The 461,373-nt window shown below is 35.9% G+C and carries 436 protein-coding genes, 1 tRNA gene, 2 pseudogenes, 3 riboswitches and 3 other annotated features (2 of these 445 running past the window's edge); of the genes and pseudogenes, 144 read left to right on the top strand and 295 right to left on the bottom strand.

Going from position 1 to position 461,373, the window contains the following annotated elements; translation table 11 throughout:
- Positions 1-524 carry the 5' portion of an ABC transporter ATP-binding protein gene (locus A3GU_RS0102890; RefSeq protein WP_018366044.1) on the bottom strand. It extends 166 nt beyond the left edge of the window, so the window shows 524 of its 690 coding nt (coding positions 1-524); it begins with the start codon at positions 522-524; its stop codon lies off the left edge, out of view.
- Between the two features lies 1 nt (position 525).
- Positions 526-894, bottom strand: a complete 369-nt coding sequence (locus A3GU_RS0102885) for a GntR family transcriptional regulator (RefSeq protein ID WP_018366043.1) — start codon at positions 892-894, stop codon at positions 526-528.
- A 180-nt stretch (positions 895-1,074) separates the two neighbouring features.
- Between A3GU_RS0102885 and A3GU_RS0102880 the strand changes: the two genes are divergently transcribed.
- The 7 genes from A3GU_RS0102880 (at position 1,075) to A3GU_RS0102850 (ending at position 11,191) form a co-directional block, all read left to right on the top strand.
- Positions 1,075-4,185 (top strand): DNA polymerase III subunit alpha, encoded by a 3,111-nt coding sequence (locus tag A3GU_RS0102880; RefSeq protein ID WP_018366042.1) that lies wholly within the window; start codon positions 1,075-1,077, stop codon positions 4,183-4,185.
- Between the two features lie 80 nt (positions 4,186-4,265).
- Complete coding sequence (gene pfkA / locus A3GU_RS0102875; RefSeq protein ID WP_018366041.1) at positions 4,266-5,279, top strand: 6-phosphofructokinase; 1,014 nt, start codon at positions 4,266-4,268, stop codon at positions 5,277-5,279.
- Positions 5,280-5,350: 71 nt separating this feature from the next.
- Positions 5,351-6,853 carry a pyruvate kinase gene (gene pyk, locus A3GU_RS0102870; protein ID WP_018366040.1) on the top strand — a complete coding sequence of 501 codons (1,503 nt, stop codon included), beginning with the start codon at positions 5,351-5,353 and terminating at the stop codon, positions 6,851-6,853.
- Between the two features lie 184 nt (positions 6,854-7,037).
- Positions 7,038-7,595, top strand: coding sequence for a signal peptidase I (gene lepB / locus A3GU_RS0102865; protein ID WP_018366039.1), 558 nt, complete (start codon positions 7,038-7,040; stop codon positions 7,593-7,595).
- A gap of 158 nt (positions 7,596-7,753) precedes the next feature.
- Positions 7,754-9,568 (top strand): glutamine--fructose-6-phosphate transaminase (isomerizing), encoded by a 1,815-nt coding sequence (glmS, locus tag A3GU_RS0102860; RefSeq protein ID WP_018366038.1) that lies wholly within the window; start codon positions 7,754-7,756, stop codon positions 9,566-9,568.
- An 89-nt stretch (positions 9,569-9,657) separates the two neighbouring features.
- Positions 9,658-9,993, top strand: a complete 336-nt coding sequence (locus A3GU_RS0102855) for a zinc ribbon domain-containing protein YjdM (RefSeq protein ID WP_026216421.1) — start codon at positions 9,658-9,660, stop codon at positions 9,991-9,993.
- 424 nt (positions 9,994-10,417) lie between these two features.
- Positions 10,418-11,191 carry a CAMP factor family pore-forming toxin gene (locus tag A3GU_RS0102850; RefSeq protein WP_018366036.1) on the top strand — a complete coding sequence of 258 codons (774 nt, stop codon included), beginning with the start codon at positions 10,418-10,420 and terminating at the stop codon, positions 11,189-11,191.
- A gap of 119 nt (positions 11,192-11,310) precedes the next feature.
- On the opposite strand, the gene A3GU_RS0102845 is transcribed toward A3GU_RS0102850, so the two are convergent.
- A complete protein-coding gene (locus A3GU_RS0102845; RefSeq protein WP_018366035.1) occupies positions 11,311-12,549 on the bottom strand; it encodes a cation diffusion facilitator family transporter in 1,239 nt (412 codons plus the stop codon).
- Between the two features lie 196 nt (positions 12,550-12,745).
- Here A3GU_RS0102845 and pcrA point away from each other — a divergent pair, with 196 nt between their 5' ends.
- The 8 genes from pcrA (at position 12,746) to A3GU_RS0102805 (ending at position 18,644) form a co-directional block, all read left to right on the top strand.
- Positions 12,746-15,037: a DNA helicase PcrA gene (gene pcrA, locus A3GU_RS0102840; RefSeq protein WP_018366034.1), complete on the top strand. Its 2,292-nt coding sequence runs from the start codon at positions 12,746-12,748 to the stop codon at positions 15,035-15,037.
- A 350-nt stretch (positions 15,038-15,387) separates the two neighbouring features.
- The gene (locus A3GU_RS0102835; protein ID WP_018366033.1) at positions 15,388-15,633 is read left to right on the top strand and encodes a GlsB/YeaQ/YmgE family stress response membrane protein; all 246 of its coding nucleotides are present in this window, start codon (positions 15,388-15,390) and stop codon (positions 15,631-15,633) included.
- A 55-nt stretch (positions 15,634-15,688) separates the two neighbouring features.
- A complete protein-coding gene (amaP, locus tag A3GU_RS0102830) occupies positions 15,689-16,270 on the top strand; it encodes an alkaline shock response membrane anchor protein AmaP (protein WP_018366032.1) in 582 nt (193 codons plus the stop codon).
- A 9-nt stretch (positions 16,271-16,279) separates the two neighbouring features.
- Complete coding sequence (locus A3GU_RS0102825) at positions 16,280-16,468, top strand: DUF2273 domain-containing protein (protein ID WP_018366031.1); 189 nt, start codon at positions 16,280-16,282, stop codon at positions 16,466-16,468.
- 105 nt (positions 16,469-16,573) lie between these two features.
- Positions 16,574-17,104, top strand: a complete 531-nt coding sequence (locus A3GU_RS0102820) for an Asp23/Gls24 family envelope stress response protein (RefSeq protein ID WP_018366030.1) — start codon at positions 16,574-16,576, stop codon at positions 17,102-17,104.
- Between the two features lie 44 nt (positions 17,105-17,148).
- Positions 17,149-17,346, top strand: coding sequence for a CsbD family protein (locus tag A3GU_RS0102815; protein WP_026216420.1), 198 nt, complete (start codon positions 17,149-17,151; stop codon positions 17,344-17,346).
- 10 nt (positions 17,347-17,356) lie between these two features.
- A complete protein-coding gene (locus A3GU_RS0102810) occupies positions 17,357-17,845 on the top strand; it encodes an Asp23/Gls24 family envelope stress response protein (RefSeq protein WP_018366028.1) in 489 nt (162 codons plus the stop codon).
- Between the two features lie 154 nt (positions 17,846-17,999).
- Positions 18,000-18,644 carry a TrkA C-terminal domain-containing protein gene (locus A3GU_RS0102805; RefSeq protein WP_018366027.1) on the top strand — a complete coding sequence of 215 codons (645 nt, stop codon included), beginning with the start codon at positions 18,000-18,002 and terminating at the stop codon, positions 18,642-18,644.
- Positions 18,645-18,740: 96 nt separating this feature from the next.
- Here A3GU_RS0102805 and A3GU_RS0102800 read toward each other — a convergent pair whose 3' ends face one another.
- Positions 18,741-19,283 (bottom strand): TetR/AcrR family transcriptional regulator, encoded by a 543-nt coding sequence (locus A3GU_RS0102800; protein WP_018366026.1) that lies wholly within the window; start codon positions 19,281-19,283, stop codon positions 18,741-18,743.
- 127 nt (positions 19,284-19,410) lie between these two features.
- Here A3GU_RS0102800 and A3GU_RS0102795 point away from each other — a divergent pair, with 127 nt between their 5' ends.
- The 19 genes from A3GU_RS0102795 to A3GU_RS0102705 all read left to right on the top strand — a co-directional run bounded on the left by A3GU_RS0102795 (position 19,411) and on the right by A3GU_RS0102705 (position 39,086).
- Positions 19,411-20,112, top strand: coding sequence for an ABC transporter ATP-binding protein (locus A3GU_RS0102795; protein ID WP_026216419.1), 702 nt, complete (start codon positions 19,411-19,413; stop codon positions 20,110-20,112).
- Between the two features lie 11 nt (positions 20,113-20,123).
- Positions 20,124-22,631 (top strand): ABC transporter permease, encoded by a 2,508-nt coding sequence (locus tag A3GU_RS0102790; protein ID WP_018366024.1) that lies wholly within the window; start codon positions 20,124-20,126, stop codon positions 22,629-22,631.
- 98 nt (positions 22,632-22,729) lie between these two features.
- Entirely contained in the window at positions 22,730-23,326 is a 597-nt protein-coding gene (locus A3GU_RS0102785) for a restriction endonuclease subunit S domain-containing protein (RefSeq protein ID WP_018366023.1), read from the top strand.
- A gap of 10 nt (positions 23,327-23,336) precedes the next feature.
- Positions 23,337-24,296 (top strand): aromatic acid exporter family protein, encoded by a 960-nt coding sequence (locus A3GU_RS0102780; RefSeq protein WP_018366022.1) that lies wholly within the window; start codon positions 23,337-23,339, stop codon positions 24,294-24,296.
- A gap of 99 nt (positions 24,297-24,395) precedes the next feature.
- Positions 24,396-25,736 (top strand): DUF2130 domain-containing protein, encoded by a 1,341-nt coding sequence (locus tag A3GU_RS0102775; RefSeq protein WP_018366021.1) that lies wholly within the window; start codon positions 24,396-24,398, stop codon positions 25,734-25,736.
- Between the two features lie 103 nt (positions 25,737-25,839).
- Positions 25,840-26,721, top strand: coding sequence for a tRNA pseudouridine(55) synthase TruB (truB, locus tag A3GU_RS0102770; RefSeq protein ID WP_018366020.1), 882 nt, complete (start codon positions 25,840-25,842; stop codon positions 26,719-26,721).
- Positions 26,722-26,741: 20 nt separating this feature from the next.
- On the top strand, positions 26,742-27,665 hold the full coding sequence (locus A3GU_RS0102765) for a bifunctional riboflavin kinase/FAD synthetase (RefSeq protein ID WP_018366019.1): 924 nt from the start codon (positions 26,742-26,744) through the stop codon (positions 27,663-27,665).
- Positions 27,666-27,757: 92 nt separating this feature from the next.
- Positions 27,758-28,162: a Spx/MgsR family RNA polymerase-binding regulatory protein gene (locus tag A3GU_RS0102760; protein ID WP_018366018.1), complete on the top strand. Its 405-nt coding sequence runs from the start codon at positions 27,758-27,760 to the stop codon at positions 28,160-28,162.
- 1 nt (position 28,163) lies between these two features.
- Positions 28,164-28,442, top strand: a complete 279-nt coding sequence (locus tag A3GU_RS0102755; protein WP_018366017.1) for a UPF0223 family protein — start codon at positions 28,164-28,166, stop codon at positions 28,440-28,442.
- Complete coding sequence (locus A3GU_RS0102750) at positions 28,432-29,202, top strand: inositol monophosphatase family protein (protein WP_018366016.1); 771 nt, start codon at positions 28,432-28,434, stop codon at positions 29,200-29,202. Before A3GU_RS0102755 ends, A3GU_RS0102750 begins: the two co-directional genes overlap by 11 nt.
- A 151-nt stretch (positions 29,203-29,353) precedes the next feature.
- A complete protein-coding gene (locus tag A3GU_RS0102745) occupies positions 29,354-30,220 on the top strand; it encodes a phosphate ABC transporter substrate-binding protein PstS family protein (protein ID WP_018366015.1) in 867 nt (288 codons plus the stop codon).
- A 10-nt stretch (positions 30,221-30,230) separates the two neighbouring features.
- Positions 30,231-31,166: a phosphate ABC transporter permease subunit PstC gene (gene pstC / locus A3GU_RS0102740; RefSeq protein ID WP_018366014.1), complete on the top strand. Its 936-nt coding sequence runs from the start codon at positions 30,231-30,233 to the stop codon at positions 31,164-31,166.
- A complete protein-coding gene (gene pstA, locus A3GU_RS0102735; protein ID WP_018366013.1) occupies positions 31,156-32,043 on the top strand; it encodes a phosphate ABC transporter permease PstA in 888 nt (295 codons plus the stop codon). Before pstC (A3GU_RS0102740) ends, pstA (A3GU_RS0102735) begins: the two co-directional genes overlap by 11 nt.
- Before the next feature lie 16 nt (positions 32,044-32,059).
- Positions 32,060-32,863 (top strand): phosphate ABC transporter ATP-binding protein PstB, encoded by an 804-nt coding sequence (gene pstB, locus A3GU_RS0102730; protein ID WP_018366012.1) that lies wholly within the window; start codon positions 32,060-32,062, stop codon positions 32,861-32,863.
- An 11-nt stretch (positions 32,864-32,874) separates the two neighbouring features.
- Positions 32,875-33,633 carry a phosphate ABC transporter ATP-binding protein PstB gene (gene pstB / locus A3GU_RS0102725; protein ID WP_018366011.1) on the top strand — a complete coding sequence of 253 codons (759 nt, stop codon included), beginning with the start codon at positions 32,875-32,877 and terminating at the stop codon, positions 33,631-33,633.
- A 25-nt stretch (positions 33,634-33,658) separates the two neighbouring features.
- A complete protein-coding gene (gene phoU, locus A3GU_RS0102720; protein WP_018366010.1) occupies positions 33,659-34,312 on the top strand; it encodes a phosphate signaling complex protein PhoU in 654 nt (217 codons plus the stop codon).
- A 68-nt stretch (positions 34,313-34,380) separates the two neighbouring features.
- The gene (locus tag A3GU_RS0102715) at positions 34,381-36,918 is read left to right on the top strand and encodes a M1 family metallopeptidase (RefSeq protein ID WP_018366009.1); all 2,538 of its coding nucleotides are present in this window, start codon (positions 34,381-34,383) and stop codon (positions 36,916-36,918) included.
- Positions 36,919-37,111: 193 nt separating this feature from the next.
- Complete coding sequence (locus tag A3GU_RS0102710) at positions 37,112-37,786, top strand: response regulator transcription factor (protein WP_018366008.1); 675 nt, start codon at positions 37,112-37,114, stop codon at positions 37,784-37,786.
- Positions 37,779-39,086 carry a sensor histidine kinase gene (locus A3GU_RS0102705; protein ID WP_018366007.1) on the top strand — a complete coding sequence of 436 codons (1,308 nt, stop codon included), beginning with the start codon at positions 37,779-37,781 and terminating at the stop codon, positions 39,084-39,086. The genes A3GU_RS0102710 and A3GU_RS0102705 overlap by 8 nt, the downstream gene beginning before the upstream one ends.
- 172 nt (positions 39,087-39,258) lie before the next feature.
- Here A3GU_RS0102705 and rpsT read toward each other — a convergent pair whose 3' ends face one another.
- Positions 39,259-39,492, bottom strand: coding sequence for a 30S ribosomal protein S20 (rpsT, locus tag A3GU_RS0102700; protein ID WP_018366006.1), 234 nt, complete (start codon positions 39,490-39,492; stop codon positions 39,259-39,261).
- Positions 39,493-39,560: 68 nt separating this feature from the next.
- On the bottom strand, positions 39,561-40,481 hold the full coding sequence (coaA, locus tag A3GU_RS0102695; protein ID WP_018366005.1) for a type I pantothenate kinase: 921 nt from the start codon (positions 40,479-40,481) through the stop codon (positions 39,561-39,563).
- A 263-nt stretch (positions 40,482-40,744) separates the two neighbouring features.
- On the opposite strand from coaA, the gene A3GU_RS0102690 reads away from it, so the two are divergent.
- From A3GU_RS0102690 to A3GU_RS0102660, 6 genes are all read left to right on the top strand, one after another.
- Positions 40,745-41,335: a class I SAM-dependent methyltransferase gene (locus A3GU_RS0102690; RefSeq protein ID WP_018366004.1), complete on the top strand. Its 591-nt coding sequence runs from the start codon at positions 40,745-40,747 to the stop codon at positions 41,333-41,335.
- A 287-nt stretch (positions 41,336-41,622) separates the two neighbouring features.
- Positions 41,623-42,012, top strand: coding sequence for a cytidine deaminase (locus A3GU_RS0102680; protein WP_018366002.1), 390 nt, complete (start codon positions 41,623-41,625; stop codon positions 42,010-42,012).
- 88 nt (positions 42,013-42,100) lie between these two features.
- Entirely contained in the window at positions 42,101-43,156 is a 1,056-nt protein-coding gene (locus tag A3GU_RS0102675; protein WP_018366001.1) for a BMP family lipoprotein, read from the top strand.
- A gap of 129 nt (positions 43,157-43,285) precedes the next feature.
- Positions 43,286-44,818 carry an ABC transporter ATP-binding protein gene (locus A3GU_RS0102670; RefSeq protein ID WP_018366000.1) on the top strand — a complete coding sequence of 511 codons (1,533 nt, stop codon included), beginning with the start codon at positions 43,286-43,288 and terminating at the stop codon, positions 44,816-44,818.
- Positions 44,811-45,875, top strand: coding sequence for an ABC transporter permease (locus A3GU_RS0102665; protein WP_018365999.1), 1,065 nt, complete (start codon positions 44,811-44,813; stop codon positions 45,873-45,875). Before A3GU_RS0102670 ends, A3GU_RS0102665 begins: the two co-directional genes overlap by 8 nt.
- 1 nt (position 45,876) lies before the next feature.
- Positions 45,877-46,833, top strand: coding sequence for an ABC transporter permease (locus A3GU_RS0102660; RefSeq protein ID WP_018365998.1), 957 nt, complete (start codon positions 45,877-45,879; stop codon positions 46,831-46,833).
- A 162-nt stretch (positions 46,834-46,995) separates the two neighbouring features.
- Here A3GU_RS0102660 and A3GU_RS0102655 read toward each other — a convergent pair whose 3' ends face one another.
- The 4 genes from A3GU_RS0102655 to A3GU_RS0102640 all read right to left on the bottom strand — a co-directional run bounded on the left by A3GU_RS0102655 (position 46,996) and on the right by A3GU_RS0102640 (position 50,705).
- Complete coding sequence (locus A3GU_RS0102655) at positions 46,996-48,717, bottom strand: phospho-sugar mutase (RefSeq protein WP_018365997.1); 1,722 nt, start codon at positions 48,715-48,717, stop codon at positions 46,996-46,998.
- 141 nt (positions 48,718-48,858) lie between these two features.
- Entirely contained in the window at positions 48,859-49,431 is a 573-nt protein-coding gene (locus A3GU_RS0102650; protein ID WP_018365996.1) for an ECF transporter S component, read from the bottom strand.
- A gap of 52 nt (positions 49,432-49,483) precedes the next feature.
- A complete protein-coding gene (gene coaC, locus A3GU_RS0102645) occupies positions 49,484-50,026 on the bottom strand; it encodes a phosphopantothenoylcysteine decarboxylase (protein WP_018365995.1) in 543 nt (180 codons plus the stop codon).
- Entirely contained in the window at positions 50,019-50,705 is a 687-nt protein-coding gene (locus A3GU_RS0102640) for a phosphopantothenate--cysteine ligase (protein WP_281167212.1), read from the bottom strand. The genes coaC and A3GU_RS0102640 overlap by 8 nt, the downstream gene beginning before the upstream one ends.
- Before the next feature lie 222 nt (positions 50,706-50,927).
- Between A3GU_RS0102640 and A3GU_RS0102635 the strand changes: the two genes are divergently transcribed.
- From A3GU_RS0102635 to A3GU_RS0102590, 10 genes are all read left to right on the top strand, one after another.
- Positions 50,928-51,764, top strand: coding sequence for a lipoate--protein ligase family protein (locus tag A3GU_RS0102635; RefSeq protein WP_018365993.1), 837 nt, complete (start codon positions 50,928-50,930; stop codon positions 51,762-51,764).
- Entirely contained in the window at positions 51,761-52,960 is a 1,200-nt protein-coding gene (locus tag A3GU_RS0102630; RefSeq protein WP_018365992.1) for an NADH-dependent flavin oxidoreductase, read from the top strand. The genes A3GU_RS0102635 and A3GU_RS0102630 overlap by 4 nt, the downstream gene beginning before the upstream one ends.
- Positions 52,957-53,955, top strand: coding sequence for an LLM class flavin-dependent oxidoreductase (locus A3GU_RS0102625; RefSeq protein ID WP_018365991.1), 999 nt, complete (start codon positions 52,957-52,959; stop codon positions 53,953-53,955). Before A3GU_RS0102630 ends, A3GU_RS0102625 begins: the two co-directional genes overlap by 4 nt.
- Before the next feature lie 41 nt (positions 53,956-53,996).
- Positions 53,997-54,329 (top strand): glycine cleavage system H family protein, encoded by a 333-nt coding sequence (locus A3GU_RS0102620; RefSeq protein ID WP_018365990.1) that lies wholly within the window; start codon positions 53,997-53,999, stop codon positions 54,327-54,329.
- A complete protein-coding gene (locus tag A3GU_RS0102615) occupies positions 54,322-55,128 on the top strand; it encodes a protein-ADP-ribose hydrolase (protein ID WP_018365989.1) in 807 nt (268 codons plus the stop codon). The genes A3GU_RS0102620 and A3GU_RS0102615 overlap by 8 nt, the downstream gene beginning before the upstream one ends.
- Positions 55,115-56,008 carry an SIR2 family NAD-dependent protein deacylase gene (locus A3GU_RS0102610; RefSeq protein ID WP_083906188.1) on the top strand — a complete coding sequence of 298 codons (894 nt, stop codon included), beginning with the start codon at positions 55,115-55,117 and terminating at the stop codon, positions 56,006-56,008. The genes A3GU_RS0102615 and A3GU_RS0102610 overlap by 14 nt, the downstream gene beginning before the upstream one ends.
- A 46-nt stretch (positions 56,009-56,054) precedes the next feature.
- On the top strand, positions 56,055-57,074 hold the full coding sequence (gene lplA / locus A3GU_RS0102605; RefSeq protein WP_018365987.1) for a lipoate--protein ligase: 1,020 nt from the start codon (positions 56,055-56,057) through the stop codon (positions 57,072-57,074).
- A 127-nt stretch (positions 57,075-57,201) separates the two neighbouring features.
- Complete coding sequence (locus tag A3GU_RS0102600) at positions 57,202-58,872, top strand: formate--tetrahydrofolate ligase (protein ID WP_018365986.1); 1,671 nt, start codon at positions 57,202-57,204, stop codon at positions 58,870-58,872.
- Between the two features lie 159 nt (positions 58,873-59,031).
- A complete protein-coding gene (gene cls, locus A3GU_RS0102595; protein ID WP_169333483.1) occupies positions 59,032-60,630 on the top strand; it encodes a cardiolipin synthase in 1,599 nt (532 codons plus the stop codon).
- 277 nt (positions 60,631-60,907) lie between these two features.
- Positions 60,908-61,240 carry an ATP cone domain-containing protein gene (locus A3GU_RS0102590; protein ID WP_371130784.1) on the top strand — a complete coding sequence of 111 codons (333 nt, stop codon included), beginning with the start codon at positions 60,908-60,910 and terminating at the stop codon, positions 61,238-61,240.
- Between the two features lie 48 nt (positions 61,241-61,288).
- Here A3GU_RS0102590 and A3GU_RS0102585 read toward each other — a convergent pair whose 3' ends face one another.
- Positions 61,289-62,539 (bottom strand): aminotransferase-like domain-containing protein, encoded by a 1,251-nt coding sequence (locus A3GU_RS0102585; RefSeq protein WP_018365983.1) that lies wholly within the window; start codon positions 62,537-62,539, stop codon positions 61,289-61,291.
- Between the two features lie 220 nt (positions 62,540-62,759).
- Between A3GU_RS0102585 and A3GU_RS0102580 the strand changes: the two genes are divergently transcribed.
- The 3 genes from A3GU_RS0102580 to A3GU_RS09910 all read left to right on the top strand — a co-directional run bounded on the left by A3GU_RS0102580 (position 62,760) and on the right by A3GU_RS09910 (position 65,148).
- Positions 62,760-64,304, top strand: a complete 1,545-nt coding sequence (locus tag A3GU_RS0102580; RefSeq protein WP_018365982.1) for an ABC-F family ATP-binding cassette domain-containing protein — start codon at positions 62,760-62,762, stop codon at positions 64,302-64,304.
- A gap of 322 nt (positions 64,305-64,626) precedes the next feature.
- Positions 64,627-64,782 (top strand): hypothetical protein, encoded by a 156-nt coding sequence (locus A3GU_RS10175; RefSeq protein ID WP_018365981.1) that lies wholly within the window; start codon positions 64,627-64,629, stop codon positions 64,780-64,782.
- 12 nt (positions 64,783-64,794) lie between these two features.
- Positions 64,795-65,148 carry a hypothetical protein gene (locus A3GU_RS09910; protein ID WP_018365980.1) on the top strand — a complete coding sequence of 118 codons (354 nt, stop codon included), beginning with the start codon at positions 64,795-64,797 and terminating at the stop codon, positions 65,146-65,148.
- 132 nt (positions 65,149-65,280) lie between these two features.
- Here the strand turns inward: A3GU_RS09910 and A3GU_RS0102565 are convergent, their stop codons facing one another.
- The 3 genes from A3GU_RS0102565 to A3GU_RS0102555 form a co-directional block, all read right to left on the bottom strand.
- Positions 65,281-66,186: a diacylglycerol/lipid kinase family protein gene (locus A3GU_RS0102565; protein WP_018365979.1), complete on the bottom strand. Its 906-nt coding sequence runs from the start codon at positions 66,184-66,186 to the stop codon at positions 65,281-65,283.
- A gap of 87 nt (positions 66,187-66,273) precedes the next feature.
- A complete protein-coding gene (trhA, locus tag A3GU_RS0102560; protein WP_018365978.1) occupies positions 66,274-66,924 on the bottom strand; it encodes a PAQR family membrane homeostasis protein TrhA in 651 nt (216 codons plus the stop codon).
- Positions 66,908-67,363: a DUF1836 domain-containing protein gene (locus tag A3GU_RS0102555; RefSeq protein ID WP_018365977.1), complete on the bottom strand. Its 456-nt coding sequence runs from the start codon at positions 67,361-67,363 to the stop codon at positions 66,908-66,910. The genes trhA and A3GU_RS0102555 overlap by 17 nt, the downstream gene beginning before the upstream one ends.
- A 249-nt stretch (positions 67,364-67,612) precedes the next feature.
- Here A3GU_RS0102555 and ylqF point away from each other — a divergent pair, with 249 nt between their 5' ends.
- The 9 genes from ylqF (at position 67,613) to topA (ending at position 77,171) form a co-directional block, all read left to right on the top strand.
- Complete coding sequence (gene ylqF / locus A3GU_RS0102550) at positions 67,613-68,467, top strand: ribosome biogenesis GTPase YlqF (protein WP_018365976.1); 855 nt, start codon at positions 67,613-67,615, stop codon at positions 68,465-68,467.
- Entirely contained in the window at positions 68,451-69,239 is a 789-nt protein-coding gene (locus tag A3GU_RS0102545) for a ribonuclease HII (RefSeq protein ID WP_018365975.1), read from the top strand. The genes ylqF and A3GU_RS0102545 overlap by 17 nt, the downstream gene beginning before the upstream one ends.
- Before the next feature lie 222 nt (positions 69,240-69,461).
- Positions 69,462-70,427, top strand: a complete 966-nt coding sequence (locus A3GU_RS0102540; protein WP_018365974.1) for an ABC transporter permease — start codon at positions 69,462-69,464, stop codon at positions 70,425-70,427.
- Positions 70,427-71,389, top strand: a complete 963-nt coding sequence (locus A3GU_RS0102535) for an iron chelate uptake ABC transporter family permease subunit (protein ID WP_018365973.1) — start codon at positions 70,427-70,429, stop codon at positions 71,387-71,389. The genes A3GU_RS0102540 and A3GU_RS0102535 overlap by 1 nt, the downstream gene beginning before the upstream one ends.
- On the top strand, positions 71,386-72,150 hold the full coding sequence (locus A3GU_RS0102530; protein WP_018365972.1) for an iron ABC transporter ATP-binding protein: 765 nt from the start codon (positions 71,386-71,388) through the stop codon (positions 72,148-72,150). Before A3GU_RS0102535 ends, A3GU_RS0102530 begins: the two co-directional genes overlap by 4 nt.
- Before the next feature lie 77 nt (positions 72,151-72,227).
- Complete coding sequence (locus tag A3GU_RS0102525; protein ID WP_018365971.1) at positions 72,228-73,241, top strand: siderophore ABC transporter substrate-binding protein; 1,014 nt, start codon at positions 72,228-72,230, stop codon at positions 73,239-73,241.
- A gap of 158 nt (positions 73,242-73,399) precedes the next feature.
- Entirely contained in the window at positions 73,400-73,948 is a 549-nt protein-coding gene (locus A3GU_RS0102520; RefSeq protein ID WP_018365970.1) for a sugar O-acetyltransferase, read from the top strand.
- 128 nt (positions 73,949-74,076) lie between these two features.
- Entirely contained in the window at positions 74,077-74,925 is an 849-nt protein-coding gene (gene dprA, locus A3GU_RS0102515) for a DNA-processing protein DprA (RefSeq protein ID WP_018365969.1), read from the top strand.
- Between the two features lie 98 nt (positions 74,926-75,023).
- Positions 75,024-77,171 (top strand): type I DNA topoisomerase, encoded by a 2,148-nt coding sequence (topA, locus tag A3GU_RS0102510; protein WP_018365968.1) that lies wholly within the window; start codon positions 75,024-75,026, stop codon positions 77,169-77,171.
- A gap of 113 nt (positions 77,172-77,284) precedes the next feature.
- On the opposite strand, the gene A3GU_RS0102505 is transcribed toward topA, so the two are convergent.
- Positions 77,285-78,169, bottom strand: a complete 885-nt coding sequence (locus A3GU_RS0102505) for a LysR family transcriptional regulator (RefSeq protein WP_018365967.1) — start codon at positions 78,167-78,169, stop codon at positions 77,285-77,287.
- 189 nt (positions 78,170-78,358) lie between these two features.
- Between A3GU_RS0102505 and A3GU_RS0102500 the strand changes: the two genes are divergently transcribed.
- The 5 genes from A3GU_RS0102500 (at position 78,359) to trmFO (ending at position 83,419) form a co-directional block, all read left to right on the top strand.
- Entirely contained in the window at positions 78,359-79,417 is a 1,059-nt protein-coding gene (locus A3GU_RS0102500) for a PTS sugar transporter subunit IIC (protein ID WP_018365966.1), read from the top strand.
- A gap of 17 nt (positions 79,418-79,434) precedes the next feature.
- Complete coding sequence (locus A3GU_RS0102495) at positions 79,435-80,427, top strand: D-lactate dehydrogenase (RefSeq protein WP_018365965.1); 993 nt, start codon at positions 79,435-79,437, stop codon at positions 80,425-80,427.
- A 140-nt stretch (positions 80,428-80,567) separates the two neighbouring features.
- Entirely contained in the window at positions 80,568-81,233 is a 666-nt protein-coding gene (locus A3GU_RS0102490) for a SatD family protein (RefSeq protein WP_018365964.1), read from the top strand.
- 1 nt (position 81,234) lies between these two features.
- On the top strand, positions 81,235-81,951 hold the full coding sequence (locus A3GU_RS0102485) for a DUF3307 domain-containing protein (RefSeq protein WP_018365963.1): 717 nt from the start codon (positions 81,235-81,237) through the stop codon (positions 81,949-81,951).
- Between the two features lie 133 nt (positions 81,952-82,084).
- Positions 82,085-83,419, top strand: coding sequence for a methylenetetrahydrofolate--tRNA-(uracil(54)-C(5))-methyltransferase (FADH(2)-oxidizing) TrmFO (gene trmFO / locus A3GU_RS0102480; RefSeq protein WP_026216417.1), 1,335 nt, complete (start codon positions 82,085-82,087; stop codon positions 83,417-83,419).
- Between the two features lie 116 nt (positions 83,420-83,535).
- Here trmFO and A3GU_RS0102475 read toward each other — a convergent pair whose 3' ends face one another.
- Complete coding sequence (locus A3GU_RS0102475) at positions 83,536-84,021, bottom strand: PASTA domain-containing protein (RefSeq protein ID WP_018365961.1); 486 nt, start codon at positions 84,019-84,021, stop codon at positions 83,536-83,538.
- A 170-nt stretch (positions 84,022-84,191) separates the two neighbouring features.
- Here A3GU_RS0102475 and A3GU_RS0102470 point away from each other — a divergent pair, with 170 nt between their 5' ends.
- Genes A3GU_RS0102470 through A3GU_RS0102455 form a run of 4 tightly spaced genes read left to right on the top strand, consistent with a single transcriptional unit; the run spans position 84,192 to position 88,554 of the window.
- Positions 84,192-84,944, top strand: coding sequence for an ABC transporter ATP-binding protein (locus A3GU_RS0102470; RefSeq protein ID WP_018365960.1), 753 nt, complete (start codon positions 84,192-84,194; stop codon positions 84,942-84,944).
- Between the two features lies 1 nt (position 84,945).
- Complete coding sequence (locus A3GU_RS0102465) at positions 84,946-86,901, top strand: FtsX-like permease family protein (protein ID WP_018365959.1); 1,956 nt, start codon at positions 84,946-84,948, stop codon at positions 86,899-86,901.
- Positions 86,902-86,944: 43 nt separating this feature from the next.
- Positions 86,945-87,610 carry a response regulator transcription factor gene (locus tag A3GU_RS0102460; RefSeq protein ID WP_018365958.1) on the top strand — a complete coding sequence of 222 codons (666 nt, stop codon included), beginning with the start codon at positions 86,945-86,947 and terminating at the stop codon, positions 87,608-87,610.
- Positions 87,607-88,554: a sensor histidine kinase gene (locus A3GU_RS0102455; protein WP_018365957.1), complete on the top strand. Its 948-nt coding sequence runs from the start codon at positions 87,607-87,609 to the stop codon at positions 88,552-88,554. Before A3GU_RS0102460 ends, A3GU_RS0102455 begins: the two co-directional genes overlap by 4 nt.
- Before the next feature lie 90 nt (positions 88,555-88,644).
- Here A3GU_RS0102455 and xerS read toward each other — a convergent pair whose 3' ends face one another.
- Positions 88,645-89,715, bottom strand: a complete 1,071-nt coding sequence (xerS, locus tag A3GU_RS0102450) for a tyrosine recombinase XerS (protein ID WP_018365956.1) — start codon at positions 89,713-89,715, stop codon at positions 88,645-88,647.
- A 153-nt stretch (positions 89,716-89,868) separates the two neighbouring features.
- Between xerS and A3GU_RS0102445 the strand changes: the two genes are divergently transcribed.
- On the top strand, positions 89,869-90,132 hold the full coding sequence (locus tag A3GU_RS0102445) for a peptidoglycan bridge formation glycyltransferase FemA/FemB family protein (protein WP_083906187.1): 264 nt from the start codon (positions 89,869-89,871) through the stop codon (positions 90,130-90,132).
- Positions 90,133-90,200: 68 nt separating this feature from the next.
- On the opposite strand, the gene A3GU_RS0102440 is transcribed toward A3GU_RS0102445, so the two are convergent.
- The 3 genes from A3GU_RS0102440 to A3GU_RS0102430 form a co-directional block, all read right to left on the bottom strand.
- Complete coding sequence (locus A3GU_RS0102440; protein WP_018365954.1) at positions 90,201-90,635, bottom strand: threonine/serine exporter family protein; 435 nt, start codon at positions 90,633-90,635, stop codon at positions 90,201-90,203.
- Positions 90,626-91,408 carry a threonine/serine exporter family protein gene (locus A3GU_RS0102435; RefSeq protein ID WP_018365953.1) on the bottom strand — a complete coding sequence of 261 codons (783 nt, stop codon included), beginning with the start codon at positions 91,406-91,408 and terminating at the stop codon, positions 90,626-90,628. The genes A3GU_RS0102440 and A3GU_RS0102435 overlap by 10 nt, the downstream gene beginning before the upstream one ends.
- Before the next feature lie 245 nt (positions 91,409-91,653).
- A complete protein-coding gene (locus A3GU_RS0102430) occupies positions 91,654-92,028 on the bottom strand; it encodes a pyridoxamine 5'-phosphate oxidase family protein (RefSeq protein WP_018365952.1) in 375 nt (124 codons plus the stop codon).
- A 159-nt stretch (positions 92,029-92,187) separates the two neighbouring features.
- On the opposite strand from A3GU_RS0102430, the gene A3GU_RS0102425 reads away from it, so the two are divergent.
- On the top strand, positions 92,188-92,874 hold the full coding sequence (locus A3GU_RS0102425) for a LexA family transcriptional regulator (protein WP_018365951.1): 687 nt from the start codon (positions 92,188-92,190) through the stop codon (positions 92,872-92,874).
- Between the two features lie 200 nt (positions 92,875-93,074).
- Here A3GU_RS0102425 and ffh read toward each other — a convergent pair whose 3' ends face one another.
- The 3 genes from ffh to A3GU_RS0102410 all read right to left on the bottom strand — a co-directional run bounded on the left by ffh (position 93,075) and on the right by A3GU_RS0102410 (position 95,796).
- Positions 93,075-94,646, bottom strand: coding sequence for a signal recognition particle protein (gene ffh / locus A3GU_RS0102420; protein ID WP_018365950.1), 1,572 nt, complete (start codon positions 94,644-94,646; stop codon positions 93,075-93,077).
- 12 nt (positions 94,647-94,658) lie between these two features.
- A complete protein-coding gene (locus A3GU_RS0102415) occupies positions 94,659-94,991 on the bottom strand; it encodes a putative DNA-binding protein (protein WP_026216416.1) in 333 nt (110 codons plus the stop codon).
- A 106-nt stretch (positions 94,992-95,097) separates the two neighbouring features.
- Positions 95,098-95,796, bottom strand: a complete 699-nt coding sequence (locus tag A3GU_RS0102410) for a GntR family transcriptional regulator (protein WP_018365948.1) — start codon at positions 95,794-95,796, stop codon at positions 95,098-95,100.
- A 223-nt stretch (positions 95,797-96,019) separates the two neighbouring features.
- Between A3GU_RS0102410 and guaA the strand changes: the two genes are divergently transcribed.
- The 3 genes from guaA (at position 96,020) to A3GU_RS0102395 (ending at position 100,267) form a co-directional block, all read left to right on the top strand.
- Positions 96,020-97,582 (top strand): glutamine-hydrolyzing GMP synthase, encoded by a 1,563-nt coding sequence (gene guaA, locus A3GU_RS0102405; RefSeq protein WP_018365947.1) that lies wholly within the window; start codon positions 96,020-96,022, stop codon positions 97,580-97,582.
- A 275-nt stretch (positions 97,583-97,857) separates the two neighbouring features.
- A complete protein-coding gene (locus tag A3GU_RS0102400; protein ID WP_018365946.1) occupies positions 97,858-99,336 on the top strand; it encodes a peptide MFS transporter in 1,479 nt (492 codons plus the stop codon).
- Positions 99,337-99,553: 217 nt separating this feature from the next.
- Positions 99,554-100,267 (top strand): DUF554 domain-containing protein, encoded by a 714-nt coding sequence (locus tag A3GU_RS0102395; protein WP_018365945.1) that lies wholly within the window; start codon positions 99,554-99,556, stop codon positions 100,265-100,267.
- Positions 100,268-100,393: 126 nt separating this feature from the next.
- Here the strand turns inward: A3GU_RS0102395 and gloA2 are convergent, their stop codons facing one another.
- From gloA2 to gyrA, 3 genes are read right to left on the bottom strand one after another with little or no spacing between them, the layout of a single operon-like run.
- Entirely contained in the window at positions 100,394-100,807 is a 414-nt protein-coding gene (gene gloA2, locus A3GU_RS0102390; protein WP_018365944.1) for an SMU1112c/YaeR family gloxylase I-like metalloprotein, read from the bottom strand.
- A gap of 51 nt (positions 100,808-100,858) precedes the next feature.
- Positions 100,859-101,614 carry a class A sortase gene (locus A3GU_RS0102385; RefSeq protein WP_018365943.1) on the bottom strand — a complete coding sequence of 252 codons (756 nt, stop codon included), beginning with the start codon at positions 101,612-101,614 and terminating at the stop codon, positions 100,859-100,861.
- Between the two features lie 4 nt (positions 101,615-101,618).
- On the bottom strand, positions 101,619-104,108 hold the full coding sequence (gyrA, locus tag A3GU_RS0102380) for a DNA gyrase subunit A (RefSeq protein ID WP_018365942.1): 2,490 nt from the start codon (positions 104,106-104,108) through the stop codon (positions 101,619-101,621).
- Between the two features lie 190 nt (positions 104,109-104,298).
- Between gyrA and A3GU_RS0102375 the strand changes: the two genes are divergently transcribed.
- Complete coding sequence (locus A3GU_RS0102375; protein WP_018365941.1) at positions 104,299-105,282, top strand: L-lactate dehydrogenase; 984 nt, start codon at positions 104,299-104,301, stop codon at positions 105,280-105,282.
- 137 nt (positions 105,283-105,419) lie between these two features.
- Here the strand turns inward: A3GU_RS0102375 and nox are convergent, their stop codons facing one another.
- From nox to A3GU_RS0102335, 8 genes are all read right to left on the bottom strand, one after another.
- Positions 105,420-106,787: a H2O-forming NADH oxidase gene (nox, locus tag A3GU_RS0102370; protein WP_018365940.1), complete on the bottom strand. Its 1,368-nt coding sequence runs from the start codon at positions 106,785-106,787 to the stop codon at positions 105,420-105,422.
- Between the two features lie 298 nt (positions 106,788-107,085).
- Positions 107,086-107,691 carry a lysozyme family protein gene (locus A3GU_RS0102365; protein WP_018365939.1) on the bottom strand — a complete coding sequence of 202 codons (606 nt, stop codon included), beginning with the start codon at positions 107,689-107,691 and terminating at the stop codon, positions 107,086-107,088.
- Positions 107,692-108,669, bottom strand: a complete 978-nt coding sequence (locus A3GU_RS0102360; RefSeq protein ID WP_018365938.1) for a nucleoid-associated protein — start codon at positions 108,667-108,669, stop codon at positions 107,692-107,694.
- A gap of 2 nt (positions 108,670-108,671) precedes the next feature.
- On the bottom strand, positions 108,672-109,931 hold the full coding sequence (glyA, locus tag A3GU_RS0102355; protein ID WP_018365937.1) for a serine hydroxymethyltransferase: 1,260 nt from the start codon (positions 109,929-109,931) through the stop codon (positions 108,672-108,674).
- A gap of 27 nt (positions 109,932-109,958) precedes the next feature.
- The gene (locus A3GU_RS0102350; protein ID WP_018365936.1) at positions 109,959-110,552 is read right to left on the bottom strand and encodes an L-threonylcarbamoyladenylate synthase; all 594 of its coding nucleotides are present in this window, start codon (positions 110,550-110,552) and stop codon (positions 109,959-109,961) included.
- Entirely contained in the window at positions 110,536-111,372 is an 837-nt protein-coding gene (prmC, locus tag A3GU_RS0102345) for a peptide chain release factor N(5)-glutamine methyltransferase (protein WP_018365935.1), read from the bottom strand. Before prmC ends, A3GU_RS0102350 begins: the two co-directional genes overlap by 17 nt.
- Positions 111,372-112,451, bottom strand: a complete 1,080-nt coding sequence (gene prfA, locus A3GU_RS0102340; RefSeq protein WP_018365934.1) for a peptide chain release factor 1 — start codon at positions 112,449-112,451, stop codon at positions 111,372-111,374. The genes prmC and prfA overlap by 1 nt, the downstream gene beginning before the upstream one ends.
- Before the next feature lie 47 nt (positions 112,452-112,498).
- Positions 112,499-113,077: a thymidine kinase gene (locus A3GU_RS0102335; RefSeq protein ID WP_018365933.1), complete on the bottom strand. Its 579-nt coding sequence runs from the start codon at positions 113,075-113,077 to the stop codon at positions 112,499-112,501.
- A 194-nt stretch (positions 113,078-113,271) separates the two neighbouring features.
- On the opposite strand from A3GU_RS0102335, the gene A3GU_RS0102330 reads away from it, so the two are divergent.
- Together A3GU_RS0102330 and A3GU_RS0102325 are read left to right on the top strand one after the other, a co-directional pair.
- Complete coding sequence (locus A3GU_RS0102330) at positions 113,272-113,454, top strand: 4-oxalocrotonate tautomerase (protein WP_018365932.1); 183 nt, start codon at positions 113,272-113,274, stop codon at positions 113,452-113,454.
- A 90-nt stretch (positions 113,455-113,544) separates the two neighbouring features.
- Positions 113,545-114,483, top strand: coding sequence for an FAD:protein FMN transferase (locus tag A3GU_RS0102325; RefSeq protein ID WP_018365931.1), 939 nt, complete (start codon positions 113,545-113,547; stop codon positions 114,481-114,483).
- 68 nt (positions 114,484-114,551) lie between these two features.
- On the opposite strand, the gene A3GU_RS0102320 is transcribed toward A3GU_RS0102325, so the two are convergent.
- The 6 genes from A3GU_RS0102320 to A3GU_RS0102295 all read right to left on the bottom strand — a co-directional run bounded on the left by A3GU_RS0102320 (position 114,552) and on the right by A3GU_RS0102295 (position 120,607).
- Positions 114,552-115,820, bottom strand: coding sequence for a nucleobase:cation symporter-2 family protein (locus A3GU_RS0102320; RefSeq protein WP_018365930.1), 1,269 nt, complete (start codon positions 115,818-115,820; stop codon positions 114,552-114,554).
- Positions 115,820-116,401 carry a xanthine phosphoribosyltransferase gene (locus A3GU_RS0102315; protein ID WP_018365929.1) on the bottom strand — a complete coding sequence of 194 codons (582 nt, stop codon included), beginning with the start codon at positions 116,399-116,401 and terminating at the stop codon, positions 115,820-115,822. The genes A3GU_RS0102320 and A3GU_RS0102315 overlap by 1 nt, the downstream gene beginning before the upstream one ends.
- An 85-nt stretch (positions 116,402-116,486) precedes the next feature.
- Positions 116,487-116,582, bottom strand: a riboswitch (purine riboswitch).
- A 49-nt stretch (positions 116,583-116,631) separates the two neighbouring features.
- On the bottom strand, positions 116,632-117,615 hold the full coding sequence (gene guaC, locus A3GU_RS0102310; RefSeq protein ID WP_018365928.1) for a GMP reductase: 984 nt from the start codon (positions 117,613-117,615) through the stop codon (positions 116,632-116,634).
- Positions 117,616-117,922: 307 nt separating this feature from the next.
- Entirely contained in the window at positions 117,923-119,449 is a 1,527-nt protein-coding gene (locus A3GU_RS0102305; RefSeq protein WP_018365927.1) for an ABC transporter permease/substrate-binding protein, read from the bottom strand.
- Positions 119,442-120,170 carry an ATP-binding cassette domain-containing protein gene (locus A3GU_RS0102300; RefSeq protein ID WP_018365926.1) on the bottom strand — a complete coding sequence of 243 codons (729 nt, stop codon included), beginning with the start codon at positions 120,168-120,170 and terminating at the stop codon, positions 119,442-119,444. Before A3GU_RS0102300 ends, A3GU_RS0102305 begins: the two co-directional genes overlap by 8 nt.
- Positions 120,167-120,607: a MarR family winged helix-turn-helix transcriptional regulator gene (locus tag A3GU_RS0102295; RefSeq protein WP_018365925.1), complete on the bottom strand. Its 441-nt coding sequence runs from the start codon at positions 120,605-120,607 to the stop codon at positions 120,167-120,169. The genes A3GU_RS0102300 and A3GU_RS0102295 overlap by 4 nt, the downstream gene beginning before the upstream one ends.
- Positions 120,608-120,883: 276 nt before the next feature.
- Here A3GU_RS0102295 and A3GU_RS0102285 point away from each other — a divergent pair, with 276 nt between their 5' ends.
- Complete coding sequence (locus tag A3GU_RS0102285) at positions 120,884-121,579, top strand: hypothetical protein (RefSeq protein ID WP_018365923.1); 696 nt, start codon at positions 120,884-120,886, stop codon at positions 121,577-121,579.
- A gap of 113 nt (positions 121,580-121,692) precedes the next feature.
- On the opposite strand, the gene A3GU_RS0102280 is transcribed toward A3GU_RS0102285, so the two are convergent.
- From A3GU_RS0102280 to yjbM, 5 genes are all read right to left on the bottom strand, one after another.
- On the bottom strand, positions 121,693-122,457 hold the full coding sequence (locus A3GU_RS0102280) for an SDR family NAD(P)-dependent oxidoreductase (protein ID WP_018365922.1): 765 nt from the start codon (positions 122,455-122,457) through the stop codon (positions 121,693-121,695).
- Positions 122,458-122,522: 65 nt separating this feature from the next.
- Positions 122,523-123,518, bottom strand: a complete 996-nt coding sequence (pta, locus tag A3GU_RS0102275) for a phosphate acetyltransferase (protein WP_018365921.1) — start codon at positions 123,516-123,518, stop codon at positions 122,523-122,525.
- A 6-nt stretch (positions 123,519-123,524) separates the two neighbouring features.
- Complete coding sequence (locus A3GU_RS0102270) at positions 123,525-124,430, bottom strand: RluA family pseudouridine synthase (RefSeq protein WP_018365920.1); 906 nt, start codon at positions 124,428-124,430, stop codon at positions 123,525-123,527.
- Complete coding sequence (locus A3GU_RS0102265; protein WP_018365919.1) at positions 124,427-125,263, bottom strand: NAD kinase; 837 nt, start codon at positions 125,261-125,263, stop codon at positions 124,427-124,429. The genes A3GU_RS0102270 and A3GU_RS0102265 overlap by 4 nt, the downstream gene beginning before the upstream one ends.
- On the bottom strand, positions 125,238-125,909 hold the full coding sequence (gene yjbM / locus A3GU_RS0102260; RefSeq protein ID WP_018365918.1) for a GTP diphosphokinase: 672 nt from the start codon (positions 125,907-125,909) through the stop codon (positions 125,238-125,240). Before yjbM ends, A3GU_RS0102265 begins: the two co-directional genes overlap by 26 nt.
- 93 nt (positions 125,910-126,002) lie before the next feature.
- On the opposite strand from yjbM, the gene A3GU_RS0102255 reads away from it, so the two are divergent.
- The 6 genes from A3GU_RS0102255 (at position 126,003) to A3GU_RS0102230 (ending at position 130,686) form a co-directional block, all read left to right on the top strand.
- Entirely contained in the window at positions 126,003-126,578 is a 576-nt protein-coding gene (locus A3GU_RS0102255; protein ID WP_018365917.1) for a CYTH domain-containing protein, read from the top strand.
- A 115-nt stretch (positions 126,579-126,693) separates the two neighbouring features.
- Positions 126,694-127,665: a ribose-phosphate diphosphokinase gene (locus tag A3GU_RS0102250; protein WP_018365916.1), complete on the top strand. Its 972-nt coding sequence runs from the start codon at positions 126,694-126,696 to the stop codon at positions 127,663-127,665.
- Entirely contained in the window at positions 127,655-128,797 is a 1,143-nt protein-coding gene (locus tag A3GU_RS0102245; RefSeq protein WP_018365915.1) for a cysteine desulfurase family protein, read from the top strand. The genes A3GU_RS0102250 and A3GU_RS0102245 overlap by 11 nt, the downstream gene beginning before the upstream one ends.
- Positions 128,787-129,137, top strand: a complete 351-nt coding sequence (locus A3GU_RS0102240; protein ID WP_018365914.1) for a DUF1831 domain-containing protein — start codon at positions 128,787-128,789, stop codon at positions 129,135-129,137. The genes A3GU_RS0102245 and A3GU_RS0102240 overlap by 11 nt, the downstream gene beginning before the upstream one ends.
- Before the next feature lie 184 nt (positions 129,138-129,321).
- Positions 129,322-129,960 carry a redox-sensing transcriptional repressor Rex gene (locus tag A3GU_RS0102235; protein WP_018365913.1) on the top strand — a complete coding sequence of 213 codons (639 nt, stop codon included), beginning with the start codon at positions 129,322-129,324 and terminating at the stop codon, positions 129,958-129,960.
- A gap of 30 nt (positions 129,961-129,990) precedes the next feature.
- The gene (locus tag A3GU_RS0102230; protein ID WP_018365912.1) at positions 129,991-130,686 is read left to right on the top strand and encodes a gamma-glutamyl-gamma-aminobutyrate hydrolase family protein; all 696 of its coding nucleotides are present in this window, start codon (positions 129,991-129,993) and stop codon (positions 130,684-130,686) included.
- 2 nt (positions 130,687-130,688) lie between these two features.
- Here the strand turns inward: A3GU_RS0102230 and radC are convergent, their stop codons facing one another.
- The 3 genes from radC to A3GU_RS0102215 form a co-directional block, all read right to left on the bottom strand.
- Complete coding sequence (gene radC / locus A3GU_RS0102225) at positions 130,689-131,369, bottom strand: RadC family protein (protein WP_018365911.1); 681 nt, start codon at positions 131,367-131,369, stop codon at positions 130,689-130,691.
- A gap of 42 nt (positions 131,370-131,411) precedes the next feature.
- Entirely contained in the window at positions 131,412-132,536 is a 1,125-nt protein-coding gene (locus A3GU_RS0102220) for an AI-2E family transporter (protein ID WP_018365910.1), read from the bottom strand.
- Positions 132,537-132,634: 98 nt separating this feature from the next.
- Positions 132,635-133,249 (bottom strand): SGNH/GDSL hydrolase family protein, encoded by a 615-nt coding sequence (locus A3GU_RS0102215; RefSeq protein ID WP_018365909.1) that lies wholly within the window; start codon positions 133,247-133,249, stop codon positions 132,635-132,637.
- Positions 133,250-133,418: 169 nt separating this feature from the next.
- Between A3GU_RS0102215 and A3GU_RS0102210 the strand changes: the two genes are divergently transcribed.
- Positions 133,419-134,339: an AraC family transcriptional regulator gene (locus tag A3GU_RS0102210; protein WP_018365908.1), complete on the top strand. Its 921-nt coding sequence runs from the start codon at positions 133,419-133,421 to the stop codon at positions 134,337-134,339.
- 101 nt (positions 134,340-134,440) lie between these two features.
- Here A3GU_RS0102210 and A3GU_RS0102205 read toward each other — a convergent pair whose 3' ends face one another.
- From A3GU_RS0102205 to A3GU_RS0102195, 3 genes are all read right to left on the bottom strand, one after another.
- The gene (locus tag A3GU_RS0102205; RefSeq protein ID WP_018365907.1) at positions 134,441-135,979 is read right to left on the bottom strand and encodes a ClC family H(+)/Cl(-) exchange transporter; all 1,539 of its coding nucleotides are present in this window, start codon (positions 135,977-135,979) and stop codon (positions 134,441-134,443) included.
- Between the two features lie 148 nt (positions 135,980-136,127).
- Positions 136,128-137,288 (bottom strand): NAD(P)-dependent malic enzyme, encoded by a 1,161-nt coding sequence (locus A3GU_RS0102200; RefSeq protein WP_018365906.1) that lies wholly within the window; start codon positions 137,286-137,288, stop codon positions 136,128-136,130.
- Between the two features lie 29 nt (positions 137,289-137,317).
- On the bottom strand, positions 137,318-138,652 hold the full coding sequence (locus A3GU_RS0102195; RefSeq protein ID WP_018365905.1) for a 2-hydroxycarboxylate transporter family protein: 1,335 nt from the start codon (positions 138,650-138,652) through the stop codon (positions 137,318-137,320).
- Positions 138,653-138,806: 154 nt separating this feature from the next.
- Here A3GU_RS0102195 and A3GU_RS0102190 point away from each other — a divergent pair, with 154 nt between their 5' ends.
- Both A3GU_RS0102190 and A3GU_RS0102185 read left to right on the top strand, forming a co-directional pair.
- Positions 138,807-140,330 (top strand): Spo0B domain-containing protein, encoded by a 1,524-nt coding sequence (locus A3GU_RS0102190; protein WP_018365904.1) that lies wholly within the window; start codon positions 138,807-138,809, stop codon positions 140,328-140,330.
- 1 nt (position 140,331) lies between these two features.
- Positions 140,332-141,003: a response regulator gene (locus A3GU_RS0102185; RefSeq protein WP_018365903.1), complete on the top strand. Its 672-nt coding sequence runs from the start codon at positions 140,332-140,334 to the stop codon at positions 141,001-141,003.
- Between the two features lie 57 nt (positions 141,004-141,060).
- On the opposite strand, the gene A3GU_RS0102180 is transcribed toward A3GU_RS0102185, so the two are convergent.
- The 6 genes from A3GU_RS0102180 to A3GU_RS0102155 form a co-directional block, all read right to left on the bottom strand.
- A complete protein-coding gene (locus A3GU_RS0102180; protein ID WP_018365902.1) occupies positions 141,061-142,134 on the bottom strand; it encodes an ABC transporter substrate-binding protein in 1,074 nt (357 codons plus the stop codon).
- Positions 142,127-142,903 (bottom strand): ABC transporter permease, encoded by a 777-nt coding sequence (locus A3GU_RS0102175; RefSeq protein WP_018365901.1) that lies wholly within the window; start codon positions 142,901-142,903, stop codon positions 142,127-142,129. The genes A3GU_RS0102180 and A3GU_RS0102175 overlap by 8 nt, the downstream gene beginning before the upstream one ends.
- Positions 142,900-143,694, bottom strand: a complete 795-nt coding sequence (locus tag A3GU_RS0102170; protein ID WP_018365900.1) for an ABC transporter permease — start codon at positions 143,692-143,694, stop codon at positions 142,900-142,902. The genes A3GU_RS0102175 and A3GU_RS0102170 overlap by 4 nt, the downstream gene beginning before the upstream one ends.
- Complete coding sequence (locus A3GU_RS0102165; RefSeq protein ID WP_018365899.1) at positions 143,678-144,832, bottom strand: ABC transporter ATP-binding protein; 1,155 nt, start codon at positions 144,830-144,832, stop codon at positions 143,678-143,680. The genes A3GU_RS0102170 and A3GU_RS0102165 overlap by 17 nt, the downstream gene beginning before the upstream one ends.
- A 28-nt stretch (positions 144,833-144,860) precedes the next feature.
- Positions 144,861-145,760 carry a UDP-N-acetylmuramate dehydrogenase gene (murB, locus tag A3GU_RS0102160; protein ID WP_018365898.1) on the bottom strand — a complete coding sequence of 300 codons (900 nt, stop codon included), beginning with the start codon at positions 145,758-145,760 and terminating at the stop codon, positions 144,861-144,863.
- Positions 145,761-145,997: 237 nt separating this feature from the next.
- A complete protein-coding gene (locus tag A3GU_RS0102155; protein WP_018365897.1) occupies positions 145,998-147,266 on the bottom strand; it encodes a bifunctional folylpolyglutamate synthase/dihydrofolate synthase in 1,269 nt (422 codons plus the stop codon).
- Between the two features lie 221 nt (positions 147,267-147,487).
- Here A3GU_RS0102155 and A3GU_RS0102150 point away from each other — a divergent pair, with 221 nt between their 5' ends.
- Entirely contained in the window at positions 147,488-148,405 is a 918-nt protein-coding gene (locus A3GU_RS0102150) for a polysaccharide deacetylase family protein (protein WP_018365896.1), read from the top strand.
- A gap of 542 nt (positions 148,406-148,947) precedes the next feature.
- Here A3GU_RS0102150 and aphA read toward each other — a convergent pair.
- The 3 genes from aphA to rplJ all read right to left on the bottom strand — a co-directional run bounded on the left by aphA (position 148,948) and on the right by rplJ (position 151,010).
- A complete protein-coding gene (gene aphA, locus A3GU_RS0102145) occupies positions 148,948-149,694 on the bottom strand; it encodes an acid phosphatase AphA (protein ID WP_018365895.1) in 747 nt (248 codons plus the stop codon).
- 384 nt (positions 149,695-150,078) lie between these two features.
- A complete protein-coding gene (rplL, locus tag A3GU_RS0102140; protein WP_018365894.1) occupies positions 150,079-150,444 on the bottom strand; it encodes a 50S ribosomal protein L7/L12 in 366 nt (121 codons plus the stop codon).
- Between the two features lie 65 nt (positions 150,445-150,509).
- Positions 150,510-151,010 (bottom strand): 50S ribosomal protein L10, encoded by a 501-nt coding sequence (gene rplJ / locus A3GU_RS0102135; RefSeq protein WP_018365893.1) that lies wholly within the window; start codon positions 151,008-151,010, stop codon positions 150,510-150,512.
- 27 nt (positions 151,011-151,037) lie between these two features.
- Positions 151,038-151,174, bottom strand: a sequence feature (ribosomal protein L10 leader region).
- Positions 151,175-151,444: 270 nt separating this feature from the next.
- Between rplJ and A3GU_RS0102130 the strand changes: the two genes are divergently transcribed.
- Positions 151,445-153,550: an AAA family ATPase gene (locus tag A3GU_RS0102130; RefSeq protein WP_018365892.1), complete on the top strand. Its 2,106-nt coding sequence runs from the start codon at positions 151,445-151,447 to the stop codon at positions 153,548-153,550.
- A gap of 61 nt (positions 153,551-153,611) precedes the next feature.
- Here the strand turns inward: A3GU_RS0102130 and A3GU_RS0102125 are convergent, their stop codons facing one another.
- The 6 genes from A3GU_RS0102125 to A3GU_RS0102105 all read right to left on the bottom strand — a co-directional run bounded on the left by A3GU_RS0102125 (position 153,612) and on the right by A3GU_RS0102105 (position 157,852).
- Positions 153,612-154,334: a hypothetical protein gene (locus A3GU_RS0102125; RefSeq protein WP_018365891.1), complete on the bottom strand. Its 723-nt coding sequence runs from the start codon at positions 154,332-154,334 to the stop codon at positions 153,612-153,614.
- A 34-nt stretch (positions 154,335-154,368) separates the two neighbouring features.
- Complete coding sequence (yihA, locus tag A3GU_RS0102120) at positions 154,369-154,968, bottom strand: ribosome biogenesis GTP-binding protein YihA/YsxC (protein WP_018365890.1); 600 nt, start codon at positions 154,966-154,968, stop codon at positions 154,369-154,371.
- A 10-nt stretch (positions 154,969-154,978) separates the two neighbouring features.
- On the bottom strand, positions 154,979-156,208 hold the full coding sequence (clpX, locus tag A3GU_RS0102115) for an ATP-dependent Clp protease ATP-binding subunit ClpX (protein ID WP_018365889.1): 1,230 nt from the start codon (positions 156,206-156,208) through the stop codon (positions 154,979-154,981).
- 34 nt (positions 156,209-156,242) lie between these two features.
- On the bottom strand, positions 156,243-156,413 hold the full coding sequence (locus A3GU_RS10170) for a hypothetical protein (protein WP_156812683.1): 171 nt from the start codon (positions 156,411-156,413) through the stop codon (positions 156,243-156,245).
- 20 nt (positions 156,414-156,433) lie between these two features.
- On the bottom strand, positions 156,434-156,931 hold the full coding sequence (locus A3GU_RS0102110) for a dihydrofolate reductase (RefSeq protein WP_018365888.1): 498 nt from the start codon (positions 156,929-156,931) through the stop codon (positions 156,434-156,436).
- A gap of 81 nt (positions 156,932-157,012) precedes the next feature.
- Positions 157,013-157,852, bottom strand: a complete 840-nt coding sequence (locus A3GU_RS0102105; RefSeq protein WP_018365887.1) for a thymidylate synthase — start codon at positions 157,850-157,852, stop codon at positions 157,013-157,015.
- Between the two features lie 194 nt (positions 157,853-158,046).
- Here A3GU_RS0102105 and A3GU_RS0102100 point away from each other — a divergent pair, with 194 nt between their 5' ends.
- Positions 158,047-159,222: a hydroxymethylglutaryl-CoA synthase gene (locus A3GU_RS0102100; RefSeq protein ID WP_018365886.1), complete on the top strand. Its 1,176-nt coding sequence runs from the start codon at positions 158,047-158,049 to the stop codon at positions 159,220-159,222.
- Positions 159,209-160,486, top strand: coding sequence for a hydroxymethylglutaryl-CoA reductase, degradative (locus A3GU_RS0102095; RefSeq protein WP_018365885.1), 1,278 nt, complete (start codon positions 159,209-159,211; stop codon positions 160,484-160,486). Before A3GU_RS0102100 ends, A3GU_RS0102095 begins: the two co-directional genes overlap by 14 nt.
- Positions 160,487-160,567: 81 nt before the next feature.
- Here A3GU_RS0102095 and fni read toward each other — a convergent pair whose 3' ends face one another.
- The 6 genes and pseudogenes from fni to A3GU_RS09480 all read right to left on the bottom strand — a co-directional run bounded on the left by fni (position 160,568) and on the right by A3GU_RS09480 (position 167,995).
- Positions 160,568-161,560, bottom strand: a complete 993-nt coding sequence (gene fni, locus A3GU_RS0102090; RefSeq protein WP_018365884.1) for a type 2 isopentenyl-diphosphate Delta-isomerase — start codon at positions 161,558-161,560, stop codon at positions 160,568-160,570.
- The gene (locus A3GU_RS0102085) at positions 161,553-162,560 is read right to left on the bottom strand and encodes a phosphomevalonate kinase (RefSeq protein WP_018365883.1); all 1,008 of its coding nucleotides are present in this window, start codon (positions 162,558-162,560) and stop codon (positions 161,553-161,555) included. The genes fni and A3GU_RS0102085 overlap by 8 nt, the downstream gene beginning before the upstream one ends.
- Positions 162,553-163,497, bottom strand: a complete 945-nt coding sequence (gene mvaD / locus A3GU_RS0102080) for a diphosphomevalonate decarboxylase (RefSeq protein ID WP_018365882.1) — start codon at positions 163,495-163,497, stop codon at positions 162,553-162,555. Before mvaD ends, A3GU_RS0102085 begins: the two co-directional genes overlap by 8 nt.
- Positions 163,479-164,357 carry a mevalonate kinase gene (gene mvk / locus A3GU_RS0102075; protein ID WP_018365881.1) on the bottom strand — a complete coding sequence of 293 codons (879 nt, stop codon included), beginning with the start codon at positions 164,355-164,357 and terminating at the stop codon, positions 163,479-163,481. The genes mvaD and mvk overlap by 19 nt, the downstream gene beginning before the upstream one ends.
- 168 nt (positions 164,358-164,525) lie before the next feature.
- Positions 164,526-166,271, bottom strand: a pseudogene (locus A3GU_RS09485) (ABC transporter ATP-binding protein).
- A 1-nt stretch (position 166,272) separates the two neighbouring features.
- Positions 166,273-167,995, bottom strand: a pseudogene (locus A3GU_RS09480) (ABC transporter ATP-binding protein).
- Positions 167,996-168,452: 457 nt separating this feature from the next.
- Here A3GU_RS09480 and A3GU_RS0102060 point away from each other — a divergent pair.
- On the top strand, positions 168,453-170,513 hold the full coding sequence (locus A3GU_RS0102060) for a surface-anchored 5'-nucleotidase (protein ID WP_018365878.1): 2,061 nt from the start codon (positions 168,453-168,455) through the stop codon (positions 170,511-170,513).
- 93 nt (positions 170,514-170,606) lie between these two features.
- Here the strand turns inward: A3GU_RS0102060 and A3GU_RS0102055 are convergent, their stop codons facing one another.
- The 38 genes from A3GU_RS0102055 to A3GU_RS0101865 form a co-directional block, all read right to left on the bottom strand.
- On the bottom strand, positions 170,607-171,017 hold the full coding sequence (locus tag A3GU_RS0102055) for a peptide deformylase (protein ID WP_018365877.1): 411 nt from the start codon (positions 171,015-171,017) through the stop codon (positions 170,607-170,609).
- An 84-nt stretch (positions 171,018-171,101) separates the two neighbouring features.
- Positions 171,102-172,451 carry an NADP-specific glutamate dehydrogenase gene (gdhA, locus tag A3GU_RS0102050; protein ID WP_026216415.1) on the bottom strand — a complete coding sequence of 450 codons (1,350 nt, stop codon included), beginning with the start codon at positions 172,449-172,451 and terminating at the stop codon, positions 171,102-171,104.
- A 135-nt stretch (positions 172,452-172,586) separates the two neighbouring features.
- The gene (locus A3GU_RS0102045; protein WP_018365875.1) at positions 172,587-174,356 is read right to left on the bottom strand and encodes an ABC transporter ATP-binding protein; all 1,770 of its coding nucleotides are present in this window, start codon (positions 174,354-174,356) and stop codon (positions 172,587-172,589) included.
- Positions 174,356-176,098: an ABC transporter ATP-binding protein gene (locus A3GU_RS0102040; RefSeq protein WP_018365874.1), complete on the bottom strand. Its 1,743-nt coding sequence runs from the start codon at positions 176,096-176,098 to the stop codon at positions 174,356-174,358. Before A3GU_RS0102040 ends, A3GU_RS0102045 begins: the two co-directional genes overlap by 1 nt.
- Before the next feature lie 143 nt (positions 176,099-176,241).
- Complete coding sequence (locus A3GU_RS0102035; protein WP_018365873.1) at positions 176,242-178,113, bottom strand: ABC-F family ATP-binding cassette domain-containing protein; 1,872 nt, start codon at positions 178,111-178,113, stop codon at positions 176,242-176,244.
- On the bottom strand, positions 178,106-179,317 hold the full coding sequence (locus A3GU_RS0102030; RefSeq protein ID WP_018365872.1) for a CCA tRNA nucleotidyltransferase: 1,212 nt from the start codon (positions 179,315-179,317) through the stop codon (positions 178,106-178,108). Before A3GU_RS0102030 ends, A3GU_RS0102035 begins: the two co-directional genes overlap by 8 nt.
- Positions 179,318-179,428: 111 nt before the next feature.
- Positions 179,429-180,280, bottom strand: a complete 852-nt coding sequence (locus tag A3GU_RS0102025) for a DegV family protein (RefSeq protein ID WP_018365871.1) — start codon at positions 180,278-180,280, stop codon at positions 179,429-179,431.
- Positions 180,280-180,660 carry a DUF1149 family protein gene (locus A3GU_RS0102020; RefSeq protein WP_018365870.1) on the bottom strand — a complete coding sequence of 127 codons (381 nt, stop codon included), beginning with the start codon at positions 180,658-180,660 and terminating at the stop codon, positions 180,280-180,282. Before A3GU_RS0102020 ends, A3GU_RS0102025 begins: the two co-directional genes overlap by 1 nt.
- A gap of 72 nt (positions 180,661-180,732) precedes the next feature.
- Positions 180,733-181,254: a hypothetical protein gene (locus A3GU_RS0102015; protein WP_018365869.1), complete on the bottom strand. Its 522-nt coding sequence runs from the start codon at positions 181,252-181,254 to the stop codon at positions 180,733-180,735.
- Positions 181,255-181,332: 78 nt separating this feature from the next.
- Positions 181,333-182,079, bottom strand: a complete 747-nt coding sequence (locus A3GU_RS0102010; protein ID WP_018365868.1) for a glycoside hydrolase family 73 protein — start codon at positions 182,077-182,079, stop codon at positions 181,333-181,335.
- 138 nt (positions 182,080-182,217) lie between these two features.
- On the bottom strand, positions 182,218-182,829 hold the full coding sequence (locus A3GU_RS0102005) for a glucosaminidase domain-containing protein (RefSeq protein WP_018365867.1): 612 nt from the start codon (positions 182,827-182,829) through the stop codon (positions 182,218-182,220).
- A 93-nt stretch (positions 182,830-182,922) separates the two neighbouring features.
- Positions 182,923-184,890 carry a PTS fructose transporter subunit IIABC gene (locus tag A3GU_RS0102000; RefSeq protein ID WP_018365866.1) on the bottom strand — a complete coding sequence of 656 codons (1,968 nt, stop codon included), beginning with the start codon at positions 184,888-184,890 and terminating at the stop codon, positions 182,923-182,925.
- Positions 184,887-185,798, bottom strand: a complete 912-nt coding sequence (gene pfkB / locus A3GU_RS0101995) for a 1-phosphofructokinase (RefSeq protein WP_018365865.1) — start codon at positions 185,796-185,798, stop codon at positions 184,887-184,889. The genes A3GU_RS0102000 and pfkB overlap by 4 nt, the downstream gene beginning before the upstream one ends.
- Positions 185,795-186,514 carry a DeoR/GlpR family DNA-binding transcription regulator gene (locus tag A3GU_RS0101990; RefSeq protein WP_281167214.1) on the bottom strand — a complete coding sequence of 240 codons (720 nt, stop codon included), beginning with the start codon at positions 186,512-186,514 and terminating at the stop codon, positions 185,795-185,797. The genes pfkB and A3GU_RS0101990 overlap by 4 nt, the downstream gene beginning before the upstream one ends.
- Before the next feature lie 173 nt (positions 186,515-186,687).
- Entirely contained in the window at positions 186,688-187,611 is a 924-nt protein-coding gene (locus tag A3GU_RS0101985; RefSeq protein ID WP_018365863.1) for a 2-dehydropantoate 2-reductase, read from the bottom strand.
- A gap of 13 nt (positions 187,612-187,624) precedes the next feature.
- Positions 187,625-188,683, bottom strand: coding sequence for a PTS sugar transporter subunit IIC (locus tag A3GU_RS0101980; RefSeq protein ID WP_018365862.1), 1,059 nt, complete (start codon positions 188,681-188,683; stop codon positions 187,625-187,627).
- A gap of 134 nt (positions 188,684-188,817) precedes the next feature.
- Entirely contained in the window at positions 188,818-189,816 is a 999-nt protein-coding gene (locus A3GU_RS0101975; protein WP_026216414.1) for an NAD(P)/FAD-dependent oxidoreductase, read from the bottom strand.
- Positions 189,809-190,549: a tRNA (guanosine(37)-N1)-methyltransferase TrmD gene (gene trmD / locus A3GU_RS0101970; RefSeq protein WP_026216413.1), complete on the bottom strand. Its 741-nt coding sequence runs from the start codon at positions 190,547-190,549 to the stop codon at positions 189,809-189,811. Before trmD ends, A3GU_RS0101975 begins: the two co-directional genes overlap by 8 nt.
- Complete coding sequence (gene rimM, locus A3GU_RS0101965) at positions 190,539-191,057, bottom strand: ribosome maturation factor RimM (RefSeq protein WP_018365859.1); 519 nt, start codon at positions 191,055-191,057, stop codon at positions 190,539-190,541. The genes trmD and rimM overlap by 11 nt, the downstream gene beginning before the upstream one ends.
- Before the next feature lie 228 nt (positions 191,058-191,285).
- The gene (locus tag A3GU_RS0101960; RefSeq protein WP_018365858.1) at positions 191,286-192,782 is read right to left on the bottom strand and encodes an LPXTG cell wall anchor domain-containing protein; all 1,497 of its coding nucleotides are present in this window, start codon (positions 192,780-192,782) and stop codon (positions 191,286-191,288) included.
- A 164-nt stretch (positions 192,783-192,946) separates the two neighbouring features.
- Entirely contained in the window at positions 192,947-193,186 is a 240-nt protein-coding gene (locus A3GU_RS0101955; RefSeq protein WP_018365857.1) for a KH domain-containing protein, read from the bottom strand.
- 9 nt (positions 193,187-193,195) lie between these two features.
- Positions 193,196-193,468, bottom strand: a complete 273-nt coding sequence (rpsP, locus tag A3GU_RS0101950; protein ID WP_018365856.1) for a 30S ribosomal protein S16 — start codon at positions 193,466-193,468, stop codon at positions 193,196-193,198.
- A 171-nt stretch (positions 193,469-193,639) separates the two neighbouring features.
- Positions 193,640-194,251: a TVP38/TMEM64 family protein gene (locus A3GU_RS0101945; protein WP_018365855.1), complete on the bottom strand. Its 612-nt coding sequence runs from the start codon at positions 194,249-194,251 to the stop codon at positions 193,640-193,642.
- Complete coding sequence (locus A3GU_RS0101940; RefSeq protein WP_018365854.1) at positions 194,244-195,467, bottom strand: ABC transporter permease; 1,224 nt, start codon at positions 195,465-195,467, stop codon at positions 194,244-194,246. The genes A3GU_RS0101945 and A3GU_RS0101940 overlap by 8 nt, the downstream gene beginning before the upstream one ends.
- A gap of 11 nt (positions 195,468-195,478) precedes the next feature.
- Positions 195,479-196,189 carry an ABC transporter ATP-binding protein gene (locus A3GU_RS0101935; RefSeq protein ID WP_018365853.1) on the bottom strand — a complete coding sequence of 237 codons (711 nt, stop codon included), beginning with the start codon at positions 196,187-196,189 and terminating at the stop codon, positions 195,479-195,481.
- Positions 196,189-197,418: an efflux RND transporter periplasmic adaptor subunit gene (locus tag A3GU_RS0101930; RefSeq protein WP_018365852.1), complete on the bottom strand. Its 1,230-nt coding sequence runs from the start codon at positions 197,416-197,418 to the stop codon at positions 196,189-196,191. Before A3GU_RS0101930 ends, A3GU_RS0101935 begins: the two co-directional genes overlap by 1 nt.
- Before the next feature lie 233 nt (positions 197,419-197,651).
- Positions 197,652-198,596 (bottom strand): aspartate carbamoyltransferase catalytic subunit, encoded by a 945-nt coding sequence (locus A3GU_RS0101925; protein WP_018365851.1) that lies wholly within the window; start codon positions 198,594-198,596, stop codon positions 197,652-197,654.
- A gap of 46 nt (positions 198,597-198,642) precedes the next feature.
- On the bottom strand, positions 198,643-199,902 hold the full coding sequence (locus tag A3GU_RS0101920) for a uracil-xanthine permease family protein (RefSeq protein ID WP_018365850.1): 1,260 nt from the start codon (positions 199,900-199,902) through the stop codon (positions 198,643-198,645).
- A 16-nt stretch (positions 199,903-199,918) separates the two neighbouring features.
- Positions 199,919-200,440 carry a bifunctional pyr operon transcriptional regulator/uracil phosphoribosyltransferase PyrR gene (gene pyrR / locus A3GU_RS0101915; protein ID WP_018365849.1) on the bottom strand — a complete coding sequence of 174 codons (522 nt, stop codon included), beginning with the start codon at positions 200,438-200,440 and terminating at the stop codon, positions 199,919-199,921.
- 248 nt (positions 200,441-200,688) lie between these two features.
- Positions 200,689-201,585, bottom strand: a complete 897-nt coding sequence (locus A3GU_RS0101910; RefSeq protein ID WP_018365848.1) for an RluA family pseudouridine synthase — start codon at positions 201,583-201,585, stop codon at positions 200,689-200,691.
- 1 nt (position 201,586) lies between these two features.
- A complete protein-coding gene (gene lspA, locus A3GU_RS0101905) occupies positions 201,587-202,033 on the bottom strand; it encodes a signal peptidase II (protein WP_018365847.1) in 447 nt (148 codons plus the stop codon).
- A gap of 19 nt (positions 202,034-202,052) precedes the next feature.
- Positions 202,053-202,946, bottom strand: a complete 894-nt coding sequence (locus A3GU_RS0101900; protein WP_018365846.1) for a LysR family transcriptional regulator — start codon at positions 202,944-202,946, stop codon at positions 202,053-202,055.
- A gap of 214 nt (positions 202,947-203,160) precedes the next feature.
- On the bottom strand, positions 203,161-203,454 hold the full coding sequence (gene rpmA / locus A3GU_RS0101895) for a 50S ribosomal protein L27 (protein ID WP_003082817.1): 294 nt from the start codon (positions 203,452-203,454) through the stop codon (positions 203,161-203,163).
- Between the two features lie 28 nt (positions 203,455-203,482).
- Complete coding sequence (locus tag A3GU_RS0101890; RefSeq protein WP_018365845.1) at positions 203,483-203,806, bottom strand: ribosomal-processing cysteine protease Prp; 324 nt, start codon at positions 203,804-203,806, stop codon at positions 203,483-203,485.
- A gap of 9 nt (positions 203,807-203,815) precedes the next feature.
- Positions 203,816-204,130 (bottom strand): 50S ribosomal protein L21, encoded by a 315-nt coding sequence (gene rplU, locus A3GU_RS0101885; RefSeq protein ID WP_018365844.1) that lies wholly within the window; start codon positions 204,128-204,130, stop codon positions 203,816-203,818.
- A gap of 33 nt (positions 204,131-204,163) precedes the next feature.
- Positions 204,164-204,238, bottom strand: a sequence feature (ribosomal protein L21 leader region).
- Positions 204,239-204,347: 109 nt separating this feature from the next.
- A complete protein-coding gene (locus tag A3GU_RS0101880; protein ID WP_051069441.1) occupies positions 204,348-205,493 on the bottom strand; it encodes a CapA family protein in 1,146 nt (381 codons plus the stop codon).
- Positions 205,494-205,627: 134 nt separating this feature from the next.
- A complete protein-coding gene (gene thiI, locus A3GU_RS0101870) occupies positions 205,628-206,842 on the bottom strand; it encodes a tRNA uracil 4-sulfurtransferase ThiI (protein WP_018365841.1) in 1,215 nt (404 codons plus the stop codon).
- A gap of 1 nt (position 206,843) precedes the next feature.
- Positions 206,844-207,986 (bottom strand): cysteine desulfurase family protein, encoded by a 1,143-nt coding sequence (locus tag A3GU_RS0101865; RefSeq protein WP_018365840.1) that lies wholly within the window; start codon positions 207,984-207,986, stop codon positions 206,844-206,846.
- A gap of 228 nt (positions 207,987-208,214) precedes the next feature.
- On the opposite strand from A3GU_RS0101865, the gene A3GU_RS0101860 reads away from it, so the two are divergent.
- Positions 208,215-208,640: a DUF6556 family protein gene (locus A3GU_RS0101860; protein WP_018365839.1), complete on the top strand. Its 426-nt coding sequence runs from the start codon at positions 208,215-208,217 to the stop codon at positions 208,638-208,640.
- Positions 208,641-208,767: 127 nt separating this feature from the next.
- Here A3GU_RS0101860 and gorA read toward each other — a convergent pair whose 3' ends face one another.
- From gorA to A3GU_RS0101835, 5 genes are all read right to left on the bottom strand, one after another.
- Complete coding sequence (gene gorA, locus A3GU_RS0101855) at positions 208,768-210,120, bottom strand: glutathione-disulfide reductase (RefSeq protein ID WP_026216412.1); 1,353 nt, start codon at positions 210,118-210,120, stop codon at positions 208,768-208,770.
- A gap of 112 nt (positions 210,121-210,232) precedes the next feature.
- Positions 210,233-210,571 (bottom strand): YlbF/YmcA family competence regulator, encoded by a 339-nt coding sequence (locus tag A3GU_RS0101850; protein WP_018365837.1) that lies wholly within the window; start codon positions 210,569-210,571, stop codon positions 210,233-210,235.
- Positions 210,572-210,643: 72 nt separating this feature from the next.
- Positions 210,644-211,810 (bottom strand): chorismate synthase, encoded by a 1,167-nt coding sequence (gene aroC / locus A3GU_RS0101845; protein ID WP_018365836.1) that lies wholly within the window; start codon positions 211,808-211,810, stop codon positions 210,644-210,646.
- Between the two features lie 108 nt (positions 211,811-211,918).
- The gene (gene aroD, locus A3GU_RS0101840) at positions 211,919-212,602 is read right to left on the bottom strand and encodes a type I 3-dehydroquinate dehydratase (RefSeq protein WP_018365835.1); all 684 of its coding nucleotides are present in this window, start codon (positions 212,600-212,602) and stop codon (positions 211,919-211,921) included.
- 2 nt (positions 212,603-212,604) lie between these two features.
- Positions 212,605-213,762 carry a class I SAM-dependent rRNA methyltransferase gene (locus tag A3GU_RS0101835; RefSeq protein WP_018365834.1) on the bottom strand — a complete coding sequence of 386 codons (1,158 nt, stop codon included), beginning with the start codon at positions 213,760-213,762 and terminating at the stop codon, positions 212,605-212,607.
- Positions 213,763-213,934: 172 nt separating this feature from the next.
- On the opposite strand from A3GU_RS0101835, the gene A3GU_RS0101830 reads away from it, so the two are divergent.
- Positions 213,935-216,076: an LTA synthase family protein gene (locus A3GU_RS0101830; protein WP_018365833.1), complete on the top strand. Its 2,142-nt coding sequence runs from the start codon at positions 213,935-213,937 to the stop codon at positions 216,074-216,076.
- Positions 216,077-216,218: 142 nt separating this feature from the next.
- On the opposite strand, the gene rplT is transcribed toward A3GU_RS0101830, so the two are convergent.
- From rplT to A3GU_RS0101805, 5 genes are all read right to left on the bottom strand, one after another.
- On the bottom strand, positions 216,219-216,578 hold the full coding sequence (gene rplT / locus A3GU_RS0101825) for a 50S ribosomal protein L20 (RefSeq protein WP_018365832.1): 360 nt from the start codon (positions 216,576-216,578) through the stop codon (positions 216,219-216,221).
- Between the two features lie 53 nt (positions 216,579-216,631).
- Complete coding sequence (gene rpmI, locus A3GU_RS0101820) at positions 216,632-216,832, bottom strand: 50S ribosomal protein L35 (protein ID WP_018365831.1); 201 nt, start codon at positions 216,830-216,832, stop codon at positions 216,632-216,634.
- A 40-nt stretch (positions 216,833-216,872) separates the two neighbouring features.
- Positions 216,873-217,403 carry a translation initiation factor IF-3 gene (gene infC, locus A3GU_RS0101815; RefSeq protein ID WP_018365830.1) on the bottom strand — a complete coding sequence of 177 codons (531 nt, stop codon included), beginning with the start codon at positions 217,401-217,403 and terminating at the stop codon, positions 216,873-216,875.
- A 14-nt stretch (positions 217,404-217,417) separates the two neighbouring features.
- Positions 217,418-217,540, bottom strand: a sequence feature (ribosomal protein L20 leader region).
- 28 nt (positions 217,541-217,568) lie between these two features.
- Positions 217,569-218,243 (bottom strand): (d)CMP kinase, encoded by a 675-nt coding sequence (cmk, locus tag A3GU_RS0101810; protein WP_018365829.1) that lies wholly within the window; start codon positions 218,241-218,243, stop codon positions 217,569-217,571.
- Positions 218,244-218,257: 14 nt separating this feature from the next.
- Entirely contained in the window at positions 218,258-218,746 is a 489-nt protein-coding gene (locus A3GU_RS0101805; protein WP_018365828.1) for an SAG1386/EF1546 family surface-associated protein, read from the bottom strand.
- Between the two features lie 46 nt (positions 218,747-218,792).
- On the opposite strand from A3GU_RS0101805, the gene A3GU_RS0101800 reads away from it, so the two are divergent.
- On the top strand, positions 218,793-218,990 hold the full coding sequence (locus A3GU_RS0101800) for a ferredoxin (protein WP_018365827.1): 198 nt from the start codon (positions 218,793-218,795) through the stop codon (positions 218,988-218,990).
- On the opposite strand, the gene A3GU_RS0101795 is transcribed toward A3GU_RS0101800, so the two are convergent.
- From A3GU_RS0101795 to dnaG, 17 genes are all read right to left on the bottom strand, one after another.
- The gene (locus tag A3GU_RS0101795; protein WP_018365826.1) at positions 218,977-219,465 is read right to left on the bottom strand and encodes an EbsA family protein; all 489 of its coding nucleotides are present in this window, start codon (positions 219,463-219,465) and stop codon (positions 218,977-218,979) included. The genes A3GU_RS0101800 and A3GU_RS0101795 overlap by 14 nt on opposite strands.
- A gap of 33 nt (positions 219,466-219,498) precedes the next feature.
- Complete coding sequence (gene pepT / locus A3GU_RS0101790) at positions 219,499-220,722, bottom strand: peptidase T (RefSeq protein ID WP_018365825.1); 1,224 nt, start codon at positions 220,720-220,722, stop codon at positions 219,499-219,501.
- Between the two features lie 85 nt (positions 220,723-220,807).
- The gene (locus tag A3GU_RS0101785) at positions 220,808-222,970 is read right to left on the bottom strand and encodes a GBS Bsp-like repeat-containing protein (protein WP_083906195.1); all 2,163 of its coding nucleotides are present in this window, start codon (positions 222,968-222,970) and stop codon (positions 220,808-220,810) included.
- 312 nt (positions 222,971-223,282) lie between these two features.
- Complete coding sequence (locus tag A3GU_RS0101780) at positions 223,283-223,723, bottom strand: GtrA family protein (protein WP_018365823.1); 441 nt, start codon at positions 223,721-223,723, stop codon at positions 223,283-223,285.
- A 12-nt stretch (positions 223,724-223,735) separates the two neighbouring features.
- Positions 223,736-225,763, bottom strand: coding sequence for a DUF7657 domain-containing protein (locus A3GU_RS0101775; protein WP_018365822.1), 2,028 nt, complete (start codon positions 225,761-225,763; stop codon positions 223,736-223,738).
- On the bottom strand, positions 225,760-226,701 hold the full coding sequence (locus A3GU_RS0101770; protein WP_018365821.1) for a glycosyltransferase family 2 protein: 942 nt from the start codon (positions 226,699-226,701) through the stop codon (positions 225,760-225,762). The genes A3GU_RS0101775 and A3GU_RS0101770 overlap by 4 nt, the downstream gene beginning before the upstream one ends.
- A 1-nt stretch (position 226,702) precedes the next feature.
- Positions 226,703-229,174, bottom strand: coding sequence for an LTA synthase family protein (locus tag A3GU_RS0101765; RefSeq protein ID WP_018365820.1), 2,472 nt, complete (start codon positions 229,172-229,174; stop codon positions 226,703-226,705).
- A complete protein-coding gene (locus A3GU_RS0101760; protein WP_018365819.1) occupies positions 229,171-230,922 on the bottom strand; it encodes a rhamnan synthesis F family protein in 1,752 nt (583 codons plus the stop codon). Before A3GU_RS0101760 ends, A3GU_RS0101765 begins: the two co-directional genes overlap by 4 nt.
- The gene (locus A3GU_RS0101755) at positions 230,919-232,691 is read right to left on the bottom strand and encodes a glycosyltransferase (RefSeq protein ID WP_018365818.1); all 1,773 of its coding nucleotides are present in this window, start codon (positions 232,689-232,691) and stop codon (positions 230,919-230,921) included. Before A3GU_RS0101755 ends, A3GU_RS0101760 begins: the two co-directional genes overlap by 4 nt.
- 6 nt (positions 232,692-232,697) lie before the next feature.
- Positions 232,698-233,918: an ABC transporter ATP-binding protein gene (locus tag A3GU_RS0101750; RefSeq protein ID WP_018365817.1), complete on the bottom strand. Its 1,221-nt coding sequence runs from the start codon at positions 233,916-233,918 to the stop codon at positions 232,698-232,700.
- Positions 233,918-234,721, bottom strand: a complete 804-nt coding sequence (locus tag A3GU_RS0101745) for an ABC transporter permease (RefSeq protein WP_018365816.1) — start codon at positions 234,719-234,721, stop codon at positions 233,918-233,920. Before A3GU_RS0101745 ends, A3GU_RS0101750 begins: the two co-directional genes overlap by 1 nt.
- A 4-nt stretch (positions 234,722-234,725) precedes the next feature.
- Entirely contained in the window at positions 234,726-235,658 is a 933-nt protein-coding gene (locus A3GU_RS0101740; RefSeq protein WP_018365815.1) for a glycosyltransferase family 2 protein, read from the bottom strand.
- Positions 235,648-236,802, bottom strand: a complete 1,155-nt coding sequence (gene cps2T, locus A3GU_RS0101735) for a beta 1-4 rhamnosyltransferase Cps2T (protein ID WP_018365814.1) — start codon at positions 236,800-236,802, stop codon at positions 235,648-235,650. Before cps2T ends, A3GU_RS0101740 begins: the two co-directional genes overlap by 11 nt.
- 118 nt (positions 236,803-236,920) lie before the next feature.
- Positions 236,921-237,775 carry a dTDP-4-dehydrorhamnose reductase gene (rfbD, locus tag A3GU_RS0101730; RefSeq protein ID WP_018365813.1) on the bottom strand — a complete coding sequence of 285 codons (855 nt, stop codon included), beginning with the start codon at positions 237,773-237,775 and terminating at the stop codon, positions 236,921-236,923.
- A gap of 107 nt (positions 237,776-237,882) precedes the next feature.
- A complete protein-coding gene (locus A3GU_RS0101725) occupies positions 237,883-238,221 on the bottom strand; it encodes a metal-sulfur cluster assembly factor (protein WP_018365812.1) in 339 nt (112 codons plus the stop codon).
- Positions 238,222-238,451: 230 nt separating this feature from the next.
- Positions 238,452-239,561, bottom strand: coding sequence for an RNA polymerase sigma factor RpoD (rpoD, locus tag A3GU_RS0101720; protein WP_018365811.1), 1,110 nt, complete (start codon positions 239,559-239,561; stop codon positions 238,452-238,454).
- Between the two features lie 8 nt (positions 239,562-239,569).
- Entirely contained in the window at positions 239,570-241,384 is a 1,815-nt protein-coding gene (dnaG, locus tag A3GU_RS0101715) for a DNA primase (protein WP_026216409.1), read from the bottom strand.
- Positions 241,385-241,509: 125 nt separating this feature from the next.
- Here dnaG and mscL point away from each other — a divergent pair, with 125 nt between their 5' ends.
- Positions 241,510-241,884 carry a large conductance mechanosensitive channel protein MscL gene (gene mscL / locus A3GU_RS0101710; RefSeq protein ID WP_018365809.1) on the top strand — a complete coding sequence of 125 codons (375 nt, stop codon included), beginning with the start codon at positions 241,510-241,512 and terminating at the stop codon, positions 241,882-241,884.
- Between the two features lie 153 nt (positions 241,885-242,037).
- On the opposite strand, the gene rpsU is transcribed toward mscL, so the two are convergent.
- The 36 genes from rpsU to A3GU_RS0101530 form a co-directional block, all read right to left on the bottom strand.
- Positions 242,038-242,214, bottom strand: a complete 177-nt coding sequence (gene rpsU, locus A3GU_RS0101705; RefSeq protein ID WP_000048058.1) for a 30S ribosomal protein S21 — start codon at positions 242,212-242,214, stop codon at positions 242,038-242,040.
- Between the two features lie 95 nt (positions 242,215-242,309).
- Positions 242,310-245,963: a helicase-exonuclease AddAB subunit AddA gene (gene addA, locus A3GU_RS0101700; protein ID WP_018365808.1), complete on the bottom strand. Its 3,654-nt coding sequence runs from the start codon at positions 245,961-245,963 to the stop codon at positions 242,310-242,312.
- Positions 245,964-245,967: 4 nt separating this feature from the next.
- Entirely contained in the window at positions 245,968-249,207 is a 3,240-nt protein-coding gene (rexB, locus tag A3GU_RS0101695; protein WP_018365807.1) for an ATP-dependent nuclease subunit B, read from the bottom strand.
- A 220-nt stretch (positions 249,208-249,427) separates the two neighbouring features.
- The gene (locus A3GU_RS0101690) at positions 249,428-250,102 is read right to left on the bottom strand and encodes an ABC transporter ATP-binding protein (protein ID WP_018365806.1); all 675 of its coding nucleotides are present in this window, start codon (positions 250,100-250,102) and stop codon (positions 249,428-249,430) included.
- An 8-nt stretch (positions 250,103-250,110) separates the two neighbouring features.
- The gene (locus tag A3GU_RS0101685; RefSeq protein ID WP_018365805.1) at positions 250,111-251,187 is read right to left on the bottom strand and encodes an ABC transporter permease; all 1,077 of its coding nucleotides are present in this window, start codon (positions 251,185-251,187) and stop codon (positions 250,111-250,113) included.
- A 39-nt stretch (positions 251,188-251,226) separates the two neighbouring features.
- Positions 251,227-251,592: an OsmC family protein gene (locus A3GU_RS0101680; protein ID WP_018365804.1), complete on the bottom strand. Its 366-nt coding sequence runs from the start codon at positions 251,590-251,592 to the stop codon at positions 251,227-251,229.
- Positions 251,593-251,660: 68 nt separating this feature from the next.
- Entirely contained in the window at positions 251,661-254,066 is a 2,406-nt protein-coding gene (pheT, locus tag A3GU_RS0101675) for a phenylalanine--tRNA ligase subunit beta (protein ID WP_018365803.1), read from the bottom strand.
- Positions 254,067-254,147: 81 nt separating this feature from the next.
- Positions 254,148-255,191 (bottom strand): phenylalanine--tRNA ligase subunit alpha, encoded by a 1,044-nt coding sequence (gene pheS / locus A3GU_RS0101670; RefSeq protein ID WP_018365802.1) that lies wholly within the window; start codon positions 255,189-255,191, stop codon positions 254,148-254,150.
- Positions 255,192-255,482: 291 nt separating this feature from the next.
- A complete protein-coding gene (locus A3GU_RS0101665) occupies positions 255,483-256,343 on the bottom strand; it encodes a DNA/RNA non-specific endonuclease (protein WP_018365801.1) in 861 nt (286 codons plus the stop codon).
- A 30-nt stretch (positions 256,344-256,373) separates the two neighbouring features.
- Complete coding sequence (locus A3GU_RS0101660) at positions 256,374-256,562, bottom strand: DNA-directed RNA polymerase subunit beta (RefSeq protein ID WP_018365800.1); 189 nt, start codon at positions 256,560-256,562, stop codon at positions 256,374-256,376.
- Positions 256,563-256,565: 3 nt separating this feature from the next.
- A complete protein-coding gene (murA, locus tag A3GU_RS0101655; RefSeq protein ID WP_018365799.1) occupies positions 256,566-257,837 on the bottom strand; it encodes a UDP-N-acetylglucosamine 1-carboxyvinyltransferase in 1,272 nt (423 codons plus the stop codon).
- A 66-nt stretch (positions 257,838-257,903) separates the two neighbouring features.
- Positions 257,904-258,137, bottom strand: coding sequence for a DUF1146 family protein (locus tag A3GU_RS0101650; protein ID WP_026216408.1), 234 nt, complete (start codon positions 258,135-258,137; stop codon positions 257,904-257,906).
- A 72-nt stretch (positions 258,138-258,209) separates the two neighbouring features.
- On the bottom strand, positions 258,210-258,626 hold the full coding sequence (locus A3GU_RS0101645; RefSeq protein WP_018365797.1) for a F0F1 ATP synthase subunit epsilon: 417 nt from the start codon (positions 258,624-258,626) through the stop codon (positions 258,210-258,212).
- A 12-nt stretch (positions 258,627-258,638) separates the two neighbouring features.
- On the bottom strand, positions 258,639-260,045 hold the full coding sequence (gene atpD / locus A3GU_RS0101640; protein ID WP_018365796.1) for a F0F1 ATP synthase subunit beta: 1,407 nt from the start codon (positions 260,043-260,045) through the stop codon (positions 258,639-258,641).
- 134 nt (positions 260,046-260,179) lie between these two features.
- Positions 260,180-261,055 (bottom strand): F0F1 ATP synthase subunit gamma, encoded by an 876-nt coding sequence (locus tag A3GU_RS0101635; protein ID WP_018365795.1) that lies wholly within the window; start codon positions 261,053-261,055, stop codon positions 260,180-260,182.
- An 18-nt stretch (positions 261,056-261,073) separates the two neighbouring features.
- Positions 261,074-262,579: a F0F1 ATP synthase subunit alpha gene (gene atpA, locus A3GU_RS0101630; protein WP_018365794.1), complete on the bottom strand. Its 1,506-nt coding sequence runs from the start codon at positions 262,577-262,579 to the stop codon at positions 261,074-261,076.
- 15 nt (positions 262,580-262,594) lie between these two features.
- Positions 262,595-263,131: a F0F1 ATP synthase subunit delta gene (locus A3GU_RS0101625; protein WP_018365793.1), complete on the bottom strand. Its 537-nt coding sequence runs from the start codon at positions 263,129-263,131 to the stop codon at positions 262,595-262,597.
- The gene (atpF, locus tag A3GU_RS0101620; RefSeq protein WP_018365792.1) at positions 263,131-263,628 is read right to left on the bottom strand and encodes a F0F1 ATP synthase subunit B; all 498 of its coding nucleotides are present in this window, start codon (positions 263,626-263,628) and stop codon (positions 263,131-263,133) included. The genes A3GU_RS0101625 and atpF overlap by 1 nt, the downstream gene beginning before the upstream one ends.
- An 18-nt stretch (positions 263,629-263,646) precedes the next feature.
- Positions 263,647-264,360: a F0F1 ATP synthase subunit A gene (gene atpB / locus A3GU_RS0101615; RefSeq protein WP_018365791.1), complete on the bottom strand. Its 714-nt coding sequence runs from the start codon at positions 264,358-264,360 to the stop codon at positions 263,647-263,649.
- 36 nt (positions 264,361-264,396) lie between these two features.
- Entirely contained in the window at positions 264,397-264,600 is a 204-nt protein-coding gene (locus A3GU_RS0101610) for a F0F1 ATP synthase subunit C (RefSeq protein ID WP_156812682.1), read from the bottom strand.
- A gap of 297 nt (positions 264,601-264,897) precedes the next feature.
- Positions 264,898-267,198, bottom strand: coding sequence for a type I pullulanase (pulA, locus tag A3GU_RS0101605; RefSeq protein ID WP_018365789.1), 2,301 nt, complete (start codon positions 267,196-267,198; stop codon positions 264,898-264,900).
- Positions 267,198-268,229, bottom strand: coding sequence for a diacylglycerol kinase family lipid kinase (locus tag A3GU_RS0101600; protein ID WP_018365788.1), 1,032 nt, complete (start codon positions 268,227-268,229; stop codon positions 267,198-267,200). Before A3GU_RS0101600 ends, pulA begins: the two co-directional genes overlap by 1 nt.
- A gap of 16 nt (positions 268,230-268,245) precedes the next feature.
- Positions 268,246-270,204 carry an NAD-dependent DNA ligase LigA gene (gene ligA, locus A3GU_RS0101595; protein ID WP_018365787.1) on the bottom strand — a complete coding sequence of 653 codons (1,959 nt, stop codon included), beginning with the start codon at positions 270,202-270,204 and terminating at the stop codon, positions 268,246-268,248.
- A gap of 120 nt (positions 270,205-270,324) precedes the next feature.
- Positions 270,325-270,831, bottom strand: coding sequence for a QueT transporter family protein (locus A3GU_RS0101590; protein ID WP_018365786.1), 507 nt, complete (start codon positions 270,829-270,831; stop codon positions 270,325-270,327).
- Positions 270,829-270,942, bottom strand: a riboswitch (PreQ1 riboswitch). (Overlaps the previous gene by 3 nt.)
- Positions 270,943-271,147: 205 nt before the next feature.
- Positions 271,148-271,771 carry a V-type ATP synthase subunit D gene (locus A3GU_RS0101585; RefSeq protein ID WP_018365785.1) on the bottom strand — a complete coding sequence of 208 codons (624 nt, stop codon included), beginning with the start codon at positions 271,769-271,771 and terminating at the stop codon, positions 271,148-271,150.
- 55 nt (positions 271,772-271,826) lie between these two features.
- Entirely contained in the window at positions 271,827-273,224 is a 1,398-nt protein-coding gene (locus A3GU_RS0101580; RefSeq protein WP_018365784.1) for a V-type ATP synthase subunit B, read from the bottom strand.
- A 1-nt stretch (position 273,225) separates the two neighbouring features.
- Positions 273,226-275,001: a V-type ATP synthase subunit A gene (locus A3GU_RS0101575; protein WP_018365783.1), complete on the bottom strand. Its 1,776-nt coding sequence runs from the start codon at positions 274,999-275,001 to the stop codon at positions 273,226-273,228.
- A gap of 68 nt (positions 275,002-275,069) precedes the next feature.
- Positions 275,070-275,399, bottom strand: a complete 330-nt coding sequence (locus A3GU_RS0101570; RefSeq protein WP_018365782.1) for a V-type ATP synthase subunit F — start codon at positions 275,397-275,399, stop codon at positions 275,070-275,072.
- Complete coding sequence (locus tag A3GU_RS0101565; protein WP_018365781.1) at positions 275,389-276,399, bottom strand: V-type ATPase subunit; 1,011 nt, start codon at positions 276,397-276,399, stop codon at positions 275,389-275,391. The genes A3GU_RS0101570 and A3GU_RS0101565 overlap by 11 nt, the downstream gene beginning before the upstream one ends.
- A 9-nt stretch (positions 276,400-276,408) precedes the next feature.
- Entirely contained in the window at positions 276,409-276,993 is a 585-nt protein-coding gene (locus tag A3GU_RS0101560) for a V-type ATP synthase subunit E (RefSeq protein WP_018365780.1), read from the bottom strand.
- Between the two features lie 83 nt (positions 276,994-277,076).
- Positions 277,077-277,556, bottom strand: a complete 480-nt coding sequence (locus A3GU_RS0101555) for a V-type ATP synthase subunit K (protein ID WP_018365779.1) — start codon at positions 277,554-277,556, stop codon at positions 277,077-277,079.
- Between the two features lies 1 nt (position 277,557).
- Positions 277,558-279,558, bottom strand: coding sequence for a V-type ATP synthase subunit I (locus A3GU_RS0101550; protein WP_018365778.1), 2,001 nt, complete (start codon positions 279,556-279,558; stop codon positions 277,558-277,560).
- Positions 279,548-279,865 carry a hypothetical protein gene (locus A3GU_RS0101545; RefSeq protein ID WP_156812681.1) on the bottom strand — a complete coding sequence of 106 codons (318 nt, stop codon included), beginning with the start codon at positions 279,863-279,865 and terminating at the stop codon, positions 279,548-279,550. Before A3GU_RS0101545 ends, A3GU_RS0101550 begins: the two co-directional genes overlap by 11 nt.
- Positions 279,866-280,150: 285 nt before the next feature.
- A complete protein-coding gene (locus A3GU_RS0101540; protein ID WP_018365776.1) occupies positions 280,151-281,479 on the bottom strand; it encodes a D-serine ammonia-lyase in 1,329 nt (442 codons plus the stop codon).
- 100 nt (positions 281,480-281,579) lie between these two features.
- Positions 281,580-282,602, bottom strand: a complete 1,023-nt coding sequence (locus A3GU_RS0101535) for a PTS sugar transporter subunit IIC (RefSeq protein ID WP_018365775.1) — start codon at positions 282,600-282,602, stop codon at positions 281,580-281,582.
- 40 nt (positions 282,603-282,642) lie between these two features.
- Positions 282,643-283,005: a RidA family protein gene (locus tag A3GU_RS0101530; RefSeq protein WP_018365774.1), complete on the bottom strand. Its 363-nt coding sequence runs from the start codon at positions 283,003-283,005 to the stop codon at positions 282,643-282,645.
- A gap of 191 nt (positions 283,006-283,196) precedes the next feature.
- On the opposite strand from A3GU_RS0101530, the gene A3GU_RS0101525 reads away from it, so the two are divergent.
- Positions 283,197-283,871, top strand: coding sequence for a helix-turn-helix transcriptional regulator (locus tag A3GU_RS0101525; protein ID WP_018365773.1), 675 nt, complete (start codon positions 283,197-283,199; stop codon positions 283,869-283,871).
- 135 nt (positions 283,872-284,006) lie between these two features.
- Here A3GU_RS0101525 and A3GU_RS0101520 read toward each other — a convergent pair whose 3' ends face one another.
- The 3 genes from A3GU_RS0101520 to A3GU_RS0101510 are packed head-to-tail and all read right to left on the bottom strand — an operon-like array spanning position 284,007 to position 286,505.
- On the bottom strand, positions 284,007-284,648 hold the full coding sequence (locus A3GU_RS0101520) for a 3-oxoacid CoA-transferase subunit B (protein ID WP_018365772.1): 642 nt from the start codon (positions 284,646-284,648) through the stop codon (positions 284,007-284,009).
- A 2-nt stretch (positions 284,649-284,650) separates the two neighbouring features.
- Positions 284,651-285,310 (bottom strand): CoA transferase subunit A, encoded by a 660-nt coding sequence (locus A3GU_RS0101515; RefSeq protein ID WP_018365771.1) that lies wholly within the window; start codon positions 285,308-285,310, stop codon positions 284,651-284,653.
- A 10-nt stretch (positions 285,311-285,320) separates the two neighbouring features.
- Entirely contained in the window at positions 285,321-286,505 is a 1,185-nt protein-coding gene (locus A3GU_RS0101510) for an acetyl-CoA C-acetyltransferase (protein ID WP_018365770.1), read from the bottom strand.
- Positions 286,506-286,633: 128 nt separating this feature from the next.
- On the opposite strand from A3GU_RS0101510, the gene A3GU_RS0101505 reads away from it, so the two are divergent.
- Positions 286,634-287,548, top strand: a complete 915-nt coding sequence (locus A3GU_RS0101505) for a LysR family transcriptional regulator (protein ID WP_018365769.1) — start codon at positions 286,634-286,636, stop codon at positions 287,546-287,548.
- Positions 287,549-287,610: 62 nt separating this feature from the next.
- Here A3GU_RS0101505 and A3GU_RS0101500 read toward each other — a convergent pair whose 3' ends face one another.
- The 6 genes from A3GU_RS0101500 to eno form a co-directional block, all read right to left on the bottom strand.
- Positions 287,611-289,017: a short-chain fatty acid transporter gene (locus tag A3GU_RS0101500; RefSeq protein WP_018365768.1), complete on the bottom strand. Its 1,407-nt coding sequence runs from the start codon at positions 289,015-289,017 to the stop codon at positions 287,611-287,613.
- A gap of 290 nt (positions 289,018-289,307) precedes the next feature.
- A complete protein-coding gene (locus tag A3GU_RS0101495) occupies positions 289,308-289,511 on the bottom strand; it encodes a cold-shock protein (protein WP_018365767.1) in 204 nt (67 codons plus the stop codon).
- Between the two features lie 172 nt (positions 289,512-289,683).
- Complete coding sequence (locus A3GU_RS0101490; protein ID WP_018365766.1) at positions 289,684-289,977, bottom strand: DUF4298 domain-containing protein; 294 nt, start codon at positions 289,975-289,977, stop codon at positions 289,684-289,686.
- Positions 289,978-290,129: 152 nt separating this feature from the next.
- Entirely contained in the window at positions 290,130-292,487 is a 2,358-nt protein-coding gene (locus tag A3GU_RS0101485) for a DUF8508 domain-containing protein (protein WP_018365765.1), read from the bottom strand.
- Positions 292,488-292,857: 370 nt separating this feature from the next.
- Entirely contained in the window at positions 292,858-294,213 is a 1,356-nt protein-coding gene (locus tag A3GU_RS0101480) for an LPXTG cell wall anchor domain-containing protein (RefSeq protein ID WP_018365764.1), read from the bottom strand.
- Positions 294,214-294,508: 295 nt separating this feature from the next.
- Positions 294,509-295,816, bottom strand: coding sequence for a surface-displayed alpha-enolase (eno, locus tag A3GU_RS0101475; RefSeq protein ID WP_018365763.1), 1,308 nt, complete (start codon positions 295,814-295,816; stop codon positions 294,509-294,511).
- Between the two features lie 220 nt (positions 295,817-296,036).
- Here eno and A3GU_RS0101470 point away from each other — a divergent pair, with 220 nt between their 5' ends.
- Positions 296,037-296,489, top strand: a complete 453-nt coding sequence (locus A3GU_RS0101470) for a YueI family protein (RefSeq protein ID WP_018365762.1) — start codon at positions 296,037-296,039, stop codon at positions 296,487-296,489.
- A 216-nt stretch (positions 296,490-296,705) separates the two neighbouring features.
- Here the strand turns inward: A3GU_RS0101470 and ezrA are convergent, their stop codons facing one another.
- From ezrA to rplS, 6 genes are all read right to left on the bottom strand, one after another.
- Positions 296,706-298,430, bottom strand: coding sequence for a septation ring formation regulator EzrA (gene ezrA, locus A3GU_RS0101460; protein WP_018365760.1), 1,725 nt, complete (start codon positions 298,428-298,430; stop codon positions 296,706-296,708).
- A 151-nt stretch (positions 298,431-298,581) separates the two neighbouring features.
- A complete protein-coding gene (gene gyrB / locus A3GU_RS0101455) occupies positions 298,582-300,534 on the bottom strand; it encodes a DNA topoisomerase (ATP-hydrolyzing) subunit B (RefSeq protein ID WP_018365759.1) in 1,953 nt (650 codons plus the stop codon).
- Positions 300,534-301,094 (bottom strand): HAD-IA family hydrolase, encoded by a 561-nt coding sequence (locus A3GU_RS0101450; protein WP_026216407.1) that lies wholly within the window; start codon positions 301,092-301,094, stop codon positions 300,534-300,536. The genes gyrB and A3GU_RS0101450 overlap by 1 nt, the downstream gene beginning before the upstream one ends.
- A gap of 102 nt (positions 301,095-301,196) precedes the next feature.
- Positions 301,197-302,414, bottom strand: a complete 1,218-nt coding sequence (locus A3GU_RS0101445) for an FtsW/RodA/SpoVE family cell cycle protein (protein WP_018365757.1) — start codon at positions 302,412-302,414, stop codon at positions 301,197-301,199.
- A gap of 113 nt (positions 302,415-302,527) precedes the next feature.
- Positions 302,528-302,599 (bottom strand) — tRNA-Arg (locus tag A3GU_RS0101440).
- Between the two features lie 249 nt (positions 302,600-302,848).
- On the bottom strand, positions 302,849-303,196 hold the full coding sequence (gene rplS, locus A3GU_RS0101435; RefSeq protein WP_018365756.1) for a 50S ribosomal protein L19: 348 nt from the start codon (positions 303,194-303,196) through the stop codon (positions 302,849-302,851).
- 314 nt (positions 303,197-303,510) lie between these two features.
- On the opposite strand from rplS, the gene guaD reads away from it, so the two are divergent.
- Positions 303,511-304,869, top strand: a complete 1,359-nt coding sequence (gene guaD, locus A3GU_RS0101430) for a guanine deaminase (RefSeq protein ID WP_018365755.1) — start codon at positions 303,511-303,513, stop codon at positions 304,867-304,869.
- Positions 304,870-304,932: 63 nt separating this feature from the next.
- On the opposite strand, the gene A3GU_RS0101425 is transcribed toward guaD, so the two are convergent.
- The 3 genes from A3GU_RS0101425 to A3GU_RS0101415 form a co-directional block, all read right to left on the bottom strand.
- Positions 304,933-306,162, bottom strand: coding sequence for a chloride channel protein (locus A3GU_RS0101425; RefSeq protein ID WP_018365754.1), 1,230 nt, complete (start codon positions 306,160-306,162; stop codon positions 304,933-304,935).
- Positions 306,155-306,439: a chorismate mutase gene (locus A3GU_RS0101420; RefSeq protein ID WP_018365753.1), complete on the bottom strand. Its 285-nt coding sequence runs from the start codon at positions 306,437-306,439 to the stop codon at positions 306,155-306,157. Before A3GU_RS0101420 ends, A3GU_RS0101425 begins: the two co-directional genes overlap by 8 nt.
- Before the next feature lie 117 nt (positions 306,440-306,556).
- A complete protein-coding gene (locus A3GU_RS0101415) occupies positions 306,557-307,006 on the bottom strand; it encodes a flavodoxin (protein WP_018365752.1) in 450 nt (149 codons plus the stop codon).
- 199 nt (positions 307,007-307,205) lie between these two features.
- Between A3GU_RS0101415 and yghU the strand changes: the two genes are divergently transcribed.
- From yghU to A3GU_RS0101400, 3 genes are all read left to right on the top strand, one after another.
- Positions 307,206-307,985: a glutathione-dependent disulfide-bond oxidoreductase gene (gene yghU / locus A3GU_RS0101410; RefSeq protein ID WP_018365751.1), complete on the top strand. Its 780-nt coding sequence runs from the start codon at positions 307,206-307,208 to the stop codon at positions 307,983-307,985.
- Positions 307,986-308,145: 160 nt separating this feature from the next.
- Positions 308,146-309,078, top strand: a complete 933-nt coding sequence (locus A3GU_RS0101405; protein ID WP_018365750.1) for a DHH family phosphoesterase — start codon at positions 308,146-308,148, stop codon at positions 309,076-309,078.
- A 113-nt stretch (positions 309,079-309,191) separates the two neighbouring features.
- Positions 309,192-309,452 carry a type B 50S ribosomal protein L31 gene (locus A3GU_RS0101400; RefSeq protein ID WP_018365749.1) on the top strand — a complete coding sequence of 87 codons (261 nt, stop codon included), beginning with the start codon at positions 309,192-309,194 and terminating at the stop codon, positions 309,450-309,452.
- Between the two features lie 173 nt (positions 309,453-309,625).
- Here the strand turns inward: A3GU_RS0101400 and A3GU_RS10595 are convergent, their stop codons facing one another.
- From A3GU_RS10595 to A3GU_RS0101325, 15 genes are all read right to left on the bottom strand, one after another.
- A complete protein-coding gene (locus tag A3GU_RS10595) occupies positions 309,626-310,720 on the bottom strand; it encodes an LPXTG cell wall anchor domain-containing protein (RefSeq protein ID WP_018365748.1) in 1,095 nt (364 codons plus the stop codon).
- A gap of 214 nt (positions 310,721-310,934) precedes the next feature.
- The gene (locus A3GU_RS0101390; protein ID WP_018365747.1) at positions 310,935-312,488 is read right to left on the bottom strand and encodes a zinc ABC transporter substrate-binding protein AdcA; all 1,554 of its coding nucleotides are present in this window, start codon (positions 312,486-312,488) and stop codon (positions 310,935-310,937) included.
- Between the two features lie 134 nt (positions 312,489-312,622).
- Positions 312,623-314,041 (bottom strand): C69 family dipeptidase, encoded by a 1,419-nt coding sequence (locus A3GU_RS0101385; RefSeq protein ID WP_018365746.1) that lies wholly within the window; start codon positions 314,039-314,041, stop codon positions 312,623-312,625.
- A gap of 94 nt (positions 314,042-314,135) precedes the next feature.
- Complete coding sequence (gene whiA / locus A3GU_RS0101380; protein WP_018365745.1) at positions 314,136-315,047, bottom strand: DNA-binding protein WhiA; 912 nt, start codon at positions 315,045-315,047, stop codon at positions 314,136-314,138.
- Complete coding sequence (locus A3GU_RS0101375; RefSeq protein ID WP_018365744.1) at positions 315,044-316,021, bottom strand: YvcK family protein; 978 nt, start codon at positions 316,019-316,021, stop codon at positions 315,044-315,046. The genes whiA and A3GU_RS0101375 overlap by 4 nt, the downstream gene beginning before the upstream one ends.
- Complete coding sequence (rapZ, locus tag A3GU_RS0101370) at positions 316,018-316,908, bottom strand: RNase adapter RapZ (protein ID WP_018365743.1); 891 nt, start codon at positions 316,906-316,908, stop codon at positions 316,018-316,020. The genes A3GU_RS0101375 and rapZ overlap by 4 nt, the downstream gene beginning before the upstream one ends.
- Positions 316,909-317,098: 190 nt before the next feature.
- On the bottom strand, positions 317,099-318,802 hold the full coding sequence (locus A3GU_RS0101365) for a cache domain-containing sensor histidine kinase (RefSeq protein ID WP_018365742.1): 1,704 nt from the start codon (positions 318,800-318,802) through the stop codon (positions 317,099-317,101).
- Entirely contained in the window at positions 318,795-319,535 is a 741-nt protein-coding gene (locus tag A3GU_RS0101360) for a response regulator transcription factor (RefSeq protein ID WP_018365741.1), read from the bottom strand. Before A3GU_RS0101360 ends, A3GU_RS0101365 begins: the two co-directional genes overlap by 8 nt.
- 57 nt (positions 319,536-319,592) lie before the next feature.
- The gene (gene msrB, locus A3GU_RS0101355) at positions 319,593-320,696 is read right to left on the bottom strand and encodes a peptide-methionine (R)-S-oxide reductase MsrB (RefSeq protein ID WP_018365740.1); all 1,104 of its coding nucleotides are present in this window, start codon (positions 320,694-320,696) and stop codon (positions 319,593-319,595) included.
- Positions 320,697-320,713: 17 nt separating this feature from the next.
- A complete protein-coding gene (locus tag A3GU_RS0101350; RefSeq protein WP_026216406.1) occupies positions 320,714-321,346 on the bottom strand; it encodes a TlpA family protein disulfide reductase in 633 nt (210 codons plus the stop codon).
- 19 nt (positions 321,347-321,365) lie between these two features.
- The gene (gene ccdA2, locus A3GU_RS0101345; RefSeq protein WP_018365738.1) at positions 321,366-322,091 is read right to left on the bottom strand and encodes a thiol-disulfide oxidoreductase-associated membrane protein CcdA2; all 726 of its coding nucleotides are present in this window, start codon (positions 322,089-322,091) and stop codon (positions 321,366-321,368) included.
- A gap of 182 nt (positions 322,092-322,273) precedes the next feature.
- Positions 322,274-323,032 carry a DUF1003 domain-containing protein gene (locus tag A3GU_RS0101340; RefSeq protein ID WP_018365737.1) on the bottom strand — a complete coding sequence of 253 codons (759 nt, stop codon included), beginning with the start codon at positions 323,030-323,032 and terminating at the stop codon, positions 322,274-322,276.
- Positions 323,033-323,377: 345 nt separating this feature from the next.
- On the bottom strand, positions 323,378-324,724 hold the full coding sequence (gene asnS, locus A3GU_RS0101335; protein ID WP_018365736.1) for an asparagine--tRNA ligase: 1,347 nt from the start codon (positions 324,722-324,724) through the stop codon (positions 323,378-323,380).
- Between the two features lie 3 nt (positions 324,725-324,727).
- Positions 324,728-325,933: a pyridoxal phosphate-dependent aminotransferase gene (locus A3GU_RS0101330; RefSeq protein ID WP_018365735.1), complete on the bottom strand. Its 1,206-nt coding sequence runs from the start codon at positions 325,931-325,933 to the stop codon at positions 324,728-324,730.
- A gap of 143 nt (positions 325,934-326,076) precedes the next feature.
- On the bottom strand, positions 326,077-328,545 hold the full coding sequence (locus A3GU_RS0101325) for a bifunctional DnaQ family exonuclease/ATP-dependent helicase (RefSeq protein WP_018365734.1): 2,469 nt from the start codon (positions 328,543-328,545) through the stop codon (positions 326,077-326,079).
- 154 nt (positions 328,546-328,699) lie between these two features.
- Here A3GU_RS0101325 and A3GU_RS0101320 point away from each other — a divergent pair, with 154 nt between their 5' ends.
- Positions 328,700-329,335: an MBL fold metallo-hydrolase gene (locus A3GU_RS0101320; RefSeq protein WP_018365733.1), complete on the top strand. Its 636-nt coding sequence runs from the start codon at positions 328,700-328,702 to the stop codon at positions 329,333-329,335.
- Positions 329,336-329,422: 87 nt separating this feature from the next.
- Here A3GU_RS0101320 and ftsX read toward each other — a convergent pair whose 3' ends face one another.
- The 6 genes from ftsX to A3GU_RS10590 all read right to left on the bottom strand — a co-directional run bounded on the left by ftsX (position 329,423) and on the right by A3GU_RS10590 (position 335,672).
- Positions 329,423-330,352 carry a permease-like cell division protein FtsX gene (gene ftsX, locus A3GU_RS0101315; RefSeq protein WP_018365732.1) on the bottom strand — a complete coding sequence of 310 codons (930 nt, stop codon included), beginning with the start codon at positions 330,350-330,352 and terminating at the stop codon, positions 329,423-329,425.
- Complete coding sequence (gene ftsE, locus A3GU_RS0101310; RefSeq protein ID WP_018365731.1) at positions 330,345-331,037, bottom strand: cell division ATP-binding protein FtsE; 693 nt, start codon at positions 331,035-331,037, stop codon at positions 330,345-330,347. The genes ftsX and ftsE overlap by 8 nt, the downstream gene beginning before the upstream one ends.
- 39 nt (positions 331,038-331,076) lie before the next feature.
- Positions 331,077-332,178, bottom strand: a protein-coding gene (gene prfB / locus A3GU_RS0101305; RefSeq protein ID WP_156812680.1) for a peptide chain release factor 2 whose coding sequence is annotated in 2 segments (ribosomal slippage) — positions 331,077-332,105 and positions 332,107-332,178 — 1,101 coding nt in all. Because the reading frame shifts where the segments join, the coding sequence is not laid out codon by codon here.
- A 47-nt stretch (positions 332,179-332,225) separates the two neighbouring features.
- Positions 332,226-333,344, bottom strand: a complete 1,119-nt coding sequence (gene queG / locus A3GU_RS0101300; RefSeq protein WP_018365729.1) for a tRNA epoxyqueuosine(34) reductase QueG — start codon at positions 333,342-333,344, stop codon at positions 332,226-332,228.
- Positions 333,345-333,541: 197 nt separating this feature from the next.
- Positions 333,542-335,455: a fructose-bisphosphatase class III gene (locus A3GU_RS0101295; RefSeq protein WP_018365728.1), complete on the bottom strand. Its 1,914-nt coding sequence runs from the start codon at positions 335,453-335,455 to the stop codon at positions 333,542-333,544.
- 94 nt (positions 335,456-335,549) lie between these two features.
- Complete coding sequence (locus A3GU_RS10590) at positions 335,550-335,672, bottom strand: hypothetical protein (RefSeq protein WP_018365727.1); 123 nt, start codon at positions 335,670-335,672, stop codon at positions 335,550-335,552.
- A gap of 35 nt (positions 335,673-335,707) precedes the next feature.
- Here A3GU_RS10590 and A3GU_RS0101285 point away from each other — a divergent pair, with 35 nt between their 5' ends.
- Positions 335,708-336,574, top strand: coding sequence for a metallophosphoesterase (locus tag A3GU_RS0101285; RefSeq protein ID WP_018365726.1), 867 nt, complete (start codon positions 335,708-335,710; stop codon positions 336,572-336,574).
- An 18-nt stretch (positions 336,575-336,592) separates the two neighbouring features.
- The gene (locus A3GU_RS0101280; RefSeq protein ID WP_018365725.1) at positions 336,593-336,964 is read left to right on the top strand and encodes a hypothetical protein; all 372 of its coding nucleotides are present in this window, start codon (positions 336,593-336,595) and stop codon (positions 336,962-336,964) included.
- 580 nt (positions 336,965-337,544) lie between these two features.
- Here the strand turns inward: A3GU_RS0101280 and A3GU_RS0101275 are convergent.
- Together A3GU_RS0101275 and A3GU_RS0101270 are read right to left on the bottom strand one after the other, a co-directional pair.
- Positions 337,545-340,226, bottom strand: a complete 2,682-nt coding sequence (locus A3GU_RS0101275) for a cation-translocating P-type ATPase (protein ID WP_026216405.1) — start codon at positions 340,224-340,226, stop codon at positions 337,545-337,547.
- 369 nt (positions 340,227-340,595) lie between these two features.
- Positions 340,596-340,982 (bottom strand): YwiB family protein, encoded by a 387-nt coding sequence (locus A3GU_RS0101270; protein ID WP_018365723.1) that lies wholly within the window; start codon positions 340,980-340,982, stop codon positions 340,596-340,598.
- An 87-nt stretch (positions 340,983-341,069) separates the two neighbouring features.
- Here A3GU_RS0101270 and A3GU_RS0101265 point away from each other — a divergent pair, with 87 nt between their 5' ends.
- The 4 genes from A3GU_RS0101265 to A3GU_RS0101250 all read left to right on the top strand — a co-directional run bounded on the left by A3GU_RS0101265 (position 341,070) and on the right by A3GU_RS0101250 (position 345,816).
- Positions 341,070-342,377 carry an HD domain-containing protein gene (locus tag A3GU_RS0101265; RefSeq protein WP_018365722.1) on the top strand — a complete coding sequence of 436 codons (1,308 nt, stop codon included), beginning with the start codon at positions 341,070-341,072 and terminating at the stop codon, positions 342,375-342,377.
- Positions 342,378-342,552: 175 nt separating this feature from the next.
- Positions 342,553-343,362: a sugar-phosphatase gene (gene yidA, locus A3GU_RS0101260; RefSeq protein WP_018365721.1), complete on the top strand. Its 810-nt coding sequence runs from the start codon at positions 342,553-342,555 to the stop codon at positions 343,360-343,362.
- The gene (locus A3GU_RS0101255) at positions 343,362-344,582 is read left to right on the top strand and encodes an aminoacyltransferase (RefSeq protein ID WP_018365720.1); all 1,221 of its coding nucleotides are present in this window, start codon (positions 343,362-343,364) and stop codon (positions 344,580-344,582) included. The genes yidA and A3GU_RS0101255 overlap by 1 nt, the downstream gene beginning before the upstream one ends.
- 1 nt (position 344,583) lies before the next feature.
- Entirely contained in the window at positions 344,584-345,816 is a 1,233-nt protein-coding gene (locus tag A3GU_RS0101250) for an aminoacyltransferase (protein WP_018365719.1), read from the top strand.
- A 162-nt stretch (positions 345,817-345,978) separates the two neighbouring features.
- Here A3GU_RS0101250 and tpiA read toward each other — a convergent pair whose 3' ends face one another.
- From tpiA to ppc, 6 genes are all read right to left on the bottom strand, one after another.
- A complete protein-coding gene (gene tpiA, locus A3GU_RS0101245; RefSeq protein ID WP_018365718.1) occupies positions 345,979-346,737 on the bottom strand; it encodes a triose-phosphate isomerase in 759 nt (252 codons plus the stop codon).
- 108 nt (positions 346,738-346,845) lie between these two features.
- Positions 346,846-347,328 (bottom strand): LPXTG cell wall anchor domain-containing protein, encoded by a 483-nt coding sequence (locus A3GU_RS0101240; RefSeq protein ID WP_018365717.1) that lies wholly within the window; start codon positions 347,326-347,328, stop codon positions 346,846-346,848.
- 12 nt (positions 347,329-347,340) lie between these two features.
- Positions 347,341-348,423 (bottom strand): trypsin-like serine peptidase, encoded by a 1,083-nt coding sequence (locus A3GU_RS0101235; RefSeq protein WP_018365716.1) that lies wholly within the window; start codon positions 348,421-348,423, stop codon positions 347,341-347,343.
- A gap of 239 nt (positions 348,424-348,662) precedes the next feature.
- Positions 348,663-349,859: an elongation factor Tu gene (gene tuf / locus A3GU_RS0101230; protein WP_018365715.1), complete on the bottom strand. Its 1,197-nt coding sequence runs from the start codon at positions 349,857-349,859 to the stop codon at positions 348,663-348,665.
- Positions 349,860-350,228: 369 nt separating this feature from the next.
- Positions 350,229-351,515, bottom strand: a complete 1,287-nt coding sequence (ftsW, locus tag A3GU_RS0101225; RefSeq protein WP_018365714.1) for a cell division peptidoglycan polymerase FtsW — start codon at positions 351,513-351,515, stop codon at positions 350,229-350,231.
- Positions 351,516-351,619: 104 nt separating this feature from the next.
- Entirely contained in the window at positions 351,620-354,343 is a 2,724-nt protein-coding gene (gene ppc, locus A3GU_RS0101220; protein WP_018365713.1) for a phosphoenolpyruvate carboxylase, read from the bottom strand.
- 183 nt (positions 354,344-354,526) lie between these two features.
- Here ppc and pepF point away from each other — a divergent pair, with 183 nt between their 5' ends.
- Positions 354,527-356,320, top strand: coding sequence for an oligoendopeptidase F (gene pepF / locus A3GU_RS0101215; protein WP_018365712.1), 1,794 nt, complete (start codon positions 354,527-354,529; stop codon positions 356,318-356,320).
- Between the two features lie 32 nt (positions 356,321-356,352).
- Here pepF and A3GU_RS0101210 read toward each other — a convergent pair whose 3' ends face one another.
- The gene (locus A3GU_RS0101210) at positions 356,353-356,730 is read right to left on the bottom strand and encodes a DUF4430 domain-containing protein (protein WP_018365711.1); all 378 of its coding nucleotides are present in this window, start codon (positions 356,728-356,730) and stop codon (positions 356,353-356,355) included.
- On the bottom strand, positions 356,714-357,217 hold the full coding sequence (locus A3GU_RS0101205; protein WP_018365710.1) for an ECF transporter S component: 504 nt from the start codon (positions 357,215-357,217) through the stop codon (positions 356,714-356,716). The genes A3GU_RS0101210 and A3GU_RS0101205 overlap by 17 nt, the downstream gene beginning before the upstream one ends.
- A gap of 327 nt (positions 357,218-357,544) precedes the next feature.
- Between A3GU_RS0101205 and A3GU_RS0101200 the strand changes: the two genes are divergently transcribed.
- The 5 genes from A3GU_RS0101200 to A3GU_RS0101180 all read left to right on the top strand — a co-directional run bounded on the left by A3GU_RS0101200 (position 357,545) and on the right by A3GU_RS0101180 (position 360,750).
- The gene (locus tag A3GU_RS0101200; RefSeq protein WP_018365709.1) at positions 357,545-358,393 is read left to right on the top strand and encodes a glycoside hydrolase family 25 protein; all 849 of its coding nucleotides are present in this window, start codon (positions 357,545-357,547) and stop codon (positions 358,391-358,393) included.
- A gap of 77 nt (positions 358,394-358,470) precedes the next feature.
- Positions 358,471-358,567, top strand: a riboswitch (TPP riboswitch).
- A gap of 44 nt (positions 358,568-358,611) precedes the next feature.
- Entirely contained in the window at positions 358,612-359,175 is a 564-nt protein-coding gene (thiT, locus tag A3GU_RS0101195) for an energy-coupled thiamine transporter ThiT (RefSeq protein WP_018365708.1), read from the top strand.
- An 81-nt stretch (positions 359,176-359,256) separates the two neighbouring features.
- Entirely contained in the window at positions 359,257-359,736 is a 480-nt protein-coding gene (locus tag A3GU_RS0101190; protein ID WP_018365707.1) for an aminoacyl-tRNA deacylase, read from the top strand.
- Positions 359,733-360,098, top strand: a complete 366-nt coding sequence (locus A3GU_RS0101185) for a YccF domain-containing protein (protein ID WP_018365706.1) — start codon at positions 359,733-359,735, stop codon at positions 360,096-360,098. Before A3GU_RS0101190 ends, A3GU_RS0101185 begins: the two co-directional genes overlap by 4 nt.
- Before the next feature lie 16 nt (positions 360,099-360,114).
- Positions 360,115-360,750: a histidine phosphatase family protein gene (locus A3GU_RS0101180; protein WP_018365705.1), complete on the top strand. Its 636-nt coding sequence runs from the start codon at positions 360,115-360,117 to the stop codon at positions 360,748-360,750.
- 43 nt (positions 360,751-360,793) lie between these two features.
- Here A3GU_RS0101180 and A3GU_RS0101175 read toward each other — a convergent pair whose 3' ends face one another.
- The gene (locus A3GU_RS0101175) at positions 360,794-361,696 is read right to left on the bottom strand and encodes an HAD family hydrolase (protein ID WP_018365704.1); all 903 of its coding nucleotides are present in this window, start codon (positions 361,694-361,696) and stop codon (positions 360,794-360,796) included.
- A 169-nt stretch (positions 361,697-361,865) separates the two neighbouring features.
- Between A3GU_RS0101175 and lysS the strand changes: the two genes are divergently transcribed.
- Positions 361,866-363,356, top strand: coding sequence for a lysine--tRNA ligase (gene lysS / locus A3GU_RS0101170; protein ID WP_018365703.1), 1,491 nt, complete (start codon positions 361,866-361,868; stop codon positions 363,354-363,356).
- A 180-nt stretch (positions 363,357-363,536) separates the two neighbouring features.
- Positions 363,537-366,578: an ATP-binding protein gene (locus A3GU_RS0101165; protein ID WP_018365702.1), complete on the top strand. Its 3,042-nt coding sequence runs from the start codon at positions 363,537-363,539 to the stop codon at positions 366,576-366,578.
- A gap of 90 nt (positions 366,579-366,668) precedes the next feature.
- Here the strand turns inward: A3GU_RS0101165 and hutG are convergent, their stop codons facing one another.
- From hutG to A3GU_RS0101120, 9 genes are all read right to left on the bottom strand, one after another.
- Positions 366,669-367,667: a formimidoylglutamase gene (hutG, locus tag A3GU_RS0101160; RefSeq protein ID WP_018365701.1), complete on the bottom strand. Its 999-nt coding sequence runs from the start codon at positions 367,665-367,667 to the stop codon at positions 366,669-366,671.
- Positions 367,668-367,681: 14 nt separating this feature from the next.
- Complete coding sequence (locus tag A3GU_RS0101155; protein WP_018365700.1) at positions 367,682-368,971, bottom strand: bifunctional folylpolyglutamate synthase/dihydrofolate synthase; 1,290 nt, start codon at positions 368,969-368,971, stop codon at positions 367,682-367,684.
- 192 nt (positions 368,972-369,163) lie between these two features.
- Complete coding sequence (gene hutH, locus A3GU_RS0101150) at positions 369,164-370,708, bottom strand: histidine ammonia-lyase (RefSeq protein ID WP_018365699.1); 1,545 nt, start codon at positions 370,706-370,708, stop codon at positions 369,164-369,166.
- Positions 370,709-370,756: 48 nt separating this feature from the next.
- Positions 370,757-372,082: an APC family permease gene (locus A3GU_RS0101145; RefSeq protein ID WP_018365698.1), complete on the bottom strand. Its 1,326-nt coding sequence runs from the start codon at positions 372,080-372,082 to the stop codon at positions 370,757-370,759.
- Between the two features lie 26 nt (positions 372,083-372,108).
- On the bottom strand, positions 372,109-372,723 hold the full coding sequence (locus tag A3GU_RS0101140) for a HutD family protein (protein WP_018365697.1): 615 nt from the start codon (positions 372,721-372,723) through the stop codon (positions 372,109-372,111).
- A gap of 14 nt (positions 372,724-372,737) precedes the next feature.
- Entirely contained in the window at positions 372,738-374,411 is a 1,674-nt protein-coding gene (locus tag A3GU_RS0101135) for a formate--tetrahydrofolate ligase (protein WP_018365696.1), read from the bottom strand.
- A gap of 11 nt (positions 374,412-374,422) precedes the next feature.
- Positions 374,423-375,049: a cyclodeaminase/cyclohydrolase family protein gene (locus A3GU_RS0101130; RefSeq protein ID WP_018365695.1), complete on the bottom strand. Its 627-nt coding sequence runs from the start codon at positions 375,047-375,049 to the stop codon at positions 374,423-374,425.
- 13 nt (positions 375,050-375,062) lie between these two features.
- Entirely contained in the window at positions 375,063-375,962 is a 900-nt protein-coding gene (gene ftcD, locus A3GU_RS0101125) for a glutamate formimidoyltransferase (protein WP_018365694.1), read from the bottom strand.
- A gap of 55 nt (positions 375,963-376,017) precedes the next feature.
- The gene (locus A3GU_RS0101120) at positions 376,018-378,051 is read right to left on the bottom strand and encodes a urocanate hydratase (protein ID WP_018365693.1); all 2,034 of its coding nucleotides are present in this window, start codon (positions 378,049-378,051) and stop codon (positions 376,018-376,020) included.
- A 203-nt stretch (positions 378,052-378,254) separates the two neighbouring features.
- On the opposite strand from A3GU_RS0101120, the gene hutI reads away from it, so the two are divergent.
- The gene (gene hutI / locus A3GU_RS0101115) at positions 378,255-379,523 is read left to right on the top strand and encodes an imidazolonepropionase (RefSeq protein WP_018365692.1); all 1,269 of its coding nucleotides are present in this window, start codon (positions 378,255-378,257) and stop codon (positions 379,521-379,523) included.
- 49 nt (positions 379,524-379,572) lie between these two features.
- Here hutI and A3GU_RS0101110 read toward each other — a convergent pair whose 3' ends face one another.
- Entirely contained in the window at positions 379,573-380,613 is a 1,041-nt protein-coding gene (locus A3GU_RS0101110; protein WP_040805245.1) for an ammonium transporter family protein, read from the bottom strand.
- 101 nt (positions 380,614-380,714) lie between these two features.
- On the opposite strand from A3GU_RS0101110, the gene A3GU_RS0101105 reads away from it, so the two are divergent.
- Together A3GU_RS0101105 and A3GU_RS10300 are read left to right on the top strand one after the other, a co-directional pair.
- Positions 380,715-381,842 carry an NAD(P)/FAD-dependent oxidoreductase gene (locus A3GU_RS0101105; RefSeq protein WP_018365690.1) on the top strand — a complete coding sequence of 376 codons (1,128 nt, stop codon included), beginning with the start codon at positions 380,715-380,717 and terminating at the stop codon, positions 381,840-381,842.
- A gap of 52 nt (positions 381,843-381,894) precedes the next feature.
- On the top strand, positions 381,895-382,035 hold the full coding sequence (locus A3GU_RS10300) for a hypothetical protein (RefSeq protein WP_018365689.1): 141 nt from the start codon (positions 381,895-381,897) through the stop codon (positions 382,033-382,035).
- Between the two features lie 95 nt (positions 382,036-382,130).
- Here A3GU_RS10300 and A3GU_RS0101095 read toward each other — a convergent pair whose 3' ends face one another.
- The gene (locus A3GU_RS0101095) at positions 382,131-382,346 is read right to left on the bottom strand and encodes a YdbC family protein (protein WP_018365688.1); all 216 of its coding nucleotides are present in this window, start codon (positions 382,344-382,346) and stop codon (positions 382,131-382,133) included.
- 140 nt (positions 382,347-382,486) lie between these two features.
- Here A3GU_RS0101095 and A3GU_RS0101090 point away from each other — a divergent pair, with 140 nt between their 5' ends.
- Entirely contained in the window at positions 382,487-382,792 is a 306-nt protein-coding gene (locus tag A3GU_RS0101090; RefSeq protein ID WP_018365687.1) for a hypothetical protein, read from the top strand.
- 264 nt (positions 382,793-383,056) lie between these two features.
- Positions 383,057-384,040 carry an LPXTG cell wall anchor domain-containing protein gene (locus A3GU_RS10660; protein WP_018365685.1) on the top strand — a complete coding sequence of 328 codons (984 nt, stop codon included), beginning with the start codon at positions 383,057-383,059 and terminating at the stop codon, positions 384,038-384,040.
- Between the two features lie 50 nt (positions 384,041-384,090).
- Here the strand turns inward: A3GU_RS10660 and A3GU_RS0101075 are convergent, their stop codons facing one another.
- Positions 384,091-385,377 carry a peptidase U32 family protein gene (locus A3GU_RS0101075; RefSeq protein ID WP_018365684.1) on the bottom strand — a complete coding sequence of 429 codons (1,287 nt, stop codon included), beginning with the start codon at positions 385,375-385,377 and terminating at the stop codon, positions 384,091-384,093.
- Positions 385,378-385,490: 113 nt separating this feature from the next.
- Positions 385,491-386,417, bottom strand: coding sequence for a peptidase U32 family protein (locus A3GU_RS0101070; RefSeq protein ID WP_018365683.1), 927 nt, complete (start codon positions 386,415-386,417; stop codon positions 385,491-385,493).
- 153 nt (positions 386,418-386,570) lie between these two features.
- Here A3GU_RS0101070 and A3GU_RS0101065 point away from each other — a divergent pair, with 153 nt between their 5' ends.
- Positions 386,571-386,855 (top strand): DUF3270 domain-containing protein, encoded by a 285-nt coding sequence (locus A3GU_RS0101065; RefSeq protein WP_018365682.1) that lies wholly within the window; start codon positions 386,571-386,573, stop codon positions 386,853-386,855.
- A gap of 60 nt (positions 386,856-386,915) precedes the next feature.
- Here A3GU_RS0101065 and A3GU_RS0101060 read toward each other — a convergent pair whose 3' ends face one another.
- The 15 genes from A3GU_RS0101060 to A3GU_RS0100990 all read right to left on the bottom strand — a co-directional run bounded on the left by A3GU_RS0101060 (position 386,916) and on the right by A3GU_RS0100990 (position 399,848).
- On the bottom strand, positions 386,916-387,110 hold the full coding sequence (locus tag A3GU_RS0101060) for a hypothetical protein (protein WP_026216404.1): 195 nt from the start codon (positions 387,108-387,110) through the stop codon (positions 386,916-386,918).
- 571 nt (positions 387,111-387,681) lie between these two features.
- Positions 387,682-388,224, bottom strand: a complete 543-nt coding sequence (locus A3GU_RS09470; RefSeq protein WP_018365680.1) for a YtxH domain-containing protein — start codon at positions 388,222-388,224, stop codon at positions 387,682-387,684.
- Complete coding sequence (locus A3GU_RS0101050) at positions 388,217-388,624, bottom strand: DUF948 domain-containing protein (protein WP_018365679.1); 408 nt, start codon at positions 388,622-388,624, stop codon at positions 388,217-388,219. The genes A3GU_RS09470 and A3GU_RS0101050 overlap by 8 nt, the downstream gene beginning before the upstream one ends.
- Positions 388,625-388,641: 17 nt before the next feature.
- Entirely contained in the window at positions 388,642-389,421 is a 780-nt protein-coding gene (gene lgt / locus A3GU_RS0101045) for a prolipoprotein diacylglyceryl transferase (protein WP_018365678.1), read from the bottom strand.
- Entirely contained in the window at positions 389,421-390,350 is a 930-nt protein-coding gene (gene hprK / locus A3GU_RS0101040) for an HPr(Ser) kinase/phosphatase (RefSeq protein WP_018365677.1), read from the bottom strand. Before hprK ends, lgt begins: the two co-directional genes overlap by 1 nt.
- A 216-nt stretch (positions 390,351-390,566) precedes the next feature.
- Positions 390,567-390,836: a PspC domain-containing protein gene (locus A3GU_RS0101035; RefSeq protein ID WP_018365676.1), complete on the bottom strand. Its 270-nt coding sequence runs from the start codon at positions 390,834-390,836 to the stop codon at positions 390,567-390,569.
- Positions 390,837-390,905: 69 nt separating this feature from the next.
- Positions 390,906-391,349, bottom strand: coding sequence for a SprT family protein (locus A3GU_RS0101030; protein ID WP_018365675.1), 444 nt, complete (start codon positions 391,347-391,349; stop codon positions 390,906-390,908).
- Positions 391,336-393,468 carry a Tex family protein gene (locus A3GU_RS0101025; protein ID WP_018365674.1) on the bottom strand — a complete coding sequence of 711 codons (2,133 nt, stop codon included), beginning with the start codon at positions 393,466-393,468 and terminating at the stop codon, positions 391,336-391,338. Before A3GU_RS0101025 ends, A3GU_RS0101030 begins: the two co-directional genes overlap by 14 nt.
- A gap of 94 nt (positions 393,469-393,562) precedes the next feature.
- Entirely contained in the window at positions 393,563-394,216 is a 654-nt protein-coding gene (phoU, locus tag A3GU_RS0101020) for a phosphate signaling complex protein PhoU (protein WP_018365673.1), read from the bottom strand.
- A 14-nt stretch (positions 394,217-394,230) separates the two neighbouring features.
- Complete coding sequence (gene pstB, locus A3GU_RS0101015) at positions 394,231-394,983, bottom strand: phosphate ABC transporter ATP-binding protein PstB (protein WP_018365672.1); 753 nt, start codon at positions 394,981-394,983, stop codon at positions 394,231-394,233.
- A 1-nt stretch (position 394,984) separates the two neighbouring features.
- Positions 394,985-395,800 carry a phosphate ABC transporter permease PstA gene (gene pstA / locus A3GU_RS0101010; RefSeq protein ID WP_018365671.1) on the bottom strand — a complete coding sequence of 272 codons (816 nt, stop codon included), beginning with the start codon at positions 395,798-395,800 and terminating at the stop codon, positions 394,985-394,987.
- Positions 395,793-396,656, bottom strand: a complete 864-nt coding sequence (pstC, locus tag A3GU_RS0101005) for a phosphate ABC transporter permease subunit PstC (protein WP_018365670.1) — start codon at positions 396,654-396,656, stop codon at positions 395,793-395,795. The genes pstA (A3GU_RS0101010) and pstC (A3GU_RS0101005) overlap by 8 nt, the downstream gene beginning before the upstream one ends.
- 89 nt (positions 396,657-396,745) lie before the next feature.
- The gene (locus A3GU_RS0101000; protein WP_018365669.1) at positions 396,746-397,624 is read right to left on the bottom strand and encodes a substrate-binding domain-containing protein; all 879 of its coding nucleotides are present in this window, start codon (positions 397,622-397,624) and stop codon (positions 396,746-396,748) included.
- A 198-nt stretch (positions 397,625-397,822) separates the two neighbouring features.
- Complete coding sequence (gene pnpS, locus A3GU_RS0100995; protein ID WP_018365668.1) at positions 397,823-399,139, bottom strand: two-component system histidine kinase PnpS; 1,317 nt, start codon at positions 399,137-399,139, stop codon at positions 397,823-397,825.
- Positions 399,123-399,848 carry a response regulator transcription factor gene (locus tag A3GU_RS0100990; RefSeq protein ID WP_018365667.1) on the bottom strand — a complete coding sequence of 242 codons (726 nt, stop codon included), beginning with the start codon at positions 399,846-399,848 and terminating at the stop codon, positions 399,123-399,125. The genes pnpS and A3GU_RS0100990 overlap by 17 nt, the downstream gene beginning before the upstream one ends.
- Before the next feature lie 257 nt (positions 399,849-400,105).
- Here A3GU_RS0100990 and A3GU_RS10295 point away from each other — a divergent pair, with 257 nt between their 5' ends.
- The 5 genes from A3GU_RS10295 (at position 400,106) to A3GU_RS10585 (ending at position 405,127) form a co-directional block, all read left to right on the top strand.
- A complete protein-coding gene (locus tag A3GU_RS10295; protein WP_018365666.1) occupies positions 400,106-400,270 on the top strand; it encodes an SPJ_0845 family protein in 165 nt (54 codons plus the stop codon).
- Positions 400,271-400,355: 85 nt separating this feature from the next.
- Positions 400,356-401,264 carry a permease gene (locus tag A3GU_RS0100975; protein WP_018365665.1) on the top strand — a complete coding sequence of 303 codons (909 nt, stop codon included), beginning with the start codon at positions 400,356-400,358 and terminating at the stop codon, positions 401,262-401,264.
- Positions 401,261-402,076, top strand: coding sequence for a TIGR03943 family putative permease subunit (locus A3GU_RS0100970; protein WP_018365664.1), 816 nt, complete (start codon positions 401,261-401,263; stop codon positions 402,074-402,076). The genes A3GU_RS0100975 and A3GU_RS0100970 overlap by 4 nt, the downstream gene beginning before the upstream one ends.
- Before the next feature lie 262 nt (positions 402,077-402,338).
- Positions 402,339-403,706: a collagen-like domain-containing protein gene (locus A3GU_RS09465; RefSeq protein WP_018365663.1), complete on the top strand. Its 1,368-nt coding sequence runs from the start codon at positions 402,339-402,341 to the stop codon at positions 403,704-403,706.
- A 56-nt stretch (positions 403,707-403,762) separates the two neighbouring features.
- Positions 403,763-405,127: an LPXTG cell wall anchor domain-containing protein gene (locus A3GU_RS10585; RefSeq protein WP_018365662.1), complete on the top strand. Its 1,365-nt coding sequence runs from the start codon at positions 403,763-403,765 to the stop codon at positions 405,125-405,127.
- Here the strand turns inward: A3GU_RS10585 and A3GU_RS0100955 are convergent.
- From A3GU_RS0100955 to yycF, 9 genes are all read right to left on the bottom strand, one after another.
- On the bottom strand, positions 405,095-405,673 hold the full coding sequence (locus A3GU_RS0100955; RefSeq protein WP_018365661.1) for a YkgJ family cysteine cluster protein: 579 nt from the start codon (positions 405,671-405,673) through the stop codon (positions 405,095-405,097). The two genes, A3GU_RS10585 and A3GU_RS0100955, sit on opposite strands and share 33 nt — an antisense overlap.
- 12 nt (positions 405,674-405,685) lie before the next feature.
- A complete protein-coding gene (gene ftsY, locus A3GU_RS0100950; protein WP_018365660.1) occupies positions 405,686-407,029 on the bottom strand; it encodes a signal recognition particle-docking protein FtsY in 1,344 nt (447 codons plus the stop codon).
- Positions 407,029-407,856, bottom strand: a complete 828-nt coding sequence (locus A3GU_RS0100945; RefSeq protein ID WP_018365659.1) for a Cof-type HAD-IIB family hydrolase — start codon at positions 407,854-407,856, stop codon at positions 407,029-407,031. Before A3GU_RS0100945 ends, ftsY begins: the two co-directional genes overlap by 1 nt.
- Entirely contained in the window at positions 407,849-408,655 is an 807-nt protein-coding gene (locus tag A3GU_RS0100940) for a Cof-type HAD-IIB family hydrolase (RefSeq protein WP_018365658.1), read from the bottom strand. Before A3GU_RS0100940 ends, A3GU_RS0100945 begins: the two co-directional genes overlap by 8 nt.
- Before the next feature lie 295 nt (positions 408,656-408,950).
- On the bottom strand, positions 408,951-412,496 hold the full coding sequence (gene smc, locus A3GU_RS0100935) for a chromosome segregation protein SMC (RefSeq protein WP_018365657.1): 3,546 nt from the start codon (positions 412,494-412,496) through the stop codon (positions 408,951-408,953).
- Positions 412,497-413,189: a ribonuclease III gene (gene rnc, locus A3GU_RS0100930; protein WP_018365656.1), complete on the bottom strand. Its 693-nt coding sequence runs from the start codon at positions 413,187-413,189 to the stop codon at positions 412,497-412,499.
- A 152-nt stretch (positions 413,190-413,341) separates the two neighbouring features.
- Positions 413,342-414,151 (bottom strand): MBL fold metallo-hydrolase, encoded by an 810-nt coding sequence (locus A3GU_RS0100925; RefSeq protein WP_018365655.1) that lies wholly within the window; start codon positions 414,149-414,151, stop codon positions 413,342-413,344.
- A 3-nt stretch (positions 414,152-414,154) separates the two neighbouring features.
- Complete coding sequence (vicK, locus tag A3GU_RS0100920) at positions 414,155-415,513, bottom strand: cell wall metabolism sensor histidine kinase VicK (RefSeq protein ID WP_018365654.1); 1,359 nt, start codon at positions 415,511-415,513, stop codon at positions 414,155-414,157.
- Positions 415,506-416,216, bottom strand: a complete 711-nt coding sequence (gene yycF, locus A3GU_RS0100915; RefSeq protein WP_018365653.1) for a response regulator YycF — start codon at positions 416,214-416,216, stop codon at positions 415,506-415,508. Before yycF ends, vicK begins: the two co-directional genes overlap by 8 nt.
- A gap of 263 nt (positions 416,217-416,479) precedes the next feature.
- On the opposite strand from yycF, the gene A3GU_RS0100910 reads away from it, so the two are divergent.
- From A3GU_RS0100910 to A3GU_RS0100895, 4 genes are read left to right on the top strand one after another with little or no spacing between them, the layout of a single operon-like run.
- The gene (locus tag A3GU_RS0100910) at positions 416,480-417,280 is read left to right on the top strand and encodes an amino acid ABC transporter ATP-binding protein (RefSeq protein ID WP_018365652.1); all 801 of its coding nucleotides are present in this window, start codon (positions 416,480-416,482) and stop codon (positions 417,278-417,280) included.
- Positions 417,277-418,092 (top strand): transporter substrate-binding domain-containing protein, encoded by an 816-nt coding sequence (locus tag A3GU_RS0100905; protein WP_018365651.1) that lies wholly within the window; start codon positions 417,277-417,279, stop codon positions 418,090-418,092. The genes A3GU_RS0100910 and A3GU_RS0100905 overlap by 4 nt, the downstream gene beginning before the upstream one ends.
- Positions 418,093-418,107: 15 nt before the next feature.
- Positions 418,108-418,818, top strand: a complete 711-nt coding sequence (locus A3GU_RS0100900; protein WP_018365650.1) for an amino acid ABC transporter permease — start codon at positions 418,108-418,110, stop codon at positions 418,816-418,818.
- A gap of 15 nt (positions 418,819-418,833) precedes the next feature.
- On the top strand, positions 418,834-419,481 hold the full coding sequence (locus A3GU_RS0100895; protein ID WP_018365649.1) for an amino acid ABC transporter permease: 648 nt from the start codon (positions 418,834-418,836) through the stop codon (positions 419,479-419,481).
- A 50-nt stretch (positions 419,482-419,531) separates the two neighbouring features.
- On the opposite strand, the gene A3GU_RS0100890 is transcribed toward A3GU_RS0100895, so the two are convergent.
- The 4 genes from A3GU_RS0100890 to dhaK form a co-directional block, all read right to left on the bottom strand.
- The gene (locus A3GU_RS0100890; protein ID WP_018365648.1) at positions 419,532-420,545 is read right to left on the bottom strand and encodes a DUF3114 domain-containing protein; all 1,014 of its coding nucleotides are present in this window, start codon (positions 420,543-420,545) and stop codon (positions 419,532-419,534) included.
- 136 nt (positions 420,546-420,681) lie between these two features.
- Positions 420,682-421,056, bottom strand: coding sequence for a dihydroxyacetone kinase phosphoryl donor subunit DhaM (gene dhaM, locus A3GU_RS0100885; protein WP_018365647.1), 375 nt, complete (start codon positions 421,054-421,056; stop codon positions 420,682-420,684).
- Positions 421,056-421,631 (bottom strand): dihydroxyacetone kinase subunit DhaL, encoded by a 576-nt coding sequence (gene dhaL / locus A3GU_RS0100880; RefSeq protein ID WP_018365646.1) that lies wholly within the window; start codon positions 421,629-421,631, stop codon positions 421,056-421,058. The genes dhaM and dhaL overlap by 1 nt, the downstream gene beginning before the upstream one ends.
- A 10-nt stretch (positions 421,632-421,641) precedes the next feature.
- Positions 421,642-422,631, bottom strand: coding sequence for a dihydroxyacetone kinase subunit DhaK (gene dhaK, locus A3GU_RS0100875; RefSeq protein WP_018365645.1), 990 nt, complete (start codon positions 422,629-422,631; stop codon positions 421,642-421,644).
- A gap of 154 nt (positions 422,632-422,785) precedes the next feature.
- On the opposite strand from dhaK, the gene dhaS reads away from it, so the two are divergent.
- The 3 genes from dhaS (at position 422,786) to A3GU_RS0100860 (ending at position 425,990) form a co-directional block, all read left to right on the top strand.
- Entirely contained in the window at positions 422,786-423,325 is a 540-nt protein-coding gene (gene dhaS / locus A3GU_RS0100870; RefSeq protein ID WP_018365644.1) for a dihydroxyacetone kinase transcriptional activator DhaS, read from the top strand.
- An 8-nt stretch (positions 423,326-423,333) separates the two neighbouring features.
- Positions 423,334-424,323 (top strand): DhaKLM operon coactivator DhaQ, encoded by a 990-nt coding sequence (dhaQ, locus tag A3GU_RS0100865; protein ID WP_018365643.1) that lies wholly within the window; start codon positions 423,334-423,336, stop codon positions 424,321-424,323.
- A 122-nt stretch (positions 424,324-424,445) separates the two neighbouring features.
- On the top strand, positions 424,446-425,990 hold the full coding sequence (locus A3GU_RS0100860; protein ID WP_018365642.1) for an Nramp family divalent metal transporter: 1,545 nt from the start codon (positions 424,446-424,448) through the stop codon (positions 425,988-425,990).
- Positions 425,991-426,047: 57 nt separating this feature from the next.
- Here the strand turns inward: A3GU_RS0100860 and thrS are convergent, their stop codons facing one another.
- From thrS to ccpA, 4 genes are all read right to left on the bottom strand, one after another.
- Positions 426,048-427,994: a threonine--tRNA ligase gene (gene thrS / locus A3GU_RS0100855; protein WP_018365641.1), complete on the bottom strand. Its 1,947-nt coding sequence runs from the start codon at positions 427,992-427,994 to the stop codon at positions 426,048-426,050.
- Positions 427,995-428,340: 346 nt separating this feature from the next.
- Positions 428,341-429,678, bottom strand: a complete 1,338-nt coding sequence (locus A3GU_RS0100850) for a glycosyltransferase (protein ID WP_018365640.1) — start codon at positions 429,676-429,678, stop codon at positions 428,341-428,343.
- Between the two features lies 1 nt (position 429,679).
- Positions 429,680-430,678, bottom strand: coding sequence for an LTA glycolipid anchor biosynthesis glycosyltransferase, IagA/BgsA family (locus tag A3GU_RS0100845; RefSeq protein WP_018365639.1), 999 nt, complete (start codon positions 430,676-430,678; stop codon positions 429,680-429,682).
- A 174-nt stretch (positions 430,679-430,852) separates the two neighbouring features.
- Positions 430,853-431,860, bottom strand: a complete 1,008-nt coding sequence (gene ccpA, locus A3GU_RS0100835) for a catabolite control protein A (RefSeq protein ID WP_018365637.1) — start codon at positions 431,858-431,860, stop codon at positions 430,853-430,855.
- Positions 431,861-432,031: 171 nt separating this feature from the next.
- On the opposite strand from ccpA, the gene A3GU_RS0100830 reads away from it, so the two are divergent.
- A complete protein-coding gene (locus A3GU_RS0100830) occupies positions 432,032-433,117 on the top strand; it encodes an aminopeptidase P family protein (protein WP_018365636.1) in 1,086 nt (361 codons plus the stop codon).
- A 176-nt stretch (positions 433,118-433,293) separates the two neighbouring features.
- Here the strand turns inward: A3GU_RS0100830 and A3GU_RS0100825 are convergent, their stop codons facing one another.
- Entirely contained in the window at positions 433,294-434,469 is a 1,176-nt protein-coding gene (locus A3GU_RS0100825) for a YSIRK-targeted surface antigen transcriptional regulator (RefSeq protein WP_018365635.1), read from the bottom strand.
- 449 nt (positions 434,470-434,918) lie between these two features.
- On the opposite strand from A3GU_RS0100825, the gene A3GU_RS10580 reads away from it, so the two are divergent.
- A complete protein-coding gene (locus A3GU_RS10580) occupies positions 434,919-436,301 on the top strand; it encodes a collagen-flanked surface repeat-containing protein (RefSeq protein ID WP_018365634.1) in 1,383 nt (460 codons plus the stop codon).
- A 454-nt stretch (positions 436,302-436,755) separates the two neighbouring features.
- On the opposite strand, the gene A3GU_RS0100815 is transcribed toward A3GU_RS10580, so the two are convergent.
- Complete coding sequence (locus A3GU_RS0100815) at positions 436,756-437,325, bottom strand: hypothetical protein (RefSeq protein WP_018365633.1); 570 nt, start codon at positions 437,323-437,325, stop codon at positions 436,756-436,758.
- Between the two features lie 211 nt (positions 437,326-437,536).
- On the opposite strand from A3GU_RS0100815, the gene A3GU_RS0100810 reads away from it, so the two are divergent.
- The 3 genes from A3GU_RS0100810 to A3GU_RS0100800 all read left to right on the top strand — a co-directional run bounded on the left by A3GU_RS0100810 (position 437,537) and on the right by A3GU_RS0100800 (position 439,676).
- A complete protein-coding gene (locus A3GU_RS0100810; RefSeq protein WP_018365632.1) occupies positions 437,537-438,199 on the top strand; it encodes an NAD(P)H-dependent oxidoreductase in 663 nt (220 codons plus the stop codon).
- 11 nt (positions 438,200-438,210) lie between these two features.
- Complete coding sequence (gene gloA, locus A3GU_RS0100805) at positions 438,211-438,609, top strand: lactoylglutathione lyase (RefSeq protein WP_018365631.1); 399 nt, start codon at positions 438,211-438,213, stop codon at positions 438,607-438,609.
- A gap of 140 nt (positions 438,610-438,749) precedes the next feature.
- A complete protein-coding gene (locus tag A3GU_RS0100800) occupies positions 438,750-439,676 on the top strand; it encodes a glycosyltransferase family 2 protein (RefSeq protein ID WP_018365630.1) in 927 nt (308 codons plus the stop codon).
- Between the two features lie 32 nt (positions 439,677-439,708).
- On the opposite strand, the gene smpB is transcribed toward A3GU_RS0100800, so the two are convergent.
- From smpB to A3GU_RS0100685, 21 genes are all read right to left on the bottom strand, one after another.
- Entirely contained in the window at positions 439,709-440,176 is a 468-nt protein-coding gene (smpB, locus tag A3GU_RS0100795) for an SsrA-binding protein SmpB (protein ID WP_018365629.1), read from the bottom strand.
- Positions 440,177-440,188: 12 nt separating this feature from the next.
- Positions 440,189-442,504 carry a ribonuclease R gene (rnr, locus tag A3GU_RS0100790; RefSeq protein WP_018365628.1) on the bottom strand — a complete coding sequence of 772 codons (2,316 nt, stop codon included), beginning with the start codon at positions 442,502-442,504 and terminating at the stop codon, positions 440,189-440,191.
- Positions 442,505-442,590: 86 nt separating this feature from the next.
- Positions 442,591-442,827 (bottom strand): preprotein translocase subunit SecG, encoded by a 237-nt coding sequence (gene secG, locus A3GU_RS0100785; RefSeq protein ID WP_018365627.1) that lies wholly within the window; start codon positions 442,825-442,827, stop codon positions 442,591-442,593.
- Between the two features lie 45 nt (positions 442,828-442,872).
- Positions 442,873-443,019, bottom strand: a complete 147-nt coding sequence (rpmG, locus tag A3GU_RS09970) for a 50S ribosomal protein L33 (RefSeq protein WP_083906184.1) — start codon at positions 443,017-443,019, stop codon at positions 442,873-442,875.
- A gap of 125 nt (positions 443,020-443,144) precedes the next feature.
- Positions 443,145-444,785: a hypothetical protein gene (locus A3GU_RS0100780; protein WP_018365626.1), complete on the bottom strand. Its 1,641-nt coding sequence runs from the start codon at positions 444,783-444,785 to the stop codon at positions 443,145-443,147.
- Complete coding sequence (locus A3GU_RS0100775) at positions 444,775-445,476, bottom strand: ABC transporter ATP-binding protein (protein WP_026216403.1); 702 nt, start codon at positions 445,474-445,476, stop codon at positions 444,775-444,777. The genes A3GU_RS0100780 and A3GU_RS0100775 overlap by 11 nt, the downstream gene beginning before the upstream one ends.
- A 31-nt stretch (positions 445,477-445,507) precedes the next feature.
- Positions 445,508-446,104: a dephospho-CoA kinase gene (gene coaE, locus A3GU_RS0100770; protein ID WP_018365624.1), complete on the bottom strand. Its 597-nt coding sequence runs from the start codon at positions 446,102-446,104 to the stop codon at positions 445,508-445,510.
- On the bottom strand, positions 446,101-446,922 hold the full coding sequence (gene mutM, locus A3GU_RS0100765; RefSeq protein WP_018365623.1) for a DNA-formamidopyrimidine glycosylase: 822 nt from the start codon (positions 446,920-446,922) through the stop codon (positions 446,101-446,103). Before mutM ends, coaE begins: the two co-directional genes overlap by 4 nt.
- 847 nt (positions 446,923-447,769) lie before the next feature.
- On the bottom strand, positions 447,770-448,123 hold the full coding sequence (locus A3GU_RS10655; RefSeq protein ID WP_169333481.1) for a CPBP family intramembrane glutamic endopeptidase: 354 nt from the start codon (positions 448,121-448,123) through the stop codon (positions 447,770-447,772).
- A gap of 618 nt (positions 448,124-448,741) precedes the next feature.
- Positions 448,742-448,885 carry a hypothetical protein gene (locus A3GU_RS10285; protein ID WP_018365620.1) on the bottom strand — a complete coding sequence of 48 codons (144 nt, stop codon included), beginning with the start codon at positions 448,883-448,885 and terminating at the stop codon, positions 448,742-448,744.
- Positions 448,886-449,086 carry a class IIb bacteriocin, lactobin A/cerein 7B family gene (locus tag A3GU_RS0100745; protein ID WP_018365619.1) on the bottom strand — a complete coding sequence of 67 codons (201 nt, stop codon included), beginning with the start codon at positions 449,084-449,086 and terminating at the stop codon, positions 448,886-448,888.
- Positions 449,079-449,363 carry a bacteriocin class II family protein gene (locus A3GU_RS10400; RefSeq protein WP_245537472.1) on the bottom strand — a complete coding sequence of 95 codons (285 nt, stop codon included), beginning with the start codon at positions 449,361-449,363 and terminating at the stop codon, positions 449,079-449,081. Before A3GU_RS10400 ends, A3GU_RS0100745 begins: the two co-directional genes overlap by 8 nt.
- 255 nt (positions 449,364-449,618) lie before the next feature.
- Entirely contained in the window at positions 449,619-450,251 is a 633-nt protein-coding gene (locus A3GU_RS0100735) for an ABC transporter ATP-binding protein (protein ID WP_018365618.1), read from the bottom strand.
- Positions 450,252-450,855: 604 nt separating this feature from the next.
- Positions 450,856-451,647: a hypothetical protein gene (locus A3GU_RS0100725; RefSeq protein WP_018365616.1), complete on the bottom strand. Its 792-nt coding sequence runs from the start codon at positions 451,645-451,647 to the stop codon at positions 450,856-450,858.
- A gap of 53 nt (positions 451,648-451,700) precedes the next feature.
- Positions 451,701-452,090 (bottom strand): hypothetical protein, encoded by a 390-nt coding sequence (locus A3GU_RS0100720; protein ID WP_018365615.1) that lies wholly within the window; start codon positions 452,088-452,090, stop codon positions 451,701-451,703.
- 192 nt (positions 452,091-452,282) lie between these two features.
- The gene (locus A3GU_RS0100715) at positions 452,283-452,759 is read right to left on the bottom strand and encodes an NUDIX hydrolase (RefSeq protein WP_018365614.1); all 477 of its coding nucleotides are present in this window, start codon (positions 452,757-452,759) and stop codon (positions 452,283-452,285) included.
- A 206-nt stretch (positions 452,760-452,965) separates the two neighbouring features.
- On the bottom strand, positions 452,966-453,865 hold the full coding sequence (era, locus tag A3GU_RS0100705) for a GTPase Era (protein ID WP_018365613.1): 900 nt from the start codon (positions 453,863-453,865) through the stop codon (positions 452,966-452,968).
- Positions 453,866-453,883: 18 nt separating this feature from the next.
- The gene (locus A3GU_RS0100700) at positions 453,884-454,291 is read right to left on the bottom strand and encodes a diacylglycerol kinase family protein (protein ID WP_018365612.1); all 408 of its coding nucleotides are present in this window, start codon (positions 454,289-454,291) and stop codon (positions 453,884-453,886) included.
- A complete protein-coding gene (gene ybeY, locus A3GU_RS0100695; RefSeq protein ID WP_018365611.1) occupies positions 454,272-454,769 on the bottom strand; it encodes an rRNA maturation RNase YbeY in 498 nt (165 codons plus the stop codon). The genes A3GU_RS0100700 and ybeY overlap by 20 nt, the downstream gene beginning before the upstream one ends.
- A gap of 96 nt (positions 454,770-454,865) precedes the next feature.
- The gene (locus A3GU_RS0100690) at positions 454,866-455,438 is read right to left on the bottom strand and encodes a uracil-DNA glycosylase family protein (RefSeq protein WP_018365610.1); all 573 of its coding nucleotides are present in this window, start codon (positions 455,436-455,438) and stop codon (positions 454,866-454,868) included.
- A 40-nt stretch (positions 455,439-455,478) separates the two neighbouring features.
- A complete protein-coding gene (locus tag A3GU_RS0100685) occupies positions 455,479-456,537 on the bottom strand; it encodes a PhoH family protein (RefSeq protein ID WP_018365609.1) in 1,059 nt (352 codons plus the stop codon).
- A gap of 184 nt (positions 456,538-456,721) precedes the next feature.
- On the opposite strand from A3GU_RS0100685, the gene A3GU_RS0100680 reads away from it, so the two are divergent.
- Entirely contained in the window at positions 456,722-457,573 is an 852-nt protein-coding gene (locus tag A3GU_RS0100680) for a helix-turn-helix domain-containing protein (protein ID WP_018365608.1), read from the top strand.
- On the opposite strand, the gene A3GU_RS09895 is transcribed toward A3GU_RS0100680, so the two are convergent.
- From A3GU_RS09895 to A3GU_RS0100660, 4 genes are all read right to left on the bottom strand, one after another.
- Positions 457,563-458,717: a M16 family metallopeptidase gene (locus A3GU_RS09895; RefSeq protein ID WP_018365607.1), complete on the bottom strand. Its 1,155-nt coding sequence runs from the start codon at positions 458,715-458,717 to the stop codon at positions 457,563-457,565. The two genes, A3GU_RS0100680 and A3GU_RS09895, sit on opposite strands and share 11 nt — an antisense overlap.
- Positions 458,710-459,153, bottom strand: a complete 444-nt coding sequence (locus A3GU_RS10575) for a ThiF family adenylyltransferase (RefSeq protein ID WP_018365606.1) — start codon at positions 459,151-459,153, stop codon at positions 458,710-458,712. Before A3GU_RS10575 ends, A3GU_RS09895 begins: the two co-directional genes overlap by 8 nt.
- Positions 459,154-459,179: 26 nt before the next feature.
- Positions 459,180-459,824 carry a ThiF family adenylyltransferase gene (locus A3GU_RS10395; RefSeq protein ID WP_018365605.1) on the bottom strand — a complete coding sequence of 215 codons (645 nt, stop codon included), beginning with the start codon at positions 459,822-459,824 and terminating at the stop codon, positions 459,180-459,182.
- Positions 459,825-459,973: 149 nt separating this feature from the next.
- Positions 459,974-461,373 carry the 3' portion of an ATP-binding cassette domain-containing protein gene (locus A3GU_RS0100660; RefSeq protein ID WP_018365604.1) on the bottom strand. 187 nt of this gene lie beyond the right edge of the window, so the window shows 1,400 of its 1,587 coding nt (coding positions 188-1,587); the start codon falls outside the window, past its right edge; the stop codon is at positions 459,974-459,976.

Genomic DNA, 461,373 nt, shown 5'->3' with positions numbered 1-461,373 from the left:
CAGTAATTATTAATAATTGTTTTAAGAATGTAATCTCTTGCTGCGGGATCTACTCCCCCAATAGGCTCATCCAGGATGTAAAGCTTAGCCTTTCGACTCATAACAAGAATTAATTGAACTTTTTCTTTATTTCCTTTAGAGAGATTTTTAAGGCGTTCATTAAGTTCTAAATGAAGATCTCTAAAGAGGCTGTGGGCCTTAGCTTTATCAAAGTCAGGATAAAAATCTGAAAAATAATCTACTAAATCAGAAATTTTCATCTCATCTCTTAGATAGGTAGTGTCTGGCAGATAAGAGATAATTTTTTTGGTTTCAATGGAAGGTCGAAAGCCATCAATGACAATATCCCCTTTATTTGGTTGTAAAAGCCCATTTATAAGTTTAATTAAGGTAGTTTTCCCGCTACCATTTGGTCCTAAAAGTCCAATGATTTTCCCAGAGGGAATGGTTAAGGTTAAATCATCGATAACTGTTTTTCGTTTATAGGATTTGGAGACATGGTGCAGTTGTAATAGTTGTGACATTCTAAACCCCTTTCTTTAAAAAAGCTTCTAGTACAGGTAAAATTTCGTCTTGTTCAAACCCCATTTTTAACATATTTTTAACGAAAGACTCTAATTCACTTTCTGCTAATTCACGTCTTTTTTGTGCTATTAGATTTTGATCATCTGTAACATATCTTCCAGCTGTTCTTTGAGAATAAACAATGCCTTCTCGTTCTAGTTCAGTAAAGGCTCTTTGCATTGTGTTAGGGTTTACACCTGCTGTTTCAGCGTATTCCCTAACTGTTGGTAATTGTTCTCCACTCTTTACTTCTTGGCTCACAATTTGCATCTTGATATGTTGTGCAATTTGAGTATATATGGGAGATTTTTCATCAAATTTCCAAGACATACAGTCTCCTTTCTTAGTAATATGATTAAATCAATTGTACTATAAAAATAATACAAAAAAAGTTTTAAAAAGTCAAGGCAAACAAGCTAAGCTATGTTAACTTATTTTGATAAATAAAAAGAAGGCACTCTTCTTAATTTCATAGTATAATAAATAAGAATATAGAAGAAGGAGTAGGTCATGTTTGCTCAACTAAATACAAAGTCAGTTTACTCATTTATGGATAGTTTAATAGACTTAGACCATTACTTTCAAGAAGCTAAAAGACTAGGATATGATACCATTGGTATTATGGATAAGGATAATCTTTATGCTGCCTACCATTTTATAAAAGGGTGTGAGAAACATGGTCTTCGTCCTGTTTTAGGCCTTGAAATAACTCTTAAAATAGCTGAGCAACTAGTGACTCTATACCTAATTGCTAAAAATAATCTTGGTTATCAAAATTTATTAAAAATATCAACTCACCAAATGTCTGGTAACCTTAATAAAGATAACTTATTGTCTTATTTAGATGGTATTGCTCTTGTCATCCCAGACAGCCAAGATTATCAAGCACTAGATCTAAAAGTGGATTTTTATATTGGCATTGATGAGAATTCTGATCCTGCTACTCGGGATTCAAAAAAAGCCCAAATTCCTTTAAGAACAGTTCGATATTTTAAGAAGGAAGAGACAGAAACTTTACAAACCCTATATGCCATAAGAGATAATTTGAGTTTAAAAGAGACCCCCTTGGTTGAGACTAACCAAGAATTGAAAGAGTGTCAGCAAGTTACTCAGTATTTTGAAGAGAACTTTCCTCAAGCACTTATTAACTTGGAGAATCTAGTTGCTTCTATCTCTTATAGCTTTAATACAAGCCTTAAATTACCTCGTTTTAACCGTGATATTCCTGCCAAAGAGCAACTCAGACAATTAACTGAAGCTGGCTTAAAATCAAGAAATCTCTGGCAAAAAGACTACCAAGAACGTTTGGAAAAAGAATTGTCAATTATATCTGATATGGGATTTGATGATTACTTTTTAATTGTTTGGGATCTTTTACGTTTTGGAAGAAGTAAGGGGTATTATATGGGCATGGGAAGAGGGTCTGCTGCAGGAAGTCTTGTGGCTTTTAGCCTTGAAATAACAGGTATTGATCCTCTTAAAAATAATTTACTCTTTGAACGTTTTTTAAATAAAGAACGCTATAGTATGCCTGATATTGATATTGATTTACCAGATATCTATCGTACAGAATTTTTACATTATGTTCGTAATCGTTATGGTAGCAACCACTCAGCTCAAATAGTAACTTTTTCCACATTTGGGCCAAAACAGGCCATTCGAGATGTTTTTAAGCGTTTTGGAGTAGCAGAGTATGAAATTAGTAACTTAAGTAAAAAAATTTCATTTAGAGATAATTTAGACTCTGTTTATGAAAAAAATATTAGCTTCAGACAGATAATCAATAGCAAACTTGAATATCAAAAAGCCTTTGAAATAGCAAAAAGAATTGAAGGTAATCCTAGGCAGACTTCTATCCATGCTGCAGGGATTGTTATGAGTGATGATGACTTAACAGATCATATTCCTCTTAAACAAGGAGAGGAAATGATGGTTACGCAGTATGATGCTAATGCTGTTGAGGAAAATGGCCTCTTAAAGATGGATTTTTTAGGCCTTAGAAACTTAACCTTTGTTCAAAAAATGAAGGAAAAGGTTTTAAAGGATTATCATCAAGATATTTCTATTGAAGCTATTAATTTAGAGGATCCAAAGACCTTAGAGCTTTTTGCTAGAGGAGATACAAAGGGAATTTTTCAATTCGAACAAGCCGGAGCAATCAGCTTATTAAAACGGATTAAACCAAAAATGTTTGAAGAGATTGTTGCTACTACAAGTTTAAATAGGCCTGGAGCAAGTGATTATACTAATAATTTTATAAATCGAAAAAATGGTTATGAAAAAATTGATCTTATTGACCCTGTGATTGCACCTATTTTAACACCAACCTATGGAATTATGCTTTATCAGGAACAGGTCATGCAGATCGCACAAGTTTTTGCAGGGTTTAGTTTGGGTAAGGCTGACTTATTACGAAGAGCCATGTCTAAAAAAAATTTTTCTGAAATGAAAAAATTAAAAAATGAATTTTTAGATGGTGCAAAAAAACAAGGACGCTCTCAAGAAACAGCTAATTTACTCTTTGAGCGTATGGAAAAGTTTGCTGGCTATGGTTTTAATAGAAGTCATGCTTTTGCTTACTCAGCCTTAGCCTTTCAATTAGCTTATTTTAAAGCGCACTATCCTTCTGTTTTTTTTGATGTGATCATGAATTACTCTAATAGTGATTATATTAGTGATGCCTTAGATTCAAACTTTACCGTTCTACCGTTAACAATTAATAATATTCCTTTCAATGATAAGGTAGAAGAAGGGCATATTCTACTTGGGATGAAAAATATCAAAAACCTTCCTCGTGATTTAGCCTATTGGATTATTGAAAACAGACCTTTTACAAGTATTGAAAATTTTCTAACTCTATTACCAGAAAAATACCATAAGAAAACCTTATTAGAACCACTTATTTTAATTGGTTTATTTGATGAATTTGAAAAAAATCGGAAAAAAGTCTTGGAGAACTGCCAAGGACTTTTACTATTTGTTAGTGAATTAGGCTCCCTTTTTGCAGATTCATCCTTTAGTTGGACAGACTGTGAAGATTTCTCAACTAGTGAGAGATATTATTTAGAACAAGACTACCTAGGAGTTGGTTTAAGTCAACATCCTTTGTTGGAAATAGCAGAGCAGACTAGGCGAGATTTTACGCCAATCTCAAAGTTGGTCAAAGACACAGAAGCTACTATTCTTGTTCAAATTGAAAAGCTACGTATTATTCGTACAAAATCAAATGGACAACAAATGGCCTTTTTAACAGTTTCTGATATGAGAAAAAAATTAGATGTTACCATTTTTCCAGAACAATTTACCCAATTTCAGCTCTTTTTAGAAGAAGGCAAGATTTGCTTTATTACTGGAAAAATTAAAGAAAGAGACAATAAATTACAGCTTGTTTTAAACCAGATTGAACCTGCCAATCAGAAAAAATATTGGCTCTTAGTAGCAGACCATCATTTTGATAAAGAGATAGCTGCTCTTTTAGAGAAATTTCCAGGCCAATATCCAGTAATTATCCACTATGAAAAGAGCAAAGAAACTATACAAATAAAGGATAAATTTGTAGATGTTACCCTTGAATTAGAGCAGGCTTTAAAAGATTTGACACTGAAAACGGTTTTTCGATGAAATTAGGAAAAATGTGAAGAATTTTGCAAAGTATTATGCTATAATTAGAACGTTAAATTAATTAAAGGAGTACCAATATAATGAAACGTATTGCTGTTTTAACTAGTGGTGGTGACGCCCCTGGTATGAATGCTGCTATCAGAGCAGTTGTTCGTAAGGCAATCTCAGAAGGAATGGAAGTATACGGAATCAACCGTGGTTATGCTGGCATGGTTGCAGGTGATATTTTCCCAATTGGTTCAAACGGAGTTGGGGATAAAATTTCACGTGGGGGAACCTTTCTCTATTCTGCAAGATTCCCTGAATTTGCACAAATAGAAGGACAATTAGCTGGGATTGAACAACTAAAAAAACATGGTATTGAAGGTGTAGTTGTTATTGGTGGAGATGGTTCATACCATGGTGCTATGCGCTTAACAGAGCATGGTTTTCCAGCAGTAGGTATCCCAGGAACTATTGACAATGATATAGCTGGTACAGATTATACGATTGGTTTTGATACAGCTGTAAATACTGCTGTTGATGCAATTGATAAGTTGCGTGATACTTCTTCAAGTCATGGTAGAACATTTGTTGTTGAAGTGATGGGACGTAACGCTGGAGATATTGCACTTTGGGCTGGTATTGCTAGTGGTGCAGATCAAATTATTGTTCCAGAAGAAACATTTGATATTAAAAAAGTAGTAGAAACTATTAATGATGACTTTGAACACAAGGGTAAAAATCACCATATTATCGTTTTGGCCGAAGGTGTTATGAGTGGTGACCAGTTCGCTAAAGAGCTTAAAGAAGCTGGTAACACTAGTGATTTACGTGTCACAAATCTTGGTCATATTCTTCGTGGAGGATCACCAACTGCACGTGACCGTGTTATTGCATCATGGATGGGTGCACATGCTGTTGAACTCTTAAAAGAAGGAAAAGGTGGTTTAGCAGTCGGTATTCATAATGAAGAGCTTGTTGAAAGCCCAATCCTTGGTACAGCCGATGAAGGAGCCCTATTCACTCTTGCAGAAGATGGTAAGATTATTGTCAATAATCCACATAAGGCTCGTCTTGATTTTGCGGAATTAAATCGTTCATTATCAAGATAAATCATTCTATATCGTTAGTTATTTTTAACAGTCGTTAGACGACAGACATAAAAAGGGAGTTTCATATTAAGATGAATAAACGTGTAAAAATAGTTGCAACACTTGGTCCTGCGGTAGAATTCCGTGGTGGTAAAAAATATGGAGAATCTGGCTATTGGGCTGGCCAACTTGATGTTGAAGAATCAGCAAAGAAAATTGCTGAGTTAATTGAAGCAGGAGCAAATGTTTTCCGTTTCAATTTCTCACATGGTGACCATAAAGAACAGGGTGACCGTATGGCAACTGTTCGTCGTGCAGAAGAGATTGCTCGTCAAAAAGTAGCTTTTCTTTTAGACACAAAAGGTCCAGAAATGCGTACAGAATTATTTGCTGATGATGCTAAAGAATACAGCTATATCACTGGTGAGCGTATTCGTGTAGCAACTCAACAAGGAATCATGTCAACACGTGAAGTTATTGCCTTAAGCGTTGCAGGTTCATTAGATATTTATGATGAAGTTGAAGTTGGTCATACTATTCTTATTGATGATGGTAAACTAGGCTTAAAAGTTATCGAAAAAGATATTGCAAATCGTCAATTTATCGTTGAAGTTGAAAACGATGGTATTATTGCTAAACAAAAAGGTGTTAACATTCCTAATACTAAAATTCCGTTCCCAGCTTTAGCTGAACGCGATAATGCTGATATTCGTTTTGGTTTGGAACAAGGTCTTAACTTCATTGCAATCTCATTTGTCCGTACTGCAAAAGATGTTGAAGAAGTTCGTGAAATCTGTAGAGAAACAGGTAATGAACATGTTCAATTATTTGCAAAAATTGAAAACCAACAAGGTATTGATAACCTTGATGAAATTATCGAAGCAGCAGATGGTATCATGATTGCTCGTGGTGATATGGGGATTGAAGTACCATTTGAAATGGTTCCTGTTTTCCAAAAAATGATTATCACTAAGGTTAATGCTGCTGGAAAAGCTGTTATTACTGCAACTAACATGCTTGAAACAATGACTGATAAGCCTCGCGCAACGCGTTCAGAAGTTTCTGATGTCTTTAACGCTGTTATTGATGGTACAGATGCCACTATGCTTTCTGGAGAATCAGCTAATGGTAAATACCCAGTTGAAGCTGTTCGTACAATGGCAACTATTGATAAAAATGCCCAAACATTATTAAATGAATATGGCCGTTTAGACTCATCTGCTTTCCCTCGTACTAATAAAACAGATGTTATTGCTTCAGCAGTAAAAGATGCAACACATTCAATGGATATTAAATTAGTTGTAACTATTACTGAAACTGGTAATACAGCTCGTGCAATTTCTAAATTCCGTCCGGATGCAGATATTCTAGCTGTAACATTTGATGAAAAAGTTCAAAGAGCATTGATGATTTATTGGGGTGTTATTCCAGTACTTGCTGAGAGACCTGCTTCAACAGATGATATGTTTGAAGTGGCAGAACGTGTAGCACTTGATTCTGGATTAGTTCAATCAGGTGACAACATTGTTATTGTTGCAGGTGTTCCAGTTGGTACAGGTGGAACGAATACTATGCGTGTTCGTACTGTAAAATAATTAAATAAGACTTTTAACCCGTTCATAATTACAGGTAACTTTGTCTGCTTTAACTGAGTAGAGCTTAGTTCTCCATATATTATGGACGGTTTTTTATAATTTCTAAATGTCCCATCATTCAGTTATCAAGTCTTTTGTTATTACGTATAAAATGGTATAATATCCTTAATGATTAGGAGTGAATATGGTCAAAAGAGATTTTATTAGAAACATTATTTTAGCTTTAATTGCAATTATTTTTATTATTCTATTAAGAATATTTGTATTTTCAACCTTTAGAGTAAATCAAGAAACAGCTAATTCTTATCTAAATTCAGGCGATTTAATTACCATTAAGAAAAATATAAAACCTCAATATAAAGATTTCGTTGTTTATAAGGTAGGTAAAAAAGACTATGTTAGCAGAGTTGTAGCTAAAGAAGGTGAAACAGCTACCTACATGGATGATATTTTTTATTTAAATAATAAAGTGGAAGATCAAACCTATATTGAGTCAATGAAATCAGCCTATTTAAATAGCTCACCATTAGGTTCCTTGTTTACTGATGATTTTAATATTCGAACAATCTCTAAAGATAAGTATGATACTATTCCCAAAGGGAAATTTCTCTTATTAAATGATAATCGTCGTAATCATAAAGATAGTCGTCAATTTGGCCTAATAGATCAATCACAAATAAAAGGAATCGTCACTTTCAGAGTTCTTCCTCTTAAACATTTTGGATTTATAGAAACTGAGTAGCCTGAGGGCTGCTCTTTTTAATGCAACTATACCAATATGATATTTGACAAGTTCAAATCAATAGTATATACTGTGAGCATAGCTTTTTAATAAATGAAATTAGACTATACCAATTTTGATAAAAGAAAGTAGTAATAAAACTTACTAGGGGAAAAGATATGTGTGGAATAGTAGGAGTAGTTGGCAACAGTAAGGCAACTGATATCCTAATGCAAGGATTAGAAAAACTAGAATATCGAGGTTACGACTCAGCAGGTATTTTTGTAGCAAATGATAAGAATTCAACGGTAGTAAAATCTGTAGGGAGAATTGCCAATTTGCGTGCAAAGATATGTGAAGAGCTTGCGGCTACTTCAGGTATTGGGCATACGCGTTGGGCAACACACGGTCAAGCAAGTGAGTTGAATGCCCATCCTCACCAATCTGCCACTGGACGCTTTATCTTGGTACATAATGGGGTTATTGAGAACTATCTTCAGATAAAAGAAGATTATCTGATTAAACATGATTTTAAAGGCCAAACTGATACAGAAATTGTTGTTCATCTTATAGGGAAGTTTGTAGAAGAAGATAATCTTTCTGTTCTTGATGCCTTTAAAAAAGCTTTAACAATTATTCAAGGTTCCTATGCTTTTGCTTTAATGGATAAAGAAGATGCTGAAACAATCTATGTTGCTAAAAACAAGTCACCACTTTTAATTGCTCTTGGGCAAGGTTATAATATGGTTTGTTCTGATGCTATGGCCATGATCCGTGAAACCAACCAGTTTATGGAAATCCATGACAAGGAACTTGTTATCTTAAAAAAAGATTCAGTACTAATAACCGACTATCAAGGAAATATTCTTGAGCGTGATGCTTATACTGCTGAGTTAGATTTATCAGATATTGGTAAAGGGACCTATCCTTTTTATATGCTAAAAGAAATTGATGAACAACCAAGTGTTATGCGTAAATTGATTTCAACCTATGCAGATGATAAAGGCCAACTTACAGTTGATCCAGATATTATTAAAACAGTTCAAGAAGCAGACCGCATTTATATCCTAGCTGCTGGTACTTCCTATAATGCTGGTTATGCATCTAAAGCAATGATTGAAGCATTAACAGATATTCCAGTAGAATTAGGGCTTGCTTCTGAATGGGGCTATAATATGCCACTTTTAAGCAAAAAACCTCTCTTTATTTTATTAAGTCAATCAGGAGAAACTGCAGATAGTCGTCAAGTTCTGGTTCGAGCTAAGCAAATGGGAGTTCCTACTTTAACTATTACAAATGTACCAGGTTCCACCCTATCTCGAGAAGCAACTCATACAATGATTATTCATGCTGGTCCTGAAATTGCAGTTGCTTCAACAAAGGCTTACACAGCTCAAATAGCAACCCTAGCCTTCTTGGCTAAAGCTGTTGGGCAAGCAAGTGGTAAACAAGCAGCTATTGATTTTGACTTGATACATGAATTATCCCTTGTGGCCCATTCAATTGAAGCAACTCTATCTGAAAAAGACTTAATTGCTTCAAAGGTTGAAAGCTTACTAGCAACCAGTCGAAATGCTTTTTATATTGGCCGTGGTAATAATTACTATGTTGCTATGGAAGCTGCTTTAAAATTAAAAGAAATTTCTTATATTCAATGTGAAGGTTTTGCTGCTGGTGAATTAAAACATGGCACCATTTCATTAATTGAAGACGGTACGCCAGTAATTGGACTAATTTCGTCAAATGAAATTATTGCCTCACATACACGTGGTAATATTCAAGAAGTAGTAGCGCGTGGTGCAAATATTCTTACAGTAGTTGAGGAAGGTCTTGAACGTGAAGAAGACGATATTGTCGTTAAAAAAGTACATCCTTATCTAGCAACTATTGCAATAGCGGTCCCTACTCAATTAATCGCCTATTATGCTTCCTTACAACGTGGTCTGGATGTTGATAAACCTCGTAATCTAGCAAAGGCAGTAACCGTAGAATAAAAAAAAACAGAGGAAACGCATTCATCTTGTCAAAAATACATTTTTAAAGTAACATAAAGAGAGTTATAAAAAGAATGAATGGAGAAAAGATGTCCTTACCAAATTGTTTAGAATGTCAATCAGAGTATGTTTATGAAGATGGCCATTTGTTAATATGCCCAATGTGTTCTTTTGAGTGGACTCCTGGTCAAGAAGTTGAAGATACAGAGGACTCATTTAAAGTAGTTGATAGCAATGGAACACTTCTACAAGATGGAGATACTGTTACTGTTATTAAAGATTTAAAAGTCAAAGGAGCCCCTAAGGATATTAAGCAAGGGACACGTGTTAAAAATATCCGACTTGTTCAAGGTGACCATAATATTGATTGTAAAATTGAAGGTTTTGGCGCTATGAAATTAAAATCTGAATTTGTTAAGAAATAAAGGGTACAACTTTTAGGAGTTGTATTTTTTGCACCCTCTATAACTATAATTTTAATAATTTAAATTTAATTTTTTTAAATACCATAATAATTTTAGTCTGATTTAATATCATTAATAGTTCTACTTAGGTATATGGTTAAAAAGACAGAAATTATCATTTTAGAAATTATCTACTCAATAGAAGAAGTTAATCATAGAAATAACAAGGATTAATTTTCTGAAAATTAGATTTCCTGAAATAGCTTTAATCTCATTAAAATTAAGTATAAATATACGAAAAATTGAATACTTTAATAATTTTTTAAACTAGAGAAAATAAGACAAAATAGCTGGGTTGACGGTGTTTTTAATAAGTTGTATGATTAGTTTGTAAGTACTTACACATTATAATTATTGCAATAATTGAATACAAAGGAGCAAAACTATGAAAATGAAACACTTTTTTTACCTTTCAACAGCTCTTGCTGGTGTAAGCTTATTTTCAACTACCTTAACACAAGTGCAGGCAGACCAAGTCTCCTCTCCTCAAACAAGTGTGACAAATAACCAAAACCTTATTCAAAATCAAAAGAGTCAAATGACTGATCAATTGAACCAACAAGCCAATCAACTTACAAACCTTAAAGAAGAGGTTAAAGGAAGTGACTTGGAAAATTCTATTAATTCAGCCCTCAATTCAATTGAATCTGTTAAAAGCAACTTGAATTCAACAACAAGTCTAGATGGCATAAATAGCATGGGAATTCGAGTTGAGGCTCTTACTGAAGTTATTCAAGCTATTAATTTTGCTACAAGTCAATTAACTAATAAGGTAAGTCAAGCCCATACTGATATGGGATTTGCTATTACGAAACTCGTCATTGCAATTGCAAATCCTTTTGCCTCTGTAGATGACATTAAAGCCAAAATTGCAGAACTTAAGGAAGTTGAAAAGAAAGTCTTAAGCTATCCAGATCTTGCGCCTACAGATAAAGCTACGATTTATGTGAGAGCAAAATTAGCTAAAGCTATCTGGCATACACGCGCTGTAAGAAATGAAAAAATCACTAATATCAAAAGTGAAGCAGTTACCAAGGCTTTAAATGAAGCTATTTCACATGCAGCTGGTGTTCGTTGGAATCCGTCTTCTACTGTGGGAGAGGTCAACCAAGAAATTATTAACTTAGAAAAAGCACTAGATACTGCTTTAAAATCTTAAGAAGATAAGCTAAATAAGAAAAAGATCTATTACTATGGATTAATCACGAGAAGATATAAGACTGTGACTAATTCATTAATAATAGGTCTTTTTTACTTTAAGATTAAATAGGAAAGATGCTAGTTTCTTCTTTTAATAATGTAATGATACTGTTGTGAAGTGAGGCTAGGCCTAGAAACTATTTGATGGAATAAGAGATACCAGCTTTGATTGCGTCGCCAGATACTAGTATGATAGTTATTTCCTAGTTCATAAGTTACTAATTTGGTATTATAGCTGATTGATTTCATAGTAAAATTTTTAAAGTTACTAGGGTAAAAGATTTTTTGGGTAATAAATTGTGTGCGGTTAGAGCAGCATCCCTTTTGATCAAGAATTTGGAAATCTTCAGCTAGAAAATTTTCATAACCAGGAATCTTAGATAGTATTAATTTTTCATTGGTATAAATAAGCTTACTGATAATTTCAAGCTTATCTTGATCGGCAAGTTTTGAAGGTTCCACATGAATATCAATATCATAAATGGAAAAATGTTCACTCAGAAGTTTTTCAACCTCTTCTGTAATAGCATGGCTTTCATAGACAGATAAATCAGGATTCATTTCAAGTACAATATCTAAATAGACATTACTTCCATAGGTCCTTCCTCTTTGAGATTTTACAGCAACAATTTTAGGTATTTGTAAAATGGCTTCTTCATATTTTTTGAGATTTCTATTATCAAAGCCATCAGATAGACTAAAAGCACTCTGCATAAAAATATCAAAGGCTGTTTTTAAGATGAAAAAGGTAATAATGATAGCTGCAATTCTATCTACAATTGTAAGGTTAAGAGAAGCTGCAATGATTGCTATAGAGGTTCCTAAAGAGGTTAAAGCATCAGAAAGATTATCTTTGGAGGCAGCAACTAAGGCACTCGATTTTACTTTCTTGGATAGCTTTTTATTGTATAAATAAACTAAAAGCATAACAGCTGCCGAGATAAGCCCTACGATTGCGCCTAAGGGATCAATAGGAGTATTCTGGCCAAAAAAAATATTTTTCAGTGTTTGAATAAGTACCTGAAAACCAACGATGAACATAATAAAGGAAGTCACAAGACTAGACAGATCTTCAAATTTCCAGTGACCAAAACGATGATTAGCATCTGCCGGTTGACTTGCTAAATGAAGTCCAATAAGTAAGGCAACATTTCCGACAATATCAGATAAATTATTAAAGCCATCTGCAATGAGAGAATTAGAATGTAGAAAATAACCACTGGTTAATTTGGCAACACTAATCAGTAGATATGCTCCAATACTTATAATAGGTCCACGCTTTGCAAGTCTTAGATTTTCTATCGGATCTCTAGTCATGGTTACTCCTTTATTTTAATTATATTATTATATCACATTCTCTGGTATTTAAAGACTATCTTAGTTAAGAGTGACCTGTATTGATAGGGTAACCTCAAAAGACCACTAAGAAGATTTTTATTTTTAGTTATAACATGATATAATTTTAAGGTTAATGATGACAAGTGATATTTAAGTAATAAGATTGGGAGAAAAAATGAATCCTTTATTATATGGAATGAATGATAAGCAAAGCGAAGCTGTCCAAACAACACAAGGCCCACTTCTCATTATGGCAGGTGCAGGTTCAGGGAAGACACGTGTTTTAACGCATCGAATTGCTTATTTAATTGATGAGAAAGCTGTTAATCCTTGGAATATTTTAGCAATCACCTTCACAAATAAAGCAGCTAGAGAGATGAAAGAACGAGCTTTAGCCTTGAATCCTGCAATCCAAGACACATTGATAGCAACCTATCATTCAATGTGTGTTCGTATTCTAAGACGCGAAGCAGATCATATTGGCTATAATCGCAACTTTACTATTGTGGATCCAGGTGAGCAACGCAGCTTGATGAAACGAATCTTAAAGACCTTGAATATAGATCCTAAAAAATGGAATGAACGGGCCATTTTAGGAACCATCTCCAATGCTAAAAATGATTTATTAGATGAAGTTGCCTATGAAGCTCAAGCTTCTGATATGTATAGCCAGATAGTAGCAAGATGTTATAAGGCTTATCAAGCAGAGCTTAGAAGAAGCGAAGCTTTGGATTTTGATGATTTAATCATGATGACTTTAAGGTTATTTGATCAACATAAGGATGTCTTAGCTTACTATCAGCAACGTTATCAATATATTCATGTTGATGAGTATCAAGATACTAACCATGCCCAATATCAGTTGGTTAAATTGCTAGCTTCTCGTTTCCAAAATATTTGTGTAGTGGGTGATGCTGATCAGTCTATCTATGGCTGGCGTGGAGCAGACATGCAAAATATTTTAGACTTTGAAAAAGATTATCCAAATGCAAAAGTCGTTCTTTTGGAAGAAAATTACCGCTCTACTCAAACTATTCTTCAAGCTGCTAATGATGTCATTAAAAATAACCGTAATAGAAGAGAAAAAAAACTTTGGACGCAAAATTCCCAAGGTGAGCAGATTGTCTACTACCGAGCTAATGATGAAAGAGATGAAGCTGTTTTTGTAGCCTCAACTATCTCAAATATGTGTTTAGAATTAAAGAAGAGCTTCAAAGATTTTGCTGTCCTTTATCGAACAAATGCCCAGTCTCGTACAATTGAAGAAGCATTTTTAAAATCTAATATTCCCTATACTATGGTTGGAGGAACTAAATTCTATAGTAGAAAAGAAATAAGAGATGTCATTTCTTACCTTAATATAGTAGCCAATCCTTCAGATAATATTTCTTTTGAGCGTATTGTAAATGAGCCCAAAAGAGGAGTTGGCCCTGGAACGCTGGAGAAGTTGCGCCTGTTTGCTTATGATAATAATATGGCTTTCCTTGAAGCATCCTCTAATCTTTTCTTATCTCCTTTAAAAGGAAAAGCTGCGCGGTCTATTATGGATTTAGCCAACTTGTTACAAGACTTAAGGAATAAACTTGATAACTTAACAATTACAGAACTAGCCCAAACCCTACTTGAAAGAAGTGGTTATCTTGAAGCTTTACAAATCCAAAACACCCTTGAAAGCCAAGCAAGAACTGAAAATATTGAGGAATTCTTAACAGTTACTAAAAACTTTGATGATAATAGTGCAAACCAAATTGAAGGCGAAAGCGGAATTGATCGCCTTGGACGCTTTTTAAATGACCTAGCCTTGATTGCTGACACTGATGATAGCGATACAGAGGTAGCTGAAGTGACTTTGATGACCTTGCATGCTGCCAAAGGTTTGGAATTTCCAGTAGTCTTTTTAATTGGTATGGAAGAAGGAGTCTTTCCCTTATCTCGAGCGGCTGAAGATCAAGATGAGCTTGAGGAAGAAAGACGACTAGCCTATGTAGGTATCACAAGGGCAGAAGAAATCCTCTTTTTGACAAACGCGACTACAAGAACCCTATTTGGGAAAACTAACTACAATAGACCAACGCGATTTTTAAGAGAAATCTCTGAAGAGTTATTAGCGCACCAAGGATTGGCAAGGCCGGCAAACTCTTCTTTTGGTGTTAGGTTTAGTAAGGAAAGTAAAAATCAATTTGCTAGTGGAATGAGTCTCTCACAAGCTATTCAATCACGTAAAAGCCAGGTACAGGCCCAGAATAAAGACAGAATTATTAGCTCCAATGACCTGCCTTTTAATCAACCACAGGCTCAAGAAGTAAATGATTGGCAAATAGGTGATATTGCTCATCATAAAAAATGGGGAGATGGTACGGTTTTAGAGGTTAGTGGAAGCGGCCAAACAACGGAATTAAAAATTAAGTTCCCAGAAGTCGGACTCAAAAAACTACTTGCCAGTGTAGCTCCAATTGAAAAAAAATAAGAAATAAACTAACTAATGCCCTAAAAATAGGGAATTTAGTTGGTTTTTTTCTTTTTATAAAAAAAGTTATAAAAAATGAGCCTAATTCTTGCAATTAATAATAGAAAGTGTATAATAACAATATAAATTAAATAAAGAGTGGTCACTTTAAGGAATACCTATAATATAGTGTTTTATCTCTATAAAATTACTTTTTATAAGGTCTTCTGATAAAAAAGACACTAGTTATTTTATTTAAGTAGTCACTTTGGACGCAAAGGGCTACAATTAAGGTTACAATGAAAAATGGTTTTCATTTTTCAACAATAATATTTTAGTACACATGTACTTTAGGAAAAAGGAGAATTATCATGGGAATTATTTGGACATTAATCGTTGGTGCTATTATTGGTGTTATTGCTGGAGCGCTTACTAAAAAAGGTGGCTCAATGGGATGGATTGCTAACATTGTAGCAGGTCTTGTTGGTTCATATGTAGGTCAAGCATTACTTGGTTCATGGGGCCCTTCCCTAGCAGGTATGGCTTTGATTCCTTCAATCATTGGTGCAGTAATAGTAGTTGCAGTTACTTCTTTTGTATTAGCTAAAATGAACTAATTAAAACAGTCAACTGTTTTAATAGTTGATACGTTTAATGAAGAAAGAGGTAGGTATGGCAAAAGCTTTAAAGATTATTTATAGTCTCTTAGGTCTTATCCTATTATCCATTTTTATCATGGTTATGGGTGTAACGCAACCTTATCTTGATATGCCATCTAGCTATCATTGGCTAGCTTGGGATTTAGATAATGTTTCTGGCTTCTTAAACCCAAGCTTATATTACTATTTCTTTTGGGTTGCAGCAGCCTTTGCAGTGATTACTTTAGTAGCAATTCTTGTGATTATCTTTTATCCAAGAACTTATACTGAGATTCAATTAAGTAAAAAGCAAGGTAGCCTTCTTTTAAAGAAATCTGCAATTGAAGGATATGTAGGTACAGCAGTTAAAGAAGCTGGCCTAATGACAAATCCAAATGTAACAGCTAAATTATATAAACGTAAGTTTACTATTGATGTAGCTGGTAAATTAGATTCACGTGTTGGTGTTACAGACCAAATTAACGGAATTAAAGAAGGTGTTACTACAGGTCTAAATAAATTCTTTGGACTTGATAAACCTGTTAATTTCAAAGTTCGTGTTAAAGATATTGCTGATTCTGATATGAGGTTTGCAAATAAAGACCGAGTAGAATAGGAGATTAGTATGGAGTTTTACGAAAAATATAAATACCCAATTGTTGGTGGATTAGTTGGCCTAGTACTTGCTGTGTTACTAATGTCATTTGGTTTTTTCAGAACCCTATTAGCACTAATATTTATTGTATTGGGTGTTTATGGTGGTTTATTCGTTAAAAGAACTGGTATTCTGGATCAATTTATCCATCGTAGATAAGAAAGTATTCTAACCTGGTATTCTGGATCAATTTATCCATCGTAGATAAGAAAGTATTCTAACATAGAAAAATACAAAAATCTGATTATTTAGAGGAGAAGAATTATGACTGAAACATTTATTAAAAATACACAATCATCTACTGCCCCTTCAATTCGTGGAGAATTGACTTATGAAGATAAAGTTATTGAAAAAATTGTTGGTTTAGCTATTGAACATGTAGACGGCTTACTAGCAGTTAGTGGTGGATTCTTATCTAACATTAAAGAAAAACTTGTTAATACTAACAGTGTACGTGATGGTGTTAACGTTGAAGTAGGTAAAAAACAAGTAGCAGTTGACTTAGATATTATTGCTGAATACCAAAAACATGTACCAACTATTTTTACTGAAATCAAAGAAATCATTGAAAAAGAAGTTAAAACAATGACTGATTTAGATGTGATTGAAGTTAATGTAAATGTTGTTGATATTAAAACAAAAGCTCAACATGAAGCTGATAAAGTAAGCTTACAAGATAAAGTTTCTGATGCAGCACATGCTACAAGCCAATTTACTAATAAACAAGTAGATAACGTTAAATCTTCAGTTAATAATGGTATGGATAACATGCAGTCTGAACCCCGTGTAAAATAAATCGCGGCTATTAAAACTTAAAGATATAGAAAAGAGGTTTTATGATGTCAGAAGAAAAAATGAAAGCTAAAGTAGACCAAGCTAGTGGTACACTCAAAGAATCTTTTGGTAAAGTTTCTGGAGATAAGTCTCTTGAAACAGAAGGTAAAGTTGAAAAAAGCTCAGGTAAATTAGATGAGATTGTAGCTGATGCTAAAGATGCTATTAATGGTCTTGTTAAAGGTCTAAAAGATAAAAAATAAAGGAGAAACTATGACAACTAACGATATTAAAAGTACACTTACTTATGATGACAAGGTCATTGAAAAAATTGTTGGACATGCACTCGAAAAAGTAGATGGACTTCTAGCAGTTAGCGGTGGATTTTTCTCAAATCTTAAAAATAGCGTCGTTAATTCGGATTCTATCGGTGAAGGTGTCAATGTTGAAGTTGGTAGCAAAGAAGTAGCAGTAGACCTAGATGTTATTGTTGAATATGGTAAAGATATTCCAAAAATCTCAGAGGGAATTAAAGCAATTGTTGCTCAAAATGTTGATTCTATGACTCACTTAAAAGTTATTGAAGTTAACATTAATGTAGTTGATATCCGAACTAAAGAAGAACAAAAAGCTGCTGAAGTAACTGTACAAGATAGAGTTTCAAAAGCCGCTAGCTCAACTTCAGACTATATCAGTTCTAAATCAGAAGAGCTAAAAGAAGCAACTTCTGATGCAAAAAAAACAAATCAAACTGTCAACTAGTTTTTCATTGTAGAAACTCTAATCGGTAAGTTATGGAGAGCTGGTTTAAAACCGGCTCTTAATTTTGCCCTCGTTCCTCTTAAAATACTGTTGAAAACTATTCAAAAATATGATTTAATAGGAATGTTTTAGATAGTCTATAAAGGAGAATACTATGAGCATAAGTAAGAAAAGTGAATTTACAAGCTCAAAATATCAGAAAATAGCTATTTCAGTTGCCCAGAGAATCGCAAATGGAGAATATGAAGTTGGTGAAAAGTTAAAATCTAGAACAACAATTGCTTCTACTTTTAATGTTTCACCAGAGACAGCACGAAAAGGATTGAACATACTAGCTGACCTTAATATTTTAACCTTAAAACATGGTAGTGGAGCCATCGTTTTATCTAAAGAAAAAGCCATGGAATTTATTAATCAATATGAATCAACACATTCTATTGCTGTTATTAAAGAGCGTATTCGTGAAAATTTGCATGACCAGCAAAGAGGAATGGACCAACTATCTGTTTTAGTTAATGAATTTTTGATGCAAAGCCAAAATATCAGTAAACATTTTCCTCTTGCTCCTTATGAAATTATTGTAAGTAAGGATTCAGAACATTTTGGAAAATCTATCGGTGTCTTAAATTTATGGCACCAAACAGGTGCAACTGTTGTAGCTATTGAGCATGAAGGTCAATTTACTATCTCTCCTGGACCTTATTCAGTGATAGAAAAAGGCGACCATATCTTTTTTGTCGGAGATGAATCAGTTTATTCACGTATGAAAAACTATTTTAATCTCTCTATGGGATTATGAAAACTAGAATTATCTAGTTTTTTTAGTTTATCCCAGCACTCTCAACTATATCCAATACCTAAAAATAAAAAGTCAGTCCTTAATTGAACTGACATTTTATTTTTCCACTGAAACTGTTTTTAATATAATATCACTCAATTGCTCTGGTGATTCTTTTCCTCCATTTGCAACCCAGTAACTGATAATACTTTCAATGCTTGAGAGATAGACTTCTAGGGCATATTCATAAGGAATTCCATATTGTTTACTGACAATAGTTTGATAATCTTTAATGCTTAAGAGCACGCGGAAGATAAAATCTTTTAGGGTCTGTTTGAAATTAACATAAGAAGATTTAGAAAGTGCCTGAACAAAGGAAAAATTGCCTTGAAAGAGGGTTAAAACAGCAATAAGAAGAGCCCTTGTATCAGTATAGATTGCTTGTTGATCAAGTATTTTAAAGATGTGTTCTAAACTTTCTTCTTTGATTTGATCAATCATTTGATACTTATCCTTATAATGAAGATAAAAGGTCCCTCTATTAATGCCAGCTCGCTTAGCCAAATCTGAAATGGTAATAGCTTCAAAGTCTTTTTCTGAAAGTAGAGATACTAAAGCTAGTGTAAGATAATACTTTGTTTCTGTATGTCTTTTATTCATAAGCTAAGCCTCCTTAAATGAACAAAGTTTTATTTTTTGTTCTTGTTGCCTGTATGGGCACATTATATAATATAAGTAGAATAAAATCAACATTCTGTTGATATAGTTGATATAAAGGAGAGTAGCTTTGGCATATATAGAAATGAGATCTTCTTCCAAGCATTATAAGATGGGTGACAGTGAAATTGTAGCCAATGATAAAGTATCTTTTGAAATAAATCAAGGGGAATTAGTGGTTATTTTAGGTGCATCTGGAGCTGGGAAATCAACTGTTTTAAATATTCTTGGAGGAATGGATACAAATGATCAAGGTAGTGTTATCGTTGATGGAAAAGATATTTCAAGTTATACTGCTAAAGAACTAACCCAATATCGTAGAAATGCAATCGGTTTTGTATTCCAATTTTATAATTTAGTTCCCAACTTAACAGCTAAAGAAAATGTTGAATTGGCCGTAGAACTTGTAGAAGATGCTTTAGAACCCCTTCAAATTTTAAAAGAAGTTGGCTTAGAAAATCGTATTGATCATTTTCCTGGACAGCTATCAGGAGGCGAGCAACAGAGAGTTTCTATTGCAAGAGCTATTGCTAAAAAACCCAAACTCTTGCTTTGTGATGAGCCTACAGGTGCCTTAGACTATCAAACAGGGAAACAAATTCTAAAGTTATTACAGGAAATGATTCGCAATCGACAGGCTACAGTGGTTATTGTTACTCACAATACAGCCCTAGCCCCTATAGCTGACAGGGTTATCTATATGCATGATGCCAAGGTAACAAAGGTTCTTACTAATGCTAAGCCACAAGCTATAGATGACATTGAATATTAAGGGAGCTAAAAATGAAAAAAACATTTTGGAAAGATATTCTCAGGTCTATCAAATCTTCAAGTGGTCGTTTTATTTCTTTGTTTTTATTGATGTTTATAGGCTCCTTTGCTCTTGTTGGATTAAAAGTGACCGGACCAGATCTTGAGAGATCAGCTAGCCATTATATTAACAAACATCGAGTGATGGAACTAAGCATTATTGCTTCAAGTGGTTTTTCAGATACAGCCCTGTCAGAATTAAAAACAGAGTTACCAGCTAGTCAGATGGAACTTGGCCATCTCCTAGATGCAGATATTGTTGGAAAAAAACAATCTATTCGGATATTATCACTTACAGATAAGATATCAAAACCTACCTTAATTAAAGGGAAGCTGCCTAATCAAGATAATGAGATAGCTATTGCAAGCTGGTTTCAAAAGAATTATCCAATAGGTTCTCTTATTCAGTTAAAAACTAAAAATCAGGGCTTATTGAAGTTCCAAGCATTTAAAGTAGTAGGTTACCTTAATTCATCAGAAATTTGGTCCAAGAAAAATCTAGGAAGTTCTCAAGCAGGTGATGGAAACTTAGATGTTTATGGTTTCTTAAATAAGTCTGCCTTTAATATACAAGGTAATATCGTAAGACTCACTTTTAGAGATTTAAAAGAGCTAAAACCTTTTTCTAAAACCTATTCTGATAAGCTTTCTGACAAAGAAAGACAGATAGAAAATATATTAGTTGATAATGGCCCAGCTAGGAAAGAAGAACTAAAAGCTGAGGCTCAAAACAAGATGTTAGGCTCAGAAGACCATCTACTTAGCCCTAAACAAAAAGAAGAACTTAAGCATCTTCCTAAGCCTACCTATACCGTCTATAATAAATCTAGCCTACCAGGAGGAGAGGGTTATGAAGCCTATCAGACATCCTCAAACTCTATTTCAAGAGTAGGCAATATCTTTCCTGTTTTGCTTTATTTAGTTGCTGCTTTAGTTACTTTTACAACTATGACACGTTTTGTCGATGAAGAGAGAATCAATTCTGGATTATTTTTAGCACTTGGTTATAGCAGAAAAGACATCTTTTTTAAATTTATTATGTATGGATTTATGGCAAGCTTTTTAGGAACGACTTTGGGAATTTTAGGCGGAACTTATTTCTTATCCTCTTTAATTGCTAAGATTGTCACCGATCCCCTTGTTATAGGCAATATCTCCTTTTATTTTTATTGGACCTATGCTTTATTAGCCTATGCCTTAGCGATGATTTCAGCTCTCTTACCTGCCTATTTAGTAGTCAGAAAAGAATTATTTCAAAAACCAGCCCAACTATTACTTCCTAAGCCACCTAGTAAGGGCTCAAGGATATTTTTAGAACATTTTTCCTTTTTCTGGAAAAAATTAAGTTTCACCTATAAGATAACCCTTAGAAATATTTTTAGATATAAACGACGGATGTTTATGACCATAATAGGAGTTGCAGGTTCAGTGGCACTTTTATTTTCCGGCTTGGGCATTCAGTCTTCCTTATCAAAAGTAGTTGATCATCAGTTTTCAGTGTTGACACCTTATCATATTTTATTGATTAGTAAAGATACTCCTAATAGGGATCAAAAGTTAAGTCAATTTTTTGCTTCAAAAGAAGTTAAGCAATTACAAAAAGTTCATTTTTCTAACCTTAATATAGTTAAAAAAGGTCAAAAGCATAACATTTTAGTTAATGTCATCGCGACAGATAAAGGTAATCTAGATGATTTCATTAATTTGAAAGATAGTAAAACCAGTAAAAAAGTAACTATTCCTAAAGATGGAATAGTCCTGTCTGAAAAATTTGCCAATCTTTATAAGGTAAAAGAAGGTCAAAAACTCACTATTCATGATGACCAAAATCATAGCTTAAAAGTTACTGTAAAAAAGATAGTTCAAATGAATGTTGGCCATTATATGCTTATGTCAGATACTTATTATTCTAAGTATTTTGCTTCGATAGATTATAGTCTTGCATATTTTATTAATTTGCAAAATGCTAATAGTAATCATATCAGTCAGGTGTCTCACAAGCTCTTAGCTTTATCTTCTGTAGAAGCTCTACATCAAAATTCTCAGACTATTCAGTCTGTAGAGTCAGTAATTGCATCCTTAAAGAATGTTATGGCACTTTTAATCATACTATCTATCTTACTAGGAATGGTGATTCTTTACAATTTAACAAGTATCAATATAGCAGAAAGGGTTAGAGAACTATCAACAGTAAAAGTTCTGGGTTTTTACAATACTGAGGTGACCCTGTATATTTACCGAGAAACAATTATTCTTTCTTTTATTGGAATAATTGTTGGCATCATAGGTGGGCGTTATCTTCATACTTATATTATGAAGATAATCAGCTCAGATAGGATAAACTTTGGCACCCAATTGGATAGCTATGTTTATCTCATTCCCCTAATCTCTATTACAGGGCTTCTTTTCCTATTAGGAATCCTAGTAGACTTTAGAATGAGAAAATTAAATATGTTAGAGGCTTTAAAGTCCCTTGATTAAAAGTTGGAATTGAGGTGTTTTTAACACTTTTAAAACTTGAAATTCCTTTTTAAAAGTGTTAGTATTTTGATACTATAAGATAATAGAAAGATACTAACATGGAAGAAAAGCTAGAAGACTATTTTAATAATAGTAAACCCAAAATTTTACTAGGAGAAGCTGTTGAATGTTTTAAAGGTAAAGCTGTTTCTGCAAAGCTAGCAGAAGGAGAATTTGGTCTCATTAATCTTTCAGATATGAGTCCAGATGGTATAGCCTATGACAAATTAAGAACTTTTCAGTTAGATAAAAGACAATTATTGAGATATTTTTTAGAAGAAGGAGATCTATTAATTGCTTCAAAAGGAACGGTGAAAAAAGTTTGTGTTTTTCATAAGCAAAATAGAGATATTGTTGCTTCGTCCAATATCACTGTTTTGCGTCCAACTGAAAAATTGCGGAGCTATTATATTAAATTTTTCCTAGACTCCCCAATTGGGCACACCTTACTGGATAGGGCCGATCATGGTAAGGATGTCATTAATTTATCTACCAAGGAGTTACTTGACATTCCAATACCCTTGATTCCACTTGTCAAACAAGATTACTTGATTAATCACTATTTGAGAGGTTTAAGTGACTATCACCGAAAAATAAAAAGAGCCCAGCAGGAGTGGCAACACATTCAAAAAGAAATTGAAAAAAGCTTAAATTAAGGAAAGTAAGATGAAACTCTTTGAAAGAACTGTAAAAATGGTTTTGGCCACTTGTTTAGCTATTATAGTGGCTGACCTACTTAACTTAAAATTTTCAACTTCTGCTGGGATTATTGCCCTTCTAAGCTTACTTGATACGAGACAATATAGTCTAAAAATAGCACGGGATCGCCTTATTTCTTTTATTTTATCCTTTATGCTTGCCTATAGCATCTTTTTAGTTTTTGGTTTTGGACTATTTGCTTTTACTCTCTATCTTGTCATCACTATTCCCTTACTCTATTATTTAAAGATAGAATCTGGCTTAGTTCCTATAACTGTCTTAGTAAGTCATCTCCTAACCTTAAAATCTCTCAATCCTTCTGTTTTATTAAATGAAGCCTTAATATTTGTTATTGGAACTGGATTTGCTTTACTTTTAAATACCTATATGACATCTAACAGTGGGCAAATAAAAACCTATCAAAAAGATATTGAAAAAAGATTAAAAGAAATTCTTTTTCAATTAGAGGCTTCTTTATTAGCCGAAAAAGACTCCGTAATAGAAGTTTTGGTTCAAGAGCTGGAATTTGAGTTAGAACAAGCCCTGAAAATGGTTTATCGAGAAAGTGATAATCAGGTCTTCCAACAAACCAATTACCAGGTTCATTACTTTGAAATGCGTCGTAATCAAGTTAGACTTCTCAAACAGATTGTTAAAATTAGCCAAAATATCAAGGAGAAGAATCGAGAAAGTGTACTATTAGCTCATTTTATCCATGAAACTGCTAGTCAGTTAAGTGAAAAAAATCCAGCTGTTACCTTGCTTGATGACATTGCAAGCTTACTTCAAACTTATCGTCAAAGAGAACTTCCAAAGACAAGATTAGAGTTTGAAAATCGCGCCCAGTTATTCCAACTTCTTCAAGACTTAGAAAATTTCATTAGAGAAAAAACCGAATTTTATCAAGAATACCATGATTTACCTTAACCCAAGTTAACTTCAAAAGATTAGCCAGTTCTTAAAAGAGAAGTCTAATCTTTTTTGGTATACTAGGTCATAGGAAATCAAGCATTAGAATGGAGAACCATGAAAGAAATAAAATGCCCAAACTGTAAAACTATTTTTACCATAGACGAATCTGACTATAGCCATTTATTGGCGCAGGTTCGTGGGGAAGAATTTGAAAAAGAAGTTGGTGAAAGGCTAGAAAATCAAGTTGCTATTCTAAAAGAAAAAGCCAAAAATGACCTTCAAGAACAATTAGGGCAAAAAGATAGTCATATTAATCAATTGAAGCATCTACTAGAACAAAAAGAGAAAGAATATCACTATTTAAACCAAGAAGAGCTTGCCAAAAAGAATCAAGAAATTACTTCTTTGGAGGCTGAATTACAAAACCTAGCTTCTCAAAATGCCCTAGAACTAAGTGATAAATTAAGCCAAAAAGATAGAGAAGTCATAGAGTTGAAAAATAAATTAGAAAAGATGGAATTGGAAAACCAGGCAAAGGTTCATTCTCTTTTGACAAATCTTGAAAAAGAGCGAGATGATTTGAAAAATCAGCTTGTGCTTAATGAAAAAGAACAAGCCTTATCCTTGGCTTCTTTACAAAGTGACTTTCAGTCACAGTTGAAAGCAGCTAACGAACAGGTGGAGTTTTATAAGAATTTCAAAGCGCAGCAGTCCACCAAAGCTATTGGAGAAAGTTTGGAACTATATGCTGAAACTGAGTTTAACAAGGTTAGAAGCTATGCTTTTCCTAATGCAGAATTTACCAAGGATAATACCCTTTCAAATCGAGGATCAAAAGGTGACTATATTTATAGGGAGTTGGATGAAAATGGCCTAGAAATTATTTCGATAATGTTTGAAATGAAAAATGAGGCTGATACAACTAAAACTAAGCATAAAAATAAAGATTTTTTTAAAGAACTAGATAAGGATCGTAGGGAGAAAAAATGTGAGTATGCTGTTTTGGTAAGTATGCTAGAAGCTGATAGTGATTATTATAATACAGGAATTGTAGATGTCAGTCATGAATATGAAAAAATGTATGTCGTCAGGCCACAGCTCTTTATTCAATTGATTGGTATTCTAAGAAATGCAGCTCTTAATAGCTTGAAATATAAACAAGACCTAGCCTTGGTCAGGGAACAAAATATTGACATTACTCATTTTGAAGAAGACCTAGATGCTTTTAAAACAGTTTTTGCCAAACACTATAATAATGCTAGCAGTCAGTTTGATGAAGCCATCAAACGTATTGATGAGTCCATTAAGCAGATGGAAAGAGTCAAAGAAGCTCTTCGCCTCAGTTCGAATCACCTTAACAAGGCTAATAATAAGTTAGAAGATGTTTCTGTTAAAAAATTAACCCGCAATAACCCAACCATGCGAGAAAAATTTGAAAATATAAATCATAAATGATTTCCAGCTTTAAAACTCCCTTAGGAGTTTTTTCTCTTGTCTTTTTACTTTCAAAACAGTTATAATTGAAAAGGTCAAAATTTAAGTGAAATGAAAGAATAATATGTATCAAGGAATTATTAATGTCAAAAAAGAAGCAGGAATGACATCTCATGACGTTGTTTTTAAGCTTCGTCGTATTTTAAATGAAAAAAAGATTGGTCATGGTGGAACTTTAGACCCAGATGTAGTGGGGGTTCTCCCTATTGCTGTTGGTAAGGCAACTAGGGTCATTGAATTTATGACAGAAGCAGGTAAGGTCTATGAAGGGCAAGTAACCTTGGGCTACTCTACAACTACTGAAGATGCTAGTGGAGAAGTAGTGAAAAAAACGCCTGTAGCAACTACATTAACAGAAAAAGAAATTGATGAGTGTATAGCTAGCTTTCTAGGAGATATTGAACAGATTCCTCCTATGTTCTCTGCTATTAAGGTTAATGGAAAAAAGTTGTATGAGTATGCTAGACTTGGCCAAGAAGTAGAAAGACCTATTAGGCAGGTAAGAATTGCTGAATTTGTTAGGACTAGTCCACTTGAATTCAAGGAAGGCCTATGTCGATTTGATTTCAAGGTAGCCTGTAGCAAGGGCACCTATGTTCGCACATTAGCTGTTGATTTAGGGGGAAAACTCGGCTTAGCAAGTCATATGTCTGCCTTGAAGAGAACTGCTTCAGCAGGATTGACTATTGACCAGGCCTTTACTTTAAGTCAAATTAAAGACATGGTGGAAGATGGTGACCATTCCTTCTTATTGCCATTAGCTTTAGGCGTGTCTGATTTGCCTCAAGTAGAGATTAATCAAGATGACAAACGAGAGATTTCTTTTGGTCGCAAAATTAGTCTAGCTTGTCAAGACCCTCTGGTAGCTGTTTTTAATCAAGCAGAGCTGGTGGCTATTTTAGAAAAACGAGAAGACGGATATAAGCCTAAGAAAGTGCTAATATAAGTAATTGGAGCAATAAAACAATGGAAATAAAACACATTAATTCCTATAAGGAGATTAAGGAAGAAGAGCCCACCATATTAGTTTTAGGCTATTTTGATGGTCTTCATAAAGGACATAAGGCCTTATTTGATAAAGCAAAAGAGCTTGCTACTAAAGAATCCTTGAATATTACAAGTCTTACTTTTAACGAAACACCTCAATTGGCTTTTTCTAAATTTAGACCCGATTTATTATTGCACATAAGTTATCCCCAAAAGCGTTATGAAAAATTTGCTGAATATGGGGTTGACTCACTCTATCTTATTGATTTCACCTCCAATTTTTCTATGGTATCTTCAGATGATTTTATCAAAAATTATATCGGGGCACTAAAAGCTAAGTATATTGTTGTTGGCTTTGACTACAAGTTTGGTCATAATAGGACGGACTCGGATTATTTGCAGCGCAATTTTGATGGTAAGGTTTATACTATTGAAGAAAAAAACTATGAAGGTAAAAAAATTTCCTCGACCTGGATTAGAAATCTGATAAAAGAAGGTGAGGTAGCCAAGGTTAATAAGCTTTTAGGTTATGAGTTTTCCACAAGAGGAATGGTGGTACATGGTGATGCGCGTGGTAGAACTCTTGGCTTTCCCACTGCTAATTTGGCCCCCATTGATAGAACCTATCTACCAGCTGATGGAGTGTATGTAGCTGATGTTATTGTTAATGGAAAAAGGTATCGTTCCATGACAAGTATTGGTAAAAATGTTACTTTTGGAGGAACAGAGTTGAGACTAGAAGCTAATATTTTTAATTTTGAAAGTCAGATTTATGGTGAATCAATTGAAATTATTTGGCTTGATAAGATTAGAGACATGACAAAATTTGAAGGAATTGAAGGTTTGATAGAACAGTTAAACAAGGATAAAGAAAAGGCTATCCATTGGAAAGCAGAAAGATAAATTATTATTTTATCAGGCTTTAGTTCGAAAAAAGATAGCCAATTCTATTAAATTTTTGTATAATAAGGTAAGAAAAATGACAGAGGAAAAGTATGGTTACCTTATTTTTATCACCAAGTTGTACTAGTTGCCGAAAGGCGAGAGCATGGCTTGTAAAACACGAAGTGAATTTTCAAGAGCATAATATTATCACTAGTCCCCTTAATCGCGACGAGTTGTTGTCTATCTTGGCATTTACAGAAAATGGAACTGAAGATATTATCTCAACACGATCTAAAGTTTTTCAAAAATTAAATATTGATGTTGAGGAACTTTCTATTTCTGATCTAATTGACTTGATAGCTAAAAATCCCAGTCTTTTACGTCGTCCTATTATTATGGACACTAAAAGAATGCAGATTGGCTTTAATGAAGATGAAATTAGAGCATTCTTACCTAGAGATTATCGAAAGCAAGAGCTACGTCAAGCCACTATTAAAGCAGAAATTGAGGGATGATATGTCAGGTAATTACCATTATCCTCTTGACATAAATTGGAGCACTGACGAAATAGGATCAGTGCTTCATTTTTTGAATCAAGTTGAATTAGCCTATGAAAACAAGGTAGAAGCATCTAAATTATTAGATGCTTATCAAACATTTAAAAAGATTGTTCCGAGTAAATCACAAGAAAAACAAATTGATCGGGAATTTCAAAAGAGCAGTGGTTATTCAACCTATCAAGCAGTTAAGAAAGCAAAAGAAGTTGAGAAAGGATGTTTTTCACTTGGAAAATAAATTTTCGTTTGCTAAATCTCTTATAAAAGAAGTAGCCCACTTTATCAAAGAAAAAATGAATGATAGTTTAGACATTGAAGTTAAAAGCAACTATGATGATCTGGTCACAAATGTTGATCAAGAAGCTCAGGATTTTCTTATTAAAAGGATAAAAGATCATTTTCCAACAGATAATATATTAGCTGAGGAAAACAATGTAAGACATCCTATTGACAAGGGAGCTGTATGGGTCCTAGACCCCATTGACGGAACTGTTAATTTTATTGTTCAAGGAAATAACTTTGCTATTATGATAGCCTATTATGAGGACGGTTGTGGCCAATTTGGTCTTATTTATGATGTCATGAATGATCTTCTTCTTTCCGGAGGAGGTTCTTTTGACGTTTATCTTAACCACAAAAAATTAGGGAATTATACTAAAAAAGAACTCAACCGCTGTCTCATAGCTTGCAATGCTGGTATGTTTGCTAACAATGAATATGGAATTGCCAACTTAGTTAGTCAAACTTTAGGGATTAGGGTATATGGCGGAGCAGGTATTTCCATGATGAAAGTCTTTTCTCAAGAAATTTTAGCTTACTTTTCTTATATCCAACCTTGGGATTATGCTGCTGCTTTCATTATAGGTAAAAAGCTTGGCTACACTATCTTAACTATGGATGGTAAAGAACCCGATTTCACTAGCAGACAAAAAGTGATGTTAGTTCCGAAAGAAGAATTAGCTACTCTTAAACAGATTCTAGATATCAAGGAAATGTAATTCTTTTTGAACTTTAATCTAATAGTTAATAATCAGATTTTTGTTAGGGAATTAAGGTGAAAGTTCTTTTAAAGGATTGCCAGATATGTTACTATAATGATTGAGCTGAATTTTTCAGCTTCCTTTATTTTTAATGAATAGGAAATTTACTATGAATATAAGAAAGAAAATGTTTTTAATCAGCCTATTAGTAGTGTCCACTCTATTTTTAACAGCGTGTTCTAGCTGGATACAAAAGGGAGAATCAATAACTGCTGTTGGCTCAACTGCCTTACAACCTTTAGTTGAAGCTACTGCTGATGAATTTGGTAAAGAACATCTTGGAAAAACCATCAATGTACAAGGCGGGGGTTCTGGTACTGGCTTATCACAAGTACAGTCAGGTTCCGTTCAAATTGGTAACAGTGATTTATTCTCTGAGGAAAAAGATGGTATTAATGCTAAAAGCTTAGAAGATCATCAAGTAGCCGTAGCTGGTTTAGCAGTCATTACCAATCCTAAAGTTAAAGTTTCTAACTTAACAACAGATCAGCTCCGCCGTATCTTTTCTGGAGAATATACAAATTGGAAAGAAGTTGGTGGACAAGACCTAGAAATTTCTGTTATCAATAGAGCTGCAAGTTCTGGTTCCCGTGCTACATTTGATAAAGTTATTATGGGGGATACTAATCCTAAGAAAAGTCAAGAGCAAGATTCAAATGGAATGGTGAAATCAATTGTTTCTCAAACACCAGGAGCCATTTCTTACCTAGCATTTTCTTATGTAGATAAGTCTGTAAAATCTTTGAAACTAAATGGTTTCAAACCCAAACCAGCTAATGTTACTACTAATGATTGGCCGATTTGGTCTTATGAACACATGTATACTAAGGGAAAAGCTGATGGCTTAACAAAAGAATTTTTAGATTATATGACTTCAGAAGAAGTGCAAAAGAAAATCGTTTCGCATATGGGTTATATTCCGATTACTGACATGAAGGTTGTTAAATCTCATGATGGAAAAGTAAGTAAAAAATAGTGAGGGAATTATGAATAATCAGGAATTAGCTAAAAAATTAGTTTCACCTTCGAAAAATTCACGTTTAGAAAAATTTGGTAAGACCTTAACTTTTCTTTGTTTGGGACTAATTGTATTTATTGTTGCAATGATTTTATTATTTGTTGCACAAAAAGGCCTATCTACCTTTTTCATAAATAAGATTAATATTTTCGATTTCTTATTTGGAAAAGACTGGCAACCAAGTGTCAAAGGTGAAAATGGACTTCCAATGCTAGGTGCTCTACCTATGATTACAGGTTCATTTCTTGTCACTATTTTATCAGCTCTGATAGCAACACCTTTTGCCATAGGAGCAGCTGTTTTTATGACGGAAATCTCTCCTAAATACGGTGCTAAATTATTACAACCAGCTGTTGAGTTATTGGTTGGGATACCTTCTGTTGTTTATGGATTTATTGGTCTACAAATCATCGTACCTTTTGTCCGTTCGATTTTTGGTGGAACTGGTTTTGGTATTTTGTCAGGTGTTTGTGTCTTGTTTGTCATGATCTTACCAACAGTTACTTTTATGACAACTGATAGCTTAAAAGCTGTACCAAGGCATTACCGTGAAGCCAGTTTAGCTATGGGAGCTACCCGTTGGCAGACCATTTGGAGAGTTGTCTTAAATGCTGCTCGTCCTGGTATTTTTACAGCTATTATTTTTGGTATGGCCAGAGCATTCGGTGAAGCCTTAGCAATCCAAATGGTTGTTGGTAATTCAGCTATAATGCCAACATCCTTAACCACACCAGCAGCGACATTAACATCTGTTCTAACTATGGGAATTGGAAATACCGTTATGGGAACTGTTCAAAATAATGTACTTTGGTCTCTTGCCTTGGTATTATTATTAATGAGCTTAGCTTTCAATTCACTTGTTAAATTAATTACGAAAGAGAGAAAGAGAAACTATGAACGCTAAAAAAATAGATAAATTAGCAACTGGTACCTTATATGCCATTGCTGGGATTATTGTAGCTATTTTGGCTTCTTTAATTCTTTTTATTCTCCTTCGTGGTTTACCTCATATTAGTTGGCATTTTCTAACTGCAAATTCTTCTTCTTATGAAGCTGGTGGAGGTATTGGGATTCAACTTTATAATTCCTTCTTCTTATTGGTAATTACCTTATTAATTTCTATCCCACTATCTACAGGTGCAGGGATTTATCTTGCTGAATATGCCAAAAAAGGACCTTTAACTAATTTTATCAGGACTTGTATTGAAATTCTATCTTCCTTGCCATCTGTAGTTGTTGGTTTGTTTGGTTATTTAATTTTTGTTGTTCAATTTCAATATGGCTTTTCTATTATTTCAGGTGCACTTGCCTTAACAGTCTTTAATTTGCCTCAGATGACCCGTAATGTAGAAGATAGTCTTTTACATGTTCATCACACACAAAGAGAAGCAGGGCTTGCTTTAGGTCTTTCTAGATGGGAAACTGTTTTTCATGTGGTGGTTCCGGAAGCTTTGCCAAGTATTGTAACAGGTATTGTCTTGGCTTCAGGTCGTATCTTTGGAGAAGCGGCAGCCTTGATTTATACTGCTGGACAGTCAGCACCTGCTTTAGACTGGTCAAATTGGAATCCTCTAAGTGTCACAAGCCCAATTTCCATCTTCCGTCAATCAGAAACCCTAGCTGTTCATATTTGGAAAGTAAACAGTGAAGGAACTATTCCAGATGGAACTTTAGTTTCAGCTGGTAGTGCAGCCGTATTATTAATCTTTATCTTAATCTTTAACTTATCAGCTCGCTTTATTGGTAAAAAACTTCATTCTAAGTTAACAGCGGCTAAATAATACAATAGGAGATATTATGACAGAATATAATTGGAATGAACGCCATATTAAAACCTTTCCTAAAGAATCAATTGCCTTATCTACAAATGATTTGCATGTCTATTATGGTAACAAAGAAGCCATAAAAGGGATTGATATGCAGTTTGAAAAAAATAAAATAACAGCCTTGATTGGTCCGTCAGGCTGTGGTAAATCGACGTATTTGCGGAGCCTAAACCGTATGAATGATACTATTGATATCGCCAAAGTTACAGGTGAAATCATTTATCAAGGTATTGATATTAATCGTAAAGATATGAATGTTTATGAGATTCGTAAGCATATCGGAATGGTTTTTCAAAGGCCAAATCCTTTTGCTAAGTCTATTTACCGTAATATAACATTTGCCCATGAAAGAGCAGGAATTAAGGACAAGGCTGTACTTGATGAGATAGTTGAAACATCCTTGAAACAAGCTGCACTCTGGGAACAGGTAAAAGATGATTTACACAAATCAGCCTTTACCCTATCAGGTGGTCAACAACAAAGACTCTGTATTGCAAGGGCTATTTCAGTAAAACCAGATATTTTATTGATGGATGAACCTGCTTCAGCTTTAGACCCAATAGCTACAATGCAATTGGAAGAAACCATGTTTGAATTAAAGAAGAATTATACTATTATTATTGTAACGCACAACATGCAACAAGCTGCCCGTGCTAGTGATTATACAGCCTTCTTTTATTTAGGAGATTTAATCGAATATGATAAGACACGCAATATCTTCCAAAATGCTAAATGTCAATCTACCAATGACTATGTGTCAGGTCACTTTGGCTAGAAAGGGAAAATATGACAGAACCTATTTTACAAATTAAAGATCTTTCTGTTTACTATAATAAAAAGAAAACCCTAAAAAATGTTTCTATAGATTTATATCCCAATGAAATTACGGCTTTTATTGGCCCGTCAGGTTCTGGTAAGTCTACCTTATTACGTGCTATCAACCGGATGAGTGACTTAAATCCTGAAGTAACCGTAACCGGTTCAATTGTCTATAATGGTCACAATATCTATAGCCCACGCACTGATACCGTTGATTTAAGAAAAGAAATTGGTATGGTTTTCCAACAACCTAATCCTTTTCCAATGTCAATTTATGAAAATGTTGTTTATGGCCTTCGTTTAAAAGGAATTAAAGATAAGCACATCTTGGATCAAGCTGTTGAAAGTTCCTTAAAAGGTGCTTCTATCTGGGACGAAGTTAAAGATCGTCTTCATGATTCTGCTCTTGGTCTATCTGGAGGACAGCAACAGAGAGTTTGTGTTGCCAGAGTATTAGCTACAAGTCCTAAAATCATTTTATTAGATGAGCCTACCTCAGCCTTAGATCCTATTTCTGCCGGTAAGATTGAAGAAACACTATTTGGCTTGAAAAAAGATTACACCATGGTTGTGGTTACAAGATCTATGCAACAAGCATCAAGGTTGTCAGATAGGACAGGATTTTTCCTTGCAGGAGACTTGTTAGAATATGGCAATACCAAAACCATGTTTATGAATCCAAAATGTAAAGAAACAGAAGATTATATTTCAGGAAAATTTGGATAAAAGAAAACACTAAAGAGGAAAAAATATGTTAAGAACAAGATTCGAAGAAGAATTAGATAAATTGCATAATCAATTCTATTCAATGGGAACAGAAGTATTAGCGCAACTTAATAAAACTGTTCGTGCTTTTGTTAGCCATGATCGTGATCTAGCAAAAGAAGTCATTGAAGAAGATATTGTTGTCAATGAATTTGAAACAAAGCTAGAGAAAAAATCATTAGAAATTATTGCACTTCAACAACCCGTATCTAATGATTTACGTACTGTAATTACAGTTTTAAAAGCTTCAAGTGATATTGAAAGAATTGGTGACCATGCTGCCTCAATTGCTAAAGCAACTATTCGCATGAAAGGTGAAGAAAGAATTCCAATTGTAGAAGATCAAATTAACCTTATGGGTAAGGCTGTTAAATCAATGGTTGAAGATGCCTTAAATGCTTACATTAATGGAGATGATGCCAAGGCATATGAAATTGCTGCCCATGATGAAATTATTGATAACTATTTCAGAGACATTCAAGCCTTAGCTGTTGAAGCTATCAGGAAAAGTCCAGATGCTGTTTTTGCAGGAAAAGAATACTTCCAAGTGTTAATGTACTTGGAAAGAATTGGTGATTATGCTCGTAATATTTGCGAATGGATTGTCTACCTAAAAACCGGCAAAATTATTGAACTATAAAAAAATATGTTATAATAGTGGTTAAGAAAGTTTTTCTAATCACTATTTTTTATACATTAAGGAGATTTATGAAAACAGTAGAACATCTCATTGAGAAATTTGTTCCAGAAAATTATAATATCTTTTTAGATATTAATCGTAAAGATAAGACATTCACAGGTAATGTTGCAATAAATGGTGAAGCACTTGATCACTTAGTCTCATTTCATCAAAAAGACCTACTTATTCATTCTATTTTATTAGATAATGAAGACGTTATTTTCCACATAGATAATGAAAATGAAGCTATCAACGTTGAACTTCCTGTAACTGGTTTAATGACTCTTGTGATTGAGTTCTCCGGAAAAATTACTGATAATATGACTGGTATTTATCCTTCATATTACACATTAGATGGTATTAATAAGGAAGTGATTTCAACACAGTTTGAGAGTCATTTTGCTCGCGAAGCTTTCCCATGTATTGATGAGCCACAAGCAAAGGCAACCTTTGATTTAAGCATTAAATTTGATCAGGAAGAAGGCGAAATTGTTCTTTCAAATATGCCAGAAATAAATGTAGACTTACGTAAAGAAACTGGCTTATGGATCTTTGATACAACACCTCGGATGTCTTCTTACCTTTTAGCTTTTGCTTTAGGAGAATTACACGGAATTACTGAAAAAACCAAAAATGGTACTGAAGTTGGTGTTTTTGCGACTAAGGCACATCCAAGTTCTTCATTAGAATTTTCACTAGATGTTGCTGTTAGAGTCATTGAATTTTATGAAGATTATTTTGGTGTTAACTATCCTATTCCCCATTCTTATAATGTTGCCCTACCAGATTTTTCATCTGGAGCTATGGAAAACTGGGGTCTCATTACCTACCGCGAAATTTACTTATTAGTAGATGAAAATTCAACTGTAACTAGCAGACAACAGGTAGCTTTAGTTGTTGCCCATGAGATTGCCCACCAATGGTTTGGTAATCTGGTAACCATGAAGTGGTGGGATGATTTATGGTTAAATGAAAGCTTTGCTAATATGATGGAATACGTATCAGTAGATGCTATTGAGCCATCATGGAAAATTTTTGAAGAGTTCCAAACAAGTGGACTTCCTTTAGCCCTTCAAAGAGATGCTACTGATGGTGTCCAATCTGTTCATGTGGCCGTAAACCATCCTGATGAAATTAACACCCTCTTTGATCCAGCAATTGTATATGCCAAAGGTAGCCGTTTAATGCACATGTTGAGACGCTGGATAGGTGATAAGGATTTTGCTAAAGGCTTAGCCATTTACTTTGAAAAGCATCAGTACAGTAATACAATTGGTCGTGACTTATGGAATGCTCTAGCAGAAGCATCTCAAAAGGATGTTGCCGGATTTATGGATGCTTGGCTTGAACAACCTGGTTATCCTGTTTTAAACGTAGAAGTTAAAGATAATAATCTAATCATCAGTCAAGAACAATTCTTCATAGGTGAGCATAGTGATAAAGATAGAATTTGGCCAATCCCATTAAATAGTACTTGGTCTGGTCTTCCTGATACCTTGACTGAAAGAAATATCACCATTCCAAACTTTAGTCAGCTTATGTCGGAAAATCAAGCTCCATTACGTTTTAATACTGAAAATACAGCTCATTACATTACTAATTATCAAGGTCAACTTTTTGAAAATTTGGTAGATAAGATTAATCATTTAGATCAGACAAGTATCCTACAATTGATACAAGAAAGACGCCTATTAGCAGAAGCAGGAATAATTTCTTACGCTGAACTTATTGACTTAATAGCCAAGTTAAGAGCTAAGAAGTCTTACATGGTAGCGTCAGCTATTAACCAAGTGCTTGCAGGACTATCACGTTTTGTAGATGAAAATACTGAAGAAGAAAAAGCTTACAACTCTCTAGTCTCTGCTATCTTCCAAGATGACTTTGAAAAATTAGGATTTGAAAAAGCAGAAGGCGAAGTTGATGAAGATGAAATGGTTCGTCAAATTGCTCTTAGCCAATTAATCAACTCTGGTAACAAACAAGCCGTTGAAAAAGCTAAGTCTATCTTTGAACAGTATGCAAATAAAATTTCTGATATTCCAGCTGGAATTCGCCGATTTGTCTTGATTAATCAGATAAAATACTTTGAAAATGAACAAGTGGTTGATAGCTTATTTGACACATACATCAATACAAGCAACAATAATTTACGTGTCGATATAGCTCTAGCCTTGTCTAGAACTCATAGCCAGAATACCTTAAGAAGAATTTTAATCAGTCTAGAAGATAAGACAATTATTAAGCCCCAAGATTTAGCTAGTTGGTATAATTTCTTACTATCACAAGCCTATACTCAAGAAAGCGTATGGACTTGGGCACGTGAGGATTGGGAATGGGTTAAGTCTACTCTAGGTGGAGATATGAGTTTTGATCGCTTTGTTATCTATCCAGCTAATCACTTTAAAGCACAAGAACGCTTAGATGACTATAAAGCTTTCTTTGAACCTAAACTAGATGATATGGCAATTAGCCGTAACATTAAAATGGGTATTAATGAAATCACAGCTCGTGTCAAACTGATTGAAAAAGATAAAGAAGACGTTAAAAGTGCTCTACAAGCCTATTAAAAAAGAGAAACAGTGTGATTGCTTCTTATGACTTATCAAAAAGTTAAGTAGAAGCGGTTCATATCTGTTTCTTTTTTAGGGATATTTTAGTAATTCTTAAGCTTTTTATGATATGATTCTCTATAGAGATTAGACGAGTTTTAAGAAAGAGAATAAGGATGTCTAAATTATTCTAGAAGAGGAATAGAATTCTATGATAAAAATTTTACTGGTAGAAGATGATTTAAGTTTATCCAATTCAATTTTTGATTTTTTGGATGATTTTGCAGATGTTATCCAAGTTTTTGATGGCGATGAAGGATTATATGAGGCCGAAAGTGGTGTCTATGATTTAATTCTTTTGGATTTGATGTTACCTGAAAAAAATGGTTTCCAGGTTCTAAAAGAACTAAGGGAAAAAGATATTAAAACCCCTGTTTTAATTATGACAGCAAAAGAAGCCTTAGATGATAAAGGACATGGCTTTGAATTGGGAGCTGATGACTATCTAACTAAACCCTTCTACTTAGAAGAATTAAAAATGCGCATACAGGCTCTCTTAAAGCGAACTGGAAAGTTTAATGTAAACCACCTTGTCTACGGTAATATCAGTGTAGATATGGATAGAAATATGGTCCTAGTAGAAGATAAAGAAATAGAACTTTTAGGTAAAGAGTATGAGTTATTGGTCTATCTTCTGCAAAATCAGAATGTTATCTTACCCAAATCACAAATTTTTGATCGTATCTGGGGATTTGATAGCGACACAACCATTTCTGTGGTTGAAGTTTATGTTTCAAAAATTAGAAAAAAATTGAAAGGAACTGATTTTGTAACCAACCTTCAAACCCTAAGAAGTGTGGGTTACATTCTCAAAGCAAATGACTAAAGTAAAAAGCTTTTTAAATTCAGATGTTTTTAACCATTTTTTTCATTTTTTTGCTGTCTTTACAAGTATCTTTATTATAATGACTTTTATTATTTTGCAGATAATGAAGTTTGGTATTTATTATTCTGTTGATAGTAGTTTAATAGCTGTTGCAAGTGATTCATCAGTTTATGCTAATAAAACAATGGAGCGGATATCTTCTTTCTATTTTGATAGCCAAAATAATTTTTTTAAAAATAGTAGTAACAGTAAATTTAAAGATGTTCAAACACCAGTAGCTAATACAGACATTATCTTATTTAGTGCAAATGGAACTGTCTTAAATACCTTTGATGCCCTATCTAATTTTCAAAATTTTAAACTTAATAAAAAAGAACTTAATCAGATTGTCACTCGTAAGTTAATTAATTACTATGGATATGAAGAGAAGTTCCATACCATTACAGTTAAAGTGCATTCTAACAGTTATCCCGCAGTTGCCTATCTGATGGCTGTTGTCAATGTGGAACAGTCTGAGAAAACTAATGAACGTATTGAAAAAATTATTATTATCATTATGACCATATTTTGGCTTATTTCTATTATTGCCAGCATTTATCTAGCCAATTGGAGTAGAAAGCCAATTCTTGAAAGTTATGAAAAACAAAAGATGTTTGTTGAAAATGCCAGCCATGAATTAAGAACTCCCTTATCTGTCTTGCAAAATAGGCTTGAGACTCTCTTTAGAAAGCCTGACGAAAGTATTTTAGATAATAGCAAAGCTATTGCTTCAAGTTTAGAAGAAGTTAGAAATATGAGGATTCTTACTACTAATTTACTTAACCTAGCCAGACGTGATGATGGGATTAACCCTGAAATAGTTACTATTGACGCTAGTTTTTTTGATGATATCTTTGAAAACTATCAAATTATTTCAAAAGAGTATGGCAAAGAATTACAAACTGAAAACCAGGTGACAAGAAATGTCAATATGGACAAGTCCCTGCTTAAGCAAGTAATGACCATACTTTTCGATAATGCTATAAAATATACTGGAGTTGATGGAAAGGTCTTTATTAGAGTTAAAACTAGTGAGAAAAACCTTATTATTACAGTGGCTGATAATGGTCCAGGTATTAAAGATAGTGATAAAAAGAAAGTCTTTGATAGATTCTACCGAGTTGATAAGGCTAGAACAAGAAGTAGAGGTGGCTTTGGATTAGGACTAGCTCTTGCTCAGCAAATAGTACTTGCTCTTAAAGGTAGTATTGTCGTTAAAGATAATAAGCTACAAGGTACCATATTTGAAGTTAGGTTATAAGCCTATCAAGAACGATACATATTAATCAAGCATTATAAAAAAAGGATTTTACGCTATCATTATAGAATAAAATCCTTTTTTATTTGTGATTATTTCCTTAAATCAACATAGCTTAATAAAGAGTCTGGCGGTAAAAGAAAAAACTCCAGCAGGAGTTTTCATTGGATATTTATTAGCCAAGTTTTGCAGCAAGACGTGCTTTATCGCGACTTGCTTTATTAGTGTGAATCAAACCTTTTGATGCAGCTCTGTCAATGCTTGAAGAAGCAAGACGGTAAAGCTCTTCAGTAGGGTTTGCTTCAAAGTTTTTGATAGCAGTACGCATAGCTGATTTTTGTGCTGAATTTTTTTCGTTTGCTTTAACGTTAAGTTCAGCACGCTTGATAGCTGATTTAATATTTGCCAATGTTTTCACCTCCGTATTAATCTAACTACACTATTATATAGAAATAATAAGGGTTTGGCAAGTCTTTATCATTTTTTAACAAAAATTTCATCGATTTTATGGTTTTGTGATTTATGAAGAATAACTTCAGCACGGTTTCTGGTAGGTTCGATAAAGCGTTCAAGGTTTTCTAAATTAATTGTCTTCCAAACTTCTCTTGCAAAAGTAATAGCATCTTGCCTTGGCATTTCGGCATATTTTGCATAATAGTTTGTTTGGTCATTTTTAGTTAAATCCAAAAGACTTTGGAAACGTTCTATATACCAGGACTCAATATGTTTTCTATCAGCATCAATATAGATTGAAAAATCATAATAATCACTCATATACAATCTGTTATTTTGTTGGTTCTGAAAAACATTAATCCCCTCAACAATTAGGAAATCTGGGCTTTCAATCTTTTGCATACGATTGGGGACAATATCATAAATTTTATGGGAATAAACAGGTATGGATGTGCTGATTCCATTTTTCATAGCGTCTAAGAAATCTATCAAGAGCTCCATATTGTAAGACTCAGGGAATCCCTTTTTTTGAAGAATGTTTTTCTCAGTTAAATAAGCATTCGGATATAAAAAACCATCTGTAGTAACCATTTCGACCTTGCTGGATTTAAAGGTTCTAGAAAGAAGTAATTGTAAAAGCCTACTGGTCGTTGATTTACCTACAGCAACTGACCCAGCTATCCCGATGATAAAGGGCCTTTTGTGAGCATTTTTTTTAAGGAAGAGACTTTTAGAAAAAGATAAATTTTCCTGATTAATTTTATAGATTTGAATAAGATTAAGTAGGGGCAGATAGACTTCTGTGACATCAACGATATCGATATTATCGTTTAGACTTGTAATAGTTTCTAATTCTTCTTTTGTTAAAAGGGGTCTTGTCTTTTGGTGTAATAATTTCCAAGACTCTCGTGACATTTTTAAAAAGTTAATTAATTCGTTAGACATATTATCTCCTCCGGGCTCACAATGTTTTTATTATAGCATTTCATAAAAAAAATAGAAAAATTTTTTTATAAAAATAGAAAAAATGGAACTTAATATGTAAGTGCTATCATATATCAAACTATCTGATAGTTTTCCAAAATTTCTAAACTTTATTGTTCGCTTATAACGAACCTTATCCTATAAACGTTTATAAATCAAGCGTCTTGTAAACCATTTCAAAGTATGATAGAATGAAAAAGCATCGAAAATAGATAGGAAAAGCAATGACGAAAATGTATTATGATGAAAATCCGGACAGTGTTCACGATATTCATGAATTAAAAGTAACTTTACTGAATACCAACTTTACTTTTTACACAGATTCAGGAGTTTTTTCAAAAAAAAATATAGATTTTGGTAGTCAAGTTTTACTCAGAAACTTGCATTTTAAAAAAGATGAAACTTTATTAGATCTTGGCTGTGGCTATGGTCCTCTCGGGATAAGTTTAGCAAAGGGCCAAGGTGTCAAAGCCACCCTAGTCGATATTAATAATCGAGCTCTTGATCTAGCTCGTAAAAATGCTGAAAAAAATAAAGTAGACCTGACAATTTTTCAATCTAATGTTTATGAACAAGTTAGTGGGAATTTTGATCACATTATTAGTAATCCCCCCATCCGAGCTGGCAAAAAAGTTGTTCATGAAATTATTGAAAAAAGTATTGATTTTTTAAATAAAGATGGTGATTTAACTATCGTTATTCAAAAAAAACAAGGAGCTCCAAGTGCTAAGAAAAAGATGGCCTTAGTTTTTGGAAATGTTACTGTAATTGCTAAAGAAAAGGGTTATTGTATTTTAAGAAGTATTAAAGAGTAAAAGACTCCTTTACCAGTGACCTATTAAGCTATCCAAGGTCTCTAATCGCTAATAATAAATTAAAAAATCTAGATACAGAACTTGAAAAAAATGATAGAATAAAGGAAGAACAAAGAGGCTTCCTAAGCTTATTGAACTGCATCTCAGAGAAAGAATATTTTTGCAGACCTCTCTCTTTGAAGAAAACAGAGATAAAAGTCTTTACTATTTCCTAGCACCTGGTCACATTAAACGAAAAAGTTCTACTTATCTACATAAAGCTAAAATTTTGTATGAGGAAATGAAAAATGATAGATGTTGATTTAATAACTTTAGCTAAAGAAGCTAGCAAGCATGCTTATGTTCCTTATTCCCATTTTCCTATTGGAGCTGCCTTAAAAACTAAAGAGGGGCAGATTTTTACGGGCTGTAATGTTGAAAATGCTAGTTTTGGTCTGTCAAATTGTGGTGAGAGAACTGCGATATTTAAAGCTGTTTCTGAAGGATTTCAAGACTTATCAGAAATTGCTATATATGGTCAAACTAAGGAACCCGTCTCTCCTTGTGGAGCTTGTAGACAAGTTATGTCTGAGTTTTTTCCAGTTAGTGCAAAGGTACATCTAATTGCTAAAGATGGTAGTAGTCGGACAACTACAGTAGGTGAATTATTGCCTTATTCTTTTACAGATTTACTATAAATCTGTCTCAAATGTGTTATTCAGCCATAAGGCTTAATATTATTTTCAGCAAGTCATTGCTAGAAACTTTTTAGGAGGGTTCATTTTCATGAACAAGAAAATTATCGGTCTTGGTTTAACTTCAGTTGCTTTATTAAGCTTAGCTGCATGTGGAAACCGTGGTGCTTCAAAAGCTGGTAGCAAAGATGCTAAAACAGATTTGAAGGCTGCTATTGTAACAGATACTGGTGGTGTTGATGATAAATCATTTAACCAATCAGCTTGGGAAGGCTTACAAGCTTGGGGTAAAGAAATGGGTCTCAAAAAAGGTTCAGGATTCGATTACTTCCAATCTACTAGTGAATCTGAATATGCAACAAATCTTGACACAGCTGTTTCAAGTGGCTACAAAGTTATTTATGGCATTGGTTTTGCCCTCAAAGATGCTATTAACAAAGCTGCTGGTGATAACTCAGATGTTAAATATGTTATTGTCGATGAAGTTATTAAAGGCAAAGAAAATGTTGCAAGTGTAACCTTTGCAGACAATGAAGCTGCTTATTTAGCAGGTATTGCAGCTGCTAAAACAACAAAAACTAAAATTGTAGGATTTGTTGGTGGTATGGAAGGCACTGTTATCACACGTTTTGAAAAAGGCTTTGAAGCTGGTGTTAAATCAGTAGATAGCAGTATTCAAGTTAAAGTTGACTATGCTGGTTCATTTGGTGATGCTGCTAAAGGTAAAACAATAGCTGCTGCTCAATATGCTGGTGGTGCTGATATTATTTATCAAGCTGCTGGTGGAACAGGTGCAGGTGTCTTTAACGAAGCTAAAGCTGTTAATGAAAAAAGAAATGAAGCTGATAAAGTTTGGGTTATTGGGGTAGACCGTGACCAAAAAGATGAAGGTAAATACACATCTAAAGATAATAAAGCGGCTAACTTTGTACTTGCTTCATCAATCAAAAAAGTTGGTAAATCAGTCCAGTTAACTAATAAGCATATTGCAGACGGTAAGTTCCCAGGTGGAAAATTAACTGTCTATGGCTTAAAAGATGGTGGTGTTGATATTGTAACAACACAACTTTCAGATTCTGCTATTTCATCAATAAAAGAAGCAAAAGAAAAAATTATTTCTGGTGATATCAAAGTTCCAGAAAAATAATAGGTGTGACAGAGAGCGACCTTAGTCGGTCGCTTTTTTAACCTAAGATAACTTTTATCTCAGTAAAGTTTGTATCCTACGACAAGCTTTACTAAAGTAAAAGTGATAATTGAAAGGAAGAAAAATTTTATGACTCAACATGTCATTGAAATGAAAGAGATTACAAAAAAATTTGGTGATTTTGTCGCAAATGATCATATTAATTTGTCAGTCAGAAAAGGAGAGATTCATGCTCTCCTAGGTGAAAATGGCGCAGGTAAATCAACATTAATGAATATGCTAGCTGGTTTATTAGAACCAACCGAAGGAGACATTTTCATTAATGGCCAATCTGTTCTTATTGACTCGCCTTCTAAGTCTTCAAAGCTTGGCATTGGCATGGTCCACCAACATTTTATGTTAGTAGAAGCCTTTACTGTTGCTGAAAATATTATCTTAGGAAATGAAACTGTCAAAAAAGGAAAACTAGATTTAAAAGAAGCTAGTCGGGAAATAAAGGAACTATCAACTCGATATGGTCTTTCAGTTGATCCTACTGCTAAAGTAGCAGATATTTCAGTTGGAGCTCAGCAAAGGGTTGAAATTTTAAAAACTCTTTATCGCGGAGCAGATATCCTCATTTTTGATGAACCTACAGCAGTTTTAACCCCTTCTGAAATAAAAGAACTTATGATTATTATGAAAAACCTAGTTAAAGAAGGAAAATCTATTGTTTTAATTACTCATAAATTAGATGAAATCAGAGCAGTAGCAGACCGTGTTACGGTTATCAGACGTGGAAAAAGTATTGAGACAGTTAATGTTGCCGGTGTAAGTTCTAAGGAACTAGCAAAAATGATGGTGGGACGTTCTGTTTCGTTTACTACTAATAAACAAGCTGCTCTTCCAAAAGAAGTTGTTTTATCTATTCACGATTTACACGTTGATGAAAACCGTGGTGTTCCTGCAGTTAAAGGGTTGTCCTTAGATGTTAGAGTAGGTGAAATTGTCGGTATTGCTGGGATTGATGGGAATGGTCAAAGTGAGTTAATCCAGGCTATTACAGGACTCAGAAAAATTAAATCAGGTCAAATAAAAATAAAAGGACAAGATATTACCCATTTTTCATCTCGTAAAATTACAGAATTATCAGTCGGACATGTACCAGAAGATCGCCATAGAGATGGTTTAATTTTAGATTTTTCTTTGGCTGAAAATATTGCCCTGCAAACCTATTATAAAGAACCACTTAGTAAAAATGGTATATTAAACTACAGTAAAATCAATGACTATGCTCGAAAATTGATGGCAGAATTTGATGTCCGTGGTGCTAGTGAATTAGTCCCAGTTAAGGGCTTTTCAGGGGGGAATCAACAAAAGGCTATTATTGCACGTGAGATTGACCGTAACCCAGATTTGCTTATTGTTAGCCAACCAACACGTGGTTTAGATGTTGGTGCAATTGAGTATATTCACAGACGTTTGATTGAAGAACGAGATAAAAACAAAGCCGTTCTGGTAGTAAGTTTTGAACTTGATGAAATTTTAAATTTATCAGATAGAATCGCTGTTATCCATGATGGAAAAATACAAGGTATTGTAAAACCAGAAGATACTAACAAACAAGAATTAGGTATCCTTATGGCTGGTGGTTCAATTGATAAGGAGGAAGAAGATGTCTAAACGGACTCAAAAAATTGCAGTTCCAGTTATCTCTGTCTTGTTGGGATTTGTTCTGGGTGCTCTTATAATGTTTATCTTTGGCTATGATCCTATCTGGGGTTATGAGGGACTTTTTCAAACTGCCTTTGGTGGTCTTAAAAATATCGGAGAAATCTTCCGTGCAATGGGTCCACTTATCCTTATTGCCTTAGGTTTTACTGTTGCTAGTCGTGCCGGATTCTTTAATATAGGTCTATCAGGACAAGCTTTAGCAGGATGGATTTCTTCAACTTGGTTTGCTTTAACCCATCCAGATATGTCTAGACCCTTACTTATTTTATTAACCATCTTAATTGGTATGTTGGCTGGTGGAATTGTAGGTGCCATCCCTGGTATTCTAAGAGCTTATCTTGGTACCAGTGAAGTCATTGTCACCATTATGATGAACTATATTATTCTATATATAGGAAATACTATTATCCAAAAAGGCTTTGCTAAGAACCTTAAACAAAGTATCGACTCCTCTATTCAAGTTAGTGATAATGCGAGCTACCAGACGCATTGGCTCTCAGCCTTAACCAATAATTCACGTATTAATATAGGAATCTTCTTTGCTATTATTGCTATTGTGGTGATTTGGTTCCTACTTAATAAAACAACTCTAGGTTTTGAGATTCGTTCAGTAGGTTTAAATCCTCATGCAAGTGAATATGCAGGTATGTCAGCTAAGAGAACTATTATTCTTTCAATGATTATATCTGGTGCCTTAGCAGGTTTAGGAGGAGTAGTAGAAGGTCTTGGAACATTTGAAAATGTCTTTGTCCAGTCTAGTTCTTTGGCTATCGGTTTTGATGGTATGGCAGTTAGTCTTTTAGCTGCTAATTCCCCAATAGGTATTTTCTTCTCAGCCTTCTTATTTGGAGTCTTAAATATTGGTGCTCCAGGAATGAATATTGCTGGGATTCCACCAGAATTGGTTAAAGTAGTTACCGCATCAATCATCTTCTTTGTGGGTGCTCATTATTTAATTGAACGTTATATGATCCGTTCTAAAAAAACTGTGAAAGGCGGAAAATAAGATGAATATTGTTACAATCCTTTCATTATTGATGTCCTCAATGTTGATTTATGCGACTCCTCTTATTTTTACAAGTATTGGTGGAACTTTCTCCGAAAGAGCTGGTGTTGTTAACGTTGGTTTAGAAGGAATAATGGTTATAGGAGCATTTTCAGGTATTGTTTTTAATTTGGAATTTGTTGACCTATTTGGAGCTGCAACGCCATGGCTTGCCGTCTTGGTCGGAGGAGTTATTAGGCTTATTTTCTCTTTAATTCATGCAGTTGCAACTATTAATTTTAGAGCAGACCATATTGTTAGTGGTACTGTGTTAAACCTGATGGCACCCTCCTTAGCCGTTTTCTTAGTAAAAGTCATTTACGGAAAAGGTCAAACGGATAATATTCAAGCCTCTTTTGGTAAATTTGACTTCCCAATCCTATCTGATATTCCTGTTATCGGAACTATCTTATTTAAGAACACAACTCTAATTGGTTACGTAGCTGTTGCCTTTTCTTTCCTAGCTTGGTTTGTACTTTACAAAACACGTTTTGGCTTAAGATTACGCTCTGTTGGAGAACATCCTCAAGCTGCTGATACCTTAGGTATCAACGTTTACCTAATGAAGTATTATGGTGTTATGATTTCTGGATTTTTAGGTGGAATGGGAGGAGCAATCTATGCTCAGTCTATCTCCGTTAATTTTGCTGTAACAACCATCCTAGGTCCTGGATTTATTTCTCTTGCTGCTATGATATTTGGTAAGTGGAATCCAGTGGGAGCCATGCTTTCTAGTTTGTTCTTTGGATTATCTCAAAGCTTAGCAGTTATTGGAAGCCAGCTACCTTTATTAGCAAACATTCCAACTGTTTATCTCCAAATAGCACCTTACCTTCTTACAATTATTATCCTTGCAGCCTTCTTTGGACAAGCAGTTGCTCCTAAAGCTGATGGGGTTAATTACATTAAATCGAAATAAAAGCAGACTTGTAACGTTTAAAGTGATTGAAGAAAAAGTTCTAACTAAGCTCTTTTCTTCAATCTTTTTTCTTTTTAACATCTGTTTAAAGAAATAGTTTACTGATAACTGAAAAATCGATAAGTAAAAAGCTGACTACTAAATCGTAATCAGCTTTTAATGTTAAGTGTGACTTACAAAAGTATTGATTTCATTTTCAATATGTTTTAATTTTTCATTAGCTTGGTCTAAGCTATCTCCGACAGTTGCAATATAAAATTTTATTTTAGGTTCAGTACCAGATGGTCTAACTGCAAACCAAGAACTATCTTCTAAAGTATATTTCAAAACATTACTTGGAGGTGTTGATAGCTTTTTAATTCCTGTCTTACTAGTAGATCTTTGTTCAAGAAAGTCTTCTGTAAGCTTAATGTCAGTTTTGTTAAATTTTTGAAGCTGACTCTCTCGGAATTTAGACATAATTTTCTTAATTTCTGCTGCACCATCTACACCAGACAAGGTCAGAGAAATTGTTTTTTCAGCAAAATAGCCATATTCTTTATAAATTTCCTCTATGGCATCAGCTAAGGTTAGACCACGTGAACGATAATAAGCTGCAATTTCAGCTACAATAAGTACTGCCTGGATAGCATCCTTATCTCGTACAAAAGGCTTGATTAAGTAACCAAAGCTTTCTTCAAAACCAAACATATAGCTGTAATTATTTGTGTCTGCAAATTCCTGAATTTTTTCGGCAATAAACTTAAAACCTGTTAGGACATTGAACATTTTTGCCCCATAGCTTTCAGCAATTTTAGTGACTAATTCTGTTGAAACAATAGATTTAGCCAAAGCAGCATTATCTGGCAATGTTCCTGCTTGTTTATGGGCTTCTAAGATATATTTTGCAATGAGGGCACCAATTTGGTTCCCAGAAAGATTCCAGTAGCTACCGTCTGCTTGTCTAATTTCAACTCCCAAACGATCAGCATCTGGATCAGTAGCAATCAAGACATCAGCACCTACTTGACTTCCTAATTCTTCAGCTAGGGCAAAGGCGTCTTGACTTTCAGGATTAGGAGACTTAACAGTGGAAAAATCAGGATCAGCAATTGCTTGGGCTTCAACGACTTCTACAGCTGCAAAACCTGCTTGAGCCAAAGCTCGTCTGGTTAGCATCTCACCAGTACCATGAAGAGGAGTATAGACAATCTTCATATCACGGCCAAATTCTGTGATAAGCTTTTGATTAATATTCACCTTTTTAACTTCTTTTAAATAAGCAAGGTCAACCTCTTCACCGATAACTTCTATAAGCCCAGATTTTTTAGACTTTTCTAAATCAGCTAATTGAATGCTAAAGGGATCTTCAATTGAACGAATAAGGTTTGTTAACGCATCAGCATCCTGAGGAGGCATCTGTCCTCCATCTTCCCCATAAACCTTGTAACCATTAAAGGGAGCAGGATTATGGCTAGCTGTTACCATAATTCCTGCAATGGCATTGAGGTGTCTTACTGCAAAAGATAATTCTGGAGTTGGACGTAAACTTTCAAAGACATAAGATTTAATACCATGTTCAGCCAAGACTTGAGCAGATTCAAAGGCAAACTCTGGAGAGAAGTGCCTAGAGTCATAGGCTATAGCAACCCCTCTTTTTTTGGCTTGATCGCCTTTTGAATCGATTAATTTAGCCAGTCCTTCAGTTGCTTGCCGAACAACATAACTATTAATACGGTTGGTACCTGCACCAATATAACCTCGCATGCCAGCAGTCCCGAATTCTAAATTCGTATAAAAAGCATCTTCCTTCGTTTTTTCATCCATAGTTTGGAGTTCTTCACGAAGATAATCAGGAAGATTAGTAACTTGTAACCATCTCTGATAATTTTTATTATAAGTCATTGAATATCTCCTTAATATTTTTAAACGCTTTCATTATAACACTTTAAAAAGAAAAAAGCACGATTTTTTTGCAGGAGTTTGCAAGCCTTTTCATGAATAGTTCCAAAAAAAGAAGCCTAATAAATTCAGGCTCCTCTAATATTATTTAGTATTCAATTTAGAAAGAGTAGGTACTAAAGCTGTAACAATAACAGCTGAGATGAGCATTTCAACCAGGGCATTAGTAGAGATAATTCCTGTTAGAAAAACCTTAACATTTCTCCCAAAAACAGAAGAAAAGAAGATAAAAATTCCCCCTAAAACAAATACAGTATTTGTAAGAGAGCCCAGTATCCCAGAAATCATGAGTCCAAACTTATTGGATAAGAGTTTGTAAGAATAATAGGGTAAGATACCAATTAAAATTCTAGGAACCATTGCTATAATAAAAGAATAAATGTTCCCATTTGTTACAAATGGTGAAAAGAGATAACTGGTTGGCAATAAAATAATAGTATTTGTAACGACACTAATAATCCCCATTACACCTCCTAAGATGGCACCCAATCTTGGCCCATATAATATAGAGGCCACAATAACTGGAATGTGGATTAGGGTTGGTTTAATAGGAACAGGCCATAAATTAAAAACTAGGGAACTAATGAAGTGAATAAGTAGCATAATGGCAATAAATATGGATAGTCTTGCAACATCAGATGATTTATGACGGTTCATAGAAAGTCGTGCTCCTTGAAGTTTCTATTATATAATAGAAATGTAATAATTTTTAGTTTAAATGTTCAATGATAGCTTCCACTATCGTTTCTACATTTGCTAAAGCTCCTTTACCTTGGTCACCACATGCTAATAGAGATGACTTGGGAGGAATCTCCTTGTAGCCTGCTTGTGATAAGCGAGCTAAATTTTCCTGAGTAATAGGATTGAGATACATTTTAGTATTCATTGCAGGGGCAATTAATTTTGGTGTTGTTTCAGGCAAAGCTAAGGCAACACTAGTTACGATATTCTCAGCAAAGCCATAGGAAAGATGAGCAATAGTATTAGCAGAAGCGGGTGCCACTATAAATAAATCACTGGTTTTAGCTAGTTCAATATGGTTGACTTTAGATACAATATCTTCTTTCATAAGGTCTAAATGAACTGTATTTTTCGATAACACTTGTAAGGTTAAAGGGGTGATAAAGGCCTGAGCAGCTTGTGTCATTAAAATGGTGACGGAATAACCTAATTTACTTAATTGACTGGTCAAATCCGCAGCCTTATAGGCTGAGATACTACCAGTTACAGCTAGGGTAATGCGTTTAGTCATTTTCTGTTACCTTCTCATATATCGTTTTTGCTATTTCCTCCTTGGTTTTAAGAGGAATACTGTCCTTAGCACTTACCAAGAGTGCTTGATGGTTTGATTCATTAATCTGACTTAAATCATTAGCCAAAATATAGTCAGCCTTATTTTGATGAAGGCTTGCACGAGCTACTTTAATTAATTCTTCCTTGGAGACATTCACGAGAAGTTTAAAGCCAATTAGTTTTATCTGAGGATTCCATTCCTTAATGTAAGAAATAACCTTAGATGTTTTCTTCAAAAAAAGAACCTGATAGTCAGACTGAGACGAAATCTTTTGTTCTCCATTGTGGCTGGTTAAAAACTTGTCAAGGTTTTCTGCCTGAGCAACCTCCTCCAAGTCTGTCATATAAACAGGCGTGTAGTCGGAGACAGCCATACTATGGATAAGAAACTCATGATGAGGGACTTGCTCTTGCAAGATACCCATCAAGTCCTTAACTGTTATGATTTCAATAATGGTCAGTCGGTCTGTCGCCGCTGGTTTAACAGCTGATTTAGTCGTTACTAAGGTCACTTCATGCTGGTGTTTCAAAAATTCTTCGGCCATTAGTTTGCCAAGTTGACCAGTTGAATGATTGGTTATGCCTCTGACGGCATCAATTGGTTCGGTTGTGCCACCTGATGTAATTAATAATTTCATAGCCATATTTTAACAGAAAAACAAGTAATAGTAAATGAAAGTTCCTTTTACAAAAAAAGCACTTGGTTACTATCTTTAGACAGTCTGTCTTGTAATTTGTCGTTTACTCTTGAAAACTCATAAAAATAAGATAAAAACAATGAAAGAGATTTAGTATAGTGGCGAAAATATGGTTTTTACGTTAAAATAGGGGAAGCGATTGCAGCTAAGAAAGGAACTATTGTGTTAGATATTCGGGATTTACAGGACTTGCCTATCTTAGTGTATGACGAGGGATTGATAGAGGCAGATGACGCCTTGTCTCCTTTTGCATGGACAGAAGTATTTTTAAAAGCCATTAATCAGAAACCTAATCAAATCATTTGGCATATATGGCCGATGGCCAATACAGTCATTTTAGGTATGTTGGATCGGCAACTACCTTACCTTAATTTGGCGAAGCAAGTGCTCAGAAGAAGAGGTTATTACCCTGTTGTTCGTAATATTGGTGGTTTGGCTGTTGTGGCAGACGAGGGGATTTTAAATTTTTCCTTAATTATTCCAGATCAGCTTTCAGAACCTATCAGTATTACCAATGCCTACTTAATGATGGTTGACCTGATTAGAGCCGCCTTTTCTGACTACTATCATCCTATTGAATACATGGAAATTGAAAAGTCCTATTGCCCTGGTAATTTTGATCTCAGTATTGCAGGCCGCAAGTTTGCAGGTATCGCCCAACGCCGCATCAAAAAAGGGATTGTGGTCTCTATCTACTTGAGTGTTTGTGGTGATCAAGCGGCGCGTGGTCAACTCATCAAGGCTTTTTATGAAGCTGGAAAGCATGGAGAAGTGACCAAGGTTAATTACCCTCAAATTGATCCGGAATGTATGGCAACTCTTTCAGAACTCCTTGAGACGCCTTTTACAGTGGCAGAAGTCCTTGCACGTCTCCACTTGACTTTGAGACAACTGGGCTTTTCCCTAACTGAAAAACGTCCAGATCAAGCCTTAGTGGCTAATTTTGATGCTGTCCATGAGCGGATGCAGCTAGAAGTCGCTAGAAAGGAAAGCGAATGAACGAAAGATTTAGTCCTTTATTCAAGCCTCTGATTTTGCCCAATGGGAGTCAATTAGACAACCGTTTTGTCTTGTCTCCTATGGTGACCAATTCGTCCACAAAAGACGGTTATGTCACTCAAGAAGATGTATCCTATGCCTTGAGACGAGCAGAATCAGCTCCTCTACAAATTACAGGAGCGGCCTATGTGGATCCTTATGGACAATTATTTGAATATGGTTTTAGTGTCGCAAAAGATACTGATATTCCTGGCTTGAAAAAGTTATCTCAAGCGATGAAGGCAAAGGGAGCTAAAGCTGTCTTACAACTGACCCACGCTGGCCGATTTGCTAGTCATGCTTTGACTAAATATGGCTTTGTCTATGGTCCCAGTTACATGCAGTTAAGATCTCCACAAGCTCACGAAGTCAAGCCCTTAACAGGACAGCAAATAGAGAAATTAATTGCAGCTTACGCTCAGGCCACCCGGCGGGCAATTCAAGCGGGCTTTGATGGTGTCGAAGTGTCTTCGGCACAGCGCTTATTGATTCAAACATTTTTCTCTACCTTCTCTAATCAGCGAACAGATGATTATGGTGGCCAATCGCTTGCTAGTCGGGCAAAATTAACTTTGGCAGTCCTGCAAGCTGTTCAACAGGTGATTAAGCAGGAAGCTCCTGATGGTTTTATTTTTGGCTTTCGTGCCACCCCTGAAGAAACAAGGGGACATAGCATTGGCTACACTATTGAAGATTTCTTACAGCTGATGGATTGGGCACTAGAAGTTGCTGAACTCGATTATTTAGCGATAGCAAGTTGGGGACACCATGTGTTTCGAAACACCGTTCGTTCACCTGGTCCTTACTATGGGCAATTGGTTAATCAGATTGTTTGGGAGCATTTGAACAATCAGTTACCAGTTATGGCAACAGGAGGTATTAACACTCCTGAGAAAGCAATCGAAGCCTTAGCCCATTCTGACTTTGTTGGAGCTTCAACTCCCTTAGTGGTTGATCCAGAATTTGCTCATAAAATCAAAGAAGGGTGTGAAGAGACTATTCGTTTAAGGATTCGTCCTGAGGATTTAGCAAGTTTGGCCATTCCTCAAGCGTCGTTCAAAGACATTGTTCCTTTGATGGATTATGGTGAATCCTTGCCTGAAGAATCCCGCGCGCTCTTTCGCAGTCTTTCTCAATATTACAAGGAGGAAGAATGAAAGTTAGTGTTCTTGATTATGGGGTGATTGATAAAGAAAAAACGCCCCAAGAAGCTTTATTAGAAACGCGCTGTTTAGCACAAGTAGCTGATAAACTTGGTTTCCATCGATTTTGGGTGGCAGAGCATCATAATATTCATGCCTTTGCAATCAGCAGTCCAGAGTTATTAATAATGCATTTGGCGGATCATACCAAACGGATTCGGATAGGCTCAGGAGGTATTATGCCTTTACATTATAGTAGCTTTAAAATTGCGAAGTGGATGATGACGCTAGAAGCATTACATCCTCATCGTATTGATTTAGGTATTGGGAATTCTCTAGGAACACCATTGGTTCAGAGAGCCTTATCTAGTATTCACGCTAAGGGAGACTACAATCGAGTGATAGAAGAATTATCTACTTATCTGTCACCTGATAGTCCCAACCCCCTTCCTATTGCTGTCAATCCGAAAGGAAAGGCCTACCCGCAGCTTTGGCCATTGAGCAATAGTACAGAGACAGCTCAATTAGCTGGGCAATTAGGACTAGGCTATACCTTTGGTATTTTTCCTTATATGCCTAAAGATCCACTTACAGAAGCTCAAAGAGTGGCTGCTCATTACCGGCAGGCTTTCCAGCCATCTAGTCATTTTAAGAAGCCTCAGCTTATATTAGCAACTTTTGTTGTCCTTGCTGATACCGATGAGGAAGCAGAAGCATTAGCTAAACCTTTGGATATTTGGATGCTTGGCCAACAAGATTTTAATGAGTTTAAGACCTACCCTGATGTTGAAGAGACTAGACACTACCCCTTAACGGAGAAACAAAAAGAAACTATTGCAGCAAATCGTAGTCGCATGGTTATTGGCTCAGCTCAGACGGTCAAAAAGCAATTGGATAGACTGATACAAGCTTGCCAAGCTGACGAATTATTAGCTATCCCCTTAGTTCCTGGATTTTCCAATAGACAACGAGCCTTAGAACTTCTAGCAGACTTGTACGTGGTCCTGTAACTTTATCAAAAACAATTCCCCAAACTGAAAGGAAAGAAAAAATGAAAAAAATTGCAAATTACTTATTAATTGAGAAAACTGATGACCGTTATACTATTAGCATGACACCAGAATTACAAGACGATATTGGTACCATTGGTTATGCTGAATTTACTGATAAGGACCACCTTACCGTTGATGACATTATCTTAAATTTAGAGGCTTCTAAGACCGTCATGTCTGTTTTATCACCATTAGCTGGAACAGTTGTTGAGCGAAATGAGGCAGTAACACTAACGCCAACCCTTTTGAATTCAGAAAAAGCTGAGGACAATTGGATTGTTGTGCTAACAGACGTTGACCAAGCAAGTTTTGATGCCTTAGAAGATGCCTAATTCATTTGACTTATTAGGGAAAATGATTGGTCAGTTGCAAGCAGAGCAGAGCAACAATTCTCTGGTCTGCCCCTTACCTAATTCTTTAACAGAACGACAGGTCTTGTGGCGGTCCCTCATTAATCAGCGCCCTGCTTTGCCTTTGTCACAAGATTACTTGCAACTAGAAGATGCTTACCTAGATGATTGGTGCTCTTCCTTTGTTCCTGTATCAGTCAAGGACTGCCAAAAAACTAACTATACCAATCTTTTTCTTTACCACGGTGATATTAGGCATTTGGGGGTAGATGCCATTGTTAATGCAGCTAATAGTGACTTATTAGGATGCTTTATTCCTAATCATGGCTGTATTGATAATGCTATTCACACCTTTGCTGGAAGCCGTTTACGTTTAGTATGTCAGGCAATCATAACTGAACAAGGTCGTAAGGAAGCCATTGGTCAAGCAAAGCTTACCAGTGCTTATCATCTACCAGCCTCTTATATTATTCATACCGTAGGGCCAAGGATTGCTAAAGGACAACCTATTTCTTCGATTCGATCTGATTTGTTAGCTCGTTGTTACCGATCCTGTCTTAATTTAGCGGTTAAAGAAGGCCTTACTAGCCTAGCATTTTGCTCTATTTCAACAGGAGAATTTGGCTTTCCTAAAAAAGAAGCAGCTCAGATTGCTATTAAAACAGTATTGGATTGGCAGGCAAGACATTCGGAACAATTAGCTATCATTTTTAATACCTTTACATCAGAAGACAAGGTCTTATATGACACCTATTTACAAAAGGAGAATGACTGTGAGTAATTGGATAACGATAACCCATCCTCAGAAAAACCTCACCCAGGCAGAACAACTTGCCCAGTTAATCAAAGAAGCAGATGCACTTGTAGTTGGTATTGGCGCTGGCATGTCAGCAGCTGATGGCTTTACTTATATCGGACCACGTTTTGAGACTGCCTTTCCAGATTTTATTGCTAAGTACCACTTCTTGGATATGTTGCAAGCTAGTCTCTTTGATTTTGAAGATTGGCAAGAATATTGGGCTTTTCAAAGTCGCTTTGTCGCTTTGAATTATCTTGATCAACCCGTAGGTCAATCTTATCTTGATTTAAAAGAGATTTTGGAAACCAAAGACTATCATATTATTACCACTAATGCTGATAATGCTTTTTGGGTGGCCAACTATGATCCTCATAACATTTTTCACATTCAAGGAGAATATGGCTTATGGCAATGTAGTCAGCACTGCCATCAGCAAACTTATAAGGATGATAATATTATCCGTCAAATGATTGCAGAGCAAAAAAACATGAAAGTCCCAAATCGCCTTATTCCTCATTGCCCTAAATGTGGAGCACCTTTTGAAATCAATAAGCGTAATGAAGAAAAAGGAATGGTTGAAGATGCTGACTTTCATGCGCAAAAAGCACGTTATGAGACTTTTTTATCAGAACATCAAGAAGGTAAGGTGCTTTATCTAGAAATTGGTGTGGGACATACGACGCCCCAGTTTATCAAACACCCCTTTTGGAAACGCGTCTCGGAAAATCCTAATGCTTTATTCGTTACCTTGAATCACAAACATTATCGCATGCCTCTGCCAATAAGACAGCAAAGTTTGGAATTGACACAACACATTGCACAATTGATTGGTAGCACAAAAACCATTTATCAAAAGTCGTAATCAGTGCCAATAGGTAGTTAAGTAAGAGATAGAAAAGGAGATTGACATGTACCTTATTGAACCAATTCGTAAGGGAAAACGTATTACTGATGGAGCTGTTGCTCTAGCCATGCAAGTCTATGTTCAAGAAAATCTATTTTTAGATGACGATATTTTATTTCCATACTATTGTGATCCCAAAGTTGAGATTGGAAAATTTCAAAATGCAGTCGTGGAAACCAATCAAGATTATTTAAAAGAACATCATATCCCTGTTGTTCGACGAGATACTGGTGGTGGAGCTGTTTATGTCGATTCTGGAGCTGTTAACATTTGTTACCTTATCAATGATAATGGGATTTTTGGAGATTTTAAAAGAACCTACCAGCCTGCTATTGAAGCCCTTCATCACTTGGGGGCAACAGGTGTTGAAATGTCTGGGCGAAATGATTTGATTATTGATGGGAAAAAGGTATCTGGCGCTGCAATGACTATTGCTGGTGGGCGTGTTTATGGTGGATATTCTCTTCTTTTAGATGTGGATTTTGAAGCCATGGAAAAGGTCCTCAATCCTAATCGCAAAAAAATTGAATCAAAAGGAATCAAGTCAGTTCGTAGCCGCGTTGGTAATATTAGAGAACATTTAGCACCGCAATACCAAAGCATCACGATTGAAGAGTTCAAAGATTTAATAGTTTGTCAATTACTGAAGATTGAGACAATTAGCCAAGCTAAGCGCTATGACTTAACGGAAGAAGATTGGCAACAGATTGATGCTTTAACAGAGCGTAAATATAAAAATTGGGAATGGAATTATGGCAATGCGCCACAATACTGTTACCACAGGGATGGCCGTTTTGTCGGTGGAACTGTTGACCTTCATTTAGATATTGAAAAAGGCTACATTGCAGCTTGTCGCATTTACGGAGACTTTTTTGGAAAGGCAGACATTGCAGAGCTTGAAGATCACCTGATCGGAACAAGAATGGAAAAAGAAGACGTCTTAGCTACCCTCAATTCAATTGATTTAACCCCTTACTTAGGAGCTATTACAGCAGAAGAATTAGTAGATTTGATATTTTCTTGATTAAAAAGACATCTTTATTAGTTTAAATAGAATAAAAAACGAACAATATCTGTTATAATTCAAATAAATATACGCCTGGAATAAATTGTGATATAATGACGTCATTACGTAAAATTGAGGAGTTATCATGAAATCAGATATCGAAATCGCCCAAAGTGTCGTCCTAAAACCAATCATTGACATTGTTAAAAAAGTCGGAATAGACGACGATGATATTGAGCTTTATGGCAAGTACAAGGCAAAACTTTCTTTTGACAAAATCAATTCTTTAGAATCAGAAAAAACTGGTAAGCTCATTTTAGTAACTGCTATTAATCCAACTCCTGCGGGAGAAGGCAAATCAACTATGAGTATTGGTTTAGCAGATGCTTTAAATAAGATTGGCAAAAAAACAATGATTGCTCTTCGTGAACCCTCTTTAGGTCCAGTCATGGGTATAAAAGGTGGTGCAGCTGGGGGCGGTTTTGCTCAAGTTTTACCTATGGAAGATATTAATCTGCATTTTACAGGCGACATGCATGCTATTACTACAGCTAATAATGCTTTGTCTGCACTTATTGATAATCATCTCCAACAAGGAAATAAATTAGGTATTGACCAAAGACGTATCATTTGGAAACGGGTAGTCGATTTAAATGATCGAGCTTTACGTCAAGTTATCGTTGGTCTAGGAGGACCTTTAAATGGTATTCCTAGAGAAGATGGTTTTGATATTACAGTGGCCTCTGAAATTATGGCAATTCTATGCTTAGCTAGAAACTTAAACGACTTAAAAGAACGATTAGCTAGCATAGTAATCGCTTATGATCATGATAAAAAACCAATTTATGTCAGAGACCTCAAGGTAGAAGGCGCCTTAACATTAATCTTAAAAGATGCCATTAAGCCTAATCTAGTTCAAACCATTTATGGAACACCTGCCTTGGTACATGGAGGCCCTTTTGCAAATATTGCTCATGGTTGTAATTCTGTCATTGCCACATCTACGGCCCTGCGTTTAGCAGACTATACCGTTACTGAAGCTGGTTTCGGGGCAGATTTAGGGGCAGAAAAATTTTTAGATATTAAAGTACCAAATCTACCTAAAGATCCAGACGCTGTAGTTATAGTTGCAACCCTTCGTGCCCTAAAAATGCATGGAGGCCTTGCTAAAGAAAGTCTCAATACTGAAAATATCTCAGCTCTTAAAGAAGGATTTGCAAATTTAAAACGTCATGTTGAAAATATTCGCAAATATGGCTTACCAGTTATTGTTGCTATTAATGAATTTGTCACTGATACCAAGGCAGAAATAGATACTCTAAAGGAATTATGTAAAGCAATTAATGTTCCTGTAGAGCTAGCTAGCGTTTGGGCAAATGGAGCAGAAGGTGGAGTTGAGCTTGCTCAAACACTTGTAGAAGTTATTGAAAATAGCCAAAGTAACTTTAAACCAATTTATGACAAGGATGACTCAATCGAGACTAAAATCACACTGATTGTTAAGGAAATCTATGGTGGTAAATCAGTCCAATTTTCTGCCAAAGCCAAAAATCAACTTAAACAGTTCAAGGCATATGAATGGGACAAGTTACCGGTTTGTATGGCAAAAACACAGTATAGCTTTTCAGATAATCCTAAATTATTAGGAGCTCCGACAGACTTTGATATTACTATTCGTGAATTTGTTCCAAAAACAGGTGCTGGTTTTATCGTTGCCTTAACAGGAGATGTTATGACAATGCCAGGCCTACCTAAAATTCCAGCAGCCCTAAATATGGATGTCAGTGAAGATGGTGTTGCCCTAGGATTATTCTAGAACAAGTTTCCAATTCTTTTAGAGGTCAACTTACAAGTTGGTCTCTTTTTAATGCTTGTTATTCTCCTGAATTATCATACCTGCTTAGCTATTCTATAAAAAGCCAATCTTTGGTGCTAAACTTGAGCCCTTCTTGGTCTTAATATGATATAATATGTGATATTAAAAGCATCGGAGGGGCAGACAATAAATAAAAAAATAAAGGTAAAACATTTACTTCATAAAAGTAAGCGTGGTTTTTTAAGAGGAATTTTTAGTAGAGCCACTTTAATTGCTCTCTTGATTTTCTTACAGGTCTTTTTTATTGTACAATCCTATGCTTGGATGGAGCAGTACCGTTACTGGCTAACAATTGTAGAGACAATTTTTGCAGTTATCATAGTTCTCTACTTGGTTAATAGTGAGATGGATGCTATTTCGAGGGTGACCTGGCTAATTTTGATTATGATTGCTCCTTTATTAGGCTCCTTACTCTTGGTCTATACTAAATTAGACTGGGGTTCGCAGGGGTTAAAGAAACGCATTAATCAACTTGTTGAAGAAAGCAGGCCTTATTTAAAAAATGATAATGATATTGTAAATGTTTTAAAAAATAACACTAATACAACCTATCACTTAGTACAGTATTTACAAAGAAGCAGGGCTCGTTTTCCGGTTTATGATAATACAAAATCCACCTACTTCTCAACTGGTGAGGATTTCTTTGAAAGTTTGAAAAAAGAACTTTTCAAGGCCAAAAAATATATTTTTTTAGAATTTTTTATCATTGCTGAAGGCTTAATGTGGGGAGAAATTTTAACAATCTTAGAAGCTAAGGTTAAAGAAGGGGTAGAAGTCAGAGTTCTCTATGATGGCATGAATGAATTGTCCACCTTGTCTTCGGATTATGCCCAGAGATTGGAAAATATTGGTATCAAAGCAAAATCATTTTTACCAATATCTCCTTTTATTTCCACCTATTATAATTACCGGGATCACCGGAAAATTATCGTTATTGATGGAGAAGTGGCTTATACTGGTGGTATTAATTTAGCTGATGAATATATTAATGAAAAAGAACGTTTTGGTCACTGGAAAGATGCTGGTATCATGATTTCTGGCCACGCTGTCGATAGCTTCTTACTCTTATTTTTACAAATGTGGTCTATCACAGAAGATGAATTAATTATTGATCCCTACCTATCACCCCACACAGAAACCACACATTCAGATGGCTATGTAATCCCTTATGGTGATTCTCCCTTGGATACTGATAAGGTGGGGGAGAATGTCTATATTGATATCCTTAACCATGCTAAAGAATATGTTTATATCATGTCTCCTTATCTCATTTTAGATAGTGAGATGGAGCATGCTATTCGTTTTGCTGCAGAACGTGGAGTTGATATTCGTATCATTATGCCAGCAATTCCTGATAAGGCAATTGCCTTTGCATTAGCCAAAACCTACTACAAAGGTTTAATGTCCTCAGGGGTTAAAATTTATGAATATACCCCTGGCTTTGTCCACTCTAAAGTTTTTGTCAGTGATAATATAAAAGCTGTCGTAGGTTCAATTAATTTGGATTATAGAAGTCTATATCATCATTTTGAATGTGCCATTTACTTATACCGGGTTGAGGTTATTTCTGATATTATAAAGGATTTTGAACAAACCTTAAAAGAATCTAAGCTTATTACTATTCACGAGGTTAACACAAGGCCTTGGCATCAAAAATTAATAGGATTAGTAGTAAAAACTATTGCTCCCCTATTGTAATTACACTTTTTTTCTGTTATGATTAGCTTATGCGATGAGTCGATTGTGGTATTTTACCACATCACGCTGGGGAGGTCATTAAGGCAGGAGCCGACTTTGATAAATTGTGTGAACCCTTTTATCACATTCATTGAATGCCCCCAACCTTTACCAATTTGGTAAAGGTTTTTTTCTGTTTTAAATACGGGACTTCTGAGGCAATGACTTGACAAAAGATAAAAAGATTTGCATAATGTAAATAAGATGAAAACAAATGAAATGAGGCTAGGAAATGCAAATAATTAAGCGTGATGGACAGGTTGCTGACTTTGATCCAGAAAAGATATATCAAGCTATCCTTAAAGCTGCTCAAACAGTCTATATTATTGATGAAACTTGGCGTCAGAATCTTGCTCAAGTCACTAAAAAAGTTATCATCGACCTAGAAGAAGCTCGTGTTGAAAAACCAACCATCAATATAATTCAATCCTTGGTTGAAAACCGTTTAATGGATGCTGGTTACATTAATATAGCAGAGCATTATATTTCATATAGACTTCAACGTGATTTAGAAAGAAATGGTTACGGTGATAGTATTATCGTGCATTTGAGATTTGAACAGACAAAATAACAAAAAGGCTCGACTATTTTTAAGTAGTTGAGTCTTTTATCTTTTTCACTATTCTTTAAAAATATTATCTATCTGACTAGCCGTAGCATCATTAATGAGAAAACGAATATAATAAGCTTCTTTTGTTTTTATAATATCAAGAGATTTCTCTTTAGCTAGTTTTAATTGCTGAATACTAGGAAAACAAGAAATAATAATATGCTGGGCTGTTACATGATAATCTAATTCTGGATAGTATTTGTCTAAATAGCTTAATAGGGATTTTGTTTTTTTCTGGAGAAAGGTTTTAATATACTTTAAATTCTTATCAAACATCCCATTATCCAAATACAGAGACAGGGCTTTTTGCATTAAAAGATTAGTGTCAAGATCTATAAGTGACTTATAAGCTAAAAATGTTTTAAGTAAGCTTGTAGGTAAAACTAGACTAGCTAGACGCAGAGCTGGAAAAATACTCATAGAAAATGACTTAAGATAGATAACTCTTTCATTTGTATCATAATAATGAAGGGCAGGTTCACTTGTTTTTGCAAAATCACCCAGGTAATCATCCTCAATAATATAAACTTGATAACGATGAGCAAGTTCAACTATAGCTTCTTTTTCTTTGCGTGAATAGGATAAACCCAAGGGATTAGAATATCTAGAAATCGTGTAAAAATACTTAATATTTCCTGTTTTAAACAAGTCTTCTAGAGCTTTCAAATCAATACTGTCACTAGTTCTTTCGATAAATTGAAGGGGCAAATTGAGGGCTCTCACTAGACTTTCCATACGTTGGTAGGTTGGCCTTTCTAAGAGAATAACTTCCTTATTCGACAAAAAAGGCATTTGACATAGGATATAGAGAGCTTGCTGACTACCGGAAGTAACTACAATGTGATTAAGATTTGTATAAATAGCACTTCCAGACAAATAGTTTTTAAGTGAAAAAAGTAATTCCTTTAAGCCTTCTTCCTGATGATAATAGTTAAAAAGATAGGTTTCTTTTCCAGTTAATGCCTCGTTAAGACAAAGGCGAAAATCATTGTAAGCAAGGTTGTTGTACTCCTTTAAACTAAAGTAAGGTGCTAGTTCTGTTAATTGATAATTATCTAAAACATAATAACCACTTTGAGGGACAGCATATAATTTTTGCTTATATTTTAAGTCTAATAAAGCCCTTTGAACAGTGTCCTTACTACAAGCGTAGCTACTGCTTAGCTGGCGTATAGAAGGAATACGATCTCCTTTTTTAAGTTTTCCCTCTTTAATCTGCCTTTGAATGTCATCACTGATTTCTTTGTATTTACTTACCATAAAATGTCCCCATACCATTTAAATTTGTACTTATTGTAGCTTAATCTGGATAAACTTACAAGGCTTATTAAGACGCCGATCTAAAAAACAATCCTATCAATTAAGTAAGGGTTAAGTAGCTTTCAAAGATCTAAATTGACAAATAAGTTTATTTTTGCCATAATGAGCATATCTTAAGGTCGCCTAGGCGGCTTTTTTAGTGATTATTAAGGATGTAAAAATGAGTATATTAGAAGTTAAAAATTTAAGTCACGGATTTGGTGACAGAGCTATATTTGAAAATGTATCATTTAGGCTATTAAAAGGGGAACACATTGGCCTAATTGGGGCAAATGGTGAAGGAAAATCAACCTTTATGAGTATTGTTACAGGCCATTTACAACCTGACGAAGGAAAAGTAGAATGGTCTAAGTATGTGACCGCCGGCTATCTCGATCAGCATACAGTTCTAAATCCTGGACAAACTGTAAGAGATGTCTTACGTACAGCTTTTGATGAATTATTTAAAACAGAAAGTCGTATTAATGATATTTATATGTCCATGGCTGATGAGAATGCTGATGTAGATGCCTTAATGGAAGAAGTTGGTGAACTCCAAGATAGACTTGAATCTAGAGATTTTTATACCCTAGATGCTAAGATTGACGAGGTAGCTAGAGCCTTAGGTGTCATGGATTTTGGTATGGATTCAGATGTTACCGAATTATCAGGTGGACAACGAACAAAAATTTTACTAGCAAAATTATTATTAGAAAAACCAGATATCTTATTACTAGATGAGCCAACTAACTATTTAGATGCTGAACATATTGATTGGTTAAAACGGTATTTACAAAATTACGAAAATGCTTTTGTCCTTATTTCTCACGATATTCCTTTTTTAAATGACGTTATCAATATTGTCTACCATGTTGAGAACCAGGACTTGGTGAGATACTCAGGAGACTATTATCAATTTAAAGAAGTCCATGAAATGAAAAAATCCCAGCTAGAAGCAGCTTATCAAAGACAGCAAAAAGAGATTGCAGAGCTCCAGGATTTTGTTAATCGAAACAAAGCGCGTGTAGCCACCCGAAATATGGCTATGTCTCGTCAGAAAAAATTAGACAAAATGGATATCATTGAACTACAATCCGAAAAGCCAAAACCAAGTTTTGAGTTTAAAGAAGGCCGAACTCCTAGTCGTTTCATTTTTCAAACAAAAGAACTTATTATTGGTTATGATAAAGCCTTAACTAAAGAGCCTTTAAGCTTAAAGTTTGAGAGAAACCAAAAAATTGCTATTACAGGAGCTAATGGAATAGGAAAATCAACTCTTTTAAAAAGCCTCTTAGGTATAATTGAACCTTTAAGCGGACAAGTAGAGCGTGGAGATTTTATTGAACTAGGATACTTTGAACAAGAGGTTGCAGGAGGTAACCGCCAAACACCATTAGAAGCTGTTTGGGATGCTTTTCCTGCTTTAAATCAAGCTGAAGTTCGTGCTGCCCTTGCAAGATGTGGACTTACATCTAAACACATTGAAAGCCAAATCCAAGTACTTTCAGGTGGAGAACAGGCAAAAGTACGTTTTTGTCTATTAATGAATCGTGAAAACAATGTTTTGGTCTTAGACGAACCAACAAACCATCTAGACATAGATGCAAAAGAAGAACTCAAAAGAGCTCTAAAAGCTTTTAAGGGATCTATTTTAATGGTTTGTCACGAACCAGAGTTTTACCAAGATTGGGTAAGTGACGTCTGGGATTTTAATCAATTATTGTAAAACTAGCTATAGTGATCGTTTGATTTGTCTCTTGTGACAACAGATGTATCCTATCCTAGTTTTTTAATTTATAAAATGCAAAATACTTGACTAGAGAACAAGTAAATTATATAATGACAACATAAATAATTAAATAAATAGTCACTTCTAAATAAACTTATTTTAATAGGTTTTGTACACTAATTATTTAATAAAAAATATTTTATAAATTTAATTAACCATTATTTAGTGATATTAAAGTAGTCACTTTTAAATGGACCTATTTAAGAGAATAAAATATAGCATTATTACTATAAAATAAATGTGAAAAGAGGCTAAGAGTATGATATTTGGAAAAAATAAATCACAGAAAATGAAAACGACTCACAATGGGAAAAATAAAGTTAATAAGGCTGATTTATTCCAGCTAGTTTTACTTGTTCTTCCAGCAATAAAGTTAGCTAAAAAAATTATCAACGACCGTAAGCTAAAAAAATAGGAGGTTCAATCTATGAACTCTAAGAAAAAAGGATTACTAATTGGATTAGCAGTAGGATCTCTAGCTGCAACAATTGCTTATTTATCTCTAGCAGATAATGACAAAAAAGAAATCATTGATGACAGTAGTCAAAAATTAGACGATTTAATAGGATCTCTCAAATCAATGAGTGATAGTTTAGTTAACCTCGCCTCAGATAAATTAGAAGACTCAAAAGACAGTTTAACTCATTACTCTGAACGTGCAGGACAGTCTGTCGGTGAGACATTTGATAAGGTTAAAAATAAAGTAGAAGACTACTCAACTTCAGCAAACAAAACTATTAATGAGAAGTTAAACCAATTACATGATGGTAGCGACTCTTAAAAACGACTTAATTCGATAAGACAGCATTAACTATATTTTAGATAATACAAAAAAGAGGCTCTTGTAGTCTCTTTTTTGTATTTATTTTATAAGGATAATGTCTAATAACCCTAGCGAGATGATCTGTCATGCTTAGGGAACAATGACCGTTACGGCTTTTTGCAAGACCTCTAGGGATAGGGGAATAGCAGAGCTTTTATCACCATCAATTCGTGTTCTAGGTCGTGAGGATTTTTTATGAGTCAATGGCAATAATTCCAATGAATGACAATGAAAGTGAGAAATTTCTTCAGCTTTTGAAAAATCCCCTCTTCTGAATTCATTAATATGGAAGAGAAATTTAAAAAAAGATAATTTTTTCATCGTATAAACCTGAAGAAGGCCATCATCAACCAAAGCATCTGGTGAAAAGGAAGGAAAACCAGCAATAGTATTCGTCATGGTAATCAATAAAAATTTAGTACGGGATTCCATCTTAAATTCTTGGTTTTGAATAATAATAGAATAAGACCTATTTTGTTTTAAAATACGATAACTATCCTTTAAAAAAGCAAAAGGTCCAAATTTTCGTTTTTCTTCAGGAGTTACATCAGCGGCAATATCTGCAAGAAGGCCTAGAGTTAAACTACTGATCATATACTGATGGTCTTTAACTTTACAAATATCAATCTTTTTATCATGGCCATTAACAATATTATCGAGAGCAGAGTCAAATTCAAGAGGAATATGAAGTGCTTTGGCAAAATTATTAACAGTACCAGAAGGAATAAGCCCTATTTTTGAATGCTTACCACCTTCGTAGACCCCTCCAATAATTTTACTGATTGTACCATCACCACCCAAGGGGATGATTAAATCGATATTTTCACTGGAAACTTTCCGTGCTTGAGAAAAAGCATGGTCTGCACTTTCTGGTATAATTATGGAAATATCTTCTGGTAAAAATCCTCTTCTAACAAGAGCTTCTTTAACTTCTTCAGCTAAATTATCCTTTTTTTTACCAGACTTAGGATTGAAAAAAATTGCGACAGATTTCATAATCCTATCCTTTCTTTAAACGCTTGAAATCATTATACCACTAATTATTAAATTTTCTTTTAAAAGACCCATTTTATGCAATGAAATTTATAACATGTAAAAAACAATAGCAATAAACTGGAGGGCAGAAGCTAGAAGAATAAAGAGATGCCAAATCATATGATAATAAGGTTTCTTTTTAGAATAAAAACCAGCGCCAATTGTATAGGATAAACCACCTAGTAACATTAAAATAGCAAAAGCAGTAGACATTTTAGGAAGAATGATCGGAATAACAAAGACAACTAACCATCCCATGAAGAGATAAAGACTTAAACTAAATTTTTCATTGACATTCTTAACAAATATTTTGTATAGAATACCAAAAATAGTTGTGGTCCATTGTAAAATGATAATGGTATAGCCAATCCAACCTCCAACTAAAGATAGAGCTACTGGTGTGTAACTACCAGCAATTGCAATATAAATCATACTGTGGTCAATGATGCGGAGAATATACTTTTGGGGTGTTCCATAAGACATTGAATGGTAAATCGTAGAAGAAAGAAACATTAAGAAAAGACTAATAATAAAGATCGAGACACCTAAACTATCTTTAGCACCATACTGTTGATAGGTGAAAATAGCAGAAATAGGTAATAAAAAGAGCATGATCAATGCACCGATACCATGTGTCACTGCGTTAGCAACTTCCTCACCAAAAGCTAAAGGTAGGCTATATTTAAAAGTTTGATTCATTATTTTCCTCCATATATTGATTGATGAGATCAAAGGTTTTTTGATAATATTTAACTGTTTTACAAGCATTAATGATAATTTCAGGTGTATCAGCTTTTTGACCGTCATTCCAATAACTAACAAAAATATTGTACAAAGTCTCGGAGCTTAATTGCTTTTGTAAGTTATTTAAGACCTTACTAATTTCTTGTATAGGAAAGGTATTTTTTAAAACAGCAATAGCAATGAGACGGGCAATTTGATGCTTACTATATCTTTTTTTGATAGGTTTTTCCATATAAGCATGTTTAACATAATTATTGACCATTGAAGCTGTCAGATTTTTTTGATCAGTATTTTCTGTCAATAAAGTATTTTGGTTGACATATAGTAAAACCTGATCTAAGTACAAATCTATATCAGGTAATTGCTCCCATCTTGGAAGTTGATTATTAATCATATCATAAGTCCTCAATCTAGTCTTAATAACTAGATTATATATTTAAATAAACCAAATAGCAAATAAAAAAGTGATAAGATTCTTTATAAAAGATATATGTTATAATAGTAGTGATTTATGTTTTACCAACAGTTATTTTTAAAAACGTTAAAAATTTCAAATTAAAAATAATAAGAAATAAACAATTCTGAATATTTAGTAATAAACTAGATAAACTTAACTCTCTGATATGAAAGGAATTACAAACTCATGGCAATTATTCAATGGTTTCCTGGACATATGTCCAAGGCCAGAAGACAGGTTCAAGAAAACTTAAAACATGTAGATTTCGTAACTATCTTAGTGGATGCGAGACTTCCTTTATCGAGTCAAAATCCCATGTTAACCAAAATTGTAGGTGATAAGCCTAAATTGATGATTTTAAATAAGGCTGATTTAGCAGATCAAAGTCGTACAAAAGAATGGTGTCATTTTTATGAAAGTCAAGGCATTAAAACCCTTGCTATCAACTCTAAAGAACAAGCAACTGTAAAAAAGGTCACAGATACTGCTAAGCAACTAATGGCTGAAAAAATACAGAAGCTCCGCGACAGAGGAATTCAAAAAGAAACCTTACGTACTATGATTATTGGTATTCCAAATGCAGGCAAATCTACCCTGATGAATCGCTTAGCTGGTAAAAAAATAGCAGTAGTAGGTAATAAACCTGGTGTAACAAAGGGCCAACAATGGTTAAAATCTAATAAAGATTTAGAAATTTTAGATACTCCAGGTATCTTGTGGCCAAAATTTGAAGATGACTTGGTTGGTCTGAAGTTAGCCCTCACTGGCGCTATTAAAGATCAACTTTTGCCACTTGATGAAGTAACCATATTTGGTCTCAATTTCTTTATAGAAAATTACCCACAACGTTTAAAAGAACGGTATAAAGGGATTGAGCTAGAAAATGAAGTCCCTGAAATCATTATGGATATGACTAAAAAATTAGGTTTCAAGGAAGATTACGACCGTTTCTATAATCTTTTTATTAAAGAAGTCCGTGATGGTAAATTAGGAGTCTACACCTTAGACCATGTGGGTGATGACGATGGTTTTAACAATTAAAGAAATCAAGGCCCAACTAGCTGCTGTCACAGAGCTCACTGATCCTCTTTTTACCGATTTAGAGACTGACAGTCGCCTTGGTGTCCAACAAGCTTTAAACGCTAAAAGAAAGGCCTTAGAAGCCTTTATAAAAGAAGAAGAGCGCCTGGACATGATGTTGACTTATGAAAGGGAACTTTATTTAAAAGGTTACAAAGCAATTGCAGGGATTGATGAAGTAGGAAGAGGTCCACTAGCAGGTCCTGTAGTAGCAGGAGCTGTTATTTTACCTGTTAATTGTAAGATTACTGGCTTAAATGATTCCAAAAAAATATCCAAAGCAAATCATAAAAAGCTTTATAAAGCTATTCAAGATAAAGCACTAGCCATCGGAATTGGTATCGTTGATAATCACATTATTGATCAAGTTAACATCTACCAGGCTACTAAATTAGCAATGCTAGAAGCACTAGCTAATCTAGAAGGAAAAGTAGCACAGGCAGACTATCTTTTGATTGATGCCATGTCTTTGGAGAGTAATCTTCCTCAGCAAGCTATTATAAAAGGAGATGCTAATTCCCTTTCAATTGCGGCTGCTTCAGTTATTGCCAAGGTTACTAGAGATAATATCATGTGTGATTATGACAAGATATTCCCAGGCTACGATTTTCATAAAAACGCTGGCTATGGAACAAAAGCACATTTAGCAGGACTTAGTAAGCTAGGGGTTACCCCAATCCATCGTAAGAGTTTTGAACCTATAAAAAGCTTATTACAAAAAGACAATCCTTAAATGAAGTCCGACCTAAAGGTCAATCTATAAAAGTTTCCTTCTTATTTAATTGAAATAAATTTTTAGAATCATAAGAGTAAAAAAGCTAGTTACCATAACTTAAAAGGAGAATCTATTATATAGCAGATTCTCCTTATCTTATTGCTTATTATATTAGTCGTATGTTAAAATAAAAACGTTGTCAGCATCGACAACAAGCTTTTAAATTATTAAGGAGATAGCATGAAAAGATTTTTTTCAACTCCAGTGCTGGGAGTTATCTTAGTTTTACTGTCTCTTTTTTCTATATTAATAGGTGTTAAAACACTAGCTTTGCAAGATGGTTTAACACTTAGTGAATCACAAATACATATTTTGTTAACTAGTAGAATACCTAGAACAATTAGTATTATCATTGCAGGAGCTGCCTTGTCAGTTTGTGGGTTGATTATGCAACTCCTAACCAGGAATCAGTTTGTCTCACCGACCACAATTGGAACAATGGATTGGGCTAAATTAGGTATTGTTATTTGTCTTATCTTTTTTAATCAAGCTAGCTTGATACTGCAATTGATTCTAGCCTCCCTTTTTGCTATCTGCGGTTCCTTATTCTTTGTCCTTATCTTAAAATGGATTAAATTTAAAGACGACATCTACATTCCCTTAATGGGCTTAATGTTGGGACAATTTGTAAGCGGTTTTGCTACCTTATTAGGGACAAAGTACCAAATTTTACAATCCCTAAACAGTTGGCTGCAAGGAAATTTTGCTATTGTCACATCGCATCGTTATGAATTACTTTACTTTGCTCTGCCATGTTTATTAATAACCTATTTATTTGCTCATCAATTTACAATTGTTAGCCTAGGAGAATCAATGGCTAAAAACCTTGGACTTTCCTATGATTTCTGGCTCTTATTAGGTTTTATCATTGTATCTATTATGACATCTTTAGTTATTACGGTAGTAGGAATGTTACCCTTTTTAGGACTTGTCGTACCTAATCTTGTTCGTTTGGTAAAAGGTGATTTATTAAGGAATAATCTAGTATTAACTTCCTTAGCAGGAGCCAATCTTGTTATGGTCTGTGATATTGTAGGTAGACTGCTCATTTTTCCTTATGAAATTCCCATTGGGCTTATTATGGGAGTTTTAGGAAGCATCACATTTCTTGCTATTTTACTTAAAAGAAGTGGGAGAATGGTCTAATGAAGAGAAAATTCATAATTCTAATTCTAATCTTAATGACCATATTATTAGCTTATCTCTTTTATGGTATTCCTTTTGATAATGCTAACCTTGAGCTTCTTATATATATTTTATCAAGTCGCTACCAACGCTTGCTTGCTCTTTTGTTAACAGCTTTCTGTGGGGCTCTAGCAACCTTGATTTTTCAAACGATTACTAGCAATAGGATACTAACTCCTAGCCTTATTGGTCTTGATAACCTTTATATTCTAATACAGACCTTATTAGTATTCTTTATAGGTTCTTCAAGAATGTTACAATTTAATTCTAGTTTACACTATTTCCTCTCTTTAGGGATAATGTTTTGTTTTGCAATTTTTCTTTTCAAAATTCTATTTCAAAAAAGAGGATATTCTATCTATTTTATTTTACTCATTGGTTTTATAATGAATAGTCTCTTTCAATCCTTGACTTCATTTTTTCAGTTATTGATTGACCCAAATGAATTCTTCATTCTTCAAGCACGTCTATTTACAAGTTTTAATGCCATTAATCCTAACTTACTCATATGGTCCTTCATTATTGTAGGACTTATGATAGCTATCATGAGACATGATTTAGCTTATTTGGATATTTTATTACTTGAAAAAGACCGTACCATTAGTTTAGGAGTTGATTACAATAGATATATACTGAGATTATTTATACTGGTTTCGATTCTTGTAGCTGTTTCGACAGCCTTGGTTGGCCCTATTACCTTTTTTGGTCTCTTAGTGGTTTCTCTCACTTATAAGTTATTTCCGACTTATAAACATCATATATTGTTACCAGCTAGTTCTCTAATCGCAATGATTACCTTAATTGGGGGTCAATTACTGACTCAAAATATATTACACTTTGAAGTACCGTTTAATGTATTACTTAATGTTTTAGGGGGAACTTACTTTATATATATTGTTATCAAAAAAGGAAATAATTTATGATTGAATTAAAAGAACTAAAAAAATCCTATCAAAGCAACTGTGTTATTGACAATTTATCTACCACAATAGCTAAGGGGAAATTGACAGCCATAATTGGTCCAAATGGATCCGGGAAAAGTACCCTATTAAGCCTTTTAAGTGGCCTTATGTCCCCTGATTCTGGAGAAGTTTGTCTGGAAGAACAGTCATTACTAGATTATCCTAAAGAAAGTTTAGCTAAAAAATTAGCATTTCTTAAACAAAGTAATCAACTTTCTTTAAAGATGACTGTCAAAGAACTAGTATCTTTTGGTCGCTTTCCCTATTCTAGAGGACGATTAGATAAGACAGATAAATACGTTATAGAGCAAAGCTTAGCAGATATGGAACTCTTATCTTTATCTGATCGCTATATTGATCAACTTAGTGGAGGTCAGCTTCAAAGGGCCTTTATTGCAATGATTCTGGCACAAGATACAGACTATATTCTTTTGGATGAACCACTTAACAACTTAGACTTAAAGCATTCTGTCCAGTTAATGATTTTATTAAGGCGCCTTGTAAAAGAACGCCAAAAAACAATTATTTTTGTGATTCACGATATTAATTTTGCTTCTCACTATTCTGACCAGATTTTAGCGATGAAAGCAGGAAAACTTATTGCACATGGAAATACAGAGAATCTTTTAACAGAAAGATTATTAAAAGAATTATTTGACTTTCCCATTGCAATAGAAACAGTTAATCAGCGTAAATTCTGTGTTTATTATGATTTAGATTAGGATAATATCCAGCACTGATCTTATTTTAATCAAAAGACGATAAACCCTAGGCCCCATTTAAAAATAAAGGTGGAAATATGAAAAAATTAATGATTTTACTAATAAGTCTTGTTACTTGTTGTGCTTTAGGAGTAACTTCTCCAGTATTTGCTAAAGAAGATACTGTTACAATTGAAAATAACTTTATGGCTCGTACAGGCAAAGAAAGTAATAGCGAGAAAAAAACTATTTCTGAAACCATTAAAATCCAAAAAAATCCTAAAAAAGTTATTGTCTTTGATCCAGGTGCTTTAGATAGTTTAACTGCTCTTGGTCTAGAAGATAACATTGTTGCTGTACCTAAAGCACAAAATGGACTTAAGATGTTTGATAAGAAAACGCAAAAAATCTATGAAAAATCTTCTTATCGTGATGCAGGTAGCCTGTTTGAACCTAATTTTGAAGTAGTTGCAGAACTGCAACCAGATTTAATTATGATTGGTGGTAGAACGGCTACTGTTCAAAACATTGAACAATTAAAAAAAGCAGCCCCAAAAGCAGCTATACTTTATACTTCACTAGATGTGAAAAAACCATTTGTAAAGGCCGTTTCTGAGCGTTTAAATAACTATGGTGACATTTTCAATAAAGAAAAATCAGTTAAAAAGTATAATAAAAAACTTGCTAAAGCTATGTCTTCACTGAAAAAAACAGTTGCTAATAAGAAAAATCCTTCAGCCTTATTTGTAATGGTTAACGGTGGAGAACTCTTAGCTCAAGCACCTTCTGGCCGATTTGGATGGTTATTTACCGATACTGGATTTACTTCTGTTAATAAGGAATTAGAAGCCAATACCCACGGAACTCCTATCTCATTTGAATACTTATCAGAAAAAAATCCTAAATATCTATTTGTTTTAGACCGTGGTGCAACTGTCGGTAAAAAAGCATCTGCAAAATCTGTGCTTGAAAACGACGTTGTAAAAGAAACAGAAGCTGTTAAGAATAACCATGTCTTACAAGTAAATGGAAAAGATTGGTATATCAACGCAGGTGGAATTAATGCCAGCCTTAGAATGATCAAAGAAATCCAAACATTCATGGATAAATAATCCTAATAAAATACCCAATTAAGGTTTAAACAGAAGAGATTCTTTAAAAAATCTCTTCTGTTTACTCTAAATTTGGGTATTTTTCTTATGTCTTTTATGCTATAATAGCTTGAAAAGATTATTATATTTTATAAGTTATTCTATATTAGGGAGAAAAAATGGTTACTGAATATGAGAAAATGCTGGCTGGAGAACTTTATAATGCAAGCGACAGTCACTTAAGAGACTTACGAGGGCTAGCTCGCCAAAATATCTCACGTTTTAATGCTGAACTAGATAGTGCAAAAAGAAGTTCTCTCTTACAAAACTGGTTGGGAACAACAGGTCACACTATCTTTATGGAAGTTCCATTTGCTTGTGATTATGGTACAAATATTCATCTTGGAGAAAATTTCTATGCCAATTTTAACACAACAATGCTTGACGTCTGTGAAATTAGAATTGGTGATAATGCTATGATAGGACCAAATTGTCAATTTTTAACCCCTCTACATCCCTTAGAGGCTACAGACCGTATTGCTGGCTTAGAATACGGTGCTCCAATAACTATTGGTCACAATGTTTGGCTGGGTGGAGGAGTAACTATTCTAGCAGGCGTGACACTGGGTCATAATGTAGTAGTAGGTGCTGGAAGTGTTGTTACCAAATCTTTTGGAGATAACCTAGTTCTTGCGGGCAATCCAGCTAAAATAATAAAACAATTATAAATTAAAAAAGATTCTGTAAAAAATGAACTGCTATAAAGGTTTGACTTTTAAATCAAACTTTTAAAATACAGTCCAAACAAGCAGAAATCTTTTTTTATTTTCGGATATATACTATAGCGAGGTATAAAATGAATAATTTTGAACTATATAAGTTGAAAAAAGCTGGCTTGAAAAATCATCATCTAATTAATATTATCAATTATTTAAAAGATACAAAGAAATCTCATCTGTCTTTAAGGGATATAGCTGTAGTTTCTAACTGCAAAGATCCTATTAAATTTATAGAAAAATATAAAGTACTGGATACAAAGTTATTACGCAAGGAATTTAATCTCTTTCCCTCACTTTCTTTGCTGGATAAAAACTATCCTCCATTGCTAAGTGAAATTTATAATCCCCCTGTTCTTCTTTTTTATCAAGGGAATTTAGACTTATTAAACTATCCTAAACTAGCTGTTGTAGGAGCTCGGAAAGCCTCGGAAATCGGTATAAAGTCCGTACAAGATATCATTGAACAACTCAACAAAGTCTATGTTATTGTAAGTGGCCTTGCCAGAGGAATAGATACAGCTGCACATTTAAGTGCTCTAAAAAATGGTGGAAATACAATAGCAGTAATTGGTTCAGGTTTCAATCATTTCTATCCTAAGGAAAATAAAAAGCTACAGCAGTACATAGCTACAAATCATCTATTACTAAGTGAATATGGTCCCGATGAAGCTCCTTTATCATGTCATTTCCCAGAAAGAAATCGGATTATAGTGGGGCTAGCACCTGGTGTCTTGGTGGCAGATGCTAAAATACGATCAGGTAGCCTTATTAGTTGTAAGATTGCTTTAGAAGAAGGTCGTGAGGTATTTGCTATTCCAGGTAATATCGTAGAACCTCATTCCCATGGGTGTAATCAGCTCATAAAAGAGGGTGCAAAGTGTGTTACCTCAGGCTTAGATATTATTTCGGAACTTGATTTTTATTAAACTTTCTTCCTATGTTAAAATTTTTTTATTGACAGTTATAAAAAAATGGGATATGCTTCTATAAGCATTAATCATTATCATATAGGAAGTGTGTTAAATTGGTAACTAAAACCACAACGAAGGCTAAAACAGGTCAGAAAAAAACTACGACTAACAAAAAAACAAAGAGTAAAAAATCAAGTCCCTCAAAAAATTTAGTCATCGTAGAATCTCCTGCTAAGGCTAAAACAATTGAAAAATATTTGGGAAGTAACTATAAAGTTGTTGCCTCTATTGGTCATATCAGAGATTTAAAAAAATCATCTATGTCAATTGATTTTGACAACAACTATGAACCGCAATATATTAATATTCGAGGCAAGGGACCCCTCATTAATTCTTTAAAAAAAGAAGCTAAAAATGCTAAAAAAGTATTCTTAGCAAGTGACCCGGACCGAGAAGGAGAAGCTATCTCTTGGCATTTATCTCATATACTTGATCTTAATCCTCATGCTAAAAATCGAGTGGTATTTAATGAAATAACAAAAGATGCTGTCAAAAATGCATTTATCGATCCCAGAGAAATTGATATGGATCTTGTGAATGCTCAACAAGCTCGACGTGTTTTGGACCGTATTGTAGGATATTCTATTTCCCCAATCCTTTGGAAAAAAGTTAAAAAAGGCTTATCAGCAGGACGTGTTCAATCTGTAGCTTTAAAACTTATTATTGATCGTGAAAACGAGATTAAGGCTTTTGTACCAGAAGAATACTGGACTATTAATAGTCTTTTCCAAAAGAAAAATAAAAAGTTTCAAGCAAGTTTCCATAGCCTAGATGGTGAGAAATTAAAGTTAAAAACCAAGGAAGATGTTCAAAAAGTATTATCTCATATTAAAGATGAGAATTTTGATGTTACTAAAGTAGATAAAAAAGAACGTCGTCGAAATGCTCCCTTACCTTATACTACCTCTTCATTACAACAAGATGCAGCTAATAAAATTAACTTTAGAACTCGTAAAACAATGATGGTTGCTCAACAACTCTATGAGGGAATAAATTTAGGTAGCAATGGAACTCAAGGTTTAATTACTTATATGCGTACGGATTCTACACGTATTAGTAATGTTGCCAAAGCTGACGCTGCCCAATTCATTAGTCAGAAATATGGTAGCAAGTATTCAAAACATGGTAACAAAGTAAAGAATTCAAGTGGAGCACAAGATGCCCATGAGGCTATTAGGCCTTCAAATGTTAATCACACACCTGAATTAATGGCAAGTTATCTTAACAAAGATCAGCTCAAGCTCTACACGCTTATCTGGAATCGTTTTGTGGCCAGTCAAATGACTCCCGCAGTTTTTGATACTGTAAAAGTCTATCTAGAACATAATAAAGTAACTTTTGTCGCAAATGGGAGTCAAATAAAGTTTGATGGTTATTTAACAGTCTATAATGATAATGACAAAGACAAGACTCTACCTGAAATGGAAGAAGGAGAAACTGTTAAGAGAGTTTCAAGCTCTCCCGAACAACATTTTACTCAGCCACCAGCTCGCTTTTCTGAAGCAACCTTAATTAAAACCCTAGAAGAAAATGGTGTTGGAAGACCTTCAACCTACGCCCCAACTCTAGAAGTTATTCAAAAACGTTATTATGTTAAATTATCTGCTAAACGCTTTGAGCCAACTGAACTTGGAGAAATTGTCAATAAATTAATTGTGGAATTTTTCCCTAATATCGTTGATGTCACCTTTACAGCTGATATGGAGTCTCAGCTAGACCAGGTAGAAATTGGGAAACTTGAATGGCAAACCATTATTGATCACTTTTATAAGCCCTTTGTCAAAGAGTTAGACAAGGCAGAAGTTGAAATAGAAAAAATCCAAATCAAGGATGAACCTGCTGGCTTTGATTGTGAACTTTGTGGGAGCCCCATGGTAATCAAACTTGGTCGTTTTGGGAAATTCTATGCTTGTAGTAATTTTCCTGAGTGTCATAATACCAAGGCTATCACTAAAGAAATCGGTGTAACTTGTCCAAAATGTAAAAGGGGGCAAGTCATTGAACGTAAAACCAAGCGAAACCGAGTATTCTATGGGTGTGATCGTTACCCTGAATGTGACTTTACTTCCTGGGATATTCCCATCGCAAGAAATTGTCCTAAGTCAGGTGATTATCTCGTTGAGAAAAAAGTTCGTGGTAAAGGCAAGCAAGTTGTTTGTAGCAATGAGAATTGTGATTATAAGGAAGAAGCTATTAAATAATTCTTATTAAGAAAAACACCATTAGGTTAATTTTGAAGTTTAAACCATACTTAGATTAATTGTCTAAGAAAGATTCCTTCAAAGTAGAAACCTAGGGTGTTTTTTATAATGTATTAGTTGGTTTTGATAATGCTTAAAAATTCTTCGACTATCGAGCTAAATGAATAACCATCACGATAAGCAAGTCCTATTGGATAGAAGCCATTTTTATCATTAAAGGGTATCCAGACTAAGTCTTTTACCTGGCTCAACTTTTCAAAATCACTGGGTAAGATAGTAACTGCGTCTAAGCTTTTCAGACTATGAAGCAATACTTCCCAGTCGTTATGCTTAAAAACTATTTTTGGTTCAAAACCAAGGCTACGACTGCGACGTGGCAACATTTCCCCTAGCATATAAGATTCATCTAAGGAAGCAATATGAGTGTCTTTTAATTGCTTAAGTTTTATGCTATTGTAGCTCGCTAAAAAATGATTTTTGGGCATCACAATACTCACTTTATAGCCTTTAGTTGAGGTTTGTAAGGGTTCAATCGTAATATCCTTTCTAATACTAGGAAAAGACAATAAGCCTATATCAATTTCTCCCTTAGCTAAATAATCCTGTAACTTTCTTGATCCATCCTGAATCAAAGAAACCTCTACCTTAGAATGTGTAGCCATAAAGGTTGAAATCTCTTTCATAAATTGAATAGCAAAAAGCGAAGTTAAGCCAACTCGGATAACTTCTTTTTTGGGTTGATTTAATTGTTGAATCTCTCTAAGAATACTATCAAAATCCTTTATTAAATGTTTACCACGTTGATAAAGAATGTCACCTGCCTCCGTTAATTGAAGTTGACGACCGTTTTGCATAAAAAGACTGGTGTTTAATTCAGCTTCTAATTTTTTGATTGATTGTGATAAGGTTGGTTGTGTAACAAAAAGACTCTTAGCAGCATGAGAATAATTTTTAGTTTCAGCAATAGCTATAAAATAATTTAATTGTCTAATATCCATAAGATTTCCTTTTCTTTCTTAGTATAGCATATTCAAAAGGATATTAAGAATTTTCTCAGCTTAAAAAGTAGCAATAAGTATTAAATATATTTATACTACTATAATATTTATCAATTTTAGCTTTACCATTATCTATGATATAGTTTAAATAGTTAGTGAATTCACAAACAATATTTGAGGAGATTGATTATGTCAAAAGTTAGTCAAAAACAAAGCGCTAAACCATTTACAATGAATATTTTAAATGGTTTAGCTCTAGGTACAGTAGTTGTTTTAATTCCTGGAGCAATATTAGGGGAATTAATGAAGGCCTTGCTTCCCTTATGGAGTGGTTTTGGTCCCTTAATTTCAGCAACAGCAGTAGCTACTAGTATGATGGGCTTAGTTATTGGTATGTTGATTGGTGGTAATTTTAAGTTTAATCCCATACAATCAGCTTCTTTAGGATTAGCAGTTGTCTTTGCTGGTGGTGCAGCTAATATAGCTAATGGTGTGATTACTATGAAGGGGACTGGTGATATTATTAATATGGGGATTACAGCTGCTCTAGGGGTGCTTTTAATCCAGTTTTTATCAGACAAAACAAAATCCTTCACTTTAATCATTATTCCTACACTTACTCTATTATTAGTAGGTGGAATTGGGCATTTTATGCTTCCTTATGTTAAAATGATTACGACAATAATTGGTCAGGGAATTGCAAGCTTGCTGGGGCTACAACCTATTTTAATGTCTATTTTAATTGCTATGATTTTCTGCTTCTTAATTGTTTCACCGATTACAACGGTTGGTATCGCTCTAGCAATTAGTCTGTCAGGTATTGGGTCTGGAGCTGCTAATTTAGGTATTTGCGCTGCAAGTTTCGGGCTTTGTATAGCAGGTTGGTCAGTTAATTCAAAAGGCACAGCACTGGCACATGTTTTAGGATCACCAAAGATTTCAATGGCTAATGTTCTTTCCAAACCTAAAATAATCTTACCTATGTTGTCTTCTTCTGTAGTTCTTGGAATTCTAGCCGCTTTATTTAATATTCAGGGAACCCCAGCCAGTGCTGGATTTGGGATTAGCGGACTTATCGGTCCTATTAATGCCTTAAATCTCGCTGCGGGGGGCTGGTCTTTAACAAATGTTTTAATGGTGTTAGTTATTTTTATAGGTGCTCCAATTATCTTAAGTTTATTCTTTAATTATGTCTTTATTAAAATGCTAAAGGTAATTGATCCTGAAGATTACAAACTAGATCTGTAAGAAAGAAGGTAGTATAAATGAAATTAAAATTATATAATGTCAGAGGAGAAGAAGTGGTTCTAGCTAAAGTTTGGGCAAAAAAGCATGATATTGAAATCTCCTTAAATGAAGGACCTCTTACAGTTGATTCTGTTAAAGAGGCACAAGGTTTTGATGGACTTGTTAATGCTCAATTAGGACCTTTAGATGACGCTATATATCCCATGTTAAAAGAGATGGGCATTAAACAAATTGCCCAACGTAGTGCAGGTGTCGATATGTATAATCTAGATCTGGCTAAAGAAAATGGTATTATCATCACTAATGTTCCCAGTTACTCACCCGAGTCTATTGCTGAGTTTACGGTTACTATTGCTTTAAATTTAATACGTCATGTCGAACTTATTAGATCACAGGTGAAAAAACATGATTTTTCCTGGAGTCTTCCTCTTAGGGGGCGTGTCTTGGGTGATATGAAAGTTGCTGTAATAGGGACTGGTAGAATCGGATTAGCAGCAGCCAAAATATTTAAGGGCTTTGGGTGTCAAGTTATGGCTTATGATATTTATCAAAATCCTAAAGCTAAGGAAATACTTGATTATAAAAACTCTGTCGAAGAGGCCATTATGGATGCTGATTTGGTCACACTGCACATGCCAGCAACAGAAGATAATCATCATCTCTTTGATATGGATATGTTCAAAAAATTTAAGAAGGATGCTATTTTATTGAATATGGCACGTGGGTCCCTTCTTAAGACAAAAGACCTATTAGTTGCTTTAGATGAAGGATTATTAGCAGGAGCTGGTATTGACACCTACGAGTTTGAATCTTACTATGTGCCTAAGAACTTTGAAAATCAAGAGATTAAAGATAAGGATTTTCTTGCCCTAATTAACCATCCTAAAGTTATCTATACTCCACATACTGCTTATTATACAGATGAAGCTGTTAAAAATTTGGTTGAAAGCGCCTTAAATGCCACCCTTGACATTATTGAAACTGGAACAACAGCAACTAGAGTTAACTAATTAATAAAGTCTTTTAAAATAGTTTCTATTTTAAAAGACTTTTATATAATTTTCCATTATAAAGGACTTATTGTTATCTTTCCATTATAATAGACTTTTTTATTTATTTGGATTATAATGATAGTTATAAAGGAGAGTCTATGATTTATATAGCTATTATTGGAGATTTTATTGATTCAAAAGGCTTAAGTGAACGCTATCATGTTCAAGAAAGATTTAAAACGTGTCTTGATCACATTAATGAAAAATTTAAAAACTTCATCATCTCAAAATTTTCAATTACCTTAGGAGATGAATTTCAAGGGCTGCTTAAGCAAGATGCTCCCATATTCCAAATAATTGATTATCTTAACTACTTAATGCATCCATACCAGATACGTTATGGGCTTGGTTTGGGAAAAATATTAACAGATATTAATCCTGAGATTAGTATTGGTGCAGATGGACCTGCTTATTGGTTAGCTAGAGAAGCTATCACTTATATCCACCAAAAAAATGACTATGGACAGACACATCTTGCAATACGGACAGAAAATCCTTCCTCTAACCCCTTGCTTAATAGCCTCTTAGCAGCAGGTGAAGCTATAAAAAGTAATTGGAGGACAAGCCAAGTAGAGGTCTTTTATGCTTTGTTAGAATTAGATAATTACAATGAACAATTTAATCAACAAATACTAGGAGATAAGCTACATTTAAGTGCTAGTGCCCTTTCAAAAAGATTAAAAAGTAGTAGTTTAAAAGTCTATCTAAGAAGTCGAAATAGTGCTAAGCAATTATTAGAAACTTTAAATAGTGAAGGAGAATAATATGTTAATTGGCCTATCATCATTTTTAAGAGGAAATCCAATCTTATGCCTTCTTTTAATCTGTCACTTTCTTTCTGATTTTCATTTACAAAGTCAAAAAATAGCAGATTTAAAAAACAGTAACTTAAGCTACCTATTAAAGCATCTCTTACTTGTTGCCCTGCCCCTAGCAGTCCTTTGCCTACTTAATTTTAGAAATAGTGATATTTATATCATTATTCTAGGCAGTCATGCTCTGATTGATTATTTAAAACCAAGAATTACTAAGCTTTTAAAAGTAAAAGTTTCCTTTATTTTTTTATTAGATCAATTCCTTCATATTCTTATTATTCTTATTGCTAGCCAATTTCTTAGACATTCTAATCAGTTGAACTGGCTTAATCCTGCTTACCTAAATGGCCTACTTTTTTTATTACTAATTACAAAACCCACTAACATTGCCTTTAAAATCTTTTTTGAAAAATACCAACCTCAAAATCAAGAAAAAATAGATACCATAGGTGGTGCTGGTGCTATGATTGGTATTTTAGAAAGAATCGTTATTGGTATCTGTATGATCATGGGGCAATTTGCTTCAATTGGTTTAGTCTTTACTGCTAAATCAATTGCTCGCTATAATAAAATTTCAGAAAGTCCTACCTTTGCTGAATACTATCTTATTGGGTCCTTATTTAGCATTTTAAGTGTTTTTATTGCTTCTTGGATATGTTTTTATTGAGATTTTTACATAATTATATTTACGCAAAAAAACGCCTGGACTTTTTCTTTCAGGTATTTTTTGTTATAATGTAGCAAGTAAAATTTTAGAAAGATTTGTGGGAAAACTCTTTTCCCAAAGAGGTATTAGTCAATTGTCTCAATCTTATATTAATGTTATCGGTGCAGGTTTAGCAGGATCTGAAGCAGCTTATCAAATTGCTAAACGTGGTATTCCAGTTAAACTTTACGAAATGCGTGGGGTTAAAGCAACTCCTCAGCATAAAACAGAAGATTTCGCTGAACTTGTCTGCTCAAATTCTTTTCGAGGAGATAGCCTGACAAATGCAGTAGGCTTATTAAAAGAAGAAATGCGGCGTCTTGATTCTATCATCATGCGAGTAGGAGAAGCTCACCGAGTACCTGCAGGTGGCGCAATGGCAGTTGACCGTGTCGGTTACTCTAAGGCAGTAACAGCAGAACTTGAAAATAACCCTCTGATAGAAGTAATCAGAGGCGAAATTACAGATATCCCTAATGATGCCATTACAGTCATTGCAACAGGGCCTCTGACTTCGGATGCTTTAGCAGAAAAAATTCATGCCTTAAATAGAGGAGATGGTTTTTATTTCTATGATGCAGCTGCACCAATTATTGATAAAGCTAGCCTTAATATGGAAAAAATTTACCTAAAATCACGCTATGATAAAGGAGAGGCTGCTTATCTTAACTGTCCAATGACTAAAGAAGAATTTATAGCCTTTCATGATGCCTTAAGTACAGCAGAAGAAGCTCCTCTTAATTCTTTTGAAAAAGAAAAGTATTTTGAAGGCTGTATGCCAATTGAAGTAATGGCAAAGCGTGGTATAAAAACCATGCTCTATGGCCCAATGAAACCAGTTGGTTTAGAATATCCTGATGACTATAAAGGACCACGTGATGGTGATTACAAAACACCTTATGCAGTAGTTCAATTACGTCAAGACAATGCTGCAGGTAGTTTATACAATATGGTCGGCTTCCAAACCCATCTTAAATGGGGAGAGCAAAAACGTGTCTTTCGAATGATTCCCGGACTTGAAAATGCAGAATTTGTCCGTTATGGGGTCATGCATCGTAATTCATACATGGATTCACCTAATCTTTTAAAAGAGACTTTCCAATCACGCGCCAATGAAAATCTTTTCTTTGCAGGCCAAATGACTGGGGTTGAAGGTTATGTTGAATCTGCTGCATCTGGCTTAGTAGCTGGAATTAATGCTGTTAAGAAATTCAAGGGAGAAGCAGAAGTTGTCTTTCCTGAAACAACAGCTATTGGAAGCTTACCGCATTATGTCACACATACTGAAAGTAAACACTTTCAGCCTATGAATGTTAATTTTGGCATTATCAAAGAGCTAGAAGGACCACGAATTCGTGATAAAAAAGAACGCTACCAAGCTATAGCAAGTCGCTCATTACAAGATTTAGAAAAGTATTTAAAGGATTAGACACTAAAAACTGAGAGGAGAGTTAGTAGGCCTACTCAGTTTTCTTATGCTCTTTAAAAGAATAGGAACACTGTCAAAAGAAAAAGACCCCTAACTAAGAGAGAACTATTCAATCATTATTTTTTACCAAAGGGAATCTTAATATGTTTTACTGTGTCTAGTGTATCTGAAATCTTTTGATTACGTTCAACAATTTTTAAATTATCCTCTTCCAAAAGAGATTGACTCTTTTCCAAAACATCTAAGTTAACATAATATAATTTAATCAAAGACCCAATCTTATGTTTTCCAGCTCTTGGTGACATCGATACAACCTCATTTAAACCTGCCTCAAGCCACTTTTTATTTGGTTTAGCTGGAATTGTGGCTACAACAAAGCCTTGTTTCTCTAAATGAGCTTCTGCATCATCCACAGGTAAATTAATCACGTCATCAATAGTCTTTAAGCCTTCTAATCTTTTCTGACGTTGATCCATATATTTTTCAATAATAGGTCGTGTGTTTTCCATCCCTTTACCGATAAGTTCAGTCGTATCTGGTATAATAGTAAATAACTTTCCTAAAGTTCCAAAGGATCTTCTTAATTTTATCTTTTTGGCCATTCTTCTTCCTCATATCTACAATTTCTAACCTTATTATATCAAAAGCAGAGCAAATCCTTAGAGATAAAACTTACAAATTTGTAAGTTAACTAAAAAGGATTGTAAGCTAAATAACAGGATAATTCTTTATACTAAAAGAGTAGTTATCATTACAAAAAGGAGATTTATATATGTTACTAGAAATTCAACACCTACAAAAAAACTTTCGGACTCGCTTTTCCAAAGAAGAAACAAAAGCTCTACAAGATGTTGATTTTAAGGTAGATAAGGGAGAATTTATTGCTATTATGGGAGAGTCTGGTTCAGGTAAAACAACTCTATTAAATATATTAGCAACCTTAGAAAAACCTACCAGTGGTTCTGTTTATTTGAATGGACAAGATATTACTAAAATCAAAGAAAGTAAGTTAGCTAATTTTAGATTAAAAAATCTAGGCTTTGTTTTCCAAGAATTCAACCTCTTAGATACCCTCTCTATTCGAGATAATATCTTTTTACCCTTAGTTTTAGACCGGAAATCCTATAAAGAAATGGCTAGTAGACTAGAAAAATTGGCTTCTAAACTTAGAATAGAAAGCCTATTAGATAAAAGACCATTTGAAATATCCGGTGGTCAAAAGCAAAGAGTAGCTATTGCTAGAAGTCTGATAACTAATCCTTATTTATTACTAGCTGATGAACCTACAGCAGCTCTAGATTATCGTAACTCAGAAGACCTCCTCAATTTATTTGAAGATATTAATTTAGATGGTCAAACAATTCTAATGGTTACCCATTCAGCAAATGCTGCCAGTCATGCTAAAAGAGTTCTTTTCATAAAAGATGGTAAGATATTTCATCAAATTTACCGAGGTAATAAAAGTAATAGTGATTTTAGTAAGGATATATCATTAACTATGACTGGCCTTTTAGGAGGTGAATGATATGTTTTATATAAAACTAGCATTTAATAATCTCAGAAAATCAAAAGAAGTAGTAGCTCCATTTTTATTAGCAAGCAATGTTTTATTTCTGCTCAATTGTATTGTTGTTATTCTTATTTTCAGTCCTATCTCTAAAACCATGTCTAGTGGAAATATTCTTCTAGGACTTGCCATAGTTGTCTTAACGCTCTTTTCAGTAATTATGGAAGCTTACAGCTATAATTTTTTACTTAAACAAAGAAGTAAGGAATTTGGTTTATATAATATTTTAGGTATGAATAAGAAACAAGTTGGACTAGTGTCTACAATCGAGCTAAGCTTCTTATTTATTGTAACAATTCTTTTAGGTAGTCTATTTTCAATCATCTTTTCACACTTTTTTTATCTAGTTTTTGCTAACTTAACTCATTATAATGATTTGAAGCTTACCTTCAATCCCCTAGCGTTTTTAATTAATGCCCTAATATTTGCCCTTATTTTTGTCTTACTTGGTATTTTGGGGATTTACAAGATTAGAAAAACATCGCCACTATTGTTATTTCAAGATCAAGAACAAGGAGAAAAAGAACCTCGTGGAAATATCTTGCTTGCTCTTTTAGCCCTAATGTCATTAGGAATGGGATATTATCTCTCTATCTCGTCAACTAAAATAGCTGCAATGGCTATCATTTCTCGTTTCTTTATTGCGGTTATCCTAGTAATTATCGGAACTTATCTCTTTTACATTTCCTTTATGAGCTGGTACCTTAAGAAAAAACGTCAAAATAAAACCTATTTTTATAAACCTGAGCACTTTATTTCAACTTCTCAAATGATTTTTAGAATGAAACAAAATGCAGTAGGACTAGCAAATATTACCTTACTAGCTGTGATGGCCTTTGTATCAATTGCAACGACAACCGCACTCTATACCAATACAAATGAAACTACGGAAAAATTATTTCCTAAAAATACTTCTTTTGAATTTGTTAATGACAATGTAAACCAAGCTAAAAAAGAATTTTCACAATACGTCCTCCAACCTTTACATAAAGATAAATCTGAATTTATTGATTCTACTTCCACAATGACCGGTTTGCCCCTAAGCAATAAAACAAGTATTGAAATTAGTAAAGAGGACATAGAAAATCCTAAACTCTCAGCCCTTTCCTATACTTATTTGATTACCGAAGGAGAATATCTTAGTCTGGGTAATCCTAAATTAGATTTACAGACAGATCAGATAGCACTCTATCAACAAAAAACACACAAAAAAAGCCAAAGTCTTAAGTTAATTAATAAAACTTATTCTATTCGTAAACAATTAAAAACGATTAATTTTCCTCAAATTACCAATACCTTCTCCCCTTCAATGATTATTTTTAAAGACGAAAATGCTGTAAAAGAGTTTTTAGAAATTATTAATAAACACTCTAAATTCCCAACAAAACTTAGCTACTCTGTTTATGGAAACCTCACTAAAAATGAATTAAATCAAATTCTAGATAAGAGTGGAAACCTTAGTAAGGATGGTCACTTTATAGCTCAAGTTCAAGAAAAAGATAGGTTCCAAAAAGAAATTTATGGCTTATATGGTGGCTTTATGTTTACTGGTTTTCTTCTTGGACTAAGCTTCATCTTAGGAGCAGCTCTAATCATCTATTACAAACAATATTCAGAAGGAAAACAAGATAAAAAATCTTATCGTATCCTTCAAGAAGTGGGAATGGATCAAAAGCAAGTCAAAAAAACAATCAATTCTCAAATTATATTAGTATTTTTTATGCCTATTACAATGGCTGTTCTCCATTTTAGTGTTGCCATGGTCATGTTAAAGCAAATGTTACTAATGTTTGGTGTTACTAATACAAACTTGATTTATCTGATAAGTGCGATTACTATCTTAGTTATCATCTTAATTTATTTTGTTATTTATAAGTTAACCAGTAAAACCTACTATAATATTATTGAAAGATGAAAGAAGTAGCGATTTTTCGCTGCTTTTTTGTTAGAATAAAGCTATGGATAACAAAAAGAAAATTTTTATTGTAGAAGACGATAAAACAATTTTAGGATTACTAACGAATCATCTTTCAAAAACCTATCATGTTACTAGTGTTCGTAATTATCGTGATATAAAAGAAGAAGTTAAAGAAATAGAGCCTGATCTTATCTTAATGGATATTACGCTGCCATTTTTCAATGGTTTTTACTGGACAACAGAAATTAGAAAAACAATGACCATCCCTATCCTTTTTATTTCAAGCTCAGATGATGAAATGGATACCATAATGGCCCTTAATATGGGAGGAGATGACTTTATCACTAAACCCTTCTCCTTAACAGTACTTGATGCAAAGATTGCTGCTTTTTTAAGACGATCTCAGCAATTTTCTAATAACAGCCTTTCCTTTGAAGGCTTTAAGTTGCAATTTGATGGCAGTTTTACCAAGGGTTTAGAAAAAATTTCGTTATCACCAACAGAACACAAAATAATGTCTCTCTTGCTATCTCATCAGCAAGAAGTCGTTACAAAAGAGGAAATCCTCATTAAGCTCTGGGAAGATGACCACTATATTGATCAAAACACTCTAAATGTCAACATGACACGTTTACGAAAAAAATTAGCTGGCATTGACTTTAATAATATTCATACAGTGAGAGGAGTGGGCTATATTATAAAATGATCCTAAAATTTTTAAAAGAATATAAAGTGTGGTATCTCCAATTTTTCTTACTCTTTGCACTCTTTATTATTATGTTTAGTCTTTATCGGCTCCCCCTTACTTACTTTTTCAATACTGGTCTTATTTGTTTAACCCTGCTAATTCTTTTTAGCTTATGGCAATATAAGAGGTTTAAAGAGAAAATAACTATTTTACAAGAATTTATTTATGTAAATGAGCTTTCCTCATTACATTCGCCAAGTGAAGAAGCTTATAGAGATACCATTATCAAATTAATTAATTCCTATTCAGAAAGTCACTTAAAAGAAAGTAAAAGACAACAAGACTTTGATGCCTTAATCAAATTATGGGTACACCAAATGAAGCTCCCCCTTTCAGCCCTTTCTTTGATGGGGCAGACTAAGGAGATTGATTTTAATGAATATAAAATTCAAATTTTCAGAATGGAAAACTACCTTAGTCAATTATTGAATTATTTGAAATTTAGTCAAGATAAGGATGACTTTAGATTTGAAATAATTGAGCTTAATGACCTAATAAAACAGATCATTAGACAAATGTCCTTCATTTGTATTTCCAAAGATATAAGGATTAATTTGCTAGGCCAGTGGCAGTTAACTAGTGATAAAAAATGGCTAACCTTTGCCTTATCACAAATTATTGAAAATGCTATTAAGTATTCTAGGAGAGGTGGCCAGATAAATATTATTCTTAAAAATAAAAGTATTACCATATCAGATAATGGTATCGGAATACTAGAAGAGGATTTACCTAGACTTTTTGATGAAGGCTTTACCGGCTATAATGGTCATGAACACCAGAAAGCCTCTGGTTTAGGCCTTTATATGACTAAGAATGTTCTAGAAAAACTTAATTTATCAATTAAAATCACAAGTCAGATTGACCTTGGAACAAGTGTGAGCATTACACCAATTGATAGATAAAATAATCTGTAAAGAAAATACAAATACAGCCTATAATTACAGGCTGTATTTTTTAGTCACTTATGATTTACATAATTAAATTATAGTAAATCATAATTTATCTAGAGCATTTTTTTGCTCATCATTAACGATATGAGTATAAAGATCTGTAACTTGTGTGGAAGCATGACCTAATTGATGACTGACTAAAACCTGTGACTTGGTCGCATCATATAGTCTAGTAGCAAGGGTATGCCTTAATTTATGAGGAGTTACCCGAATTTTAAAGTCTTGAGAGTATTTAGCAACCATTTTTTCGATGCTAGAAGCATCAATTCGATTAGGAACTCCTCTATATTCTGTAAGAAAGAAGGCTGTATCTTGTTTTTCTGCCTTATAACGATTTTTACGGATGGCTAAGTAGGCTTCAAGATAGGGTTTTGCAAAACCTGCCACGTTAACAGAGTCACGTTTGCCACCTTTACGAGTGACTTCAATGACCATCATTTTGAGGTTAATATCTTTTAAATCCATGTTTACTGCTTCAGATAAACGTACACCAGAGGCGAGAAGTAGTGCAATGATAGCTAGATCACGCTCTTTGTTTTTATGAAAAGAAGATTTAGCACGATTTGATAGTTTAGCTTCATATTCATTATCAATATATTCCAGGAACTCCATAGTTTCATCACCTAAGAATAATTTTTGCTTAATATTTTCGGCTCGAGCAGCTAGAGTTTCTTTTTTTTTCTTAGTAGAAACTTTTTTCATAACATTTCTGTAAAAATACGGCTCACCAAGTTCATTTTCAACTTCCTCGGTAAGGTATTTATATAGGCTAGATAGGGCTGACAAGGTTCGATTAATAGTCGTTTGTGAAACACCTTCTTTGGTGGAATAAGTATTAAGAGATGGTCTTTCCCGTAAATAAAGAACAAAAGCTTCCATGTCTTTTTTAGTTAAGTTCTCTAAGCTAGCTAAATCAATATCAGCAATCTTTGAAGCTTTTGAAATGCCAGAATCTATCAACCAGTCAAAAAAACGTGTATATTCCTTTAGATATTCATACAAAGTTGTAAAACTATAAGGAACTGATAATTTTGATTGGTAATACTCTAAAACATACCAGGGCATAATATTTTTATAGTTTTCAATTTTTTCTAACAGTAAGTCACGTCTCATTTTTAGTATTCCTCAAAATCTATTGTTTAGCTATTTTAAAAGTTTTTATCTTAAATAGAAGTATATCACATCCTTATATATATTTCAAGAAAATTACAGTTTTTCGGAAAGATATAAGGTGATATATAAGATATCTAAAAAACCTTATAAAATATCCTAGGAGGTAATCTTAAGGAATATTTTCTTTTTGGTGGAGCAACCCTTATTAATTATGAAATGATTAAGTATGCAAAAAATCACAATATTTCTTATTTTAATTTTGGAGGAACTTTAGAAATTAGTCAAAGTAAAGTAGGGTTAGGAAATTTTAACTATAAAAAACAATTTGGTGGTGAGTTGGTAAATTATTTAGGAAGTTTTACTAAGCCCTTAAATATAAAATATAATAGGAAGGTTAGCTTATTTTTTTTAAAATAAAAATCACTAAAACTATGTCTAATAGCATAACCCATAACCCTAGTGATTTACTAACTTCATATATTTGTCTAAGCCTGTTTTTTAACATAAATATATATTTCTATAAAAGAATCCACAATAAAAACAGATAAGGCAATGGCTCCTGAAATTAACATTGATTCTATAAAATTTTGACCAGCTAATTGAGCATTACCTTGAATATAAAAGTAGGCTATTTTATAAACTCCTGCTCCTGGAACTAACGGAAAGTAGCTTGGAATATAAAACACTGTTACTGGTGACTTTAAAAGTCTTGCAGCAATCTGAGATAATAAGGCAATAACTAGCCCCCCGCAGAGTGTTGCTACTGCTATATCAGTATAGGGTAAACTTAAAAGATATACTGTATATCCCAAAGCACCTATAAAACCTGTTTTGAAAACTAAGGGACGAGGGATTTCTAAAATAATTCCTGAGGTGACGGTTGCCACATAAGCACCTAAAATTTGTAAAATCATACCCATTCAATAATTCCTTTCGCAACAAACAATCCTAAAGCCACCCCTACACCTAGACTAACAGCAATAATCAAAGCTTCTACTATCTTAGTTAGCCCTGCACCATAATCTCCTTTAAATGAATCTCTAAACCCATTTGTAAAAGCAGTACCAGGAAAAAGTGGCATCAATACTGAAATAACAACAATATCAAAAGAAGGGTTAGCTTTACCAAGGAAATGGATAATGATAGGTATCACCAAAGCCACAATAAAAGTAGCAACTGTACCAAAAATAAAATCATTTAATTGAAATAGAGCCTTTAGACGGTAAGAAAGCAAAAGTAAAACTGCGGCTACTAAAGATAAAATAATTTCATTAATATCTCCACCTAGTAAAATAGCAAAAGACAAGACTAATAATAAGGTTGATAAAGCGATTACTCTTTTAGAATAATTACACTTATCTATATTTAATAATTGCTGATGAGCTTCTTCAAGGCTAATTAGGCCATTCGTTAGATCACGAGAAATTTGGTTAACGATATGAATTTTCCTAAGATTAGTGGTCCTTTGTGAAATACGTTTTATTAGGGTAATTGGCTCATCAAGTTCTGGACCATCTAGTGTAATAAAAAGTCCAGTTGTGTTAGCAAACACTTCAGTTATAGGTTGTTTACTCACTTGTAGTATTCTGGATACAGTGTTTTCTACGCGATAACTTTCTGCATTTGATTCTAGCATAGTTATTCCAGCTAAGGTTGCAACCTTTACAAGATACTTATTATAATGTTCAGCCATTCTTACCTCTACCTAACTATATCAAAATAGTAATATTTACTGCTTCTTTGTCTCTTTTTAAAGTTGGAAGAATTATTAGTGTCAAATACTTTAGATAGTATTCTTACAGTCATAATTCTAGTTGCTTATGAAGATGCTTAACGCACCCTCATAAGCCCTTTTTAATCTCATCTAAAAATATACACTACTAAACTAGTAATGTATATTTTTAGATGATTAAAATTTATTGAGAGAGGGAAGTATTTTTATAAGAGCTGTTTAGCTTCCTCTACGTTTACCTGCAAGACGCTTCTGATAAAAGGATACTTAGCTTTCATTTCATCATAGTAACTACCTTCTACAAGAAATTCACCTCGTCCTTGAATTCTAAATCCTGTTCCTTGGTATCCATTGTAGCCTTCTACTTCTCGCGCAGCCAGGGTTAAGATTAGTTGATCATTTAATGCTAAGTCTTCTTCAATGCTTCTCATACCAGCCGCAGGGATTAATATAGTGTCATTATCCTTTATAACAAGGTAAGAATTCCAGGTACAAGTTACATGTGGTTGATTCTTACTCCAACTAGTAATTGATACTGGGCCTTCGTGCTTCAATACTTCATAGAAAGTTTCTGTAAACATAGCTTATCCCTTTCAAATACATTCTGTAATGTACTACTATCATAATATTTTATATTTTAATTGTCAAAATTTACTTATTTTAGATAAAGCTTCTTGAACTATTTAAAGAAAACTGATATACTTATTGTAAAGTTATAACTTTACAAAGGAGATTTATATATGTTTTCTGGTAATCAATTAAAAACTGCCCGTCAAGCTAAAAAAATGAGTCAAGAAAAGTTAGGTCAACTTATAGGGGTTAATAAAATGACTATTTCTCACTGGGAAAATGGGAAAAACATTCCCAACCAGAAACATTTTCTGAGTTTGCTTAAGATTTTTGGAGCTAATGAAGACTATTTCAATACTTATAGCAGTATTTTAATCCCCTATAAAGAACTCAATGATATTAATAAAAAGAAAGTTATTATGTACTCAAAAGATTTACTCACTAAACAAAAAATTATTGCCAAACTCCCTCCCAAAAAACTTTATTCCTATAGGGTTTATGAAAGCCTTTCAGCTGGTACTGGTTATTCTTACTTTGGTGACGGAAATTATGACACTGTTTTTTATGATGAACAATTAGATTATGACTTTGCATCATGGGTTTTTGGGGATTCTATGGAACCTACTTATCTTAATGGAGAGGTTGTATTAATTAAACAAGAAGGCTTTGATTATGATGGAGCTATTTATGCTGTTGAATGGGATGGCCAAACCTATATTAAAAAGGTCTACAAAGAAAAGACTGGTTTACGATTGGTCTCTTTAAATAAAAAATACTCTGATAAGTTTGCACCTTTTGATGAAAATCCACGTATTATTGGGAAAATAATTGCTAATTTTATTCCCTTAGAAGCTTAGTTCTATTAGTTTATAAATGGAATCTAGGATAATAATATTTTTATTTTTTGAGTTTCGTTATATAAATTTCTTGGCTTTGATATTTTAACTATAAAAAAAAACGAACAAGGCAGAATTCTAAATATTAGAAAACCACTTTTGTTCGTTTTTTATAGTTGAAATCTGACTTTTGTCCAATCTCTTTAAAAATAAATATCTACTTATTTACGTTTTTTCTTAGCCTTTTTGATTTTGTTAGCTTGACGTTTCATAGCTTGCTTCATAGCAAATTGTCCTACTTTGCCCTTTAAGCCTCCACCAAACATTTGGCTCATATCCATATCTCCACCAAGTGCTGACATCTCAGGTAATCCTCCTTGGGCCATCATGCCTTCTAAGCTAGACATATCTGGCATTCCATTTCCCATATTAGGCATGTTTTTAGGGAGGTTATTGGGATTAATGCCCATTTGCTTCATGGCCTTGTTCATGTCTCCAGACATAACTCCTTGCATCATTGTCTTAGCCTGATTGAAGTCCTTAATAAATTTATTAACTTCTACAAAAGTGTTCCCAGAACCTGCAGCAATACGACGACGACGGCTTGGATTTAACAAGTCAGGATTTTCGCGTTCAGCTTTTGTCATTGAAGATACAATAGCACGTTTACGAGCAATCTGTTTTTCATCAATTTTTATATTAGCGAGGGCTGGATTACCTGCCATTCCTGGAATCATTTTTAATAGGTCTTCCATCGGGCCCATATTTTGAACCTGATCTAATTGATCAATAAAATCGTTAAAGTCAAATGTGTTTTCACGCATTTTTTCAGCTAACTCAAGTGATTTTTTTTCATCATATTCTTGACTAGCTTTTTCAATAAGGGTAAGTAAGTCCCCCATACCTAAAATACGGCTAGACATCCGATCTGGATGGAAAGTTTCAATATCTGTAATTTTTTCACCGGTACCTGTAAATTTAATAGGTTTACCTGTAATCTCACGTACAGAAAGTGCCGCTCCACCTCTGGTATCTCCATCAATTTTAGTAAGAACTACACCAGTGATATTTAATTGTTTATTAAATTCCGAAGCCACATTAGCAGCTTCTTGACCAATCATGCTATCAACGACTAATAAAATCTCATTAGGATTTGCCAGTTCTTTAACATCACGAAGCTCTGTCATTAACTTTTCGTCAATTTGCAAGCGACCTGCCGTATCAATCAATACGTAGTCATTTCGGTTGCTACGTGCCAATTCGAGACCTTGACTAACAATTTCAATAGCTGAATGGTCTACTCCCATATCAAAAACGGGAACATTAATTTGTTGACCTAATATTTTTAACTGATCAATTGCAGCAGGACGATAAATATCTGCTGCAATCATTAAAGGGCGAGCATTTTCTTCTTTAATTAATTTATTGGCTAATTTTCCAGCAAATGTTGTTTTACCTGCCCCTTGAAGACCTACCATCATAATGATAGTTGGAATTTTTGGTGATTTTTCAATCTGAGCAGTTTCTGATCCTAATATTTCTGTTAGTTCTTCATTAACAATTTTTAAAATTTGTTGTGTAGGATCTAAAGTATCAATAATTTCATGCCCTATAGCACGTTCACGGATACCTTTAATAAAAGCCTTGACTACAGGAAGTGCAACATCGGCTTCTAATAAGGCTAGACGTATTTCTTTAGTAACATCTTGAACTTCTTTTTCTGATAGTTTTTTCTTACCACGAATATTTTTAAAAACACCTTGTAAACGTTCTGTTAAATTCTCAAAAGCCATATGCTACTCCTTTTAATCTCTATTATCTATACTTGTTAATATGGAAATTTTTTCTTGTAAAAAGCTATCTTCAGGATATTTATTACTAATACTATCAAAAATTTGACCGCGTACTATGTAATCAGAATACATGTGTAACTTCATTTCATAGGTTTCCAAAATTTTTTCAGTTCGTTTAATATTATCATAGACAGCCTGCCTACTTACACCAAACTCTTCTGCAATTTCTGCTAAGCTGTAATCATCAGCATAATAAAGCTCAATATAATTCATTTGTTTGTCGGTTAGTAAAGCGGCATAAAACTCAAACAGAGCGTTCATTCGATTTGTTTTTTCAATTTCCATAATCTTCATTCTACCATATAATGACTTGGTTTAACAATAGCAAATCCTTGATATATAGTATCTCTCTTAATATAAGAAAAAAGAGTCTATCATTAAACTCTTCTTACTATTTATTTTCCAAGTAAAATTCGAATCGATCACCAACATACTGGCTTCTAACATATTCAAAGGGATTACCATCTGTAAAATAGGAAACTTGTGTTAAGGCCAAAATGGCATGCCCACGGTTAATGGATAGGTAATTAGCAACCTTTTCACTGGCTATCTTGGCATAGATAGTTTGTTGACTTTTACCAATTTCATAACCATTAGTAATTAAAGTTTTAAAAAAATGTTCAGTAATATCTTCTCGATTAACATTTTTAATATATCTTTCTGGAATAGAAGCTACTTCATAAACCAAGGGAATACCGTCTGCGTAGCGTATACGTTCCATTCGGATAACATAGTCATTTTTTTCAAGCTTTAGCTTTTTTAATTCTGTATCTGAAGCAGGCTGCCTTTGGTAAGTTAATAATTTTGATGAGGGAATTTTTCCTTGTGAGTTAACAATTTCTGTGAAGCTAGTTGTTCCTCGCATTTTATCTTGAACACGATGGCTAGCAACAAAGGTTCCACTTCCAATGCGTCGTTCCAAGATACCTTCTTCTACTAACATGGTTATGGCTTGACGTAAAGTCATTCGACTCACGCCAAACTGACTGGCTAGATCTCGTTCACTAGGTAATCTGTCTCCAATAGGCCAACGCCCTTTATCAATATCTCTTTTTATAGCATCATGAATTTTTATATAGGCTGGTAGCATTGTACAGAACTCCTCAATTAAGAATTGGCATTTATTTTATTCTATCATAATTAGAGGTAAAAAAGCAGGCCAATCTTAGAAAAACTAAACCTCTTTTCATAAAAGTAAGATTTTTTTGACTGAGATTTTTAAGCCTTGAAAAGCTAATGCTAATTTCCTAAAAATATGCTACAATGGTTTGAAAACTATTAGTTATGTAGCTAATGTAAATGAAAGGATTACAATGACTGAAATTGAAATTTTGAAAGACATTCAAAAGATTATTGTTCTTGATTATGGTAGTCAATACAATCAGTTAATTGCTAGACGCATCCGTGAGTTTGGTGTATTTTCTGAATTAAAAAGCCATAAGATTACTGCTGAGGAAATACGCGAGATTAATCCAATAGGGATTGTTTTATCTGGTGGACCTAATTCAGTGTATGCTAACAATGCTTTTGGAATTGACCCTGCTATCTTTGAACTGGGTATTCCAATTTTAGGTATCTGCTATGGCATGCAGCTAATCACTCACAAGTTGGGTGGAAAAGTTCTACCAGCAGGACAGGCAGGGAATCGTGAATATGGGCAATCAACCCTAATATTAAAAAAAGAATCTAAGCTTTTCCAAAATACTCCTGATAGCCAATTGGTTCTCATGAGTCACGGGGATGCAGTTACTGAAATTCCAGATGGCTTTGAGCTTGTTGGAGCTTCAAATGATTGTCCCTTTGCTGCTATTGAAAATAGTCAAAAGAATTTCTATGGTATCCAATTTCATCCAGAAGTAAGACATTCTGTTTATGGAAATGACATCCTTAAGAATTTTGCAGTTAGCATTTGTGGAGCACGTGGGGATTGGTCAATGGATAATTTCATTGACATGCAAATTGAAAATATCCGTAAACAAGTTGGTGACAAAAAAGTTCTTCTTGGCTTATCAGGTGGCGTAGACTCTTCTGTAGTAGGTGTTCTTCTGCAAAAGGCTATTGGTGATCAACTCACATGTATTTTTGTTGACCATGGTTTGTTACGCAAAAATGAAGGTGACCAAGTCATGGGTATGTTAGGTGGAAAGTTCGGCCTTAATATTATCCGAGTAGATGCTGCAAAACGTTTCCTTGATTTACTAGCTGATATTGATGATCCTGAGAAAAAACGTAAAATCATTGGGAATGAATTTGTTTACGTCTTTGACGACGAGGCAAGTAAACTTAAAGGAGTAGACTTTTTAGCACAAGGTACACTCTATACTGATATTATTGAATCCGGTACAGAAACAGCTCAAACCATCAAGTCACACCACAATGTGGGTGGCCTACCTGACGATATGCAATTTCAGTTAATTGAACCTTTAAATACCCTCTTTAAAGATGAGGTGCGTGAATTGGGAATAGCCCTTGGCATGCCAGAAGAAATCGTTTGGCGCCAGCCCTTCCCTGGACCAGGACTTGCAATTCGTGTCATGGGTGCCATTACTGAAGAAAAATTAGAAACCGTTCGTGAGTCAGACGCTATTCTTCGCGAAGAGATTGCCAAAGCAGAACTTGATCGCGATGTCTGGCAATATTTCACCGTTAATACTGGTGTACGTTCTGTTGGGGTTATGGGGGATGGTCGTACCTATGATTATACTATTGCAATTCGTGCCATTACTTCGATTGATGGAATGACAGCAGATTTTGCACAGCTTCCTTGGGACGTTCTTAAGAAAATTTCAGTCCGTATCGTCAATGAAGTAGACCATGTGAATCGTATTGTCTACGATATTACAAGTAAACCACCTGCAACTGTTGAGTGGGAATAAGTAAAAATCATTTATTTTAAGGAAACTATCTGGTTTCCTTTTACTTATTTCTTTTTTAGCTTAAAATGATATTTAAATTAGAATCAATTCCTTCATCTTAGCAAGTAAAATAGGACTTTTTTGTATATACTATAATATTGTCTATAATATTATTAATGGTTTTTTATAAGTATTTTCTAATACTATAATATGTTTTAAAGAATAAAGATAAATTGACACTAAGGGTTTTTTACGGTATGCTATTTAGTGTTATATTTTAAGGAGATTTACGACATATGGATACTAAAAACACAAAAACTTTCTTCGGTCATCCCCGAGGTTTGTCAACACTCTTTTTCACTGAGATGTGGGAGAGATTCTCATACTATGGAATGCGAGCTATTCTGCTTTATTATATGTATTATAGCGTCAGTCAAGGGGGTTTAGGGTTTGACAAGGTAACTGCTGCGTCAATCATGGCTATCTATGGTTCCCTTGTATATTTGTCAACAGTAATTGGCGGTTTCATTAGTGATAGAATCCTAGGAAGTAGAAAATCAGTCCTATATGGCGGAATCCTCATTATGATTGGTCATATTGCACTTGCTACTCCTTTTGGTAAAACAGCACTTTTTGTATCTATAGCTTTTATTATACTGGGAACAGGTTTTTTAAAACCCAATGTTTCAGATATGGTTGGCGGCCTCTATGATGAAAAAGATTTAAGACGTGATGCTGGATTTAGTATTTTTGTATTTGGGATTAACCTAGGCGCCTTTGTTGCCCCTTATTTAGTAGGTTACCTTGGCCAAGAAATTAATTTCCATTTAGGATTTTCATTAGCTGCAATCGGTATGTTCCTTGGTTTACTTCAATACGTTCATGATGGAAATAAATATCTTTCGGAAGAAAGTTTAAAGCCTACCGATCCCCTATCAGATGCTGAAAAAAAAGATTTGAAAAAGAAAGTAGCCTTAGGAACAGTTGCTACTATCATTTTATTAGTATTACTACAACTATTAGGGTTACTTACAATTAATAGTATTATCAACATTTTCACTATTATTGCTATCTTTATTCCTATTTATTATTTCTTCAAGATTTTAACCAGTAAGAAAATTACCCAAACTGAGCGTTCTCGTGTTTGGGCCTATATTCCTCTTTTTATTGCCTCAATTTTATTCTGGTCAATTGAAGAACAAGGTTCTGTAGTCTTAGCCCTATTTGCTGATGAACAGACACGTTTATATTTCAACTTATTTGGTAGCCATATTAATTTCCCATCAAGTTATTTCCAAAGTATTAATCCTCTTTTCATTATGCTTTATGTTCCATTTTTTGCATGGATTTGGGCTAAATTAGGAAATAAACAACCTTCATCTCCTAAAAAGTTTGCTTATGGTTTAATTGCTGCAGGTTTATCATTTATCTGGATGATGCTACCTGGCATATTATTTGGAGTGAATGCCAAAGTAAGCCCAATGTGGTTGATTATGAGTTGGGCAATCGTTATTGTTGGTGAAATGCTAATTTCTCCAATTGGTCTATCTGTTACTACTAAATTAGCACCAAAAGCCTTTCAAGCACAAATGATGTCCATCTGGTTCTTAAGTAATGCTTCAGCACAAGCTATTAATGCACAAATTGTTAAGTTTTATACATCTGGAAATGAAGTGCTCTATTATGGTATTGTTGGTAGCATTACTATTGCATTTGGTTTACTACTCTTCTTATATGTTCCCCGTATTGATAAACTCATGGTTGGAGTTAAATAAACTAGAAAAGCCCTTAGAAGTTAAAGTTCTAAGGGTTTTTTACTATACCTAATATCTTATTATTTTAGTTAAGCTAAGTATTCTTTATTTCTGATTAATATGACAGTTGCCATTATTATGAAAAGTCTATTTTTCTAATCAGATTGTATTTTTATTCTTTGTTGACAGTTGGAGTCTGATGGGTATAATTAGATTAGAGATACAAATGGAGGTTATTATGTTTGCTTTTGGTACAATTATAGATACTGCTGCTATTGTTCTAGCGGGTTTTATTGGCTCAATTTTTGGGCATTATTTAACGCCAAGGCATCAAGATAGTCTCCTTATGGCTTCTGGAATTAGTGTGCTATTTATTGGTATTTCCGGTGCTATGACTGGCATGTTAAAACTTTCTACAGATGGTTTTTCCAGTGGCCATAGTATGCTAGTTGTGGCTTGTCTTGCCTTAGGGGCTTTAATCGGGGAAATTCTAAATATCGAGCTTTGGTTTGAAAAATTTGGACACTGGTTAAAATCACTGACTGGGAATAAACAGGATTCTGACTTTGTAAATGGTTTTGTTTCTGCAACCCTAACAGTCTGCATTGGAGCTATGTCTATTATTGGTCCCATACAAGATGGTATTTCTGGAAACTATGCTATCCTTGCTACAAAAAGTGTACTTGATTTTATTATTGTAATGATTTTGACCTCATCCTTAGGAAAAGGCGTTGCATTTTCCGCTATTCCAGTCTTTGTACTTCAGGGGGCCATTACCATTTTAGCTAAATTACTCCAACCTTTTATGACAGTCACAGCCCTAGCTAACATTACTACAATTGGTTCAATTCTTATTTTTTGTATAGGTATCAATTTGGTCTGGGATAAAAAAATACGAGTGGCTAATATGCTCCCTGCTTTAGTGTTTGCAGCTGTTCTGGCTTATATTTAAAGGGATAAAAATCAATAAAAGATAAGCATATACTAATCATCCTGGTTGGAAAAACTTCTAGGAGAATCAGCATATGCCTATCTTTATTTTTTATTAAGGCCAAACCATTAAAAACAAGTAGCCTTTTTACTCATGTAATTCCAAAGGAAGACCATCTGGATCAAAAAAGAAGGTCATTTTTTTACCTGTGTAATCATCTGTTCTCATTGGCTCTACTGGAATATTCATACTTTTTAAGTCAGCTATATATTCTTCAATATTTTCAACATAAAAAGCAAGATGTCGCAAACCACATGCCTCACGGTCATATTCTGGTTTGCCAACTCGTTTAGGAGGTTGAACATATTGGGGATCTTTTTTAGAATTTCCAAAAATTTCTAATTCTATTGTACCACATTTTAAATCAAGCTTATAATCATGTCGTTCTGGTCTATGGTTTTCTCTGATAATATCAAATCCTAATTTATTAACATAGAAATCCTTGGAAAGGTCATAATCAGAGACAATAATAGCCACATGGTGGATTGCATTTAATTTCATTTTTTCTCCTTTAAATAAAAAATAGAAAAACAGGACTTAGCCTGTTTTTATTTATTCAAGAGCTACTTGGTTATAAGAATATTCAAAAGCTTTCAGGATTGATTTGGGAGCGGTCTTAAAATCTATTTCTTCTTTTAAAACACCTTTTACGATAATTCTCTCTGTAGCTTCTAAATCAGTACAAGTAACTAAGGTAATTTCCTTTTGGCCTGGTGTATCATTAATAACATCAACACGTTCAGGAAGGACACTTTCAACACTAGTAACATCATAACGGAAAATCTTTTCCTTGTCAGTTAAATAGATAGGCATACCTTTTTGAGCTTTTTCTAAAGGAGAAAATAGCATTTTAGAAGATCCAGCTAAGCCAAAAATATGATGACTTGCTAGAGCATAATTATTATCTCCACCCATTACCTGATTTTCTTTCATGGTACCAGCTCCATACATCAACTCAACATTACCCAAACCTTTAAATATAGGCAAGTTAATCCCGATATCCGGTATCGCTATGCCACCAATAACAGGAAGTTGCTGTGATGCCATTTGGGCATTAATAACGGAATCTGTACTAACTGACTGAACTGAAGCAAAATCGAAGGTGCCTTTAGCTTCCTTATTTTTTTCAATAGTTTCTTTACTAATTTTGGTAACTTGATATTTATTAGAATTCCAAGCAATTACAGTATTTCTAATAGGTTTATTAAAAAGTAAGCCTAAACCTATTAGAAATAAAATGACAACTAAAAGTGGTCTCAGTCTAGACAGAAAACTTTTTTTCTGTTTAACTCTTCTTCTTCTGGACAATTAATTATACCTCATTTATATTATTTTCATCTTCTGCACTAAGGCTTTCTTTGTTTTCTAAATTTTCTATAGCTTCAGGATCAACTAAAGCAAAGGTTACAAGCTTAGAGTTTTGATCTAAGCGCATTATTTTAACACCTAAAGTTGCTCTTCCTGTTTGAGAAACATTAGCAATATTTGTACGGATAATCACACCTTTATCAGTAATAATCATAATGTCTTCGTGACCAGATACTGTTACAAGTCCAGCCAACTGTCCATTTTTAGCAGTAATATTGGCAGTTTTAATCCCTTTACCACCACGTCCCTTAGTAGGGTACTCGCTTGCTGAAGTTCGTTTCCCATAGCCATTTTCCGTAATAACTAATACTTCTTGATCATCTTTTATTCTGGATGCTCCAATTACCATGTCATTGTCACGTAAGGTCACACCTTTGACACCTGTAGCAGAACGTCCCATATTACGAACGGTACTTTCCTTAAACCTTACAGAATATCCCGATTGGGTTCCAATAATAATATCTTCATTACCATCAGTTAGAAGAACATTAATTAACTCATCCCCATCTTTTAAATTAAGAGCACGTAAACCATTTTGTCTGATATGACTAAATTCAGCTGAACCCGTACGTTTAACTAGGCCTTTTCGTGTGGTAAAGAAGAAATATTTATCGGTAATATCTTCTTTTCTTGCCTTAATTGTAGTCTGAATAGTCTCACCTTCATCGAGTTTTAAAAGATTGACAATTGGTAATCCTTTTGCAGATCTACCATACTCAGGAATTTCATAAGCTTTTAAGCGATAAACTCTTCCCTTGTTTGTAAAGAACAATAAGGTATCATGAGTACTTGTTGAGACGAGTTCTTTAACAAAATCATCATCATTGACTCCTGTTCCTTGGACACCTCTACCACCACGTTTTTGAGCTCTAAATTCGTCCTGAGCCAAACGTTTGATGTAACCATTATTTGATAGGGTAATGAGAACATCTTCTACTTCAATTAAATCTTCATCTTCAAGGGAAAGGACTTCCCCCACCATTAATTCTGTCCGACGAGGATCTGCATATTTACGTTTAATCTCATCCATCTCTTCAATAATAATGGCTTGAACACGCTCAGGCTTAGCTAATATATCAGTTAAATCAGCAATAAGGGCAAGTAAATCATCATACTCTGACTGTATCTTATCCCTTTCCAAACCGGTCAAGCGACGTAAACGCATATCTAAAATAGCCTGACTTTGACGATCTGATAAATCAAACCTACTTGTTAATTCTGCCTGCGCAATTACATCGGTTTGACTGTTTCGAATAATTGAAATAACTTCATCCAGATGATCTAATGCAATCAACAAGCCTTGTAAAATGTGGGCTCTTGCTTCTGCCTTGTCTTTGTCAAACTGTGTACGACGAGTGATTACCTCTTTTTGATGACTAATGTAATTATCAATAATCTGTCTCAAGTTTAAAACTTTAGGGACACCATTTTCAATAGCCAACATATTAAAGCTGAAATTAGTCTGGAGACTTGTTAGCTTAAAGAGATTATTTAAGATGACATTCGCAGATGCATCTCGTTTCACTTCAATAACAAATCGAACCCCTTCACGGTTAGACTCGTCACGAACTGCTGTAATACCTTCAATACGTTTTTCTTGAGCTAATTTTACAATATGTTCATGGACCTTGGTTTTATTAACACCATATGGGAATTCTGTAACAACAATGCGTTCACGTCCTGTTTTAGAGGTTTCAATTTCAGTACGAGAGCGTAGTACAATTGATCCACGACCAGTTTCATAAGCTCTGTGGATACCAGATCTTCCCATAACCATAGCTCCAGTAGGAAAATCTGGTCCAGGAATAACCTCCATTAAGTCTTTTGTTGTACAGTCGGGATTGGTCATTACCATTTTAACGGCATCAATTGATTCACCCAAGTTATGGGGAGGAATGTTAGTTGCCATACCGACAGCAATTCCAGTAGCTCCATTTACTAAAAGATTAGGAAAACGAGCTGGTAAAACAAGGGGTTCACGCTCACTTCCATCATAGTTATCTTGAAAGTCAACAGTATTTTTATTAATATCTTTTAAGAGTTCTAAGGCAATCTTACTCATGCGAGCTTCAGTATAACGTTGAGCCGCAGCTCCATCGCCATCCATAGAGCCAAAGTTACCATGTCCATCAACTAGCATATGACGATATGACCACCATTGGGCCATCCTTACCATGGCTTCATAAATAGATGAATCTCCATGTGGATGGTACTTACCCATAACATCCCCGGTAATACGGGCTGATTTTTTATGAGGTTTATCAGGGGTAACACCTAGTTCATTCATTCCATAGAGAATACGACGGTGAACCGGTTTTAAACCATCACGTACATCTGGCAATGCTCTAGCAACTATAACACTCATGGCATAGTCAATAAAACTAGTCTTCATTTCACTGGCCAGATTAACGTCTATTAAATTTCTATCTTGCATTTAAGGAATGCTCCTTTTCTAGTCAAAACTCATGGTTATTATAACATAAAATCCTTATTTTTACCAATTGGAAGCGATATCAGAAAACTATTTTCACTAATTTGTGAATTTAAGTGACAAACTATTTTCAAAATGCTAAAATTAGTTTGTATGGGCTATATGTCTAATAAAAAAAGGAGATTTTTTAGAAATGACTGTAACTAAACAACATAAAAAAGTTATCTTAGTCGGTGATGGAGCTGTTGGTTCATCTTACGCTTTTGCATTAGTAACCCAAAATATCGCTCAAGAACTTGGTATTATTGATATTTTTAAAGAAAAAACAGAAGGTGATGCTGAAGATCTAAGCCATGCGCTTGCCTTTACCTCCCCTAAAAAAATCTATGCAGCTGACTATTCAGACTGTCATGATGCTGATCTGGTCGTTTTAACTGCTGGTGCACCCCAAAAACCAGGTGAAACAAGACTTGATTTAGTTGAAAAAAATCTACGTATTAATAAAGAAGTTGTAACAAAAATCGTTGAATCTGGTTTTAATGGTATCTTCTTAGTAGCTGCCAATCCAGTTGATGTTTTAACCTATTCAACTTGGAAATTCTCAGGCTTCCCTAAAGAGCGTGTTATTGGTTCAGGTACTTCTCTTGATTCAGCTCGTTTCCGTCAAGCTTTGGCTGATAAAATCGGTATTGATGCACGTTCTGTCCATGCCTATATCATGGGAGAACATGGAGACTCAGAATTTGCTGTTTGGTCACATGCCAACGTGGCTGGCGTTAAGCTTGAACAATGGTTACAAGACAACCGTGATGTTGATGAACAAGGCTTAATTGACCTCTTCATCTCAGTTCGTGATGCAGCATATTCTATCATTAATAAAAAAGGAGCAACCTTCTATGGTATCGCTGTAGCACTTGCTCGTATTACTAAGGCTATTCTTGATGATGAAAATGCTGTTCTACCACTCTCAGTATTCCAAGAAGGACAATATGAAGGTGTGACAGATTGCTATATCGGACAACCTGCTATTCTTGGTGCCTATGGCGTGGTTAGACCAGTTAATATTCCTTTAAATGATGCAGAACTACAAAAAATGCAAGCCTCTGCAAACCAGTTAAAAGCTATTATTGACCAAGCTTTCCAAAAAGAAGAATTTTCTTCTGCTGCTAAAAACTAGGTCTTAAAAAACTCTAACATACTAACCTTAAATAAAACTTATTTAGGATTAATATTAGAGTTTTTTATTATTTAACCTGATTATTATTAGAAAAAGGGATATAGAAGTAATGTTCTATATCTCTTTTTTTAGTATTATTATTTTGCACCAAGTGCTGCCATTGTAATATAGTTATATGGCTTGTTAAAGTGTGGCAAGAAGAGGATATCTGTTAAGGCTAACTCTTCAATGGTTACTTGTTTTTGAATAGCAAGTGAGAACATATGAATACCCATTGAAATATCTTCATGTGACATCATTTGAGCTCCAAGGATAATTCGGCTATCTTTATCATAAACAATTTTAATAGCAACTTCATGGTTATCATGTTTGATAAATTCAGGTTTTTGTAAGTCATTAAAGCCAGTTTCAACAGCATTGTAGCCTGCTTGTTTTGCTTTTTCTAAAGTTAAACCAGTTGACACCATATTCAAACCATAAATAGAAATACCATTTGAACCTTGAACACCAACTCCTTCAAGTTCATTTCCACAGGCATTGTGAGCAGCAACAATACCAGTACGAACAGCATTAGAAGCTAGGGCAATATAGTTAGTTTCTTGGCGTGAATTATCATAAATAGTTGCACAATCACCAATAGCAAAAACATCTTTCATGCTAGTTTCTTGTTTTTTATCTACTACCCAAGCACCGTTACGGAATGTTTCAAGTTTTCCTTGACCTAGGCCTGTATTTGGACGGAAACCAACTGCTAAGATAACCATATCAACATCAAAACTATCTTTATCTGTGATAAGACGTTCAACTTTTCCATTTCCTTCAACTGCTTGTACAGTTTGTCCGAAGGCTAAAGTAATACCATGATCTTCTAGATTTTTGTTCATAGCATCTGTAAAGTCACGATCATAGTAACCACCAAGTGATGTTTCAGCAATATCTACTAAAACTACTTCTTTACCTTTACGTTGGAAAGCTTCTGCTAACTCAACACCAATGTAGCCAGCACCAACGACTGCTACCTTATTGATCCCTGGTTTTTCAAGTTTTTTAATAACTTCTTCAGAATTTTGATAAAGTTTAACAAACTGTAGGTTTTCTAAAGTAGCTTTAAATTCGCGAGAACCTTCTTGGATTTTAACACCTTTGATTGGTGGAATAATTGGCTGAGAACCCGTTGCTAAAATCAATTTGTCATAAGATTCAACATGTTCTTTACCTTCTACCAAGGCAGTTACTTCTTTTTTATCATAGTCAATATTAAGAACTGGTGAGTTCATGTAAACTTTTGCACCCATTGATTCTAACTGCTCTTTATCTGAGTAGAACAAGCCATCTGGGCCATCGATTTGTTCACCAATCCATAAGGCCATACCACAGCCTAAAAATGAAATATTTGAGTTTTGATCAAATGTCACAATCTTATTTTCTTCTCCGTACTTGCTTAACATTGTTTTGATAGCTGCTGTACCTGCGTGGTTAGTCCCCACAACAACAATTTTACTCATATATATTTGTTCCTCTTTTCACAATATTTAAGTTTAGAGTTTTATTATAGCACAGCCTAATTTTCTCTCAAAACTTTTTGCTCAAACTTCGTTATTTTTTTCACTTTTGTGTTGGATTTCTAATAAAATTAGCCTCTTTCTTTCTTTAAAATAAAGCGTTTCTTTGTACAAGCCTATAATTCGTTTGTGATTACACAAACTTCAAAAGTGCTTTTTCACTAGAATTAGTGAAATAACTAACTATTTCTTCTGTAAAAAAATACCTGTTCGAGAACAGATATTCTTAAAAATGAAAAAATTACATAAAGAAAGATAATAACTCTATTAGGTAAAGATTAAAGTGAACTTGTCTTGAATAATAAATGTTTCCTCCATTTTTATATAGCTTACCACCTGATATAAGAGCCAGAGGATGATAATAAAAATAACTTTGACCATCTTTATTTCCTAAACTAGGGGCAACGACTGTTTTAGAATACTGGCTTGCTAAATCAATGGAATTTTCACCACCATTTTTAGCAACAAAATCAATATAGGCTGTTCCAAAATTATAGGCTTGAACGGCTGTCCAAGAATCAACTCCAGCTTTTTCAGCTAAGATAAGATTATCTGATAATAACTTGACACCATGTTCAATACTCGATTTACTGTCAGTGATGGTATTGGTTGAGCCACTGCTACTTTCACTTGATTGCATAACATCCACTTCTCCACCCTTAGTTTCTGTGTAAATCATAGCCAATACTAAGTTCTCATTTGCCTTTGTGTCATTTTTAGCGAGTATTTTTGCAACAAGCGGTTGATAGTGCATGACATTTTTAACATTCTTATAAGTGATATAGGCTTGATAAACACAAAAGATAAAGAAAACTAAAAAGACTACACGTTTTATGAATTTAAACATTTATTTATTCTTAATATCCTCAATATTTTTTATCAAAATAGAATAGGTTCCATCATCATTCATAATAAACTCTACAGACTCTGCATCTTGATAGATAGCATTTGGAACAGTTAATTCTATTCCATTAGAGAGTGAGAGCTTTTGACTTTCAAATTTTTTCATTTGCCTAGAATGGTCAATGTCATTTATTTTGATTGGTTCTGGAATCGATTCTTTAACCTGATCCACAAAGGTTAGACGGGCTGTTAAATTATCATCAAAGAGTTGATCAGCTAATTGCTCTGGAGATAATTCTGCCTCTTCATCTAAATTTTTAAAAATAGCAGACTTCATTTTTGACTGGAAATTAAAGTCATCCTTATTGAAGTTTTCTGCAATTTTCTGAGCAGTTTGTTCTATAGTTTTAATTGATTTTTTCACGGATTGCTCTGGTTTAACCTTCAAAAGATTTTCTGAAAAATAATTTTCAAAACTCCCATTATGTTTAACACGCTTTTCAATTAAATAATAATTGTGGGCCTGTAAATTAATAACAAGGGCCTCATCTGGAGCCTGAGAAGGGCTAGGCAGGTTATTTTGTGTGATACTTAATGGCTGTTCACTATTTTCTGCAAGGTGAGTTAAGCTTTCTTTTAAAGTAATTCGAAGAAAGGCAAAATAAGACTGTCCTTCCTTATCAAATTGTATAAAAACCAGATCATTTGTTTTTTGATCCTCAGAAATAAGAAATTCTTCTTTCCAAAGTTTAGCAATCCTTTTACTAGATACTAACAAGTCATCTGAAATAAGGTTAAAGAAGACATTCTCAGAATCAAAGTGACCACGTTTTGCGTCATCCGAAAAAACCTTTGCTAACTTTTTACGAAAATACTCATCAATTCTAGGAGTTACCGTAATTTCAGTATCTGATAAAAACAAGTCTGTATCATTTGGCGAAAACTGGTGAATAAAAATTTTTCTAATATAAATATCTAACATGTTTATAGCTTCTCATATAAAGGAAATTGACTTGTAAGACTTTCTACTTCTTGCCTTACCTGGTCTAAAATAGTGTGATTATTATGGTTAAGCAGAGCTTTGATAATCAATTTTGCAATCTGTTTACTTTCTGCTACACCCATTCCACGACTAGTAATAGCTGCGCAGCCAATCCTAATTCCAGACGTTTTAAAAGGGGATAAGGTCTCAAAAGGAATTGCATTTTTATTTAAAGTAATATTAACACTGTCAAGTAGATTTTGCGCTAGCTTACCATTTTCAACTGCCCCTCTTACATCAATAAGAAAAAGGTGATTATCACTGCCACCTGAAATAAGACGGAAATGCTTGTCTTCCCTAAAAATTTCTGCCATTGCAGCTGTGTTAGCAATAACATTTTGACAATATTCCTTAAAGGCTGGGTCAAGGGCTTCTTTGAAGGAAACAGCTTTAGCAGCAATAACATGCTCTAAAGGACCCCCTTGTAAACCAGGAAAGATTGCTGAATTTATTTTTTTAGCAAGGTCCTCATTGTTCGTTAGGATAAGTCCACCACGAGGTCCTCTCAAAGTTTTATGGGTCGTAGAGGTTGTTATATCTGCATAAGGAAGTGGATTAGGATGTAATCCAGCTGCTACTAGACCTGCAATATGAGCCATATCTACCATGAGATAAGCTCCAACTTGATCAGCTATCTCTCGAAATTTTTTAAAATCAATGAAGCGAGAATAAGCTGAAGCTCCCGCCACAATTAATTTGGGTTGAACTTCTTTAGCCTGTACCAAAATAGCATCATAATCTAGCATTTCTGTATCTTTATCAACTGTGTAACCTACAAAATGATAGGTTTTCCCTGAAAAATTGACAGCTGATCCATGGGTTAAATGTCCGCCCGCAGAAAGGTCCATTCCCAAGACAGTATCACCAGGCTCTATAAGCGCCATATATGCTGCAGCATTGGCCTGACTACCTGAGTGAGCCTGAACATTGGCAAACTTAGCGCCAAAAAGCTCCTTAGCTCGTTCAATAGCTAAGTTTTCAACCACGTCAACACATTCAGTACCACCATAATAACGTTTACTAGGATAGCCTTCAGCATATTTATTAGTCAAAACGCTTCCTTGAGCTTTCATTACAGCTTTTGAAACAAGGTTTTCCGAAGCAATTAATTCAATGGTTTCTTCTTGTCTTTTTTCTTCGGCATGAATAGCATCCCAAAGTTCTTTATCAAATTCTTGGTAGTTATCTTTATCAAAAATCATTTTTTCTCCTAGCTATCGTGTGCATATTTAAAAACTTATTTCTGGTAAAACTTCCTTAATATCTTCCTTAGTAATGAAACCCTGTCTTAGAATCTTTGCTCTTTTACCAGATAAATCTAATATGGTTGAATCTTGACCTGTCAGTGCAGTGTCATCTGCATAGCCTTCTATTTGTTCTTCAAAATGAGTTACAATATCAGCATAGACCTTACCACTTTCACTACCTGAAATATTTGCCGAAGGTCCAATGAGGGGACCTGTATGTTTAATAATCTTAGTAGTTATAGGATGTTTAGGAAAGCGAAAACCAACCGTACTTTTACCAGAATTAATCCAGGATGGAACTGCTGAGTTGGCTTTTAAAATAATTGTTAATGGCCCAGGTAAAAAGTGATCAAAGAGGGTTTTAAGATAGGCTGGCTGATCTTTTGAATAGTCCAAAATGGTTTTATAATCAGCTACATTCAAATTCATAGCCTTATCTCGAGGCCGTTTTTTTAAGTGATAAACATGATTAACAGCAGCCTCATCTAAAGCACTTGCAAAAATACCATAGACTGTTTCTGTTGGTAATAGCAGAGCACCACCGGATCTTATGATTTCTTCAAGTTTTTTTGTCATCAACTGCAACCATTCTATCCTTTCCAAAATAATCCTTTATCACCCTGACTCTTTTTTCTGGAAAATTATTCTTAAGTAGTTCTAGGATTACATTTGCCTGTTTATAGCCTATCTCAAAGTATAATTTACCATTTGTATTTAAATACTGGCTAGCTTCTTCAATAATTTTTCTATAGATAGCAAAGCCATCTTCCTCAGCAAATAAGGCTAAATGAGGTTCTGAGGCTAAAACATTTTGTCCTACCTCCATTTGATCCTTTATATCAATATAAGGAGGATTTGACACAATAATATCAAAAGTTCCTAAAATAGAACTAAAAACATCTGACTCAAAAAAAGAAATATCCATTTGGTAATCATTAGCATTTTCTCTAGCAAGTGCTAATGCATCTGATGAAATATCTGATGCATTCAGAATCCATTGGGGTCTTTCTTTTTTGAGACTAATTGCAATAGCGCCACTACCTGTTCCAATGTCCAAGACACGTAGGCTTTCTTTTCCATTTTCTTTAAGAATCAATTCAACCAATTCTTCTGTTTCAGGTCTTGGAATAAGCACTCTCTCATCAACCTTTAAAGTCAAATCTCGAAAATAGGCTTTCCCTACAATATATTGAGGGGAATGAAAACGTTTAAGTTGAGCCATAATTTCCTTGAACAGCTGCAAATCCTCAGAACTTACTTCTTTGTTTTGGTGAAGGAGATAATCTAAGTGTGACCACTTTTTCATTTCACGAAAAACATAGGCAAGATTCTCCTTATCCTCACCTATCTCAGATAAAAGGTTTTCATATTGGCTAATTAATGTTGCATAGTTCATTAGTTATTTAAAGATTCTAATTTTTGTGTTTGATCATACATGATTAAGGCATCAACAACTTCATCTAATTTTCCAGATAAAATGGTATCAAGTTTTTGTAGAGTCAAGCCAATTCTATGGTCTGTTACCCGATTTTGAGGGAAATTATAAGTTCTGATACGCTCTGAACGATCTCCTGTACCAACAGTTGACTTACGTTCTGCATCTTGTTCATCTTGAGCAATTTGAGCAAAGTGATCAGCCACGCGCGCACGAATAATCTTCATGGCCTTATCTCTATTTTTTTGCTGCGTCCGTTCTTCTTGCATCTCCACTTTAATATTGGTTGGAATATGTACCATACGAACAGCTGTAGCTACTTTATTGACATTCTGTCCGCCAGCCCCTGAAGCATGATAGATATCAACACGTAAATCCTTTGGATCAATTTCATATTCCACATCTTCTATTTCAGGCATTACCAAAACAGTAGCCGTTGATGTGTGAACACGACCTTGACTTTCAGTTACAGGCACACGTTGAACACGATGAGCACCTGATTCATACTTTAACTTAGAATAAACTGATTGGCCAGAAACCATGGCTACGACTTCTTTAATACCGCCAACACCATTATAAGAAGCCTCCATAACCTCAAAACGCCAACCCTGGCTCTCAGCAAATTTTTGATACATATCTAAGAGATCACCAGCAAAAAGTGCCGCTTCATCCCCACCGGCAGCACCTCTAATTTCAAGAATTATATTTTTATCATCATTAGGATCTTTAGGTAATAATAAAATTTTTAATTTCTCTTCATATTCTTCTTTACTTGCCTTAGCTTCCTTTAGTTCTTCTTTAGCCATTTCTTCTATATCAGCATCGCCATCAGATTCCCTAATCATCTCCTCAGCATCAAGAATTGCCTGAAGAACTTCTTTATATTTTTTATAAGTAGAAACCGTATCTCTAATGCTAGCTTCTTCTTTTGACAGTTGCATAAAGCGTTTTGTATCAGTAACTACTTCTGGATCACTTAGTAGTTCTCCCAATTCTTCATATCTATCCTCTACGGACTGCAATTGATCATAAATATTCATCTTTTATTAATGTCTCCTTCTTCTCTTATACCTTACCTTAACATCTCTTAGTCTTTAGTTAATGGAGGGTGGAAATAATGCTTGCGACAAACTGGAATATAGGTTTCATTTCCCCCGATTTGAATTTGAGCACCTTGATATACAGGTTTTCCATTCTCAGTTCTTAAAACCATGGTTGCTTTTTTACTACAATACTGACAAATTGTTTTAATTTCTTCAATCTTATCTGCTAATAGAAGTAAATATTTAGAGCCTTCAAAGAGCTCGTTTTGAAAATCATTTTTTAAACCAAAAGCCATGACGGGTACCTGTAAATCATCCACAACTCTAGCTAAATCATAGACATTTTGTTTGCTTAAAAATTGACACTCGTCTATTAAAATACAATAAGGCTTAAAATCCAAGCCCTCAATATAAGCAAAGATATCCATATCATCTGAAATAGGAACAGCCTCTCTTTTCATCCCAATTCTACTTGAAACAATTCCAAAACCATCTCTAGTATCAATGGCACTAGTCATAATAACAACTGGCTTATCTTGCTCCTCGTAATTATGTGCCACCTTTAAAATTTCAATTGTTTTACCTGAATTCATTGTCCCATACTTGTAGTATAATTGAGCCAAAATAGAGTTCCTACCTTCTTTAGTTATCCTATCTATTTTATCATACTTGTCTCTTTTTGGGTATCAGTATCCTTTAGAATTACTATCTTAAACCTTAGTCCTTCTTCTAGTAGACAACCGATACAAAAGGTAGTAGCTATCAATTAAAACCCAAACATGTTAGAATAAATAAAGAACTAAAAGGAGGTAGACATATGCCCTTTATTAAAATTGATTTATTTGAAGGCCGTAGTCAAGAACAAAAAATCGAGTTAGCCCGTGAAGTGACTAATGTAGTCTCTCGGATTGCCCAAGCTCCCAAAGAAAATATCCATGTTATTATTAATGACTTACCCGAAGGAAGCTATTTCCCTCATGGTGAGATGAAAAAGAAATAAACTTATTTAAATAAAAAGGTTTGCTTTTAGCTGACCTTTTTGACTTCAATTCCCTAACTGATATCTAAGCAATAAATTCAGGAGAACATTATGTTTGTAAATCATCACTTAAAAATGATGGGGACCCTCATTGACATTCAAATTGATTCAAGTCGTGCTAACCAACAATTAGCTACTGTCTGTCAACTCTTTGAAGAATATAACAAGAGATTCAGCGCAAATGATGAGACTTCCGAATTGATGGAAATTAACCAAGTAGCTGGAAAAAAGCCTGTCTTAGTGCATCCTGACTTATATGAACTCATCAAAATTGGTAAGGAACATAGCCTAGCTGTGCCTAGTAATCTTAATATTGCTATTGGCCCTTTGGTCCAAAGCTGGCGCATCGGATTTCCTGATGCTAGTCTTCCTAATCCTAGTCTTATCAAGGACAAATTGAGTCTTACCTCTTGTCAGAATATCCTATTAGATGATAAAAAACAGACTGTCTATTTAGAGAAAAAAGGTATGAAATTAGATTTAGGTGCTCTAGCAAAGGGTTATATTGCTGATAAAATTATGGGATTTCTAATTAAGGATGGCATACAGTCAGCCCTACTTAATCTTGGTGGAAATGTCCTTGTGCATGGGGAAAATACCAAACGAAAAGATAAACATTTTTATGTTGGCATTCAAGAGCCTGGAAAAAAAAGAGGAGACCATCTAGGTGTTCTAAAAGTACAAAATCAGTCTGTAGTAACTTCAGGAATCTATGAAAGACAATTTAAATTAGCTGATCAAACTTACCATCATATTTTTGATAGACAGACAGGCTACTCCATTAAAACAGATATGGCTAGTCTAACAATTGTAGCTGATACTTCTTTAGATTGTGAGATCTGGACTAGTAGATTGTTTGGACTGGATACCCAGACTGTCTACCAATTCTTAAATGAGCTTCCTAACATTGAAGGTGTTATTATTACTAAAGATAAGAAAGCCCTGATCACTCAAGGATTACAAAAGAAGTTTCAATTTTCATATCATTAAAATACCCCAAAAGTTAGCTCTCAACCTAACTTTTAGGGTATTTTTTATCTGCTTGCTTTTTATTTTTTTCACTTTTGTTGTTTATTAAAGATAAGATTTAAGACAACTGCTACTACTGTTGAAATTACAATACCATTTGTTAAAAACATATTAGCTGTAGTTGGTAAACTATCAAATAACTTGGTCCCGTTAAAGCCAACCCCTGTTGAAATAGAAAGAGCAGCAATAATAAAGTTATGCTCATTAGTTTCAAAATCAACGCGATTAAGCATCTGAATGCCTTGAAGAGCAACCATACCAAACAAGACTAACATAGCCCCCCCTAGAACTGGGTTAGGAATAATTTGCGCTAAAGCTCCAAATTTGGGTAATAAACCAATAATCACAAGAAAGAGTGCTGTATAGTAAATAGGACGACGTGTCTTAATTCCAGATAAACGAACCAAACCAACATTTTGTGAGAAACCTGTGTAAGGGAAAGTATTGAAAATACCACCTAATAAAACTGCTAAACCTTCTGCACGATAGCCATTTCTAAGACGTTGACTATCAAGTTTTTCCTGAGTAATATCAGCCAGAGCCAGATAGACTCCTGTTGATTCAACCATTGATACAATCGCAATAATACACATCATCACAATAGAAGTTAGTTCAAACTTGGGAGCTCCGAAATAAGAGGGAGTTGGAACATGCAACCAAGGGGCATCTATGACTGCAGAAGTTTCTACCAATCCGATGAAAGCAGCTAAGACCGTACCAGTAACTAGTCCAATTAATATAGCAATAGACTTTATAAAACCACTTGCAAACTTTTGAACTATAAGAATCACAAGTATGGTCATCATTGATAAAATGAGACTTTGACCTGTTGGCTTGTCACTGTTATTTCCCATATTACCAATAGCTACTGGGATAAGGGATAAACCAATAGTCGTAATAACCGATCCTGTCACAATAGCTGGAAAGAATCTAGCTACTTTAGAAAAGATACCTGCAATTAAAATAACAAAAATACCAGATGCAATCAGGGCTCCAAACATAGCTCCAGAACCCTGCTTAGCTCCAATAATGGATAAGGGTGCCACCGATTGGAAGGCACAACCTAAAACCACAGGTAGCCCTACACCAAAATACTTATTAAACTGTAATTGAAGATAGGTAGCAAGGCCACACATAAAAATATCAGTTGAAATCAGATAGGTTAATTCCTTAGCTGAATAACCTAGTGCTCCTGCAATCATTATTGGTACAAGAATAGAACCTGCATACATTGATAATAGATGTTGCAAGCCTAGGATAGCTGATTGAGAATGAGAATGTTCTGTCTTTGTAGACATTATGCGTCTGCCTCCATAAAGTTTAATTTGCCATCATTGAAATTCTTAATGCGAGCAAGTGAAGTCACTTCAATTCCTTCATCTTCCAGCAATTGACGACCGGCTTGAAATGATTTTTCAATAACAATTCCAATCCCAACAACCTCAGCACCTGCTTGACTAATAATATCTACCAAGCCTTTGGCTGCTTGACCATTGGCTAAAAAGTCATCAATAATAAGCACCCTGTCTTTGCTTGTTAAGAATTTTGCAGAAATTGATACTGTGCTCGAAACTTGTTTTGTAAAAGAATATACTTGAGCAGTTAAAATATCTTCTGTCATGGTAATATTTTTATGCTTCTTAGCAAAAATCATAGGAACATCTAGTTCTTCTGCTACATAGATTGCTGGTGCAATTCCTGATGCCTCTATTGTGACAACTTTGGTTATTCCCCTATCGGCATATTTTTCAGCTAAAACCTTACCAATTTCTTTCATCAGTTTAAAATCAACTTGGTGGGTTAAAAAGCTATCTACCTTTAAAATATCCTTGCCTAAAACATTTCCATCTTTAAGCATACGTTCTTCTAGTAACTTCATCAAATCTCCCCCTTATTAAAACCAAAAAAGCCTGCTGCAAAACAAAGAGACTTATCCCTTTATTTTGCAAGGTTTACAAACCAAGCAAGCTTTTAAGCTTACCTATTGTTAGACATTCCGGTGCCTTGTAGAAACACTGTGCCAATCCACAGTATAAATAAGTAGTAATCTATAATTTTTTGTATTTATCATATTGTAACACTATTTTTAGTTTTTGCAATAACTTATTCTTAAATAGAGTCCCCATTCCAGATTGAATTTTTAACAATCACATAGTCTACTCGTCTTAGAGCATCAATATCTTTTCCACCTGCATAAGAGATTGATGATTGTAAATCTTGTTGCATTTCAGTCAATGTATCTGACAAATAGCCTTTGGTTGGTAAAAGAATCTTTTTACCTTCAACATTTTTTCGCTCTCCTTTTTGGTATTCTGATGCAGAGCCAAAATACTCTTTAAAGGTTTCTCCATCTTGTTCAATTGTTCTGCCCGGACTTTCAACATGTCCTGCAAATAATGATCCTATCATCACCATTGTTGCCCCAAAACGGATAGACTTAGCAATATCACCATGAGTTCTAATGCCTCCATCAGCAATAATAGGTTTTCTAGCAGCCTTACCACACCATCTGAGAGCAGCTAATTGCCAACCACCTGTTCCAAAACCTGTTTTTACTTTAGTAATACACACCTTGCCGGGTCCAATCCCTACCTTGGTTGCATCTGCTCCTGCATTTTCTAGTTCACGAACAGCTTCAGGCGTACCAACATTTCCAGCAATTACAAAGGTTTTAGGTAGTTCTTTCTTAATGTGTTTAATCATTCTTATAACACTATCAGCATGTCCATGAGCAATATCAATAGTGATAAACTCTGGAGCATCTTCTTTTAGCGAACTGATAAAGTCATATTCATAATCCTTTACCCCAACAGATATAGAAGCAATTAAACCTTCTTGATGCATTCTTTTAATAAAGGGTTTACGACTAGCTTCATCAAAACGATGCATAATGTAAAAATAGCCTTCTCTAGCCAATTGTTCGGCAATTGTTTCATCGATAATTGTTTGCATATTAGCAGGTATAACTGGCAACTTAAAATGATAATCTCCTAGAGTTACACTCGTATCAGCCTCAGAGCGACTATTAATAATACACTTGTTAGGAATAAGTTGGATATCCTCATAATCAAATACAGGCATGTCGTTAAACATTTGTTTTTCTCCTTTTACAGGCAATTGCCCATTATCATCTAATGGATCAAAGGCTTTTATTAAATGACCTTCCTATAATCTCTAAAGAGACATCGCTAGGTAAAAACTTACCCTTCCTTAAATCATCCTAAACTTTTGTTTCTATTTTGTCAAAATTCAAAAACTTTTTATATGGAATGTTCGTTTTCTAAAGTTTCTTTATTCTAATAATACTTTTGTAACTAAGTTTTTATTCTTTTTAGGAATAAAAAAGGACTTAGTCTTTAGAGAACAAAACTAAATCCTTCTTATAAAATCATCTTACAGCTTAATGAGATATTAGTTTTTCCTTAAGAAGATAATCACGCGCTACTTTACTAGCATCTTTACCTTCTACTGAAACCTTATAATTCATTTCTTGCATTTCTTTCTCACTTATTTTACCAGCTAGTTGATTAAGAATCTTTCCAATTTCAGGATGTTTTTCTAATAAGGTTTTTTTCATCAAGGGAGCCCCTTGGTAAGGAGGAAAAAGGTGCTTATCATCTTCTAAGACCTGAAGCTTATATTTTTTTAATTCAGCATCTGTTGAATAAGCATCTGTTAACTGAATATCTCCTGATACGATAGCCTGATAACGCAAGGCTGGTTCCATAGTTGAAACTGATAAATTCAAGCCATAGAGGTCTTGAAGTCCTTTATTACCATCTTGACGATCCTTAAATTCTAAGGTAAAACCTGCTTTTAATTGAGTTTGGTATCTTTGTAAATCAGAAATCTTAGTAATGCCTTTATCCTTAGCCAAGCTTTCTGGTAAAGCAACCGCATAGGTGTTTTGATAAGCAAAAGGTTTTAATAAAACTAGATTATCTTGTTTTTCAATTCCTTCTTTAGCTGCCCTATAAACCTTTTTAGGATCATTAGATAATTGAGGTTTGTCTTTAAGCAGACTTGAGGTAATGGTTCCTGTAAACTCAGGATAAATATCAATGTTACCTGATTTAAGGGCTTGATAAAGGAAACTTGTTTTACCAAAGTTTGATTTAACCTCAACCTTTAAGTCTGACTGATCTTCAAGTAACTCTTTGTAGATATTAATAAGAATTTCTGGCTCTGCGCCTAGCTTACCAGCTATGACAATCGTATCAGTTTTCTTAGAAAATGACTTTATAATACTAGGTGTATAAGAAAATAATAGGGCAAAAACAATCAGAGTAAAGCCTAAGATAATTTTCTTTAGGGAAGCCTTTTCTAGATACTGTAAGATAGTATTAAATAAGATAGCTAATAGCGCCGACGAAATAGCACCAATCAGAATTAAATTAGTATTATTACGATCAATCCCTAGGAGAATAAATGACCCCAGGCCACCAGCTCCAATTAAGGAGGCTAAGGTTGCAGTACCAATAATCATTACAGCTGAAGTCCTAACCCCAGACATAATGACAGGCATAGCAATAGGAATCTCAAATTTTTTCAGCCTCTCCCATTTAGTCATCCCAAATGCCGTTCCAGCTTCTACCAAACTAGGCTCAATACCATTTAATCCTGTAATGGTATTTTGAATAATTGGGAAAATGGCATAAATAACGAGAGCACTCACTGCAGGCACTGTTCCAATTCCCATTAAAGGAATGAAAAGCCCTAACAAAGCAAGAGATGGAATGGTTTGAAAGATACCAGTAATTTGTAAAACAAGGTCTGACCATCTTTTACTTTTGCTCAACAAACTAGCTAAAGGAATACCAATCAAAATAGCAATTAAAAGTGAGACGAGAGAAATTTGTAAATGTTCTACTAAGGCCCTTGTCCATTCAGCGAATCGTTCTTGAAAAGTCATTATCAAACTATTCATAATCATCACCTCCAAATAGACTGGCAACGAAATCATTTACCGGCTTAGCCATTATGACTTCAGGTTTATCCATTTGGATGATTTGACCTTGGTCAAGTATGGCAACTCGTTCTCCTAATTTAATAGCTTCTTTAATATCATGAGTCACAAAAACGATTGTCATATCAAATTCTTTATGCAAATCAAGCATTAAATCCTGAAGTTGTTTCTTGGAAATAGGATCTAAAGCTGAAAAAGGTTCATCCATAAGAAGAATTTTAGGATGTGAAATAATAGCTCTAACAATGCCAACACGCTGCTGTTCACCACCTGAAAGGTCGCTAGGATACCTATCCATATAATCTTCTGGTACAAGTCCAACCTTATTCAAAAACTCTTTTGTTTTTTCTTTGATTTCTTCCTTTGACCAGGCTTTCATTTCAGGAATAATTGCAATATTCTCAGCTACAGTTAAATTAGGAAATAAGGCTATTTGTTGTAAAACATAACCAATAGATAATCTCATTTCTCTAAGATCTAGGTCTTTTTGAGATTCATTATTTAGTAAAATCTCTCCGGCTGTTGGCTTGATTAAGCAATTGATCATTTTTAAGAGGGTTGTTTTACCTGATCCACTTGATCCAACTAAAACAAAAAACTCTCGATCATTAATCTGAAAACTTTCTTCTTTCAGTACAACTGATTCTCCAAATTTTTTAGAGACATTATTAAAACGTATCATAACTTCTCCATTTCCTTTGCTAAGGAAGCTGTGTATTTTTTCAAAAGAAAGACCAAGGACTCTCTTTCCTCTTCTTCTAGTTGCAATAAGGCTTTCATCTCAAGAGCCTCCAAAGGCTCCACAATGGTTTTAACTAATTGCTTACCTTCCTCAGTAAGTAAAACTAATTTTTGCCTCCTATCAGCTGGATCTGCTTTTAAGATGATATAGTTCTTTTTTAACCAGTTTTTTATTGTGGTATTGACCACCTGCTTTGTTGCAAGGGTCTTTTCAACTAAAAACTTTTGTGAAACACCATTTGGATTGTAATAAATCCAAAGTAAAATTTGAAAACTTCTTCCTTGAAGATAGTGTTTCCTAGAATAGTTCTCATAGATACTTCTTTGTTGGTCTAATAATTTAAAAATAGACTTTGATTGTTCTTCTAGTTCTGTCATTTTTCTCTCAACTTTAAATTACATTTAGGAACTTTTCTTCTATCATAAAGACATATAAGCCCTACTAATAAGACATCAACAGCCAATAGGATAGTTTTTTAAAAGGAAGAAAAAAACTTCTTAATGCTCCCATCATTATAATATTGCGCTTTCAATAAGTCAAACATTTTAACTATACCTTCAATAATAGTCATAAATACCTAGTATTCTCATATCCTCTCCTTAAGAATAGACGCATTAATTGCTATTTAAAACTTTTCTCGTTATCATAGGAATATGAACAAGAATATCTATAATATTTTAGCTATTAGAGAAAAAGATAGCTTATTTCAAACTTATTTCTATGAAAAAATACAAGAATACTATGGAAGTCTTTTTTCCCTAAACATAGTTGAAGACATACCTACTCAGAGCGATATTTCTGGAAACTACCAAGGTATTTTTACTTTTACAAGAGCTAATTTTTCGCTACCTACCCTAAGATTTTCTGAAAAAGCTGAGGAAAATTGCTTCCTTATTACTGAGGACTTATTCAAGGAGGCATCTTACATATTGGAAATGAGCCAATTATTAAGTCAATTCTATCAAAAGCTTAATTGGAACTGGCTAGATTACTATCCCTATCAAGTTCGTATTGCGGATTCAAAAGGAAAGTTCATCATCCATAATCAGCAATTTAATGGAAGTTTCTTTACGGATCACGAAAATCAGTTAGAAACTTGGATTTATGAAGAATTTAAGAAATCTAAGCAACCCCTAGTTAGGCACTTTCTCCTAGCAAATGCCTCTTTGGATCATATCTATTTCCAGTCTTATTATGCACTTAGAGATCAGCAAAATAACTATTTAGGAAGTTTTGATATTGTTCAAGATTTCAAACCCATCTTAGCTCAATACTTAGAAGAAACTGCACAGGTAATTGTTGGCTGGTCAGATGTGACATCAGGTCCCTCTATCTCTGACGATATTTAAAATATTTCATTTAGGCTGAATATATTTTGCAGACTTTTTGAGCATGCAAAAACTCCCTAATATCTTTAAAAGATCTGAGGGAGCTCCATTTACTATCTTTATCATTAAAAAAACTAGAATTTAGTATCTCTATAAACTGGTTGAGGTCCATAGCTTTGTGAGACAGGCATCATCTCAATTCGATTAATATTAAGGTGAGCTGGTTGTGCAATAACCCAAGAAACCGTGTTAGCAATGTCTATAGGTCTGATGGCATGCGCTCCCTCATAAAGAGATTTCACTCGCTCCTTATCCCCTTTAAAACGGACTGAGGAAAACTCGGTACCTTCACAAAGGCCAGGCTCAATATTAGTCACACGAATATTTTTTCCAGCCACGTCAGCTCGCAAGTTTAAGGAAAATTGTTTAACGAAAGCCTTGCTTGCACCATAGATATTTGCTCCAGGATAAGGGATGGTACCTGCAGTTGATCCTAGATTAATAATGGTACCTTTATTTCTTTCTATCATTTGAGGTAATAGCTTATGCGTCAAATAAGTCAAACCTACAATATTGGTATTTATCATGGTTATCCAGTCATCAAAATTAGCTTCATAGGCTTTATCTAAACCTAGAGCTAAGCCAGCATTATTGATTAGAATATCAATTTTTTGCCATTTTTCAGATAACTGTGATAAGGCAGCATCAACAGTGGATCTGCTTGAGACATCCATTTGTAGAGCATAAAAATGTTCAGAACCAAACTGTCTTTCAAGTTCTTTTAATTTCTCCAGTCGGCGTGCAGCCCCGATGACCTTATAACCATCACTGACTAATTTAGCTACAATGGCTTGTCCAAAGCCTGCAGAAGCTCCTGTGACCAATACTATTTCTGACATTCTGCTCTACCTCCCTATATCTTTCTTAGCTGAAAAGCCATCTGAGCTGATGGCTTTTTGTATGATTAATCTAAAGTGCCCAAAGCTTGAGCAGCTGTAATAATACCTAGTTTATAAATATCCTCAGCGCTTGAACCACGTGATAGATCATTTACAGGTTTATTTAAACCTTGTAGGATTGGTCCAATAGCATCAAACATGCCTAGACGTTGAGCAATTTTATAGCCAATATTTCCAGACTGTAAATCTGGGAAAATAAAAGTATTTGCTTGGCCTGCTACGTTTGAATCTGGTGCTTTGATAGCTGCTGTTTCAGGAACAAAAGCTGCATCAAATTGTAATTCTCCATCTAGTGCTAGATTTGGATTTAGATCTTTTGCAATTCTTGTTGCCTCAGCTACTTTCTCAACTTGTGGTGCTTTACCACTACCCTTAGTTGAAAAACTTAGCATAGCAATTTTAGGGTCAATATCAAAAATGGCTGCTGTTTCAGCTGTATTAACAGCAATTTCAGCTAGTTCTTGAGCACTTGGGTCAATATTAATAGCACAATCAGCAAAAACATAACGTTCGTTAGTATTTTCACGGTTCATCAAGAAAACACCTGAAGTACGTGAAATACCTGGTTTGGTTTTAATAATTTGAAGTGCAGGACGAACAGTATCAGCAGTTGAATGGATAGCACCGGATACCATACCATCAGCCAAGCCCATTTTAACAAGCATTACACCAAAATAATTGACATCTCTAAGCAGTTTATCAGCATCTTCAAGACTTGCTTTTCCTTTACGAATGTCAACAAACTCAGCCTTCATTTTTTCAAAATCTTGGTAATCTTCAGGATTAATAATGATATAATCTTGATCAGCAAAGCCTAATTGTGCTAGTAATTCTCGGACTTTGTCAGCTTCTCCTAGAATAATTGGCTCAGCCAAACCTTCAAATTTAAGACGAGCAGCAGCACGGACAACGCGTTCATCATTTCCTTCTGGAAAAACAATTTTTACGTTCTTACCTACTACTTTTTCTCTTAGACCTCCAAATAAACTTCTGATACCCATTAGTTTTTATACCTCACTTCTTTTTTTCTGTAAATCCATGATAACTTCCTCAAAGTCATCTGTCAAATTTAATTTATAAATGCTTTCATTTTTCGTAAAAGGATTATGAAAAGCCAAATAATGACAATGCAAAGCTTGTCGTTGAATACCTAAGTCTAAGCGACCTCCATAAAGATCATCTCCCAACAAAGGAAAACCAATGTGAGAAAAATGAACTCTTATCTGATGGGTCCGGCCTGTATGTAATTTTATATCAACTAAATGAACATTTTCAGGATAGCTAGCAAGGACTTTATAGCTTGTTCTAGCATATTTACCCATAGGGTCAACAGTCCTTGTTATAATACTATCTTTTGACCTGCCAATAGGTTCAACAATGTCTCCTTCAGCAGCAAGCTCTCCACTACCTGAAACCAGTGCTAAATAATGTTTTTCAATGCTTCTTTTTTGTAGTTGCTTATCTAATCTAGCATGGGCATAGCCGTGTTTAGCAAAGAGCATTAAACCACTGGTATCTCTATCTAGTCTTGTAACAATATGCACTTGTTTATTAGGGTAATTTTTTTCTAAATAATAAGCCTTAATAAAGTTAGCAATTGTATTGGAATGATTGACACTAGGAATACTGGCATAGCCAACTGGCTTATTTAAAATTAAAAAATGTTCATCTTCATAAACAATATCTAAGGGATGGGAAATAGGAGTTAACTTTTCAAAAGCTTCTTCATCGGGTATATGAATCGTTACTCTATCACCAATATCTAAGAGATAAATAGCATTTTCTTCTCTATCATTAACAAGAATGCTTCCACCCTTATATTTAACTTTAGCAAGTAAATTTTTTGAAACATCATGACCCTTTAAAAGCGTTTTAACCTTGGTTTTCTTGTCTGCTATAAAATCAAACCTCATGATTCTATTTCCCCAATAAAAGCATCTTTAACCCGTTCCCAAAAACTGGTATGACTGGGGGTTGAAACAAAATTAATGTTTTTAGCATCGATAAAGTACTCAAGCTTAGTAACATTTTTCAGATTATAGGTCTTATTATCAATAGAAATGGTATAAATTCCCATCCTTTGAGGCACTATCTCTATTTTATCTTTTTTAGGGATGATTAAAGAAGAGCCTACAGTTCTAAAGATAAGGTTATTTAAACTTGAAATTTCAGTCAATTGCAGAGCTTCAATTGTTGGATGTAATATAGAACCTCCTAAAGATTTATTATAGGCTGTACTACCTGTTGGAGTTGAAACTAAAATACCATCTCCTCGAAAGCTTTCAAATTTAACATTGTTTATAATCACATCTGCAACCATTGTTTTTTCAATCCTTTTAACAGTTGCTTCATTTAAGGCTCTCGCTTTAATAACTCTCCCATCGTCTAAGGTTATGACAACCTTGAGAATCGGATAAGAAATTTTCTCTCCCTTATCTGTTCGTAAATTTTCTATCAATTTATCAACTTCAAAATCACGATAATCGGTATAAAATCCCAGATGACCTGTATGAACACCAACAAACCGAACTCTGTCCAATTCTTTTTCATACATATGAAAGGCTGATAAAAGCATGCCATCTCCACCAATGGAGATTACAATATCTGGATTTTTCTTTGAAAGATAAAAATCAGGATCATCTTTAAAAACTGAAAACAGTTTTGAAGCCACACGTTTACTTTGGTATTTTCCATTAGCTATTATTGCTACCCGAGTAGTCTTATCTGTATAATTCATCTGTGTCATCACTGTTTCCTACACCATCACTAAAATTACGACTGCCTGGGTCAAACAATAGTTGGGCTTCGCGTATATCCTCACGTATTTTTCTCATTTCTTCATCAAGTTCTAAAGCAATTTTACCAGTAGTAGATAGTCTTGTTTTTATTTCTTCAGGAAACTCTCCCTTATATTTATAGTTAAGAGAATGTTCAATAGTAGCCCAAAAGTTCATAGCCAGTGTTCTAATTTGAATTTCAGCTAAAACTTTTTTTTGACCTGCAATTGTTTCCACAGGATATTCAACAACGACATGATAAGAACGATAACCACTTTCTTTCATGTTAGTTATGTAATCACGCTCGTAAACAATTGTCATATCTTCTCTTTGACGAATAAGGTTAAGAACTTCCTCAATATCATCAACAAATTGAACCATGACTCTTAAACCAGCAATGTCATGAATGTCTTGGACAATATTTTCATCCAAAACACCTCTTAAAAGCATCTTTTCTCTAATACTTTCAACTGACTTAACACGTCCTGTTACGAATTCTATTGGTGAATAACGGTTCTGTTTTCGGAATTGCTTTCGAATACCCCGAAGTTTTATCTTTAATTCACCTACTGTTTGTATATAAGGATCTAAGAATTCTTCCCAATCTAAAGGCACACTACTACTCCTTTCTTGTCAAACAAATTACTTTAATATAAAATTGAAATAACAACTTATTATAGCATAAAATACCCCTAAAAGGAATGTTACATGTCTGAACTTGAAATCGAATTTAAAAGCTTGCTTACTAAAGATGAATACCAACGTTTACTTAAACAAATGTCGCACATCAAACCCATTAGCCAGACAAATTATTATATAGATACCCCAGATTATGCTCTCAAAGCTGCTCATATGTCACTACGAATCAGGACCCTTCAATCTAAGGCTGAGATGACCTTAAAGGTACCTGAAGAAAATGGAAATCGTGAGTACAATCTCTCACTTGAATTACAAGAAGCCAAAGATCTTATTGCTAGTTGTCATATTCCTGATTCTCCTGCTCTAGACATAATGAAAAAGGCGGGTATTCCCCTTTCTCAATTAAGAAATTTTGGTTCCTTAACTACCATACGTCGTGAAAGTATAACTCCAATTGGTAAAATGGCTCTTGATTACAATCACTATCTTTCCACTATTGATTATGAATTAGAACTTGAGGTTGATAACCCCCTAAAAGGCCAAGAAGACTTTCATAACTTCTTATCTGAAAATAAGATTGCATTCAAATATGCTAAAAGTAAGGTCGCAAGATTTACAAAAGCACTTTATAAAGACAAGAATTAATAGAGATAGAAACTGCATTTTTTCTCTTTTTTTGTTAAAATAGTCTTGTATGAGTAAGCAAGGAGTTTCTATTCAAATAGCAACTCTCTATAAAAAGCAAGGAGCAAACATTTTCATGACTCAAGATTATGCTGATAAACAAATCAAACTGTTTTCACTAACTTCCAATCTTCCTATTGCTCAGAAAATTTCTGAAGCTTCAGGTATCAAACTTGGTAAGATTTCATCACGTCAATTTTCAGATGGTGAAATCATGATTAACATTGAAGAAACAGTTCGTGGTGATGATATTTATATTATCCAATCTACCAGCTTCCCTGTAAATAATAATTTATGGGAATTATTGATAATGGTTGACGCCTGCAAACGAGCTAGTGCTAATACTGTAACCGTTGTCCTTCCCTATTTTGGCTATTCTCGTCAAGATCGTGTAGCTCACTCTCGTGAGCCTATTACAGCAAAACTTGTAGCAAACATGCTAACAAAAGCAGGAATTGATAGGGTTGTTACTTTAGATTTGCATGCCGTACAGGTTCAAGGTTTTTTTGATATACCTGTTGATAATCTTTTCACTGTTCCTTTATTTACAGAACACTATGCACAAAAAGGTTTAGTTGGTGAAGATGTGGTAGTGGTTAGCCCTAAAAATTCTGGTATCAAAAGAGCAAGAAGCCTGGCAGAGCACTTGAATTCTCCTATTGCAATTATTGACTATGCTCAGGATGATTCTGAACGTGAAGAAGGTTATATTATTGGAGATGTAGAAGGTAAAAAGGCCATCATTATCGATGATATCTTAAATACTGGTAAAACCTTTGCAGAAGCCGCTAAAATTCTAGAACGTGGCGGTGCAACTGAAGTTTATGCTGTCGCAAGTCATGGTCTTTTTGCTGGAGGCGCAGCTGACGTATTAAATGCTGCACCAATTAAAGAAATCCTTGTTAGTGATTCTGTAAAAACAATCAATCCTGTCCCTCAAAAAGTTACCTACATTTCTGCTAGTGACCTTATCGCGGAGGCTATTATACGTATCCATGAAAGAAGACCACTAAGCCCATTATTCTCTTATCAAGCAAATGAAAAATAAAAATCATGTCTATTTTGACAACGCTGCCACCACTTCCTTGACTGAACCTGTTATTAAAGTAATGACAGAAACCATGGGTTCCATCTTTGGTAATCCTTCTAGTGTTCACTTTTTTGGCCGCCAGGCTAGTCAACTCCTCAGAGACTGTAGGCAAACAATTGCTCAGTCCTTAAATGTTCCCGGCCAACATATTATTTTCACTTCTGGTGGAACTGAAAGTAACAATACAGCCATAAAAGGATATGCCCTTGCTAACCAAACAAAGGGTAAACATATTATCACTACTACTATTGAGCATCACTCTGTTTTAAATACTGTAGCCTATTTAGAAAAAAATTTTGACTTTGAGGTAACTTATATCAAACCTAAAAATGGTTTGATATCCGCACAAGAGATTAAAGAGGCTTTAAGAACAGATACTATTTTGGTTAGCGTCATGGCAGCTAATAACGAAACAGGTGATTTATTACCTATTGAAGAAATAGGTCAGATGTTAAAAAATCATCAAGCTGTTTTTCATGTTGATGCTGTTCAAATAATTGGAAAACTTCCTTTTTATCCTCAAAGCTTAGGCATTGATTTACTATCTGCTTCTGGACATAAATTTCATGGTCCAAAAGGGGTAGGCTTTCTCTATAGTAATGCTATTACTTTTGATCCCTTACTACATGGCGGTGATCAAGAAGAAAAAAGACGGGCAAGCACTGAAAATCTTATTGGCATTGTAGGTATGAGTCAAGCCTTAAAAGATGCCTATGAGAATATGGATGATAATAATAAGCTTATCCAAAAAATGTATGATGCCTTACTAGGGCATCTAGAGGGTATGGATTATTACCTTAATAAAAATTTGGATTCCTTGCCCAATGTTGTTAATATTGGATTTCCAGGCCTTCAAAATGATATTTTACTAACACGCCTTGACTTAGAAGGGATTGCAGTTTCTACTGGTTCAGCCTGTACTGCAGGAACTGTTGAACCTAGCCATGTCTTAGAAAGTTATTTTGGCAAAGATTCTTCAAGGCTAAAGGAATCTATTCGTATTTCATTTTCTGAACTCAACACCTTAGAAGAGATTCTGCTATTAACAAAACATCTTAAAAAAATTATTGGAGGTTCAAATGGCATTTGAAAAAGAAATTGCCCTAAAAGATTGCAATTATCGCTATGCAATAAATCCGTCAGTTAAAAGATACACACTAAAAGATACTACTTTTTCAGAAACTAAATTGGGGCATTACGAACTAAGTAGACTCTTAGAAGAAGTTCCCAATTCAGGTGAAGGTTTCCTTTTAAAAATTATTATCCATAAGGACTTAACTTCCTTTAAATTAACTATTACTGATAAGTCTGGCTTAAGACTTGTTAATATTTTCAAATCTGAAAAGCATAAAATCTTACAAGATAAATTTTATTTCCTCATGAATAGCTTAGTAGAAAGAAATATCTTTACCAAAGAAGCTAACGCTTAATTTCCTTAAAAAGCTTATGAAGAAATAGATGTAAACTAAAAATCATTAGCTAGTTTTCTAGTTAGTGATTTTTTTAGCTTAATTAATGGCTAATTCTAGCTAAAAAAGTTGCGTTTTTCACAAACTATCTGATACAATGGTAATAGAAATTATTACAGTAATTAATTAAAGGAGCTCTAAATCAATGGCTATTGACAAATCAATTCCAAAGGCAACTGCAAAACGTTTATCACTTTATTATCGTATCTTTAAAAGATTTCATGCTGATCAAATTGAAAAAGCCAGTTCAAAACAAATTGCTGACGCTATGGGAATTGACTCTGCGACTGTTCGTCGTGACTTTTCCTACTTTGGAGAATTAGGTCGTCGTGGATTTGGTTATGATGTAAATAAACTGATGAACTTTTTTGCTGATCTCTTAAATGACCACTCTACCACTAATGTTTTACTTGTAGGATGTGGTAATATTGGACGCGCCTTACTCCACTACCGTTTCCACGATCGTAATAAAATGCAAATTGCAATGGGCTTTGATATTGATAGCCACCCTATGGTAGGGACAGAAACTTCTGATGGTATACCTATCTATGGTATCTCTACAATCACTGACCATATTAAAAAAACGCAGATTGAAACAGCTATCTTAACAGTGCCTAGCACTCAGGCTCAAGAAGTTGCTGACCAATTGATTGAAGCAGGTATTCGTGGAATTTTAAGTTTTTCACCTGTTCATTTAAATGTACCTAAAGGTATTATTGTCCAGTATGTAGACCTTACTAGTGAACTGCAAACTTTATTGTACTTCATGCACCAATCACATTAACAAAATAGACAGTAGAATTACGGAGGGATGATGAAAGCGCCAATTATTGGAATTACTACTAATCAAAAACATAATGCCTCCCCAGAAGGCTTGGCCTGGATTTATAGTCCATCTTCTTTTATACAGGCTGTTTTAAAAGCTGGTGGTACCCCTTTACTTCTACCTATTGCTGATGAAAAGGCTGCCGATACCTATGTCTCCTTAATAGACAAACTTATCTTAATAGGTGGCCAAAATGTTGATCCTAAATTTTACCATGAAGAAAAAAGCATTATTACAGATGATTTTTATCTTGAAAGAGATATTTTCGAAATGGCTCTGATTAAAGCTGCCATTAAGCAAGGTAAACCTATTTTAGGAATTTGTCGCGGAACACAATTAATGAATGTCTACTTAGGTGGTAGCCTAAACCAGGCTATTGAAAATCATTGGCAATTAGAACCTATAAACGTTGTCACTCATCAGATAACAATTAGTCCTACTTCTGTTCTCCAACCTATCTACGGAGAAAAAACAATGGTTAATTCATTTCACAGACAAAGTATCAAAGAATTAGCTAAAGATTTAACTGTTATTGCAACAGATAGTGAAGATGCTACCATTGAAGCTGTAGTAGCTCATACCAGCAAACTTTCTTTTTTGGGTGTTCAGTGGCATCCAGAACTTACCCAAGTTAGTCGTGAAGAAGATATTGCGCTTTTTAGGTATTTTATAAATGAGTTTTAAGTTTAAAATATATCTGACTTCTCTCTGAAACTATAATAGTTATTTTTTCCAACTATAATATGATCTAAGCAGGATATCCCAATCTGATCACATGATTGTTTGATATTTTGAGTAAAGAGATAATCATTTTGACTAGGTTCTATTGACCCCGATGGATGATTGTGGACGACAATAAGGCTCGTTGCCATATTACGGCAAGCATAGTGTAAGATTTCTCTAGGTTCAGCTATTGCTCTTCTGACACTTCCAATAAATATTGTTTTTTCCTCAATAATTCTATTTTGGGTATCAAGATAAATGGCGAGTAAGTGCTCTTGACTCTTTTTCCCCAATTCTAAAATCATTTTTTGGGCTACTTGATAACTAGATAATATCTGTTGATTACTAGCCTTATCTGACTGTAGTATCCGATTAGCAAATTCAAGCATAGCTTTAATTTCAATTGATTTGACCTTACCAATACCTGAGACTGCTTGTAGTTCCTGTAAGGACATCTTATTGAAATCCGATAAATGATCTAAGCTTGATAAAATATGAGATGATAGTTCAATAACATGTTTTTGCTTATTACCAGTTCTTAATAAAATAGCTAGTAACTCTTGATTGCTCAATTTCTCAGCCCCAAAACGAACTAATCTTTCCCTAGGTAATAGGGTTTCTTTGTCTAATTTAATGGAATACATTCATTTACCTCCATTATATTTATTCGTAAAAAAAAGCAAACTTTAAGAAAGTTGCTTTTTTTGTATTGCTTGTTTTTTGGCGACATGATCTTTTACAATCTGATACAGGGTTGCTGCTAGAGGAACTGCAATAATCATTCCCACAATTCCCTTTAATGAAGCACCAATGGTGATTGCCATTAAGACCCACATGGCTGGTAGGCCAATAGATCCTCCAACAACCCTTGGATAGATAAGATTACCTTCGAATTGCTGTAAGACAACAATGAAAATCACAAAGAAAATAGCCTGTGAAAGTGATTGTGTCATAATAAGAATAAAGCCGATTGTAACCCCAATATAGGCTCCCACCACAGGAATGAGAGCTGTGAAAGCTACTAAAACACCAATAGTTGCTGCAAATGGAAGGCCTAATAAAAACATTCCTAAAGAGGTTAAACTACCTAAAATAATTGCTTCGATAGTTTGGCTGACAAAAAAACCATGAAAACGTTGGTGTAATAAACCTACTAGATAGTGGATTTTTTGTGCATAAATACCTGTATAGGTATCTACTAAAATATTTCCCTGGCGACAGAGTTGTTCTTTATTTCCCAAAACATAGAGTGAAAAAACAAAACTGACAAAAACATTGATAATGGCAGATGCAATTATCGTAACTGAGGTTAGGATATTAGTCAAAACTGATAAAAATTGTTTTAGTAACTGTTGACTATAGCTATTAATGGTTTTGGTTATTTGAGCATCCCCCCCGACATATTTAATGAGGCGGGCTAGCATTTTATTATGACTCAAATCCTTTACCACTTCTTTAATAGAAGAGGTATCAAAGGTTAACATTGTGTTGATACTTGAAATCAAATCTGGAATAACAATAGAAACAATCCAAAAAAACAAAGCAACAAATGTTAAATAAGCGAGTAACATGGAAATAGCACGTTTTAACCTGAAAAGTTTCTTTAATTTAGGGGAATAGTCTAAAAGCTTCTCATAGGCACTCATTACAATATTTACAATATAAGCCAGAGCGGCACCATATAAGAAGGGCAGACTTGTGCTAATAACTGTCTGAATAGTGTCTGATCCCTTTTGCCAGTTAGCTTGAATAGCAAAGCAGATGACAAAAGCGAGAACAAGATAGATAACTTGTTTTTTCTCAAATTTCATAAAAACTCCTTTTACTTATTATACACTAAAAAATTGATATAAACACTATCGTCTCCCCTAAAAGCTCTGCTATTCCTTTAGAAAAAAATAGAAAATCACTATAAATAATTTTTAATTTCGTCAGCAATTTTTTGATATCCTGCTAAATTGAGATGAAGACCATCTTTGGTAAAGGCTACTGTTAAATCATTGTTAGGAGTTTTTAGGTTACTTGCGATATCAATATAATTAATGCCTGAAATATCTTGTAGGGCCCTATTTAATTGATCAATAATCTGGTTATTTCTGACCTTAACCGTTTCTTTAAAGACAGCTTCTTCAGATACAGGTAAGACTGAAAGTAGGTTAATCTTGATATCCTTATGAGATAAAAAAATCACCTCTACAATCTTTTTTATATTCCTAATAATGCTATTAAGTGAATAGCCTAAGCCAATATCATTAGTGCCAATTAAGATAAAAATCTGTTTAGGATTTAAATCAAGAATCTGAGCTCCTATATGTGTTAAAAGCCACTGACTGTCAATGCCTGAGACTCCTCTGTTATGAAAGTTACTGTCTTGACCTAGATACTTTTTTAAAGGAAAGAATTCCATAATAGAATCACCAACAAAAACACTGCCACCTTCTTTTACTTTTTGGTTTTGAAGCTGAAAATAAGCGAGTCGCTCTTTTTGATAAGCCAATAATTCAGGTGTTACTACTTCAAACATACTTACCCCCTTTTTAATATATCTATAGTATACCAAAAAGATGTCTGAAGTAAATTGTCCTAAAAAATAATTCAGTTATGAAATCGGTTTTCCAATTTAGGAAGAAAGTTTCTTAACTTTCTGATATAATACTATGGTGTGACTATTTCATCTATTTAGGAGTAATTAATTGTTTATCTCAAAAATTAAAACTAAAAATATTGAAGAAACCAAAAAGCAGTTATTAACTTATAGCTATTTTCACCATGAAGTAAAAGATGGTCGGCCAGATGTTTTATTTCACTGGCATCCAGAAATAGAAATAAGTTATGTGAGTGAAGGAACTGCTAAATATCATATTGATTATGATTTTTTTAATAGCCAAGCTGGGGATATTATTTTAGTACGTCCCAATGGGATGCATTCTATTCATCCTATCAATGATAATAAACATGTAACCGATACTTTTAAATTTCACTTAGACATGCTTGGTTCATCCTATACAGACCAAGTTAGTCTACATTACTTGCAACCTTTACAAAATAGTAATTTTAAATTTTTACCTTGTATTAAGCCAGATATGCCTGGTTATAGTGATATCAAAGCGTGTTTATTTGCTATTTTTCAATTAGCGAAAGAAAAAGGACGACATTTTGAAATCCTACTAAAATCAAAATTACATGAGCTTATTTATTTACTCTACTATCATCGTTATGTTCTAAAAAAACATACTGATGAGACTTATCGTAAAAATGAAAAAATACGTCAGTTAGTTCATTATATTAATACTAATTTTAATAAGCCTTTATCTATAGAATCCTTAGCTGACTATATTGGTTATAGCAAAACCCACTTTATGACTGTCTTTAAACAGCACACAGGAACTTCTTGTACAGAATTTGTTATTCAAGTTAGACTGAGTAAGGCATGTGAGCTGCTTCTTAATTCAACAAGTTCAATCCTTGAAATTGCCAAGGATACTGGCTTTAATAACCTCTCTAATTTCAACAGACAATTTAAACGCTATTACCTCTTAACTCCCAGCCAATATCGTAAGAAACACAGTAAGGCTACACTTAACCCTAGGCTTACAAATATCGCTAAACTCTAATCTCCATTTTTATAATGTGAGATTTTTTTCTAGTCACCATTTATAAAAAATGCCTAGAGAGATTAGACATTTCACTCAATATGATAAGAAACTCACACCCTTTAATTGGGCATTAATAAGTGTCTTATAAGACCAACATCTGTTTCATTAACGACCACAAAAATTGTAGCGCCAGCCAACAAGCGAGTATTTCCGGATACTACTTGTGACTTTTTATTATTTATTTGTGTTGTGATCAAAACATTTGCTGGTAACTGTAAATCACGTACATAACGTCCAGCCAATTTTTCACTAACTGTTAATTCAATCAATGTCGGTTCGACAAGATCACTAGGATGATTAATCGTCATTTTTGCTAGCATGGCTTCATAGATAGGTTCACCTTTTAGCAAATCCATAATCAAATAAGCAACAAAGGTCACCACCGCAATAGACATTAATGGTTTTAAATCACCCACCATTTCTGTCACTAGAATCATGCCTGTTAGTGGAGCTTTTGAAATTGCCGCAAAATACCCTGCCATCCCTAGAACAAGAAATAAGGGTCTTAGATTTTCTTCTACAAATCCTAAATAATGAAAAGCATATCCAAATATTAGTCCTGCTAAAGCACCTAAGGTTAAAATTGGTAGAAAAATCCCTCCTGGTAAGCCACTACTATAGCTAAACATACTGCCAATAAAACGCAATAAAAAGAATAAAACAACTAGTATTAGAGTGGAATGATTAAGAGACAAGTCTATAATTAGCCCATTTCCCCCTCCTAATAATTGAGGGAAATAATAACCAATAGGAATAATAACAGGCAGTGCGATTAAACCATAGAAATAATTAGGTAAGTGAAAACAGTGTCCTAAAAATGCAATCAGCTTATGAAAAGATAAGATGACCCTCTCATAGATATAACCTAGAAAGCCTAAAAAAGCACCAAGTAAAAGAAGAATCCAATAATGGCTTAAGTCTAGAAAAGGCATAGAGCTTGGCATAGCTAAAACAGGTTTTAGCCCAAAAATATTTAAAGAGATAAAATTAGCTACTAAGCTTGCTACTAATGCAGTAATCCATATTAAACGAGAGAAATGATGATAGATTTCTTCTACTACAAATAAAAGTCCTGCTATAGGGGCATTAAAAGCTGCTGATAAGCCTGCTGCTGCTCCACTTGCAATAAGAACACGTTTTTCTAAGCGACTAGAATTCAAGTATTTTGCTAAACCCTTAGCTGACATAGCTCCTATTTGAATAGAAGGACCTTCTCTTCCTAGCATAAAGCCCATAGAAATGGCTACAATTCCTGAAACTACTTTTTTCCATAGGACACTCCACCATTTTGGAGACAAAAGTCCCTTTAACTCACCTTCTACATGGGGAATACCGGATCCCTTAATATCTGGTTCATCTTTTACAAAAAAGCCTACTATAATAACAGCTAAAACACTAAAAAGTATAATAAAAAATAAAACCTTAGGATCCTTTTGTGATAAATAATAATAACTGACAACTCTGTCAGCTATTGCTTCAATGATTAGTCTAAATAAACTAACTATAATACCTGCTATAATCCCAACTAATATTCCCCGCCAAACGTAAGATATGATTGATACTGTTGAAAAAGAATACTCATTTTTATGATTTTCCATTTTTCCTCCTGTTCACATATTAAATAACTGTTACTATTGTATCAAAGCAAAGCACAAGTTTCTAGGAAATATTCCATAAAAAATAAGGCTTGTTGTTTTTAAGCAACAAACCTTATTAAATAATCAGTAAGCTAAACCATCATTTAAACTACTTTACAGCATCACTAACACTTTTAGCAACTATTTCAGCAACACCTTTTTGGAAGGCATCTGGAATAATATTTGTCCTTGATAAATCATGCTCAGGAATAAGACTAGCAATACCTTTAGCAGCTGCAATTTGCATGTCAACTGTAATTGATTTAGCACGCGCGTCTAAGGCGCCCCTGAAGATACCTGGAAAGGCTAAGACATTATTTATTTGATTTGGAAAATCACTTCTACCAGTAGCTGCAATATAGGCACCTGCTTCCAAGGCTTGATCTGGATAGATTTCTGGTACTGGATTAGCCATAGCAAAGATTACTGGCTTGTCAGCCATTTTAGAAATCCATTCTGCTTTAAGAATTCCTGGAGCTGAAACTCCTATAAAGATATCAGCTCCTACAAGAGCATCTTCTAAACCACCTGATTGGAAGTCACGATTGGTTAATTTTGCAATTTCTAAATGATGTGGAGCTAGTTTATCAGCAGCTTTTTCATTAATAATTCCAAATTTATCAACTACTGTAACATTTTTCGCCCCAGCAGCCAAGAGTTTTCTAGTAATTGATAAACCAGCTGAACCACCACCATTAACCACAATCTTAACAGCATCTATCGTCTTTGAAATTAATTTCAAACTATTAAAGAGGGCTGCTAACACAACAATAGCTGTTCCATGTTGGTCATCATGAAATACTGGAATATTACATTCTTCAATAAGTCGTTTTTCTATTTCAAAACAACGCGGTGCGCTGATATCTTCCAAATTGATACCACCAAAGGTTGGTGCAATAGCCTTAACAATCCTAATAATTTCTTCTGTATCATTGGTATCTAACACAATTGGTACAGCGTCCACATTTGCAAATTCTTTAAATAGAGCAGCTTTTCCTTCCATAACAGGCATAGCAGCTATAGCTCCAATATCACCTAAACCAAGTACAGCCGAACCATCACTTACTACTGCTACGGTATTCTTTTTAGTCGTTAATTCATACCCTAAATCAGGGTCTTTGGCAATAGCTGAAGAAACAGAGGCCACACCCGGAGTATAAGCAATACTCAAATCATGCTTATCCTTGATTTCTACCTTGGGTATAACTTCTAATTTACCACCATTTTTTTTAGCTTGTTCAATTGCAAGTTGTCCTAAATCTGTAGTCATTATCTTTTCCTCTTTCTATTTATAACTTTTTATTTAAAGATTATTCTTAAAATTCCTGTCATTGTAATAACGGTTATAGCACCTCCAAGTCTGGTTGCTACTTGTGCAAAGGGCATTAAGTTCATTCTATTTGCTGTGCTTAAAATAGCAACATCTCCTGTTCCACCCATTCCGCTTTGACAAGCTGAAATAATTCCTGCCTCAACGGGATTCATATTCAAGAAACGAGAGATAAAGAAGCCGACTGAAATAACCGTAAAAACAACACTGATAACAACAACAAAGTATTGCCAACTTAAGGTTGCAACCACATCTTTTAAAGGAATATAAAGTAAGCCTAAACCTGCCATTAAGGGGAAGGTAAAGTTACTTGAAATAAATTTGTAGAGTTGTTTAGCTCCATTTTGTGTTTCTTGAGGAATAATATTAATATATTTTAAAAATGCTGCTAGAATAATCATCAAGACAGGCCCAGGAAAACCCGTTAAGTGTTGGAGTAAACCACCTGCTATAAATAAAGAGCAAGCTGTTAGAACACCACCACCCATCAGTTTCACATCAAGTACTCCAGAAGTATCTTTCAAGGCATCAGACATATCTTCAGTATTACCAACTTTAACCAGTTGTCCTTGACCTGAATAATCTGGATGTTTTTCACCAAATCTGTTTAATAAGGCTGTACATAGTATAGCAAAGAAATTACCTATAATAGTAGCTGGGATGAGTTGAGCAACTAACTGTTCACTAGCAACTCCTGTAATAGCACTGTAACCAAGTGACAAGGGTAAAATTCCCTCCCCAATACCACCGGCAAGAACTGGGGTAACAATATAAAAGAGAGTATGCTTCCACTCCAAACCAATAAGGAGGCCAACTAAGGTTCCTACTGCCATAGCACAAACCATACCAAGTAGCATGGGAATAATCATCCTAAAAAGTCCTTGAATAAGAATCTTACGGTTCATTCCCAAAATACTACCACATACCAAACAAGCAATATAGAAGTATAAAAAATTAGCTTCTTTCATCAATACATGTGTTGCATCTAAAATATTAGGATTGAGGAGATTAAAAAATACTAATATTGAAGGTACAAGTAAGGATAAAATGGCAGGGCCACCAAAGTTTTTCAGGCCAGGTATATTAGCACCAATGGTTCCTAGCAACCAGCCCATGGTTAGGATAACAGCAAAACCACCAAGCATATTGACTGGTAATTTTTGAAGTAGGCCAGTGACTAGTATTAAAATCGCAAAAGCCAGATAAACTGGTAAGGGGACAGAGCCAACCTTAAACGATTGGAAATTGCGTTTGGCTGCTAGCTCTGTTCCTTTTGGAACTTCTTTTTTCTTAATTGTTTCCATAAAACAAGCCTCCTTTAATGATTATCCCCAGTATAAAACAAATAAATTAACAAAAATAGATTATTTAATTTGTTTAATTACTTAAAATTTTTTAACTTATTTAACTTAATAGTTTGTCCTTAAACTATGGTATACTCATTAAATAGGAGGCTTTATGAAACATCGCATGTCACTGTGGCAAACCTTATCTTTGACCTTACTGATTATGATACTGGTCACAACTGCTATTTTTTATGGCATCATGATCGAAGAGACCTATGGTTCAATCAAAAGGCAGGAAAGCCATTTATTGACCTCTACAGGCAAAATTCTTGCCCAAAATATTCAGCTTAAACAAGCCCTGACTGAGGAAAAAGACTCAGACAATCTAAACAATTACACTAATACTATTGCCAAGGCTTATAAGCTTGATTATGTTGTGGTGATGGATATGCAGGGCATTAGATTGACACATCCTAATCCTGAAAAAATTGGCAAACCTTTTCAGGGTGGTGATGAGAAGATTGTTTTAAAAGGTAAGGAAGTTATCTCTACTGCTAAAGGAAGTTTAGGGAGATCTTTACGTTATCTCATTCCTGTATTTGATGACCACAAAAAACAAATTGGAGCTATAGCTGTTGGGGTTAAATTGACAACCATAGATGAAGTTGTTTCCCAGTCTAAGCAAAAATATACTCTAGCCCTCTTACTTTGTCTAGGAGTTAGTTTATGTGTAATTAGCTTTATTTCCCTTCGTTTAAAAAGGCAACTACATAATCTAGAACCTAGTGAAATTTATCAGTTGTTAGAAGAACGTAATGCCATGTTAGATCAAATTGAGGCAGCCGTCTTTATTATTGATAAAACACATGCTATTAGCTTAGCTAACCAATCAGCCAAAGATCTAGCCTTAACAAAAATGCAAGAAGAATTTCTGATTGGTAAAACAATTGAAGATATTTTTACAGATTTTCATACTCTTGATTTAAAACAATACCATGACCAGCTCTTTCGTTTTTGTGAGGAAGATTATCTTGTAACTATTTCTCCTATCAGTGTCAAAGGAAGTCTGAGAGGTTATCTCATTTTCTTAAGAGAGGCAGCAAATGCTATTAATACCCTGGAACAGCTTGTCTACACAACAACCTATGCTTCTGCCCTCCAGGCTCAAACACATAAGTTTATGAACCAGTTACATGTCATTTATGGTCTAGTAGATATCGCCTATTATGATCAATTGAAAATCTACCTTGACAGTATTCTAGAGCCTGAAAGTGAGATTGTTACCAGCCTTTCTGTTTTAATCAAGGAGCCTTTATTAGCAAGTTTTTTAATTGGGGAGCAAGAAAAGTATAAAGAATTAAATTGTAAGCTCCAATTTGAGATGGTTAGTGATATTCCTGCTTGTCAGTCAAAACACCAACTCAATAATTGCCTTAAAATTTACCAATATATCCATACCACTTGCTTGACCCATTTAAAACCCAAAGAAGTTCTGATGAGTATTAGTTATAAAACGAATTATCTCATTAGTCAATATTCTTTTTTGGATCAAACTATCTCTGCCGAGCAACTTGAAGCTATCTTTGATACTCACTATTTCAAACAGCTCCTGCTTGATACAAGGTCACTATTTCATAAAGAAATCATTGATAAACACCTTACTATTTCTGTAACAACCCCATATATAGGAGACTAAAATGAATGTACTCATTATAGAAGATGATCCTATGGTTGACTTTATTCACCGTAATTATCTTGAAAAAACAAGCTTTTTTGATAAAATTATTTCTTCTGATTCTATAAAAGATGCCAATCAAAAAATTATTTCCTACAAAATTGACTTGGTTTTGCTGGATATTCACATCAAAGATGGCAATGGCATGGAGTTCTTGGAAAAGTTAAGAAGAGAGCATCTCAACTGTGAAGTCATTATTATTTCAGCAGCTAATGATGGCAAGATTATTAAATCTGGTTTTCATCTTGGTATTATTGATTATCTGATTAAACCATTTACCTATGACCGTTTTCAAGAAAGTATTGCTCTTTTTATCACACATAAGGAACAGTTAAATCATGGTCCTATCCAACAATCACAGATTGATCAGTTAAGAACTAATAGTCAAAGGAATCCAAGTAAAGAAAATCTTTTATTAGAAAAAGGCCTATCACAATCAACTCTGGATCTTATTTTAGCAAGTATAGACACTATTGAAGAACCCTTTACTATCCAAAGCTTATCGGATGCTTCTAAGTTATCCCATGTTTCTGTTCGAAAATATATTGCTTTTATGGAAGAAAATAAACAGCTAAGCAGTCAGCAAATTTATACTAAGGTTGGTCGACCTTACCGTGTCTATAGTAGGCTATGACTTCTTTCCATACAAAAATACTGGCTTAGTTTATAACTAGGTCAGTATTTTATGCTCTTATTTTATGTACATTTTAAACTGTAAGTAAAGGTCGTTATAGATGCCTAACCAATGATTACCCAAATTATCATAAACTTCAAGTTTATTAATAGTTTCCTGACTCGGATAAAACGCCTTATCATTTTTTATCTTAGCTGGAAGTAAGTCTTTGGCCTTGTTATTTGGTGTGGCATAGCCTATGTATTCTGCATTTTGTGCAGCATTTTCAGGTCTCAGCATGAAATTAATAAAGGCATAGGCTTCTTTTTTATGCTTCATGGTTTTTGGGATAACCAAGTTGTCAAACCACAGATTAGAGCCTTCTGAGGGAACCAGGTAATGCAAATCTTTATTATTTGAGAGCATTTCACTAGCTTCACCAGAGAAAGTAACCCCTATTGCTGCGTCTCCTTGAATCATGTAACCCTTCATTTCATCAGCAACAATGGCTTTGATATTAGGCGTAAGTCCTTGTAGTTTATTTTCAGCTTGCTCTAAGTGCTTATAGTTTTTAGAATTCAAACTATAGCCAAAAGTATTTAAACCAATACCCATAACTTCACGGGCGCCATCAACAAGGAGGATACTATTTTTATAGTTTGCTTTCCAAAGGTCATCCCAATGTTTGGGAACTTCTTTAACCAAGCTTTCATTATAAACAATCCCGACAGTTCCCCAAAAATAGGGGATGGAATAATCATTATGAGGATCAAAGCTCTTTCCTAAGAATTCCTTACCTAGATTGTCTATTCCTTCTAACTGTGATTTGTCTAACTTGTATAAAAGATTTTCTTTAATCATCTTATCAATAGTGTAATCACTAGGTACTGCTATATCATAGGTGGTGCCGCCTTGTTTTATTTTAGTATACATGGCTTCATTAGAATCAAAGGTTTCGTACTGAACTTGAATGCCACTTTCTTTAGTGAATTTTTTTAGCAAAGCGGGGTCTATATAATCTCCCCAATTATAAATCACTAATTTTTCTGATTGATTAACTGAGCCAGATTTTTTCTGCAAAAAGAAGGAAAGACTTGCCAAAATAATGATGATAGCAATAATTCCTGCTAAAAATGAATATAGTTTACGCATGCTTTTCCTCCTTTTCTTGTGAGATATAATAATAGCCCATTACTAATAAGATAGAGAAGAAAAAGACAATTGTTGACAGAGCATTGATTTCCAAAGAAATTCCTTGTCTAGCGCGTGAGTAAATTTCTACAGAAAGTGTGGTAAAGCCATTTCCTGTTAAAAAGAAAGTTACGGCAAAATCATCAAGAGAATAGGTAAAAGCCATAAAATAACCGGCAATAATTCCTGGTGTTAAATAAGGTAGCATGACTTCTTTTAACATTTGAAATTGACTTGCTCCAAGGTCATAGGCTGCATGTATCATATCCTGATTCATTTCTTTTAAGCGTGGCAGGACCATTAAAACGACAATTGGTATGGAAAATGCAATGTGACTTAGTAAGACTGAAAACATTCCCAATTGAAATTTAAAGGTGGTAAAAAGAATTAAAAAGGAAGCCCCAATCATAACATCAGGTGATACTAACAAAACATTATTAGTAGACAAAATGATATTTTGATATTTTTTGCGAACATGATGGATATAAATAGCACCAAAAGTTCCAATAACAGTAGCAAACAAGGCACTCAAAAAAGCCAAAACAAAGGTCTGCAACAAGATTGACATCAGGCGACTATCCGCAAAGAGGGCTTGATAATGTTCAAGGGTAAAACCTGTAAATCCAGTCATATCCCCACCTTTATTAAAGGAATAAAAGATTAAATAACAGATGGGAATATACAGTAAGACAAAGGTAAAGGTTAAATAAATTGAGGATAATTTTTTCATCTATTTCTCTCCTTTGTAACCCACATAATCACCAGCATGGTAAAAATTAAGATAACCCCAATAGTTGATCCCATACCCCAATTTTGAGTGGTTAAGAAATGCTGTTCAATGGCTGTTCCCAAGGTAATGACACGGTTTCCACCAATCAGTCTTGTTAGCATAAAAAGACTTAGGCTTGGGATAAATACAGATTGAATACCCGCTCGAACCCCATTTAGGGACAAGGGAAAGATAACTTTAGAAAAGGTTTGATAGTCATTTGCTCCTAAATCCCGACTAGCATTAATCACATTGTCATCAATATCATCTAAGGCATTAAAAATGGGAAGAATCATAAAGGGTAACTCTATGTACGAGGCCACAAAGATAAATGAAAAGTCAGTAAAAAGGATTTGCTGAGGGCCAATACCAATAAAACTTAAAAAGGCATTAATCCCTCCTTTTTGACCAAAAATCCCCATAAAGGCATAGGCTTTCAAGAGAAGATTTATCCATGTTGGTAAAATAATCATCATTAGCCAGAGTTGCTTATGTTTTAGGTTTGTTAAAAAATAAGCAGCAGGATATGAAATGAACAAGGTGACCAGAGTTATAATTCCAGCATAAAAGATAGAATTAAAACTCATTCTAAGATAGGTCCATGAGCTAAAAAAGGTTTGATAGTTTGTTAGGGTGAAATGACCCTGAATATCAAAAAATGATTTGTAAAAAAGCAGGGCTAAGGGAGCTAACACAAAGAGTAAAACCCAAAGAAAGTAAGGCAGAGAATAAAAGTTAGCTGTTCTCTTCATTTCTCTCCTCCTCAATAGCATTAATCAAGCCTTCTTCTTGCTCATCCATTTCTACATATTCCTCTATACGGGCATCAAATTCTTCTTCTGTTTCATTTAGACGCATAATATGAATATCTTCTGGCGTAAAATCTAAACCGATTATTTCACCCTCAATGGCTTTACGAGTAGAATGAATCATCCATTCATTTCCTAAATCATCATAGGCAATAATTTCATAGTGGACTCCTCGAAAGAGTTGGGTATCAACTTTTACCTGTAGTTTTCCTTCTTCTGGTAGGGTAATCTGTAAATCTTCTGGTCGAATAACGACTTCTACAGCTTCATTTGGTCTCATTCCACCGTCAACAGATTCAAATGTTTTGCCATTAAAGGAAACCAAATAGTCCTCAATCATTGTTCCACTAATAATATTTGACTCCCCAATAAAATTAGCAACAAAGTGATTAATAGGCTCGTCATAAATGTCTACCGGAGTTCCTGACTGAACAATTTCTCCATTATTCATAACAAAAATCCAATCACTCATAGCCAAAGCTTCTTCTTGGTCGTGGGTTACAAAGACAAAGGTTATGCCTAATCTTTGTTGGAGTTCACGCAACTCATACTGCATTTCCGTTCTCAGCTTTAAATCAAGAGCAGACAAGGGTTCATCTAATAAGACGACACGTGGTTGGTTAATAATAGCACGAGCTATGGCAACCCGCTGTCTTTGACCACCTGATAACTTCTGAATAGGACGCTTGGCAAAGCCATCCAGCTGAACCATTTTCAAGGTTTCATGCACACGAGCAGCAATTTCTTTTTTAGGAACATTCTTCAATTTCAAGGCAAAAGCTACGTTGTCAAAGACGTTCATGTGAGGGAATAAGGCATAGTTTTGAAAAACGGTGTGAACATCTCGCTTACTAATGGGAAGATCATTAATCCGCTTTCCATCTAAATAAATATCGCCACTGCTAGCATCTAAAAGTCCCGCAATTAAATTTAAAATAGTTGATTTGCCTGAACCAGAAGCACCCAAGAGGGTATAAAACTTCCCTTCTTCCAGCTCAAAATTAATATTGTTTAATACTTTGGTGTCATTGTCTTCAAATGTTTTTGAAACATTCACAAATGTGATAATTGGATTAGTCAATTGTCATAAATCCTCCATAGGGCTTTCGTTAGTTACTTTTAAATAAGGGCTCTCCGATAATACGAACTTCTGGTTCTAAAGTAATTCCAGACTTTTCTTCAACTCTTTTGATGACATGAGCAATAAGATCTTCATAATCTTGGGCTTTACCTTTAGCAATATTGACCATAAAACCGGCATGTTTTTGAGAGACTTCAATGCCACCTAAACGATAGCCTTTAAGCTCTGCTTCCATAATTAACTGTCCTGCAAAATACCCAAGAGGACGTTTAAAGACAGAACCACAGGAAGGATATTCTAAGGGCTGTTTTAATTGACGAAGATGATTAAGTCTTTTCATTTCTTGATCAATTTGTTCATAATTACCTGGTTTTAGAGCAAACTTCGCAGAAATGACAATATCTCCAGACTCCTGAATAGAGGAATGTCTGTAACCAAAAGCCATATCTTTAGCATCTAAAGTCTTAATTTCTCCTTGAGGGGTTAACACCTTAGCTGATAAGAAAATATGGGAGATTTCTCCTCCATAAGCTCCTGCATTCATAAAGATAGCACCCCCGATACTACCAGGTATGCCACATGCAAATTCAAAACCAGTTAAACTATGAAACCTTGCAATTTTTGTTGTTTCAATAAGATTGGCCCCAGCTTCAGCTTCTAGGGTATAGCCGTTGATTTTCACCGTGTTTAGCTTATCAAACATAATCACAAAGCCACGAATACCACCATCTCGGACAATAAGATTACTGGCATTCCCTAAAGCAAGCCAAGGAATCTTGTTGCGATTAGCGTAGGCTACAATCCGTGATAATTCAACTCGATTTCGTGGAAAAGCTAGGTAATCAGCTGGACCACCTACTTTAGTATAGGTATATTTTTTTAAGGGTTCATCAATTCTAATATCAATACCTTTAAGTTCATTTAACATGGGTTTTCTTCTTTCCAGATCTTTACTTTATTACTCAAAAAAATCAGCACAAAGCCGATTCTATTATATCAAATTTTACAAAAAATAACGATTTTTTTTAATAATAGCAGAGCTATAACTGAACTAAATCCTAATACAAAAACCTTATCCACTTAGCTAGTCTAGACTAAAGATTTTCACTCCATTTACAAAAAACTTAAGCAAGAAATATAAGAATCCTAACTTTCTCAAAAAGGTCTACTGCTTGCTAGCTGCTTGACTTAAAAACCAGTATTGTCTAACCTGTGCAATGAAGTACAATGAACCTGTTACAAGGTAAAAGTCTTCCTTACTATCATAGTTAATCCCTTTTAACCATTCTTTAAAGTCTGAAACCTTCTTATAAGACTGATTATAGTTCTTAAGTGGATAGGCAGTAGGGTATTCAAAGCCAGTTACTTGCAAATGGCCAAGCCTATCTAAAAGCTTAAGCATAACTTCAATGGGCTTACCCTCAATAGCAGCAAATAGGATATGAATCTTTTTATCTGCGTAGTCCTTTTTTAAAACAGCTATCAAAGCAAGCAAACTCTCTTTGTTATGGGATCCATCAATCATCAGATTTGTCCTTAATAGTTCTGTTCTACCTAGCCAGTAGCTAGTTTTCAAGCCTTCTTTTATAGCCCTTTCATTTATCTGAGGGAATGTCTCCTTAAGTAAAAGACTAGCCATAATAGCAAGAGCAGCATTTGTCACTTGATGCTGACCAGGCATGGCCAATTGAATAGCATTAATATCACCTAAAGGAGACTGAAATTGGTAGCTTTCCCCCTGGTTTAGCATTTGAAAGTCCTTTTGATTGTCATACAAGCTAGCTGACATCTGGGCTGATTGCTCTCTAAAAACCTGCTTAGCCTCCTCATTATCAATAGCTATCAGAACTTTTTGTCCTTCTTTGATGACTCCAGCTTTTTGTTTAGCAATTTCACCATAAGTCTGTCCTAAAATGGCTTGATGATCTAAACCAATAGAGGGACAAATAACTAAATCGGCCTTGAAAACATTTGTTGAATCATATAGGCCACCCAAACCTGCTTCAATAATTGCAATATCAACTGGATGAAGATGTCCAAAATAAAGAAACATCATTAGGGTTATTACTTCAAATTCTGTAAATGGACCTAGACTTGTCTCTAGTAAAACTCTGTCTGTTAAAGGTTTTAGCACCTCAATCAGCCTTAAAAAGTCTCTTTCTGAAATCATCTGCCCGTTGAGACTTATTCTTTCTTTAAAGTCCATGATATAAGGAGAAACAAAGGTTCCAACTTCATAACCTGCAGCAGTAAAAATATGCTGTACATTATTTACTGTAGACCCCTTACCATTAGTGCCAACCACATGGACAGCAAGTAATTTATCCTGGGGATTATCTAGTTCTTCTAAGGCCCAAAGCATGCGTTTTAGACCCGGCTTAGAGGCGAACTTCCTGTGACTATGAATCCATTCTAATGCTTGCTGATACGTCATTAATACTCCCTGTGAAAAATTATTAAAAAGAAAAGACCACCTTTCAAAAGATTAATCTTTCCTAGTTACTTCCTAATCTTCCTCAAATTGATTCTAAAATATTGGCTAATTATAACAAATTTTGGGATAAATGAATAGTTTTAACAAATTGAAGGCAGAAAATTTATACTGAGCTAGAATAAAAGTGCTATAATAAAAACAGAAAAATTCAGGAGACTCATATGAAAAACAGAAGAAGAAAAAAGAAATCCTTTACTGGCATCTTTGTTTTGCTTTTAGCTTTAGTAGCTACTTTAATAGGTGTTTTTGTCTTGTATCATAAATATACAAGCACTTCTACAACTACCACAGTAAAATCACAGCTAACTAGTCAAACAAGTAGCCAAAATAAAAAAAAGAACTCTGAGCAAAAACCTGATTCAGAGCAAGATACTAAAGTAAGCTGGCATAAAGAAGAAAATCCTCTCAAAATCCCTATCCTTATGTACCATGCTGTACATGTTATGGGGCCTGAGGAGACTGCTAATGCTAATCTGATTGTCGATCCAACTCTTTTTGAAAACCAGATTAAAGCACTCAAAGAAGATGGTTACTACTTCTTATCTCCAGAGGAAGCACTTCGTGTTTTAAGCCAAAATGAACTACCTGCTAAAAAAGTGGTCTGGTTAACCTTTGATGATAGTATGATTGATTTTTACAATGTTGCCTACCCTATATTGAAAAAATATCATGCCAAAGCAACTAATAATGTTATAACAGGATTGACTGAAAATAAGAGCCCTATTAACCTCACCCTTGCACAAATGAAAGAAATGAAAACTAGTGGTATGTCCTTCCAAGACCATGCTGTCCATCACCCAGACCTTTCTGTCTCAGATCCTAGCACCCAGCAGTTTGAAATGGAAGACTCTAAACATTATTTAGATAAAAATCTCAAACAAGATACGATTGCCATTGCTTATCCTTCAGGACGATACACGGATACAACATTAGAACTTGCCAAAAAACTTCATTACAAGCTTGGAGTAACTACCAATGAGGGCCTAGCCAGCGCAGCTAATGGCCTACTATCCCTTAATCGAGTCAGAATACTCCCAACAACCACAGCCCAACTCTTATTAGATACTATTAAAGAATAAAGAGAAAGTCGAGGATTTTTTTCAATCACTAAATAACATAAAGTATGACTCCTATCTTTTATAAGAGTTATACTTTTTAATTTTTCTTCGATACTCTTTTTAATTATCTTTACAATTCTCCTTTTGACCCTGTTTTCCGATAATATTGGGCAAATTATAGCAATCATATCTTTGCATCCTTATAAAAATGCCGTCTCTGGTTCTTTCTATATTAAACATAGCTTTTGCAACTCGATTTGTTCCAAAATTATTAAAGAAGTCAATTGTAGAATCATAATCTACAATGCCTAATGGTTAATGAGAAACTAAAAGAATAGCCTTACTAGGTTCACTATTCATAAAAGTTTTCCAAATAACACTAAATGTAAAATTGTTTACAGCACTATAGGAGTCATCAAAAAAACAAACAATCAAATTACACTATGCTGTGTAACACTATTGCACATTCAATTAACTAGCTTTCTTCATCAAAAAGCATCTTAAAATCCCCTCCTACTTTAAGTCGAGAGGGGATAAAAGTTCTGTCACGGATTAGTTAACTATTAGTAAGCTGAATTTTCTAAAATTTCTTCACCATATCCTCCAGCTTGTGGTAGAGGTAAGTTTGTAGAATTAGGGGCTCTTAAAATTCTTAAAGGTTTGGCACCTGCTTCTCTTGCTGCATGAATATCTTCATCACTATCTCCATAATGAATTTCTGAACCATATTTTTTTATATAATAGGATTTATCATATTTATAAGGCTTAATAGCTTTGTTTCCAGTGTAGTGAATAGCAATGGGCTTATCTAATTTAAAAGCTTTAGCTAATGTTTTAGCGGTTTTATCAATATCACCTTCTTTATACATTGAACCTCTTGTTCTTCCTGTAATAAAGACAATTTTATCCCTTCGTTTTTGATGCATAGCAATTAATTTCTTAGCGTATTCTTTAGGAATAGAATCTTGGTCTCCTCGCTTTGCAACCAAATCCCAAAATTTTTGTTTATGAAGATAATCAAAAGACCCTGGTGTTACATATTCTTTTCCATACTGAAAATATTGACTACTAAAAAGTAATGTATCATCGATATCAAAGCTAACAGTCGTTGGCTCTTTACCATCTAAACTTTTTTGAATATCTTCAATAGAAACAATAGATACTTTTACGTTATTATTGTTTGAGATAGCTGTCACCCCCTCTTGTGTATAAGCTACTTTTGGCCCACTAGCTTCAACTATTGCTGATGAAGTTGCGACTATTCCTAAAATCAAAAGACCACTTATCACTCGTTTTTTCCGTTTCTTCATAAGCACCTCCATAAATATAATGAAAATAATTTCCTAGATTAGGATACCAAGATAAAATCTGTTATGCAAGCGATTACAAAACAATTGAATCGTTTAGTTCCTATTAGAAAGTCTTCTTCACACATATTATGACATACTCTGATTAGCACTCTAGCAGAACACAACGTTCCCCTCAAAGCTATTACTCAAAGAGTGGGATATAAAGGTAAGGGAAAGAGTACAAAGTAAATTTATACTCACGTTACGAAGATGATCAAGTCACAAGTTATCACTATACTTGATGGACTTTACAAATAGCTTCCCCCTTTTCAAGTAAACAAAAAACCACTATTCCGAAGAATAGTGGTTTAATCATGTTTTTAGGCTACTTGAGTAGTTGCTCTATTATTTAAGAGTAACTGAAGCTCCAGCTTCTTCAAGTTTAGCTTTGATTTCTTCAGCTTCTGCTGCTGCAACGCCTTCTTTAACGTTAGCAGGTGCTCCATCGACAAGACCTTTAGCTTCTTTAAGACCAAGTCCTGTGATTTCACGAACTGCTTTGATAACGCCAACTTTTTTGTCACCAGCAGATGTTAATTCTACGTCGAATGAATCTTTAGTTGCTTCTTCAGCACCACCAGCAGCTGCAGCAGCTACAGGAGCAGCAGCAGTTACACCAAATTCTTCTTCGATAGCTTTTACAAGATCGTTAAGCTCAAGGATTGAAGCTTCTTTAATTTCAGCAATAATGTTTTCAATGTTCAATGCCATTGTAATTTCCTCCAAATATTAAGTTAATAAATTAGTATTGTAACCTTAGGCTACTTGTAGACACATTAAGCAGCGTCTTCTTTGCTTTCTGCAACAGCTTTGACAGCATATGCAACGTTGCGAACTGGTGCTTGAAGTACTGAAAGGAGCATAGATAGCATACCTTCGCGGTTTGGCAATGACGCAAGAGCCATGATTTCTTCTTTTGAAGAAGTTGAACCTTCGATTGCTCCACCTTTAATTTCAAGGGCATCAGCAGTTTTTGCAAAATCGTTGATAATTTTAGCTGGTGCAACAACATCTTCATTTGAAAATGCTACAGCAGATGGTCCTACGAAAAGATCTTTCATATCACCAAGCCCTGCTTTTTCAGCTGCACGTGATAAGATTGAGTTTTTGATAACTTTAAACTCAATGCCGTTGTCACGAAGTGAACGACGAAGTTCAGTATCTTGACCAACAGTAAGCCCGCGTGAATCAACAACAACAATACTTGCTGCTGCTTTCATCTTTTCAGCAACTAAATCAACTAGTTCAGCTTTTTTAGCAATAATTGCTTCACTCATTAGTTTACCTCCGTAATTATTTTTTGCTTAGGCACAAAAAAATCGTACCTAAACCTAGACACGAAAGTACAAATACGTTATTTCTCTTAATGACGTTTTGTGCCTCGGTAGGAAGATTATGAGCATTGCTCCCCTACTGTCTTAGGTCAGTTTTTCTCAAAACTATACTAATTATAGCTTATAACCACTCATCTGTCAATACAAAAACACTAATTCTTTTATTTTTTTATATCCTTCAAATTAGTTTGATTTTATTTGACCTTTATTGACCTTTATATTATAATAGTATCAGAAGGTGATTAGTAACCTAGTTTTACAATTAGCTGATTCAGCTTTTATTAAAATTATAACGCTGAATTGAACTAATATTCCTTCAAAATGAACAATCATATCATAGTATCTAAATCTATGATCTAGAAATCGAGGTAACTAATATGTCAAATTATTATGGAAAAGATCCTTTTGGAAATATGGATGATATTTTCAATCAACTAATGGGGAATATGGGTGGCTTCAATAGTGAAAATCGCCGTTACATGATTAATGGCAGAGACATTAGCCCTGAAGAATTTCAAACTTATCGTCAAACTGGACAGCTTCCAACAAACCAAGAAACTCAACAAGCAGGTACTACTCCTTTACAAAAAGATAGTCTCCTAGCAAAACTAGGTACCAATTTAACTCAAGAAGCTAGAGATGGTCATTTAGATCCTGTTATTGGTAGAAACAAAGAAATTCAAGATACTGCTGAAATATTATCAAGACGTACCAAAAATAACCCTGTTTTAGTAGGGGATGCTGGAGTAGGTAAAACAGCTGTTGTTGAAGGCTTGGCACAAGCAATTGTTAATGGGGATGTGCCTGCTTCAATCAAAAACAAAGAAATTATCTCCATTGATATTTCTGGTTTAGAAGCTGGTACCCAATATCGTGGAAGCTTTGAAGAAAACATTCAAAATTTAATTAAAGAAATCAAAGATGCTGGAAATATTATTCTTTTCTTTGATGAAATCCATCAAATTTTAGGAGCAGGTTCTACCGGTGGAGACAGTGGCTCTAAAGGGTTAGCTGATATTTTAAAACCAGCTTTATCACGTGGTGAATTAACTGTTATCGGTGCAACTACTCAGGATGAATATCGAAATACTATTTTAAAAAATGCTGCTCTAGCCCGTCGTTTTAATGAAGTTAAAGTAAATGCTCCTTCAGCTGAAGATACCTTCCATATTTTGATGGGAATTAGAAATCTCTACCAAGTGCATCATAATGTTCTCCTACCTGATAATGTGTTAAAGGCTGCTGTTGATTACTCTATTCAATATATTCCACAAAGAAGTTTGCCAGATAAGGCAATTGACTTAGTAGATATGACAGCTGCACATTTGGCAGCTCAGCATCCAGTGACTGATTTGAAATCTTTAGAACAAGCTATTAAAGCTGAAAAAGATAAACAAGAAAAAGCTGTTGAAAGTGAAGACTTTGAAGCAGCCTTGAATGCTAAAACTAAAATCGAAGAATTACAAAAACAAATGGAAAACCACTCTGAAGGGCAAAAAGTTACTGCGACAGTCAATGATATTGCTCAATCCGTTGAACGTTTAACTGGAATTCCTGTTTCAAAGATGGGTGCCAGTGATTTAGAGCACTTAAAAGAAATTGGTAACCGTCTAAAGAGCCATGTTATTGGTCAAAATCAAGCTGTTAATGCAGTCGCAAAAGCTATCAGGCGTAATCGTGCTGGTTTTGATGACGGACATCGTCCAATTGGGTCCTTCTTATTTGTCGGTCCCACAGGGGTGGGTAAAACAGAACTGGCAAAACAGCTAGCCTTAGATATGTTTGGATCTAAAGATGCCATTATCAGACTAGATATGTCAGAATATAGTGATCGTACAGCTGTTTCAAAACTAATAGGAACTACTGCTGGTTATGTTGGTTACGATGATAATAATAATACCTTGACTGAACGTGTTCGTCGTAATCCTTATTCCATAATTCTGTTAGATGAAATTGAAAAAGCTGATTCTCAAGTAATAACCTTACTCTTACAGGTTTTAGATGATGGTCGCCTAACAGATGGTCAAGGAAATACCATAAACTTTAAAAATACTGTCATTATTGCCACTTCCAATGCTGGTTTTGGGCATGAAAAAGAAGATAGGAAAGAAGATGAAAAATTAACCATTATGGAACGCATTGCTCCTTATTTCAGACCTGAATTTTTAAATCGTTTTAACGGAGTGATTGAATTTTCTCATCTTAAAAAAGAAAATTTGAAAGCTATCGTTAATTTAATGCTTAGTGAAGTTGACAAAACCATCGCTAAAAAGGGTATTAAGCTTAGTGTATCCGATAAGGCTAAAGACTATTTAATCGAGCATGGTTACGATTATGCAATGGGAGTTAGACCTTTACGTCGTGTTATTGAGCAGGAAATTCAAGATAAAATTACTGATTTTTACCTTGATCATCCAGAAGTTAAAGATTTATATGCTGATAGCACTGAAAATGGTATTCTTATTAGTCAGAAAAACTCCTAAAAAGAAAGCTTATGACTCAAAAAGTCCAAGGTTATTACTATCCTTGGACTTTTATCTTGTCTTATTTTGTAAAGGTAACTGTTTTATCACCATATAAAATGAGGCGACCTTCTGCTAGTTTATAATGTCTATAGTCGGTCTTTTTATTATTTTGAGTAAAAAGATCAGCTTTTTTGTTAAGGGATGTTATTTTAATTGTTCCTAGAATAGGGTTGACTCTTCCAGAAAGAAGGTGGGTTGTAAGAATACCTTTTGAAGAGTTATAGTGCCCTCCTACTTCAAAGGCAGCTTTAGTCAATTCACTATCAATTGTTTGTTCAACTATTTTTTTACTAGGAATTGCATTTTGAATAGACTCTTTCATTTGAGGACTTAAGTCATCTATTTGAAGATTCTCTTCTTTTAAAACTTCTTTCAGCTGGCCTTCAAAGGAGGCCATAATATAATCTATAAGAACTTTTTTGTTGATGCTTAAATCACTAGTCATTTGTAAGTGATTATTTTTAACAGTAATCATCAATTGAGGTTTAGAGATAAGTTCATTAGATGTCATGTCAATCTTTAAACTGTCTTTGAATTCTGACAGGTCTTTTTGCATTTTTTCTTGTAAAATACTGTCAAGAGAGTTAGACTGCCACTTCCCTTCAATTCTATTAGAGTAATAGCGATAGCTGAAAGCTAGAGCTATGATTAAAAGAAGGCTAGCAATGATAAGGGCTAATTTGCTCGTTTTACCTCTAGATTCTGGAGTGGATAAATCCAAGACATTTTTATTTTTTGACATTCATTTTTCCTATTTAAGCATACTCTGTTTAGGGTTAGATATGGTCCAAAATGGTTTCCCAAGCTTGGTCTACGCCTACTCGGTCTACAGAAGAGAAGATAATAAAGTGATCACTAGCTTCAAAGTTAAGTTTCTTTTTGATGATGGATTCATGCTTATTCCATTTTCCGCGAGGGATTTTATCTGCCTTGGTAGCCACGATAATAACTGGAATTTCATAATATTTTAAGAAATCATACATTTGGACATCTTCTGTAGAAGGTTGGTGTCTAAGATCAACCAGACTCACAACTGCTCTTAGATTTTCACGGCTGGTTAAATATTCTTCGATCATTTTTCCCCAACGGGCACGCTCTGTTTTTGAAACTTTAGCATAACCATAACCAGGAACATCCACAAAGCGAATTTTATCATCAATGTTAAAAAAATTAAGCAACTGGGTCTTACCAGGTTTTCCAGAAGTACGAGCTAAATTTTTCCGTCCAAGTATGGTATTGATAAAACTTGATTTTCCCACATTGGATCTGCCAGCCAGGGCAATTTCAGGAATATCATCTTGGGGATAATGACTTTTGTTGGCAGCACTCAGTAAAATTGAGGCATTATGTGTATTTAAAAATTTTTCCTCAGACATCCATTCTCCCTTATGCTGTTTCTAAAATAGGGCTTTCTTGGCCATTTACAGCTTCTTTAGTAACACGAATTTTGACAACATCTTCTTGGCTTGGAATTTCAAACATGATATCTAGCATAGTTTCTTCAATAATAGAACGTAGGCCACGGGCCCCTGTTTTACGGTCAATGGCTTTATTAGCTATAGCTTCCAAAGCTTCCTGATCAAATTCTAATTCTACACCATCATATGATAACAAGGTTTGATACTGTTTAACCAAGGCATTTCTAGGTTCAGTTAATATTTTAATAAGATCTTCTGTTTTTAATTGCTCTAAGGCTGCAACAACAGGCAAACGTCCAATAAATTCTGGGATAAGTCCAAATTTTTGAATATCTTCTGAGTTAATTTCTTGCATATATGAGCTCTGCTCATCAATTTTACGATTATTTTGACCAAAACCAATGATTTTCTCACCCAGGCGTTGTTTAACAATATCTTCTATACCATCAAAAGCACCACCAACAATAAAGAGAATATTTTTAGTGTCAATTTGAATCATTTCTTGGTTAGGATGTTTACGGCCACCTTGTGGGGGAACGCTGGCTTCTGTACCTTCAATAATCTTTAGTAAGGCTTGTTGAACACCTTCACCAGAAACATCACGTGTAATAGAAACATTTTCACCTTTTTTAGCAATCTTATCTATTTCATCCACATAAATAATCCCACGTTGTGCACGTTCAACATTATAATCTGCTGCTTGTATCAATTTTAAAAGAATATTTTCAACATCCTCACCAACATAGCCTGCTTCTGTTAGGGAAGTAGCATCAGCAATAGCAAAGGGCACATTGAGACTTTTGGCTAAAGTTTGAGCTAAAAATGTCTTCCCAGAACCCGTAGGACCAATCATTAAAATGTTTGATTTTTGAAGTTCTACTTCTTCGTCATCACGACTTTCAGCAAAGGAAATACGTTTATAATGATTATAAACGGCTACCGCTAGAGAACGTTTAGCACGATCTTGACCAACCACATACTGATTTAAGATGTCTAACAATTCTTTTGGCTTAGGCACTTCTGTTAAATCTGCCAGAACCTCTTCTGCCAATTCTTCTTTAATAATTTCTTGTGATAATGCCACACACTCATTACAAATAAAGACATTGTTTCCTGCTATAATTTTTTTGACTTCATCTTGGCTTTTTCCACAAAATGAACAGTGTACTTTAATATCTGTAGTTCGATTTACTGCCATAATTCCTTTATCTTTCTATATAACATAACGATTCTTAAAATAAGGTACCATAAAAAGCATGTATGGTATTGACTAGGTTAGTAAAAGCATTTAATAAAAATAAGAATCCTAGTCCATAACGATTCTTTTTAATTGCCGCAATAGCGCAGAGTACACAAATGGCACACAAAAAAGCCGTAAATACTCCAAAAATACTACGTTGCATTGGTTAAAGTCTCCCAGTAATTATTTTTTAACTAAAACATGAACTGTAAAATCATATGGATTTTCAGAATCTTTTTCATAAAAAAAGTGACTTTCTTCCTGATAATCTGAAAGATCTAACTGTGGAGCATAGGTGTCACCCTCAAAATGGCCATGTACAACTGTTTTAATAACCTTATTAAAATAGCCATCAAAAGCTTCAAGAATCTGACTACCTCCTATGATATAGAGATTTTTTTCCTGAGCATGGTACCATTCTAAGACCTTCTCAAGGCTAGTCATTGTTAAAACACCATCAATTTCAAGTGAGTCATCTCTCGTCATAATCAGAGTTTGACGATCAGGTAATATACGACGGTTCATACCATCAAAGGTAACACGTCCCATTAAAATAGACTGATTTAAGGTAGTATTTTTAAAATGTTTTAATTCTTTTGGAAGGTGCCAAGGAAGTTTTTGATTTAATCCAATAACGCCATCTTCATCTTCTGCCCAAATAGCAATAATTTCTTTTGTCATTTTTTACATCCCTTTACTATAACTCTATATATTCTACCAAAATTTTAAGAATTTTGCTCATAAAAAAATGTACTATTAAGCCTAGATAGCTAGGTCAAACTTGAGTTGAGGTTTGACTGGATTATAGTCTATTAATTCAAAGTCTTCAGCCTTAACATCATAGAAATTTGTCTTATCAGCCACGTTTAAAACCAAACGTGCCTGACGCTCTGATGCTTGACGTTCTAATAATTCATTTGCTTGTTGAAACTGATTATCATAAATGTGAAGATTATTAACAAAATAGAAAAACTTGCCTAGTTTCCAACCAAAATGTTTAGCAATCATCATTTGAAGAGCCACATATTGCATGGCATTAATATGATGGGCTACTAGCATATCATTAGACCGTTGAACCAAGGTAGCATCTAGATATAGTTCTCCATCTACACGTCTAACATCAAACATGGTCTGAAAGGCACAAGGCAATAAGCCATCACTTTCTTCAAAGGCCTCATAATCCCAGAGGGAGATAACATTTCTACGATTCCATGGATTTTCCTCTAACTGTTTTAAAATCTTATCAATAATCTGATGTTTTTTTACTACAGCACCATAACGTTGCCCAATAGTTCTTGTCTTGTCTACTTCCCAATCATTCCAATAATGAACATTATACTTTTGCTCAAGTAAATCTAAGGAATTTGATTGGTCCTGATATATCCATAAAAGCTCTTTGATAGCTGACTTGATTGGAATCGGCCGCAAAGTTGTAATGGGAAATTCACCCTTTGACAAATCATATTCTGCAAAGGAACCTGTAATGTATTTTGAATTTGCAGTTTTACCATCTTTATATTTTGGTCTAGCCTGTTCACTCCACACACCATCTTCCAAAATTCTCTTGATATTCTCTTTAAAAATCCTATCTGCTTTTGTCATGATAAAACCTTTCTTACTTATACGTTGCTTATTATTTTACCAAAATTTTTAAAAATAGCTAGAAGAAAAGTCTCTAAGAGCCCAGCTCAAGAAGAAATAGCTCCTCAAAAAAACTTCATGTCTTAAAATCCTCTTTTTTCTGAAAATATGTTAGAATATTAGCGTTAGAATTTCTATAAATAAGAGGGAAAGTAATGAAAATTGGAATTGATAAAATTGGCTTTGCTACTAGCCAATATGTTTTAAAAATGAAAGATCTTGCAGAAGCTCGCCACGTAGATCCTGAAAAATACAGTAAAGGGCTCATGCTAGATGCTATCAGCATTACTCCTATTACAGAAGATATTGTGACACTTGCTGCAACAGCCAGCCAAGAAATATTAGATGATAATGATAAAGCAACAATTGATATGGTCATTTTAGCAACTGAATCTTCCATTGACCAATCAAAAGCTGCCAGTATCTATGTTCATCACTTGCTAGATATTCAGCCCTTTGCACGTTCAATTGAAATGAAAGAAGCCTGCTACAGCGCTACTGCCGCTCTTGACTATGCTAAATTACATGTAGGGATGCATCCTCAATCTAAGGTTCTTGTTATTGCCAGTGATATTGCTCGCTATGGCATTGCGTCTTCTGGAGAACCTACTCAAGGAGCTGGTAGTATTGCCATGCTTGTTAAAGCTGATCCCCGCATCCTTATCTTAAATCATGATAACCTTGCGCAAACGCGTGACATTATGGACTTTTGGCGACCTAATTATTCTTCAACCCCATGTGTCAATGGTATCTTTTCAACCAAACAATATCTTGATTCTTTAATGACGACATGGCAAGAATATCAGCTTAAAAATAAGGTCAGTTTAAAAGACTTTTCTGCCTTTTGCTTACATATCCCTTTTCCAAAGCTAGCTCTAAAAGGCTTGACTAAAATTATGGATTCTAGTCTCACTCATGAACAAAAAGACAAGCTCCAAGAGGCATTTGACACATCAATTATCTATAGTAAACAGGTGGGAAATATCTACACCGGTTCTCTTTATTTATCCCTTCTTTCTCTTTTGGAGAATAGCAGAGCTTTAAAGGCAGGAGATAAGATTGGCATGTTCTCCTATGGCTCTGGGGCTGTCAGTGAAATTTTCAGTTTAGAATTAGTGCCAGGCTACCACAATATGTTGAAAGAAAACAGATTCGACAGCCTAGCAAATCGTAAAGTACTATCTGTGGCAGAATATGAGGAGCTTTTTTATGAAGAGCCAAATCTGGATAGTTTTGGAAATGCCAGCTTCAAAGATTATCTTTCTGGAGCTTATTGCCTAACTGCTATTAACCAACACCAAAGGATTTATCAAAAAAATGACAAGTCATAAACAAAATTGGAGTGGTTTTTTTAAAAAATCACCAGAGGAAAGACAAGACACGATTAGAGATTATCATTTGCTGTCTAAAGAAAGTCAAAAACTACTTGACAATCAGCAACAATTAGCATTAGAAATAGCTAATCAAATGGCTGAAAATGTCATCGGAAGACTTTCTCTACCTTTTAGCATTGTGCCAAATGTTCTTATTAATAATAAGACCTATCACTTGCCTTATGTTACAGAAGAACCTTCTGTTGTAGCAGCTGCTAGTTTTGCCGCAAAGCTAATTAGACAAGCTGGAGGCTTTCAAGCGACCCTCATTAAGAGACAGATGATTGGCCAGGTAGCCCTCTATGATGTCCCTGATTTTAATAAAGCACAGGCCTCTATCCAAGCTGCTGCGAGCTACTTAATGGAAATGGCTAACCAAGCTTACCCATCAATTGTCAAACGAGGAGGAGGCGCAAAATACATTGAGGCGCAAGTAAAAGAAAATTTTCTCATTGTTTATTTAAAGGTTGATACCCAAGAAGCAATGGGGGCCAATATGATTAACACCATGATGGAGGCCTTGATTCCACACTTAGAAGACCTTTCTAAGGGAAAAAGCCTAATGGCTATTCTCTCAAATTATGCTACTGAATCCCTAGTAAGTGTAGAGTGTTCTATTCCCATTCGTTTTTTGAACCGAGATAAGCATAAAGCTCAGCAATTAGCTCAAAAAATAGAGTTAGCCAGCCAATTAGCTCAAATTGATCCTTATAGGGCCGCTACACACAACAAGGGAATTTTCAATGGCATTGATGCCCTAGTACTAGCTACTGGTAATGATTGGCGAGCTATTGAGGCTGCTTGTCATACCTTCGCAGCAAAAGATGGGAACTACAAAGGCCTTTCAAGCTGGCACTTTGATAAAGAAGAACAGCTTATCAAAGGAGAATTAACTCTTCCTATGCCCATTGCAACAAAAGGTGGCTCTATTGGCTTAAACCCTAGTGTTATTATTAGCCATGACCTCTTAGAAAATCCTAGCGCCAAAGACTTAGCCCAAATTATTGCTTGTGCTGGTTTAGCACAAAACTTTGCCGCCTTAAAAGCTTTGACAGATACTGGTATCCAAGCAGGCCATATGAAATTACAGGCTAAATCCCTCGCCTTATTATCTGGTGCCAGTCAGGAAGAAATTCCCCCTTTAACAGCCTTGCTATTAAATGAAAAACATATGAATCAAGCAAGAGCACAAGAATTACTGATTACTCTTAGAAAAAAATAAAGAAACCTGGTATTAAACTCTACTCCAAGCTGACTGCTTAAGGTCAATTGAGAGTATCCGTTTAATAACCAAGTTTCTTTTTTATCTATTTGCCTCTTTTAATCTTCCATATAGTAGGTAGTCTACTTTTTTGAGGTCTGTTATTTTCTGGCAGTTAAGGGCACACATGATTAGTTTTAAATCATCTTTCCAGCCATTGACTAACTGGATGACTTCTTCTTCATGATGGGTTTCTACTAACTCTAGCATGGTCCGAGATAGTCCTACTGCTCTTGCTCCTAATACCAAGGCCTTAATCATATCTAAGGGATGTCTAATGCCACCTGATGCTAGTATCTCTACTTGATTGCTAATTGATTGACAATTTAATAGACATTGGGCTGTGGTTTGTCCCCATTGATCAAGATAAGAACGGTTGCCTCCTCTTTGATTTTCAATATATGCAAAAGAGGTTCCTCCTCGTCCCGAAATGTCAAAGCTTTTAATCCCTAACGCACGCGCAGTTTCAATTGTTTTAAGATCCATCCCAAAGCCTACTTCTTTCAAAATGATTGGGACTGGGATTTGTTCAGCATAATCTTTAAGATTTTTTCGCCAAGAACGAAATTCTCTTTCCCCTTCAGGCATCAAAAGTTCCTGCATGAGATTGATATGGACTTGTAAAAAAATAGGTTTCATGTCTGCAACCGTTTGTAAGCCTAAACTAATATCCTTATCTAAGCCAATATTAGTTGCCAACTTAAGATTGGGTGCCACCTGTCGTAATTGAAAAGACCTATCATGAGGATTCTTTAAAGCTGCACTATAAGAACCTGTCACCATTGGAATAGCTGTTGCTTGAGCTACTCGGGCTAATTTTTCATTAACAGCTTTGCCTTTTTCACTACCACCAGTCATGGCATTAATATAAAAAGGAAAATCAAAATCCTGTCCAGCAAAGTGGGTTGATAAGTCAATTTCTGCTAAATCATAATTTGGTAAAGAAGAGTGTATCAACTCAATATCATCAAATGAATTATAGGAAGATTGGTATTTTAAAGCATACTTGATATGATCATTTTTTCGATTAGTCATAAGTCCCCCAACTCTTTTGATAGATGAGTTCAATATCATCTTCTGCCCATCTTGTCTTTATCTCTTTTTCGGCTTGCTTGGTAAATGTAAAGGCAATACCACAATCACCCCCGCCTGACCCTGATGATTTAGCGACACTGTCAAGACCCAAGCTAGCTTCTTTTAGTTGCCTTAGTTTAGGATGATAGATAGACTGGTCTAAATTGTTTAATAGATTGCTTAGACTTTCAAGGCTTGTGATAAATTTATTTTTATCACCTGCTTCTAGGCTTTTTTGACAAATAAGCGTTGCTTTTTCAATTTTTTCCAAAAAAGACTGATTAATTTTTGATTTAACTCTAATAATCATTTCTCTTGAAATAGAAGGTTGCTTTGTCCAGCCAACTAAAAGAGTCATAGCTAACTGTGGCTTAATGACCTGAATAGCATAATGCCAATCTGCTTGGATGATTTCTTCAAAACTTTTATCTACTAACCAAGACTTGACCATTTCTCGGTCAAATGACCTGTAAGAGATTAAATCATCATAGGCTATACAAGCAATGTCACCCATAGATCCATTATCACCTAATTTTAAAAGGGTGTAAGAGGCTAGTTTAAAAATAAGGTCTTTGGTTAATTTTAAATTGTAAAAGACAGCCAAGGCCTTAATGGTTAAAACAGTTACACTGCCACTAGAGCCAATCCCATACTTCTTGCCATTTGCTTCCATTTTACCATTTATTGTTAGCTTAAATGCTGGAAGGTCAGTCACTTTTTTGCCCATAAAAAGTGCCATGGTTTCAATAGCTGCTTGAATAAACTTATAATTCTTATCTTCTTCTAAACCAACACAATAATCAAACATATCAGAATAAATCACAAAGTCCGAATGATCCTCAATCTGTCCTGTCATTTTGATAGGAATATTGATTAAAAGGGCTGTTTGACCAGGGTTTAATATAGCATATTCACCTGCAATATAAAGCTTTCCACCTGTTTGAACCTGATAACTAGTCATCTGCAAAGTCCTTAGTTTTTGAAACAATAATCTGGTAATCCTCAGCAAATACATTAGCCAAGCTTTCCAAATCCTCTTCAAGACACAAAACCTTTACATTAGGTCCCGCATCCATTGTAAAATAACACTGATAACCTTCTTGTCTTAGAGCTACCACCTTATCCATTGCTTGATAACTTTCTTCTGTTAAATAAGAAAAGGAAGGTTGAGCAGTACTGGTTGTTGCATGCATAGCTAAGGCATTAGACTCTGTTAACTGACCAACCTGTTTAAAATCATTAGTCTCCAGATAAGTCAGCATATTTTTATAATCAATTTCTGATTTTTCTACCCATTTCTTAAAATCACTTGAAGTCTCTCGGCAGCGTCTCATTCCTTCTCGACTAGAGATTGCCTTGGGCTGATCATTAAGGACAAGCATAATCATAGCCAATTTTAAGTCTGTTTTAACCTTAAAAATACAACCACTATCTTTGTCCCAGGCAGACACAGGCCCAAAAAAAGAACGGGAAGCAGAACCAGAGGCAAATTTTGCTTTTTGAGCTAATTGAGACTGGCTAAGTCCTGTTTGAAACAATTCATTACAAGCCTTGACTAATGCTGATAAGCCACTTGAACTTGAAGATAAACCAGCTGCTGTTGGCATATTATTTTGTGTTCTAACTTCTACAAAGGCTTCTTTATCTTGACGAAACTGATCAATAATAGCAGAAATTTTAGCATGCTCTGCTTGATTCTGCAGCTTCTGATTAATGTAAAAATAGTCCCTACCAGCTGATTTGGGAAGAAGATGGAGACTTGTTTCTGTGAACATATTTTCTAAAGTAAGGGAAATACTACTTGTTGAAGGAATCATCTCTTGATAATCTTCTTTTCCCCAGTACTTAATAATAGCAATATTAGCATACGATTTAACTTTTACAGTTTTTGAATCCACGTATTCACAGCCCCTTCTTCTATTAATTTTTTACTAATCATTTTTGCTTTTTCTTCATTATCTACCAGTGCAATAATACAACCACCTAGACCACCACCAGACATTTTTGCTCCCAAAGCACCATTAGCTACTGCTAAATCTACTAGCTGGTTGGCTTTATTAACACTGACTCCGATAGCTTTTAAGGCTTGATGTGCTTCATTCATATAAAAACCAATGCTTACTTTATCTTTTAATGTAATAGCCTTTTCTACCTTGTCAGTCAAATTACCAAGCAAGGTTAAATAAGGAAGATTACTCTCTTCATATTTGGCTACTTTATTAACTGCTTCTCTTGTATGACCATGAATACCCGTATCAGCAATTACTAAATAAGCATTCAAATCAATAGCAAGCGTTTCAAACCCAATATTTCTAATGAATTTTATGGCATAATCACTTAGGCAAGTCTTAGCATCTAAACCACTGGGATTCGTATGGGCAATAATTTCTGCCTTATTAACTAAGATCTCTAAAAGTTCATCTGACAAATCCTCTTCAAAGTAAGAAAAAACAGCTCTGATTGCAGCAATAGAAACTGCAGCTGAAGAACCCATCCCTCTTTTTTGTGGAACTTGAGAAACAATCTCATATGAAATGGGCTTCTCTTTTATTTGTAAATAATCGAGCGCCGCATAAATAGCTGTTGAAAGGGTATCATAAAAATCAAATTGTAATTTCTTTTTAGCTTTTTTGATCCGACAGACAACTTCAATGTCTTTTAAAGGCAAAGCAATAGCTGGGAAACCATAAATAACAGAATGCTCTCCCATTAAAATAATTTTACTATGTGCCCTACCAATTCCTATTTTTTCACTCATAACCTTATCTTTTCAAATATCTTAATCTTTAATATTACCTTACTATTTTACACTAAATAGACAGAAAATGCGATAAGTAACCTCTTTATCAAGCTTTTAAACTTACTTATCCTAATTTTAAATTTTTAGCTAGACAGAAAAAAATCTGATAAGATTAGGCTTTTTCTTTTAGGATACTTTCTCTTGTAATTTAGACATTTCTGCATAGATTCCATTCTTTTCTATTAGCTCTTTATGGTTTCCTTCTTCCACAATTCTCCCCTTATCCAAAACAATAATCTGGTCAGCAGATGCAATGGTTGATAAACGATGAGCAATAATAAAGGTTGTGCGCCCCTCCTTTAATACCTCCATAGCTTTTTGAATAACTCCTTCTGTTTCAGTATCGATGTGTGAAGTTGCTTCGTCTAAAATTAAGATTTTAGGATTGGTAATCAAGGTTCTTGCAAATGAGATTAGCTGCCTCTCACCGCTAGAATAAGAAGCTCCTTTTTCAGAAACAGGCTGGTATATCCCCTTTTCTAAACGTGAAATCATGGGACCAGCGCCTACCTTTTCAAGTGCCTCTAAAATATCTGCTTCCCCATAAGAAGTATTTCCCATCGTAACATTCGAAGCTATGGTTCCACTGAATAAATAAGGATCTTGTAAAACTATTCCCATCTGAGACCAAAGACTTTCACGAGAATATTTGGAAATATCTTGCCCATCAATAGTAATATGACCAGATTGAGGCGCATAAAAACGATAAAGCAGATTAATAATAGAGGATTTACCAGAACCAGTATGACCAACCAAAGCTAACGCCTGACCTCTTTTAACATGAAGGGAAATATCAGATAACACATTTTCACCCTCTTCATAGGCAAAGTTAATCTTCTTAAATGTAACCTCACCCAAATGTAAAATAAGCTATTTTTGACTATCTTCTTCTACTTTTTCTTCTAAAAGAGCCATCAGTCTTTCCCCAGTAGCTCTAGATCTTTGAATATTAGGTAATTGCCTTACCAAGCTTCCTAAGAGATCAAACAAACGGGTTAAATAATTAATATAAATAAACAACTTTCCAACGGTCACACTAGCATGTCCCTCTAGGAACTGATAACCAATAAAAGCTAGGATACCTGAAATAATAGTATATTTAATAAATTCTGTTAAGGTCCAAGAAGCTATAGAATCCGTAAAGATAATTTGCTTATCTGCTTCTTTCATTTTTTCAATATTCTCTTGAAATTCTTCTAAAATAGCATCTTCATTATGATAAAGCTGGATGATAGAGACGCCATTCATGGTCTCATTAACCTGGGTATTGATAGCACTTCTAGCATTGTAAAAGTTAGTCATGGCTTTATCTGTCATTTTTTGATAGAGAACTTGTATTCCGTAAAAAATAGGAAGAACCATTAAAAGGGCTAGGCCAGATTTAAAGTCCAAATAAATCATGACAATGTAAATAAAGATAATCTGAACCAAGCAAATTATAATTTGTGATAAGAGATTGTCAAAAAATTGATTCCTAAGTGTTTCAGTATCATTAACAATCCTTGTTGCAATCTTACCTGCAGGGCGATGATCAAAATAAGAAATGGGAAGTCTTTGCATGATATCAAAGGCTCTGTTTCTTAAGTTGCTAATAATGTTATTTGAAGCATGGACCAATGTTCTAAATGAGACATATCGTAGGATTGCTGTGGAAATAATAATAGCTAAATAAATAAGGAGTCTATTTTGAAAACTATGATAAGAAACCCCTAATCCTTTTGAGGCCGGACTTAGATAATTATCAATCATCTGTTTTACCAACAAGGGAGCAAATTGATTTCCCGCTGTTGATACTAATAATAAGATCATACCTAGACTAAAAGACAGTTTAACTGCTTTTAGTTCTTTAATTAATTTTATAAATAAGGACATATCATACCTCCTGTAGCTCTTGTCTTTGATATTGGTCATAATACCAGCCCTTTAAGGCATACAGTTGGTCCGGACTACCTTTTTCAATAATGCGTCCCTGGTCTAAAACAATTACCAAGTCAGCGTGCTGAATGGCTGATAAACGATGGCTAACAATGATAGTTGTCTTATCCTTTCTTTGTGTTTGAATATTATGAATAATATCAACTTCTGTTTTAGCATCAACTGCTGAGAGGGAATCATCCAAGATAAGCAAATCAGCTTGTGATATAAAAGCTCTTGCAATAGAAATTCTCTGCTTTTGTCCCCCTGAAATGGATAGGCCTCGTTCACCAACCTCTGTATCTAACTCCTTAGTCATTCTTTTAATATCCTTGCTAAAAGAAGCTGTTTGTAGAGCCTGTGTAATTTCTTCTTCACTAGCATCTTTTTTACCTATAGCAATATTAGCATGGACGGTCTTAGAAAATAAGATATGTTCTTGTGGAACATAGCCAATACGACTTTCCAAAGAGTATCGCCTATAGTCCAAAATATCATGACTATTAATTAGTATTTGCCCCTGACCTTTTGGATATTGTCTTAAGAATTGCTTGACGAGAGTTGTTTTCCCTGAACCTGTTTTGCCAATTATTCCTAAGGTCTGACCTTTTTTAAGGTTAAGATTAAGATTTACTAAACTCAGTTCCTTGCTATTAGGATAAGAAAATGAATAATTTAAAAATTCTATCTCATCATATGCTTCCAAGCTTAAGTGACCATCTTTTTCCATATCATCACTAGTTTCAATCAGCTCATTAATCTTATTAAAGGAATTATTACCAGTTTGGTGAACCAAAATATAATCTGATAACATACCAAAAGGCTCCACTAGAGATACCAAATAAAGCTGCAGGGCGATTTACCTGTCCCAGACTCACTTTTCCTTCCTCAATGAAATGTAAACCAGTGACTAATAAAAGTGCCGTACTAATTACAATCATAACATTGTAGATTGGAAAATAGAGTCCTCGATAAGTAGCAATCTCATTCCAACGTTGAGCTAAATCTTCAGTCCTACGGCTAAAATTTGTTCTTAAATAGTCCTTTTTACTATAAGCTCGCATAACGCGAATGCCTTCAACCGTCTCTAAAACTTCGTCACTTAAAGCTGAGATGGCTTCTCTCGCTTCCTCCACCAGTTTTTCTTGTTTTTGAGTAATAAAATAAGTCATTACCATCATCAAAAGGATGGGTAGCATTCCAATCAAAGTTATTTGCCAAGAAATTAAAAACATGGTTGGAATAACAAAGACAATCATCCCTCCTGCATAGAGAATAATCATCAGGCCATATCCTATGTATTCCATTAGTGCTTCAACGTCTGTTGAAAAACGAGTCATCATATCACCAGACCTAAATTTTTCGTAGAATGGCTTACGCATAAAAATTAATTTTTTAAAGGCTCTCTGTTGTAAATCACATTTAAAATGAACAGCTTCTTGGAACAGTTTCAAATGCCAAAGGTAAGCTGTAACATAAGAAGTAACTGTCGCAAGAAATAAAATAAATAAGTGAATCACCAAGGACTGATAAGTTAAACTAGCCTTGGTCATCTGATCAACCAAGCCTTGAATAACCTTGGTTGGTATAATAAGTGATAGATCATAAATAATAAGACTTATGGCAACAAGTATGTAAACCCATTTCTTATTTTTAATATATTGAATAATTAAGGATAACATCTTATCCTCCTTTTCTCTTTTTCCAGTAAATATTAGAATATATCAAGATTTTTCCACGCAAAAAGCCCGCAATAAGATACCTTTCCTACCGCGGGCTTGTTATTATTAGTTGCACAAAAACAAACTAACTTTTTCGGTCAGAAAGGAGATAAGTATTGAAATCGTTCATATTCATATAATTCTTTAAATTGTTCATTAGCATATTCTCCTTTCATTTAGCTTAATTAAAATACTAGCATAGTATAATCTATTTGGTAAGGGCTTTCAAAAATAAAATGCATAAACTATTATTCTTTTATCTTAAAACATATGTCTTTCAAACGGTTACAAACTTATTTTTTATAAAAAATTAAATTATTTTTAAGTTTTTCCTTATGTTTTATTAAATTTTTATTGAACTCGTCCGTAAAAGATAGTAAACTTAATGAGTACCACATTTTATTCATTAGGAGATATTATGAAAAAGCGCATTGTTTTAAAAAGTAGCATTCTAGCACTTGTAGCTGGTATGACAGTTATGGTGGGCTCTGCCCAAGCTGATCAAGTGGATGTCCAAATTCTTGGTGTCAATGATTTCCATGGAGCAATTGATCAAACCGGATCTGCCTATATGCCAGAAGGTAAGGTAGCTGGTGCAGGAACTGCAGCCCAACTAGATGCTTATATGGATAAGGCACAAAAAGACTTTACTGATCAAAGTAAGACCCCTGAGGCTACTAGTATTCGCGTCCAAGCTGGTGATATGGTTGGAGCAAGCCCCGCAGATTCAGGTCTTTTACAAGATGAACCTACTGTTCAAGTTTTTAATGAAATGAACTTTGAATATGGAACCCTTGGTAATCATGAATTTGATGAAGGCCTCGCTGAGTATAACCGCATTATGACTGGTCAAGCTCCTGCACCTGACTCAACTATCAATGACATTACTAAAAATTATAACCATGTGCCTTCAAAACAAACAATCGTTATTTCTAATGTTGTGGATAAAGAAAGCGGTCAAATTCCTTATGGCTGGCAACCTTATGCTATTAAAAATATACCTGTTAACAATACTTCTGTAAATATTGGTTTTATTGGAATCGTAACTTCTGAAATACCAAATTTAGTTTTAAGACAAAACTACCAACAGTATAACTTTTTAGATGAGGCAGAGACTATTGCTAAATATGCCAAAGAATTAAGAGCAAAAAATGTGAATGCTATTGTAGTCCTTGCCCATGTTCCTGCAACTAGTGATAAAGAAGGCCGTGTAGGAGAAGAAATAGCTACTATCATCAATAAGGTTAATAAGCTTTATCCAGACAATAGTGTCGATATTGTCTTTGCTGGCCATAATCATCAATACACTAATGGAACAATTGGAAAAACTAGAGTTGTTCAAGCCTTGTCTCAAGGAAAAGCCTATGCTGATGTTAGAGGGAAATTAGACACTGACACCCAAGATTTTATTGACACACCTTCTGCTCAAGTACTTGCTGTCGCCCCAGGCCTCCTAAAAGGTAGCAGTGAAATTCAAACCATGGTTGATCAAGCTAAAACCATTGTTGCACAAGTAACAGAAGCTAAAATTGGACAGGCTACAACCCCAGATACCATTTCGCGTCAAGTAAATGATAATAAGGAATCTGCTGTTGGGAATTTGATTACAAAAGCTCAGCTAACAGTTGCTAAAGAAACCTACCCTGACATTGATTTTGCCATTACTAACGATGGTGGTATTCGTTCAGACTTATTGGTAAAAGCAGATAAAACAATTACTTGGGGTAGCGCACAAGCTGTTCAACCATTTGGTAATATCTTACAAGTGGTCGAAATGACCGGCCAAGATATCTATGATGCCTTAAATGAACAATATGATGAAGGGGAAAAATACTTCCTCCAAATGTCTGGTTTGAAATACACTTATACAGACAATGACTTAGCAGATCCTCTTAAACCATTTAAAGTTGTGAAAATCTATAAAGACAACGGTCAAGAAATCGACCCTAAAGCAAGCTATAAATTAGTGATAAATGATTTCTTATATGGTGGTGGTGATGGCTTTGCAAGCTTCCGAAAGGCAAAACTATTAGGTGCTATTAATCCTGACACTGAAGTATTTATCAAGTACATAAAAGATTTAGAAGCTAAAAACGAGCCTGTTTCTGCTAACCTATCTGGTGTCAAAACCTACGTAACAGCTGTCCTTGAAAGTTCTACAAGTCAAGATAGCCAAGGAAGACATGATATTATCAAACGTCTTTACCGTGATAAACAAGGAAAGATTATTTTTGTTGAAACCCTATCTGATCTCTTCACACCTTTTAATAAGCTAACAGTTTCTCCTCAAGTTAATGCTTCAAAAGCAGACTCTACTACTTCTACTACAGATGACCAAGTTTCGCTTCAAAAAGATGCTACAAAAAAAGAACTCCCTAGAACTGGGAGTGAGGAAAATACTTCTTTGATAATGTCCTTACTAGGCATGATTAGTTTATCTGCTGTCAGAGTGATAAAGAAAAAAGACACTAAGTTCTAATAAAACTACACGTTACTAGTTCTTACCTACCACAAGTTTACATTTGGAAACTTATCTCCATCTTAAAAACTTAAGGGTAATAACTAGTATTTTTTAAATTAAAATCCCCTCTAAGTGGTCTAATTCATGCTGGCAGATTTGAGCAGCTAATCCTGTAAGACTTAAACTTTTTTTCCGCCAGTTTAGATCAAGATAGTCTACCTTAATCTGATGATAACGCCTTGTTTTTCTAGCCCCTTTTAAGGAAAGGCAGGTTTCTGTTGTCTCATAGGGTTGGCTTTTTTCAACCAATTTAGGATTAAACATAAGTAAATCAACAAATCCCATACTAACAATAATAATTTCTTTCTTTTGGCCAATCATGTTGGCTGCCAAGCCAAGACAGGTCTCCCTATGAAAGGACAAAGTGTCTTGCAAATCCTTGCCAATCCACTTATCTTCTTTAGTAGCCAAGACAGACTTTTGTTGGAGAAAAAGAGGGTCTTTGACGATATCTTTTATCACAGTTCTACTCCTTAAACTTTCTTTTCTTTATTATAACAAAAAGAACTCCAACTAGAGTTCTTTTGGCATTTAGACACATTTATGTTAGACAATTCCTTGGGCTGACATAGCTTGCGCCACTTTAAGGAAACCTGCTATATTAGCACCTACTACTAAATTACCTTCTGCTTCAAATTCTTTAGCAGCAGCTGATGTATGTTTATAAATATCTTTCATAATATGATAGAGTTTGTCATCGACCTCAGCAAATGTCCAAGCTGTTCTAGCACTATTTTGGGCCATTTCTAGGGCAGAAACTGCTACACCACCTGCATTTGCTGCCTTGGCAGGTGCAAATAAAATACCAGCTTCATGGAAGAGTTGAATAGCTTTTAAGGTAGAAGGCATATTAGACCCCTCTGTAACTGCTATAACACCATTTTGAATTAGTGTCTTAGCATCATTTTCATCTAATTCATTCTGGGTAGCACAAGGAAAGGCTAAATCAGCTTTGATGGTCCAGATTGATTTTTCTTGGGCAGAAGTGTAAACAGCATGAGGGTGTGACTCCTTATACTCTTTGATGCGTCCTCGTTCTACTTCCTTGATGCGTTTGAGGGTTTCTAAATTAATCCCATTTTCATCATATATAAAACCAGAAGAGTCTGAAGCCGCAATTACCTTAGCACCTAGATCATGGAGTTTTTCAATAGCATGAATAGCCACATTTCCTGAACCAGATACAAGGGCTGTCTTTCCTTTAAAATCATATCCTTTAGATGCTAGCATATGCTTGGCAAAGTAGACCACCCCATAACCAGTAGCTTCAGGACGCGCTAAAGAACCTCCGTAAGCAATTCCCTTACCTGTTATGACACCATTTTGATAGCCATTTAAACGCTTGTATTGACCAAAAAGATACCCAATTTCACGCGCTCCTACCCCAATATCACCAGCAGGAACATCTAAATCTGGGCCAATATGTTTTTGAAGTTCAGTCATAAAACTTTGGATAAAACGCATAACTTCCAGATTTGATTTCCCTTTTGGATTAAAGTTAGAACCTCCTTTTCCTCCTCCTATTGCTTGTCCAGTTAAAGAATTTTTAAAGACTTGTTCAAAGCCAAGAAATTTAACAATGGATTGATTAACAGATGGATGAAAACGCAAGCCCCCTTTGTAAGGACCAATGGCTGAGGAATATTGAACCCGATACCCTCGATTAACCTGTACCTTACCTTGATCATCGACCCAAGGTACTCTAAAAGAAACAATCCTTTCAGGCTCTACCAAGCGTTCAAGAATATTTTCTTCAATGTAATTAGGATATTTATCAAAAACAGGTTCTAAGGATTGAAAAACTTCCTCAACTGCTTGCAAAAATTCTTCTTCATTAGGATTATTCTGTTTGACCCTGTCAAAAACACTTGCAACATATTCTTTTCCTGTCATCATCTTTTTCCTTTCACTAACCTTCATTAAGTTACTAAACATTATAAATTGTCTCAAGAATCTAGTCAAGCCATTGCAATTATCCTAGCTATCCTAAAAATCTCCCTGCTAAGTCATAGCTAGAGGGAGATTCTTTTATTATTGAGCATTTTTAAATTGGCTCTTATAGAGTTCATAGTAGAAACCTTGTCTATCTAAGAGGCTCTGATGAGTACCTTGTTCGATAATCTGACCATCTTTTAGAACCAATATCTTATCTGCTTCTTGAATAGTTGATAACCTATGAGCAATAACAAAGCTTGTTCTCCCCTTCATTAATTCCTTCATGGCTTTTTGGATTAATAATTCTAAACGCGTATCAACAGATGACGTTGCCTCATCTAAAATCAAAATTTTGGGATCGGCTAATAGGGCTCTGGCAATGGTTAAAAGTTGTTTTTGACCTAGTGAAATATTATTAGACTCTTGATTCATCATCATCTGATAACCACCTGGTAGCGTTCTGATAAAGTGATCAACATTAGCCGTCTTGGCCGCTTCAATAATTGCTTTATCACCGGCCTGTAAATTACTGAACTGCAGGTTTTCCTTAATACTTCCTTCAAACAACCAAGCATCCTGCAAAACCATCCCAAATTGACTACGATAAGCTTGACGTGACAAATCTCTAATATCATAACCATCTACTGTAATTGAACCACTATTAACATCATAAAAGCGCATTAACAAGTTAATAAGCGTTGTTTTACCTGCTCCTGTTGGACCCACAATAGCAATCATCTCTCCTGGTTCTACCGTTAAATTGAAGTCTTGAATAAGAGGTTTACCTTCTTCATATTTAAAATCAACATCTTTAAAAGAGACCTGTCCTGTCAAAGGAGCTTTTAGGACATGTTTCGGCTCAGACAAATCTTCTACCTCATCTAAAACACTAAAAATACGTTCTAGAGATGACCTTGCACTCTGAAGCACAGGGGCTAGCTGGGTAATAGTTTGAATAGGTTGACTAATCTGCCAAGTATATTGAACAAAAGCCTGCATATTACCAATAGTTAATCTTCCCGCTATAACTTGTAAACCTGAAATCAAGGCAATAATCATATAGACAGAATCAGAAATAAAATGTAAAACAGGCATCATAATCCCAGAAATAAAGCTTGCCTTAAAGCCAACTGCTTGTAGCCTATTTGTAATATGATGAAATTCTTCTTCTGAAGCCTCTTCACGACCATACAATTTTAAAATATTAAAGCCAGTTAACCTTTCTTGGACAAAGCCATTCATTTCACCTAAAATTTTTGCCTGTTCCTTAAAATAAGGCTGAGATTTTTTTAAAACAAACTGACTTGAGAAATAAATAAGTGGCACAGCTATAATTAATAAGGACGCTAGAGGGGCATTAATATAAAGAGCCATACTAATAGCAAGAATAATAGATAAAAAGGCATTAATAATTTGTAAAAAAGATTGCTGTAAGGCATTAGATACTGTCTCAACATCTGAGGTAAAGCGACCTAACATATCCCCAAATTGATGTCTATCAAAATAAGATACTGGTATCCGATTAATCTTATGACTAAGATCTTGCCGTAAATCTTTGATACTGGTCTGAACAACCTTTGTCATAAAATAATTAGATCCATAAGCTCCTACTTCAAATAATAAGGCACGGATAAAATATAGGGTCAAAATAAAGGCAATATAGTTGCTGTTGATACCTGATCCTTCAACTCCTTTTGCCATATCAATTAAATTTTTGGAAATTTCAGTAATTGCAAGGCCTAGTACAAACGGCTCCAAAACACTCATAATAGCACTGAGGACCTTGAGAAGAATAGCTGATATTAATGATAACTTATAACGTCCTAGATAAGACCAAAGACGTTTTAATAATTTTCTTACTGACATCAGTCAACCTCCTCTTGCCTTGATTTACTATTTAATTGAGAATTAGCAATTTCCGCATAAATAGTATTGGTTTGTAAGAGCTCTTCGTGGGTTCCACGACCAACGATTTCCCCTTCATCAAGGACAATAATCTGATCAGCATCCATGATCGTTCCAACCCTTTGGGCTACTATCAGAACCGTAGCATCTTCAGTGACCTCCTTAAGACGCTTCCGTAATTCAGCATCTGTTTTATAGTCGAGTGCCGAAAAAGAATCATCAAAAATATAAATATCAGGCTTTTTAATGACTGCACGGGCAATAGATAGTCTTTGCTTTTGACCACCTGATAAATTGCTACCACCTTCAGCCAGATGAGTTTGGTAGCCCTCTTGACGACTTTCAATAAATTCTTTAGCCTGGGAAACATCTGTAGCCTGATCAAGTTCGGGGAAACTTGCATCTTCTTTACCATACTTCAAGTTTTCCTCGATAGTTCCTGTAAATAAAAGAGCCTTTTGTGGAATAAAGCCAATTTTAGACCGAAGAGCCTTGAGCTGATAATCTCGAACATCAATCCCATCCACTAAAATTTTACCAAAGGTAACATCATAAAAACGAGGAATTAAATTAACAAGAGAAGACTTTCCTGACCCTGTTGAACCGATAAAAGCGATGGTTTCTCCTGGCCTAGTTTTAAAGGAAATATTATTTAGAACTGGGTTTTCTGTTTCACCTGGATAAGCAAAGGTAACATTGTCAAACTCAAGATAGCCACGACTTTCACTTTCTTTAATACCATCCTCATTTTTAGATATGGAAAGTGGCATGTCTAAAACCTCATTTATTCTTTGACTAGAAACAGACATCCTAGGATACATTGTAAAAAGATTAGCAAATATCAAAAAGGAAAATAGAGCATGAAAGCTATATTCTATAAAAGCAACCAAATCTCCAATCCTAAATTGCCCCTTAGCTAAAGGATCAAGTGCAAACCAAACAATAGCCACAATCATGGCAATAATAATTTGTACAAATAAGGGTTCCGTTAAACCTGTAAGGATAAATAATTGTTTAGAAATTCCAGCATATTCTTCATTCTTTTTATTAAAACGATTTTCTTGAAATTCTTCTCTAGAAAAGGCTCTGATTACCCTAAGCCCAGTTAAATTTTCACGAACCAACTGATTAATCTTATCGAGATTTTTTTGTTGTTTTTCAGATAAGGGCTTAGTTTTTAGGGCAACATAGAAAACTACTAGTGCTAAAAAGGGAATAGATACTGCTACAATCCAAGCTAAAGAAGGACTGGTAACCAGTATCATGACAACTGAAAAAATCATCATAAGTGGTGTTACCACCCCCATTCGTAAAGACATTTCAGCAAATTGCATTAAAACAAAAGCATCATTTGTAATCCGAGTAACCAAAGAAGAGACTCCAATTTTTTCATACTCTGTATGAGAATAATCTTGGATTTTCTGATACATATCATTTCTTAACTCTTTAATCATGGTGGTCGTTAACTGACTTGAAGCATAAGATAAGATAATACGTCCTATAACACCTAAAAGCACAATGACAAACATAATCATTGCCCAAAAATAAAGAGCCTTACTATCTTTGCCTGCTACTCCTTGATCAATCATCTTGGCTAAGACTGTTGGCAACCCTAAATTAACTAAAACAAAAAAGAGAGCCCCTACTAAATCTAGTAACAACCATTTCTTTTTCCTTTTCAAATAAGACCATATTAAAGCCATTTGTCACCTCCTCTTAATTGTTTATAAAAGAAGCGCAAATGTGCACTTCTTCTATTGTTATTACAGTTTATCATAGACTCTCATTTTTGGGAGGAGAAAATAGCCTCTTCCTTTCATTGAGATAATTATGATAAAATCTTAACTTATTTTCCTAAATCACTTAAGTATTCATAACGCTCGTACTTTTCCATGAGGTTTATATTTAACTCATCTAGCTGAGCCTGTAATTGTGCTAAGTGATCATAATTACTAGAAAATCTTTGCATTTCTGCTTGAATGTCTTCGATTTTACTTTCAATAGAAAAAATAGTATCTTCAATACTTGCCCATTCTTGCCTTTCAAGATAGGACATTTTCCTCTTCTCAGCTGGATTATTAGTAGAAACTTGTTCTGCTTTTTTCTCCACTAATGTATTTTTTGTTTCTTGGAAGGCTTTTTCATCTAAATAATCACTATAATTACCATGATATTCAAGGATTTGTCCATTTTCAAAAGAAAGTAATTTTGTTGCTACCTTATCTAAAAAATACCTATCATGACTGACTGTAATAACAGGACCTGCAAAAGTATGCAGGAAATTCTCCAAAACCGTCAAAGTTGCAATATCTAAATCATTGGTCGGTTCGTCTAGTAACAAGACATTTGGTTTTTCAATGAGAATTTTCAAAAGATAAAGACGTTTCTTTTCCCCACCAGATAATTTTGAAATAAGTTTTCCATGGCTAGAACGCGGAAATAAGAATTGTTCTAAAAGGTCACTAATACTTATTCTACCATTACTTGTTTTAACCTCATCAGCAATTTCTTGCAGATATGTAATCAGACGCTTATTATCATCCATATCCTTAATCTGCTGTGAAAAATAGCCTACCTTGATTGTTTCCCCAATTTCTAAACGACCAGAAGTTGCTTCTAAATCACCATTAATAAGATGTAGTAAGGTGGACTTACCCACCCCATTTTCACCAATGATACCTATTCTATCCTTATTCTGAATAATTAAATTAAAGTCTTTTATCAAAGGTTTCTGTGAATCATAGCCAAAGGATAGGTTTTCAAAAAGAAGAACTTTTTTCCCAATCCGACTCGTTTCAAAATGAATATCTAATTCTTGTTTATCAGTTGTATCACTAATGCTATTCTTTAACTGGTGAAACCGATTAATCCTAGCTTCTTGCTTGGTAGCCCTAGCTTGAGGTTGCCTACGCATCCAAGACAACTCTTGCTTATACAATCGCCTCTTTTTATGGAGGTTTGCAGCATCACGCTCATCTTGTTCTGCTTTTAAACGGACATAATCTTGGTAGTTACCATGGTATTCATGCAATTGAGCATTGTCTAACTCAAAAATACGGGTCGCTAAACTATCCAAAAAATACCTATCATGAGTGATAAATAGCACTGTCTTTTTACTTGTTTTTAGATAATTTGTAAGCCAGTTAATCGTATCAATATCTAAATGATTGGTAGGCTCGTCAAGAAGTAACAAATCAGCACTACCAAGAAGAACTTGAGCTAGTTGAACTCGCCTTCTCATTCCCCCAGATAATTCCCCAACTTTTTGTTGTAAATTGGTAATTCCTAGTTTTGAAAGAACAGTCTTAACCTCACTTTCAAGTGACCATACATTATTTCTATCCATTTCTGAAATAAGCTTTTCAAGCTCTTCCTGCCTAGCTTCAGAATAATCTGCCATCAAAAATTCATAATGACGAATGAGCTTCATCTCTGGCAAATCAGATGATAAAACGGTATCTAAAACACTATGACTATCATCAAAAAGAGGATTTTGAGTTAGATAAGCCATCTTATAATCTTTAGCTTTTGATATTGGAGATAAGTCCCCATCAAATCCTATTTTCTCAGATAATACATCTAATAAGGTAGTTTTCCCCGTTCCATTGACGCCAATAATCCCTACTCTATCAAAGTCATGTATGATGAATGAAATATCTTTAAAAACAGTTTTATCTCCTACTGTTTTACTGAGTTTATCAACTAATAAATCACCCATTGTCTAACTCCTTTAATAGATAGTTTTTGATAGCAAGTCTATCATTCTCCAACTCCCCCATCACAATTGCCACCTCTATCTGATTTAGCAAGTATCCAAGATGAGGACCTGGCTTACACCCAAGTTCTTTGATTAAATAACTACCATTGACTACAATGTCATGCTTATCATAGATTGTAAGACTATTATAAATGGCCTTTAAAGCTTCAAAATCATAATCTAAAGCATGAGCCCTTCTTAACTCCTCACTCAGCATAGCTACCTCAAACCCGTAATAGTAGAGATCCCAAGAGGTCACTTTTCTTTCCTTGCGAATTTTATAAAAGGATAGAATCTGATTAACCATTTTCTGAAAATCATTAGATGTTTTCCAGCCCTTAAGAAATAGCTTGACATTTGAAACTTTTATTTCAAGTATAAGAGCGGCCCAGGCCTGCTCGCTCCTTTTAAACGAAAAGCTGGGCATAATAGAATGAATCAAACGGTTAAGTCCTATTGCTTGACCTTTTAAACCAGGTAAATAATCATAAGCAGCAGCCTCTATTAATTTCCCTAATCCCAGTTTCCAATTATCAGCTGTCAATAATTTATCAAATTCTATAAAGGAACGTTCAACCGAAATCTTTTCTAAAAGATGAGCATGAGAACACATTGCTAAAAAAGTCTTTTCTTCTATATCAAAATCCAGACTTGCCGCAAAACGAAAACCTCGCATAATTCTCAAGGCATCTTCTTCAAAACGTTCCTCAGCCCGACCAACAGCTCTTAATTTTTTTACTTTTAAATCTTCAAGCCCATTGAAATGATCAATAACCTGTCCATTTTCATCTAAGGCAAGGGCATTAACTGTAAAATCTCTTCTCTTTAAGTCTTCATCCAAAGAGCGTACAAAAGAAACCTGACTTGGCCTTCTGTAATCTACATAAGCTTCCTCAGTTCGAAAGGTAGTGATTTCATATTCTTTCCCATTTTCAAGGACCAAAACCGTTCCATGTTCAAGACCAATATCAACCGTCCTGGAAAAGATAGATTTTGTCTCTTGAGGATAGGAGCTTGTGGCTATATCAACATCATGAATAGGACGATCTAATAAGATATCTCGTACCCCTCCTCCAACGAAGTAGGCCTTATAACCAGCATCCTTAATTTTTTTTAATATTGGTAAAGCCTCCTGAAATTCAGAAGGCAATCGTGTTAATTTCATATAATATTCTCTAATCTATACAGACCTCAGGTCTCTTAGCTTCTAAAGTTCTCTCTTTATACCTAAAAAGTCTAGAAACGACTACGGTTAGACTAGCCTATGTTAAGTTATTTATTTAACTTTTGGCGTGAAACCAATCCCTACGGCATTGGAACCCAAATGAGTCCCTATGACAGCACTAAAATCAGCCTCTGTAAACTGATCAGGCAAGCCACTTTCAATTAAAAGCTGCTTTAAATAAGCTGCCTTATCAGAGCCATTGGCGTTAATAATTGAAAAATCATACTCATCTTTTGCATGCTGTTCATTTAGCAAGTCTACTAAACGTTTCATAGCCTTCTTATCAGTTCTCACTTTCTCAAAGACAACTATCTTTCCTTCTTCATCAAACTGTAAAATAGGTTTAATACTTAATAAATTACCAAGTAAAGCTGATCCATTTGATAGACGGCCACCTTTTACCAAGTGATTTAAATCATCTACTAAAATATAAGCAGATGTCCCATTAATTTTAGTTTCTAGACGTGATAAGATATCCTGAAAAAGTAAATCATCTTCATGCCACTTAAAAATAGAAGCAATCATATTTCCTACTGGAACAGAGGCAATCTTGCTATCAGGAAAAGCAATAGTAAGTTCTGGATGCTCTCCAATTAAAAACTGAATATTTTGCCAAAAGCCAGAGATTCCTCCAGCCAAAAATAGACCAATAACATGGGTGTAACCCTCTGTTGAAAGTTGACTTAATAAGTTATCTAGTTCTACTAAGGAAGGTTGACTCGTTTTAGGTAATTCTTTAGAAAGAGCCATTTTTGAATAAAATTCAGCTAAACTAATATTAACACCTTCATAGTAGGTCTCTCCCTCAATCATGATAGGAATATTTAAGACATAAAGATCTTGATGAAGGGCTATATTATCTGGTATAGCTGCTGTATTATCCGTTATTACTGCTAATTTCATTAATTTTTAAACTCCAAATTAATACCTGGTCTATCAAGTGCAATCTCGGTCACTTCATAAGTTAAACGTTGAACCATATCCAATAAGGGAGCCGCTAAAGACTCTACTTCTGCTTGCGTAAATTCACTTGGTTTATCAACAAGCTTATCAAGTATTCTAACCATTTGTGAAATAACCCCACTAATAACGAATTCTTCTTTTACAATTGTAAATTGTAAAACAGAAACGATAGTTGTTTCATTTTGGGCTACATCTTTATTAATTAATTGAAAAGTTACTTCAAAATTTGTTTCAGGGGTGCCATTTTCTTTTTCCCATTCCAAATTTCTAGCATCATAATGATACTGATTTACAAATTCTTTTTCTCTTTTTACTTGCATATTTACTATTCTCCTTGAACGCGATATTGACCATTATAGCATAGTTTTCAGGATTATAAAAGATGGCTTAGCCTAGTATTTTTTCTGAGGATGTTTGTCAATGACCTCTGGATATTTTTTTAAGGCTGTAATTCCTTTTTCCAAGAGACTGTAAGATCTCACCTCAAATAAGCTTCCAAATTCTTCCTCGCTATAATGCTCAAGAATAGCTCCTTCAAGGTCACTTCTTTTCATTTTAGATAAACCTTGAACACCTTTTTCTTTTAAGAATTCTTTTAATTGCGGAGCTGCTAATTCTTTCATAGAAGTAAAGGGAGAATCTACCTGAACATAATGGTTATTTATAAGCCATTGTAATTCTTGTTCTGCATGAATCCCATAAGTAGTATAAAAATACTTGTGATGTGGGCTAGCTGTGCTATAAGTACCAAAATTAATTCGCCACAACATGATAAGATGCCCTGGCAAAAGTCCCTCATCAGTCCTAATCATATTTCTTTTAGCAATAGGCTTTCTCATTAACTCTTTTTCATATTTAGGATGAATGTAAGGCATTTCTGAATGATTTTCATAGATTTCTTTGAGTGTTTTCATAACCTTATTATAACAAAAAATCACCCCAAAGGATGATTTTAGTTTTCTTTTTTACTGATTCTCATTTAGAAGTAAATCCTAATAACCTTTTACCCAAAGTGACCATGCATCATCTTGAGCCAAAGTTGCAGCATCTGTGTAAGCTCTTCTATGTTTATTCCAAACATAATTTGAACTTGTGGCATTAGTTTCAGCTGCTGTATTTGCTACAGGACTTGGTGCAGTTGCTTGAGGAGCTGTGTTTTGAACATCATATGCAGTTAGGCCATAAGTTTGAATAATATTATTTAATTTAACATTATATGAAGTATCAGTGGCATAAAGACCTGTTAAAGCTGCTGTTGCATCTTGGTAAGAAAGCGTATTTGACTTTCTTACACCTGCATAGGTATTAGTACTTAATAAATTAGCATAGTCGTATAAAGAATCGGCAATACTTGGATAAGCTCTAAAGGGCTGATCAATTTCATAAGGATTACCATGTCCATCATCTTCCCAAGTTTTCATCATAACAGAAGAACCACCATAAGCACCCTTTATACCAAAAAAGTTATGATAAGGAGCCTGACTTAAGCCTGACTGACCACTGCTTGATTCTAAAATAGCTTGGGCAATCATAACAGAAGCATAAAGATCTCTTTCTTGAGCAATCTGACTAGCTGTGCCTGCAATTTCATTAATAAAAGTCTGAGTAGGTCCTGCTGTCAAAGTCTCTGCTGAAACACCAGTCTCCTTATGAGTTGGTTGAACTACAAAATAAGTGACTGCAATCGCTATTAGTGAAATAAGAGCAATTGCTATTTTTTTACCTTTCGTCATGGTCATTTCTATATTCCTTTTTATTTTCTACTTTTAATATCGAATAATATTATAACACAGCTTTTTAGTATTTCGCTACAAAACTTCTTTATTTAATTTTTTTGTATTATTTTGTATTAAAACTGAAATATTCTTCAAGTGTAACTAAAAACTATAATCAAAATTATAGAGATGATAGCTACTAATAAGCTGATTTAATTTATCATTATAAGCACTATCAGTTGCATAGACGCCTCTTAAAGTAGCAGTAGCTTCTTCATAATTCTTGGTTTTTGATTGATGTGTTTTAAGATACAATGGATCCTCTAGAACTCTAGCATAGTCCTCAAAAGAATAAGACAATTTATTATAGGAACGAAATCTAGCATCTATTTGATAAAGGTTTCCTTGACCATCATCTTCTAGAGTTGGTAAGATAACAGACTTCCCTTTATAATCTCCTTTAATACCAAAAAAGTTATAATAAGGCTTTTGACTTAGCTTTGATTTACCATTATTTGATTCTAAGATGGCTTGGGCTAACATGATTGAAGTATAAAGGTCTTTCTTTTTAGCTACATGATTAGCAGTGCTAGCAACTTTACTCATAAAAGTCATAGTTTCTGTTCCTGAATAGATTTTTAGTTCTTCCTTTTCTTTGGATAGACTAAATAAGCTATAAGAAATAACAAGTAACAAGTAAATTACAATCCAGCTAGAAAAGTCTAAACCTTTCTTTTTACTTCTATACTTTTTCTTGTAATTCTTTTTCTTCATTATTTCCCTTCCTAATTCATTATCTTCTTTTATTAAGTATAACAAAAAACTGAAATCATATCTGATTCCAGTTTCATTTTAAAGTAAGTTAAATTATGCTTTTGTACGAAGAGCTCCAAAGAGAATTCCGGAAACAAGAGCTCCTACTGCTACAAATAGAAGATAAAGTATTGGATTACTTGTTAAAGCAATAACAAATATACCACCATGAGGAGCCAGTAACTTAATTCCTGCAAATCCTACAAGTGCTCCTGTTAAGGCTGAACCTGCAATAAAACTTGGAATTGCTCGGGCTGGGTCTGCTGCACCAAAGGGTATGGCCCCTTCAGTTATAAAGGATAGTCCCATAACAATGTTTGTTAAACCAGACTCACGTTCTTCAAGGGTAAATTTATCTTTAAACAATAGAGTCGCTACAAATACTGCAAGAGGAGGCACCATGCCACCTGCCATGACTGCTGCCATAACTACAGAACCACCATTAGCAACACTTGCAGCTAGAGTTCCTGTACCAAAAACATAAGCTGCTTTATTAACAGGTCCACCCATATCAACAGCCATCATTCCACCAACTAATAAGCCCATTAGTACTGCTGAACTTCCTGACAATCCTTCTAAGAAGTTATTTAAAGTAGTATTAATAGCTGCCATTGGAATGTTAATAAATAACATTAAGAAACCAGTAATTAAAACACCTAAAAGTGGATATAAAAGAATTGACTTAATTCCTTCCAGCGAACGTGGAAGCCCTACTAGTAATCGACGTAAAACTAGAACCACACCACCTGCAAGGAAACCACCAACTAAAGCTCCTAAAAATCCTGAAGGAACACCTGCTAATGCTAATGTAGATTCCCCTCCAGCAGCAAAAGGAATCTTACCAAAGGCTAATCCACTAGATGCAATAGCACCAGCTACAAAACCAGCTACAAGACCTGGCTTTTCAGCTATAGAATAGGCAATATAACCTGCTAAAACTGGTAACATAAAGGAGAATGCCGCCCCACCAATATTTTTAAAGATAGCAGCTATCTCATGATAAGATCCTAAATTAGCTAACTGGTCTTTAGGAACTCCTAACATATTATCCAGTAGAAATGCGAGTGCAATCATGATACCACCACCAATAACAAATGGTAACATCTGGGAAACACCACCCATTAGATGCTTATAAAATCCGCTTCCTAAAGAAGCTCCTTCCTTATTCCCAAAATTCTCAGTTTTTTGTTGGGAACTATTCTTAGCAATATAAGGCTTAGCTTGGTTATTCAAAATAAGACTAATCAGTTCGTCACTCTTTTTAATACCATCTGACACAGGTCTTAAAACAAGAGGTTTTCCATCAAATCGATCCATAGCTACAGCCTTATCAGCAGCAACGATAACTCCCTTAGCCTGTCTTATATCTTGCTCAGTCAGGGCATTTCCGACTCCAGAAGCACCATTTGTTTCAACTTTTATGTCTACTCCCATTTGGGCAGCTTGTTTTTTCAAAGCTTCTTCTGCCATATAAGTGTGGGCAATTCCTGTTGGACAGGCAGTTACTGCCACAATAAACTCTTTATTAGTCGAAGATAATTTTTTAGTTTGACTTGTTTTTTTATCTTCTGCTTCAAACTTATCAAATAAATCAATAACTTCTTGTTCAGACTTAACCTGTCTTAATTGATCAACAAAACCCTCTTTTAGCAAATATTGAGATAGCTTAGCAAGTGCTGCTAGGTGGGTGTCGTTAGCACCTTCTGGGGCTGCAATCATAAAGAATAAATCTGTCATCCCCCCGTCTAAGGCCTGATAGTCAAGCCCTTTATGGGATTTAGCAAATAAGACAGCAGGCTGAATTACTGCTATATTTTTACTATGAGGCATAGCAATTCCATCACCTAAACCAGTTGATGTTTGTGCCTCACGTATCATAATACCTGATTTAAAAGTATCAAAATCAGATACAATTTTCTTAGCTACTAAATGAGAAACCATCTCATCTATTGCTGCTTCTTTGGAAGAAGCTTGCAAATCGAGTAACATTAAGTCTTTTCTTAATAAATCTTGAATTTTCATCTTTTTTCTACCTCTACTTTTTGATATATTTCTTTGATAAAGTCAATTGTCGCTAAATCATCAGAAAATGCTGTTGATGTCCCACAAGCAACCCCCCATTTTAAAGCTTCAAGAGGATCTTTTGTACTGACAAACTTTCCTGTGAAACCAGCAACCATTGAATCACCAGCACCAACAGAATTCTTCACATTTCCTTTAATAGCTTTAGCAAAATATGAAGCATCTTCAGTAATCAATAATGCTCCGTCTCCAGCCATTGAAATGATAACATTTTGTGCACCCATCTCTAGAATTTTTCTACCATAGGCTTCCACTTCTTCTAAGCTGGTTAATTTAACCTTAAAGATAGCCTCAAGTTCGTGATTATTGGGCTTTACCAGTAAAGGTTGAAATGCCAGAGAATCTAATAAGGTTTGTCCTTCAAAATCACATACTAGCTGAGCGCCTTTTTCTCTAACTAGAGGAATTAAGTCACTATAAACACGATTCCCCAGATTAGCAGGGGCAGATCCTGCAAAAATAACAGTATCTTCTTGAGTTAAAGATCCTAAAATCTCCTTCAAACTATCAAGATCTCTTTTGTCTATTTTTGGACCACTACCATTAATTTCTGTTTCCTGATCAGATTTAATTTTGACATTGATACGTGTGTCCTCTTTAACGGAAACAAAATTTGTTGCGATAGCTTCTGCTTCTAAACTGTCTTTGATGAACTGTCCCGTAAAGCCACCTAGAAAACCAATAGCTGTGCTATCTATAGATAAGCGTTTGAGAATCCGACTAACATTGATTCCTTTTCCACCTGCAAATTTGTCATCGCTTGTCATGCGATTAACAGACCCTGTCTCTAAATGATCAATCCTGACAATAAAATCGATAGATGGATTTAGAGTAACTGTATAAATCATACTTCAATCACCTCTGTTTTTTCTTTCATTTTCCTAATGAGTGCTGAGGAAGTTTTTTCGGTAATAATCTCTACCTTATCCAAGGGAGCTACCTTAGCAAAGGACACATGCCCAATCTTAGAAGCATCAACCAAGACATATGACTTTTTAGCATTCATAATAATAGCTTCCTTAATAACAGCCTCTTCCATATCTGGTGTTGTTAGATAGCTTTCATCAATACCATTCATACCCAAAAAGGCCTTATCAAAATTCATTTTTCGAATATGCTCTAAAGCAACATTTCCAATACTAGCATCCGTGGTGTATTTAACAAAACCTCCAATAATAATGGTTTTAATATTCCTTTCCACAAGCTTTGAGGCATGGTGAATAGAATTAGTAGCCACAGTAATATGTTTTTGTCCTAGGTTATCAATTAAAAACTCTGTCGTAGTTCCTGCATCAATAAAGATAACATCATTATCACAAATATAATCACAGGCCTTTTTAGCAATTTCCATCTTCACTTGACTGTTTTTGATAGATTTTTCTTGATTTGATAATTCTTCCTGTAAAGAAGGAAAAAGTTCCGCACCCCCATGAACTCTGTGAAGTTTCCCTTCACTTTCTAGTTCATCTAAGTCTCTTCTTACAGTAGATTCAGATGATGAAAGGATAGTCATTAAATCGTCTAAGGCAACATATTTATCCTGATTAATCTTATCCATAATGATTTGTTTACGTTTTGATTTTAGAATAAAAACACCCCATTTCTGAAATCGGTTACAGATAAATTATACTACATCATTTGTCAAAGTCAAGCAAATTCTTTCATTTCCATTCACTCTTTTGAATAATAAAAAGCTAGGTTCAACTTTTGGAGGTCAGTCCAGCCTAGCTTCTTCTCTTATTTAATGTTTAAAATATTTTCTTTAGCATGGATTAATTGAGTGATCAAGCGACAGTATGGAGTATCGATGCCTAATTTTTGACCTTTAGAATTAACAGCTCCATTTAAATAATCAATTTCTGTTAGGCGATGATTTTGGACTAAATCCTGGTGCATAGATGGGTAATGATGAGCCGCTTTAACAGAAGTATCCATTACATACTTGGTGATCTCTTCTTCCTTAAGTTCAACTCCTTCTGCTTTTCCAACTGTAACAAATTCATGGATAATTTCTTCAACCATTTTCACACCATCTTGGCTAGCAAAGAGTTCTCCAATTGTACAATCCAATAAAGCACAAGTTGAATTCATGGTTCCGTTAACACAGGCCTTTCGCCAGATATTCGGAAGGACATTTTCATCATAACTTGCAAATAATTTTGCCTGATTAAGCATATCTACAACCTGGTGACCTGCTTCCTTATTTTCAGGATCTATACTTTGTAGATTTAAAGCGCCAACCCCTTGTAAATGCGCATGACCTGGCCCTTTCAGGCCTGCTGTCCATACAGTAACACCCATAAGAATATTATGTTCAGCAATATACTGACGGATGACTTCTTCATGCCCAAGTCCATTTAAAAGACAAAGTACCTTTGTTTCTTGACCAATTATTCCTTGAATATCTTTCAACATTTGAGGCAATTGCATAGCTTTAGTAAATAAAATGATGAGGTCTGCTTCTTTGGTAGCTTGACTTGGTTTCATAATAGGAAGCTTAACCTTATCTTCTACATCACCAGTAATTATTAAACCTTCTGCTTTAATAGCTTGAATATGCGCATCCCAATTATCCAATAAAATAACTTCATTATCAGTCTTTGAAATTTGGTAACCAAAGCGACAACCCATAGCTCCTGAACCAGCAATATATACTAACATATAATCTCTCCTTTTATCCTTCAAATACAAAAATAGCATCTGTGTAAAGCTTTAACACATCCTTACATAGTTTATGCGAGACAAATGCAATTCCAAAGGGAATCAGAAGCCAAGCAAGAACAATGATAACAACACTACTTCCTCCTGCTAAAGAGGCAATGGGGCCAACAGCACCTACTAAACCAAAACCAGAAGATACTGGAGTTCCTATTAGATTAAAGAGTGGGACTGTCAAAGAACTAATAGCAGCTGTAATCAGCATAGGAACTGCCATAATCGGATGTTTTAAAAAATTTGGCATCATCATCTTCATTGCACCCAAGGCAATAGCAAGTGGAACACCTGATTTATTAACCTTCAAGGTTGCCCAAACAAGAACTGCCGTTGTCGCTGCAATCCCCATAGATGCTGCACCAGCAGCCATTCCATTTAAACCAATGGCTAAACCAATGGCAACAGTGGAAATGGGACTAACAATTAAAAGAGCAAAGGCCATAGCAATCAAGATTGACATCAAAACAGGTTGCAAACTTGTAAAAGAATTAATAATTTGGCCAATTAATGTTGTGACATAAGAGACATAGGGCAATAATTTCCAACCAATATAGCCAACCCCGGTACCAATAACAATTGGTAACAAAATAATAGTTAGGGAGCCAAATTTATCCCCTAAATACTGAACAGCAAGTACCGCAAGGCTAGCAGTGATCATCATATTGATTAAGTCACCAATCCCTTTAAGCTGAAAACTTCCCACTACTGCTCCTTTTTGCATAGTTTCAGTATATAACCATGCGCCCGAACCAATATAGGCTGCCCCACCTACCGCAAGTTGCTGCATCGGATTAAACTTAAACTGTTGAGCAATTAAGAATCCAGCCATAATAGGGGTAAAATACTGAAACACCTGAACAATATGTAAAATTTCAGTGGCTATCGTGTAAACTTGTAAAGGCCTTAAAAAGGTTGCTAAAATAGCATTGGGAATTAAGGCTACAACAATGGCAATTGCTGTTCCTGCAAGCACTTTATTAATAAAAGAGCCAAAAGTTTCTTTTTCTCTGTCAGTCATCCTAGGACCTCGCTTTATTTTATAGTGTGAAAAAAATCACATTTACATTCTATATTATAGCACAGCCCCGGAAACTTGTCAGAAAAATATCTAAGGTTTCCTTATGATTGTTTTTTATAGTTTCATAGATTTTTTTATAAATCATTGATTAAGGAGGTTGAATGAACGATTCTATTATCCCTATCAGGATAGATATAATTAATAGCTTGATTAACAGCTGTAGGAGCCTCTCCAAATCCTGTTGCAATGAGTTTTACTTTTCCTGGATATTCAGCCGCATCTCCAATAGCATAAACCCCTTCTTGGCTAGTTTGGAAAAGACTATTAACATTAAGACTTGAACGTTTATGATCCAGATTCCAATTTTTTAAATTCTTATTTGAAGTTGAAAATCCAAAGCTGACAATCAGAGCATCTAAATCTAAGATCATTTCTTCATCAGATTTAACTTTTTGAATCTTTAGTTGATCTGCCTTACCATTTTCGCCTCTAATTTCAATAGGAATATAGGGCGTTAGAATATTAACTCCTGATGCTTTTAGCAGTTCAACACTATGTTCATGTGCTCTAAAAGCATCTCTTCTATGGATAATTGAGACACTCTCTGCAATACCATAAAGGGCAAGTCCCCAGTCAACAGCTGAATCACCACCACCACAAATAAGAATTTTTTTATCCTTAAATTGATCTAAGCTATGAACATTATAAAAAATGTTATTATCAGCAAAATTTTCTTCTCCTTCAAGCCCCAACATTCGAGGAGAAAAAGAGCCATTCCCACATGCAATGATAATTGCTTTACTCTCATGAATAGTCTTATTTGTTTTAATCTTAAAAAAATTATCCACTTTTTCAAAAGTCTCAACTTCTTCTTTCAAACAAATTGTCATACGATCATCAAAGCGACTAATCTGTTTGATGAGATTGTCAGTCAACTCTGCACCATTAAGGGCTGGATAGGCTGGGATGTCATAGATTACTTTTTCAGGATAAAGGATAGCTGGTTGTCCACCTAGTTCAGACAGACTCTCAATAATTTTTACTTTCATACCACGTAAGCCAGCATAAAAAGCTGCAAATAAACCAACTGGACCGCCTCCAATGATTGTAATATCAATTTCTGTACTAGTCATTTTCATTGCCTTTCTTTACATACTGATTCTTTATTTTAGTAAGTAACTTTCTTTCTTCATCAGTAAAGTGGTAATTCTCCAATAAATCTGGTCTGCGCAGATAAGTCTTTTTCAGACTCTCTTCAATTCTCCATAACCGAATATTCTCATGATGTCCACTCATCAAGACACCGGGTACAGTCATTCCTCTAAAATCATAGGGTCTTGTATATTGTGGATATTCTAATAAACCAGAAGAAAAAGAATCATCTTGATGACTTGCCTCTTTTCCAATAACATTAGGAATTAATCTAACCGTCGCATCTATCATGGTCATGGCTGCCAACTCTCCACCTGTTAAAACAAAATCACCAATAGAAATTTCATCTGTTACTAAGGTTTTTATTCGCTCATCGTAACCTTCATAATGTCCACAAATAAAAATTAACTCCTCTTCTAGGGCTAATTCTTCAGCATAAGCTTGTGTAAAAGTTTTGCCAGCTGGATCTAAAAGAATGATCCTGGCATTTTTAGCAGCAATTTTTTCAATGGTATCAAATATAGGTTGGACCCTTAAGAGCATTCCTTGACCACCACCATAAGGCTCATCATCCACATGACGGGATTTTTCAGCATTTTCTCGAAAGTTATGATAATTAATTTCTAATAAGTCTTTTTCGCAAGCCTTACCCACAATAGATGATGATAAAGGAGTAAACATCTCTGGAAAGAGTGTTAAAATATCAATCTTCATCATCTAAGCCTTCCATTATATCAACCTCAATCCTTCTATTTTCTAAATCAACATTTAAGACAACTGGTGGAATAAAAGGAAGTAATAAATCTCGCTTTCCTTGACGTTTAACCACCCAGACATCATTTGCACCAGGCTGCAAAATCTCTGTAACTTGACCAATAAGTTGATTATTTTCATAGACATCTAAACCAATAATCTCATGATAATAAAACTCATCTTCATCAAGCTCTGCTAATTTTTCCTCAGAGACCTTGAGCGTAAAGCCTTTAAATTTCTCAATATTATTAATATGGTTAAAATTCTTTAGCTTAATGATATCAAAATTCTTTTGTTTTCTATGTTTTACTATTTCTACATCTTGAAGGTAAGAATCTTTGTCATCAAATAGGGCTAAAATTGACCCTTTCTTAAAACGTTCTTCAGAAAAATCACTAACCGATAATACCCGCATTTCTCCTTGTAAACCTTGAGTGTTAACAATTTTTCCTACATTAAAATATTTCATTACTGCTCCTATAATTATGCTAAATTCTTCGTCTCTTTTACTAACTTAAAAGTTTGAAATCACTATCTATTTTAACACCTTATTAGTCTTTTTGCATCTGATTTTTACAAGAATCCTCGTAAAGATTATAAATATAGGCTTTTGAAAGTTCTAAAATGACGTCACAACTCTAGGTCTAGCAAAAAACATCTTAAAAAATTAAGATGTTTTACTTAGATAAACTCTCAACTAAGATAGCTTATCTTTTTTTAGGATAATTAAAAATAAAGATGCTATCCCCATGATAACTACACCAACTGTACTTAAGATGGAAATAGCTTGATCGCCTGCCTTGGGAAGTGACGGGCTTTTCTTATCTTCTTTGATAGATTTTTCTCCAGTTACTGGCTGAGATGGGCTTTTAGTGACATTTTCTTTTTTAGCTAAAGAACTTGCAAGCTGTACTTGTTTATCTGCTTCTTTTGTTTTATTTGTTGGATCATTTTCTTTCCTTATTTGATCTGCTTTTAGATAAGCACTAACATCACTTCCTGGTGTTAAGGCATACATTTTAATACCATTAACACTAAAGGTATAAAAAGTTCCTTCCATTAACTTATCCTTGAAAATAGCCTTCCCTGATTTATCCGTTTTAAGCTGAGCAATTTCTTGATTTAGTGAATTAGTCAAGCTGACATATTGATTTGAAATAGGTTCCCCATTTTCATCTAATACAGTAATTGTCAATGGTTTAGTAGAATAGCTGGGTAACTGGCTACCATCTTCATCAAAATAAAAGGCAGAACTTAATTGGTCTCCATTTTCACTTGTCCTTACAGTGTAGCCTTGGGCCTGTCCATCAATGAAAACACTAATATTTCTACTTAATGGTAAATCTGTAAAGATAGCTTTTCCAGAATCATCTGTTACTTTTGAACTTACTTTTTTTCGTGTTCCATCAGTAATATCATAAAGTTCAACTGATTTTCCAGAAATAAGTTTACCATTCTTTCCAATAGCTGAGGCTGTGAAGCTAAAAGTTCCTTGTTTTACTTTAGGGTTTTGAGGATTATCTGATGGGCTATTAGCATCTAAAAAGACACTCCTATCAGCTCCTGGAGTAGCTTGTCCATATTTGATACCATCAACATAATAATCATAAAAGGTGCCATCCAAAATATTTGAATTAAAATGTGCTAAACCATCCGTATTTGTCTTTATAGTTTCAATTAATCTACCATTGTCAGCTTTCAAAGAGACCGTTTTACCTGCCAGTGCTTGTCCATCTTGATCAAGAACATGAATATCAATTGCTTCTTTACTAAAAATTGGATTCTTTGTTCCTTTCCCTTGGGTCGTAAAACTTGCTGCCATGCTAGTATTAGCTTCACTGGTCCTAAGAGTATAACCTTTCATTTCTCCATCAACAGCTACACTAATACTTCTATTGATTGGAAGATTACTAAAGAGAGCTTGTCCATTTTGATCAGAAGTTACCGTTTGTAAAAGAGTACGTTTTCCCTCAGTAATATCATATAAGGAAACAGGTTTACCTGCTAAAATTTTTCCCTCACTATCTACCACTGTTGCCGTGAAAGAAAAGGTAGCCTGTGAAGGCTGAATTCCACTTTCAGCTGATAGGATATCAGCATGAACAGTTTGATTACTTAATTCTACTGCAAGATTTAAACTTGCAAGAGTAAGCAAAGTGAGAAAACCATTTACTATTTTTCTTTTTTTAGCCATATTTACTCCTATTTTTTTACTTAACCAGTTAACTATATAGATAAAAAAGTTATTCTAGTCAACTACATATCTTAGCACTATTTACTTAACCAGTCAAGTAAATAGTCAAAAAAACTAATCCAATTAAAATGAAATTGAATTAGTTTCTACAGTCTAGATAAAAATTACTTTTCATCAATAACCAGTCTTACTTTTTTTCCTTGTGTTGGAACCGAGTAAACGATCGATCTTATCGCTGTAATGGTACGACCTTTTTTTCCGATAACACGACCGATGTCTTGTGAATCCAAGTCAAGATGATACTCGAGGAAATCCGGAGTATCTTCAATTTTAATGGTAAGATTGTCAGGTTGTGAAATCAAAGGTTTCACAATGGCGATAATAAGATTTTCAATGGTATCCATAGGCTTTTCTTATTTTGAGAACTTTTGGTTATGGAATTTAGTCATAATTCCAGCTTTTGAAAGAATATTACGAACTGTATCAGATGGTTGCGCACCTTTAGACATCCAATCAAGAATACGGTCTTCTTTAAGTGTTACTTGATTTTCAGCTACAAGTGGGTTGTATGTTCCAACTGTTTCGATGAAACGACCATCACGCGGAGCACGTGAGTCTGCAACGTTAATACGGTAGAAAGGTTTTTTCTTAGATCCCATACGAGTTAAACGAATTTTTACTGCCATTTTTGAATGTCTCTTTTCTTTTTATAATATCTAGAAATATAATTCCATATTTCTTATAAAACTAGTATACAGGATTAAATTATTTCTGTCAAGTTTTTTTCTTGACACTATCTTGTTTTCACTATTAAAAAAAGTTAGTTAAGATAAGTCAACTAACTTTTTAATGTTTATTTAGCTAAGAATATTTTTTACAAATTCTCCACCATAAATCCAAAAATAACTATAAGTTATAATTGAAATAGGCCTGCAAACCATAATAATTGTCAAAAACCTTTTAAAACTCATCTGACTCAATCCTGTTATCATAATCATAATATCAGCCGGAGCCATTGGCGAAATCATGTTCAAAACAAAGAGATGTTGAAATGTTTTAGAAGACAGCTTTTTTTCATACATGTTGATTTTATTATCACTAATAAATAATTCAATAAAAGGTCTGCCAAAGGTTCTAACTAAGCTGAAAAGAATTGTTGATCCTATAATAATTCCTACAAAATTTAATAGAAAGCCTAATAAGGGACCAAAGGTTAAAAATCCTACAACAGTTGTGACTCCACCAGGAATTATGGGAATAATCACCTGGGTAATCTGCAATATAAAGAAAAGGATAGAGCCCAAAACCATATGATTTTTTATAAGCTGAGATAGAGCTTTAGGGTTATTAAAAATATCTATCTTTCCAATCAGATAAAAGACAAAAACAATAGAAAGAATAATTGAAATAATACCAACTACTCTAAAAAATTTTTTTAATTGAGAATGACTTATCCCAAACTTATTCATATCTCAAAGCCTCAATAGGATCAAGCTTACTTGCTTTATTAGCAGGCAGTAAACCAAATACAATACCAATTGTCGCAGAAAATAAGATAGCAATAACAGCCACATCTAAAGATACTACTGCTCCTTTTAGATGCATAGCATTCCCTAAAGCACCAACAACTAAATAAGAGAAAACAAGACCAATTGTACCACCTAAAACAGTTAAGACAATAGATTCAATGAGAAACTGTGTTAATATCTTAATTCTAGTAGCCCCTAAGGCCTTTCTTAGACCAATTTCACGGGTTCTTTCTGTAACAGAAACTAGCATAATATTCATGACACCAATACCACCAACCAATAAGGAAATACCTGCAATTGCTCCTATTACTGTTGTCATTATACTGAACTGTTGACCAATTTGTTTTATTATTTGGCTATTATCAGGAATAGTATACTTTCCATCTTTTACATGGGATAATTGTGTTAATTTTTTAGCGGCTTCCTTGCCTAAAGGAATACTTTCTTTAATGTCTTTAACATGGACAAAAATTGATCCTACTTCATTAACATTGAATTCTGAAGATACCTGTGTATTAGCCATGACTGCTCCACCTGAGCTTAAGGCTGAAATTGAAATATCTTGAGGATCGGGTTTATAAACCCCAACAACTAGATAATCCTTATCCTTTAAACTAACAACCTTATTCAAGGCTTCTTGATAGTTTCCTTTACCAAATAATTTATCTGATGCAGCATTATCTAATAAAACAATACGAGAAAAATTACTATAATCCTTGTCAGCTAAGGTTCGACCTGCTACAATATTATATTTTTTGATTTTAAAGTAATCACGACTTACCCCTGTTATATAAGTTTCTTTTATCTTTTTCTTTCCATAAGAAATAGCTGCTGTGGCAGAATTAGTAAAATAATAAGAATCAATACCATCTATATCCTTAACAATTTGTTCCAGCCACTCATGCTTGACGTTCATCTTATTCTCTTCAATATTGAAACTAGCATAGGGATCATCTTCATCACTTTTAGCTTTATAGTACAGCTGGACTTCTTTTTGTTTATTTGAGAAGGCATCTGTAACACTATTTTTCATGGCATTACCAAGCCCCATAATGATTACCACTGCAGAAACACCAATTATAATCCCTAGCATGGTTAGTAAAGATCTTAACTTATGCCCCCAAATTGAACTGAGAGCGAATTTCCAATTTTCCATTAAACTCCTCCCTAATCAATCCGGACACTTTCAGTAGTGTCTGCTGTAATTTCCCCATCTCTGATGACAATTTTTCTTCTTGCAAAATCGGCAATCTCTGGCTCATGGGTAACCATAATGATTGTCTTACCTTCCTTGTTTAAGTCCTGTAAGAGTTGCATGATTTGTTTGCCTGTCTTACTATCCAAAGCACCTGTAGGTTCATCAGCTAAAATAATGGATGGGTTATTAACCAAAGCCCTTGCAATAGCAACTCTTTGTTTTTGTCCACCTGAGAGTTCAGAAGGAAGATGCTTCATCCGTTTTTCTAACTCCACCTTTTCTAAATATTGTTTAGCCATAGCTTTACGCTTTGAAACTCCAACACCAGCATAAATTAATGGCAATTCAACATTTTGGATAGCATTAAGTCTTGAAAGAAGGAAAAACTGTTGAAAGACAAAGCCGATTTCCTCATTTCTTACTTGGGCAAGCTTTTTATCATTCAATTTTTCAACTTTTTGACCATTTAGGGTGTAATCTCCTTTACTAGGACGATCTAAAAGTCCAATAATATTCATCAAAGTGGATTTCCCAGAACCTGAAGGTCCCATTATAGCTAAAAAGTCTCCTTCATAAACTGTTAAATCGATTCCTTTTAAAACTTGTAAATTTTGGTCACCATTCTTATAACTTTTTACAATGTTTTTCAGTCTAATTAATTCTTCTTTTTCCTCTGCCACTACTTACTCACCTCGGATTCTTTTTTATTTCCTTTGGTATCAGTATCTGCAGACTTAACATTATCTAATTTTTTATCATTTTTAATATGTTTATCTGGATTAGAAATAACAATCTGACCAACTTTTAAACCACTGACAATTTCTTGACGTTTAGCATCTGCATTACCAAGAGTAACTTCTGTTTTGCTTACTTTTCCAGTAGAATCATCATATAGCCATACGAAATGTTTTTTTCCTTCGTTAATGACAGAATTAACAGGAACTAATTCATGTTTTGACTCATTAACAACTTCTACTGAGACAGAAAAACCTTGTTTTAATTCATTAATAGGGCTTGTAATATCAACCTTATATTCATAATTTGAGGCTGATGAAGCACCTGGCCCTGAGTGACTATCTGCAGCAGCTGCATTATTATCAGATGGATAATTAGAAATGTAAGAAATTTTTCCTTCCCATTCCTTATCAGAATAAACCTTAGATTTTATTTTAACACTTTGACCAACCTTAATATTAGCTAAGTCATATTCTGTTAAACTTCCCTTTACCTGTAATTGTCCTTCTGAAGCAACATGGACAAGTGTTTGGCTAGATTTTGAGGAAGGGTCAACATCTTTATTAACTTCAACTACTGTTCCTTCTACACCACTAACAACAACTGTATCATTTAAAGCTAATTGGGCCTTATCTACCTCAGCTTGAGCATCAGCATAACTATCATTTAAATCTTGTAATTGTTGATTATAACCTGTGCTTGCTGGGCCTGTCGCAGCAGAAGCACCTGCTCCTTCGGAAGCTGTTTCACTAGCTGGCATTGAAACACCATAGGTACGTAAATAGTTAATTTGACGACCAATTTTATTTTTATTTCTCACTGCAGTATCATAATTAGCTTGGGCAACAGTTGTATTGTATTGAACAAGTTGTTGACCTTGTCCTACCTTATCGCCTACATTAACAGTTACTGAGGCATTAGTTCCTTTGCTTTGATCAAAATAAATATATTCTTCAGACAAGGCCTTTACTGTCCCAGATAATAAGGTTGAAGAAGAAATGCTACCTTCACTTACATTTACTGCAGAATAATGATCTTTTTTTGACACATCTTTTGTTTGATTTTTAGATTGAAAATATAAAACTGTTCCAATTAAAACTACTCCCGCAATCACAAGTCCAGCAATAATGGTTTGTGTTTTTTTTGTCATTTTTCCCTTTTTCCCTCTTGGCATATTAAACTCCTATTTTGTATTATTTTTATAAGACAAGTATATGACCTTTTTAAGTAATTGTCAAGAAAATCATAACCACTTTAGTATTTATTTTAGTCTTATATTGCTTTAATTATAACAAATTATTTTCCTTCAACCCTTACATTTTTGTAATCTAAAAGCTTATTCCTAGATAAGAATAAGCTTTTGCATAGTAAAAGTAGCTTTTAAAATAAGTAGGTAAATGCTATATTTTAGGCAACTGGTAACACCTTCTTGCGTCCATTTAAGACAGCCTCAATAATTGCCATTCTGACATAAACCCCATTTTCCATCTGAGCAACTATTCTAGATTTTTCTGATTCTACTAGACAATCAGCAATCTCAACATCTCTATTGACAGGTGCTGGATGCATGATAATAGCACTATCTTTTAAGTGCTGATAAGCAGCTTGTGTTAGGCCAAATTTTTGATGATATTCTTCCTTAGAAAAGCCTGCTGTACCATTATGGCGTTCATGTTGAACCCTTAATAACATTAAAACATCTAGTTCATCAAGTATATCTTCTAACATGACATATTGTCCATACTCTTCAAATTCAGGTGAGTACCAGGATTCTGGGCCTGAAAAGTAGAGTTTAACCCCCAACCTTTTTAAAATTTGCATATTTGACTTAGCCACGCGCGAATGAGATAAATCTCCTGCAATAGCAATTTTCAAACCTTCAAAATAGCCAAATTCCTCATAAATAGTCATTAGGTCTAAGAGACATTGACTAGGATGTTGGCCTGAACCATCGCCTCCATTAACAATAGATGATTTAATGGTTGGACTTTCAATTAATTCCTTATAGTAGTCAACTTGGGGATGCCTTACAACACATATATCCACTCCAATTGCACTCATCGTAAGAATTGTGTCATACAAAGTCTCTCCTTTATTGACAGAACTTGTGTCAGCATTAAAATCAATAACTTGACATCCCAATTTCTTTTCAGCAATTTCGAATGATTTATGTGTACGAGTTGAATTTTCAAAGAAAAGGTTTGAGGTGACGTATTTTTCTTGACTATCACAATTAACTTTCCCAGATTTGAATTCTAAACCTCGTTTTATTAGACCCATAACTTCCTCGGTTGAAAGATTTTCCATGGAAAGTAGATGTGTTAAGGATACTGTGTTATTGATTACTGGCATTTCTTTTTCCTTCCAAAATTAAATAATACTAAAGTAAACTTTGTCCTTATTTTTCAGGCAATACTTGATATAAAATAATTCCTAGTAAAGTAGAGAAGGCAACTCCTGAAATTTGCAAACCATTGATTTGCAACATCAGTCCTCCAATTCCTGAAACTAGAATGACACTCGTAATTAAGAGGTTCTTCTTGTTATCCATATTAACTTTTGACTCAATAAGAATTTTAAGGCCACTCGAGGCTATGACCCCAAAGAGTGCTATGGAAATTCCCCCAATTACTGGTTCTGGAATTGAATGAATAAGAGCAGATATTTTTCCAACAAAACTTAGTAGACCTGCAATAACTGCTGCACCTGCAATAACATAGACAGAGAAGATTTTATTAAGGGCCATGACACCTATATTTTCACCATAAGAGGTTACAGGAGGTGCTCCTAAGAAACCAGCAATAATTTGAGCAAGTCCATCTCCAGTTAAGGTTTTTTCTAATCCAGGATCTTTAAAGTAGTCTCTTTTGGTTAAACTATTTAAGACCATTACATGACCAAAATGTTCTGTCATAGTAACAAATGCAATTGGAGCCATGGTTAAGATAGCACTTGGGTATAATTTAAAATTATAGGTTAAAAATGGAACAGCTACACTAGGAATATTAAGCCACTTAGCTTTGGCAACATCTGCAAATTGAATAATTTCTTCTCCTGTTACTGCTCCTACAAGTAAAGCAAATAGGTAGCCCACTAAAAGCCCTAATAAGATAGGAATGATAGCAAGAATTCCTTTTCCATAGATGTTAATGAAAATAACAGAGAGTAAGGTTACCATTCCGATTAAAAGATAGATTAGACTATATTTTCCATCTTTTAGCATTATACTACTAACAGCAGTAGTTGCTAAGCTCAAGCCAATAACCATGACAATAGGGCCCACAACAACAGGAGGTAGTATTTTGTCAATCCATTCATTCCCAATAAACTTAACTATCAGAGCTACCAGAAGATAAACCAAACCTCCAGTGACAGCACCTTGAGCAACAGCACCAATACCATCTGTTTTCATTAATAATTGCATGGCTGCAATATAAGCAAAGCTTGAACCCATGTAGGCTGGAATTTTAAATTTTGTAACAGTTAAATGCGCTAAGGTTCCAAGAGCACTAGACAGCAAAGCAACAGAAGGGTCAATACCTACCAAGATTGGAACTAAGACAGTTGCACCAAACATTGCAAATAAGTGTTGGAAAGAAAGTCCAAACAGAACTCCAAATTTGGGCATTTCTTCTACATCGTAAATGACATCTCTCATTTTATACCTCTATTTCTTAAGAAGGATCCACAAGACTAACACGATCTTGTCCATCAACCTCGATAACTTCAACAATGATTTCTTCAGAACTACTAGTTGGAATATTTTTACCAACATAATCAGCCCGAATCGGAAGCTCCCTGTGCCCTCGATCAATTAAAACTGCTAAACCAACTCTTGCTGGTCTACCAAGAGTAAAAATATTATCGATAGCTGCTCTGATTGTTCTTCCTGTATATAGAACATCATCAACTAGGATAAGATCCTTACCATTAATATCAACAGGCATGAGGGTTGTATCTTTTTCACTTTTAACATCATCCCTGTAAGGTTTTGTATCTAGCTCCCCTACTGCAATATCAAGCCCTTCCAATTGAGAAAGTCTTTCTTGGATACGTCTGGCAAGAAAAACACCTCGTGTCTTAATTCCTGCTAACACTAAATTATCAAGTTTTTTATTACGTTCAATAATTTCATAGGTAATTCGTGTGATAGCTCTCTTCATTGTCAGCTCATCAAGAATTTCTTTGGTTTTCATTTGCTCCTCCTTTAGTGTATTAAAAAAATCTCCTTGACAACAAGGAGATTCTACAAAATAATTGTAGACCAAAAAAAGTCCACATTTATAGCATAATCTTCTCCTTGCCAGCCTCACGGGACTGTTTTAAAGGAATATTAAATTTTTAACAGTATAGCAAAATATTTTTCTAAAGACAAGTATTTTCTAAAATAATTTATCCTTAAAAATATTCAAATTCCATTTTCAACTCTATTAAAAGAGTGATTTTATTTGGTATTTTTTCTTAATTTTTCTAAAGTCTCCTGAAAAATAGGAGGAACTTCAACTGTAAAAGTCATCAGCTCATTAGTCCTTGGATGGGTAAAACCTAGAGTTTGAGCATGTAAAAATTGCCCATTTCCTGCTAAAGTTTTCCTTGGACCATATAAAGGATCCCCTGCTAGAGGATGGCCAATGTAGGCCATATGTACTCTAATTTGATGGGTTCTACCCGTTTCTAATTGCAGTTCCAGAAAGGTAAAGTTATCAAAGCGTTCTAAAACTGTAAATCTAGTTACAGCTTCCTTACCTTTTGCAGTAACTGCTTGTTTTTTCCGATCCTTATCACTCCTACCTATAGGTGCCTCTATCATGCCTTTGTCTTTTGGAATATTTCCATGAACAATAGCAAGATATTTTCTCAATGACTTTTTATCTTTTAATTCAGCAGATAAGATACGATGTGCCTTATCATTTTTAGCAATCATTAGTAATCCTGAAGTATCTTTATCAATCCGATGAACAATTCCTGGTCTAATTGCTCCATTAATAGAAGATAAATCTTTGATATGAAATAGCAGAGCATTAACTAATGTCCCAGACTGATGACCCACAGAAGGATGAACAACCATCCCTTGAGCTTTATTGACCACTGCCACATCCTCATCCTCATATATCACATCAATAGGAATATCTTCAGCCTTAAAGTCAATAACTACTTCTTCAGGAATTTGATAAGTAATCACATCTCCTACTTTGACATTGTATTTAGCTTTGCTTGGAAGATTGTTGACTAAGACCTCCCCTTTTTTAATTTCATCATTAGCTTGGCCACGACTTAATTCAGTTAAGTCAGCCAGGGCCTTATCTAAGCGTATTCCAGCTTCTTTTATTATTATTTCCAATTTACTCTTCCTTCCATAGACTAATCATTAACAGTAAAACTCCTACAGACAAATAGGAATCAGCGAGATTAAAAATAGCAAAATTCATAAAATCAAGATGAATCATATCTATAACATAACCTAACCTTAAACGATCAATGAAGTTGCCAATACCACCTGATATAATTAATATCAAGGCTAGCTCTTTTCCTAAAGCTAAATTCTTTGTCTTAAAAAAATAAATGATAGCAGCTCCCACAACTAGAACTGTCATAGCTGCAAAAAACCACTGTTGATTTTGTAGAATCGAAAAGGCTGCTCCGCTATTTTGCAAATAGGTCAAACTCAAAATACCTGGTAAAAATGTTTGGACCTCTCCCAGATTCACGTGTGATATAATCCATAACTTACTCAATTGATCTAGGGCAATTAATAGTAAACTTATTACTGTTAATTTTATAATTCTCATTAATTCTCATTCTCTCTTATCATTTAAAGTATTCCTTTAACAAAGTAATAAAGGTGAGGGCAGCAGAACTTAAATTTTTATCTTTTCTTTTAACATAGACCATCTTATTTTCTATATGATCTACCAAGGGAATGACTTTAATACCATTAACACTGCTATTATCTATAAATCCTGATCCTGTAGCAAAAGCATCTGTTCGCTCCAAAATCCCATTTAAAGTAGCACGATCAGTGACATTATATACTAGACTTGTGTCATTTGTATTCACAAAATTTTCTGAGTAATAAAGGTACTCATCTTTTTCCTGAGTAAATTTAACAACAGGGTAGCCCGTTAAATCATCAATAACTAGACTTGCATTATCGGCTAAAGGATGATTTTTCCCAATATAAATATGGGTTTGAAAGGGAACTACTTCGACATATTCTAAGCTTAACTTATCTAGCCTTTGAAAGAGACCTTTCTGGTTTTGAGCATTAAGGTAAATAATCCCTATTTCGCTATTTCCCTGAGACACTTCATCTAATATTTGAATTGTAGTTGATTCAAATAAACGTAATAGTTTATGATCTTGGTATTTTTCAGAGAAACTTGTGATTAATGGTGGTAAAAAATCATAATGCTGACTAGCCACAGAAAACTCATTTTGATCTAAATCAGATTGAGAAAACTGTTTTTCGAATGAATCAAAGCATTTTACAACTTCCAAAGCCTTTTCATAAAATAAGAGCCCTTGCTTGGTCAAAACAGTACCAGTTGTAGTTCGATTAAAAATTTGAAAACCCATTTCTTCTTCTAAATCTTTAATAGAAACAGATAAGCTGGGCTGACTAACATAGAGCTTACTAGCTGCTTCCCGAAAAGTACCATTATTGGCTATAGCTACTACATATCTCAATTGTTGTATATTCATTTTGCTCTTTCCTCACTCTATTAGACCTTATTATACCATAAAGGAGGTTAAGAAAAAAATGAATCTTACTTCTATTACCTCTAAAATGTAGCTAGTTTTGTCTCCATTGAACTGATCTAATAAAGGTATCAAATCAAGTTATCATTACTTGTTCTAATTGACTTTAAATCAGAAAAACTCCCTGTAAAAACAGAGAGTTTCTTATAAATTTTTATTATTTAGCTACTGGGTATACAGATACTTGACGTTTGTCACGACCTTTGCGCTCAAAACGTACAACACCTTCAACTTTAGCAAAAAGGGTATCGTCTCCACCACGACCAACGTTCACACCTGGATAGATATGAGTACCACGTTGACGGAAAAGAATTGATCCACCTGATACAGTTTGTCCATCAGCTGCTTTAGCTCCAAGACGTTTCGCTTGTGAATCACGTCCATTTGATGTAGAACCTCCACCTTTTTTGTGGGCGAAAAGTTGCAAGTTAGCAAGATTCATTTTTAACATAATGTTGTTTTCCTCTCTTAAAATAAATTTAGATGACTTGAGTTCGAACAAATTCTGAAGAATTTTCCGATAAATTAGCCATTCCTAGAAGAAACGATTCAAACAAAAGTTGAACCTTCTCCTGATTGTCATGTGGAACTGAAACTTTCAAATATCCACCTTCAACTTGATCTAGTTTTATATCGGCTTGAGTATGAGTTAGAGCCTCTAAGGAATTAATGAAATTAATAGCCAGGGTACTAACTGATGCACAAACAATATCAAAGCCATATTCACCACTGCCAGCATGGCCTGTCACTTGCACACTATGCAAGGAACCATCTTTATGACGAGTAAAAATCGCTTTTATCATAATATAAAATTAAGCCTTGATTGAGTCGATGACAACTTTAGTATAAGGTTGACGATGACCTTGTTTACGGTGGCTACCTTTTTTAGGTTTGTATTTAAAAGTAACAACTTTTTTCTGTTTACCTTGTTTTTCAACAGTTCCAACTACAGTAGCTCCTTCAACAAGTGGAGTACCAACCACAGTTTTGTCACCACCTACAAGAACAACTTCGTTAAAAGTTACTTCTGCGCCAGCTTCAGCGTCAATTTTCTCAACGTAGATAGCTTGACCTACTTCAACTTTAACTTGTTTTCCACCAGTTTTGATGATTGCGTATGTGCTCATGATGCACCTCCTATATAGTTTTTTATGAGGTTTCCCTCTGTGAAGACTCGCCTCTCATCGTGAGATATTATCTACTTAGTTACGATGTTCGCGCGGTTGCACAGGATGTGCATATAGTCAACATTACAATTATAACACTATTTCCTTATTAAGCAAGTACTTTACTGTTTTTTTATAACTTTTATTAAAAAAGTAGCTCCCAAAAAGCGAACTACTTTTACCAATTGAGATTAACATGGTCATTCATTTCCTGATAGGCTAGATCTACTTTTTCTTGAATATCTTTATCTATTTTATCTCTGAATTTACCACCTTTTATAAAGTCCTCTAAAACTAGGGTCCGGTAATTATAAAGTTGGTAACCTTCTTTACTATATATTCCTTTTGGTTTAGCTACGACCATAGTTGGGTGAGCCTTAACTTCTTTTATAAGTGTCTTCTTTCCTCTTTTTTCAATTATCATATCCATCAAAAGACCTCGTTCTGTCCAAACATCACCTACTGTTTCATATCTTTGGTTAGAAATAAAGTTACCCATAGAATAAATAATGAATTTTTTAGTATTATCTTTTTTGATGATTTGCGCTGGTTCAACCACATGAGGGTGACCTCCAAGAATAATATCTGCTCCCCAATCAACCATAGATTGATAGAGTTCTTTTTGTTCTTTTGTAGGTTCTAAAGCATATTCTATGCCGGATTGCGGCATGACAATTGTAATATCAGCCAATTTTTCAGCTTTTTTTATTTCAGCTTCCATTTTATCTTTGTCAAAATCTGACATATGTTTCTGATAATCTTCTTCTGTAAGATTACTTTCCATCCCATTGTAACCATAAGAATACCCTAAAATAGCAATTTTTATACCATTAACCTTTTTAATTAAGAAATCTTCTTTTTGACGATTCTTTTCATAAATTCCAATACTATCAATACCAAGATTTGCAAATGTCTTTTTTGTATTGATAGCGCCAGCGAGTCCAGAATCAAGAATATGGTTATGGGCTAAATCAACAAGGTCATAACCCGCATTTTTTATAGCTCTAGCTATTTCCTTTGGGGCATTAAAAAGGGGATAACCTGCTAAAGGATATTCTGAACTAATAGTACCTTCGTAATCTCCAATGGCTAAATCTGCTTTAGAAATTCTATCTTTAACATATTCAAAGTAAGGGTTGAAATCATAGATACCATCAGCCTTTTCTGCACTAGTATAAAGAACATCATGTATGAGAATATCCCCATTAGCAACAATTCTAGCAGTTTTGACGGAAGACTTATCTAAGGTATCCTTAGCAAGGGTATCTTTTCTCTGAAAGCCAAAAAAATCATAGAGCAGTGAAAAAATAAGAATTGCAACCATAAGACTTATGACAAAAGTAATTATTTTTTTTATTATAACATCATTATTCAAAGCTAGACCCCCTTTTTTTGTTATTATACCATTTTTCAAGTTTCATTTTTAGTAGAAAAAAAGATTTCCTTACGGAAACCTTTTTAGAGAATATCATTAATCAGTTCTGAAATTGTATCCTCTTTACTATCAGGCGTAATTTCAGTAATTATCACACCCTCAACTGCTCTTTGAACAAGTCCTTCAATATCAAAGCGTTCTTCATATTTTTCCACATTGGCTAATTTAGGATTTGTTTTTGGGCGGTCTGGAGCAAAAATGGTGCAGCAATCTTCAAATGGCTGAATGGAAATATCAAAAGTATTAATTTTTTGAGCAATATCAATAATTTCTAGCTTATCCATGGTTACAACTGGTCTTATAATTGGTGTAGAAGTCACTGCATTTATAGCTTGCATGCTCTCAAGGGTTTGGCTCGCAACCTGTCCCAGACTCTCCCCATTGATAATGACTAAGGCAGCACGTTTTTCCCTTAAAGCATCTGTAATCCGCATCATAAAACGACGAGTCAGAGTCATTAAATAGGCCTCAGGAGCCTTGCTTTTTATCTCTTCTTGTATTTCAGTAAAGGGAACTTCAATAAATTGAATATTTCCTCCAAAACGTGTGAGTGCTTGCGTTAAATCTTGAGCCTTCTTTAAGGCACCAGGGCTGGTATAAGGTGGACTGGCAAAGTGGACTGCTTCTATGTCCATACCCCTTTTTAAAGACAGATAACCTGCTACAGGGGAATCAATCCCCCCTGATAACATAAGCATACCTTTTCCAGAAGTGCCTACAGGTAAGCCTCCTGCTCCTTTTATATCTTCATGTGATATATAAGCAGCCTCATCACGAATTTCAACTTTTAAGTTAATATCAGGATTCTTCATTTGGGCTTTAATCTTGGGTAATGCCTCAAAAACAGCTCCTCCCAAAGTTTGATTTAAATCTCGACTATCTAATTCAAACTGATGGTCACTGCGTTTACTTGAAATCTTAAAGCTTAAGCCATCATAATATAGGTCTGTCATTATCGTTTGAACTGCAGCAATCAGGTCAGGAACACTTTTTTCAATTTTATAGACAGGAGAGAGGGCCTGGATACCAAAAACTAACTTTAAAGACTCAAGTACCGGTTCGTAATCAGTTCCATTAAGCAAAACATGGGTCCTATCTCTATCTGAACGTACAGCGACATTAGGATAAATAGCTAGAACATCTTCTATGTTACGCTTTAATTTCGTAATAAATCGCATGCGATTTTTTCCTTTAGTTGATAATTCACCGTGGCGAACCATTATTTCTGAATATTGCATTTTATCTGACTTTCTTTGTTTTTTGATAAATTTGTTTAAATAAGGTTAAGAATTGTTCGACTTCTCCCATATCATTATCAGCACCTAAACTGATACGAACTGCGGTTTGAGCTTTCTTGAGGTCTACTCCCATGGATAAAAGCGTTCCAGCTGGTTTTCCTGCTTTAGAAGAACAGGCACTGGTCGTTGAAATATAAATGGAATGATTTTCAAAGGCATGTACAAGGACTTCTCCACGTACACCCTTAATCCCAAAAGTTAGAATATGAGGTGCAAAGCCTTCTAAATCTGAAAAAAGATATACATCTTGATAATCTTTAAGAGCATTATAGATAACTTCTTTCATTGCCCTCATTTTTTTAGTATCTTGCTCTTCATTTTCACAAGTTATCCGTAAAGCCTTAGCCATACTAGCTATAGCTGGAAGGTTTTCTGTTGTAGAGCGTTGATTATATTCTTGGCCTCCCCCATGGAGTAACGAATTAATTCTTTTCCCCCTTTTTTTATAGAGAATTCCCACGCCTCTAACAGCATGGAATTTATGACCAGAAAATGAGGCTAAATCAACTCTTTCTGTCATAAAGGATTCAAGAGGAATTTTTCCAATAGCTTGAACGGCATCAACATGGAAAGAAATACCTAATTTATCAGCTAATAAGTCTGAGATTTCTTTTATAGGCTGAACTGAACCAATTTCATTATTAAGAGCCATAATGGAGACCAAAATGGTATCTTTTCTGATTAGTTCTGCTAATTTTTTAGTATCGACAAATCCCTTTTCATTTACTGGTGCAAAGCTAAGGTCAAAGCCATTTTTTTGTAACCACTGTGCACTTTCTTTAACAGCGGGATGTTCAATATCAGAAATAATAATGTGCTTACCAAAAGAAGACTTTTCAAAAGCTGTTCCTTTAAGAGCCCAGTTGTCACTTTCAGTTCCACCTGAGGTAAAAAAAATCTCATCTTCCTGACAATTTAACAAATTCGCAATTTGCTTTCTAGACGCTTGTAAAATGCGGCTAGCATTTGTTCCTAATTGATGGAGGCTAGATGGATTTCCAAAAATTTTAGTTGCAACTTCCTGATAAGTCAATAAAGCTTGACTGTAGGGTATGGTAGTTGCAGAATTATCAAAGTATATCATTAGTTATCCTCATTTTTACTCAATACTTTATTGTAACACAAAATGCTTTAAATGAAAAAGAAGCTGGTTTTATCCCTAGTCACTAGCGCTTAGCCCTTATGAAGGAAGAAGTTTCTACGGTAAATCTTTGACTTAGATAGATTTCAAGCTTATACTATATAATGAACTTTTTAGTTAATTGCTGTAAAGTTTTCACCTATAAATAAGTAAAATTAATGAGGCCTAATAATGACATCACAATATTCTAGAAAAAATAAAACAAAAGATAGCAACAAGGCTGTCCCAACAGAACATATTAAAACTGGTTTAACGGCTCTTCAAAAAACAGTTGCTTTAGTAGGTAGTATTTTAAGTATTATTGTAGCAACCATTACTATTACTAGAGCCCTACATCCAGAAAATGGTTCCAAAAAAGAAGATTCAAATACTAAAACATCCTCAACAATTGTCAAAATCATTGAAAAAGACACTTCTTCAAATACTAATAACGATACTACAAAGGCTAGCGAAAATAGTTCCTATAATCCAGACCCTTCTAGCAAAACTAGCCAAAGTTCAGAGATCGTTAATCCTTCCACAAGTCCTTCTGATCAAAATGTCATTCCTTCAACCAGTCAAAATACTAACCCTGATAGTAGCCTACCAAATCCTTAATTACTCAAAAATAAAGAGAACAGAATCAAAGCTTACCTCAAATATAAAAAACCAACACTATAAGCATTCTGGCATTCAGAAGCCTATTGTGTTGGCTTTTTCTTTAATCAGTCTCAACCTCTTTTTATTATCTCATTGTGACGAATTCTTCTGAACCAGTTGGATGAATAGCGACTGTATTATCAAAGTCAGCTTTGGTAGCACCCATCTTAATTGCAACAGCAAATCCCTGAATCATTTCATCCACACCGTGACCAATACCGTGTAGACCAACTATTTTTTCTTCTACACCCTTTGTAATTAATTTCATCTTACAAACTTGCTTGTAATCTGTTATAGCAGTAAACATTGATGTGAATTCTGACTGGTATACTTTAATGTTTTCCTTGCCAAATTGTTTGATAGCCTGATCTTCTGTTAAACCAACCGAGCCAATAGCTGGATGACTAAAAACAACGGTTGCTACATTACTGTAGTCTAGTTTTTCTTCTTTTTTACCATTAAATAGACGTTCAGATAGTCTTCTGCCTGCCGCTATAGCAACAGGAGTTAGAGCCAATTTCCCATTAATATCTCCTACAGCATAAAGGCCTTCTACTGATGTGTTTTCATATTCATCTGTTTCTATGTAGCCCTTAGCATTTAACGTGATATCAAGCTTTTCTAAACCAAATCCCTTGGTATTAGCTTTTCTTCCAATAGCCCAGATAAGCTGATCAACTTCAAGCTTATCACCATCTTTAAAGTAAATACTTAAGGATTTATCGTGATTTTTGTCAACTTTTTCGACATCTGTAAAGGGATGTAGTTGAGGACCGTCTTTTTCCATTTCCTTAACCAAGGTTTCAACGATATCCTTATCAAAGGTTCTCAAGGGCCTATCATGTCTTACCACTAGGTGTGTTTCAGAACCTAATGAATGCATCAGCCCTGCAATTTCCACAGCAATATAGCCTGCTCCTACAATAGCAGTTCGTTTAGGGATAGCATCTAAACCAAAAAAACCATCTGAAGTAATCCCATGCTCGGCTCCTGGAAGGTCAGGTACAATTGGATGGCCACCTGTTGCAATCAAGATATGAGGAGCATGATACGTTTCATCATCAACTTCTACTTGATGAGAATCAATAAATTTAGCATAGCCTTTTACTACCGTAACACCGTTGTTTTCAAAGCTTTTGTTATAAGAAGCATGGATACGGTCAATATATGCTTGCCTGTTCTCTTTTAAGGTCTTGAAATGGAAGTCTTTTTGTTCAATGTCAAACCCGTAAGCTCTAGCATAATGATTAATAGTATCTGAAATTTGTGCTCCGTACCACATCACTTTTTTAGGGACACAACCTAAATTAACACAGGTACCACCAATTTCCCTAGCTTCTATTAGTAATACCTTAGCACCATTCATGGCTGCGCGGTTTGCCGATGCAATACCTGCACTTCCTCCACCAATAACAATATAATCATATGTTTTCATTATGATAAACCTTACCTTTCTTGCTATTAATGTATCATAAAATAAGTATAGCCTCAAGAATATAAATTGCAGATAAAAAGAGATTCCGTCTTCTCAGTGGAATCTCTTGCAAAGCTTAAATAAGATTTTTTAAAGGTGCAAATACAATGCGTTCAATGTCGCTAACATATACTGACAAGGCTTGTTGAGCATCAAAGTAAGCTTTTAAAAGGTGATTAGCCTCAATCTTTTTACTTAAACTTTCAATAGCTTCTTGTTCTTCAGTTGAGGGCATTTGACCTGTTTGCATCATTCCTTGAATTTTTTCTTGCATCTCTACAAACTCATTAAAGAGACCATTAGCTTCTTCATTATTTTTTATAGCTTCTTTTGATGATTCTACTGTTTTGTATTCTGGTAGAGCTCGCATTGCTCTTTCAATTTTATTAGCATAGTCATAAATTTCTTGGGACATAACTTTCTCCTTAGACTTTTTCTTATATTATAGGATGCTTTTATCATACCATATTAGTGAGTTTCTTGTCTCTTAATAACCATTAACATAGCTACGATAATCAGTCATAGCCTTTTTTAAATCCACCATAGTATCTGAAGGGAATTTCTCTAATATCTCTTGAAGAATAACAGTTGCAATCACATTTTCCATTATAACCCCTGCTGCGGGAAGTGCTGTCGGATCAGACCGTTCAACAGTTGCTTTGTAAGGAGTATGGTTTTCAATATTAACTGATCTTAGAGGCTTATAAAGAGTTGGAATAGGTTTCATAACGGCTTTGATTACTAAATTTTCTCCATTTGTAACGCCACCTTCAAAGCCTCCTAAATGATTGCTGGCTCTAGCATAGCCTTTTTGGGCATCCCAGACAATCTCATCCATTACCTCTGAGCCCTTTTGATAACCCATTTGAAAGCCATTACCAAACTCAACACCCTTAAAAGCATTGATAGATAAAACAGCTTGAGCAATTTTTCCATCTAATTTTTTATCCCAATGAACAAATGAACCTAACCCTGCTGGTACACCCTCTACGATAGTTTTAACGATACCACCGATGGTATTACCTTCTTTTTTTATCTGATCAATGTAGGCTTTGATTTCTTCTTCTTGCTCTTCATTGACTATCGACAAGTCAGAAGCCATTGCTTTTTCCTGAAGCATTTCAAATGACTCTTCTTCTGGTAACTGGATAGTTTTACCTCCAAAAACCAGAATGTGATTGAGAGTATGAATAGATAATTCTCTTAAAATCACTTTAGCTAGAGCACCAATTGCCACTCGTATAGCTGTTTCGCGTGCAGAAGATCTCTCAAGGGAATTTCGTAAATCCTCATACCTATACTTAATACCTCCAACAAGGTCCGCATGACCAGGTCTTGGATGAATAAGCTTACGTTTTTGTTTTATAGCATCATCTAACTCTTCAATAGACATAATGTCTTGCCATTTATTATGATCTTTATTAACAATCGTCAAGGTTATAGGTGCACCAGTGGTTTTTCCATGTCTGACACCTGAAGAAATGATAACCTTATCATCTTCAATAGCCATTCTGGCGCCTCTCCCATAGCCACCTTGCCGTCTCTTTAATTCCTTGTCAATATCTGACTTTTCAAGCCTTAAACCCGAAGGAATACCTTCTATAATAGCTGTGAGTGCAGGTCCATGTGACTCACCCGCTGTTAAGTATCTCATACCTACTCCTTTACTAGACAATTAAATCTTTGAAATGGAAGCGAAAAGAAAAACATCATCCTAAAAGCCTTTAGAACAATGTTTCTTTTTACCTTAATGATAGGGTGTTTAGGAATCTGCATCCAGAACTTCAATAATTTTTTTCATATCATTTAAAGAAATTTGGCCAGGGGCATTACTATTGTTATCAATAGATACAAAAATCCAGGAAGAACCAATAATATCACTGGCAATACGTGAAATCCTACCTAGTTTGCCCATAGACATGGTTGCATATGTCTGTTCAGGATTAAGGGCTTTAAAGCCTCTAGTATAATTCATTAGGTTCAAGACATCTTGTTCACTATTTGGCATTACAAATATTTTAACTACTCTAGGAGCTAGTTTGGTCATCTCTGAAAAAGATTCCATTAAATTTTCAGGCGTTTCTTTAAAATTGTGGTAGGACAGAACTAAATTAGGGAAATCCAGCATCTCATTGAAGACAGCCTTATGTGAGAAGTACTCAAAATCAATATAATCAGGATTATAAATGGCATTTATTTCTTTAATTAATGCGATATACTCTTGATCTGATAGTTCAATATTTCCACCTTCTCGACTCGTACGAAGTGTAAAGATGATTTCTCTACCTGCAAATTTCTCAAATATTGCTGGAGCAACAGTAATGATTTCTTCCTTTGCTAAAAAGTCTGCTCTCCATTCAATTAAATCAACACCATCATATTTTGACACATCAATATTCTGTGCTTCCTCAAAATTTCTTGGTATAACCGAAGCTACTATTTTCATTTTCATACCTTCAAAGTAATTACTTTTAAATAATTACTTTTTTCATCTGCTTTATTAATTGTAAAATCACTAGGAAGTTGTTGTAAAGTCATTTCCTTCACTTTCTTATCTCCTAGCCCTTTTAAAATTTGTTTTTTGAAATGTTGGCTTGTCATAGTTGCACTATTTGTTGATGCAATAATGATACCATTTGGATTTAAAATCTGAATAGATTCTGAAATTAACTTATGATAGTCTTTAAGAACCGAAAAAGTTTGCTTTTTATTTCTAGCAAAACTAGGTGGATCAATAACTATTATATCAAAACTTAATTTTTTTCTTCTAGCATACTTATAATATTCGAAAACATCCATCACAAGAAACTGATGATTTGCTACATCCAAATGATTTTTTTCAAAATGGGCTATTGAAAGCTCACGCGATCGTTTAGCTAAATCAACCGAGACCGTTTGACTAGCACCACCCATAGCTGCAGCTACTGAAAAGGCTGCGGTGTAAGAAAAGACATTTAATAAGCTTTTCCCAGCGGCTAGCCCTTCTGCTAGCTCTCTTCTAACATTATGCTGATCAAGAAAGATACCCGTCATTAAACCATCATTTAAGAAAACCTGATAGGAAATACCATTTTCTAGAATTTCAAAGGTATCTGGGGCAACTTGACCATATAAATGAGCCGACTCATAGGAAGGTCCCTTAAAGCGAATTTTTTCAAAAGCACCTAAAACTTCTGGATAGACCTCTTGAAAAGCTTCAATAATAAGTTCTCTTTGTTGATAGACAAATGTATTATACCAAGAAAACAAAGCATAGCCACCATAAAAGTCAATGGTTAAGCCACCAAAGTTATCACCTTCTTGATTAAATAAACGGTAAGCAGTAGTATCTTGACTATTAATAAAACCTTGTCTTTTTTCTTTTGCATTTTGAAAAAGAGTATTAAAATAAGAGAGGCTCAATTGCTCAATATTATCTCCAAGAAACCAGCCAATCCCCTTATTTTGCCTTGAAAGATACGCCGTTCCAATAACTTCTTTTCTCTTTGAATAAAGCTGGACCAACTGATCTGTAATTTCCAAATCGGAGAAATCTTTTTCTTCTAATAATTGTACCCCAGAAGATAAGTTCTTTTCAACAAAAGAATTAATGTAGAGTTTATTCATAATTTACATTATACCAAAAAATTTAAAAAAGCTCTACTACAATATTTACAGGCATTTTCTCTGATAAAATTCCAAGTAAATATGAACTTATAGCGAGCAATACCACATATTTTTTGTTATAATTTACTTTGAGATTTTATCTTTAGGAAATAATAAAGAGGAAGTTCTTACTGTGAAGAAGACAAAAACAATTATATTAAATTTTGCCAATACTAGGTTAGGGTTTATTATCACCCTACTAATTGCCTACTGGCTTAAAACCCTTTGGGCTTATCATGCTGATTTCTCCCTTGATTTAGGTAACCTATATCAAGTCTTTTTAACTATAATCAATCCTATCCCTTTAGGGCTCCTTCTTTTAGGCTTTGCCCTTTACTTTAAAAATACAAAGGCTTTTTATATTGCCTCATGGATCGCCTATATTATCCTTAATCTTTTACTTATTTCAAATGCTATTTACTATAGAGAGTTTTCTGATTTTATTACCGTTAGTGCCATGCTAGCCTCTAGTAAAGTATCTGCTGGCTTGGGAGACTCGGCACTCAATCTCCTACGTATCTGGGATATTATTTATATTATCGACTTTGTTCTACTAATTTTTGTATTTAGCAGAAAAAAAATTAAAAGTGATAAACGTCCATTTAATAAACGAGCAGCCTTTGCTGTGACAGCACTTTCTTGTTTGTTCATGTCCATTAATCTTTTCTTAGCCGAAATTGATAGACCTGAACTGTTAACAAGAGGGTTTTCAAACACTTACATTGTCAGAGCACTAGGCTTACCTTCTTTTACTCTCTATAGTGCCAATCAAACCTATCAAGCTCAAAAAGAAAGAAATGGAGCAACAGCTGCCGAGTTAACAGATGTCAAAAATTACGTTAAAGAACATTATGCTGCTCCTAATCCTAAATATTATGGCATAGCAAAAGGGAAAAATGTTATCGTACTTCACTTGGAAAGTTTCCAGCAATTTGTTATTGATTATAAATTGAAATCCGGTGACAAGGAATATGAAGTAACACCTTTTCTAAATTCACTCTACCATTCTAATTCTACCTTAGCTTTTTCAAATTTCTTTCATCAGGTTAAGGCCGGTAAAACATCTGATGCCGAAACCATGATGGAAAATTCCTTATTTGGTTTAAATAGTGGCTCCTTCATGGTAAACTATGGTGGTGAAAACACACAATTTTCAGCCCCGACTATTTTGGCTCAAAAAGAAAACTATTCCAGTGCTGTTTTCCATGGAAATGTAGGTACCTTCTGGAACAGAAATAATGCCTATAAGCAATGGGGCTATAATTATTTCTTTGATTCAAGCTATTTTTCTAAACAAAATGAAAATAATTCTTTCCAATATGGTCTCAATGATAAATACATGTTTAAGGATTCTATAAAATACTTAGAAAGACTCCAACAACCCTTCTACACTAAATTTATCACTGTCAGCAATCACTACCCCTACACAAGCTTAAAAGGGGAAAAAGAGGAGGAAGGTTTCCCATTAGCACAGACTGATGACGAAACCATTAATGGATACTTTGCAACTGCCAACTATCTAGATAGTTCTATTAAGGCTTTCTTTGATTATCTCAAAGCATCAGGCCTATATGATAAGTCTATAGTTGTTCTCTATGGTGATCACTATGGCATTTCAAATTCTAGAAATTCTAGCTTAGCAAGCTTACTTGGTAAAGACCCTGAAACATGGTCTGAGTATGATAATGCCATGCTACAACGGGTTCCTTTTATGATTCATATCCCTGGATATACAGATGGAACTATTAGTCCGACTTTTGGTGGTGAAATCGATGCTCTTCCAACACTCTTACATGTCCTTGGTGTCGATACCAGTCAGTATGTTCAATTAGGACAAGATCTTCTATCTCCTCAAAATAAACAAATTGTGGCGCAAAGAACATCTGGTACCTATATGACACCTGAATATACCAACTATAGCGGTCGCTTGTATAATACTGCGAGTGGTGAAGAAATCACTAATCCAGATGAAATGACAATGGAAAAAACAAAAGCTATTCGAGAAGCTACTAGCAGACAGTTAGCTGTTAGTGATGCTGTACAAACTGGTGACTTGCTACGCTTTGATACTGATAATGGCTTAAAGACTGTTGATCCTAGCAAATTTGTCTACACTAAACAATTAAAACAAATGAAAGCTATTGAAGAAGAAATAGGTTCTGAGTCTAAAAGTCTCTACAGCCAACATCATAATAAATCCACCCAAAAACTCTTTAAGGCACCTTCCTACTTAGAATTGAATCCTAAAACAGAGCAAGAAGCCAAAAAAGAATAAGTAAAACATCCGAGATCTAATAGGTCTTGGATGTTTTACTATTCTTTCTTAAAATAGGAGTAAAATAAAAAGATTGACGAAAGAAAACTAAAGAATCTTTCGTCAATCTAAAAATAGGGCTTAAACCCTATTTATTACTATACTATTTTGCAAGTTTTGCCTTTGCAGCATCTGCAAGCGCAGTAAATCCTGAAGCGTCATTAACAGCTAAATCAGCAAGCATTTTACGGTTTACTTCAATTTCAGCAAGTTTTAAACCATGCATTAATTGTGAGTATGATAAACCATTCATACGAGCAGCTGCATTGATACGGGTAATCCATAATTTACGGAAGTCACGTTTTTTCTGACGACGGTCACGGTATGCATAGTAATAAGAGTTCATTACTTGTTCTTTTGCAGTACGGAACAAGATATGTTTTGCTCCATAGTAACCTTTAGCTAACTTTAAAACACGTTTACGACGTTTACGTGCAACAACTCCACCTTTAACACGAGCCATTTATATTTCCTCCAAATAATTCTAATAATTCTAGTTAATGTTTACAATTAATCTTATCTAAGACCTGTAAGCATTGCTTTAATACGTTTAAAATCTCCTGAGCTTACCATTGAAGCTTTGCGAAGATGACGACGTTGTTTTTTAGTTTTTCCGTGGAAACGGTGTGATGTAAAAGCGCGGAAGCGTTTCAAACCACCAGAACCTGTACGTTTAAAACGTTTAGCTGATGCGCGGTGTGTTTTTTGTTTTGGCATTTTAGTATTCTCCTCTTAACATAATATATAACGGTGACAATTATTTCTTGTCAGGAATTGGTGCAAGCTGCATAAACATTTGGCGACCATCCATTTTTGCTCTCTGCTCAATGATAGAAATATCTTGAGTAGCTTCAGCAAATTCAGCCAGAACCTTTGCACCAATCTCTTTATGAGTAATCATACGCCCTTTGAAGCGGATAGAAACTTTAACCTTATTCCCTTTTTCAAGGAATTTACGGCCGTTACGAAGTTTAGTTTCAAAGTCCCCTTTATCAATAACTGGACTAAGACGTACTTCCTTAACAGTAACAACACTTTGTTTTTTGCGTTGTTCTTTTTGTTTCTTTTGAAACTCAAATTTGAACTTTCCATAGTCCATGATTTTGGCAACAGGAGGAACAGCTTGTGGCTGGATTAAAACCAAATCAACATTTGAAGCATCAGCAAGGGCTTGAGCTTCAGAAAGTGGTTTAATACCTAATTGTTCACCTTCTAGACCAACTAGACGAACTTCACGTACGCGAATTTCATCATTAATGAATAGATCTTTCTTAGCTATGATCTTCACCTCTTTATTTTTTTAGAGAAAAACGAAAGCGGACTTGATAAATCAAGCCCGCACACATAATATCCAAAAGGATTTTGACATGTAGGGCCAGACAACCTAAGTCGCAAGGCGAGAAGCTCTCGCTTCTGCTTTTCTCATTAATACCATGATAGCACACTAATTATATCATGTCAATAACTTTTCTGCTTTTTCTTGAATGAATTTTACTACCCCTTGGATATCAATACCGGTTGTATCAAAAATAATAGCATCATCTGCTGCTTTTAAGGGAGACACTTGGCGATGACTATCTTTGTAGTCCCGACTAGCAATTTCATCTTTTAGCCTTTCAAAATCACTCTCAATTCCCTTTTCTAAATTCTCTTTATAACGACGCTGGGCGCGCTCTTCAACAGAAGCAATTAAGAATATTTTAAGTTCTGCATCAGGTAAAACAACTGTTCCAATATCACGTCCGTCCATAATAATGGCCCCATTTTTTGCAATCCGACGTTGTTGCCTTACTAATTCTTCACGAATTTCAGCTATAGCTGAAACCCAAGACACATTATTAGTAACATCATTTTGTCTAATAGCCAAAGTGACATTTTCCTCTCCTAGATAAACTTCTTGGCTTCCATCGCTTGTTTTTTTAAATGAAATAGGATTTTTTTCAAGAGTTGAGAGAATTTTGTGAACATCACTTTCAGTAAAATCATATTTTAGTGCAATATAGGTTGCTGAACGGTACATAGCCCCAGTATCTAAATAAGTATAACCAAGATTTTTTGCGATAATCTTGGCTACAGTACTTTTTCCACTGGAAGCTGGTCCATCTATAGCAATTTTAATGGCTTTCATTTCTTCCTCTTCAATTAATTAATATAGACAGCATCACCAGGATTAGCATACCAATAACCTTGGGTCATATGTTCAGGATTTAAATTTTGTAACTGTTCTGCACTAATTCCTGCTCTTGCTGCAATAGATGCAACTCCTTCTCCTGGTAGGACCACAATTGTCTGACCTTTTTTAGTTTCTGGTTCAGAACTTGCTTTTGTGGTTGATGATGTACTTGTTTCACTTGCTTTAGTACTTTGTGTGGATTTTTCTGATTTAGAAGTTTTTGCTTTCTTCTTTGTTTCAGACTGAGATGCCCCGTAAAAACCACTTGTCTCAAGTTGTCTATTGCCACCACTATTTGATGTATAGAAAAAAATAAATAATATAGCCACAATAATAACAAAGAAAACACTCAATAAGGCTGTTAACCAAGGTGTACTTAGAATGGGACCTCTGGACTTTCGAGATCTCCTTTCCTTTGTTTCATTAACTATCTTTTCTTCCCATGGTTCTTTTGCCATGATTCTCCCCCTTGTTAAATTAACAAAATCATATTAAAATGATACTATGAAAGTATCTATTATTCCAGAAAAATGTATTGCTTGCGGTCTCTGTCAGACCTACTCTAACCTATTTGACTACCAGGATGACGGAATTGTGAAATTTACAGACTCAAATGACTCTAGTAAAACCATTTCTGAAACTGATAAAGATGCCATCCTAGCAGTGAAATCTTGTCCTACTAAGGCTCTTACAATACAGTAAGAGTCTTTTTATCGTCTTTATAAAACTCAAAATAATCCAAATTAACAAAGTTATCAATCAATTCCACTTCTCCTTTAAAGTATGGATTGATTGCTAGAGCATCTAAGAAATACTTTTTAGGCCACTTTCTCATATAAAAAAGATATTTTTTGTCCTCTACAATGATACTTAAGGTTGATTTAGTTACTTCTACTTTTGTGATTGAGGAAATATCAAGCTTATGTGGTCCAAAAATTTTCAAAGAAACAATTCTTAAAATACCATTATTTTCAATAATAAAATATCTGTGTAAACCTACACCAACTAATACAGCAAAGATAGCAAAAAGGATAAAAATACGGCTAGGTATTTCTGTTCTTTCGTAAAGAAGTGATAAACCTATGAAGATTGGAGCAAATGCAATCGACCAATAAATAATTGCCCAAGATAATTCTGGTTGCCAATGGTACCGAATTTTACCAAAAATTTTAATCATTTGTTTTCACCTCTTTTCTATCTTGTTTCATCATTAAGATTTTTGAACAATACCAATAATAACATCTACAGCTTTACACATCGTCTCTAAACTTACAAATTCAAATCGACCGTGCATGTTTTCCCCACCAGCAAATAAATTAGGGGTTGGAAGTCCCATAAACGAAATTTTTGACCCATCTGTGCCTCCACGAATCGGTTCAATAATGGGTTTAATAGATAAATCTTCCATAACAGCCTTGGCAATTTTAATAGGTGTCATATCTTTTTCAATGACTTTTTTCATATTATAGTATTGATCAGAAAGACTTATGTGAATACGCTCTGTTCCATATGCTTTGTTCATCCTATCTGCCATAGCCAAAACATGCTCTTTTCTCGCTTCAAAGGAATTATCTTCAAAATCTCGAATAATATAAGAACTATGAGCTTCTTCAACTGAACCACTCATACCATGTAAGTGATAGAAACCTTGATAACCGTCTGTCTTTTCAGGTCGATCATTTTCTGGTAATTGATTATGAAAATCAATAGCCAATTGTAAGGCATTAATCATTTGCCCCTTAGCAGTACCTGGGTGAACGTTTCGTCCAAGAAAATCTATTTTCAAAGCTGCTGCGCTAAAGGTTTCAAATTGAAGTTCTCCTAAGGGACCACCATCAACTGTATAAGCAAAATCAACATCAAAGTCAGCTACCTTAAACTTATCTGCACCGATACCAATTTCTTCATCTGGACCAAAAGCTACCATAATCTCACAGTGCTCAATACTAGGATTAGCAAGCAAATATTCTATCGCAGTCATGATTTCTGTAATCCCAGACTTATCATCAGCTCCCAAGAGAGTCGTTCCATCAGTGGTTATGAGGGTTTGACCCTTATAATTATTTAGGTTAGGGAATTCCTCAGGTAGCAAGGCGTAGCCAGATTGCCCCAGCTTAATCTCTCCCCCCTGATAGTTTTCAATAATCTGTGGATTAACACCTTCAGCGTTAAAATCTGCTGTATCCATGTGGGCAATAAAACCAATTTTGCGAGTAAGTTCCTTAGAATTAGCTGGCAAAGTCCCAATTAAATAACCATTTTCTTTTATATAATGTACATTTTGTAAACCAATAGCTTCCATTTCAGGCTTTAAAATATTCAGCGCAAAATCAACTTGGTTTTGGCTACTCGGAGTCGTCTGACTATCAGGATTACTCCGCGTATTAACCTTCACATACTTAATAAACCTATCTAAAAGATTATCATATAACATAAGTCACCTCAATTATTTATCAATTTAATTATATCATAAAAAGGCTTTAAAAACCTTAAGACAAGTAAGATTTTTAAAGCCTATTTTAGATAGAGTACTGTTTGTAGTAACTTAAAATACCCGCTACTATACCACTTGCCAACTTTTCTTGATAAGCTGAAGAGATAATATTGTTAAACTCAGTAGCATTTGACATATACCCCATCTCTACTAGTACTGATGGAGCAATCGTTTCTCGTAATACTGCAAAAGTATTTCTTAGTACACCATTATTTTTTGCCCCAGTATTTGCAATAGTTGTCATTTGAATAGCCTGTGCTAAACTTGCACTTCTACGTAAGCGCTCTGAATCATTATGATATGTTTCGTTAATAGCTGAAGGATATTCTGGAGAGTATTCGTAATAATAAGTTTCAAGTCCATAAGCACTAGCATTTATCGACGCATTAAAATGAAGACTAACAAAAATATCCGCTAAAGTTTTATTAGCTCTTTGAGATCGTGGAAGTAAATCGACAAATATATCCGTCGTCCTTGTTGTAACTACTTTATAGCCCAAAGATTCTAGCTTATCTTTAATTCTATTTTGCATCTGTAAATTCAAGGATTTCTCATATTGATTAAAATAGGATGCTCCAGAATCATAGCCTCCATGACCTGCATCTAAATAAATAATTTTGTTTAAAATAGCATAATTGCCCTGCGAAGCAGATAATTTTACATTCTCTGCAAAATAGTAATTACCTAGATTAAAACCGCTTGTTGTATTATCAGAAAAATCAATATAAGTATGAATCGTGTAGTTACCTTTCAAAAATTTATGAAAAATCTGATCTACAGAAACTATAGCCTGTCCATCTTTAATATCTGAAGAAACATACCAATGAATATTAGTTTGATTTACTTCAGACCAAGCAGCAACACGTATCGCCTTAATTATCTTTGTACCTTGAAGCACTCCTACATCAAGTTTTCCATTATCAGATTGAAAATTAATGACCGATACTTTGGGAGGAATAGCTACTGCAACTTCTTTATTAATCTTATATGTTCCAAGGGAAACTCCCACCCGACTACCATCGCTATAATCTGTATAAACATGGACAATATAATTATCAGAAAGATTACTGTGATTAGCGATGTCTATTAATTGAATTGCGGTATTATTTCCAATTATGGGTATATACCATTTTAAATCATCTTGTCCATTTTTCTCTGACCATACAGCAATTTGAACTCCTATTATAACTTTTGTTGTTGGAGTTCCCAAGACATTTACAGTAAAAGTAGTCTTATTTTCAGCATAGTTAGTTACTGAAACAGTTGCATCTGACCTTGTAAATAAGTTATTATAGGTTCTAGTTACTAGTCCAATTTGGTAACCTGTAATAGTACTATAACCATAAATATGAATATGATAAAGTCCTTTTTCATCATTATGATTTAAAGTATTTACCAGAACTTGATAATCACCTATTGGAGTCTTCGTAGCCTTGTACCAGATTAAATCATTTTGTCCATCTTTGGCAGTCCAAACCGGAATTGAAACACTGGTAATTGTTGACGGAAGTTTTGAAACCGTTACAGTAAAGGAACTTATATTATTCTGAGTCACTTGACTGATGACTTGAGGCATTAAAAGTATTACTTCAAGTGTACTAACTCCCAACATCTTTTCATTTTTTCTGGTATAAGTGTGAATATGATATTTGCCATATTCCTTATGACGAGCAAAATCGACATATGCAGCACCAGTTGGTGAAGCATTGTACCAAATCAAATCGTTTTGTCCCTGTTCTTCTCCCCAAACGGCATACAAGATAGTTGTATTTAAAGGTATCGTTTCTCGGTATTGGATTTTAATTCCTTGCTCATCAGCAATTGAAGTAACAGGAGCAGATTTTGAACTCCCTAATTGAGATTGAACAAGTTTTTGAGTTGTTTCTTGTCCAGCTCTCTTAGCTAGAGATTCTATTTTTTGCTCTGTCTTATTTGTTTTTATCGTTGTATCAGAAATAGTTACACTACTGACTTTTATATCTTGATTTGAAATAGGTACTTCTACCTGCAAGGGAGTAGCTGAGGGAGTCTCTATTGTCTGAAGAACGGTTTCACCTTTATTGGATGTTATAGCCGAAGTCTTTACTTGCTCAGAAGAACTTGCCAAATCTGATATATCCTTAGTGCTTCCAGATACTTCTTTTTGAACATTTGATAGTTTTATTTCATTCTGAATTGAACTTACCATTGCATTTGAATCTGTTACATCCGATGCAGAAACTTCTTGCTGATACCAGAAAACTCCTAGAATAAGAGAAGCAAATAATAAAAAAGATGATTTTTTAGAATTCAAAGGTTAACCTAACTTTCGATTATAATTTTTAGACAATTATAACATTCATAAAGAATACATTCAAATCTTAATATAAAAAGATATAGATAGGAATCTAAAATCTAAACATTGAAAATACTAAAATGAAGTTAGACATCTAAAGACCTTTCCAAGAGTATATAAAAGCACCTCAAAATTGAGGTGCTTCTTATTCTGCTTCTGCTTATTTTACTTTGTATCTTTAAAAATGAAGAGTTTACTTAAAATATAATTTAAAGTTATTACCATAAACTGGCCCAGGAGAGTTTCAATCGTATTTATCATATTAATATCATTATTTACAAATTGGCCTATAAGTAATGGAAATTTCTCAACAAGAAAATAGGCTAGCAAAACATCTAAAATCAATGTAAATAGACGAGCTATTACAAATTTTACAAACCTTTTAAAACGACCAATTTTGACTTGATTAAATACAAAACTATCATTGGTGACAAATGCAAAAATAATAGCTCCAATATTAGCTAATAATGCAGATGAGGTAGCTTCTTTTGTCAGAAAAAATGTAAGAAACCTAATAAATATATAAACAAATGTTGCTAATACACCAAAAAATAAGTATTTAAAAACTTCTGAAGTTATTATTTTTTGAAAACTCATTTTAGTCATTATAAATTTCTCCTATTTTTGTTTATAATGATAAATACTATTACCATCTAAATCTGGTCCATATACTCTTTGAAAACTATCACCAAATTCTTCTTGTAGATTTCTATGTGTTAAAACATAATTAACATTCAAACGACTTAACTCTTCCGTACTTAATTGTATATTTAAGACATCTGGAACAGGAGCCTGCATATTTGTTTTATCTTTTGTTAAAAAAACTTGCATATGAGCATATCGATTCCAAATATTTTGTTTTTTATTATTTGGATCTAATAGTCTCATTAATTTAATGTCCGGATAAAAACGTACACTATTTAAAGTCTTTGCACCAAACATCTGAGGATAATTATATAAACTTCCCTCGCTAATCCAAACTCCTTGTGGTTTCCTATGAACTATTTCCTTAATTTTAAATGTTAAACTCTTAGACTCAACTGCACTTAGTCCCTTTACTACAGGATTGACTGTCATACCACTTCCCACAATTAAAGGTAGTAAGGTTAATATTAATATGACTTTCTTCTTATAAAGTATGGCTATTATCAAGATAAAGATAGCTAAACTAATCATTAAAATGTACTTATTACCAATATAGTTACGATATTCAGCTTGATTTATAGTAATGAAGGCAAGAAATAAAGTTATTATTAAAGACAAAAATACCAGTGGTCTCTTTTCTGATATAATTTGAGAATCCCATACATATCCTATAAACCAAATAGATACAAAAACTCCTATTACAGCTAAAGATTGCCAAGCTCGGCCTGATGTCACAAATGAAAACAAGCTTATTCTAGCAATTATTTCAGGTAGCCCAATAACTGTATAAAAGAAAAGTAAAATAGAATAAGCCAACATTGTGAAGCCAAAAATATTCTCCTTAATTTTAGTTTTCTTTACAATAAAAGGTAAGATAAACAAGATGTAAGGTAGCAAATGTAGAGATGTCGAAGCTTCTACTTGATTTCCAAGCTTAGGAACTTTAAAAGGTAAGATAAAATTACTATATAAATCAGAAAGTCTTCTCCAAGACAAATCGCCACCTACAGAAATTCTGTGTCCTGGATACACTGTATTTAAAGTAAGAGCAATAGCATCCTGACTTTTTATTAAAGTAAGTCCTATAACTGTAGCCGAAAATACTAAAGTTGCTGTTATTAATAAGATGTCAGTCTTATTAAATTTTTTTCCCTTTACTGATTCAATCATCTCAAGAAGGAAGAAAAATAAAATTAAATAAGCGAATGGTACTTGAAAAGCGGGGTAAATTACCAATGCAAAACCTATTATTGACATAGAAAGTAATGTAGCAAATCCTAGCTTTGGAATAATACTTTTACTTCTAAAATAATGAAATACTAATACAATAATCGATAGAGTGAAAAAGACAACATCTCCCAAATGTTGCATAAACCACCATTGCACAGTTGGAGTAAAAGTAATCCATAAACTTCCCAATAACGATATTAGAGTGTTCTTTTTAGTTATTATCATGGAAAATTCAAATGCAAGTAAAAGCATTGTAATCACCTTAAAACACCAATACCATGATAAACCATACGCTGATCCTAAAAATAGAAAACCCCAATTAAATGGTTTGCCAATGACTGATAAATCTTTAACTGGAGCATTATATGCAATAACCATATTCTGTCCAGTCATCCCATAACTATTATTAACAAAGTGATTTCCCGTATTAGCTTGCGAAATAAAGAATGGTGTTTGTACCATCCATTCATCTGTTCTAATCATTCTAGGAAAACCAACTAGAGTACCATTATCCCTTGGTGGAAAAGCAATCCAATGCCTTAATTCATTTGGAATATCTACACTATCAGAATGAGATTGGGAAAACTGATTAAGTACTTCTTGTTTTTTTCCCTTAGAAACCTCACTAACTCCAAAATTATTCCAGTTAGCCAAAGAGCTACCATGTATCTGACAAGATACACCTATTATCACAAAAATAAGAGCGAGTAAGTAACGACATTTTATTAATTTATCTAGTACTAATCTCATAAAAACAATTATCTTTATCATCTTTTAACATGGTTTCTTTCATAATAATCATAAACTTTTAATTCATACTGCATTTTATTTTGTCTAACAATTGTATCTAATATAAAGCCTGAAACAAATGAGAGTGCTGCTAAAATCATAAAACCTGTAGCTAAGATTGCTGATGGCATTTTGTCAATTAATCCTGTACGAGCAAATTCACTAATAACTGGAATCCCAACGAGTAACCCCATAATAAATAAGACCGCAGTAACAATACTGAAAAACAATAAAGGCTTATAATCCTTAAACAAATTAAAAATCATTTTTAAAACTTTAAAACCATCTGAAAAAGTATTTAACTTTGATTCACTACCCTCAGGTCTGTCTTGATAAGTTATTGGTACTTCAACCAATTTAAATCTCTTATCTAAAGAGTGAATTGATAGTTCCGTTTCAATCTCAAATCCTGGTGATAAAACTGGAAAAGTTTTAACAAATAAACGATTGAAACCACGGTAACCAGTCATTATATCTTGATAGTTACCTTTATACAATTTGTTAATTAAAGTTCTTACTAGATTGTTACCAAAGCCATGGAAACCACGTTTATTTTCTTTTGCATAGGTTCCATTTGATAACCTATCTCCAATAGTCATATCCGCTACACCAGCTCTAAGAGGACTTAATAATTTATCAACTTCGGCAACTGGATAAGTATCATCTGCATCAATCATAATGTAATAATCTGCATCAATCTCTCTAAACATTGATCGAACAACATTACCCTTACCTTGACGAGGCTCAAATTTAACAATGGCTCCTGCTTCTCTTGCTAATTGGTTAGTATTATCTTTAGAATTATTATCATAAACATAAATATCAGCATTTGGTAAATAATATTGAAAATCTTTAATTACTTTTTGAATGGTAACTTCTTCATTATAAGCAGGTAGTAAAACTGCAATTTTCTCTGTCATTTTATTCTCCTATTTTAAAAAAGTGTTGGTCTTTTAAATAATTTTCCCCAAGTGTTATATCATATTGAACTAACTTTAAGTCTTCTGCAATTTCTGCTTGCTGAGTATCTAGATTTACTTTATCAACACTAGCCTCTTTTAAAATTTTTGTTAAAAGTGCATAATATGGAGAAACTTTTGATTCTGTATGTTCAAATAACTCAGCAATAAAGTCACTTGAATTAACTAGAGGATAATTTAATTGTTTTGAATTATGATTACTCCAAATAAAATAATCTGTTTTGTATTTTTGGGTACTATCATTTTTAAATGTACTATCTGGATACAAACCTGGTAAATGATCACCATAGAAAACCACTGTTACATTTTTTTCAATCTTAGATAGATTATCTAAAAATTCTTTAGTACTAGAATCAGTGTAAGTTAAAAGTCTTGCATACTCCGTTATATTTTCATTTTCAATTGGTGAAAAATCTTCTCCTGTGGCAACAACCTCTGCAGGAGACCCTACCGACCAAGGCGCATGATTTTGCATAGTAATAACAGAAAAAAATTGACTCTTGTTATTATCTAAATGATATAAGATATTATCATAAACTGATTTATCTCCCATATTTATACCTATATTCTCAGTATTAATAAATGTTTTTTTGGAACCTGTTGAGAATATTTTATTATCAAACTTTAACTTTGTATAAATTGATTCTCTACTGTAGTTACTTGCTTCTGATGGATGTAATATAAATCGATTTTTACTTTTGAAATAGTCACTAATAGAAGGAAAAACCTTCATTTTAGGCACTACTTCTGTATATAAGGTAGACACCCCTGCTGAAAAATTATAATAAGGCAAACCTGTTAAGGTTTGAAACTCCATATTTGCTGTTCCCCCACCAAAGCCATCTGATTTCATTAAACCACTAGTAGTTGAATTTTTAATAGTTTCAATATTAGGTAAAACATTAACTGATAAGTTTATTCTTTCTAGTCTTCTTGGATCAGCTAAACTCTCACTCAAAATATATATTATTGTTTGATTATCAATGCTATTAATCCGTTCCTTGTTAATATTGTCGGCTTCTATTTTATATTTGTGAGCAATTTCATTTAGCTTTGCTTTAGTGTATTGATCTGGCTTTTCCATAATTCGTTTAGTTAATTGTTTTGTCCACACATACATCAAAGATTTATAACTTGCATTTGTATCAAAGCCCATCCATTCAATATCAATTGCATTATTTACTCTGGAAATAATAGGAACATATTCAACAACTTTCCCATTTTTCTCATTTTTAAAAATAGTAAAAATTTGTGTGAATAAAGCTAGTAGAATAAATAATAAAAAGAATTGATGCCCCTTATGCTGAATAATAGGTGTAACTTTAACATACCGTTTTATTAAAAAATAAAGTAGAATTGGTGTGATAATAGCTAAATAAATATAAAGTAAAATTCTATCATCAACAAATGAAACCACCATTTTTATTTCTCTAATCCATAAAAAATCTGTAATTAAGAGTGGTTCACTTCTCATTTTTTCTTTTATAATATTTGCTATAGAAATGGCAATTCCTATTGTTGAAATAAAAAGCGTAGAACCTAAATAACGGTTAGAGCCAATATAAATTACTAAAAATAATAGAAGTAAAATAAAAATTTGATAACTTGTTGCTCCTGGAAAAATATACTGCTCTAGTAAAGGAGTGTCTGTTTTTACTCCAAATTGAAGAGTATAGTTAAATATAATGGCAAAAATAAGACTAGAAATGAAGACTAGAGATAAGCTAGGTCTTAAATTTCTAGCATGACTAAATGCCTTTAAAAGTAATGAAATAACTAGAGCAATTAAAAGAGTTATAATGACAGTATTTGTGATAGTTAATCCTAGATATGATAAGAAAGTTTCAGGTTTAGTCAAATTTGGTAACTGATCACCAATAATCCAAAGAATATTTTTGGATTTAAAAAATATAACACTTACTAGGAGGCCTAGTAAGAAATTTTCATTTTTAAAATTCAAAAATAAATCTTCAATGTGTGAGTATATAGAGTATTTTTTTAAAATTAAATAGATTAAAAAATTTGATAAGACTAACAAAGATAAAAATTTAAAACTTTCTATTTGTAGCAGATCATTACTAAAAATATTTAGCATAAAAAAATCTTTATTGTTTAAATTTCTAGTTATTAAAATAAAATAATTGGTAAAAACAAAAACAAAATAAGCTAAAATAAACTTTATTAGAAACCTTTTTCCTATCTTGCTAATTAGATAAGTTGATATGCCAAATAGTGAAAATAAAGCAATTTTTGAGCTGAATGATAATAAATTTTTATATGGAAGAGCACATCTTGAAGTTTCAGCTGAAATTTGTCTATTTACAAAATAAAAATTCACATAAAATACAAGTAAGAATAATAAAATAGAAAATAAGAGATTCATCCAACTTATTTTTTTAAATTTATTTCTCATTTCAGAACTTTTTCGCCCGCCCTTCTAACAATATATTTAATTGCTCTAGCTGGTCCTATAATAATGTATTTTAAAGCTCCTTTTATTCCACCCATATAGGTAAAGTCAACATATGTATTCGGTTCTTTTCTGTCATTAAAGAGTTTATTATCTAGAAATGGAGTAAAGTCTATTGGGTTTTTAGATATTCTAAAATCAAAATGCTCATTCCATGCAATATATATTAGCAGGCGCTCAATAGCGTGTAAAATAGAATTTTGTGGTAATGGTTCTTTTGGTATATCTTTTTCTTCTAAAGCCAAATTAAATAAAGGTTTTAGAGCTTCATATTTAAACCAAACAAAAGTTCCATAACTCATGACAAAAGTATCGAATTCTGTAAAATCAATTGTCTTTGATAAATTCATTTGTTGCCATAATTCATTCATCTTTGGTGCAATAGTATGTTCATTTAGAGGGGTTACAATCCTATTAAATCTGAAGAAAGTTGGTATATCAGCAATTACAATTCCCACAGAATCATCTTCTAGTTGCTTAATAATGTCATTAGCCGGTTTAATTAACATGTCAATTAACTCATTTCGCCATGACTCACCAGCCCAAAAGTCTGCTTCTTTTGATTTTTTAGTATGAAAATGTCCAACATAATCATATTCAGATAAATAATTTCTTAATTTCAGCATTGGAATAATATCACGACCCCAATTTCCAGTTGTAACTATTGTAGCTGAAATTATATTTTTATTTAGAATTGTTTGAATTTCACTCTGTTTTTGAAGAGTATCCGTTGTTATAAAAAGGTCATAATTAAATGAGAAACTTGAAAACGAAGCCAAAAATTCTTCTAATAAGTCAACATAAAAAACATGTAAATGAACTGCAATCTTTTTTTTATTAGTACTTTTTATAACGCTATCTGGTAGTTGACTGATATATTTTTGAGATAAAAGATAAGGTAAGTCAGGTAAATCAATATCAGACATGTGGTTAACAATTAGATTAACAGGATAACTTGTTTGTTTTTTGATATATTCTAAGAGATAAGGTGCAATATGTTGATTAGCGCTAATTGTTTTAACCTTTATAAATGGTACTTTATGTTTAAGAATTGCTGTTGGATTATAATAAGAAAAATCAGGATGTAACATATTACTTGTATCTTCATTTATTGTATCGAAAATAACTTTATAATTAAAATTAGCTTCTCTTAAAGTTGTAGTAATCTGAGTTTCGTAGTTTTTTATTACATCTTGAACATTCTTGTACTCAACTACATTTTTCCAAAAATTTAAAAATACCTGTGAAGCTACAACATGCTTTTTAAAAGAAATAAAATAACTTTGAATATGTTCTTCGAATTCTTTTGTTTTTTGATTATTGGTTAGCCCCCAAAAATCAACTGCATCATCTCCCTCAAATTGTAAAAAATATTTTTTCAAATCCCAGAGAGGACCAAAGCAAGTATCATTCATAATAGTAACAGCATCATAATCTGAAAGTTTTTGAAAGCCAATATGAGCCATACCATCTCTCCAAGCTGCAAAATCGAATCCACTATTCTGACGCTGAATTAAGTCATCTACTAATTGTGACTGAAGTAAATATCTTCTATTATCTTCACTGACTTCACTATTTGAAATAAATAGGACTTTAGAAAATAATGGACGCATCTCACTCAATTGGTATAAAACCTGAGGACTTACTTTATCATATTTATTAAAATGCACATATAAAAGTAGGCGTTTCATTTTTTTCTCCTTAAAAAATCTATTATTTTAGTTGGGATAGTCCAGCGACGTGAATATATTACAGAATTATATTTAAGAACCATTTCATCCAACTGTTTCTGCATTTCTTCATTTTTACTAGAAAGTTTTTCTTTTTCTAATTTTAGTAAATCCAAATCATTTTGTGAAACTTCTAAATCTGTAATCTTCTGACTAAGAACATTAGGAAGAAAATCATTCTGATAGAGATTTTCAAGATTAGCTACTTTATAAGAAAGCTGAAAACTTTTTTTACCCATATAGGATATATTAAATTCTAATTGTGGATCAACATGATTGAAATAGTAGCTATCCTCAAAATTAAATCCAGTATTTCTAATCGGTAATATCTGGGTTCCATTTTCTACATTAATTAATTTAATACTATCATAATAACTAGGAACTTCTGACATGTCTATCCTCAACTTTGTCATAAAATCTGGTACTTCAAAATAAAGAACTTGAGAATCTTTCAAGGGAAAAACCAAAGTATTCTCCTCATTCCATACCTCATTAGAAGAACAATAGTAAATAGTGATAGAATCTTTATCGGCGGGTGAAAATATTTTTTGAGGATTATATGCACCGAGAAATGGTTTTAACCAAGTATGCTTTTGAGGACTAATAGTAGTATCATTTTCAATTACTTCTATTATAGAGTGATAGGCCTTTTCAATTGTATACTGTCTCATAACCTTATCTCTTTGGTTCATAGCCTTAGTTTTATATTCAGGGTAATAATTAATCAGTTTTGTAAGTTCTTGAGATAATTTTTCAGTATCTCCAGAAGGATATAGATGTCCAAACTGAAAATAGTCAGTTACTGATTGATACCCAAAGTTGTTAGCGGCAATAACAGGTATTCCTTTAATTAATGCTTCAACAAATACTAATCCAAATGTTTCCATTTTAGAATTTAAAACAAGTATATCCTTGTTACTTAAGAATTTCCATGGATCGCTTTGATGACCAATAAAACTCGCCTGACTAAGTTTATTTTCTTTAATATAATGATCACACTTTCTCTTGTAACTTTCATCCCAATCCCCAATAAAAAGTAATTCTGGCAATGGTTGAGATAAGGAACTATAAGCTCTTAAAAGTTCAAGTTGATTCTTATTATCATTTATTCTTCCAATAGAAACTATTCTACTTTTATTAATATTTTTTAACTGATCACCTCTGGTAATATCAGAAAATGGAATGAAAGAACTGATTTTTTGGGGATTTTCCAGATAAGGTTTAAGATACTCCGTTAAACTTCCTTGAACTGCAAATAACTTACTGGATAAACTTTCAATAAGTGGTATCAATTTTTGATAATAACTAAACTCTCCTAAAGGAAATTCATGGATTAACCAGTAATGTTCTACCTCTTCACAGGCTGCTGCAAGAGCTCCTTGAAAAACATTCACTGTACTAGAAATAACTAAATCAATAGAATGATCAACAATAATTTTTCTTATATCATAAATGTATTTTTGATAATAAAGTGCTCTTTCTTCTATCTTAGAATGCATATGTCCAGGGGCATCTTCCCACCACCATTTCTTAAATTCAATAGAAAAAAGACTAATATTATTACTTTCCATTTTTTGATAATAATTTCCTTTAGTTTGGTGACTATTTTTGGGAATTACATTATAAATGTCATAGCCTTTTTTTGAAAGTAAGACCATCAAATTAGTAATTGAAATTTCTGCTCCATTATCAAGCGTACCAGTAGGTGAAATAAAAAGTATTTTTTTCATTAAATGTTACCTGCTTATATTCCAGTCACTATTTCTTCTTAAAATGCCAGTATTAGCATCCCATTCTGACTTATTTGACATATCAACTTTTCTATCGAGTAATATTACAGGTATAGAATTGACAGGTAAGAAAGAAAGAGGATGCTTTTTATTATCTCTTACTGTCGCAGCTAATTTAATTTTAGCATGATTGAGATAGGATAAATCACACTTAAAAGTTATTTTTTTAAAACCTTTCCCTTTAATCAATAAATCCATAGAATTATCGTTATATAAGCCTAAATTCGTATCTATATCAATAAAAGATAAAGCAATATGTGTATCTATATCCTTAAGAACATCGTAAGAAAATTCAATAACAATCGTATCATCAGGACCTATCTGTGCATTACTTAGTAAACTTGCTGAAAAGTTGGTAATAATCGAATTTTCCTGAGATACTTCTACATCATCAAGACTATTTTGCTCTGCTTTTTCAGAAACAATAGCATTATCAAAGCTATACTGGTTAGCTACATCATCAGGTTCCCCATAAGCTTTTACAAGACCATCTTCAATTAAAACCGCACGGTTACAATACTTTTTCACAGCTCCCATATCATGAGTAACTAAGATAGTCGTTTTACCACTTTCTTTTCGCTCCATAAAGTAATCATTACATTTACGTTGAAAGGCTTCATCACCTACTGCTAGTACTTCGTCAAGGATGAGCACATCTCCTTGAGCCTTAATAGCTACAGAAAATGCCAAACGCACCTGCATCCCACTTGAATAGTTTTTCAATTTTTGGTTCATAAAATCATGTAATTCTGCAAAATCTACAATATCATCATACATCTTATCAACTTCTTCTTTAGTGAATCCTAGCATAGCCCCATTCATATAGACATTTTCACGTCCAGTTAATTCTGGGTTAAAACCTACCCCAAGCTCAATAAATGATACCATTTTACCTTCTACAGTAACTTGTCCTTTTTCAGGGACATAAATCTGAGAAATAATTTTTAATAGAGTAGACTTACCAGAGCCATTTCTTCCAACGATTCCAAAGAAATCACCCTGATAGACATCAAAATTAATATCTTTTAAAACATTTTGCTCTATATACCCTTTTATTCCTCTAAAACGATTTACTAAAGTTGTTCGAAAACTTTTTGTTGCTTCAGTAGGAAGTTTGAAGGTTTTATTTACATGTTCAACTTTTACTGCTATTTCTTTAGTAGTCATCAAATAATCTCCGCAAATTTTTTCGAATTCTTATTAAAAACGCTTATTCCAATACCTAAAATAATAAAAGGGATAAGGTAAGGAATGATAATATAGAACCAGTTATGTGACAGTTGCCAAATTGTAACATTTGCTCTATCAATTAATAGGTATCTAAAATCTTGAATTATCTGAGCAAGTGGATTTAACATTAAAATTTTAGCAGCTAAGGGATGCGATTCTGACACAAAAGTAATTGGATAAATAATTGGTGTAGCATACATTCCTGCTTGCATTAAAACTTCCCATACCTGCGCTAAATCTCTGTAATATACAAATAAAGTGGCTAAGAGTAAGGCAACTCCAATAGCTAAAACAAAAAGTTCAATAAATAATAAGATAGCAAAATAAGCATATTGAGATATAGTGACACCGTTTATTATAGAAAAAATCAAAACTACAACTAGGTTTATTAAAAAGTTAATAAGTGCTCCTAGTACAGCTGAAAATACGATTGTATGTTTTGAGAAATTTAATTTTCTTAATAAGTCTCCACGTGTAACTACAGAAACCATTCCCATGCCTGTTGCCTCTGAGAAAAATGACCAGATAACATTAGCTAGTAAAAGAGCAACAGGAAAGTGAGGGATATTGCCTCCTAAACGTAAGAATCTTATAAATACAAGATACATAATGGTAAACATCATTAGTGGCTTTAAAATAGACCATAAATAGCCTATTGCACTTCCTTGATATCTTAATTTAAAATCTGTTTTTACCAATTCTTTCAAAAGAATACGATTCTTTTTACTAAATAATTCCATTTTTCTACTTTCTCCTATAACCAAATTTGGTGATTATTAGTGTTCTAAAGACCAAGGTGTGAAAGGGACGGTTCTTACGGAAATCGTATGATTTCAAGCTCTTTAGGCGTTGAATTAGAGGCTTATCTAAAAGCTCAACATAGGCTTGAACCATTTCTTGGTCACCTGATTGCAAGGGTAAGTTGAGTAACTTCCTAGCCTGTTTTTGGCTTGAAGTAATTAGCCACCAATACTTAGCTACTAGTTGATGAGGTTTTAGCCAAGTTCTCATGCGTTTGGACCAGGTTCTAGCACCAAGTACATTACTTTCATGTTGGCGATACAATTCTGTTGGAATATCTAAATAGACCAAATGTCCCATAGCCGCAGCTAATAAAGCCAGAAACCAGTCATGCATTAATAAGTGATCATACTCTGTCCACAAGCTAGCCAGGGCGTGATTAATAAGGGTTGTGCCACCTGTAACAGTGTTTTCTGTTAATTCTTCTACAAGCTTAGTATTAGCATGGTCTGATTGCGTCTTAATCATACTTTCATGAATAACTTGCAAATTCTGATTCACAACCTTCAAGTCTGTATACACAAGTAATGGTAGCTTATCTTGGTATTTTTCAGCTTCAGCCAAAGTTACCTCTAATTTATTTGGCAACCAGATATCATCTTGATCACTAAAAAAATAAAAATCAGCCTGGTCATATTTTAATAAGGTATAAAAGTTTTTAATAACCCCAAAGTTTTCACAACTATTTCTATTAATCAAGCGAATCCTAGAATCGGTATTTTCGAAATCTTCAATAATTTCTAATGTTCTATCTGAAGAACCGTCATCTCTAATCAACAATTCCCAGTTTTTTATGGTTTGTTTTTGAATACTCTTTATCTGCTCAGCTAAATATTTTTCTCCATTATAGGTAGACATTAATATGTTAATTTTCATTCAAAAATAAGGCCTCGTACTCTCTTACAATCTTTTGCCAGGTGTAATCTTCTTGAATAATTGTTTTTGCATTTTTTCCTAATTCATCAGCCTTGTAACCTTCTTCTACACTTGAAATAAGCTGTGAAAGGGCACCTTTTTCTTTGCTCCAATATAGCGCAGCATTTCTGGCTACAGATTGGTTAAAAGCTACTTTAAATACTAAGTTAAGATCTGTATAGGCCAGTGCCTCTAAAAGTCCTGGGTTTGTCCCACCTACTTCATGGCCATGAATATAAGCAAAGGCATTTTCTCGGATATAAGTTAGCAGGTCTTTATCATACTGGGTTCCAATGAATTTGACGCGGGGATCTTTTTCAAAGCCAGTTTCTTCTTTTAGCTTCTCAAAATAAGCATTCCCTTGGTGGTTACAAATAATAATGAGGTCCCGTTTTGTTTTAGAAAGCATAAACTCTTTTATAATAGTGTCATAATTATTTTCGGGAACAAATCTGCCAATAACTAAATAATAGTCTTTTTCTTTAAAACCATATTGATTATAATAATTTCTGACTTTATCATTTTCAGATGACAAAGAAGAGGGTGCTGTTTCTGTACCATAGGCAATAAATCGGGTTTTTGCCCAAGGATATTCTTGCTGAATATAAGATTCAATTCCTAAATTATCAGAAATAACCAAATCTGCATATTTCGTCATCTGCTTTTCTGCATATTTAAGGTAAGTTTGAACAGGTTTTGACCACTTACTACGCTTCCATTCTAGGCCATCTGGATTAATATAAAATTTTCCCTGTCTTGCCCTTATCTTTTTGGCAAAAGGGCTTATAAATGCTCCGATAGTATTACCCAACATGTAAATAATTGGTTTTTTTATATGGTGGCTATCAATATAAGTTAGAACGTATTTTATGGCCATCATATCATAGGCAATCACTCTAGCTGAGCCTATTTTAGGGGGATTAATATAAAAACAGTCAACACCTTTATAGAAAAAGTGCTCTTTATGTTGGTCTTCACTTAAACAGGCAACATGATATTGGATTTCTTTCTCATCTTGATGAGAAACCAACTCCTCAACAAAGGTTTCAAAACCTCCATATTTAGCCGGTAAACCACGACTACCAAGTATAAAAACGTCTTGCATTCCAAAATGCCCCATTCTAAAATATAATCACTGATTATTATAGCATAATTACAGTCTCAATGCGACTTTAAACCAATCAAAAAGAGCTAAAGGCTTGCCTTATAACTCTTTTTTATCTTTATTTTTTGACTTCTTGTTGGTAAAAATTATGCAAAGCTTCTTGCCAAGTTGGAATGATAAAACCAGTAGCTTTTGCCTTGTCTAGATTCATTGTAGAATTGAGAGGGCGTTTTGCTTTAGCAGGAAATGCCGATGAGTCAACAGGAACTACCTGAACATCTGTGTCTTTTAAAATTTCCTTTGCAAAGTCATACCAAGTGGTGTCTTCTTTAGCATCATTAGAAAGATGATAGTAACCATATGCCTTTTTATTTTCTGCCAAATAAGTCATAAACTCAGCTAAGGTTCTTGTCCAGGTTGGCCTGCCATGTTGATCATTAACTACTGTTAATTTAGGATGGCTTTTAGCTAAATGTTGCATGGTAAATACAAAGTTTTTGCCATAATTTCCAAAAACCCAAGCTGTTCTAATGATATAGAAATGTTCAAGATATTTTTCAACAGCTTCTTCACCCACACGCTTAGTACGTCCATATTCTGTTTTGGGATCTGGTGTATCTGTTTCAAGCCATTCTTGTCCAAGTGGTTTTTCACCATCAAACACATAGTCTGTTGAAATATAGACTAAAGTAGCATTATACTTGTGACAGGCCTTGGCGATGTTCTCTGTTCCATCAACATTTATAGCTTGATTTAAGGCTTTGCCTTCATCTTCTGCTGCATCAACTGCTGTATAGGCAGCACAATGATAAACTAAGGTTGGCTTTACTTGTTCAAAGACATGTTCAACCTTTTCAAGATCAGTAATATCCATTTCCGCAACATCAACAGCTACATATTCTTCGTTGCGCTCATCTAGTAAATAACGTAACTCTGTTCCGAGTTGTCCATTACTTCCTGTAATTAAAATCATCTGTTTTCTCCTTTAGAGACCTTATTAGTGTGTCTTATCTGTAGTATCAGATATTATTACTTATTTATTCTACACCAAAAAAAGGATTATTTCATCCTTTTGCTTCTTTATCTTATTCCTAAAGCAATCCGAGCATAGCGACTCATTTTTTCAACCGACCATGCTGGATACCATACTAGCTTAACTTCTGCTTTAGTTACTTCTGGAACATCTCTTAGGGCATCATAAATTTGATCAGTCAATAAATCTGCTAATGGACACCCCATAGTTGTTAAAGTCATATCAATCTCAGTGTAACCATTTTTTTCAAATCTGATTTCATAAATAAGCCCAAGATTGACAATATCAATTCCTAATTCAGGATCAATTACCATTTCTAACGCTTCTAAAATCCTATCTTTTATCTTGGCTATTTCTTCTGGGGAGTAATTTTTAGTTTCTGACATTAAGATTCCTTTCATAATAAGTAACAAATAAACATCCTTCTAATGCTGGTTCTATCACTTATTTAGACTAAAAAGTTTTATTAGCTCGGTCATTATTTTTAGCTCGCCGTTAAAAAGGTCCACTGTTTTGGGGCTCGGTCATTATTTTTAGCTCGCCGTTAAAAAGGTCCACTGTTTTGGGGCTCGGTCATTATTTTTAGCTCGCCGTTAAAAAGGTCCACTGGACCTTTTTAATCCTCTATAAAGTCTCTTAATTGCTTACTTCTGCTTGGATGGCGGAGTTTACGGAGTGCTTTTGCTTCTATTTGGCGAATACGTTCACGGGTAACATTAAACACTTTACCTACATCTTCTAAGGTACGCATTTTACCATCATCAAGTCCAAAGCGAAGTCGTAGAACATTTTCTTCGCGATCAGTGAGTGTGTCAAGGACTTCATCTAACTGTTCACGTAAAACGACGCGAGTTGTATAGTCAACTGGATTTTCAATAACCTCATCTTCAATAAAGTCGCCTAGATGACTATCATCTTCTTCACCAATAGGAGTTTCCAAAGAAACAGGCTCTTGTGCAATTTTCAGAATTTCTCTAACTTTCTCTGGGGTCATCTCCATTTTCTCTGCAATTTGTTCAGGTGTTGGATCTTGACCTAATTCTTGTAAAAGATTTCTTTGTTCACGAACTAATTTATTGATGGTTTCAACCATATGTACTGGGATACGAATGGTACGAGCTTGGTCAGCAATCGCACGGGTAATAGCTTGCCTAATCCACCAAGTCGCATAAGTTGAAAATTTAAATCCTTTTGAGTAATCAAATTTGTCAACCGCCTTCATCAAGCCCATATTCCCCTCTTGAATTAAATCAAGAAATTGCATACCGCGACCAACATAGCGTTTTGCAATAGATACGACTAAACGTAAATTAGCTTCAGCTAACCTTTGCTTAGCACCAACATCTCCTTCTGCCACTGCAATTGCTAATGCCTTTTCTTCCTCACTGGTAAGTAGAGGAACGACACCGATTTCCTTAAGATACATACGTACAGGATCATTAACTTTTGCTGAGTTACTACCAATGAGTTGTTCATCTGTTAATTCTTCGGGTTTTGGTTCTTCAACAATGTATTTAGTAGAAGGATTTCCTTCTTTATCTGTAATAGAAATGCCACCATCTGTAAGGCGTTCTAATAAATCATCAATTCTGTCCGCATCTAGTTCAAAAGGAATAACAAGTTTTTCTGTTACCTCATCGTCAATTGCTGTACCTGCTTTTTTATGATTTCGTATAAATTCTGCGACTTGTACATTAAAAGTTGTTATTTCAGTATCTTTTGCCATATTTTCCTCTATTCCATTTTCCTTTTTTGTGCAATTAGATTTTCTAAAACCTCTAAAGCTAGTTGATGATCGCCATTATTACTAGATTCTCTCACTTGCTTTCCTTGTTTATGGATATCTCTTTCATCAAGTAGCTTTTGTCGTTTTGTAAGAATATCTTCAATTTCTTCACTTGCAATAGCATCTGGTAAGTTTTCCTCTAACACTCTATAATAGGCCTGACTAACTTCTGCAGGCAGTTGAGATAACTCATATGAAGTCAGTTCTCCCTTTTCTTTAAGTATTCTATATATTTCTTGTAAGGGTGGGCTAGTAAAGTAAAAGTCTTCTTTATTTCGAAACTCATTTAATAAATAATCATGATGTATTAGACGGTGTAGAAGATGACTTTCTGCTTTTACTAAGGCAGTTAAACCTTTAGTTACTGGCAAAGATACCAAGTTTGTCTCAGGCTTTGGTAAGTCATTTTGTCTTCTTTGCCGATCTTTAAGTCGATAACTATTAACCGTTTGTTCAACTTGTAAATAATCAAAATCTGGCAATAAGTCCGCAACCCTGTTAATATAAGAATTTTGTGCTGTAATCGATGGTGACTGAGCAATAATCTGTCCGATTTGCTCAACATAAGCAATCTGAGATTGCAAATTATCCATGTTTTCTGGTTTAAGGTAACCAATCAAGAATTCTATACTACTAATCCGAGAGTGTTCTAAAAGCTCTGCAAGGGCCTGTGGAGAATTTTTCTGAATAAACTCATCTGGATCCATCTTGTTTGGTATCTTAACAATATCAACAGTGAAATCTTCCAAGAGATCCAAACTTTTAGCAATGGCATTTTGACCAGCATCATCCCCATCATAAGTTAAAATAATTTTTTTGGTAAAAGATTTGAGATGATTAACATGTTCATTTGTTAAAGCAGTTCCCATAGAAGCTATAACATTTTCATAGCCTGCCTTATAAGCCGCAATAACATCCATAAAGCCTTCCATGAGAAAAACCTCATGTTTTTTTGCGATAACAGGCCTTGCCTTATCCAAATGGTAAAACTCATAGGATTTATTAAAAAGTACAGTAGAGCGTGAATTTTTATATTTAGCGACTTGTTTTTGCTGATCCTCTGGACCCCAAATACGACCAGAAAAAGCGATAATATGCCCTCTTTCATCAGTTAGAGGGAAGATAATCCGATTACGAAAAGCATCATATACAGTATTTGAATTTTCAGATAGGTTAAATAATCCTGATGCTGTTAACTTTTCTTCATCATATTTTTTAGATAAGGTCTGGTGGAGGTAGTCTTTCTCATCAGGAGCCAAACCAAGCCCAAAATGTTGAATCAACTCATCATCTAGGCCCCTTTGATACAAATATTCTCTAGCTTTTTGTCCAGACTTAGTTGTCATCAAAACAGCTTGATAAAATTTTTGAGCATCTTCATGGATAGCTATTAAGGTCTGCTGCTGACTTTGATAAGGAGTCTTGTTTGTAGATGGCGAAGGAGAGACATTTACAGAAATATTACTTTTTTCTGCTAAAATTCGAACACTTTCTAAAAAGGGTACCTGCCTGTATTCTTCTACAAATTTAAAAACATCACCAGATCGACCACATCCAAAACAATGAAAGAACTGCTTATCTTCAATAACATTAAAAGAAGGAGTTTTTTCTTTGTGGAAGGGACACAGTCCTAGATAATGCTTTCCAGATCGGGATAAATTAACAACTTCTCCTATCACATCAACAATATTTATGCTATTTTTTATTTGGGAAATTGTCTCTTTGTCTACTGCCAAAATGTCACCTCCCCATAAAACACCCAGTATAATTTTTATATTTCATTATATCATTTGAGATAAACTTTGTAAATTTTAAATAACTGGTTTAAAAATTATCTATTTCTTTTAATTTATGATATTATTAAGAAAAATTAAAAAGGAGATTTATTATGATTAAAGAATTAAAAGCGTTTTTGTTTAAGGGTAACGTTTTAGACCTTGCTGTAGCGGTAGTTATTGGGGCTGCTTTTAAAGCAATTATTGACTCTTTAGTAGCTGATGTCATCACACCACTTATTTTAAACCCAGTCTTAAAAGCAGCAGGTGTTTCAAATATTGCCAAATTATCATGGAATGGTGTCCAATATGGTAGCTTCTTAAGCGCTGTTATCAATTTCTTAATTGTCGGTATCACTTTATTCTTCGTAGTTAAGGCTGCTAATAAAGCAATGACCTTTAGAAAAGCTAAGGAAGAAGAAGTTGTTTCAGGTCCTACCCAAGAAGAGTTACTTGTACAAATTCGTGACTTATTAGCTTCTAAATAATGTAAAAATCCAAAAAAATTAAGAATGAGATAGTTTTCTACTCATTCTTTTTTCTTACAAAAAATGCTAGTTTCCCTACAATTCCCACAAAGCAATTCCCACAAGAAGTGTTTAAAAGCAGCCTCCAAGGAGACTGCTTTTCTTATTCTGAAATTAGAATTTCTTACGTTTACGAGCTGCTTCTGATTTGCGTTTACGTTTAACAGAAGGTTTTTCGTAGAATTCGCGTTTACGAGATTCTTGAAGAGTTCCAGCTTTAGTAACAGAACGTTTAAAACGACGAAGTGCATCGTCAAGTGACTCATTTTTACGTACTACTGTTTTTGACATGTGTTTCACCTCCTCAAGATATTGTAACATTTTCACGTTCCACACTATACTACATAACTTTTTGAAAAATGTCAATAATTTTTCTTTCCTAAAAGCTAGATCTTGATAAGCTCTACTTCTTCTCCACCCATAAGCACCAGATATTTGTCAACTATTGGCTTGTTATAGGCTTGTTTTAAGGCTTCAGCATAGAGTTCTAATTGTTTTTCATATCTCATCTTAAGTTCTGATGCTTGTCTATAGTTATCCGTTTTGTAATCAAATAAAACGATTCTATCGTCAAAAAGTAGAAAACCATCAATAATACCTCGAATCACAAATTTTTCATGGCTTGCTTTGTCTTCTTTTAAAATAGCAAAGGGAGCTTCTCGGTGAAGTTTATCCCTATTTTGTTGAATAAGCTGACCAAGGCTTGTCTTTTCAAAAAAAGCTAAAATCTTACTTTTATCTAGATAGTCCTTAATATTTTTATCAGCAGTTACTCGTTTTAGGGCCTCTTCTATATCTTCTAAGGAAACTTTTTCTGATATTGGAATTCTTTGCATCAATTCATGCAAACTGGATCCGATTTGACTTGCTTTAACCTTTTTTTCTTTAGAAAAATCAGGTAGGCTAAAAGCTTGGGGTTTCGCAGCAGCTTTTTCAATAATATCTACACCTTCAAGGTCCATAAAAGGTTCATAGATTTTCTTTAATTGACTTGGTGTTCTAACAGTAGGTAAGTTGATAGCCGCCTCATAAGTCTGATTAATTTTTGCTACCTTTTCTAGCATATCTAAGGCATGACTAATTGAATCTGATTGCCGATTGTTTGCTATATCAGAAGTGTCTAATTTAGCCTTAGCCTGAATATAACCAATTTCTTCATTAGTAAGTTCTGAATCATCTCTATAGTGGATTGTAAAGTTAAGATTTTCCTGATTAAAATTTTCATAAATAGCTAATATCCAGTCTTGAAAACTCTGTAAACTTAGCCTTTGCTCTAGTGATAACCGGTTTCCTCGATTTTGAGCATCATACTTATCAGACTGTTTGTCAGGATTGCCCTTGCCAATCAGATAAATCTTCTTTTCAGCTCTGGTCATAGCAACATAAAAAAGTCTCATTTGCTCTGAAAGGGTAGCCCTTTTAAGTTCATTTTTGTTTAATTGGTAAGAAAGGGTTTCTAAATACAGTTTAAGGCTTGCAAACTGATTGGTATCTAGTTCCTTTTTTAAGTCAGCAAGGTATTTAATACCGATACCATTAGTTCGACTTAGAATAACCTGGGCATGCAAGTCCTCCATACTAAACTTTTTATCGCAATTTAAAATAAAAACATATTTAAATTCTAGTCCCTTGGACTTATGAATTGTCATTAAATTAACAGCTTCTTTGGGCTTAGCTATATCAACATCAGCAAGGTCATTGTCTGTATCTAAAATCTTATCAATCATAGCAACAAAGCGTGACAGGCCTTTAAAACCAGATTTCTCAAACTGCCTTGCCCTTAAAGCTAAGGCATAAAGGTTAGCCTGTGCCTGTTCTGCCTTTGGTAAGGTGCCCACATAATCAAAATAAAAGCGTTCATTAAAAATTTTCCAAATCAAGTCGTAAAGAGAATGGATTTTAGCATAGTCTCGCCAAGCCTTAAAAACGGTCATAAAGACTTGGATTTCTTGTTTTAAGTCTGCTGTAATCAGGTAGGCATAGGAACTTTCTTCTGATAAAGAAGCAAGCATTTTTTCATAAAATGATAAGCTTTTTTGATCTTGAGATTCTTGTAAGGCAATTCTCGCTAATTGATCCTCATCAAAAGAAAACATAGGTGATTTCAAAAGTGCTACCAGGGCATAGTCATTAAGAGGATTATCAATACTTCGTAGAGTATCTAGCATGACCAATACTTCAACCGATTTTAAGTAATTCTCTCGCCCTCCATCAGCTACTAGAGGAATACCATATTGACTAAATGTGTGAAAAATACTGTCATTTCGGCTGCGCGATGACACTAAAAGAGTAATGTCTGAAAAGGAAACCTTTTCTTCATTGTAAAGCCTGATAATTTCTTTAGCCACAATTTTAACTTCACCTGGCCAGATATCACTTGAACTATTAGGAATTTCTTGTTCACTCTCTACTTCTTTATCATCAGCTGTAGCACCAGTATCATAAAGTAAGACCTGACATTTATTTTCAGGATGAGGAAGTTTCTGCTCTTGACTACCAGCTAATAGGTGATGATTGGTATTATAGACCAAATCTCCTACTTCTTCATCCATCAAATGGCTAAAAACAGCATTTGTAGCATCTATAACTTCTGATTGACTTCTGAAATTCTCCTTTAAAAGAATCAATTTGCCATGGTCTGGATTTTCTTGATAATCCTTAAATTTTGCATTAAAAATACCTGGATCTGCCTGTCGAAAGCGATAGATAGACTGCTTAATATCTCCTACCATAAATCTATTATGCCCATTTGACAATAATTCTAAAAGACATTCCTGAGTATGGTTATTATCCTGATACTCATCCACCATTACTTCATGGTATTTTTTCTGATAGGCTTTTTGAATAGCAGGATTTTCTCTCAAAATAGTTATAGCAAAGTGTCCAATATCAGAGAATTCAAAGGCATTTTCTTCAATCTTAAGGGCCAAGTATGTATCAGAGAAATCCAAAAGAAAGTCCTGTAATAATTCTAACAAGGGAATTGCTTCTCCTTGATAGTTAAAAACTGTATCAAGATGTCGTAAAACTGTGATTTTCTCTTGCAAATCCTTATAAATAGGATATTTTTTGCCAGCAACTGTAACCTGATTCCCACTAGGTAAAAGAAGGGAAATCTCCTGGGCTAGCTGGGTGATTTTCTCCTTGCCATAATAGTGCTCAAAATGATTAGACCAGTCATTTAACTTCTCAATAATAACCAAGTGTTTACTGTATTTGGCAGTTGGCTTACCTGCCTTGGTCAGTTGACCATAATCTTCTAACTCAGTTAAACCCCTTAACTTATCTGCTGTTTCTTGCATAGATAAAAGAAGCTGCTTGATATAGTCTTGAGGAAGATCTGCAAAGCTTTTATATTGCTTGGCTCCCTTTAAGAAGTTGTCTTGTAACCATTGTTTGGGATTTTCAGTAGCCTGGCTAAAATAATATATTTTATAAACCAGATCACGAAAAGCACGTGAATCCTTGCGGTTGCCAGAAAAATTCTTGACAAGTGCTATAAATTTTTCTGTTTGTTCTGACTCCATATAATCTGTAAAAAGTTTTTGATAAACCTCATTTTTCAGAATATCCTGCTCTGATTTATCTTGTAAGATTCTGAATTTAGGAGAAATACCTATGGTATAGCCATAATCGTTGAGCAATTTTTGGGTAAAGGAATCCATGGTTCCAATATCAGCTTGTGAAAGCTCTTGTATTTCTCTACTCAAGTAAGCTTTTAAGTCATTATCTTTAGCTTCTTTAAGCTCTTGGATGAGTTTTTTTTCGATTCTCTCTTTTAATTCATTAGCTGCTTTTACCGTAAAAGTAGAGATAAACATTTGTTTTAGGGAAATGCCTCGCAGAATTTTATCAACAATCCGTTCAACCATGACAAAGGTTTTACCAGATCCTGCAGAGGCTGATACGAGAACATTGTGACCATTTGTATAAATAGCTTCAATTTGTTCAGCAGTTCTTTTTTGTAAGCTATCAGATACTTTTTCTGAGACTTGTTTCTCATGAATTTCAGCGTCACTCAAAAATTTAGGAAACTGCATCTTCTTATTCTCCTTCGTTAGCGGTTTTCATCAAATTGAAAAAACCTTCTCTTTTTTCTTTAGCAGGTAGTTTCAAGAGGGGACGTGCCTGATTTAAGTCTAAATCAGCCTCAAAACCGGTAATGGCTTTTAGCTGATCGCCTTGCACAGATTTGCCATCTTCTGTATAAGGATTGATAAGGAAATGACCTTCTCTAATCCCTTTTTCAACATCTAAATAAAGTTTGCGATTGTATTTAAGTAATAAGTCTATTTCTTCGTGGCTGTAGAGATTATTTTTAGTCTGATAGATACCACTGTCTAGATAATGGCTTTCATCTTTTAAGAAAATCCCTTTATAGGTTAGTTGACTATAGAGGTTTTCAATAATACTACTATCTAGAAGTTTGAACTTAGCCAGATCAAGTTTTGGCTCTTGCATATGCAAATACATGGCACCAAAAAAAGAATTTTCTTGATCTTGACTTTCTTTTAAGGCAGCCATATAAGTAACCAGTTGGGAATTCAAACCATTATAAAATTTGCCTATATCAAATTTACTACTGCTTGACTTATAGTCAACAATTCCAATACTTTGGTCCTTAAGGCGGTCAATCCTATCAATAGTACCGTTAATGAGGAGTTTATTATCAATAGGTAACTGGAAGGTTTTCTCTTGACTTAGACTAGCTAGAGCAGGATTTTCTTTTAAGATTGCAGCTGTTGATCGAGCAATATCTTCTAACAAATAAAGGCTGTACCTGCCTTGAGCATCATTTTGATAATAGGTTTTAAAAGCCTTATCCTCATTAGCAGTCATAATAGCCTTATTTAATTTAGCATCAAAAGCAAGTGAGCTATTATCAGCCATAAGGAGCTCAAAAACCTTATGAAGATAGGTCCCATGGTGACGCGCATCTGGATGAATCGATTCTATCTCTTGCAAACCAAGTAGGTACTGTAGAAAGAATTTATACTGATTATTATAATAAATAGTTAGGGCCGAGTTAGATAGGCTAATAGGTTTATCTTTAGGATATTTTGCCTCAATAACCTCTTGTGAAATAACTTTTGTCTGTAGGCGTTTTTTGGGTTCAGGAAAAATTAATTTCTCTTCTTTGAAGCGTTTTTTAAGGTAGCGAAGCATGACAGTCCAAAAACTTGCTTCTTCTTGATTTAATTCTTGAACAAGGTCACTACGGTTTAGTTCAATCACTTGGGACAACAAGGATTTGTAATTCCCAATATCCCTATCTATATCAGAAAATTGATGGCTATCTTTCTCGATTAACTTAATACCAAAACCATGTAAAATGCTTAGGTAAACTGACATGTCACAGCTTACTTCATTTAAAACCAAGGGAAAGCTTAGAACGAGCTTTGTTTGAGCAGAATTCAATAAAGACAGAGCTGTATAATGATTTTTTTTACTATTTTCATCGCTAGAAATGTCAAAACGTCGGAAATAATCGGTTTGCTGATTAGTCATGGCTCGTTCTTGATCACTTATTAGACTTGTATTTTTAACCTGTTTCGGAAAATTAGACTGGCTAAGTCCAATCGCATAGACAAATGGCTTACTATGAGCTTCTACCAAATCATAGGATTTGACAGAAACAACATCTAAGGTCGCAGGTATGGTCCTGTAATCAGCAGACTGCATGGCAAGCTTAAGCAAGGATAGGGATTCTTCTAGGCTTATTTTCTCTTTACCAAAAATAAGATGATAATTTTCTAAAATAGTAGTAAAGGTTTTCCAGACCTCTTGGTCTTTTTCAAGGACATTCTCTGACTGTCCCAAACTTAATGCTTGAAAGTTCTTAGCCAGATTAATTGTCGTAAAGAAATCAACAATTTTTTGAATCAGGGATTGACCCAGTTGCTTTTGACTTTTAAAAAGGGCTTGTAGGGGGGTAACAATTTTTATACGAATCTGGTTTAGCTCTTGTAAATCATACTTAATCCTATTTTTAGAGTCCTTGGAGTTGACAGTGAAGTCTCGTGAAAACTTTGTATAGCCATTAATATCAGCAAAGGCTAAATAGTAATCAAAATGATCAATCTCTTCTGTGGTAAAATCTCCAAACAGACTAGATTTCAAAAGATTAATAATATCTTCTTTACGCCAATTGTAACGCCTACACCTTTCTAAGGACTCTATGAATTGGACTAAGGGATGATGTGACATAGTCTCACTTTTTCCAAAATAATAGGGAATTTCATACTTATCAAATATTGGCCCTATTTGCATCTGATAAGCATCCACATCCCCTAACAGGACCAATATATCTTTATAACGGTAACCTTCATAGAGTTTTTGGCGAATATCCCTTGCCACATGTTCAATTTCTTCTTTTTGATTAAGGCTTTGCCACATAACCAAGGCTTCTTTGTCAGCATCACTTAAAAGATAATCTGTTTGACTAAAGTCATAATGAGCCTCAAAAAGGCGAGATATATTGGTAAAGGCTTCCAGATAAGTCTTGCTACTCTTATGGTACTCTGCCTTTATCTGGTAGGTCAGAGAAAGATTTTTGAGGAATTCTAGGCTGGCTTGATAAGCATTACCTTCTATAAACGTTTTATGATAGGCTTTTGAACTAGCATAGCTAGCAATAACCACTTGATGGCATTTCTCATTTAATAAGGAAATCAGATATTCTTCTTCAGCAGAAAAACGGGTGAAGCCATCAACAATAATAACTGTTTTTTCTAGTTCTTGGTCAACAGATCCTTCTTTAATTTCCCTAGCAAAATAAGTTAGAGGGTTGACTTGTGCAAAGTCCTTTTCTTTTAAGATGGTATCAACTTCTGAGAAGATAGTAAGTAAATCAGCCTTTTTTTCTATATTTTCTAATATGAGTTCAGACACATCTAAATTAGCCGTCTTTAATTCTTGATAAAGTTCAACTAATTGTTTAATAAAGGGTAAATCTTTTTGAAGCCGATGGTATAATCTTAAATCCCCTTCTTTTAGGTGTAAAATAGCCTGATAAAGAACCATTAACAGTCCATTCTCATCCAGTATCTGTCCAGAATTTGCCTGCTTTAAGGTAAAATACCTAGCCATTTGAGCAAAACGGGTAATTGTAATATCAAAAGAAGCTTGCTCCGGTAATAATTCTAGGACTGCTCTTTCCTTTTCAAATGAAAGGGAGTTAGGAGCAATATAAAAAACCCGATAGCCTTTTTTAGCATAGCTATCTGCTTCTTTGACTAGAATTTCTGTTAAAGAATAATTGATATCTGTATATAATAATCTCATGCTAATCCTTCTTTTTGTGTCCTTCTTTTTCCATTATAACAAAAGTAAGGCCATTTACCATCTTCCCTATTGTAACTAAAGACACTTTAAACTGATTCCCAAATTAGTAATTAAGAGCATAGCTTATACTATTTGATAAAACTGGTCTTTAAAAGACTAGAACTCTAAGTTCCAGCCTTTGAGACTTTTTTACCAATCATTTATTACCAATTATATCAGATTATTTAGTTTCTACTTTTTTTAAGCAGCCATCTTCCATTTTATAGATAGCATCACAATGTTCAGTCATACGAGTATCATGGGTAACCATAATAATTGTTTTTTTCTTTTCCTTACATTCTTTAGCCAGAACAGCTACAACCTCATAAGCTTTTTCTGTATCTAAGCTAGCAGTTGGTTCATCTGCTAGGACTAAAGCTGGTTCATTATAAAGAGCACGTGCAATAGCTAAACGCTGACGTTCTCCTCCTGATAAGTCTTTTGGAAGTTTATTTCTTAAGTGCCAGATTCCTAAATCTTTAAAGAGTTTTTCTTGTTTTTCTTCTCTTTTTTGATGATTTAATCTATCAACAAGTTCTAATTGTTGCTGAACTCTTAGAAAAGGGATTAGATTAGAAGCCTGTAAAATAAAACCAATATCTGTAAACCTTAACCCTGATCTTTCTTTCTCTGAGAGTTTGGTAAAATCATTGCCATTGATAAAAACCTGACCCTTACTCGGACTCTGCAGGCCTCCTGCTATGGTTAAAAAGGTCGATTTTCCTGACCCTGAAGGACCTATAATAGCTACAAACTGGCCTTCTTCTATCTTTAAATTGGTCTCTTTTAGGGCCTTAATAGTGGAAGAACCATCTTGAAAGGATTTACTTACGTTTTTAAATTCTAAAACTACCATTAGTGCTCCTATGCTATTACTTTTAAAGGATCTATCCTTATGATAACAAGGACAGAAAAGAGAGTGCCTAATAGGGCAAAAACAATGAGACTAAGAAAAATCACTAGATAAAAGAAGGGATTTCCTAAAAAGGGAACATTAGTAGGCAATAGTAAAGAAGTTAACCAAGTTAACAGTAGTCCCATAGTACTTCCCAAGAGACTTAAAAGGAGTGTTTGTCCAAGAACTGCAGTTGAGATAATCTTATTAGAAATCCCTTGTGCCTTCATAATACCAAAAACAGGTGCTTTTTGAATGGTTAAGACATACATAAAAATACCAATAATAATAGCTGAAATCAGTACTAAAAAGCCAATCATAAAAGCAAAGGTTGCAATTTGAGCACTGTAGCCTGGAAGTTTATTGATAAAAGATGTCATAGTAAGTTTTTGAAAGTCTTTGTCTTCATATTTATCTAAGTTTCCTCTGATAATAAAAGCATTGACAAGTTTTTCTTTACTGGGCTTACTAGTATTTGATCTGAGTTCCTGAAAGCTATCCAAAGAGGTATAAATAACAGGAGCCACATTAAAGCTAGCTTTTTGGCTTATTCCAACAATCTTATATTCCTTGTCACTATTGGCTATTTTTAAACTATCACCAAGCTCAAAACCATTTTTATCTGCTAAGGATTGGTCAATGAGGACTTCTCTAGCCTCTTTAAATGGTCTTCCCTTAATAATCTTAGGCATTAGAAATTGCTCAGCCTCTATTCCAAAAAAGCTTACTTTTTCCTTGTCCTTTTCTTTAGGATGTGCTTTTGTCCAAACAACAGTATTTAACTGAGCTAAAGCTGCAACCTTATCAGCTTTAATAGACTCTTTAGCATCTAGCCTTAGATTGGAAAAGTTTAAGGTACCATTTGCTTCTTTGGAAAGTAAAACGGTATCGGCCTTCCACAAATCTATAGCTGATTTGTTCTCTTCAATCAAGCCATAGGATAAGCCCGATAAGAAAAACATCAGATAAGCAACCAAAAGCAGTAAAAAAGCAATCAGACTGTACCTTACTTTTGCTTCCTTCATTTCATTTATAGCTAGGAACATGTCTTCTCCTTTTATTTTGTGAGCCTTGGTGGTACTAGGTTATGAGTTAAAGTTAATCACAATCTCCACATCTTTTGCCAATAACTTACTAACACGACAATAATCAAATACAAATGCTCTTAAATCGTCTTCTCTTTTTTTATCAAGAGTTTCAGATAAGCTAATATCTATTAAAAATTTTCTGTCATCATATTTGGCATAGGTCTTTAAATCAATAGAGTCTTTCTTAAATTTCTTAAAATAATAAGACTGAACACACATGGAAACACATGATGCTAGTGACATGTTTAAAAGACTCATTGGAGTTTCGCCATCTTTTGTATAACCATATAGTTCAATAGGATCACCATAGCCCTTTGACTTTGTATAATAGACTTTTTGGCTACTTAATTCTGTTTCGTACATCCTCATACCCCCTTTTGACTACCATTATAGCAAAAAGAGTTCCTTAATCAAAAGAACTCCTCTTATCATTATCTTACTTGAGCATCTAGTCTTTCAACCAGAGCCTTGGTAATTTTTTCCATGTATTTTGCTACTTCCTCATCTCTTAAACTATCCTTAGGATTTTGGAAGGTTAAACTGTAGGCCATTGATTTTTTACCTTTTTCAATGTTAGCACCAGCATAGACATCAAATAACTTAACAGAACTTAAGTATTTAATAGCAGCTGACTCAAGACTATCCAGAATATCCTGATGACTGACATTTTCTGATACAAGAAGGGCTATATCACGAGAAACTGCCGGTACTTTTGAAATGTCTACAAAGGCTTCCAAAGCTTTTATTTTTGCTTCTATAGCTAGTATATTCAGCTCCGCTACATAGGTTTCTGGAATATTATAATGCTTAGCTGTTTGGGGATGAACCTGACCAACAAAGCCAATTGTTTCCCCCTCCAAAAGAATACGGGCTGTACGTCCTGGATGCATACTTGGCATTTCCTTTTCAGCTACAAAGCTTACCTGTAAATCAAGTTTAGAAAAGAGGGCTTCTAGAATACCTTTAGCATAAAAGAAATCAACAGCTGTCGCCTTTGTCTGATAGTCTTTTTCTGCAACCAGTCCTGTAATGACAAATGCAAATGTATCTATTTCTTCTGGCAAATCCTCTTTAGGATTACCTTCTTGCTTAAAGATTTTTCCGATTTCATAGAGCGCTAAATCTGTATTTTTTCTGGCCACATTATAGGCAATGATATCTAGCATACCTGATACCATATTTTGGCGTAGCACAGAATGTTCATTAGACATAGGCCACATTAACTCTGTTAAATGGCTGGCTTCAAGTGCAAATTCAATAGCCTTGTCAGGTCTTGTTAGGGCATAAGAAATAATTTCTGTTAAACCTGAACCCTCAGCAATGGTTCTCATTTTACGTCTTAGAACTTGGGTACTTGTTAATTCACCTGCTGTTCCACCTGCTTCTGGGAGACTTGTTGGCAACTTATCATAACCATAGATACGCGCAATTTCTTCTACTAAGTCAGCTTGAATGGTAATATCCCAACGGCGTCTTGGAACTGAAACGGTAAATTCTTCTGCATTTCCCAGAATTTCAAAGTCTAATCTAGCAAAGATAGTTTCAATATCTGAATAAGCTAAACTTGTTCCCAAACGTACATTCACATAGTCTAGACTTGTTGTTACTTTAACTGCTTCATGAGGAACTTGACCAGCCTGTAGGCTACCTGCAAGAACCTGACCTTGTGCTAATTCTGCTAGCATAGCTGCAGCAAAGTCTAAGGCTTGCAAAACAGTGTCATAGTTAATACCTTTTTCAAAGCGTGATGAACTTTCAGAACGTAAGTTTAAGCGACTACTTGTTTTACGGATAACTTTTCCATCAAAGACAGCTGCTTCTAGAACCACCCTTTGGGAATTCTTATCAATTTCTGTTTCTTTACCTCCCATAATACCGGCTAAAGCTACTGCTTTATCATTAACAGAAATAACCAGGTCTTCTGGAATAAGGTCTCTTTCAACACCGTCTAAGGTTACAAGCCGCTCACCAGCGCGTGCTTGACGTGCTACAATCTTATTGGCTTCAAATTTATCTAGGTCAAAAGCATGCATTGGCTGACCAAAATAAAGTAAGACATAATTGGTAACATCGACCACATTATTGGTAGGACGAATTCCAGCATTCATTAAAAGGTTCTGTAACCACTGAGGACTCGATTGAATGGTCACATTTTCTACCACCCGACTAGCATAGGTTAAGACCTTGTCTGATTCAATAGCCACTTCCAAGTGCTCACTTGCAGCCTCGTCACTTTCATTGAGGATTTTTTCAGGGAAATGAACAGACTTACCATAAATAGCAGCTACTTCATAAGCTACCCCACGCATAGATAGGGCATCAGCTCTATTTGGCGTAATAGACAACTCAATAATAGAATCATCCAAGTCTAAATAAGAAAAGATACTATCTCCGGGTTTAGCATAATCTGGTAAAATCTGTATGCCTTCAGAAAATTCTTTGGGAATAATGGCGTCAGAAAGACCAAGCTCTTCTAATGAACAAATCATGCCTAGAGATTCCATTCCACGAATCTTGCCTTTTTTGATTTTATAATTATCAGCTATACGAGCCCCAGGAATAGCCACAATGACCTTAATTCCTGCCTTAACATTTGGCGCCCCACAAACAATTTGACGTGGGCTGTCATCCCCTGTATCCACCTGACAGAGATGAAGATGGGTTTCTGGCACATCCTCACAGGATAAAATATGCCCAACTACTAATTTAGAAAGGCCCTCAGAGGGAATTTTCACTCCTTCAACTTCAATACCAGTTGTAGACATTTTCTCAGCTAATTGAGCTGGACTAACATCAATATCAACTAATTCTTTTAACCATTTATAAGATACTAACATACTTCACTTTCTTTCTATATTCTAGGCGTCTTTATTGCTTTATTTATTTAAAAAGCTTATGCAGATACTTGAGGAGACTTTTTATTTAAATTGTTGTGAAAAACGGCTATCACCCTGATAGAATCCACGAATATCATTAATACCATAACGTAGCATGGCAATTCTTTCTTGACCTAAACCAAAGGCAAAACCTGAATAAACTTCTGAATCAACACCTGACATTTCAAGAACTCTTGGATGAACCATTCCGGCACCCAAAATTTCAATCCAGCCTGTCTTCTTACAGACGTTACAGCCTTTTCCACCACATTTAAAGCAGGAAACATCAACTTCAACAGAAGGTTCTGTGAAGGGGAAATAAGATGGACGTAGACGAATTTTTCTTTCTTCTCCAAACATCTTCTTGATAATTAGCTCAAGGGTACCTTTGAGATCCCCCATAGAAATATTTTTTCCAACGACCAAACCTTCTATTTGATGGAATTGGTGGGAATGAGTGGCGTCATCTGTATCCCTACGAAATACACGGCCTGGTGACACCATTTTAAGAGGGCCTTTTGAAAAATCATGCTGGTCCAAAGTACGCGCCTGTACTGGACTAGTATGTGTGCGCAAAAGAATCTCATTTGTAATATAAAAGGTATCTTGCATATCACGGGCTGGATGGTCCTTAGGGAGATTCATTCTTTCAAAATTATAATAATCTTTTTCGACTTCAAAGCCATCTATAATCTGAAATCCCATACCTAAGAAAATATCTTCAATTTCTTCACTGGTTTGGGTCAAAACATGACGATTACCCAAGGCTACTTTTTTACCTGGTAAGGTAACATCAATGCTTTCTGAATCAAGCTGAGCCTGAATTTTTGCTTCTTCAACAATCTTTGCCTGTTCTTCAAAGGCCTCTGTTAAAATATCACGAATCCTGTTAACCTGCTTACCAACAAGTGGACGCTCTGTAGCTGATAATTCTTTTAAGCCCTTCAATAATTCTGTCAGGCTGCCTTTTTTACCTAAGACAGATACCTTTAAGTCTTGTAATTCTTTAGACTGATTGCCCTGAAAGCCCTTTAATTGATCAAGTGTTTTATTTTTTAGTTCTTCTAGTTGTGTTTGTAAATCCATTATATCCCCTTCTTATTTAACCTAATAGATAAAAAAAGTGCCAATACCCCACACAATTGCGGAGCGTTGACACGCGGTACCATCCGTTTTTATCTGATAAGATCAGACCTTAATTTTAAGTCATCTATGAGTGAATTCTTAACAGTTTCATTAAGAAGGCTTGCAGTCTATGGCCCTCACTCCCTGGTAACTTCCCTGTTAATACTAGTCTCATTGACTTCTATTCAATTAACCTTATTCTACCAGAAAATACTGAAACTGACAATGGCTAAGTTTTTCATAGAAGCTCTGCTATTTTCCTACATGGTCGACCTTAATCTGGCCAGTTTGATAATTAACCTGCAAGCCTTTTTGGACATTGGGGACAAATACATTAAACTCTAAACTACCATCTGATGATTTTGCTTCTAAGTGACTGCCACTTGCTACAAGGTTATTTCCTTCATAAATAAGACTGACACGATATCTGACCCTCTTATTCTTATCCAAGGCTTGTCTAACTAGCTTTTCATAGTAATTTTGCCCTGTTGAACTGGCATCACTAGCCTGATTAGCCCAGGCTAATTGGGTGGCAATGTTAGCTGGATTACTTGTTGAGGCATCATAGTTTTTTAAGCCACCAATAAGGGCATAGCCTAGTAAATGCCCTCGGTCAACAGCATGTTTATATCTACCTTCTAGACCATGGACTTGATGCCAGCCTGGCGGCTGCCAGGAACTGTAGCCATTACCAGTTTGATGACGCTTTTGGTATTGTCTTGTTGTTTTATCAAGTAAGGCATTAGCTATGGTAGGAAGGAGTTGATCATTCACATGCTTGGTTTCATTATGAGCATAGGCAAGGCTTCTTACCTTAGCATTTAAAGAGCTCTTATTTCCATTGATAATAAATGCTCCAGCTCCATTCCATTCTATCTGACTTCCTAATTGCTTTTTTACATCAGCAGTCAAAACAGAAGAGGCTAGCTCTTTACTTGGCCTTTCTTGAAGAGCATCTCTAGGACTTTTACCATTTCTGACTGTCTGATAGAAGTCTCTAAGTGGATGATCCTTTGGAAGGTAATCACTTTGACCAAGATAAGTAAAAGCTAGTATGAGTAAACTAGTTAAAAATAAATTCAAACGACTGGCTGGTCTTTTCCTTTTTCCCATATTCCTCCTTATAAAAAAAGCAGGCAAGGCCTACTTTCCTGTAAATTTGTTAAATAATTCTGACCATTTGTCTAAAGATAGGATTGATAAGGGTTTATGTCCATCTCCAATAAGACTATAGCCAATCATTAAGCCTATTGCTAAAAACAGACAAGCTAATAGGGCTATTATGATAATGAGCGCTAATTGTTTAGCCACATATTTCCATCTACTTGTCATCAATTAGTCCTCACTTATACGTTCGATATTTGCTCCCAGTTTTGCTAATTTTTTATGAAATTGATAGTATCCTCTATCCAAATGGCTTAATTTGGTTACGGTTGTTTTTCCCTTTGCAACCATGCCACTAAGAATCAATGCTGCACTTGCACGTAAATCCGTTGACATAACAGGTGCTCCCTGTAATTCCTTACCTCCATGAATCATAGCTGTATCACGCAAAATTTCAGTTTGTAAGCCCATCCTACGCATTTCTTCCAAATGTTGGAAACGATTTTCAAAAACAGTTTCAATCATGGTTGACTCACCCTTTACCACAGCCATTAAGGAGGTAAACTGAGCCTGCATATCTGTTGGGAAGCCTGGATGAGGTAGGGTTTTTACGGTAACAGGTTTTAATGTGCTAGTATCTGCTTGAACACGAATGCCTGCATCTTCTTCTGTAATAATAACTCCCATCTCCATAAGTTTAGAAATAAGTGGTCTATTATGTTCCCAGACAGCATCTTTAATGAGTAAATTTCCTGATGTCATAGCTGCGGCTACCATGAAGGTACCTGCTTCAATTCTATCTTGAACCACATCATGATCAACCCCTTTTAAGTGGGTTACTCCCTTGATCGTTAGGGTTTCCGTTCCAGCCCCTCTAACCTTTGCTCCCATTTTATTAAGTAATTGAGCTAAATCAACAATTTCAGGCTCTCTGGCAGCATTTTCAATAACAGTTGTACCTTCTGCTAAAGTAGCTGCCATCATGAGGTTCTGAGTAGCTCCTACTGAGGGAAAGTCCATATAAATATTAGCCCCTTTTAGGCGATCAGCTTTCGCTGTAATATCCCCACTATTTTGGGTAATGCTTGCGCCCATAGCCTCTAAGCCTTTAAGATGGAGGTCAATAGGACGACTTCCAATAGTACAGCCTCCTGGCATGGAAACCTTTGCATGACCATTTCGAGCTAAAATAGGACCTAGTACCACAATTGAAGCACGCATTTGACTAACATAATCATAAGGGGCAACATCCAAGATATCCCCAGAAGCATCAATAGTTATTTCTTTATTGTCTTCATCAAAATCAACTTGAATATTTAAGCCACGAACAACATTATTCATAGTATAAACATCTGAAAGAATAGGCACATTTCGTAAGACTGTTTTTCCTTCTGAAGGTAAAATAGTCGCTGCTAATAAAGGTAAAACAGCATTTTTTGCCCCTTCAATAACAACCTCTCCCTCTAATTTTGTATTACCACCTTCGATAATAATTTTATCCACGACTCTCTCCATTTCTTTTGACTAATAATAGTAAAATTATATCATATTTTCATCTTTCAAACCTAACTAAGCTACCCATAACAGATTTTGACTAATTTGGATTAATTCCAGCATAAAATGACTAACAAGAAATCCCATTATAATGGCAAGAAAAAAGACAAAAAGCTTAACCTTGCCCAAATTATCACTACTACTTTTCCTTAATTTTGACCAGTCAAAGATACTGATTAAAAGTTGGTAACTAATGCCTATAAAAACTAAATGACTGACAAAACTTAATAAATTTCTGATATATTCCATAAGACCATTATAGCAAAAGTCTCCAATTTGGAGAATCATTTATTTAAATAAAAAACAGGCTCCCTAAAGAGTCTATTTTTTTCCTACATTGATACGATTTAAGGCACGTCTTAGAGCTACCTTGGCTCTTTGGACTTCATCAATATTGTGAGTTGTTTGTGCAACTTCAATTTCATGCTCTGCTCGTAACTTAGCTCTCTGCGCTCTGCTAACGTCAATATCACGTGAGCGTTCGGCAGAATCAGCCACAATCGTAACAAGATTATCTTTTACTTCCATTATGCCACCATTAATCGCAATCCAATCCACATGGTTGTCATCATCAATACGACGAATTTTCATTTCATGGATAACAAGAGGAGCAATTAAATTAATGTGATTTGGTAAAATACCAATTTCACCATCGGGTGTCTTAACTGAAATATATTTAGCATGATGATCATACTTAATACCATCTGGCGTTACAACTTGAACAGTCATTTGTGTCATTGTTGCACCTCACTAATATCCCATTTTTTTAGCTTTTTCAAGAACATCCTCAATTGGTCCAACTGAACGGAAAGCATCTTCTGGAATCTTATCATATTTACCATCAAGAATTTCTTTAAAACCACGAACAGTATCAGCAACTGGAACATATGAACCAGGAAGCCCTGTAAACTGTTCAGCAACATTGAAATTCTGAGATAAGAAGAACTGAATGCGGCGCGCACGACCAACCAAGGTTTTTTCATCATCTGATAATTCATCCATACCTAAGATGGCAATGATATCTTGTAATTCACGGTAGCGTTGTAAAACACGTTGTACTTCGGTCGCAACAGCATAGTGTTCTTCTCCAACAATCTCGGGTGAGAGGGCACGTGAACTAGAAGCAAGCGGGTCAACCGCAGGATAAATACCCATTTGAGTTAACTTACGTTCCAAGTTAGTTGTTGAATCTAAGTGGGCAAAGGCTGTAGCTGGCGCTGGGTCAGTATAGTCATCTGCAGGCACGTAGATAGCTTGGATAGAGGTAACAGAACCCTTTTGAGTAGAGGTGATACGTTCTTGTAATTGTCCCATTTCTGTAGCCAAGGTAGGTTGATACCCAACTGCAGAAGGCATACGTCCAAGAAGAGCTGAAACTTCAGAACCTGCTTGGGTGAAACGGAAAATATTATCAATAAAAAGAAGCACGTCTTGCCCTTCGACATCACGGAAATATTCAGCAATAGTAAGTCCAGTAAGAGCAACACGCATACGTGCTCCAGGAGGTTCATTCATTTGCCCAAAAACCATGGCTGTTTTTTCAATAACGCCTGATTCTTTCATTTCCCAATAAAGGTCGTTTCCTTCACGTGTACGCTCTCCAACACCTGTAAAGACTGAAATTCCACCATGTTCTTGAGCAATGTTGTGAATTAATTCTTGGATAAGGACTGTTTTACCAACACCTGCACCTCCGAAAAGTCCAACTTTTCCACCTTTTAAATAGGGTGCAAGCAGGTCAATAACCTTAATTCCAGTTTCAAGTATTTCTGATGATGTTGATAATTCATCAAAAGTGGGTGCTTTTTTATGGATCGGTTGACGTTTGGCATCTTCTGGAAATGGTTCTTCCAAATCAATGGTTTCCCCAAGTACATTGAAAACACGTCCCAAAGTTTCTTTACCTACTGGTACACTAATAGAACGACCAGTATCTAAAACTTCCAATCCACGAGTAAGCCCATCAGTTGATTCCATAGCGATTGTACGAACTAGTCCATCTCCAAGTTCAAGAGCAACTTCGAGAACGACTTTTTGTTTCTTATCGTTATCTTTATAAACTATCAATGCATTATTAATCTCTGGTAATTTTTCGCCATTTGCAAACAAAACATCAACAACTGGACCAACAACCTGAGCAATTTTGCCTGAGCTCATTTATTTCTCCTTATATTTCGACAAAAGCTTATCCCGTCTCTTTTAGATAGGTATTGCTTTTAAATGGTTTTATCAATTTACTGCTCATTGATAAATAGTAACTAGTAACATCTGTATTTATGCTTACCTTAACTTTAGTCTAAAGCATTCGCACCAGCTACAATCTCTGTTATTTCCTGAGTAATTGCAGCTTGACGAGCACGATTATACTGAATGGTTAAATCATTAATAACATTTTTAGCATTATCTGTTGCTGTTTGCATAGCAGTCATACCTGCCGCATGTTCTGCTGTTTTAGCATCAATAATAGCCCCAAAAATCAAACTTTCAGTAAATTGTGGTAAAAGCTGTTCTAAGATTATGTCACGGCCTGATTCTAATTCAAAGCCTCCTACACCCTCATCAGCAGCTTCTTCAGCTACTAAATCAGAGATAGGTAACATCTGTTGCACACGAATTTGACTGGTTAGGCTATTAATATGATGATTATAGCAAACATATAATTCATCAAAAATTTCATTTTGAAACATATCAACAGATTTAGAGATGATTTTTCCTACTTCTTCAAAACTTGGTTGATCAGCTAAACCTCTTAATTCAAAGGAAACATTCATCCCACGAGCTTTAAAGAAATCAGAACCGACACTACCAATTGAGATAATAGAATAATCACCACTACTATGATATTCTTCAATCATTTCCATAACTGACTTTAAAATCTTTGAATTATAGCCACCTACAAGACCCTTATCCGAAGTAATGACAATATAGCCAGTCTTCTTAACAGGTCTCGCAGCCAACATAGGATTAGCAGAACCTAGTGTTAATTCTGATTTCAAGAAGTCAGTTGTTATTTGACGAATCTTTGAAGCATAAATTTGAAAATCACGAGCAGCTTGCTCAGATTTTACAAGTTTAGATGAAGAAACCATCCGCATGGCACTAGTTATTTTACTTGTTTTCTCAGTTGAAATAATCTTTGTTTTAATTTCACTTAGTGAACCTGCCATACTAGTATCCTCCCACTCTTATTTAAAGTTAGCTTGATCTTTAAATGCTTTAATAGCATTATCAAGTTCTGTTTCATCAGGAAGATCTTTTGTCTCACGAATCGTTTCAAATAAGTTGTCATAATGCAAATCAAAGTAGTCATATAATGCTTCTTCAAATGCTAAGATATCGTTGACAGGAACATCATCCAAGAAACCATGGGTAAGAGCATAAAGAATGACAACTTGTTTTTCAACAGGAAGTGGTTTATGCAGTGGCTGTTTTAAAATCTCAACGGTACGACGACCACGATTGAGTTTTGATTGCGTAGCAGCATCCAAATCAGAACCGAACTGAGTAAAGGCCTCAAGTTCACGGTAAGAAGCTAAGTCTAAACGTAAAGTACCAGCAACTTTTTTCATTGCTTTAATTTGAGCAGAGCCCCCAACACGAGAAACTGATGAACCTGCATCAATAGCTGGGCGAATCCCTGAATTAAAGAGGTCCTCTTGCAAGAAAATCTGACCATCCGTAATTGAAATAACATTTGTTGCAATATAAGCAGAAATGTCTCCGGCTTGTGTTTCGATAAATGGTAGGGCTGTAATAGAGCCACCACCTAAGTCATCTGAAACTTTTGCTGAACGCTCAAGCAAACGACTGTGTAAATAGAAAACATCCCCTGGATAGGCTTCACGGCCTGGCGGGCGACGTAAAAGTAAGGATAATTCACGATAAGCCACAGCTTGTTTAGATAAATCATCATATACGATTAAGACATGTTTCCCCTGATACATAAACTCTTCTGCCATTGCTACACCAGCATAGGGTGCAATGAAAAGTAAAGGCGAAGGTTGTGAGGCTGATGCTGTCACTACAATTGTGTAGTCAAGAGCACCATACTTACGTAGGGTTTCTACCTGTGTACGTACAGTTGATTCTTTTTGACCAATCGCAACGTAGATACAAATCATATCCTGACCTTTTTGGTTCAAGATAGCATCAATTGCTACAGATGTTTTACCTGTCTGACGGTCCCCGATAATTAATTCCCGCTGACCACGGCCAATCGGAACCAAAGCATCAATTGCCTTTAAACCAGTTTGTAGGGGTTCAGACACAGATTTACGTTGCATAACACCTGGAGCAGGTGTTTCAACTGGCCTAAAACCAGTAGTTGCAATATCTCCCAATCCGTCTACAGCTTGTCCTAGTGGATTTACCACACGTCCTATAAGAGCTTCACCAACTGGAACTTCCATGATTTTCCCAGTACGTTTAACAACATCACCTTCACGGATTGTTGAAAAATCACCTAAAATGATAATCCCGACATCATTAGACTCAAGGTTTTGAGCCATACCGAAAGCACCATTTGAAAATTCAAGAAGTTCTCCACTCATAGCATTATCAAGCCCACGAGCACGAGCAATACCGTCACCAATATAAGTAACGACTCCAGTTTCTGTGACATCGAAATTTGGCTGGAAGTTCTCAATTTGCTTTTTAATTAAAGCGCTAATTTCTTGTGCATTAATTGCCAAAAGTCACACCACTTTCTATATTAATTTCCTTTTAAATTCATGTAATTGTCGACGAAGACTCGCGTCAATAATCTTATTATTAACCTCAATGATAAAGCCTCCAATAATGGAAGCATCCACCTCTTCAATCAACTGATCTGTTTTAAGCCCAAATTTTTTAGTAACAAGAGCCTGTACACGAACCTTTTGGTCCTCTGTTAGAGGAATTGCAGATGTTACTGTAACATCATATTGATTTGTCACTTGAGCCACTAATTCTAAAACGCTATGAAGGATTGGATATAAAAATTCCTCACGTTGGTTTTGAATGATGACTTCAAGAAAATTATTGATATATACTGAATCAGTATCCTTAAGCAGCCTTACTAGCTTTGCTTTTTCAGACCGTGTAACTGCCAAACTTGATAAGGTTTTTTCAAGCTCTGTTGCTTTAAATATTTCTAAGATGGCAAGTGTATCAGCCTTTAGTGAACTAATGACATCATGTTCAAGAGCAACCTCAACAAGGCTTTTAGCATATTGCTCTACAAGAGCCTCTTCTTTTTTAGTCATTAGGCTTCTCCTAAATCATTAAGATAACTATCAATAAGTTGGCTCTGTGCTTCCTTATCTAGATGAGTATTCATGATTTTTTCAGCTAAAAGAACTGTTAAATCGGACATTTCTGCTTTTACACTAGAAATAGCCTCTGTTTTGCTTTGTACAATATCTGCTTGCGCTTTTTCTTTCAAACGACTAGCTTCATCAGCAGCTTCTACTATTAATTTTTCGCCTTGAGCTTGACCGATTTCTTTTGCACCTGTAATGATTTGGCTTGCTTCTTGTTTTGCACCAGTTAGTTCATCTTCACGTTTTTGAGCAAGAGTTTCTGCATCTTGACGAGCTTTTTCAGCACTATCAATATCTTTTGCAATTTTGACTTCTCGAGCAGCAAAAATCCCTGTAATCTGCTCCCATGCAAATACTCTAATGAGAACAAGTAATAAGATAAAAGAACCAGTTACAATAATAATATTGCCTAAACTTGTACTATTTAATAGTAATGACATCTTTCATTGTCTCCTTTCTTATTCTTTCTCATGATTCACTTTTTTTCCTATGTAAGTTGATGTTAAAAGAACAAAAACATAGGCTTGTATCCCTGAAATGAAAGCTGAAAAGGCAATCCAAAGCATTGTGAGTAAGAATGCAAGAGGCAATGTTAAGAAATTAACATGCGCAAACTGCAATAATAAACTCAAGACAACTTCACCAGCATAGATATTACCAAACAAACGTAAGGTTAAAGAAATAATATTTGTAAATTCTTCAAGAATGTTCATTGGCAACATAACTGGGGTTGGCTGAATATATTCTTTCACATATTCTTTAATTCCAGCTTTTCGGATACCTTCAAAATGGACTATTATAGCAACCATAAGGGCTAACCCAAAATCGACTGCTGCATTAGCTGTAGGTGAGGTCCAATAGTTGAATTCACCTACTTTTAGGGTTGTTAATAAGCCAATATTATTAGCTACAAAAATGAAAAAGAAAAGACTAAATGTAAGGAGGCTATAGTTACTGTTGTATTTGCCCAAACTTTGTTTTGTGATACCTTGGACAAATTCAAAAAGCCACTCTATAATATTCTGTTTGCCTTTAGGCTTTATCGTCATATGTCGACTTGACCAAAAGATAAAAATAAAGGCAACTAAAACGGTTAAAAGAGACATCATCAGGATAGTTAAATCAAACTGGATACCAAGAAATTGTACCGTTGGATTTTGAAGTTTTTCCAACCTTATCCCTCCTTCTTAATGAATTGCGCTGTCTTCTTAATGTACAAAGAATGTTGAAGCAAGTAACACGAAAAATGTTCCTTCAATAAAGGCAACACCTAAAATAAGAAGTGATTGTAATTTACCAAACATTTCTGGTTGACGAGATGCAGCTTTAGCGACATTTGCTACCATAATACCTTCACCGATACTTACGCCTAACACAGCGATACCAAGAGCTAAAATAGCTAAATTCATAATTGAATTCTCCTTTAATATTTTTTTACCTTGCTATTCTATTCCTTAATATAGAGAATGTCAACCAAAACACGAGAAGTGGGTACGTTTTCTTAAACCATTCCTAACCTTTTTCATGAGTTAAGGAAAAAATTCTCCAAAAATAGCGTAATGAAACTAGTATACCAGTATTTAAACTTAACTTCAAAGAAAGGATAAGGAAAGCTGGTTGAACAAAAAAAGTCAAGCCTGTCTATGACAAAGCCTGCTCTTTTCCTATTAATTTTTTTGTACCTATTTTGTACCTATACAGTGGCTAGCTTATTTTTTAAGTTTGAAGACTAAGGTGCTGAAAGCGTGAAGACTATTCTTACCTGGTGAGAAAGAGGCATCACTTGATAGTATCAACTGAGAGTCTTTTTGTTCTTTTAATATGTGATCAGAATTAGTAAACATAAGCTGATAGGTTTCTTGGTCTCGGATAAAATAACTAAGAAAACCAGAATGTCTTTCAGCAGTTAGCCCAAATACATGATTTCTAATCTCTTCAAAAGAAGGGTATGAAAATAGAGTGCTTTTAGTTTTTAAGGCAATTAGCTTTTTTACAAACCAAATGGTTTCTGCTTCCTGGCTTATCAAATTCCAATCCACCTGATTAACGATATCAGGTGCTTTATAAGAATTCATTGCTCTTTTATGGTCATCAACTGTGACTTCCTTGTTTTTACCAGTAGCCACTAGTTTAGTCCGCAAAAATTCTTGCCCTATCTGCATAAAACTAAGACCTTGGGTCAAAAGATTCATGGCATTTGCTAACTGGACACGTTTCCTGTGAATACCCTTGCTATCATTTGGGTGCAAGACCCAGAGTAAATCATTTAAATTATAATTATCATGAGCTTCAACATAGTTGATTACCTGGTCTGGACTCACATAATCCACCAAGTCCCTACTACCTAAAAGAGCTTTAGAAACCGTATCTTCACAGGGCATCCCCGAAACAAAGCCTTCTTCTAACATTCCAAAAATTTCTGCTCCCTTAATGGCATTTCGCTGATCATCATTAAAAAAGCCAATTCTTGGCATCCGACTGGCATTTGTTTTTTTAGCCTTATCCTCAGGTGCAAGCCCATGGCCCATATCCCAGCCTTCCCCATATATTAAGATTCTCGGGTCAAACTTATCAACTTCTTGTCTAATCTGATTCATGGTCTCAATATCATGCAGGCCCATTAAATCAAAGCGAAAACCATCAACATTGTATTCGTTTAACCAATAAAGTACCGAGTCAACCATATATTTACGGAACATTTCTTTTTCGCTAGCTGTTTCATTGCCACAACCTGAACCATTTTGAAAAGAACCATCAGGATTAAGTCGGTAATAATAATCTGGAACGGTTAATTGAAAAGCTGAATCCTTGGAAGAATAGGTGTGATTATAAACCACATCAATAATAACATTCAAACCTGCATCATGATAGGCTTGAATAGCGCTTTTTAATTCCAATATTCTTGTTTCAGGCTTATGGGGATTACTCGTAAAGCTAGCTTCTGGAACATTATAGTTTTCAGGATCATAGCCCCAGTTATAAGCATAATTACCAGATTCATCTATTGTTTGATGGTGGTCAAATACTGGCTGCAATTGAATATGGGTTACTCCTAAGGACTTAATATAATCAAATCCCGTAGTATCTCCATACTGATTTTTTGTATTAGGCTCAATTAAACCTAAAAATTTCCCTCGATTTTTCTCACTCACCCCAGAACTTTCAGATGTTGAAAAATCTCTTACATGCATCTCATAGATAACTGCTTGATTAGGGTTATCCAAGCGCCAAGTGGCTGCTTGTCCGTGCTTGACTGAAAAGCCTTCAGGCACACGGTTTTCCTCAGCAAGAATGATAGATTTTCGTCCATCAGCACTCGAAGCTATGCTATAAGGATCCCTGCTGTCTGCAAAATGACCATCTTGATAATGGACACGGTAAGAGTAGGCCTGAAAATTATAGTTGCCCTTAAGCGAAAGTTCCCATAGTCCCTGCGTGTTTTCCAAGTGATTATCTGGATTTTCTTTCTTACCCCTTTGCATAGGAGAAATAAGACTAATCTCAGAATCCTTATCAGCAGATTGATAGAGAATTACCTCTATACTTTTTGCAGTAGGTGCCCATAAGCGAAAAAGTGTCTCTTCTGGCTTATAACGAAAACCTAACCAACCAGAAAAGCCCCACTTCTTGTCAAAAGCTTGACTATTAAGAACCATGTCAAAGGCATCTGCTTGTCTCTTGCTATAAAATGGACTAGCAATAGCTGCCTGTCGACTATAATAGAGATTGCCATCACCTTCTAATAACCACATTTCCTGCTCAGTAGAATTGGTTTGACACTTGATCTGATAAGCTCCTAGCTTGTGTCCCGATGACTTACTCTTAAAACTTAAATAAAAATCAGTCAAACAATTAAAAGGAGCACAATGAAAAGTAGCTATAGCTCCAAAACTATCAGAAGTTGAAAAATAAAGTTCTTTATCAGCTTTCTTGTCTTGTAACTGCCACAAACTTAAATCATCATAACTATCTTTTGAACTATGATAATGGACAATAAACTCATTGTTCATTATTTAGGAATACCTCCACTTTTTTCTTCTAAGCCTTCTACTTCATGGGCAAATTTTTGAGCAATTTCTTCAATTATTGGTTCATCTTCACTAATACCATAGGCATCATCTGAAATTAGGTCCCGATTAGCAAAAAAGGTGATATGATTTTTCAAATTTTCTAGTGTAATGGGAGCATCACCTCCATACTCTCCATCAAGGTTAATCATCATACGGCTATCCGACTCAGGTTCAATTGTTATTTTACTGGTTTTTATATATTCAATGCGACGATCGGTAATATGTTTTCCTCCGTCAATTACCAGTCTTAGGAGGTGGACGATTTCAAATAAATTAGCTGTTTTTACCAAGATTAAGGTAAATTGTCCATCATCTAATTTAGCATCTGGGGCAATCATTTCAAAACCACCCACAGAGTTGGTTATGGCAGCAAAAATCATTGATACCTTACCTTCAAAAACACCATTGTCATGACTAATCTTAACAGGAACATTTTTGACCCGGGGTAAAAGTTCAACACCTTTTGCTAAGTAAGCTAAATAACCAAACATTGTCTTTAATTGACTAGGAACACTGTAAGTAAGTTCTGTTAAACTACCTGCTGCTGCGATATTGATAAAATAAGAATCTTGCCTTGCCTTGCCAATGTCCATTCTAATCGTTTGATTTTTTCCTATTAATTGAGCTGCCTTAATAGGATTTCCTCTTGGAATTTTTAGAGCTCTTGCAAAATCATTAGTCGTTCCTGTTGGGATAATGGCCATTTTAGGACGTTTTTTTAAGGGAGCAATGCCACTTACAACCTCATTAATGGTTCCATCTCCACCTGCAGCAATAACCAGATCAAAGCCAGCCTCTGCAACCCGCCTTGCTTCATCACGTGCTGAGTTGGCTTTGGCACTTGTTTGAAATGCAGATGTTTCATAACCCAAGCCTTCAATTATGGTTAAAACATCAGCTACATTCTTTTTAATAATTTCTTGGCCTGATGTTGGATTATAAATTAACCTTGCCTTTTTTTGTTTTTTCATCTCTTCACCTCACCAACTATAAATTAGCTAACCAATTTTCTGTTTGAATCTCAATACCTAGACTTCTTGCCTTGTCTAATTTGGAACCCGCATCACTACCTGCAATTAATAGGTCTGTTTTTTTAGAAACACTAGAGGTTACCTTGGCTCCTAAAGATTCTAGTTTCTCTTTTGCTTCATTTCGTGTCATTTCTTCAAGCTTGCCAGTCAATACTACTGTTAAACCATATAATTTAGCAGTCTTATCAAGCTTTTTGCCCAAATAATCTAGATTAACAGCTTGAGATTTTAATTCTGAAATCAGTAGCTTAACTTCTTCTTTTTCAAAATAATTAAAGACCGAATTAGCGATAACACTTCCCAAACCATCTATTTGGGCAATCTCTTCTTCTGAAGCGTGAAATAGAGCCTCAATACTACCAAAACTTTCTAAGAGTAAACGGCTTGCTTTTGCCCCAACATGCCTGATCCCTAAACCAAACAATAATTTATCTGCTGAGTTTGCCCTGGAATGGTCAATAGCATTTAATAATTTTTCTGCTGATTTTTCTTTGATACCTTCTAGAGCTAGTAAATCTTCTAATTGTAACTGGTAAATATCAGCTACATCTTTAATCAGATTGGCCTCATAAAGTTTTTTTACAATAGCTGTTCCCAGTCCTGAAATATTCATGGCATTTCTACTTGCAAAATGTTCCAAGCTTCTTTGAATCAAACTAGGACATAGAGGATTAATACAGCGAAGAGCAACTTCATCTTCTAAATGCACAAGTTCACTCTGACAAGACGGACAATACTTAGGAATCTCTAAAGGTTTTTGCTGGCTCCTCTTATCACTAACTACCCTCAAAACAGCTGGAATGATATCACCAGCCTTATAAACAATAACACTGTCACCAATCCGAATGTCTTTTTCAGTAATATAGTCAACATTATGCAGGGTAGCCCGACTAACTCTTGTCCCGGCAAGCTGAACAGGACTTAAAATAGCAGTTGGCGTGACAACACCTGTCCTACCAATCGTCCATTCCACATCCAAGATATCTGCTTCTTTTTCTTCTGCAGGAAATTTGTAGGCAATAGCCCATCTAGGAGCTTTGACTGTGAAGCCAAGCTCTTCTTGTACAGCTAGTTTATTGACCTTTATGACAATCCCATCAATATCATAGGAGAGGTCTTCTCTTTTTACCTCAATATCCTGAATAAAATGCCAGATAGCTTCCATCGAAGAGGTGATCAGACGGCTTTGATTAACAGCAAATCCTAGCCTATCTAGCTTCTTAAGAACTGCTTCTTGACTTGTCTCTGAACTTGGACTAGCCTCTTGATAAAGAAAACTTGCTAGATTGCGTTTTGCTACCTTTGATGTATCTAACTGCCTTAAAGTACCCGCAGCCGCATTTCTGGGGTTTGCAAACTCTGTCTCCCCATTTTCTCGCCTTTCCTCATTTATGGTCTGGAAAGACTGACGAGACATGTAGGCTTCGCCTCTGACGGTAATATCAATTTTAGAGTCTAGCTGATGAGGGATATCTTTGATTTTTTTGATATTCTCCGTAATGTTTTCGCCAATGCTACCATCACCACGAGTAGCACCTGTTACTAAGTTTCCTTTTTCATAAGTTAATGAAATAGACAAACCATCAATTTTTAACTCCGCGATATACTCAACATTTGGAAATTCTGTTTTAATTCTTTTATCAAAAGCCAATAATTCATCATAAGAAAAGGCATCTTGCAAGCTATACAATAAATAAGGGTGTTGAAATTTCTCAAAACCAGACAAAATAAGCCCCCCCACAGCCTGTGTAGGACTATCTTTTTGAATAAAATCTGGATACTGATCTTCTAAGGTCACCAACTCTCGGTAAAGAGCATCATACTCTGCATCTGTGACCGTAGGATTGTCATTAGTATAGTAAGCTTGACGGTATTTGTTTAATTGTGCTGTTAAGTCTTTAATACGATTTTTCATATCCTTATTCTATCATATTTCACGGCAAATGCGTGCCTGCTTTTCTTATCTTTGAAAAATTAAAAAGCCTCCCTAATAGAAGACTTGTAAAAAGACAATTTAGTTATCAAAAGCCAATCCTTATTGTTCTAGGGAGATACGTTTTGACAACTTATCAATGATAATAGAACCAATCAAAAGAGAAATAAATTCCCCAATTGCTGTGCTAAACCAGGTTAGTAAAAAAGGTGCCCCAAAAAAGCTTAATTCAATAGCGACTGTAATCATTGAGATTGCAAAAAAGACAGAAAAGTAGACAAAGGCTTTATTCAATAGGCCATTGAAAAAATAATCTTTTTGATATTTTTTGAAAAGTAAAACACCCAAACTAACAAAGATTAGAGTTGAACCTCCGCCTACCAAAACATCAATTAGACCAAAACTATAGAGATTAGCTATCATACAGCCAATGGTCACTGAAATAATGTATTTCTTATTATAAAAAGCAAGAAAATTTAGCATCTCAGATACCCTGATTTGATACATTCCATAAGAAATAGCATTTAGAGGTGGGGTGATGGTTAATACAATATAAAGAGCTGCAACTAGTGCCACTTGTACTAAATCACGAACAGAATAATGTTTCATTTTTTCTCCTTTGACCTGGTAGCTAGTTATTCTTCTACAAGGTGTGAAATATGCTTGGTGAAAGGGAACTAAGCACCAAGGGTTGCCTGGCAACTAGTTCATTGTAACATAAATTCTAAAAGAGCAACAGTGAGAAAAGAGCCTTTTAGACCTACATAGCACTCACATAAGCCATAATGACTTAGTCTAAACTATCTCAAATAAGTTTCTGCTTTAAAGTTCAAAAATAAAAACACCTTAACCTTTACTGACACTACCTTTGAGAAGTAATTATTCTACAAGAGTTAGTATGAGTAAGAAAGGGTTAAAGTATTTTTTATTTAACTTTCATAATACGGATTAGATTTGCCCGTTCAGATTCTTCAAGTTTTAATTCTATATAATGAATTGTTGCTTTCAATTGAGGAATAATAGAGTATTCTAAACCATTGACACGACGACGTGTTTTTTCAATTTCATCAGCCATTAACTGACAGGTTTTTTCTACCTCAGCCAATCTTAATAGATCATCAAAGAGACCCTGCATTTTTTGAATAGTACTATCCATTTCACTATTTGAAGCTACAAAACTATAGGATATTTCTTTATTACTATCTTTCTTAAAATCCTTAGTCTGTAGATGAAATTTAGGAGTGTCAACACTCATCACGTTTTCTACTTCAATAAAAAGCTTAACCTCTTGCAAAGGAATGGCAAAGAGTTCTTCCACCATCAAGTCATTTTCTAAAGATTTCGCCAGAACAAAATCCTGCATATTGGAAACAAGAGATTTTTCTAGGCTACGCCTTAGTTTATCATTTTCTCGAATGAGTTCAACATAGCGCCGCATCAATTCATCACGCTTGTCTTTTAATAATTTATGGCCTCTTGTCGCAGTTTTTAGACGATTTTTTAAATTATTAAGTTCCATCCGAGTGGGTCTAACATTTAATCGTTCCACAAATACTACCTCCTTTCTCTTCTAATAAAAATCTAGATACTTATCCTAAGATAAATTAACCATTTTCATTCTTATTAGTTTTTGGTAGGTAGTGATCCAACATATCATCTTTGATACGTTTAAGTTCTGTACGTGGTAAAATAGCTAGCAATTCCCAACCTAAATTAAGACTTTCTTCAATACTACGATTAGTGTAAAATCCTTGATTAATATACTCTTCTTCAAAACGGTCTGTAAAAGTTACATAGAGTTTATCAGTTTCGGATAATGCTGAGTCGCCTAAGACAATAGATAATTCCTTAGCTTGCTTCCCCTGTGCATAAGCCGCAAATAATTGGTTCATTGTTGCAGCATGGTCAGCACGGGTTTTCCCTTCACCAGATCCCTTATCCTTCAAACGTGAAAGAGAAGGAAGGACATTAATTGGTGGACGATAGCCACTATTATATAAGTCTCGAGATAAAATAATCTGCCCTTCGGTAATGTAACCTGTTAAGTCAGGAATAGGATGGGTAATGTCATCTTCTGGCATGGTTAAGATTGGAATCTGCGTAACCGACCCTTTTTTACCAATTAATCTACCTGCACGTTCATACAGAGTGGATAAATTAGTATAGAGATAGCCTGGATAACCACGACGACCTGGAACCTCACGACGGGCTGCCGAAACTTCACGAAGTGCTTCACAATAATTTGTCATGTCGGTCATAATAACTAAGACATGCATCCCTTTTTCATAAGCTAGATATTCTGCTGTAGTCAGAGCAATCCGAGGTGTGGCAATCCTTTCAATAGCTGGGTCATTAGCAAGGTTTACAAATAGCACAGAACGATTGATAGCTCCTGTCTCACGCAAATCTTTCATAAAATATTCAGCTTCTTCAAAGGTAATTCCCATAGCCGCAAAAACCACGGCAAAATTCTCATCAGAATTGAGAACAGTAGCCTGTCTAGCAATCTGAATAGCCAGTTCATTATGGGGCAATCCAGAACCAGAAAATACAGGTAATTTTTGGCCACGAACCAAGGTATTTAAGTGGTCAATAGCAGAAATCCCTGTCTGGATGAATTCATCAGGATAATCACGCGCCACAGGATTGATTGCTTGGCCATCAATATCCAAATATTTTTCTGGAATTAAATCTGGACCACCATCAATTGGTTTTCCCATACCATCAAATATCCGACCAACCATATCTTCTGACACAGCTAATTCTAGTGGTCGTCCAGTAAAACGAACCTTGGTCTTTTTGAGGTTAATCCCACTGGAACCCTCAAACAACTGAACCATGGCCTTATCTTCATGAACCTCTAAAACCTGCCCTTGACGAATCTCACCATTTTGTAAGGTAATTTCAACCAATTCATTATAGTGGACACCACTAACCTGGTCAACAATCATCAAGGGACCTACAACCTCACTAACAGTGCGGTATTCTTTAAGAACAGTCATTCTACATTCCCCCTTTTTCTAAGACCTGATGAATATCTGCTTTAATTTTCTGTGAAAGGTTACGAATGTCTGCTAAGTTTTCTTCCGCAATAAATTTGCTACGAGCAATCTTATCCCGAACTTCTTCTGTTCCTTCCATAATCTCTGTTAAATAAGCCCCATATTCTAATGCCTCTTTAGCTTGGTCACTAAAATACAAAATATTACTTAACATAGCCTCTTGCTTTGCAAAAGAACTAAAGGTATCTACCGAATCAAAAGCATTTTGCTGTAAATAATCCTCACGCAACTGTTTAGCTACAATCATAGTTAAACGATCTTTTTCTGATAAGGAATCAATCCCTACTAAACGTACAATTTCTTCTAAACTTGATTCTCTTTGTAGAATATTCATTGCACGCGACACCTTGCTAGCCCAATCTGAATCCATTTCCTTATCAATATACTGACCAATCTCATCTTTATATAAAGAATAAGAAGTCAGCCAATTAATAGCTGGGAAATGGCGACGTTGTGCTAATAGGGCATCCAAGCCCCAAAAGACCTTGACATTACGAAGCGTATTTTGAGTAACAGGTTCTGAAATATCACCCCCTGGAGGTGAGACAGCCCCAATTGCTGTGATGGTACCTTCACGCCCTTCACTACCTAGCGCAATGACACGACCAGCACGCTCATAGTATTCTGCAATACGACTACCTAAATAAGCAGGATAACCTTCATCACCAGGCATTTCTTCCAGACGGCCTGACATTTCCCGAAGGGCTTCTGCCCATCTTGATGTAGAGTCGGCCATGATTGCAACAGAATAGCCCATATCACGGAAATATTCTGCAATGGTTATACCTGTATAAATAGATGCTTCCCGCGCAGCTACAGGCATATTTGAAGTATTAGCAATTAAGACTGTTCTCTCCATAATGGATTGTCCTGTATTTGGGTCAATTAACTCAGGAAATTCATTTAGAACGTCAGTCATCTCATTACCACGCTCTCCACAGCCTACATAAATAACAATATCAACATTGGCAAATTTTGCAACCTGGTGTTGAACAACTGTTTTACCAGCACCAAAAGGCCCCGGAACAGCGGCAGAACCACCCTTAGTAACTGGGAAAAAGGTATCAATAACCCGTTGACCAGTAACCAAAGGTTCAAGTGGAATTAATTTTTTGGCAACAGGTCTAGCACGTCTGACAGGCCATTTTTGCATCAAAGTTCCCTTATAAATAGTCCCGTCAGCCTTTTCGATTTCATAAACAGTATCTTCTACCTTAAAGTCACCTGACTCAATAGATTTCAAGGTACCTGATACCTTAAAAGGCACCATAATATGATGTTTAATAACACTTGTTTCCTGAACATATCCTAAGATATCGCCTGCTACAACTTGACTTCCAACTGTCATGCTTGGATGAAAGGCCCACTTACGCTCACGGTCTAAACTATGGATATTGACTCCACGAACCAAGAAATCACTTTCTGTTGCTGTCTTGAAGCGATCAAGAGGTCTTTGAATACCATCAAACATTTCTGAAATAAGCCCGGGACCCAATTCCACAGATAAGGGATCTCCTGTAGTGACAACGGGTTCCCCCGGACCAATGCCTGATGTTTCTTCATAAACCTGGATTGAAGCTTTATCATGTCGCATTTCAATGATTTCTCCGATTAAACCAAGATCTCCAACCCGACAAATATCCTGAATATTGGCTTCTGACATTTCTGAAGCTAATATAAGGGGTCCTGAAACTTTAACTATCTTTCCTTGATTCAAGTTCTTCCTCCTTTAAATGACAAGCACACTATTTTTAACTCGCTTAAAATACTGCACTTTCTTCTTGACTACTTTTCTTGTAATATATTTTGTCCTACTGCTTTTTCAACATTCTCTTGAATTCTTTTTAAACCAATACCCAAGGAACCTTTATGAGTAGGAATTAAAATAAGAGCTGGTTTAACCTGCTTATCATAATAAGCAATAGTGTCTGACATTTGCTCAGCCATATCCTCTGTTAAAAAGATAACACCAAAATCATCATTTGCTAATTGTCTAAGCTTGTTAATAGCATCTTGGACCTCTATAACTGCAAAGGTCTGAAATCCTAGCATTCGAAAAGGAAGAATGGCATCACGGTTACCAATGACACCGATTTTATAGGTTTTATTGGCCATATATTGGTCTCATCCTTTCTTTAATCAGATTTCTAGGTAGTTGATTTGCAAGAGCTGATAATATCAGCCGTAAGTTTTGGACTTCAAATTCCTTGCCAAGTAAGAAACGAGCTAAAGGATAAGGGCCTTCAACAGTGTATCTTGCCTTATCAAAGAGTTGAAAAATAAGATAATCTCTGACATATTCTAACTCTACTATTGTAATAGTGGCTTGATCGATCTTGTCACTAAATGGTATTGTTTCAAAGCCGAACTCATCAGTTCTGATACTATTAAACCAGTTTTTTAAATCAGCTTCTACCTCTCTTATACCAAACTGATGACCAGAAAAAACGGCATCTTCATAGATCAGTTGCTTTATAAAGCCTTGGGACTTTTGCATGGCATGGGCCCTTTTAATAGTAATAAAGTTATAAAGGTCGATTATCATTGACACCGCCTTTTCAAAAGTAGGGTCATCTAAGTCTTTTGCAATAGCTTTTAAGTGTTTAAAATAGGCTAAATCTGCTCCAATTTCGATGACTCGAATATCTTGGTAATAGTGATATTCTTCCCAGATTTCCTGAATTTCTGAAACAAGAATTTCAGGTAAATTATCTGATTTTAAGCTAGTCACAAAATTTTCTAAAGTTGCTAAATTAGCTCTCCCAATTGGGATTAAGAGGGATTGTAAGTCCTTTTTAGTAGCCCTCATTTTTAAGAGAACTTTTAAATTATGATAGGTATACCGTAAACTGAATAAATCAACAATCTCTGGAGATGGTGATTCTTCAAAAGCCCAAGCATAGACCTTAACGAGATGGTTCATTAGACAAGCTTCCAACTTGTCTAAATCTTCAATATCTTCTATTGTGAGATGATAAGGACTTGTTTGTAATAGATGTGTTAAGAAAGCTTTATCGTCTGCCTTGAGTATTTTCTCAAATTGCTGGGGACTAATAAATTCTTTCTCCTTAATACTAATACTTGTGTTAATCTGGGAAAATTGGCTAAAATCCATAGTAAACCCCTAACTTTCTGTAAAAAGTACATGGGAAATACGTGCACTTTCTTCCTTAAAAATAGAGCCTAGAAGGTTAGAATAAAGATAAGTATCATCTACTTGATTGATAGAGACAATAAAGCCTGCTTCTTGAGCTATAGTATCAGGATTAAATGTTAATTTTGGGAAAAGTTCCCCAAGCTGAGCTAAATCCTCCTGACTCAATTTTTCTTTAGTCATCTCTCCCAAACTCACCTTGATATCCTGGTCCTGATAGTTGGTAAAGACCTTTTTCATAAAAGCTAACTCTTCTTGCTTGCTGAAAGCTTTCATTCTATTTAAAGCCGCATCAAATAAGTCTTTTAAGGCCTCTTGCTTCATCAAAAGAATCCTCTGGCGCTCTTTATTTGTAATTTCTTGAACCTCAACCTTGAATTTATCTTGCATAGCCTTAAGTTGACTTTGTCTGCTTGCCTCTAATTCAACCAACAAACTAGCCTTTTTCTGACTAAATTCTGCTTCTATTTTTTTTCTAGCAGTTTTTAGAATGACCTGTCCTTCTTGCTCAGCACCTTCAAGGATATCACTTTTTAGTTTATTTAAATCACTCACATGGAATTCCTCCTTTTTAACAATTAGCTTTGTTTAAACCCAAGCCCCTCTAAAAGCTGGATTTAGGTGTACTGACAAATAGCTTAACCTACTCGTAGTGTTAAAATGAAAGAAACAACAAAGGCAAGGATAGCATATGTTTCTACCATGGCAGCCAAGATAGCACCCTTCATAAATTCTTCTGGGCGTTTAGCAAGAATTTGCATACCTGCTACTGCTACATTTCCCTGATGTTTAGCTGAAAAATAACCAACAATTGCAATAGGTAAAGCAACAAAGAAATAAGCTAAGCCTTTTTCTACAGAAAGATCTGGCGTTAATTGTAACCAAATCAAAATACCGATAACAAAACCATAAAGACCTTGTGTACCAGGCAAGAGTTGTAAAATAAGGGCAGAAGCAAACTTTTCAGGTTGTTCCTTCAAAAGTGCTGCAGCTGCTTGCCCTGCCTTACCAACACCATAAGCCGAACCCATACCACTAAAACCAACAGCTAAAACAATCCCTAAAGCCGCAAAGAATGCACCACCATGTGCTGTAAAGTAACTTGCTAAATGTTCCATATTATTTTTCCTCCAATTGTGTTTCTGAATGAATTTTGACATATTTTTCTGCTAATTTTAAGGGTTGGAAAGCCTTGCCTCCACCTTGATAAAATTTTCCGAAAAATTCAACAAAGATAAGACGTGCTCCATGTACATATCCTGATAACAAGGATAAGAAAATATTAATCACATGTAAAAGGATAAAAAGAAGAATACCAATGCTAAAGCGACCGATAGGTGGGAAAATACCAACAATTAAGTTAAAGGCCGAACCAATACTAGCACCTGATAAGCCCAAAGCCATCAAACGGGTAAAGCTGACCAAGTCTCCCACATAACCACTAATATTATATAAGTTATAAAGGCCACTTCCTAAACCTGCTAGACTCTTAGCCTTAACAAGTGATACTACTAAAATTCCTATGGCATTTAAGATAGCCAACCATTTTCCAATAGTAACCAAGATGCCGAAGCCTGGTAGGGTCATGCCAAGCGCCAACATTAAAATACCTACTAGGATCAAAGACCAAGAAAAGCCTGAATTGTAAGCTTCTGCATAGTCTTTCATCTTGAGATGCTGCAATCCACCAAGTAAGAGCCCCACAATTACCGTTACAAAACCAAATAGAACCGACAATATCAATATAGTCATAATATCTGTTTGAGTCGATAAAAGAGCTACTGGTAAATTGAAACCAAGGAAGGAACCATAGATTAGCCCCCACAAGGAGACAGCGACACCAAGTATATTAAAGAATTTAATAAAGCGCTTACTTGATGTCTTGAGATTAAAGTAACGAAGGGCTAAAAAGGTTGATAGAAAGAGAATTAAACCATAGCCCAAATCGGCAACCATCATTCCAAAAAAAGTGAAATAAAAAGGTGCTAAGATAGGAGTTGGATCCTTCTCATAATATTTTGGTAAGGCATACATTTCTGTTACCAATTCAAAAGGTTCAATCAAGGGATGATTATGAAGCTTAATAGGCACATCTTCCCAATCCTTTTGGTCAACATCACTTTCTAAAAGATAGAGCTTATCTCCAAACTCTCTATCTAAAATCTGCCTGAGTTTTCCAAGATTGCGACTTTCTATCCAAGCTTCCAAGGCAACTAGATGGTCGGTACTAGCAAGCTTTTCCTTAGCTTTTTGACGCAGGTATTCACTCAAGACATAATCTGTCTCTATTTGTAATTTTTCAAGCAGAGCCTGTGACACTTGCAACTGATTTTTTAAATTATCTCTTTGGCTAGTCTTGTCAGCTATCCTATCCTGATTGGTTTTTATCATAAGACTAGGTAAAGAATCATACTGATAGTCAAATAACTTAAAATGATAATCTTCCAGAGAAATCTCTTTCTTTTTATCCCAAAAGAGCATGAGACCATATTCAGTCTCTGTGTGAAAGATTTCCTCGTAGCTAATATTAGGATCCTTTTTCAGCTTCTGATAGTAAGCATCATCTGTCGTACTTGGGATTGTCCCAATAAGAACTGAAATAAACTTATAGTTAGCAAAGTCTTGAGGTAAATGAGATAAATTCTTCCATTTCTCTAATTGCTGACCTTCTTCTTGTAAGTTTTCCAGCTGAGCTTCTAGGGACTTAAAGCATCTTATTTTCTCTTCTAAGTCCTTCAAGATTGCCCTTGCATCTGCTTGCCGCGCAGCCATTGTAAAGTCATCAAAAGATAAGCTGACATCTGCTTTTTTTAAGTTAGCAAGTTTACCTGCTTTAGGGATAAATTCCGATAGTTTAGCGATACCATTTTCTAATTTTTCTTGTTCCAGTAATAAGTTTTGAAAGACTTCTTGTCCAACTAAACCTTTTTCTGAATCATTGATATGGCTAATAATCTGGGGCAAACTGACCTTTTTTTCTGAAAAAGCCTCTTGCCAGTCCTCTAGCTGGCTTAGGTTTCTAACCTCTAGCAAATGACTCTTTTGCAGCACTTGCAAAACCTGATCTAGATAATCCTTCCCAAAGATAAGGGAAAGTTTTTTCATTTGACTAATGGCCATATGTCTCTACCACCTTGTCCACAATCTGATTGACAAGTTTATCTTTTTTATCAGCTAACAAGGCCTGCATATAAGCTTCATTCTTGTCAATCTTTTCCTTTGACTCCCTTTCGAGCTGAGTCTTCTGGGCTGAAAGTTCTTTTTCCTTAGCTGCTAGTAAGTCCTTTGTTTCCTGCTCATAGCTTTGTCGGATGGCTTCAAGCTCAGCCTTACTTGCAGCAGCTAATTCTTCTTTTTGTTTCTCATAACTGTCATAAATAACCTTTGCTTCTTCTTCAATGGTATTCATAATTGATAAAATCGACATAGCCACTTATTAAACTCCTTTTTTATATCTATAATACACTAATACCAATTACTATTATATGAAAAACTTAACACTAACTAAACTTTTTAGACAAGAACTTGTCTAAAAATCATTGTCTAGAGAAAAAGAATACCCACCAATTACATCCCTATCAGTTAGATATTTATGTCCATTTTAGGGAGGCAATTAAGGATGGGTTTCTTGTCATCTTCAATTTTCTATTAGGCTGTGAGATTTGTCAGCTAATAATAGTAATATATAGTTGTGAAGGCTGTTCAATAGGGACTATTTCCCTTGTTGGTAGAAGGCTTCCATGTCCTCTTTTGGAACCATACTTCCACCTGTTGCCCAGGCAAGATAAGTAGCATTTTCCATCTTATCTTCTAGGCCATAAGCTTTCATATAAGCACGACCTTCTTCTGTGTCAAATAGCATAGCTGGACCAATAGTTCCTGCAAGTGCTGCGGGCTCTAGGTGAATATCTTCTAAATCAATCATCTTAGTTAACAATAATTTTTGATCTTCTTCAGAAATTGTAATACCACCATTGAAATAATTGTGCATTAGCTCTGCTACAAAGCCTGATGTCCTTGGGACTGCTAAGCCATCCATATTTGTTTTGGCATCTACTTCAATATCTGCTACAGAAACTTTTGAATATTTTTCAGTTACTAAACCAACTAGCATTGATGGCATGTGGGTTGGTTGAGCAAAGAAACAGTGAACATTATCGCCATAGATTTGTTTTAAGCCAAAAGCAGTTCCCCCTGGGCTTCCACCAATACCACATGGTGAAAAGACAAATAAAGGATGATCTTCATCAACAAGGATCTTCTCTTCTTCTAATTGTTTTTTCAAACGGCATGGACCAACAGTGTATCCTAAGAATAAATCTACGGAATGCTCATCGTCAACAAAATAAGATTTTGGATCGGCATCAGATTCTGCACGGCCTTGGTTAACAGCTTCAGTAAAGTTTGTTTTATGTTCAATAACCACAACACCATGGTCACGTAAGTATTTTTTCTTCCATTCTTTAGCATCATAAGACATATGAATAATCACTTCAAAACCAAGTGATACTCCCATAAGGCCTACACTAATACCTAAATTACCAGTTGTACCAACCATAACTTTATATTGACTAAAGAAATCTTTGAATTCTTGACTACCAAACTTACGATAATCATCTTCATAACCTGATAAGATGCCTGCTTCAAGAGCAAGTGTCTCAGCATGTTTTAAAACTTCATAGATCGCACCACGCGCCTTAATGGTTCCTGCAATAGGTAAGGTATCATCACGTTTGAGGTACATCTGACCAGGTATACTTACCTTATATTCTTTTTCCAAAAAGTCTTTAAAGTTTGGAATTTTTGTAATGTCAGACTCAATAATCCCATTGTTAGCACGAGTTGACTCAAAATTTTCGGCAAAATAAGGGGCAAATCTTTCTAAGCGAGCTTCGGCATCACGGATATCTTCTTTACCAAACTGTGATACCTTATTTGCAACTTCAACCCCTTTATAATGATCATTCATCCAAAAGATGGGTTCATACCGCATCATTTTTTTTATTTCTGTTATTCCAGTTTTCACTGATTCTGAACTCATAAGTAACCTCCTAAGTAATAATATAAGCTTCTAATTGTATGATTTCTTTTTTTATAAGAGTCTTTTCAATCTAGTTGAGTTTGCCATGAATAACTAGCGATTATTTATCCATAGCCTGTAATTCTTGTTTGGTAATCAATTTATGGTTTTTAAATACGATACCACCAATATAACCAGCTATTAAACTTAAAATAATGCAACCCAAGGCAGTTACTAATACTTTAGTTGCTGGATTGTAGGCAAACATAACAGCAAAACCAGCTATTGGGGTAGCAGTCCCTGGCGTACCATTGACCAATCCCATTAAAGCAATTAAGATCCCACAAGCTGCGCCACCAAAGAAGTTGGTCACATAAATCGGAATTGGATTAGCTGACGTTACATCAGCCTGAGTTAAAGGCTCAATAGCAAAAGCAATATTATCTTTTCTTTCACCTAATTTTAACTTGTGGAAAAGAATGGCATTCATGAAAGAAGAGCCAAATACTGATAGGGCACCTATAGCCATTGGAACACCTGTTAGCCCTAACATAGCTGTAAGAGCCATTGAAGATAATGGTGCTGTAGCAACTACCACAATGGTTCCTCCAAGGATAATCCCCATAATAATTGGGCTACTGTGAGCAGTTGACGTTAAAATTTCACCAATGGTCAATAAGGTTTTTTCAATAATTGGTGACATTATTTTGGCTAATAGACGTGTTAAAGGAGCACCAATGATAATGATTGCAATTAAGTCTAAACCACCAGGGATATGTTTTTCCATCCATTTAATTAAGAAAGAAACAAGATAACCTGAAATAAATCCTGGGATAATTCCCATTCCAGATACAGATAACCCGATTAATACAGCATAACCTGGCGTAACACCAACTGCAATCGCTACCAAAATAGCTGCTGCAACACCTGAAAGTGAGCCATTTGCACCACCTACTTCACTTAAAAATTGAAAGCCCAATACCTTACCAAAAAATGAATCCTGAAAGGCTTCTACTAGAAAGGAAGCACAGGCAGCTGCTGCAAGGGCACCCATTGCTTTTGCGCCATAAGGTGCTTTATAATTAAATAAAGTAAAAATAGCTAAAACAAGTATGAGAAGGCTTGTCCCAATAATAATATCCATAAAATTTTTTCCACCGTTCTTTAGGTTTAGTTAATACTTGCTACTTGGTCAGTCTGGCCATTGCTTCTACTTCAATCAATGCATCTTTTGGTAGGGCAGCAACTTGGTAGGCTGTTCTAATTGGATAAGGTTCTTCTAACAATTCCGTCATGATTTGATTTAAGGTATTAAAATGTGATAAATCAGATAAATAAATAGTTAACTTGAAGACATTCTTAAAATCAAGCTTTTGTTCTTCCAAGATAGCTGCAATATTTGCAAATGACTGACGGCATTGAGATTCAAAATCTTCAGGAATCTCACCTGTTTCCGGAATCACTGGTAGTTGGCCTGAAGTGTATAAAATATTTCCTTCAATGGTGTAAATAGAATATGGCCCGATAGCTTTTGGGTACTTGCTCATAAAATGAACCTCCTTTAGTTTTTCTACTTAGAATTTTACATGAAATCGCATTCATAGTCAATAATATTTTATCATTTTAATAAAATTTTTTTATTCTGAAATTATTTTCTTATTATGATAAAGTTTAATTGTCTTTTATTCTAAAATATATTACTATATTAGCAAGAAAAATTATAAGTAGGAAGTCAAGCATGAATAAAGAAACTTTACATTACTGGAAAATGATTATTTCATTTTTAAAGGAAGTTCTCGGCGATAATAACGAAATTGTCCTACATGTCATTGAAAAAAATGATATCTTTATTGGTGAAATTGTTAACAGCCATATCAGTGGTCGAACCACCAATTCTCCCCTAACGGCATTTGCCCTTGATTTGATTAACAACAAGGTCTACAAAGAAAAAGACTTCGTAACCAACTATAAGGCTATTGTCAGTCCTCAAAATAAAGAAGTTAGAGGATCTACTTTTTTTATCAAAAATAGTCAGGGTGAACTTGAAGGCATGCTCTGCATTAACAAGGATATTTCTGTCTATAAAGGTCTGGCAGAAAATATTTTAGGACTTGCTAATCTTAATATTAACCATCTTCTAACTCAAAAAGAAAATAAGGCTTCTGCTATTGCACAGGATGAAACTGTAGAAGTCCTCTCAAGTAACATCCAAGACATTATTAGTGAAATTATTGATCCCAGCCTTTTAAATCAAGATATCCATCTTAGTCAAGAAGTCAAAATTGAGATCGTTTCAAAATTATCTGAGAAGGGCGTTTTCCAGCTGAAAGGAGCTGTTTCTAAAGTAGCTGAAATTCTGAATATTTCTGAACCAAGCGTTTACCGCTACCTTAAAAAAATAGAAAGCGACTAAGCTTTTCTAAGTTTGAAATGTTTAAGCAAATGTAAAGCATTCTCCCTTTAAACACCTGACAAGTTAAAAAACACTAGTTGAAAGCAAAGATTCTATCAGCTAGTGTCTTTTTTTATCAGTGCAGGCTTTGAGAAGTTATGCTTTAATCAAGGGAACTCCTGTAAGAGCCTGTACTTCTTTAAAGCTGAATTCTTCATTAATCTCTATGACCTTGATACCTTCTGGAACCACCTTAAAGACACCCATTTCAGTAATAATTAAATCAACGACATTTTTAGCAGTCAAAGGCAGGGTGCACTCTTTGATAATTTTAGGCTTACCCTTATTTGTATGTTCCATGGCTACAATGACTTTTTTAGCTCCAACCAAGAGATCCATCGCACCACCCATTCCAGGAACCATCTTACCTGGAATAAGATAATTAGCAATATCACCATTAGCTGCTACCTCAAGTGCCCCCAAAACAGTCAAATCAACATGGCCACCCCTAATAATCCCAAAGGAAGTTGCACTATCAAAAAATGCAGCACCTGGGTAAACAGTCACTGGCTGCCCTCCAGCATTTACAATCCTTGAGTTGGGATCATCAGATTTAGGACCTAGTCCTATAAAGCCATTTTCTGATTGAAAATAAACATTGATATCATCAGGTAGAAAATTTGCAACCTTGGTAGGGAGTCCTATCCCTAAATTAACCAAGGAGCCATCTTCTAATTCCTGGGCCACACGTTTTGCAATTCTGTTTTGAATTTCTTCTTTACTTAATACAACTGTCATGCCTAGACTCCTTCTTCTATCAGATAGTCCACAAAGATATGAGGGGTATGAACACATTCAGCCTGTAACTGGCCTTTTGCTAGCACTTCTCGTGCTTGAACTATGGTTGTTTTGGCACAAGCAGCCATTAATGCATTAAAATTATTTTCAGAGCCAGAGTATTGAAGATTGCCCAATTGGTCAGCCTTATTAGCTAATATCAAAGCAAAATCAGCCTTAAAGGGAAGTTCTAATAGATAGGTTTTACCATCAATGACCTTTAGCTCTTTTCCTTCTTCAACAAGGGTACCCACACCTGTTGGGGTATAAAAGCCACCTATTCCAAAGCCACCTATTCTAATTTTTTCAGCAAAGCTTCCTTGGGGAATCAATTCAACCTCTAACTCTCCTTCATTCATTTGACGGCCTGCTTCACGGTTAAGTCCAATGTGAGTAGCATAGAGTTTCTTTAATTGCCCTGCCTTAAGGAGTTTTCCTACTCCTTTATCTATAAAACCAGCATCATTACAGATTAAGGTTAAGTCCTTACTTCCCTTTTTCACCAAGGCATCAATAAGAGCTTCTGGACTGCCATTGGTCATAAAGCCACCAACCATAATGGTAGCCCCATCATTAATTTTTCCTATTGCTTCTTCAATGGGAATCATTTTGTCTTTTAACATGCCAATCTCCTTATCTTTTTACAATAAGACTTTGTCCCTGTCCCCCACCAATACATAGGGTAGCTAGGCCATGTTTGGAATCTCTTTTAATCATTTCATGAATGAGTGTGACCAGTATTCTTGCTCCTGAGGCTCCGATAGGATGACCTAAGGCAATAGCTCCTCCATTAACATTAACTTTGTCCTCATCAAATCCTAACTCTCTTGAAACAGCAATTGCTTGAGCCGCAAAAGCTTCATTGGCCTCTATTACATCTAAATCCTTAACCTCTAAATTGGCCTTTTTAAGGGCTTTTTGAGTGGCTGGAATTGGTCCACAACCCATAAAATCAGGATCTAACCCTGCACTTGCAAAGCTTACAATACTTGCTAAGATAGGTAACTGAAGTTCTTCTGCCTTACTTCTGCTCATTAATAAAAGCGCTGCTGCACCATCATTAATACCTGAAGCATTGCCTGCTGTGACAGTTCCCTTATCTTTTTTGAAAACAGTTCTTAGTTGGGCTAAACTTTCTATCCGACTATCAGCTTTAGGGTACTCATCTTTTTCAATAATGAGCGTCTCCCCTTTTCTCTGAGGAACAGAAACTGGGACTATCTCATCCTTAAAACGGTTACTTGCTAGGGCTTTTTGCGCCTTTAGTTGACTACTAAGGGCAAATTGGTCCTGTTCCTGACGGGATATGTGGTATTTTTCAGCAACATTTTCAGCTGTTACTCCCATATGGATAGGTTTAAAAGCGTCACTTAAGCCATCTCTAATCATGCTATCAACAAGTTTATCATCTCCCATGCGAGAACCAAAGCGGTGATTTGGAAGAAGATAAGGAGCCTGACTCATGTTTTCAGCCCCACCTACTAAAACAATATCGGCATTGCCTGATTGTATCTTTTGGGCACCTAACTCTACTGCCTTTAAGCCAGAACCACACACCATATCAATGGTAAAAGCTGGAACTTCATAGGGAATTCCAGAGCCCACAGCTACTTGACGAGCAAGGTTTTGACCAAGGCCGGCATGCAAGACATTTCCAAAAATAACTTCTTCAATCAAATGAGGGGCTAGCTTTGTCTCTTCTAAAATCGCTTTGACAGCTGTCGCTCCTAAATCAATAGCAGAAACTCTTTTAAAAGCACCTCCAAAATTACCAATAGGGGTACGGAAGGCTGATACAATTACAACATCTTTTATCATTTTTTTCTCCTTTTATCTACTTGAAGCGCTTACACAATTATTATATAATGAGACCTATAATAAGCAAGTATCATTTTCTTATATCTTCTATAATTACATATTATACCAGAGACAAGGAGAATCCTTTTATGAATATTTCTAACCTGACTTACTTTGTTGAAATTGTTAACTGTAATTTCAATCTTACAAAGGCAGCTCAAAAAAATCACATCTCACAACCTGCTCTGAGCAATTATATCAAAACAATTGAAAATGAAGAAAATATTAAACTCTTTCTCCGTCATAAGGGACGCTTGGTTGGACTTACAACTATTGGTGAACGCTTCTATGAAAATGCTAAGGTTGTTATTTCCCATCACGAACAACTGATGGCTGACCTTAGAAGTGAATCTAAAAAATACAAGGGGGAAATTACTATAGGAATCCCCCAACTAATCTCTGGCATTATTTTTTCAGAATTAATTCCTAAATTGATTGAAGAAAATCCCGATGTCAAATTCAAAATTATTGAGACTGGAGCTTATGAACTCCAAAAAAAACTTTTTTTAAATGAGGTTGATTTTGCTATTTTATTAACCCCTACTGCCCTAGATCCTGCTCTTGCTGACATTGATATCCTCCTAAGAGACCAACTTTGCCTTTATATGAGCCAAAAAACCTATGAAGAGAAATACCATAAGGCCAAGTCTATTTCTATCAAAGACCTGCATCATGAGGAATTTGTTACCTTTGATAAGACCTTTATGATTTACCATCAGCTAAAGGTTTTATTTGAGCAAGAACATATCTCTCCCAAAATTAAACTCTATTCTGCTTCTTGGGATTTTCTATTAAATATCACAAGATACTCTTCTTATACGACGATTCTCCCTAGGCCAATCACCTATTTTGCAAATATGGAAGGCCTCGTAGAAATTCCCCTTAAAGAACATCCCAAATGGGAAGTGGTCTTAACCTCTTTAAGAAAGGATAAAACCAGCCATTTGAAGGCTTATATCAAAAATACCATTCTTGATTATTTTGCCCGTCAAGGCTTTCACTAAAATTTAAAAGAAAAAGTCATTTGTGCCCAAGAAACAAATGACTTTTTGAATTGACTTTATCATTAAATTAAGAATAAATAGAGGATAATAATCACGGAAACTACTAAAACACAGGGAATAGTGTAGGCAACAATTTGATTAAATTTTAATTTAAAATGGGACAGATAAGATAAAGCCCAAAAGGGAACTATTAAATTAGTGGTCGCATCCCCAAGCTGATAGGCTTGTAAAATCTTACCTAAATCATTACCAACTTCAATGGAAGCTGGGATAATGTAAGGCGCTTCAATGACAAACTTAGAGCCACCTGAAGGCACAGCAATATTTAACAAGGCTGAATAGATATAAGCAAGTACCGGCCAACTTGTCCCATTTGAGATACTCACAAAAAAATGGGAAATTTCTAAACCGAGACCTGTCGTTTGAATAATACCGAAAATGCCAGCATAAAAAGGAAATTGGAGGACCAAGCCCCAGGAGGACATGACCCCATTTTTAAAGAGCGAGCCATAATATTCAGGACCTTCTTGACCACACAGTAATAAACCAAGGCCTAAAAACAGAAAGTTAAAACTATTTAAGTCTAAGCCAGATAATCCAACTCTGGAAAAATGATAGAGACTATAGCCAAAAATAAGAGAGCCAGTAATATACATGACTAAGGGAGAAGCATTCATTTTTTCTGCTGGCGTTCTTCTAGGAATAGATAGAGCTGCTGAAGACTCTAGGCTACTTTGATAAACCTCCTGATCCAGTTCTACTATTTTCCCTTGATCCTTGGGATGGATAAAAAGAGCAAAAAATAAAGGCACCAGCATACAAACAATTAACAGGCTGATAAATTGGATATTAAGGACAGAAGAGGTTAGGGGAACACTTTCAGGAACCAAGGCCTTATAGGAGTCTGCCACACTATTTTTGAGGTAATTAGGGGTTGCAGAATAAAGCACTGCTGCTCCTGATAAGCCTGAAGTAGCTGGTAAAAAAGTGAAAAATAAGGTAGCCACAAATAAAGGGGTGTGTATCTTTATCCCCTTTTGCCTAGCCTGTACTAAGAGTTCTTTCCCAAAGACAATAGCAACCATCATGCCAAGACCCCAGTGCAAGAAACCAAAAAGGGAACCGACAATAACAGAGAAGACAAAGACCTGAACCCGAGTCTTAGGTAATTTTGCTAAAAAGCGAAACATTTTATGGGCAGGCGGGGAACTGGCAACAGCATTTCCTGTGGCTAGAAGGACTGTCATCTGCATGGCAAAAGACAAGAGTCCCCAAAAACCATTGACCCAGCCGTAGATAATGCCTCCTGTTTTTTCGGTTCCAATAAAGGGACTATCTGTCATTAAGACAGCCATCATTATAACTATAAAGGTTAATATAAAACAAATAAAAAGAGACTCCGGCATCCATTTCATAAAACCATCAATATAGCGGTCCATGAAACTTTTCTTTTTGGTGCTTTCTTTCATTGCATTCTTCCTTTCATAATAAAAGAATGACCTTTCTCCTAGCTATTGTGTAAGCCTTTAGTAGATTGTGTAAGTAAAATAAATAGCTATCATAGATCTGTCATTCTACTTTCTACCCTCATGATAAAACCGCTTTCATTTTTTGGCAAATACCAATATCTTATGTCTACTATAAATAAAACTTATGACATCCCCAAGAATCTATAGCAAGTTGTAATAGACTGCCCTACTATATCCTGATGAGACAAACAAAAAAACCTAACGCATGGTTAGGTTGCTTAGTCTAAAAATTAAACTACTTTTGTAATATTTGTTGCTTGAAGACCACGTTGGCCTTGCTCAATATTAAACATTACTTTTTGTCCATCATCTAATGATTTGAAACCGTCAGATTGGATTTCTGAAAAGTGAGCAAATACATCTGCTCCGTCTGCTTGTGAAATAAAGCCGAAACCTTTTTCTGCGTTAAACCATTTTACTGTACCTTGTGTCATTTGAGTTACCTCTATATATTTTATTTGTAAAGAATTATTAAGAGGAAAACAAAAGATAAAACTGATACTTTGACTCGAAAAACTTATTTACATTCCCTACTATAACAGTATAAACTTCATAAGTCAACCCTAAAACTGCAAAATAAAAAATTATTTTCTTTGCTTATAAGGTTTAGGAAGTTTGATACATCTTGGTGGTCAACTTCAATAATTCTAAAATAAGATAATGGTGATCAATTAGAAGATCATAAATCTGGTCTTCATTTAAAATACCTGATCTGATTGCTGGTTTTTCATCTCTTAACTTAAACCACTCTTCACTTCCATAATAGGAGGATAGGGCTTTATAATCATCATAGTGTTCATTTATTTCTTGAACACTTTCTTTTAAAGATTCTAAGAGGGGAAGAAAGCGATCATATCTTTCTTCTAAATCTTTAATGGTCATTGCTTCTTTATCAGTCATGCTTAGCTTCTCCTTTTTTTATTTCTGTCATTATAACATTTTTAGCAGCAAGTTCCCTTACTTAAACTTGCAAGGCTATTAGACTATGCAAAAAGAAGGGCCTTCCCCTTCTTTTTGAGTTTTTATGTCATAAGAAAATAGTCTTAGTAGGCTTACTTAGATTTGGCTGACTTGCTAAAGAGCTTAAATGCGCCAAGAAATGATACTAAGCCTAATAAACTTATTGCAGAACTAGTTTTATCACCTGTTTGAGGGAGGCTCTGAGAAGGGCTAGTCATAACGCTTACTGGAAGCTTATAAGAATGAAAGACTTCTTCTTTAGCTACTCCTTCTTTGGTAGCTATGCTTGTTGCTGGACTCTTAGTAGGTACTGGATTTTCCTTGTCAAAGGATAGTTGTAAAAGAAGAGGATCGTGGTCAGAAGCACGCCCATGAGCAACCATAAAAGGTGAGTTCACATGGACCATATCAAAAGCATAACGGTCAAGGAGATTACGAGAGACCAAGATATTGTCAAGCGTCTGGTTGTTTCCTTGATGGAAATAAGAATAACGGTCAGCTAGGTCATGCCTACTTACTAAATTAGCCATTCCCCCTTCTTCTATAATGCCTATGGTCTTAGTGAATTCAAAGTCGTTATAGTCACCAAGCATGACAATATTAGCCTGATGGCGACTGCCTTCTTTGGCAAACTGGCTTAAAATAGTAGCTAGTTGATGTCGTCTTTCTTCAGATTTAAAGGTTACTGGCTGATTGCGACCATATAAGGGGCTATCGCCTCGTTTAGAGTTTAAATGATTGGCAACAACCACTACCTTATTGCCTTGGAAAATGAATTCGGCAGCTAAGGATTTTCTGACATCTTTCCAAGCAGGGTTTGTAGGGTCAATTCTTCCCAAACTTAAACTTAATTCGCCATTAACCCATGAAACGGAATCTCTGGCTCCTCCTTTTGGCTTAGCCGAAAGACTAACCCTATCAGGTTGATATAAGAATCCAGTCCGAATGTTAGCCCCTGGTTGGCCCCCATCCTGGTTATTTTCTGGGGCAATATCAACATAAAGATAAGTCGGACCACCCAGTTGCTTGATAGCCTCAATCAGGCGTTTGGCACTTTCTTTTGCATCTGTTGTGCCGTCATTTTTAGGCCCATTATTATCTTGTACCTCAATGAGGCCAATAATATCAGGCGCATTTAAATCATCGATAAAGGATTGGGCAATACGTTTTACCTTTTCATCCTTAGTGGAGCTTTTATTAGCTGAGAAGTTTTCAATATTGTAAGAAGCAATGCTTAGCTTACTTGGGTCTTTTTGCAGATAGGTTTTTTCTGGTTTAAGATGGCCATCATGTAAGCTTGGCATCTGTAAATTATCATCCACAAATACCTTGTAATTGCCATAGCTGTAAGACACAGGACCTGTAAGACGGCCTGTAAAGTAGTCTCCTGCCTTAATCACTTCTTTTCCCTTCTTAAAAAGAATAGGAATTAAATCGGTATTATAGGACTTTTCTGGTAATAAAATCCCTCCAGAATTATCTAATGGTCTTTTTGATGAACCAGGGAGCACATAAATTTCCTTATGGTCCATTGGTCCTAAAATCTTAGCGTCATCCACAGCGACAAGCATGCCTTCTAGAGATTCCCAAAAGTCAATGGCATCTTCTTTGGGATCAAAGATACTTAGTCCATCATTGTCTATAATATTGGCAGGTGCTTGACGGTCTTTTCCTAAAACAATGGGGGCAGGAACCTCATGACTTCCTGTTTTAATAATACTATCAGCCTTTATCTGGGTAATACTTAAGTCTGTTTGTTTACGGTCATCATAGCCTTTTCCAAAAAACTCTTGAACTGTTCCAGTAATGGTTAAGACATCACCAAGTTTGACCTGGGCATTTTTGGAATAAATTTGAATGCCATCAGAAGTTGCGTCATTATTGTCTCCATATAAGTCCTGAACATAAAAATGACTGGCATCTTCTAGATAGGTAACAACGACTTCTTCTACTCTGACCTTCTTATTTACAAGGGGTGACTCATGGCTGCTTCCTTGGATTTGCCCAACCTTAACGACTTGGCTTGTGCTATCAGCCTTAGGAGTTGGCTTAGCTTGTCTATTTGAGCTTAGGCTAGTAGCTTGAGCTGATTCTTCTTCTACCAGAGCATTTAAAGCCTCTGAAGAACTTTCTATGTTAGGACTGCTAGATGCAGGTAGCTGTAAGTCAGGCTGGGAAGAATCACTTGCCTGATTAGAGGAAGGTCCCTTAGCGGGCTCTGATACTTGGGATGCTGATAAGTTTTCTGCTGAAGCCTTGCTATTAGCTAATCCAGATTCTATAGTGTCTCCACTGACCTCTTCTTTAGCAGGGCTAGCTTTATCTGTCTGTAAAACCACCTCATCTGCATAAACAAGCTGGCTTGGTCCATCCACCATCTCCTCAATCACTGGAGATACAGCAACTAATGCCAATAAGGAAGCATAAGTGAAAAATTTCTTATTTGACATAAAAACTCCTTCTAATCTATATGACATATTACAGACTCATTGTAACAGAAATAAGACACAAAAGAAATATGTTTTTCGTATTTTGATAAGAAATATTAATTTTTTGTCAAAGAAAGCGTTTCATTTTTTCTGAAATAAGTATTTTTTCAACAAAAGACGAACAAATAGCTTTTTCGAGTCTCTTTTATCAATTTTTAACTCCTTTGTTAAAAAAGAAAGGGAAACAATAATCGTTATTTAGCAAAGTCTAAGGCATAATCACAAATGACTAGAGGATGACTAAGGTCCCTTGGAAAATAGAAAAAGATAGCCTTAAAGGCTACCTTCTTAGGAATTGAAATGTCTATTTCTAGAAAGAAGTTTAGTTAGTTTACTTCCTTTTTTTGACCTTTGGAAGTAAAGACAGACTTCCTGCTCCAGCTATAAGGGCCATTGCAGCAGCTGTGAAGAAAGGATTCTTTTGGTCGCCAGTTGCCGGGAGTTGGTTTGCTTTAGCTTGTGCTGCAGGAGCTTGTGTTTTTGCAGAAGAGCTTGTCATAGTCTGAGATTTTTCTTCTGCCTTAGTGTCTGTAGGTTCTTGCGAAGCTTGTGGAGCTTGAGCTTTTGGAGAAGCTGACTCAGATGTCTTAGGTTCTTCTTTTGGTGCTTGAGGAGCTTCTTTAGAACTTTCTGGTTTTAAAGGAAGTTCAGGTTCTTTTGGAAACTCTGGTATCTCAGGTACTTCTGATTTGTCTGGACTTTCAGGCATTTCAGGCTCTTGTGGAAGCTCTGGAGCTTTTGGATCTTCTGCTTGAGGTCTATCCAGTTCTTCTTTAGGAGTTTCTTGAGGGAAGGATTCCCCTTGCTCACCTTTTTCTCCTTGAAGACCCTGGTCTCCCTTGTCACCTTTTTGACCCTGGATACCTTGGTCGCCTTTATCACCCTTGTCGCCTTTTGCGCCCGGAGCTCCGGTTTCACTCTTTTCTCCCTTAGGACCTTGGGCACCATCCTTACCTGGCTGACCGTCTTTACCATCTTTTCCAGCAGGACCTACAGGACCCATAGTACCAGGTTTCCCTTCTGGTCCCATTGGACCCTGTTCACCTTGGGGGCCTTGAAGACCATCCTTACCGTCTTCTCCTTTAGGACCTTGAAGTCCAGGATCACCCTTTTCTCCCTTTTCGCCAGTAGGACCCATAGGACCTTGAGGACCAGTTTCACCTGGTTGACCATCCTTACCAGCAGGGCCAGCTGGACCCATTGGGCCTGCCTTGCCATCCTCACCTTTAGGTCCTTGTTCTCCTCGTTCACCTCGAGGACCAGAAGGACCTTGCTCTCCTTTGGCACCTTGAATGCCGTCTTTACCTGGTTTCCCATCTTCTCCTTTAGGACCTTGGGGACCTGGCTTTCCTTCTGGACCGGTAGGACCACGTTCACCTTGAGGACCTCGGGGTCCAGCTGGTCCCTCCTTTTTATTAAGTTGATCAATTATCTCCTGCAATATTTCAAAATACCTTTTGGAATGCCCACCAAGTTGAATAAGATAATTTCTAATTTTTATATCATGCCCTTGACTAGGAATTAATGTTGTTGCATCAGGATAATAAATTAATTGCTCCTTTAGGTCAGATAAATTATTTTCCGCCTTTACTGTACTTCCAATTCCAGCTGAGGCGAAGACTGCCACCGTTGCTAGGGCAAGGCCATAACGTTTGGCTAATTTTCCTAAATTTTTTCTTTGTGTCATATTACTGTCTGCTTTCTTTCATTATCGTCATAACTTATAATCTTATAAGCACAGTAATCAGTATATATATATATATATATATGCAATTCATATTTTTAACATTTTATTAAAAAATTAGCTTTAAAATAAGTTTTTTATTAAAATAAAGGAATTAATAGATAAGTTCAGTAAGCAAGAAATAGCAACTTTTAAGAAGTGCTATTTTTTCTGTATGACGGGTATGCCGTAGAAAAAACACCCTAGGTATTTTTCTAGAGTGTTTAAAATCATGTTTAATAGCTTTTAAATAATCAAATTATTTTTTTAAGTTGTAGAATGATTTAAGTCCTTTGTATTGAGCAACTTCACCAAGTTGATCTTCGATACGAAGTAATTGGTTGTATTTTGCAATACGATCTGTACGTGACAATGAACCAGTTTTGATTTGTCCGGCATTTGTTGCAACTGCGATATCAGCGATTGTTGAATCTTCAGTTTCACCTGAACGGTGTGATACAACAGCAGTGTAACCAGCTTCTTTAGCCATTTCGATAGCTTCAAAAGTTTCTGTCAAAGTACCGATTTGGTTAACCTTGATAAGGATTGAGTTAGCAGCGTTTTCTTTGATACCACGTGCTAGGTAGTCAGTGTTTGTAACGAAGAAGTCATCACCAACTAATTGTACACGTTTACCAAGACGTTCTGTAAGAGCTTTCCAACCATCCCAGTCATTTTCATCCATACCATCTTCGATAGTGATGATTGGGTATTTGTTTACTAATTCTTCAAGGTAATCAATTTGTTCTGCAGATGTACGAACAGCTGCTCCTTCACCTTCAAATTTAGTATAATCGTAAACACCGCGTGCTTTATCGTAAAATTCTGATGATGCACAGTCAAAACCAATCATAATACCATTTTCACCAGCTTCATAACCAGCTGCTTCAATAGCTTTAAGGATAGTCTCAACACCATCTTCAGTTCCTTCAAACTTAGGTGCAAATCCACCTTCGTCACCAACAGCTGTTACAAGACCACGTTCTTTAAGGATTTTCTTAAGGGCGTGGAATACTTCAGCACCCCAACGTAATCCTTCTTTGAAGGTTGGAGCACCAACAGGCATGATCATGAACTCTTGGAAGGCAATTGGAGCATCTGAGTGAGATCCACCATTAATGATGTTCATCATTGGTGTTGGTAACACTTTAGTGTTGAAACCGCCAAGGTAGTTGTAAAGAGGCACTTCAAGGAAGTCAGCTGCAGCACGAGCTACGGCAATAGACACACCAAGAATAGCGTTAGCACCAAGTTTCCCTTTGTTAGGAGTACCATCAAGAGCAATCATTGCACGGTCAATAGCTTCTTGATCACGAACATCAAAACCGATGATTGCTTCAGCGATAATGTTGTTAACGTTGTCAACTGCTTTTTGAGTACCAAGACCAAGGTAACGAGATTTGTCGCCATCACGAAGTTCTACTGCTTCATGCTCACCAGTAGATGCTCCTGAAGGAACCATACCACGTCCGAAAGCACCTGCTTCTGTATAAACCTCTACTTCAATTGTTGGGTTACCGCGTGAGTCAAGGACTTCGCGAGCGTAAACATCAGTAATAATTGACATTATAATAGTCTCCTTATGAGTTTTAATTTTTTACATGTTAATAATACCACAAACTAGCTCTATTTTCAACTTAAAAAGCAAGGCTTTGAAAATATTGAATGGTTTTCAAGAAAGTATTTTCTTTTTTCTGAAACTCACTTTAATAGGTTAAATAGAGATTTTAATAGCTTTCTTGCTAAAAAATAAGTATAATACAGGTAAAGTTACTTAGGAGGTCTTTATGGATTCACTAGATCACAAAATTTTGAAAAGCGCTTTAGGAGAACAACGATTAAACCCTGACCAGCAACGTTACTATTTGGGTACCTTTTCGGAACGGGTCTTATTAACCATCCCCTTAGAAGGCATTGAAGAAGATATTGCCAAATTAGAATTTGAGCGTCTTTTGCCTAATATTGTTGAAGACTATCAACCTCTTTCTTTAAAACTTTCTTCTGAACTAGACTCCCAATACCAAATGTTCTATATGAAGCTAGCTAGCAAAAAGGGAATTCCTTCCACCATCATTGATGAATCAAGTGCAAACTCTCCCTTTGCTCTTGTCCTCCACACCGACCATGCTGTTAACCTCGATGAAACCTCGATTACCACTTCAATGACCCAAAATGAAGTCGACAAAAGTGATGACAAACCTAAAAAAACCTCTTTCTGGCATAATCTCTTTGGAGATTAGGAGCTAGTATGAGTATGGATAAAGATTTAAAAACTGGGACTTGGTATTTTAATACTAAGTCTTTTTTTAAACTAGTTTTTAGTGATTTTCTCTTTTTTGGAAATAGCAGAGCTTTCTGAGTTTGTGGATTCTGACAGTTCTTGACCTGCTTCTTTATTTCTACTTGGAAAAAAGGAGACCAAAGAAAAAAGCCTGAGATAATCTCAAACTTTTGTTTTAAAATCGAATTCTTTCTCTGGTCTTTTCATATGAAGTAACAAAACGGTTGGTTACACCTGGTTCAACAGTTTCTAAGGCATATGAAATTTCATCAAAGGCTGCTTGATAGTTGTATTCATCCTCAAACAAATGCATAGCAATGTCAAAGGCATTTTGAACACCTGGTTCAAAGCTACGGTAGCGATTAGAATACTGTAACAATTGCTCTGACAAGGTGGCATTGCCAACAACCTGATAGGTACAATCTTCTAAGTTAGTAATAGAAGCTGTGGCAATATCAGACAAGCGAGAAATAGCCTCGATATTAATTTTACCTTTACTTAGTTCATCCATGAGGGCCTCAAGTTGGCTACTAGTCGTAAAGAAAATATTAAGATAATCTTGAGGAATACCTGGCAGGTGCCGTTTTTCCATAAAACGTTTAATCATATGCAACTGGGTCACATAGAGTTCAACATCTTCACGTGCTTTATCTTCAATACCTTCAATATTTTTAATAGCTTCAAAGACTTCAATTTGTCCTGATTCTACTGCTTGTAAGGTTTTGAGGCCTTTATCAAAAATGACTTGAAGCTCAGAATATGGCTTGTCATGATCTTTGAAATTCTCAGCCAGACCTAATACATTCTCCTCAACATCAGCAATGTCTTTATCAAAAGCTTTAACGGACATACTTTGATTTTCATTCAAAATATACTTATGGGACAAACGTGCCAATTCAGCTTTTAGTAAGTCACTATTTCCTTTTACATGACTTAAGTATGCTGGGAGTTTTTTACTGTTTTTGTAAGATACTTTATAGGCATTGATTTCACGTTCAAATAAATCATATAAGGTATCAATGCGTTCTTGGATATGTGTATTTTCTTCTCTTGCACGGTCTAAATCAAGGCTAATAAGCTCTGAGGCATTAGCTCTAATAGACTCCCTAATTTCTTGGAATCTTTTTTCAATATTATCTTCTGGAAAATAATAATTTTCTTCTAACAAGCGACGGTAACCAGACTCTAAATCATCTAATTGATCTGGAAAGTCCTTTTCAAGCTTAGTAACAATAGCAGGAATCTGCTCTGTAATCTGTCCTAGAGCAATCGTATGTTCTTCTGCCTTATCCAAAATCTCAGATGCTTCAACTGGGTCTCCAGAAGAATTCAAGGTAACAAATTGTGAAAACTCTGCCTCGATATTTTGCATCTGTTTATCAATTTCAGAACGAGTTGAACCAAAGCTATCCTTATCTCTAGTAATAGAGTCTTGCAAGCCCTCATAAAGGTCAAGAGCATGTGTCACCCGTGCACTGTTCTTTTCTTCTTGTTCTTTCAGAACATTTAATGCTTCACGAATTGACTTGATATCTTCTTCAACTAGATTTAACTGACTTTCAACATTATTGATTTCATTTTTAGTACGAATGAAATTGAAGGTGTCATTTAGTCGTTCTGCTTCAAAAAGATGATTTTCAATATCTGTAAATGAGTTGAGAGACAAATCTACCCATTTTTGGTTCCATTCTCTAAATGATATTTGACTTTGACCAATTAAATGAAGTGATTTCACATCTTCAATTTCATCATTGACTGGTAAAGCAAAAAGCTTTTCTTTTCTTTCTTCTAAATTGGTAATTAACGAATCATTTCGTTTACGAATAATTACGCCAATTAGATAAGCAATAATCACTAAAAGGACTATCGCTACAATTAGCAAGATAATTCCGCTTGACATCTTTGTCTCCTTATTATTTGATGCGATTTATCACATGCTAGTTCATTTGAATGTTCCATAGTAATTAATCGACTTTATTAAATTTTATAAAAAATACACTATAACGTTACGATTATAACATACTTTAAATTGGTTTTCAAAAAATATTTGACTAAATATCAAGGGTACTATAGACAGCATTTTCCTCGATAAATTCACGTCTAGGTTCTACCCGATCTCCCATTAACATATCAAAAATCTTATCTGCTTCAGCAGCATCATCTACTGTTACTCTTGCCATTAGACGGTTATCAGGGTCCATAGTGGTTTCCCACAATTGATGATCATCCATTTCCCCTAAACCTTTATAACGCTGAACAGAAGGCTTAGAACGGCCAACACTATATTTTTCAAGACCTTCTTTTAGTTCAGTTTCCTGATTTACTCCAGGTTGAATGTATTGTTTGATCTCACTTCCCACCTTGATTCCATATATAGGAGGTTGGGCAATATAGACATAGCCAGCTTCTAAGACTGGTCTCATAAAGCGATAGATTAGGGTTAACAAAAGGGTCCGAATATGGGCACCATCAACATCGGCATCTGTCATGATGACTAGCTTTTGATATCTTGCCTTGCTAACATCAAAATCAAGACCAAAGCCTGTTCCCATAGCAGTAAAGAGACTTCGAATTTCTTCATTAGCTAAGATTTTATCCATAGTAGCTTTTTCTACATTTAGAATCTTACCACGGATAGGTAAAATAGCCTGAAATTCACGGTTACGTCCTGACTTAGCAGAACCCCCAGCAGAATCCCCCTCCACAATGAAAAGCTCATTTTGACTGGCATCATTTGAAGAACAGTCAGCTAATTTCCCAGGAAGGTTGGAAATTTCAAGACCTGACTTTTTACGTGTAACTTCACGGGCCCTCTTAGCAGCAATACGGGCCTTAGAAGCCAGAATTCCTTTTTCAACAATTTTTTTAGATACTTGAGGATTTTCAAGGAGAAAACGCTGGAAGGCTTCACTGAACAAACGATTGGTAATTTTAACAACTTCTGAATTACCTAGCTTGGTTTTGGTTTGCCCTTCAAACTGTGGATTAGGATGCTTAACAGAGATAACAGCTGTTAAGCCTTCACGCACATCTTCTCCAGTCAGATTATCATCATTTTCTTTTAAGATCTTATTTTTCTTGGCATAATCATTAATAACCCGGGTAAGGGCTGTTCTAAAACCTTGCTCATGGGTTCCACCCTCATGGGTATGGATGTTGTTAGCAAAACTCATAACACTTTCATGATAGCCTGTTGTGTACTGCATAGCAACTTCTACTGCAATGCCATCCATTTCACCATCAGTATAGATTGGCGACTCAATGATAACTTCTTTTTTTTCATTTAGGTATTCAACATAAGAAGCAATCCCACCTTCATAGTGAAAGTCCTGCTTTTGTTCCATACCTGGACGTTTATCACTAATAGATATTCTCAGTCCTCTATTTAAGAAAGCTAATTCCTGAATACGCTTAGCTAATTTGTCAAAATCAAAAACCACCGTCTCCGTAAAAATCTCTGGGTCCGGAGTAAAGTGAACAGTTGTACCAGTCTTATCTGTAGTTCCAATAATAGCTAAATCATCACAGACCTGACCACGTTTAAATTCCTGATAGTGAATCTGACCATTTTTATAGACACGTACATCCAATTGAGATGACAAAGCATTTACTACGGATGAACCAACGCCATGCAAGCCACCAGAAACCTTGTAGCCGCCTCCACCAAATTTTCCTCCTGCATGGAGAACAGTAAAAACAGTTTCCACAGCTGGTCGACCTGTTTTTTCTTGAATGTCAACTGGAATTCCACGTCCATCATCAATAACAGTAATAGAGTTATCTACTTCAATAAATAGCTCAATATGTGATGCAAATCCAGCCAAGGCTTCATCAATCGAATTATCGACAATTTCCCAAACCAGGTGATGCAAGCCTTCTGAAGAGGTTGAACCAATATACATACCTGGACGCATGCGAACTGCCTCTAGCCCCTCCAATACTTGGATTTGACTGGCATCATATTCTTGAGCTTTGTCTTCTAACTTTTTATCATTTTCAATCATTAATTTACTATCTCCAATAGGGATTTATTTTCTTCAACAAGCAAGGTATCAAAACCAGCTGCTCGTCCTGCCTCAATATCAATGTGTCTATCACCAATAACAAGAGCCTTGTCAAGCTGATATTTTTCTTTTAAGTATAAGAGACTTTGGGGATTAGGTTTTCTTGCAAAACCATTTGAGGAAGTTATAATTTCTGTAAATAAGGGTAATAGGTCTGCTTCTGCCAACAAATCTAGGACTTGCTGATTACGGTGGGAGACTAAAAAATTCCGTGACCCCAAAGCAACAATCTTGCTGAGGACTTCTTGTGCGCCTTCAACCCAGATAGGATGAGCTAAGAGCTCTGCTTCATTAGCTTTATAGCGACTTAAAAAGTCTGGGTGCTGGGGCGCAAATGCTAAAATAGCATTCTCTGTTGATTCTTTTAATTTTTTATAGACAGCATCATGGCTGGCAGAAAGTCCATATTCTTCCAAAGTTTTAATAAATGCCTGAGTGGATGTCTTGTAATTATCCAGCAAAGTTCCACCCAAATCCCAAATATAATCTTGATAATCCATAAGCCCAATTATAACATAAATTAATGTATTTTTACAGTTTTTATACAAAATAAAAGATTGCCTAAATGGGCAAGTTAGGGCCTGCTAGCCATCTAAACAATCTTAGTAATATTTATGACTTCTACGTAAATGAAGCTCGTCATCTTTTTCTCTTGTTAGGATATTTTGATAATTCATGGACAAAATCAAACCTACCCCAATAAGATTAGAAATTAAGGAAGATCCTCCTTGAGAAATAAAGGGCAAAGGAATCCCTGTTAAAGGCAATATCCCTACTGCTGCACCGATATTTTCAAAAATATGGAAGAGAATCATCATGATAAATCCTGTGGAAATATAGGTGTAAAAGAGATTGTTAGAAGCAAAGGTAACCTTCAACATCCTATAAATGAGAAGCAAATACAAGATAAGTAACAAGGAAGCACCTAAGAAGCCAAAATTCTCAGCAATTACTGTAAAAATCATATCACTTTCACGAACAGGAACTGATAAATCAATATGGTTAAACCCTTTGCCAAAAAAGCCACCACTAGCAATAGAAATCATACTTTGAGTTTGTTGATAAGCAATACTTTCAGAAAAATCAAAGGGTGTCAACCAGGCTGAAATCCTATTCATCTGATAGCCATCCATACCTAGCTTAAATAATAAATCCTTACCTTGAGGTAACATAAAAATCACAAAAAAACTAGTGATTAGTAACACAAAAATAAGGGTAATAGGCAGAATAATCCACCAAGAAATGCCTGAAATAAGTACTACTCCTGCTAGTATAGCTAGGAAAACCAAGGCCGTACCAAAATCTTTTTGCAGGGCCAAAAAAATCATTACGGGAATAGTTACCAGAATATAGATTCCTAATAATTTCCAGTTGTTTTTCAAAGTGGGTAAGTGTCCCTTACTTTTAAACCATACTGTTAGGCGAGCTAGGGCTAGAATATATGACATTTTCATAAATTCAGAAGGCTGAAATAGAGTAACTGAACCCAAGGCTATCCAGTTTTTGGAGCCAGTCGTAGCTACCAATTGAGGACTATAAAAGATTAAAGGAAGGACCATTAAACCAAGGCCCAAGAGATAGAGCCATGGGGTTAGTTTCCATAGTAACTTGGTGGTAAAAAACATGAGGGTAAAGGCAAAAATGGAACCAAATATAATCCATAAAACCTGCTGACCCATAACCTTTGATAAATTATGAGGATAATCATGATTTATGGCTACATAAACAGATACCAAACCAATGATGATGAGAAAAAATACGGGTGTAATAATTGTGTAGTCTATTTTATTATCGAGACTTCTATTTTTATGAAGAACCATCTTTTACCTTCTTAAACTTGTCATTCTATATAACTATTCGTAAAACATTTTCCTTTTTTTACGATTGTGGACGAAAAAAAGCCAACTAGTTGGCCAGATGATGTATCATTCAATGACCCCTGCTAGAATCGAACTAGCAACTACTCCTTAGGAGGGAGTTGTTATATCCATTGAACTAAGGGGCCTAAATTTCATTACCTTATTATTGTAGCTTAGAAAAAGCTGAAATGCAAGATTAAATCTTTAGTCTTTATGGCTTTCTCTCAACTTTCTTATTTCAAGACGAGTTCTTTATATTAAGCATGAGTTACTAGAACTTTCTCCTTTAAGGAGAGCAAGGCACAAAAAAACTACCAGTAATAAATAAGACTGGTAGTTTTCTTTTTACTGTCGATTTTAAGCTCTTCAGCTCATCTAAGGCTAAACAATTAAAATTAACGACGGATTTCTTTAATACGAGCTGCTTTACCTTGTAATGCACGTAGGTAATAAAGTTTAGCACGACGGACTTTACCGTAACGTACCACTTCAATTTTAGCTACACGTGGAGTGTGGATTGGGAAAGTACGTTCAACACCGATACCGCTTGACATTTTACGAACTGTGTACATTTCTGAAATTCCTTGACCTTTGCGGGAAATAACAACCCCTTCAAAAATCTGGATACGTTCACGACTACCTTCAACAACTTTTGCATGAACACGAACAGTATCACCAGCACGGAACGCAGGAATATCAGAGCGAAGTTGACCTTCAGTCAAACTTTGGATTAATGGATTCATTTTATATTCTCCTATCTTACTAATCTTAAGTACCTGTCTCAGCGGATTAGCTTTAATTTTTGTATGTCCATTACACACGAACTTCATCATATCATATCTGGCTAAAAAAGTAAAGCACTTCTTCTGGAAAAACTCCTTTACGGTGCTTAAACTTTGCTAACTATTTTCCCCTTACTTATTACCTTGAAAATAAAAAGTTTTTTAGAAAGAAATAATGACATTCCTAGCAATCATGATATAATAAACTTAACATATTGTTATAATATTACTTTAATAACTTATTGTGACATAATTCTTATTCTAAGGAGTAAAAAATGAAATCTCTGTTTAAAGGTTCACTGTTTCATACCCCAAGCTATGGGAAGATGGAATTTATTGAGGACGCCTTAATTGAAGTCAACCCTAATGGTATTATTGAAAAGTTAGTAAGAAAAGAAGATTCTAACTATAATCAACTTTTGAAAGAGGCTAGACAAGATGGCCTGGTCGAAGAATTAAAGGCTGGACAATACTTTTTGCCTGGCTTTATAGACCTTCATGTCCATGCTCCCCAATGGCCTCAAGTTGGGGTCTCCTTAGATGATCCTCTCAATATCTGGCTTGATGAATGCACCTTCCCCTTGGAAGCCAGCTATAAAGATATCGAATTTGCTAAGACAGTCTACCAAGACCTAGTTAAGACCCTACTAGCTCGTGGAACTACTACTGTTTTATATTTTGCAACTATTCATAATGAGGCTAGTTTAGAATTGGCTAAAATTTGTGCCCATAAAGGCCAAAGGGCTTTCGTCGGTAAGGTGGTCATGGATGATAAAAATACCTGTCCAGACTTCTATCGTGATGAAAGTACAGAGATAGCTCTTGCCAATACCGAAAAATTCATTAAAGATGTCCGTCAGCTCGCCAAAAATGTGAAACAAGGGGTTTACCCTGTTGTAACCCCTCGCTTTGTTCCTAGCTGTACTGATGAAGCCCTTAGAGGCCTGGGACAAATAGCCCAAAAATATGATGTCCATGTACAATCTCACTGTTCTGAAGGGGACTGGCAGGATAATTTTGTAAAAGAACGTTTCGGTAAAAGAGATGCCGAGGTACTTGAAAGTTTTGGCTTATTAAGGAAAAAATCAGTCATGGCCCATTGCAACTTTTTAGATGAGGTGGGTGCGGATATCTTTATTAAAAATCATACTGCTATCGGCCACTGTCCTTTGTCAAATTCCTACTTTGCTAATGCTGTTCTCCCTGTCAAACGCCTAAAAGAACGAGGGGTAACAATCGGTCTTGGAACTGATATTTCTGCTGGCTTTACCCCAAGTCTCTATGATAATCTTCGCCATGCTGTTGTCTCATCTCGCATGCTAGAAGATGGGGTAGATCCTGCCAAAAGTCCTCAAGAAAGAGGTCTAGCTTCTTCTCGCATTTCTGCTCTTGAAGCCTTTTATCTCGCTACTCGTGGTGGAGGGGAAGCCTTGGATATTCCAGTAGGAACTTTTGAAGTGGGGCAAATTTGTGATTTACAAGTCATTGATATGTCTATTGACCATAACAAACTTGACCAATTCAACATCTTTATCAAACCCCAACAAATCCTTGAGAAAATCCTATACCTAACTACTCCAGAAAATATCAGAAAAGTCTATGTCCAAGGTCAGCTGGTTCATAGCAGAGACTAAATCATAAAAAAACTAGTAAGACAGCTTAGACTACTATCTTACTAGTTTTTCTATTCTTAAAGGTTAGATGAGCTCTGGTCCTTTTTGCTTACCATAAATAGATACTTCTCTGTTTAGCATATAAGAAAAGGCTACTACAATAAAGATAGAACTGATCTGATTAGGGCCAAAAACTTCCAGACCTATAAAAATAGGTGCAAAAAAAGTATTGGTAGCACTAGAAAATACTGCACAATAACCTAGAGCTGCTGCTAATTGATAGGAAATCCCAAAATAAGGTCCTAAAAAACTGCCTAGACTAGCCCCTATGGCAAAAAGTGGTGTCACCTCGCCACCTTGAAAACCTGCTACAATCGTCACAATGGTAAGTCCTAATTTCAAAAGCCAATCATAAGCATAAATTTCTTGTCCCCTAAAAGCAAGGCTAATAAGGTTTGTTCCAAGACCACTATAACGGCCCCAAAATAAGAGAAATAAAGCTAGGCTTAAGGTTAATCCAAGTAGAAATATTCTCTGGTAGGGATTTGCTAATTTTTGAGCTAAAAAGCCTTTAAGCCATTTCAAGCCAAGTGCAAAGAGATTACCAACTAGCCCAAAGATAAGTCCTAGTAGGACAAGTTTAAGCATTAATTGTGGGTTTAGATTAGTCTTTTCTCCTAGAGGCATTGAGAATTTTTCTAAACCCAGATAATGTGAGCTAAAGCTTGCTGTGAAAGAGGCAATCACGACAGGAAGAAGGGCCTTAAAAGGAATCCTATCTAGCACAAGTACCTCTAAGGCAAACAAGCTGGCAGCCATGGGCGTTTGAAATAAACCAGAAAAACCAGCAGCCATCCCACAGATAATAAAGAGCCTTGAGGCATTAGGAATCTTCCCCATTTTTTGGCCATAATAAGCTACTCCTGCTCCGATTTGAACAGCTACTCCCTCGCGTCCAGCACTGCCACCAAATAAGTGGGTAAGCCAGGTACTTAAGATCACAAGAGGAATTAAGGCTTTGGGCAGTTCTGTTTTTCTTCCCTGTCCTAAATCAAAAATCAAGGACATTCCTTGGTCAGACCCTTGGCCAAAATGCTGGTAAATAAAAATGATAAATAGACCCACAAAAGGCAGAAATGGAAGAGTTAGCAAGAGATTATCATCCCTAAAATCTGATAGGACTAACAAAACACTACCAAAAATAAAATCTAAAGCTCCCACAACTAGACCTATCAGCAAGGCTAAACTTGCAATTAAAAACATTTCTGTGATAGACCTGTGCTTGGGCCTCATACTCTCTAAACAATTAATCATCTAGACTTTTCCCACTTATTTGCTGCTTTTGGAAGGCGCGTGAATGGTCCATAATAGACTGAAAAGTTGCTACTACTGCCTCTTGGTAGAGGGGATTTTCTACTAAAATTGCTACTTGGCTTAACTTTTCATGCTCTCTATTAGAATCAAGAACAGCTAGCTTTTGGTCTTGTTTAAGGCTGGCTACTTGCTTAACCAGGGCCATTCTTTTCTCAAGCAAGGCTACTAGCTTACCATCAATATCATCTATTTCTACTCTCAAGGATTCTATAGACATCTCTTACCTCTTTTCTCACTAAATCATTACTGTATTTCATAAAACAAGTCGTCAAAAAATGCCAAGGTTTAGCTTGACATTTTCAGTAACCAACATGTAAGCCCAAGACTAAAAGACTTATAGAAAATCAAGAGATTCAGATATTTTTTCTGCAAATGCTTCTAGATTATCAATATCTTCATCTTCAGCTGCTAAATCAACCTTGACAGAGTCTGCACCTTTGCTAGCTCCTGTCATTGCAAATTGTTCTTCAAAATCATCCACAGATTTACAGAAATAATCATAAAAAGTGTCACCAGATCCCACAACACCATATATTTTTCCTGATAAATCTAAATCTTGTAGGTCTTCATACAAGTCAACAATTTCATCTGGTAAGTCCCCATCACCATAAGTGTAGGTTGCCACAATGGCTATGTCAGCATCTTCAAATTCTGAAGCATCTACCGTGGTACATTCATCAATTTCAACATCATGTCCTAATTCTTGTAATTTATTAGCGACAATATCAGCAATCTCTTCAGTATTTCCTGTCATGCTGGCATAGACTATTTTTGCTAATGCCATATTCTCCTCCAAAAACAACTAAATTCTATTTATTTTAACACACTTTTTTTAGAAAATCACTAGCAAAGCCGACTTAATCTCTACTAAATGGCCAGCTCTTCATCCTGGCTATTCCTTTTTAGCCATTTCAAATTTTTGTTTTCTACTTTTGAATTTGATATGATGGCAGTATAAATAAGTAGAAAGTTAGGTGAGTCATATGTCAGATTATAAGTTACCTCCTGTATGGAAAAATACAGCTGATGCTAATTCCCTAAATCAAGATACTGCTGGAAGTCGTTTCCAGCAAAAACTCCCCCAAGGTGAGGCTCCTTTTCAACTGTATACCTTTGCTACTCCTAATGGACTTAAGCCTCTTATTATGTTTGAAGAATTGAAGGAATTAGGCATAGCAGATGCTTCCTACAATGCCTACAAAATTGATATTAGCCAAGGTCAGCAATTTGGCAGTGACTTTGTTAAGATTAATCCCAATTCTAAAATACCTGCTCTTTTGGACCTTTCTAAGGGTAAGGGCATTCGGGTCTTTGAATCAGCTAATATCTTACTCTATTTGGCAGAAAAATTTCAGCTTTTCATGGATTTTGAACTTGAAAAACGTACTGAGGTCCTTAACTGGCTATTTTGGCAGACAGGAGCTGCCCCTTTTCTAGCTGGTGGTTTTGGTCACTTTTTCCATTATGCACCAGAAAAGCTAGAATATCCTATTAATCGCTATACTATGGAAGCAAAGCGCCAGCTTGACCTTTTAGATAAGTATTTAGCAAAGCAGGACTACATGCTTGGAGAAAAGTACACTATTGCTGACATGGCTATTTGGTCTTGGTATGGCCAGCTTGTCGAGGATAAACTCTATGACAATGCTGCTCAATTCTTAGATGTTAATTCCTACAAGCATCTCAAGGCTTGGGCAGAAAAGATTAGTCAAAGACCTGCTGTTAAAAGAGCCAGCCAGATAGAACTAGGAACAATTGATTAAGTGTTTAAACCTCAACTACCTCAAAAAGTGAGCTTACTTGGCTTGTTTTTTGGGGTGGTTTTCTGATTTATCCAAGAAGTAAGTTTGCTTGATTTATGGTATAATACTAAGAAACCAAGAGACACTATCAACCCATTATATAAGGAGACTTAGCAAGTATATGTCCATTTACCAATCCCTATTAGAAAAGATAAACCATTATCAAACCATCATCATTCATCGTCATAAAAATCCAGATCCCGATGCACTTGGCAGTCAGGCGGGTTTAAAAGAAATTATTGCTCATAATTTCCCAGAAAAAAAGGTTCTCATCACTGGTCAAGATGAGCCTAGCCTAACTTGGATGATCGAAATGGACCAGGTAAGCGATCAGGATTATGCAGAGGCCCTAGTCATTGTGACAGATACTGCTAACAGCCCTCGCATTGATGATGACAGGTATCTAAAGGGCCAATACCTTATTAAGATTGATCACCATCCTAATGATGACCTTTATGGGGATATTTGTCTGGTGGATACAAAGGCCTCAAGTGCCAGTGAGATTATTGCTGATTTTGCTCTTTCCAGCCACTTAAAACTTACTGATAAGGCAGCAAGCTTACTCTACACTGGGATTGTTGGTGATACGGGGCGTTTTCTCTACTCGGCTACTACTAGCAAGACCTTTGCTATTGTTAGTCAATTACGTCAGTTTGACTTTGATTTTGCTGCTATTTCTCGCCAGATGGATTCATTTCCCTTTAAAATTGCTAAATTACAGGCCTATGTTTTTGAGCATTTAGCTATCGATAATAGCGGAGCTGCTCGGATTGTGCTAGGTCAGGACCTTTTAAAGTCCTTTGGTGTCAGTGATGCAGAAAGCTCTGCTATTGTCTCAACTCCGGGGAAAATTGATGTCGTGCAAAGCTGGGCTATCTTTGTTGAGCAAGCAGATGGTCACTATCGGGTGCGCATGAGGAGTAAAGATAAACCCATTAATGAGATTGCCAAAAGGCATGAAGGGGGAGGGCATCCGCTGGCCAGTGGGGCGAATTCTTATAGTCTAGCGGAAAATGATCAGATTTTTCAAGAAATGATTGACCTTTTGTCCTAATTTTTTCTAAAATATAGTAGAAAACACTTGTCAAAGGCTCTATATTTTGTTACACTGGTTTAGTTAATAACTATGGGGCACAAGTGCCATGGCAGAAAGGAAATATTGTAAAGATGAGAAAAAACATCCATCCAGATTATCGTCCAGTTGTCTTTTTAGATACAACTACAGGTTACCAATTCCTCAGCGGTTCTACTAGATCAAGTAAAGAAACTGTTGAGTTTGAAGGGGAAACTTACCCACTTATCCGTGTTGAAATCTCTTCAGATTCACACCCATTCTATACTGGACGTCAAAAATTCACTCAAGCAGACGGACGTGTCGATCGTTTCAACAAAAAATACGGTCTCAAAGACGAAAACGCTGCAAAATAAGCAAGACTCTGTTAGATTACCACTTCTACTTCTGGAAGTGGTTTTTTACTGCTTTTTTACCTTAAGAGCTAAACGCACACATAGCCTAAACCCTTAGAAAGGATCTTCTAAGGGTTTAGGCTTATCATAGCTTCTTGCTAATGATCTTATAGGAATAATAAGTTTTAGGGACCTTATTTTCTTTTAAAGTTTGGAAGTAATCCTAAGCTTCCTGCTCCAGCTATTACAAACATTGCAGCAGCTGTGAAGAAGGGATTTTTTGAATCGCCAGTTGCTGGGAGTTGGTTTGCTTTAGCTTGTGCTGCAGAAGTTTGTGTCTGCTCTTGTGGTTTTGCAAAAGAGCTTGTCATAGTCTGATATTTTTCTTCTACCTTAGTGTCTGTAAGGTTTTGAGAAGCTTGTGGAGCTTGAGCTTTTGAAGAAGCTGACTCAGATGTCTTAGGTTCTTCTTTAGGACTTTCTGGTTTTAAAGGAAGTTCAGGTGCTTTTGGAGTGTCTGGGACTTGTGGTAGTTCAGGTACTTTTGGCTCTTCTGGAAGTTCTGGAGTTTTTGGCTCTTCTGTTTGAGGTTTATCCAGTTCTTTTTTAGAAGCTTCTTGTGGCAAGGACTGACCTTGGTCGCCTTTGTCACCTTTTTGGCCTTGAATACCTTGGTCACCTTTGTCGCCCTTATCACCTTTTGCACCAGGAGCGCCGGTCTCACCCTTATCTCCCTTAGGTCCTTGGGCACCATCCTTACCTGGCTGACCGTCTTTACCATCTTTTCCAGCAGGACCTACAGGACCCATAGCACCAGGTTCGCCTTGGTCGCCTTTGTCTCCCTTTTCACCATTAATACCATCTTTACCAGGTTCGCCTTTTTCACCATTAATGCCATCTTTACCCACAGGCCCAGCAGGTCCTTGTGATCCTTGTGGTCCGGCTTCTCCATCTTTCCCGGCGGGACCTATCGGGCCTTGAGGCCCTGGTGTCCCAATACCTTCATTTATTAACTGTAAATAGTCTTTTAAATAACTTTCAAGTTCTACAAGATATTGTTTTAAGTCTGATTTTTGTATACCAAGCAAGCCACTATAATAAGGAATTTTTTCTGTTGCATTTGGATACTTACTTAATTTAATTTCTAGCTGTTTTTTCATTAGCTCAGAATCTTTTAAATCTAGATTATCTTCCGCCTGTATTGTACTTCCAATTCCGGCTGAGGCAAAGACTGCCACTGTTGCTAGGGCAAGTCCATAACGTTTTGCTAATTGTTTTCTTTGTGTCATATTACTGTCTACTTTCTCTTTAATCTAAAAACTTATCGTTTTATAAGCGCAGTAATCAGTATATATATGCAATTCTATATATATATGCAATTCACATTTTTAAAATTAAATTAAAAATTAGGTTAAAAAATAAGTTATTTATTAAAATTAATATAAAAGAAAAAGACAAGCTAGCTTAAGAGCTGGCCTGTCTTTGATTTAGGAGGGGGTTAGCTTAGTGGGCATTGATTTCTTGGGCAATTTCACGTCCTGATAAATCAGAATGGTAGTAAGTTGGCCAATGTTCAAGCTCTTTTAGAAGTTTTTCTTGGCTATCACCGCCCCAGTAAAGGTGGAAATGCTCAGCTTTTTGAGGGGCAATAGCGTGGTCACTGAATTGAATGTATTTAAATTCACCAGCGTCTTTTTCTTTTGCTTCAAACAAGTATCTGACACCACGGTTACCTTTTTCATAGTTTAAGATTTCCTTACCTGCATATGTGTAGGTATAGGTCTTTTTCTTGCCATCTCTGCTATAAGTGATGGTGTTTTTCTTGCCATTAATAGTAATGGCATCTACATCTGTCTTATAACCTTTAGCATAGTAATCCTTGTATTCTTGGGCAGTCATTTTACCTTTTGATTTTTTAGCCTTGTAGTCCATGACTTGATCGAGGGTACCATCTTGTAAATATGGGTATACTGATTGCCATTTGCCTGACCAGTCTGTTAGCTTACGGTCTTTGATGTCCTTATCTTTGAAGTAGCCATTGTAGACTGTTTTAGCAGTGTCTTTTTCTGGTTCAACTTCTTTACCAGCTTGGTCAGTTGTTAATTTAAGAGATTTTAGGTTTTCACGCATGACTGTGAAGTAGTCTTCACCGTCTTTCATTTCTTTTTCCGTTAAGCTCTCTAAAGGACTTAGAACAACTGCTTTAACATTTGCTTCTTTAGCAAGGGTTTTGGCTACCTTGTTAGAAGCATTTTCTTCAAAGTAAATGTACTTAATATCATATTTCTTGACATATTTTGAAAGCTCTGCAATTCTCTTAGCAGAAGGTTCAGAGTCTGGAGTTACACCATTAATAGGGATTTGGTTTAACCCATAATCTAGTGCCATATAACCAAAAGCAGCATGTTGTGTTACAAAGCTTTTTTGTTTAGCTTGAGATAAGCTTTGGGCATATTCTGAGTCTAATTCCTTTAATTTTTCAATGTATTTTTGAGCATTGGTTTTAAAGACATCGGCTTTTTTAGGATATTTTTTAGAGAGGGAATCTCTAATGTTTTCCACTACTGTGATACTACGGTAAGGTGATAGCCAAACATGGGGATCATAGGCATGGCTGTGTCCTTCATGTTTTTTATCATGGTCATGGTCTTTATCAGCGTCACCATGATCATGGTCATGACCTTCTTCAGAACCAGCTGCTAGAATCATCTTGCCAGTTCCTTCAATGTAGTCAAGTTTGTCAGACTTAATGGATTTTTTAACTTCTGGAATCCAGGTTTCCATATTATCATCCATGTATACTAGGGCGTCTGAGTCTTGAATTTTCTTAACGTCTTTAGTAGAAGGTTCAAAATCGTGAGGCTCTGTTCCTGCCTTCATCAGCATGGAAACGTCTGCTTCATTGCCAACAACACCCTTGGTAAATTCGTAAACTGGGTAGAATGTCGTCATAATCTTGACTTTATTTTCTTTTGCTTGGACTGGTTGAGCTTGACTTAACTGCCAAGCAGAAGTCATTCCGATCATGCTTATCATTAAAAGAATTTTCTTCTTCATGTCGTCTCCTTTTCATTAACTAGTTAATTTTTAACTAGTTAAGTATACTAAACTTACTTTTTTTTTGCAAGTTTTTACTCTTTTTAGCTAAAAAAACAAGGCAAGCTTCCCTACCTTGTTTCTTTTTCACTTTTTTAATCACTTGAGCCAAAGCGGTTGGTCATTAGATTGCTGGCATCAAATAAAATCTTATTTAGTAATACTTGTGTTTGGTAAGCAATATAGTCACTCATTTCTTGATTCATAAGGCTTAAATCAGGATTTTCTCCTTGTGACATAAGCTCTTCTGCCCGGTGAAGCATTTGGTGCCCTCTGGCCATTGTTCTTTCACTATAAGCGTCAATATCTGCCTCATGCTGCTTAAAGTGAGGATCTGCAAGGGCTGCAATAAGACGATTCATCCAATAGAAACTGTCTGTTGAAACATCTTCTTTTGTATTGGTAAAATAGTCTGGCATTTGACTTACTTGGGTAAAGAGGGGAACCATGGTATTAAAGGGCATGGAGCCATAGGCCATCCATTGAATAGCCCTGATTTCTTTAGCTAAGTTGGGTCTTATCTGTAAGATAGCTGTTTGGCTGGTGCGATTAATACCTATTGTTCTAAAGCTTTTCTGGCTAACTCTATCTCCTTCAGGTCCATAAGGGTCATAAATAGTATCTTGATAATGGCTACTTAGAACATATTTAATGTCTTCTATGGTAATTTTACGATAGGGTTTTTGGCACCAAGGAATTTCAAAACTTCTAGGATCTTGCTCAATTTCTGGGTTTAGGTATTTTTGCATAATCCATGCCCGTGGGGTATTGTAGTGACGGTCCTTATCTTTTTGGCTGCCAAAAGCATAGCGGGGATTGAAGTGTTGGTTGGAATAGGTCAGATCCAGATGGTACTTGGCAATAAAGTCTTTTAAGTCCTCTGAACAAAGGTAGTCTTCAGGATTGTTAAATTCAAAATGATCAATGCCCAGTTGGTTAGGATTGGTCACATAGGCATCATCTGGGACACGTCTTGCTATCCAATGGTGGCCACCTATGGTTTCTAACCACCAAATGTCATTGTCATCAGAAAAGGCTATCCCATTTGATTCGTAAGTGCCATATTGGCTCAGCAATTCTCCTAAACGCAAAACCCCTTCTCTAGCAGAATGAATATAAGGAAGAACTAGAGTTAGCATGTCTTCTTCCCCGATACCACTTGCTACCAGTGGATCAGCACCTAGGACACGCGCATTGCTGGTGATGGTTTCGGTAGCACTCATGGCTACATTTTTTTCATTGACCCCAGCTTCACCCCATATGCCATCTTTAGCTAGGGCATCTGGGACAGAGGTATAGGTTAGGGCCTTATCAGGCAAGTCAATCTTAAAAGAAGATAGGACAGATTGATAGTGTTTGGGCTGGTCTTTACCTTTTATGACAGCCATCTTTTTGGGAGTAAAGACTCCATTTTGGGAATCCTCAGTACGAGCTACCAGGGTTGAACCGTCATAGGATGCTTTTTTACCAACAAGGATAGTTGTACATGAGTCTTGTATGCTAGTATTTCTCATTATCAGGCTCCTTCTAAATGCTTACTTAATGATAATTTTATAACATTTTTTCCAACTTGCTAGGTCACAAAAGAAGCTGGAGTAGAAAATCAACTTAAAGGCTATCTGCAATCTTATTTATTTTTCTTAGTCGATGGTTGACACCACTTTTTGATAGGCTAACATCTAAGCTGTCTGCAATCTGTTGAATGGAAAAATCGGGATGGTTTATCCTGATTTGGGCAATTTGTTGCAATTCAAGAGGCAGGCTATCTAGACCGATAGTCTCCATGATTTTAACAATATTATTAATGGTCTTCATGCTGGCATTGATGGTTTTGGTGATATTGGCTGTTTCTGCGTTATTGGCCCGGTTGATATCATTTCTGGCTTCTCTGAACAATTTGACAGCCTCAAATTCTTCTTTAGAGGTCATAGCACCAATAATGATAAGGAAATCCATAATATCTTCTGCCTTTTGTAAATAAGTGATGGCACCATTTTTATGTTCAATAGTTTTGGCATCCAGCATAAACTTTTGCAGCAGTTGCGCCAAATCCTGGGCATGGTCAAGATAGACAGAGTAGATTTCTAGCTGGTACTTGCCAGATTCTGGGTCTCTGAGGGTTCCCGTAGCAAGAAAGGCCCCTTTGAGGTAGGATCTTCCTGCGTCGTCATCTGACATGATGCTAGGTTCAATACCTGTTTCAAGACCAAAGAAAGCATCAGCCAGCTTCAAATCAGACAAGATACTATCTACTCTTTGGTCAATAAAAACCGTATAAACCCGGTTTTTGCGGAGATTGGTTTTTTGATGGTATCTTATTTCCGGGATAATAGCATAGCTTTTTTCAATCACGGAATAGATATAGCGAGCAATTTTAGCATTTTCTGTGGTAATAGACAGGTTAAGCCCTTGCTTGGCCAAACTCAAACTGCCAGATAATTTAATGATAGCTGATAGTTCATTCTTTTCATTTGTTGATAGGTCTATCAGTTCTTCTTTAACCCTAGTAGTGAAACTCATAAGTGCACATCCCTAACTAAGTTCATCAATTCTTCTACCACTAAGTTGCCATCGTGAAAAGCTCCGCCATTTTCCAAACGCAAAAAATTAGAGGAAATAATCCGTCTGGCTGCCTGTCGTAGGCCATTAAAGTCATGGTCCACTTGAACCAGATACTCATCAAACTTATTAAAATCCATGTAGTCTTTTGGGACTTGTTCAATGTTTACGAGGATGGTATCAATCACATCTCGGCCTAAATGCTGGTTTAAAACCGACAAATGATCAGCATCGCTAAAATGCTCTGTCTCGCCATACTGGGTCATAATATTACAGATATAAACAATCTCAGCCTTTGTCTCTGCTAGAGCCTGTTTGATTTCCGGAATAACCAGATTAGGAAGAATAGAGGTAAACAAAGACCCCGGGCCTAGGACAATCATGTCACTATTTAGGATGGACTCCACCACTAGGCGGCTAGCCTTGGGCTTTTCGTCATTATAGGTGTTGGTGACATAAACGTGGTCAATCATGCCTGAATAGCTGGCAATATTACTTTCACCTGTAACCTCATGACCGTCTTTAAAGACGGCATGAAGGGTTAGGGCCTGCTCGCTTGATGGGAAAATGCGGCCTGTGATGTGGAAAAATTTTGTTAGAATTTGAATGGCGTTGTAGGTCGACCCTTGCATTTCAGAAATACCTGCAATAATTAAATTACCTAAGGGATGGCCTGCCAAGGCACCATCAGCTTCATTAAATCGGTATTGAAAGACATTCTCGTAAAACTTTGGCATGTCACTCATGGCCAAGAGGACATTTCGCAAGTCTCCTGGTGGGGTTAACTGCATGGCATTACGAATCTTTCCTGAAGAGCCTCCATCATCAGCCACTGTAACCACAGCTGTAATGTCAAGGTTTTCTCTTCTTAGGCTTTTTAAGATTACTGGAATCCCTGTTCCACCACCTATTACTGTTACTTTGGGTTTTTTCATGATCGGTTTACAGTTTCCTTACGTTTATCTTTGTCTCTATGGCTTTCATTGACAGGCCAATCTTTTTGAATGGTTTCTGCCAGACGGTGGGCAAAGGCCACACTACGGTGTTGTCCGCCAGTACAGCCAATAGCAATGGTTAAGAGAGATTTACCTTCTTTTTTATAGGCAGGTAGAATGGGGATTAAAAGGTCCACTAGGTGTTGGTAGAAACTTTCAGATTCTTCTTGCTCCATGACATAGTCATAAACAGGCTTATCAAGGCCATTTTGTTGGCGCAATTCGGGTAAATAATAAGGGTTTGGTAAAAAGCGAACATCAAAAATCAAATCCGCATCCAAAGGAATCCCATATTTAAACCCAAAGCTCATGACTTCTACCCTGAAAGAAACGGTGTTAGAAGCACTTAAAAATTGTTCTGATATGACTTGGCGGAGCTGTCTAGGGGTCAATTCACTAGTATCAACAACATTTTGACTTAAACTTTTTAAGGGGGCCAAAAGCTCTCTTTCTAGTTTAATACCATCCATGACACGACCATCCACTGCCAGAGGATGACTCCGTCTTGTTTCCTTGTAGCGCGAAACCAGCTCATTATCAGTAGCATCTAAATATAGAATTTTTAAAGACAGGTTATCCTTATCCTCAATTTCATCTAAAATCATATTAATCTCTTTGAAAAATGTGCGACTTCTCATGTCAACGACAAGGGCAACACGCTTATTATCATTGGTTTGATCAATGATTTCTAAAAATTTTGGAACCAAGGTAGGGGGCATATTATCAATGGTAAAATATCCTAGGTCTTCAAATGACTGAATAGCAACTGTTTTGCCAGCGCCGCTCATTCCAGAGATAATGACAAGGTCTATTTGGTTGTTTGGCATTTCCTCGAATCCTTTCTTATACACTATTACTTTCATTATAACACATAAAAAGCTATTAGCCATAAGCTCATCTGCTCTAACTATAAAGCTTCTCCTTTAAAAATGGGTGAAAACCAAAAAGACCCCAAGCTGAGATCAACTCTCTTTGTTTGGGATCTTTTTATGATTAACTCTAAGCTAATAAGTTCTCTTAGTCTAACTTCTTAGGAAAGTAGAGTTGAATCTCTGTATACTGGTAATCTTGACTTTTTATTGCCATATGATAGGATTTCCCAAATTGTAGCTTGAGCCTTTGGTCAACATTGGCTAAGCCGACACCTCCTTGTTTAAGAGGTTTGGCTTTTTGTTGAGCTTTTGAGATGTTTATACCCTGCCCATTATCATAAATACTAATGACAAGATGGTCTCCTTCTTCTGTAACAGAAATCCGGATGTAACCTGCTTTATCAATTTCTTTAATCCCGTGGTAAATAGCATTTTCCACAATAGGTTGCAAAACTAATTTTGGCAACTTGTACTGATCATAGGTGGGCAATTCTTCAATCTCATAGTTTAGTTTGTCCCCATAGCGTTGTTTTTGGATAAAAAGATACTGCCTAACATGTTCTAGTTCTGATTTGAGGCTAATCTCCTCGTTACCATTGTTAAGAGCTAGGCGGAAATAAGAAGCTAGGGATTGGGTTAATTCAACAACCTTACGGCTGTCATTAAATTCTGCCATCCAGACAATGGTATCTAGGGTATTGTACAAGAAATGGGGATTTATCTGACTTGACAAGGCCTGTAGTTCATACTGACGGCTTTTTTGTTCTTTTTCTTGAACAGCTAAGAGCAGATTATCTATCTCATCTAACATATGGTTAAACTGTTTTGCTAGGTCTACAAACTCGCTAGCCCCAACTTCTTTGGCCCTCATTTGTCTTTTCCCCTGACCTACAGCCAACATCAGGGCCTGTAAATCTTTCAAGGGTTTTATCCAAAGACGAAAAGCAAAGCCTATGCCAAAAATACAGATAAAAAAGGCAACTAAGCTTATTAAGCCAAAAGAGGCAAACATATTGTGACGGATCATCTTCAACTCATCTAAAGATGCCACCCCAATTAAGGTCCAGTTGCTCTTATCAATTCCTACCTGAGAGACATAGACCTTATCTTCTAGGTAACCTTTTTTGACTGCTATGTAGGGCTTCATGCTGTCCATATCAGCCTTTGAGGAATAGACTGTTTGCTTGGGATGGTAGACAAACTCATGATTTTTATTGACAATAAAGGCAAAGCCTTCTTTTCCTAGCTTGAGGTGATCAAGATAAGAAGATAGGGTCTTATAGGCAATATCAAGCCGTAGAACGCCTAAGTTATCACCTGTTTGATTAACCACTTCTTGAGTGACAGAAATAACCCAGTCCTTTTCTTTGCCCTTAACAGCTGTTTGATGCGCCGAGCTTAAGACCGGTGTTCCCTTTTGGGCAATTGCTACCTGATACCACTTTTCCTGCATCATATTGGTAGAAGTCTGCATGGTCAAGTCCTGATCTGTAGAAATAACTTGCCCTGTTTTGGTAATAAGGGTTGCTGAAACAAGATCAGAATTGGTCTTTAAAATGGTCTCAAAAAGTCCTTTTAGAGTTTGGCCATTAGCAGAGCTGGGGTCTTTGATATAGCTTCTAAGATCCGTACTACTTGCTAAGCTTGAACTAGTATCTTCTAGTTTTTGGATATAAGAACTCACAAAATGACTACTTTGATGAAGGCTTTCATTTGTTTTTTGTTCTGTTAGATCCTTAACCACTACTGCACTTTTTTGATAATAAGCAAAGCCCACCAGAGCTAATAAAAAGAGAATAACCAAAAAGATAAAGGTTAAAAGCCTGACCAGGAGAGATTTTCTAGACATGACCATCTTCTCCTTTTCTAAACTGTCTCGGACTTACCCCGACAACTTGTTTAAATCGCCATGAAAAATAGTTCATATCTGAAAATCCTACTGCCTCGGCTATCTCATAAATTTTCAAATCACTGGTTAATAAAAGTAGTTTAGCCTTTTTCAGACGCTCTTGAACCAAATAATCTTGGAAAGAAATCCCTAGTTCTTTTTTAATTAAAAAACTAAGGTGGTTGGGACTAAAACCAAGAGTTTGAGCCAAGGTTTTAAGGCTCAAATCTGAGTCTGTTAATGCTTCTTGAATGGCTTCTTCTATTTGAGAAGAATGGCTCACTTCTACTAAATCTTCTACCTGTTTTCGCTTACGATCACTAGATAAGTTAGCAACAAGCTTTGAGAGCATCTGCTCAACATCCTTTTTCGAAAAGGGTTTTAAAAGGTAATCATCTGCACCTAATTTTAAGGCAGAGACAGCATAATTAAAATCATCATAACCAGTTAAAAAGACAATATGGGTTTCAGGGTAGCGTTCTTTGGTTAATTGAGCCAGCTTAATCCCATCCAACTGAGGCATATTGATATCTGTAAGAATGATATCAGGTTTCATCTCTTGAACCTTTTGCCAAGCAATAAGACCATTTTCAGCCTCTTCAATAGAAGTAATCTGATAGGTATCAAAATTAATCAAGGAACGAATCCCACGACGAACTAAATACTCGTCTTCTGCAATTAGGATTGAGAACATGCTAAACACCTTTCACTTTGATTACTACTTATTATAGCAAAGTTTTAGGGCTTTATCTTATAGATTGTCTAATAAGTAACCATAACCCTTAGCCTGCATCTCTTTTTTGGGAATAAAGCTAATAGATAAGCTGTTAATGCAGTAGCGTAAGCCTCCTTTATCCTTAGGACCATCTGTAAAGACATGACCTAGATGGGAATTTCCTACACGACTACGGACTTCTACTCGTTTCATATTATAGCTAGTATCGTCCTTGTAGTGAACAACATCTGGACTGATTGGCTTGGTAAAACTTGGCCAACCACAACCTGATTCAAATTTATCTTTGGATGAAAAGAGGGGTTCACCAGTAGCAATATCAACATAAATCCCTGCTTCAAATTGATCCCAGTAACGGTTTGAAAAGGCTTGTTCTGTTTCATTTTCTTGGGTTACTGCATATTCTTCCTTGCTTAATTTTTTTCTGAGTTCTTGATCACTTGGTTTTTTATAAAGGCTTTCATCAATTACAGGATAAGAAGCTTCATTAACATTGATGTGACAATACCCATTAGGATTTTTCTTTAAGTAATCTTGGTGATAGTCTTCTGCTTTGATAAAGTTTTTCAGTGGTGCTTTTTCCACAACAATAGGTTTATCATAGTTTTTAGCCATCTGATCAAAGACCTGATCGACAGTCTTTAAATCTTCCTGGTCTGTCACATAGACTCCTGTTCGATACTGGCTACCGCTGTCATTTCCTTGTTTATTCTTACTTGTTGGGTCTATTATCCTAAAATAATGTAAGAGAATATCTTTTAATGAAATAAGGCTAGAATCATAGGTTACTTTGACTGTTTCAGCATGTCCTGTTTGGCCTATGAGTTGATAATTAGTGGTGTCACCTCTCCCATTAGCATAGCCAGATACAGCATCTGTTACCCCTTTAACCTTGGAAAAATATTCTTCAACACCCCAGAAACAACCTCCTGCCAAGTAGATTTCTTTTTGATTCTCTTTAGCTACAGGCATGACTTTCTCCTTCTTTTTATGTGTGATAGCGACAGCTGCTTTTTTAATATGAGTGATGGAATCCTTTTTGGGTTGGTTAGAATAAAAGTAGAAACCAACCCCTACTAAGAGAATTCCCAAAAGAAAAACAATGATTTTCTTACTATCCATGAGCTTTCACTCCCTTCTTATTTAATGCTTGCCAACTTTTTATCAATATCCTTTGCATTCATAAAGCCGACATGCTTATCAACCAAGACACCATCACGGTCAATAAAGACTGACGTTGGATATGAACGAACACCGTAGTCTTTCAATAATTTTCCTTCATTATCTAAAGCGACAGGCAGATCCTTATAGTCTAACCCACTAAACCATTTTTTAAAGTCTTCTTCTGATTTTTCACCATTATGGTTTGGGGAAACAACTGATAATACCACCAGATCATCACCTGCTTTTTTAGCTAATTTGTTGGTGTCAGGAAGGGTTGATAGGCAGATAGAACACCATGATGCCCAAAACTTAAGGTATACTTTCTTACCTTTTAAGTCAGACAAACGATAGGTTTTACCATCTGTAGCCTTTAAGGTGAAATCAGGAGCCTTTTCTCCCTTGGTCATTTTGCTAGTAGTCATCTTATCTTTTGCCATTTCCGTCTCTTTTCCAGACATTTTTTTACTATCAGACATCTTGTCCTTACTTGTCATGCTTGTTTTGTTTTCATTCATGGCTTTATCTTTCATCTGATTATTATTTGAGCAGGCTGCTAATAATGTTGTACAGATAATACCTGTTGTTAGGATAAGGGATGTTTTTTTCATAATAATTCCTCCAATAATGTTAGTGATTAAAAAGATTTTCAAAAAAAGCTGTGATAGCATTAACACTACCTGTCATAATAAGAATTCCCATAAAGATAATTAAGACACCACCTATCTTTTTCATTAAGGGAATGTAAGGTCTCAACTTATTAAAATGCTGCAAGAGAGCTGATGAGGTTATGGCTAATAAGAGAAATGGAATGGCTAGCCCTAAAGTATAAAAGAGCATATAGATACCGCCTGTCAAACTCCCATTACCTCCCGCTGCTGCTAAACCTAGCACTGAACTTAGTACAGGTCCTACACAGGGTGTCCAACCAAATGAGAATGTTAAGCCTAAGAGAAAAGCACTTAAAAGTTCATTACGATTTTCTTTTTTATGATAAGTAAAGCTTTTTTGCTTCTGCAATCTTTTAATGGTAAAAATATCCATCTGATGCAGCCCTAGTAAGATAATAAAGAGGCCTAGTAAAATCCGAAACCAATTCCTATAAAGGATGTCCCCTAAAAACCCTGCCCCATAACCCAAGGTTATAAATACTGTTGAGAGGCCTGCAATAAAGGCCAAGGTTTTCATGAGACTGTACCAATTGAACTGTTTCCCAAATAGTTTAAAAGTATGCTTGTCCTCGTGATCTAATAAAATGCCTAAATATACTGGTAATACAGGGAAGATACAGGGTGAAAAAAATGATAGTAAGCCAGCTAAAAATACTGATGCTATAACAAGTAATGAAATATCCAACTGAGCTACCTCCTTATGTTTTAGTTATAGACTAAGTATAGGCCATTCTTAAGCTAAAAGACATAGACTATCATCTCGAAAAACTTGGATTTAATACGATAATAAATGTAAATCTCAAAAGAGGAGAAAAATAGGGCAAAAAAATCTCAAGAAAGTCAGCTTTCAAGAGATTTATTATTTTCTTATAAGGAGTTGTCTTTTTCAACATCCTCCAAGTCATCTTTTTCTAAAAGGTTTAAATGGCTGAGCTTTTCACTGATAGAGACCATGATTTCTGTTTGAAGTTTTTGAATTTGTAAGAGATCAGATTGGTCTTGTAAAACCAGGTGGTCAATTTTAGAATGTAGCATGCGAACCCCTTCCTCAGAGGTTCTATTAACTTCATAGTCATTCTTTGCTTGCAATCTATCATATTCTGAAGCCCTATTTTGACTCATCATAATCAAGGGAGCCTGGACAGCTGCTATTGTGGACAAAGCGAGATTAAGCAAGATAAAGGGATACTTATCAAAAGCCCAGCCAAAAGGATTAAGGAGGTTAAAAACCATCCAAACCAGCATAAAAATTAAAAAACAAATAATAAAGGTCCAGGTCCCCCCAAAACGGGTAACGTCATCTGCTAGTTTTTGCCCAAAGGTAATCTTGCTATCGAGCTGTTCTTGGACATTTAAGTTAGAATAATTCTTATTTTTAGACACATCATAGACCATTTCTCGAACGGTTTCATTTTTCATCTTTGCATTTTCAATCATTTCATTTAGGTAGTAAAGACGATAGGTGGCCAGGGTCTGGTGACTGATAAAAGAGGAGGGCTTGAGTTTAGGGTAATCTTTTAAAATTAAGTTTTGTAATTGTTTATCTAGCTTACAAAGGAAAACCCCTTCTCTTATAAAAGCTAGTTTGCCATTAATAGCGTCTATAACACGAGTATCTTTGTTCATGTTCTGCCTCTTTCCATCTCAATACTTCTCTTTTAGAGCTTGAAGTTTTTATTGAGATGCTTGCTGGTGTGCAAGCCTGTTTTTTTAAATTAAAGAGAGCTTTTTAAAAAGCCTTTAACCTTTCAGATTATCTGCTTAAAAACTTAAAGAAAGCTTAAAGAAAACCTTTACTTTCTGAAAAATTTAGTTTTTCTTATACAAAGTTCTAAACCCTAAGCAATAGGCACTTAAGCTAGAATTTTTTCTTGACTTGTTAACTAAAAAACACTCAAAACCAAGCTTTTAGGGCTAGTTTCAAGTGATTTATAACTATTTTCAGTTTTTATAATCTTATTCCTTAAATATCTATGGTTTAATTCTATGCAACATTCTTGGGAAAGGAATAGCTTCGCGGATATGTTTTGTTCCTGCTACAAAGGTAACCATACGTTCTAAGCCAAGGCCAAAACCTGCATGTGGAACAGAACCATACTTACGAAGATCAAGGTAAAATGCATAGTCATCTGGATTGAGACCATTTTCGATAATCTTATCATATAATTTTTGATAGTCATCTTCACGGACAGAACCACCAATAATTTCACCATAGCCTTCTGGAGCTAGTAGGTCTGCACATAAAACACGGTCCTCATTGCCAGGGACTGGCTTCATATAAAAGGCCTTAAAGCTAGCTGGATAGTTCACCACAAAGGTTGGAAGACCAAAATAATTAGAAATCCAAGTTTCATGTGGGGAACCAAAATCATCTCCATGCTCGATATGTTCATAATCAGCATCTGGATCAGCTTCGTGCTCTTGTAAGAGACTAATAGCATCATCATAAGAGACACGTTTAAAAGGCTCTGCGATATATTTCTTAAGTGCCTCAACATCACGTGCTAAAATCTCTAATGCCTGGGGTGCTCGGTCTAAAACTCCCTGAATCATAGCTTTTACATAAGCTTCTTGTAAATCAAGAGATTGATCATGAGATAAGAAAGAATATTCAGCATCCATCATCCAAAACTCTGTTAAATGACGACGAGTCTTAGATTTCTCAGCACGAAAGACAGGGCCAAAGTCAAAGACACGTCCTAAAGCCATAACACCTGCTTCTAAGTAAAGCTGGCCTGACTGACTAAGGAAAGCTGGGTTGCCAAAATAGTCTGTTTCAAATAATTCCGTTGTATTTTCAGCTGCATTCCCTGATAAGATTGGGCTGTCAAATTTAATAAAGCCATTTTGATCAAAGAATTCATATGTTGAATAAATAATAGCATTACGGATTTGCATGATAGCCATTTGTTTACGAGAACGTAACCATAGATGACGATTATCCATCAAGAAATCTGTCCCATGTTCTTTGGGTGTAATCGGATAATCAAGAGATGAGCCAAGGATTTCTAAGTCTGTAAGATCTAATTCATAGCCAAATTTTGAACGTGCATCTTCTTTGACTATGCCAGTAACCTTAACGGAGGTTTCTTGGCTAAGGTGTTTAATTATTTCAAATTTTTCAGTTCCTAATTCTTGACCATATTTCTCAAGAAAATTTGGTTTAAAGGCAACTGCTTGGAAGAAGGCAGTTCCATCACGAAGTTGTAAAAAGGCAAGTTTTCCTTTACCAGACTTGTTAGCTACCCAGGCACCTATGGTAATTTCTTCTCCTACATGTTTTTTAACATCTCTAATTGCTACATATTCTTTTGCCATTAGTTATTCCTTCTCTCTTTTTCTACTATTTTTTAACATAAAGTGATTTAAACGTCGCATAGCCTCTTTTAGAGTCTCCATATCTGCAGCATAGCTGAGGCGAATATTGTCTGGTGCTCCAAAACCTGCTCCTGTTACCATAGCTACTCCTACCTCTTCTAAAATAGCATCGGTAAAGGCTGTTACGTCTGTATAACCTAGCATATCCATGGCCTCCTTAACATTTGGAAAGAGATAAAAGGCTCCTTGAGGCTTCAGTATATTAAAGCCTGGTACTTGGTTAAGAAGGGGATAAATGGTATTTAGTCGCTCTTCAAAGGCCTGACGCATCTTTTCAGCCTGACTTTGTTCACCTAGAAAGGCTTCAATACCTGCAAACTGGGTAACGGTGGTCAGATTAGAGGTTGTTTGACCAATAATCTTAGTCATAGCTGCAATAATTTCTGGATCACCAACTGCAAAGCCTAAGCGCCAACCTGTCATTGAATAGGTCTTAGCAACGCCATTTACAGTAAGGGTTTGTCGCCTAATAGCCTCTGATATGGTTGATATTGCTGTGAACTGGTTCCCATTGTAGACTAAACGTCCATAGATATCATCTGCCAGAATTAAAATGTTATGTTGCACAGCCCAATTGCCAATAAGTTCTAGCTCTGCCTTATCATAAATCATGCCCGTTGGATTAGAAGGAGAATTAATGAGAAGAACCTTTGTTTTCTCTGTCCGACTAGCCTCTAGTTGATCAACTGTCACTTTAAAATGATTAGCTTCTGCTCCTTTAACAAAGACTGGCTCCCCCTCTGCCATTTTTACCTGATCAGCATAGGATACCCAGTAAGGAGTTGGAATTAAAACCTGGTCTCCCGGATTTAGGACTGCCATGAAAAAGGCATACAAGATATACTTTGCCCCAGTCGCAGCAACTATCTGGTCATTTGAAACGGAATAAGCATAGTAAGTTTCCATGTAGCTAGCAATGGCATCTTTTAATTCCGGCATGCCAGCTGCAGCTGTGTAAAAACTGGCTTTACCACTTTCAATAGCTTCGATAGCTTTTTTTTGAATATTCTTAGGGGTTACAAAGTCTGGCTCTCCCAAGGTTAAACTCAAAACATCGTGTCCCTGTGCCTTAAGAGCTTTTGCACGCGCACCAGCAGCAAAAGTAAGGCTTTCTTTTATCCCTAAGACACGCTTTGATAGTTTGGTCATGACTTCTCCTTTTCCAGATTTTACCAATTAAAAGGCAAGCTAGTTATGTATTACTTTCTGACTAGAAAAACACATTTTTATGATTAGCTATCTCATAATTCATTAATCGCTTTTGCTCTTCCTTTTAAATATTATCCTTTTCATTATATCAGAAATTGCTCAATTTCCAAGAAGCTATCCTCAAATTTTTCGCTTTTTATGGAAAAGTCTTGCCCCAAACTGCTAAAGATTTCCTGACCATATTCTTTAACTAAAATCCTAGAATCAAGAATAAGGACGACTGATCGTTGGTCGCTCCTTCTCAAAGTTCTTCCAATCGCTTGTTTTAACCTGAGAATGGTCATGGGTAAAAAATAATCTTTGAAAGGAAGCTTATTTTGAGAAAGTAAATAATGGCTCATTTTAGTGACAAACAAATCCTTAGGATTATCAAAAGGAAGCCTTGCAATAACAGTAATCATTTGATTAGCATGGACAAAGTCCACACCTTCCCAAAAAGATCCCATTCCTAACAAGAGAGTCTGTTCACCACGGTCAAAACGCTTCTTAACATTATAAGAACTTCCGTTTTTTTCCTGTGCTAAGTGGGGAATGGCAGCCTCATCTAAAAAGGATGAGACTAAGAGCATGTATTGGCGTGAGGTGAAAAGGATCAATATGGGTTTTTTAAGTTGAGATAAGCCTACAAGGCGCTTAGCTATTTCTTGACAGTAGTCTTGAGGAGAGGTCTGACTAACAAGTGGCATGCTGGAGTCTACCAGCAAGAGTTGCTTAGCTGACTTTTGATGCTCAATTTGAGCATAGGTATAGGCCTCAAAGCCTAACAAATCTGCCAAGCTAACTTGTGGACTAATCTGTAAAGTCGCTGAAATAAAATAGGTTTTTAGCGTCTCAGGTAGAAATTGGCTGAAATTAATGTAGTGTTTACTGCTGCTATTAAGGTAGCTGACACGCTTTTCATTTTTCAGTTCATGACTAATCCAATAATCAGCCTCTTGGTCTTTAAAGAAGGCCTTAACTTGCTCAAAAGAAGCACTTCCTAGCTCTCCTACTAAGTCTTTAATCCTTTTAAAATCCTTATTATCACTATCATTTACGTGACCTTGCTTGTGATAATAAGTTTCCAAGGCTTGATTGAGTTCAAATGATAAGCTCTCAAGGAGCCTTTTTTCTAATAAGGAAGCAGGAGTCTGAATTGCTTCTTGCAATTCTTGCAAAAAGGAAGTTAATTGTAGCTGTTTATGAGCTAATTGGTCTAGCTGGAGCGGCAAGGTCTGGGCCTCATCAAACACTAGGATTTTTCCCTTAGCAAATACCTTATCATCTTCTACCCGATGTAAAAAGTAAGCATGGTTAGTAACCAAAACATTAGCTTGCTTGGCTTTGTGGTAGCTACGATTCCAAAAATCATAATCATAAAAAGCTGACGAAGATAAAAGCTGTCCATCATGTTTTATCTGATCAAAGTAAGTCGCAAACCGTTGTTTTTGTTTTATCTCATCTAAGTCACCACTTTTAGTCTCTAGTAACCAAACCAATAGCTGCATCTTATAACGGTTAACAAGCCTATTATCTTCTAGCTCTTCTAGACTAGCTTGAAAGCTATCTAGCTTGAGATAATTTGCTGGGCTTTTTAAGCTATGACAGCTAAGCTGAAAGGCCTCCCTAAGTATTGTTAGTTCCTGTCCCATTATTTGATCTTGTAAAACCTTAGTCGGCACACTTATAAGAATTTGATTGCCCTCGGCCCTTGCTAATAGGGGTAATAAATAACCATAGGTTTTTCCAATACCAGCTTGAGCCTGAATAAAGCTAGGCTGAGCTTGTAAAAAAGCCTCTTCCACTAATTGAGCAAACTGGTCTTGTAGGGGTCTAACTTCCAAGTCCAAAAGTGAACGGTTAATGCTAAAGTCTTGAGATAATTTTAGGGGTGAAGGAATTCTTTCTTCTTTTCTTAGAATGATACCGTTAACCTTAGTGTATTTGTTATTATCGTAGGGCTTAGCTGCTGCCAATGCTTGGTTGATGACAATACCTGATTCAAATAATAAATTATCTGAAAAAGTAGCCAAACTTTCCAAGGTTTCTAAGGGAATGGATTTAAGCTTGTCTTGTATCTGTAAAAAGAGCTTAGCAGTGGCTCTGGCGTCAGCTATTGCTGTATGAGCTTCTGATAGTTCTAAGTTCAATACTTGTGATAAATAGGTAAGACTGTATTTTTCTAAGGTAGGATAAAAAACCTGAGCTAACTCAACAGTATCAATTCTTGGTGTTCGTAATTCATAGCCTTCAAAAAAGAGAGATTCAGCTAATAAATTGGCATCAAATTTCACATTGTGTGCTACAAAAAAGCAATCACTAATCAAGTCAAATATTTCTTTAGCAACCTGTTCAAAATCAGGTGCTGCTTCTAATTGTTGGTCACTAATACCAGTCAATGATTTGATATGTTCTGATAGTTTTTCATGAGGGTTAACATCAGTTTGGTAAGTTTCTATAATCTGATTACCTTCTATAATAACTATCCCCACTTGGATAATGCTCGCTTGCGATCCAGTGCCTGTGGCTTCAAGGTCAATGACTGCGTATTTTTTAAAGGATTCTATAGTCATAGTAAGCTTATTATATCATGTTTTAAAGTCAGCATTGGTATAATTATTGGTAGTATCTGAAAATAAGTTACTTACTGCTATTATTTCAGCTAAAAGTTTATTTTATCAGATGTTTTTTATATGTTTTTGATTGTATTTTTGTTACACTAAGCCTATGAATATATTTAGAATTTTAAATGCTCTTGCAAGCGAGAATACCTATATTTTAGAAAATAAGAAGTCACTCTTAGTCATTGACCCAGGCAGTGATGGAAAGAGAATTATAGCCAAAATTAAAGAGCTTGCTAAGCCTGTCTCAGCAATCTTGTTGACACATGCCCATTACGATCACATTATGAGCCTTGATTTGGTCAGAAAAAAATTCAAGTTTCCTCCTGTCTACATTTCTGGAAAAGAAGCTTCTTGGCTCTTTTCACCAAAAGATAACCTCTCTGGCCTGATTAGACATGCTGATATTCCAGACCTTATTGCTAAACCTGCTGAGAAGTTACTAGAGTTTGATAAAAACTACACCATTGGTGATTTTCAGTTTGTAGCTGTCGAAACTCCAGGGCATTCTATTGGTGGGGTATCTTTTATCTTCAACCAAGAAGAATTGATTTTTTCAGGTGACGCTCTCTTTAGAGAAAGCATTGGCCGGTCTGATCTGCCTACCGGAAATCACTCCCTTCTTCTTGCTTCTATCAAAGAAAAACTCTTTACTCTTCCTAACCATTTTGAAGTTTATCCAGGACATGGCCCTAAAACCACAATTAGCCATGAAAAGAACTTTAACATGTTTTTAAAATAGCAAGAGAGTAATAAAATAGCTTTTAAGCATTTAAAAAACCTTAACTTAATAAAGCTAAGGTTTTTTACTATTGTCTTAAGTGACTATCTAGAATTTAAGGTAGCGTCTCATAGACATGACTGATCCGATTGAACCAATAATAATACCTATAACAAAAAGTGCTGCAATCAAGATATAAACATAATAATTAATAGGATACATTGAAAGTCCATTTAATTGTAGTTCTGGCATAAACTGCTTGTAGGCAAAGTCATATAAATAATAAATGATCAAAGAAGGTAAAATAGCTCCTAAAAAACCAACCCAGGCCCCTTCAAAAAAGAAAGGTCCTCTGATATAAGAATTTTTTGCCCCAACAAGTCGCATAATTTCAATATCCCTTTGTCGACTCATAATGGTCATCCGGATAGTATTAGAAATCAAGAAAATAGCTACCAAAAGAAGAAGAGCAGTTCCGATTAAGCCCCATGTTTTAATAAAACTTGAGAACTTAAAGAGTTTTTCAGAATTTATCCCACCATAATCAACATCTTCAACCCCTTGAATGCCTTTAATTTTCTTACTTACATTTTTAACCTGTGAAGCCTCTTTGGTTTCTACAATGTAAATATCTTGCAAGGGATTTGTATCGTTATCATACATCTTCCAAACATCACCCATGGTGTCTTGAAGTTTCTTTAACTGCTCGTTTTTACTAGAAAAGGTAATCTTATCAACACCTTTTAAGCTAGCAATTTGATCATAAACCTTATGATAGTTTTCGTTTTTAACATTTTTACCATCGACATCTCGGATTTCTTTACTTGCATCCTTAGAATCGACCTGTAAATAAGTGTTGATTTGGATATTATTTTGGACTCCAGAAGCAACACGTTGAATATTCAATAGCGTAGCGGCAAAAATCCCCACTAAGGTCAGGGTAACGGCTACTGTACTAACTGCTGCAATAGTCATCCAAATATTTCGTTTGAGACTCTTGATTGATTCCCAAATATGACGGAAAAAGTATCTAATCATCGTATCCGTAATCTCCTTCCTCTTCGTCACGGACAATCCGTCCATCTTCTATTGCAATAACACGGTGTTTCATGGTATTAACAATATGACTATTATGGGTTGCCATAAGTATGGTTGTTCCTTGGATATTAATTCTTTCAAGTAGCTGCATAATCTCAAAAGAAATTTCAGGATCTAGGTTGCCTGTAGGCTCATCAGCAATCAACAATTTAGGATTATTAACAATAGCACGCGCAATGGCGATCCGTTGTTGCTCACCACCAGAGAGTTGATTAGGGAAAGCCCGCATCTTATGTTTTAAACCAACCAGTTCTAATACTTCTGGGACACGTCTTTTGATATGTCTTCTTTTTTCGCCAATAACTTCCATGGCATAGGCTACATTTTCAAAAACGGTCTTTTTAGGTAATAGTTTATAGTCCTGGAAAACAACCCCTATATTACGTCGTAAAATAGGAACATCTTTTTTTCTTAATTTAGTCAAATCAAATTCACCTACATAAAGTGAGCCACTAGTGACACTTTCTTCACGGTAGAGTAATTTGATTAAACTAGATTTACCTGCTCCAGATGGACCAACTATATAGACAAATTCACCTTGGTTTACTGAAAAATTAATATTCCTCAAGGCTGTGGTTGATCGACGGTATTTCTTTGAAACACCCTTCATTTCAATTAATGCCATTATCTCTCTTCTTTCTTATTCTTTTTAGCTAGTTTAGTCTTAGTCATCATTCATACGCCACTTGAGGTAGGCATCAATAAAGCCATCAATGTCTCCATCCATTACCTTATCCACTTGAGCCACTTCAAAATTGGTACGATGATCTTTTACCATGGTGTAGGGGGTAAAAACATAAGAGCGAATCTGACTTCCCCAGGTAATTTCTTTTTTATCACCCTTAAGGGCACTAACTTCTTCAGCTTTTTTTTCTTGTTCCATTTGGTAAAGCTTAGCTTGTAGCATCTTCATCGCACGATCTCGATTACCATACTGGGTTCTATCAGTAGTTGAAGCCACTACAATACCTGTGGGAATATGGGTCAGTCTGACACCTGTTGAAACCTTGTTGACATTTTGCCCACCTGCTCCACCTGAACGAAAGGTATCCATCTTGATATCATCATCACGAATATCAACTTCGATGGTATCGTCTAACTCAGGCATAACCTCAACAGAAGTAAAAGAAGTATGCCTTCTTTTAGCAGAATCAAAAGGAGAAATCCTTACCAAACGGTGAACTCCCATTTCTGATTTTAAAAAGCCATAGGCATTAGGACCTTCAAAAGATAAGGTAACCGATTTAATACCTGCTTCATCTCCAGCTTGATAGTCTAGTGTTTCTACCTTAAAACCTTTAGCATGCCCAAAGCGGGTATACATTCGTAGCAGCATATCTGCCCAATCTTGGGCTTCGGTTCCACCAGAACCTGGATGAATCTCCAAGATAGCATTATTATGGTCATAGGGCTCCGATAAGAGCAAGGTCATTTCATAGCTTGATAAAATCTGATCTAATTTCTCCAAGTTTTCTTCTAATTCTTCTTGAATTGATTCATCTTCATCTAACATTTCTAGATAGAGTTCTGTCTCTTCAGACAAGTTTTGCATGTTATGAAAGGTATCAAACTTGACTTTTAACTCATTTAAATCTTGAGATGTTTTTTGGGCCGCCATATTATCATTCCAAAAATCAGGCTCTGTCATCTTATTCTCTAAAAGAGCAATTTCTTCTTCTAGACCATCTAAGTCAAAGAGACCTCCTGAAGCTAGTCAACTTCTCTTTATTTTCTACTATTTTTTGACGAATTTCAGCTACTTCCATACTTATACCTCTTTACTTTTTATCCTTATTATTTTATCACAATAGGCCTAGAATTGCCATTTTACACTAAGTCTATCCCACTCTTCTTGAACATTGGCATCCGTTATAGAAATAGATGTCATAAAATCCAGCATGGCTTGCTCTGGCTTTTTAACAATTTCTCCTATGGCCCAGATGGCTGTTGCTGTATGGATAGGATTGTTATTCTTGTCAATGATTTCCATTAGTTTGACAATAGCAGAGCGGTCATGACCATTTGCCAGTGCAAGGATGGCATTTCGCTGGAGAATATTTTTGCCACGCCAGGAACCTGCAATCATCCCAAACTTCTCTTTAAAACTTTTATTGGATAAGTCTAAAAATGGGATCAATTCTGGCTTAGCCAGTTCTGGATCAATATCACTTGCTAGGGGATTCAAAATCCCTTTATTGTAGGGACAAGAGATTTGACAGATATCGCAACCATAAATCACTGTCTTTATTTTTTTACGAAATTCAAGAGCCATCATCCCCTTATCCTGGGTTTGAAAAGATAAGCATCGCTTGGCATCCATTGTCCCATCACCAATCAAGCAAGAGGTTGGACAGGCATCTAGGCATCTCCTACAGTCCCCACAATCATAGTCTACTGGCTGGTCTGGTTCAATATCTAAGTTTGTAATTAATTCACCTAGATACATATAGGAACCAAATTCTTTAGAAATGACTAAACCATTTTTACCAATAAAACCAATTCCTGCTCTTCTTGCAACAGCTGTATCAACCAAGGCTCCGGTATCAACCATACCCTTATATTCAAAATCTTGAGTCAGATCTTCTATGCCACTAGCAAGTTTTTGGAGCTTTTTTTGTAAGACATGATGGTAGTCAAGCCCCCATGAACTTGGCGTTATCTTTCCTCGTTTATAGGCTGTTTTTTGTGGTTCTATGGGAAGTTTATGAGGATAGGCTACAGCAATTGAAATAATGGTCTTGGCTGATTCCAAGGATAATTTTGGTTTTATCCTTTCTTCAATAACCTTATGTTCAAAACCACTATTTCGTCCTTCTTCTATTCCTAGTCGCAAGGATTTTTCCAGATAGGAAAAGTCATCAGCTGTAGTAAAGCCGATTTTTGAAATTCCAATTTCTTTAGCTAATGCCCTGATTTTCGCCTTAAGTTCCATATTACTATCATAATGGAAAAGTATAAAGACTTCAAGACTAAGAGATTACGAATTGTGACAATTATTGCAGCTTAGATTTTCTCTTCCAACAAAGCAAAAGGCAAAGAATAATCCTTTGCCTGTCAAAACTCTTAGCTATGCAAGAATCTTTCTTATCTTGACATAAAAAGCTTAAATAAATCTTACTTGGCTTTTCATTAATAGTCTTCAAAATGCTGATAAAGGTAGTACAGATCGGCAATCTCATTTAATAGTTTCTTACCATTATCAGTATCCTTAACCAGGGTTCTTTCTTCTACTTCTTCCACCAAGCGTTTGATAAAAATAATGTCCCCTTTGCCTTGTAAGACATCTTCTACAGATGTAAAAGGTTTATGGGCCACTAATTCTAGTCCATAGCTATTTGAAATAAGGGTGTAGCCTGCAATACCTGTTTTCTTTTGATACCCCTTAGCAAGACCTCCATCAATAATAATCAGTTTACCATTAGCCTTAATAGGTAATTCACCTGTTTTTTCTTTAACTGGTGTATGCCCATTTACAATATGGCTACTAGCATCCAGTGTGAATTCGGCCAAAATGCGATGGCAAATATCTTCTCTTTCTCTTAAAGAATAGTAAGGATTTTTTATTTCTTCATGACTCTTCTTGTCATTAACATAATAACGTTCAAAGGTGGTCATTCTCTCTTTGCCAAATAATGACGAACCTTCCCCACACCAGAGATACCAAAACAAATCTGTCGCAAAATCCTCATGACAATCAGGTTCTTGATAGGCTTGGCGAATTTTAGCCTGGTAAAAATCCATCAGAGACTTTCCTGATAAAACCTTTCCTTCCATGCTAATCGATTTAAAATCCCCATTTTTATGCATGGGAATACAGCCATGGTATAAGAGATGTTTATTTGAAATCTGATAAATAGAGCCCTTAGAAAAGAGAAAATCAATGTGTTTTAAAAGCCTTTGAGAATGTTGAAAACGATAGATAAGGTCCCTAAGCAGGCTATCTTCTTCTTTACTTATAGCAGCAGGATTTTCCCAATCTATTAAATCAAAAGGAAAACCTTCTAATTTATAACTATGACCAGAAATCTTCACTTCCCCTGTTTGCGGATTAATTTTTTCTAATAGATTAGATGCTCCCATATCAAATTCTGGACGACGTTTGATAAGCTGATTTTCCAGCTTAAACTGTAGAAAAGCTGTAGCCTGCTGCAAACAATTGAGCAAATTCTTGTCATCTTCTGAGAGGGTCGCTCCATCTAAAATAGGTTGAAAGGCCTTTTTAGGGGTAAAATACTTATGGCTATAATCAATGAGACGTCTCAGACTAATACCATAGCGATCCTCAATCAGCTCAATGCTGTTATATCTGGCTGCTATACGAATAACATTCACCATACAAATAAGAGACCCTGAAACTGCCCCCATCCAGGTAATATCGTGATTGCCCCATTGAATATCAATATTTTTAAAGGTCATTAATTTATCCATAATCAAATCAGGATATTGGCCCCGGTCATAGATATCTCCAACAACATGCAGATAATCAATAGACAGGTTCTGAATCAGGTTAGCAAAAGCAATAAAAAGATTTTCTAACTGCTTCAACTCAGTTACCTTATTAACAATAGACAGGTAATAACTTTCCTTATTTTTATCAGGCTGTTCTTCCGTTAATAATTCTTCCATGATATAAGCATAGTCAGCTGGCAGCATCTTTCTAACCTTGGAGCGGGTATATTTTCCACCTATATATTTCACCAATTGTAGCAAATCTGGTAAAAAGTAGGTCAATTCGGCTTCTAGCTCTGCTTCTGATAAGTCTGTATTGGAATTAATCTTTTCTGCTGGATAATAAATGTACTGACAGAGTAGGTCAATTTCTTGCGCCTTTTTCTCTGGAAAACATTCTTGAATCTTCTTTTTAATGGTCCCTGAGCTATTTCTTAAAAGATAATCAAAAGCTTGATATTCTCCATGCAAATCACTTAAAAAGTGTTCTGTCCCCTTGGGAAGATGGCAGATAGCTTCTAGATTAATCATTTCAGTGACCAAAGAAGATTTTGTAGGAAATTTTTCCTTTAAGAGGCTGTAATAGTTAGACATTTTAGTTTGACACTCCTTTTTTATCGCAAAGCTTAAGCAGAGTTTAATTAGGGTAGTTTATTTCCTAAAATGGATTTTAGAAAAGGCTACTATTTCATTTTAAGTTTTCTGAGGAAAAAATGCCAGCCAGAAGTTGAAAACGCCTTCTTAAATTCTTATTTAATGAGATATCTTGACTATCATTGTCACCAATGGACTTCTTTGATAGCAATTTCATTAGCTATGTCTCCCATATTTTGTTAAAATAAACTTATGAAAAAACTAGCTCTTATGAGTGACCTCCACATTGACCTAAATCAATTTGAGCAAGAAGAAATGGCATGCCTGCTTGAAGTTCTTAAAAAAGAAGATATCACTCACCTCCACCTAGCAGGAGATATTTCTAATCATTACTTTCAAGATAGCCTGCCTTTCCTTAGCTATCTTTCAAATCACCTTAAACTTACCTATAATTTAGGCAACCATGACATGTTAGATTTAAAAGAAGATCAAATAGAAGCTTTGGACTTTAAAACTTATAGGCTTAGCCCTAGTACCAGTCTGTTAGCCTTTCATGCCTGGTACGACTATAGCTTTTCTCCTGACAAAACAGAATCAGAAATCCTAGCCTTCAAAAAACGTTTTTGGTTTGATCGCCGGCTTCAAAGACCCCTCACAGATCCACAATTAAGTCAAAGCATTTGCCAGACACTTGATCACACATTAACTGAACTTCAAGGACAAAAAATCATTGTGGCTATGCACTTTGTTCCCCACAGTCATTTTTTATTAAAAAGTCCTAAATTCATCCCCTTTAATGCTTACTTAGGTAGTCAAGCCTTTCATGATATTTTTCTTAAGCACCAGGTTGATCAGGTAATCTTTGGCCATAATCACCATCGTATAGAATCTCAGGTAATTGATACGATCACCTATCACTCTAGACCCCTTGGCTATATTAAGGAATGGCAGCTTAGCTATGACTTTATGAAAAACTATTCTAGAGAGTTTACTTTACCTCAAAAAAATCTTAATAAGGCCTACACTGCCATTAAAGATCTTGATGCCTTTAAGGCTTATAAAAAAGAGTATCTAGCTCAGGAATTTCGCTCAGCAATGACTATTTTGACAATAACGTAATTTAGAAGGGAAAAGTCAGTGAAGATCAAACGTCAAACCCACTTAGTAGCTTTTGGAGCACCTATTACTGTCTATGTGGGAGATCACAAAAAAATAAGCCTCAAAAATGGTGATCAGATAGAGTATCACATCCAAGGAGATTATGTGGACCTAAGCTTAAAACATAGCAAACAGCCTCCAAAAAGGGCGACAAATAGTGACTGCTTAATTATTAGTGACAACCCACTTAATCTCTTCTTATTCTGGGCTGGGATTGTGCTTATTTTTGTAAGCCACCTCTTTTTAAACTTCAACTCTCATTTACTATATTGGTTAACCCTTATTGGTCTTATCAGTAGTCTTACAAGCTACTTTCTCCCTCGATTTAGATGGATTAATCAAGCAAAATAAGATATCATATTCCAGCTTGATACATTTATGTATTTAGAATTCTAGGAGGACCTAACTATATCTATTATTATCCAAAGAAAAACAGATCCTTTAAAATCCTTTACTGCTATTAACTTACGGCTTGATAAAAAGCCTCTGGCATATCTTGAAAACAAGAAAACTATTGAAATACCATTTGAAGGCAAGCAATCTGCTGTCTTATCCTATAATGCCCTAAACTTTCCTAATATAAGGGCGACTGATGGAGATTATGTTTTAATCACCACCAATCCTTTCTTCTATCTGACTTGGTTAATCTTTTTCTTAACCATAATCCTAGTACTTCTATTACCTATCCTCAACCATGAAACCATAGGTTTATCAAAGCTTACTATGCTTCTCCTAGTTTTCCTGATCCACCTTTTTACTCCCACTTATCGCTTTCAAAAAATAAAGCCTGAAGCTAATCTAGCATAAGATTTTCTTGTCTATACTTAAAAGCCTCTGATCAATACTTATCAGAGGCTTTTATGATGTTTATAAAAAAAGATTAAGGAAAAATACCTTCCTTAATCTTTTACAACATTTTTCTTTTATGAATTTAGATAGCTTTAGCATCTTTTCCAAGTGCACGTTGAATAGCTTTCACAATTTCTACAAGCACTACCATTAAAAGACTTCCAATCACAACTACCAACCATTGTGTCCCACTTAAATGTGCCACATGGAAGAATTGGTTAAAGCCTGGTACCACTACTGTTACCATTAGCATAACAAAGGCTAGAGGTATTGAGTAGTTGAAGAGTTTGTTCTTAAACAAACCAACCTTACCAATTGATTGGTAAACAGATTTAACATTGTAGGCATGTACCAATTGAATCAAACCTAAAGTAACATAGGCCATTGTTAAGGCATCAGCATGAATTTCTTTGTAAGTAGAATGTTCTGGGAACATTAGGGCAAAACCATAAACACCTAAAACTAAGAGGGTCTGGAAGGCACCTTGATAGAAAATAGCTTCTTTAACACCACCGTCAAAGAAATTTGACTTGCGACCACGAGGCTTATGTAACATAGCACCAGGTTCAGCAGGTTCAACACCAAGTGCAATAGCTGGTAGGGTATCTGTAACCAGATTAATCCACAACAAATGGACAGGTTGTAAGACGTCCCAACCAAAGAGAGTGGCTAAGAAGATAGTAAGTACCTCAGCCATATTGGCAGAAAGGAGATATTGAATGGTTTTTTGAATATTTGAAAAGACTTTACGGCCTTCTTCAACAGCTACAATAATCGTTGCAAAGTTATCATCAGCAAGAACCATATCAGAAGCTCCTTTAGAAACTTCAGTTCCTGTAATTCCCATACCAATACCGATATCAGCTGTTTTTAGAGATGGGGCATCGTTGACACCGTCTCCAGTCATAGCAACCACTTTTCCTTCATTTTGCCATGCTTTAACGATACGAACCTTATGTTCTGGCGATACACGTGCATAAACTGAATATTGAGTGAAGACTTTTTGGAATTCCTCATCAGATAATTCATTAAGTTCAGCACCTGTAAATACATGATCTAAACCATCATCTTCAATGATACCAAGACGCTTAGCAATGGCTTCTGCTGTGTCTTGATGGTCACCAGTAATCATGATAGGACGAATACCAGCTTCTTTAGCCACCTTGACAGCCTGAGCAGCTTCTGGACGTTCTGGGTCAATCATACCTACTAAACCAGCAAAAACTAAGTCTGCTTCAACGATTTCACTTTTTAATTCAGGCAGATTATCTACTGTTTTGTAAGCCATCATTAGGACACGTAGTGCTTGCTTAGCAAGGCTCTTATTGGTATCCAAAATAGTTTGTTTATCAGCATCAGTAATTGGACGAATTTGTCCATTCTCTTCAATACGTGTCACACGTTTTAAGAGTTGATCTGGTGCCCCTTTAACTGCAACAAAATGGCTACCATCAGCTTGTTGATGAATGGTTGACATCAATTTACGGACAGAATCAAATGGTAACTCTGCTACCCGTGGTTCAGACGTCATTACCTGACGGACATCAAAGCTATGATCTAAACCATATTGAACAAGAGCTGTTTCTGTAGGATCCCCAATCAATTTGCCACTTTGATCAATCTTAGTGTCATTGGCAAAGTTCATTACACGAAGTGCTTGATTTGAAGCATCAAGTGCTTCACCTGCTGATTGAAGTTGACCATTTGTATAAAGTTTTTCAACAGTCATTTGGTTCATGGTCAAAGTACCAGTTTTGTCTGATGCAATGATTTCAGTTGAACCGAGGGTTTCCACTGCTGGTAACTTACGAATGATGGCATTACGCTTAGCAAGTACCTGTGTTCCTAAGGAAAGGACAACGGTAACAATAGCTGGTAAACCTTCTGGGATAGCAGCTACAGCAAGCGCAACAGAAGTCATAAGCCCTTCAAGTGGTGCTTGACCTCTTAAAAAGACACCAACAAGTAATGTTACTACAGCAATTGCTAAAATAAGATATGTAAGAATTTTTGAAAGATGATCTAGGTTTTGCTTCAATGGTGTATCAGTTTCATCAGCATTGGCAAGCATTCCGGCGATATGACCAACCTCGGTATACATTCCTGTGTTTGTAACAACACCCAAACCTCGACCATAGGTAACATTTGAATTTTGATAGCCCATATTAAGGCGATCACCAATACCAGCATCAGCTTCAACTGGGACTGTCAAGTCTTTCTCAACTGGGACAGATTCCCCAGTTAGGGCTGCCTCTTCAATTTTTAAAGAATTTGCTTCTAATAGCCTTAAGTCTGCTGGAACTACATCCCCTGCTTCTAAGAGAACAATATCTCCTGGGACCAATTCTTTAGAATCAATTTCAATCACATGACCATCTCGGCGAATCCGAGCCCTAGGACTAGACATTGATTTTAAAGCATCAATAGCTGCTTCTGCTTGACCTTCTTGATAAACACCAAAGGCTGCATTTAAAACAACCACAGCTAAAATAATAATGGCATCTGTCATTCCTTCCATACCTTCAGTAATAACTGAAAGCATAGCTGCCACAATCAAAATGATAATCATCAAGTCCTTAAACTGATCAAGGAATTTCATGAAAAAGCTACGTTTTTCACCTTCATCTAATTCATTGCGGCCATACTCATTAAGACGATTGTCAGCTTCAGCCTTTGATAAGCCTTCTTTGCTTGATTGCAACGCCTCAAGTACTGCTTCTTCTGATTGCGTATAGTACGCCATCTGTTTTTGTTCTTTCGACAATTTAGTCCCCCCTGTGGCCTCTTTATATAAAAAGACCTGTTTATTTAGTAAACAAGTCTCGCTGTTTCAGATTGTACCGGAAATGAAAATTCCGTATTGACGATACAATCACGGTAAAACCGTCTGCTACTCCCTTGATATATTATTAATTATAATGGAAATTCCACTTAAAAACAAGCAAAAATCCTCAAAAAAGATAAAATCATCAGATGACTTTATCTTTCAAGTTATTTATATAAGCCTTACTACCTTGTTTAGATAAGTTTATAATTATAATCTACTTTAATTTATAATTTTATATGACGATTTTAAAAACATCACTCTCTAGTTAAAAGTATTAATTAAAACAGAAAATGATATGACTTCTTTCTAAGACCACTTAATTTCTAAATGGTAGGTGGCAAACAACTTATCCGTGTCTGCCTGTAGCAATTTATATTTAAGTTCCAAAAGATTCTGCTTGTCATCTAAGCGATAAAAAACAGTATCTGTGACAAACACTTGGGGTCCTAAAGGAGTTGCTATACTGATTCTTTTTGGTCCCTTTTTAGAAAATGTCATAACAGTCTGAGGCTTGGAGAATCGTGTCATGGTTAAGTCAGTCAGATTGTATTTAATAACAACCCTCTCAGCTTCTTCATTTTGATAGATAAGATAGAGATAGTCTCCTTTTTCAATTAATTGACCATCATACGTTTCTGTAATAATCTCTACTTCCTTATCCATGGTGATAATGTTTTTTATTTCAATTTTCATAGTTAGCTTTCTTTTTATCCTAAAAATCTAAGTCTATCTATTCTACCAATTTATATGTTTTTTATCAATTTTTGTTATAATAAGCTTATGAATGAAAAAGTTTTTCGTGACCCTGTTCACAACTATATCCATATTAACCATCAAATCATCTATGATTTAATCAATGCAAAGGAATTTCAACGTCTAAGACGCGTAAAGCAAGTCGCAACCACTTCATTTACCTTTCACGGAGCAGAACATAGCCGTTTTTCACACTGCCTTGGGGTTTACGAAATTGCCAGACGGGTAACTGAAATCTTTGAACAAAACTATGCTGACTCTTGGGATAAAAATGAATCCTTAGTAACCATGGTGGCAGCGCTTCTCCATGATATTGGCCATGGTGCTTACTCCCATACCTTTGAAAAGCTCTTTGATACAGATCATGAAGCTGTTACTCAAGAAATCATTACCAATCCAGAAACGCAAATCAATCATATCTTATCTTGCTATGCGCCTGATTTTCCTGATAAAGTGGCCAGTGTCATTAACCATACCTACCCTAATAAACAAGTAGTAGCACTCATTTCTAGTCAAATTGACTGTGACCGTATGGATTACTTGCTGCGCGATTCCTATTTCACTGCTGCAAACTATGGACAGTTTGATTTAATGCGCATTTTACGTGTTATTAGACCTGTCGAAGATGGAATTGCCTTTGAAAAAAATGGCATGCATGCTGTTGAAGATTACATTGTCAGCCGCTTTCAGATGTATATGCAGGTTTATTTCCACCCGGCTAGTCGAGCCGTCGAATTAATCTTACAGAATCTCTTAAAAAGAGCTAATAAACTTTATAAGGACAAGGACCAAAAAGACTATTTTAAAACCACAAGTCCTGGACTTATCCCATTCTTTGAAAAAAATTATAACTTACAGGATTATCTGCGCTTAGATGACGGCGTCTTAAATACCTATTTTCAAGTCTGGATGATCAGTCAAGATGACATTTTAGCCGATTTAGCTACTCGCTTTATCAATCGGATTGTTTTAAAATCCGTCACTTTTGACCAAGATTCTCTTAAACATTTAGATAAACTTCGTCACTTGGTTGAGGCAGTTGGTTTTGATCCTGATTATTACACTGGAATCCATGTTAATTTTGACCTTCCTTATGACATCTACCGACCAGAACTTGAAAACCCACGAACACAAATTGAAATGGTTCATAAAGATGGCAGTCGATCAGAATTATCCCACTTGTCACCCATTGTTAAGACCTTAACAGGTACAACCTATGGTGATAGACGCTTTTATTTCCCAAAAGAAATGCTTGAATTAGATGACTTATTTGCTAGTTCCAAGGAAGAATTTATCTCCTACATTTCAAATGAACACTTCCACTTTCCTAACTAATAGAGCTAAAATGAGAGGGATAGACTCCTTTTCATTTTTAGCTAGCCATAACTAAAACGTTTTCTAGTCACATGAAGCTACCAAAGCTTTGCAAACCATGACAAATAGTGAGATTTTTAGTAAGATAGGAATGAGATATTTTTACATAATTTACACGTTACAATAAGGAGTACATATGTCTATCAAACTTGTTGCCGTCGATATTGATGGTACACTTATAACAGATGATCGAAAAATTACCTCTCAGGTATTTGAAGCTATTCAGGATGCCAAAAAAGAAGACGTCAAAATCGTTATTGCTACTGGCCGTCCTATTGTCGGAGTTACTCCTTTATTAGAAGAATTACAGCTTAACCAACCTGGTGACTATGTGATCACCTTTAATGGGGGACTGGTCCAAGACGCAGCCAGTGGAGAAGAAGTCGTTAAAGAAATCATGTCCTATGAAGACTATTTAGACATTGAATATTTAAGCCGTCAATTAGACCTCCACATGCACGCTATCACCAAAGAAGGTATCTATACAGCTAATAGAAACATTGGCAAATATACTGTACACGAAGCAACCCTAGTTAACATGCCAATTTTTTATAGAACCCCTGAAGAAATGAAACATAAAGAAATTGTCAAAATGATGATGATTGATGAACCTGGACGCCTAGAAGAAGCCATCAAGAAGATTCCTCCTATCTTTTATGAAAAGTATAACATTGTCAAATCAACCCCCTTCTACCTTGAATTTATGCTAAAAAGCGTCAGCAAGGGGAACGCTATCATCCATCTAGCCCAAAAACTTGGTCTAGACATGTCACAGACAATGGCAATTGGCGATGCTGAAAATGATCGTGCCATGCTGGAAGTCGTCGCTAATCCAGTTGTCATGGAAAATGGGGTTGCTGAACTAAAAGAAATAGCTAAATACATAACTAAATCAAACAATGAAAGCGGTGTTGCACATGCAATTCGCCAATGGGTATTAAACTAATGTATTCATATAAATCTGGAATTTCTGCAGAAGAACATGATACTTTCCTTCTCAAACACCAACAATGTAACTTACTCCAAAGCTCAAAATGGGCAAGTATTAAACAGAATTGGGATAAGGATATTATCGGCTTTTATGAGGATGGTCGCTTAGTAGCCTCTGCTTCTATTTTAATAAAAAAACTTCCTCTAAAAATGACTATGATTTATATTCCTCGTGGTCCCATTATGGATTATTCGGATTACAACTTAGTGGATTATATTATCCATAGCCTAAAAAAATACGGCCGTCAAAAAAATGCCATCTTTATTAAATGCGACCCCCTTCTACCCGTAAAACACTATCAAGCTGGAGCAGTCCAAGAAGACATTTCAGAAGATAATATAACACCTTCTGCAATCCAATTTTTACGCAAAAGAGGACTGGTCTGGTCCGGACTCACTACAAAACTTGATCAAACCATCCAGCCTCGTCTACAGGCCAATATCTATGCTGATAAATTTGACTATCAAAGCCTTTCTAAAAAAACAAAACAAGCTATTAGAACTGCTCAAAACAAGGGTATTGATATTGTGATTGGTTCCGAAGACCTATTAGAGGACTTTGCTAGTTTAATGAAAAAGACTGAAGACCGTAAACACATTAATCTACGAGGAATTGACTACTACCGTAAGCTTTTGCAAACCTACAAAGATAATTCTTATATTACAATGGCTATCCTAGATTTACCAAAACGAAAACAGGCTCTAAAAGAACAATTGCTAAAAGAAGAAAGCATTAAAGCTAAATTCACCTCAGATAGTCGTGAATCAAAAATAAAAGCAAATCAGGAAGCTATTATGAGAATTCAAGAAGAATTAAACTTCATTGAAGAAGAAATGACTTCTGGCAAAGAAATTCTTCCTTTAGCTGCTACTTTGAGCCTAATTTTTGGTAATACTTCAGAAAACCTTTATGCTGGAATGGACGACACCTATAGACATTATCAGGCAGCTTTAGTAACCTGGTATGAAACTGCTAATGAAGCCTTCAAAAGAGGATGTCGTTGGCAAAATATGGGTGGGATTGAAAATCAGCTTGACGGTGGGCTTTATTACTTTAAATCTCGCCTCAACCCTACAATCGAAGAATTTGCTGGTGAATTCAATATCCCAGTTAATCCCCTCTACAAGCCTGCTATGTTAGCCTATAATTTACGTAAAAAATTAAGGAGCAAATAAAATGCCTTTTGTCACAATAAGCAAAGATCGTTTTGAAGAACATGCCAAGAGCCTTGATCATCGTTTTTTCGAGCAATCTACCAGTATGCAAGAATTATTAGAAAAGCGTGGCTACAAAACAGAATTAGTAGGATTTGAAGACGACAAAAAAGAGCTTCAGGTCTCTGCCCTTCTTTATAGTGCTCCTGTTTTTGGAGGATTGAAAATGGAGATACATTATGGTCCTCTCTATAATAATGACACCTTTTTAAAAGCCTTTTTGCTTGCTGTTCGAGATTACGCTTTTAGCCAGAAGGTATTTGAATTAACCATTAAACCTTACACTTATTTCCAAAAATATAATGATCACGGCCAGCCAATAGGAGAAGAAAATCAGGCCATTCTCACGCTTTTTACAGAAGCAGGCTATCACTATAATGGTTTATCCATGGGATTTCAGGAAAATGATTGGCATTATATCAAAGACCTAAGTGGTTTAAGTGAAAAAAACCTCCTCAAATCCTTTAGTAAAAAAGGTAAGGCCCTTGTTAAGAAGGCCAAAACTTTTGGCATTAGCATTAAAGAGTTACAAAGACGAGACCTATACCTTTTTAAAGAAATTACCTCATCTACTTCTGATCGCAGAGAATATGATGATAAGTCATTAGAATACTATCAATATTTATATGATGCCTTTAAAGATCAGGCCAAGTTTTTAGTAGCCAGCTTAAATTTTAAAGACTACTATAACCATTTAGAAAAAGATCAAGCCAAACTCAAATTAAAACTTAAACAGTTAGAGAAGGATTTAGAAAATAATCCAAATTCTGAAAAGAAAAAAAATCAGCATAAGGAATTCTCAAGTCAGTATCACACATTTGAGGTCCGTAAAGAAGAAGCCAAGGAATTTATTGCTAAGTATGACAATCAAGAAGTCATCCTAGCTGGCTCTCTCTTCATTTTCACCAAGCAAGAGGTAGTTTACTTATTCAGTGGCTCCTATACAGAATTTAATAAATTCTATGCCCCAGCAGTCTTACAAGAACATATTATGTTAGAGGCTATTCAGGCTGGTATTAGGAGATATAATTTACTAGGTGTTAAGGGTGTCTTTGATGGTTCAGATGGCGTACTTGGCTTTAAACAAAATTTTAATGGCCATATTGAACGCATCTGTGGTTCCTTCTCTTACTACCCCAACCCCTTAAAATATAAACTCATTATGGGACTGAAAAAAATTCTAAAACGCTATTAAAAAGCTCATAGCTCTCTAAAGACCTGACTAATAAAACAGGTCTTTTTACTATTTTTTAAGAAAGAAAAAAAGATTGAAGAAAGGTCCAAGTTGGACCATTCTTCAATCTAAGGGTGGCATTGTTTTACATTGCTACTTTTTATTTTTTAAAAGTACCTTTTTTTATTTAACAAAGTCAAGTAAGGCTAGGAAGCTTTCTGCTTCTAATGAAGCTCCACCTACTAAGGCACCATCAACATCTGGGCAAGCCATATATGAAGCAACATTTTCAGGTTTAACTGAACCACCGTATTGAACACGCACTTTGTCTGCTATAGCTTGACCAAAGTCAGCAGCTACAACATCACGAACTGCTTTACACATTTTTTGAGCGTCATCTTGAGTAGCAGATTTACCAGTACCGATTGCCCAGATCGGCTCATAAGCAATGACAAGTGATCCTACTTGCTCTTCACTCAAACCAGCAAGTGCTGCCGAAACTTGTGCTCCAACAAAGTCAACTGCTTTACCAGCTTCATAAGTTTCAAGAGATTCACCACAACAGATAATCGGAGTTAAACCATTAGCAAAAATAGCTTTTGCTTTTTTATTAATATCTTCATCTGTTTCATGGAAATAGTCACGGCGTTCTGAGTGACCAATAACAACATAGTCTGTACCCATTTCAGCCAATACTTTAGGACTGTTCTCACCAGTAAAGGCACCTGAATTTTCAAAGTAAGCGTTTTGAGCTGCAATCTTAAGATCTGAACCTTTAGCTGCTTCAAGAGCTGTTGCTAAGGTAAGAGCAGGTGCTGCAATTCCTGCCTCGACAAGATCTGATGAAGGTAATTTAGAAGCTACTGCTTGGATAAATGCTTTTGCTTCCTCAGGATTTTTATTCATTTTCCAGTTACCGGCAATAAATGGTTTACGTGACATTATAGATACCTCTTTTTTATTTTTTTACTCTTTTATTATAGCATTTTTTGAGATAAAATGCACAAGTCCACAAGGCCTTTTCTGAAAATCCTTAGGAATTTCTTATCCTTATTTTTCACTAACTTTCTTTTTTAAGAAACCAAAACTTGCAACCATAACAAATAAACCAATAGCTGCTTGCCAGACTGATCCTTTTTCACCAGTTGAAGGAAGTTGTGAAGTCTCGTTCTTGTCTTCTGAAAGAAAATTTGCTGCTTTAAGAGCTGAAGTTTCCTTATAAGCAAGTCCTTCTACATTTTTACCTAATCCTTGACTAGCATTACTTAAGCCATCTGCTTGCTCATCTGTTTTTCCTTTTTCTACAGAATCTCTATTATCAGTAGGGTTAAGAGGAGTATGGGCTTCTTCTTTATCAATAAACGACTGAATCCAATTATAGTATTGAGTCATCATTCTAACACCCAAGGTACCAATCTCATTGTGATCAGGTCTTGGTTTATGAGCAAGTACACCTACTAATTCATTTGTCTCTTTCAGGATGACTGGACTTCCTGATTGGCCACTATAAGCATAGGCTGAAAATTCCAGCAAGGGACCTTCTACTCATGACATGATTTTACCTTCACTACGCCACTGCGTTTTTACAATTGGATACCAAACATTTTCCTCTTCTTCTGGATACTTATCATCTGGATAACCAAAGGTTACAACATCTTTTCCAATCAGATCATCTGAGAATTCTCTTAGTTTTAGAGGGGCAACTAAATCACCAATGGATTGACCTTTTTCATTAGGTTCAATTTCCAAAATAGCTAAATCAAAAGCTAAATTGTAGGGCCCATTTACATATTCCTCAGGAATATGCATGGCCTTAATTTTAAAGCGTCCGAAAGGTTCCTTATCATCATCACGACCTGGAATGACATAACCCATTGTTGCTGGATTATCATCTTGTTGAACACAGTGAGCACAAGTCAAAACTAAATTTTTTCCAATAACTGAACCTGAACTATTAACTCCAGTACTAATCCGACCATCTTTTCCTGAATAATTTTCATCTTTAACATAGACAGTCACAGCAGAAGGAAAGGCAGGACTCTCACGTCTTCGTTGATCCTTCATAACCAAGTCTCCATCTTCATTCTTCATGAGGTTTGGATCATTTTCTTTATTATAGAGGCTTAAATTATCTTCACTACCAGGCCGCCAAGTTCCTTTGAGTATTCCTTTCCTGGTATGCAAAGGAATATCTTCATATAGCCTTTTTGGCTCTTCTTCCTCTTCAACCGAAATAGTTTCATTAAATAAGGCATCATACAGATAACTGTCTTTTGTAGTCGCTTGAAGGTTAACATCTTCATCTAGTGATTCAACCTTATAATTATTGTCTTTTATTTCTGGTTGAATATTTTTACCAACCTCTTCACTTATAGTTTCTAATTTTTCATTAGTAGACTCTAAGCCTTCAATATCTTCAAGTATAGGAGCCTTCCATTCTGAATCAATTTGGCCTTCTTCACCTTCTTTCATTGTTATACTTCTTTTTGATCTATTTGCAATTAGACTCTTTTCTGTAGTTACTGCTATCTCATTTGCTTGAACAAGATGTCCAGAATATAGATAGAGCATACTTGCTAGTACTACAGGTGCTGTTAAATAATAATTTCTACTTCTTTTTGCTTTCATTTTCTTCCTTTCATTATATAGCTAATAGACATAGTGAATAATAGTTGAAGTTTTACTCCTTTCCTATTTTACTACTATTAGTATATAATTAATTAAGTAAACCTAATTAACAAAAAAGAACTCTTTAACCTTATGACCTTAGCTTATTAAGGATATTCAGCACATAAAAAAGAGCCCCTAAGGACTCTTTAAACTCAAGTTGTCTGACTTAAATTATTATTCTGGGAACTTAATTAAAATTAAGCTTCGATTTCTGAAACAATACCTGAACCAACAGTACGTCCACCTTCACGAATTGAGAAAGTAGTACCTTGTTCTACGGCGATTGGGTGAATCAACTCAACGCTGATTGTTACGTTATCACCAGGCATAACCATTTCTGTACCTGCTGGAAGTTCAATTGAACCTGTTACGTCAGTAGTACGGAAGTAGAATTGTGGGCGGTAGTTGTTGAAGAATGGAGTATGACGTCCACCTTCTTCTTTAGAAAGGATATATACTTCACCTTTAAATTTAGTGTGTGGGTTGATTGAACCTGGTTTAGCAATAACTTGTCCACGTTCGATTTCGTCACGTTGAACACCACGTAGAAGGATACCTACGTTGTCTCCTGCAAGACCTTCGTCAAGTTGTTTACGGAACATTTCAACACCAGTAACAACTGCTTTTTTAGTTTCTTCTTTGATACCAACGATTTCGATTTCGTCGTTAACACGAACTGTACCACGGTCGATACGTCCTGAAGCAACTGTACCACGTCCAGTGATTGAGAATACATCTTCGACTGGAAGAAGCAATGGTTTGTCAGTATCACGTTCTGGTTCTGGGATATACTCATCAACAGTTTTCATCAATTCCATGATGATATCTTCATGAGCTGTATCACCTTCAAGAGCTTTAAGAGCTGAACCTTGGATAACTGGAAGGTCATCACCTGGGAAGTCGTATTCTGAAAGAAGATCACGAATTTCCATTTCAACTAATTCAAGCAATTCTTCATCATCAACAAGGTCAACTTTGTTCATGAAGACGATAAGGTGTTTAACACCAACTTGGCGTGAAAGAAGGATGTGCTCACGAGTTTGTGGCATTGGTCCATCAGTAGATGCAACAACAAGGATAGCTCCGTCCATTTGAGCGGCACCAGTGATCATATTTTTAACGTAGTCCGCGTGTCCTGGGGCATCGATGTGGGCATAGTGACGAGTTTCAGTTTCGTACTCAACGTGTGCTGTGTTGATTGTGATTCCGCGTTCGCGCTCTTCTGGAGCAGCATCGATAGAAGCATAATCTTTAGGTTGGTTTACTGAACTTGGTAAGCGACGTGCAAGAACAGTTGTGATTGCAGCTGTTAATGTAGTTTTACCATGGTCAACGTGTCCAATTGTACCAATGTTAACGTGGGGTTTACTACGATCGTATTTTTCTTTTGCCATTTTAGGAAAAGCCTCCAATAAAATATATTTTATAGATAGACGGTAGGCTATACAGTCTAACTTTACCTTACTATTGTAGCAAATTATAAGGATAATGCAAGTATTTTATGTTTATTCCCTTCTTTATTTTTCTAAGGAATGATAGGGTTGAATTTGAATTGACTATCCTATGTTAGAAGCATAAATCCAACTGACATCTTCTTCATATTCATTAAGCTTGATGGTCATGGCCTCCTTTCTTTACTTCTATAACGAACAATAAAAGCTTTTGATTACAAAAAATCTCCTCGAGGGAGATTTTAATTTACGATAAAGTATTTTTATTAATTATAATGATTGGTTTAGAGCTTACAAGCTCTTTTGGAACCTTTATTTAAATTCATTAATATCAACAATCTTACTATTATCATTTCTTATATCAGTTCTTGCTTTTTTTCGGTAATTTAATTCTACCTCTTTAAGAATGTCTTCTCGTTTTTCATTGGCATCAATATTTAGAACAAAACCTATGGCAACAGATAAAACTAAGAGACTGTTTCCTCCTTGAGATAAGAATGGAAAGGTAACTCCTGTAGAGGGAATCAAACCAGAAATACCACCAATATTGACAAATACCTGCATAAGAATCATCCCACCTACTCCTAGAGCCATCATGGCATTAAAGGGCTTTTTAGCCTTAATGCCAACATTCATGATTCGAAGGATTAAAAAGAAGACCAAGGCTAGAATCAAACCTGCACCAATCAAGCCTAATTCTTCAATAACTATGGAAAAGACAAAGTCAGTCTGTGCTTCAGGTAGATAACCCCTTTTTTCAATAGAGTTCCCCAAACCCATTCCAAACCAACCTCCATTACTCATAGCATAATAAGAATGTGCTAGCTGATGACCAGAGTCAGTAAGATCATGAAAGGGGTTGAAAAAGGCACTAAACCGTTTAGCTACATAGCCAAATAAGGGAACCTTAGCTACCCTATCGACACCAATCAAGGAAATACTTCCTAAAAATAAGGTAGACATCAGGGTAATAAACATTAGAATACCAGAAAACCATCTATAGCCAATACCACTGATAGAAAACATGATAATAGCTGTTAAGACAATGATAGCTGCATTTCCCAAGTCAGGTTGGGCTGCTACAAGCAAGATTAAAACTAAGGAATAGACACGCCAATCCTTTAAATCACTGGTCTGCCTTGGCCACCACCTGCGTTTGGTTAATTCCTGATAATCATATCTAGCAATCCCTTCTTGTTTCTTTGAAAAAGTATGGGCAAGATACCAAACCATAATAATTTTCAAATATTCAGCAGGCTGAAAACTAATAGGTCCTAGAACAATCCAACCATGAGCACCATTAACTTCTTGCGTAAAAAAACGAGCTATTAAAAGTAAAAATACTTCAATTAACATAATGAAGGTCAGTAGTCGTGAATTATTTAAAAAATTTAGCTTTAGTTTATATATAAATAAAATAGCAAGTAGACTTATAGCCCAAAATCCCCCTTGATTTAAGACGGAACGAAAGGGGTTAAGATGATATTGAATTAAACTCGCACTTGTTGTTGAATAAACCATTATTAGCCCTAAAACCGATAATATCAGATAAGGTAAAAGAATAGAATAGTTTAAAAGATGCTTCTTATCAATTTTCATAGTTTCCCCTATATTTCTTGAGATAATCACCTAACATTATAACACATTTCACTAGCAATAAAATGAAAAAAAGCAACTTAATTCCATAAGCTGCTTTGAGACAATTACCCTGAATTCCGTAATCCAGTCGCAATCCCATTAATGGTTGTATGAATCAACTTTTCATAATCCTCATCTAATTCCTGACGTCTGAGACGTTTAATTAATTCAATCTGAATATAATTTAGGACATTAAAATAAGGTAAACGAAAATCTAAGCTGTGTTTCAAGGAAGGGTTATCTTCTAATAAATCTTCATGTTCTTCGATAGCTAAAATAATATTTTTTGTAAGTTGCCACTCATCCAGTATGGTATTAAAGACATCTCTAACTTCTTCTTTTTCTGCTAGTTGAGCATATTGAAAGGCAATGTTCATATTAGATTTTGACAAGACCATATCTACATTAGATAAAAGAGAATGAAAGAATGGCCAGTTTTGATACATATCCTGCAGCTTAGCCAGATTTTTCTTATCTTTTGCTATGAATTTTTTAAAAGCAGAGCCCACACCATACCAACCTGGTAACATAATCCTATTTTGTGACCAGGAAAATACCCATGGAATAGCTCGTAGGCCATTAATATCTGTAATTGTTTTTCGAGCTGCGGGCCTAGAGCCGATATTCAAACTGGAAACTTCCTTAATCGGACTTGCTTCAAAAAAGTAATCATAAAAATAAGGATTTTCAAAAACTAGCTGTCGATAGACCTGATTACTATCTTCCACTAGGCTTTCCATTACCTGTCTAAATACTTCAATATCATTAGGATTAGTTAACATATTAGAGGCCATACGATTGATTGAAGCTGAAATAAGCATCTCGAGATTATAATAAGCAACATCCTTATTTCCATACTTATGCTCAATAATTTCACCCTGCTCTGTCAGACGGATACGATCTTTTATCGAAGCATAGGGCTGTGAACTAATGGCCTCATAAGAAGGGCCACCACCCCGTCCAACAGTTCCTCCACGTCCATGGAAAAAGGTAATTTTCACTCCCTTATCTTCTCCCATTTGACGCAGATCATTTTGAGCCTTGTAAAGGGTCCATCCAGATGATAGATAGCCCCCATCTTTATTACTGTCTGAATAACCTAGCATGATTTCTTGATAATTATCATTAGACGCTAGCCATTTTTTAACCATATCATAGTCAAGATAGTCCACCATGATTTGCTTAGCCATGTTTAAATCCTCAATCGTTTCAAACAAGGGCACAATCTGAACACGCGCCTGATTTTTATCAACCAAGCCAACTTCTTTCAGCATCAGAGCCAACTCAAACATATCTGACACACTTTCTGTATGAGAGATGATATGTTGTTTGATGACCTCATCTCCTAAGCTATCTTTTAATTCACGAGCTGTCTGATAAATGGCTAGTTCTTTTTGGAGTAAGTCTGATTTCTGGCCAACAGCCGAAGACAGGGTTCTAGGATCTTGCTCCAATTGTCTTACAAGTAGCTGACATTTTTCTTCTTCACTTAACTGACTATAATTAGGAACAATATTAGCTAGCTTAAGCAATTCAGCAACACAAGCCTCCTGGACACTAGAGTCCTGTCTTAAATCAATTGTTGCTAGGTAAAAACCAAAAATCTCTACCGTCTGAATTAATTCTCCTAAATCACCCATCACTAAGCTACTATTACCATTGAGTAGTAAAGAGTTCTTTACTACTTCTAAGTCACTCTTGAAGTCTTCCACATGACCATAAGCAGGCAAACTGCTTTTTGTCTTATTAACACTGGACGCCTTTTTTTCACTACTAACTTGGTCTAAATTAGCCTCTAAACGCTTTTGAATATAATGAAAAGCCTTACGATATGGTTCATTTTCCCGATAAATGGATTTATCTTCTGAAAGACTAGCTAATTCTGCAAGTTCAGGACTAATCTCAACTAGACTAGCAGAAAGAGAAAAGCTCCTATAAAGTTTTTCTATTTTTTCAAGATAATACTTAAGAATAACCTGACTTTGAATATTTGCGGAAAGCTTTAGGGTTTCATGGCTTACAAAAGGATTACCATCTCTATCTCCCCCAATCCACATCCCCATTGTCAAAGGCTTGGCTATTTCTAAATCAAGGCCATTCTTTTGTGCCAAATGCTTATATTCTCTCGTTAATTTGCTAGCAGCAGGAATTAAAGAAGAATGGTAATAGGCCATAACATTGGTAATTTCATTTTTAACCTTCAACTTTTTTTCTCGAATGATATCTGTCTGCATGATAATTTCTACATAACGAGAAAGGTCATCTAACCACTTTTGCTTATTAAGAACACCAGCTTTGACGTCTCGGTATTTTCTTAAAAGCTGATGAATCTTGTTGGTCAACTCAAGAATTGTTTTGCGTTGGACTTGTGTTGGGTGAGCAGTTAAGACAGGTACAACCCTAACCTTTTCCAGAAGTTCTTTAGCATCTTCTCTTTTAGCAAGGCTCTTAATGGTATTAGAAAGTTTTCCCAAATAATTAGTATTGGTATTGTTTTGAAAATTGATTTCATAGGCCAAATCAACATCCTCAGAAATGTTAATAAGGAGAGGTAAAATAGAGAAATATCGTGATACCATAACCATCTCATCATTGCTGAGTGACTTAACAATACTTTCTAAATTAAGATAGTCCTCTTTTTCTGAAAGACTAATAATGGTTTTAATCTTTACAAAAACCTTCTTTCCGACCATACGACCAGTAACTTCTTCAAGGATATCCTTTAAGATAGCTACTTCTTCAGCAATAATTTCTTGATTGTTGCTACTTTCTAATTTTTTAAGAGACAATTCCAAAACTCCTTCACACATAAATTACACTAATCATATCATTTTTTGCATAAAATGTAAGGCATTTTCAAAACAAGCTTTCATTTTTATTAAAAATCAACCTTCTAGAAGCCTTCTATTCTAACAAGGTGATTCTTCTCAATTTTTCTGATATACTAAGCTTAAAAGACTAAGGAGACAGTTATGGAACTAAAAAAACGACTTGATTTCCCTGAAAATGAATTATGGGATTTAACAGCCTTGTATAAAGATAGACAAGATTTTTTATTAGCTATCGAAAAAGCTCTAGAAGACGTTAAGAGCTTCAAAAAAAATTATGATGGGCACTTACAGACAAAAGATGATTTTGAAAGAGCCTTAATGGAAATTGAGCACATTTATATTCAAATGAGTCATATTGAAACCTATGCTTTCATGCCTCAAACCACAGATTTTTCAAATGAAGAATTTGCTCAGATAGCCCAAGCTGGGGATGATTTTATTACTAAGGCAAGTGTTGAACTCAGTTTCTTTGAAAGCGCGCTAGCAAATGCTGACAGCACTATTTTAAATGAACTTGAAGAAAATGACCATTTTACAGCCCTTATTCGAAAAGCAAAGCTTCAAAAACAATACCTTCTAACACCTCAAGTTGAAAAGACTCTTACCAATCTAAGGGAAGTTTTAAATGCACCTTATGACATCTACACCAAGATGCGAGCTGGTGATTTTACCATGGAAGACTTTGAAGTTGATGGACACATTTATAAAAATAGTTTTGTCACCTACGAAAATTTTTATCAAAATCATGAGAATAAAGAAATCCGTGAAAAAGCCTTCCGTTCTTTCTCAAAAGGTTTGAAACAGCATCAAAATGCTGCCGCTGCTGCTTACCTGGCAAAAGTTAAATCTGAAAAATTAATTGCCGACATGCGAGGCTATTCTTCTGTATTTGATTATTTATTAGCTGAACAAGAAGTTGATAAAAGTATGTTTGACCGTCAGATTGACCTCATCATGACAGAATTTGGCCCTGTCGCTCAAAAATTCCTAAAACACGTTGCCCAAGTTAACAAGCTTGATAAAATGACCTTTGCCGATTGGAAACTAGATATTGATAATGAGCTAAACCCTCAAGTATCTATTGATGATGCCTACGATTTAGTTATGAAGTCAGTAGCACCACTTGGCCCTGAATATAGTAAAGAAATTGAGCGTTATCAAAAAGAACGTTGGGTTGATTTTGCAGCTAATGAAAACAAGGATTCTGGTGGCTATGCTGCCAACCCTTACAAGGTTCATCCTTATATCTTGATGAGTTGGACCGGAAGAATGTCCGACGTCTATACCTTGATTCATGAAATAGGACATTCAGGGCAATTTATCTTCTCTGACAACCATCAAAGCTTCTTTAACACCCATATGTCTACATATTATGTAGAAGCTCCCTCAACCTTTAATGAACTCTTATTAAGTGACTATTTAGAGCATCAATTTGAAGATGCAAGACAAAAACGTTTTGCCCTAGCTCACCGTCTAACAGATACCTATTTCCACAATTTCATTACCCATCTCCTTGAGGCAGCCTTCCAACGTAAGGTCTACACTCTTATTGAAGAAGGTGGTACCTTTGGAGCCGAGCAACTAAATGCTATGATGAAAGATGTTCTGCAAGAATTCTGGGGAGATGCAATTGAGATTGATGATGACGCAGCCCTAACTTGGATGCGTCAAGCCCACTACTACATGGGCTTATATAGCTACACTTATTCTGCAGGTCTAGTTATCTCAACAGCTGGCTATCTCAACCTAAAAAATAACCCTCAAGGGGCTAGTCAGTGGTTAGATTTTCTAAAATCTGGAGGCAGCAAAACACCTTTAGAAACAGCTAAATTAATCCATGCTGATATTTCAACGGATAAACCCCTTCGTGATACTATCCAATTTTTAAGTAATACTGTGGATAGCATCATCACTTACAGCTCCCAGCTAGATTAAACAAAACAACCCTTGTGGGGGTTGTTTTTGCTTTATTTGACAACTTCTTGGTAAAATTCAAGCTTGTCTGATTCTTTTAATGTTATCTGATCAGCTGCTTTTGGAGCTAACTTGTCATTTATTTTAAAGAACCAGAAACGTTTTTTCTGAGAGTCTTGCTTGTGGTTATCAATAGCTGTGATAAATCCATCTTTCTCTTCAACCTTATAATTATCTTTTAAGACGTCCATTGCTGTGTCACCTTTTTTAAAAGGGACTTTTTCATCAATGGTATTTGTATCTTCTTTAACAATTAATCTGACATAAGTTTCTTTTTGTTTTGTATCTTGACTTTCTTTATGATTGGGCTGGCAAGCTACTAAAAATAAGCTAAGTAAGCTGAGAGAAAGGTATTTAAATAAGTTTTTCATGGGTTAATCTCCTAAAAATAGATAATAAGATGGGGTAAAAAAGTAAGGTTGCACAAGCATGAGCTATATTAAAAGACATTCCTGCTAAAACATAGCTCCACCAAGGCATACTATAAAGATAAGCAAAACAAGAGTCAATCACAATACCATAAAACAAGCCACATAAGCCCGCAAGTAAGGCCTGTAGAACAAGCCTGTACTTTTTAAGCCCCCTTGTTAGGGGATAAAAGAGGACCTTCCATAAAAAGATTATCAAAGCAAAGGAAGTAATCTGCCAAAAGACCCAGGGACCAAAACCTAATAAAAAGGAAGTGACCAACATACAAACAGACATGACCAGAATTGACTCATAAAAGCCATAGACCAGTGAATAAATCAGAAAAAGTGCAGTTATAGGTTGAATGTTAGGCAAATGGCTAAAAGACATTCTTAAAACAAGAGCTAAGGCGGAAAATAGGGCAATCCTAGTAATCTGTTTTGTAGACATAAGTGTTCTTTCTATGTTTTTTTACTATTATGACAGAATTTAAAAAGCTTTGCCACTATTACTTTCTGTGAATAATTGTTAATTTAAACAAAGATTATAATACATTTAGAAAATTAACCCCAAAAAAAGAGGACCTTATAGCTATAAACTATAAACTTAATAGGAACTATTACAGCTATAGGCTAAGTTTTTAGCCTTCTATAAATTACTTCTGGCATGAGACTCCTTTTCCCCTTTGTCTTTTATTTTTCCTTAAAATGTAAGATAATATAAGAATTTAGTTAGGAAGTTTTGATTTTTTTAAGTTTTTAGGTTACAATAGCAATAATGAGAAGAAGAATTAAGCCCATTGTTGTCCTTGTTTTTTTTATCTTGTTTGCATTTTTATTAATTATTGGAAAAACACATTCAGATCATCTCAAAGAAAAGGAACTAAAAATAGCAAAATCAAGTGTACCAATCGTTTCTAGCAGCCATGAAACTAAAACAACAAGTAGTACAACGGAAACTGAAGAATTTGTCTTAAATCCAATTATTGACGTCTCAGGCTGGCAACTGCCACGTGATATCAACTATGATATACTTTCAAAAAATATTTCTGGAGCTATCGTAAGGGTTTTTGGGGGATCACAGATTACCTCCCGAAATAACGCTGCTTATACTACCGGACTTGACAAATCATTTAAAACACACATTAAAGAATTCCAAAAGCGTAATGTCCCTGTAGCTGTTTATAGCTATGCTTTAGGTTCAAGCACTAAGGAAATGCGAGCTGAAGCCAGAACCTTTTATAAACATGCCTCTCCTTATAATCCAACCTACTATTGGATAGATGTTGAGGAAGTTACCATGAAAGACATGAATAAGGGTGTCAAGGCCTTCCGTGAAGAATTAAAAAAATTAGGGGCTAAAAAAGTTGGTTTATACATCGGAACCTACTTTATGGCCGAACAAAAAATTTCAACTGACGGATTTGATGCAATCTGGATTCCCACTTATGGAAGTGATTCTGGTTATTATGAAGCTGCTCCAAAAACTGAGTTAAACTATGATTTACACCAGTATACGTCACAAGGTTATCTACCTGGCTTCAACAATGCTTTGGATTTAAATCAAATTGCAGTGACAAAAAATCCTAAAGAAACCTATGAAAAATTATTTGGTAAATCCCATTAAAAGGCCCATGAAGGCCTTTTTAGTTTATTTTCTTGACAAGCTCATTTAGAAAATATTATAATGTATGAAAATAATAATATTTCACAAAGGAGTGCTTTAGCTGAGATCGCATTTGCGAAATCCTAAAAACCTGATCTTGGTAATACAAGCGAAGGGATTGTGATCTTGATTTTCAATAAGAATTTCAGGCTCTTTTTGTGAATAAAAGGAGTTTTTTTATGTCCCATAATACTAATATCAAGTATTTAGTTGAAGCTGCCCTATTTGCTGCACTAGCAATGGCGCTGTCTTTTATTCCTGATTTTATCAGTTGGTTTAGCCCTTCTTATGGTGCTATTCCTTTAATTGTTCTGGCTCTTAGACGTGGTCCAAAGTATGGCCTACTTTCTGGTTTAATCTGGGGGCTCTTACATTTTGCTTTAGGTAAAATTGAGTATCTAAGTATGTCTCAGGTTGTTATTGAGTATATTTTTGCCTTCCTATCAATGGGACTGGCAGGCTTATTTTCAAAACAAATCCAACTACAGCTTAGACAAAAGCACCTCTCTTATGCTGTTCTTATCGGCTTTTCAGCTTCTTTCTTGGCTATTTTTGTACGCTATCTTTTCCACTTTATCGCTGGGGTAATCTTCTGGGGCTCCTATGCTCCCAAAGGAATGTCTGCCGTCTGGTATTCATTCACAGTCAATGGGACTGCTGGGTTCTTAACATTACTATTAGTAATGATCTCTCTAGCTATTCTTATACCAGCACAACCCCAATTTTTTTCACCAAAAGATTGAGATAATTACCTTAACTGAATAATCTAAAAATGGTATAATGCTTGTGTTATACCGTTTTTATTTATATTTAAGGAAAAAATAATGGCTAAAAAAATAAAACTCAAAAAGACCCTTGTTGAACAAATATTAGACAAGGCTACTATTAGTTATGAAAGTCTTGCTATAAATGTTCCCAAAGGTGAGATACCAGATGATATCTCTAAGGATGACATCTTTAAAACCCTTGCCTTAAAAGGGGATAAAACTGGTCCCCTAATTGGCATACTACCCATCACAGAACATCTATCTGAGAAAAAATTAGCTAAGGTATCAGGTAACAAGAAGGTCACAATGATCCCCCAAAAGGACCTTCAAAAAACAACAGGCTATGTCCATGGTGCTAATAACCCTGTTGGCATCCACCAAAAACATCGCTTCCCTATTTATATTGATACTAGTGCCATTGAAAAGGGCCATATGATTGTCTCAGCTGGTGAACTAGGACGCTCAATAAAAATAGCTAGTTCAGTTCTTGCTGAATTTGTGGCAGCAGAATTCGTTGACATTAAGGAGCTATCATGACCACTCTAGCTAATATTATTTGGTTTATCTTTGCAGGCTTTTGGGCTTGGCTCTTCTGGAGCCTGGCAGGTATTATTTTGTCGCTAAGCATTTTAGGGCTACCTCTAGGTTTACAGTGCTTTAAAATTGCTAATTTTGGGCTTTTCCCTTTTAGAAAAACGATTATTATGGGAGAATCTGGACTCAGCCTCCTTCTAAATATCTTATGGATTCTCCTTTTTGGTTGGGAATTAGCCTTAGCACACCTTTTTTCTGCCTTTTTACTATGTTTGACAATCATTGGTATTCCCTTTGCTAAACAGTCACTTAAGTTAGCTAAACTTAGTCTTTTTCCCTTTGGAGCAATTATAAAATCATATTAGAAAGGATTTTTTAGCTATGAAATTATTTTTTGTCAGACATGGCAAAACACAATGGAACTTAGAAGGACGCTTTCAAGGAGCAGGGGGGGATTCCCCACTTCTAGAAGATTCTTATGAAGAAATGAAGGTTTTGGGTCACTATCTGCAATCCGTCTCCTTTGATGCTATTTTTTCAAGTGATTTAAAACGCGCGCAGCAAACAGCCCAAGAAATTGCTAAACACTCCCAGCAAAAAACAGAAATTGTCTATACACAAGCCCTACGAGAATGGAAACTTGGCAAGCTAGAGGGAGCCAAAATTGCTACTATGTCTTCTATCTATCCCAGTCAAATGGCTGCCTTTAGGCAAAATTTAGCTAAATTTCATGCCACCCAGTTTGAAGCTGAATCAATTTATCAAACTACTCAAAGGGTTAGAGACTTTATCACTTCTTTTGCCTCAAAAGGTTATGAAAATGTATTACTAGTTGGGCATGGAGCTAATTTAACGGCTTCAATAAGGTCTCTGCTAGGCTATGAGGCTGCCCAATTAAGAGCTCTCGGTGGACTTGACAATCTCAGCCTAACCATTCTAGAAACAAATGATTGTCAAACCTTTAAATGCCTCAGCTGGAATGATAAATCCTACCTTCAAAAAGAAGATAGCTACTAAACTAAAAAAGTATTTAGCACTAGTAAAACTAGTTAAATACTTTTTAGTTTGCATATTTAATGCGTAGAACTTTTTCTTGTTGCTTATTTAGACGTAACAGGATAACAACTTTATCAATACTCATATTACTTTCTAATAAGCGTTCAGCTGCCATCATAAGGCCGTTGTTAATTCCCATTTCTAAAATAGGGTTCTTTTTATCATTTCGGTCAAAAATGAATTTATTATCTGGCAAATCAAACAAGACTTTTACAGCCCCAAAAAGCTGTTCAAAGTTATCAATAGCCACATCATAGACAGGTTTAATTCCTGGTTTAAGACTACGTCCTCTATGATTAAACCACATAGAATTCCAGCCTCCATTATGGGCTCCCATAACATCATTATCATAAGAGTCTCCCACATAGAGACTTGTTTGAGGGTTCATATCAAATTGCTGGGCTGCTAGGTTGAAAATTTCCTTCTCAGGTTTTTGAAAGCCAGTTGCCTGACTGACAATGACCCGTTTAGGGTCGATATAATCATAGAGGCCTAATTTTTTGACTTTTTTTAGCTGATGCTCTGTGGGTCCATTTGTAATAATTCCCATTGGCACCCCTTTAGATTTCAAAAAATCAAGGGTCATTCGCATTTCATCAAGCATTGTAATATTTTCAAGCTCTTTTTCATAAATTTCCTGAAAATGAGCTCCAAGTTCTCGATCTATCTCTGGGTAACCAAATTCTAGGAGGGTTTCACGACAACGCCAGAACCTAAAATAGTCTGTTGTCCACTCTCCAGCCATTACTCTTGGAAAACCAATATCTGAGTAATGACGAAACCTAATATATGCCTTACTCATCACTGACATATCAAAATCAGGAAAACATTTTTCCATCGCAATCCGATAGGGTGCTTGCTGATCATATATAGTATCATCAACGTCAAAAACAATAGCAGTTATCATGAGTCTCTCTTCTTTTCTAGTAGTAGTACTTGGACATTATACTATTTTTAGGATGGCATTTCAAACACAGCAAAATTGAAAGACCCTAGAAGCATGTTTATCACTGAAATAAGGTGTATAAAAGCTTTATTTATGATACAATAGATTCGAAAACTTTTTGGAGGAAACCATGTCAAAGGAACATATCGAAGAACTAAATGATCAACAGATTGTCCGTCGTGAAAAAATGGCGGCATTGGCTGAACAAGGAATTGATCCTTTTGGTAAACGTTTTGAACGCACTGCCAATTCTGCTGAATTAAAAGAAAAATTTGCTGATAAAAGCAAAGAAGACTTACACGACTTAGATGAAACTGCTATTGTTGCTGGTCGACTTATGACCAAACGTGGTAAGGGAAAGGTTGGTTTTGCCCATCTTCAAGACCGTCAGGGCCAAATCCAAATCTATGTCCGCAAGGATTCCGTTGGTGAAGAAAACTATGATATTTTCAAAAAAGCTGATTTAGGTGACTTTATCGGAGTTGAAGGCCAGGTTATGCGTACAGATATGGGTGAGCTTTCTATCAAAGCAACTAAGCTGACTCACCTTTCAAAATCCTTACGTCCCCTTCCAGAAAAATTCCATGGTCTAACAGATGTGGAAACTATCTATCGTAAACGTCACTTGGATCTCATTTCAAATCGTGATAGTTTTGATCGCTTTGTGACACGCTCAAAAATCATTTCTGAAATTCGTCGTTACCTCGATGGACTTGATTTCTTAGAAGTGGAAACACCAGTCTTACATAATGAAGCTGGTGGTGCTGCTGCGAGACCTTTTATTACCCATCATAATGCCCAAAACATTGACATGGTCCTACGTATTGCAACAGAATTGCATTTAAAACGACTTATCGTTGGTGGAATGGAACGTGTTTATGAGATTGGTCGCATCTTCCGTAATGAAGGAATGGATGCTACCCATAATCCTGAATTCACTTCTATCGAGGTTTATCAAGCCTATGCAGACTATCTTGACATTATGAACCTAACAGAAGGTATCATCCAACATGCTGCCAAGGCAGTTAAGGGAGATGGACCTGTTGATTATCAAGGACATACTATTGAAATCAATAAGCCATTTAAACGTCTTCATATTGTTGATGCTATTAAAGAGGTAACAGGAATTGATTTTTGGCCCCAAATGTCCTTTGAAGAGGCTAAAAAACTAGCTGAAGAAAAACATGTGCCACTAGAAAAACACTTTACTAGTGTTGGACATATTATCAATGCTTTCTTTGAAGAATTTGTTGAAGAAACACTTATTCAACCTACCTTTATCTTTGGTCACCCAGTAGAGGTTTCCCCTCTGGCCAAGAAAAACCCTGAGGATCCACGTTTCACAGACCGTTTTGAACTCTTTATTATGACCAAAGAATATGCTAATGCCTTCACTGAACTAAATGATCCAATTGATCAATTATCCCGTTTTGAAGCACAGGCCAAGGCTAAAGAACTCGGTGACGATGAAGCAACTGGTATTGACTATGACTTTGTCGAAGCTTTAGAATACGGTATGCCTCCAACAGGAGGACTAGGTATAGGAATCGACCGTCTTTGCATGTTGTTAACCAATACAACAACCATCCGAGATGTCCTCTTATTCCCAACTATGAAATAACAAATAAAAACCTTCCCATATGATGATTCTGCTAAGGGGGACAACAGTCCTTCTCTTGGCTTAATACATATTATGGAGAGGTTTTTTATACTTCTTCTCCCCTTGCTTTTTTGGCCCTAGCTTGCCTAAAGTCCTATTTTAGGATATAGTGGAAGAGACTAATCCGGAGGCGCTTTCAACATGACAACCTTAAAACTCAAACTCTTTGGGAACCCTGCTATCTTTCTAGATGACAAGGAGATTTTCTTCTCTTTTTCAAAACTTAATGCCCTGCTTTACTATCTCCTTATTAATGAAACAGTGGCCAGAGATGAAATTGCTGGTATCCTGTGGGAGGATAAGGATAATCAAAAAGCTAAGAAAAATTTACGAAATACTATTTATCAGGTTAATAAAAAACTTGGGGCTGACTATATCATTTGTCCCAACCGTTCTATGTTGACTCTCAACCCCCAGCTAAGTATAACATGTGATGCCAAGCAATTCTTAGCAGAACCTAAAAAGAATAGCCAGCTTTACCAAGGAGAATTCTTACAGGGTTTTTATTTAAAAAGTAATGAAAGCTTTGATCTCTGGCAGAGTAAAATGCGGGCCCACTTTGAACAGCTTTTTATTCAAAGCTCCTATCAACAAATTGAAGAAATGAAGGAATCAGCCCCCTTTGATGACCTTAAAGCTATTATTGATCGCCTAATTAGCATAGATGAATTTGAAGAAAAGAATTACCAACTCTTAATGGAACTTTATCAAAAACATGGGCATTTTGGTAAGGTTATTGAAACCTATTATCAGCTAGCTAATCTTCTGGATAAGGAATTAGGCATTAGCCCAAGTGAAAAAACCCAGCACATCTATGCTCAGGTTATTGCTAGGGATCGAAACCAACGCAAAATAAAAGCCTTCTTAGGAACAAATAATCTCTTTTTTGGCCGGGTTTCAGAGATCAAAGCCCTAGAAAGATTTTTTACGCATATCTTAAGTAAGGGCCACTCCCATACCTTGCTTTTAGAAGGAGACTCAGGCATTGGTAAAAGAACGGTAACAAGACAAGTCCTAGCCAACCAGACCCAAAACTATCAAATCATCACGTCAGAATGTTTTAGAGAAAATACCAGTCAAGACTTTGCACTATGGCCTGATATTCTAGAAGCTCTAGGAGATCTAATCCTCCAGCAAGAACTGATGACCAGTAGACAATGGCAGACCATTCTTGAACTCTACCTGTCCCCTTACCAAGAGTCAATTGAAAAAGATGACCACACAAAACTGGCTAATTTTATTAGTGATGTGCTTAAAAAAATTGCCCAGCACAAGGCTACCATTATCTTAATTGAAGATATTCACTGGATTACCCCAAAAAGCTTGGCTATTCTAAAAACAGTTATTAACCACCTAAAAGAATATCCCCTTGCAGTTGTCCTCACCAAAAATCTTATGACTAGCCCCTATTTAGAAGACTTTTTAAACCAGCTCATCTACCAGGGAAAACTTGATAAACTAAGCCTAAGAGCTCTTAGTAAAAAAGAGAGTTTAAACTACCTTTCTAAAAGACTAGAACACTTGTCCCTATCTGAAAAAGACTATGAAACCTTCTACCAATTCAGTCAGGGGAATTTCTTTTTTCTTTCAGAATATGCAGAGCTTTTATTGCAAGGAAAGAAATTTACTCCTTTGACAAGTGCTATTAAGGCGAACTATGCCTTAAAGCTGAGCTCTATCAATCATTTTGAGGAAGAAATCCTCCATTACCTAGCCTCCTTTAAAAAAGCTATGCCTATTACCATATTAGCTAAGCTAATGAGTCTTTCTCTAGAAGAACTTATCAGTATCCTTGAAAGCCTCTGCCAAAAAGGAATCCTTTTTGAAGAAGATGACCATGATGACATCCTTGTGCAATTTAGGCAAAAAGCTCTGACCTATTATATCTATGATAGCCTTTCCTTAGCTAAAAAAAGACTCCTTCATGTTCAGATAGCCCAACAATTAGAGGAAAGTAAAGAAATCTTTAAGGATTATTCTCAAGCCATTGAAGATATTGCCTACCACTATCAGTTAGCCAAGCAACCCCTCAAGGCCCTGCACTACTATATCAATGCCCTTGAACTTAATTTAGAGTTTCAACATCAACTCTTTCCTATTTATTCCCAATCTTGGGTTCCAGACCAAGGCCATAACTATGATAGTTACAAGAATATCCAAGAACAATTAGCAAGTGTTGAAAAGCAATTACAAGACAATAAAAAAGCCTATCAGAAGCAAAAAGATTTTCAAAAACTCCTAATGCGTTTTCTCTATCTGAAAGGCTGTTATCAAATTCGTATTGGCAATTATCAAAAAGGTATCTCAAATATCCAACAGCTTATTGGTCTAGCTGGTCAAGATCAAGATGCTAGCTACCTTTTGGAGGCTTATCGTCAACTCATCTACTACTGTATCCAGGTTGAAAACCTTCCAGAAATGCATTATTACACTGAACTTGCTCTGGAGGCTTCTGCTCAGGCTAATAATCATGAAGCCATTGCCCTTAATTTACGCTTAAGTGGACTTTATCAACTCATGATTGGGCAAGTCAAAGAGGCCCGCAAGCTCATTAATGAATCCATTAATTGCTTTAGCCTTACCAGTGGTCTAAGAAAAAAGTATGCTATTCAGATAGCTGCAGGCTTAGACTATCTAGCCGAAATAGAACAGATGCAAGGTAGCTTTGATAAGGCCAAAAACTATCAAAAACAGGCTATTGAACTCTCGAAAAATAGCCTGAGTGAGCCATCTATCATTTCCTTTTACATTGGTTTAGGGATTTCATATTTTTACCTCCAAAATTATGATAAGGCTGAGCAAATCTTTCTAGACTGTGAAAAAAATCTTGAATCACTTAGTTTTCCTTGGAAAGAGGTCCAGTTAGAAGTCTACCTAACCCTGATTAAATGTCAAAAAGAAAATTATCAGCCCCTGATTAACTTACTGCATAAAAAGGAAACCCTCATTCAACGTTACTCTAATCCCAGAGACAAGGGCATGATTTACTACATTATGGCCTATACCAAATTTGCCCTCCTCTCTGAAAAAATACATTGTCAGGAACTGGCACAGCTTTTACCTCAGGACTTCAACCACTATTATCACATTGCTAAACTCCATTTAAATCCTTATCGGGATTGCCGCCTCCTTATGGAACTTGAGCACTGTCAAAACCTACTCTATCAGAACTATAACCATTAAAAGAGCCCTTGCAAGGTCTTAAGTGATTTTTTTAAATCTGCTTACTCCTTGATGGGCCCTTTTTAAATCTGCTGACAGGCCACCTATTCTCTAAACTGAACCATGAATCTGAGATAAGACCTGAGTAATATAGAAAATAAAGCTGGCTGCTAAATTTGCTGTATGGTTATCAATATCATGTGGCGGGGAGACTTCTACCAAATCAAAACCGACTAACTTGCCACTAGCAGCAATATGTTGTAAGACAAGTAGGGCTAGTTGGGGGTCTAAACCCAGGGACTGAATAGCGCTCACCCCCGGAGCATGACCAACAGAAAAGCAGTCCATATCAATAGTCAGATAAAGATAGTCCTTATCTTGTAAAAACTGGTCTACCTTGTCACAGACCTTCTTATAGCCTAATTTATAAATGTCTTGGCCTGTTAGAAATTGGATAGCCTTTGATTTAGCTACAAAGTCAAATAAGAAAAGGTTGTTGCTGTGCTCTTGGATACCCAGAACCAGATAAGGAAAGACCTCTTTTTCTTTTTTACAATGGTCAAACATTTGCCGAAAACCGGTGCCAGAATTTGGTCCTGTTTGATCATAGGGTCTCAAATCAAAATGGGCATCGAAATTAATCACAGCTAGCTCTTTTTTAGAAGCAAGTGAATTTTTCAAGCCCAGATAATGCCCATAGGCTGTGCCGTGGCCTCCTCCTAGAACAATTGGTCTCAGATTGAGATCCTTCATTCTTTCAATAGCCTTAGCCAGACTAAGCTGCATGTCTTGCAGAGACTGGTTAGGGGCGTCAATATTTCCCACATCAAATACCCTAACATGTCTTCCTAGATGCCAGGGTAACTTAGCTAATTGGCTTCTGATAGCACTTGGACCTTCAACAGCTCCTACGCGGCCATGATTAATATAAACCCCCTTATCACTCTTAAAACCAATTAAGGCAAAATTAATCCCTTCAAAAGGGCTGAGCTTATCATTGTTTAGGTCCAAAAATGCAATAAGCATTCCCCATTTGGCATTGTATAAATCATCATCTTCAATTCCTTTTTGATAGTAACCATGGGTCATGGGAAAATAGTTTTCTAGCATTCTTTTTACCTCTCTTACTGGTCAATTATCTTGGTATCATTAATCCTCTTATGCTCTAAAACAAACTGCCTTACTTCTGAAATAAAATATAAGGACCCTGTCACCAAAAGGAGCTGATTTTTATTTTTAAGCTGGGCTTGTTTTTCCAATAGCCATTTTTTATAATCCCTAAGCTGAGGATACTTTTTAGGATAATCCTCTAGGGCTAAACACTTTGGAAAGTCAAAACTGGTGACAAAAACCTGTCCCACTTGGCTTAGTTGCTTAAGCATGTCATCAACAGGCTTGCTATTAATAGCAGCAAATAAAATGGTAATATCCTTATCTGAAAAGTCTTCCTGCATAAGTTGAACCAAAGCTTGAATGCTTTCATTATTGTGGGCCCCATCAATCATGAACTGATTTTCTAAAAACTCTGTTCTACCTACCCACTTGCTCTGGCTTAGGCCTTTGATGATTGATGCACTAGTGACTTTAGGAAATGCTTCCTTTAAGATGAGACTGGTCATAACAGCTAAACTAGCATTTTGCTTTTGATGTCTTCCTAGCATGGCTAAATGAATGTTTTTCAGAGTGGTAGCTTGGTAGGTAAAGTCAAATCCTTCTTTTTTACAAGCTATGGTAAAGTCTTTACCAAGTTCATATAAGGGACTAGCAGTTTCTTGCGCTTTTGCCTGAAAGACCTGTCTAACCTCTTTTTTATCTGTTGCAAAGATAAAGGGCTCCCTATCTTTTAATACTCCTACTTTTTGCCCTGCAATGTCACTATAGGTCTCTCCTAAAAGTTCCTGATGATCCAATCCAATAGAAGGACAAACAACTGCTAGGGCCTGAAAAACATTTGTAGCATCTAATAAACCACCTAGCCCTGCTTCAATAATAGCAAGGTCAACAGGATTTAGTTCCGTAAAATAAAGAAACATAATGAGGGTAATGATTTCAAATTCTGTTGCCGGAGCATAGCCTGTCTTAGCTGGCAGACTTTCTACAACAGGCTCTACCTTTTTAACCATAGCTATCAGGTCTTCTTCTGACATCATATGTCCATTGACTGAGATACGCTCTCTAAACTCCACAATAAAGGGGGAAGTGAAGGTTCCTACCTTATAGCCACTGGCACAGAAAATATCTTTCAGATAAGACACTGTAGAACCTTTGCCATTTGTACCGACAAGATGGATAGCTGCTAGCCTATCTTGAGGATTATCAAACTGTTCCAATAACCATTTTATCCTCTTTAAACCAGGTTTTTCCCCTTTTTTTACCTTGCTGTGAATCCAGCTCAGGGCTTCTTGATAGTTCACATTCTCCCCTTTCTACTCCTTATTTACCTCTGTAAAAGCTCTATCCTTATTATAAAAATCTAGCTAGCTCTGGTCAATATAGGTATTTTGACCTTCTTTAGCTTACCGACTAAGAGTTTGAAAACCCTAGCTTCCAAACTCTTCTTAATCATTTATTACTAGCTAAGTCTTACAAGTAGCTCTTAAAGATAACTAGTCATACTGTAGAGAAAGTTCAACTGCTTCTTCAATTTTTTCTAAGAAGAAATCGCTTTCAATTATTTCTGAAGCCTTATTAAGTTCATCATAGATTTCAATATCCTTATCAAATTCAATAAAGGCTATTTTTTCTCTGAAGAGGTCATAGGCTAGCTGACTACCTTTTCCTAGTTTACCATTTTGAGCTTTAATGTCTAGGGCCTGACAGGCTGCTAGCATTTCAGTAGCTACAATCCGACGGGAATTTTTCAAAATTTCTGTTGCCTTACGAGCTGCTGTTGTTCCCATGCTGACAAAGTCCTCTTGATTCTCACAAGAAGGAATAGAGTCAACACTGGCTGGATGAGATAATATTTTGTTTTCAGATGCTAAAGAAGCACAGGCATACTGGGTAATCATAAAGCCAGAATTAAGACCTGGATGTTTAACCAAAAATGATGGTAACTTACTAAGATTACTGTTAACCAATCTTTCCACACGGCGTTCAGAGACATTACCAATTTCTGAAATGGCAATTCCTAAGAAATCAAAGGGCTGAGCCATGGGTTCACCATGGAAGTTACCCCCAGAAATAACATGACCATCCTTACAAATAATAGGATTATCCGTAACCGAGTTAATTTCAATTTCGACTTTTTCTTTAACGTAGGCAATAGAATCCTTACTTGCCCCATGAATTTGCGGAATACATCTTAGGGTATAGGGGTCTTGAACCCTTTCTTGAGTAGCTGCTCCTGTATTTTCACTACCTTCAAGGAGCTGACGAATATTGCGAGCACTTGCTAGCTGGCCACTTTGAGGGCGAATGATATGAAGTCTTTCTTCAAAGGGGCTGATAATACCATTATGAACTTCTAAGGAAAGAGCCCCTGCAATATCAGACAACTTGGCTAGTTGAATAGCATCATAGGTAGCTAAGGCACCAATGCCTGTTAAGACAGTTGTCCCATTAATTAAGGCTAGTCCTTCCTTAGCAGCTAGAGCAATAGGGTCAATACCAGCTCTGACCATGGCTTCCTTACTATTTAAGAGCTCACCCTTGTAATAAGCCTTGCCTAAACCAAGCATTGGTAAGACCATATGTGCAAGTGGTGCTAAATCTCCCGAAGCTCCTAGGGAACCTTTTTCAGGAATATAGGGATGAACACCCTTATTGAGCATTTCTAAGAGGGTTTCAATGGTTGATAAACGAATACCTGAATAGCCTTTGACTAAAGAATTAATACGAATAAGCATGATAGCCCGTACTGTATCTTCTGGCAAGGGATCCCCATAGCCACTGGCATGAGTACGGATAAGGTTTTCTTGGAGTTGTACCGTATCTTCTGGTGAAATGCTGACATTACACAAAGAACCAAAGCCTGTGTTGATACCATAGACCACACGTTTTTCACGGACAATATCATCTACAATTTTGCGAGAAGCCTGCACATCTTTTTTAGCTTCTTCATCAATTTGGCAAATGACACCTTTTCGAGCTACAGCAATCACATCTTCCAGATTTAAGTTTTTTCCATCTAAATTTAAAATACTTGTCATTTTATCCTCCTATTTTTAAGAAGTCACATCATCCAAAGCTAGCATTTCTTAGTTTTTAAGTGTTTTTTTATTTAGTCCTTTCATAATGAAATAAACAGCACTCGAAATAACAACCCCAATAAGTCCATAAACAAAGTTCATAGGGTTTTCTCCCCAAATCATTAATAGGCTGACGATAACAGCGAGTATTGGGATAAGAGGGCCAAATGGGACTCTGAAAATAAGTTTGGCATCTGGCTGATCTTTACGCAACTTCATAACTGCAAGGGCAGTCGGAATATATTGGAAGAAGCGAAAAACAACACTAAAAGTTGCCAAGTCTCTGAAAGACCCTGTTAAGAGTAGAATAATGGCTATAGCACTTGAGATAAAAATGGCAACTAAGGGAGCACCATTCTTATTTTTCTTGGCAATTGCCGCTGGCAAAAGCCCCTCGTCAGCAATAGCTGCGCCATAACGTGGGACCATAATAGATTCTCCCATGTTAAGTCCAGTAATAGAAATCAAGGCACCTATTGACACCATCCAAGCCCCAGCAGGACCTATCATTTTAACAAAGGCATCTTGCACAGGGGCATTACTGGTCATGATTGTGGATCCAAGCATCGCAATGGTTCCACCAATTATTAACATATACAAGATAGAAACAACACTAATAGACCCTAAAATAGCCCGAGGCACATTTTTTTCAGGATCACGCATTTCCCCTGCTACAATTGAGAGGGTTTCAAAACCAATAAAACCGTAAAAAATATAAACAGCAGTATTGGAAATAGCACCTAGTAAGTTAGTACCTGGCTCTAATTGAAGAAAGGGTCTGAAATTTGGAAGGCCATTCTTGATAAAAAAGAGAGTACAAAGGGAAAAAGCGACAATAGGAATCAATTTAGCAATTGTGGCAGTAATGGTAAAGATTTTTGAAGTCTTTAAACCAGCAATATTCATTAATGATAGTAAAATCACAAGTCCAATACTCAGAGGGATATTTTGCCCTTCAAAGGAGGGAAATGTGATGATAAACATCTTAGCAAAGCCGGCTGCCATAGCTGCCCAAGCAAATATGGTAACAGTCCAGCCAAGAAAACCGACATTAAAGCCAATATAATCTCCAAAAGCACGTTTTGAATATTGGAAGGCTCCGCCATTTTTTCCAAAATAGCCAGAAACTTCTGCAAAACAAACAGCTAACATGATGGTTAAGATGGCTGTTCCCAATAAAACAGCAATAGATGCGGGACCTAATCCCTTATAGATATCCTGGGGTAGAAGAAAGATTCCTGAGCCAATAACAGCATTAATACCATATAATGTTGCCGCTCCTAAGCTAAACTTAGCTTCTTCTCTTTCTTTTGCACTAATTTTTTCTGAGTCCATAGGTATGTTTCTCCTTTTAAGTGCCTTTAATCAGATAAGCTACATTGCCTTCTAGCTGATAAACCAGCCCAAACAGCAATCATATCACTAGTTTCTTTTCTTGAATGTAAGACTATTTTGACAGTATCGACTTGGCTATTTTGATTAATGACTAATAAATGATCTTTTTCCAAATATCCTCTGTCACCATCATTGATCTCATAGGATAAATCAGTTAAGGCGTAGAGCATTTGGATAGGGCTATTTTGGTAAATACTATTATCAGCCTGAGATATGGCAAATAATTGGCCCTTATACTTATTATTATACATTAAATTTAGGTCAAAACACTGCCCTTGACTTACAATATTATCGCCTCCCCAAAAATAATAAGTTTCAAAGACTTGTAAGTGTTTCCTGCTTTGTCTTGTTTTATTAATCAAAATCAGGGATCTATCAAGGGGCATAAGCAGCCGGTGATAACCTTCTAGCTGACTAAAAACAGAAGTGGGTAAGGTGACACTTGATTGTGACAAGCGAAAGTCAAACTCTCTTTTGGCATAATTGCCACTAGGAGGAAAAAGGTAGAGTTCTCTTGTTTTTCCTCCCGACCAGCTCAATTCTTTGAAATCTTTAAAATGATTAATGCTTAAATCAGGCATCTCTTAACCTCTACTTAAAACAAACCACTAATATTACCATCTGCATCAATATCTATTTTTTCACTTGCAGGCTGTTTTGGTAATCCAGGCATGGTCATAATGGCACCTGTCAAGGCAACAATGAAGCCAGCTCCTGCCGAAACCTTGAGGTTAGAAATAGTTACGACAAAGTCTTTTGGAGCTCCTAATTTTTTGGCATCATCAGAAAAAGAATACTGTGTTTTAGCCATACAAATAGGATAGTGACCAAATCCTAGTGCTTCTAAAGATTTTAATTCTTTTTTAGCTGCTGCACTTAATAGAATTCCTTTTCCTCCATAGACCTTGGTTACAATCTTATGAAGCTTTGTTTCAATAGAATCCTTATCATCATAGACAAAACTAAAGTGATTTTCTTCTTCTGCTAACTCTACTACCTTTTGGGCAAGTTGACTGCCACCAGCTCCGCCATTCTCCCAAACATCAGAAATAACCACATCTACCTGACGTTTTTGGCAAGCTTGATAGACAGCATCAAGTTCTGCTTCTGTATCCAGTGGGAACTTATTAATAGCTACAACCACAGGTAAGCCATAGACTTCCTGAATATTTTCTAAATGCTTATCCAAATTTGGGAGGCCAGCTAAGACAGCATCAACATTTTCCTTACCTAAATCTGCCTTGGCCATACCGCCATGCATTTTAAGGGCACGAATAGTAGCAACAAGAACAACAGCATCAGGTCTTAAGCCAGATAGGCGACATTTGATATCAATAAATTTTTCTGCTCCTAAATCAGCTCCAAAACCTGCTTCTGTTACTGCATAATCTGCATATTTGAGGGCTAATTTTGTGGCAAGTACACTATTGCAGCCATGAGCAATATTAGCAAATGGGCCACCATGGATAATTGCTGGCGTGTGCTCAAGGGTTTGAACCAGATTAGGATGAATAGCATCCTTTAGTAAAACAGCCATGGCACCTGCTGCCTTTAAATCCCCTGCTGTCACAGGCTGACCTTGATAATTATAGCCGATAATAATTTTTTCTAACTTACTCTTTAAATCTGAGATAGATTCAGCCAAGCATAAAATAGCCATGATTTCCGAAGCAACAGTAATATCATAGCCATCTTCTCTTGGCATACCATTGACTTTTCCTTGCAGGCCATCAACAATATGGCGTAATTGCCTGTCATTCATATCCACAACACGTTTCCAGGTGATGCGACGGGAATCTATTTCTAGGCTATTGCCATGATGAATATGATTATCAATCAGGGCAGCTAAGAGATTATTGGCAGCCCCTATAGCATGAAAATCTCCTGTAAAGTGCAGGTTAATATCTTCCATAGGAACAACCTGGGCATGACCTCCCCCAGCAGCTCCTCCTTTCATACCAAAAACAGGACCTAGTGAAGGTTCTCTTAAAGCAATGATGGCTTTTTTACCAATATGAGAAAGAGCATCAACCAAACCAACAGAGGTGGTTGTTTTACCCTCACCAGCAGGGGTGGGAGAAATAGCTGTTACTAAGATAAGTTTTCCATCTTTTTGCTGGGCCAACTTAGCAACCTGTCTGGCGTCTATCTTAGCCTTGTACTTGCCATACAGAGTCAGCTCATCTTCTTCTATGCCGATAGATTTGGCAACCTCTACAATAGGCTGCATTGCTAGGGATTTAGCAATTTCAATATCTGATTGCACCATACTTCCTCCTTTTATAAGCTATTAAGCACCTCTAAATAGATTGCATCTGCTAAACGACAACCCTGATCTAAGAAAAGCTGTCCCTTATCTTTATAAACAGTCACAAATACCTCATCTTTAATCCCAGCAAGATTAATCAAAACATTCAACCAAGCTCCCTGTAAACCAGCCTTCAACAATAAAGCTGCAACCCCCAAATCACTAGCAGCATTGCTATTAGAATTGCCTACGGCTTCCTGGGTGATTTTAATAGCCTCAAGGATGGTTGCCATCATCTGAAAAGGTGACTTTGTAGCTTCTTGTAAAGCATCTTGCATAGCCTTGCGACGCTCTAATTTTTCCTGATCACTATTTTTAGGCATGTCAAATACTTGAGACACTAAGTTAAAAGCTTCTGTATCCTTATCAACAGCTGCTAATAATTCTTTTTGTAAACGACTGGCTTCTTTATGAATATCCTTGATTTTGTCCTCAACACCTTGATATTTCTTTTTTCCCAAGGTTAATTCACAAACCATCTTGGTTAGAGAAATGCCATTGGCTGCTGAGAGAGCTGCGGCTGACCCTCCTCCCGGAGCTGGTGCATCTGAACCTAGTACTTCTGCAAACTCACTGAGAGACTTCTTCACTAATTCCATCTTTGACTCCCTTCTAACCTAATAAGTGGTTTTCAAGAACTTGCTTACCATAGTCAAAATCCTCAACTTGCAAGTAATATTCTGCGACATCCACCAAGGCCTTAGCAGGAGCTAAACCAATAATTTCAGAACCAATAACCCTAACACCATAGCGTTTTGCCTCAAATTTTATGGTTTCAAAGGTACGGTAGAGGGAACATTTTTCAAAATTAACCATATTCATAGAAACTTGGGCAATCTGTCTGTCCTCAAGCATAACTCCAATAGCCTTACAGTATTTATAGCCTCCTCCAGAACCACGAATAATTTTTGCAATCTTGTTTGCAATTTCCAAATTATCAGTATCAAGGTTAACATTGAAGGCCACCAGAGGCATTCTGGCTCCAACGGCTGTCACTCCAGCGCTAGGATGAACCTTGCGTTCTCCGTAATCTGGCTCCCAATCTTCTTCTAAGAGTTTTTCAGCCATACCTTCAAACTGACCCTTACGAATTTTTGCTAAATTTTTACGGCTTGGACGACTAGCTGATTCTTCATAGAGAAAAATAGGTATGTCTAGTTCCTTGTTAATCCGCTCTGCTACTTTCTTAGAAATCTCGACACACTCAGCTGTGGTGATATCTTTGATAGGAACAAAGGGTAAGACGTCAGTTGCCCCCATGCGGGGATGTTCTCCCTCGTGCTTTGTCATATCTATATTTTCACAAGCATATTTGACCAATTGAAAGGCTACTTCTTGGATGGCATCTTGGTCCCCAACTAAGGTAAAGACGCTACGGTTGTGGCTGCTATCAGAGGAATAATCAAGTAGAGTAACGCCAGCTACTGACTTAGCAGTGCTGACCAAACCTTCAATGACTTCTTGGTTACGACCTTCTGAAAAGTTTGGAATACATTCAACAATTTTTGCCATACTAATCTCCTTTAGACATTAAAATCTTAGTAAAGATAAGGGGTAACTAGCCCCTTTAGTTTTTAAACAAGTCCTTGACTGCTGCACTTACCACTTTTTCATCAGCTAGGTAGGGAATGGTGATATGGTCACGACCAGCATGAAGATGGTTATAGGCAATTGCTGTTTCAATAGCGTGGTCATTACGTGCCCAGTTCCGTCTTGCAACACCTCCCATAGTATCCCAAGCAATAGCTGACTTGATGATTTCATCAGTTCTGTCACTGCCATCAAGAACTAAACCAAAACCACCATTAATAGCCTTACCAATACCTGTTCCACCTCCGTTATGAAGGGCAACCAAACTCATACCTCGAGCAGCATTTCCTGCATAGCACTGAACAGCCATATCTGCACAAACATTAGAGCCGTCCTTGATATTTGAAGTTTCCCTAAATGGAGAGTCGGTTCCTGACACATCATGGTGGTCACGACCAATCATGACGGGACCAATTTTACCTTGACGGACCAAGTCATTAAATTTCAAGGCAATAGTGACCCGACCAAGACAGTCTTGGTATAAGATTCTAGCTTGGGTTCCTACAACTAATTGATTCTTTTGCGCATCACGAATCCAGTTGTAATTATCCCGATCTTGGTAACGCCGATTAGGATCAATTGCTTCCATGGCAGCCTTGTCTGTAGCTACTAAGTCTTCATGCTTACCACTCAAGCAGACCCAACGAAATGGTCCATAACCATAATCAAATAACATCGGCCCCATAATATCTTCAACATAAGAAGGCCAGATGAAGCCATCCTTATCATCCAAACCATTTTTAGAGATTTCTTTGATTCCTGAATCATAAATAGCTTTCATAAAGGAATTCCCATAGTCAAAGAAGTAGGTTCCCTTTTCAGTCAGTGCCTTGATAGCCTTAAAATGACGCGTCAAAGTCTCATCAACCAGAGTGCAGAATTTTTCTTTATCCTCAGCTAAAAGCCGTGTTCTTTCCTCAAAACTAACACCAGCAGGGCAGTAACCCCCATCATAAACATTATGGCAGGAGGTTTGGTCAGATAAGAGATCAACATGAATCTCATGGTCATTGACATATTCTAAAAGATCCACAATATTACCATGGTAGGCAATAGAAGTTGTTTTCTTTTCCTTCTGGGCTCTTTGAGCCAATTGCAGAGCTTCTTGAGCACTTTCAGCAACCTGACTTATCCAGCCCTGTGAATGTCTGGTTTCAATCCGAGAAGCATCGACTTCTGCAACAATAGCAACGGCCTTGGCAATTTCTGCTGCCTTACCCTGTGCCCCACTCATCCCACCAAGACCTGATGAAATAAAAAGTTTGCCACTCAAATCACCATCATCAGCCACACCAAGTTTAAGCCGGCCAGCATTTAAAAGGGTATTAAAAGTCCCATGTACAATTCCTTGGGGACCAATATACATCCAACCACCTGCTGTCATCTGCCCGTAATTGGTAACCCCCATTTCCTCTGCTATTTCCCAATCCTTCATATTATCATACTCACCAACTAAGAGACCATTGGTAATAATGACACGAGGTGCTTCTGGTTTGGAATGAAATAGCCCTAGAGGATGCCCAGATTCCACAACCAAGGTTTGATGCTCTGTCATGACTTCTAGATATTTCTTAATCAGACAATACTGCATCCAGTTGGCACACACCGAACCCGTTTCCCCATAGGTGACAAGCTCATATGGGTACAAGGCAATATCAAAGCTAAGATTATTATCAATCATAACCTGCATAGCCTTTGCAGCTGTACAATTCCCCTTATAGTCATCAATGGGCTTACCATAAATAGCTTCTTTTGGTCGCCAGCGATAGCCATAAATCCTACCCCGTGTCCGCAATTCCTCTAAAAATTCAGGGATAACATCCTCATGAAACCTTTTAGGAATATAGCGAAGGGCATTTTTTAGGGCAATCTCTGTTTGCTGCTGACTAAGGCGAAACCCTCTATTAGGTGCCCGACGAATCCCCTTTTCAAAGACTGTTTTTTCTGGTAAGACATCATCCAGTTTTACCGTCATAGCTGCGGCAATTTCAGCTTCATCATAATGTGCCATAGAAAAACCTCCTCAAGTTCATTGTGATTGCTTAGTGTCACAAATAGTCTAAAGAATTGCCGTCCATTATTGGTCAAGTTTTTCAAAAAGTGTTAAAATTTTTAAAAATAAGCTCTTTTTCCCCTTTTTTGACTAAAATTTGACGTTTTTAAACTACTATTGAAAGTGTATTTTGTATAATAGTATAAAAAGGAGTACTCATTATGGTTGCTGATACATTATTAGTCCATTTCAACCAAATTTTTAGTCCCAATGATTTAGGACATCCCCTATTTGGTCAGGAAATGAAAAGCGCCCAGATTATTGAAGATGGCTACATTGCCATAAAAGATGGCAAAATCCTTGCCATTGGCAGTGGCCAGCCCGATAGTCAATTGATTGGTCCAGCGACAGGCATCAGATCCTTTGAAGGAAAAATTGCAACTCCTGGTATCATTGATTGCCACACCCATCTTGTTTATGGAGGTAGTCGTGAGCATGAATTCTCACAAAAGCTAAATGGTGTGCCTTATCTGGATATTCTAGCCCAGGGCGGTGGTATTTTAAACACTGTTAGGGCAACCCGACAGGCTGACTTTGATACCCTATATGACAAGTCTAAAAAACTCCTGGATTACATGCTCCTGCATGGGGTGACAACTGTTGAAGCAAAAAGTGGCTATGGCCTTAATTGGAATACTGAAAGCCGGCAGTTAGAAGTTGTCAAAGCCCTCAACACAGACCATCCTATCGACCTTATTTCTACCTTTATGGCTGCCCATGCCATTCCAGAAGAATATAAGGGCCGCTCCAAGGACTATCTGGACCTTATTGCTCAGGACATGCTGCCTATGGTCAAGCAAGAAAAGTTAGCAGAATTTTGTGATATCTTCTGTGAAAAAGGCGTCTTTTCTGCTGAAGAATCCCGCTACCTCTTACAAACAGCTAAAGAACTAGGCTTTAAATTAAGAATCCATGCAGATGAAATTGAATCTATCGGAGGAGTTGATGTTGCAGCTGAACTGAATACTACAAGTGCTGAACACCTCATGATGGCTACTGACCAGGGAATTCAAAAACTCAGCCAGGCTCATGTTATCGGCAACCTCCTACCTGCTACCACCTTTAGCCTCATGGAAGATACCTACGCCCCTGCCCGCAAAATGATTGACCAAGGAATGGCTATCACCCTATCAACAGATAGCAATCCCGGCAGCTGCCCAACAGCCAATATGCAATTTGTCATGCAATTAGGCTGCTTTATGATGAAACTGACCCCTATTGAAGTCCTAAATGCCGTCACCATCAATGCCGCCTACTCCGTTAATAGACAAGACACTATTGGAAACTTTGACAAGGGAAAAGAAGCCGACATCAGCATTTTTGACGCTAAAAACATTGACTATCCCTTCTATTTCTTTGCAACAAACCTTATTGATCAAGTCTACAAATCAGGCAAACTAGTCGTCGACAAGGGACGCATCATCTCCTAAAACATAAAAAAGGCTGGATCCTTTAGTCCAGTCTCTTTTTATAAACGTATTAATTTTCAGCCCTTTTAGGATTCTTTAAGATATATCTGCCAATAAGGTAGCTGACACTGGCTGACAAAGCGACAGCAAAACCAATAGCCCCCAGCTGGACGCGACAGCTATTAGGATAAAAGAAAAGCAAGAAAAGACTCCCGAAAAATCCACCGAGGCCATTCATGGCAAAGGAATCAAGAACATCATCTACAAGTGCATAGCTTGTAATGACCTGCAAGCAAAGGTAGGTCAAAGCACTGGCTAAAAGACAAAGTAGCAACATCTGCCATGGGCTTAGATAGCCTACTCCTGCTGTACTGGTCACAAGTCCTACAATAATCCCATTGAGAAGGACTGCTGTTGACTCCTCTTTTTGGGAGACATAATGTAAAACAGACCAACTAAGTCCCCCTGCAAGCATGGCAAGCAAGGTATTAAGTAGAGCTAGGCCAGCAGCTTGGTTAAGCTGACCTACAGGTCCTGCATTAAAGCCAAACCAGCCAAAGGTAACCAGCAGCATCCCTAGATAATTCCATTCATCCCCCTTTTGATTGAGATGTTGGTAGCTGGTTTTCCCCAATTGATGGGCAAAAAGATAGCTAGATAAGCCTGCTGACAAGTGGACCACTATCCCCCCTGAAAAGTCCTTAACTCCCAGCTGGGAGAAAAAGCCTTGGGAATTCCAAATAAGATAAGCCAAGGGACAATAAACCAAGAAGGTCCACAGCAAGACAGCTATGAGAAGGGGCCCTGTTTTTACCCTATCAATCACAGACCCTATCAACATCAAAACCGCATAGAGGCAAAAGCAGAGTTGAAAGAGCATCTCAAGCACCGTCTTTAAATTAAAAGAATTGGCCCATAAAAGCGACCACAAGTGACCCTTAAAACTGAGACCATAACCCCCTAAGAGCCAAAATAAACTGACCACAAGAACTGTCAGAGTAAACTGATAAATAATCTTAGAAGTCAGAAGCTCTTCTAGGCTGCCAAAATAAAAACCAGCCAACCCAAAAATCATCAACCACATGACCAAAATACATAGTAATAGAAACAAAATGACCCCTTTCTTTACAAAGCAAAATTCTTTTGTTAGACTAATATAGTTAACTGGTTAAGTATATTACCTCAAAAATTGTTACTTGTCAAGGAGAACTTATGAAAGATTATAAACTAATAGTCATTGGTGCTGGAGCTGCTGGGATTGGCTTTGGAGCTGCCCTAAAAGAATTAGCCATTGATGATTTTTTAATTTTAGAAAAAGGCTATATTGGCGATAGCTTCCTCAAATGGCCCAAAACAACCCAATTTATCACCCCTTCTTTTACCACTAATGGCTTTGGCTTTCCAGATATAAATGCTGTGGTCCCAGATAGCTCACCAGCCTTTACCTTTGAAAAAGAGCATATCAGTGGCAGAGAATATGCCCAGTACTTACAATCTGTAGCTGCCCATTACCAATTACCCATCCAGCTAGACAGTCAGGTAGAAAGTATCCACAAGTCTCAGGGCAAATTTATCCTCCATACAAATAAGGGAGACTTTAGCTGCGACTATCTGATTATGGCAACAGGAGAATTCCAGCTCCCTAATCGGGCTAACATCCAAGGGGCAGAACTAGCCATGCACTATGGCGAAGCAGATAGCTTCAACGTCAAATCTGACGACCCCTTTATTATCATTGGTGGCAATGAAAGTGCCTGTGATGCCCTGACACACCTAGCTTATTTAGGCAATGAGGTCCATCTTTTTACTGAAAGCTTTGGTAGTAGCGACAGACATCCTGACCCAAGCATCTCCTTATCACCTATTACCAAAGAAAGAATCAAGCACATCCAAAGTAACCCCCAATATAAGATTTCTATCACGGAAAACAAAAGAGCCCAAAAGATTGAAAAAACCTCAGAAGGTTACCAAGTTACCTTTGAGGACCAGACCCTCGCTAAGTCTAAACACCAACCCATCCTTGCAACAGGCTTCTTAAACACCTGCCACCTCATTGACGGAGACGACCTCTTTAGCTTTGACCACAACCAGCTACCCCTTGTCACTGAAGCCGACGAATCAACCATCAGCCCTAACTGCTTCCTCATTGGGCCTAGCCTGCGACAAGCTGATGTCATCTTCTGCTACATCTATAAATTCCGTCAACGCTTCTTACCCCTTATTATGGAAATTGCAAAGCGGGAAAAACGAGAACTAGATCCAGACACCATTGCCTACTTTAAAGCTAACCAAATGCTGCTGGACGATTTATCCTGCTGCCAGGTCAATTGCGATTGCTAGGGCAAAAGAATTCATTTGTGGTAAACTATAAAAAAGAAAAGGGGACCACAAAATGAAAAAAGAATATATCAGTTACCTATCAGCCGCTATTTTTGCCCTTTATGGGATCTTTAGCCATAAAGCTCTCTTTATTGTTTTAGGACTTATCCTAGTGATTATTGGCCTAGCCGATCGCCTGCGCCCTAAAAAATAAATCACCTAGACAGATTATAGACAGATGATCTGTCTTTTTTGATAGTAAAAAACTAACAAGTTAGCCTTGCTAGTTTCTGAGAGTAAGTCTTTCTACTATTTATTAGCAAAGGCCTTGACTAACTTGTCAAACTCCTCATTACTTAGGGTAATGCCCTTGCCCATCTTGCTATGGTCTGGACTCCAGGTTCTAATATCCCACTTGGCCTCTGAACCATTGAAAGATACCCGATTAAGTTCCTTGGTCCAGCCCTTGTCACTCTCCGAAAGGGTTAATAAATGTTCTTCTATTTTAAATGTAAATTCTGCCATTTTTTACCTCCTATAATAGTATTCGAAAATGATATTGGAAACTTTATTGCATTTTTTTGATAAAAGGTCTTTTCTTTGTTAAACTAGAACATCAAGGTAAAACCCTAAACCTATTTTAGCAATTATCGAGGAATATGGCTATGAAAAGACTTACCCCCTTACTAAAATCTTTACTCTACGACTTCATTGAAGCCAAGCCCCACAAGCAACAAGATATCTCTCTCCAATCAAACAAGCTGATTGCTAGCATTGATAAGGCCAAAAAGAGCAAGCTCCCTATTCATGTCATTTCTAAGGACAAGAGCTTTACCGGCCAACTCCTTAAGTATGACAAGGCAAGAGGCCTGGTCTACTTAAAAACAGAAAGCAAAAGTCTCACTCTTATGATTCCCTTGGCAGATATCCAAAAGATTTCCTTTTTGCCTCAACCAACAAGCAAAGAATAAGAGCCATCCCAAGCCTGGCCTAGAAGACAAAGTCTTTCTGCCAGGCTTTTTTCTATCTGAGAGTTAGCCTCTTGGGAGATCACTAGTTCTAGAAGAACGAGTGCTTTTTCCTTTAATATCATCTCATTATTTTTTAATATAAAGCTTATTTTATCAAGCTATTTCTTAAAAAACCCTTTTAAAATCTGAATTGTATATATATACTGGTATTTGCGCTTATATGATAAGTATAAGTAACTAATACCAAAGAAAGTGGAAACTAAAATGACAAAAAGAAAAGAAATGGCAAAACTAGCCCGCCGCTATGGCATCATCCTAGCAAGCCTAGCAGCCTTTGCTACAGTAGGGATAACTACTACAGTAGAGGCGGAAGCTAGTCCAGAAGAAAAAAGAGCTAATACTGTGGAGTACTTAAAACAAGGGTTAAAGCTCTACCCAAAGGCATTAGATATTAATTTTGATCCTAAATTTAATTCAGGTTTCACAGTCAAAGAATATCTTATAAAACTTGAAAAATTTCATAAAGATTATTTTGATATTGTAAGTGAAGCAATTAATCTACCTGGACCTAAAGGAGACAAAGGTGACCCTGGTAAAGATGGAGCAGAAGGAAAACCTGGCCCTAGAGGCGAAAAAGGTGATCAAGGTGCGACAGGACCTGTTGGACCAATGGGACCTAAGGGTGAACGTTGTGAGCAAGGCCTTCAAGGTATCCAAGGCGAGCAAGGTGCTATCGGACCTAAAGGTGACAAGGGTGAGTCAGTCCTTCCCCAAGAACAGCCTGAAAAAGAGGCTGACCAAGCTAAACCAGAAATGCCTAAAAGTCCAGAGCTTCCTCAAAAACTCAACCGTTCAGAAAACCCTGCTCTTCCTTTAAGCCCTGACACATCAAAGGACAACCCTCAAGAAGGTTCTAAAGAAGCTCCAACAGAAAAGCCAAAAGAAGCACCAAAAGCTCCTGAAACGAAAGCACAAAATCCAAAAGCTCACTTACCTCAAGTCTCAAATGATGAAAAACAGGACACAAAAGCCGAGCCAAAAGAGCCGGCAAAACCTTCTACTTCTACAAACTCTAAGCCAGAAGTTCAAAAACCAAGCTCACAAGTGCTTGAGACTAAAGCTCAAGCTAAGTTAGAACAACTGCCAGCAACTGCTGATAAGACTAACCCCTTCTTCACAGCTGCTGCCCTGCTAGTTATGGCTAGCGCAGGAAGCTTAAGCCTACTTCCAAAATTTAAAAGAAAATAAACTTAGAAGCTTAAAAAAACAAAATGACCAAAAATCATTTTGTTTTTTTTTTAAGCTCTGACTGTTTGGCTACTGCCATCATCCTTGTAGAGATTTACCAGGCCTTCTTTACAAGCCCTAATCATATCCCCGGGCTTAACAGCCTGCGGCAACTTAATAGTCAAAAGAGCCATAGGATTTGGAGCCCGGTCAATCTTCTTACCATCCTCATCATGCAAATCTTGCACAATAGTTTCAAAATGACGGAAACCTGGTCCATAAAACTCAACCTTATCCCCTTCATGAATAACATTTCTCTGACGAATAGTAGCAACCATACTTTGTTCATCATAAGCCACTACCTCACCGACAAACTTAAACTGCGGAATCTTGCGACGGGCACCAAAAAGCTGCTCATTTTCTGTTGGAATACCATAGTAAAAGCCAGTTGCAAGCTCACGCTGGGCCACCTTCCACAACTCATCCATCAGCTGATCCTTAATGGCATAAAAGGCTTCTGGACTCTCCATATAAGCATCGACTGCTGCCTTATAACAATTGGTCACGGTCGATACGTAATGAATAGACTTCATCCGTCCTTCAATCTTAAGGCTATCAACACCATTTTCAATGAGGTCAGGCAGATAGTCCAGCATACACATATCCACAGAGGACATGGAATATTCTTCCGGAATTTCTCCCTTCAAAGACCGTCTTTCTCTACCAAAGGGCATATCATAGAGGTCATATTTCCAGCGACAAGACTGAGAACAGCCCCCACGATTGGCATCACGGTGACTCATGTGATTGGATAAAACACAGCGACCAGAGTAAGAAATACACATGGCACCATGCACAAAGGCTTCGATTTCCATCTGGGTACGTTTTCTGATTTCAGCAAGCTCTGCCATATTGACTTCACGTGCTAAAACAACCCGAGTTAGCCCCATTTCCTTCCAAAACTCAAAGGTCTCATAATTGGTAGATGAGGCCTGGGTTGACAGGTGAATTTCTAAACCAGGCGCTTCGGTAGAACAAATAACAATCAGGGCTGGGTCTGAAACAATAACGGCATCAAGCCCCATATCCCGAAGTTGGCGAAACCACTGTCCAGCTCCCAGTTCATTGCCCTCATGGGTAACCATATTGGCTGCCACATAGACCTTGGCTGAGCGAGCATGGGCATAGTCAATGCCTTCTTGCAGTTCTTCCATGGAAAAATTCCCAGCGCGGCTTCTCAAGCCATAGGCCTGCCCGCCAACAAAGACGGCATCAGCTCCATAATCAATAGCTACTTTTAATTTCTCTAAGGTTCCAGCAGGTGATAAGACCTCTGGTCTTTTTTTGGTATCTGTCATTTTCATTCTTTCTACTTTTTAAATAGGTTTATAAGTGATGACCTCTATAAAATCCCTAAAAAGCTAGGCTAGAAAGAAGCTAGTTCTTCTTATCCTTGCTTCTTATTCCTATCTTATTTAACCGTTTTAGGGTCAAAGTCATAAAAGCCTGTGTCAAGGCTACGGCCTTTAGGGTGACGTTCTTGTAAGGCCTGATCCAGTGCTTCTGCTTTTTCAGCTGTCCACTGACCACTTTCAAGCAAATCCCTAGCTTGGATAAATAGGCCACAAATCTCATTAAAGGCCTTACCTGAGCAATAAATCCCATCTAACTTCCAATGGGTAAAGTTATGGGCATAGAGCTCAGATAGTTTAGGAAGCATATCAATATCACTATTCATAAAAATATGCGTTCCATGCTTATCCTGATAAATAGAATAATGGCTGTCCTTATCACTAGGTTCTGCTAAAAACAAGCCTCTTTCCCGACTGGTCTCATCATCAATATGAGTAAAATGATAGTAATTTTCAAGCAGGGGACGCTTGGAGTGATGAATAACAGAAGCCCCATAAACCAGAATTTCAGCTGGGTAATTGAGGTTTTCAGCCAGGGCAAACAGCTCCTCAGATGGGATTTCTCTGGCTAAGACTGTCTCAACAGCCCCATGCTCACCCCAGAAGTTAACTTGCCTGCTAGAGGTGACAAAAACGGATGTATCATAGATAAGCTTGAAATTGTAGTTATCCCTTTTATTAACATAAAAAACACCAGCATCTCCAACCACCAGATAGTCAACCTTGATTTCCTTCATTAAGTCTAAAAATGGTTTAATACTATCCATCATATCTTGGTGCATAAGAGCATTGCAGGCCACTGTTAATTCCTTACCAGCTTGGTGGACTAGCTCGGCTATTTCCTTTAATTCATCATCTGTAAAATGATGGGGCAAACGCAAACCATAGTTTTCCTCACCCACATAGATGCGGTCAACACCCAAGTCTAAGAATTCTTTTACCTGCTCAATACTTTCAGCAGTTGCTGTAATAATTATTTTTTCCATATAGCTTATTATAGCAAATTCCCTCCTAAATTTGGAGCATATTTCTTGCAGGTTCTAACATTTTATGCTTATTTTGCAAAAATTTTAAAAACTAATGACAAACGGGCTTTTTTGTGTTAGAATGTCTAAGTATCTTAGAGGAAGGAGAGGACTATGCCAGCACCATTGAAAAAACATCAAGACTTTGATCATGTAGAGCTTGAAAATCAGCAAGAACCAAAATTCCAAGATTTTCAAGAAGTCAATCACCATAGTGGTAAGTTTCAAGAGTTGGTCTTTTTTGCCCGTCTTGCTGTTTTCAGTCTCATGACTGTCTTGTTTGCCTTTGTCCTACTCACTATGAATTTAGCCCCAATCTGGGCCTTCCTCTTATCAAGTATTATCAGCTATGCTCTTACAAGTCTTATAGCAAGAGCTCTTAAAAATGTGCTATCCTAATCAAAAAGTTCTGGAATTAACCAGAACTTTTTTGTATTCACTTGTTTATCTTATTCTAGCTTAGTCAAAGTAGGCTAAATAGTTAGAGATGCGCATGGTGAGATAGGTCAAGTCATCCATACAAAGGTCAAATGCGCCACTTGTATCCTCTTCACTAATATATTTTTCAAGATAGCGCAGGGTTTGAACAGAGTCAGCCACCAAGTCGCCTAGATAAGTAATATCTTCTTGATTGAAAATGCCAGAAGCCAACAAGACTTGGTACTTATTTCTTGCTGCATAGAACTTAGCAATCTTGTTATAAGCTTCTTGAATATCATCATATCTTTCAATGCTTGTTTTATTCTTAGTTACTGGCTACTGCTGGCAAGGACAGCCGTTAAGGCTAAGAGGGAGGACAATTTTAAAAATCTACGTTTCATGATACCTTTTCCTGTTTGACTATTAGTAAAAATAAATTCTGAGAATTCTCTTTTCTCACAACTCCCTTTTTCTATAGAACTAAGCTTCTTAAAACAAATTAATGAGAATTATTTTTCATATAGCTCTTACTAGTTTGTTAAAACTTAGTCTTTTTTCTTTTTTTATCCTATTTTCCGATTATTATAGATATATGTACATTAGTTTTTTAAAAAAATTACTTTATTATTATTTTTATATTATTTTATTAGATAAACAAGATATAAATGAGACTTTCTAACACTAACATTTCTTTATCTAGCCAGAGCATAAAAAATACCAACTAGACTTCTTAGGGTTCTAGTTGGTATTTTTATAAGTTAGATTTGTAAAGACTTCGATAATCTTTCCTAAAAGTCAAGCCTTATTATAGCTTATCAGAGTCAGGATTTTCTGTTGGTTTTAGATGCTTACTAGCTTCCTCTATTGGTTCCACATCTAAAGGTGAAGGAGGAGCTGGATGGTGATGAGGAGGGAGTGGTTTTTCTGGCTTAAGTGATTCACTTGGAATCTCAGAATAATCAATAATAATATCTGAATCAGCTAGGGGGACTTCCACATCACTTTCTGATTGTGACTGTCTATCACTTTCCATATCTGAAAATGGCTGACCTGCTTTTTGAACAAAGTCACTAGCTTTTTCTTTGACTGTTTCAAAAATATCCTCGGGCTTTAACTGACCTGTTTCAAATTTTTGCTTGTAGTCATAGAAAGTTTCCTTGGCAAGATTGCCATATTCATAGCCTTTGTCTTTAGCCATTTGATGGTATTCTTCTGGATTTTCTTTATAAGCCTCAAAGGCTTTTTCTGCTCGAAGCTTTAAGGCCTTACCCTTTTCACTACTTAAGAAATAAGCTGTCGCAAAACCTGTAGCAGTTCCAATAACTAATGTTTTTAAAAATTTACCCATGCTTTTTCTCCTTTTTACCAAATACTTTAGAAGCAACTTTGCCAACTAAGGCTGCCTTGTTAGCTTTTGACACATTGCTTCCTGTACGACTAGCCTTTTGACCTAAATGTCTGGCATGAAGATTCAAGTCAGAAACACTTTCAGACAAATCAGCTATAGCAACAAATAGAGGATCAATTGTCGCCACTTTCCCATTGACATCATCAACTAAGACATTAGCCTTGGCTAAAATTTCATTTGTCTGATAAAGGGTCACATTGACATCACTTGTTAAGACAGTGATTGTTTTTTTGGTTTCTTCTATTGTTTCTGAAACTTTTTTTAAGACAATAATGAGAAACACAACAAGTGCAACCACTGCCAAAGCTATGATTAGAAGTGAAATACCTACTAAGTCCATCTTATTCTCCTTTTTCCCTATTTTTGATAATAAGGAATCTCCTTATATTTGCGTCTTACCACAATAAATACAATACCTACTATGATTAAGATTAATGAAACCAGTTGTGAGACTCGGATACCTAAAAACATTAGGCTATCTGTTCTCATTCCCTCAACAATTAATCGACCAAAACCATACCAAATCAAGTAAAAGGCCATGATTTCACCTTCTTTTAAGAATCTAGGTCGTCTTCTTAGAACTAGTATAACAATAAAACCAAGTAGATTCCACAAGGACTCGTATAAGAAGGTTGGTTGCCGGTAATGCCCATCAATAAACATTTGTTTTTGAATAAAGCCTGGCAGATAATCAAGCTTACTAACAACTTTACCATAAGCTTCTTGATTAATAAAGTTTCCCCACCTACCTATTGATTGGGCAATCATTACTCCTGGAACGGCTATATCTAAAAAGTCAAAAGGGTTAATAGCCTTATAGTAAGAATAAATCCATAAAACACATAATCCTGTTAAGAGACCTCCATAAATAGCTATACCGCCATTCCAAATAGCAAAAATGTCACCTGGGTGCTGAGAATAATAGGACCATTCAAAAATAACATAATAAATCCTAGCACCTAAAATAGATAAGGGAAAGGCCATGATAATAAAATCGATAATATCATCACTACTGATACCTTTACGAGGAGCTTCTTTACTAGCTAAATAAACTGCTAGCAGCAAGCCTGATAAAATGCATAAGGCATACCAGTGAACTGCAAAAGGTCCTAATTTAAAAGCAATTGGATCTATCATCAGCCGGCCTCATTTTTAGTAATCAAGCTAGTCAAGCGTTCTTCAAAAGTCTTTGTCGCATCAAAGCCCATCTGTTTTGCCCGATGGTTCATAGCTGCTGCTTCAATGACAACCGAAACATTTCGACCAGTTTTAACCGGAATTCTTACCCGAGGAATCTTAACCCCTGCAAAGATAATATCTTCATTGCCATTTCCTAAACGATCAAAAACCTTACCTGGCTCAAAATTTTCTAGGTAAATTGCAAGCTGCACCTGAGAAGAATCCTTAACGGCACTAGCCCCATATAAGGACATGACATCAATGATACCGACACCACGAATTTCTAATAAATGCCGCAATATCTCAGCTGGTTCACCCCAGAGCGTTTCTTCGTCTTTAGCATAGACATCAACCCGATCATCAGCAACCAGACGGTGACCTCGCTTAACCAGTTCCAGACCCGTTTCACTCTTACCGATACCAGAATCTCCCTGAATAAGAACTCCCATGCCATAAATATCCATCAAGACACCATGGACACTGGTTCTTTCAGCCAGGGCTGCATCGAGAAAATAAGAAACACCTCCAGCCAAGCGACTGGTAGAGACCTTACTCGCTAGCAGGGCTATCTGCTCTTCCTTAGCTGCTCTCATCATCTCTTCAGGGATAGGTAAATCTCTTGAAACAATAACTGCTGGAGTTGATTTTTGAAACATCTCCTTCAAAACCGAGTAGCGGTTGTGGGCAGTCATCTTAGTCAAATAAGACCACTCTTTTTTACCAAATAATTGAATACGATTAGGGGAATAATAATCAAAATAACCTGTCATTTCTAAACCAGGTCGAGAAATATCAGAAGTTGTAATTTCTTTATCTAATAGTTCCTCACTACCATAAATAACATCTAATTTGACTTTATTAACCAACATTTTTACAGTTACAGTCATTTTTTCTCCTTTTTCCTATTATAACATATTTCAAATTGTTCCTTCCCTTAAAGTATCTTATTTTAGAGAGATTTTGTAACTGTTTAGGTCATAGATAGTAAAAAAGGAAGCCTTTTCAAGAAAGCCCTTCCTTTATCACTTTAATCATCAAAATAGTTAGTAGTAAGTGATTTCCTGTTTACCATCCTTACTTCCTACAACTATTAAGAAAGATTTTTACCAGAACCAGCCATCGTCCTCATCTTTGATGGCATCAGCTTCTTTACGGCTTCTTGGTCGGTTGCTATTACTTCTCATCAGGTCTTCCTTATAGGGTAAAAAGATGGCTAAAAGAATATAAATGAGTATCCCAAATCCATTGGTATACATTAGTAAACCAGCAATCACCCGAGCAACTACCAAATCCCAGCCGTACTTGTCAGCCAGACCAGCAACAACACCAGCCAAAATCCTATTTTGACGCTGTTTATAGAATTTTCCCTTCATAATCTCCTCCTCTTTCTTACATAGAAATCTTCTGTCTAATAAGTATAGGTCTTTTGCTAGCAAAAGAAATCAGCCTTGCGACTGATTTCTCTCAAGTAACTTCCCCTTACAAATCCCACACACATACTTGGAAGTATCTAGTCTACGTTTACGATAGAATAGATGCTGGCACTTACAGCAAACATAAACAAGTTGTGGCCTCTTTTGCTTACTTGAAGGGGCATATCTTAGACCATCAACTTTCTTTAACAAGTCCTTAAAGTCCTTCTGTCCATGCTGATAACCCTTATTTTCAAAATAAAGATGATAATGACAGAGCTCATGCCGAACAATTTTTCGAAAGACCTCTTGGCCAAATTCCTGATACAAATTATAGTTAAAATCCAGATGACCATCTAGAGGAAAAAAACGTCCTCCCGTCGTTTTAAGACGTTTATTCCAGTGAGCCTCATGCCTAAAAGGCTTGCCAAAATCCTCAAGTGACACCTCTTGAACATACTTATTGAGCTGCATTAGGAGCTAATAAACTAAGGTTAACCTTGTGACGGTCTAAATCAAGCTTAGAAACCCAGACAGTGACTAAATCACCAACTGCTAGCACCTGACTTGGATGATTAACAAAAGTTTTACTCATTTCTGAAATATGGATAAGGCCATCTTCGTGGACACCAATATCAACAAAAGCCCCAAAATCAACCACATTTCGAACAGTTCCTTCTAGTTTTTGACCAATTTTCAAATCTTTCAAATCAAGAACATCCTGTCTAAGAACCGGAGTCTGGAAGTCATCCCGTAAGTCCCGACCAGGCTTTAAGAGATCCTTAATAATATCTTTAAGGGTTTCATAGCCAATAGCTAGCTTTTCAGACATGGCCTTAAGATCAAGGCTTGCTAGTTTTACCTTGGCTTCTTCATCAAGACTATCAATCTGAACTTCTTTAAAGAGCTTATTAACAGCCCCGTAAGACTCTGGATGGACCCCAGTATTATCTAAGATATTTTTAGCATTAGGAATCCTTAAAAAGCCAGCTGCCTGCTCAAAGGCCTTGGCACCTAGACGGGGAACCTTTTTAATTTCTGCCCGGGATTTTATCAGACCATTCTCCTCACGGTATTTGACAATATTTTCTGAAATGGTCTTGTTTAAACCTGACACATGAGACAATAAGACTGGACTAGCTGTGTTAATATTAACACCTACTTGGTTAACCACCGTGTCCACAACAAAGTCGAGATTATCACTTAATTTTTTCTGACTAACATCATGCTGGTATTGGCCCACACCAATTGATTTGGGATCAATTTTCACTAACTCAGCTAGAGGGTCTTGGAGCCTTCTTGCTATGGAAATAGCCGAGCGTTTTTCAACAGTTAGATCTGGAAATTCATGCCTTGCCAGTTCAGAAGCTGAATAGACTGATGCTCCGCTTTCATTAACAATGACATAAGAGGTTCTAGGAAAGTCCTTCAAAATCTCAGCGACAAAGGCTTCACTTTCACGACTGGCTGTTCCATTACCAATAGCTATGAGTTCAATCTCATAAGTTTGAATCAACTCAGCCAATTCTTTTTTAGCCACCTGAATTTTGGCCTGACTGGCTGGAGCTACAGGATAGATAACATGGGTGGTCAGTAATTTTCCTGTTTGGTCAATAACGGCTAATTTTGCCCCAGTACGAAAAGCCGGGTCAAAACCTAAAACCATTTTCCCTTTTAAAGGTGATACCAATAAAAGATGGCGTAGGTTTTCTGAAAAGAGTTTGATAGCCCCATCTTCTGCGGCTTCTGTTAACTCTGTTCGAATCCGTCTTTCCATGGCTGGAACAATTTTCTTTTTAACCGTTTGGTTAATAACATCATCAATATAGACATTTTTTTCTTTGAAGCGCATGCCAAAAAAACGTAGCATTTTATCGATATTGTGTTCAAAGCTGACCTTGAGGATTCCTAATTTTTCACCCCGGTTTAGAGCAAGGGTTCGATAACCCTGCATTTTAGATACCTTATCTGAAAAATCATAATAGATTTGGAAAATGTGTTTATCATCCAGCTCAGCATCTTTTACAAGGGAGACAAGACTAGAATAGGTCCAGATTTCATTGTAGGTCCATGACCTTAATTTCCTATCTTCTGACATGGCTTCAACTAGGATATCCACAGCGCCTGCCAGAGCAGCATCAACTGTTGCAAAGCCTTCTGATAAAAAGTTCTCAGCTTCTTTTTCAAGCCCTTTGGCATTTTGCAATATTAGGCGAGCAAGGGGAGATAGACCAGCCTCACGCGCAATGCTTGCTTTTGTCCGACGTTTTTCCTTATAAGGTAGATAGAGTTCTTCAAGGTCAGCTAATTTTTCTGCCGTTTCAATAGAAAGCTTTAAAGCCTCACTTAATTTTCCCTGTTCCTCAATCTTAGCCAGTATGGTTTCTTTACGTTCTTGCAATTGGGTTAGGGACTTGTCTTGGTCGATAATGGCCTTAATCATCACCTCGTCTAAATTACCAGTTGCTTCTTTACGGTAACGGGCAATAAAGGGAATGGTATTTCCTTCTGCTGTAAGCGCTAAAACATCCTCAACTTGTTTTGGTGAGATATTCAAATCATTTGAAATCTTTTCAATAGTTTTATTTTCCATAATAGTATAATTATATCACAAAACTGGCTACTTTCACTTATCCAATATGATGATTGGCATTAAAAAAAGTCACGTCTTAGACATGACTTCTACTTTAATTAAGTTCTACTAACTCACCTGTTTCTAAATAGACAAGACGTTCACAGATATTGGAAATATAATCGGCAAAGCGTTCAATATGACCTATTATGTAAAGGTACTGAGCCCCGTTTTTAATGGATATTGTTTGCTCCTTCATCAAGCTTAAAATATCTTTTGAAGTCTTATAATAGAGCTTATCAATAGCTTCATCTTGATTAGCTATGGCAATAGCCTTATCAGCATCTCTCTTAGAAAAAACATAGAGCAGATCAGCCAGCATCTTTAAGGCCTTTTGACCAGCTAGGTGGATGTCTTCTTCTATAATATCTAAATCATCACTTGGAGATAAATTCAAGGTCGACTTAGCAAGGCCAGCCATATGATCGCCCATGCGCTCTAAATCAGAACAAGCTGACATAACCGTTAAGACAAAACGTAAGTCAGTCACCTGGGGCTGCTGTAAGGCCAGCAAATTAGCACAGGATAGCTCTAGAGATAGCTGGGCCTGATTGATTAAACGATCTTCTTTTATGATTAGTTTAGCCATGTCACTATCCTTAGCTGCCAAGGCCAGTAAAGCCTTTGAAGCAGCTTCTAGGACTGCATGCCCCATTTTCAAAAAACTTTCCTCTAGTACCTGTAGTTCTAGTTCAAATTGTTCTCTCATCTTAGATCCTTTCTCTAGCCAAAACGACCTGAAATATAGTCCTCAGTTCGCTTATCCTGTGGGTTAGTAAAAATCTGCAAGGTATCCCCAAACTCACAAATTTCCCCTGTTAAGAAAAATGCTGTCTTATCTGAGATACGAGAAGCCTGCTGCATATTATGTGTCACAATGATAATGGTATAGTCTTTTTTTAACTCCTGAATCAAGTCCTCAATCTTAAGCGTAGAAATCGGGTCCAAGGCTGAGGTAGGTTCATCCATCAGTAAAACATCAGGCTCAACAGCAAGGGCTCGCGCGATACAAAGCCTTTGTTGTTGGCCACCTGACAAGGACATAGCACTCTTTTTCAAGTCGTCTTTGACCTCTTCCCAAATAGCTGCGCCTTTTAAGCTTTTTTCAACCAGAGCATCTAAGCTAGACTTATCTTTAACCCCATGCGTCCGTGGGCCATAGGCGACATTATCGTAAATAGACATGGCAAAAGGATTTGGCTGCTGAAAAACCATGCCCACTCGCTTACGCAGATTATTGAGATTCATGTTTTTACTGTAGATATTCTCCTGATCTAGAAAAACTTCTCCTTCAATACGACAAGTAGGAATCAAATCATTCATTCGATTAAGGGTCTTTAAAAAAGTTGACTTCCCACAACCCGAAGGGCCTATCAAGGCTGTAATCTCTCCTTGGGGAAGCTGGATCGAAATATTTTTCAAGGCCTTGAAATCCCCATAATATAAATTTAAATCTTTAATCGAAAAAGTTCCCATCCTAAGAGCCTCCTTTTACAAGACGACGAGATAATGTAGCTGAAAAAGCATTAATAATAAGCACTGTTACAATAAGAATAACCCCTGTAGCATAGGCTTCATTAACATGGAGACCCTCACTAGATAACATATACATATGAAGAGCCAAAGAACGCCCTGATGACATCAGACTAGTTGGGGTATTGGTAGAAGTTCCAAGGGTATACATAAGTGCTGCCGTTTCTCCTACAATACGGCCAATAGCCAAAATCAAACCTGATAAAATCCCCGGCATAGCAACAGGTAAGACAATCCTAAAAACGGTCCGTAATTTCCCGGCACCCAAGCCAAAACTGGCCTGCCTCATACTGTCATCAACAGATAAGAGGGCTTCTTCTGTCGCCCTGATAATCAAGGGTAAAACCATGATCACAGAGGTTAAGATTCCTGATAACAAGGAATATTGAAACCCTAAAAAGATAACAAAGAACAACATCCCAAACAAGCCAAAAACAATAGAAGGAATGCCTGAGAGGGTATCTGAAGCGAGTCGCATGATTTTAACCCAAACAGAGCCTTTTTTAGCATATTCTACAAGGTAAAAACCAGCAAAGACCCCAATTGGCATAGCAATCAGTAAGGCTCCAAAAACAAGGATTAGGGTGGAAATAATAGAAGGCAACAAAGAAACATTGTCACTATTGTAGCTCCAAGCAAAAAGTGAGGGACTAATATGTGGCAAACCTTTCACTAAAATAAAACCTATCACTAAAAATAAGGTGCCAAAGGTGATCAGACTAAACAAATAGACCAATCCTTTTAAAATATACCTAGTCATGGACTGATTTTCCTTTCACATAAGCAAAACAGGCATTAATCATTAAAATAAAGATAAACAAAATAGCAGACGTAGCAATCAAGGCTTCTCTATGTTGACCAGAAGCATAAGCCATTTCTAAGACAATATTAGTGGTCATTGTTCGTGTGCCTTCAAAGAGGCCACTTGGAATAATGGGCTGATTCCCTGCAACCAGGATAACAGCCATAGTCTCACCTATGGCACGGCCTATTCCTAAAATAATAGCTGAAAAAACGCCTGACTTAGCAGCTGGTAAGATAACACTAAAGATGGTTCTTTCATGGCTGGCTCCTAAGGCTAAGCTACCAGAGTAATAGGAAGCAGGAACTGTTCTGATGGCTGATTCTGAAAGACTAATAATAGTAGGTAAAATCATAATCCCTAGCAATAAAGAGGCTGTTAAAACACTCATCCCGTTGCCAGAAAAACTCCTAATCCAAGGAACCAGTAACTGCAGACCAAAAAAACCGTAAACTATAGAAGGAATGGCTGCCATCAGGTTAATGGAAGATTTTAAGAATCTATAGAGAGGTTTTGGACAGTAATAAACCATAAAAACAGATGTAAAAATCCCCGTAGGTACTCCAACCACAATAGCTCCCGCCGTTATCAACAAGGAACCAAGAATCATAGGAAGAATCCCAAAACTTGCTGGACTATTTGAAGGTGACCAGTCCTTACCTAATAGGAAGCGACCAATCCCATATTTACCAATAAAAGGTAGGCCATTCATAAAAATAAATAAACAAATTAAGATAATGGCAACAATGGCTGTCGCTGCACTTAGGAAAAATAAAATCCTAAAGAAATCTTCTTTAAAGGCTTGCTTTTTCACATAGTTCCCTTTCTAAATAGATGAAAGGAGCCAGGCTAACAACGAGCAGCTCCTTACCTTTTCTTAAAACGACTTAGGGCTTTTTAGGCTTATTTGACCTCATCCCATTTGCTTAATTTACCAGTGAAAATATCTGTTAGTGATTTCATAGACACTTCTTTTGCCTTGTTATCTTTATGAACAACAACTGCAATTCCATCTAAGGCAATGGCATCATGTTTTAATTTTTCACCTTCTTTAGGGGTTAACTCACGAGATACCATACCAATGTCAGCTGTCTTTTCATTTGCTGCTGTAATCCCTGCAGATGACCCATTTGAAGTAATATCAATGGTAACGTCTGGGTTTTCTTTTTTATAAGCTTCCGCAAGTTTTTCCATTAGAGGAGAAACAGATGTTGACCCTACAATAGAAAGTTTACCTGACATTTTTTGTGAGGTGTAGGTATTGGTTTCAGTCTTAGCTTCCACAAATTTATTTTTAGTAACTACTGCTTGACCTTCTTTAGAGTGGATATAGGTGATAAAATCCTTACCAAGTGCTGATAGGTTGTCATTCCAAACAATGTTAAAAGGTCTTTGTAATGGGTAGTTGCCATCTAAAACAGTCTTAGAGCTTGCTTCAACACCATCAACCTTAAGGGCCTTAACCTTGTCATTTAAAGATCCTAGTGAAATGTAACCAATAGCATTAGAATTGCCTGCTACTGCAGAAATCACACCTTCAGTACTGTTTTGGACAACGGCTGTTTTTGAGGTGTTATCAACTTCTTTACCATTATCTTTTTTCATGATACCTGTAATTTCGGTAAAGGCTCCTCTAGTACCTGAACCACTTTCACGGCTGATAACTTCAATTTTGCCACCGCCTTTTGCAGAAGCAGAATCAGAAGTCTTGTTGCCACAAGCCACAAGGCCAAAACCAGTTAAACTAAGAGCAGCTAAAGTTACTATTTTTTTCATTTTCATCATGATCACCTTTATATCTTTAATAGAGTATCTTGTAGTCTTACTACACTTATAGTCTACCAAGCCATTGTAAAGTTTCATCCCTGATTAATGTAAAGATTTTGTAAAGATTAACTAAAAAAAGAGAATCAAACTGATTCTCACAAGCTAACAAAATCTCTCTTCTTCAAAAGCATAATAACCCTATTCATCTAAGCCTCACTGTTTAGGTAAGAGTAGCGTAAAGGTGCTACCCTTGCCAATCTGGCTGCTAACCTTAACTTGCCCCCCTAGGGCTTGGCTTAGCTCTTTAACAATGGAGAGCCCTAGGCCTGTGCCACCAGACTTACGGCTTCGACCCTTATTAACCCGGTAAAAGCGTTCAAAGATTCTTTCTAATTCTAATTGGCTCATCCCAATACCTGTATCTGTCACACTGATCTGACAGCTATCGTCTACAGTACGGCTAGCAATTGTAATCTGACCCCCAGCCTCGGTATAACGAATAGCATTTGACAGTAAATTTAATAAAATCTGAGACAGGATATACTTATCTGAAACAAGTTCAAAGGGCTCTTCTAAATCATAATCTAAAGTCAAGTTTTTCTCTTTTAACTGATGTTTCATGCTATTTCCAATATAGGGTAAAAAGTCATCAAGTAAAATACTAGTTTTTTGAACGTCTGTTTTTTCAACCTTCGACAAGGTCAACATATGTTGGACAATATGTTCTAGGCGTAAGCTCTCCTGGTAGATGATTTCCAAGAATTCTTCCTGCAAGGCCCTGTCTGTTTCAGGCATATGCTTGATAGTTTCAGCGAAGCCTTTTATAGAGGTAACAGGTGTGCGAAGCTCATGGGAAGCATTGGAAATAAAATCCAGATTGAGCTTTTCATAACTTCTGATTCGAGTTAAATCATAAAGAAGAACCAAAACCTGGTCTACCAGTCCTTTTTGGTCCAAAATGGGTACTGCTGTTACTTCTAGGATCAGATCCTTTTCCCGAAAACCACTCAATTCTTTTTTAAGGGTAGCTTGGGTCTCAAAGGCCTGGGAAACAAAGGCAATAATGTCCAACCTCTTTAGGTCATTCAAGCTATCAAAGTGATCTTTAATTTCTGGGAAATAATCAGGGAGGGACTTGCTGTAGAGAACAATCCTTTTTTCCTTAGAAAGAAGAAACATCCCCATGGTCATGTGAGACATTAGGGCCTCTAAATTACCAGCCATCTTCTTAATCTCAGCTTCCTTGTTTATCAAGGCCTCTCTTTTCTTCCCATAGCTTGCTAAAAGTTCTTTTAAATCAGCCTGTTTTTGAGGTAAAAAAACATCTGAAGTCCTATAGTCTTCTAAACGAAGCATTTGAAAGCTTTTCTGCCATAAAAAGAGGTCTCTTAGAGGCCAAAAACTAGCAAGCAAAAAAAGGCAGGCTAAGATGCTAAATAAGATCCTATCATTATTTCCTACAAATGCCAACAAGAAAGCCAGCAAGGCTAGGACTAATAGCAGTAATAACTGCTTAAGACTTGCCTTCATCTTTTAGCTCCTTAAACTTATAGCCATAGCCACGAATAGTTTTGATAAATCGGGGCTCCTTAGGATTGTCTTCAATTTTTTCCCGTAATTTTCCAATGTGAACGTCCACCAGACGGGTTTCCTGGCCAAAATCATAACCCCAAATTCTTTCCAGAAGACGTTCTCTAGTTATGGTCATATTGGCATGCTTTAATAAGTAAAGAAGTAACTCAAACTCCTTTGGAGTGAGGTTGAGCAATTGCTTATCCTTAAACACTTCATGTCGGTCTGGGTAGATGCTTAAATCTCCAATCTCCCAATGTTCCTCTAAGCTGTCTGATAAGTCCTGCTTGTCGTCTTCTTTTTGGCTACGTCTTAAAATAGCCTTGATTCTAGCTACTAGTTCTCTTGGACTAAAGGGTTTGGTCATGTAATCATCAGCTCCTAATTCCAGAGCCAGAACCTTGTCAAATTCTTCTCCCTTGGCTGAGACCATCATAATGGGAGTCTGAATCCCTTTTAAGCGGATGCGTTTACAGACCTCAATCCCATCTAGCTGGGGTAGCATAATATCTAATAAAATAAAGTCATAGGTCTCTGTTTCAGCTAGTTTCAGGGCTGATCGGCCATCATAAGCTAGGTCTGATTCAAAACCTTCTTTTGATAAATGATAGTCTAATAACCTGAGGATATGCTCTTCATCATCTACTAGTAAAACCTGTTTTTTCATTGTCTGCTCCTATCAATCACATTATAGCATAATTCTCTGAAATTATAATCTAAGTCCTCCCCCTAAAAACTCCTCCTAAGGATTTTTCTAGCTTTGCCTACAAGCTATGGTTTAAACACAGTTAAGTTCTAAGTAGAAAGTCTTGTTTAACTTTCATTTAAGAATTTTTTGCTATAAGTAAGACAAAAGATTTTCTTTGTTCATTCTCTGAAAATGATAGTATAATAGTAATATCTTGAAAGAAAGTTGGTTCTACAATGGCTATTACCCATAAAAAAAATGATGACCTTGAAAAGATGATGGCTGGTTTTGCGAGCATCCCTAGTTTTGATAAACCTATTGATGTCGATGCAGAAGGCAAAATCATGACCCCTTTAGATGATACTATGAAAAGTAAACCTAAGGAAAAGCATGATGAATAGGCTTTCCTTGACTTTTTTGACACGATTAGCTAATAGCAGCCAAAAAAGCCCTGAAACTGGGCTAGAAGTGAGGGACTAAGAGACGATGCTAAACCTTTTATCAAATCTCCCTCCTAGTGTTTTGCAATGGTCTGCTATCTTCTTGTCTATTATCATTGAAGCTCTGCCCTTTGTCTTGTTAGGGACAATCTTATCAGGTTTTATTGAAGTCTTTGTGACACCTGACCTGGTTCAGAGGCATTTGCCCAAGCACAAGTTCCCTCGCATCCTTTTTGGAACCTTTATTGGCTTTATCTTTCCTTCCTGCGAATGCGGGATTGTTCCTATTATCAACCGTTTCCTAGAAAAAAAGGTTCCCAGTTACACAGCTGTTCCCTTTCTAGCGACAGCCCCTATTATTAATCCCATTGTTTTATTCGCTACCTATTCTGCCTTTGGTAATTCCTTGCGTTTTCTCTTTTTAAGGCTGACTGGAGCAATTATTGTCGCTATTGCTTTGGGCGTGATGTTAGCCTTTTTTACTGATGAGAATATCCTAAAAGATAATCCTGAAGGCTTACATTTTCATGATTATTCCAAAGAAAGGCTTAGTAAGAAAATCTACCTGGCCTTAGCCCATGCTGTTGATGAATTTTTTGATACGGGGCGTTACTTGATTTTTGGGACCCTGATTGCTTCTGCTATGCAGATTTATGTGCCAACCAGGATTTTAACCACTATTGGTCACAGTCCTCTAACAGCTATCCTTATCATGATGCTTTTGGCCTTTATTCTGTCACTTTGTAGTGAAGCAGATGCCTTTATTGGAGCTTCTCTTTTGACAACTTTTGGGACTGCACCTGTCTTGGCCTTTTTATTGATTGGTCCGATGGTGGATATTAAAAACTTAATGATGATGATAAAAGCCTTTAAGAGACCCTTCATCATGCAATTTATCAGCTTGTCAGTCTTTATCATTACAGTTTACTGCTTAGTTGTGGGGGTGATGAGATGATTCGTTTTTTAATTTTAGCAGCCTATTTTGAGCTGACCATGTACTTGGAGCTATCTGGGAAATTAGATCAATATATCAATATCCAGTATTCCTATCTGGCCTATATTTCCATGGTCCTTTCCTTTTTACTAGCTATGGTTCAACTCTATACTTGGATGAAAAACATTTCTGTCCATAGCCATATGACAGGAAAATTAGCCAAGCTAACAAGTCCTTTTATTGTGGTTTTGCCTGTCTTGATTGGTCTTTTAGTGCCAACAGTTAGTCTGGACTCAACCACTGTTTCTGCCAAGGGCTATACCTTTCCCCTTGCTGCTGGTAGCAGTAGGTCAGGCGTCAGTGATGACGGTACCTCGGTTCAATATTTAAAACCAGATACCAGTCTCTACTTTACAAAGTCTGCTTATCAAAGGGAAATGCGCCAGGAACTGAAAAAATACCAGGGCAGTTCTCCTCTGACCATTACTTCTGAAAATTATATGGAAGTTATGGAACTGATCTATCTCTACCCAGACGAATTCATGAATCGGGATATTCAGTATACTGGCTTTGTTTATAATGAACCTGACCATGACAAGTACCAATTCTTGTTCCGTTTTGGTATTATCCACTGTATTGCCGACTCAGGAGTCTATGGCCTACTCACTACAGGTAACCAGAGTCACTTTAAAAACAATACCTGGCTAAAGGTTAAGGGACGCCTTCAAACCGAATATGATAAAAACCTGTCCCAGACCCTGCCTGTCTTACACATCCAAGAGGTCAAAGAAACCAAACAACCTTCTAACCCTTATGTCTACCGGGTCTTCTAAGACCAAGCTAAAAACTCATCACACACGTCACTTCACCTCAATGTGAAGTGGCTTTTTTATTTGGAATTCTTCTTCATTAAATGAAGTTTTACTCATTTTAAACACATTCTTTTAATTTATTTTTTATTTTTGTCAAGCTATTTCTTTAAAAAAGCCTTTAAAATCTGAATTGTATATATATATATATATATATATACTGGATACTGCGCTTATTAAAATAATGATAAGACCCAATAATAAGAAAGAAAGCAGAAACAGTGATATGAAACCGAAAAAACCATTAAGAAAGTTGGCTAGTCGCTACGGTATTGCCCTAGCAGCCCTAACAGTGCTAGCCTCAGCTAGCATAAACAGCACCGTACATGCAGAAATACCACTTGAAACTCCTAAAGAAAGCCTAGATAGGAAAATGAAAGATATCCCTGATCTAGAGAGAAATACTACTAAAACTCCTGCTGCTTTGAAAAAGTTTTTAGAAAAATATGATACTTTCCTTAAACGATACTTTAGAGAACTAAATAAAGCACTTATATCCACAGCTAGGCAAGGACTTAAAGGGGAAACTGGAGATAAAGGATCCCCAGGACCAATGGGACCTGCTGGCCCTGATGGAAAACAGGGAGAGGTCGGTCCTAAAGGTCCTAAAGGTGAGGATGGCGCTCCTGGTAAAAAAGGAGAAACTGGGAATCAAGGACCTGATGGAAAAGATGGTACTACTGGACCTAAAGGGGAAAAAGGTATAAAAGGTCCTAATGGCCCCGCTGGACCAAGTGGGAAAAAAGGTATAAAAGGAGAACTTGGTGCTAAGGGTCCCCAAGGGCCAGTTGGTAATGATGGGAAAGATGGTACAAAAGGACAAACAGGAGAAACTGGAATTCAAGGTCCCACTGGTATAGATGGAACACCAGGACAAATTGGACCTAGGGGACCTATAGGTGAAAAAGGCGAAACTGGAAATCCTGGTCAAAAAGGAGAAAGCGGAGAGCAAGGTGCTCAAGGCGATAAAGGCCAAACTGGGGAAAAAGGCATCCCAGGTCAAAAAGGCGAAACTGGTGCTACTGGCCAAAAGGGAGAGCAGGGTGAACAAGGTTCTCAAGGAGACAAAGGACAAGTTGGCCAGCAAGGCTTACAAGGAGATCAGGGTGACAAGGGTGAGACTAGCTCCTCACCAGCTATTCCTGAAACCAGCCTTGAAGTCAAATCAGAACTAGCAGACAAAACTAAAACCCCTATAAGCACACCAGAGGATCCTGAACCTGCTTTGACTTCAGAAAATCCTGAAATAACCTTAGAAAGTAGTTCGGAAACTCCTCAAGAAAACCCTAAAGCTAGTCCTGCTGCTAGCCCAGTAGTAGAACAAGACACAGTTATTGAAAAAGAGAAGACTAACCCCAGCCAATTAGAAACTCAGACACAAGCTAGTGAAGCTATCAGCACTCCAAGTCAAGCTCCTATTGCTTCTGATACTCAAAAAACAGAAGCTTCACTAAGGAAAGAAGAAAATAAAGAAAATACAGATCAACTCCCAGCAACGGGCGACAAGACTAATCCTTTCTTTACTCTTGCAGCTCCCCTTATCCTAACTGCTACAACAAGTCTACACCTATTTCCAAAAGTCAAGAAAAAATAGACCTTCCTTTAAAAAATAGCTTATTTATAACTTATCAAAAGAAAGTAGACAATAATATGAAACAGAAAAAATCATTAAAAAAATTAACCGGACGCTATGGCATAGCTCTAGTAACAGTAGCAATCTTTGCTTCAGCAGGCTCAGCTAACACAGTATATGCTGAAGATCAAATAAATGAGGCTTTATATAGTGCATTCGAAAATCTTTACCGAACTCCAATAGAGAATATCCCTGCTACTAATGAAGGAATCGCAGACTACCTAATGAAATTTAACAAAGTACTTAAAAGTTATTTTCAAGAGGTAAATAAAGCAGCTGTTAGACCTGGACCTAAAGGAGAAAAGGGAGCTGCTGGCCCTGATGGAGAACGTGGTCCTCAAGGGCCGGCTGGAAAAGACGGTGAGCGTGGCCCCGCTGGTCCAGCTGGAGAAAAAGGGAAAGATGGAGAGCGTGGACCTAAAGGGGACCAAGGGCCGGCTGGAAAAGATGGCACTCCTGGGGCTAAGGGGGACCGTGGGGAAACAGGACCGGCTGGAGATATGGGACCGGCTGGAAAAGAAGGACCCAAAGGCGATAAAGGTGAGACTGGGCCTATGGGGCCTGCTGGTCCTGCCGGTAAAGACGGAGCTCCTGGTCCTAAAGGGGATCAGGGCCCTCAAGGACCTCAAGGACCGGCTGGAAAACCAGGCGAAACTGGACCTATGGGACCTCAAGGACCTAAGGGTGAAAAAGGGGAAACCGGCCCTCGTGGCGAAAAAGGGGACAAAGGCGAGCAAGGAATCCCTGGGGAAAAAGGCGAACGCGGAGAGCAAGGTGTCCAAGGAGAAAAAGGGGACACTGGTGCCCGTGGCGAAAAAGGCGATAAGGGGGAAAAAGGCATCCAAGGAGAACAGGGTGAACGTGGGGAAAAAGGAATCCCTGGACAAAAAGGTGACAAGGGTGACAGTATCCTACTTGACACTAATAGCGATCTGCCTAACACTGACTTGTCAGAAGAAAAACCTGAACTACCAGAAATGCCAGAAAATCCTGAAAATCCTCAACTGCCAGAAAGCCCTGAGCTTCCTTTAGCACCTGAAAAACCAGAAAGTCCAAAAGAAATGCCTAAAGAAGCTCCAAAGACTTCTGATTCTCAGCCTCAGCTTCCAGAAGCTCCAAAAACGTCTAAAAAAGCTGATCAGCCTAAAACAGAACAAAAACTGCAAGCACAAACAAGTACAGTTAAAAACTTAAGCACAGCTCAAACTAGCACTTCTGACAAAGTGCAAAACTTAAATGCCCAAGAAGTCCCTAATCAAACTAAGGCAAGCCAACTCCCAGCAACTGGAGATAAGACCAATCCTTTCTTCACTGCTGCAGCCATGCTTATCATGGCTGGTGCAGGCAGCTTAGGCTTCCTTCCACAAATCAAAAGAAAATAAGAAACGACTAAAAAACCAAAATGATTTAAGAAGAATCATCTTGGTTTTTTTATAGTCTATTTTTTTTTTTTCCACAAAAAGATAAGCTGATGGACAAATAAGGGTATTTTTCAGGGTTATAGCATTAATCTGATAAATCTTTTTCCGATCTGTATGGGGAAATTCCCGGCAGGCCTTTGGCCGCTCCTCATAAATGCTACAGAGATTATCCTCCCCTAAAAAAGGACAGGGCATACTTTTAAAGACCTTATCCTTATCCTCGTCCACCTTTAGATAGATATCCTCAAAGGCTGACAATTTCATCCGAAAATGCTTTGCTATCCTTTGAATATCTGCCTCTGTAAAGAGAGGACCTAGACTACGGCAACAATTAGCACACTGGGTACAGTCAATTTCTGAAAAAACTTCCTCATGAATTTCTTGTACAAGCTTATCCAAATGTTTAGGGGGCTTTTTCTTTAATTGAGTCAAAAATTTACGGTGCTCTGCTTGCTTACTAAGAGCTAAGGCCTTGTATTTTTCAATATCCATCTGACTGTTTGTCATCTAAACCCTCTCTTATAAAAGCCCGCTTAATAAGCCCTTCATGAATTCTTCGGAATCAAATTCACCAATATCATCCATTTTTTCACCAAAACCAATAAACTTAACAGGAATATCTAGCTCTTGGCGAATAGCCATAACCACACCACCCTTAGCAGTCCCATCAATCTTGGTTAAAATCAAGCCACTTAGGGGCATAATCTTAGCAAATTCCTTAGCCTGGCTAAGAGCATTTTGACCTGTGGAAGCATCAAGAGCAAGCAGGGTTTCATGAGGCGCATCAGGAAGCACGCGCTTGATAATTCTGCCCATTTTTTCAAGCTCAGCCATCAGATTTTCCTTATTTTGTAAGCGCCCAGCAGTATCAATCAGTAAGATATCCATTCCTTCTGCGACAGCTCTTTCAACACCATCAAATACTACCGAAGCTGGATCTGCTTTTTCTGGACCCACAACTACAGGCACATCTACCCGGCGCCCCCATTCAACCAACTGAGCAACAGCTCCTGCCCGGAAGGTATCTGCAGCCACTAGCATGACCTTCTTGCCTTCTTGCTTATAACGATAGGCCAGTTTTCCGATAGAGGTGGTCTTTCCAACCCCATTGACCCCCACAAAAAGCATCACCGTCAAGCCCTGTTGATAGTTGATAGCTTCCTTGTAGACCCCATCTTTTTCATAGATGGCAATTAGCTTTTCAATAATCAGACGCTTGAGGTCCTCGGTCTTTTTAGCATTTTCCAGCTTGGCTTCTTGCCGCAGCTCCTCGGTCAGCCTTGTCGCAACCGTCACACCCACATCCGATAGAATCAGCATTTCTTCTAAGTCTTCAAAAAATTCCTCATCCACACTACGGAAATTCGCAAAAAAACTATTCAAACGAGCTGCAAAACCTGTCCTGGTTTTTTTCAGACTACGATCGTATTTTTCCTGCTCGGCCTCCTCATCCTCTACTAGGACTGGCTCCTCTTCTTTTTCCAAGAAATCCGTGTCAGCACTGTCAGCTATGTCAGAAGGAAGAACTTCCTGATCTAGGAGACCTGCTTGGTCCTGATCCTCTATAGAAGGTTCCTGATCGGCCATGCCACCCAAAGAAAAACTGTCAGAATCCACCACTTCTTCTGGCTGACGCTCTTCTAAAGCAAGTTCTTGATCTTCTTCTCTTTCAGGCTCCTGCTCCTGACTGATAGAAAAGTCCTGCTCCTTTGGCTCTTCAACTGGCAAAATAGGCTCGTCTGGCTCTTGTTCAGCTATGGGTTTATCAGCCTCTGACTTTTTATCCTGAGCATCAATCTCTTCTTGGTCTTTAGCCTTATCTTTGTCTTTTTTATTTCCAAATAATCTGTCAAATAGTCCCATTAGATCTCCTCATTTACGATATAATTTTGGATAGCTTCAGCTACTCCTGATTGATCATTAGTTAGGCTGGTTACCTTATCAGCAATATTTTTGGCATCAGTAACAGCATTAGCCATGGCAACGCCAAGACCTGCCCACTCTAACATGGTAAAATCATTAGCCTCATCTCCCATAGCCATGACATGTCTTGCCTCTAAGCCCAAGTGCTGGCAAAGCAAGTCCAAACCAAATGCTTTATGAATCCCCTTTGGCATGAGCTCAAAAATAATATCACGTGATTTAAAAGCTTCAAAATCTACAAAGGCATCTGGAGCTGCTTTAGCCAATTGTTGGTCTAAAAAATCAGCATCTGTCACAGTGACAATCTTGTTATAGACAATATCTTGAGGCAAGTCTGCCAGAGAATCAAGTTGAATAAAGTCTAGCATGGGGTTAGCCAGACAATATTGCGACTGACGGCCACTTGCACTAGCTATACTGTAGACCTTTCCTTCACTTAAAACATCTGTTGGCAAATCCAAACTATCCAAGACACTTGCTAGATAGCTAACTTGTTCAAAGGTCATACTGCTCTTATCCAAAATCCGACCTGTATTTTTTTGAACCAGGCCACCATTAAAGGTGATGGAATAATCCTCATCATCAAGAAGATCTAACTCCTCTAACAGATGTTCAATAGCAGCCAAGGGCCTACCTGTTGTAATAACAACCTTAACCCCCTTTTCCTTGGCTAATTGAATGGCTTCTTTATTAGCATCACTGACAATTTTTTCTGAATTTAAGAGGGTTCCGTCTAAATCCAAAGCCAGGATTTTAATCTCATTCATTTTCTACAAACCTTTCTAAATATGTTAAGACTGACTCTTGCTGACAAGGTTCAATGACCTGGTCCACAATAGCCTTAATTTCTTCTCTAGCATTTTCTGGGGCAATAGCTAAACCAGCATATTCAAGCATCTGAATATCATTAAAATTATCACCAAAAGCTAGCACCTGCTCAGGCAAAATGGCCAAGGCCTTACAGAGATGTTCCATCCCAAAACCCTTATTAACCTCTTTTAAGATAATATCAATAGATTCAAAACCTGTGGTCACCGCAGTCACAAAAGCCAATCTCTGATCCAGCCAGTCACTAGCTTTTAAGACTGTTTCATTAGTAAAAGTGGTTGTCAACTTAAAGATAAGGTCATCTCCAATAGCATCTATATTAGCAATAAGCTTGATATTTTCATAATAATGATGCATCTTTTCAATATAAGCCTGACTGGCCCCTTCAAGGATATAGGCTGCCTTCTGACCTGAAAGGAGGATTCCTGCCTCCTCATAAAAAGGATTGATTAAAATAGCCTCAATAATCTCCTGACACTGAGTCTTAGTCAGATAATCTGCAAAAAGCACCTGATCCTGATACTTAACAAGTGAACCATTCTCAGCAATGACAGCAATATCCCCTAAAAAATCAGCAAACAAACTATCAATAGCTAAAAGCGAACGCCCACTTGAAACAGCAAACACAATCCCTTTCTGCTTCAAAGCCTCTAAAACCCTAACCAGACGCTTTTTAGAATAGGTTCCATCTTCCTTTAAAAAAGTACCATCCATATCTGTTGCTATCAGTTTAATCATACTATCCAACCCTTTCCCTTCTAAGGGAGTGCAAACCCCGAGTGGGGTGTGCGTCTAAAAACCCTAGAATATCTTTCCCCATTATATCATATATAATCAAGGGGAAGCCACTTTTTTAGCCAGATGCACACCAGCCCTACAAGCCATTTACAGATCTTAAAAGAAATAAAATGCTAACATGTCATTAACTTGTCAGCATTTTTCTTGTTTAGCACTCAGGGCTCCCTAATATCTCTAAGAGATAGTTCCCTAAGGAGATTATAGATTTTTTCCTTACAATCCTCCTAGCCTCAGACTAGTTCAAAAAGCTTAATTCCTCTGATTCTTTCAGCTTAACAGAGACTATTTTTGAGACACCAGATTCCTGCATGGTAATCCCGTAAATACTATCAGCTGCCGCCATAGTCCCTTTTCTATGGGTCACCACGATAAACTGGCTGTTTTTATCAAAACGGTTCAAGTAATTCCCAAAACGCTTCACATTAGCCTCATCAAGAGCTGCCTCAACCTCATCCAAAATAACAAAAGGAATAGTCTTCACACGGATAATAGCAAATAGCAGAGCAAGGGCAGACAGAGCCTTTTCGCCACCAGACATAAGGTTTAAAGATTGAATCTTCTTCCCCGGAGGTTGCACGGATATTTCCACTCCAGCAGATAGCAGATCCGACTCTGTAAGAATTAAATCAGCCGAACCTCCCCCAAACATCTGACTAAAGGTCTCTCTGAAACTCTCTCTAATAGCTTCAAAAGTCACCTTAAAGCGAGCCTTGACCTCATTATCCATACTAGAAATAGTATCCAAAAGCAGGTTTCTAGCCTTATTTAAATCAGCTTTTTGGCCATTTAGGAAATCTAACCTCTCAGCTACCTCTTGGTATTGACTAATAGCATCCAGATTAACTGCCCCCAAAGCCTTGATTTTCTTTTGCAATTCCTTTAAGTCTTGCCTTGCTAGCTCAAGCTCTTCAAGCATGTGTGAAGCTTCTTTAGCCTCTTCAAAACTCAGTTGGAAGTCCTCTGATAACTGCTTAGCATAAGCCCTCAAACGGCCAGAAATCTGCTCTAAGTCAGCCTCTAACTTAGTTTGCTTACGAATAAAGTCCTCATTTTTAGCATGCTCAGCGCTAATCTTACTCTCAAGCTCCTCAAGCAAAGCCTGATAATCCTCTGTTTTATAACGCAGTTGCACCAAGTATTGCTCAATCTGCTCTTTTTTCTTTCTAACCTCTTCTAACCGGCTTTCTAAACTTGGCAATCTGCTAATATCTTCCTGAGAAATCTGATTGGTCAAGAGTGATTCTAATTCTTCAATAGCCTTAGCTTTAGTTAGAATAGCCTCTTTAAGTCTAGCTAGGTTGCTAGCTTCAAATTTTCTCTCATTAGCCAAGTCCCGCTCTTTTAGCTGAGCTTCTGACAGGGCTTGACCAAGACTTGCCTGCCTATCTTTGATAGAATCCTTATTTTCCTTAATACTGTCAATCTCACGCGTCAAGGCTGCCTTCTTATCAAAAATAAGCTGCAACTCTTCTTCTAAGCTTGCTTGGTCAGCTTGGTACTGCGTCAGTAAAGAATCCTTGTGGTTAACAGTCATCATAGCCAGTAAATCCTTGCTATCATCCAAAGACTCTTTGAGCTGTTGGTAGTGCAATTGGGCCTTCTGCTCAGCCATTCTTGCCTCTTCCCCTTCTTTTTTCAGCAGGTCTACTTGCACATGGACTTGCTCAAGACTGGACTTAGCTAGGGAAACCAGCTCTTCTTGCTCTTTTAGGGCCTTAGTTAAGGTCAGAATTTCCTCTTGAATCTGGTCCAACTCAGGTTTGATAAAGGTAGTGTTATTATGCCGCGTAGCCCCACCAGAAAATGACCCACCTGGACGAAGTTCTGTCCCATCCAGAGTGATGATTCTCACCTTATAGTCAAGACGCTTAGCTGCCCCATTAGCATTATCAATCGTATCAAAGATAAGGGTTGTGCTTAAGAGGTTTTTAAAAATAGTACTTAAGTGTTTATCATAAGTCACCAATGACTCAGCACTCCCTAAAAAACCTTGACAGCTCTCAAGGACGTGCAGGTAGTGATCTGATAAGGATCTGGCTTTAATGGTTGTCAGAGGTAAAAAGGTAGCCCGCCCTTGACGACTATTTTTTAAGAAAGCTATCCCCCGTTTGGCTGCCGCCTCATCCTCAACAATAATATGCTGGCTACTTGCTGCTAAGGCAATCTCAAGAGCTACCTGATATTCCTGTTTAAAGCTTAAATGCTCACTAACAGCCCCCAGAATCCCGCCAATTTTAGCCGAAGACTGCAAGACTGCACGCACCCCTGCATAAAATTGACTATGGCTTTTTTGAATAGCCTCTAAACTATCCCTTCTAGCCTCTTTGCTTTTTTTCTGATTTAAAATCTCAAAAAGCTTATCCTGATTCTTTTGGTAGCTAAGTTCCTCTTCTTTGCCCTTTGCCTCTAATCTTTGAAAATCGCTAATTAGATCTTTCAATTCTTGGACCTTTTCTTGGTAGAATTGCTGAGCTTCTTGGCAAGATTTTTCAAGGCCTGCTAATTTAGCCCTGAGAACTTCCTCTTCTTCCTCTTTGTCCTTTTGATCTTGGCTTAATTTGTCAATATCAGACAAGAGAGAGGTCCGTTTGTTAGACAACTGAGCTTCTTTTTGCATCAAGTTAACAAAGTCATCCCTTAGATTTTCAATTAAATGATCAGGATCTTCAGAGAATTTTAACAAGTCATCCTTAAGTTCTTCTATCTTAGCCTGTAAAGTAGCTAAATCCTGATCCAAGTTTTCAAGAATAAGGTCTTTGTCTTCTTTTTCTCTTTCATACTGCAAGAGCTCTTTTTCAATCCCTTCTAGCCTAGCTTGTGCTTCTTCTTTTTTTTCATTTTTCTGGCTGGTCTCAAGCCTAATAAGGTCAATCTGTCTTTCTAAATCAGAAACCAACTTGGTAGCCTCTAGTAAATCTCCCTGCTTAGTTTCAGTTTCAAGAGAAAGGGCCTGTTTTTTTTGCTTTAAAGACTGATTTTCAGTCGCTAGTTCTTTTCTGTGTTCATAGTAATGGTTTAGCTCTACTTTTAAGTCTGCAAGTAGCTGATCAGTCTTATCTAAATTCTTTTTATCACTTTCAATATCATTGACCAAAAGATCTAGGTGGAGCTGTTTACGCCTAGCTTCCAAATTTTGGAATTCTTTTGCCGTCTTAGCCTGTTTTTCCAATGGAAGGACTTGATTTTCCAACTCATAGATAATATCATCCAGACGATCCAAATTATCCTGGGTTTGATTAAGCTTTGATTGGGTTTCTTTTTTACGGGTCTTATACTTTAAAACCCCAGCAGCTTCTTCAAATATAGCTCGGCGTTCCTCGGGCTTACTGTTAAAAATTTCTTCAACCCTACCCTGAGAAATAATAGAAAAAGAATCCCGCCCCAGACCAGTATCCATAAACAAGTCATGAATATCACGGAGTCGAACTTTTTTGCCATTAATCAGGTAATCACTATCCCCATTGCGGTAGATATGTCTTTCCACCCGGATTTCTTTTTGACCTTCCTTGATAAAATGGTCAGAATTGTCTAAAACCACAGCAACTTGGGCAAAATTCAAGGCATGGCGACTTTCGGTACCAGCAAAGATAATATCAGGCATTTTTCCGCCACGCAGGCTTTTAGCACTAGATTCTCCCAAGGCCCAACGAAGACTTTCTGTAATATTACTTTTACCTGAACCATTAGGGCCAACAACTGCTGTAACACCTTTTTCAAAGATAATTGTTGTCTTATCAGCAAAAGATTTAAAGCCCTGCATTTCAATTTTCTTTAAAAACATTTAGTCCTCACTTAGCTCCTTAAATGCATTCTTTGCCGCATCTTGTTCAGCTAGTTTTTTTGATTTGCCTCTGCCTCTACTCAAGGCCTTCTGGTTTGCCAAGACACTTACTTCAAACTCTTTAGCATGGGCAGGACCACTTTCTTTGACCACCTGATAATCAATGACAATGTCACCCTTAGCTTGAAGAACTTCTTGGAGGCTTGTCTTATAATCTTTTACCTTTTCAAAGTTACCTTTTTCCACTTGTGGAATCATTACTAATTTTAAGAAACGACGGACCTCATCAATATTCTTATCCAATAAGAGGGCACCCAAGAAGGCTTCAAATAGGTCTCCCAAAATTGTATCACGATTGCGGCCACCAGATTTTTCCTCACCCTTGCCTAGTTTGATGTAGGATTCAAAGGAACAATACCTTGAAAAACCAGCCAGACTTTCTTCTCTTACAATCATGGACCGGTATTTTGATAAATCCCCTTCATCCATATCTGGATACTTGGTAAAGAGATATTCAGAAATAATTAACTGTAGAACGGCGTCTCCTAAAAATTCCAAACGTTCATTATGTGAAATCTTTAAGAGGCGATGCTCATTTGCATATGAGGTATGGGTAAAAGCCGTTTCTAGCAAGTCACGATTTTCAAACTCAATATTGAATGATTTTTTTAACAAAAGGTCAAGCTTCTTCATAGGGTCTCCTTTTCTGGCCCTTGCTCACAAGGGACCCTTCTATTATACCAAAAATAAAAAAAGTCTGCTCTTACCACCAAAGCTTTCTAAAAACTTCTTGAACAGACCTTCTTAAAAAAAGCTGTCCCTCTGTAATAGAAGGACAGCTTTTTTTAAATATCACTTAAAGGAGTGGCTGAATCTGGTGAGGTATCATAGACTTTAAAGTCTGTACCCACTCCTAAATCTGCCATGGCCAATTGGTTTTCCATGGTCATATGGGCTAATTCTTTAATATTATTTTCCTTGCTCAAATGCCCCAGATAGATTCTCTTGGTAGCATTTCCTAGGCTTCTAATCATGGCTCCGGCCCCGTCTTCATTAGACAAATGCCCTCTGTCAGACAATATTCTTTGTTTTAAGGTCCAAGGGTAAGAGCCTGACCGCAAAATCTCAACATCATGATTAGATTCAATCAGATAAGCGTCAGCATTCTGGATAATTCCTGATAAACGGTCACTGACATAGCCTGTATCTGTTAACATGACAAAGGACTTCTGGTCTTTCATAAAACGGTAAAATTGTGGGTCTTCTGCATCATGGCTGACCCCGAAACTTTCAATATCAATATCACCAAAAGTCATGGTTTTATCCCGTTCAAAAATGTGTTTTTGACAGACATCAATCTTTCCAAGCATATTTTTAGCATCTATAATCTGCCATGTTTTGTAATTGGCATAGACGTCTAACTTATATTTTCTTGCCAAAACACCCACACCCTTAATATGATCTGAGTGTTCATGTGTAATTAGTATGGCATCTAAATCCTCTGGTTTACGGTCAATTTCTGCTAATAAACTGCTTATTTTTTTACCTGTTAGCCCCGCATCAATCAAGAGCTTCTTTTTTGGGGTCTCTAGATAAAAGCTATTTCCTGTAGAACCTGAGGCAAGTACACTATATTTAAATCCTATGTGATCCATAAATTAGTCTATATCATCCTCCCATTCATCTTCTGCGTCTGTTACAACATCTTTTTCATAAGGTAAAACAATGGTGAAGGTCGACCCCTTACCATACACACTTTTAGCCCAGATAAAGCCATTGTGCTGTTTAACAATTTCCTTGGCGATAGCTAGACCTAAGCCAGTACCACCTTGTGCCCGACTCCGAGCCTTGTCAACCCTGTAAAAACGGTCAAAAATAAGGGGCAGGTCTTTTTTAGGAATGCCCAGACCCTGATCGGAAATAGAGATAATAACCTGACTCTCTGTAGTGTTCATTTTAACAATGATTTTACCACCATCTGGTGAATACTTGATCGCATTGTTTAAGATATTTTCAACCACCTGGGTCATCTTATCGTTATCAATTTCCAGCCAAATAGAGGTTATGGGATAGTCCCTGATAATTTCATAACTTTTTCCAGAACTGGTATTTTGGTTACGCACCAAGTCAAAACGGTTCAAGATGGAAGTCATAAAGGCCGTAAAATTAGTCATCTCAACTGCCAGAGCTGTCACCTGATTATCAATCCGTGATAAGTTCAAGAGGTCTGAAATCATCCGCATCATCCGATTGGTCTCATCTAAGGAAACTTTGATAAAACTTGGAGCAATATCTTCTTTCAAGGCACCTTCGTCAAGGGCTTCCAAATAGGACTTAACAGAGGTTAAGGGGGTTCTTAGCTCATGACTTACATTAGAAACAAAGAGCCTGCGTTCACGCTCTTCTTTTTCTTGTTCTGTTGTATCATGTAAAACCACAACCAAGCCTGAAATAAAGCCACTTTCTCGCCGATTAAGGGCAAACCTTAGCCTTAGGGTAATGAATTCTCCGGTTTCGTCGCGACGGTTTAGGGTGACAATAGGTGTCTTAGACACCAGTTCTCGGTAGCTATAAGGCGTGTCGCTATCAAGTAGGTCTGTTATGTTTTTTTGCAAGGCTAATTCATGACTAAGATTGAGCTGTTTTTGGGCTGTTTCATTAATCATCATAATCTGGCCACGTCGATCAGTTGCCAAAACCCCGTCACTCATATAAGCCAGTATACTTGCCAAGCGATTTTTTTCCTGGGCTAAATTCTCATGGGTCAAGCGAAAAACATCTGATAGGTCATTTAACTGCTCTGAAAGCTCGATAAGTTCAATATCAGCTCTTGCATTGATGTCATTGGTATAACGGCCATTAATTAAGTCTCTTATTTTATCACTCATCTGCCGGATAATCTTAGCGTTGCGATAATCACGAACAGCCAGATGGATGAAATAGATAGCTACAAAGACTAGTAATAAGAGAATAGCCAGTTCAAATAAGGATAAATTACCTGCAATATTGTTAGTCATGTGATTTCATATAATAGCCTACACCACGTCTTGTCAGAATATACTCAGGACGACTAGGTGTGTCTTCAATTTTTTCTCTCAATCTACGGACAGTAACATCAACTGTTCTGACATCCCCAAAATAATCATAACCCCAAACCGTTTCTAGTAAATGCTCACGGGTCATGACCTGACCAATATGAATAGCCAGATGATGAAGCAACTCAAACTCACGGTGGGTCAGCTCAACTTCTTGACCATGTTTCTTAGCTAAGAAGGCATCTGGTAAAATTTGTAGATTCCCAATGGTCAACTCCTGACTGTTGTTAGAAGCATTTTCTTCTGCTACAGCTGTTTCAATGGTCTCTGTACGACGCAAATGAGCCTTAACACGCGCTAGCAATTCTCTATTTGAAAAAGGTTTGGTCACATAGTCGTCGGCCCCTATCTCAAGTCCAATTACCTTATCAAATTCACTATCCTTAGCTGATAGCATAATAATAGGGATATGGCTGGACTTGCGAATCTCTTTAGCCACTTCTAAACCATCTAGCTCAGGAAGCATTAAATCTAAAATGATTAAATCAGGTTTTTCTACTTCAAATAGTGCCACTGCTTCACGGCCATCAAAGGCTGTTACAATATCATAACCTTCCTTGGTTAAATTAAATTTGATGATATCTGAAATTGGTTTTTCATCATCAACAACAAGAATTTTTTTCATTTTAATTCTCCTAAAGTTTATACTTTAATGGGGACACTTTTAAGTCAAAAGAGCTACTTAACTAGTGTCTATACATATTTTATGTCTTTTTGATTATACCAAACTTTAAGCTTAAAAGACAATGACAGCTATGAAAATGAGATAAACTCTTACTAGTCTCTAAATATTCTGAAAATATTGACAAAATAATTTTCCTATGATACAATTAAGCATTCGTTTTCTGTGTAAGAAAATCTAACATAATTGAGTGAGGAGAGAGAACTATGGCACTAATTGAATTTAAAGATGTTGAAAAATATTATGGGGATTATCATGCCTTGAAAAATATAAATCTTTCTATCGAAAAAGGGCAGGTCGTTGTACTCTTGGGACCTTCTGGCTCTGGAAAATCAACCTTAATCCGTACCATTAATGCGCTAGAAAAAATTGAAACAGGTAGCTTAAAAGTTAACAATAAAGAAATCGTCAATGCTTCTGCCAAAGATTTGGTAGCTTTACGTAAAGAAGTCGGCATGGTCTTTCAGCATTTTAACCTTTACCCCCACAAAACGGTGTTAGAAAACGTTACTTTAGCACCAATTAAAGTTTTAGGCCTTTCCAAAGAAAGAGCCCTAGAAATTGCAGAAGAATACCTGCGCTTTGTTAATATGTGGGATAGGAAGGATTCTTATCCATCCATGCTTTCAGGCGGGCAAAAACAAAGAATTGCCATTGCTAGAGGTCTTGCCATGCAGCCAGAAGTCCTACTCTTTGACGAGCCAACCTCTGCCCTTGACCCAGAAACAATTGGTGATGTTTTAGCTGTTATGCAAAACCTAGCAGCTGATGGCATGAACATGATTGTCGTTACCCATGAAATGGGCTTTGCCCGTGAAGTAGCTGACCGTATTATATTTATGGCAGACGGTGAAATCTTAGTAGACACAACAGATGTTGCTGGTTTTTTTGACCATCCAAAAGAAGCACGCGCCCAGCAATTCCTAAGTAAAATCATTAACCATACCAGTGAAAAAGTCCAAGCCAAGAAAAAAATCAGACAGGCAGCAGAGGAGGGGTGTAAATGAAGGTATTTAGACAAAAGAATATCTTTTATATCATAAGTCTCTTGCTCCTACTCTTACTCCTAGCTCCTAAAGTACAAGCCAGTAGCTGGGACAAGGACAAGAGCATTCAAGCCATCAAAAAATCTGGCCACTTAAAAGTTGGCGTCAAACAAGATGTCCCAAACTTTGGCTACTATAGCCCTGAAAGTGGTCGCTATGAAGGCATGGAAATTGACCTGGCAAAGAAAATTGCTAAAAGTTTAGACGTCAAGGTGGATTTTGTCCCTGTCACTGCCCAAACCAGAGAGGCGCTCTTAGATAACGGCCAGATAGACATCATTATCGCTACCTATACCATCACACCAGAACGCCAAAAAAACTATTCTTTTTCAAAACCCTATTATCAAGACGAAGTCGGCTTTTTAATTAATAGATCAAGCGGAATTAAAAAACTCAAAAACCTCAACAAAAAAAGAATTGGCGTCGCCCAAGGCTCCACAACCAAGGCAGCCATTGAAGAATATGGCAAAGCTCACAAGCTCCAGTTTGACTTCGTCCAACTTGGTTCTTACCCAGAACTAGCCATTTCACTCTATGCGAAACGCATTGATGCCTTTTCTGTGGATAAATCAATCCTCAGTGGTTACCAAAGCAAGCAAAGTAAAATCCTATCTGGGGGCTTTAACCAGCAATCTTATGGGGTCGCTACTACTAAAGCCAATCACAAACTAACAGACTACATCAACCAGCTCATTAGTAAGTGGTCAACTGACCAGAGCCTGGAAAAAATCTACCAAAAATATAACTTAAAACCTGCCAAGACTAGAAATTAAGAAAGGAGTTTTTCTATGATAGCATCAACCTTTTTATTAGCAGAAAGTCCTTTTGCCCTTTCAAGATGGCAGGATTTCCTAGCTCATTTTGATATCTTTTTCAAGGCTTTCTTCTACACCCTACTCATGTCCTTAGGAGCTCTTATTTTAGCTCTTATTTTAGGACTTATCTTTGGGGCTATGTCTACAGCTAAATCTAAACTATTAACCTTTATAGCTAGAGTTTATATTGAACTTTATCAAAACACCCCCCTTTTAGTGCAATTTGTCTTTGTCTATTATGGCTTAGCCATTATGACCAAGGGTCAGCTTATGATTTCCACCTTCTTTACTGGCCTTCTTTGTGTGGGGATTTACCACGGAGCTTATATTGCCGAGGTTATTCGCTCTGGTATTGAAGCTATTCCCAAAGGCCAAACCGAAGCAGCCCTAGCACAAGGCTTTACCTACAAACAGACCATGAGCCTGATTATCCTGCCCCAAACCGTGCGGATCATTCTTCCACCTATGACCAACCAGGTCGTTAACCTTATTAAGAATACCTCTGTCGTGGCTATTATTTCAGGAGCTGATCTCATGTTTACTGCCAAGGCTTGGGCCTATGACACTGGTAATTATGTTCCTGCCTTTATTGGAGCAGCCATCTTATACTTTATCATGTGTTTTCCTTTAGCCAATTGGGCTCGTCGTAAGGAAGAAAGTAATAAAAAGACATATTCTGTCTAGAAGGAGGAAGAAAGTATGTCAGAACTCATGACAAGCTCAAACATTTCCTTCATTCTTGAAGGATTAGGATTAACCTTATACATTTCATTTATTTCCATTATCTTATCCACTATTTTTGGAACTATCTTAGCCATTATGAGAAATGGCAAGAATAGCTTCTTAAAGCTACTAGCCAGTATCTATATTGAATTTGTCAGAAATGTCCCTAATCTCTTATGGATTTTCATCATTTTCTTGGTCTTTCAGATGAAAGCAACCCCTGCTGGTATTACTGCCTTCACTGTCTTTACTTCGGCAGCTCTCGCTGAAATTATCAGAGGCGGTTTGAATGGTGTGGATTATGGTCAAACAGAAGCTGGCTTATCACAGGGTATGACCCACCTGCAAGTCTTCTTAATCATTGTTTTTCCCCAGGCTATTCGTAAAATGTTACCTGCTATTATCTCCCAGTTTGTAACTGTTATTAAAGACACATCACTGCTTTACTCAGTCATTGCTATTCAAGAATTATTTGGCAAGAGTCAAATTTTAATGGGTAAATATTTTCAAGCAGAGCAGGTCTTTGCTCTCTATGCCTCAGTAACTCTCATTTACTTTGTAATCAATTTTCTCATTTCATTATTATCTAGGCAATTAGCCAAGAAATGGGCCAAGGCAAATTAAGTTAAAACTCCTCTTACCTTCTATCAAGTAGAAGTGTAAAAGGAGTTTTTTTATTTTCTTAAAAAATGTTTTAGCTTGCTAAATCGGATCTGCCACTTATAGTGCCGTCCTAGCCTTTTGACATGCGAAAAACTGCTACGTCCTGCCTTGGCATAATAGCCCTTAGGATTGAAGTAAGAAAAAAGAAACTCCTCATCTGCTTGCCAAAACCATTTTTTCCTTAACCACTTAGGAGAGCGGTAAGAAGCTGTCATCTCATCTCGAAAAAGTGGGTCATGCTGACTAACAGGGTCAACATCCAAATCCCAGTGCCGTTTTCCCCTACTGCCATAGTTAAAACTAGCCCCGTTAACCACCCCATTTTCTCTTAGAACCTCTGCGTCTACTTCATTGAGAAAATTGCCAAAGCTATCTAGGATAAATTCTGTATGAAAACCAACTAAAACCTTGATATTATAAGAAACCTGATTATCAGGGAAAAACACTTCCTCATCTCTTATTTTTAATTTATTGTGCAGCCTTGCTGAATCTCCTAAGCTATAATCCTTAGACCCCGGCCAAAAAGATGGTCCCTTCTTTTTCCTTAAAAATGTGACCAAGGCCTGGCCATCACTTTCCTTAGCACCCTTATAATGCTGACGGATATACTGGGCCTGCTGGCTGGAAATAATATAGCGTAATTGATGAACCTGTCTTTCCAAGAGCCCCTTGTGACTAAGACGATCCCCAGGAAAGGCCTGATCAACAAGCTTAGCCAAGCTAAACCAAAAAGGAGCATCAGGAGCCAGGTCTGGATGAAAATAAGAAAGAATCATCTGGTTTTCTGATAGCTGACCTGATAAGTCTTCTGGTATATGAATCATGGCTAAAAGTATCTGTAAAAGCTCTCTTGCCTCTTTACTGACCAGAGCATCCTGCCAAAAGGCTAAAAAAACCTTTGACCCAACTCGGTAATCAATCCTGTCTTCCTTACGAAAATGGGATAAATCTTCCCCCGACCAGCCAATCTGTCTTAAGAATCTTAAGGCCTGATAACGTTCTTCAATCTTACTTTTGTCTGTCATAGCTTAACCTATTTACGTCTCCTCCATTTTCTACATTATAGCTTAAAATACTAAAAATCACACAAGAAAGCACTAAGAGGACCTTAGCAAAAGTCCTCTTCATTTCTAGTAAAAGCCAAGTAAAGTTATTTTATCTTTACTTCTTAATTTCAAGCTCCTTGAGCTGCTGGATAATAGCTTCTTTGTCCACTCCAGCCTGAATAAGGGCTGCCGCTGTATAACTTGCTTCAATAATTGGCAACTTCATCAAAAGGATTTCCTTATCTGAAAACTCAGCAACCATTTCAATATTCATCCCAGCTGACCCCAGATCATAAAAGGCGAATAAGACATCCTTAGGATTGACATCCACTATCTCTTGAACCTGGTCAAAACTAGTTCCAATGCCGCCATCTTCTCTACCACCAACATAGCTAATAGCCACATCCTTAGCAACCTCTGAAATCAAATCCATAGCGCCTTGGGCAATATTTTTGGAATGCGACACAATAATAATTCCAATATCAGACATCACACTACCTCTGCTTCCAACATAGCCTCAAACAGTAGACCTGACGAATAAGAACCAGGATCAACATGGCCAAGGGATCTTTCTCCAACATAAGAAGCTCGCCCCTTACTTGCCTTGAGATCCTTTGTGGACATAACAGCTTCTTTAATCACTTCTGGGCTTAATTTCTTTTCCTTTAGGGCATTAATCACGGGAACCCAGACATCGACCATCGTTTTTTCACCTAGCTCTGCCTTACCACGTTTTTGAATCATGGCCAAGCCTTCTTCAAGCAAATCCACCACTGAAACATCTGCATCCAGCTTTGCCATTCCCATAAAGGCTGAACCATAGAGAGGGCCAGAGGCGCCACCAACCTTACTGATCAATTGCATAGCAACCAGCTTAAACAAATCTGCAGAGGAAGTGAAATCCTTACCCTTACAATTGTCCATAACAGCAGCCATCCCCCTAGCCATATTGCCACCATGGTCTCCATCACCAATAGGGGTGTCTAACTCACTAAGATAATCCTTATTGGCTACAATTTTTTCATAAAATAGGGCCATCCATTTTTCTGATTTTCTAATATCCATAAATTCCTCCTTACCAAGCGACAGTTGTAACTGGTGATTTCAGTGCTTCAAGGACATAGTCATCTTCTAACTTGATCAAGGTTAAGGACAAACCAGCCATATCAATAGAGGTCATGTAATCCCCACCCTTTTTAAAGACAAGCTTAATGCCTCTTTGGTCTGCCAACTTAGCAATATCATTTGCAAAAACGTATTCTTCCATCAAGGGAGTGCTGCCAAGACCATTGACTAAAAGACCATAGCTTTGACCACTTTCCATCTCAAAAGCCTCAGCCAGCTTGTCCATTAATTCCTTAGCCAGTAAGTGTGACGTCTGCATTTTTTCTTTTTTATAGCCAGGTTCACCATGGATACCTACCCCATATTCAAATTCATCATCTGCTAGCACAAAACCGGGCTTGCCAACCTCAGGTACTGTTGCCCCTGACAAAGCTAGTCCAATGGTCTTAATGCTTGGAACCAATTTGTCAGCTAAGGCCTTGATTTCTTCTAAAGACTTGCCTTCTCTGGCAGCATGTCCTAGGACTTTATGGACTAAAATAGTCCCAGCCACTCCACGTTTACCTTGGGTGTACAAGCTATCTTCCACTGCAATATCATCATCAACAATAACACTAGCAACAGCTATTCCTTCCATCTCAGCCATTTCCTGTGCCATTTCAAAATTCATAATGTCACCTGAATAATTCTTGATGACCATAAAGACCCCAGCACCCTCATCAGCTGCCTTAATAGCTTCTAAAATCTGGTCTGGTGTTGGTGATGTAAAGACAGCACCACATACTGCAGCCGATAACATCCCTTCTCCGACAAAACCAGCATGGGCTGGCTCATGACCAGAACCACCACCTGAGATAATTGCTACTTTATTAGCCTTAGCTGCCTTACGAACAATAAGATCATAGCCATCTAAACGTTCAACCAGATCATCGTGCATAAAGGCTAAGCCCTGTAACATATCATCCACAATCATACTTGGATCATTCATAATTTTTTTCATATCAGAGACCTCCAAAATTTTGTTTACGCTTACATTTTACCCTAAATCCCTTCTTTTTGTAAGGGACACTTTTTCCTTTCTGTCCATTTGCTTTTCTAATCTCTTTTGGTAAAGTATAATAGAAAAAGGAAAATAAGTAGAAGAGGACTTAAAGATGGCAACATCCCTAATTACCAAAAAAAGAATTGCCAAAGCCTTCAAAAAAGAGCTAGAAACTAAGCCTTTTGATAAGATTTCAGTTGTTGACATTATGGATCAGGCAGCTATCAGAAGACAAACCTTCTATAACCATTTTGTAGACAAGTATGAGCTCTTAGATTGGATTTTTGAAACCGAATTACAAGAACAGGTCACCCATAACTTGAATTACATTTCAGGCTTTCAATTACTAAGTGAGCTCTTCTTTTATTTTGGAAACAACAAGCCTTTTTATGCCCAGCTATTTGCCATCAAGGAGCAAAATGATTTTTACAGCTACTTTGGTGACTATTGCCTGGTCCTTTTAGAAAAAATTTTGGCAGAACATGAAAGAAAACACCATTTTCTCATTGAAGCTGATTACCGTCAATTCTTAAAACACTATCATTCACGCGCCCTAGCTGACATGATAAGAGCCTTTGTTAATAGTAAAGACTATCAACCCCCCTTAGCACTTATTAAAAAGATTATCATTACTAGCATCCAAAAAGATTAGGAGACCCTATGGTAAGCATTCTCAATCACAAAGAAGCCATGATTGACCACTATATTAATGGCATCTTATCAGCCCATCCCCACCTAGCAAAATGTGATGGTCAACCTATCATTTACAATAAACAGCAAGATCCCAAGCTCATCCCACTCCTATCAGGAGGAGGTTCGGGCCACGAACCCTCCCATATTGGATTTGTCGGCGACGGCATGTTATCAGCAGCTGTTTACGGAGACATCTTCACCCCTCCCAAGTCCCAAGAAATCTTAGCAGCCCTGCGATTCTTAAACAAAGGAAAAGGGGTCTTTGTCATCATTAAAAATTTTGAAGCTGACATTCAGGAATTTAAAAAGGCCATCCAACTTGCCCGCAAAGAAGGGATCCCAGTCAAGTACGTCATCTCCCACGATGATATTTCTGTCGAGCCCAAACAAAACTTCCAGCCCAGACACCGTGGTTTAGCAGGAACCATCTTACTCCACAAGATTTTAGGAGAAGCTGCTAGAAATGGTGCCAACCTAGAGGACTTAGAAAAAATAGCCTTTGACATAGCTACTGAAATAGCGACTATTGGCTTCGCTACCAAATCAGCAAGACTACCGCAGACTGAAAAACCCTTCTTTCACCTGGCTGATAATTACATCTCTTATGGCATTGGCATCCACGGTGAAGAAGGCTACCGCACGGTCCCCTTTACCTCTTCTGAGCACTTAGCTGTTGAAATTACCAATAAACTACAGATCACCTTTCACTGGCAAGAAAAAGAAGCCTTTATCCTCTTGGTCAACAACCTAGGCACTACAACTGACCTAGAACAGGCCATCTTCTTAAATGACATCAAACAACTCCTTGACTTAGAAGGACTTGATATTCCCTTTATCAAAAATGGCAAATACATGACCAGTCTTGACATGAGTGGCATTTCTGTCACCCTTTGTCGCCTGAAAAACCCCCAATGGCTGACCTACCTCAAAGCCCCCACCCAGGCCTTCGCTTGGTGAAAAAGAGTCTGAGTCAAGGCTCTTTTTAGTTTACTTTTCAAAGAACTTTGTGATAAAATATCCCACAGATGATTAAGTATTCTTAATTATTAATTTAACCAAACAGAAAGTTTAGAGGAAAAATGGCTAAGAAAAATAAAACAAATACATTTTTAAACTATGCTAATGGGGTCTCTCTTGAAGAAATTAATGGCACCATCATGGTTCCTCAGAATTTAGGTTTCTTTAAAACCCTCCTTTTTTATTCTGGTCCTGGGGCCCTCGTAGCCGTAGGCTATATGGATCCTGGCAATTGGTCAACATCCATAACAGGTGGGCAAAACTTCCAATACACCCTCCTTTCTGTCATCCTTTTATCAAGCCTTGTAGCCATGCTTTTACAATACTTATGTGCAAAACTAGGCATTGTCACACAACTTGACTTAGCACAGGCTATTCGGATGAAAACAAGTAAAACCCTCAGCATCCTCCTTTGGATAATTACAGAACTAGCTATCATGGCAACAGATATTGCTGAGGTTATTGGTGGCGCCATAGCCCTTTACTTATTATTTAATATTCCTTTAGAAATTGCTGTTCTTATAACCGTCTTAGATGTCTTGTTATTATTACTTCTAACCAAGATTGGCTTTAGAAAGATAGAGGCCCTTGTTTTTGCCTTAATTATCATCATCTTTCTTGTCTTTTCTTATCAGGTTATCTTATCTCATCCTGATTGGAAAGAGGTCTTCTTTGGACTCATCCCTACCAGCAAGGCCTTTGCTTCGACCCCTTCTGTTAACCATCAGGTGCCTTTAACAGGAGCCTTGGGGATTATTGGGGCCACCGTCATGCCGCACAATCTTTACCTGCATTCCTCCCTTGTTCAAAGTAGGCATCTTAAGCGAGATAATTCAGAACAAGTGGCTAAGGCCCTTCGCTTTTCTGCACTTGACTCTAATATCCAACTAACCCTTGCTTTTTTTGTTAATGCCCTCTTGTTAATAGTTGGTGTTTCTGTTTTTAAAAGTGGAAGCATTCAGGACCCATCATTTATTGGACTCTATCACGCCTTGTCAAATCCTCATATGATGAGCAACTCCCTTCTTGCCCATATCGCCAGCTCAGGTGCTCTAGCAAGCTTATTTGCTATTGCCTTACTTGCTTCTGGACAAAACTCCACCATAACAGGAACCCTGACAGGTCAAATTGTGATGGAGGGTTTTATTCACATGAAGCTTCCTGCCTGGATAAGACGCCTTCTAACACGTCTCTTATCTGTCTTGCCTGTCTTGTTATGTGTCTTTCTAGCAAGTGCCAAGGGACCTTCAGAAGAAAATATCGCCATCAACGACTTGATGATTAATTCACAGGTCTTTCTCGCCTTTGCCTTACCTTTTTCAATAGTACCACTGCTTATTTTTACTGATAGCCCTAGCTTGATGGGACAAAGATTTAAAAACAGATGGTACACACGTTTATTGGGTTGGTTATCTGTCTTAATCCTAATCCTTCTAAATCTTAAAGGATTACCAGACCAGATTGAAGGATTTTTTGGTGATAATCCCAGCAGTCAGCAAATCAGCCTTGCTCATACCATTTCCTACCTCCTCATGGCTTTGATTATCAGCTTATTGGCCTGGATGATTTTTGAATTATCCCCAAATAAAAGAAGATCTGAAAACTAAAGCCAAAACAAAAAAAGAAATCCCAACTAAAGGATTTCTTTTTTTGTTTTAGTGCGACTAATTCACATCTGGTCTTGATTTACGGGCAATGTCAGCTAGGATAGTCTCAATAAACTCTGAGATACTTTCTGTATGAGTAGCCTTGCTACCATAGCGACGCACATTAACAGCCTTAGCTTCCATTTCCTTGTCACCAACAATTAATTGGTAAGGAATCTTGCTGGTTTGAGACGCACGAATCTTGTACTGCATCTTTTCATTACGATCATCAACATCAGCACGAACCCCCTTATCACGCAGGGCTTTTGCCACTTCCCAAGCATAATCAATATGAGCCTCATTAGAAATCGGAATCACTGTTACCTGATGTGGTGCTAACCAAGTTGGGAAGGCACCCTTGTAGGTTTCAATCAAAATAGCAGTGAAACGTTCCATGGTTGAAATAACACCACGGTGAATCATAACCGGACGGTGTTCCTCACCATCAGCTCCAATATATTTCAGATCAAAACGTTCTGGCAACAAGAAGTCTAACTGGATTGTTGATAAGGTTTCCTCATTACCCAGGGCAGTCTTAACCTGAATATCCAATTTGGGACCATAAAAGGCCGCTTCACCTTCTGCCTCAAAGTAGTCCACACCCATCTCATCAAGAGCAGCCTTTAACATACTTTGCGCATTTTCCCACATCTCATCATTGTCATAATATTTCTCAGTATCTTCAGGATCACGATAAGATAGACGGAAACGGTAGTCTGTCAGGTTGAAATCTTCATAGACATCAATAATTAATTGCAGTGCTTTTTGGAATTCTTCCTGGATTTGCTCGGGTGTGACAAATAAGTGACCATCATTGAGAGTCATTTCACGGACCCGTTGCAGTCCAGATAAGGCACCTGATTTCTCATAGCGGTGCATCATACCAAGCTCAGCGATTCGAATAGGTAATTCTCTGTAAGAATGCACATGGTTCTTGTAGACCTGAATATGGTGAGGGCAGTTCATTGGACGAAGGACAAACTCTTCTCCGTCTCCCATATCCATGGTTGGGAACATATCTTCTTGATAATGATCCCAGTGACCAGATGTCTTATAAAGCTCAACAGAGGCAAGCGGTGGTGTATAAACATGTTGATAACCTGATGCCAGTTCCTTATCTGTAATATAACGTTCTAGGGTACGACGGATAGTTGCCCCATCTGGTAACCAAAATGGTAAACCCTGGCCGACTTCTTGACTAATCATGAAAAGGTCAAGCTCTTTACCAAGCTTTCGATGGTCACGTTCTTTAGCTTCTGCTAGGCGAGTCAAATAAGCCTTGAGGTCCTTTTTATCAAACCAGGCTGTACCATAAACCCTTTGCATCATAGCATTGTCGCTATTACCACGCCAATAAGCCCCAGCTACATTTAATAAATGGAAAACTTGAATCCGGCCTGTTGATGGCACATGAGGGCCACGACACAAGTCCACAAATTCTCCCTGACGATAAATGGTTAAACCTGTAGCATCATCAGAATGTTCCTTGATTAATTCGATTTTATAAGGATCTTCTTTAAAGATTTCCAAGGCTTCTTCCTTAGAAACTTCTTGACGAATACAAGGATAATTTTCCTTAACAATTTTTTGCATTTCTTCTTCAATACGAGGAAGGTCTTCATTTGAAATTTGCCCTGCTTGATTGTCTGTATCATAGTAAAAACCATCTTCAATAGCTGGGCCCACCCCCAAGTGCAAATCAGGGAACAGACGTTTTGCCGCCTGAGCAAACAAATGGGCAGCTGAATGCCGTAAAACAGAAAAAGCATCCTCATGGTCAGGAGTAACAATTTCAATCTTACCATCTTCTTCAATAGCACGATTGGTATCAATCAATTGGCCATTAAATTTACCAGCCAAGGCTTTTTTAGCAAGAGAATTGCTGATAGACTGTGCAATCTCAAAGGTTGTCACTCCAGATTCAAAGTCACGCACAGCGCCATCTGGGAAAGTAATATGAATCATTGTTTTCTCCTTTTAATATCATTTTGAGACTTTCAGGCAAATGCCAATAAATAAAACTGACCGCATCCTAAAAGGACGCAGTCAGCGTGGTTCCACCTTCATTCATTTATGATGAAAACACCATAAACCTCTGATTGGTTATAAGGGAACCACCCTTTTATGTTTGCATAAAATCACTGGAAGGAGTATCAAACTAGCCACCTTGTGCTCTTTTCACCAACCAGCACTCGCTTCAATAGATGTCACTAATCTAACATGTCTTCTGTTTCATTATAACAAGATTTTTGAAAATTTCAATAGCCAAATCACAAGACCTTCTTTTTAAGTTAAAAAGAAGGAATCCCCCCTAATAATCCAAAAAATCTCGGATAGCATTCACCATTTTTATGGGGGCTTTTACTACCTTCATTGAGGTTGTGGCTGTGGCCTTGACCACTTTTTTAGGTAAGAGGCTGACGCCTTGAACCAGCTTAATGGACTCTCTTTTTTCAGGACCATTGATATAAAGGGACAACTTTTTATGATCTTGTTTGTTTTTACTAATCAGGGTGTCCAGATAAAAGGTATACATGGACTGGCCAAAATGCTGGGCTGAGATTTCAAAACGTTTTTCCTCAAGCAAGTCAGCATCCATCTCAGGCGTCTCAATAATAGCATCACTAATAGCATCAGCCAAATCAGCTTCCCTATAATACAAGGTTCCAAACATCTTGTGACTAATCAAATCATCCAAATAAGGATTACCATGGGCAATGATTGGCTTACCACTAGCCAAGCTTTCAATATAGGTCAAGCCCTGGGTTTCACTAGTTGACGCACTGACAAAAAAGTCACAGGCCTTATAATAATGACAAACCTTATCATGAGGAACCATTCCTGCAAAGATAATATTGTCCTCCATAGCAAGACTTGAGGCCAAATCCTTTAGCACCTCCAAATAAGGACCGTCACCCACAATCACCAGCTTAACCTTAGGATTAGTGCTTAAAACATCAGGCATCTGCTTGATAATAGCCTGAATATTTTTTTCCGAAGAAATACGCGACAGACTAAGCAAAAAAGTCTCATCAGCAGCTATCCCCAGATCAGCCTTCAAAGCAGCAATATCCTCAGCCGTCACATGGTCATTAATATAATTTTCTAAATTGATCCCTGTGGAAATAATCCGTTTGGGCGTCTTTATCCCATAATCATCCAGCAAGTTTGACACAATCCGACTGGGACAGACCACCCCATCAATATCCTTTAAATACCCTTTAAGGATGGGTTTGACCATACTAGGTCGAATCAATTTCCCGTTGGCAATGTAGGTTACATAGTCTTCGTACTGTGTATGGTAAGTGTGCACGACAGGAATTCTCAAAGCTTTGCCCACCATTTTTCCTAATAAACCCATACTAAACTCTGTATGGGTGTGGATAATGTCTAGATTGTACTGCTTAGCTATTTTATAAGAGGAAATCAAGCCCCGATAAACCACGCGGCGATCCGTAAAGGAAACAAAAGGCACGCTAGGGAGGCGAATGACGGTTGGGTCTTCAAAGCGCTTAACATTTTTATCTGTAGTAGTAAAAACGTAGACCTCGTGTTTTTCTTTTTCTAGTTCTTCTTTTAGGGTTCTTATACTTGTTGCCACACCTGAAACTTGTGGAAAATAAGTGTCTGTAAATAAGCCAACACGCATCTTATAACTCCATTACTTTTTGATAAGTTTCCACTAACTCAACAGCTATTTTTTCTAAACGACGACTTCTTGCAACCTTGTAGCCGGCATCAACCTTTTGACTGTCCCCAGCCAGGATTTTTTTCAGCGCCTGCACAAAGCCTGGCACATCACTTGCCATCTCTACTTGCTTACGACTAAGCCACCCTAAATAGACAGGGATATCCCGCACCAGAATATGCTGACGACTGGCTAGAGCTTCTAAAACCACAATCCCTTCTGTTTCTTCACGACTTGGAAAAAAGAAGGCATCTGCTCCTGTCATAGCTCCCTCATAGACATCTCCCTTGATATAGCCCGGAAAAATAAGGTTATCAGGATGATTACCATTAACAATCCGACGCACTTTAGCAGGGATTAGGACCTTACTCATGTCCCCAAACCAGATGAAACGGACATCAGGCATGGCCTCGGCCACCTTGACAAAGTCATCCAGCCCCTTACGGATAAAGAAGAGCCCTGCACCGACAACAACCTTTTCACCTTCTCTGATATTAAAATATTTGCGAAAAGCCTCTTCTTTTACTGGATCAGCCCCGTATTGCTCTAAGTCAATGCCATTTGAAATAGCAAAAATCGGCTTTTTAATCCCATAACCTTCAATTAAGGACTTGGAATAAGGGGTCGGGGTAATAATAGCATCTGCCTTTTTGTAAAAATGACAGAGATACCTCCTAAACCAAGGGGCAATAAGGTTAGACAAAATAAAGGAATTCCTGAAATCTTCCTCTGTAGAATGCCCATGCATGATAATTTTTTTACCCTCTTTACGGGCCTTTTGCATTAAACGCCAGCTTGCTAGACCATAGGTATTAATATGAACCAGGTCATAATCATCCTTAGGATTAGTCGTATAGTCCTGGCCCACAAGGCTCAAAGCTCTTGCTTGGTGCTTGATAGCACGACCAATTCCTGATTTTCTTAAATAATGTTCAGCTTCTAAGTATAGTAAAACTTTCATAACTTTTATTATAGCCTATTTTGTAGTATTTTTCATTAAAGTACCACAAAATAGAACAAAAGACTAATTAATGGACTCTTCAAAAGAAAAGCTGAGAGCTACCAGCAGCCTTCAGAACATGCTAACAAAACAAGAAAAAATAGACTATAAAAAAATCTACCCAAAAGGTAGATTTTAGCGTGTAGTGCCTCGTTTTCTAACACCGTGGTTTAAGAGAATTTCTTTCTCATCTAATTCTTCTTTGTTCATGATTTTGGTTAACATACGCATACTTACAGCACCTAGGTCATAAACAGGCTGACTGATGGAACTTAGGTTTGGTCGGGTATAATTAACAACAGGCGAGTCATTACTTGTCACAATTTCAAAATCTTCTGGCACTCTTTTACCAGCAGCAAACAAGCCATTTAAAAGACCAGCAGCTAATTCATCTTCCCCAACATAGGCAGCTGTTGCACCAGAATTAATCACGCGCTGCGCCAGTTCAAACCCTTCTCTATAGGCATAATTAGCTTCAAAAACAAGGCCTTCTTTATAGTCCAACTTATTCTTCTTAAGCCCTTCTTTATAACCAGAAAGCCTTACCTTGCCATTAATGTCATCAATAAGTGGTCCAGAAACAAAAGCAATCTTTTTATGGTTTTCTGCTAAGATATCCACAACGTTAGTAACTGCAAGCTTGTAGTCAATATTAACACTTGGCAATTGATGCTCTAAATCAACAGTCCCTGCAAGTACAATAGGTGTTCTAGAACGTGAAAATTCAGCCCGAATCTTTTCAGTCAAATGGTGGCCCATAAAGATGATGCCATCCACCTGCTTAGCAAACAAGGTGTTAACCACATTGACTTCTTTATCATCATCCTCATCACTTGAAGCAAGGACAATGTTGTATTTATACATAGCAGCAATATCATCAATTCCTTTAGCAAGGATTGAGAAATAGCTATTTGCGATATTTGGGATAACAACACCTACTGTTGTTGTCTTTTTACTTGCTAGCCCACGAGCCACAGCATTAGGACGGTAATCGAGACGATCAATCACTTCTAATACTTTCTTGCGGGTATTTTCCTTAACATTTTTATTTCCATTTACGACACGACTAACGGTTGCCATGGAAACACCTGCTTCACGGGCAACGTCATAAATGGTAATTGTATCATCTGTAGTTGTATTCATTTTTGACTTCCTTTCTATATGAAAATGACGCTTTCAAAAATTATTTTAGCATGATTTGTAACCACTTTCAAGTCTCAAAGGCTGTTTTTTGAAAACTTTTTCAAAAAACAAGAGAAAGCTTGATTTTTGAAGCTTTTTTTGGAAGAATAAAAATAGAAAGAAGGTAATTCTATGACAAAAATAAATCAAATCCGTCACTTTTTAAGCCAACAAGATGCTAAACTGGCTATTTTTTCAGACCCAGTTACCATTAATTATCTAACTGGCTTTGCCTGTGACCCTCATGAAAGACAGCTCTTCTTCTTTGTTTACAGGGATTTAGCACCTGTCCTTTTTGTACCAGCTCTAGAAGTTGCCCGTGCCACAAGCCAGCTTGATTTTCCAGTCTTTGGCTACATCGACTCTGAAAACCCTTGGGAGAAAATCAAGGCAGTCTTACCAACCACCGACTCACCTACCCTCTATGCTGAATTTGACCACCTTAATGTGACAAAATTCCAAGGCCTCCAGTCTATCTTCTCAGGTCGCTTTGAAAACCTAACTCCTTATATTCAAAGCATGCGACTAATCAAGTCTGAAGATGAGATTAAAAAGATGCTCATTACTGGTGACTATGCTGACAAGGCTGTTCAGGTTGGTTTTAATAACATTTCCCTCCAAGTTACCGAGACAGACATCATTGCCCAAATTGAGTTTGAAATGAAAAAACAAGGTATTAGCAAGATGAGTTTTGAGACCATGGTCTTAACTGGAAATAACGCTGCCAACCCTCACGGCATCCCAGGAACCAATAAGATCGAAAATAACGCTCTCTTGCTCTTTGACCTAGGTGTTGAAACACTGGGCTACACCAGTGATATGACCCGCACAGTAGCTGTAGGAAAACCCGACCAGTTCAAGATTGACATCTATAATCTCTGCCTAGAAGCTCAAATGGCTGCCATGGACTTTATAAAACCTGGCGTAACAGCTGCTGAAGTTGATGCTGCTGCCCGTCAAGTCATTGAAAAAGCAGGCTACGGAGAATACTTCAACCACCGTCTAGGACACGGTATCGGCATGGACGTCCATGAATTCCCATCCATCATGGCAGGTAATGACCTAGTTCTTGAAGAAGGCATGTGCTTCTCAGTCGAACCAGGAATCTATATCCCTGAAAAAGTGGGTGTTCGTATTGAAGACTGTGGCTATGTCACCAAAGATGGCTTCAAACCCTTCACCCAAACCCCTAAAGACCTCCTTTATTTTGAAGGTTAAAAGCTTCATCCCAACCATACAAAGCGAACGCAGTCAGATTTCTGTTATTCAGAAAAAAAAAGCTGCTTCGCTTTTTCTTTAGCTGTCAATGTTTTAAGCCTAGCAGAGCCCTGCCCCTTTCATACAAAAAGAGCCTAGTCCAGACTCTTTCTCACTTCTTTTTTAGCCAAACACTTTTAAATAATATCCTTGATGCAGGAGAGCTGATACTGCTTAGGTGAGATTCCCACCTCCATCTTAAAGACCCGAGAAAAATGCGAAACATCAGAATAACCCAAGGCATTGCTGATATCTGTCACACTGTTACTCTTTTTAAGCAAGAGCTTAGCCGCCTCAATCTTACGCTTACTAATATACTGCTGAATCGAGCAATCCATCTCCCTTTTAAAAAGCTTACGGATATTGGACTCACTAAAATTAAAATGCCTAGCAATCTCACTAATAGTCATCCGGGTCGACAGATGCTTTTCGATATACTTCAAGATATTAGCCACTAAATAAGAGTGATTTCCCCCGCTATCAATCTTTTGAGTAATTAATAAAATAGCAGACTCCTGCAAGACCCATAAATCATAAGAAGACTGGCATTCCTCACCCTTACTAATATAGTGATCCCTTAGCCGATAGATACTTGCCCTATCGAGACCCATACTAATAGCCAACTGAGACAACTTCTCAAAGATAATAATAGCGTAGTTCTTTTGCTGACGAAGATCCTTGCGTCCTAACTCATAGCGCAAGTGCCGGTACTTACCTTCTGGAGATAGCAGAGCCCTAAGCTCTGTCGTTTGACCCTTCTTGACACAGTCCAGCAATTCCAACTCATAATCCAATAAGTCCTGATTAAGACTAGCTTCCTGACTAAGAATCTCATGTGACTCCTGATCGGTCAACTCACTACTTATCCCTTCTGCCAGATGCTCCACTTGGAACTTGCGATACTGGTATAAATCAGCCCTCAAAAAATAATCCACCAAAAGAAGAGTCTCCTTAAGAGGTCTGATGCTTGAAGCAGACAGAACTGCCTGTCCACCACTTTCTAAGAGAACCTCCTTAAGTACAAAAGCAGCCGGCTTTTCTATAGAAGGAGACCTAAAAGGCCCAAAAAGAATCAGATAATGATGATAGCTGGCAACTAAAAGCAGCCCCTTTGACCTATCCTTGATGAGGCAATAGCTAACTATACCAGTAGCCTTCCGACTAATCTTTTCCAAGCTTTCAATTAGGCAACCATCAGCCAAGACTTCTTCTCTAAAGGAATAACCTGACATTACCTGTAACTTATCATCCAAAACAAGCAGAGGCAACCTCAAATAACCCTGCAAAGCTTCTAATAAAGAAGGATTAAGCATTTTCTTTTCCTTTTATTTTTATAGTAAATTAATGTCTTTATAATTAAATTAGCATATTATAAAGAAGCTAATTTTCTTATGTAAATTAATACAAGCAATAAATCTAAATAAGTTTATTTCTATAATAAGACCATTTTGAGCACCTATTAAAGTTCTTTATTTAAAGGCCTTAACTAAGTTTGATTAAGTATTCTAGCAAAAAAAGTATGCTAATAAAAGGTTATTTTTTTGGCTCTTACTAAAATATTTGCTTATACCAAAAGAACCCCTTTTTGCCCTTAAAATATCAATTCATTCCAGTTTTATACAAAAAAAAAACGTTATTATCAAGTTATTTTCTAATTTAAATATTATTCTATTAGAGGTTGTGGTGAGTTTTACCTGACCTGTTTTTTCCCTCAAGGTAAGGACAAAAGCCATAACACAAACAAAAAATAAGGAGATAATTCATGAAAAGCATGAAAGAAAGTGCTGAAAAAAAAGAACGTTTCAGCATTCGTAAGCGTAGCTTCGGAGCAGCATCAATCTTGCTCGGAACTGTAGCAGCAATGGGAATGGTAAGCACAACAGCCTTTGCAGATGGGCATCCAGGAACCCATGATTCAGTAGGTGGGATTCATGGAACTATTGGATATGGTGACTCTTATGGTCCTGGTCCCGACTACTATAATCCCTCTTATTCTAGGTATAGTTCTAGTTCACAAGCTTCTCCAGTAATAGTAGTACAATCACAACCTGGACCAGTAGGACCTACTGGGGCTCGTGGGCCTGCCGGACCTACTGGGGCTCGTGGAGAAAATGGTCACGACGGGGAACGCGGTGCTACTGGATCTCGTGGACCTGCCGGTCCTCAGGGCCCTAGAGGTGACCAGGGGGAACGTGGTAAGCAAGGTCCTCAAGGAGATAAAGGTGAACAAGGTAAACGTGGCCCTCGTGGTAAACGCGGTATTACCGGTGACAAGGGTGAGCAAGGTGACCGTGGGGAACGCGGCCAACAAGGTGCTAAAGGTGACCGTGGGGATACTGGTGCTACTGGTGAACGCGGTGACCGTGGTAAAGATGGTAAACGCGGGGAACGTGGCCAACAAGGTGAAAAAGGTAGCCGTGGTGACAAGGGTGATAAAGGTGCTCGCGGAGACCGTGGTCAAAAAGGTCAACGTGGGGAACGTGGTGCCAAAGGCCAAAACGGTATGGACGGTATCGATGGTTTAGACGGATTCAATGGACGTGACGGACGTGATGGCCGTAACGGTATTGATGGTTTAGACGGACGCGATGGTCTATCACCACTCATCAAAGCCCGTACACATAGCGATGGTACCCACACCATCACTGTTCAAAACCCAGATGGTACCATGTCAGAAATTACCCTCAGAGATGGTAAAAATGGCGAACGCGGTGAACGCGGTGAACGCGGTGAACGCGGTGAGCGTGGCGAACGCGGTGAAAATGGTAAAAACGGTGAACGCGGTGAACGCGGTGAACGCGGTGAGCGTGGCGAACGCGGTGAAAATGGTAAAAACGGTGAACGCGGTGAGCGTGGCGAACGTGGTGAAAATGGCGCAAATGGTCGTGATGGCTACAACGGACGTGACGGACACAACGGTGTGGACGGCAAACCAGGTGCAAATACTATGGGCAGCATGATGTCAATGCCAACAATCTCATCACCAGCAGGTATGGGAAGCGCAGCCGGCATGACAGCTAAACGTTCCGAAAACCACCTACCAGAAACTGGTGACGCTACAAGCACCTTCTTTACTACTGCTGCTCTAGCAGTAATGGCAAGTGCAGGTGTCCTTGCAGTTTCAGCAAAAAGAAAACAAGACTAAAAAACGATACTACAAAAATATAATGTAATAACATAATACTTCTTTAATTCTAAATTCCTATAATTTGTAAATAAACGATAATCCCTAATTTACAAATAAATATCAGCCTTAAGATAAGACACACACTTAAAATCCCTTAGGCTAAAAACACCGTTAGACATTCCCTATCTAACGGTGTTTATTGCATATGAGCTACTAAGCTCACAACTACTATAGATAAAGGAACTAACCTTAGACCAAACGCTAAGCTATTCCTAAACCTTTTCCATTTCATATTTGACATTATTTCAATATTACTTTAAATCTCACAAAGAAAGAGATAGACTCCAATCCCTAATCGTAACCTATCTCTATTCTTTCTTGAGCAGCCTAGGAATCTAGGCTGCTTTTTTACACATAAAAACCCCACAGCCTCTGAAAGAGCCCCCCTCCCAGAAACCATAGAGCCTAAAAATTAATAACCGCGGTAATATTTATAAGATCTAATCGCACTTTCCAATCGCTCTGCTTTTTCCCTCACTTCACCTTCATTATTTCGTGCTACATTCTCAGCTTCCTCGAGAGCATCACGTAGATTTCTTTCCGCAGAATCCGTTAAGCCATCAGAAAAATATCTACTAAGTATTCCCTCAGCATAGTCCATCTGTTTATCTAAATTCTCTAGCTCAACTTTTAGTGTACCTACATTCTGGCCATAAGAAGTAGTATTACTGTAGTCATCTATTTCTTTATATAAAGCAGTTAACTTTTGAGAGATATCACCGTAGAAGCTTCTTCTAGATGTTCTATCTTTAGACGCTATTTTAAGTAAAACTTCTAATTTTTGTTTATATTGACCAGAAAAGTTATTACGTTGAATTAAATCTCTGTACCCATCCCCTCTTTTTATTAACAACTCTAAACTTTCCTCACTAACTCGGCTACTTCTATAGCTATCCGCATACACGGTTTTTTCTTGAGGGCTGACTAGGACCAGGCTTGAAAGGGCTGCTAAACTTACTAATGTTAAACTTATTTTTTTCATTTTATTTTCCTTTTTTTAAATAGTAATTTAGATTATGACCTCTATCGGCCTCTTTTTAAAGTCTTAAATTAAAAAAATATGAAATTTTTGACATATTTGTAAAAGAAAAAAAGCTAGATATGCTTTCTCATAAGCCTTCCATGCTAGTTTTTTGTCTTCCCCTTTTCTTTGTGCTATCATTAGCTTAAGTCATGAAAGGAGGCCAGATACCGTGATTGATATCAGAAAAAAACTAAGAAAAACCTTTTACTTTCGTACGGCGGTGCGTGTCTATAAGGATCAAAAAATCCCCCAAGAAGATCTAGACCTTATCCTTGATGCTGCCTGGCGGAGCCCTTCTTCTGTTGGACTAGAAGGCTGGCGCTTTGTCAACTTAAAAAACCAGGCTGTCAAAGAAGAACTCAAGGCCATCTCCTGGGGAGCAACTAGCCAACTTGAAACAGCCAGTGATTTTATCCTCATCCTAGCTGAAAAAAATGCCCGCTATGACGGACAAAGCATGCGCCAAAGCCTGATTAGAAGAGGCATCACTGACCCAGAAGCGATTGACGCCAGACTAAAGACCTACCAAAGCTTTCAAAAAGTAGATATGGACATGCTGACTAGCCCAAGAGTCCTCTTTGAATGGACAGCCAGACAAACCTATATTGCCCTTGGAAATATGATGACCTGCGCAGCCCTATTAGGCATTGACTCTTGCCCTATCGAAGGCTTTGACCACGCTAAGGTCAACGATATTCTAGCTAAACATGGCATTATCTCAGCAGACAAAGAAGGCATCAGTTGCATGCTGTCCTTGGGCTACCGACTAAAAGACCCCAAGCACCCCCACACCCGTAAAGACCGTGATCAGGTCATTACCACTTTTAACTAAAGGAGCACTCTATGAAACCCTTACATACCTGCATTAGAATCAAAGACCTAGAAGCCTCTCTTGCCTTTTATAGCACAGCATTTCCCTTTAAAGAAACCAGACGCAAGGACTTTCCAGAAGACAAGTTCACCTTAGTCTACCTAGCCCTAGAAGGCAGTAACTATGAACTAGAGCTTACCTATAACTATGACCACAAGGCCTATGATCTTGGTGATGGCTATGGCCATATCGCTATTGGTACAGAGGATTTTGAAGCTACCTATCACAAACACAAGGAAGCAAACTTCTCTGTCACTGACATCAAGGGCTTGGCTGATGATTCCACCCGCTTTTACTTTGTCACCGACCCAGACGGCTATAAAATCGAAGTTATTGACCTAAACTACGGCCAATGGACTACCTTTAAATAAGTAAGCATCCTCAAAAGAAGCCCTAGCAGCTTAGTCCCTAAGTTGAAGCTAGCCTTCTTTTTTTCTTGGCTTTCCCTAAGACTTCTAGCGCCTTTTATGATACAATTTTGGGGAGACTAAACTAAGAGAAAGCGATTGCTATGAATTTATTAACAGTTATTGTTCCTTGTTTCAATGAGGAAGAAACAATTCTGCCCTTTTTCAGGGAGATGCATCAGCTGGAAACAGCTATGGCCAATCAAGTAAGCTTTGAATATATTTTTATTGACGATGGCTCAAAAGACAGAACCCTAGCCTGCCTTAGAAGCTTAGCCAGTCAGTTTTCCAATGTCCACTACCTTTCTTTTTCCAGACATTTTGGCAAAGAAGCAGGGCTATTAGCCGGACTAGAAGAGGCAAAAGGAGATTTTGTCACCCTTATGGATGTTGACCTTCAGGACCCTCCAGAATTAATCCCCCTCATGTATGCCAAACTAGAAGAGGGCTATGACGTGGTTGCTACCAAACGCCAAAACCGAACAGGTGAGCCCTTCTTTCGCTCCCTTTGCTCTAAACTCTTTTACGGCCTCTTAGCTAGGGTCTCTGATACCGAAATCCTTAATGGTGTCCGAGATTATCGCCTGATGACCAGACAGGTAGTCAATAGCATCCTTGAATTAGGCGAGGTCAACCGTTTTTCTAAGGGCATCTTTTCCTGGGTGGGCTATAATGTCGCCTACATCAGCTATGATAATAGAAAACGCCAACATGGCAAGACCTCCTGGACCTTTTTTAATCTTATCAGCTATTCTATGGATGGCTTTCTCAATTTTTCAGAAGTTCCCCTCACCCTTGCCACCTGGACGGGAACCCTTAGCTTTTTAATAGCCATTCTAGCTATTTGCTTTATCATTATCCGAAAACTTCTCTTTGGAGACCCTGTTTCTGGCTGGGCAAGTACTGTTTCCATCATCCTCTTTTTAGGCGGAATCCAGCTTTTTTGCATGGGAATTATTGGTAAATACATCTCCAAAATCTTCCTAGAAACCAAAAAAAGACCCGTCTACATTGTCAAAGAAAAAAAATAAGAAGAGTTACTCAAGGGTAGCTCTTCTTTTACTTATCTTGCATTCACACTTTTTATGACCCGCTTGATGTCTCGATCTTGTTCACGTCGTTTAAGCGACTCTCTCTTATCATAATCATGCTTACCCTTAGCAAGCCCAATCAAGACCTTAGCAAAGCCATCCTTCAAATAAACCTTGAGGGGAATCAAAGTCATCCCACTGCCTTTGAGCTCATTTGCAATCCTTTGAATCTCACGCTTTTTCAACAAGAGCTTACGAGTCCTATCAGGATCCTGATTCCAGATATTGCCATGCTCAAAAGGGGCAATATGAACATTCACCAACCAAGCTTCATCATTTTTAATTTGCGCAAAACCATCTTTTAATTGAATACGAGCAGCCCGTACACTTTTAATTTCTGTTCCGGTTAGGACAATGCCTGCCTCAAAGGTTTCGACGATATGATAGTCATGCCTAGCTTTTTTATTTTGTGTAAGAAGATTAGCTTCGCCTTTTGCCATCCTTAACTCCTTTTACGCTTTTTTCTTTTTGACTGCACTTTTATAGAAAGGTTTTTTAGCCCCCTTCTTAGCTGTCTTTTCCCCAGACCCTTTTTGATCTATTTTTTTAGCCTTAGACTGGTCTGATGCCTTTTTAGGCCGCTTATTTCTCTGTCTAGATCTTTGATTATCCTTATCAAGCTTTTCAACCACATCATAATCACTAGCGAGATAATCAAAGTCAATAGAACCCGTTTCCTTATCAGCCTTGACCAGTTTTACCCGGATTGCCTGACCAACCTTGAAGACCTTACCTGATTTTTCCCCCTGTAGGGACATGGTTCGCTCATTATAATTGTAAAATTCTGGCAGATTCGTCACATGAATCAAGCCTTCAATGGTATTTGGCAACTCTACAAACAAACCAAACTTAACCACACTGGCTACAATACCATCAAACTCCTCACCCACATGCTCTTCCATGTATTCAGCCTTTTTCATAGCCTCTACCAGACGCTCCGCATCAATAGCACGGCGCTCTAGACTTGAAGAAGAACTTGCTAGCTCTGGAATAACCTGGGCAAAATGCTCTTTTTTCTCCTCAGTTACCTGACTATATTCACGTATCATCCGGTGCACCAAAAGGTCGGGATAACGCCTAATAGGACTGGTAAAATGCGTGTAATACTCAGCTGCCAAACCATAATGCCCATGATTGGTCTCAGAATAACGAGCCTGCTGCATGGACCTTAGAAGCATCATATTAAGCACTTCTGCACCCACCTGCCCCTCAACCTTAGCCATGAAATCTTGCAGCGCCTCTTGGGAAATCTTATTAGCCCTTCCCTGGATCTGAATCCCAAAAACACTAGCATAGTCAATGAATTTTTGCAGCTTCTCAGCCTTTGGTTCTTCATGGACCCGGTATATGAAAGGAAGCTTGGCCTTAGAAAAATGCTCTGCCACACACTCATTAGCTGCCAGCATGAAGGACTCAATCATCCGCTCTGCTATTCCCCTAGTTCGGACAAGAATATCTACGGGCATACCTTTGTCATTAACAATAATTTTTGCTTCGGAGGTATCAAAGTTCAGAGCTCCGCGTTTGACACGCATGGTCTCTAGAATCTCATGTAAGACAACCATAGAATTCACCGACTCCTGAAGGTCAGAAAATTCAGCCAAACGTTTTTCATCACCTGCTATCATCTCATTAACAGCACTGTAGGTCATCCTATGACGTGTCTTGATGACCGACTGGCATATGTGATGGTTCAGGACATGGCCATTCTGGTCAATTTCCATGATAGCTGACTGGGTCAGTCTATCCACATTTGGGTTTAAAGAACAAATCCCATTTGACAAGCGCTCAGGCAGCATTGGCACCACCCTGTCAGTCACATAAACAGAGGTCCCACGCGCCACAGCTTCCTTATCCAGAGCTGAACCTTCTGTGACATAATAAGAGACGTCCGCAATATGCACCCCAAGCTCATAATTGCCATTAGGTAAATGCTTAATATGCACAGCATCATCCAAGTCCTTGGCATCCGCCCCATCAATAGTAAAGGTCAGCTCATCTCTAAGGTCGACCCGACCAATTAGATCCTCTTGACTAGGAGCATCAGCTACAGCATTAGCTTCTGCTATCACAGCTTCTGGAAACTCTGACACAATATCCATTGATTCTAAAACCTCAAGGACATCAATCCCCACATCACCCTGGTGGCCCACAATATCAAGGACATTGGCAACAAAATAATCATGCCCACGTACAGGGTATTTTTCAATAGCAACCTTGATAATTTCTGTCCCATCTAGAAGAACAGGTTCTTTTTTAATATAAATCTTCTGCTGAATTTTTTGATTTTTTGATGTAATGTAACCTGCATATTTAGGCTTTTCATCATCTAGGACAAACTTACCAACAAGGGTATTTAAGGCCCTCTCCACAATAGCAACCACCTTAGCTTCAGCTGCTGTTGCCTTGATCCGGTCAGCAGGCTTTTTAACAATAACCTCTACAATATCGCCATCAACAGCATACCCAACGTCATTGCGGCCAATAAACATGTCATCTTCATTGTCGTCAACATGTAAAAAACCAAAACCTGCCTTATTGGCCCTAAAAATCCCTTGAACAGTCAGAGGCTTTTTCTCTTCTTTTTCTTTTCTTAAGCTAAGGCTTCCGTCATTAGCAAAACGTAAAAGCCTCTTGCTCTCCATCTTGGAAATTTCTTTAATCAGACTAGGAAACTTCTTGGCCCCAGCCATATCTAAAGCGGCAGCTATATCATTAATATCTGATTTGCCGTGTTCTTGTAAATAACTGATAATTTTTTCTCTCATAAAACCTTTTTTCTATTTCTGCTTCTTGATATGGAGATGTCATAATATAAAAAAATGAGCAAGACTCATGTTGTCAAACTCACTTTTTATTTACTTGATAAAACAGCAAGCACAAGTGCGATAACTAGCCAGAAAAATACTAGGACTGCTGTAAAACGTTGCATAAATGCTTCAAAGCCACGCGCTTTTGTTCTTTCAAACAAAGCTTCTGAACCACTGCTATCAAAAACATTACTGCTTGGGTTTTTTTGAGGTTGCATAAAAATGGCAATCACCAGCAAAACTGATAAAACAAGCAATACTGTAAGTAGTAAGTTATACATCTGATTTCCTCCACTATAGTCTCAACTATTCTATCACATTCCTAACTAAGATTCAAGATGCAGGGTTACTTTTCTTTCTTTTGGACAATACTTCAAGACCTTGATTTTATCTGGATGGTTATTCTTATTTTTACTGGTTAGATAATTTTTACTCCCACACTCACTACACATTAAATTGATTTTTACTCTCACACGATACCTTTACCTTGACATATTTTCTAAACACACTAAAAGCTGATGATAAAAAATACTTACCATCCCTAATTGGGCCTCATCTCTGACTTATACCTTCCTCTATTATAGCACAAGCCTTCTTGCTATTTAAGTCGGAAAGTTTTGGGAGCCAAATAATACACAGCACAAAAACCCACCACTAAAAAGACAAACATCCCAAGTAACATAAAGCTAAAAATCAACAAGGTCATACTTTCTACAAATCTATACAATTGATAACCCCCAAAATAAACAAGCCATGTTAAGCTAGTATAAAGAAAACTCTTTGACTTTAAGCCTTCAGTAAAAGGTTGTAACAAGAAATAGAGATACAGAAAATAAAGGGAGAAAAAGGCCATTGATAAGAACTGCACCAGAACAATCAGCAAAAGTTCTGAAAAAACCACTGGGAATAAGGATACATATAAAATGACAAGCCCCAGATTAACCATTCCAAAAATAGGCAAATTGTGCCTGATAAGTGACCAAAATCTAGTCTTGAGACTTGCTATAATTACATCCCTACGCCGATAATCATTAAACTTCAAGAGAGGCCTATCCAAGTGATAAAAACAGAATTTAATATAAGATTCTCCCACATACAGTAAATAACCTGACACCAAACTCATGTATAAGATTCTAATAAAATCCCTTTGCTTAAGTGGTCCTACATCCTTCCCATACCTATGAAGAAGAATCACCTCAAGACCAATCACAAGAGCTAAAAAGAGCAGACGATAGATGACTCCTTTTCGCAAATGCTTGCCTAAACGTTGTAAAAATAGGGCATTTAAATAAGCAATCCCTGATAGGCTATCTATTTTTTTAAGCTTTTTCTTCTGTGATACAACAATATCCTCATTTCTTACCTTAACAGCAAGACTATCCAGATTTTCAATGCTTGCAACCCTTTCTTTCATAGTCTCATGGGTCACGACACTAAGGGCCAATTGATTAAGGTCTACATAAGTATCTAAACGGTAAAAACTATAAGCCCACATAATCAGGCCACTTATACCAGCATACAGAGAAAAAACAGGCCATGGAGCAAAGCTATTCCCCAAAAGAATCACACCTATGCTAGTAAAAAGGCCCAAGCCCCAAAAGGAATACAAGATTCTATTTAAGCTTTTCTCCTTATCCTTGGCCTTTCTATCATAAAATCTAAGACAAACAATCTTGAGAAAAAACCTTAAACCAGATACAAAAACCGTGAAATAAAGAGCATGCCAAAAAGAATAGCCATTTACATTAAAATAAAAGCCCAGCACTAAAACATGGAAAATAAGCTCTTTAGCTAGCGACATAATCTGGCTAGCCTTAAAATACTGCCTAGGAATAATATGAAATTGCCCTATAGCCCTAGCAAGTTCCATACTATCTCTACTAACTAATTTTATGGTTAAGGGCGTTACCCAAAGCAAGGAAAAAAGACTGATTATCACTAAACTTGTTTGAAAAGTCCCAGAACTAGAATACCAACTATAAGCTGTCAGCCACGATCTGATTCCTAGACTCAAACACCAAGCAAACAAAACATAAAGAACCATGCTTAAAATAAGTTGTAAAGGGATTAGCAAAAATTGAACAAGCATAGCAAGCACCTTAAAAGCCCCGATCTGGTAGCAGCGATTAGGTATTTTCTTACCAATCACAGGCAGTTTTTGCAGGCCATAAATTAAACTATTGTATCTTATAAGAGCCTCAATTTTCCAGATGATCCCCATTAAGTTCTTAATAGTCATCAGAGCCTCCCTTTAGAATTTCTAAAAGCTCTGCCTCAAAGGCCTGATCTTTGGTGGACAAGGACATACTTTGTAAACACCCCTTATCCAAAATAGCCACCCTATCACACAAATCCTCTGCCAAAGCCATAATATGAGTTGATAAAATCAAAATATGGTCCTCTCGCAAGGCTAATAATAAGCGTTTAATAGCAATGCTGGACACCAAGTCCACTGCTGTCAAAGGCTCATCTAGCAATATAAGTTTAGGCTTGGTAATAAAAATGCAAAGCAGGGATAATTTACTCTTCATGCCATCTGAATAGCCCTTGATAATCCTGTGCCGATCCTCTTGACCAATTTCCATAAAATCAAGATAGTCATCAATTGACATCTGGTCTGAACTAGGATGCAAATCCAGATAAAACTTGATAAACTCATAGGCTGTTAAAAATTCAGGCAAATAATTTTCCGAAAAGACCATGCCCACATCCTTACTTGTCAAGGGCCTTTCAATCCCATCTTCAACAAGGACTATCTCACCCTGATCAGCTTGGTGTTCACCATACAAAACATTAAAAAGAGTCGTCTTACCAGCACCATTACGCCCAAGAAGACCTGTAATCTCCCCAGATTGAAAGCTATAAGAAGCCCCTTTAAGAACCGCTTTTTCTTGGAAACTCTTATAAATATCTTTAATGACTAATTCCACCATCATCCTCCTCTTACATCAATTTCGCCACTTATTCCTTAGCTAAATTTCTCAGAGCTAACTTTACCTGATTTTCTAAATCAGCCTTACTGCCATTATTATCAATAATCAGATCCGCATAGGGCTTCTTATCGTCTAGTGACCATTGGCTATTAATTCTCTGCCTAGCCTCTTCTTCTGATAAATGATTACGGGCCATCAAACGCTTTAATTGGGTTTTGTGATCCACATAGACCAGCCAAACAGCATCAAACCAATCCAGATAATCCAGCTCCATTAACAAGGGAATATCCATAAAAAAGACCTCCTCCTGCCCAGCCATTTGATCTCTTAAAGCAACTAATTCCTGACGAATAATCACATTTTGAACTCGTGAGGATTTTTCCAGATTTTCTGGCTTAGAAAAGATCATTTCTGATAACTTAGCACGCTCTAGCTCCCCATTTACATTTAAAATACCATAACCAAAAGCCTCTAAGAGAGCCTCATACAGTTTTCCACCTTTTTGTTGCAAGTCATGAACCACCTCATCAGCATCAATTACCTGATAACCAGCCTGACCAATAAGCTCCACAACCATTGATTTCCCTGAAGCAATCCCACCTGTAATTCCAATAATCTGGCTCATAGCTTTTGACACCTAGGACAAAAATGTGTCCCTCTCCCTCCAACCTTAATCTTTAGAATTGGCTGACCACACCGTGCACAAGGTTTATCTGTTTGACCATAAGCCTGCAAAAAATCCTGCATGGTCCCATCCATCCCCAGCGTATTCTGATAGGTTCTGATGGTTGAGCCACCCTTTTCAATAGCAAACTGCAAAATAGCAATAGTCTCTTGCCAAATCCTTTTAACCTCGGCCTTCTTCAAACTATTACTAGGACGTAAAGGATGAACCTTAGCTGCCCACAAGACCTCATCCACATAGATATTCCCTAAACCAACGACCAATTTTTGCTCCAAAAGTAAAGGCTTTATCGGCTTTTTGGAAGATAGCAGAGCTTTTTCAAAAGCCCCTAGATGAAAGTCTGCCTTGGTCGGTTCAGGCCCTATCCTTCTTTTTCTGAAAAAATCAGCTAGGTCATTCTGAGAAAGTAAATCAAAGGTTCCAAACTTTCGCACATCCTGATAAACCAAGGTTGAGCCATCTTGAAAGTGAAAAAAGACATGAAAATGCTTATTGGCAGGAACAACATCCTCAAACAACAAATATTTCCCTTCCATACGCAAATGCGAAATCAAAGCAAGCTCCTCAAACATAAAAATCAGATACTTACCCCTTCTTTGCACCCTATCAATCCTCTGACCAGGCAAAAGGAGTCGAAAAAGATCCAGATCCGTTTTAATCATTTTAGGAACCCCTACTCTGACAGACCTAATAGTCTTTCCAGCCACTAGCGACTGCAAACCGCGACGAACAGTCTCAACCTCAGGCAATTCTGGCATTAAAAAACGTCCTTTCTAAATAAATTATCATCTTTACAATAGCTTCACCATAAAAGCAAGCAAGTAACAAATACCTTTTATACCATTATAACATGACTAAGACCAAGCTAAAAACCAAAAAAGACCCTTCTAAAAACGAAAAGTCTACTTTAAGCTTGATAAGGACTGAGCCAGCATTTGTAAAAAGCTTAATTTACCTCTGTATTGTGATGAGCAACTAGCTATCCAAGTGGCAAAAGCAAAGGGTCAGTTTAGCAGGTGCCTGATAAGCATGGGTCATCAAATAAAGTGATAGTGACTGACTAAGCCTAGCTGCAAAAGTCAACACTTCAGACTTACTTGTCAGATTATGAATTTCCTTTAAATTCTCTTGAAAAAGATGAGACAAGGCAGGGATTTGCACTACCTGCTTATCTTAACAAAGCTCCTCAATTTTTTTAATTAACTCTTCTTTCATATAGAACTTATCTACTTGAAAGATAGACTAAGAAAGAGTTCACAATAAACTTAATGATTCTAGAGCAAGATAAGTTAAAAGGCTAGATCTTTCAATTACCTTCTTTTGTTTGTCATGTATATGAAGCTTACGAGCAGTTATTTCCATCCCTAAGAAAATAATAATTGCCCTAATGACTATAAAAATAATCTTTTTTCCCATTAATCAAAAACCTTTCCCATACACCTAGAATTGCGTCTCCAATACACTAGCCAACTACCTCACCAGCCCTTCTTCCTGAATAGAAGAAAGAACTTTCTCTTTTAAAATATTTTTTCTAAAATTTGATTTTTCATGTCATTTCTTTCCAATAGAATCATTATTTGGGGTTATTTACAAAACATAGCCTTATTAACTTAATATGATGACAATAATAAGAACAATTAAATTATGTATAGAATAGCATATAACAAAAGGCCATATTGTTTTTACTTTTATGAATAAGTATCCGTATAGTATACCTGATAGAAAGTGAAAGATGGTGAAACCGTCTGAACCATGAACATATGCAAATACTAATGCCACTATTGCTGATAAAGGCTTAAGAGAATATAACAAGCACCCTCTAAATAATATTTCTTCCAATATTGGTTGACTGATACAATTAACTAATAAATAAGCTAAAAAATAAATTGGTGTTTGAAGAAAATGTGTTAAACCATATGGAACTTCACCAACACTTCCACTCTCACGATAACTTATCATGCTTATCATTGATATGATAATGAATTCACCAACAATAATAGCCCCATCAGTTTACTTTCAAAACTACTTATCTTCCTAAACGATAGGCAAGCATTATTCGAAAATATTTTACGTATTTTAGACATAGCATCAAAATCATACTGAAAGTTACACAAAAAACAAGAATCCTCATCCAATCATTTGAGTAATGAATATATCTCTCTCCCAAACGTGAAACAACAGGAACTTGAATTAGCGCTAAAAGTACTAAAAATATAATTACTTTCCAAAATAATGTGACAGCTTTACTTATATAAGTCATTCTTATTAGACACCCAAATTTTTATGGTTTACATCCATTTTGATATTTTTTACCATTGAACCCATCTGCAAATGAACACAATACACAAGAGCAACATTACCAATTTTAATCACATCATCTGCATCAACTATTTGTATTTTACTACCATTAATACTTTGTAGTTCATTTTCTGAAAATTTCCATAGCTTAGTAGAGCTACTTGAAATCTATCTAAATTCCTGATTTAACTGATAAGCTAAGCCTAACTATTTTTAATTATTTATCCCTTTTTTCTATTTTCAAAGTAAATATCTAAAGTAAAGAGAAGGACTATTATACTAAGAGGATTGGCCTTTTGGTTGATAAAAAACCAAGAAAAGAGAATAAGAAGATAATTGACCATATTTTTTAAGCCTAATAGTATCGATAACGATAAATAGGGCTACGGCAGCAAATATTATAAGAAATAAGGTATAAATCATTTAATTCGCCTTATAGGCAAGATAAGCAACAGATGCTGTAAATCCAGCCACACAAACTCCTTTAAGAATGGGATGAGCTACTTTACAAAATTTTATTCCTGCCTTTAAACCTCCTAATCCACCAATTACCGCATTTCCAGGAGCATTTCCACCTGTTACTTGAGACATTTCCTCTTTAGACAGAAACTTATATTTATTCATTCGCACCTCCCCTATTAAAACCCTCCAGCAGCACCCGTAATAAAGTAATTGCTGCTTTTGCATCAATATACCCACATACCGGCCCACAGATTGGAGTACCAAGTCTTGCTCCTGTTACACCTGCAGCAAGGGCTCCACTAACACTACCTTGCCAATTATTTTTCTCTCTTTCAACGGTTGCAAGCATTTCAAAATTCATTGTCGCAAATTGTTCAATTGTTTTTGTATTTATGAAGAATATCTCCTCATTTTTTAGTTTATCCTTGCAAGATGACACATTTAGTATAGCATCTAAAATTTATTTTTTATGCCCTGTGCCTGAATGGTTGTTGAAACTGCCTAAATGATAATATTTTAGACTTTTAAAGAGTTAAGGCTAAATAGAATTATTAGCTAATCCCAATATTGTCATCTCATCACTTTTTAGACAAAACTTATCCTCGTGTCCAAATCATTTTATTAAAAAACAATTGTTAGCTGTGACACTTTATACTAATCAGATCATCAGTCTTAAGTACTCAGCAATCCGTCACTAATAACTTTCAGAAACGATTTTACCATCTTGAACATGAAAAATAGTATCACATAAATCTTCAATATCACTTTTATAGTGAGAAGTCATTATTACCATGCCTTTTTCTCTATGTTTCTTAATTAGCTCTTTGGTTATTGCAACACTTTTTTCATCCAAAGCATTCATTGGTTCATCTAGAATTAATATCATAGGGTGGTCCATAAAGGCTTGTATTAAGAGCATTTTCTTGCGTGTTCCTAAAGAAAGATGTTTATAAAGTGTCTTTTTAAATTTTTTGATATCATATAGATTTATCCAATAATCTACATCAATGCTATCTCTATTTGGACAGATATTTTTTACCAGCTTTAAGTTCTCTTCAAGGGTTAAATGACTAAGGAAATCTTGATTGCCAAGAACAATGCCAGTATTGAGAATTGTTGTATGATACTTTCCAATCCTAGTCCCATCTTGAATGACAGCTCCCCTGTCCAATCCAGTAAATCCAGCTAGTACTCGTAAAATCATCGTCTTTCCAGAACCATTAATCCCAACTAATCCATAGATATGATTTAAATCGAACTTTAAAGAAATATTATTTAGGATTTCAGACTTACCCTTATATTTATAGCCATTTATTATTTCTAACACTAAACAACCTCCTCAAAAACAGCATAACGAATTGCATTATAATAAAGAATCCAATTGATAAGTAAGATACTTTATCAAAGAATATCTGAACAATACTGATAAACAAAGAAAAATGACTGAATATAACTCATCCGAAAAGACATACAAGATCAAAAAATAGGCTATGATATCAACTATAAACCAAGTAATAAAGAGCAGAAAAAATTCCCTATTGAAAAAATATGGCGATTTATCTATTAACAATATGCATATCATTCCCAAACAAAGCAAGAAATATTCCTTACAGTATGTCCCACTTAATAGTTTTATCAGAGAAAATTGATAGTGCATTTCGGATTTAGAATGAATTTTTATGATATTTTTAAAACCCCTACACATTTCAGGAATTAAGCTATAGCTTTCAAAAAAGCTTATTAGTGCTAATCCAAGCACCATAATAATTCTCCAAAAACTAATTGCTTGTCCATTGCTATGTACAAAAGGATTTAATAACTGATTTGCAAGCATTTGCGTCATATTTTGATAGTCTAAATCATTGTAATGCGTTAATAGTAAATACATCATCCACCAGCTTACAAAAGTTTTGCTTAAGAATAAAATAGTCTTATAGAATTTCATATGGACCTTTAAATTTTAGTAAAAGTAAACATGTTGCACACGGTATATAAGAGGCCAACAATTGCCAAGGACCAATATTTCCATAAGAAGTTATCATAATATGAGACATTGGTACCAAGTAAAAGGGAAGAAAACTATATAAAATTGGTGCAGTCGCCCATAAAAACAAGAGATAAGTTAAAACAGATTTTAGAAAATGACTATAGCAATCAATCATCTTAAATAATAAGTAGCTTTCTACAAAAATAGCAAAGCCTTTAGCCATAAAATAGTAAAGCAGATAATGCCAAGTACTTCTTGAAAAAAATTGTAACAGAGATTCTCTTGGAAAATAATACTCTAGCCCTTGATAATCAAACCGTCCTACAGATTTAGAAATCAAAATAATAACAATAAGAATTAATGCAAATGATAAGGTATTTAGCAATGATAACTGTAACTTTAGTTTAGTGATAACACTTTGATAACAAGCCCTTCTTCCTAAAAAATAGCAGTAATAATTAGTTTTTAAGGTATTATAAACAGAACCTAGTAGTATAATTTGCAAAGGCAACATAAAAGATTGAAAGAAGTTATATTCAAATATAGTATTTTCAATGGATAAATAGCCCTTTAAATAGTTCCATTTTATGTTTTCACCATCAAAGCCTTGTAAATCATTTGCATCTGCATTAAAAAATAGTTGATGTAGCAGCGCCTGATGAAAAACGAGTCCTAAAAATACTAAAATAAATAAGCTTAATAAACTTTTCTTGGGGAATATCTTAAATAGAATCATTAACTCTCCTTATATGTCGGGAATAACTAAAATGTAATATTATTTTTTAGATACTAATTTGAATCAGGAGACCAACTTCCATCAATAAAGAATCCTCTATCCCAGAAATTCTCTCTAGCCAAATTCAGATTATAAATGTAATTTCTTTTTGCATTATTTGTATATAATCCTCTACGACCTGTCCAAGTCATATCAATGTCACTTCTTCTAGCACCCTGAGAGTTAGCTAAATAATGTTTAACTCTAATTTGTGGACTTTTTGATGCTAAATTGACAACATAGTAACTGTCATTCATTTTTTGCAAATAGCTAGTTGAAGCAAATGATGGTGTAATCCGAAAATTTGACAATTGTCCAATTTGCCTTCCTCCTGCAAAGACTAGACTTGACGAGAAGAAAATGCTACCTAAAATTAAGAAAATACTAATTTTGATTTTTTTCATATTCAACCTCTTTTCTATTTTTAGCTATCCCCTTATCTCTATATTCGAAAATAAATGGAATTAAATATGTTTTTTATCATTTAAATTAGTAAAAAAATTCTACCATGAATCTCTTTTTTTGCCTATAGTCATCAATTTCCGCTTCTGTATACAAAATAAAAAGCACAGCCTATTAGCTATGCCTATGTCTCTTTACCATCCCATTTGGAAATGGTTACAAAAATATTCTTTTAACATAAGTTGATGTTTTTGAGATAAACTTTCCAGTTCTGCTATCTCCTTTTTAGAAAAGAATTTTAATTGCAAGGTCTCGTCATTAGTAAAATCGTCAATTTCGATCTTAGTTTTTGCCCTAACTTCATACAAAAAGACAAGCGTTTGAACCTGATCTCCATTTGGATATTCCTCATCAAAATGTGTATAGACATTTAAGAGTCGTAAGGGTTCTACTTCAATACCTGTCTCCTCAAAGAATTCACGCTTACAGGTGTCTGTTGAACTTTCACCCAATTCCATTGCTCCACCAGGTATTGCCCAGGTTTTTTTATCTCCTCGTAATTGTAAGAGGACCTTACCTTTTTCATTAGCTAAAATAGCACCAGCAAAGTTGAGAATAATCTTGTCATGTCCTACTTTAGAACGGATATAAGAAATATAATCTTCTTTCATGTGTCTCCTTTATTAAAAAACTATCTCTAAGTTTACTTAACTTAGAGATAGTTCTTTATATTTTCAAATTCTAAGCCTCTGGTCATAGTAAAAGTACCAAGCTTTTCTCGCTTCTTTGTTTCTTGGCTCGAACCTAAAACAGCCCACCGGGCTTTTCTCGCTTCTTTGTTTTTTGGCTCGAACCTAAAACAGCCCACCGGGCTGTTTTAGTACTCTTTCTCTTTATAACCAAAGTCGGCTAGGTCTAGTTTTTTGTCACGCCAGTTTTTCTTGACTTTGACCCAGGTTTCTAGGAATACCTTATCACCTAGCATGATTTCGATGTCTCGGCGTGCCATTTGGCCAATTTTTTTTAGCATGGCTCCTTGTTTACCGATAATAATGCCTTTTTGGCTATCACGTTCTACCATAATGGTTGCCCGAATGTGGATTTTATCAGTATCAGGGTCACGTTTCATGGACTCTACTACTACAGCAACAGAGTGGGGAATTTCTTGCTTGGTTAAATGGAGCACTTTTTCCCGAACCATTTCAGAAACTAGAAAACGCTCTGGATGGTCGGTAATTTGGTCCTCTGGAAAATATTGAAAACCTTCTTCCAGATTATCCTTTAGGATTTCCATTAATGGGTTAACATTGTTTCCTTGAAGGGCTGAGATGGGAACAACCTCTTTAAAGTCCATTTGGCTCCTAAAATCATCAATTTGTTCTAGGAGCTGGTCTGGGTGTACTTTATCGATTTTATTGATAACTAGGATTACGGGGATCTTGGCGTCTTTGAGACGCTCAATAATCATATTGTCGCCTTTACCACGTTTTTCATCAGCAGGAACCATAAATAAAACAGTATCTACTTCTCTTAAGGTGCTATAGGCTGCTTCGACCATAAAATCACCCAGGGCAGTTTTAGGCTTGTGGATACCTGGGGTATCAATAAAGACAATTTGTTCTTGTTCAGTGGTATAGATACCCATAATCTTATTACGGGTTGTCTGTGCTTTATCACTCATGATAGCAATTTTTTGCCCCATGACGTAATTTAGGAAGGTTGATTTACCGACATTTGGACGGCCTAAAATGGCTACAAAGCCTGATTTAAATACCATAATTTCTCCGAAACTTTCTTATTTTCCAAAAAGGATGCTCCAAATCTTGGGGATAAAGATGATTAAGCCTGTTAGAACTGCATAGATAGATACTACTAGAACCGCTCCTGCTGCCATATCCTTGGCTTTTTTAGCAAGCATTGAAAAGTGATAGCCACTAGCTAAATCAACAACATTTTCGATAGCGGAATTGACAATTTCAAAGGTAATCACCAAAAAAATGGCTAGCAGTAGAAAAAGCCATTCTACAGCTGAAATCCTAAAAACCAAGCCTGTTATAGAGGCCAGCAGAGCTGAAATGAGGTGGCTTCTAAGATTTCTTTCTTCTTGAATAGCAGTCAGAATACCCGTGAGGGCAAATTCTAAACTTGATGTAATTGTTCTATTTTTCCATTTACGCTTGGAATTATTGTCTTGTAAGGCCATAAGCAGTCAAAATCTCTTCCTGTAGTGTGAACATCTCTTTTTCTTCTTCTGGCGTGTAATGATCATAGCCATTTATATGTAAAAAGCCATGTACAGCAAGAAAGCCCATTTCTCTTTCAAAGGAATGTCCATACTCACTTGCTTGCTCTTTTGCTTTATCAATTGAAATAAAGAGTTCACCAATATAGGCATCAAATTCCGTCATCATATCAGCTAATTCTGGATTTTCTGATAGATCAGCCTCATCAAAAAAGATGGGACTTTCTGGCTTATATTCTAGCGAAATAACATCTGTTGGTCTATCCGTATCTCGATATTCTAAATTTAATTCATGGCTTCTTTGGTTAGTCACAAATGTGACAGACATTTCTTTTTCTTCTTTATTAGTTTTTTTAGCAGCAAAATTAAGCAAATCAACGGTTTGCTTCATGATCTCTTGTGAAACTTGACCTGTTTCATCAATCATCTCAATATACATAAAATTCTTCTTTCAATTACTTTTATCATTCCATTATAACATAAGAAGAAAGAAAAAGGGAAGAAGAGACCAAGACCTGCTTAGCCAGCTTCTTCCTTATTCAATAATATGCGCAACAATTTTTTGCAGACTAGGTAGAACTTCTGCTTCAAACCAGGGATTCTTTTTTATCCAGATCTGGTTACGAGGTGATGGGTGCACCAAGGGAAAATACTTGGGTAGGTAGTTTTGATAATGTTTTACTGTTTCAGTCAGGGTCTTCTGCTTTTTTTGACCTAAATAATAGTTTTGCGCATATTGCCCTACAAGAACTATCAGTTGCAGATGAGGTAGGGTTTTCAAGAGCCTTGGGTGCCATTTTTCAGCGAAGCCTTTTCTCGGTGGTAAATCACCCGACTTTCCCCTTCCTGGATAGTAAAAATCCATAGGCAGCACAGCAAATTTCCCAGAATAATAAAAGGTATCTTTATCAACGCCTAGCCACTCACGCAACCTAAGCCCACTGCGATCGTTCCAAAAGAGTTTACTTTCTTGAGCAATTATCCCTGGTGCCTGACCAACAATAAGAATTTTAGCTTCTTTAGGTGCGCAGTAGAGGGGTTCTATCTTTTGAAGGGTATAATCCTTATTTTCTTCATCTGCCATGATAGCCTGAAAAATCTCATCCATAAGTTCCCTACCTTTCACTAGCCATACTTTCTAAAAAACCTTAACTATCCGACTCTTCTTCAGGTAAGCGACCTATTGTTTCATAGTGCGTCAAGCCTGATTCCTCCTGACTTTGGTCTGTTTTTTCTTCTTTAGAATAGCTGGCGCTATTACCTTCATAAGCCTTGATGATTTCAGCAACTACTGGATGCCTTACGACGTCATTAGCTGAAAAATAAACAAAGTCTATAGCATGAAGGCTTTTTAGTTTCTGACTAGCATCAATCAAACCAGATGTAACCTTGCTAGGTAAGTCAATCTGACTGATATCCCCATTGACAATCATCTTAGAATTAAATCCTAGACGGGTGAGAAACATCTTCATCTGCATAATGGTTGTATTTTGAGCTTCATCCAAGATGACAAATGCATCATCCAAGGTGCGACCACGCATGTAAGCAAGAGGAGCAATTTCAATAATCTCTCTCTCCATTAACCTTGTTGTTTGTTCTTTACCAAGAATTTGATAAAGCGCATCGTAAACAGGTCGTAAATAAGGATCTACCTTTTCTTTTAGGTCACCTGGTAAGAATCCTAGGCTTTCTCCTGCTTCAACGGCTGGCCTTGTCAAGATAATTCGCTTGACTTGACCACGTTTTAAGGCTGTAACAGCTAAGGTAACTGCAAGAAAGGTTTTTCCAGTTCCAGCAGGGCCAATTCCAAAAACAACATCATGCTTTTTGATGCTATCAACATAGACTTTTTGACCAAGGGTTTTAACTCGGATAGCTTTCCCATGATTATCCTTGATAATTTCTTCTTCATAAAGAGCGACAAACTTATCAATAGTAGCATTTTCAGCCATAGAAAGAGCTGTGACTACATCAGAAGTATTAATAAGCATGCCTCTGTTAACCAGTACTAATAAAGCCTGTATAGTTAAACGTGCTAGCTCAACCTTTTCTTGGTCAGCTCCTATTATTTGAACACGTTCAGTCCGAGCATGAATAATAACTTCTAAATGATTCTCAATTAGTTTCAAATGGCGCTCATTACTCCCAAAAAGCGCCAGTACATCATCTGGGTGATTTAGGTTAATTTCAATAGAATAATCTTGCAAATTAGTCTTCCTTTTCTTAATGTCTCTACTCACATTATAACAAAAAATAAGAGCAATAAGGGAAATTTCCATTTCAATTTTCGACTGTTTTTAAAACTGAATATGGATGTCTATTGACACCAATCTTAATATTTAATATGATAGTTTTCAATAAATGCAAGAAAAAGGAGCAATTGGAGATAACATGAATTTAGGCTCTACTTTTCGCAAACTGAGACAAGAAAAAGGTATCAGTATATCCTCATTGTCAGGAGAAAACATTTCTAAGTCACAAATATCCAGATTTGAACGAGGAGAGACAGATATTTCATTTCAAAAATTATTTTATTTATTAGAATCTATTTCTATTTCAATGGAAGAATTTTTGAGTCTATCTCATAATAATCAATGTCCAAACTTCAACAATTTTATTCAGCAATTGGAAGAGGTTTTCTTTTCCAACAACATCACTTATTTAAATCAATTACTAAATACAGAGTATCACTACTATCAAGAAACCTCATATACATACCATTTACTAAATTGTATCATGATAAAAAATATGTTACTAAAATCTACTGGAAAAGATGAGTCTACCAAATGTGAAAAACTTTTTTTGACTAACTATTTATTTTCAGTAGAATCATTTGGATATTACGAACTTATTATATTAAGTCACACAGAACATATTCTCGATGTAACATTACTATATAGATACATTAATGAAATAATTGCAAAGTCAAATAATATCAACATAAATTCAGAGAAACAATCTCTCATTCTACAATTATTATTAAATGTGATTCAACTCTGCATTGAAAAAAATGATTTTAGAATGGCAAAAACTTACTTGGTTGAAGCTCACACACTATTATCATCAAACTCCTATTATAATGAAAAAATTGTATTTCATTTTTTAAAAGGTTATTTAGAATACTATAAAAACCCTGATGAGGGGAAAGCATTAATGAAAAAATCTCTAGAACTATTTCATTTTTTTGATAAGCGTTTATATGATTATTATTTTGTTCAATATATGAAAATTACTAATCGATAAAGATTGAACACTGATTTTTAAATAAAATATCTGACTTTAAAAAACGATTCAGCTCATTCAAACTAACATTTCCTAATTCATTAATTATTTCCATATAAGTAGGCGTTCTAAATAAATCACTCTTAGCAAGTTGCTTAATCATATCTGCCTTATCATTTTCTAATTTTAAAATCATTTCATTAACTACTCTTCTTTTACTTTGTTTAAAAATCGTTTCATTTGATATTCCATTTCGATAAATGGCGTTAATTTCTTTTTTTATAATATCTACTACAATAGATTTATTAAACTTTGTTGTTTTAGTATAAATTTTAAATAAACATATATTTTGAGTCAGTGTGGGATATGAAGAAATATGATAAATTAATCTTTGTTCTTTCCTCAACTTTTGAAATAAAATTGAATTTTTTATCCCAGTCAACATTCCATTAAACAAAGCAAGCATTCCTAGTTCTCTAGCAGATAAATTGTTTTTAGAAATATGATAGTTAATTCCAATATTACAGATTTCATTATCATTATTATCTATAGTTACTGCATTGAATAAAGGTAGATTGATAGCGGTCTTATTACATATATTCTCAAAACTACTAATTGGCAATAGATGAGTCAAATTTCTCCCATTGACAATTAGTGAACATTTACCAGTTCTGATAATTGTATTATGAAAATCTATTACATTTTTTAAGGAAAATTCTTGAATTCCCTTCCTATGGCCTATAATATCATACTGCCAATCACTATTTTGAAAAATACTTTTTTCTTCTTTACGTAAAAATAACTTTTTATACTCATTAAGTTCTAGCAAGATAATATCTTTTTCTTTTTTAAAATCATCAAATGTAAAAATTGGTGAAAATATTTTTTGGATACAATAATTCAAAGCATTTTCAAAATCATCTCTCCGACAATATCCTCCAATATGGATATAATCTCGTGATGTCTCACCTCTTATCTCCGAACCAATTTTATCAAAATATGTATTCAATGAATTAGCTCCACCTGAATTTAAGATCAGATGCTCCAAAAAATGACTTAAACCCAAATAATCTCCTTCAATCGATGTACCTCCAACAAACAAAAAGGAAAAATATGTAAATTGACTATTTTTTATTTGAAAATTAAATATTTCTGTATTATTCAATTTTTAGAATCTCCCATAGTAAACTATTATTTACTTTATTACCACATGTGGGGCAAGCTTCATTCTTTCGAAAATCTTGAAACTTTCTTTCCGAAAATGTATCAAAATCATATCTCCATAAACTATCGCAATAGTTCACATTTTTTGTTATCATATCTATCCATTTTTTACAAATCCATGAAGTAAGTAGCCAAATATTTGTTAAAGTATTTGCAGTAATAAGAAGATCTTGATTTTTTAGGAATATGGATACTAATTTATTAAAATGTTCTGTATCTTCTTGTGTTAGTAAACAGTCTAGACATGCAGATTTTTTAGGATTTACAAATAATAGTTTCCCTGCACTTCGTTGACTAAAACAGTAAAGGCTAGGTATTTTGTACTCATAACAAACTTTATTAACTATTCTTTGTGCCTTGTATGGTGGATAGTCCATGCAACAAAATACCCAATCTACATTTATTAATTCATGAAATAAATCATTTTTAGATAATATTTGATTCTTTGATACTGTGATTTCCAGTAAGAATTTCTTTCCTCAATAAATTGCTTTGTTACCTCAACTTTATATTTCCCAATATCTTTATGATGAAATAAAGATTGTCTATTAATAGTTTTTAGTTCAACTTTATCATCATCTACTAGATGAATTTTTCCTACTCCAAATTGAGCTAATTGAAGCGCAATATGTGACCCTCCTCCTCCACAGCCTAAAATAATTACTTTCATCTTTTGAAGTTTTTCAATTATTTTCTTTCCTCCTAAACCCTCACTGGAAAAATATGTAGATGGAGATTCAAAAAATATATTATAATCAGTTTGTCTGTATGCTTTATCCAAAATATCAATAAAGTTTTTCTTTTCAAATTGATTTATAAAATTTAAAAAGTGCTGCTTTTCTAGTGCACAATTTTCTTTTAATTCTTTATATATTTCATTTATCTCATTTCTACCATTACATAAGGATATAAAATAAATCCAAAACTGAGGAAGACCATGTATCTCAGTAACATCAACATCATCTGAACCAATTCTTAGTGTTTTTTTATCCCAAAGATACTTTATACGGTCATTATTCCACAAAGGATATTTTTTTCTATTATTCATATTTGCTCCTATAAAAAGTGCAAGATACGTGTACCTTGCACAAAATTTAATTAAATAAAGTTCCAGTTGATAACACGCTCATCACGGATATCTTCCATTTCAAGAACAATAATTTCTTCGAATTCTTTTTCCATTTACATCACCTCCTTTCAAGAATTATTAAGATTAATAACATAATCAAATTTTTGCAATAATTCCTTCCTTTGGTCATGAGTTATGACAATGACAATTGCATCTCTAATATCAAGTATATAATCCATAATATTTGCTGCATTTTCAGGATCTAGATTACTAGTAGGTTCATCAAATATGTAAACTTGATAGTTTTTTATTAAAACTCTACTGATATCAATTCGTTGCTTTTCTCCCAAAGAAATGTCATTTTTATCATGACGAATGGTTTTTTTAAGTAAATCTGAAGGCAGTCTCATTTTCTTTGTGACTTCCTCCAAATTCTGAAGTAATTCTGATCTCCCTAATATGATATTATCTTCAACTGTGCTTGATATCATTAAATCATTTTTTCCGACAAATCCAATTGAACCATATAAATTAGACGGATTTATTTTTTCCACTGAATTGTTGTTAATCATAATTTTTCCCTGATAATCACTTTTTTCAAAGTAACCTAAAATCATCTTTCCTAATGTCGTTTTTCCACATCCTGAATCTCCAATAATGGCGTAACGATTATTTTGTGAAAAAGTATAAGAAAAATTGTCAAAAAGTACTTTACTGTTCAAACTCATCGTAATATCCTGAAAAGAAAGAGTCTCTATAACGACGCTTTTCTCGTTTACTATTTCATTACTGTCGATATCAAGAATTTCACTGAACTTATGGTAAATTTCCTTTGTGGCATTTATTTGATTTTTTTGGTGTAATAAAGATTGTAACGGACTGAAGACTCCATTTAATAATTGAATACTCGCAATCAAATCACCCAAACTTAACTGACCAATTCTAATAAAATAAATCCCAATAACCATGCACAACATTTGTGATGAAAAGCTGATAAATTGTGAGAAAATTTGTGAACTCTCTTTGCTGAAATAGTATAATTTTCGCGTATTTTCAAAATTATGATTAGCTTTTTGAAATTTATCTTTTATGAAATTTTCGATTTGAAGAAGTTTACTTTGTTCATAAGATTTTAATAAAGTAGTCGTAACTCGCAGATAGTTTTGACTCTCACTAGTCATCTCGTTAGTTTTGTTGGTTAAAAATTTTCCAGGTAATTGAGATACTAAAATTGAAATAACAGAAACAATAATAAAAGTTAAAGCCATTTTCCAATTTATCCCAAAAATAATAACTAAACTAACTCCTACAGAAACACTATTTGAAATAAGGTCACACTTTGGGATAATATTATTTTCCCAGTAGATACTTATATTTTGAACTAAATGATTGAGGTACTCATCTTGCCTCCTCATATTTTTATTCGAAATTTTTTTAGAAAAATAGCTTTGGATAACTCGTTTTTTTATTGCTAAAATAATTTCTTTCCCATAATTAGTTTTTGTATATTCAAATATGGTAGAAAATA

This window comes from Streptococcus didelphis DSM 15616, from assembly GCF_000380005.1.
GTDB classification, from domain to species: domain Bacteria; phylum Bacillota; class Bacilli; order Lactobacillales; family Streptococcaceae; genus Streptococcus; species Streptococcus didelphis.
Note: the sequence above shows the minus strand (reverse complement) of the source record. Positions and strands in the feature narration are given on the sequence as shown.

Bases quoted from the DNA above. Each gene is read 5' to 3' on its own strand.
- A3GU_RS0102885 (WP_018366043.1), bottom strand. From the start codon at position 894: ATGTCTTGGAAATTTGATGAAAAATCTCCCATATATACTCAAATTGCA.
- A3GU_RS0102880 (WP_018366042.1), top strand. From the start codon at position 1,075: ATGTTTGCTCAACTAAATACAAAGTCAGTTTACTCATTTATGGATAGT.
- pfkA (WP_018366041.1), top strand. From the start codon at position 4,266: ATGAAACGTATTGCTGTTTTAACTAGTGGTGGTGACGCCCCTGGTATG.
- pyk (WP_018366040.1), top strand. From the start codon at position 5,351: ATGAATAAACGTGTAAAAATAGTTGCAACACTTGGTCCTGCGGTAGAA.
- lepB (WP_018366039.1), top strand. From the start codon at position 7,038: ATGGTCAAAAGAGATTTTATTAGAAACATTATTTTAGCTTTAATTGCA.
- glmS (WP_018366038.1), top strand. From the start codon at position 7,754: ATGTGTGGAATAGTAGGAGTAGTTGGCAACAGTAAGGCAACTGATATC.
- A3GU_RS0102855 (WP_026216421.1), top strand. From the start codon at position 9,658: ATGTCCTTACCAAATTGTTTAGAATGTCAATCAGAGTATGTTTATGAA.
- A3GU_RS0102850 (WP_018366036.1), top strand. From the start codon at position 10,418: ATGAAAATGAAACACTTTTTTTACCTTTCAACAGCTCTTGCTGGTGTA.
- A3GU_RS0102845 (WP_018366035.1), bottom strand. From the start codon at position 12,549: ATGACTAGAGATCCGATAGAAAATCTAAGACTTGCAAAGCGTGGACCT.
- pcrA (WP_018366034.1), top strand. From the start codon at position 12,746: ATGAATCCTTTATTATATGGAATGAATGATAAGCAAAGCGAAGCTGTC.
- A3GU_RS0102835 (WP_018366033.1), top strand. From the start codon at position 15,388: ATGGGAATTATTTGGACATTAATCGTTGGTGCTATTATTGGTGTTATT.
- amaP (WP_018366032.1), top strand. From the start codon at position 15,689: ATGGCAAAAGCTTTAAAGATTATTTATAGTCTCTTAGGTCTTATCCTA.
- A3GU_RS0102825 (WP_018366031.1), top strand. From the start codon at position 16,280: ATGGAGTTTTACGAAAAATATAAATACCCAATTGTTGGTGGATTAGTT.
- A3GU_RS0102820 (WP_018366030.1), top strand. From the start codon at position 16,574: ATGACTGAAACATTTATTAAAAATACACAATCATCTACTGCCCCTTCA.
- A3GU_RS0102815 (WP_026216420.1), top strand. From the start codon at position 17,149: ATGTCAGAAGAAAAAATGAAAGCTAAAGTAGACCAAGCTAGTGGTACA.
- A3GU_RS0102810 (WP_018366028.1), top strand. From the start codon at position 17,357: ATGACAACTAACGATATTAAAAGTACACTTACTTATGATGACAAGGTC.
- A3GU_RS0102805 (WP_018366027.1), top strand. From the start codon at position 18,000: ATGAGCATAAGTAAGAAAAGTGAATTTACAAGCTCAAAATATCAGAAA.
- A3GU_RS0102800 (WP_018366026.1), bottom strand. From the start codon at position 19,283: ATGAATAAAAGACATACAGAAACAAAGTATTATCTTACACTAGCTTTA.
- A3GU_RS0102790 (WP_018366024.1), top strand. From the start codon at position 20,124: ATGAAAAAAACATTTTGGAAAGATATTCTCAGGTCTATCAAATCTTCA.
- A3GU_RS0102785 (WP_018366023.1), top strand. From the start codon at position 22,730: ATGGAAGAAAAGCTAGAAGACTATTTTAATAATAGTAAACCCAAAATT.
- A3GU_RS0102780 (WP_018366022.1), top strand. From the start codon at position 23,337: ATGAAACTCTTTGAAAGAACTGTAAAAATGGTTTTGGCCACTTGTTTA.
- A3GU_RS0102775 (WP_018366021.1), top strand. From the start codon at position 24,396: ATGAAAGAAATAAAATGCCCAAACTGTAAAACTATTTTTACCATAGAC.
- truB (WP_018366020.1), top strand. From the start codon at position 25,840: ATGTATCAAGGAATTATTAATGTCAAAAAAGAAGCAGGAATGACATCT.
- A3GU_RS0102765 (WP_018366019.1), top strand. From the start codon at position 26,742: ATGGAAATAAAACACATTAATTCCTATAAGGAGATTAAGGAAGAAGAG.
- A3GU_RS0102760 (WP_018366018.1), top strand. From the start codon at position 27,758: ATGGTTACCTTATTTTTATCACCAAGTTGTACTAGTTGCCGAAAGGCG.
- A3GU_RS0102755 (WP_018366017.1), top strand. From the start codon at position 28,164: ATGTCAGGTAATTACCATTATCCTCTTGACATAAATTGGAGCACTGAC.
- A3GU_RS0102745 (WP_018366015.1), top strand. From the start codon at position 29,354: ATGAATATAAGAAAGAAAATGTTTTTAATCAGCCTATTAGTAGTGTCC.
- pstC (WP_018366014.1), top strand. From the start codon at position 30,231: ATGAATAATCAGGAATTAGCTAAAAAATTAGTTTCACCTTCGAAAAAT.
- pstA (WP_018366013.1), top strand. From the start codon at position 31,156: ATGAACGCTAAAAAAATAGATAAATTAGCAACTGGTACCTTATATGCC.
- pstB (WP_018366012.1), top strand. From the start codon at position 32,060: ATGACAGAATATAATTGGAATGAACGCCATATTAAAACCTTTCCTAAA.
- pstB (WP_018366011.1), top strand. From the start codon at position 32,875: ATGACAGAACCTATTTTACAAATTAAAGATCTTTCTGTTTACTATAAT.
- phoU (WP_018366010.1), top strand. From the start codon at position 33,659: ATGTTAAGAACAAGATTCGAAGAAGAATTAGATAAATTGCATAATCAA.
- A3GU_RS0102715 (WP_018366009.1), top strand. From the start codon at position 34,381: ATGAAAACAGTAGAACATCTCATTGAGAAATTTGTTCCAGAAAATTAT.
- A3GU_RS0102710 (WP_018366008.1), top strand. From the start codon at position 37,112: ATGATAAAAATTTTACTGGTAGAAGATGATTTAAGTTTATCCAATTCA.
- A3GU_RS0102705 (WP_018366007.1), top strand. From the start codon at position 37,779: ATGACTAAAGTAAAAAGCTTTTTAAATTCAGATGTTTTTAACCATTTT.
- coaA (WP_018366005.1), bottom strand. From the start codon at position 40,481: ATGTCTAACGAATTAATTAACTTTTTAAAAATGTCACGAGAGTCTTGG.
- A3GU_RS0102690 (WP_018366004.1), top strand. From the start codon at position 40,745: ATGACGAAAATGTATTATGATGAAAATCCGGACAGTGTTCACGATATT.
- A3GU_RS0102680 (WP_018366002.1), top strand. From the start codon at position 41,623: ATGATAGATGTTGATTTAATAACTTTAGCTAAAGAAGCTAGCAAGCAT.
- A3GU_RS0102675 (WP_018366001.1), top strand. From the start codon at position 42,101: ATGAACAAGAAAATTATCGGTCTTGGTTTAACTTCAGTTGCTTTATTA.
- A3GU_RS0102670 (WP_018366000.1), top strand. From the start codon at position 43,286: ATGACTCAACATGTCATTGAAATGAAAGAGATTACAAAAAAATTTGGT.
- A3GU_RS0102665 (WP_018365999.1), top strand. From the start codon at position 44,811: ATGTCTAAACGGACTCAAAAAATTGCAGTTCCAGTTATCTCTGTCTTG.
- A3GU_RS0102660 (WP_018365998.1), top strand. From the start codon at position 45,877: ATGAATATTGTTACAATCCTTTCATTATTGATGTCCTCAATGTTGATT.
- A3GU_RS0102655 (WP_018365997.1), bottom strand. From the start codon at position 48,717: ATGACTTATAATAAAAATTATCAGAGATGGTTACAAGTTACTAATCTT.
- A3GU_RS0102650 (WP_018365996.1), bottom strand. From the start codon at position 49,431: ATGAACCGTCATAAATCATCTGATGTTGCAAGACTATCCATATTTATT.
- coaC (WP_018365995.1), bottom strand. From the start codon at position 50,026: ATGACTAAACGCATTACCCTAGCTGTAACTGGTAGTATCTCAGCCTAT.
- A3GU_RS0102640 (WP_281167212.1), bottom strand. From the start codon at position 50,705: ATGAAATTATTAATTACATCAGGTGGCACAACCGAACCAATTGATGCC.
- A3GU_RS0102630 (WP_018365992.1), top strand. From the start codon at position 51,761: ATGAACGAAAGATTTAGTCCTTTATTCAAGCCTCTGATTTTGCCCAAT.
- A3GU_RS0102625 (WP_018365991.1), top strand. From the start codon at position 52,957: ATGAAAGTTAGTGTTCTTGATTATGGGGTGATTGATAAAGAAAAAACG.
- A3GU_RS0102620 (WP_018365990.1), top strand. From the start codon at position 53,997: ATGAAAAAAATTGCAAATTACTTATTAATTGAGAAAACTGATGACCGT.
- A3GU_RS0102615 (WP_018365989.1), top strand. From the start codon at position 54,322: ATGCCTAATTCATTTGACTTATTAGGGAAAATGATTGGTCAGTTGCAA.
- A3GU_RS0102610 (WP_083906188.1), top strand. From the start codon at position 55,115: ATGACTGTGAGTAATTGGATAACGATAACCCATCCTCAGAAAAACCTC.
- lplA (WP_018365987.1), top strand. From the start codon at position 56,055: ATGTACCTTATTGAACCAATTCGTAAGGGAAAACGTATTACTGATGGA.
- A3GU_RS0102600 (WP_018365986.1), top strand. From the start codon at position 57,202: ATGAAATCAGATATCGAAATCGCCCAAAGTGTCGTCCTAAAACCAATC.
- A3GU_RS0102585 (WP_018365983.1), bottom strand. From the start codon at position 62,539: ATGGTAAGTAAATACAAAGAAATCAGTGATGACATTCAAAGGCAGATT.
- A3GU_RS0102580 (WP_018365982.1), top strand. From the start codon at position 62,760: ATGAGTATATTAGAAGTTAAAAATTTAAGTCACGGATTTGGTGACAGA.
- A3GU_RS10175 (WP_018365981.1), top strand. From the start codon at position 64,627: ATGATATTTGGAAAAAATAAATCACAGAAAATGAAAACGACTCACAAT.
- A3GU_RS09910 (WP_018365980.1), top strand. From the start codon at position 64,795: ATGAACTCTAAGAAAAAAGGATTACTAATTGGATTAGCAGTAGGATCT.
- A3GU_RS0102565 (WP_018365979.1), bottom strand. From the start codon at position 66,186: ATGAAATCTGTCGCAATTTTTTTCAATCCTAAGTCTGGTAAAAAAAAG.
- trhA (WP_018365978.1), bottom strand. From the start codon at position 66,924: ATGAATCAAACTTTTAAATATAGCCTACCTTTAGCTTTTGGTGAGGAA.
- A3GU_RS0102555 (WP_018365977.1), bottom strand. From the start codon at position 67,363: ATGATTAATAATCAACTTCCAAGATGGGAGCAATTACCTGATATAGAT.
- ylqF (WP_018365976.1), top strand. From the start codon at position 67,613: ATGGCAATTATTCAATGGTTTCCTGGACATATGTCCAAGGCCAGAAGA.
- A3GU_RS0102545 (WP_018365975.1), top strand. From the start codon at position 68,451: ATGGTTTTAACAATTAAAGAAATCAAGGCCCAACTAGCTGCTGTCACA.
- A3GU_RS0102540 (WP_018365974.1), top strand. From the start codon at position 69,462: ATGAAAAGATTTTTTTCAACTCCAGTGCTGGGAGTTATCTTAGTTTTA.
- A3GU_RS0102535 (WP_018365973.1), top strand. From the start codon at position 70,427: ATGAAGAGAAAATTCATAATTCTAATTCTAATCTTAATGACCATATTA.
- A3GU_RS0102530 (WP_018365972.1), top strand. From the start codon at position 71,386: ATGATTGAATTAAAAGAACTAAAAAAATCCTATCAAAGCAACTGTGTT.
- A3GU_RS0102525 (WP_018365971.1), top strand. From the start codon at position 72,228: ATGAAAAAATTAATGATTTTACTAATAAGTCTTGTTACTTGTTGTGCT.
- A3GU_RS0102520 (WP_018365970.1), top strand. From the start codon at position 73,400: ATGGTTACTGAATATGAGAAAATGCTGGCTGGAGAACTTTATAATGCA.
- dprA (WP_018365969.1), top strand. From the start codon at position 74,077: ATGAATAATTTTGAACTATATAAGTTGAAAAAAGCTGGCTTGAAAAAT.
- A3GU_RS0102505 (WP_018365967.1), bottom strand. From the start codon at position 78,169: ATGGATATTAGACAATTAAATTATTTTATAGCTATTGCTGAAACTAAA.
- A3GU_RS0102500 (WP_018365966.1), top strand. From the start codon at position 78,359: ATGTCAAAAGTTAGTCAAAAACAAAGCGCTAAACCATTTACAATGAAT.
- A3GU_RS0102495 (WP_018365965.1), top strand. From the start codon at position 79,435: ATGAAATTAAAATTATATAATGTCAGAGGAGAAGAAGTGGTTCTAGCT.
- A3GU_RS0102490 (WP_018365964.1), top strand. From the start codon at position 80,568: ATGATTTATATAGCTATTATTGGAGATTTTATTGATTCAAAAGGCTTA.
- A3GU_RS0102485 (WP_018365963.1), top strand. From the start codon at position 81,235: ATGTTAATTGGCCTATCATCATTTTTAAGAGGAAATCCAATCTTATGC.
- A3GU_RS0102475 (WP_018365961.1), bottom strand. From the start codon at position 84,021: ATGGCCAAAAAGATAAAATTAAGAAGATCCTTTGGAACTTTAGGAAAG.
- A3GU_RS0102470 (WP_018365960.1), top strand. From the start codon at position 84,192: ATGTTACTAGAAATTCAACACCTACAAAAAAACTTTCGGACTCGCTTT.
- A3GU_RS0102465 (WP_018365959.1), top strand. From the start codon at position 84,946: ATGTTTTATATAAAACTAGCATTTAATAATCTCAGAAAATCAAAAGAA.
- A3GU_RS0102460 (WP_018365958.1), top strand. From the start codon at position 86,945: ATGGATAACAAAAAGAAAATTTTTATTGTAGAAGACGATAAAACAATT.
- A3GU_RS0102455 (WP_018365957.1), top strand. From the start codon at position 87,607: ATGATCCTAAAATTTTTAAAAGAATATAAAGTGTGGTATCTCCAATTT.
- xerS (WP_018365956.1), bottom strand. From the start codon at position 89,715: ATGAGACGTGACTTACTGTTAGAAAAAATTGAAAACTATAAAAATATT.
- A3GU_RS0102440 (WP_018365954.1), bottom strand. From the start codon at position 90,635: ATGGGTATGATTTTACAAATTTTAGGTGCTTATGTGGCAACCGTCACC.
- A3GU_RS0102435 (WP_018365953.1), bottom strand. From the start codon at position 91,408: ATGGCTGAACATTATAATAAGTATCTTGTAAAGGTTGCAACCTTAGCT.
- A3GU_RS0102430 (WP_018365952.1), bottom strand. From the start codon at position 92,028: ATGTTTACAGAAACTTTCTATGAAGTATTGAAGCACGAAGGCCCAGTA.
- A3GU_RS0102425 (WP_018365951.1), top strand. From the start codon at position 92,188: ATGTTTTCTGGTAATCAATTAAAAACTGCCCGTCAAGCTAAAAAAATG.
- ffh (WP_018365950.1), bottom strand. From the start codon at position 94,646: ATGGCTTTTGAGAATTTAACAGAACGTTTACAAGGTGTTTTTAAAAAT.
- A3GU_RS0102415 (WP_026216416.1), bottom strand. From the start codon at position 94,991: ATGGAAATTGAAAAAACAAATCGAATGAACGCTCTGTTTGAGTTTTAT.
- A3GU_RS0102410 (WP_018365948.1), bottom strand. From the start codon at position 95,796: ATGCTACCAGCCTATATAAAAATTCATGATGCTATAAAAAGAGATATT.
- guaA (WP_018365947.1), top strand. From the start codon at position 96,020: ATGACTGAAATTGAAATTTTGAAAGACATTCAAAAGATTATTGTTCTT.
- A3GU_RS0102400 (WP_018365946.1), top strand. From the start codon at position 97,858: ATGGATACTAAAAACACAAAAACTTTCTTCGGTCATCCCCGAGGTTTG.
- A3GU_RS0102395 (WP_018365945.1), top strand. From the start codon at position 99,554: ATGTTTGCTTTTGGTACAATTATAGATACTGCTGCTATTGTTCTAGCG.
- gloA2 (WP_018365944.1), bottom strand. From the start codon at position 100,807: ATGAAATTAAATGCAATCCACCATGTGGCTATTATTGTCTCTGATTAT.
- gyrA (WP_018365942.1), bottom strand. From the start codon at position 104,108: ATGCAAGATAGAAATTTAATAGACGTTAATCTGGCCAGTGAAATGAAG.
- A3GU_RS0102375 (WP_018365941.1), top strand. From the start codon at position 104,299: ATGACTGTAACTAAACAACATAAAAAAGTTATCTTAGTCGGTGATGGA.
- nox (WP_018365940.1), bottom strand. From the start codon at position 106,787: ATGAGTAAAATTGTTGTTGTGGGGACTAACCACGCAGGTACAGCAGCT.
- A3GU_RS0102365 (WP_018365939.1), bottom strand. From the start codon at position 107,691: ATGTTTAAATTCATAAAACGTGTAGTCTTTTTAGTTTTCTTTATCTTT.
- A3GU_RS0102360 (WP_018365938.1), bottom strand. From the start codon at position 108,669: ATGTTAGATATTTATATTAGAAAAATTTTTATTCACCAGTTTTCGCCA.
- glyA (WP_018365937.1), bottom strand. From the start codon at position 109,931: ATGATTTTTGATAAAGATAACTACCAAGAATTTGATAAAGAACTTTGG.
- A3GU_RS0102350 (WP_018365936.1), bottom strand. From the start codon at position 110,552: ATGACAAAAAAACTTGAAGAAATCATAAGATCCGGTGGTGCTCTGCTA.
- prmC (WP_018365935.1), bottom strand. From the start codon at position 111,372: ATGAACTATGCAACATTAATTAGCCAATATGAAAACCTTTTATCTGAG.
- prfA (WP_018365934.1), bottom strand. From the start codon at position 112,451: ATGAATATTTATGATCAATTGCAGTCCGTAGAGGATAGATATGAAGAA.
- A3GU_RS0102330 (WP_018365932.1), top strand. From the start codon at position 113,272: ATGCCCTTTATTAAAATTGATTTATTTGAAGGCCGTAGTCAAGAACAA.
- A3GU_RS0102325 (WP_018365931.1), top strand. From the start codon at position 113,545: ATGTTTGTAAATCATCACTTAAAAATGATGGGGACCCTCATTGACATT.
- A3GU_RS0102320 (WP_018365930.1), bottom strand. From the start codon at position 115,820: ATGTCTACAAAGACAGAACATTCTCATTCTCAATCAGCTATCCTAGGC.
- A3GU_RS0102315 (WP_018365929.1), bottom strand. From the start codon at position 116,401: ATGAAGTTACTAGAAGAACGTATGCTTAAAGATGGAAATGTTTTAGGC.
- guaC (WP_018365928.1), bottom strand. From the start codon at position 117,615: ATGTTTAACGACATGCCTGTATTTGATTATGAGGATATCCAACTTATT.
- A3GU_RS0102305 (WP_018365927.1), bottom strand. From the start codon at position 119,449: ATGAATAGTTTGATAATGACTTTTCAAGAACGATTCGCTGAATGGACA.
- A3GU_RS0102300 (WP_018365926.1), bottom strand. From the start codon at position 120,170: ATGATACGTTTTAATAATGTCTCTAAAAAATTTGGAGAATCAGTTGTA.
- A3GU_RS0102295 (WP_018365925.1), bottom strand. From the start codon at position 120,607: ATGACAGAACTAGAAGAACAATCAAAGTCTATTTTTAAATTATTAGAC.
- A3GU_RS0102285 (WP_018365923.1), top strand. From the start codon at position 120,884: ATGAACAAGAATATCTATAATATTTTAGCTATTAGAGAAAAAGATAGC.
- A3GU_RS0102280 (WP_018365922.1), bottom strand. From the start codon at position 122,457: ATGTCAGAAATAGTATTGGTCACAGGAGCTTCTGCAGGCTTTGGACAA.
- pta (WP_018365921.1), bottom strand. From the start codon at position 123,518: ATGGGTATCAGAAGTTTATTTGGAGGTCTAAGAGAAAAAGTAGTAGGT.
- A3GU_RS0102270 (WP_018365920.1), bottom strand. From the start codon at position 124,430: ATGAGGTTTGATTTTATAGCAGACAAGAAAACCAAGGTTAAAACGCTT.
- A3GU_RS0102265 (WP_018365919.1), bottom strand. From the start codon at position 125,263: ATGACACAGATGAATTATACAGATAAGACTACTCGGGTAGCAATAATA.
- A3GU_RS0102255 (WP_018365917.1), top strand. From the start codon at position 126,003: ATGTCTGAACTTGAAATCGAATTTAAAAGCTTGCTTACTAAAGATGAA.
- A3GU_RS0102250 (WP_018365916.1), top strand. From the start codon at position 126,694: ATGACTCAAGATTATGCTGATAAACAAATCAAACTGTTTTCACTAACT.
- A3GU_RS0102245 (WP_018365915.1), top strand. From the start codon at position 127,655: ATGAAAAATAAAAATCATGTCTATTTTGACAACGCTGCCACCACTTCC.
- A3GU_RS0102240 (WP_018365914.1), top strand. From the start codon at position 128,787: ATGGCATTTGAAAAAGAAATTGCCCTAAAAGATTGCAATTATCGCTAT.
- A3GU_RS0102235 (WP_018365913.1), top strand. From the start codon at position 129,322: ATGGCTATTGACAAATCAATTCCAAAGGCAACTGCAAAACGTTTATCA.
- A3GU_RS0102230 (WP_018365912.1), top strand. From the start codon at position 129,991: ATGAAAGCGCCAATTATTGGAATTACTACTAATCAAAAACATAATGCC.
- radC (WP_018365911.1), bottom strand. From the start codon at position 131,369: ATGTATTCCATTAAATTAGACAAAGAAACCCTATTACCTAGGGAAAGA.
- A3GU_RS0102220 (WP_018365910.1), bottom strand. From the start codon at position 132,536: ATGAAATTTGAGAAAAAACAAGTTATCTATCTTGTTCTCGCTTTTGTC.
- A3GU_RS0102215 (WP_018365909.1), bottom strand. From the start codon at position 133,249: ATGTTTGAAGTAGTAACACCTGAATTATTGGCTTATCAAAAAGAGCGA.
- A3GU_RS0102205 (WP_018365907.1), bottom strand. From the start codon at position 135,979: ATGGAAAATCATAAAAATGAGTATTCTTTTTCAACAGTATCAATCATA.
- A3GU_RS0102200 (WP_018365906.1), bottom strand. From the start codon at position 137,288: ATGACTACAGATTTAGGACAACTTGCAATTGAACAAGCTAAAAAAAAT.
- A3GU_RS0102195 (WP_018365905.1), bottom strand. From the start codon at position 138,652: ATGGAAACAATTAAGAAAAAAGAAGTTCCAAAAGGAACAGAGCTAGCA.
- A3GU_RS0102190 (WP_018365904.1), top strand. From the start codon at position 138,807: ATGAAACATCGCATGTCACTGTGGCAAACCTTATCTTTGACCTTACTG.
- A3GU_RS0102185 (WP_018365903.1), top strand. From the start codon at position 140,332: ATGAATGTACTCATTATAGAAGATGATCCTATGGTTGACTTTATTCAC.
- A3GU_RS0102180 (WP_018365902.1), bottom strand. From the start codon at position 142,134: ATGCGTAAACTATATTCATTTTTAGCAGGAATTATTGCTATCATCATT.
- A3GU_RS0102175 (WP_018365901.1), bottom strand. From the start codon at position 142,903: ATGAAAAAATTATCCTCAATTTATTTAACCTTTACCTTTGTCTTACTG.
- A3GU_RS0102170 (WP_018365900.1), bottom strand. From the start codon at position 143,694: ATGAAGAGAACAGCTAACTTTTATTCTCTGCCTTACTTTCTTTGGGTT.
- murB (WP_018365898.1), bottom strand. From the start codon at position 145,760: ATGTTAAATGAACTTAAAGGTATTGATATTAGAATTGATGAACCCTTA.
- A3GU_RS0102155 (WP_018365897.1), bottom strand. From the start codon at position 147,266: ATGACGTATCAGCAAGCATTAGAATGGATTCATAGTCACAGGAAGTTC.
- A3GU_RS0102150 (WP_018365896.1), top strand. From the start codon at position 147,488: ATGAAAAACAGAAGAAGAAAAAAGAAATCCTTTACTGGCATCTTTGTT.
- aphA (WP_018365895.1), bottom strand. From the start codon at position 149,694: ATGAAGAAACGGAAAAAACGAGTGATAAGTGGTCTTTTGATTTTAGGA.
- rplL (WP_018365894.1), bottom strand. From the start codon at position 150,444: ATGGCATTGAACATTGAAAACATTATTGCTGAAATTAAAGAAGCTTCA.
- rplJ (WP_018365893.1), bottom strand. From the start codon at position 151,010: ATGAGTGAAGCAATTATTGCTAAAAAAGCTGAACTAGTTGATTTAGTT.
- A3GU_RS0102130 (WP_018365892.1), top strand. From the start codon at position 151,445: ATGTCAAATTATTATGGAAAAGATCCTTTTGGAAATATGGATGATATT.
- A3GU_RS0102125 (WP_018365891.1), bottom strand. From the start codon at position 154,334: ATGTCAAAAAATAAAAATGTCTTGGATTTATCCACTCCAGAATCTAGA.
- yihA (WP_018365890.1), bottom strand. From the start codon at position 154,968: ATGTCTGAGGAAAAATTTTTAAATACACATAATGCCTCAATTTTACTG.
- clpX (WP_018365889.1), bottom strand. From the start codon at position 156,208: ATGGCAGTAAATCGAACTACAGATATTAAAGTACACTGTTCATTTTGT.
- A3GU_RS10170 (WP_156812683.1), bottom strand. From the start codon at position 156,413: ATGCAACGTAGTATTTTTGGAGTATTTACGGCTTTTTTGTGTGCCATT.
- A3GU_RS0102110 (WP_018365888.1), bottom strand. From the start codon at position 156,931: ATGACAAAAGAAATTATTGCTATTTGGGCAGAAGATGAAGATGGCGTT.
- A3GU_RS0102105 (WP_018365887.1), bottom strand. From the start codon at position 157,852: ATGACAAAAGCAGATAGGATTTTTAAAGAGAATATCAAGAGAATTTTG.
- A3GU_RS0102100 (WP_018365886.1), top strand. From the start codon at position 158,047: ATGAAAATTGGAATTGATAAAATTGGCTTTGCTACTAGCCAATATGTT.
- A3GU_RS0102095 (WP_018365885.1), top strand. From the start codon at position 159,209: ATGACAAGTCATAAACAAAATTGGAGTGGTTTTTTTAAAAAATCACCA.
- fni (WP_018365884.1), bottom strand. From the start codon at position 161,560: ATGACTAATCGAAAAAATGATCATATCAAGTATGCTTTAAAATACCAA.
- A3GU_RS0102085 (WP_018365883.1), bottom strand. From the start codon at position 162,560: ATGACTAGTTATCAGGTTCAAACAGGTGGAAAGCTTTATATTGCAGGT.
- mvk (WP_018365881.1), bottom strand. From the start codon at position 164,357: ATGAGTGAAAAAATAGGAATTGGTAGGGCACATAGTAAAATTATTTTA.
- A3GU_RS0102060 (WP_018365878.1), top strand. From the start codon at position 168,453: ATGAAAAAGCGCATTGTTTTAAAAAGTAGCATTCTAGCACTTGTAGCT.
- gdhA (WP_026216415.1), bottom strand. From the start codon at position 172,451: ATGATGACAGGAAAAGAATATGTTGCAAGTGTTTTTGACAGGGTCAAA.
- A3GU_RS0102045 (WP_018365875.1), bottom strand. From the start codon at position 174,356: ATGTCAGTAAGAAAATTATTAAAACGTCTTTGGTCTTATCTAGGACGT.
- A3GU_RS0102040 (WP_018365874.1), bottom strand. From the start codon at position 176,098: ATGGCTTTAATATGGTCTTATTTGAAAAGGAAAAAGAAATGGTTGTTA.
- A3GU_RS0102035 (WP_018365873.1), bottom strand. From the start codon at position 178,113: ATGGGTGATTTATTAGTTGATAAACTCAGTAAAACAGTAGGAGATAAA.
- A3GU_RS0102030 (WP_018365872.1), bottom strand. From the start codon at position 179,317: ATGAAATTAACACGATTGCCTTCTGAATTTCAGGAGGCTTTACCAATA.
- A3GU_RS0102025 (WP_018365871.1), bottom strand. From the start codon at position 180,280: ATGAAATTAGCAGTAATAACGGATAATACAGCAGCTATACCAGATAAT.
- A3GU_RS0102020 (WP_018365870.1), bottom strand. From the start codon at position 180,660: ATGCAAGTAAAAAGAGAAAAAGAATTTGTAAATCAGTATCATTATGAT.
- A3GU_RS0102015 (WP_018365869.1), bottom strand. From the start codon at position 181,254: ATGAAAACACTCAAAGAAATCTATGAAAATCATTCAGAAATGCCTTAC.
- A3GU_RS0102010 (WP_018365868.1), bottom strand. From the start codon at position 182,079: ATGACCATGACGAAAGGTAAAAAAATAGCAATTGCTCTTATTTCACTA.
- A3GU_RS0102005 (WP_018365867.1), bottom strand. From the start codon at position 182,829: ATGAAGAAAAAGAATTACAAGAAAAAGTATAGAAGTAAAAAGAAAGGT.
- A3GU_RS0102000 (WP_018365866.1), bottom strand. From the start codon at position 184,890: ATGAAAATTCAAGATTTATTAAGAAAAGACTTAATGTTACTCGATTTG.
- pfkB (WP_018365865.1), bottom strand. From the start codon at position 185,798: ATGATTTATACAGTTACTCTAAATCCATCTATCGATTTTATTGTCAGG.
- A3GU_RS0101985 (WP_018365863.1), bottom strand. From the start codon at position 187,611: ATGTTAGTATATATTGCTGGTTCAGGAGCTATGGGTTGTCGCTTTGGT.
- A3GU_RS0101980 (WP_018365862.1), bottom strand. From the start codon at position 188,683: ATGACTGACAGAGAAAAAGAAACTTTTGGCTCTTTTATTAATAAAGTG.
- A3GU_RS0101975 (WP_026216414.1), bottom strand. From the start codon at position 189,816: ATGACTAGTACAGAAATTGATATTACAATCATTGGAGGCGGTCCAGTT.
- trmD (WP_026216413.1), bottom strand. From the start codon at position 190,549: ATGAAGATTGATATTTTAACACTCTTTCCAGAGATGTTTACTCCTTTA.
- rimM (WP_018365859.1), bottom strand. From the start codon at position 191,057: ATGAAATATTTTAATGTAGGAAAAATTGTTAACACTCAAGGTTTACAA.
- A3GU_RS0101960 (WP_018365858.1), bottom strand. From the start codon at position 192,782: ATGGCTAAAAAAAGAAAAATAGTAAATGGTTTTCTCACTTTGCTTACT.
- A3GU_RS0101955 (WP_018365857.1), bottom strand. From the start codon at position 193,186: ATGGATACCATTGAAAATCTTATTATCGCCATTGTGAAACCTTTGATT.
- rpsP (WP_018365856.1), bottom strand. From the start codon at position 193,468: ATGGCAGTAAAAATTCGTTTAACTCGTATGGGATCTAAGAAAAAACCT.
- A3GU_RS0101945 (WP_018365855.1), bottom strand. From the start codon at position 194,251: ATGAATAAGTTTGGGATAAGTCATTCTCAATTAAAAAAATTTTTTAGA.
- A3GU_RS0101940 (WP_018365854.1), bottom strand. From the start codon at position 195,467: ATGGAAAATTGGAAATTCGCTCTCAGTTCAATTTGGGGGCATAAGTTA.
- A3GU_RS0101930 (WP_018365852.1), bottom strand. From the start codon at position 197,418: ATGCCAAGAGGGAAAAAGGGAAAAATGACAAAAAAAACACAAACCATT.
- A3GU_RS0101925 (WP_018365851.1), bottom strand. From the start codon at position 198,596: ATGCCAGTAATCAATAACACAGTATCCTTAACACATCTACTTTCCATG.
- A3GU_RS0101920 (WP_018365850.1), bottom strand. From the start codon at position 199,902: ATGAGAGATGTCATTTACGATGTAGAAGAAATGCCCAAATTTGGAGTT.
- pyrR (WP_018365849.1), bottom strand. From the start codon at position 200,440: ATGAAAACCAAAGAAATTCTTGATGAGCTGACAATGAAGAGAGCTATC.
- lspA (WP_018365847.1), bottom strand. From the start codon at position 202,033: ATGAGAATTATAAAATTAACAGTAATAAGTTTACTATTAATTGCCCTA.
- A3GU_RS0101900 (WP_018365846.1), bottom strand. From the start codon at position 202,946: ATGAATATACAACAATTGAGATATGTAGTAGCTATAGCCAATAATGGT.
- rpmA (WP_003082817.1), bottom strand. From the start codon at position 203,454: ATGTTAAAAATGAATCTTGCTAACTTGCAACTTTTCGCCCACAAAAAA.
- A3GU_RS0101890 (WP_018365845.1), bottom strand. From the start codon at position 203,806: ATGATAAAAGCGATTTTTACTCGTCATAAAGATGGTTCCTTGCATAGT.
- rplU (WP_018365844.1), bottom strand. From the start codon at position 204,130: ATGAGCACATACGCAATCATCAAAACTGGTGGAAAACAAGTTAAAGTT.
- A3GU_RS0101880 (WP_051069441.1), bottom strand. From the start codon at position 205,493: ATGGTTGCAATTCTTATTTTTTCACTGCTCTATGATTTTTTTGGCTTT.
- thiI (WP_018365841.1), bottom strand. From the start codon at position 206,842: ATGCAATATTCAGAAATAATGGTTCGCCACGGTGAATTATCAACTAAA.
- A3GU_RS0101865 (WP_018365840.1), bottom strand. From the start codon at position 207,986: ATGATATACTTTGATAATTCTGCAACTACCATACCCTACAGTCAAGCT.
- A3GU_RS0101860 (WP_018365839.1), top strand. From the start codon at position 208,215: ATGACATCACAATATTCTAGAAAAAATAAAACAAAAGATAGCAACAAG.
- A3GU_RS0101850 (WP_018365837.1), bottom strand. From the start codon at position 210,571: ATGTCCCAAGAAATTTATGACTATGCTAATAAAATTGAAAGAGCAATG.
- aroC (WP_018365836.1), bottom strand. From the start codon at position 211,810: ATGAGATACTTAACAGCGGGTGAGTCACATGGACCTGCACTCACAGCT.
- aroD (WP_018365835.1), bottom strand. From the start codon at position 212,602: ATGAAAATAGTAGCTTCGGTTATACCAAGAAATTTTGAGGAAGCACAG.
- A3GU_RS0101835 (WP_018365834.1), bottom strand. From the start codon at position 213,762: ATGAATAAACTCTACATTAATTCTTTTGTTGAAAAGAACTTATCTTCT.
- rplT (WP_018365832.1), bottom strand. From the start codon at position 216,578: ATGGCTCGTGTTAAAGGTGGAGTTGTTGCACGTAAACGTCGTAAACGT.
- rpmI (WP_018365831.1), bottom strand. From the start codon at position 216,832: ATGCCAAAACAAAAAACACACCGCGCATCAGCTAAACGTTTTAAACGT.
- cmk (WP_018365829.1), bottom strand. From the start codon at position 218,243: ATGAAAGCCATTAAAATTGCTATAGATGGACCAGCTTCCAGTGGAAAA.
- A3GU_RS0101805 (WP_018365828.1), bottom strand. From the start codon at position 218,746: ATGGCAAAAGAACCATGGGAAGAAAAGATAGTTAATGAAACAAAGGAA.
- A3GU_RS0101800 (WP_018365827.1), top strand. From the start codon at position 218,793: ATGAAAGTATCTATTATTCCAGAAAAATGTATTGCTTGCGGTCTCTGT.
- A3GU_RS0101795 (WP_018365826.1), bottom strand. From the start codon at position 219,465: ATGATTAAAATTTTTGGTAAAATTCGGTACCATTGGCAACCAGAATTA.
- pepT (WP_018365825.1), bottom strand. From the start codon at position 220,722: ATGTTATATGATAATCTTTTAGATAGGTTTATTAAGTATGTGAAGGTT.
- A3GU_RS0101785 (WP_083906195.1), bottom strand. From the start codon at position 222,970: ATGGTAAGTTCAATTCAGAATGAAATAAAACTATCAAATGTTCAAAAA.
- A3GU_RS0101780 (WP_018365823.1), bottom strand. From the start codon at position 223,723: ATGACTAAAATGAGTTTTCAAAAAATAATAACTTCAGAAGTTTTTAAA.
- A3GU_RS0101775 (WP_018365822.1), bottom strand. From the start codon at position 225,763: ATGATAAAGATAATTGTTTTTATGAGATTAGTACTAGATAAATTAATA.
- A3GU_RS0101770 (WP_018365821.1), bottom strand. From the start codon at position 226,701: ATGACAGAGAAAATTGCAGTTTTACTACCTGCTTATAATGAAGAAGTT.
- A3GU_RS0101765 (WP_018365820.1), bottom strand. From the start codon at position 229,174: ATGAGAAATAAATTTAAAAAAATAAGTTGGATGAATCTCTTATTTTCT.
- A3GU_RS0101760 (WP_018365819.1), bottom strand. From the start codon at position 230,922: ATGAAACGCCTACTTTTATATGTGCATTTTAATAAATATGATAAAGTA.
- A3GU_RS0101755 (WP_018365818.1), bottom strand. From the start codon at position 232,691: ATGAAAAAAATACTTTTTATTTCACCTACTGGTACGCTTGATAATGGA.
- A3GU_RS0101750 (WP_018365817.1), bottom strand. From the start codon at position 233,918: ATGACTACTAAAGAAATAGCAGTAAAAGTTGAACATGTAAATAAAACC.
- A3GU_RS0101745 (WP_018365816.1), bottom strand. From the start codon at position 234,721: ATGGAATTATTTAGTAAAAAGAATCGTATTCTTTTGAAAGAATTGGTA.
- A3GU_RS0101740 (WP_018365815.1), bottom strand. From the start codon at position 235,658: ATGAAAATTAACATATTAATGTCTACCTATAATGGAGAAAAATATTTA.
- cps2T (WP_018365814.1), bottom strand. From the start codon at position 236,802: ATGCAAGACGTTTTTATACTTGGTAGTCGTGGTTTACCGGCTAAATAT.
- rfbD (WP_018365813.1), bottom strand. From the start codon at position 237,775: ATGATTTTAATTACAGGAAGTAATGGACAACTCGGAACAGAGTTACGT.
- A3GU_RS0101725 (WP_018365812.1), bottom strand. From the start codon at position 238,221: ATGTCAGAAACTAAAAATTACTCCCCAGAAGAAATAGCCAAGATAAAA.
- rpoD (WP_018365811.1), bottom strand. From the start codon at position 239,561: ATGGCAAAAGATACTGAAATAACAACTTTTAATGTACAAGTCGCAGAA.
- mscL (WP_018365809.1), top strand. From the start codon at position 241,510: ATGATTAAAGAATTAAAAGCGTTTTTGTTTAAGGGTAACGTTTTAGAC.
- rpsU (WP_000048058.1), bottom strand. From the start codon at position 242,214: ATGTCAAAAACAGTAGTACGTAAAAATGAGTCACTTGACGATGCACTT.
- addA (WP_018365808.1), bottom strand. From the start codon at position 245,963: ATGCAGTTTCCTAAATTTTTGAGTGACGCTGAAATTCATGAGAAACAA.
- rexB (WP_018365807.1), bottom strand. From the start codon at position 249,207: ATGAGATTATTATATACAGATATCAATTATTCTTTAACAGAAATTCTA.
- A3GU_RS0101690 (WP_018365806.1), bottom strand. From the start codon at position 250,102: ATGGTAGTTTTAGAATTTAAAAACGTAAGTAAATCCTTTCAAGATGGT.
- A3GU_RS0101685 (WP_018365805.1), bottom strand. From the start codon at position 251,187: ATGTTCCTAGCTATAAATGAAATGAAGGAAGCAAAAGTAAGGTACAGT.
- A3GU_RS0101680 (WP_018365804.1), bottom strand. From the start codon at position 251,592: ATGTACGAAACAGAATTAAGTAGCCAAAAAGTCTATTATACAAAGTCA.
- pheT (WP_018365803.1), bottom strand. From the start codon at position 254,066: ATGTTAGTATCTTATAAATGGTTAAAAGAATTAGTTGATATTGATGTT.
- pheS (WP_018365802.1), bottom strand. From the start codon at position 255,191: ATGGATTTACAAACACAACTAGAAGAACTAAAAAATAAAACACTTGAT.
- A3GU_RS0101665 (WP_018365801.1), bottom strand. From the start codon at position 256,343: ATGGGAAAAAGGAAAAGACCAGCCAGTCGTTTGAATTTATTTTTAACT.
- A3GU_RS0101660 (WP_018365800.1), bottom strand. From the start codon at position 256,562: ATGACAAGTAGATGGAAATATGTGGCTAAACAATTAGCGCTCATTATC.
- A3GU_RS0101650 (WP_026216408.1), bottom strand. From the start codon at position 258,137: ATGGAATATATCAGAAATTTATTAAGTTTTGTCAGTCATTTAGTTTTT.
- A3GU_RS0101645 (WP_018365797.1), bottom strand. From the start codon at position 258,626: ATGACACAAATGACTGTTCAAGTTGTAACGCCAGATGGTATTAAGTAT.
- atpD (WP_018365796.1), bottom strand. From the start codon at position 260,045: ATGAGCTCAGGCAAAATTGCTCAGGTTGTTGGTCCAGTTGTTGATGTT.
- A3GU_RS0101635 (WP_018365795.1), bottom strand. From the start codon at position 261,055: ATGGCAGGTTCACTAAGTGAAATTAAAACAAAGATTATTTCAACTGAG.
- A3GU_RS0101625 (WP_018365793.1), bottom strand. From the start codon at position 263,131: ATGACTAAAAAAGAAGAGGCTCTTGTAGAGCAATATGCTAAAAGCCTT.
- atpF (WP_018365792.1), bottom strand. From the start codon at position 263,628: ATGTCATTACTATTAAATAGTACAAGTTTAGGCAATATTATTATTGTA.
- pulA (WP_018365789.1), bottom strand. From the start codon at position 267,198: ATGAACAATGAGTTTATTGTCCATTATCATAGTTCAAAAGATAGTTAT.
- A3GU_RS0101600 (WP_018365788.1), bottom strand. From the start codon at position 268,229: ATGAAAAAACAAAAAAAGGCAAGGTTAATTTATAATCCAACATCAGGC.
- ligA (WP_018365787.1), bottom strand. From the start codon at position 270,204: ATGAAAAATCGTATTAAAGACTTAACAGCACAATTAAACAAATACCGT.
- A3GU_RS0101590 (WP_018365786.1), bottom strand. From the start codon at position 270,831: ATGAAACATTATTCTGTTCGTGATTTAGTACAAGTGGCACTAGTTGCA.
- A3GU_RS0101580 (WP_018365784.1), bottom strand. From the start codon at position 273,224: ATGACTGTTCTTAAAGAATACCGCACTGTTAGTGAGGTTGTAGGTCCC.
- A3GU_RS0101570 (WP_018365782.1), bottom strand. From the start codon at position 275,399: ATGGCCAATAAAACCTATAAAATCGGTGTCATTGGTAACCGTGATGCC.
- A3GU_RS0101565 (WP_018365781.1), bottom strand. From the start codon at position 276,399: ATGGATTTTAGCCAATTTTCCCAGATTAACACAAGTATTAGTATTAAG.
- A3GU_RS0101555 (WP_018365779.1), bottom strand. From the start codon at position 277,556: ATGGAACATTTAGCAAGTTACTTTACAGCACATGGTGGTGCATTCTTT.
- A3GU_RS0101550 (WP_018365778.1), bottom strand. From the start codon at position 279,558: ATGGCCATTAGTCAAATGAAAAAACTTTCCCTTATCTTTGGGAAGGAT.
- A3GU_RS0101545 (WP_156812681.1), bottom strand. From the start codon at position 279,865: ATGTCGATTTTATCAATTATGAATACCATTGAAGAAGAAGCAAAGGTT.
- A3GU_RS0101540 (WP_018365776.1), bottom strand. From the start codon at position 281,479: ATGAGTTCAGAATCAGTGAAAACTGGAATAACAGAAATAAAAAAAATG.
- A3GU_RS0101535 (WP_018365775.1), bottom strand. From the start codon at position 282,602: ATGGATATTATTATTGGGACAAGCCTTCTCATACTTGTTTTAGCTATT.
- A3GU_RS0101530 (WP_018365774.1), bottom strand. From the start codon at position 283,005: ATGAGCAAGTACCCAAAAGCTATCGGGCCATATTCTATTTACACCATT.
- A3GU_RS0101525 (WP_018365773.1), top strand. From the start codon at position 283,197: ATGAATAAAGAAACTTTACATTACTGGAAAATGATTATTTCATTTTTA.
- A3GU_RS0101520 (WP_018365772.1), bottom strand. From the start codon at position 284,648: ATGACAGTTGTATTAAGTAAAGAAGAAATTCAAAACAGAATTGCAAAA.
- A3GU_RS0101515 (WP_018365771.1), bottom strand. From the start codon at position 285,310: ATGTTAAAAGACAAAATGATTCCCATTGAAGAAGCAATAGGAAAAATT.
- A3GU_RS0101510 (WP_018365770.1), bottom strand. From the start codon at position 286,505: ATGATAAAAGATGTTGTAATTGTATCAGCCTTCCGTACCCCTATTGGT.
- A3GU_RS0101505 (WP_018365769.1), top strand. From the start codon at position 286,634: ATGAATATTTCTAACCTGACTTACTTTGTTGAAATTGTTAACTGTAAT.
- A3GU_RS0101500 (WP_018365768.1), bottom strand. From the start codon at position 289,017: ATGAAAGAAAGCACCAAAAAGAAAAGTTTCATGGACCGCTATATTGAT.
- A3GU_RS0101495 (WP_018365767.1), bottom strand. From the start codon at position 289,511: ATGACACAAGGTACAGTAAAATGGTTTAACGCAGAAAAAGGTTTCGGC.
- A3GU_RS0101490 (WP_018365766.1), bottom strand. From the start codon at position 289,977: ATGACTGATAAAGAAGCAATGACCATTAAAGATTTAGAAGAAAGATAT.
- A3GU_RS0101485 (WP_018365765.1), bottom strand. From the start codon at position 292,487: ATGTCAAATAAGAAATTTTTCACTTATGCTTCCTTATTGGCATTAGTT.
- A3GU_RS0101480 (WP_018365764.1), bottom strand. From the start codon at position 294,213: ATGACACAAAGAAAAAATTTAGGAAAATTAGCCAAACGTTATGGCCTT.
- eno (WP_018365763.1), bottom strand. From the start codon at position 295,816: ATGTCAATTATTACTGATGTTTACGCTCGCGAAGTCCTTGACTCACGC.
- A3GU_RS0101470 (WP_018365762.1), top strand. From the start codon at position 296,037: ATGGATTCACTAGATCACAAAATTTTGAAAAGCGCTTTAGGAGAACAA.
- ezrA (WP_018365760.1), bottom strand. From the start codon at position 298,430: ATGTCAAGCGGAATTATCTTGCTAATTGTAGCGATAGTCCTTTTAGTG.
- gyrB (WP_018365759.1), bottom strand. From the start codon at position 300,534: ATGATTGAAAATGATAAAAAGTTAGAAGACAAAGCTCAAGAATATGAT.
- A3GU_RS0101450 (WP_026216407.1), bottom strand. From the start codon at position 301,094: ATGGATTATCAAGATTATATTTGGGATTTGGGTGGAACTTTGCTGGAT.
- A3GU_RS0101445 (WP_018365757.1), bottom strand. From the start codon at position 302,414: ATGGTTCTTCATAAAAATAGAAGTCTCGATAATAAAATAGACTACACA.
- rplS (WP_018365756.1), bottom strand. From the start codon at position 303,196: ATGAATCCATTAATCCAAAGTTTGACTGAAGGTCAACTTCGCTCTGAT.
- guaD (WP_018365755.1), top strand. From the start codon at position 303,511: ATGAAATCTCTGTTTAAAGGTTCACTGTTTCATACCCCAAGCTATGGG.
- A3GU_RS0101425 (WP_018365754.1), bottom strand. From the start codon at position 306,162: ATGATTAATTGTTTAGAGAGTATGAGGCCCAAGCACAGGTCTATCACA.
- A3GU_RS0101420 (WP_018365753.1), bottom strand. From the start codon at position 306,439: ATGTCTATAGAATCCTTGAGAGTAGAAATAGATGATATTGATGGTAAG.
- A3GU_RS0101415 (WP_018365752.1), bottom strand. From the start codon at position 307,006: ATGGCATTAGCAAAAATAGTCTATGCCAGCATGACAGGAAATACTGAA.
- yghU (WP_018365751.1), top strand. From the start codon at position 307,206: ATGTCAGATTATAAGTTACCTCCTGTATGGAAAAATACAGCTGATGCT.
- A3GU_RS0101405 (WP_018365750.1), top strand. From the start codon at position 308,146: ATGTCCATTTACCAATCCCTATTAGAAAAGATAAACCATTATCAAACC.
- A3GU_RS0101400 (WP_018365749.1), top strand. From the start codon at position 309,192: ATGAGAAAAAACATCCATCCAGATTATCGTCCAGTTGTCTTTTTAGAT.
- A3GU_RS10595 (WP_018365748.1), bottom strand. From the start codon at position 310,720: ATGACACAAAGAAAACAATTAGCAAAACGTTATGGACTTGCCCTAGCA.
- A3GU_RS0101390 (WP_018365747.1), bottom strand. From the start codon at position 312,488: ATGAAGAAGAAAATTCTTTTAATGATAAGCATGATCGGAATGACTTCT.
- A3GU_RS0101385 (WP_018365746.1), bottom strand. From the start codon at position 314,041: ATGAGAAATACTAGCATACAAGACTCATGTACAACTATCCTTGTTGGT.
- whiA (WP_018365745.1), bottom strand. From the start codon at position 315,047: ATGAGTTTCACTACTAGGGTTAAAGAAGAACTGATAGACCTATCAACA.
- A3GU_RS0101375 (WP_018365744.1), bottom strand. From the start codon at position 316,021: ATGAAAAAACCCAAAGTAACAGTAATAGGTGGTGGAACAGGGATTCCA.
- rapZ (WP_018365743.1), bottom strand. From the start codon at position 316,908: ATGCCAAACAACCAAATAGACCTTGTCATTATCTCTGGAATGAGCGGC.
- A3GU_RS0101365 (WP_018365742.1), bottom strand. From the start codon at position 318,802: ATGTCTAGAAAATCTCTCCTGGTCAGGCTTTTAACCTTTATCTTTTTG.
- A3GU_RS0101360 (WP_018365741.1), bottom strand. From the start codon at position 319,535: ATGTTCTCAATCCTAATTGCAGAAGACGAGTATTTAGTTCGTCGTGGG.
- msrB (WP_018365740.1), bottom strand. From the start codon at position 320,696: ATGGATAGTAAGAAAATCATTGTTTTTCTTTTGGGAATTCTCTTAGTA.
- A3GU_RS0101350 (WP_026216406.1), bottom strand. From the start codon at position 321,346: ATGAAAAAAACATCCCTTATCCTAACAACAGGTATTATCTGTACAACA.
- A3GU_RS0101340 (WP_018365737.1), bottom strand. From the start codon at position 323,032: ATGAACAAAGATACTCGTGTTATAGACGCTATTAATGGCAAACTAGCT.
- asnS (WP_018365736.1), bottom strand. From the start codon at position 324,724: ATGGCAAAAGAATATGTAGCAATTAGAGATGTTAAAAAACATGTAGGA.
- A3GU_RS0101330 (WP_018365735.1), bottom strand. From the start codon at position 325,933: ATGACCAAACTATCAAAGCGTGTCTTAGGGATAAAAGAAAGCCTTACT.
- A3GU_RS0101325 (WP_018365734.1), bottom strand. From the start codon at position 328,545: ATGACTATAGAATCCTTTAAAAAATACGCAGTCATTGACCTTGAAGCC.
- A3GU_RS0101320 (WP_018365733.1), top strand. From the start codon at position 328,700: ATGAATATATTTAGAATTTTAAATGCTCTTGCAAGCGAGAATACCTAT.
- ftsX (WP_018365732.1), bottom strand. From the start codon at position 330,352: ATGATTAGATACTTTTTCCGTCATATTTGGGAATCAATCAAGAGTCTC.
- ftsE (WP_018365731.1), bottom strand. From the start codon at position 331,037: ATGGCATTAATTGAAATGAAGGGTGTTTCAAAGAAATACCGTCGATCA.
- queG (WP_018365729.1), bottom strand. From the start codon at position 333,344: ATGGAACTTAAGGCGAAAATCAGGGCATTAGCTAAAGAAATTGGAATT.
- A3GU_RS0101295 (WP_018365728.1), bottom strand. From the start codon at position 335,455: ATGTCTAACTATTACAGCCTCTTAAAGGAAAAATTTCCTACAAAATCT.
- A3GU_RS10590 (WP_018365727.1), bottom strand. From the start codon at position 335,672: ATGAAATTGCTATCAAAGAAGTCCATTGGTGACAATGATAGTCAAGAT.
- A3GU_RS0101285 (WP_018365726.1), top strand. From the start codon at position 335,708: ATGAAAAAACTAGCTCTTATGAGTGACCTCCACATTGACCTAAATCAA.
- A3GU_RS0101270 (WP_018365723.1), bottom strand. From the start codon at position 340,982: ATGAAAATTGAAATAAAAAACATTATCACCATGGATAAGGAAGTAGAG.
- A3GU_RS0101265 (WP_018365722.1), top strand. From the start codon at position 341,070: ATGAATGAAAAAGTTTTTCGTGACCCTGTTCACAACTATATCCATATT.
- yidA (WP_018365721.1), top strand. From the start codon at position 342,553: ATGTCTATCAAACTTGTTGCCGTCGATATTGATGGTACACTTATAACA.
- A3GU_RS0101255 (WP_018365720.1), top strand. From the start codon at position 343,362: ATGTATTCATATAAATCTGGAATTTCTGCAGAAGAACATGATACTTTC.
- A3GU_RS0101250 (WP_018365719.1), top strand. From the start codon at position 344,584: ATGCCTTTTGTCACAATAAGCAAAGATCGTTTTGAAGAACATGCCAAG.
- tpiA (WP_018365718.1), bottom strand. From the start codon at position 346,737: ATGTCACGTAAACCATTTATTGCCGGTAACTGGAAAATGAATAAAAAT.
- A3GU_RS0101235 (WP_018365716.1), bottom strand. From the start codon at position 348,423: ATGAAAGCAAAAAGAAGTAGAAATTATTATTTAACAGCACCTGTAGTA.
- tuf (WP_018365715.1), bottom strand. From the start codon at position 349,859: ATGGCAAAAGAAAAATACGATCGTAGTAAACCCCACGTTAACATTGGT.
- ftsW (WP_018365714.1), bottom strand. From the start codon at position 351,515: ATGAAAATTGATAAGAAGCATCTTTTAAACTATTCTATTCTTTTACCT.
- pepF (WP_018365712.1), top strand. From the start codon at position 354,527: ATGGAACTAAAAAAACGACTTGATTTCCCTGAAAATGAATTATGGGAT.
- A3GU_RS0101210 (WP_018365711.1), bottom strand. From the start codon at position 356,730: ATGAAAAACTTATTTAAATACCTTTCTCTCAGCTTACTTAGCTTATTT.
- A3GU_RS0101205 (WP_018365710.1), bottom strand. From the start codon at position 357,217: ATGTCTACAAAACAGATTACTAGGATTGCCCTATTTTCCGCCTTAGCT.
- A3GU_RS0101200 (WP_018365709.1), top strand. From the start codon at position 357,545: ATGAGAAGAAGAATTAAGCCCATTGTTGTCCTTGTTTTTTTTATCTTG.
- thiT (WP_018365708.1), top strand. From the start codon at position 358,612: ATGTCCCATAATACTAATATCAAGTATTTAGTTGAAGCTGCCCTATTT.
- A3GU_RS0101190 (WP_018365707.1), top strand. From the start codon at position 359,257: ATGGCTAAAAAAATAAAACTCAAAAAGACCCTTGTTGAACAAATATTA.
- A3GU_RS0101185 (WP_018365706.1), top strand. From the start codon at position 359,733: ATGACCACTCTAGCTAATATTATTTGGTTTATCTTTGCAGGCTTTTGG.
- A3GU_RS0101180 (WP_018365705.1), top strand. From the start codon at position 360,115: ATGAAATTATTTTTTGTCAGACATGGCAAAACACAATGGAACTTAGAA.
- A3GU_RS0101175 (WP_018365704.1), bottom strand. From the start codon at position 361,696: ATGATAACTGCTATTGTTTTTGACGTTGATGATACTATATATGATCAG.
- lysS (WP_018365703.1), top strand. From the start codon at position 361,866: ATGTCAAAGGAACATATCGAAGAACTAAATGATCAACAGATTGTCCGT.
- A3GU_RS0101165 (WP_018365702.1), top strand. From the start codon at position 363,537: ATGACAACCTTAAAACTCAAACTCTTTGGGAACCCTGCTATCTTTCTA.
- hutG (WP_018365701.1), bottom strand. From the start codon at position 367,667: ATGCTAGAAAACTATTTTCCCATGACCCATGGTTACTATCAAAAAGGA.
- hutH (WP_018365699.1), bottom strand. From the start codon at position 370,708: ATGACAAGTATTTTAAATTTAGATGGAAAAAACTTAAATCTGGAAGAT.
- A3GU_RS0101145 (WP_018365698.1), bottom strand. From the start codon at position 372,082: ATGGACTCAGAAAAAATTAGTGCAAAAGAAAGAGAAGAAGCTAAGTTT.
- A3GU_RS0101140 (WP_018365697.1), bottom strand. From the start codon at position 372,723: ATGCCTGATTTAAGCATTAATCATTTTAAAGATTTCAAAGAATTGAGC.
- A3GU_RS0101135 (WP_018365696.1), bottom strand. From the start codon at position 374,411: ATGGTGCAATCAGATATTGAAATTGCTAAATCCCTAGCAATGCAGCCT.
- A3GU_RS0101130 (WP_018365695.1), bottom strand. From the start codon at position 375,049: ATGGAATTAGTGAAGAAGTCTCTCAGTGAGTTTGCAGAAGTACTAGGT.
- ftcD (WP_018365694.1), bottom strand. From the start codon at position 375,962: ATGGCAAAAATTGTTGAATGTATTCCAAACTTTTCAGAAGGTCGTAAC.
- A3GU_RS0101120 (WP_018365693.1), bottom strand. From the start codon at position 378,051: ATGGCACATTATGATGAAGCTGAAATTGCCGCAGCTATGACGGTAAAA.
- hutI (WP_018365692.1), top strand. From the start codon at position 378,255: ATGGTTGCTGATACATTATTAGTCCATTTCAACCAAATTTTTAGTCCC.
- A3GU_RS0101105 (WP_018365690.1), top strand. From the start codon at position 380,715: ATGAAAGATTATAAACTAATAGTCATTGGTGCTGGAGCTGCTGGGATT.
- A3GU_RS10300 (WP_018365689.1), top strand. From the start codon at position 381,895: ATGAAAAAAGAATATATCAGTTACCTATCAGCCGCTATTTTTGCCCTT.
- A3GU_RS0101095 (WP_018365688.1), bottom strand. From the start codon at position 382,346: ATGGCAGAATTTACATTTAAAATAGAAGAACATTTATTAACCCTTTCG.
- A3GU_RS0101090 (WP_018365687.1), top strand. From the start codon at position 382,487: ATGAAAAGACTTACCCCCTTACTAAAATCTTTACTCTACGACTTCATT.
- A3GU_RS10660 (WP_018365685.1), top strand. From the start codon at position 383,057: ATGACAAAAAGAAAAGAAATGGCAAAACTAGCCCGCCGCTATGGCATC.
- A3GU_RS0101075 (WP_018365684.1), bottom strand. From the start codon at position 385,377: ATGACAGATACCAAAAAAAGACCAGAGGTCTTATCACCTGCTGGAACC.
- A3GU_RS0101070 (WP_018365683.1), bottom strand. From the start codon at position 386,417: ATGGAAAAAATAATTATTACAGCAACTGCTGAAAGTATTGAGCAGGTA.
- A3GU_RS0101065 (WP_018365682.1), top strand. From the start codon at position 386,571: ATGCCAGCACCATTGAAAAAACATCAAGACTTTGATCATGTAGAGCTT.
- A3GU_RS09470 (WP_018365680.1), bottom strand. From the start codon at position 388,224: ATGGGTAAATTTTTAAAAACATTAGTTATTGGAACTGCTACAGGTTTT.
- A3GU_RS0101050 (WP_018365679.1), bottom strand. From the start codon at position 388,624: ATGGACTTAGTAGGTATTTCACTTCTAATCATAGCTTTGGCAGTGGTT.
- lgt (WP_018365678.1), bottom strand. From the start codon at position 389,421: ATGATAGATCCAATTGCTTTTAAATTAGGACCTTTTGCAGTTCACTGG.
- hprK (WP_018365677.1), bottom strand. From the start codon at position 390,350: ATGACTGTAACTGTAAAAATGTTGGTTAATAAAGTCAAATTAGATGTT.
- A3GU_RS0101035 (WP_018365676.1), bottom strand. From the start codon at position 390,836: ATGAAGGGAAAATTCTATAAACAGCGTCAAAATAGGATTTTGGCTGGT.
- A3GU_RS0101030 (WP_018365675.1), bottom strand. From the start codon at position 391,349: ATGCAGCTCAATAAGTATGTTCAAGAGGTGTCACTTGAGGATTTTGGC.
- A3GU_RS0101025 (WP_018365674.1), bottom strand. From the start codon at position 393,468: ATGGAAAATAAAACTATTGAAAAGATTTCAAATGATTTGAATATCTCA.
- phoU (WP_018365673.1), bottom strand. From the start codon at position 394,216: ATGAGAGAACAATTTGAACTAGAACTACAGGTACTAGAGGAAAGTTTT.
- pstB (WP_018365672.1), bottom strand. From the start codon at position 394,983: ATGGGAACTTTTTCGATTAAAGATTTAAATTTATATTATGGGGATTTC.
- pstA (WP_018365671.1), bottom strand. From the start codon at position 395,800: ATGACTAGGTATATTTTAAAAGGATTGGTCTATTTGTTTAGTCTGATC.
- A3GU_RS0101000 (WP_018365669.1), bottom strand. From the start codon at position 397,624: ATGAAAATGAAAAAAATAGTAACTTTAGCTGCTCTTAGTTTAACTGGT.
- pnpS (WP_018365668.1), bottom strand. From the start codon at position 399,139: ATGAAGGCAAGTCTTAAGCAGTTATTACTGCTATTAGTCCTAGCCTTG.
- A3GU_RS0100990 (WP_018365667.1), bottom strand. From the start codon at position 399,848: ATGAAAAAACAGGTTTTACTAGTAGATGATGAAGAGCATATCCTCAGG.
- A3GU_RS10295 (WP_018365666.1), top strand. From the start codon at position 400,106: ATGGCTATTACCCATAAAAAAAATGATGACCTTGAAAAGATGATGGCT.
- A3GU_RS0100975 (WP_018365665.1), top strand. From the start codon at position 400,356: ATGCTAAACCTTTTATCAAATCTCCCTCCTAGTGTTTTGCAATGGTCT.
- A3GU_RS0100970 (WP_018365664.1), top strand. From the start codon at position 401,261: ATGATTCGTTTTTTAATTTTAGCAGCCTATTTTGAGCTGACCATGTAC.
- A3GU_RS09465 (WP_018365663.1), top strand. From the start codon at position 402,339: ATGAAACCGAAAAAACCATTAAGAAAGTTGGCTAGTCGCTACGGTATT.
- A3GU_RS10585 (WP_018365662.1), top strand. From the start codon at position 403,763: ATGAAACAGAAAAAATCATTAAAAAAATTAACCGGACGCTATGGCATA.
- A3GU_RS0100955 (WP_018365661.1), bottom strand. From the start codon at position 405,673: ATGACAAACAGTCAGATGGATATTGAAAAATACAAGGCCTTAGCTCTT.
- ftsY (WP_018365660.1), bottom strand. From the start codon at position 407,029: ATGGGACTATTTGACAGATTATTTGGAAATAAAAAAGACAAAGATAAG.
- A3GU_RS0100945 (WP_018365659.1), bottom strand. From the start codon at position 407,856: ATGAATGAGATTAAAATCCTGGCTTTGGATTTAGACGGAACCCTCTTA.
- A3GU_RS0100940 (WP_018365658.1), bottom strand. From the start codon at position 408,655: ATGATTAAACTGATAGCAACAGATATGGATGGTACTTTTTTAAAGGAA.
- smc (WP_018365657.1), bottom strand. From the start codon at position 412,496: ATGTTTTTAAAGAAAATTGAAATGCAGGGCTTTAAATCTTTTGCTGAT.
- rnc (WP_018365656.1), bottom strand. From the start codon at position 413,189: ATGAAGAAGCTTGACCTTTTGTTAAAAAAATCATTCAATATTGAGTTT.
- A3GU_RS0100925 (WP_018365655.1), bottom strand. From the start codon at position 414,151: ATGGATCACATAGGATTTAAATATAGTGTACTTGCCTCAGGTTCTACA.
- vicK (WP_018365654.1), bottom strand. From the start codon at position 415,513: ATGACTAACAATATTGCAGGTAATTTATCCTTATTTGAACTGGCTATT.
- yycF (WP_018365653.1), bottom strand. From the start codon at position 416,216: ATGAAAAAAATTCTTGTTGTTGATGATGAAAAACCAATTTCAGATATC.
- A3GU_RS0100910 (WP_018365652.1), top strand. From the start codon at position 416,480: ATGGCACTAATTGAATTTAAAGATGTTGAAAAATATTATGGGGATTAT.
- A3GU_RS0100905 (WP_018365651.1), top strand. From the start codon at position 417,277: ATGAAGGTATTTAGACAAAAGAATATCTTTTATATCATAAGTCTCTTG.
- A3GU_RS0100900 (WP_018365650.1), top strand. From the start codon at position 418,108: ATGATAGCATCAACCTTTTTATTAGCAGAAAGTCCTTTTGCCCTTTCA.
- A3GU_RS0100895 (WP_018365649.1), top strand. From the start codon at position 418,834: ATGTCAGAACTCATGACAAGCTCAAACATTTCCTTCATTCTTGAAGGA.
- A3GU_RS0100890 (WP_018365648.1), bottom strand. From the start codon at position 420,545: ATGACAGACAAAAGTAAGATTGAAGAACGTTATCAGGCCTTAAGATTC.
- dhaM (WP_018365647.1), bottom strand. From the start codon at position 421,056: ATGTCTGATATTGGAATTATTATTGTGTCGCATTCCAAAAATATTGCC.
- dhaL (WP_018365646.1), bottom strand. From the start codon at position 421,631: ATGGATATTAGAAAATCAGAAAAATGGATGGCCCTATTTTATGAAAAA.
- dhaK (WP_018365645.1), bottom strand. From the start codon at position 422,631: ATGAAAAAAATTATGAATGATCCAAGTATGATTGTGGATGATATGTTA.
- dhaS (WP_018365644.1), top strand. From the start codon at position 422,786: ATGGCAACATCCCTAATTACCAAAAAAAGAATTGCCAAAGCCTTCAAA.
- dhaQ (WP_018365643.1), top strand. From the start codon at position 423,334: ATGGTAAGCATTCTCAATCACAAAGAAGCCATGATTGACCACTATATT.
- A3GU_RS0100860 (WP_018365642.1), top strand. From the start codon at position 424,446: ATGGCTAAGAAAAATAAAACAAATACATTTTTAAACTATGCTAATGGG.
- thrS (WP_018365641.1), bottom strand. From the start codon at position 427,994: ATGATTCATATTACTTTCCCAGATGGCGCTGTGCGTGACTTTGAATCT.
- A3GU_RS0100850 (WP_018365640.1), bottom strand. From the start codon at position 429,678: ATGCGTGTTGGCTTATTTACAGACACTTATTTTCCACAAGTTTCAGGT.
- A3GU_RS0100845 (WP_018365639.1), bottom strand. From the start codon at position 430,678: ATGAAAGTTTTACTATACTTAGAAGCTGAACATTATTTAAGAAAATCA.
- ccpA (WP_018365637.1), bottom strand. From the start codon at position 431,860: ATGAATACAACTACAGATGATACAATTACCATTTATGACGTTGCCCGT.
- A3GU_RS0100830 (WP_018365636.1), top strand. From the start codon at position 432,032: ATGACAAAAATAAATCAAATCCGTCACTTTTTAAGCCAACAAGATGCT.
- A3GU_RS0100825 (WP_018365635.1), bottom strand. From the start codon at position 434,469: ATGCTTAATCCTTCTTTATTAGAAGCTTTGCAGGGTTATTTGAGGTTG.
- A3GU_RS10580 (WP_018365634.1), top strand. From the start codon at position 434,919: ATGAAAAGCATGAAAGAAAGTGCTGAAAAAAAAGAACGTTTCAGCATT.
- A3GU_RS0100815 (WP_018365633.1), bottom strand. From the start codon at position 437,325: ATGAAAAAAATAAGTTTAACATTAGTAAGTTTAGCAGCCCTTTCAAGC.
- gloA (WP_018365631.1), top strand. From the start codon at position 438,211: ATGAAACCCTTACATACCTGCATTAGAATCAAAGACCTAGAAGCCTCT.
- A3GU_RS0100800 (WP_018365630.1), top strand. From the start codon at position 438,750: ATGAATTTATTAACAGTTATTGTTCCTTGTTTCAATGAGGAAGAAACA.
- smpB (WP_018365629.1), bottom strand. From the start codon at position 440,176: ATGGCAAAAGGCGAAGCTAATCTTCTTACACAAAATAAAAAAGCTAGG.
- rnr (WP_018365628.1), bottom strand. From the start codon at position 442,504: ATGAGAGAAAAAATTATCAGTTATTTACAAGAACACGGCAAATCAGAT.
- secG (WP_018365627.1), bottom strand. From the start codon at position 442,827: ATGTATAACTTACTACTTACAGTATTGCTTGTTTTATCAGTTTTGCTG.
- A3GU_RS0100780 (WP_018365626.1), bottom strand. From the start codon at position 444,785: ATGACTATTAAGAACTTAATGGGGATCATCTGGAAAATTGAGGCTCTT.
- coaE (WP_018365624.1), bottom strand. From the start codon at position 446,104: ATGAGCCAGATTATTGGAATTACAGGTGGGATTGCTTCAGGGAAATCA.
- mutM (WP_018365623.1), bottom strand. From the start codon at position 446,922: ATGCCAGAATTGCCTGAGGTTGAGACTGTTCGTCGCGGTTTGCAGTCG.
- A3GU_RS10655 (WP_169333481.1), bottom strand. From the start codon at position 448,123: ATGATAAGTTATCGTGAGAGTGGAAGTGTTGGTGAAGTTCCATATGGT.
- A3GU_RS10285 (WP_018365620.1), bottom strand. From the start codon at position 448,885: ATGATTTATACCTTATTTCTTATAATATTTGCTGCCGTAGCCCTATTT.
- A3GU_RS0100745 (WP_018365619.1), bottom strand. From the start codon at position 449,086: ATGAATAAATATAAGTTTCTGTCTAAAGAGGAAATGTCTCAAGTAACA.
- A3GU_RS0100725 (WP_018365616.1), bottom strand. From the start codon at position 451,647: ATGATTCTATTTAAGATATTCCCCAAGAAAAGTTTATTAAGCTTATTT.
- A3GU_RS0100720 (WP_018365615.1), bottom strand. From the start codon at position 452,090: ATGAAAAAAATCAAAATTAGTATTTTCTTAATTTTAGGTAGCATTTTC.
- A3GU_RS0100715 (WP_018365614.1), bottom strand. From the start codon at position 452,759: ATGAAAGAAGATTATATTTCTTATATCCGTTCTAAAGTAGGACATGAC.
- era (WP_018365613.1), bottom strand. From the start codon at position 453,865: ATGGTATTTAAATCAGGCTTTGTAGCCATTTTAGGCCGTCCAAATGTC.
- A3GU_RS0100700 (WP_018365612.1), bottom strand. From the start codon at position 454,291: ATGGCCTTACAAGACAATAATTCCAAGCGTAAATGGAAAAATAGAACA.
- ybeY (WP_018365611.1), bottom strand. From the start codon at position 454,769: ATGTATATTGAGATGATTGATGAAACAGGTCAAGTTTCACAAGAGATC.
- A3GU_RS0100690 (WP_018365610.1), bottom strand. From the start codon at position 455,438: ATGGATGAGATTTTTCAGGCTATCATGGCAGATGAAGAAAATAAGGAT.
- A3GU_RS0100680 (WP_018365608.1), top strand. From the start codon at position 456,722: ATGAATTTAGGCTCTACTTTTCGCAAACTGAGACAAGAAAAAGGTATC.
- A3GU_RS10575 (WP_018365606.1), bottom strand. From the start codon at position 459,153: ATGGACTATCCACCATACAAGGCACAAAGAATAGTTAATAAAGTTTGT.
- A3GU_RS10395 (WP_018365605.1), bottom strand. From the start codon at position 459,824: ATGAATAATAGAAAAAAATATCCTTTGTGGAATAATGACCGTATAAAG.